The 460181-nt window shown below is 63.9% G+C and carries 425 protein-coding genes and 12 tRNA genes (1 of these 437 cut by a window edge); 230 read left to right on the plus strand and 207 right to left on the minus strand.

The window, feature by feature from the left end:
* Positions 1-26: 26 nt before the first annotated feature.
* Positions 27-551 (plus strand): TlpA family protein disulfide reductase, encoded by a 525-nt coding sequence (locus KF733_10090; GenBank protein ID QYK55353.1) that lies wholly within the window; start codon positions 27-29, stop codon positions 549-551.
* A 76-nt stretch (positions 552-627) separates the two neighbouring features.
* Here the strand turns inward: KF733_10090 and KF733_10095 are convergent, their stop codons facing one another.
* Positions 628-3837 (minus strand): PD40 domain-containing protein, encoded by a 3210-nt coding sequence (locus KF733_10095; protein ID QYK55354.1) that lies wholly within the window; start codon positions 3835-3837, stop codon positions 628-630.
* Positions 3838-3857: 20 nt separating this feature from the next.
* Positions 3858-4529, minus strand: a complete 672-nt coding sequence (locus KF733_10100; GenBank protein ID QYK55355.1) for an HAD hydrolase-like protein — start codon at positions 4527-4529, stop codon at positions 3858-3860.
* 137 nt (positions 4530-4666) lie between these two features.
* Between KF733_10100 and gyrA the strand changes: the two genes are divergently transcribed.
* Together gyrA and KF733_10110 are read left to right on the plus strand one after the other, a co-directional pair.
* Positions 4667-7138 carry a DNA gyrase subunit A gene (gene gyrA, locus KF733_10105; protein QYK55356.1) on the plus strand — a complete coding sequence of 824 codons (2472 nt, stop codon included), beginning with the start codon at positions 4667-4669 and terminating at the stop codon, positions 7136-7138.
* Positions 7139-7216: 78 nt separating this feature from the next.
* A complete protein-coding gene (locus tag KF733_10110; GenBank protein ID QYK55357.1) occupies positions 7217-7999 on the plus strand; it encodes a hypothetical protein in 783 nt (260 codons plus the stop codon).
* 382 nt (positions 8000-8381) lie between these two features.
* Here KF733_10110 and KF733_10115 read toward each other — a convergent pair whose 3' ends face one another.
* Positions 8382-9071, minus strand: a complete 690-nt coding sequence (locus KF733_10115) for a PEP-CTERM sorting domain-containing protein (GenBank protein ID QYK55358.1) — start codon at positions 9069-9071, stop codon at positions 8382-8384.
* 147 nt (positions 9072-9218) lie between these two features.
* A complete protein-coding gene (locus KF733_10120) occupies positions 9219-10106 on the minus strand; it encodes a sugar phosphate isomerase/epimerase (GenBank protein QYK55359.1) in 888 nt (295 codons plus the stop codon).
* A 100-nt stretch (positions 10107-10206) separates the two neighbouring features.
* Here KF733_10120 and KF733_10125 point away from each other — a divergent pair, with 100 nt between their 5' ends.
* From KF733_10125 to aspS, 3 genes are read left to right on the plus strand one after another with little or no spacing between them, the layout of a single operon-like run.
* On the plus strand, positions 10207-10791 hold the full coding sequence (locus KF733_10125; protein ID QYK55360.1) for a DUF1287 domain-containing protein: 585 nt from the start codon (positions 10207-10209) through the stop codon (positions 10789-10791).
* 10 nt (positions 10792-10801) lie between these two features.
* Positions 10802-12082, plus strand: a complete 1281-nt coding sequence (locus KF733_10130) for an MFS transporter (GenBank protein ID QYK55361.1) — start codon at positions 10802-10804, stop codon at positions 12080-12082.
* Between the two features lie 45 nt (positions 12083-12127).
* Positions 12128-13957, plus strand: a complete 1830-nt coding sequence (gene aspS / locus KF733_10135) for an aspartate--tRNA ligase (GenBank protein QYK55362.1) — start codon at positions 12128-12130, stop codon at positions 13955-13957.
* 12 nt (positions 13958-13969) lie between these two features.
* Here the strand turns inward: aspS and KF733_10140 are convergent, their stop codons facing one another.
* The gene (locus KF733_10140; GenBank protein ID QYK55363.1) at positions 13970-14788 is read right to left on the minus strand and encodes a hypothetical protein; all 819 of its coding nucleotides are present in this window, start codon (positions 14786-14788) and stop codon (positions 13970-13972) included.
* Positions 14789-15045: 257 nt separating this feature from the next.
* Here KF733_10140 and nrdR point away from each other — a divergent pair, with 257 nt between their 5' ends.
* Together nrdR and KF733_10150 are read left to right on the plus strand one after the other, a co-directional pair.
* Positions 15046-15537: a transcriptional regulator NrdR gene (gene nrdR / locus KF733_10145; GenBank protein QYK55364.1), complete on the plus strand. Its 492-nt coding sequence runs from the start codon at positions 15046-15048 to the stop codon at positions 15535-15537.
* 42 nt (positions 15538-15579) lie between these two features.
* The gene (locus KF733_10150) at positions 15580-19221 is read left to right on the plus strand and encodes a vitamin B12-dependent ribonucleotide reductase (GenBank protein QYK55365.1); all 3642 of its coding nucleotides are present in this window, start codon (positions 15580-15582) and stop codon (positions 19219-19221) included.
* A gap of 78 nt (positions 19222-19299) precedes the next feature.
* Here KF733_10150 and KF733_10155 read toward each other — a convergent pair whose 3' ends face one another.
* Positions 19300-20097 (minus strand): PEP-CTERM sorting domain-containing protein, encoded by a 798-nt coding sequence (locus KF733_10155; GenBank protein QYK55366.1) that lies wholly within the window; start codon positions 20095-20097, stop codon positions 19300-19302.
* A gap of 340 nt (positions 20098-20437) precedes the next feature.
* Here KF733_10155 and KF733_10160 point away from each other — a divergent pair, with 340 nt between their 5' ends.
* Both KF733_10160 and KF733_10165 read left to right on the plus strand, forming a co-directional pair.
* Positions 20438-22147: a S8 family serine peptidase gene (locus KF733_10160; GenBank protein QYK55367.1), complete on the plus strand. Its 1710-nt coding sequence runs from the start codon at positions 20438-20440 to the stop codon at positions 22145-22147.
* A 243-nt stretch (positions 22148-22390) separates the two neighbouring features.
* Entirely contained in the window at positions 22391-24106 is a 1716-nt protein-coding gene (locus tag KF733_10165; GenBank protein ID QYK55368.1) for a S8 family serine peptidase, read from the plus strand.
* Positions 24107-24165: 59 nt separating this feature from the next.
* Here KF733_10165 and KF733_10170 read toward each other — a convergent pair whose 3' ends face one another.
* Complete coding sequence (locus KF733_10170; protein QYK55369.1) at positions 24166-26082, minus strand: glycoside hydrolase family 15 protein; 1917 nt, start codon at positions 26080-26082, stop codon at positions 24166-24168.
* Between the two features lie 24 nt (positions 26083-26106).
* Between KF733_10170 and KF733_10175 the strand changes: the two genes are divergently transcribed.
* From KF733_10175 to KF733_10200, 6 genes are all read left to right on the plus strand, one after another.
* Positions 26107-26436, plus strand: a complete 330-nt coding sequence (locus KF733_10175) for a 4a-hydroxytetrahydrobiopterin dehydratase (protein QYK55370.1) — start codon at positions 26107-26109, stop codon at positions 26434-26436.
* The gene (aroC, locus tag KF733_10180; protein ID QYK55371.1) at positions 26436-27551 is read left to right on the plus strand and encodes a chorismate synthase; all 1116 of its coding nucleotides are present in this window, start codon (positions 26436-26438) and stop codon (positions 27549-27551) included. Before KF733_10175 ends, aroC begins: the two co-directional genes overlap by 1 nt.
* Positions 27487-28359, plus strand: a complete 873-nt coding sequence (gene pstB / locus KF733_10185) for a phosphate ABC transporter ATP-binding protein (protein ID QYK55372.1) — start codon at positions 27487-27489, stop codon at positions 28357-28359. The genes aroC and pstB overlap by 65 nt, the downstream gene beginning before the upstream one ends.
* Before the next feature lie 333 nt (positions 28360-28692).
* Entirely contained in the window at positions 28693-30315 is a 1623-nt protein-coding gene (locus tag KF733_10190) for a helix-turn-helix domain-containing protein (protein QYK55373.1), read from the plus strand.
* Positions 30312-30911, plus strand: coding sequence for a hypothetical protein (locus KF733_10195; GenBank protein ID QYK55374.1), 600 nt, complete (start codon positions 30312-30314; stop codon positions 30909-30911). Before KF733_10190 ends, KF733_10195 begins: the two co-directional genes overlap by 4 nt.
* 55 nt (positions 30912-30966) lie before the next feature.
* A complete protein-coding gene (locus KF733_10200; GenBank protein ID QYK55375.1) occupies positions 30967-32391 on the plus strand; it encodes a diguanylate cyclase in 1425 nt (474 codons plus the stop codon).
* On the opposite strand, the gene KF733_10205 is transcribed toward KF733_10200, so the two are convergent.
* Positions 32388-33332, minus strand: a complete 945-nt coding sequence (locus KF733_10205; protein QYK55376.1) for a metallophosphoesterase — start codon at positions 33330-33332, stop codon at positions 32388-32390. The two genes, KF733_10200 and KF733_10205, sit on opposite strands and share 4 nt — an antisense overlap.
* Before the next feature lie 74 nt (positions 33333-33406).
* Here KF733_10205 and KF733_10210 point away from each other — a divergent pair, with 74 nt between their 5' ends.
* Positions 33407-33901 carry a hypothetical protein gene (locus KF733_10210; protein ID QYK55377.1) on the plus strand — a complete coding sequence of 165 codons (495 nt, stop codon included), beginning with the start codon at positions 33407-33409 and terminating at the stop codon, positions 33899-33901.
* Here KF733_10210 and tkt read toward each other — a convergent pair.
* Positions 33898-35880 carry a transketolase gene (gene tkt / locus KF733_10215; protein QYK55378.1) on the minus strand — a complete coding sequence of 661 codons (1983 nt, stop codon included), beginning with the start codon at positions 35878-35880 and terminating at the stop codon, positions 33898-33900. The genes KF733_10210 and tkt overlap by 4 nt on opposite strands.
* A 113-nt stretch (positions 35881-35993) precedes the next feature.
* Here tkt and KF733_10220 point away from each other — a divergent pair, with 113 nt between their 5' ends.
* A complete protein-coding gene (locus tag KF733_10220) occupies positions 35994-38309 on the plus strand; it encodes a hypothetical protein (GenBank protein QYK55379.1) in 2316 nt (771 codons plus the stop codon).
* On the opposite strand, the gene KF733_10225 is transcribed toward KF733_10220, so the two are convergent.
* Positions 38257-39030 carry a hypothetical protein gene (locus KF733_10225; protein QYK55380.1) on the minus strand — a complete coding sequence of 258 codons (774 nt, stop codon included), beginning with the start codon at positions 39028-39030 and terminating at the stop codon, positions 38257-38259. The genes KF733_10220 and KF733_10225 overlap by 53 nt on opposite strands.
* A gap of 24 nt (positions 39031-39054) precedes the next feature.
* On the opposite strand from KF733_10225, the gene KF733_10230 reads away from it, so the two are divergent.
* A complete protein-coding gene (locus KF733_10230) occupies positions 39055-39774 on the plus strand; it encodes a hypothetical protein (GenBank protein QYK55381.1) in 720 nt (239 codons plus the stop codon).
* Here the strand turns inward: KF733_10230 and KF733_10235 are convergent.
* Positions 39771-40082 (minus strand): zinc ribbon domain-containing protein, encoded by a 312-nt coding sequence (locus tag KF733_10235; protein QYK55382.1) that lies wholly within the window; start codon positions 40080-40082, stop codon positions 39771-39773. The two genes, KF733_10230 and KF733_10235, sit on opposite strands and share 4 nt — an antisense overlap.
* Positions 40083-40153: 71 nt before the next feature.
* On the opposite strand from KF733_10235, the gene KF733_10240 reads away from it, so the two are divergent.
* A complete protein-coding gene (locus KF733_10240; protein ID QYK57165.1) occupies positions 40154-40792 on the plus strand; it encodes a uracil-DNA glycosylase in 639 nt (212 codons plus the stop codon).
* On the opposite strand, the gene KF733_10245 is transcribed toward KF733_10240, so the two are convergent.
* Positions 40789-41937 carry a PDZ domain-containing protein gene (locus KF733_10245; protein ID QYK55383.1) on the minus strand — a complete coding sequence of 383 codons (1149 nt, stop codon included), beginning with the start codon at positions 41935-41937 and terminating at the stop codon, positions 40789-40791. The genes KF733_10240 and KF733_10245 overlap by 4 nt on opposite strands.
* A 141-nt stretch (positions 41938-42078) precedes the next feature.
* Between KF733_10245 and KF733_10250 the strand changes: the two genes are divergently transcribed.
* From KF733_10250 to KF733_10290, 9 genes are all read left to right on the plus strand, one after another.
* On the plus strand, positions 42079-43362 hold the full coding sequence (locus tag KF733_10250) for an ABC transporter substrate-binding protein (GenBank protein QYK55384.1): 1284 nt from the start codon (positions 42079-42081) through the stop codon (positions 43360-43362).
* 61 nt (positions 43363-43423) lie between these two features.
* Complete coding sequence (locus KF733_10255) at positions 43424-44518, plus strand: branched-chain amino acid ABC transporter permease (protein QYK55385.1); 1095 nt, start codon at positions 43424-43426, stop codon at positions 44516-44518.
* A complete protein-coding gene (locus tag KF733_10260) occupies positions 44515-45738 on the plus strand; it encodes a branched-chain amino acid ABC transporter permease (protein ID QYK55386.1) in 1224 nt (407 codons plus the stop codon). The genes KF733_10255 and KF733_10260 overlap by 4 nt, the downstream gene beginning before the upstream one ends.
* A complete protein-coding gene (locus KF733_10265) occupies positions 45735-46505 on the plus strand; it encodes an ABC transporter ATP-binding protein (GenBank protein ID QYK55387.1) in 771 nt (256 codons plus the stop codon). Before KF733_10260 ends, KF733_10265 begins: the two co-directional genes overlap by 4 nt.
* A 98-nt stretch (positions 46506-46603) precedes the next feature.
* Entirely contained in the window at positions 46604-50182 is a 3579-nt protein-coding gene (locus tag KF733_10270; protein QYK55388.1) for a DNA polymerase III subunit alpha, read from the plus strand.
* Positions 50183-50196: 14 nt separating this feature from the next.
* Complete coding sequence (locus KF733_10275; GenBank protein QYK55389.1) at positions 50197-50898, plus strand: hypothetical protein; 702 nt, start codon at positions 50197-50199, stop codon at positions 50896-50898.
* A 32-nt stretch (positions 50899-50930) separates the two neighbouring features.
* Positions 50931-51815 (plus strand): succinate--CoA ligase subunit alpha, encoded by an 885-nt coding sequence (gene sucD, locus KF733_10280; protein QYK55390.1) that lies wholly within the window; start codon positions 50931-50933, stop codon positions 51813-51815.
* A gap of 63 nt (positions 51816-51878) precedes the next feature.
* Complete coding sequence (locus tag KF733_10285) at positions 51879-52955, plus strand: cysteine desulfurase (protein ID QYK55391.1); 1077 nt, start codon at positions 51879-51881, stop codon at positions 52953-52955.
* 281 nt (positions 52956-53236) lie between these two features.
* A complete protein-coding gene (locus KF733_10290; GenBank protein ID QYK55392.1) occupies positions 53237-54316 on the plus strand; it encodes a sigma-70 family RNA polymerase sigma factor in 1080 nt (359 codons plus the stop codon).
* Positions 54317-54352: 36 nt separating this feature from the next.
* Here the strand turns inward: KF733_10290 and KF733_10295 are convergent, their stop codons facing one another.
* Positions 54353-55582, minus strand: coding sequence for an ABC transporter permease (locus tag KF733_10295; protein ID QYK55393.1), 1230 nt, complete (start codon positions 55580-55582; stop codon positions 54353-54355).
* A gap of 2 nt (positions 55583-55584) precedes the next feature.
* Entirely contained in the window at positions 55585-57204 is a 1620-nt protein-coding gene (locus KF733_10300) for an efflux RND transporter periplasmic adaptor subunit (GenBank protein QYK55394.1), read from the minus strand.
* 141 nt (positions 57205-57345) lie between these two features.
* Between KF733_10300 and KF733_10305 the strand changes: the two genes are divergently transcribed.
* Both KF733_10305 and KF733_10310 read left to right on the plus strand, forming a co-directional pair.
* The gene (locus tag KF733_10305; GenBank protein QYK55395.1) at positions 57346-58362 is read left to right on the plus strand and encodes an ROK family protein; all 1017 of its coding nucleotides are present in this window, start codon (positions 57346-57348) and stop codon (positions 58360-58362) included.
* A gap of 29 nt (positions 58363-58391) precedes the next feature.
* Positions 58392-59414 (plus strand): deoxyguanosinetriphosphate triphosphohydrolase, encoded by a 1023-nt coding sequence (locus KF733_10310; GenBank protein ID QYK55396.1) that lies wholly within the window; start codon positions 58392-58394, stop codon positions 59412-59414.
* Here the strand turns inward: KF733_10310 and KF733_10315 are convergent.
* The gene (locus KF733_10315) at positions 59411-61717 is read right to left on the minus strand and encodes a right-handed parallel beta-helix repeat-containing protein (protein QYK55397.1); all 2307 of its coding nucleotides are present in this window, start codon (positions 61715-61717) and stop codon (positions 59411-59413) included. The genes KF733_10310 and KF733_10315 overlap by 4 nt on opposite strands.
* A gap of 55 nt (positions 61718-61772) precedes the next feature.
* Here KF733_10315 and KF733_10320 point away from each other — a divergent pair, with 55 nt between their 5' ends.
* From KF733_10320 to KF733_10355, 8 genes are all read left to right on the plus strand, one after another.
* Positions 61773-62654, plus strand: a complete 882-nt coding sequence (locus KF733_10320) for a hypothetical protein (GenBank protein QYK55398.1) — start codon at positions 61773-61775, stop codon at positions 62652-62654.
* A gap of 77 nt (positions 62655-62731) precedes the next feature.
* Positions 62732-63187 (plus strand): hypothetical protein, encoded by a 456-nt coding sequence (locus KF733_10325; GenBank protein QYK55399.1) that lies wholly within the window; start codon positions 62732-62734, stop codon positions 63185-63187.
* 9 nt (positions 63188-63196) lie between these two features.
* Positions 63197-63601 carry a CBS domain-containing protein gene (locus KF733_10330; protein ID QYK55400.1) on the plus strand — a complete coding sequence of 135 codons (405 nt, stop codon included), beginning with the start codon at positions 63197-63199 and terminating at the stop codon, positions 63599-63601.
* A 21-nt stretch (positions 63602-63622) separates the two neighbouring features.
* Positions 63623-64081 carry a thioredoxin-dependent thiol peroxidase gene (gene bcp / locus KF733_10335; GenBank protein ID QYK55401.1) on the plus strand — a complete coding sequence of 153 codons (459 nt, stop codon included), beginning with the start codon at positions 63623-63625 and terminating at the stop codon, positions 64079-64081.
* Between the two features lie 49 nt (positions 64082-64130).
* Complete coding sequence (panB, locus tag KF733_10340; GenBank protein ID QYK55402.1) at positions 64131-64877, plus strand: 3-methyl-2-oxobutanoate hydroxymethyltransferase; 747 nt, start codon at positions 64131-64133, stop codon at positions 64875-64877.
* 152 nt (positions 64878-65029) lie between these two features.
* Positions 65030-65716: a pantoate--beta-alanine ligase gene (panC, locus tag KF733_10345; GenBank protein ID QYK57173.1), complete on the plus strand. Its 687-nt coding sequence runs from the start codon at positions 65030-65032 to the stop codon at positions 65714-65716.
* A gap of 76 nt (positions 65717-65792) precedes the next feature.
* Entirely contained in the window at positions 65793-66200 is a 408-nt protein-coding gene (locus KF733_10350) for a hypothetical protein (GenBank protein QYK55403.1), read from the plus strand.
* A gap of 79 nt (positions 66201-66279) precedes the next feature.
* Positions 66280-66354: transfer RNA gene (locus tag KF733_10355), tRNA-Thr, on the plus strand.
* A gap of 12 nt (positions 66355-66366) precedes the next feature.
* On the opposite strand, the gene KF733_10360 is transcribed toward KF733_10355, so the two are convergent.
* On the minus strand, positions 66367-67647 hold the full coding sequence (locus KF733_10360; protein ID QYK55404.1) for an MFS transporter: 1281 nt from the start codon (positions 67645-67647) through the stop codon (positions 66367-66369).
* A gap of 102 nt (positions 67648-67749) precedes the next feature.
* Here KF733_10360 and KF733_10365 point away from each other — a divergent pair, with 102 nt between their 5' ends.
* Positions 67750-68811 carry a glycosyltransferase family 4 protein gene (locus KF733_10365; GenBank protein ID QYK55405.1) on the plus strand — a complete coding sequence of 354 codons (1062 nt, stop codon included), beginning with the start codon at positions 67750-67752 and terminating at the stop codon, positions 68809-68811.
* Here KF733_10365 and KF733_10370 read toward each other — a convergent pair.
* Positions 68808-69881 carry a DUF1385 domain-containing protein gene (locus tag KF733_10370; protein QYK55406.1) on the minus strand — a complete coding sequence of 358 codons (1074 nt, stop codon included), beginning with the start codon at positions 69879-69881 and terminating at the stop codon, positions 68808-68810. The two genes, KF733_10365 and KF733_10370, sit on opposite strands and share 4 nt — an antisense overlap.
* Before the next feature lie 384 nt (positions 69882-70265).
* Between KF733_10370 and KF733_10375 the strand changes: the two genes are divergently transcribed.
* Positions 70266-71375: a Nif3-like dinuclear metal center hexameric protein gene (locus tag KF733_10375; protein ID QYK55407.1), complete on the plus strand. Its 1110-nt coding sequence runs from the start codon at positions 70266-70268 to the stop codon at positions 71373-71375.
* A 74-nt stretch (positions 71376-71449) separates the two neighbouring features.
* Positions 71450-71920, plus strand: coding sequence for a DinB family protein (locus KF733_10380; GenBank protein ID QYK55408.1), 471 nt, complete (start codon positions 71450-71452; stop codon positions 71918-71920).
* 6 nt (positions 71921-71926) lie between these two features.
* Here KF733_10380 and KF733_10385 read toward each other — a convergent pair whose 3' ends face one another.
* The 3 genes from KF733_10385 to KF733_10395 form a co-directional block, all read right to left on the minus strand.
* On the minus strand, positions 71927-72265 hold the full coding sequence (locus KF733_10385) for a hypothetical protein (protein QYK55409.1): 339 nt from the start codon (positions 72263-72265) through the stop codon (positions 71927-71929).
* 56 nt (positions 72266-72321) lie between these two features.
* Positions 72322-72397: transfer RNA gene (locus KF733_10390), tRNA-Glu, on the minus strand.
* 91 nt (positions 72398-72488) lie between these two features.
* Positions 72489-74024, minus strand: coding sequence for a C40 family peptidase (locus KF733_10395; protein ID QYK55410.1), 1536 nt, complete (start codon positions 74022-74024; stop codon positions 72489-72491).
* Between the two features lie 253 nt (positions 74025-74277).
* Between KF733_10395 and KF733_10400 the strand changes: the two genes are divergently transcribed.
* The 3 genes from KF733_10400 to KF733_10410 are packed head-to-tail and all read left to right on the plus strand — an operon-like array spanning position 74278 to position 78111.
* Entirely contained in the window at positions 74278-75159 is an 882-nt protein-coding gene (locus KF733_10400; protein ID QYK55411.1) for a glycosyltransferase family 2 protein, read from the plus strand.
* On the plus strand, positions 75125-76030 hold the full coding sequence (locus KF733_10405) for a glycosyltransferase family 2 protein (GenBank protein ID QYK55412.1): 906 nt from the start codon (positions 75125-75127) through the stop codon (positions 76028-76030). Before KF733_10400 ends, KF733_10405 begins: the two co-directional genes overlap by 35 nt.
* Entirely contained in the window at positions 76009-78111 is a 2103-nt protein-coding gene (locus KF733_10410; GenBank protein ID QYK55413.1) for an O-antigen ligase family protein, read from the plus strand. Before KF733_10405 ends, KF733_10410 begins: the two co-directional genes overlap by 22 nt.
* Here the strand turns inward: KF733_10410 and mrdA are convergent.
* The 7 genes from mrdA to KF733_10445 form a co-directional block, all read right to left on the minus strand.
* The gene (mrdA, locus tag KF733_10415) at positions 78090-79877 is read right to left on the minus strand and encodes a penicillin-binding protein 2 (protein ID QYK55414.1); all 1788 of its coding nucleotides are present in this window, start codon (positions 79875-79877) and stop codon (positions 78090-78092) included. The genes KF733_10410 and mrdA overlap by 22 nt on opposite strands.
* A 9-nt stretch (positions 79878-79886) precedes the next feature.
* Positions 79887-82028 (minus strand): transglycosylase domain-containing protein, encoded by a 2142-nt coding sequence (locus KF733_10420; protein QYK55415.1) that lies wholly within the window; start codon positions 82026-82028, stop codon positions 79887-79889.
* A gap of 132 nt (positions 82029-82160) precedes the next feature.
* Positions 82161-83105 (minus strand): hypothetical protein, encoded by a 945-nt coding sequence (locus KF733_10425; GenBank protein ID QYK55416.1) that lies wholly within the window; start codon positions 83103-83105, stop codon positions 82161-82163.
* The gene (locus KF733_10430) at positions 83102-83545 is read right to left on the minus strand and encodes a hypothetical protein (GenBank protein ID QYK55417.1); all 444 of its coding nucleotides are present in this window, start codon (positions 83543-83545) and stop codon (positions 83102-83104) included. The genes KF733_10425 and KF733_10430 overlap by 4 nt, the downstream gene beginning before the upstream one ends.
* Entirely contained in the window at positions 83542-84168 is a 627-nt protein-coding gene (locus KF733_10435; GenBank protein ID QYK55418.1) for a sigma-70 family RNA polymerase sigma factor, read from the minus strand. Before KF733_10435 ends, KF733_10430 begins: the two co-directional genes overlap by 4 nt.
* Positions 84169-84261: 93 nt before the next feature.
* Complete coding sequence (locus KF733_10440) at positions 84262-84783, minus strand: hypothetical protein (GenBank protein QYK55419.1); 522 nt, start codon at positions 84781-84783, stop codon at positions 84262-84264.
* A 110-nt stretch (positions 84784-84893) separates the two neighbouring features.
* Positions 84894-86012, minus strand: coding sequence for a M20/M25/M40 family metallo-hydrolase (locus tag KF733_10445; protein QYK55420.1), 1119 nt, complete (start codon positions 86010-86012; stop codon positions 84894-84896).
* A 53-nt stretch (positions 86013-86065) separates the two neighbouring features.
* Between KF733_10445 and KF733_10450 the strand changes: the two genes are divergently transcribed.
* Genes KF733_10450 through KF733_10475 form a run of 6 tightly spaced genes read left to right on the plus strand, consistent with a single transcriptional unit; the run spans position 86066 to position 89392 of the window.
* Positions 86066-86389: a (2Fe-2S)-binding protein gene (locus KF733_10450; GenBank protein ID QYK55421.1), complete on the plus strand. Its 324-nt coding sequence runs from the start codon at positions 86066-86068 to the stop codon at positions 86387-86389.
* Between the two features lie 48 nt (positions 86390-86437).
* Positions 86438-86959, plus strand: coding sequence for an adenine phosphoribosyltransferase (locus tag KF733_10455; protein ID QYK55422.1), 522 nt, complete (start codon positions 86438-86440; stop codon positions 86957-86959).
* 18 nt (positions 86960-86977) lie between these two features.
* Positions 86978-87367 (plus strand): hypothetical protein, encoded by a 390-nt coding sequence (locus KF733_10460; protein ID QYK55423.1) that lies wholly within the window; start codon positions 86978-86980, stop codon positions 87365-87367.
* Positions 87368-87373: 6 nt separating this feature from the next.
* Positions 87374-88279 carry a tRNA (adenosine(37)-N6)-dimethylallyltransferase MiaA gene (gene miaA, locus KF733_10465; GenBank protein ID QYK55424.1) on the plus strand — a complete coding sequence of 302 codons (906 nt, stop codon included), beginning with the start codon at positions 87374-87376 and terminating at the stop codon, positions 88277-88279.
* A gap of 9 nt (positions 88280-88288) precedes the next feature.
* Entirely contained in the window at positions 88289-88561 is a 273-nt protein-coding gene (gene hfq, locus KF733_10470) for an RNA chaperone Hfq (GenBank protein QYK55425.1), read from the plus strand.
* A gap of 3 nt (positions 88562-88564) precedes the next feature.
* On the plus strand, positions 88565-89392 hold the full coding sequence (locus KF733_10475) for a diaminopimelate epimerase (protein QYK55426.1): 828 nt from the start codon (positions 88565-88567) through the stop codon (positions 89390-89392).
* Positions 89393-89433: 41 nt separating this feature from the next.
* Here the strand turns inward: KF733_10475 and smpB are convergent, their stop codons facing one another.
* On the minus strand, positions 89434-89907 hold the full coding sequence (smpB, locus tag KF733_10480; GenBank protein QYK55427.1) for an SsrA-binding protein SmpB: 474 nt from the start codon (positions 89905-89907) through the stop codon (positions 89434-89436).
* 37 nt (positions 89908-89944) lie between these two features.
* Here smpB and KF733_10485 point away from each other — a divergent pair, with 37 nt between their 5' ends.
* Entirely contained in the window at positions 89945-90712 is a 768-nt protein-coding gene (locus KF733_10485; protein ID QYK55428.1) for an FKBP-type peptidyl-prolyl cis-trans isomerase, read from the plus strand.
* Here KF733_10485 and KF733_10490 read toward each other — a convergent pair whose 3' ends face one another.
* The 6 genes from KF733_10490 to KF733_10515 form a co-directional block, all read right to left on the minus strand.
* Entirely contained in the window at positions 90713-91543 is an 831-nt protein-coding gene (locus KF733_10490; protein QYK55429.1) for a prepilin-type N-terminal cleavage/methylation domain-containing protein, read from the minus strand.
* Between the two features lie 278 nt (positions 91544-91821).
* Positions 91822-92577 (minus strand): tetratricopeptide repeat protein, encoded by a 756-nt coding sequence (locus KF733_10495; GenBank protein QYK55430.1) that lies wholly within the window; start codon positions 92575-92577, stop codon positions 91822-91824.
* 128 nt (positions 92578-92705) lie between these two features.
* Complete coding sequence (locus tag KF733_10500; protein QYK55431.1) at positions 92706-94199, minus strand: hypothetical protein; 1494 nt, start codon at positions 94197-94199, stop codon at positions 92706-92708.
* Positions 94200-94270: 71 nt separating this feature from the next.
* The gene (locus tag KF733_10505; GenBank protein ID QYK55432.1) at positions 94271-95254 is read right to left on the minus strand and encodes an alpha-ketoacid dehydrogenase subunit beta; all 984 of its coding nucleotides are present in this window, start codon (positions 95252-95254) and stop codon (positions 94271-94273) included.
* 38 nt (positions 95255-95292) lie between these two features.
* A complete protein-coding gene (locus KF733_10510) occupies positions 95293-96306 on the minus strand; it encodes a hypothetical protein (protein QYK55433.1) in 1014 nt (337 codons plus the stop codon).
* 133 nt (positions 96307-96439) lie between these two features.
* Positions 96440-97501 (minus strand): helix-turn-helix transcriptional regulator, encoded by a 1062-nt coding sequence (locus KF733_10515; GenBank protein ID QYK55434.1) that lies wholly within the window; start codon positions 97499-97501, stop codon positions 96440-96442.
* A 225-nt stretch (positions 97502-97726) separates the two neighbouring features.
* On the opposite strand from KF733_10515, the gene KF733_10520 reads away from it, so the two are divergent.
* Positions 97727-99958: a hypothetical protein gene (locus KF733_10520; GenBank protein ID QYK55435.1), complete on the plus strand. Its 2232-nt coding sequence runs from the start codon at positions 97727-97729 to the stop codon at positions 99956-99958.
* Between the two features lie 286 nt (positions 99959-100244).
* Here KF733_10520 and KF733_10525 read toward each other — a convergent pair whose 3' ends face one another.
* The gene (locus tag KF733_10525; protein ID QYK55436.1) at positions 100245-101099 is read right to left on the minus strand and encodes an HDOD domain-containing protein; all 855 of its coding nucleotides are present in this window, start codon (positions 101097-101099) and stop codon (positions 100245-100247) included.
* Positions 101100-101228: 129 nt separating this feature from the next.
* Between KF733_10525 and KF733_10530 the strand changes: the two genes are divergently transcribed.
* From KF733_10530 to KF733_10575, 10 genes are all read left to right on the plus strand, one after another.
* Positions 101229-102191: a J domain-containing protein gene (locus KF733_10530; GenBank protein ID QYK55437.1), complete on the plus strand. Its 963-nt coding sequence runs from the start codon at positions 101229-101231 to the stop codon at positions 102189-102191.
* The gene (locus tag KF733_10535) at positions 102188-102592 is read left to right on the plus strand and encodes a helix-turn-helix transcriptional regulator (GenBank protein QYK55438.1); all 405 of its coding nucleotides are present in this window, start codon (positions 102188-102190) and stop codon (positions 102590-102592) included. The genes KF733_10530 and KF733_10535 overlap by 4 nt, the downstream gene beginning before the upstream one ends.
* A gap of 41 nt (positions 102593-102633) precedes the next feature.
* The gene (locus KF733_10540) at positions 102634-103488 is read left to right on the plus strand and encodes an alpha/beta hydrolase (GenBank protein QYK55439.1); all 855 of its coding nucleotides are present in this window, start codon (positions 102634-102636) and stop codon (positions 103486-103488) included.
* A 37-nt stretch (positions 103489-103525) separates the two neighbouring features.
* Complete coding sequence (locus KF733_10545) at positions 103526-105463, plus strand: S8 family serine peptidase (GenBank protein ID QYK55440.1); 1938 nt, start codon at positions 103526-103528, stop codon at positions 105461-105463.
* A 49-nt stretch (positions 105464-105512) separates the two neighbouring features.
* A complete protein-coding gene (locus KF733_10550; protein ID QYK55441.1) occupies positions 105513-106688 on the plus strand; it encodes a phosphoglycerate kinase in 1176 nt (391 codons plus the stop codon).
* On the plus strand, positions 106688-107218 hold the full coding sequence (gene hpt / locus KF733_10555) for a hypoxanthine phosphoribosyltransferase (GenBank protein ID QYK55442.1): 531 nt from the start codon (positions 106688-106690) through the stop codon (positions 107216-107218). Before KF733_10550 ends, hpt begins: the two co-directional genes overlap by 1 nt.
* 97 nt (positions 107219-107315) lie before the next feature.
* Positions 107316-108695 carry a transcription termination factor Rho gene (gene rho / locus KF733_10560; protein ID QYK55443.1) on the plus strand — a complete coding sequence of 460 codons (1380 nt, stop codon included), beginning with the start codon at positions 107316-107318 and terminating at the stop codon, positions 108693-108695.
* A 117-nt stretch (positions 108696-108812) separates the two neighbouring features.
* Entirely contained in the window at positions 108813-109733 is a 921-nt protein-coding gene (locus tag KF733_10565; protein QYK55444.1) for an NYN domain-containing protein, read from the plus strand.
* A 101-nt stretch (positions 109734-109834) separates the two neighbouring features.
* Positions 109835-110329, plus strand: a complete 495-nt coding sequence (locus tag KF733_10570) for a YajQ family cyclic di-GMP-binding protein (GenBank protein QYK55445.1) — start codon at positions 109835-109837, stop codon at positions 110327-110329.
* Positions 110330-110368: 39 nt separating this feature from the next.
* The gene (locus tag KF733_10575) at positions 110369-111061 is read left to right on the plus strand and encodes a DUF2807 domain-containing protein (protein ID QYK55446.1); all 693 of its coding nucleotides are present in this window, start codon (positions 110369-110371) and stop codon (positions 111059-111061) included.
* On the opposite strand, the gene KF733_10580 is transcribed toward KF733_10575, so the two are convergent.
* The 5 genes from KF733_10580 to rpoZ are packed head-to-tail and all read right to left on the minus strand — an operon-like array spanning position 111058 to position 114955.
* The gene (locus KF733_10580) at positions 111058-111624 is read right to left on the minus strand and encodes a non-canonical purine NTP pyrophosphatase (GenBank protein QYK55447.1); all 567 of its coding nucleotides are present in this window, start codon (positions 111622-111624) and stop codon (positions 111058-111060) included. The genes KF733_10575 and KF733_10580 overlap by 4 nt on opposite strands.
* A gap of 53 nt (positions 111625-111677) precedes the next feature.
* The gene (gene rph, locus KF733_10585) at positions 111678-112391 is read right to left on the minus strand and encodes a ribonuclease PH (GenBank protein QYK55448.1); all 714 of its coding nucleotides are present in this window, start codon (positions 112389-112391) and stop codon (positions 111678-111680) included.
* A gap of 28 nt (positions 112392-112419) precedes the next feature.
* On the minus strand, positions 112420-113259 hold the full coding sequence (prmA, locus tag KF733_10590; protein QYK55449.1) for a 50S ribosomal protein L11 methyltransferase: 840 nt from the start codon (positions 113257-113259) through the stop codon (positions 112420-112422).
* Positions 113256-114377, minus strand: a complete 1122-nt coding sequence (gene dnaJ, locus KF733_10595) for a molecular chaperone DnaJ (GenBank protein QYK55450.1) — start codon at positions 114375-114377, stop codon at positions 113256-113258. Before dnaJ ends, prmA begins: the two co-directional genes overlap by 4 nt.
* 29 nt (positions 114378-114406) lie before the next feature.
* The gene (gene rpoZ, locus KF733_10600) at positions 114407-114955 is read right to left on the minus strand and encodes a DNA-directed RNA polymerase subunit omega (protein ID QYK55451.1); all 549 of its coding nucleotides are present in this window, start codon (positions 114953-114955) and stop codon (positions 114407-114409) included.
* 276 nt (positions 114956-115231) lie between these two features.
* On the opposite strand from rpoZ, the gene KF733_10605 reads away from it, so the two are divergent.
* A complete protein-coding gene (locus KF733_10605) occupies positions 115232-116395 on the plus strand; it encodes a PLP-dependent transferase (protein QYK55452.1) in 1164 nt (387 codons plus the stop codon).
* A 14-nt stretch (positions 116396-116409) separates the two neighbouring features.
* Complete coding sequence (locus tag KF733_10610) at positions 116410-117924, plus strand: carboxypeptidase M32 (protein ID QYK55453.1); 1515 nt, start codon at positions 116410-116412, stop codon at positions 117922-117924.
* Here the strand turns inward: KF733_10610 and KF733_10615 are convergent.
* A complete protein-coding gene (locus KF733_10615; protein ID QYK55454.1) occupies positions 117900-118847 on the minus strand; it encodes a glycine--tRNA ligase subunit alpha in 948 nt (315 codons plus the stop codon). The genes KF733_10610 and KF733_10615 overlap by 25 nt on opposite strands.
* 110 nt (positions 118848-118957) lie before the next feature.
* Here KF733_10615 and KF733_10620 point away from each other — a divergent pair, with 110 nt between their 5' ends.
* Positions 118958-119476, plus strand: a complete 519-nt coding sequence (locus KF733_10620; protein QYK55455.1) for a M15 family metallopeptidase — start codon at positions 118958-118960, stop codon at positions 119474-119476.
* Positions 119477-119513: 37 nt separating this feature from the next.
* Here the strand turns inward: KF733_10620 and KF733_10625 are convergent, their stop codons facing one another.
* Together KF733_10625 and selA are read right to left on the minus strand one after the other, a co-directional pair.
* On the minus strand, positions 119514-120119 hold the full coding sequence (locus KF733_10625; protein ID QYK55456.1) for an HD domain-containing protein: 606 nt from the start codon (positions 120117-120119) through the stop codon (positions 119514-119516).
* Entirely contained in the window at positions 120116-121462 is a 1347-nt protein-coding gene (gene selA, locus KF733_10630; protein QYK55457.1) for an L-seryl-tRNA(Sec) selenium transferase, read from the minus strand. The genes KF733_10625 and selA overlap by 4 nt, the downstream gene beginning before the upstream one ends.
* 34 nt (positions 121463-121496) lie before the next feature.
* Here selA and KF733_10635 point away from each other — a divergent pair, with 34 nt between their 5' ends.
* The 3 genes from KF733_10635 to KF733_10645 all read left to right on the plus strand — a co-directional run bounded on the left by KF733_10635 (position 121497) and on the right by KF733_10645 (position 123532).
* Positions 121497-122186 carry a hypothetical protein gene (locus KF733_10635; protein QYK55458.1) on the plus strand — a complete coding sequence of 230 codons (690 nt, stop codon included), beginning with the start codon at positions 121497-121499 and terminating at the stop codon, positions 122184-122186.
* Positions 122187-122249: 63 nt separating this feature from the next.
* Entirely contained in the window at positions 122250-122474 is a 225-nt protein-coding gene (locus KF733_10640) for a twin-arginine translocase TatA/TatE family subunit (GenBank protein QYK55459.1), read from the plus strand.
* A gap of 56 nt (positions 122475-122530) precedes the next feature.
* Complete coding sequence (locus KF733_10645; protein ID QYK55460.1) at positions 122531-123532, plus strand: hypothetical protein; 1002 nt, start codon at positions 122531-122533, stop codon at positions 123530-123532.
* Between the two features lie 4 nt (positions 123533-123536).
* Here KF733_10645 and KF733_10650 read toward each other — a convergent pair whose 3' ends face one another.
* The 4 genes from KF733_10650 to KF733_10665 form a co-directional block, all read right to left on the minus strand.
* Positions 123537-123998, minus strand: coding sequence for an EVE domain-containing protein (locus KF733_10650; GenBank protein ID QYK55461.1), 462 nt, complete (start codon positions 123996-123998; stop codon positions 123537-123539).
* Positions 123999-124097: 99 nt separating this feature from the next.
* Positions 124098-125363 carry a DUF4097 family beta strand repeat protein gene (locus tag KF733_10655; protein ID QYK55462.1) on the minus strand — a complete coding sequence of 422 codons (1266 nt, stop codon included), beginning with the start codon at positions 125361-125363 and terminating at the stop codon, positions 124098-124100.
* Positions 125360-125782 carry a DUF2089 domain-containing protein gene (locus KF733_10660; protein ID QYK55463.1) on the minus strand — a complete coding sequence of 141 codons (423 nt, stop codon included), beginning with the start codon at positions 125780-125782 and terminating at the stop codon, positions 125360-125362. The genes KF733_10655 and KF733_10660 overlap by 4 nt, the downstream gene beginning before the upstream one ends.
* Before the next feature lie 35 nt (positions 125783-125817).
* Positions 125818-126834, minus strand: coding sequence for a glycosyltransferase family 9 protein (locus KF733_10665; protein ID QYK55464.1), 1017 nt, complete (start codon positions 126832-126834; stop codon positions 125818-125820).
* A gap of 152 nt (positions 126835-126986) precedes the next feature.
* On the opposite strand from KF733_10665, the gene KF733_10670 reads away from it, so the two are divergent.
* Complete coding sequence (locus tag KF733_10670; protein ID QYK55465.1) at positions 126987-127823, plus strand: N-acetylmuramic acid 6-phosphate etherase; 837 nt, start codon at positions 126987-126989, stop codon at positions 127821-127823.
* Here KF733_10670 and mazG read toward each other — a convergent pair.
* On the minus strand, positions 127820-128860 hold the full coding sequence (gene mazG / locus KF733_10675; protein ID QYK55466.1) for a nucleoside triphosphate pyrophosphohydrolase: 1041 nt from the start codon (positions 128858-128860) through the stop codon (positions 127820-127822). The genes KF733_10670 and mazG overlap by 4 nt on opposite strands.
* A 30-nt stretch (positions 128861-128890) precedes the next feature.
* Positions 128891-129823 (minus strand): peptidyl-prolyl cis-trans isomerase, encoded by a 933-nt coding sequence (locus KF733_10680; protein ID QYK55467.1) that lies wholly within the window; start codon positions 129821-129823, stop codon positions 128891-128893.
* 114 nt (positions 129824-129937) lie between these two features.
* Between KF733_10680 and KF733_10685 the strand changes: the two genes are divergently transcribed.
* The 4 genes from KF733_10685 (at position 129938) to KF733_10700 (ending at position 133248) form a co-directional block, all read left to right on the plus strand.
* Positions 129938-131191, plus strand: coding sequence for a terminase family protein (locus KF733_10685; GenBank protein QYK55468.1), 1254 nt, complete (start codon positions 129938-129940; stop codon positions 131189-131191).
* 12 nt (positions 131192-131203) lie between these two features.
* Positions 131204-132283, plus strand: a complete 1080-nt coding sequence (locus KF733_10690) for a DUF935 family protein (protein QYK55469.1) — start codon at positions 131204-131206, stop codon at positions 132281-132283.
* 57 nt (positions 132284-132340) lie between these two features.
* A complete protein-coding gene (rpsT, locus tag KF733_10695; protein QYK55470.1) occupies positions 132341-132616 on the plus strand; it encodes a 30S ribosomal protein S20 in 276 nt (91 codons plus the stop codon).
* A gap of 101 nt (positions 132617-132717) precedes the next feature.
* A complete protein-coding gene (locus tag KF733_10700) occupies positions 132718-133248 on the plus strand; it encodes a hypothetical protein (protein QYK55471.1) in 531 nt (176 codons plus the stop codon).
* Here KF733_10700 and KF733_10705 read toward each other — a convergent pair.
* Both KF733_10705 and ilvC read right to left on the minus strand, forming a co-directional pair.
* Positions 133245-134684 (minus strand): hypothetical protein, encoded by a 1440-nt coding sequence (locus KF733_10705; protein ID QYK55472.1) that lies wholly within the window; start codon positions 134682-134684, stop codon positions 133245-133247. The two genes, KF733_10700 and KF733_10705, sit on opposite strands and share 4 nt — an antisense overlap.
* 40 nt (positions 134685-134724) lie before the next feature.
* Complete coding sequence (ilvC, locus tag KF733_10710; protein ID QYK55473.1) at positions 134725-135678, minus strand: ketol-acid reductoisomerase; 954 nt, start codon at positions 135676-135678, stop codon at positions 134725-134727.
* Positions 135679-135817: 139 nt separating this feature from the next.
* On the opposite strand from ilvC, the gene trmD reads away from it, so the two are divergent.
* The 3 genes from trmD to lepB are packed head-to-tail and all read left to right on the plus strand — an operon-like array spanning position 135818 to position 137840.
* Positions 135818-136585 carry a tRNA (guanosine(37)-N1)-methyltransferase TrmD gene (gene trmD, locus KF733_10715; GenBank protein ID QYK55474.1) on the plus strand — a complete coding sequence of 256 codons (768 nt, stop codon included), beginning with the start codon at positions 135818-135820 and terminating at the stop codon, positions 136583-136585.
* Complete coding sequence (rplS, locus tag KF733_10720) at positions 136578-136928, plus strand: 50S ribosomal protein L19 (protein QYK55475.1); 351 nt, start codon at positions 136578-136580, stop codon at positions 136926-136928. The genes trmD and rplS overlap by 8 nt, the downstream gene beginning before the upstream one ends.
* Before the next feature lie 3 nt (positions 136929-136931).
* Positions 136932-137840 carry a signal peptidase I gene (gene lepB / locus KF733_10725; GenBank protein ID QYK55476.1) on the plus strand — a complete coding sequence of 303 codons (909 nt, stop codon included), beginning with the start codon at positions 136932-136934 and terminating at the stop codon, positions 137838-137840.
* Positions 137841-137852: 12 nt separating this feature from the next.
* Here lepB and KF733_10730 read toward each other — a convergent pair.
* Positions 137853-137928: transfer RNA gene (locus tag KF733_10730), tRNA-Ile, on the minus strand.
* Between the two features lie 15 nt (positions 137929-137943).
* Positions 137944-138690: a hypothetical protein gene (locus KF733_10735; GenBank protein ID QYK55477.1), complete on the minus strand. Its 747-nt coding sequence runs from the start codon at positions 138688-138690 to the stop codon at positions 137944-137946.
* 76 nt (positions 138691-138766) lie between these two features.
* Here KF733_10735 and KF733_10740 point away from each other — a divergent pair, with 76 nt between their 5' ends.
* On the plus strand, positions 138767-140350 hold the full coding sequence (locus KF733_10740) for an acyl-CoA dehydrogenase family protein (protein QYK55478.1): 1584 nt from the start codon (positions 138767-138769) through the stop codon (positions 140348-140350).
* On the opposite strand, the gene KF733_10745 is transcribed toward KF733_10740, so the two are convergent.
* On the minus strand, positions 140347-140973 hold the full coding sequence (locus KF733_10745) for an SdpI family protein (protein ID QYK55479.1): 627 nt from the start codon (positions 140971-140973) through the stop codon (positions 140347-140349). The two genes, KF733_10740 and KF733_10745, sit on opposite strands and share 4 nt — an antisense overlap.
* Before the next feature lie 232 nt (positions 140974-141205).
* Between KF733_10745 and KF733_10750 the strand changes: the two genes are divergently transcribed.
* Both KF733_10750 and KF733_10755 read left to right on the plus strand, forming a co-directional pair.
* Positions 141206-141787, plus strand: coding sequence for a PEP-CTERM sorting domain-containing protein (locus KF733_10750; protein ID QYK55480.1), 582 nt, complete (start codon positions 141206-141208; stop codon positions 141785-141787).
* A gap of 112 nt (positions 141788-141899) precedes the next feature.
* The gene (locus tag KF733_10755; protein QYK55481.1) at positions 141900-142460 is read left to right on the plus strand and encodes a PEP-CTERM sorting domain-containing protein; all 561 of its coding nucleotides are present in this window, start codon (positions 141900-141902) and stop codon (positions 142458-142460) included.
* A gap of 33 nt (positions 142461-142493) precedes the next feature.
* On the opposite strand, the gene trpS is transcribed toward KF733_10755, so the two are convergent.
* From trpS to KF733_10775, 4 genes are read right to left on the minus strand one after another with little or no spacing between them, the layout of a single operon-like run.
* Positions 142494-143504, minus strand: coding sequence for a tryptophan--tRNA ligase (gene trpS / locus KF733_10760; GenBank protein QYK55482.1), 1011 nt, complete (start codon positions 143502-143504; stop codon positions 142494-142496).
* 13 nt (positions 143505-143517) lie between these two features.
* Positions 143518-144180: a site-2 protease family protein gene (locus tag KF733_10765; protein QYK55483.1), complete on the minus strand. Its 663-nt coding sequence runs from the start codon at positions 144178-144180 to the stop codon at positions 143518-143520.
* Between the two features lie 4 nt (positions 144181-144184).
* Entirely contained in the window at positions 144185-145441 is a 1257-nt protein-coding gene (gene lysA, locus KF733_10770; GenBank protein QYK55484.1) for a diaminopimelate decarboxylase, read from the minus strand.
* A 44-nt stretch (positions 145442-145485) separates the two neighbouring features.
* Positions 145486-146394 (minus strand): HDOD domain-containing protein, encoded by a 909-nt coding sequence (locus KF733_10775; protein QYK55485.1) that lies wholly within the window; start codon positions 146392-146394, stop codon positions 145486-145488.
* Positions 146395-146470: 76 nt separating this feature from the next.
* Here KF733_10775 and dxr point away from each other — a divergent pair, with 76 nt between their 5' ends.
* Both dxr and KF733_10785 read left to right on the plus strand, forming a co-directional pair.
* On the plus strand, positions 146471-147595 hold the full coding sequence (gene dxr, locus KF733_10780) for a 1-deoxy-D-xylulose-5-phosphate reductoisomerase (protein ID QYK55486.1): 1125 nt from the start codon (positions 146471-146473) through the stop codon (positions 147593-147595).
* Positions 147596-147601: 6 nt separating this feature from the next.
* Positions 147602-149257 (plus strand): site-2 protease family protein, encoded by a 1656-nt coding sequence (locus KF733_10785; protein ID QYK55487.1) that lies wholly within the window; start codon positions 147602-147604, stop codon positions 149255-149257.
* Here KF733_10785 and KF733_10790 read toward each other — a convergent pair.
* From KF733_10790 to KF733_10825, 8 genes are all read right to left on the minus strand, one after another.
* Complete coding sequence (locus tag KF733_10790) at positions 149220-149552, minus strand: hypothetical protein (protein QYK55488.1); 333 nt, start codon at positions 149550-149552, stop codon at positions 149220-149222. The two genes, KF733_10785 and KF733_10790, sit on opposite strands and share 38 nt — an antisense overlap.
* Entirely contained in the window at positions 149549-150007 is a 459-nt protein-coding gene (locus KF733_10795) for a hypothetical protein (protein ID QYK55489.1), read from the minus strand. Before KF733_10795 ends, KF733_10790 begins: the two co-directional genes overlap by 4 nt.
* Positions 149965-150237 (minus strand): hypothetical protein, encoded by a 273-nt coding sequence (locus KF733_10800; protein ID QYK55490.1) that lies wholly within the window; start codon positions 150235-150237, stop codon positions 149965-149967. The genes KF733_10795 and KF733_10800 overlap by 43 nt, the downstream gene beginning before the upstream one ends.
* Positions 150238-150303: 66 nt before the next feature.
* On the minus strand, positions 150304-150546 hold the full coding sequence (locus KF733_10805) for a hypothetical protein (protein QYK55491.1): 243 nt from the start codon (positions 150544-150546) through the stop codon (positions 150304-150306).
* Positions 150530-151471 carry a Mu-like prophage major head subunit gpT family protein gene (locus tag KF733_10810; protein ID QYK55492.1) on the minus strand — a complete coding sequence of 314 codons (942 nt, stop codon included), beginning with the start codon at positions 151469-151471 and terminating at the stop codon, positions 150530-150532. Before KF733_10810 ends, KF733_10805 begins: the two co-directional genes overlap by 17 nt.
* A gap of 51 nt (positions 151472-151522) precedes the next feature.
* Positions 151523-151960: a hypothetical protein gene (locus KF733_10815; GenBank protein QYK55493.1), complete on the minus strand. Its 438-nt coding sequence runs from the start codon at positions 151958-151960 to the stop codon at positions 151523-151525.
* A gap of 24 nt (positions 151961-151984) precedes the next feature.
* Positions 151985-152878: a hypothetical protein gene (locus KF733_10820; protein QYK55494.1), complete on the minus strand. Its 894-nt coding sequence runs from the start codon at positions 152876-152878 to the stop codon at positions 151985-151987.
* 137 nt (positions 152879-153015) lie between these two features.
* Positions 153016-153720 carry a PEP-CTERM sorting domain-containing protein gene (locus tag KF733_10825; GenBank protein ID QYK55495.1) on the minus strand — a complete coding sequence of 235 codons (705 nt, stop codon included), beginning with the start codon at positions 153718-153720 and terminating at the stop codon, positions 153016-153018.
* 267 nt (positions 153721-153987) lie between these two features.
* Between KF733_10825 and KF733_10830 the strand changes: the two genes are divergently transcribed.
* A complete protein-coding gene (locus KF733_10830) occupies positions 153988-155817 on the plus strand; it encodes a hypothetical protein (protein ID QYK55496.1) in 1830 nt (609 codons plus the stop codon).
* A 46-nt stretch (positions 155818-155863) separates the two neighbouring features.
* Here the strand turns inward: KF733_10830 and KF733_10835 are convergent, their stop codons facing one another.
* From KF733_10835 to KF733_10850, 4 genes are read right to left on the minus strand one after another with little or no spacing between them, the layout of a single operon-like run.
* Entirely contained in the window at positions 155864-156763 is a 900-nt protein-coding gene (locus KF733_10835) for a tyrosine-type recombinase/integrase (GenBank protein QYK55497.1), read from the minus strand.
* Positions 156676-158442 (minus strand): glycosyltransferase family 39 protein, encoded by a 1767-nt coding sequence (locus tag KF733_10840; GenBank protein ID QYK55498.1) that lies wholly within the window; start codon positions 158440-158442, stop codon positions 156676-156678. Before KF733_10840 ends, KF733_10835 begins: the two co-directional genes overlap by 88 nt.
* 11 nt (positions 158443-158453) lie before the next feature.
* A complete protein-coding gene (locus KF733_10845) occupies positions 158454-159398 on the minus strand; it encodes a hypothetical protein (protein ID QYK55499.1) in 945 nt (314 codons plus the stop codon).
* A 15-nt stretch (positions 159399-159413) separates the two neighbouring features.
* On the minus strand, positions 159414-160547 hold the full coding sequence (locus KF733_10850) for an acyl-CoA dehydrogenase family protein (GenBank protein QYK55500.1): 1134 nt from the start codon (positions 160545-160547) through the stop codon (positions 159414-159416).
* A 159-nt stretch (positions 160548-160706) separates the two neighbouring features.
* Here KF733_10850 and KF733_10855 point away from each other — a divergent pair, with 159 nt between their 5' ends.
* The 3 genes from KF733_10855 (at position 160707) to KF733_10865 (ending at position 163551) form a co-directional block, all read left to right on the plus strand.
* Positions 160707-161615 carry a metalloregulator ArsR/SmtB family transcription factor gene (locus KF733_10855; GenBank protein ID QYK55501.1) on the plus strand — a complete coding sequence of 303 codons (909 nt, stop codon included), beginning with the start codon at positions 160707-160709 and terminating at the stop codon, positions 161613-161615.
* Positions 161616-161704: 89 nt separating this feature from the next.
* Positions 161705-163132 carry a hypothetical protein gene (locus KF733_10860; protein ID QYK55502.1) on the plus strand — a complete coding sequence of 476 codons (1428 nt, stop codon included), beginning with the start codon at positions 161705-161707 and terminating at the stop codon, positions 163130-163132.
* Positions 163129-163551 carry a hypothetical protein gene (locus KF733_10865; GenBank protein QYK55503.1) on the plus strand — a complete coding sequence of 141 codons (423 nt, stop codon included), beginning with the start codon at positions 163129-163131 and terminating at the stop codon, positions 163549-163551. Before KF733_10860 ends, KF733_10865 begins: the two co-directional genes overlap by 4 nt.
* 10 nt (positions 163552-163561) lie before the next feature.
* Here the strand turns inward: KF733_10865 and KF733_10870 are convergent, their stop codons facing one another.
* The 4 genes from KF733_10870 to infC form a co-directional block, all read right to left on the minus strand.
* Complete coding sequence (locus tag KF733_10870; GenBank protein ID QYK55504.1) at positions 163562-164890, minus strand: hypothetical protein; 1329 nt, start codon at positions 164888-164890, stop codon at positions 163562-163564.
* Between the two features lie 174 nt (positions 164891-165064).
* Complete coding sequence (gene rplT, locus KF733_10875; GenBank protein QYK55505.1) at positions 165065-165415, minus strand: 50S ribosomal protein L20; 351 nt, start codon at positions 165413-165415, stop codon at positions 165065-165067.
* 79 nt (positions 165416-165494) lie between these two features.
* Positions 165495-165689 (minus strand): 50S ribosomal protein L35, encoded by a 195-nt coding sequence (rpmI, locus tag KF733_10880; protein QYK55506.1) that lies wholly within the window; start codon positions 165687-165689, stop codon positions 165495-165497.
* 32 nt (positions 165690-165721) lie between these two features.
* The gene (infC, locus tag KF733_10885) at positions 165722-166342 is read right to left on the minus strand and encodes a translation initiation factor IF-3 (protein QYK55507.1); all 621 of its coding nucleotides are present in this window, start codon (positions 166340-166342) and stop codon (positions 165722-165724) included.
* A gap of 229 nt (positions 166343-166571) precedes the next feature.
* Here infC and KF733_10890 point away from each other — a divergent pair, with 229 nt between their 5' ends.
* On the plus strand, positions 166572-168725 hold the full coding sequence (locus KF733_10890; GenBank protein ID QYK55508.1) for an enoyl-CoA hydratase/isomerase family protein: 2154 nt from the start codon (positions 166572-166574) through the stop codon (positions 168723-168725).
* On the opposite strand, the gene KF733_10895 is transcribed toward KF733_10890, so the two are convergent.
* The gene (locus KF733_10895) at positions 168722-169903 is read right to left on the minus strand and encodes a VanW family protein (protein QYK55509.1); all 1182 of its coding nucleotides are present in this window, start codon (positions 169901-169903) and stop codon (positions 168722-168724) included. The genes KF733_10890 and KF733_10895 overlap by 4 nt on opposite strands.
* Before the next feature lie 381 nt (positions 169904-170284).
* Between KF733_10895 and ilvE the strand changes: the two genes are divergently transcribed.
* The 6 genes from ilvE (at position 170285) to dnaN (ending at position 174246) form a co-directional block, all read left to right on the plus strand.
* A complete protein-coding gene (gene ilvE, locus KF733_10900) occupies positions 170285-171157 on the plus strand; it encodes a branched-chain-amino-acid transaminase (GenBank protein QYK55510.1) in 873 nt (290 codons plus the stop codon).
* Between the two features lie 5 nt (positions 171158-171162).
* Positions 171163-171414 (plus strand): hypothetical protein, encoded by a 252-nt coding sequence (locus KF733_10905; protein QYK55511.1) that lies wholly within the window; start codon positions 171163-171165, stop codon positions 171412-171414.
* A gap of 35 nt (positions 171415-171449) precedes the next feature.
* The gene (locus KF733_10910; protein ID QYK55512.1) at positions 171450-172208 is read left to right on the plus strand and encodes a hypothetical protein; all 759 of its coding nucleotides are present in this window, start codon (positions 171450-171452) and stop codon (positions 172206-172208) included.
* Between the two features lie 90 nt (positions 172209-172298).
* Positions 172299-172844 (plus strand): sigma-70 family RNA polymerase sigma factor, encoded by a 546-nt coding sequence (locus tag KF733_10915; protein QYK55513.1) that lies wholly within the window; start codon positions 172299-172301, stop codon positions 172842-172844.
* Complete coding sequence (locus KF733_10920) at positions 172841-173128, plus strand: hypothetical protein (GenBank protein QYK55514.1); 288 nt, start codon at positions 172841-172843, stop codon at positions 173126-173128. The genes KF733_10915 and KF733_10920 overlap by 4 nt, the downstream gene beginning before the upstream one ends.
* Positions 173129-173145: 17 nt before the next feature.
* Positions 173146-174246 (plus strand): DNA polymerase III subunit beta, encoded by a 1101-nt coding sequence (gene dnaN / locus KF733_10925; GenBank protein ID QYK55515.1) that lies wholly within the window; start codon positions 173146-173148, stop codon positions 174244-174246.
* Positions 174247-174253: 7 nt separating this feature from the next.
* On the opposite strand, the gene KF733_10930 is transcribed toward dnaN, so the two are convergent.
* The 5 genes from KF733_10930 to KF733_10950 all read right to left on the minus strand — a co-directional run bounded on the left by KF733_10930 (position 174254) and on the right by KF733_10950 (position 177700).
* Positions 174254-174739, minus strand: coding sequence for a MerC domain-containing protein (locus KF733_10930; protein QYK55516.1), 486 nt, complete (start codon positions 174737-174739; stop codon positions 174254-174256).
* 54 nt (positions 174740-174793) lie between these two features.
* Positions 174794-174869 (minus strand) — tRNA-Arg (locus KF733_10935).
* A gap of 109 nt (positions 174870-174978) precedes the next feature.
* Entirely contained in the window at positions 174979-176094 is a 1116-nt protein-coding gene (locus KF733_10940; GenBank protein ID QYK55517.1) for a hypothetical protein, read from the minus strand.
* Positions 176095-176239: 145 nt separating this feature from the next.
* On the minus strand, positions 176240-176707 hold the full coding sequence (locus tag KF733_10945) for a DinB family protein (protein QYK55518.1): 468 nt from the start codon (positions 176705-176707) through the stop codon (positions 176240-176242).
* Between the two features lie 27 nt (positions 176708-176734).
* Positions 176735-177700: a LacI family DNA-binding transcriptional regulator gene (locus KF733_10950; GenBank protein ID QYK55519.1), complete on the minus strand. Its 966-nt coding sequence runs from the start codon at positions 177698-177700 to the stop codon at positions 176735-176737.
* 177 nt (positions 177701-177877) lie between these two features.
* Between KF733_10950 and KF733_10955 the strand changes: the two genes are divergently transcribed.
* Both KF733_10955 and KF733_10960 read left to right on the plus strand, forming a co-directional pair.
* Positions 177878-178276 (plus strand): VOC family protein, encoded by a 399-nt coding sequence (locus KF733_10955; protein ID QYK55520.1) that lies wholly within the window; start codon positions 177878-177880, stop codon positions 178274-178276.
* A gap of 159 nt (positions 178277-178435) precedes the next feature.
* The gene (locus KF733_10960) at positions 178436-179458 is read left to right on the plus strand and encodes a hypothetical protein (GenBank protein QYK55521.1); all 1023 of its coding nucleotides are present in this window, start codon (positions 178436-178438) and stop codon (positions 179456-179458) included.
* A 68-nt stretch (positions 179459-179526) separates the two neighbouring features.
* Here the strand turns inward: KF733_10960 and KF733_10965 are convergent, their stop codons facing one another.
* The 4 genes from KF733_10965 to KF733_10980 all read right to left on the minus strand — a co-directional run bounded on the left by KF733_10965 (position 179527) and on the right by KF733_10980 (position 182441).
* Positions 179527-179913, minus strand: coding sequence for a hypothetical protein (locus tag KF733_10965; protein ID QYK55522.1), 387 nt, complete (start codon positions 179911-179913; stop codon positions 179527-179529).
* Between the two features lie 719 nt (positions 179914-180632).
* Positions 180633-181283 (minus strand): YceI family protein, encoded by a 651-nt coding sequence (locus KF733_10970; GenBank protein QYK55523.1) that lies wholly within the window; start codon positions 181281-181283, stop codon positions 180633-180635.
* A 42-nt stretch (positions 181284-181325) separates the two neighbouring features.
* A complete protein-coding gene (locus KF733_10975; protein QYK55524.1) occupies positions 181326-181796 on the minus strand; it encodes a thioredoxin family protein in 471 nt (156 codons plus the stop codon).
* 21 nt (positions 181797-181817) lie between these two features.
* Positions 181818-182441 (minus strand): PAS domain-containing protein, encoded by a 624-nt coding sequence (locus KF733_10980; GenBank protein QYK55525.1) that lies wholly within the window; start codon positions 182439-182441, stop codon positions 181818-181820.
* Positions 182442-182651: 210 nt separating this feature from the next.
* Between KF733_10980 and KF733_10985 the strand changes: the two genes are divergently transcribed.
* The 4 genes from KF733_10985 to KF733_11000 are packed head-to-tail and all read left to right on the plus strand — an operon-like array spanning position 182652 to position 186671.
* Positions 182652-183713 carry a hypothetical protein gene (locus KF733_10985; GenBank protein ID QYK55526.1) on the plus strand — a complete coding sequence of 354 codons (1062 nt, stop codon included), beginning with the start codon at positions 182652-182654 and terminating at the stop codon, positions 183711-183713.
* An 8-nt stretch (positions 183714-183721) separates the two neighbouring features.
* Positions 183722-184204, plus strand: coding sequence for a Rieske (2Fe-2S) protein (locus tag KF733_10990; GenBank protein QYK55527.1), 483 nt, complete (start codon positions 183722-183724; stop codon positions 184202-184204).
* Positions 184205-185275, plus strand: a complete 1071-nt coding sequence (locus KF733_10995; protein QYK55528.1) for a cytochrome bc complex cytochrome b subunit — start codon at positions 184205-184207, stop codon at positions 185273-185275.
* Between the two features lie 13 nt (positions 185276-185288).
* A complete protein-coding gene (locus tag KF733_11000; protein QYK55529.1) occupies positions 185289-186671 on the plus strand; it encodes a cytochrome ubiquinol oxidase subunit I in 1383 nt (460 codons plus the stop codon).
* Between the two features lie 60 nt (positions 186672-186731).
* Here the strand turns inward: KF733_11000 and KF733_11005 are convergent, their stop codons facing one another.
* The 4 genes from KF733_11005 to KF733_11020 all read right to left on the minus strand — a co-directional run bounded on the left by KF733_11005 (position 186732) and on the right by KF733_11020 (position 188979).
* Entirely contained in the window at positions 186732-187103 is a 372-nt protein-coding gene (locus KF733_11005; GenBank protein ID QYK55530.1) for a DUF4440 domain-containing protein, read from the minus strand.
* A gap of 166 nt (positions 187104-187269) precedes the next feature.
* Positions 187270-188109, minus strand: a complete 840-nt coding sequence (locus KF733_11010; protein ID QYK55531.1) for an alpha/beta hydrolase — start codon at positions 188107-188109, stop codon at positions 187270-187272.
* Between the two features lie 49 nt (positions 188110-188158).
* The gene (locus tag KF733_11015; GenBank protein QYK55532.1) at positions 188159-188650 is read right to left on the minus strand and encodes an SRPBCC family protein; all 492 of its coding nucleotides are present in this window, start codon (positions 188648-188650) and stop codon (positions 188159-188161) included.
* On the minus strand, positions 188647-188979 hold the full coding sequence (locus KF733_11020; protein ID QYK55533.1) for a helix-turn-helix transcriptional regulator: 333 nt from the start codon (positions 188977-188979) through the stop codon (positions 188647-188649). Before KF733_11020 ends, KF733_11015 begins: the two co-directional genes overlap by 4 nt.
* Positions 188980-189391: 412 nt before the next feature.
* Between KF733_11020 and KF733_11025 the strand changes: the two genes are divergently transcribed.
* On the plus strand, positions 189392-190522 hold the full coding sequence (locus tag KF733_11025; GenBank protein ID QYK55534.1) for a hypothetical protein: 1131 nt from the start codon (positions 189392-189394) through the stop codon (positions 190520-190522).
* A 111-nt stretch (positions 190523-190633) separates the two neighbouring features.
* On the opposite strand, the gene KF733_11030 is transcribed toward KF733_11025, so the two are convergent.
* Positions 190634-191158 carry a DinB family protein gene (locus tag KF733_11030; protein ID QYK55535.1) on the minus strand — a complete coding sequence of 175 codons (525 nt, stop codon included), beginning with the start codon at positions 191156-191158 and terminating at the stop codon, positions 190634-190636.
* A gap of 396 nt (positions 191159-191554) precedes the next feature.
* Between KF733_11030 and KF733_11035 the strand changes: the two genes are divergently transcribed.
* The 3 genes from KF733_11035 (at position 191555) to KF733_11045 (ending at position 193700) form a co-directional block, all read left to right on the plus strand.
* On the plus strand, positions 191555-192295 hold the full coding sequence (locus KF733_11035) for a PEP-CTERM sorting domain-containing protein (GenBank protein ID QYK55536.1): 741 nt from the start codon (positions 191555-191557) through the stop codon (positions 192293-192295).
* A 123-nt stretch (positions 192296-192418) separates the two neighbouring features.
* The gene (locus KF733_11040) at positions 192419-192916 is read left to right on the plus strand and encodes a DinB family protein (GenBank protein QYK55537.1); all 498 of its coding nucleotides are present in this window, start codon (positions 192419-192421) and stop codon (positions 192914-192916) included.
* Positions 192917-193115: 199 nt separating this feature from the next.
* Positions 193116-193700 carry a hypothetical protein gene (locus tag KF733_11045; GenBank protein ID QYK55538.1) on the plus strand — a complete coding sequence of 195 codons (585 nt, stop codon included), beginning with the start codon at positions 193116-193118 and terminating at the stop codon, positions 193698-193700.
* 73 nt (positions 193701-193773) lie between these two features.
* Here KF733_11045 and KF733_11050 read toward each other — a convergent pair whose 3' ends face one another.
* Positions 193774-194514 carry an SUMF1/EgtB/PvdO family nonheme iron enzyme gene (locus KF733_11050; GenBank protein ID QYK55539.1) on the minus strand — a complete coding sequence of 247 codons (741 nt, stop codon included), beginning with the start codon at positions 194512-194514 and terminating at the stop codon, positions 193774-193776.
* A 50-nt stretch (positions 194515-194564) separates the two neighbouring features.
* Positions 194565-195299, minus strand: a complete 735-nt coding sequence (locus KF733_11055) for a hypothetical protein (GenBank protein QYK55540.1) — start codon at positions 195297-195299, stop codon at positions 194565-194567.
* A gap of 118 nt (positions 195300-195417) precedes the next feature.
* On the opposite strand from KF733_11055, the gene gcvT reads away from it, so the two are divergent.
* Together gcvT and KF733_11065 are read left to right on the plus strand one after the other, a co-directional pair.
* Positions 195418-196509, plus strand: coding sequence for a glycine cleavage system aminomethyltransferase GcvT (gcvT, locus tag KF733_11060; protein QYK55541.1), 1092 nt, complete (start codon positions 195418-195420; stop codon positions 196507-196509).
* A gap of 119 nt (positions 196510-196628) precedes the next feature.
* On the plus strand, positions 196629-196937 hold the full coding sequence (locus KF733_11065; protein ID QYK55542.1) for a hypothetical protein: 309 nt from the start codon (positions 196629-196631) through the stop codon (positions 196935-196937).
* A 73-nt stretch (positions 196938-197010) separates the two neighbouring features.
* Here the strand turns inward: KF733_11065 and KF733_11070 are convergent, their stop codons facing one another.
* Entirely contained in the window at positions 197011-197730 is a 720-nt protein-coding gene (locus KF733_11070; protein ID QYK55543.1) for an SDR family NAD(P)-dependent oxidoreductase, read from the minus strand.
* A gap of 80 nt (positions 197731-197810) precedes the next feature.
* On the opposite strand from KF733_11070, the gene KF733_11075 reads away from it, so the two are divergent.
* From KF733_11075 to upp, 7 genes are all read left to right on the plus strand, one after another.
* The gene (locus KF733_11075; protein QYK55544.1) at positions 197811-198479 is read left to right on the plus strand and encodes a hypothetical protein; all 669 of its coding nucleotides are present in this window, start codon (positions 197811-197813) and stop codon (positions 198477-198479) included.
* Positions 198480-198506: 27 nt separating this feature from the next.
* Positions 198507-198995 (plus strand): DinB family protein, encoded by a 489-nt coding sequence (locus KF733_11080; protein QYK55545.1) that lies wholly within the window; start codon positions 198507-198509, stop codon positions 198993-198995.
* A 15-nt stretch (positions 198996-199010) separates the two neighbouring features.
* Positions 199011-199751 carry a hypothetical protein gene (locus tag KF733_11085; GenBank protein QYK57166.1) on the plus strand — a complete coding sequence of 247 codons (741 nt, stop codon included), beginning with the start codon at positions 199011-199013 and terminating at the stop codon, positions 199749-199751.
* Between the two features lie 662 nt (positions 199752-200413).
* Positions 200414-200707 (plus strand): co-chaperone GroES, encoded by a 294-nt coding sequence (gene groES, locus KF733_11090; protein ID QYK55546.1) that lies wholly within the window; start codon positions 200414-200416, stop codon positions 200705-200707.
* 115 nt (positions 200708-200822) lie between these two features.
* Complete coding sequence (locus KF733_11095; GenBank protein ID QYK55547.1) at positions 200823-201173, plus strand: four helix bundle protein; 351 nt, start codon at positions 200823-200825, stop codon at positions 201171-201173.
* Between the two features lie 176 nt (positions 201174-201349).
* Positions 201350-202981 carry a chaperonin GroEL gene (gene groL / locus KF733_11100; protein ID QYK55548.1) on the plus strand — a complete coding sequence of 544 codons (1632 nt, stop codon included), beginning with the start codon at positions 201350-201352 and terminating at the stop codon, positions 202979-202981.
* Positions 202982-203685: 704 nt separating this feature from the next.
* A complete protein-coding gene (upp, locus tag KF733_11105) occupies positions 203686-204306 on the plus strand; it encodes a uracil phosphoribosyltransferase (protein QYK55549.1) in 621 nt (206 codons plus the stop codon).
* Positions 204307-204332: 26 nt separating this feature from the next.
* Here upp and KF733_11110 read toward each other — a convergent pair whose 3' ends face one another.
* Positions 204333-205589 carry a hypothetical protein gene (locus KF733_11110; protein ID QYK55550.1) on the minus strand — a complete coding sequence of 419 codons (1257 nt, stop codon included), beginning with the start codon at positions 205587-205589 and terminating at the stop codon, positions 204333-204335.
* A 171-nt stretch (positions 205590-205760) separates the two neighbouring features.
* Entirely contained in the window at positions 205761-206366 is a 606-nt protein-coding gene (locus KF733_11115; protein QYK55551.1) for an OsmC family protein, read from the minus strand.
* Positions 206367-206512: 146 nt separating this feature from the next.
* Between KF733_11115 and KF733_11120 the strand changes: the two genes are divergently transcribed.
* From KF733_11120 to KF733_11135, 4 genes are all read left to right on the plus strand, one after another.
* Positions 206513-207991: a winged helix-turn-helix domain-containing protein gene (locus tag KF733_11120; GenBank protein ID QYK55552.1), complete on the plus strand. Its 1479-nt coding sequence runs from the start codon at positions 206513-206515 to the stop codon at positions 207989-207991.
* A 358-nt stretch (positions 207992-208349) separates the two neighbouring features.
* On the plus strand, positions 208350-208835 hold the full coding sequence (locus KF733_11125) for a DinB family protein (protein ID QYK55553.1): 486 nt from the start codon (positions 208350-208352) through the stop codon (positions 208833-208835).
* Positions 208836-208882: 47 nt separating this feature from the next.
* Complete coding sequence (locus KF733_11130) at positions 208883-209224, plus strand: nuclear transport factor 2 family protein (GenBank protein QYK55554.1); 342 nt, start codon at positions 208883-208885, stop codon at positions 209222-209224.
* A gap of 186 nt (positions 209225-209410) precedes the next feature.
* A complete protein-coding gene (locus tag KF733_11135) occupies positions 209411-209743 on the plus strand; it encodes a hypothetical protein (protein QYK55555.1) in 333 nt (110 codons plus the stop codon).
* A gap of 105 nt (positions 209744-209848) precedes the next feature.
* On the opposite strand, the gene KF733_11140 is transcribed toward KF733_11135, so the two are convergent.
* Positions 209849-210343 (minus strand): DinB family protein, encoded by a 495-nt coding sequence (locus KF733_11140; GenBank protein ID QYK55556.1) that lies wholly within the window; start codon positions 210341-210343, stop codon positions 209849-209851.
* On the opposite strand from KF733_11140, the gene KF733_11145 reads away from it, so the two are divergent.
* A complete protein-coding gene (locus KF733_11145; GenBank protein ID QYK55557.1) occupies positions 210342-210707 on the plus strand; it encodes an antibiotic biosynthesis monooxygenase in 366 nt (121 codons plus the stop codon). The two genes, KF733_11140 and KF733_11145, sit on opposite strands and share 2 nt — an antisense overlap.
* A gap of 74 nt (positions 210708-210781) precedes the next feature.
* On the opposite strand, the gene KF733_11150 is transcribed toward KF733_11145, so the two are convergent.
* Positions 210782-211558 (minus strand): PEP-CTERM sorting domain-containing protein, encoded by a 777-nt coding sequence (locus KF733_11150; GenBank protein QYK55558.1) that lies wholly within the window; start codon positions 211556-211558, stop codon positions 210782-210784.
* Positions 211559-211711: 153 nt separating this feature from the next.
* Between KF733_11150 and KF733_11155 the strand changes: the two genes are divergently transcribed.
* A complete protein-coding gene (locus tag KF733_11155; protein QYK55559.1) occupies positions 211712-212491 on the plus strand; it encodes a hypothetical protein in 780 nt (259 codons plus the stop codon).
* 63 nt (positions 212492-212554) lie between these two features.
* Positions 212555-213598, plus strand: coding sequence for an NAD(P)-dependent alcohol dehydrogenase (locus KF733_11160; protein QYK55560.1), 1044 nt, complete (start codon positions 212555-212557; stop codon positions 213596-213598).
* A gap of 66 nt (positions 213599-213664) precedes the next feature.
* On the opposite strand, the gene KF733_11165 is transcribed toward KF733_11160, so the two are convergent.
* The 3 genes from KF733_11165 to KF733_11175 all read right to left on the minus strand — a co-directional run bounded on the left by KF733_11165 (position 213665) and on the right by KF733_11175 (position 217656).
* Complete coding sequence (locus KF733_11165) at positions 213665-215293, minus strand: tetratricopeptide repeat protein (protein ID QYK55561.1); 1629 nt, start codon at positions 215291-215293, stop codon at positions 213665-213667.
* Between the two features lie 106 nt (positions 215294-215399).
* The gene (locus KF733_11170) at positions 215400-216215 is read right to left on the minus strand and encodes an endonuclease/exonuclease/phosphatase family protein (protein ID QYK55562.1); all 816 of its coding nucleotides are present in this window, start codon (positions 216213-216215) and stop codon (positions 215400-215402) included.
* A gap of 4 nt (positions 216216-216219) precedes the next feature.
* Entirely contained in the window at positions 216220-217656 is a 1437-nt protein-coding gene (locus KF733_11175) for a nitronate monooxygenase (GenBank protein ID QYK55563.1), read from the minus strand.
* A gap of 365 nt (positions 217657-218021) precedes the next feature.
* Here KF733_11175 and KF733_11180 point away from each other — a divergent pair, with 365 nt between their 5' ends.
* The 4 genes from KF733_11180 (at position 218022) to KF733_11195 (ending at position 222057) form a co-directional block, all read left to right on the plus strand.
* Positions 218022-218450: a hypothetical protein gene (locus KF733_11180; GenBank protein ID QYK55564.1), complete on the plus strand. Its 429-nt coding sequence runs from the start codon at positions 218022-218024 to the stop codon at positions 218448-218450.
* A gap of 152 nt (positions 218451-218602) precedes the next feature.
* Positions 218603-219808, plus strand: a complete 1206-nt coding sequence (locus KF733_11185) for a tetratricopeptide repeat protein (GenBank protein ID QYK55565.1) — start codon at positions 218603-218605, stop codon at positions 219806-219808.
* Complete coding sequence (locus tag KF733_11190; protein ID QYK55566.1) at positions 219805-221352, plus strand: hypothetical protein; 1548 nt, start codon at positions 219805-219807, stop codon at positions 221350-221352. The genes KF733_11185 and KF733_11190 overlap by 4 nt, the downstream gene beginning before the upstream one ends.
* A 12-nt stretch (positions 221353-221364) precedes the next feature.
* Complete coding sequence (locus KF733_11195) at positions 221365-222057, plus strand: flagellar brake protein (GenBank protein ID QYK55567.1); 693 nt, start codon at positions 221365-221367, stop codon at positions 222055-222057.
* Positions 222058-222185: 128 nt separating this feature from the next.
* On the opposite strand, the gene KF733_11200 is transcribed toward KF733_11195, so the two are convergent.
* Genes KF733_11200 through ubiA form a run of 4 tightly spaced genes read right to left on the minus strand, consistent with a single transcriptional unit; the run spans position 222186 to position 226417 of the window.
* Positions 222186-223652 (minus strand): amidohydrolase, encoded by a 1467-nt coding sequence (locus KF733_11200; GenBank protein ID QYK55568.1) that lies wholly within the window; start codon positions 223650-223652, stop codon positions 222186-222188.
* A complete protein-coding gene (locus KF733_11205; GenBank protein QYK55569.1) occupies positions 223633-224874 on the minus strand; it encodes an FAD-dependent oxidoreductase in 1242 nt (413 codons plus the stop codon). Before KF733_11205 ends, KF733_11200 begins: the two co-directional genes overlap by 20 nt.
* Complete coding sequence (locus tag KF733_11210) at positions 224871-225533, minus strand: hypothetical protein (protein QYK55570.1); 663 nt, start codon at positions 225531-225533, stop codon at positions 224871-224873. Before KF733_11210 ends, KF733_11205 begins: the two co-directional genes overlap by 4 nt.
* Entirely contained in the window at positions 225530-226417 is an 888-nt protein-coding gene (gene ubiA, locus KF733_11215; protein QYK55571.1) for a putative 4-hydroxybenzoate polyprenyltransferase, read from the minus strand. The genes KF733_11210 and ubiA overlap by 4 nt, the downstream gene beginning before the upstream one ends.
* 51 nt (positions 226418-226468) lie before the next feature.
* Here ubiA and KF733_11220 point away from each other — a divergent pair, with 51 nt between their 5' ends.
* Positions 226469-227545, plus strand: coding sequence for a hypothetical protein (locus KF733_11220; GenBank protein ID QYK55572.1), 1077 nt, complete (start codon positions 226469-226471; stop codon positions 227543-227545).
* Here KF733_11220 and KF733_11225 read toward each other — a convergent pair.
* The 3 genes from KF733_11225 to KF733_11235 all read right to left on the minus strand — a co-directional run bounded on the left by KF733_11225 (position 227532) and on the right by KF733_11235 (position 231040).
* Positions 227532-229166 (minus strand): PQQ-dependent sugar dehydrogenase, encoded by a 1635-nt coding sequence (locus KF733_11225; protein ID QYK55573.1) that lies wholly within the window; start codon positions 229164-229166, stop codon positions 227532-227534. The genes KF733_11220 and KF733_11225 overlap by 14 nt on opposite strands.
* A gap of 72 nt (positions 229167-229238) precedes the next feature.
* Positions 229239-230873: a PQQ-dependent sugar dehydrogenase gene (locus KF733_11230; GenBank protein QYK55574.1), complete on the minus strand. Its 1635-nt coding sequence runs from the start codon at positions 230871-230873 to the stop codon at positions 229239-229241.
* 93 nt (positions 230874-230966) lie between these two features.
* Positions 230967-231040: transfer RNA gene (locus KF733_11235), tRNA-Gln, on the minus strand.
* A gap of 51 nt (positions 231041-231091) precedes the next feature.
* Between KF733_11235 and kynA the strand changes: the two genes are divergently transcribed.
* The 17 genes from kynA (at position 231092) to KF733_11320 (ending at position 258546) form a co-directional block, all read left to right on the plus strand.
* Positions 231092-231934: a tryptophan 2,3-dioxygenase gene (kynA, locus tag KF733_11240; GenBank protein QYK55575.1), complete on the plus strand. Its 843-nt coding sequence runs from the start codon at positions 231092-231094 to the stop codon at positions 231932-231934.
* Complete coding sequence (locus tag KF733_11245; GenBank protein ID QYK55576.1) at positions 231931-233172, plus strand: aminotransferase class V-fold PLP-dependent enzyme; 1242 nt, start codon at positions 231931-231933, stop codon at positions 233170-233172. Before kynA ends, KF733_11245 begins: the two co-directional genes overlap by 4 nt.
* 77 nt (positions 233173-233249) lie before the next feature.
* On the plus strand, positions 233250-235583 hold the full coding sequence (locus KF733_11250; GenBank protein ID QYK55577.1) for a hypothetical protein: 2334 nt from the start codon (positions 233250-233252) through the stop codon (positions 235581-235583).
* Positions 235584-235726: 143 nt separating this feature from the next.
* Positions 235727-236746 (plus strand): LacI family DNA-binding transcriptional regulator, encoded by a 1020-nt coding sequence (locus tag KF733_11255; protein QYK55578.1) that lies wholly within the window; start codon positions 235727-235729, stop codon positions 236744-236746.
* Positions 236743-238896: an alpha amylase N-terminal ig-like domain-containing protein gene (locus KF733_11260; GenBank protein ID QYK55579.1), complete on the plus strand. Its 2154-nt coding sequence runs from the start codon at positions 236743-236745 to the stop codon at positions 238894-238896. The genes KF733_11255 and KF733_11260 overlap by 4 nt, the downstream gene beginning before the upstream one ends.
* A gap of 8 nt (positions 238897-238904) precedes the next feature.
* The gene (locus KF733_11265) at positions 238905-239786 is read left to right on the plus strand and encodes a prepilin-type N-terminal cleavage/methylation domain-containing protein (GenBank protein QYK55580.1); all 882 of its coding nucleotides are present in this window, start codon (positions 238905-238907) and stop codon (positions 239784-239786) included.
* Position 239787: 1 nt separating this feature from the next.
* On the plus strand, positions 239788-240045 hold the full coding sequence (locus KF733_11270; protein ID QYK55581.1) for a hypothetical protein: 258 nt from the start codon (positions 239788-239790) through the stop codon (positions 240043-240045).
* A gap of 27 nt (positions 240046-240072) precedes the next feature.
* On the plus strand, positions 240073-242499 hold the full coding sequence (locus KF733_11275) for an extracellular solute-binding protein (protein QYK55582.1): 2427 nt from the start codon (positions 240073-240075) through the stop codon (positions 242497-242499).
* On the plus strand, positions 242496-244214 hold the full coding sequence (locus KF733_11280; protein QYK55583.1) for a carbohydrate ABC transporter permease: 1719 nt from the start codon (positions 242496-242498) through the stop codon (positions 244212-244214). The genes KF733_11275 and KF733_11280 overlap by 4 nt, the downstream gene beginning before the upstream one ends.
* A gap of 95 nt (positions 244215-244309) precedes the next feature.
* Positions 244310-247210 (plus strand): tetratricopeptide repeat protein, encoded by a 2901-nt coding sequence (locus KF733_11285; protein ID QYK55584.1) that lies wholly within the window; start codon positions 244310-244312, stop codon positions 247208-247210.
* 90 nt (positions 247211-247300) lie between these two features.
* A complete protein-coding gene (locus KF733_11290; GenBank protein ID QYK55585.1) occupies positions 247301-248995 on the plus strand; it encodes a beta-N-acetylhexosaminidase in 1695 nt (564 codons plus the stop codon).
* A 9-nt stretch (positions 248996-249004) separates the two neighbouring features.
* Positions 249005-250009 carry a ligase-associated DNA damage response exonuclease gene (locus KF733_11295; protein QYK55586.1) on the plus strand — a complete coding sequence of 335 codons (1005 nt, stop codon included), beginning with the start codon at positions 249005-249007 and terminating at the stop codon, positions 250007-250009.
* Complete coding sequence (locus KF733_11300; protein QYK55587.1) at positions 250006-251604, plus strand: ATP-dependent DNA ligase; 1599 nt, start codon at positions 250006-250008, stop codon at positions 251602-251604. Before KF733_11295 ends, KF733_11300 begins: the two co-directional genes overlap by 4 nt.
* Positions 251601-254033, plus strand: a complete 2433-nt coding sequence (locus KF733_11305; GenBank protein QYK55588.1) for a ligase-associated DNA damage response DEXH box helicase — start codon at positions 251601-251603, stop codon at positions 254031-254033. Before KF733_11300 ends, KF733_11305 begins: the two co-directional genes overlap by 4 nt.
* Entirely contained in the window at positions 254030-254710 is a 681-nt protein-coding gene (gene pdeM / locus KF733_11310) for a ligase-associated DNA damage response endonuclease PdeM (protein ID QYK55589.1), read from the plus strand. Before KF733_11305 ends, pdeM begins: the two co-directional genes overlap by 4 nt.
* A 39-nt stretch (positions 254711-254749) precedes the next feature.
* Positions 254750-258055 carry a DUF1080 domain-containing protein gene (locus tag KF733_11315; GenBank protein ID QYK55590.1) on the plus strand — a complete coding sequence of 1102 codons (3306 nt, stop codon included), beginning with the start codon at positions 254750-254752 and terminating at the stop codon, positions 258053-258055.
* Positions 258056-258171: 116 nt separating this feature from the next.
* Positions 258172-258546 (plus strand): hypothetical protein, encoded by a 375-nt coding sequence (locus KF733_11320; GenBank protein ID QYK55591.1) that lies wholly within the window; start codon positions 258172-258174, stop codon positions 258544-258546.
* A gap of 8 nt (positions 258547-258554) precedes the next feature.
* On the opposite strand, the gene KF733_11325 is transcribed toward KF733_11320, so the two are convergent.
* From KF733_11325 to KF733_11385, 13 genes are all read right to left on the minus strand, one after another.
* Positions 258555-259223: a prepilin-type N-terminal cleavage/methylation domain-containing protein gene (locus tag KF733_11325; GenBank protein QYK57167.1), complete on the minus strand. Its 669-nt coding sequence runs from the start codon at positions 259221-259223 to the stop codon at positions 258555-258557.
* Positions 259223-260236 (minus strand): ABC transporter substrate-binding protein, encoded by a 1014-nt coding sequence (locus KF733_11330; protein ID QYK55592.1) that lies wholly within the window; start codon positions 260234-260236, stop codon positions 259223-259225. Before KF733_11330 ends, KF733_11325 begins: the two co-directional genes overlap by 1 nt.
* A gap of 27 nt (positions 260237-260263) precedes the next feature.
* On the minus strand, positions 260264-261250 hold the full coding sequence (locus tag KF733_11335) for an ABC transporter permease (protein QYK55593.1): 987 nt from the start codon (positions 261248-261250) through the stop codon (positions 260264-260266).
* 23 nt (positions 261251-261273) lie between these two features.
* Entirely contained in the window at positions 261274-262227 is a 954-nt protein-coding gene (locus KF733_11340; protein QYK55594.1) for a hypothetical protein, read from the minus strand.
* 99 nt (positions 262228-262326) lie between these two features.
* A tRNA-Gln gene (locus KF733_11345) sits at positions 262327-262400 on the minus strand.
* A gap of 64 nt (positions 262401-262464) precedes the next feature.
* Positions 262465-262812, minus strand: a complete 348-nt coding sequence (locus KF733_11350; GenBank protein ID QYK55595.1) for a hypothetical protein — start codon at positions 262810-262812, stop codon at positions 262465-262467.
* 208 nt (positions 262813-263020) lie between these two features.
* On the minus strand, positions 263021-264340 hold the full coding sequence (gene clpX / locus KF733_11355; protein ID QYK55596.1) for an ATP-dependent Clp protease ATP-binding subunit ClpX: 1320 nt from the start codon (positions 264338-264340) through the stop codon (positions 263021-263023).
* 23 nt (positions 264341-264363) lie between these two features.
* Positions 264364-264948 carry an ATP-dependent Clp protease proteolytic subunit gene (locus KF733_11360; protein QYK57168.1) on the minus strand — a complete coding sequence of 195 codons (585 nt, stop codon included), beginning with the start codon at positions 264946-264948 and terminating at the stop codon, positions 264364-264366.
* Between the two features lie 141 nt (positions 264949-265089).
* Positions 265090-265785, minus strand: coding sequence for a PilZ domain-containing protein (locus KF733_11365; GenBank protein QYK55597.1), 696 nt, complete (start codon positions 265783-265785; stop codon positions 265090-265092).
* A 69-nt stretch (positions 265786-265854) separates the two neighbouring features.
* Positions 265855-267162, minus strand: coding sequence for a trigger factor (gene tig, locus KF733_11370; protein QYK55598.1), 1308 nt, complete (start codon positions 267160-267162; stop codon positions 265855-265857).
* Between the two features lie 258 nt (positions 267163-267420).
* Entirely contained in the window at positions 267421-268275 is an 855-nt protein-coding gene (locus tag KF733_11375) for a zinc metalloprotease HtpX (GenBank protein ID QYK55599.1), read from the minus strand.
* A gap of 44 nt (positions 268276-268319) precedes the next feature.
* Positions 268320-269270, minus strand: a complete 951-nt coding sequence (locus KF733_11380; protein ID QYK55600.1) for a TIGR01777 family oxidoreductase — start codon at positions 269268-269270, stop codon at positions 268320-268322.
* 46 nt (positions 269271-269316) lie between these two features.
* Entirely contained in the window at positions 269317-269916 is a 600-nt protein-coding gene (locus KF733_11385; GenBank protein ID QYK55601.1) for a UbiX family flavin prenyltransferase, read from the minus strand.
* A 35-nt stretch (positions 269917-269951) separates the two neighbouring features.
* On the opposite strand from KF733_11385, the gene KF733_11390 reads away from it, so the two are divergent.
* The gene (locus KF733_11390) at positions 269952-271262 is read left to right on the plus strand and encodes a glycosyltransferase family 39 protein (protein ID QYK55602.1); all 1311 of its coding nucleotides are present in this window, start codon (positions 269952-269954) and stop codon (positions 271260-271262) included.
* Positions 271263-271266: 4 nt separating this feature from the next.
* On the opposite strand, the gene KF733_11395 is transcribed toward KF733_11390, so the two are convergent.
* On the minus strand, positions 271267-271896 hold the full coding sequence (locus KF733_11395) for a flagellar basal body-associated FliL family protein (GenBank protein QYK55603.1): 630 nt from the start codon (positions 271894-271896) through the stop codon (positions 271267-271269).
* A 131-nt stretch (positions 271897-272027) separates the two neighbouring features.
* Here KF733_11395 and rocD point away from each other — a divergent pair, with 131 nt between their 5' ends.
* The 3 genes from rocD (at position 272028) to pheT (ending at position 276403) form a co-directional block, all read left to right on the plus strand.
* The gene (rocD, locus tag KF733_11400; GenBank protein ID QYK55604.1) at positions 272028-273302 is read left to right on the plus strand and encodes an ornithine--oxo-acid transaminase; all 1275 of its coding nucleotides are present in this window, start codon (positions 272028-272030) and stop codon (positions 273300-273302) included.
* An 80-nt stretch (positions 273303-273382) separates the two neighbouring features.
* The gene (gene pheS / locus KF733_11405; GenBank protein QYK55605.1) at positions 273383-274384 is read left to right on the plus strand and encodes a phenylalanine--tRNA ligase subunit alpha; all 1002 of its coding nucleotides are present in this window, start codon (positions 273383-273385) and stop codon (positions 274382-274384) included.
* Positions 274385-274393: 9 nt separating this feature from the next.
* Positions 274394-276403, plus strand: a complete 2010-nt coding sequence (gene pheT, locus KF733_11410; protein ID QYK55606.1) for a phenylalanine--tRNA ligase subunit beta — start codon at positions 274394-274396, stop codon at positions 276401-276403.
* Here the strand turns inward: pheT and KF733_11415 are convergent.
* From KF733_11415 to KF733_11425, 3 genes are read right to left on the minus strand one after another with little or no spacing between them, the layout of a single operon-like run.
* Positions 276327-277610 (minus strand): hypothetical protein, encoded by a 1284-nt coding sequence (locus KF733_11415; protein QYK55607.1) that lies wholly within the window; start codon positions 277608-277610, stop codon positions 276327-276329. The two genes, pheT and KF733_11415, sit on opposite strands and share 77 nt — an antisense overlap.
* Positions 277607-278884, minus strand: coding sequence for a bifunctional folylpolyglutamate synthase/dihydrofolate synthase (locus tag KF733_11420; protein ID QYK55608.1), 1278 nt, complete (start codon positions 278882-278884; stop codon positions 277607-277609). Before KF733_11420 ends, KF733_11415 begins: the two co-directional genes overlap by 4 nt.
* Positions 278884-280077, minus strand: coding sequence for an aminotransferase class I/II-fold pyridoxal phosphate-dependent enzyme (locus KF733_11425; protein ID QYK55609.1), 1194 nt, complete (start codon positions 280075-280077; stop codon positions 278884-278886). Before KF733_11425 ends, KF733_11420 begins: the two co-directional genes overlap by 1 nt.
* A 104-nt stretch (positions 280078-280181) precedes the next feature.
* Here KF733_11425 and KF733_11430 point away from each other — a divergent pair.
* Together KF733_11430 and KF733_11435 are read left to right on the plus strand one after the other, a co-directional pair.
* A tRNA-Pro gene (locus KF733_11430) sits at positions 280182-280258 on the plus strand.
* Between the two features lie 13 nt (positions 280259-280271).
* Positions 280272-281876, plus strand: a complete 1605-nt coding sequence (locus KF733_11435; protein ID QYK55610.1) for a hypothetical protein — start codon at positions 280272-280274, stop codon at positions 281874-281876.
* Between the two features lie 6 nt (positions 281877-281882).
* On the opposite strand, the gene fliD is transcribed toward KF733_11435, so the two are convergent.
* The 4 genes from fliD to KF733_11455 all read right to left on the minus strand — a co-directional run bounded on the left by fliD (position 281883) and on the right by KF733_11455 (position 287573).
* The gene (gene fliD / locus KF733_11440) at positions 281883-284063 is read right to left on the minus strand and encodes a flagellar filament capping protein FliD (protein ID QYK55611.1); all 2181 of its coding nucleotides are present in this window, start codon (positions 284061-284063) and stop codon (positions 281883-281885) included.
* A 142-nt stretch (positions 284064-284205) separates the two neighbouring features.
* Positions 284206-285033, minus strand: coding sequence for an HDOD domain-containing protein (locus KF733_11445; GenBank protein ID QYK55612.1), 828 nt, complete (start codon positions 285031-285033; stop codon positions 284206-284208).
* Positions 285034-285096: 63 nt separating this feature from the next.
* Complete coding sequence (locus tag KF733_11450; GenBank protein QYK55613.1) at positions 285097-287100, minus strand: chemotaxis protein CheA; 2004 nt, start codon at positions 287098-287100, stop codon at positions 285097-285099.
* Positions 287101-287117: 17 nt separating this feature from the next.
* A complete protein-coding gene (locus KF733_11455) occupies positions 287118-287573 on the minus strand; it encodes a chemotaxis protein CheW (protein QYK55614.1) in 456 nt (151 codons plus the stop codon).
* 273 nt (positions 287574-287846) lie between these two features.
* On the opposite strand from KF733_11455, the gene KF733_11460 reads away from it, so the two are divergent.
* From KF733_11460 to KF733_11475, 4 genes are read left to right on the plus strand one after another with little or no spacing between them, the layout of a single operon-like run.
* A complete protein-coding gene (locus KF733_11460; protein QYK55615.1) occupies positions 287847-288827 on the plus strand; it encodes a hypothetical protein in 981 nt (326 codons plus the stop codon).
* Positions 288828-288887: 60 nt separating this feature from the next.
* Complete coding sequence (locus tag KF733_11465) at positions 288888-290015, plus strand: hypothetical protein (GenBank protein QYK55616.1); 1128 nt, start codon at positions 288888-288890, stop codon at positions 290013-290015.
* Positions 290016-290048: 33 nt separating this feature from the next.
* Positions 290049-291377, plus strand: coding sequence for a caspase family protein (locus KF733_11470; protein QYK55617.1), 1329 nt, complete (start codon positions 290049-290051; stop codon positions 291375-291377).
* A 17-nt stretch (positions 291378-291394) separates the two neighbouring features.
* The gene (locus tag KF733_11475) at positions 291395-292267 is read left to right on the plus strand and encodes a hypothetical protein (protein QYK55618.1); all 873 of its coding nucleotides are present in this window, start codon (positions 291395-291397) and stop codon (positions 292265-292267) included.
* A 7-nt stretch (positions 292268-292274) separates the two neighbouring features.
* On the opposite strand, the gene KF733_11480 is transcribed toward KF733_11475, so the two are convergent.
* Genes KF733_11480 through der form a run of 4 tightly spaced genes read right to left on the minus strand, consistent with a single transcriptional unit; the run spans position 292275 to position 296423 of the window.
* Entirely contained in the window at positions 292275-293033 is a 759-nt protein-coding gene (locus KF733_11480) for a type III pantothenate kinase (protein ID QYK55619.1), read from the minus strand.
* Complete coding sequence (gene glmM, locus KF733_11485; protein ID QYK55620.1) at positions 293017-294393, minus strand: phosphoglucosamine mutase; 1377 nt, start codon at positions 294391-294393, stop codon at positions 293017-293019. Before glmM ends, KF733_11480 begins: the two co-directional genes overlap by 17 nt.
* Positions 294390-294941 carry a nucleotide exchange factor GrpE gene (locus KF733_11490; GenBank protein ID QYK55621.1) on the minus strand — a complete coding sequence of 184 codons (552 nt, stop codon included), beginning with the start codon at positions 294939-294941 and terminating at the stop codon, positions 294390-294392. The genes glmM and KF733_11490 overlap by 4 nt, the downstream gene beginning before the upstream one ends.
* Before the next feature lie 57 nt (positions 294942-294998).
* Positions 294999-296423, minus strand: a complete 1425-nt coding sequence (gene der / locus KF733_11495) for a ribosome biogenesis GTPase Der (protein QYK55622.1) — start codon at positions 296421-296423, stop codon at positions 294999-295001.
* On the opposite strand from der, the gene KF733_11500 reads away from it, so the two are divergent.
* Positions 296415-296975, plus strand: coding sequence for an acyloxyacyl hydrolase (locus tag KF733_11500; GenBank protein QYK55623.1), 561 nt, complete (start codon positions 296415-296417; stop codon positions 296973-296975). The genes der and KF733_11500 overlap by 9 nt on opposite strands.
* A complete protein-coding gene (gene tgt / locus KF733_11505) occupies positions 296975-298072 on the plus strand; it encodes a tRNA guanosine(34) transglycosylase Tgt (protein ID QYK55624.1) in 1098 nt (365 codons plus the stop codon). Before KF733_11500 ends, tgt begins: the two co-directional genes overlap by 1 nt.
* Here the strand turns inward: tgt and KF733_11510 are convergent.
* Entirely contained in the window at positions 298069-298380 is a 312-nt protein-coding gene (locus KF733_11510) for an MGMT family protein (GenBank protein ID QYK55625.1), read from the minus strand. The two genes, tgt and KF733_11510, sit on opposite strands and share 4 nt — an antisense overlap.
* On the minus strand, positions 298380-299051 hold the full coding sequence (locus KF733_11515) for a prepilin-type N-terminal cleavage/methylation domain-containing protein (protein ID QYK55626.1): 672 nt from the start codon (positions 299049-299051) through the stop codon (positions 298380-298382). Before KF733_11515 ends, KF733_11510 begins: the two co-directional genes overlap by 1 nt.
* A gap of 134 nt (positions 299052-299185) precedes the next feature.
* Here KF733_11515 and KF733_11520 point away from each other — a divergent pair, with 134 nt between their 5' ends.
* Positions 299186-300166: an LCP family protein gene (locus KF733_11520; protein QYK55627.1), complete on the plus strand. Its 981-nt coding sequence runs from the start codon at positions 299186-299188 to the stop codon at positions 300164-300166.
* Positions 300167-300268: 102 nt separating this feature from the next.
* Positions 300269-301021 carry a hypothetical protein gene (locus KF733_11525; protein QYK55628.1) on the plus strand — a complete coding sequence of 251 codons (753 nt, stop codon included), beginning with the start codon at positions 300269-300271 and terminating at the stop codon, positions 301019-301021.
* Positions 301022-301067: 46 nt separating this feature from the next.
* On the opposite strand, the gene KF733_11530 is transcribed toward KF733_11525, so the two are convergent.
* The 3 genes from KF733_11530 to aroA form a co-directional block, all read right to left on the minus strand.
* Positions 301068-301553 carry a CHRD domain-containing protein gene (locus KF733_11530; GenBank protein QYK55629.1) on the minus strand — a complete coding sequence of 162 codons (486 nt, stop codon included), beginning with the start codon at positions 301551-301553 and terminating at the stop codon, positions 301068-301070.
* A gap of 192 nt (positions 301554-301745) precedes the next feature.
* Complete coding sequence (gene pckA, locus KF733_11535) at positions 301746-303275, minus strand: phosphoenolpyruvate carboxykinase (ATP) (GenBank protein ID QYK55630.1); 1530 nt, start codon at positions 303273-303275, stop codon at positions 301746-301748.
* 173 nt (positions 303276-303448) lie between these two features.
* Positions 303449-304768, minus strand: a complete 1320-nt coding sequence (gene aroA, locus KF733_11540) for a 3-phosphoshikimate 1-carboxyvinyltransferase (protein ID QYK55631.1) — start codon at positions 304766-304768, stop codon at positions 303449-303451.
* A gap of 55 nt (positions 304769-304823) precedes the next feature.
* Here aroA and KF733_11545 point away from each other — a divergent pair, with 55 nt between their 5' ends.
* Entirely contained in the window at positions 304824-307712 is a 2889-nt protein-coding gene (locus KF733_11545; GenBank protein QYK55632.1) for a hypothetical protein, read from the plus strand.
* Between the two features lie 17 nt (positions 307713-307729).
* Here the strand turns inward: KF733_11545 and glpX are convergent, their stop codons facing one another.
* From glpX to KF733_11570, 5 genes are all read right to left on the minus strand, one after another.
* The gene (gene glpX / locus KF733_11550) at positions 307730-308725 is read right to left on the minus strand and encodes a class II fructose-bisphosphatase (GenBank protein ID QYK55633.1); all 996 of its coding nucleotides are present in this window, start codon (positions 308723-308725) and stop codon (positions 307730-307732) included.
* A gap of 737 nt (positions 308726-309462) precedes the next feature.
* On the minus strand, positions 309463-310047 hold the full coding sequence (locus tag KF733_11555) for a hypothetical protein (protein ID QYK55634.1): 585 nt from the start codon (positions 310045-310047) through the stop codon (positions 309463-309465).
* Between the two features lie 549 nt (positions 310048-310596).
* Complete coding sequence (locus tag KF733_11560) at positions 310597-310833, minus strand: hypothetical protein (protein ID QYK55635.1); 237 nt, start codon at positions 310831-310833, stop codon at positions 310597-310599.
* A 283-nt stretch (positions 310834-311116) separates the two neighbouring features.
* Positions 311117-311866 carry a TIGR04255 family protein gene (locus KF733_11565; protein QYK55636.1) on the minus strand — a complete coding sequence of 250 codons (750 nt, stop codon included), beginning with the start codon at positions 311864-311866 and terminating at the stop codon, positions 311117-311119.
* 203 nt (positions 311867-312069) lie between these two features.
* Positions 312070-313311 carry a DUF2130 domain-containing protein gene (locus KF733_11570; GenBank protein ID QYK55637.1) on the minus strand — a complete coding sequence of 414 codons (1242 nt, stop codon included), beginning with the start codon at positions 313309-313311 and terminating at the stop codon, positions 312070-312072.
* A gap of 390 nt (positions 313312-313701) precedes the next feature.
* Here KF733_11570 and KF733_11575 point away from each other — a divergent pair, with 390 nt between their 5' ends.
* Positions 313702-313938, plus strand: a complete 237-nt coding sequence (locus KF733_11575) for a hypothetical protein (GenBank protein QYK55638.1) — start codon at positions 313702-313704, stop codon at positions 313936-313938.
* A 329-nt stretch (positions 313939-314267) separates the two neighbouring features.
* Here the strand turns inward: KF733_11575 and KF733_11580 are convergent, their stop codons facing one another.
* Together KF733_11580 and KF733_11585 are read right to left on the minus strand one after the other, a co-directional pair.
* Positions 314268-314540, minus strand: coding sequence for a hypothetical protein (locus KF733_11580; GenBank protein ID QYK55639.1), 273 nt, complete (start codon positions 314538-314540; stop codon positions 314268-314270).
* 87 nt (positions 314541-314627) lie between these two features.
* Positions 314628-315068 carry a hypothetical protein gene (locus KF733_11585; protein ID QYK55640.1) on the minus strand — a complete coding sequence of 147 codons (441 nt, stop codon included), beginning with the start codon at positions 315066-315068 and terminating at the stop codon, positions 314628-314630.
* 162 nt (positions 315069-315230) lie between these two features.
* Between KF733_11585 and KF733_11590 the strand changes: the two genes are divergently transcribed.
* A complete protein-coding gene (locus KF733_11590) occupies positions 315231-316061 on the plus strand; it encodes a hypothetical protein (GenBank protein ID QYK55641.1) in 831 nt (276 codons plus the stop codon).
* A gap of 78 nt (positions 316062-316139) precedes the next feature.
* Here KF733_11590 and KF733_11595 read toward each other — a convergent pair whose 3' ends face one another.
* Entirely contained in the window at positions 316140-317108 is a 969-nt protein-coding gene (locus tag KF733_11595; protein QYK55642.1) for a pyridoxal-phosphate dependent enzyme, read from the minus strand.
* A gap of 61 nt (positions 317109-317169) precedes the next feature.
* Here KF733_11595 and KF733_11600 point away from each other — a divergent pair, with 61 nt between their 5' ends.
* The 6 genes from KF733_11600 (at position 317170) to KF733_11625 (ending at position 323732) form a co-directional block, all read left to right on the plus strand.
* Positions 317170-317952 carry a hypothetical protein gene (locus tag KF733_11600; GenBank protein ID QYK55643.1) on the plus strand — a complete coding sequence of 261 codons (783 nt, stop codon included), beginning with the start codon at positions 317170-317172 and terminating at the stop codon, positions 317950-317952.
* A 6-nt stretch (positions 317953-317958) separates the two neighbouring features.
* On the plus strand, positions 317959-318510 hold the full coding sequence (scpB, locus tag KF733_11605) for an SMC-Scp complex subunit ScpB (protein ID QYK55644.1): 552 nt from the start codon (positions 317959-317961) through the stop codon (positions 318508-318510).
* 65 nt (positions 318511-318575) lie between these two features.
* Positions 318576-319670: a D-alanyl-D-alanine carboxypeptidase gene (locus KF733_11610; protein QYK55645.1), complete on the plus strand. Its 1095-nt coding sequence runs from the start codon at positions 318576-318578 to the stop codon at positions 319668-319670.
* Positions 319667-320386, plus strand: coding sequence for an rRNA pseudouridine synthase (locus KF733_11615; protein QYK55646.1), 720 nt, complete (start codon positions 319667-319669; stop codon positions 320384-320386). The genes KF733_11610 and KF733_11615 overlap by 4 nt, the downstream gene beginning before the upstream one ends.
* Before the next feature lie 41 nt (positions 320387-320427).
* Entirely contained in the window at positions 320428-322509 is a 2082-nt protein-coding gene (locus KF733_11620; GenBank protein ID QYK55647.1) for a thioredoxin domain-containing protein, read from the plus strand.
* A gap of 17 nt (positions 322510-322526) precedes the next feature.
* Positions 322527-323732, plus strand: coding sequence for a hypothetical protein (locus KF733_11625; GenBank protein QYK55648.1), 1206 nt, complete (start codon positions 322527-322529; stop codon positions 323730-323732).
* 1 nt (position 323733) lies between these two features.
* Here the strand turns inward: KF733_11625 and alr are convergent, their stop codons facing one another.
* The gene (gene alr, locus KF733_11630) at positions 323734-324837 is read right to left on the minus strand and encodes an alanine racemase (protein ID QYK55649.1); all 1104 of its coding nucleotides are present in this window, start codon (positions 324835-324837) and stop codon (positions 323734-323736) included.
* A gap of 90 nt (positions 324838-324927) precedes the next feature.
* Between alr and KF733_11635 the strand changes: the two genes are divergently transcribed.
* A complete protein-coding gene (locus KF733_11635) occupies positions 324928-325479 on the plus strand; it encodes a TetR/AcrR family transcriptional regulator (GenBank protein ID QYK55650.1) in 552 nt (183 codons plus the stop codon).
* On the opposite strand, the gene KF733_11640 is transcribed toward KF733_11635, so the two are convergent.
* The 4 genes from KF733_11640 to KF733_11655 all read right to left on the minus strand — a co-directional run bounded on the left by KF733_11640 (position 325476) and on the right by KF733_11655 (position 328368).
* Positions 325476-326228, minus strand: a complete 753-nt coding sequence (locus KF733_11640) for a chitobiase/beta-hexosaminidase C-terminal domain-containing protein (protein ID QYK55651.1) — start codon at positions 326226-326228, stop codon at positions 325476-325478. The genes KF733_11635 and KF733_11640 overlap by 4 nt on opposite strands.
* A gap of 348 nt (positions 326229-326576) precedes the next feature.
* A complete protein-coding gene (locus KF733_11645; protein QYK55652.1) occupies positions 326577-327125 on the minus strand; it encodes an acyl-CoA thioesterase in 549 nt (182 codons plus the stop codon).
* Positions 327122-327907 carry a triose-phosphate isomerase gene (tpiA, locus tag KF733_11650; protein QYK55653.1) on the minus strand — a complete coding sequence of 262 codons (786 nt, stop codon included), beginning with the start codon at positions 327905-327907 and terminating at the stop codon, positions 327122-327124. Before tpiA ends, KF733_11645 begins: the two co-directional genes overlap by 4 nt.
* Positions 327907-328368 carry an OsmC family protein gene (locus tag KF733_11655; protein QYK55654.1) on the minus strand — a complete coding sequence of 154 codons (462 nt, stop codon included), beginning with the start codon at positions 328366-328368 and terminating at the stop codon, positions 327907-327909. The genes tpiA and KF733_11655 overlap by 1 nt, the downstream gene beginning before the upstream one ends.
* Positions 328369-328491: 123 nt before the next feature.
* Between KF733_11655 and KF733_11660 the strand changes: the two genes are divergently transcribed.
* The 4 genes from KF733_11660 (at position 328492) to KF733_11675 (ending at position 332335) form a co-directional block, all read left to right on the plus strand.
* On the plus strand, positions 328492-328878 hold the full coding sequence (locus tag KF733_11660; protein ID QYK55655.1) for a DUF393 domain-containing protein: 387 nt from the start codon (positions 328492-328494) through the stop codon (positions 328876-328878).
* Between the two features lie 29 nt (positions 328879-328907).
* Positions 328908-328983: transfer RNA gene (locus KF733_11665), tRNA-Cys, on the plus strand.
* Positions 328984-329099: 116 nt separating this feature from the next.
* Positions 329100-331040 (plus strand): hypothetical protein, encoded by a 1941-nt coding sequence (locus KF733_11670; GenBank protein ID QYK55656.1) that lies wholly within the window; start codon positions 329100-329102, stop codon positions 331038-331040.
* 101 nt (positions 331041-331141) lie between these two features.
* Positions 331142-332335, plus strand: a complete 1194-nt coding sequence (locus KF733_11675; protein ID QYK55657.1) for a hypothetical protein — start codon at positions 331142-331144, stop codon at positions 332333-332335.
* On the opposite strand, the gene KF733_11680 is transcribed toward KF733_11675, so the two are convergent.
* From KF733_11680 to KF733_11690, 3 genes are read right to left on the minus strand one after another with little or no spacing between them, the layout of a single operon-like run.
* On the minus strand, positions 332332-333396 hold the full coding sequence (locus KF733_11680) for a glucose-1-phosphate thymidylyltransferase (protein QYK55658.1): 1065 nt from the start codon (positions 333394-333396) through the stop codon (positions 332332-332334). The two genes, KF733_11675 and KF733_11680, sit on opposite strands and share 4 nt — an antisense overlap.
* 33 nt (positions 333397-333429) lie before the next feature.
* Positions 333430-334455: a dTDP-glucose 4,6-dehydratase gene (locus KF733_11685; GenBank protein QYK55659.1), complete on the minus strand. Its 1026-nt coding sequence runs from the start codon at positions 334453-334455 to the stop codon at positions 333430-333432.
* Entirely contained in the window at positions 334452-334916 is a 465-nt protein-coding gene (locus tag KF733_11690; protein ID QYK55660.1) for a dTDP-4-dehydrorhamnose 3,5-epimerase family protein, read from the minus strand. Before KF733_11690 ends, KF733_11685 begins: the two co-directional genes overlap by 4 nt.
* A gap of 73 nt (positions 334917-334989) precedes the next feature.
* Here KF733_11690 and recG point away from each other — a divergent pair, with 73 nt between their 5' ends.
* Positions 334990-337140 carry an ATP-dependent DNA helicase RecG gene (gene recG / locus KF733_11695; GenBank protein ID QYK55661.1) on the plus strand — a complete coding sequence of 717 codons (2151 nt, stop codon included), beginning with the start codon at positions 334990-334992 and terminating at the stop codon, positions 337138-337140.
* Here recG and KF733_11700 read toward each other — a convergent pair.
* Entirely contained in the window at positions 337137-337736 is a 600-nt protein-coding gene (locus tag KF733_11700; protein ID QYK55662.1) for a hypothetical protein, read from the minus strand. The genes recG and KF733_11700 overlap by 4 nt on opposite strands.
* Positions 337737-337775: 39 nt before the next feature.
* Between KF733_11700 and KF733_11705 the strand changes: the two genes are divergently transcribed.
* Positions 337776-338738 (plus strand): glycoside hydrolase family 130 protein, encoded by a 963-nt coding sequence (locus tag KF733_11705; GenBank protein QYK57169.1) that lies wholly within the window; start codon positions 337776-337778, stop codon positions 338736-338738.
* 8 nt (positions 338739-338746) lie between these two features.
* Here KF733_11705 and KF733_11710 read toward each other — a convergent pair whose 3' ends face one another.
* Both KF733_11710 and KF733_11715 read right to left on the minus strand, forming a co-directional pair.
* Positions 338747-339064: a hypothetical protein gene (locus KF733_11710; protein ID QYK55663.1), complete on the minus strand. Its 318-nt coding sequence runs from the start codon at positions 339062-339064 to the stop codon at positions 338747-338749.
* Between the two features lie 65 nt (positions 339065-339129).
* Positions 339130-340113 carry an ABC transporter ATP-binding protein gene (locus tag KF733_11715; GenBank protein QYK55664.1) on the minus strand — a complete coding sequence of 328 codons (984 nt, stop codon included), beginning with the start codon at positions 340111-340113 and terminating at the stop codon, positions 339130-339132.
* Between the two features lie 136 nt (positions 340114-340249).
* Here KF733_11715 and KF733_11720 point away from each other — a divergent pair, with 136 nt between their 5' ends.
* From KF733_11720 to KF733_11740, 5 genes are all read left to right on the plus strand, one after another.
* Positions 340250-341164 (plus strand): hypothetical protein, encoded by a 915-nt coding sequence (locus tag KF733_11720; GenBank protein ID QYK55665.1) that lies wholly within the window; start codon positions 340250-340252, stop codon positions 341162-341164.
* A gap of 84 nt (positions 341165-341248) precedes the next feature.
* The gene (locus KF733_11725; protein ID QYK55666.1) at positions 341249-341911 is read left to right on the plus strand and encodes a response regulator transcription factor; all 663 of its coding nucleotides are present in this window, start codon (positions 341249-341251) and stop codon (positions 341909-341911) included.
* Positions 341912-341938: 27 nt separating this feature from the next.
* On the plus strand, positions 341939-342460 hold the full coding sequence (locus KF733_11730) for a DinB family protein (protein ID QYK55667.1): 522 nt from the start codon (positions 341939-341941) through the stop codon (positions 342458-342460).
* Between the two features lie 50 nt (positions 342461-342510).
* The gene (gene glmS, locus KF733_11735) at positions 342511-344406 is read left to right on the plus strand and encodes a glutamine--fructose-6-phosphate transaminase (isomerizing) (protein ID QYK55668.1); all 1896 of its coding nucleotides are present in this window, start codon (positions 342511-342513) and stop codon (positions 344404-344406) included.
* Positions 344407-344487: 81 nt separating this feature from the next.
* The gene (locus tag KF733_11740; protein QYK55669.1) at positions 344488-344961 is read left to right on the plus strand and encodes a YbaN family protein; all 474 of its coding nucleotides are present in this window, start codon (positions 344488-344490) and stop codon (positions 344959-344961) included.
* Here the strand turns inward: KF733_11740 and KF733_11745 are convergent.
* Entirely contained in the window at positions 344864-345472 is a 609-nt protein-coding gene (locus KF733_11745) for a DNA-3-methyladenine glycosylase (GenBank protein QYK55670.1), read from the minus strand. The genes KF733_11740 and KF733_11745 overlap by 98 nt on opposite strands.
* A 23-nt stretch (positions 345473-345495) precedes the next feature.
* Here KF733_11745 and KF733_11750 point away from each other — a divergent pair, with 23 nt between their 5' ends.
* The 5 genes from KF733_11750 to KF733_11770 all read left to right on the plus strand — a co-directional run bounded on the left by KF733_11750 (position 345496) and on the right by KF733_11770 (position 353343).
* On the plus strand, positions 345496-346686 hold the full coding sequence (locus tag KF733_11750) for a hypothetical protein (GenBank protein QYK55671.1): 1191 nt from the start codon (positions 345496-345498) through the stop codon (positions 346684-346686).
* A 4-nt stretch (positions 346687-346690) separates the two neighbouring features.
* The gene (locus KF733_11755; GenBank protein ID QYK55672.1) at positions 346691-350284 is read left to right on the plus strand and encodes a DNA polymerase III subunit alpha; all 3594 of its coding nucleotides are present in this window, start codon (positions 346691-346693) and stop codon (positions 350282-350284) included.
* Between the two features lie 47 nt (positions 350285-350331).
* Positions 350332-351102, plus strand: coding sequence for a CAP domain-containing protein (locus KF733_11760; GenBank protein ID QYK55673.1), 771 nt, complete (start codon positions 350332-350334; stop codon positions 351100-351102).
* 38 nt (positions 351103-351140) lie between these two features.
* On the plus strand, positions 351141-352340 hold the full coding sequence (locus tag KF733_11765; GenBank protein QYK55674.1) for a glycine C-acetyltransferase: 1200 nt from the start codon (positions 351141-351143) through the stop codon (positions 352338-352340).
* 349 nt (positions 352341-352689) lie between these two features.
* Entirely contained in the window at positions 352690-353343 is a 654-nt protein-coding gene (locus KF733_11770; protein QYK55675.1) for a hypothetical protein, read from the plus strand.
* A gap of 4 nt (positions 353344-353347) precedes the next feature.
* On the opposite strand, the gene KF733_11775 is transcribed toward KF733_11770, so the two are convergent.
* Genes KF733_11775 through KF733_11785 form a run of 3 tightly spaced genes read right to left on the minus strand, consistent with a single transcriptional unit; the run spans position 353348 to position 355496 of the window.
* Positions 353348-354214: a hypothetical protein gene (locus KF733_11775; protein ID QYK55676.1), complete on the minus strand. Its 867-nt coding sequence runs from the start codon at positions 354212-354214 to the stop codon at positions 353348-353350.
* Complete coding sequence (locus KF733_11780) at positions 354211-354888, minus strand: LamB/YcsF family protein (GenBank protein QYK55677.1); 678 nt, start codon at positions 354886-354888, stop codon at positions 354211-354213. Before KF733_11780 ends, KF733_11775 begins: the two co-directional genes overlap by 4 nt.
* Entirely contained in the window at positions 354885-355496 is a 612-nt protein-coding gene (locus KF733_11785) for a carboxyltransferase domain-containing protein (GenBank protein QYK55678.1), read from the minus strand. The genes KF733_11780 and KF733_11785 overlap by 4 nt, the downstream gene beginning before the upstream one ends.
* Positions 355497-355573: 77 nt before the next feature.
* Here KF733_11785 and dut point away from each other — a divergent pair, with 77 nt between their 5' ends.
* Complete coding sequence (gene dut / locus KF733_11790; protein ID QYK55679.1) at positions 355574-356014, plus strand: dUTP diphosphatase; 441 nt, start codon at positions 355574-355576, stop codon at positions 356012-356014.
* 30 nt (positions 356015-356044) lie between these two features.
* Complete coding sequence (locus tag KF733_11795) at positions 356045-357022, plus strand: tetratricopeptide repeat protein (protein ID QYK55680.1); 978 nt, start codon at positions 356045-356047, stop codon at positions 357020-357022.
* Here KF733_11795 and KF733_11800 read toward each other — a convergent pair.
* Together KF733_11800 and KF733_11805 are read right to left on the minus strand one after the other, a co-directional pair.
* Positions 356991-358277: an adenylosuccinate synthase gene (locus tag KF733_11800; protein QYK55681.1), complete on the minus strand. Its 1287-nt coding sequence runs from the start codon at positions 358275-358277 to the stop codon at positions 356991-356993. The two genes, KF733_11795 and KF733_11800, sit on opposite strands and share 32 nt — an antisense overlap.
* 490 nt (positions 358278-358767) lie before the next feature.
* Positions 358768-359967 carry a bifunctional 3,4-dihydroxy-2-butanone-4-phosphate synthase/GTP cyclohydrolase II gene (locus tag KF733_11805; GenBank protein QYK55682.1) on the minus strand — a complete coding sequence of 400 codons (1200 nt, stop codon included), beginning with the start codon at positions 359965-359967 and terminating at the stop codon, positions 358768-358770.
* Positions 359968-360074: 107 nt separating this feature from the next.
* Between KF733_11805 and KF733_11810 the strand changes: the two genes are divergently transcribed.
* From KF733_11810 to KF733_11825, 4 genes are all read left to right on the plus strand, one after another.
* Positions 360075-360749 (plus strand): hypothetical protein, encoded by a 675-nt coding sequence (locus tag KF733_11810; protein ID QYK55683.1) that lies wholly within the window; start codon positions 360075-360077, stop codon positions 360747-360749.
* Between the two features lie 166 nt (positions 360750-360915).
* The gene (locus KF733_11815) at positions 360916-362532 is read left to right on the plus strand and encodes a CTP synthase (protein ID QYK57170.1); all 1617 of its coding nucleotides are present in this window, start codon (positions 360916-360918) and stop codon (positions 362530-362532) included.
* Positions 362533-362598: 66 nt separating this feature from the next.
* Positions 362599-363177 (plus strand): hypothetical protein, encoded by a 579-nt coding sequence (locus tag KF733_11820; GenBank protein ID QYK55684.1) that lies wholly within the window; start codon positions 362599-362601, stop codon positions 363175-363177.
* 6 nt (positions 363178-363183) lie between these two features.
* Entirely contained in the window at positions 363184-363744 is a 561-nt protein-coding gene (locus tag KF733_11825; GenBank protein ID QYK55685.1) for a GNAT family N-acetyltransferase, read from the plus strand.
* Here the strand turns inward: KF733_11825 and KF733_11830 are convergent.
* The 5 genes from KF733_11830 to KF733_11850 all read right to left on the minus strand — a co-directional run bounded on the left by KF733_11830 (position 363741) and on the right by KF733_11850 (position 368544).
* A complete protein-coding gene (locus KF733_11830; GenBank protein ID QYK55686.1) occupies positions 363741-364847 on the minus strand; it encodes an AI-2E family transporter in 1107 nt (368 codons plus the stop codon). The two genes, KF733_11825 and KF733_11830, sit on opposite strands and share 4 nt — an antisense overlap.
* 9 nt (positions 364848-364856) lie before the next feature.
* Positions 364857-366245: an HDIG domain-containing protein gene (locus KF733_11835; protein QYK55687.1), complete on the minus strand. Its 1389-nt coding sequence runs from the start codon at positions 366243-366245 to the stop codon at positions 364857-364859.
* A gap of 44 nt (positions 366246-366289) precedes the next feature.
* Positions 366290-367966 carry an STAS domain-containing protein gene (locus KF733_11840; GenBank protein QYK55688.1) on the minus strand — a complete coding sequence of 559 codons (1677 nt, stop codon included), beginning with the start codon at positions 367964-367966 and terminating at the stop codon, positions 366290-366292.
* Entirely contained in the window at positions 367963-368319 is a 357-nt protein-coding gene (locus KF733_11845) for a winged helix-turn-helix transcriptional regulator (protein QYK55689.1), read from the minus strand. Before KF733_11845 ends, KF733_11840 begins: the two co-directional genes overlap by 4 nt.
* Positions 368320-368468: 149 nt before the next feature.
* Positions 368469-368544, minus strand: a tRNA-Ala gene (locus tag KF733_11850).
* A 176-nt stretch (positions 368545-368720) separates the two neighbouring features.
* Between KF733_11850 and KF733_11855 the strand changes: the two genes are divergently transcribed.
* The 3 genes from KF733_11855 to KF733_11865 all read left to right on the plus strand — a co-directional run bounded on the left by KF733_11855 (position 368721) and on the right by KF733_11865 (position 371765).
* Complete coding sequence (locus KF733_11855; protein QYK55690.1) at positions 368721-369299, plus strand: prepilin-type N-terminal cleavage/methylation domain-containing protein; 579 nt, start codon at positions 368721-368723, stop codon at positions 369297-369299.
* 16 nt (positions 369300-369315) lie between these two features.
* Positions 369316-370185: a hypothetical protein gene (locus KF733_11860; protein ID QYK55691.1), complete on the plus strand. Its 870-nt coding sequence runs from the start codon at positions 369316-369318 to the stop codon at positions 370183-370185.
* 74 nt (positions 370186-370259) lie between these two features.
* Complete coding sequence (locus KF733_11865) at positions 370260-371765, plus strand: hypothetical protein (GenBank protein QYK55692.1); 1506 nt, start codon at positions 370260-370262, stop codon at positions 371763-371765.
* A 41-nt stretch (positions 371766-371806) separates the two neighbouring features.
* Here the strand turns inward: KF733_11865 and KF733_11870 are convergent, their stop codons facing one another.
* Positions 371807-373012, minus strand: coding sequence for a cysteine desulfurase-like protein (locus KF733_11870; protein QYK55693.1), 1206 nt, complete (start codon positions 373010-373012; stop codon positions 371807-371809).
* A 26-nt stretch (positions 373013-373038) separates the two neighbouring features.
* Positions 373039-373734: a hypothetical protein gene (locus KF733_11875; protein ID QYK55694.1), complete on the minus strand. Its 696-nt coding sequence runs from the start codon at positions 373732-373734 to the stop codon at positions 373039-373041.
* Positions 373735-373788: 54 nt separating this feature from the next.
* Between KF733_11875 and KF733_11880 the strand changes: the two genes are divergently transcribed.
* From KF733_11880 to KF733_11900, 5 genes are all read left to right on the plus strand, one after another.
* Positions 373789-375564 (plus strand): family 10 glycosylhydrolase, encoded by a 1776-nt coding sequence (locus tag KF733_11880; GenBank protein ID QYK55695.1) that lies wholly within the window; start codon positions 373789-373791, stop codon positions 375562-375564.
* A 110-nt stretch (positions 375565-375674) separates the two neighbouring features.
* Entirely contained in the window at positions 375675-377288 is a 1614-nt protein-coding gene (locus tag KF733_11885; protein QYK55696.1) for a protein kinase, read from the plus strand.
* Positions 377289-377563: 275 nt separating this feature from the next.
* Positions 377564-378025, plus strand: coding sequence for a hypothetical protein (locus KF733_11890; GenBank protein ID QYK55697.1), 462 nt, complete (start codon positions 377564-377566; stop codon positions 378023-378025).
* A 9-nt stretch (positions 378026-378034) separates the two neighbouring features.
* Positions 378035-378685 carry a redoxin domain-containing protein gene (locus tag KF733_11895; GenBank protein QYK55698.1) on the plus strand — a complete coding sequence of 217 codons (651 nt, stop codon included), beginning with the start codon at positions 378035-378037 and terminating at the stop codon, positions 378683-378685.
* Between the two features lie 49 nt (positions 378686-378734).
* A tRNA-Ser gene (locus KF733_11900) sits at positions 378735-378822 on the plus strand.
* 51 nt (positions 378823-378873) lie between these two features.
* Here the strand turns inward: KF733_11900 and lnt are convergent.
* From lnt to KF733_11920, 4 genes are read right to left on the minus strand one after another with little or no spacing between them, the layout of a single operon-like run.
* A complete protein-coding gene (gene lnt / locus KF733_11905) occupies positions 378874-380367 on the minus strand; it encodes an apolipoprotein N-acyltransferase (GenBank protein ID QYK55699.1) in 1494 nt (497 codons plus the stop codon).
* On the minus strand, positions 380345-380971 hold the full coding sequence (locus KF733_11910) for a histidine phosphatase family protein (GenBank protein QYK55700.1): 627 nt from the start codon (positions 380969-380971) through the stop codon (positions 380345-380347). The genes lnt and KF733_11910 overlap by 23 nt, the downstream gene beginning before the upstream one ends.
* Positions 380972-380980: 9 nt before the next feature.
* Positions 380981-381862 (minus strand): hypothetical protein, encoded by an 882-nt coding sequence (locus KF733_11915; protein QYK55701.1) that lies wholly within the window; start codon positions 381860-381862, stop codon positions 380981-380983.
* 22 nt (positions 381863-381884) lie between these two features.
* Positions 381885-382772 (minus strand): HD domain-containing protein, encoded by an 888-nt coding sequence (locus tag KF733_11920; GenBank protein QYK55702.1) that lies wholly within the window; start codon positions 382770-382772, stop codon positions 381885-381887.
* A gap of 232 nt (positions 382773-383004) precedes the next feature.
* Here KF733_11920 and icd point away from each other — a divergent pair, with 232 nt between their 5' ends.
* Both icd and KF733_11930 read left to right on the plus strand, forming a co-directional pair.
* Complete coding sequence (gene icd, locus KF733_11925; GenBank protein ID QYK55703.1) at positions 383005-384228, plus strand: NADP-dependent isocitrate dehydrogenase; 1224 nt, start codon at positions 383005-383007, stop codon at positions 384226-384228.
* 289 nt (positions 384229-384517) lie between these two features.
* Positions 384518-385114 (plus strand): PEP-CTERM sorting domain-containing protein, encoded by a 597-nt coding sequence (locus KF733_11930; GenBank protein QYK55704.1) that lies wholly within the window; start codon positions 384518-384520, stop codon positions 385112-385114.
* Positions 385115-385204: 90 nt separating this feature from the next.
* On the opposite strand, the gene KF733_11935 is transcribed toward KF733_11930, so the two are convergent.
* From KF733_11935 to uvrB, 4 genes are all read right to left on the minus strand, one after another.
* Positions 385205-385579 carry a DUF423 domain-containing protein gene (locus KF733_11935; GenBank protein QYK55705.1) on the minus strand — a complete coding sequence of 125 codons (375 nt, stop codon included), beginning with the start codon at positions 385577-385579 and terminating at the stop codon, positions 385205-385207.
* Complete coding sequence (locus KF733_11940) at positions 385576-386673, minus strand: aromatic ring-hydroxylating dioxygenase subunit alpha (GenBank protein ID QYK55706.1); 1098 nt, start codon at positions 386671-386673, stop codon at positions 385576-385578. Before KF733_11940 ends, KF733_11935 begins: the two co-directional genes overlap by 4 nt.
* Before the next feature lie 63 nt (positions 386674-386736).
* On the minus strand, positions 386737-387141 hold the full coding sequence (locus tag KF733_11945; GenBank protein QYK55707.1) for a DUF4332 domain-containing protein: 405 nt from the start codon (positions 387139-387141) through the stop codon (positions 386737-386739).
* A 69-nt stretch (positions 387142-387210) separates the two neighbouring features.
* Positions 387211-389328 carry an excinuclease ABC subunit UvrB gene (gene uvrB / locus KF733_11950; GenBank protein ID QYK55708.1) on the minus strand — a complete coding sequence of 706 codons (2118 nt, stop codon included), beginning with the start codon at positions 389326-389328 and terminating at the stop codon, positions 387211-387213.
* A 75-nt stretch (positions 389329-389403) separates the two neighbouring features.
* On the opposite strand from uvrB, the gene KF733_11955 reads away from it, so the two are divergent.
* Positions 389404-390855 carry a DUF853 family protein gene (locus tag KF733_11955; protein QYK55709.1) on the plus strand — a complete coding sequence of 484 codons (1452 nt, stop codon included), beginning with the start codon at positions 389404-389406 and terminating at the stop codon, positions 390853-390855.
* On the opposite strand, the gene KF733_11960 is transcribed toward KF733_11955, so the two are convergent.
* A complete protein-coding gene (locus tag KF733_11960) occupies positions 390852-391772 on the minus strand; it encodes a hypothetical protein (GenBank protein QYK55710.1) in 921 nt (306 codons plus the stop codon). The genes KF733_11955 and KF733_11960 overlap by 4 nt on opposite strands.
* 104 nt (positions 391773-391876) lie before the next feature.
* Here KF733_11960 and KF733_11965 point away from each other — a divergent pair, with 104 nt between their 5' ends.
* The 3 genes from KF733_11965 to eno all read left to right on the plus strand — a co-directional run bounded on the left by KF733_11965 (position 391877) and on the right by eno (position 394569).
* A complete protein-coding gene (locus tag KF733_11965) occupies positions 391877-392752 on the plus strand; it encodes a sulfurtransferase (GenBank protein QYK55711.1) in 876 nt (291 codons plus the stop codon).
* Positions 392752-393177 carry a SufE family protein gene (locus KF733_11970; GenBank protein QYK55712.1) on the plus strand — a complete coding sequence of 142 codons (426 nt, stop codon included), beginning with the start codon at positions 392752-392754 and terminating at the stop codon, positions 393175-393177. The genes KF733_11965 and KF733_11970 overlap by 1 nt, the downstream gene beginning before the upstream one ends.
* Before the next feature lie 90 nt (positions 393178-393267).
* Positions 393268-394569 carry a phosphopyruvate hydratase gene (eno, locus tag KF733_11975; protein QYK55713.1) on the plus strand — a complete coding sequence of 434 codons (1302 nt, stop codon included), beginning with the start codon at positions 393268-393270 and terminating at the stop codon, positions 394567-394569.
* Positions 394570-394702: 133 nt separating this feature from the next.
* On the opposite strand, the gene KF733_11980 is transcribed toward eno, so the two are convergent.
* The gene (locus KF733_11980) at positions 394703-395176 is read right to left on the minus strand and encodes a DinB family protein (GenBank protein QYK55714.1); all 474 of its coding nucleotides are present in this window, start codon (positions 395174-395176) and stop codon (positions 394703-394705) included.
* A gap of 202 nt (positions 395177-395378) precedes the next feature.
* Here KF733_11980 and KF733_11985 point away from each other — a divergent pair, with 202 nt between their 5' ends.
* The gene (locus KF733_11985) at positions 395379-395984 is read left to right on the plus strand and encodes a superoxide dismutase (GenBank protein ID QYK55715.1); all 606 of its coding nucleotides are present in this window, start codon (positions 395379-395381) and stop codon (positions 395982-395984) included.
* A gap of 219 nt (positions 395985-396203) precedes the next feature.
* Here the strand turns inward: KF733_11985 and KF733_11990 are convergent, their stop codons facing one another.
* Genes KF733_11990 through KF733_12025 form a run of 8 tightly spaced genes read right to left on the minus strand, consistent with a single transcriptional unit; the run spans position 396204 to position 403163 of the window.
* Positions 396204-397193: a glycosyltransferase family 4 protein gene (locus KF733_11990; protein ID QYK55716.1), complete on the minus strand. Its 990-nt coding sequence runs from the start codon at positions 397191-397193 to the stop codon at positions 396204-396206.
* Positions 397190-398137 carry a MoxR family ATPase gene (locus KF733_11995; protein QYK55717.1) on the minus strand — a complete coding sequence of 316 codons (948 nt, stop codon included), beginning with the start codon at positions 398135-398137 and terminating at the stop codon, positions 397190-397192. Before KF733_11995 ends, KF733_11990 begins: the two co-directional genes overlap by 4 nt.
* Before the next feature lie 42 nt (positions 398138-398179).
* A complete protein-coding gene (locus tag KF733_12000) occupies positions 398180-399286 on the minus strand; it encodes a rod shape-determining protein RodA (GenBank protein ID QYK55718.1) in 1107 nt (368 codons plus the stop codon).
* Positions 399283-399900 (minus strand): hypothetical protein, encoded by a 618-nt coding sequence (locus KF733_12005; protein ID QYK55719.1) that lies wholly within the window; start codon positions 399898-399900, stop codon positions 399283-399285. Before KF733_12005 ends, KF733_12000 begins: the two co-directional genes overlap by 4 nt.
* Positions 399897-400502 carry a hypothetical protein gene (locus KF733_12010; protein ID QYK55720.1) on the minus strand — a complete coding sequence of 202 codons (606 nt, stop codon included), beginning with the start codon at positions 400500-400502 and terminating at the stop codon, positions 399897-399899. The genes KF733_12005 and KF733_12010 overlap by 4 nt, the downstream gene beginning before the upstream one ends.
* Positions 400502-401266 (minus strand): hypothetical protein, encoded by a 765-nt coding sequence (locus KF733_12015; GenBank protein ID QYK55721.1) that lies wholly within the window; start codon positions 401264-401266, stop codon positions 400502-400504. The genes KF733_12010 and KF733_12015 overlap by 1 nt, the downstream gene beginning before the upstream one ends.
* Positions 401263-402027, minus strand: coding sequence for a hypothetical protein (locus KF733_12020; GenBank protein QYK55722.1), 765 nt, complete (start codon positions 402025-402027; stop codon positions 401263-401265). Before KF733_12020 ends, KF733_12015 begins: the two co-directional genes overlap by 4 nt.
* The gene (locus KF733_12025) at positions 402024-403163 is read right to left on the minus strand and encodes a hypothetical protein (GenBank protein QYK55723.1); all 1140 of its coding nucleotides are present in this window, start codon (positions 403161-403163) and stop codon (positions 402024-402026) included. Before KF733_12025 ends, KF733_12020 begins: the two co-directional genes overlap by 4 nt.
* A gap of 197 nt (positions 403164-403360) precedes the next feature.
* Here KF733_12025 and KF733_12030 point away from each other — a divergent pair, with 197 nt between their 5' ends.
* Positions 403361-405544 carry a hypothetical protein gene (locus KF733_12030; protein ID QYK55724.1) on the plus strand — a complete coding sequence of 728 codons (2184 nt, stop codon included), beginning with the start codon at positions 403361-403363 and terminating at the stop codon, positions 405542-405544.
* Here the strand turns inward: KF733_12030 and KF733_12035 are convergent.
* Positions 405541-406026, minus strand: coding sequence for a pyridoxamine 5'-phosphate oxidase family protein (locus tag KF733_12035; protein QYK55725.1), 486 nt, complete (start codon positions 406024-406026; stop codon positions 405541-405543). The genes KF733_12030 and KF733_12035 overlap by 4 nt on opposite strands.
* A 63-nt stretch (positions 406027-406089) precedes the next feature.
* Between KF733_12035 and KF733_12040 the strand changes: the two genes are divergently transcribed.
* A complete protein-coding gene (locus KF733_12040) occupies positions 406090-406500 on the plus strand; it encodes a cytidine deaminase (protein QYK55726.1) in 411 nt (136 codons plus the stop codon).
* A 115-nt stretch (positions 406501-406615) separates the two neighbouring features.
* Positions 406616-407203, plus strand: coding sequence for a hypothetical protein (locus KF733_12045; GenBank protein ID QYK55727.1), 588 nt, complete (start codon positions 406616-406618; stop codon positions 407201-407203).
* On the opposite strand, the gene rmuC is transcribed toward KF733_12045, so the two are convergent.
* On the minus strand, positions 407200-408717 hold the full coding sequence (gene rmuC / locus KF733_12050) for a DNA recombination protein RmuC (GenBank protein QYK55728.1): 1518 nt from the start codon (positions 408715-408717) through the stop codon (positions 407200-407202). The genes KF733_12045 and rmuC overlap by 4 nt on opposite strands.
* Positions 408718-408988: 271 nt before the next feature.
* Between rmuC and prpB the strand changes: the two genes are divergently transcribed.
* The 5 genes from prpB (at position 408989) to KF733_12075 (ending at position 414928) form a co-directional block, all read left to right on the plus strand.
* Positions 408989-409876 (plus strand): methylisocitrate lyase, encoded by an 888-nt coding sequence (gene prpB, locus KF733_12055; GenBank protein QYK55729.1) that lies wholly within the window; start codon positions 408989-408991, stop codon positions 409874-409876.
* A 220-nt stretch (positions 409877-410096) separates the two neighbouring features.
* Complete coding sequence (locus KF733_12060) at positions 410097-410678, plus strand: PEP-CTERM sorting domain-containing protein (protein QYK55730.1); 582 nt, start codon at positions 410097-410099, stop codon at positions 410676-410678.
* Positions 410679-410933: 255 nt separating this feature from the next.
* On the plus strand, positions 410934-411530 hold the full coding sequence (locus tag KF733_12065; GenBank protein QYK55731.1) for a PEP-CTERM sorting domain-containing protein: 597 nt from the start codon (positions 410934-410936) through the stop codon (positions 411528-411530).
* Between the two features lie 134 nt (positions 411531-411664).
* Positions 411665-412813: a citrate synthase gene (locus tag KF733_12070; GenBank protein QYK55732.1), complete on the plus strand. Its 1149-nt coding sequence runs from the start codon at positions 411665-411667 to the stop codon at positions 412811-412813.
* Between the two features lie 87 nt (positions 412814-412900).
* Positions 412901-414928: a DUF4965 domain-containing protein gene (locus KF733_12075; protein QYK55733.1), complete on the plus strand. Its 2028-nt coding sequence runs from the start codon at positions 412901-412903 to the stop codon at positions 414926-414928.
* Positions 414929-414931: 3 nt separating this feature from the next.
* Here the strand turns inward: KF733_12075 and KF733_12080 are convergent, their stop codons facing one another.
* Positions 414932-417070, minus strand: coding sequence for a diguanylate cyclase (locus KF733_12080; GenBank protein ID QYK55734.1), 2139 nt, complete (start codon positions 417068-417070; stop codon positions 414932-414934).
* Positions 417071-417592: 522 nt separating this feature from the next.
* On the opposite strand from KF733_12080, the gene KF733_12085 reads away from it, so the two are divergent.
* Both KF733_12085 and KF733_12090 read left to right on the plus strand, forming a co-directional pair.
* Positions 417593-418147, plus strand: coding sequence for a sigma-70 family RNA polymerase sigma factor (locus tag KF733_12085; protein ID QYK55735.1), 555 nt, complete (start codon positions 417593-417595; stop codon positions 418145-418147).
* On the plus strand, positions 418144-418878 hold the full coding sequence (locus tag KF733_12090) for a hypothetical protein (GenBank protein QYK55736.1): 735 nt from the start codon (positions 418144-418146) through the stop codon (positions 418876-418878). The genes KF733_12085 and KF733_12090 overlap by 4 nt, the downstream gene beginning before the upstream one ends.
* A gap of 54 nt (positions 418879-418932) precedes the next feature.
* Here the strand turns inward: KF733_12090 and KF733_12095 are convergent.
* A tRNA-Trp gene (locus tag KF733_12095) sits at positions 418933-419008 on the minus strand.
* Between the two features lie 82 nt (positions 419009-419090).
* Here KF733_12095 and KF733_12100 point away from each other — a divergent pair.
* Genes KF733_12100 through KF733_12125 form a run of 6 tightly spaced genes read left to right on the plus strand, consistent with a single transcriptional unit; the run spans position 419091 to position 426322 of the window.
* On the plus strand, positions 419091-419957 hold the full coding sequence (locus KF733_12100) for an ABC transporter substrate-binding protein (GenBank protein QYK55737.1): 867 nt from the start codon (positions 419091-419093) through the stop codon (positions 419955-419957).
* The gene (locus KF733_12105) at positions 419954-420796 is read left to right on the plus strand and encodes an S-methyl-5'-thioadenosine phosphorylase (GenBank protein QYK55738.1); all 843 of its coding nucleotides are present in this window, start codon (positions 419954-419956) and stop codon (positions 420794-420796) included. The genes KF733_12100 and KF733_12105 overlap by 4 nt, the downstream gene beginning before the upstream one ends.
* Entirely contained in the window at positions 420793-423360 is a 2568-nt protein-coding gene (locus KF733_12110; GenBank protein ID QYK55739.1) for a HEAT repeat domain-containing protein, read from the plus strand. Before KF733_12105 ends, KF733_12110 begins: the two co-directional genes overlap by 4 nt.
* Positions 423357-423797 carry an RpiB/LacA/LacB family sugar-phosphate isomerase gene (locus KF733_12115; protein ID QYK55740.1) on the plus strand — a complete coding sequence of 147 codons (441 nt, stop codon included), beginning with the start codon at positions 423357-423359 and terminating at the stop codon, positions 423795-423797. Before KF733_12110 ends, KF733_12115 begins: the two co-directional genes overlap by 4 nt.
* A gap of 27 nt (positions 423798-423824) precedes the next feature.
* On the plus strand, positions 423825-425075 hold the full coding sequence (locus KF733_12120) for a PDZ domain-containing protein (GenBank protein ID QYK55741.1): 1251 nt from the start codon (positions 423825-423827) through the stop codon (positions 425073-425075).
* Positions 425072-426322, plus strand: coding sequence for a S41 family peptidase (locus KF733_12125; GenBank protein QYK55742.1), 1251 nt, complete (start codon positions 425072-425074; stop codon positions 426320-426322). Before KF733_12120 ends, KF733_12125 begins: the two co-directional genes overlap by 4 nt.
* Here KF733_12125 and KF733_12130 read toward each other — a convergent pair.
* The 4 genes from KF733_12130 to KF733_12145 are packed head-to-tail and all read right to left on the minus strand — an operon-like array spanning position 426319 to position 429271.
* Positions 426319-427101 carry an ABC transporter permease gene (locus KF733_12130; GenBank protein ID QYK55743.1) on the minus strand — a complete coding sequence of 261 codons (783 nt, stop codon included), beginning with the start codon at positions 427099-427101 and terminating at the stop codon, positions 426319-426321. The two genes, KF733_12125 and KF733_12130, sit on opposite strands and share 4 nt — an antisense overlap.
* A gap of 14 nt (positions 427102-427115) precedes the next feature.
* Positions 427116-428081, minus strand: a complete 966-nt coding sequence (locus tag KF733_12135) for an ABC transporter permease (protein ID QYK55744.1) — start codon at positions 428079-428081, stop codon at positions 427116-427118.
* A complete protein-coding gene (locus KF733_12140) occupies positions 428081-428626 on the minus strand; it encodes a peptidylprolyl isomerase (GenBank protein QYK55745.1) in 546 nt (181 codons plus the stop codon). The genes KF733_12135 and KF733_12140 overlap by 1 nt, the downstream gene beginning before the upstream one ends.
* A 45-nt stretch (positions 428627-428671) precedes the next feature.
* Complete coding sequence (locus tag KF733_12145) at positions 428672-429271, minus strand: DUF4339 domain-containing protein (GenBank protein QYK55746.1); 600 nt, start codon at positions 429269-429271, stop codon at positions 428672-428674.
* A 411-nt stretch (positions 429272-429682) separates the two neighbouring features.
* On the opposite strand from KF733_12145, the gene KF733_12150 reads away from it, so the two are divergent.
* A complete protein-coding gene (locus KF733_12150) occupies positions 429683-431227 on the plus strand; it encodes a glutamate--tRNA ligase (GenBank protein ID QYK55747.1) in 1545 nt (514 codons plus the stop codon).
* 36 nt (positions 431228-431263) lie between these two features.
* Entirely contained in the window at positions 431264-431605 is a 342-nt protein-coding gene (locus KF733_12155) for a hypothetical protein (GenBank protein QYK55748.1), read from the plus strand.
* Between the two features lie 185 nt (positions 431606-431790).
* On the opposite strand, the gene KF733_12160 is transcribed toward KF733_12155, so the two are convergent.
* Together KF733_12160 and KF733_12165 are read right to left on the minus strand one after the other, a co-directional pair.
* Positions 431791-431997 (minus strand): hypothetical protein, encoded by a 207-nt coding sequence (locus KF733_12160; protein ID QYK55749.1) that lies wholly within the window; start codon positions 431995-431997, stop codon positions 431791-431793.
* Positions 431994-432902, minus strand: a complete 909-nt coding sequence (locus KF733_12165) for a prepilin-type N-terminal cleavage/methylation domain-containing protein (GenBank protein ID QYK55750.1) — start codon at positions 432900-432902, stop codon at positions 431994-431996. The genes KF733_12160 and KF733_12165 overlap by 4 nt, the downstream gene beginning before the upstream one ends.
* A 145-nt stretch (positions 432903-433047) precedes the next feature.
* Between KF733_12165 and KF733_12170 the strand changes: the two genes are divergently transcribed.
* Positions 433048-433917 carry an NAD(P)-dependent oxidoreductase gene (locus KF733_12170; GenBank protein ID QYK55751.1) on the plus strand — a complete coding sequence of 290 codons (870 nt, stop codon included), beginning with the start codon at positions 433048-433050 and terminating at the stop codon, positions 433915-433917.
* Complete coding sequence (locus KF733_12175; GenBank protein ID QYK55752.1) at positions 433914-435221, plus strand: hypothetical protein; 1308 nt, start codon at positions 433914-433916, stop codon at positions 435219-435221. The genes KF733_12170 and KF733_12175 overlap by 4 nt, the downstream gene beginning before the upstream one ends.
* Here the strand turns inward: KF733_12175 and KF733_12180 are convergent.
* Positions 435175-436431, minus strand: coding sequence for a PDZ domain-containing protein (locus tag KF733_12180; protein ID QYK55753.1), 1257 nt, complete (start codon positions 436429-436431; stop codon positions 435175-435177). The genes KF733_12175 and KF733_12180 overlap by 47 nt on opposite strands.
* A gap of 111 nt (positions 436432-436542) precedes the next feature.
* Entirely contained in the window at positions 436543-437916 is a 1374-nt protein-coding gene (mgtE, locus tag KF733_12185; protein ID QYK55754.1) for a magnesium transporter, read from the minus strand.
* Between the two features lie 56 nt (positions 437917-437972).
* On the opposite strand from mgtE, the gene tilS reads away from it, so the two are divergent.
* The 6 genes from tilS (at position 437973) to KF733_12215 (ending at position 444761) form a co-directional block, all read left to right on the plus strand.
* A complete protein-coding gene (gene tilS / locus KF733_12190; GenBank protein ID QYK55755.1) occupies positions 437973-439343 on the plus strand; it encodes a tRNA lysidine(34) synthetase TilS in 1371 nt (456 codons plus the stop codon).
* A gap of 123 nt (positions 439344-439466) precedes the next feature.
* Positions 439467-441368: an ATP-dependent zinc metalloprotease FtsH gene (gene ftsH / locus KF733_12195; GenBank protein QYK57171.1), complete on the plus strand. Its 1902-nt coding sequence runs from the start codon at positions 439467-439469 to the stop codon at positions 441366-441368.
* Between the two features lie 72 nt (positions 441369-441440).
* Complete coding sequence (locus KF733_12200) at positions 441441-441785, plus strand: tetratricopeptide repeat protein (GenBank protein QYK55756.1); 345 nt, start codon at positions 441441-441443, stop codon at positions 441783-441785.
* A gap of 20 nt (positions 441786-441805) precedes the next feature.
* Positions 441806-444115 carry a hypothetical protein gene (locus tag KF733_12205; GenBank protein ID QYK55757.1) on the plus strand — a complete coding sequence of 770 codons (2310 nt, stop codon included), beginning with the start codon at positions 441806-441808 and terminating at the stop codon, positions 444113-444115.
* Positions 444116-444151: 36 nt separating this feature from the next.
* Positions 444152-444463 carry an ATP-dependent Clp protease adaptor ClpS gene (locus KF733_12210; protein QYK55758.1) on the plus strand — a complete coding sequence of 104 codons (312 nt, stop codon included), beginning with the start codon at positions 444152-444154 and terminating at the stop codon, positions 444461-444463.
* Complete coding sequence (locus KF733_12215; GenBank protein QYK55759.1) at positions 444456-444761, plus strand: ATP-dependent Clp protease adaptor ClpS; 306 nt, start codon at positions 444456-444458, stop codon at positions 444759-444761. The genes KF733_12210 and KF733_12215 overlap by 8 nt, the downstream gene beginning before the upstream one ends.
* 41 nt (positions 444762-444802) lie before the next feature.
* Here KF733_12215 and KF733_12220 read toward each other — a convergent pair whose 3' ends face one another.
* From KF733_12220 to KF733_12235, 4 genes are all read right to left on the minus strand, one after another.
* Positions 444803-445309: an RNHCP domain-containing protein gene (locus KF733_12220; GenBank protein QYK55760.1), complete on the minus strand. Its 507-nt coding sequence runs from the start codon at positions 445307-445309 to the stop codon at positions 444803-444805.
* Positions 445310-445506: 197 nt separating this feature from the next.
* Positions 445507-447939 (minus strand): endopeptidase La, encoded by a 2433-nt coding sequence (gene lon, locus KF733_12225; GenBank protein QYK55761.1) that lies wholly within the window; start codon positions 447937-447939, stop codon positions 445507-445509.
* The gene (locus tag KF733_12230; protein QYK55762.1) at positions 447936-448394 is read right to left on the minus strand and encodes an Hsp20/alpha crystallin family protein; all 459 of its coding nucleotides are present in this window, start codon (positions 448392-448394) and stop codon (positions 447936-447938) included. Before KF733_12230 ends, lon begins: the two co-directional genes overlap by 4 nt.
* Positions 448395-448501: 107 nt before the next feature.
* Positions 448502-449473, minus strand: a complete 972-nt coding sequence (locus KF733_12235) for a prepilin-type N-terminal cleavage/methylation domain-containing protein (GenBank protein ID QYK55763.1) — start codon at positions 449471-449473, stop codon at positions 448502-448504.
* Positions 449474-449787: 314 nt separating this feature from the next.
* On the opposite strand from KF733_12235, the gene KF733_12240 reads away from it, so the two are divergent.
* Positions 449788-449862 (plus strand) — tRNA-Val (locus KF733_12240).
* A 50-nt stretch (positions 449863-449912) separates the two neighbouring features.
* Positions 449913-451448, plus strand: a complete 1536-nt coding sequence (gene nadB, locus KF733_12245; protein QYK55764.1) for an L-aspartate oxidase — start codon at positions 449913-449915, stop codon at positions 451446-451448.
* On the opposite strand, the gene KF733_12250 is transcribed toward nadB, so the two are convergent.
* The 5 genes from KF733_12250 to KF733_12270 form a co-directional block, all read right to left on the minus strand.
* A complete protein-coding gene (locus KF733_12250) occupies positions 451396-453108 on the minus strand; it encodes a hypothetical protein (GenBank protein ID QYK55765.1) in 1713 nt (570 codons plus the stop codon). The two genes, nadB and KF733_12250, sit on opposite strands and share 53 nt — an antisense overlap.
* Before the next feature lie 7 nt (positions 453109-453115).
* On the minus strand, positions 453116-455074 hold the full coding sequence (locus tag KF733_12255) for a hypothetical protein (protein QYK55766.1): 1959 nt from the start codon (positions 455072-455074) through the stop codon (positions 453116-453118).
* Between the two features lie 103 nt (positions 455075-455177).
* Entirely contained in the window at positions 455178-458018 is a 2841-nt protein-coding gene (locus KF733_12260) for a hypothetical protein (GenBank protein QYK55767.1), read from the minus strand.
* Positions 458019-458090: 72 nt separating this feature from the next.
* Positions 458091-459989 (minus strand): hypothetical protein, encoded by a 1899-nt coding sequence (locus tag KF733_12265; GenBank protein ID QYK55768.1) that lies wholly within the window; start codon positions 459987-459989, stop codon positions 458091-458093.
* A 188-nt stretch (positions 459990-460177) separates the two neighbouring features.
* On the minus strand, positions 460178-460181 hold the 3' end of the coding sequence (locus KF733_12270) for a dephospho-CoA kinase (protein QYK55769.1). The gene runs 512 nt beyond the window's last position; the window shows 4 of its 516 coding nt (coding positions 513-516); its start codon lies beyond the right edge, outside the window; it ends in the stop codon at positions 460178-460180.

Consider the following 460181-nt stretch of genomic DNA (forward strand, 5'->3'; position numbering starts at 1 on the left):
GCTTATAACCTGCTAAGGGACTGACCATGACTCTTCTCACTAAATCCGCCGCCGTTCTCTTGGGGATCGCCGCCCTCAGTTTTGCCGCCCAGGCAGGCGCCAATGACGTCAAGGAGCTGCAAGGAAAGGCCATCCCTGCCTTCACCATGACCACCATTGACGGCAAGACCGTCTCCAGCAACTCGCTGAAGGGTAAGCCGTACGTGCTCGACTTCTGGGCCACCTGGTGCGGCCCCTGCAAGAAGGCCACCCCGTTCATGCAGAGCCTCTACAGCGAATTCGGCTCCAAGGGCCTGGTCGTCGTCGGGGCCAACGGCCTTGAGGACACCAAGGGCGCAGGCCCGGCCAGCAGCTATGCCAAGGAGCACAAGCTGGGCTACGTGATGACCCACTCCAACGACGCTTTGATGCAGAAGTGGGGCGTGACCGGCGTGCCGACCATCATGTTCGTCGATAAGACGGGCAAGGTCCGCAAGGTCTACGTTGGCTTCGCCGACAGCCTGAAGGCCGAGATGAAGGCGCTGGTCGCCGACATGGTCGCCGGTAAGTAACCCACACCCTCGAACCAAGAAAGAAAAAGCCCCTCCCACGGCACCGCGGGAGGGGCTTTCTTGCGCCAAGCGCCCGTTACTTGCGCTTGATCACGGGGTCGGCCGGGGCCAGGGGCCGGCGCGGCGGGTTCTTCTTCATGTCTTCGAGCAGCCACTTTACGGCCGCATCGATCTGCGGGTCGATGCCTTTGACGAAGAGGTTCGGGTCGCTCGGGACGTCGATGTCCGGCTCGACACCCGGCCCCTCGATCACCCAGCCCTCTTTCAGCGTGTACATGCCGTAGTTCGGCACGCTGATCGCGCCCCCGTCGACCAAGGGCCAGCCGGGCGAGCTACCGACTTCCCCGCCCATTGTCCGACGCCCGATCACAGGGCCGGTCTTCAGGTCGCGGAAGCGGTGCGGGAATTCTTCGCCACACGAGATGTTGAACTCGTTCTGAAGGCAGGCGATGGAGCCGGGGAAGTAATTGCCCTGGCGCGTGAACCCGCGCGGGTTGTTGCGCTGGTTGAAAAACCCGGTCAGCTTCAGCGAAAGGGTCCGGTTGATGAAGTCCTGCACCCAGCCGCCGTCGTTATAGCGCGTGTCGACGATCAGACCGTCCTTCTCCCGGGCGGGCGCGTACTGCTTCAGGAAGTCGGCCATGTCTTCGTTGCCCATGGCGGATAGGTGCAGGTAGCCGATGCGTCCTCCCGACGCCTTCGCCACGTACTCGCGGTTCTTCCGGACCCAGTCGAGGTACCGCATGCGGTCCTCGCTCCCCACCGGCTTCACCTTGACCTCCTTGGCACCCTCGGCGGCCGGGCGGTCGTTCACCTTGATCGAGACCGTCTGGCCCGCGCGGCCCACAAGGCCGGAAAGGAAATCGCTGCCGACTTTCGCCGGCATTCCCGCGACCTCGATCAGGTACATACCCTCCTTCACGCCCAGGCCCGGCGCCAGCAGGGGTGACCGCTCCTCGGTCCGGAAGCCGTCGCCGCGCACCAGCTGCTTGATGCGGTAGTAGCCGCTGGCGTCCGGTTCCAGGTCCGCACCAAGATAGCCGTTCTGCTTCATGCGCTTATCAGACTGCACGTCGCCCGGCGACCGGTATTGGTGGCTGGAACCCAGCTCCGACTGCATCCAACGGATCAGCTCGTCGAGTTCGGTGCGGTGGCGGACGGAGGGCAAGAACGCGGCATATTTCTTCCCGATCGCGTCCCAGTCCACGCCGTGCATGTTCGCCACGTAGAAGTAGTCGCGGCTTAGCCGCCAGGCGTCCCAATAGATCTGGTCCCACTCCGCGCGCGGGTTCACGGCAAGGGTGAGGTTGCCGAAGGAGACCCGGCCCGATTCGCCCGGCGCGTCGTTCGCGCCGACGTCCACCACGCGGAAGACGCGCCCGCTTCCCGTCAGGAGCTTCTTGCCGTCGGCAGAGACCTGGAACCCGTCCCCGCTGGTCACTGTCCCCTGCTTCTTGTTCTTCAGGTCGTAGAACGAGATGCGCCCGTCCCCGGCCATCAGCACGCGGTCGCCGACCACGGCAATTTGGCTATAGTTGCCCGCCGCGACGGGCAGCTCGACCTTGCGGTCGGCGATGCCGTCGAGGTCGATCTTTGTCACGGGGCCGGACGGGGCCTCCTCCTTCTTGGGTTCTTCCTTTTGCTCGTCCTTGGCGGCCGGCTTCGGGTCCTCCTTCGGCTTCTCGTCCTCGTCTTCGGCGGCGAAGGGCGAGGCTTGGTCGGCCTGCAGGGGTAGGAGCACCGCGATGGTGGGCCGGCTCGCGGCGAGAATGCCCTGCCAGGGGTCGTAGTCCAGCGAGATTTGCCGCGTGCTCAGGAAGGCCAGGTACTTGCCGTCCGTACTAAAGCTCGCGGCAAAGTCACTGGCGGAGCCATCGCTCACGCACGTGGTCTTCCCCGAGGTCACCTCATAGAGATAGACCTGGGTGATATCCGCCACCAGCATCGGCAGGTGGTAGGCGAGCCAGCGACTATCCGGAGAGAAACTCACGGCGACCCCGTTCCAGGGCTCCATAGTCGTCGCCACCGCGCGGGCCGTTCCGCTCGACGCATCGACCATGCGGATTTCGCCGCGACTGTCCTGCAGCACGATCCACTTGGAGTCCGGCGACCAGTCGAACTGGGTGATTTGCCCGTCGCGGTCAGTGGTCAGCCGTCGGGCGCCGGTTCCGTCTGACTTTGCGACCCAAAGGTTGGGCTGGCCACCCTCGTCGCTGACGAAAGCGACCCACTTCGCGTCGGGCGACATGTTCGGCTTGCGGAGCCGAACGCCGTCCTTCGCCATCCACACCCGGGCCTCGCCATCCTCCGCCGGCAGCGAGACGATCTGGCCACGGGACTCGCAGAGCACGCGCTTCCCCGTCGGCGTGATTCTGGCGGCCGTAGCGAGGTTCTCTGCCGGGGTTCGATATGGGCGCGTGTACCGCAGGTCCGAGTCCAGCCGGAAAACGACCTCGCGGACCTTCTTTGTGGCAGGGTCGAGCATCTCCAGCCCCCTGCCCTTCTCATAGACCAGGCGCTTTCCGTCCCCCTGCACTTGCCGGACCTCCATGTCGTATGGGCCGGCGACGGCGACCGGCTTGCCGCCCTCCGCGCCCACCGACATCAGCGTGAACTTGGCGTTCGTCTCGTTCACGAAGTAGATGCGGTCGCCCAGCCAGCAAGGGAACTCGTTGTTGCCGGGAAGGTCGGTGACCTGGCGGAAGGTGTTCTTCGATAGATCGCCGGTCCAAATCTGGTTTTGAACGCCGCCGCGGTAGTGGAACCACGCCATGTAGGTGCGATAGAAGCGGGTGAAGGCGATGCGGTCGCCGGCCGGCGCGGGGCTCACGTGCGAGGCGAACTCCAACGGGAGCAGGGTCGGTGCGCCGCCCTCCGCCGGCACCGAACTGACGGGGCTCACGGTCGGCAGGATGCCGGACTTATAAAGGATGCCGCGCCCGTCCGCGGTCCAATCGTCCGGGATCGAAACCCGCGCGCCGTAGGTCAGGCGCTTGGCGGGACCTCCCGTCACCGGGATCGTATAGATGTCGTTGACACCATCGTACTGGGCGCGGAAAGCGATGATGGCGCCGTCCGGGCTGAAGCGCGGATGGGTCTCGATCCCAGGATCGCTCGTCAGGCGGTGGGCTCTTCCGGTTGAAAGGTCCCCGATCCAAATATCGCCTTCGCTCTGGAACGCGACCTGGTCACCGTGGATGTCCGGAGTGAACATGAACGGCCGGTCGACTTGGGCAAGCGAGAGGAGCGGGGAGATGACGACGACAAACAGCGCTGGGTGCCGCACGCGGAAAGTTTAGCCCGTGCCTAGGCCGTCACGGCCGCAAGGACCATGTCGCAGGCTTCCGAGATGGAGTCGGCGAGTTCGACGCCCGTGCCGCGCAGTTCTTCCCGGCTGTGCATGCCGTAGGTGACGCCGACCACCAGCCCGCAGCCGGCCGAGAGCCCCGCTTGGATGTCGCTCGGCGTGTCTCCGACCTTCGCCACATGCCCGGGCATCTCTACCCCAGTCCGGCGCATGGCCTCGAAGATCATGTTCGTATGGGGCCGGCCCCGGGAAACCTCATCGCAAGCGACGCTCGCGTCAATTCGATCCGCCCACCCCGTCCGATAGATCATGGCGTCCGCGACGGGCCGGCTCAGACTGGTGTCCAAAGCGACCTTGACGCCAGCGCCCCGCAGCCGCTCGAAGACCGTGCTTGCACCCTCGACCTCGCACACACCCGGCTCCACGTGGTAGAAGCGCACCATGCGCGTGACGAAATCGTCGTGGATGCGGCGCACGAGGTTCGGGTCGCTGTCCTCCCCGAGCAGCTCGGCGATCATCAGGGGCTTGGGAAGGCCCATGAGTTGGCGGCAAGCCTCGGGGTCTCTGGGATAGCCGTTCTCGGCCATGGCGGCCGCGACCGCCTCAACGACATTAGAACCGTCGCGAAGGGCCGTGCCGGCGATGTCGAAGAGCGCGAGCTGGATGGCCATATTGTCTTATGTTACTCACGCTGTTTTGAATTTTCAAAGAACTACCCGTCCTTTTTCGCAATCTGTAGAACCTGGTACCCTATCAAGTCCCGCTGGCGGTTCGGACTGACCCCGCCGCCCGTCTGGATATCTAAGCCGTGCCCGACCAAGAACCTCGGATCCTCTCTGTCGACATCGAAGACGAGCTTGCAAAAAGCTATGTCAACTACGCGATGTCGGTTATCATCGCCCGGGCGTTGCCCGACGTCCGCGACGGGTTGAAGCCCGTCCAGCGCCGCATCCTTTACGCGATGCGTGAGCTGAACCTCACGCCGCAGAACGCGACCACGAAGTGCGCGAAGGTCTGCGGTACGACGAGCGGCGACTTCCACCCGCACGGCGAGGCGATCATTTATCCCACGCTTGCCCGCCTGGCGCAGACCTTCACCTTGCGCTATCCGCTGGTCGAAGGCCAAGGGAACTTTGGCAGCATCGACGGCGACGCGCCGGCCGCGATGCGGTACACGGAGTGCCGCCTCACGCCGATCGCGATGGAGATGTTGGAGGACCTGGATCGCGACACCATCGACTGGGTGCCGACCTACCTCCAGGAGAAGAACGAGCCGACCGTCCTGCCCGCCAAGTTCCCGAACCTGCTGTGCAACGGCGGCCAAGGGATCGCGGTCGGCATGGCCACCTCGCTCCCTCCCCACAACCTCACCGAGGTCTCCAATGCCATCCTCCACCGGATCGCGAACCCGGATTGCGACCTGGACGCGGTGCTGGAGCACATGCCCGGCCCCGACTTCCCGACCTACGGGCTCATCATGGGCACCAAGGGAATCCGGAGCGCCTATGAATCCGGCCGCGGCAGCATCGTCATGCAGGCCAAGACGATGATCGAACCGATCGAGAGCGGAAAGTCCGCGATCGTCGTCACCGAGCTTCCCTACCAGGTCAACAAGAAGAACCTTGTCGCGAACATCGCGGCCCTGGCCAAGGCCCGCAAGTTCGACGGCATCACCGACGTCCAGGACTATAGCGACAAGCGCGGCATGCGCATTCAAATCGAGCTGCGCCGTGACGTCAACCCGAACAAGGCGCTGAACTACCTGCTGAAGCACACCTCGCTTCGCACCACGTTCGGCGCGATCATGCTCTCGCTGGTCGACGGGGCGCCGCGAGTCAGTCCGCTGCTCACCATCCTCGACGAGTACATCCGGCACCGCCGCAAGGTGATCGACCGCAGGACCCGCTACGAGCTCTCCCGCGCCCTCGACGAAGTCCACGTCAACGAGGGTTACCAGATCGCGCGGCGGTTCCTGGACGACGTTATCCGCACGATTCGCGCCTCCGCCGATTCGACCGAGGCTCTGGTGCGGCTGGTCCGCGAATTCGCCATGTCGCCCTACCAGGCCAAAGCCGTGCTGGAGATGCCGCTCCGTCGCCTGACCCAGCTTGAGCAGTCCGACTTGGAGAAGGCGTACAAAGACGTGCTGCGCCGTGCCCAGAACCTCATGGACATCCTTGCGGACCCCGTCCGCCTCACCAAGGTCCTGACGGACGAGATCGTCGCCATGCGCGACAAGCACGGCGACGACCGGCGCACCAAGATCATCGCGAGGGAGGCGGGCGACTTCGACGAGGAAGACCTCATCCCCGAGGAAGAGGCGATCATCTCGATCAGCCGCGACGGTTACATCAAGCGCATCTCGCTCGACGCCTATCGCCAGCAGAAGCGGGGCGGAAAGGGGATGAAGAACGTGATGAAGGCCGAGGACGAGCCAGCCCACCTCTTCCAGGTCAACACTCACAACACGATCCTCTTCTTCACCGACCGGGGCAAGGCCTATAAGCTGCGCGCCTATGACATCCCCGAATCGGGGCGCTACGCCCGCGGGATGCCGGTGATCAACTACATCGCCATCGATAGCGAAGAACGGGTCACCGCCGCCGTCCGCGTGAAGAACATGGCTGAAGAAGGCTACTTGGTCATGGTCACGCGACTTGGTGAAGTGAAGCGGACGAACCTTTCGCGCTTCCAGAACCTCCGCAGCAACGGCCTCATCGCCTTCGACATCGAAGAGGGCGACGAGCTCGGCTGGGTGCTTCAGTCGTCCGGCAACGACGACATCATCATCGTCACCCGGGAGGGCATGTCCATCCGCTTCAAGGAAACGGCCGCGCGCGACCGGTCGAGGGCAGCGGGCGGCGTCCGCGCCATCAACCTCCGCACGGGAGACAGCGTCGTCGGAGCCGACTTGGCGGACGACGCCTGCACCCTCCTCGTGGTCGGCGAACACGGATATGGCAAGCGCACGCCGATCAGCGACTACCGGCTGCAGGGCCGCGGCGGCACGGGCATCCTTACGATGAACGTCACCGAGAAGACGGGCAAGATCGTGAGCGCGGAGGTCGTCGAGGACGACGACAAGCTCCTGGTCCTGACCGTCAACGGCAAGGGCATCCGGCTCCGCGTCCGCGACATCCGGCTGGTCAAGCGCGTCGCCCAAGGCGTGAAACTGATCAACTTGGCCGATAACGACTCCATCGCCTCGATCGCCCGGCTCGTGGACACCCCCGAAGCCGACGACATCGAGGACGACGACTCGGAAGAGACCGAAGAGTAAAGTTCGACCCTGATGGTTCTCGGGCCTACCCTGCTCCTATAGGAGCAGGTGCTTCGTCCGAAACTATTAGGGTCAACTATGCAACCGGGCCAGTATTCGAACTATCCTCGCGCTCCAATCCAAGAGATCAACTTCGGCACGATCAAAGAAGGCTGGGATTTGATCCTGAAGAATTGGCAGCCCTTCGCCACGGCCAGCCTTATGGCGCTCCTCGTCGGCCTTGTGGTCTATGGCGTGGGATTCATCCCGCTCTTTCCGATGATCATGGCTTCGGCCAACCCGGACAACCAGACCGCGAGCACGATGGGGCAGCTCACGCTGCAGTTCATGATGCTGCCGGTCATCATCCTGGCGATCGCCCTTGCCTCGCCCTTCTACGCGAGCATGACCCACATGACCTTGAAGCTCCTCTCGGGTCAGAGCCTGGAGACGAACGACGCCTTTGTGGGCTTCCAGCGGCTGGGCCAGATCATGGTCGCGGGCGTTATCATGGCGATCGGCGTCTCGGTCGGCTCGCAGTGTTGTTATCTGCCTGGCTTCTTCATCGGGGGGATGACGATGTTCACCTATCCGCTGATGTTCACGCGAAACTACGGCCCGATGGACGCGTTGAAGGAGAGCTGGAACATCCTCATCAAGCACGTTTGGATGGCGATGCTCTTCTACCTCGTGATCTCGCTGCTGGCCGGCCTTGGGGTCTGCGCCTGCTTCATCGGCGTCTTGGTCACGATGCCCTTGCTCTACGTCTGCCCGGCCCTGGTCTTCCGTGACTTTAACGTCCAGCCGGTCGGCATGGTCGATGCTCCGGTCACCACCCCTGGCCCCGAGAGCGGGACGATGTTGGATCCGGAAGCGCCCTAGGCCGGCGTCTCGAAAACTCTCTCCCAGCGAAGCCCGTCCACGCCGAAAGGCGCGGGCGGGCTTTCTTATGCCCAGGCGGAACAGCAGTTGCAGGGCCCGCGGTGGGCTGGCGGGAAGATGTTGGGGGACTGACTGGGCCGCCCCCTCTCACCCACCAAGCGGGCCACAAGGCGCCGTGGGGTGGGCAGTGGGATGCTTAGGTGATTCGGGCGGCAGCCTGGGCGCCTGCGGCCGTCGATTGCCCCCCTCGCATCAAGCAGGCGGGCCACAGGGGGACTCTGGGGTTGAAGGTGCCGGTGCCTGGCGGGCGAGGGCCGGGCGCAAAGAAGAGGACCCCGGTCTTTCGACCGAGGCCCCCTGTTGGTCTGAAGTCCGGTTGGACTTACTTCTTGCGGCGGCGGGCAACGAAGGCCGCGACGCCAGCGCCGAGAGCGACCATGGTGGTCGGCTCCGGAACCGCGTTGGCGCGGACGAGCCAGGCGCCCGGCAGACCGATTTCGTCCATGCGGAAGCTACCGATGCCGCCGCCGACGTTGTTCGGGTCGAAGCCGTTAGCCGTGCCGCTGCCACCGACCCAGCTGCGAAGGCCGTTGCCGTTCGGGCCGCTCTGGTCGAGCGAGCCGGGGAAGCCGCCGGCGCTGTGGTTGATCGCCACGCCGACATAGAAGCGGTTGTTGAAAGCGCCAGCAACGCTCACGCCGCCGGTGGCGACGCTCTGGAAGCGGTCAGTGTCGATCGAACCAGCAGCAACCGTGCCGACGCCCTGGCCGACGAGGGTGATCTGGCCGGTCGCCCAGCGAGTGCCGCCCGAGTTCTGCGTCCAGACGAACCAGCGGAACGACTGACCGGCGGTGACTCCCGAGGAGCCCGGGAAGCTCGGCGAACCCCAGGTCATATCGACCGTGGTGATCACGTTGTTGCCACCCGAAATGTCGAACTGGTTGGCCCAGGCGAGGTTGCCACCGGCGGTGAGGCCGATGCTGTTCTCGGAAGTGCCGTCGTCAATCGTGTAGGTCTGAGCGTTAGCGGCCACGGCGACCATGGCGAGAGCGATAAGGGTTACCTTTTTCATGGGAAAGTCTTCTCCTGCAAGAACTGTCGAGCCTCTGATTACCAGAAGATTCGACATCACGGGGATTGTGACGCGCGAGACTCTGTATGTCAAGAGTCTAGCGCCAGAATCAGACAACTCTAGCAGTAATACTTGTCACGCCCAGGTTCAGACCCTGGGATTGGGCACGAAGTCGCCCCCACGGCACCGTTTCAAATAAGCCAGGGCATGCACCTGGCCCGTCATCTCCAAGTCCCCGCGGTAGACGGGGTCGTGCCATCCCTCGATGTCGATCGAGCCCCGCCATCCTGCTTGCCGCAGGATCGAGAAGACCTGCGTCCAGTCGGTGTCGCCAAAGCCCGGCGTCCGGTGCCAGACCGTGTACTCGCCGCACCGGGTGCCCTCACGACGGATCTTGTCCCAGTCCACGTTCGCGTCCTTCCCGTGGACGTGGGCCACTTTCCCCACCCACGTTTTGAGCTGGGTCAAAGGGTCTACCAGGCTCACCATCTGGTGGCACGGCTCCCACTCCAGCCCGAGCGCCGGCGACGGCACTGCGTCGAACATCATCTCCCAGGCCCGGGGCGCATGGGCGATGTTCCATTTCGGCCGCTCCCAGTCCCCGCCCATGTGGCAGTTCTCAAAACCGATCCGCACCCCGCTGTCTTCTGCCAGGCGGGCGAGAGGGGCGAAGACCTCCTTGAACCGAGGGATGGATTGGTCGACCGGCCGGTCTTCCAGGGCGCCGGCAAAGCCGCACACGCAGTCCGTCCCGAACAGGGGCGCCGCCTTGATGACCGCCTCCCAGCCCGTGCGGCACTCCTCGTCCTGCAAGGGGTTGCCATAGAAGCCGAGCGCCGAGACCGCCGCCTTCCCTTCCAGAGCCCCGCGGACCTCGTGCGCCGTCCGCTCTAGGTCGATGCCGTCCAGCGACTTGCCCAGTGTGAGCTGGAAAGTCTCGAAGCCGTGGGGCAGCACCTGACGTATATAGTCCGCGGCCCCCCGCATGGGCACCAGGGTCCCGATGCGGATGTCTTGGTGGTCGGCTCGGCTCATGTGACCGTTTAGGCTACCTGCGGGGCACGGCCACCAAGTGCCTGCGGAGGTCCCTCGCACGCAACCGTCGAGACCGCCGGCCGTTTCAAGAAGGGATGCAGTGGCCCCTAGGACCGCGATGATGATGTGGACGGTCGGCTGTCAACCGGCGGCGGCGCCCACTCCACGCCCAATGGCCGGGGCTTCCACCGACCCCGTCTACCTGGGGGCGGTCGCCCAGCTCGAAGACGCTGCCGTCTACGACGCCAGCTACCAGCCCATCCGGTATCCGGGCGGCGACGTTCCGAAAGACCGCGGGGCCTGCGCCGACGTCGTCGTCCGCGCCCTTCGCCATGCCGGGCTCGACCTGCAGAAAGCCATCCACGAGGACGCGGCCCGGCACCGCTATCCCCGCATCGGCACCCGGCGCGACCGGAACATCGACCATCGGCGGGTAGCCAACCAAGTCGTCTACTTAAAACGTCACGGGAAGGCGCTTGCAAACGACCGCGACTGGCGGGCGGGCGACATCGTCGCCTGGGTCCTGCCTAACGGGCGCGACCATATCGGGATCGTGAGCGAGCACAAAGGACGGTCGGGAAACCTCGCCGTCATCCACAACATCGGCCGCGTGAGCGAGGACGACGTCCTCTACGCGTGGCAGGTCGTCGGGCACTACCGGGCAAGCTTGCGGACGGACCGGTAACATTCCGACCGTGCGATCCCCGGCCGTTCCGCCCGAAGAGCGAATGACCGGAGTCTATAAGGACACCTGGGGTTGGAACGTCGGGTTCGCCGCATACTGGTTCGCCACCAGCTACAAGTGGTTCATCCTTCTCACGTTCGTCCTCCCGGACCTCGTCGCAAAGATCGTCGGCGACGCTGACAAGAACTCCGCATGGGGCATGGTCTATGGGATAGGGGCTGTCTGGGCCGTCTTCGGCCCCGCCATCTTCGGCACCCTCAGCGACCGCATCAACACCCGCTTCGGCCACCGGCAGCCCTTCATCGCGGCGGGCGCGGGGCTCACCGTGCTGGCCGTCTGGGCGGTCGGCTCTTCCACCACGATCTTCGCCCTGACCTTGGCGTACCTGCTGCTTCAGGTGGCGGACGACGTCGGCACGGGCCCCTATGGAGGAATGGTGCCGGAAGTCGTGCCAGAGCACCGGCGTGGCTTCGCCAGCGCCGTGATGACCTTGTTGCAGCGGCTCGCCGAGATCGCCACGGCCCTCGCCGCGATCGTCCTGCAAAGGCCGGACCTCATCCTGGTGGGGATCGCGGTGGTCAATGTCCTTTGCGCGGCCTGGACGATCCGCTCCATCTCCGGGTTGCGCCCGGCGGAGCGCCCGCCGGACAAGCCCCGGGCGCCCTGGCACCGAGCCTGGATCGACCCCTGGTTCGACCACGACTTCCGTTGGCTGTGGTTCACGCGCCTGCTCACCTCGGCCGCCGCGTTCCTGGTGACGAACTACATGCTCAACTATTTGAAGGACATGTTCCCTTCGTTCCGGCTCTTCGGCATCGACCTGGGGGATGCGGGAAGGGGCCTGCAGCTTCTGGGGCTGACCCTTTCGATCGGGGCGAGCGTGGGCGCGTTGATCGCCGTGCGCCTGGCGGACACGGTCGGCCGCAAGCGCCTGGTCTACATCTCCGGCTGGGTGATCTCCCTCATGACGGTGCCCTTCGCCTTGGCGCGGGACTATACGGCGATCTGGGCCATGGCGATTGTCCTAGGGGTCGGCAGCGGGGTGCGGGGCGCGGTCGACTGGGCGATGGCGGCGGACATCGTGCCGGACAAAGACGAGGCCGGGGGGCAAATGGGGCTCTGGTCGAGCAGCCAGACCGCCGTCCAAATCTTGGTGGGGGGCGCGGGCGCCGTGATCCAGCATTTGAACGAGCAGAACATGGGTGTCGGCTACGTTTCCGCCATCTGGCTGGCGGGTTTGCTGTTCCTTGTCGGGACGTTCCTAGTCCAGAAGGTTCGCGGCAGTTCGTGACGGTCGGTGGGTAGGGCCATCCAGGCCGGTATCCTCTCGCCTCTCATGAGCTTCGTGCAGCGCACGCATTGGTGCGGCCAAGTCCGGTCGGAACACGTTGGCGAACGGATTGTCCTTAACGGTTGGGCACACCGCGTCCGCAACCTGGGTGGCCTCGTCTTCGTCGACCTCCGAGACCGGACCGGCCTCATCCAGCTCATGCTCGACCCGGACGCGGTGGGCAAGCAGGACATCAAGCCCGAATCCTCGCTCAGCGTCTCGGGCACCGTCGAACTGCGCGACCCTGCCAATGTCAACGACAAACTCGCCACCGGCGAGGTCGAGGTCCGCGTCACCGGCTTCACGGTGCTGGGAGACTGTGGGGTGCTGCCTTTCCCTGTCAGCGACGAGGACCAGATGACCAAGGTCAACGAGGAGCTCCGCGTCAAGTACCGCTACCTGGACCTGCGCCGTCCCTCCATGCACCGGCGCCTGGCCATCCGCGCCGCCGCCGTCGGCAAGATGCGGCGGTTCCTGGACGAGCGCGGGTTCATCGAGGTCGAGACCCCCATTTTCACAAAGTCCACGCCCGAGGGTGCCCGCGACTACCTCGTGCCCTACCGGCTGGAGGCGGGCAAGTTCTACGCCCTCCCCCAGAGCCCGCAGCAGTACAAGCAGCTGCTGATGGTGGCCGGCGTCGAGCGGTACTACCAGATCGCCAAATGCTTCCGCGACGAAGCCCAGCGCGCCGACCGCCAGCCGGAGTTCACCCAGCTCGACCTTGAAATGTCCTACGTCTCCCAGGAGGACGTCCTCCAGTTGATCGAGGGCATGACGCTCGACGTCGTGAACTCCGTCATCCAAGACTTCGCGCTTGATAAAGACCCGGTGGAGCCCTTCGTCCGGATGACCTACGACGATTCGCTCCGGCTCTATGGCAACGACAAGCCGGACCTGCGCTTCGGCCTAGAGATCTTCGACATCTCCGCCCTCGCCGGGGCGTGCGACTTTTCGGTGTTCAAGAACGCGGTGGCGGGCGGTGGCCACGTCCGAGGCGTCCGGTACCCGGGAGGGGCCAAGTGCAGCCGGAAGGACGTCACCGAGCTTGAAGAGTTCTGCAAAGGCTTTGGCGCAAAGGGCATGGCGTCCCTCTACATCGAGGGGGCGGAGTCGGAGAGTTCGGTCGCCTTGGGCGACGGGCGCTTCGTCCGCGGGGCGATGGCGAAGTTCCTGAGCGTGGACGAACTCATTCGGATCGTCGACGAAGGCAGCGCCGAAACCGGAGACCTGCTCTGCTTCATAGCGGACAGCTACGCGGTGAGCTGCGAAGTCCTGAGCCGCTTGCGGCTCCTGATCGGCGACCGTTGCGGGCTCCGCGACCCCCGCAAACTGAAGTTCGCCTTTATCCTCGACTTCCCGCTCGTCGAGTGGAACGAGGACGAGCAGCGCTGGGACCCCACCCACCACCCGTTCACCTCGCCCAAGTTCGAGGACATGATCTACCTGGAGACGGACCCCGGCCGAATCCGCGCGGACTGTTACGACGTGGTCTGCAACGGCACCGAGTGGGCGTCCGGCTCGATCCGAATCCACCGTCCGGACGTGCAGGCGCGCATCTTCCGCCTCATCGGCGTCACGGAGGAGGAGCAGCAGGAGCGCTTCGGCCACATCCTGGAAGCGTTCAGCTTCGGCGCTCCGCCCCACGGCGGCATAGCCCCCGGCATCGACCGCCTGGTCATGTTCCTTTGCGACGACGACAACATCCGCGATGTCATCGCCTTCCCGAAGCTAGGCGGCGGCTACGACCCCATGATGGAGGCCCCGTCCGACATCAGCAACACGCAGTGGGACGAGCTTGGCCTCGTGGTCAGGCCCGCGCAGAAGGCGCAGGCCTGACCTTTCGCGGCGTCACTTCCTGGACCGACGGGAGAAGCTCGCGGCGGCGAGACCTGCGGCCAAGAGCAGCGACGGCTCCGGGACGATGCTGATTTCCTGGACGGTGAACCCGACGAAGGCCGTTTCGAACCCGGGCGTGACCGTCGTGTTCCACTGGAAGGCGCCCGTCCAGTTGCCGGGCGCGAACGGCGAGCCGGAGTCGTCCAGATCGGTGGCGCTTCCGTCCGTCAGCAGGTCCCGCAGGCTCGGATAGCCGCCCATCTGCTGGTGGTCTTGGTTTCGGAACGAAGCCTGGGCCGTGAATGTCGAACCGGTCGGGTCGGTGACCGAGAACGCGCTGGGATCCATCGTCGCGGAATCGTCGTCCGCCGTCCCCGCCAGGTCGATGTCGTGGTAGCTGAAGAGACTGAGGCCGATCGAGACGGTCGAGAGGTTCTGGACCAGGAAGGCGGTGGTCAGTTGTGCCCGGCCTGGCCCCGTCTCAATGAGCTCGTACTGGACGAGGAACTTGAGGTGGGGTCCGCCGGGGACGCCGCCCGCGCTCTCGGTGAACTCGGCTTCGGCCGTGTTCCGGTCGGAGGTCAACCGCGCGAGGTTCGAGACGGCGTACTCGCGGGAGTCGTTGCCCGCCCGGAACCAGAGCCAGTTCTGGTGCGGGCTGGCGACCCCGCCCTGGAAGAACGTTCCTGTCCCAAAGTTCGCGCTCAGGCGGTCGCCGGACATGTCGTTCAGGCTGTAGGTTGCGTCGCCGTCGGTCAGGAGGATCGAGTTCTGGGCGTACCCCGGGGCAAAAATGCTCACAAGCGCGAGCAATGAGATGGTTCGCTTCATGGCGGGACTCGCAGCCGGCCATCGTTGCGCCGGCTCGTCTCACCATTGGCCTTGTCCCCAGAAATTGTGACAGGGCTTTGGCGGCCAAACCGTTGTCCTGCGCGCACGTTCGGGGCCGCCGAACTTCGCCCGGTTCGGCCCGGCAAACTTTCCGCGCACCCTGACAAAATTCCTGCATCCCTACAAGATGCAGGCCCGTCTCTACCCTCGCGACCCAACATCTTGAGTTCCGCGCGAACCTGGACGTACTAAAGACTATGAAGTGCCCCTACTGCGGCGATCCCGACCAAAGAGTGCTCGACTCCCGCCCCGCGCGGGACGGAGAGGCCATTCGGAGGAGGCGGGAGTGCACCCGGTGTGGCCGGCGCTTTACCACGTTCGAGGCGCCTGAACTGGCCCGTCCCTACGTTCTGAAACGGAGCGGGGAGCGCGAAGAATTCGACCGGGAGAAGCTGCTGCGCAGCATGGTGCTGGCCTGCGGCAAACGCCCGGTCGGGATCGAGCGCCTGCAAGGCGCGGCCGACAAGATCGAGCGCGACCTTTCGCACCGGTTCACCGGCGAGGTGCCGAGCCGAGTGATCGGGGAACGCGTCCTGCACGAACTCTCGCAGTTGGACGACGTCGCATTTGTCCGGTATGCAAGCGTCTACCGGGAGTTTGACAGCCTCGAGGAGTTCTCGGCTCTTATCGAGGACGTCAAAAGGGCCGAAGGGCCGAATCCATCGGCTCTCGCCATCATGCCAAATTAGTAGACACACGGTAACATATATCACGGAGGATCACGACCAGCCATGAAAATTATTCGGTACTTCACCCGCGAAGGGCGCGACCGCTACGACGGCATCGCATTTGAGCCACGGACCAGCGAGATTCGGAACCCCGACGGCTCGGTCGTCTTCCGCATGGAGGGCGTCATGGTGCCCGCCCACTGGTCGCAGGTGGCGACGGACATCCTCGCGCAGAAGTATTTCCGCAAGGCTGGCGTCCCTGGCACGGACCACGAGACGGACTCCCGTCAGGTCTTCCACCGGCTCGCCGGCTGCTGGCGCAGTTGGGGCGAGCGGCACGGCTATTTCGATACGATCCAGGACGCGGACGCCTTCTACGACGAGCTCTGCCACATGCTCGCACGGCAGGTCGCGGCCCCGAACAGCCCGCAGTGGTTCAACACCGGCCTCCACTTCGCCTATGGCATCGAAGGCACCTCTCAGGGCCATAGTTATGTCGATCCTAAAACCGGCAAACTTGAACAGAGCCGCAACGCCTATGAGCGGCCGCAACCGCACGCCTGTTTCATTCTCGGGGTGAGCGACGATCTCGTCAACTCGGGCGGCATCATGGACCTATGGACGCGCGAGGCGCGGATCTTCAAGTACGGCTCCGGCGTCGGGACGAACTTCTCGCGCATCCGCGCGGAGAACGAGCGCCTCTCGGGCGGCGGCAAGTCGAGCGGGCTCATGAGCTTCCTGAAGGTCGGCGACCGCTCTGCCGGGGCGATCAAGAGCGGGGGCACCACGAGGCGCGCGGCCAAGATGGTGTGCCTCGACGTCGACCACCCCGACATCCGCCAGTTCGTCAAGTGGAAAGTGGTCGAGGAGCAGAAGGTCGCGGCCTTGGTCACGGGATCCGCGCTGAACAAACAGCACTTGAACCAGGTGGTCGCCGCCTGCGAGGAAGGCGAGAGCGAGGCCCGCTTCGATCCCCGGCAGAACAAGGCCCTGCGACGAGCCGTCGCCCGCGCAAAAGCGGCAGGCGTCAGCCTGAACTACATCCAGAGAGCGATCCAACTGGCGCAACTCGGGTGGACCAGCATCGACTTCCCCGTCTTTGACACCGGCTATGAGAGCGAGGCCTATGTCACGGTTTCTGGCCAAAATTCTAACAATTCCGTGCGCGTCTCGAACGAGTTTCTCCGTTCCGTGCAAGAGGGCGGGCCCTGGGAGCTGAAAGCCAGGACGACGGGCGACGTGCTCGAGACCATCGACGCGGACGACCTCTGGAAAGAGATCTGCTATTCGGCATGGGCGTGCGCCGACCCCGGCCTCCAATACGACACCACGATCAACGATTGGCACACCTGCCCCGAAAGCGGTCCAATCCGAGCGAGCAACCCGTGCAGCGAGTACATGTTCCTCGATGACACGGCGTGCAACCTCGCCTCGATCAACCTTTGCGCGCTCTTCAACCCAGAGACCGGCGAGTTCGACATCGAGGGCTATCGCCATTCGATCCGGCTCTGGACGATCGTCCTGGAGATCAGCGTCTTGATGGCGCAGTTCCCGTCGCCGGAGATCGCCGAACTGAGCTACGAGTTCCGTACGCTCGGGCTTGGCTACGCGAACCTCGGCGCGCTCCTGATGCAGATGGCGGTGCCCTATGACAGTGACCGCGCGTGCGCGATCGCGGGGGCGCTCACCTCGATCCTAGGGGGCGAGAGCTATGCGACGAGCGCCGAGATGGCCCGCCAGCTCGGCCCCTTCCCGGGGTATGAAAAGAACAAGGCTTCGATGCTCAAAGTTATACGCAACCACCGAAGGGCGGCGTATGACGCCGCTCCCGAGGAGTACGAGGGGCTGGGCATCACCCCGGTCGGGCTGAGCGCGGCGAACTGCCCGGACGACCTACTCCAGGCCGCCCGCCAAGCCTGGGACGACGCCCTGGAATCGGGCGAGATCCATGGCTACCGCAACGCGCAGGTCACGGTCTTGGCGCCCACCGGAACGATCGGGCTCGTGATGGACTGCGACACCACCGGCATCGAGCCGGACTTCGCCCTGGTGAAGTTCAAGAAGCTGGCGGGCGGCGGTTACTTTAAGATCGTGAACCAGTCGGTCCCGGTCGCCCTTCGCCAACTCGGCTACTCGCAAGAGCAGATCGAGGACATCGTTAACTACACGGTTGGGCACCAAACCCTGGACGGATCGCCCGCGATCACGCATGCCGAGCTCCGCTCGCGCGGCTTCACCGACGAGGTGTTGGCGAGGCTCGAGGATGGCCTGAAAGGCGCGTTCGAGCTGAAGTTCGCGTTCAACAAGTGGTCCCTCGGCGAGGACTTCTGCCGGGAGACGCTCGGCTTCAGCGACGACCAACTGAACGATTGGGCTTTCGACATGCTCGCGGCCCTCGGTTTCAGCAGGCAGGAGGTGGAGGCCGCGAACGACTACGTCTGCGGAACGATGACCATCGAAGGGGCGCCACACCTGCGCGAGGAGCACCTGCCCGTCTTCGATTGCGCGAACAAGTGTGGGAAGAAGGGCCGGCGCTACATCTCCGCCGCCGGGCACATCCGCATGATGGCCGCCGCCCAGCCGTTCCTGAGCGGCGCGATCAGCAAGACGATCAACCTCCCGGCCGACGCCACCATCGACGACGTCAGCGACTCCTATTTGCTCTCGTGGAAGCTCGGCCTGAAGGCCAACGCGCTCTACCGCGACGGCAGCAAGCTGAGCCAGCCGCTCAACGCTGGTTCGGACGACGCTGCCGCCGCGATCCTGGAAGCGGCTTTGGAGACCGACGACACTGCCCTCGAAGCGAACGAGGACCTCGCCGCCGCGCTCCGAAGCCACGACCTGCAAATCTCTGCCCACGAGGCCGTCCAGCAGATCGCCACGCGCCTGGTTTACCGCTATATCGCGCGGCGGCGGGTGCTGCCAGCGCGGCGGCGCGGCTATACACAGAAGGCGCGGGTCGCGGGCCACAAGGTCTATATCCGAACCGGCGAATACGAAGACGGGGCGCTGGGCGAGATCTTCATCGACATGCACCGCGAAGGCGCCGCCTTCCGGTCGCTTATGAACTGCTTCGCGATCGCGGTCTCCCTCGGCCTTCAATACGGCGTGCCGCTCGAGGAGTTTGTGGAGGCGTTCGTCTTTACGCGCTTCGAGCCGAACGGTCCCGTCCAGGGCCACGACAACATCAAGATGTCGACATCGGTGATCGACTACATCTTCCGCGAACTCGCCATGACCTACCTCGGCCGGAACGACTTAGTCCAAGTTTCGCCCGACGATGTTCGACACGACTCCATTGGTTCCCCTTTGCAACCAGGGCTGGACTTTGAGGAGGAAGAGGACGGGCCTGAGATCGTCGGCACCCCACCCGGCGTCGCGCGCGGAAAGCACATGGGCGTGCAAGAGCACGACGACGACCTGGAGGACGATGACGAGGAAGAGCCGCTACCCGTCAACAGCAACGGCGCCCGCGCCGCCGTGCTCACGTTCAACGAGGACCGTCGCTCCTCGGTCCGGGTGGCGAGGCCGAGATCCGAGACTCGAGCGACCTCGCCGGCCATGTCGGTGGAAGAGCGGGTCCGCCAGGCGAGGCTGAAGGGGTACGAAGGCGACGCCTGCAAAGAGTGCGGCGCATTCACGCTCGTCCGCAACGGCGTGTGCCTGAAGTGCGACTCCTGCGGCTCCACGAGCGGCTGTAGCTAAGGGCGCGGCCGGGAAAGAGGACGCCCCACCGCGATACCGCAGTGGGGCGTGGAGGATCTATGCGAGGGCGAGAGCGGCTTAAGCGCGCTTGCGGCGGAGGAACGCGGCCACGCCGGCGCCGAGGGCGATGATCGTCGCCGGCTCCGGAACCGACTCGGTCGGCTTGTCGTGCAGGTCGATCCAACCTTGCTTGCGCCACTGCCAGCCGCCGTTCTCCTTCAAGAAGCCGTTCTCGTACTGGGTGGTCAGGCCGGAAACCTGGTGGAACCAGATGCCGATGTGCTCGCCATAGGCGAGACCGGTCCACTCGCCGGGGCCGCCAGGGCCGGGGTTCGCGGGGACGTGCGCGTTGATCGCGGTGGCGTCGAGGTCGACTTTCATCGTACGCGTGCCGTTCGCCTCGTTCACGACGGAGAGCTGGTTAATCCAGCTGGTGGTGACCTTCGACGAGACGATCTTGTCGGGCGGCTGGTTGCCCGCCTGCGGAGCGCCGTCCTGGTACGACGTGTCGCCGTTGATGCCGTTGTAGGCATAGACGGTCAGGGTCGGGTCGCCGCCGTTCAAGAACGTGGTGGCGTCGAAGTACATCAGGGCAAGTTCGCCAGCGTGGCCCTTAGGGTTCGGGCCGCCGCTGACGGCGAGCCAGAAGCCCTCGGTCTTGTCGTTCTGCGGGGTCGCGGCGAAGTTAGCGGTGAACGTGAAGCGTTGGCTGACGGTGTTAAACGTCGAGCGTATGTCGGTGACGACGCCACCGGACATGTTCGTGCCCGACGTGTCGCCGTCCCACACCCACTGATACTCGGACGCGTTGGCCCGCCCGGCGAGCGAGCCGACGAGGCCGACCACCAGGGCCGAGAGATATTGAGTCCTCTTCATTATCGGAATTCCTTAGCCAATGCGGCTTGCGACCGGAGTTACAGGAGGTGTGCCAAGCCGACCCCGGCCCGAGAAGAACCGGCAAAAGTGACTAAGGGGACTTTAACGCGGCACCGGCCAGGTTCCGAGCGATAGAGCCAAATGCCCAGAGAGCCGGTAAAAATTATGACGCGGATCTCGCCAGCCTTAAAGTAGACTCGGCGTCTGCCTTGGGCGTTGCCCTTGGGATTGGCACGATTTTCGCGACGATCAGCAAGCGTCGGCAAATGCGGTTCTTTCCCAGTGCTAACCTCGGCGTTGGGGTAGGAGCCTCTCCCGCCCCGTTTCCTTGGAGAACCTTGTGAAGAAGTCGATTACCCTTCTTGCCCTCTCAACCGTGGCCGCCTATGCTTGCGCCGGCTCTGGTTTGTACAACCCCATCCAGTTCCAGAACATTCCTGGAGTCCAGGAATTCACTGGCACGATGATCGTCAAGCCGCTCTCGATCGAGAAGCTGCAGCGACTCGGAAAGAACCAGATCCAGGCCGAGGCGGTCCGCCGCAACGCCGAGGTCTTGATCAACGCCGACACCGTCAACTACATCCCGGTCCTCGACTTCTACACGGTCAGGCTGACCAAGGGCGAGACGGAGATGCAGTTCGCGAAGCGGCTCCGCGAGACCGGCATGTACGAGCTCATCGAGCCGAACTACCGAGTCTTCCCCGCTTTCACCCCGAACGACCCGCAGCTCGGGCTCCAGTGGTCGCACACGAACAACCAGTCCACCGAGGCCTGGGACATCATGCGCGGCAGCTCGAACGTTACGATCGCCATCACCGACACCGGCGTCCACAAGTTCCATGAGGACTTCCTGAACCCGCAGAGCCGCTTCGTCCCGGGTTACAACGCGATGACAGGCGTGACCGAGGCCAACGGCGCCACCGTTCAGGACACGAACGGCCACGGCACCCACTGCGCCGGCATCGCCGCCGCTTGGGGCAACAACAGCCGCGGCGTCGCCGGCGTCAACATCGAAGGCGCGAGGATCATGCCTGTCAAGATCGACCAGGGAGGCGGCACGACCTTCGAAATCCTGACTGGCGGCGCCCTCTGGGCCGCGCAGAACGGCGCCAAGGTCATTTCGACCAGCTACAGCGGCGTCACCTTCGCTACCATCGGCACGACCGGCGACACGATCCGCAACAACTACGGTGCGCTGTGGTTCTACGCGGCCGGTAACGAAGGCGCGAACCGCGGCGCCGCGGCCGACTGGCCGAACGTCACCATCATCGGCAACCTGCAGTCGAACAACACGCGCAACAGCGGCTCGTCCTATGGCAACATGATCGACTGCTTCGCGCCGGGCACTTCCATCCGCTCGACCTTCTGGACGAACGACGGCCAGACCGCGACCTATGCGGACCTCACCGGGACTTCCATGGCCACCCCGTACGCTGCCGGCGTCGCCGCCATGATCTGGGGCTCGAACCCGAACCTCAGCGCCGAGCGCGTCGAGACGATTCTCGAGAGGACCTGCATCTTCACGGGCACGCCGAGCACCTTCGGGTGGGGCCGCACGAACCTCTGGAACGCCATGGGCCGAAAGCCGAACAACCTGAGCATCCTGCGCGGAATTCAGGTGGGCGGCGACGTCCGTAGCCTGGACCGCGTTGAGAACACCGTCCTCGACGTCGCCAAGGGCATTACGGTCAACCAAGCCGAAGCGCCGGTGCAGATCGTCACTGAGCACAATGCGTCGTTCGATTCGAACTTCGGCGAGCTCTACGTCACCGTCACCGCGAAAGTGAACGTGACCGGCGTCCTTCGCCAGCGCGTGCAGCTCTTCAACTTCACCACGAACCAGTACGACACCGTGAACGAGGGCACCATCGGAACGTCTTACGGCGTCTTCGAAGCGAGCCAGACGAGCAACGTCGCCAACTACATCAGTGGCGGTATCGTCCGGGTCCGCACGCAGGTGTTCCCGGCCGGCCCGGTCTCTTCGAACAACTGGCGCACCCAGTTCGACCAGGTCAACGTCCGCACGTTGCGCGCGGACGAAGCCAGTTAAGGCTAACTTTAAAACCTGTACAGTTCGGGTCCCGGTGTATCACCGGGGCTCGTTCTTTTTGCCGGGCTGTTTTCGATAACAGCCTTTACAGTTCAGACCCGTTTGACAATCGTTAGGCTAGTTCTATTCAGCTTGAAAGATGGGGTTGCCACTTGAAAACATTGCATTCGGAAGCGTCTTGTGGCCATACTAGGAGAGACCTCTGGCCTATGCCGGATGGGTCGTTCGTTTGGTGCAGAACCCATGAGAAAATCCCTGACTCTGCTTGCCCTATCCAGTCTTTGCGGCCTTGCTTTGGCCGGCACTGGATCCCTCAATCGCCTGAGCTTCACGGAGCAACCGGGCGTGGCCGAATTCAGCGGCCAAATGATTGTCAAGCCGCTTTCGCTTGAGACGTTGCAGCGCCTCGGCAAGAACGTCATCGAGGCCGAAGCGATCCGCCGCTCCGCCGAAGTGATGATCAACACCGAGACGGTCCGTCACCTCGAGGTCGTCGACTTTTACGTCGTGAACCTGCCGAGGGGCGAGGACGAGAACTCCTACGCCCAGCGGCTGATGAAGACCGGGAAGTTCGAGTACGTCGAGCCGGACTGGCGCGTCTACCCGCAGTTCACTCCGAACGACCCTCGCCTCGGTAGCCAGTGGTCGCACACCAACAACCAGTCGACTGAGGCGTGGGACATCTTCCGCGGCAACGCGGCCGTCACGGTCGCCATCACGGACACGGGCGTCCACAAGTTCCACGAGGACTTCAACAACCCGTCCAGCCGGTTCGTCCCTGGCTACAACGCGGTCAACGGCATTCCTGAAGCCAACGGCGGCGCCGTGCAAGACATCAACGGCCACGGCACCCACTGCGCCGGCATCTCCGCCGCCTGGGGCAACAATGGCCTCGGCGTCGCGGGCGTGAACATCGAAGGCACGAAGATCATGCCTGTCCGCGTCTCCAACTCGAGCGGCGGCAGCTCCAACATCTCCTGGCTAACGGGCGGCGCCCTTTGGGCGGCCCAGAACGGGGCCCGGATCATCTCGACCAGCTACAGCGGCTTCTTCAGCGCCGCCGTTAACACCACCGGCAACACGATCCGGAACACGTACAACGGCGTCTGGTTCTGGGCTGCGGGCAACGACGGCGCTTTCCGAGACGGTAGCGTCGACTGGGTGAACGTCGTCATCGTCGGCAACTTGCAGTCGAACAACACGAGGGCTGGCGACTCGGCCTTCGGCCCCGCCATCGACCTCTTCGCCCCCGGCTCGAGCATCTGGTCGACCGTGTGGTCCAGCGACAACCAGATCAACACTTACGCCAACTTCTCGGGCACCTCGATGGCAAGCCCCTATGCGGCCGGCGTCGCGGCGATGATCCTGGGCTCGAACCCGAACCTCAGCGGTGACCGCGTCGAGGAGATCCTCGAAAAGACCTGTATCTTCAACGGTGACCCGAACACCTTCGGCTGGGGCCGCTCCAACCTCTGGAACGCCATGGGCCGCAAGCCTGGCAGCGTCCAGGTCTTCCGCGGCAACCTCATCGGTGGCGACGTCCGCAGCCTGGACCGCGTCGAGGGCAACTCCTTCAACGTGAACAAGGGCATCACCGTGAACCAGGCCGAGGCGCCCGTCCAGATCATCACGGAGCACCCGGCCGCCTTCACGAGCACCGCCGGCGAGGTCTACGTGACCGTCACCGGCCGCGTCAACGTGACCGGCGTCCTGCGACAGCGGATCCAGCTCTTCAACTGGAACACCGGCCAGTACGACAACGTCAACGAAGGCTCGATCGGCACCAGCTTCGGCGTCTTCGAAGGCCGCCAGACCGCGAACGTCGCCAACTACGTGAGCGGCGGCACCGTCCGCGTCCGCACGCAGGTGTTCCCGGCCGGCCCGGTCAGCTCGAACAACTGGGGCACCCAGTTCGACCAGATCAACGTCCGCGTCCTTCGCGCCGGCGAAGCCAGCTAACCAGCTAGCTCGACAGAGCAAGACCTCAACGAGCCCTGGCCCTCGTGGCCAGGGCTTCTTTATTGCCGGGCCGCGTCAAGGGCGAGGACGGTCGCGACGAACTCCGCGTGCGACCAGGTGAGCGGGCTCACGCTCAGGTGCTCGCCCGTTTCCGGGTGGAGCTGCTCGGGGAGGACGCCGGTCGGCGAGGCCTTCGAACAGACCCAGGCAAGGGTCTCCAAGACGTCGTCCTTAGCCTCCATTCCCCGCAGGTAGAGCTCAGCCTGGGCGAACCACAGGCTGCAAATGATCCAGGGATTGCCGGGATACGCCTCGCTTCGCCGAAAATAGTAGTCTTGCGCATAGCGCGCGTACCCGCCGACCACCGTCTCGACGCGCAAGTCCTCGCGGAGCGAATCTAGCGTCTTCCTAAACTTCCCGTCCTTTTCCCATTGGCCGCGCAGGAGGCCGAAGACGATCGCGCTGTCCGGCGTCCGGTCGGCCTGGTAGACGCCCTCGCTCGCGGAGAGCATCCGCACGAACCGGCCGAGATCCTCTTGCCAGAAGTGCATCCCGAAAGCGTCACGCATCTGGCGGGCGGCGTCCAGGTACCGCGCGGCACGCTCGGCGTCGCCTGCCGCCTCGGCGACCTCCCCACTGTCTTCCAGTGCGCGCCACACACAACAAGTGGTAAAGGCGTGGATGCCACGGCGCTCTTCCCATAAGTCCCAGCTCGGCAGCGGCAGCCCCTCGCGGTCGCGGTGCCGCACCATGAAATCGGCGGCGGGCCGCACGAACTTCTCCCAATGGCGGACCCCCGCTTCCAGGCCGCGAGCCCGCACCGCCGAGAGCACGAGGGCCGTCTCGTCCTGCTGGAACGGGACTTCAGGGTGGCCGTCCACCACCCACGGGTGCCAACTCGCGCCGAGGTTGCCGTCGGCCCGATATTTCTGCAGCAGGAAGGGGCGGTCGTGGGGCATGGCCCGTTCACAGAACTCGAAAAAGCGGTCGGCAAAATCGCAGAGGCCAAGGTGGCACAGGGTCTCGACGACGCAAGCGCCGTCGCGCGGCCAGCAGTAGCTGTAGGTCGCCCGGTTGGTCTCAAGAATGTCGGAGTCGTTGGCGGCGAGGACGGCGCCGTGCGCGTCGATCTGCGTCTGCATCAGGAGGAGGCTCTGCTTGAACTCGCGGTCGATCTCAGGGCTCACGGGCGCGGGAAGTGCGGCGCGCTTCAAGAACGCCTTCGAGGAGCGGGACTGCCGCTCGAACACCTTGTCCAGGCCTTGCTGCTCGACCGCGCCCATGAGTTCGTCGGCCTCGTCCAAGCGCTCGGCCAACACCATGAACATGCAGAACTCGGCTTCCCCGCCCGCGGCCAAGGCGGCCGAGACCCCAAACGTGGAGTCCACCGAACCTTGGGCGATCGGGTTGCCCTCCAGCCGCCCGTCCTCGGCGTCGCGCCAAGTCCCCTCCAAGCCGTTGAAACCCTTGAGCCCGGTCGAGAACTCCTCGATCCCGTCAGTGGGCGTGCGCGCGGCGACCATCACGTAGTACGGCCCGCGATAGTGGACGACGGCGTTGCGGAACGGAAAATAGAGCGCCGTGTTCCCGACGTCGCTCTGCCCCAGCATGAAGTGTTGGGTGAAATAAAGCTTCACGGGGCGCGCGATGCTCCGTAGCTCCTTCACGCGGACGCGCCGCACATAGACGGGGAGTTCCGGATCGACCGCGTCCGTGCACTGCAGCTCCAGCCCGGACTTCCAGCTGAGAAGCTTTGTCTCGGCGACCAAGGTGTCCGGCTGATAGCCCATCTCCCTTTGCCAGTCCTCTGAATCGCACCAGGAAAGGTGCCCGTCCACATAGACCCCCTGCCGCACTCGGTGGCCGAGCAGGTGGTTCGGATAGCCCACGTAAGGGAAGCAAAGGTCGCGGATCGCATACCGCTGATCGAATGCGATGAGCAAGCGGCCGTTTCCTAAGACCAGCGGGCGGGGCATAGGTTCGTTTTACCAGCGAAAGGTATGGCCCGACCCGAGGGTAACCTCGGCCCGGTGGAACTGACGTACGATTCGCTCGCTGAACCGCAAATCGCGGCCGCGCTCGGCGGGGTGCCGACTTGGACCCTGAGCGAGGGCAGCCTCGTGCGCCTCTTCGAGTTCCGAAGCTATAAGGAAGCCCTTGTCTTCGCCGCAGCAGTGGGCTGGGTCGCGGACAAGCTCAACCATCACCCGGACATTCTCATTGGGTACCAAAAGGTCAGGATTGCGACGGTCACCCACGACACCGGTGGGCTCACCGCCTACGACTTCGAGCTGGCGCGGCGGATCGACGCCCTCGCAGACCTCGACTGATGGCCTCCACCTTTGGCACCCTCTTCCGCGTCAGCACCTTTGGCGAGTCGCACGGCCCGGCAGTGGGCGTCGTGGTCGACGGCTGCCCTTCTTTACTGCCCTTCTCTGAGGAGGACGTGCAGCGGGAGCTCGACCGCCGGCGGCCCGGCCAGTCGCGCATCACGACCCAGCGGCACGAGAAAGACCGGGTCGAGATCCTGAGCGGGGTCTTGGACGGGGTGACGCTCGGCACGCCGATCGCCATGCTCGTGCGGAATGAGGACTCGCGCTCGCGCGACTATGACGAGATGCGCGACAAGTACCGGCCGAGCCATGCCGACTTCGCCTACGACCGGAAGTACGGCATCCGCGCATGGTCGGGCGGGGGCCGGGCCAGCGCCCGCGAGACGATCGGCCGGGTGGCGGCAGGCGCGCTCGCCCAGAAGCTCCTTCGCCATGTTTGGGGAGTCGACGTCGTGGCCTGGGTCGAGACGGTGGCGGAGATCAAGGCGAGCGTCGACCCCGAGACGGTGAGCCGGGAGCAGGTCGAGGCGACGATCGTCCGTTGCCCGGACCTACAGACGGCGGAGGCCATGATCGAGCGGATCGAAGCCGTCCGCAAGGAGGGCGACACGGTCGGCGGCGTCGTGGGGTGTGTCGCCCGGAACGTGCCGGAAGGCTGGGGCGAGCCCGTCTTCGACAAGCTGGAGGCGGACTTGGCGAAGGCGCTGATGTCCCTCCCCGCGAGCAAGGGGTTCGAGATCGGCAGCGGTTTCGCGGGAACGCTGCTCCGCGGATCGCAGCATAACGACCCGTACCGCGCCGCGCCGGACCGCTCGGTCACCACGCCGACCAACCACTCTGGCGGCGTCCAGGGCGGGATCAGCATCGGATCGCCCATCACCCTGCGCGTGGCCTTCAAGCCGGTGGCAACGATCCTCGCCGAACAGGAGACGGTCAACGTGCACCACGAGAACACGACCTTGAAAGGGCGCGGGCGCCACGATCCTTGCGTGCTCCCGCGGGCCGTGCCAATGGTCGAGGCGATGGTCGCCCTTGTGCTGGCCGACCATGCCCTGCGCCAACGCGCGCTGGCCGGCGAAGACGTGCCGCGACCTCCCGTCGGACTCGGCTAAACTTAACTGCGTGGTGACCGAAGCCCCCGTGAACGGCCCGAGCGAAATCCATGGCGCTGGCAGCGTCGAGGCCCGAGACGTCGATTTTTTCTACGGCAAGTTCCAGGCCCTCAAGAAGGTCAGCCTCAAGATTTCTCCCCGCCAGATCACGGCGCTCATCGGGCCGAGCGGTTGCGGCAAGTCCACGTTCTTGCGGTGTTTGAACCGAATGAACGACCTGATCGAGGGCACAAGGCTCGAAGGAACGGTCTTGATCGACGGCACTGACATTTATAGTCAGAACATAGACCCCGTGCAACTTCGGAAGGTCGTCGGGATGGTTTTTCAGAAGCCCAACCCCTTCCCGATGTCTATCTATGACAATGTCGCCTATGGGCCGCGCATCCACGGGACGCGCCGCAAGGCGGACTTGGACGAGGTCGTCGAACGCTCGCTGAGGGGCGCGGCGCTCTGGGACGAGGTCAAGGACAAGATCAAGGACAGCGGGCTCAGCATCTCCGGCGGTCAGCAACAACGGCTCTGCATCGCCCGCACGATCGCCGTCCAGCCGGAAGTCATCCTCATGGACGAGCCTTGCTCCGCGCTCGACCCCATCGCCACGGCGAAGATCGAGACGCTGATGCAGGATCTGAAGAAGGACTACACGATCATCATCGTCACGCACAACATGCAGCAGGCGCACCGCGTGGCGGACACCACCGCGTTCTTCATGCACGGAGAGATCGTGGAATCGGGCCCGACGGAAAAGCTTTTCCGAGACCCGGCCCGCCAAGAAACGCGCGACTACCTTTCGGGCCGGTTCGGCTAGGACCGGGGTAGGCACGGCTACCAGTCTTTCTGCCGCTCTGGAACATTTCCCGGCCGCAGAGCCTCTATGACTTGTCTACCAGACGGTTCTACCCGGCCGGTAGATGCGCAAGATATCCCCCCTATACGGGAAAACCATAAACTCTTATAGAAGGTTAAGTGCTAACAACACTGACTACTTTTTCCACCAAGAAAAGTGGTTTTTCTATGAGACCATGGTCATATCCTTGTCTTTTGGGGTTATAATGTGTGCCAGACTTGACGTTGAACTAGTCAGGTTCGCCGTTAGCTTGTCGTTATGGCAAGCAGGCCTTATCTTAGAGAGGTGATTGTGATGAACGAATCCGCACAGCTGGCCGAGATCGGCCGGAAACTCAGGGAAGCCGCGAAGGACGCGGGCTTGTCGCTCAGAGACTTGGGCGATAAGATGGGGGTCTCTAGACCTACCATCTATGCCTACGCCTCAGGAGCGCTTCGCATGTCCCCCGCTCGCTTGAGGCAAGCCGCCGAAGTAACCGGAAAGTCGGTGGCTTATTTCGACCCGAAAGACGTCGAAGACCTTGACGCGCGCTCGACCAGTGGCCAGGCCCTGCGCCTGATCGACGCCCTTATGGGCCCGCCCGACCCCTCCGCCGCCGCCAAGACGGCCCTGGACGCCATCGAACACAGCCGCGAGGCGGAGACGCCCGGCATCAAGGCCGAGTTCCTCCGGCGCGCCGGCGTGGCTCTTGCCAGCAAGGGCGACTATGTCGAGGCCGTGCAGCACTTGGAGAGCGCCCGAGCCCTCTTCCAGACTGCGGACGTCCAGGACAAGGCCGCCTCTTGCGCCCAGACCCTGGGCTACTGCTATATCCCTCTCGGCCACATCGAGAAGGCCCGCACCTGCTTTGAAGCGGCGCGCGAGCACCTTCCCGAGGACGAGAAGTGGAAGGGCCAGGTGAGCCTGGCCGCCCTCGCCGAACGGGTCGGCGACTTCGCCACTGCCGAGAGCACGCTCAGCGCTCTCCTTGACGACAAGGACCTTGATGAAAAGGCCTTGACCTTTGTTCGCGCCAATTACGCGAGCATGGTATGCACCCGCGGCTTTTGGAAGTCGGGGCAGGCGCAAACGGAGACGGCCCTCGAGGCTGCCTACCGGACAGGACAGACGACGCAAGTCGCCGAACTCATGATTCAGAACGGTATCGCTTTGACTCACCTCGGGCAATTCGACGAGGCTTCCCTTATGCTCATGCGAGCGCGGGACGTCACGTTCAGCCTGCAGGACGAGTCCCGACAAACCATGGTCGAACTCGCGACCGGCATGTTGTTCGCCGCCGTTGGCGACGAGAACAAAGCCCGCGAGATGGTTATGAAAGGCATGGCCAAGGCTATGCGCGGCCAGTACCGCCGCTCCGAGTCGCTCGCCCTTCTGCTGCAAGCCGAAGGCGCGCTCGACCGAGGCGACGACTTCCTGGCCCGCGAGTACGCCGTCCAGGCCAAAGGCCACAGCGTGGCCCACCACTACCCGGTCGCCCAGGTGATCGCGGACACCGTGATGGCCATAGCCTGCGCCCGCCTGGGCGACGTCGACGCCGCTGAGACTGCCCTTATCGAGGCGCAGACCCTTGCGGCGAAGTCCGAGCTCGGCGAAGCCGCGGTGCGGATCGAGGAAGCAAGGGCCGCCATCGCGCTCGCCAAGGGCAACCAAGACGACGCGGTGGCGATCCTTGAAGGTGCCGTCGAAGACGCTCGCAAGCTCTCGCTGGAACCGCTTGCCGTCCACCTGCTCGGCCTTATTGCCAAGATCGAGTCCGGGAAATCGGGGAACGGGAAAGGCAAGTCAGCCCAAGACCGGGCGGAGGACGCCAAGCGTGCCCTGAATGAAAAGGCCGCCTGGAGCGAGTCTTGGAGCAGGGCCCTGGTCCTTGCCCCATCGAAGAGCGGGATATCCTCCTTCGGTAGGAACGGAGTGTGAGGAAAAACCTCCTGAAAATCGTGGCGGTCGGCATCCTGGCCGCCACGCTATTCGGCTGCGGTGGCCAGGGTTCGATGGTCACGCAGGAGCGCGGCGAGGGGAACATTCCCATCGGCCGCATGCCGGATCCTTTTGTCGAAGGGACCCTTGCGGTCTCCGACTCTAAAGGTGTCCGCCAGATGGTCAGGAGCACGAACGGAACCTTCTGGGTCGCCCCCTTGGCGTCCGGCCCGGCGAAGTTCATCGTCACCTCTTCGAACCCGAACCTGAAGCCCGTGCAGTTCACCGCGACCATCGGCCTCAACCAGCGGTACATCTTCAAGGCCCGGTTCCCCAGGATCCGCCGGATTCAGATCCCGGTGGACTTGAACATCGGGATCCAAGAAGGCACCCAGCTGGAAGTCGGACGCAGGTATCCCATTCGCATCACGACCAATCTCGAGGGCCGCACTTTGGTGCTGCCGACGGTCTATATCAACAACGGCGTCGGCTCGCTCGACGACCTTGACCGGATGACCGTCCTCGTTCGTGGCAGGGGCGAAATCGTCACCGTCTACGAAGACCAAGAAAATTCTGTCCGGTTCACCACCCGGTGAGCCGGACAGGCCTCCCGAGCTTGCCGCCACGTTCCGAGACTATCCTATAGGGTCTATGTCAACCGAATGGCGGCAAGACCGGGAATCGAGCGAAGTGGAACCAGGCGCGACCCTTGACGCCCTGATCGGATCGACGTCCGACGGCATTGTCTGCCTGGACGAGAACCTTCACGTGCTCCTCTATAACCAGGCGGCTCTCCGCGTCATGGACGCGGACCCTGACTCCCTGGTGGGCAGCGAGTTCCTCGCCTATGTCGATGCCGAAGACAGGGCTTCCGTCACCGCCCTCTTGCGAGACCTGGGCCAGACCGAGCTCGCCTCGCTCAACCTGGACCGCCCCTTCCAGTTCCGCTTTGCTCAAGGCGGTGCTGACCCTGTCCCGGTCGAAGCCACCGTCACCCAGACCATAACGGCCACCGGCCGTATCTTTGCGTTCTTCGTCCGAGACGTCTCAGAACAGGTGGAAGCCCAACGCCGCGTCGAAGGGCTGGAGTCCAGCTTGGCGACCAAGCTGGTCCAACTCCAAGAGTCAAAGGAGCGCCTGACCCTCCTGCAGGCGTTCTCAGACTTCCTCCAGTCGTGCCTCTCGCTTTCGGAGGCCTATGCCGAGGTCGCCCGGTTCGGTCGACGGCTCTTCCCCATTGGGGGCAGCCTCGCCGCGACCGAACCAGAGGGCAAGCGGCTCGTGATCGTCGCCGCCTGGGGCGGCGCCACGGAGGGCGACAGCTTCGAGCCCGACGATTGCTGGGCACTGCGCCGGGGACGCGTCCACGAAAACCGCTTGGGCGACCAGATGGTCTGCGAGCACGTCCCCGCCGACTCGCCGCCCTCGCTCTGTCTGCCGCTCCTGGCCCGGGGGGAGTGCCTGGGCGTCCTTCGCGTCCTTCGGAGCGCGGCCGACCCCGCCTTTTCAGAAGAAGACCAAGAGTTCTTGCTGGCCGTAGCCGACACGGTCAAGCTGCGCCTGGCCAACTTGCGGCTTCAAGAGGCCCTGCGGTCCCGTGCCCTCCCAGACGGGCTGACCGGCCTGCTGCGGAAGGCTTCTTTCGTCGAGATGCTCCGGTTGGAGATCGACCGAGCCCGCCGGACCGATTCGCCCCTTGCGGTCGTCTCGCTCGACATTCCCGATTTCCCCGAGACGGTGGCGACTTACGGGCGCGAGGTGGCCGACCGGCTGCAGCGGGCCGTCGCCATGGCCCTGAAGGAATGCGTCGACCGGGGGGACATTGCTGGGCGGCTGGACGACGGCCTCTTCGCGGTGGCCATGACCGAGACCCGGAAGAAGCGGGCTATCTCCCGCGCCCAAGAAATCCTGGAAGAGACCTCCCGGACGTCCCTGCCGGACGGCCACCCCTTGCCGGCGGTGGCGATTGGGGTCGCCTGTTACCGTGAGCATGGCGAGACCGTCGGCGAGCTCCTAGAAGCCGCCATTTCAGCCGGGCGCGACGGCATCGCCCCCCAAGCGAACTCGGGAAGCTAGCCTTTCCCGTCCGAGTTCCAGCCCCAGGAGACGTACGAGTGCTCCCAGCGGCCATCGGGGTAGAGGTCGAAGACGGTATAGCCAGGGTCAAAGGTGCGGCTCTTGCCCATCCACCATGCCCCGCTCACGGCGCCGGCGCAGACGTAGCTCACCCCGTTGTAGTCGTAGCGGTCCACTAGGTGGATGTGGCCGCTGACGCAGAGCTTAACCTGCGGGTTCGCGTCGAACACTTTGCGCACGTCGTCAAAGTTCTTCGTCTGCAGGCTGCCGCCCACCACCCATTCGCCCTGTGACGGCTTATAACCGTGGACCATGTTGCAGGGGGCGATGAGGGGGATGTGCGACACCACCATCATCGGCTTTTCCGACTTGGCGATCTCGCCCTTGAACCAGTCTAGCTGGGCTTCATCGAGATAGCCGTTGTAGCCGTCGTCGGTCATGATGAGCGTGTCCAGGACGACGAGCCGCCAGTCCCCCGCCTCCAACGCCTGGTAGGTGTTCGCGTATTCGAACGTCTCCATGAACCAGCGCTTGCCCCAGAGGGGCTCGTCGCCCGTGGTCTTGCTGGCCTTCTTGTTCCATCCCCAGACGTCGTGGTTGCCGAGGGTGTGCACAACGGGGACGTCGCAGTCCTTCATGACGCTTGAGAAGATCGCCCACTGAGTCTTGGCACGTTCCTCGGTCGCGGCGAAAGCGTCCATCACGAGGTCTCCGCCCGTCACCACCATGTCCGGTTTGGGATCCTGGGAGAGGGCGTGCCGGAGGGCCTTGGCCATGCCCCACGGAGCGTTCATCTCGGGCTGGACGTGGACGTCCGTAAAGTGGACGACCCGGAACGGCTTGAGGCGGGCGATATCGGTCTGTTCCTGGCGGCCGAAAGCCAAGGGAGCCAAGCTGGCGACTGCGCCCGCCGCGAGAAGTTCACGCCTTGTGAGACTCATACCGGGATTTTGCCTCTTGCGCCTTCTTGCGGGCAACGGGCAGTGGGGAAAAGCGGAAAGAACCCATCGTGGCCATGGCGGTCGTCCACCCGGACATCCTCGACGAGCGGCGGGCAAAAGGTCTGCTTGCGTTCTCGGTCGGCACTTTCGCCCTTTCCTGCGCCCTCCCGTGCTTCGTGTGGCTCACCGGTTCGAAGCCTTGGTTCGGCTGGGAGGCGCTCTTCTTCGGCGGCTTCGGAATTTTCGCGGGACAATTCGGCTGGTTCGCGAACCCCCTGCTCTTGCTCGCCTGGGTCGTGACAGCCGGGAGTCGCGGGAGGTTGGCGCGCGCGATCGCGGTCTTGCCCCTTGCCGTCTCGCTGCACACCTTCGCCATGCCGGCGCAAGAGTTCTGGGCCGACGAGGCGGGTGCGACCCGGATGCGGCTCGAAGCCCTCGATATCGGCGCCTGGTGGTGGTTCACGGCCCTCGCCCTGGTGGCGTTAGCGGCGTGGACAAAGCCCCTTCGCCGCCCGCCCGGGATCACTCCCCCGCTGCTCAACCGGCCGAACACGTCGGACTTGCTCTAGCCCAGGAGCCGCCGCGCCGTGGAGACCACGTTCTCGACCGTGAAGCCGAACTCTTCGAAGAGACGCTCCCCCGGGGCGCTCGCCCCGAAATGGTCGAGCCCGACGCTCGCCTGGGCGTACCGTTCCCAGCCCAGGGTCGCCCCCGCCTCGATGGAGAGGGTGGGGACACCCCTCGGGAGCACGCCCCCGCGGTACTCCGCGTCCTGCTTTTCGAAGAGGAACCAGGACGGCATGCTGACGACCCGCGTGGGCACGCCCGCCTTCTCGAGCTCGTCGCAGGCCTCGACGGCCAGGGCGACCTCGCTCCCGGTGGCGACGATGACGAGCCTCGCCGAGCCGCCCGAGGCCTCCCGCAGGACGTAGGCGCCGCGCGCGGCGGGATGGTTCTTCGGCAAGGCCGGGGTCACAAGCGGCAGCTTCTGCCGGGACAGGACAAGCAGGCACGGCGTCTGCTTGGACTCGATCGCGATCTTCCAGCAGGCGACCGTCTCGTTCGCATCGGCGGGACGCATCAGGTTCAGGTTCGGGATGAGCCGCAGCGACATGATCTGCTCGACCGGCTGGTGGGTCGGGCCGTCCTCGCCCAGGCCGATAGAATCGTGCGAGAAGCAGAAGACGCTTGGCGTCTCCATGAGCGCGGCCAACCTTAAGGACGGGCGGCAATAGTCGCTGAAGATCAAGAACGTGCCCCCGAAAGCCCGCACTCCTCCGTGCAAGTTGAGGCCGTTCACAGCCGCGGCCATCGCGTGCTCGCGCACCCCATAAGGGACGTTTCGACCGCCAGGCTCATGGGCGCTGGCGTCGCCGCCGCCCTTAATCGTGGTTTTGACGCTCTCGGCCAAGTCGGCGCACCCGCCGACCCAGTTTTTGAGCACAGGCGCGAAGGCGTTGATGACGGTGTGGCTCGCGTCGCGGGTGGCCGTCGCCGCCTCGAAAGCCGGAACTTTCTCCAGCCAAGAGGGGTCTGGGCGGCCCTCCAGGTATGCCTCGAACTCGGCCGCAAGCTCCGGTCGCCCCTGACGGAGCGCCTCGACCCGGCCCTCCCAACGCTCGCGGGCCTGACGGCCCTGTTCCAGCGCACGGCGGTAAAAAGCGAGAGCCTCGGGGTCGATCCAGAACTCTTCCGCCGGCATGCCCAGGGCAGCCTTGGTGGCAGCCACTTCGTCCGGGCCGAGGGCGGCCCCGTGCGACTTGGCGCTTCCCGCCTTGTTCGGGCTGCCAAACCCGATGGTCGTCCGGCACACGATGAGGCTCGGGCGGCCATCGTCCTGCCGTGCCTCGGAGAGGCACTGGTCGACCGCGTCGACCTCCATGCCGTCGCACTCCCACGTCCCCCAGCCGAGCGCCTGGAACCGGGAGGCGACGTCCTCGCTGAACGAGAGGTCGGTCGAGCCGTCTATGGTGATCGCGTTCGAATCGTAGAGCGCGATGAGCTTGCCGAGCCCTTGGTGCCCGGCGAGCGAGGCGGCCTCGTTGGAAACGCCCTCCATCAAGTCCCCGTCCGAGCACAGCACCCATGTGAAGTGGTCCACCACTTCCTCGCCCGACGCGTTGAAGTGCGCGGCGAGATAGCTCTCTGCCATCGCCATTCCGACCGCGGTCGCGAAGCCTTGGCCCAGTGGGCCCGTCGCCATCTCCACGCCGGGGGTCAGGTGGATTTCCGGGTGGCCCGGCGTGCGGCTCCCCCACTGGCGGAAGTTCTTGATGTCCTCCAGCGAGAGGTCGTAGCCGGTGAGGTGGAGCAGCGCGTACAGCAGCATCGAACCGTGGCCCGCGGAAAGGACGAAGCGGTCACGGTCGAACCACAGCGGCTGGGCGGGGTCGTGCTTCAGGTGCCGCGTCCAGAGGGCGTGGGCCATTGCGGCCGCACCCATGGGCATGCCCGGGTGTCCGGAGTTCGCGCGCTGGACGGCATCCATCGCCAGGCCGCGCAAAACGTTCAGGCACGTCTCTTCGAGCGCGATCGTGGGAGGGTTCACGCACGGGACTGTACCCCTCGCGGCCCATCGCACCCGCCCCGGTCAAACTCTTGGGCGAACCTCCCGGCCCTTTTCGGGCCTCTATCCTTCGCAGAGGTAGCCTCGCAAAACGCATGATCCCGCTCCTTGCCGCGCTGGCCCTTGCGCCGCACGCCGCGCCTTGGCGCGTGAACTCGTTCCACACCCTGGTCTGGGACGAGACGCCCTACTTACCGGTGGGCGTGCATGTCCCGGCCCAACCCGAAGCCGTGCAAGCAGCGGTGGACGCAGGCATCCACGACCTCGTCGTCGAGATCGGGGGGGACGCCTCGGATTGGCCGAAGGCGGCGGAAGTCTTGGAGAAGAACGGGTGCCGCTATGCCCTGAAGCTTTCGGTCGCGCGGCCCACGGCGGACACGGTCATCGTAGAGCCGCAGGGCTACCGGATCCCGGACATCTTGCGCCCGCGCGACATTGAGCTGCGCCTGCCGGGGGCCAGCGAAGCGCTCTTGATTCTGGTGAAGGCGCGCGAGGGGTCCGTGCGGTGGTTCCGGCGCGTGCCCGTCATTGACGGCGTCCTCAGCGACCACATCGATCCCGAGGTCGAGCTGCCCCACGTGCTCCTGGTCTATCCGACGCAGCGCGACTTGCGGGCGCCCGACTACTGGTCCGCGTTCGACGAGCATCGCGACTACCTGCTGGAGATCTTCCGCTCGCGGCCGCCCGGGCCTGGGTGCCGGGCGATCATCGATCCTGGCGGGGCGGGAGTCGCTCAGACGGAGGGGGCCGTCCCCCTCTCGCCGCTCTTCCACACCGAGCTCGCCGACTACCTCAAGTCGCGTTACAAGGACGTGGCGAGCGCCCTCCGTGCCTGGTCGATCGCCGCGAACGACATCGACAGCTTCACGGTGATGGCCCGCCTTGTACCGCTTTGGTCTGAGACGCGCGGCATCGCCCAGTTCTTCGACCCGCGCGAGAACCGCCTCTACACGACCGACCAGCAGAGGTCGACCGCCTGGGCCGACATTCGCCAGGTGAAGCGGCTGGCCGGGGCGAGACGCCTCGACCGCCTCAAAGCGACGCTTCGAAAGATCGCGGACTTGCCGGTGATCCAGACCTGGCACGAATGGGCCGACGAAGCCGTCCTGAGCGAGGGGCTCGCCTTCTCGACGGAAACGGGATCGGTGCCGGCGATGGTCGAGGGCGCCTCGCGCCCCCTCAGCAGCGTCTTGCGGCGGCGCGACCCATCCAGCCTTTGGGCGACGGACCTGACTCTCGTCGATGGGGGGCTCTCGGCCGAGGACGTCGTGCGCGAACTTGAAGGCATGGGCGTGCGCGGCTGGTTCTTCCGGGCAGGCGACCGAGGCACGCTCCAAGCGGTGGCGTCGATCGCCGCAGCCCGCGCCAGCGACCTCTCGTCGGCGGAGTGGACCGTCCGACCGCTCTTTTATCCGGAGGCGGCGCGAGGGGCGGCGGCCCCTGTCCGGCTCCGCGGCGGGCTCTGGTGGCTGCCGACCCCGACCCCCGGCGACCGCATCGACTATGGCGCGGGGTATGAGGGCTATCGCGGCTCCGACGCGCTCGGCCCCTTCTTCGCGATCTGGTCGCGTGAAGGCGCACGGCCGACAAAGTTGCGCCTGACCGACGAAAAGGGCGTGACCGCGACCGACTTGGACGGGAACATCACGGAACTCCGAGTCCGGCGTCACCGGACGGAACTGCTGGTGCCGGACCTGCCCGTCATCCTTCGCGGCCTCACGGTGCCGCCCGTCCCCGAGCAAGCGATGGCGGAGACCACCTCCGCGCTGGCGACCCTGTTCGACCACTTTGAGAACCGAGTAGACCCGGCCGGATCCGAGAAATATCTCTTCAGCGGAAAGCTGCGGGACTTCGAACAAGAACCCGGCGGAAGCTACAAGACCTTGCGCGAGCAGCTGAACCGGCTGGTTCCGCGGGCCGCCCCTTACACCTGGATCGAGGCCTTTCGATGCCCCAAGCACGACTTCAGCGAAGTCAGGCAAACGGCGGGCTCGGCCAGCGAATCCACCTTGGCGCTCGCCTCGCGCATCCGCCCGAGCGGCGATTCGTTTGTGGGGACCTGGCCCATTCCCCGCCGCGCGAGCGGCAAGCAAGAAGTGTGGGTCGCCGCCTCGGTAGCGGGCAACGACCTTTCCGCCCTCACGGTGACGCTGGGGACGGCGGTGCTAAAGCCAGAGGCCGCGCCGGTCTCTTTCTATGGCGCAGGCTTCGGCTGGTACAAGCTGGGCGAGTGCGACCTCTCGACGCAGGTCGAAACGATTCAAGTCCGGGTCGAGCCGCGCCTCGGGTTGGACCTGGAGTTGGACGTGATCGTCGTCGGCCCTCCGGGGTTCCGACCGGACGGGCCGCGCCCGCCGATCACCTTCCTTTCGCCAAGCCCGACGGAAGGAAAGGGTTCGGGCGGTCTTTGAGCGCTTCGTGCCAGAGCCGATTCTGCTCGGCATAGGCCTCGGGCGGAAGGTGGGCGAGCCCGTAGACGCACTCGTCGTGCCCCATGCGGACGGCCCAGCCCGCATCGCCATAGCTGTAGTGCCAGAACTCATCGCGGCAGTTTGAAAAGCCGACGCCGAGCATGGCCTCGACCAGCGCGCTCCGGTTCGCCAGCGCTTGGTCGGTGAGGCCGTAGACAAAGGTAGGCGCCCCCATGAAGCGGTCATAGGGCGAGACCAGGTCGAGGGGTTCGTCCTCCAGGTCGACCAGGGTGACGTCGAGCGCTGCCCCGGTGCAGTGGCCCGGCGGCGCCTTTTGATCGGGCGGCGCGACGAAGCGGCAGACGAGGCGTCGCTTCGTCGCCGGGTCGAGTCCGGGCCGGGCTTCCTCGAGCTGCGACGTCATCCAGGCGAAGATCGCACGCTGGCGCTCGATCGGACGCCAGGCGTCTGTCACGGCAAGCCGAATCCCGGCGGGCAGGCTCCGGGCCGCGCGCTCCACCATCTCCGCGACGGACCTGCGGCAGTAAGGGATCGTCGTCGCGCGCACCAGCCGCACACTTGGCGCCGCGTCCCGGATGTCGACGAGCGGCTCGCCGTTCTCGCGCTCGCGGATCCGGTTGAGCGCGCGGATCGGCTCAGGCCGTCCCTTTGATCGGTCCCACTTCGCGGTCACCTTGCCGGTGTTACCCGCTCCTCCCAACCGGACGCCAAGTATCCTGGGCAGGTGATCGCCGTCGCGCGGCCAACCGATCCGTCCCTGCTCGCCCTCCTTGACCGGCACCCCGAAGTCGAGCTCGTCGAACGCGCGACCCAGCCGGGTCAGATCGACTTCTGGCAAGGGGACTGGCACCGCCAAGTCGTGACTGCGCGGCCCGACCTCGAGCTCTACGGCGTGGTCGAAATCGAGGACAACAACCCGCTCGTCTGCGCGGACGTCGCCTCAGTCCCCGGGCCGGCCGCGACGCTGGCGACCCTGGCGCTGGCCCCGGTCGGCATCGCGCGCATCGTGAGCGAGCCGCCTTCCCTTCTCTTTGCCTCGCCGGTCGATTACAGCGACCTTGAAGCCGCGCTGCCCCGCTGCGGGATCGAAGGAGCCGACTTAGCCTTCGAGCAGCAGGACCTCGGCACGGTGGTGGCGATGCTCGCGATGGTGGTTGTCGAGCCGCCGGGGACTCTGGAAGAGGTCGCCGCCCTCTATCGCGAACGGTACGAGCGGAGCTTCTTTGTGCGCGAATCGCGGGTGGATGAGTGGTACGGTCGCCTCGTCGAAGGGCAGCACCACGCGGCTTACCGCCTCGAGTCCACTGAGGACGAGGGCCACGCCCTGTTGAGCGTGCACGTCATCGCCGACCTGCACGGAAAGTGCGGTGCTTCGCAGCTCGTCCACTGCATGAACGTGATGGCCGGGTTCGAAGAGTCGCTCGGGCTTGACCGGCCGTTCTAGGAGCCAGGCGCCTTCTCCGCCTCGACCTCTTCGGGCCCCCCGATGATGACGTCCACTCCGGGGCCAGCCACTTTCTCCCAAACGCCGAACTCGGACTTTTTCCACGTGGTGAAGCCGCGCCGGGCGGCTTTGTCGGGATCCAGGGTGCCCTTGGTCTTCACGTTCATGCGGCTCACCAGACGCTTGACCTCCAGCCCGCAGGCCGGGCAGAACTTGAGCGGCGGGTCGTTCACGGACTGGATGACCTCAAAGCGGGTGCCGGCGAGCTCACACTCGTCATGAAGATGCTCGTACTCGTAGATCGGCACAACTTTCATCATACGCCGCCTGGCGACGCGGTAGCCTCTTCGTAGGCGTGCCTTACGCGGAATTCGACCACTTGCAGCAGAGGATCGTAGCGTGCGAGCGCTGCCCTCGCCTCCGGGCTTGGTGCCAGGAGGTCGCCCGGACCAAGCGGAGGCAGTTCCAAGACGAGTTCTACTGGGGCCTCCCGGTCCCGAACTTTGGCGACCCCGAAGCGAGCGGGCTCATCGTGGGACTGGCCCCGGCGGCCCATGGCGCGAACCGAACGGGCCGCATGTTCACAGGCGACCGTAGCGGCGAGTGGCTGTATCGGGCCCTCTTTCGCGCTGGGCTCGCCAGCCAGCCGAACGCCGACCATGCCCAAGACGGCCTGCGGCTGGAGCGCGTCCTCATCACGGCCATTTGCCACTGCGCGCCTCCCGACAACAAGCCGCTGCCGGAAGAGATTGAGAACTGCTCGATCCACCTGCGCGACACCCTCGCCCTTCGGCCCTGGCGCGCCTATCTGTGCCTCGGCTCCCTGGCCTGGCGTCGGCTCTTCGCGCATTTGGGTGTTCGGCCCTTCCCCGCCTTCGCCCACGGGGCGGAAGTAGAGGTCGGGGAGGCAACCGTCTTCGCGAGCTACCACCCGAGCCAGCAGAACACCTTCACGGGGCGGCTCACGGAGGAAATGCTCGATTCCGTCGCCACCCGGTTTGCAAGGGCTCTGGGCTAGTTCACGAGGGAGATGCGCTCCAACTTGTGCCGGATCAGCTCGCCGTTGCGCGAGACCGAGACTTCGACATGGCTGCCAGGCTCGCCGCGCAGGCGGCCTTCTATTTGGCGGAAGTTAAAGCGGGTCGTGTCCGCGCCGTCGACGCCGAGCAGGCTGTCTCCCCGCTTGATCCCGGCCTTCTCAGCGGGAGAACCGGGGACCACGTTGAAGACGGTCGCACGTCCCGCCTTGGGGTTGAAAGTGGCGCTGAGCCCGGGCTCCCCTTCCGCCGGATCGGTGACCTCGCCGCTGAAGTTGTCCAGCCAAACCCGACGGCGAGCCAGGTCGAAAGTGACGTTAAAGTGCTTCAGGAACCCGAACCCGATTGTGCCGTCCCCGTCCGCGTCGCTCGAGGGCAGGTCGATCACGCTCCACGTGCTCTTGGGGACGGGAACGCCATAGATCTTCAGGTCTGGAAGCTCCGCGTAGAACGAATCGACGGGGCCGCTCGCGACCCAAGACGTGGCCATGAAACGCGGCTTCTTGCCTTCTTCCCAAAGGCCGACCCGTTCCAACACCTCCTTGTGGGTCGTCGCGTAAAAGGCGTTGCCCGTGTCGAGCGAGAGGGTCATCCTCTTTCCGCTGGGAGCCTCGACCGCCATCGGGATCGAGCTCCGGCCGAGAGGCAGCATCCGCGCCATGAACGTGCGCTTGTTGTCCGGCTGGCGGGTCGAAATGTCCAAGTTATCCGGATGGACTATGATCACTTTGCGCTCGAAGTTGATCTCGGTCACGTGGCGCGCAAAGGGGGCGAGGCCGAGGATGCCGTCCACATGGGTGCCATAGGCGAGCGTGTAGTGGTCGGCCGGCTGCTGGATGATGTCCCTTTCCGCGACGTCCGACTCGTAGGGCCCGATGCGCAGGCTCTTGAGCTTCACCGACTTGGCCTCGAACGAGCCGACGAAGTCGCGCAGGTTGATCGTGCCGTCTGCGGGGCCGACGTTGAGGCTCTCGTTGAGCACGATCGTGCCCGAGAAGCCGGTGTCGAACATCAGAGAGACGGCGCGGCCGTTAACGTGCGCGTCGACCACGATCGCGTTCTCCCCGATGCGGAAGGGAATCTCGACGGGCAGCTGCAAAAGAGTTCCAAAGAGCGCGGCTAACATGGGTGGATCGCCTCTCTTTATACGTTCCGCCGAGGATGTCGCGTCCCAAGGCCGACCCAATGGCGAAGATTCTGTATACTAGCCGCCGCTTTAGCCGTCGGACCAGCAACGGTTCGAAAGGGCTAAACGTCAGTGACGATCATGAGACGCTACGGAGCATTCCTCCTTGCCGCCGCGGCCCTTGCCTGCGGCCTCACCGCTGGTTGCAAAGAAGAGGCGTCAGGCGCCGCTGGATCTAGCGCCGGTTCCTCTGGGACTGGCACCGCTGGGTCGCACGGCGGCGATGGCACCACCACTTCCAGCCGCCCTGCCCCTTCGAAAGAAGGCAACTCGATCCAGGGCGACACGATCCGCATCGGGCTCGTCGCCAGCCAAAACGGCGACTTGAAGCCGTGGGGCGACGACAGCATCAAAGGCGCCCAACTGGCTGTGGACGAGATCAACAAGGCGGGCGGCATCAAGGGCAAGCAGGTCCAGCTGCTGGTCGGCGACAGCGCCTCGAAGCCCGAGCAGGGCAAATCGGCCGCGCAGAAGCTCGTCGGCACTGACAAGGTCATCGGCTTGCTCGGCGAGGTCGCCAGCGGCATCACCCAGCAGATGGCGAACGTCGCGTTCGACGAAGGCGTTCCGCTCATCGCGGTCGGCGCGACCAAGACCGACATCACCAAACAAGGCAGCAACCTCTTCCGCGTCTGCTACACGGACGATTTCCAGGGCCCGGTCATGGCGAAGTTCGCCTACGAAGAGCTCGGCCTGCGGAACGTCGCCGTGATGACGGACAACAAGCAGCCCTATTCCCAGTACCTGAGCGAAACCTTCAAGAATGCTTTCGTGAAGCTCGGCGGCAAGATCGCGGACGAGCAGTTCTATGAGACGGGCACGACCCAGTTCAACGCCCAGATCGGCCAGATGAAGTCGAAGAACCCGGACGGGGCGTTCCTGAGCGGTTACTTCAACGAGGTCGGCCCGATCGCCAGCCAGATGCGCCAGGCGGGCATCAACGTCCCCCTGATGGGCGGCGACGGATGGGACAGCACCCAGTTGCAGACCTCCGGCGGCCAAGCCATCATCGGCGGCTTCTTCTGCAACCACTATAACAACCAGGAAGACCGGCCCGTGGTCAAGGACTTCCTCAGCAAGTGGCAGGCGAAGTACGGCGGCACCCCCGGCACCACCATGGGCGCCCTGGGCTACGACGCGGCGATGCTCATGATGGACGCGATCAAGCGCGCCGAGGGCGATAACGGCGCCGCCGTCACCCGCGCACTCGAGGCTACCGAAGGGTTCGCTGGGGTCAGCGGAGACATCACCCTGAACGGCAAGAACGGCGATCCGCCGAAGAGGGCCCTCGTCGTCGAAGTCGTCAAGGACGGACAAGCTTTCAAGAAAGCCTACGATCCTTCTGACCTGGCCGACTTGAAGTAGTTTGCTAGCGCCCGAAAACCTACTGGCAGCGTTCGAAATTTCGATCCTGCCGCAACAGCTTGTGAACGGACTCCTCCTGGGGTCGATCTACGCGTTGATCGCGCTGGGTTACACCATGGTGTACGGCGTGCTTCGCCTGATCAACTTCGCCCACGGCGAAGTGTTCATGCTGGGGTCTTACGTGGCGCTTTTCGTCTCGTGGGGGCTGGGGTTCCACCCGGCGGACTTGGCACGTGCCGACCGCCCTTCTTCAGCCCTCTATCTGGCGATCATGCTCCTCGCGAGCATGGCGGTCTGCGCCCTCATCGGAGTGTTGATCGAGCGACTGGCTTACCGGCCCATGAGGAGCCAGCCGCGCATCGCCTCGCTCATCACCGCGATCGGGGTCTCGCTCTTCATCCAGTATGCGGGCGGGCTCTTCCTGCCCCAATCGCCGCCCCCCGCGATCTCCGAGCAGATCAACCCCTACCGCGGCAGCCTAGACCTCACCCTGAAGCCGGCGCCCGCACAACTGCTTCAGCAGGCCGACACCCTGCAAGGGAACGTGGTCGCTGCCCAGCGCGCCTTAGAGGCCGCCGCCAACACGCCTGAGGAAGCTCAGCTGCGGACCCAGCTTCAGGAGAGCCAGAGGCAACTGTTCCAGGTCCAAGGGGAGATCAACAACGAATCCGTCGACCTGACCATCCCGATCGGCCAGCTCATCATGCTCGGCACGACCGTTGCGCTTATGGGCGGCCTTTGGTACCTGGTGCAAAAGACGAAGACCGGCCGAGCCATGCGCGCCGCCTCCCACGATTTTGATTCGGCCTCGCTGATGGGCGTCAGCGTCGGCCGCGTCGTGACCATCACGTTCTTGATCGGTTCGGCGCTCGCCGGTGCCGGGGCCATGATGTACGCCACCGTGCTGCGCACCCCGCTCACCCCATTTATGGGCGTCACGCCCGGTATCAAGGCGTTCGTGGCGGCGGTTCTCGGCGGTATCGGCAATATCCCTGGCGCCGTCCTTGGCGGCTTGCTGATGGGCGTGGTCGAGACCCTGGCCGTCTGGGCCGGCTTTAGCGGTTACAAGGACGCGGTGGCTTTCGTCATCCTCATCGTGGTGCTGCTCTTCAAACCCGGTGGCCTCCTCGGTTCGGCCAAGGTGGAAAAAGTATGAAGTTTTGGGCCGTACGCGCGCTTTCCGTACTCGCGGCCCTTGCGTTCGCTTATGGCCTTGAGAGCGTGGTCTCCGGCAATATGGCTGAGAACTACCGCCTCTTTGTCTTGGCCGGTCTCTACGTCACCCTTGCGGTCAGCTTAAACCTTATCAACGGCATAACCGGCCAGTTTTCGATCGGCCATGCAGCCTTTTACATGGTCGGCGCTTACAGCGCGGGTGCGGTCTCGCAAGCGTTCTATGCCAACCAGTCTCTTGGCCAGGTTCCTTGGCTGATAACGATGGCCCTTTTCGGTGGCGTTTGCGCCGCGATCGCCGGTCTCGTCGTCGGCTTGCCCAGCCTTCGCCTTCGTGGGGACTATCTCGCGATTGTGACACTCGGTTTCGGCGAGATTTTGCGCATCGTTGCGCAGAACATTAAGGAGGTGGGGGGCGCTTACGGCATGAATGTGAAGCCTTTCGGCTCGGCCCCGAACACCCTGTGGCTAGTCTGGTTACTTGCCATTCTGTGCATAGCCGTATGCCGAAACCTACTCAGAACCGCCCACGGGCTGCCCTTCTTGGCTGTGCGCGAAGACGAGGTGGCGAGCTCCGCCATGGGGGTTAACGTTCCCTCGACGAAGGTCACCGCGTTCGTTATAGGATCTATGTTTGCGGGAATGGCTGGTGCGCTGCTCGCCCACACGGAAACGTTTATCTCTCCCGACATGTTTAAGATGGACGTGTCGTTTATAATTCTGACAATGGTGGTCCTCGGCGGCACAGGCTCCATCACTGGTTCGACGGTCGCAGCCGTCGCACTCTTCGCCATTCCCGAGTGGCTGAGAAATCTCCAAGACCCGGTCACGAAGACCGCTTATCAGATCCCGGGTTCTGCGATTGTCGCGGGCGTGGTCGCCGTGGCATTAGCGGTTGCAGCGCTCCGTTATATCCAGCACAACGTCCACCGCGGAAACGGGCAAAAGTTTGGCTTCGGGGTCGTCGCAATGGCCGTCGCCGCCATTCTTGGTGTGCTGCTCAAATCCGTGTTCGGCCTCGTCCCCCAGTTAGCTACCCAAACCTTTGAAGCCTCATCCCTACGCATGGTGATCTTTGCGTCCACCTTGATCGTCCTTATGCTCCTTCGGCCGCAAGGACTTTTCGGACACCACGAGTTCAGTTGGAGTTGGCTCAAGAGCCTCTTCACCGGCACCAGGCCACCCTTGGAGGCGAGCTCGTGAGCCAGCCCGTACTCGAGCTCCGCGAGGCAACGATCCGCTTTGGCGGACTCGTCGCCGTGAACTCTGTCTCCTTTCAGCTAAACCAAGGCGATTTGTTCGGCCTAATTGGCCCGAACGGCGCGGGCAAGACAACCTGCTTTAACCTGATAACGGGAGTATATAAACCGACGAGTGGTTCGATCACTTTCAATGGGAGGGAGATTGGGGGCCAGCCGCCATCAAGGATTTGCGAGATGGGCATTTGCCGGACATTCCAAAACATCCGGCTTTTCCCTGCGCTTTCGGTGCTGGAGAATGTCGTAGTCGGCGCCTTTCTGCGCAAGAAGAGCTCTCTACTTTCAGCATTTACGTATATGCCTCCAGCGATAAAGGAAACTTCGGAGCTGCGAGAGCGGGCGATGGAACTTTTAAGGGTCGTGAACCTTGAGGAGTTCGCCCATGTTCGGTCGGCCGACCTATCTTATGGAAAACAAAGAAGGCTGGAGATAGCACGCGCCATGGCTACCAAACCTGAGCTCATTCTTCTTGACGAACCTGCCGCAGGCATGAACCCTTTAGAGAAGAACGAACTTCAGCAAACGGTAAAGGACATTCGCGACTCCTTTGGCATGACCGTCCTCCTTATTGAACACGATATGAAGTTCGTCATGGGTCTCTGCGAGCGAATCGTCGTGCTGGACCACGGTGAGGAGATCGCCCACGGCCCGCCAGAGGCCATCCGCTCGAACCCAAAGGTCATTGAAGCCTACCTTGGCGAAGCTGTCTAGCCTAGGTTCCCGCGAACCTAGCAAAAAGTGGGGGAAAACTTCCGCTAAGTCCCCGCGACGTTCGCCCGGTCAGTCGCGTCTGAACAAGAGCCGCTTCCATGTGCACCCGCCCCTTCGTCCATCTGCACAACCATACTGAGTACTCCCTGCTCGACGGGGCCACCCGCATCCCTCAAATGGTTGCCCGTGCTAAAGAAGAAGGAATGCCGGCTATCGCCATCACCGACCATGGTGTTATGTTCGGATGTATGGAGTTTTATTTCGAGTGCGTTAAACAGGGCGTTAAGCCCATTCTGGGAATGGAAGCTTATGTCGCTCCCCAGGGCCTGAGGGATCGGACCGCTAATGAAGAAAAGCAGGCTTACCACCTCTTATTGCTTGCGCGCAATGAGGAAGGTTACAAGAACCTTTGTCGCCTTCATTCAATTGCAGCGTTGGAAGGTTTCTATTACAAACCACGCATAGACCATGAGGTCTTAAGGAGCCATGCTAAAGGGTTGATCGGTTCGACGACCTGCATCGGTAGCGAGGTCAACCAGCTTCTTTTGGCAAGTAAGTACGACGAGGCCCAGTATCGGGCTGGTATGTACAAGGAGATCTTTGACGAGGGTTGCTACTTCGTCGAGCTTCAGGACCACGGGATCGATAAACAGACCCAAATGAATCAAGGCTTGCTGCGCATAGCGCATGAGCTGAACCTGCCGCTTGTAGCCACTAACGATTCGCACTTTCTGTGCAAAACAGATAACGAACCGCACGATGTACTTTTGTGCATCGGTATGGGCAAGCTTCGCTCCGACGAATCGAGGATACGGTTTACCGGCAACGAGTATCTAAAGACGGCTAGTGAGATGGCCGCCTTGTTCCCCGATCATCCCGAGGCGATCGAAAACTCTCTGCAGATTGCCGAGCTTTGCGAGCTAAACATTACTCCGTCACGGAACCTTATGCCCGAGCCGGACATGCCGGAAGGCGAAACTCCGACGTCTTACCTACGAAAGCTCGCTTATGAAGGTTTATCATCGAGGCTCGGCAAGCAGGGGGACAATGAGTCTGAAAGGCTCGAATACGAACTCGGGGTCATCGAGAAGACCGGCTTCGACGCGTACTTTCTGCTTGTTAAAGAGTTCGCGGATTTCACGCGTTCAGAAAGTATCGCGTTCGGTGTAAGAGGATCTGCCGCAGGCTCACTTGTAAGTTATTGCCTCGGTATTACGGATGTCAACCCGGTTGAGTATGACTTAACGTTTGAGCGCTTCCTCAACCCTGAGCGCGTGTCTATGCCGGATATAGACATGGACTTCGAAGACGCACGCCGGGACGAAGTCATCCGCTGGGTCCAGGAGAAATATGGGGCAGACCGGGTCGCGCAGATCGTGACATTTGGGACGCTCGGCGCAAAGGCTGCAATCAAAGATGCGGGGCGTGTGATGGGGTTTCCGCCTGTGGAGACCGATAAACTTTGCAAGCTTCTACCCAACCGCCCGGGCTTGACTTTGCAAAAAGCTCTGGACGAACCTTCCCCAGATTGCGGCGAAGATTGGATCCGCTTCTATTCCGAATGTTCCGATTTTAGGTCTGCGCTTGGAGACGCCAAACTGACCGGATTGGTGAAGACTGCAAGGACTATCGAGGGCCTCTGCAGGCACTCCGGCGTCCACGCCGCAGGGGTCGTCATTTCCAAGACTCCATTGGCGGATAGTGTCCCGCTTTATCGCTCAAGTGATGGTCAGCCGGTTACGGCCTACGAGATGGGAATCCTTGAGAAGCTAGGCCTTCTGAAGATGGACTTCCTGGGCTTGAGCAACTTGACGGTCTTGTCAAGGACTATCCAGAACATTGCGCAGACGCATCCTCAAAGCCCCATTGCTTTGGAAGGGGTTTCAGCGATCCCCTTCGAAGATGAAGCGACATTCGCGATGCTCTCTAAAGGTGACACGGTCGGAGTGTTCCAGCTAGAGTCGGGCGGGATGCGCCGGAACATTGTCGAGCTTAAGCCACAAAGCGTTCGAGAACTTGCGGCCATGGTCGCACTTTATCGGCCCGGTCCGATGGATCACATTCCAAGCTTTGTCGACAACAAGTTCGGCAGAAAGCAACCGGTCTATTTGGATCCAAAGATGGAGCCCATCCTGGCCGAGACCTACGGGATCATCGTCTATCAGGACCAAGTCCTCAAACTCGTTCAAGCGTTAGCGGGATTCTCGCTCGGTAAAGCCGACATTCTCAGGCGAGCGATGGGCAAGAAGGATAGGCTCGTCATGGAGTCTATGAAGGAAGAGTTTCTCAAGGGTTGCGAAGCTAACGAGATTATCCAAGAGGTAGCGAACGAAGTTTGGGAGCTTCTTCTGCCTTTTGCCGGTTACGCGTTCAACAAGGCCCACGCGGTTTGCTACGCTATACTCGCATACCAGACGGCTTACCTTAAAGCCAATTTCCCGGTGGAGTATATGGCGGCTCTGCTCGCCGTCTATAGTGACAAGGAAGACCGGGTCACGAGCTTTATCGAAGATTGCCGCAGGCAAGGAATCGCCGTGATCGCTCCGAATGTGACGAAGAGCTCCCTCGATTTTTCCGTGGAGCATTGCGAAACTGGTTACGCAATACGCTTCGGGCTTGGTGCCATAAAGGGCGTCGGAGAGGGACTTGTCAACCACATCATTGCCGACCGCGAGGAAAACGGCGAATACACCCACTTTTATGAGTTTGCGGACCGGGTAAGGCCGGCTGGACTTAACAAGCTTTCCTTGGAGGCGCTTATCAAGGCGGGGGCACTTTCGGACATCGAGCCCAACCGGAACAAGTTGCTGGAGAACCTGGAGGGGGCGCTGGCCTTCGCGGACACGGCCGGGCGACAACGCAAAGAAGGGCAAGACTCACTTTTTGGCGGGGGCGGAAACGAAGAGACTTCTTTGGAATACCCGACCCTCCCAGAGATGCCGGCGCCAGAAAGGTCGCAAGTTCTGCAGATGGAGAAGGACGTCATGGGGATCTACGTTTCGGACCACCCGCTGCGAGCTGTGAGCCGCTCCCTTCCCTTCCTCGCCTCCAACACTTGCGCGCAGATCACTGAACTTGAAGAGCATGCGAAGGTCAAACTGGCTGGCGTCATGACGAACGTCAGAGAGATCGTGACCAAAGCGCGCGGCGAGAAAATGGCGAGCCTTATCCTGGAAGACCTTTCTGGACAAGCTACCTGTGTCGTCTTCCCGGCCACTTACGCAAAATTCAAAGACCTCATTTCTAAGGACGCTATCGTCCGTATAATGGGTACGGTCTCGCACCGAGAACGACCGGGCGGGGGTGGTGAGAAGTCGGTCGAAGTCATGGTTGACGCGGTCGAACCTTTGCCTGTCGATATTAATGCGGCGGTCGTCGACGATTCCGTGATCGGCACCGTGCTCATCCAAATCGAAAGGGCCACGCGAAAGGAGCTTGAGTCCATCAAAGAGTTGGTCGAACAACACCCCGGAGACTACGAAGTCGTTGTGCAGTTCGGAGCCAACCGCACCGGGCAACCCATGTTCCTTTTGAACCGGCTGGACGGGGCGCCGGAGACGGTGGCGAAGCTGCGGAGGTCGATCAGCCACGGCCACGTCCAGGTCCTGCGCAACCGGGACCAAGAGACCGTTGCCCGCGAGCCTGTTGAGGAACCCTCAGTCGCCCTGGCACGTTAAACCCGAGAAGCCCAATGAGAGTCATCCCGCTCGCCCTCTTACTCGCCGCGTCGCTTTCGGCGTGGGCACAGGACACCGCATTCGACAGGCACGTGGCGAGCGTCGAGCTGCTCCAGTCCAAGGCGATCCAATCTGAGCTGAAGGTGAGCGACTCCCAGCGGGCGGCGCTTAACAAACATGCGGATTGGTACAACAAGCAAACGGCAGACATCATTAAGAGCCTCGGGCAAAGACCATCCGAGACCGCGCAAAAGGGGGCGGCAGACCGGATCGGCGGTTTACAGAAACAGCTGAAAGAGCGCGTGCTTAACGAACTTTCAAAGTGGCAAATGAGTCGGCTCCGCGAGATCAGCCTCCAGCAGCTTGGCGTGCTCGCAGTCATGGACACCCAAATTTCGAAAAAGATCGGCGTTAGCGATTCCCAGTTGGAGAAGATCCGCGCGTTTTGGAACAAGACGGGAACGTCTGTCGCAGAGATCGAGCGCAAGGCGCGGCAACCCATCTGGGACAAGTACAAGGACAAGAAGCCGAAGGATGAGGCCGAGGCCAAGAAACTGCAGGAGTCGTTCAGTTCCGAGATGGAAGCCGCTTCCAGAACGGTCGCCCCGGATCTTGCCAAGCACAAGAAGGCCTTCGAGGACTATGTCGACGGAGTGCTCAGCAGCGCGCAAAAGGAAAAGTGGAAAGCCCTAAAGGGCACGCCCTTCAAGGGCTGAGCAGTGCCCTCTAACGGTATCCTCAGGGCACTTTGGGCGTTCTGATCGGCAAAGACACGCGCGTCGTCGTCGCGGGAATCACGGGGAAAGAAGGCAGCTTCCACACGGAGCAGATGATCGACTACGGCACGAAGGTCGTAGCAGGCGTGACCCCCGGAAAAGGCGGTACCGAGATCCACGGCGTGCCCGTGTTCGACACGATGAGGGAAGCGGTCGACAAGACGGGGTGCGACGCCAGCGTCGTCTTCGTCCCTGCCCCCTTCGCGGCCGACTCCGTGCTGGAGGCCGAAGCGGCGGGCATTCCGCTGGCCGTGCTCATCACCGAAGGCGTTCCCGTGCTGGACTCCATGCGCCTCGTCAACCGGCTGCGGCAGAACGGCACCACCCGACTCGTCGGCGGCAACTGCGCGGGCCTCATCACGGCGGGCGAGTGCAAGATGGGCATCATGCCCGGCTACATCTTTACGCCGGGGCCGATCGGACTCGTCTCGCGCTCCGGCACGCTCACTTACGAAGTGGTCTGGGAACTGACCCGCGCCGGGCTCGGCCAGACGACTTGCATCGGCATCGGCGGCGACCCCGTGCCGGGGACCCGCTTCGTCGATTCGCTGGAGATGTTCGAGGCGGACCCCGAGACGAAGGCGGTCGTGATGATCGGCGAGATCGGCGGCACGGACGAAGAGGCGGGAGCGGACTTCATCAAGCACCACATGAAGAAGCCCGTCGTCAGCTTCATCAGCGGCCGAACGGCGCCTCCCGGCAAGCGTATGGGCCACGCCGGCGCGATCGTCAGCGGCGGGCTCGGCACGGCCCAGTCGAAGGTGGACGCCCTGCTGGCGGCGGGGGCCAAGGTCGCCGACAAGACCAGCCAGGTCGCCGACCTCGTGAAGCAAGTCCTGAGCGTGGTCGCGGTCTAAAGGTTCGAACCTGTCTGAGGGGCGTTTGAACCCGGTACGCCCTCACTCGTGACATAATGTGTCATGCCCCTCGACCGCTCGCGCTACTTCGATAACGCGGCGACGACCCCGCTCGACCCCAGAGTCGTGGCCGAGATGCTTCCCTACCTTGAGGAAGACTTCGGCAATGCCAACTCCATTCATGAATGGGGACGGCGGGCCCGCGAGGGGGTGGAACTCGCCCGCGAGCGGGTGGCCAAGCTCTTCGGCGGGAGCCCGGACGAAATCTTCTTCACGAGCGGCGCGACGGAGGCCAACAACTGGATCCTGAGCTCGTTTAAATCCGTAGCCGTCAGCCCCTTCGAGCACAGTTCGGTCTGGGAGGCAGGCATCGCCAAGGGCTTCGACGTGCTGGACAACGAGGGATACCGGCTGTATGGCCCGCGCCAGAGCACGGACCTTTTGAGCGTGATGGTGGTCTGCAACGAGTCGGGCGCGATCTTGGAACTGCCCGAGGTGGGGGAGACGACGCCCAGCCGGGTGCACCGCGATGCCACCCAGGCGCTCGGCAAGGTGCCGCTCAACCTTGCCGACATGGATTACGCCAGCGCCTCGGCCCACAAGCTTTATGGCCCGAAAGGCATCGGTTGCCTCTACGTCCGCGACGCACGCCCCCTGCCCCCGATGCTCTTCGGCGGCGAGCAGGAGAGCGGCATGCGGGGCGGGACGCTGAACGTGCCTGCGATCGTCGGATTCGGGGCCGCGTGCGCTATCGCGCTGGACCAGTTCGAGGAAGACCGGGCCCACGCCCAGGAGCTTCGCCAGGCCTTCGTCGCCAAGCTCCAGGGGACGAGCGACTGGAAGTCGAACTGCCACGACAACAACTCGCCGTTTATCCTGTGCCTCTCCTTCCTGGGCGTTCAGGGTGAGACTCTGGTGGTGGAGATGGACGCGGCCGGCTTCGCCATCAGCAGCGGCTCCGCGTGCAGCTCGCATTCCAGCGAGCCAAGCCACTTCCTGGAGTCTCTGGGATTGCCAAGCCGGTGGTCGCGGGGCACAGTCCGAATCGGTTTTGGCCGGTTCAATACGCTGGACCAGGCCGAAAGGCTGGCGACTTCCCTGGTTTCGAGCGTAGAGAGCCTCAGGGCTCTAGCCAAGTGACCCGTGTTGTGCAACAATGATTGGTCACGGCGCGTCCCTAGCTAGGACAGCCGGATGTCTAATCGACCGGGATTCTCCGATTTTTGCCGCATTTTCCAGACGACGACGTCCAAAGCGGTCAGATTTCCATTATCCTGTCGTTTCGTTGCCGCCACTGTGAGAGGTTTGGGTTACCCTGGCCCGCTCGGATTGGCGATATCTAGACCCGAGGGTCGCTTGGAACAAGGATGTCATTGGAAAGCGGTGTACCGACACAAGTGAGACGCGGAAAAGCCATAACCGTGCGGACGCATAGCCGGCACAGCTATGTCGACGCCAATAAGCATATGCTCCTGGACGACCAGGAGCCCAACGCCGAAGAACTCTTGGAACTCGAAGAACTCGAGGAAGAAGAGGAAACGGAAGAGAAGCCGCCGGACGATTCCGAAGAGCTCGAGATGTGGATGCGGCAAACCCGCCGCGCCCACCTGCTCACGCCCGCCCAGGAAGAGCACCTCGCCAAGCGCGTCCAAGCCAAGGACCTCGCCGAAAGTGGCAAGTGGTCCAAGGTCGCCGAGCTCATGAACCTGGAGCGCGACCACGAATGGGACGACTGGGAGCGCAAGGAGGTCATGAAGCTTGGCACCCAGGCGAAGCAACAGCTCATCGAGAGCAACCTTCGCTTGGTCGTCTCGATCGCGAAGAAGTACAACGCCCGCGGCATCCCGCTCGCCGACCTCATCCAGGAGGGCAACCTCGGGCTCATCCGCGCCGTCGAGAAATTCGACTGGCGCAAGGGCTTCCGCTTCTCGACCTACGCCACCTGGTGGATCCGCCGGGCCATCGCCCGAGCGATCATCAACCAGGGCCGCACGATCCGCATCCCGGTCTATGTCGCCGAGCTGATCAACAAGGTGATGAAGACCGCGAACTCGCTGCAGCAGGAGCTGCACCGCGAGCCCTCGCCGGACGAAGTGGCCGAAAAGGTGGGCATGAGCCCGGACAGGGTGCAAGAGATGTTGCGCGTGGCCATCGAGCCACTGTCGCTCGAGACACCCGTGGGCGAGAAGGACAACTCCTCGATCGGCGACTTCGTCCCCTCGCAGAACATGCCGACCCCGTCCGACGTGACGTGGTCGCTGATTCGCCGCGAAGAGATCGACGGCATCCTCGGCCGCCTCACCTCGCGCGAACGCGACGTGGTCCGGTTGCGCTTCGGCCTCGACGACGGACGTGCGCGCACGCTCGAAGAAGTCGGCACCGCGCTCAACGTCACTCGCGAACGAGTTCGGCAGATCGAGTTGCGCGCCATGAAGAAGCTCCGCCACATCGGCCAAGAGCTGGCCGCGCAAGGCTTCACCATCACCCCGAGCCCCAACTAAGCTCAGAGCCCTCTCCCCCGCAACGGGGGAGGCGGCTTATTCTGTGCGGAGGGCTTCGATGGGGCTCAGGCCAGCGGCCCGGGCCGCCGGGTAGATCCCGAAGACCACGCCGATCAGTGCAGAGAAGCCCGCCGCGATGAGCGCGACCGTGATCGGGAAGGGCATGAGAAGGCCGCCGGCGGCGGGCCACTTTGCTTGCGCAGTGCCGAAGGTGATCAGCTGTCCCACGAGAAAGGCCAGGCCCATGCCGATCAACCCGCCGACCAGCGACAGGATGGCGCTCTCGACCAGGAACTGGGTCAGCACGGCCATTCTCGGCGCGCCCACCGCCTTGCGCAGGCCGATCTCCCGCGTCCGTTCCGTCACCGAGACCAGCATGATGTTCATGATGCCGATCCCGCCGACGAGCAGGGAAAGCGCCGCGACTCCGGAGAGCAGGACGCCCGCGGCCACCACGATGCCGCCGAGCACGGCGATGATCGATTCCCGCGAGTCGACGCGATAAATCTCCTTGTTCCCCGACTTACGCATGAGGTAGCGCCACACGTCGTCCATCGCTTGCTGGACGGTGAAACCCTCCTTGGGGCGCGCCGTGATATAGCTGAGGTACTTTCCCCCCATCCACTTTTGCTGCGTCGTGGTGACGGGGACCCAAACGTCGCGGCCGTTTGTCTGGCCCATGATGTCCACCCGCGCCATCACGCCGACGACCTCCAGGGTGATCCCCTGAAACGTCACGAGCTTGCCGAGCGGGTCCTCTTTTTGAAAGAGCCGCGAGACGACCTCGTCGCCCACGACACAAACGTTCGCGCTGGTTTCGATATCGCGCTTGGTCATGTGACGGCCCTTCTCGATCGCGACGCGGCTCAATTCCGCTTGCTTTTCGTCCGTCGCCATGATACGGGCGTTCTTCAGCGTGCGGTCCCCGTTCTTGACTGTGTTCAGCGGCACCTGGTAGATCGGCGACGCGATCTCTATCGAGCTCACTTGGCTCTCGATCTCATGGACGTCGTCCATCGTCAAGCCCTCGATGCCACCCACCGCTTCCCCTTTCTTCATGCGCGAGGGGTCGAAGAAAACGATGATGGTGTCGCTACCCAGTTTCTTGATCTCGTAGGTGAGGAAGTGCTGGAAACCGCCCGAGACCATGACGATGAGCGTGACGCTCATGACGCCGATGATCACGCCGAGCATGGTCAGGAACGCCCGTAACTTGTGCAGGCGCAGCATGTCGAACGCGACGCGGACAGATTCCCAAACTCCCATGGTTACTCTTCGTCCGGGCCGAAGGACATCATTCCCTTACGCTCGGGCCCGCCAAAGGGCGGCCGTTCAAGCTTTTGCCCCTCTGTCACGCCGCTCACGATCTCGTAGAAGGTGTCCGACTTGGCCCCGACTTTGACATCGATCCGCTTGTTCTCGGCCTTCGGTCCAGGTTTGTCCGGAGGAACCATGACAAAGTACCCCTTCTCATCCTTCCCTACCCGGTCGATGGGCGCGCGCAGCACGTTCTTGCGGTCGATGACGCGCATGCTGCACTTCGCCGACATGCCGCTCTTTAGAAGCGATAGCGGGTCGTCGAGCAGGACCTTGACCTCGTATTTGACGACCGCGTCCGGGTTGTTCGTCGTCGCCCCCGCGCTCGTGTTCGTGGGGGCTATGGTGGCCACGCGGCCTGTAAACTTCTTCTCCGGGAAGGCGTCCACCAAGACCTCGGCCTTCATCCCTTCGCTCAGTCGGGCGACGTCGATCTCGTTGATCTCCAGGCGGACCTGCATATGGTCGCGATCCTCGATGCGCACGATGGTCGTGCCGGCGCTGAAGCTGTTCAAGCTGGCGACGAGCTCACCGACCTGCACGTCGCGCCGCGTGACGATCCCAGTGATCGGGGAGAGGATGCGGGTCTCGCCAAGCTGACGCTGGCCGTCGCGAAGCACGCTCCGAAGTTGGTCGATCTGGGCCGCCTGTTGCTGGCGTCCTGCGATCAGGGCCTCAATGTCTCGCAGTTGCGTCTCCGCGTCGCGCACGTCCTGTCGCGCCTGCAAGTACTGCTCCCGCTTCACAGAATCTTGGACTCGGTTGATCTGGCTGGATTGGAGGCTGGCCTCGGCCTGTCGCACGCGCTCTTCGGCTTGCTGCCGCGCCAGGCGCTGCCCCTCGGCCAAGCGAGAGAGGTTCTCCTGGGCGTCGCGAAGAGCGGTCGTGGCGAGCGAGACTTGGAGCTCGGCGTTCTCCAGTTCCCGACGGGCGACGAAGCCGCGGTCCATCAGGTTCTTCTGCCGCGTCGCCTCGCTCTTTGCGTTCTCGAGGCGCGACTCTGCGTTGCGGACCGCGACCTCCGCGGCCGTCCGTTCGTTCGGCTGGGTGACGGTGGTCAATTGCTGCAGCGCTTCCCGGGCCGAACGCAGGTTCGACTCGGCCGTCGTGATCGAAGCCGCGGTCAAGGCGGGCTGGGCGCCCATTTCCATCTCAAGCTGCTTCAGTCGGGACTGGGCTTTTGCCAAGGCGGTCCTGGCCGTGACTCGCCGCTGCGCGATCTCGACCTCGGTGCGCCTTGCCCCGGCCTCGGCCCCACGCACCTGGGCGGCGTTCTGATCCACCTGCAGCTGGGTCTCTTGGGGGTCGATCTCGGCGATGAGGTCGCCTTTGGCGACCATTTGGCCCTCCTGGACGAGAAGCCGCGCGATGCGCCCGCTCACCCGGCTCTTCACCTCGACGTTGGTCACGGCTTCGAGGGTGCCTGTGTCGACGACCTGGACGAGCACGTCGCCCTTATCGACCTTGATCTCGTGCTTCTTCGCCTCGAGCGCCGCCTGGGCCGACTTCTGGAACTGCTGGAAGGCAAAGCTTCCGACGACGACGAGGATGCCCAAAAGGACAAGAATCACAATGGCGGCGCGTTTCAAACTTCCCTTGCCTTAAGGCAGGCCATCGCGGCCCGCACTACGGTAATTTACCGACGTAGCGCCCCCCTGGTTGCGATTCAGCCGGGACGGTGCAACGTTGCTTTGACCAGATAGACTTAGGACTTGTCGAGCAGATGCGTCGTAGGAGTCGACCTCGGCGGCACCAACGTGCGCGCCCAAGCGATTGACCAGGCTGGCCGGGCCATGGGCGAGCGGGTCGAGATCCCCTCCCGAGCGCAAGCCGGGGTCGAAGAAACGGTCGCGGCCACCGCGGAAGCGATCCGTGCCGCCGTCGGCAACGCGGCCGGGCCGGTCGAAGCAGTCGGCGTCGCGGTTCCCGGCTTCATTGACGCGGGCGAGGGGGTCGTGCGCTGGGCCCCGAACTTCGGCAAGGCCCACGAGGGCGTGTTCCACTATTGGACGGACGTGCCCTTCGGCCGCCTCCTCCATGAGATCCTCGGCCTCCCCGTGACGCTGGGCAACGACGCGAACTGCGCGGCGCTCGGAGAATATTCCTATGGCTCGGGCAAGGGCGAGGCCAATTGCCTCGTCCTTGTGACTGTGGGCACAGGCATTGGCGGCGGCGTCGTCCTGGGGAGGCGCGCGACCCAAGGCGGCGTGGGCCCCGCGCTGCTCTTGGGCGGGAACCAGGGGGGCGCCGAACTCGGCCACATCGTCATCCGCCAGAACGGGCTGGACTGCAATTCGGGCGCTTATGGGTCGCTGGAGGCCTACTGCCAGCGAGACGCCATCGTCCGCCGGGCCCAGCACCGCTTGCGGCGGGGTCGCACTTCGCTGGTCCGCGAGATGGTCGCGGACATCGCCGACGTGACGCCGAGACACCTGGCCGAAGCCGCCCACAAGGGCGACGAAATGGCGCTCGAGGTGTGGTCCGAGGTGGGCGCCGCCCTGGGGGCCGGGCTCGGATCCTTGATCAACATCTTCGCGCCGGACGTGCTGGCGGTCGGCGGCCAGATCGGCAAGGTCGGCGCCCCGCTTCTCTTACCCGCGATCGCGGAGGCCCGTAACACCGCGATCCCGGCGCTCTTCGCCGATTGCCGCATTCTCACCGCCGAGCAGATCGACGACGCCGGGCTGCTCGGCGCGGCCGCCCTGGCCTTGGCGGCCTTGCCGCAGTGATCCAGCCCCCCGCTTCGTCTGAAGCTGCAGTGGCGGACATTCGTGACGAGATAGAAGCGAAGGAGGCTGAGTTCCTTGGCCCCTTCGGCCAACAGGCCGCGGCTTCGCAGGGGCGAGAGCGGCCCGAACCGCCCGACCCTGTCCGAACTGCCTTCATGGTGGACCGGGACAGGGTCCTCCACTCCAAACCGTTCCGCCGGCTGAAGCACAAGACCCAGGTGTTCGTCGCCCCAGCCGGCGACCACTTCCGGACCCGGCTGACCCACACCCTGGAAGTCGCCCAGATCGCGCGCACCGTCAGTCGTGCGCTCCGCCTGAACGAGGACCTGACCGAAGCGATCGCGCTTGCCCACGACCTGGGGCACACCCCCTTCGGCCACGCCGGTGAAGAGGCCTTGCACACCGCGCTGCTCCAAGCGGGGCATACAGAGGGGTTCCGCCACAGCGCCCAGAGCCTGCGCGTCGTGGAAGTTCTCACGCCCCTGAACCTCACCTGGGAGACGCGCCAAGGGATCGCCGGGCACAGCAAGGGCGCGGCCGACCTCACGGACCTTGACGGCGAACCGACCAGCACGTTAGAAGCCGCGGTCGTCAGGGTCAGCGACCGCATCGCCTACCTCGCCCACGACCTGGACGACGCCGTTCGGTCTGGCATCGTCCAGACCGTTCCGAAGTCCCTCGCCGCACTCGGCGAGACGCATGGGGAAAGGGTCGGCAGGCTGGTCGGAGACGTCATCGAGCATAGCCGCGAGAGTCCTGCCGTCCGGTTCTCCCCGCCCGTGCTGACCCTCGCGAACGAGCTCAAGACTTGGCTCTTCGAGAACGTCTACCTTCGCTATACCGACCTAGACCCTGACATCGTCAAAGCGCAAAACGTCGTGCGGGCGCTCTTCGACCACTATCAAAAGCCCGACACCTTGCCGCCTGGGTTCGACGGCGTGCAAGGCGCGGTCGACTACGTGAGCGGCATGACGGACCGGTTCGCCATCGCCGACTTCCAGCGGCTCTTCGTGCCGACCGGGCTGAGCCAGAGGCTCGACCGGCTCGCCTAGCGCCGGGGCGTCAGTTGCACTTGCAAGGTCGTGTACCCGTCGATCTCGAAGTGTTCGATCCGGACCACGCTTCCCTGCCGCAGGGTGACGACCTTCGTGAACGTGGTCGGCCCCTGATAGTGCCACTCGTCGATGACGCCCCGGCCGTCGACATAGAGGCGCACGCCGTCATCGGACGTCACGCTCAGGTCGAAGCTCCCGCTGAGGCCGCGAGTCTTTGTCTCGGCGACGGTCAGGAAGTGGTCCGCGGGGACGCCCTTCGCCGGGCTCCCGGAGGTCGCGAAGTCCAGGGCGGGACGCTTTTCTCTCAGCACCGGCTCGCCCTGCGCGACTGCATCTAGGTTTGGCGGGGTCTTCGGGTCGGGGCCGAGCTGCTGCCACTTCCAGAACGCGACGTCCCAGGCGAGTTCGATGCGGCGGTCTTCCCAAACGAAGGCGACCGACTTGCCCGCAGGCGTCATGATGCCCCTTGCGTCGACCGTCTTCCCACCCGCATATTCCAGCTCTATGCGGCGGTCGATCACGCCGCTGGACCGGTCCGGGGTGAACCGAAGCGTGCCGGGCACCGTGCCCGATTGCTTCTCGAGCTTTCCGCCTCGGACGGACTTGACGCGCCACCTGCCCTTAGGGCCGAGCACGTCGAAAGTGAGGCTGTCGCCCTTCTCCCAATGTCGGTGGCGAAGCAACGGTCTGCGGAAGTCGTAAGGGCCCCATTCGTCGACGATGATGTACTTGCGGCCACGCAGGGCGCCCCGAGGCAACATCGCGTCCTGACCGCCGATCAGGGGCGCCTGTCTCATTCCGAGCAAGCGTTGGAGAGGCTCTCCGCGCATGAGATCGAAGTTGTTCACGGGCATCTCCGTGGGGCTCCAGGAGTCGTACCTCCAACGAGAAACGATCTCATCGGCGCTAGGATCGCTCACCATCCTGTCGTCAACCGGGTAGGGATCGGGCTTGTAACCTGGTAGCTTGTCCGTCAGGAAAATCCCCCGGGGGCGGACATTGGAACTCTGGACGAAGTTTTCGACGTCCCTTGCGACCGGCTCGGCTTCGTCAGCCATCACGTTATTGCTGAACTCAATGTTCTTCCCGCGCTCAAGCAGGGCGACTCGCCCGGCCGGTGGTGCGAAGAAGTTATCCGTGATCTTTGTGCCGATGTTCCTGGTGTCACGGAACTTGGGATAGCCCCAGTTCGGGTCGGGCGCGGTCGGGTTTGACCACAGGCGGATGTCGGTCCGATTCTTGGCAAACGTGTTGTGGAAGATGTCGTTGAACTGCCCGTGCTCGATCGCGACCCCGGACCCGTTTAAGGCGATGACGTTCCCGGCGATGAGCGTGTCATAGCTGTAGCCGCCCCAGACCCCGTTGCCACACTCGACCAAGAGGTTGTTGACGAACTTGTTACGGCTGAAGGTGGCCTCGATGCCGTTGGCGGGCGAGTGGCTGAAATCGTTTCCATAGACGACGTTGTCGTTGCAGCCGCCTTCCCCCGTGTCCATGGTCGTTTGTCCCGCCCAAAGGAAGAATCCGTCTCCGCCATGAGTCGCTGAGTTAAAGGCGAATAGGTTAGAGTTGGACTGTTCGTACACCAAGAACCCGGTGGAATCCTGCCCTCGGGAATAGACGCCGTGGGAATAGCCCCGCACGCACCAGTCCAGCTTGTTATGGACAATCTTGTTTTCTGAAGACATGTACAAACCGATGCCGACGGCGCTATTGAATGAGAAGTCGTTGTTGACGACCAAGCCGTTGTTGCAGTTCGTCATCATGAGGGCGCAACTGCCGCCCGTCACGGTCACTCCCCGCACCTTGAAGCCGTCGCAACCCCTCAGGTAGATCGCTGCCCCATAGCGCAGCCACTCGTCCGCCTCGTTGTGGTGGTAGCTCATCCAGTCTTCGAGGTCTTCTCGCTCCACCGTGCTCTTCAAGCGTTGCCGCCAGTTGTAGGAGAAGTCGCTGTCGAGGATCTTCAGGCCGCGCGCATCTTGCGCGTAAAGTCCAATTTTGTAGCCATGGACTTTCACATTCCGGAGGGTGATGTTCCGGCCCTGGACGCGGATCGCCGTTCCTGACCGCTCGTCGGGGGCGACAGTCGCTTTGGTCCCCCTCAGGGTCGCACCTTGGAAGTCAACCTCGATGTCGTCGCCCTTGATCGTGACCACGCCCTGCTTGCCGGAGGAATCGGGACTGGGCAGCAAATAGTCGGCCGTTTGCACCCGGCAAGACTTTGTCAGAACCATGCCTGGCCGAAGCTTGATCTCGGGTGCGCTGGCCATAAGGGCGAATGCGATCGCCGCAGTCATGCCACATTCTAATCCAACCTGCCGGAACCGCCGCATCTAAACCACAATCTTTGCCTTGGACCTCGCGGCAAGCGATTTCACGACCGCCCTCTCCTTCCCGGGGGAGGAGGGGCTCTATACGGGCATCGGCGGCCAGAAGGTCGTCGCGGATTGCGACGGGCCCGGCCTCTACAAGCTCTGCGGCCCGGTCGTGGTGGAGGCGGACGGGGCGCAAGAATGCCCGCTGACGGGGAGGTTCGACGACTTCGTCGTCGCGAGGCGTGCCCAGCCCGGGCTGGTGACCGCGACCCTTCGCTCGCGCCCCGTGCCAAGAGACCTTTCGCCCATCCCCTTCGATGGGCGCTGGGAAGGGTGCGGTTGGGCGCTTCGCTTCGATGCCCCGACGAGGGTGGACGGCGAGGACGTGCCCCGGGGCGAGGCGGCGGGCGGCACCCCGGTCTTCCGGTCGCTGGAGGGCAAGGGCCTCGTCGCCCCGCTCCCGGGCCTCACATGCGCCCTGGTCCAGACGCTCGACCTAGCCGACCCCATGAGTCTCGAAGCCTGCGGCTGGACCGCCCAGAACGCCAGCCAAGTCCAGATCCTGGCGTCTGAGACAGCCGGGGGAGGCCCCCTCGCGCGCGCCGTCCAATGCCACTTAAACCGGGCGGTCTGGAGCGTTCCCGTCCCGACCGGATGCCTTGGACTGAGGCTTCGGCGACTTTACGACCGCTTCCACGGCCGCCAACGGGCCCGCATCATGGTCGATGGCGCCTTCGCCCGATGGTGGTACGACCCAGCGGAGGATCGAAACCGCCGATGGGGGTGGAGCGAGACGGGGGTCGACGCCGATGCCCTTTGGGGCAAGGGCGAGGTCGCCCTCACCATCGACCCTCCCGCGGGCACCGCTCTCTGGAGCTGGTCGAAGTACGAGGTTTTCGCACTCTGCCCCGCCCCTTAGATTCGGAGGCCGCACTTGAACGCGGGGGCTGATAGGGGAAAGCCGGCCTCTTGTGGAATGACCTGGTTGAGGATTCTATGCTTGGGCTGGTCGGCTACTCAATGTCCTGCTTCGCGATTGCGGTGCTCCTGACCGTCATCGTCCACTTCTTCCGCCCGATCCGGCAGAACGACAGCTTCCCGGCTTGGAAATGGATCTTGGGCTTCGTGATCGCGGTCGGCGCGATCCCCTATGGCTACACAGAGATCCTCACCAAGATGAAGGGGGACGGCATGGTCGAGCCTATCAAGGTGGCGCTTGGCGACGCAGGCGTGGACGGCGATCTGCTCTATTACCGGATCCGGTACACCGACGATCAACGGGCTTCGGTGATCGCGGTCGCCGAGGACAAGAACGTGTTCGGCACCTATGAAAGCGCGGTGTTCTACGTCGACCTCGAAAAGACCAAGGGCTCCTGGGAGCCGACGTCGTACGAGGTGGTCAACTCCTACCAGCGACAGAAGGACGCCACCACTTTCCCGCCCTACTGGTAAATTGCCGCAGTGACGCTTCGCGAGGTTTTGCACGCCCATGTGCCGACCTTGACCGACCAAAGCACCGTGCGCGACGCCGTCGATAAGATGGACGTCTACCAGTTCCCGGCCTTGGCCGTGCTGGACCAGGACGGCTATCCCATGGCGATCCTCACGGAAGGCGACCTCTGCCGGGCCGTCGGGAGCCACAGCAGCCTCATGGCGATCGCCGCAGAGCCGGCCGTACGCTTCGCCACGCCGTCGCCGACGGTCGAATCGCCCGATACCGAAGTCTCGGACGCCCTCCACCGGATGATCAGCCAGGGCATCACCATGCTGCCCGTCGTCGAGGACGACCGGTTAAGCGGCGTGGTGCTGCGAGTCGACCTGATGCAGGCCATCCTCTTGGACGCCGAGCCTGCTGAGACACCCTGACGATTCCGGCGTAGAAACGGCGTGGTTGCCGAAGGCCAGCTTTTCCCAGACTTCGTCCTGAAAGACCAGGACGGGAACACCGTGACGCGCCAAGACATCGCAGGGGCGCACGCCGTCGTCTACTTCTATCCGAAGGACGACACGAGCGGGTGTACAAAGGAAGCCTGCGAGTTCCGCGACGCCATGCCCCAGTTCAAAGGCGTCCGCGTGATCGGGGTCTCCCCGGATAGCGAAGCCTCGCACAAGAGGTTCGCCGGCAAGTACGGTTTGAACTTCACACTCCTTGCCGACAAAGACCGCGCCCTCGCCACCGCGGCGGGGGTCTGGGTGGAAAAATCCATGTACGGCAAGAAGTACATGGGGGTCGAGCGTTCGACCTTCTTGCTGGATGCGGAAGGGAGGGTCGTCAAGGCTTGGCAGAAGGTTAAACCGGAAGGGCACGCGGCCGCTGTCCTAGCCGCGACCAAGGGCGGGCAGTAGACTCGCCCGCGCCATGAAGGGGCGGGTAACAGCACCGAGTCTGAGGAAGATGAAGGAGGCGGGCGAGCTTATCGTCTGCCTCACCGCCTATGATGAGCCGGGCGGATCGATGGCGGAAGAAGCGGGCGTCGACGTCGTCTTGGTCGGCGATTCGGCCGCCACCACCGTCCACGGTCACCCCACCACGCTTCCGATCACGCTCGAGGAGACCCTGACCCACGTGCGGGCCGTCGCGAAGGGCGTGGAGCGGGCCCTTCTCGTGGCCGACCTTCCTTTCGGCTCTTACGGGGCGGGGGTCGCGCAGGCGGTGGAAAGCGCCTGTGAGTTGGCCAAGGCCGGCGCACAGGCCGTCAAGTTCGAGGGCCCGCTGCTGGAAGAGGTGCGCGCAGTTGTGCGGATCGGCCTGCCCGTGATGGGGCACCTGGGCATGACCCCCCAATCCGTCAACGAGTTCGGCGGGCACAAAGTGCAGGGTCGGGACGGCGGCGAGGACATCCTGCGCGCGGCAAAGGAGTTGGAGGAAGCGGGCGCCTTCGCGATCGTCTTGGAACTGGTGCCGGCCGAGCTTGGGCGGCGAATCTCGCAGGAGGTCAAGGTTCCCACGATCGGCATCGGCGCGGGGCCCTGGTGCGACGGCCAGATCCAGGTGTTCCACGATGTGCTCGGCCTGGGAACGCGGAGCTTCAAGCACGCAAAGGTCTACTTGGAGGGCCGTCGGCTGATTACGGAAGCCCTCGCCAAATACGTCGCAGAAACCCGCAAAGGGGAGTTCCCCACCGAGGAGAATTCGTTCTGAGGATCTTTCGGACCGTCGCGGAGCTGCGGGAGGCGCGCGCGGGCCTGGGCGAGCTGGGACTTGTGCCGACCATGGGGGCTTTGCACGAGGGGCACATGGCGCTTGTCAACCGGTCGCGGGCCGAGTGCGCCTCGACCCTGGTCTCGATCTTTGTGAACCCGACCCAGTTCGGCCCGGGGGAGGACTTCGACGCCTATCCGCGGACGTTCGAAGAGGACCTTGCGCTCCTGGAGGAGGCGGGGGCCACCGCCGTTTTCGCACCGACCGCCGAGGACTTCTACCCCTACCAGACCACCAAAGTTTTAGTCGAAGACGTGAGCGAGGGCTTTGAAGGGTCGGCGCGACCGACGCATTTTGCGGGCGTCTCGACCGTAGTCGCAAAGCTCTTTTTGACTTCCACGCCCGACCGCGCGTATTTCGGCCTTAAGGACTTGCAACAATGCGCCGTGGTACGCCGCATGGTGCGCGACCTAGGATTTGGCTTAAAACTTTCTTTTGTCGAGACGGTTCGAGAACCTACCGGACTTGCCCTTTCGAGCCGCAACCGCTATCTTTCGCCAGAAAATCGGATCCTTGCCGCACAGATGTATATCACAATGCATGCGCTTGCCACGCGCTTAGCCGCTCAGGGGACTTTAGACTCACAAGCGGTAGTGGATGCGAAGAGTTTGCTCACGGAACGCGGTTTTGAAGTGGAATACCTTGCCGTTGTCGACCCGCTTAGCATGAAAGAACCAGCGGAATTGGCCCCCGACGCGCGCATTGTGTGCGCAGCACGATATGCCGGTGTGCGCTTGATCGATAACGTTCCGATACTAGAAAACGCACAAGAGGCTTGACCTTCTGGAATTGTTGCGCCATACTAAGGCCCCAAAGCCAAATGCCAAGGTGGGCAAGGCAGTCGGGAGTCCAAACATGGCTAAGAGTCTTGAGAAAACAAAGTCTGCCCTGAAACTTCGCACCGAGGCGAAATCGGGTGTCTTGACCCTGCGAATCGGCGTGAAGAAGCACGTCCTGCCCTTTGAAGTCCGTATGCTGAACTCGGACGAATACATCTTCGTGCACATCCCGCCGAGCGCGGAGATCATGAAGCTTACGGGCGACGGGCTCCAGGTTGTCACCAGCGATAACGAGGCTGAGGCGGCGGCGAAGTCCTTCCGCAAGAGCCGACGTCGCGGTGGCGGCCGGGGAAGCCGCTCCGCCGCCGTGCCTGAGAACGTGCAGCAGATCCTGGAGCAGATTCCCGCCGGTTACAAGATCGGCTATAATGCGGACGGCTCCGTGAAGCTCGTTAAGAGTCGACGCCGCCGCCGCAACGGCTAAGACCAAGCGATGTAGGAAGGCCGCACCGCCGGGAAGGTCGGTGCGGCTTTTTTACGCCTTGCGGTAGATTTCCCTCTCCGCCGCCTTAGCTCAGTGGTAGAGCAACCGCCTTGTAAGCGGTAGGTCGGGAGTTCGAATCTGCCAGGCGGCTCCAGCCTTTTAACCCCTAGCCTCTTTCCGGCCCGCCGCGCAGCGCTTCATAGTCCGGTTCGCGGACGACACCCCATTGGGTAAGGGCTAACGCCGACAACAGGATCAGGATGCCTGCCGCCGCCCCGATCGAGGAACGAAGGCCGAAGAGTTCCGCCGCCCATCCAAAGACGAAGATTCCTATGGGGGCGACCCCAGCGATCGCCCACATGTGCATAGAAAGCACACGGCCCCTCAGTTTCGGCGGGGCCAACAACTGGAAGAGCGTGTTTGTGGTGTTAAATTGCAGGATCGTTGCCATTCCCAAAACAAAGAAAAGCGGGAAGGCGACCCAAACCGAGTGGGCCAAAGTCAAACCCAAGAGGGCGAAACCTAAGACCACCATCGCCGCGTGCACGGTTAGAGCCTTATAGGGTAAGTGGCTTATGCTGGCGGCCAGCACGAGCCCGACAATAGCCCCGGCCCCGACAAAGCTGAAGGCTTGGCCCAGCCCTGTCTCGTCCAACCCCAAGAGGTTTCTAGCCATGGCAGGCATAAGAGAAATATAGAAGGTGCCAAAAACCGAGGCGGCAGATTCCATCAAAAAGAGCAAACGGAGCGATGGATCCTTCAGTGTAAACCTCATCCCTTCAAAAATGAGGTCGCGTATGGGCTCGGTCCGCTTGACCACGGCGCGGAGGTCGGACTTGATTAAGAATGCGGCAAAAGCAAGGGCGAAAAAGCTGACTCCATTGAAGAGGAAGCACGCGGCCGGCCCCAAGAACTTATAGATCAACGCGCCCAGGGCTGGGCCCACGACGCGGGCCAGGTTGAACGTCGAAGCCTGGGCCGGGATGGCAGAGGACAAGTCCCGCTCGTCGACCACATTGCGGACCACGGCCTGCCGGGTCGGCAGCTCGACGCAGGCCACGATGCCCGAGACCACCGAGACCACCAAGAAGTGCCAATACTGCACCTTGCCAAAAAGCAACGTGAGGCCGAGGAACAGCGGGCCCACCGCGTTCACGGCGGATGTCGCGAAAAGCAAAAGTCGACGGTCGAAGAGGTCGGACACGACCCCCGCGAAAGGCCCGAAGAACGAGATCGGCAGGGTCATGGCGAAGGACACCATCGCGAGCTGCCCCGCGTTGCCTGTCAGGTCGAAGACCAGGTAGCCCTGGGCGAGGGTCTGGACCTGCGATCCGATGAAGGAGATGAACGCCCCGAACCAGAGGATGCGGAAGTCCGGATAGCGCAAGGCCCGGAGCGCAGGAGAGCGGGCGAGCCGCTCCATCATTCCCCTGCCCTCTGACTCCATCTGTACTCAGTATGGACGTCGCCGAGGTCGGCCACTGGTACACTTTTGACCTTCTGTAAGCGCGCGTCCCCAATGATGCCTCGCCTGCGTGTCCTGCAAATCGTGTCGAGTTCGGCGACGTCAGGCGCCGAGCACCACTGCTTGGTGCTCGCCCGTCGGCTCGCGGCCCGGGGACACTCGGTCGAAGTCGTTTGCCCGCCGATCGACTGGATGCAGGAATCGCTGGCCGAGGCAAACATCCCCTGCCACCCGATGGACATGCGCGAAGGGGGCGGGCGCACCGCAATCGGCAAGGTCTCGTCGATCGTCCGCCGAGGCGGGTTCTCCCTGATCCATTCCCACCTGAGTCGCGCCACGTACCTCGGCGCCATCGCGTCCGCCTTCCACCGGGTGCCGCTCGTCTCCACCGTCCACGTTGAGACCCGCGAGCCGATCTATCGCTTCATCACCTGGGGCTCGAACCGCATCATCGCGGTGAGCAACTATATCCACGGGGTGTTGAAAGGCAGGGGCGTGCGCTCCGACGCCATCGACGTCGTCTACAACGGCACCGACTTCGCCGACCGGAACCAGGGGGACTCGACGGCGGTGCACCGCGAATTTGGTATCCCCGAGGGCCGCCGCCTGGTCGGGCTCGTGGGGCGCATAGCGCCGGAGAAGGGCCATCACATCGCCCTGGAGGCCTTTGCTAACCTGGCCCAAGAGCACACGGACACCCAGCTGATGTTCGTCGGGCGGGCGGAGGGCGACTTCCCCGGCCAACTGCGCGAAGAAGTCACCAAGCTTGGCCTGGCCGACCGGGTGACTTTCACGGGCGACCGCAGCGACGTCGCGCGGCTCTTCGACGCCATGGAGTTTTCCATTCTCCCCACCGTGATGGAGTCGTTCGGGCTCGCCGTTATCGAGTGCATGGCGCGGGGGCGGCCCGTCGTCGCCTCGAAAGTCGGGGCTCTGGGCGAGCTGATCGAGCACGGCGAGAACGGCCTTTTGGTCGAGCAGACTTCCGAGGCGTTCGCCCACGCGATGCGCCAATTGCTCGCAGACCCTGTGCTCGTCGACCGCATGGGGCGCCTCGCGCGCATCCGTATCCAGGAGCGCTTCACCGTCGCCCAGATGGTGGAGCGGATCGAGGCGGTCTACTACCGCGCCGCCCGCCTCGGCTAGGCGTTCGCGGGAGCCGGGTCCGAGGGCACCGCCGCCCGAGCGTGATAGTCGTCCGTGTTGAGCAGCTCCCCCGTGTCCTCCGCGTCCATCACAGCTTCCAGGCTCGCGATGGCGACCTCGATTTGGGCTTGCTCCGGTTCGGCGGTCGTGATGAATTGGGTGGCGAGCCCGGGGGCGAGCAGCACGTTGACCCATTTCTGCTCCTTTGCCTTCCCCGCCGCGCGGATGACCTCGTAGCTGATGCCGGCGACGAACGGCAAGACGAGCAAGTCCACCAGAATGCGGCTGGCCGCTAGCAGCCAGCCCGGCGCCGTCAAGGGGACGATGAGGTCGCGCGGGATGAGCGGCACGATCAAGAACGTCACGATCGCCACGATGATCGCGAAGTTCGTCCCGCACCGCGGGTGGAGCCGGGTTTGGGCGGCACAGTTCGCCGCGTTCAGCTCGACGTGGGCCTCGACCGTATTGATTGCTTTGTGCTCGGCGCCGTGGTACTTGAAGACTTCGTAAATGGTGGGGATGCGACTGATCGCGCCCAGGTAACCGATGAAGAGCAGGATCTTGATGACTTCTGCGATGTAGTTGGTGGCCAATGGGAAGCGGTTCGCCTCTTGGCCGGTCGCAGTGCGGACGCTGAACTCGGCGACGACCTCGGGCGCGGCCTTGAAGACGAAAAAGCCGATCACGAGCGAGACCAAAATGGTCAGGCCGATCACAAAGTTGTCGGTCGCCTTGCTCGTCTTTTTGACGCTGGCCGCCTCGGCGGGGTCGAGATGCTTTTCCTCGGTCTGCACGCCCGCCGCGAAGTTCATCGCGCGGGTGCCGAGCGCCATCGTGTCCAAGATCGCCAGGCTTCCGCGAAGGAAGGGGGCCTTAAGCCACTTCTGACGGCCGATCCAGGTCTTTTCGAGCGGCTCCGTCTTGACGACGATCTTCCCGTTGGGGGCCCGGCACGCCACCGCCCAGTAGTTCGGCGAACGCATCATGACTCCTTCCACCACGGCCATGCCGCCAAACGTGAGGTACTCGGCCGACTTCAAGTTGCTCTCGACCGGCGACTTCTCGGACATTCGCGCGGAGTGTACCTACCCTGCCTTTCGGCCTCGGAGAGCCTATCAAATGCCCTAGACTTGAAGCAGTCCACGGAACTTTTTGGCCAGAAACGCAGTCATTCCCGCTGTGGCACTGGCCACAAGGAGCAAGAACATGGGTCAATTCGACCGGTTGGAGCTCACTGAGGATGAGGCGTACTCGCTTCTCGCTCTCTGTATGACGAGCGACATGGCGCTGGACCCCCAGTCCGAACAGGCACTGCGGAAGCTGGCCGACTTCTGTCGGTCTCATCGCAATAGTCGGGATAATAACATCGCAGGTGTCAGTGAGCTGGGCGTGGCGGGCTAAGGCCCGCCTTCGCCATTTATGGCCCCTGGCGCGACGGCGGTAGAGTTGTTGCCATGGCGACTGTCGGCGACGTCGAACAGGCCCTTGAGAGCCTGGCCCCTTCCCACCTGGCCTTCGACTGGGACCACATCGGCCTCCAGGTGGGCGACCGCGCGGCTTCGGTCACGCGGGTCGTCGTCTCGCTGGATTCTTCGACCGGGGCGGCAGAGCGGGCGAGGCAGCGAGGCGCACAGATGCTGGTGAGCCACCACCCCCTCGTCTGGAAGGCGACCGACCGGTTTACAGCGGACAGCAACGACCCGCGCCGAGGGCTCCCCTTCTGGCTCGCGCGCGAGGGGATCGCCTTCGCCGCCGCCCACACCAACTGGGACTGCGCCACGGACGGTCTCAACGACGAACTGGCAGAAAGGTTGCGACTTAGGGACGTCCAAACCTTCGGGGGCTCCTCCGAAGCAGAAGCGGCCAAGTTGGTCGTCTATAGCCCGGAAAGCGACGTAGACGCACTGCTGGACGCCCTGGCCGCGGCCGGCGCGGGCGAGATCGGCGCCTACAAACGGTGCGCCTTCATGGCCCCGGGGCGGGGCACCTTCTGGGCAGGCCCGGAGACCAACCCGACGATCGGCAAGCCGGGCGAGGTCGAAGTGGTCGAGGAGGTCCGGATTGAGACCGTCTTCCCCCTAGCCAAGAGGCGCGAAGTCGAGCAGGCCGTGGTCGCCATCCATAGCTATGAGGAACCCGCCTTCGACGTCCTCCCTCTGACGCGGCCTACCTATGGCCTGCCGATGGGGCGCTGGGGGCGGCTGCCAGAACCGATGGGCCGCGCGGCATTCCGTGACCATGTGGACGCGTGCCTGGGCACTCGCTGCGAGCTCTGGTGCCCGGAGGGTCTTCGGGAGATCGCGACGGTGGCGGTGGTCGGGGGCGGCGCGGGCGGCGAATGGAGAAACGCCGTGCGCCATGCGGACGCCTACCTCACCGGAGAGGTCCGCCAGGACGAGGCGCTCAGCGCGGTGGAAGCGGGCCTGGCGATCTGTGCGGCCGGACATTACGCGACCGAGCAACCCGGCGTGGAACGCCTCGCACGACGGCTGGCCGAGAAGCTCCCCGAGATCGAGTTCGAGGTCTACGCCCCGGAGCCCGGAACTTATGGTCGCCCGCTATAACTGGTTAAGATAGTTCTGCTTTTTCATTGCGAACATGTTGACATCTACGAACACTTTGTGCAATAGTCTGCGCGATGGCAAGCATGGACCTGCTCATTGCAGCGCTCGATTCGGCGGTCTGGGAACTCAGCGAGGCGTTCAAAGACTTCCCCGATTCGGACGTTTGGAAGCGGCCGGACCCGCGATTGCTCAGCGCCGGCGAACTGGCCGCGCACATTGCTTACTGGGAGGCCGAATCGCTGCTGGGAGGGGGCTTTGAGAGCCCGCTGGTCAACAAGGCGGCCGACTACTACACCTCCCATGTCGGCCAGCCCTTCGAACTGAATCTGGGCGCGGAGGCGGTCTATGCCGAGGTCAAGAGGGTGCACGAGGCGTGCAAGGCCGCGCTCGTCGCGAGCCCCCACGATAGCGAGCAGCCTTGCTCGAACCGGGACGGCTGGACCTGGGGCTACACGTTGCAATACCAGGTCTTCCACGTGGCCTACCACACGGGCCAGGTCTATTCCGTGCGGCACCTGCTGGGGCACGAGACGCCGGACAATTAGGCGCGGCTAGGCGAACGGACGGACTTCCACCGAGCCACGGCAAGCCGCGGCCGCCTTCTTGCCCCATTCGAGGGCCTCGTCCGGGCTCGCGACGTCCAGGACCCAGAACCCGTCGACGTATTCTTGGGCTTCGAGGTGACGGCCATCGGTCACGGAGAGCGAGCCATCGACGGCGCGTCGGATGGTCTTCGCGCTGCCCGGGGCCTTGAGGCCACCCACGAAGACGCGGACTCCCGCGTCGATCATGTCTTGATTGACCTGGTCGATGGCGTCCACGACCTCTTTCGTGATCTGGGTGCCGTGGTCGAAGTCGTTGGGGCGATGGATGGCGACGAGGAACTTCATCTCAGGACACCTGCCTGTCGGCGCGCACTCCGGATCGACAACGCTCGGAACGGGAGTGGTACCCCGGACGGGACTCGAACCCGCGATTTCCTCCTTGAAAGGGAGGCGTCCTAACCGCTAGACCACCGGGGCGGATCGCTCAGAGAGAAATTATGGCAGGTCAACGGCGGGAGGCCGGGATGACCAAGAGTCGCGGGACGCCTTTCGGCGTCCCGCGACAAGTTCAGCGTCCGACGACGTCGGACTTCGGCCCGACTTTCGGGGCGGGATCCATCTCCAGCGTGGAGGGGATGGTGTGCTCGCTCGCCGCGGGCGCGGATTCGCGCTCCTTGGCGGGCGCGGCCTTCGGCTCGTCGGCGACGACCGTCTTCACCTTTTTCTTCGGAGCATCGCTCTCCTCGAAGTCGGCGGCCACCTTGGAGCCTTTCACGCCGCTGACGCGGCGCGCACCGGCGTAGCGCTTGCTGTAGTAGCTGTCGCTGAGGTTGTTCACTCGGACCCTTCCTCCGCCGCTACTCGCGTGGACGAACTTGCCGCCACCGATATAGATGCCGACGTGGCTGACCCGCGAACCGCGCGTGTTGAAGAAGACGAGGTCTCCTTTCTGCAGGCCACCCTTTGAGACAGGGGTGCCCGAGCGAGACTGCTCGATCGAGGTGCGCGGGATCGACTTGCCGTTCCGCGAATAGACGAAGCTCGTGAAGCCGCTGCAGTCGAAGCCGCCTCGCGAGGTGCCGCCCCAGCGATAAGGGGTGCCGAGCTGGGCAAGGGCGGTGCCCACGACCGAGCCCGCGGCGGCGGCGCTCAGGGGAGCGACCGGGCGGCTAGACCGGGGGCTGGCGACCGATTTGGCCGGCTCGCGGTACGTGGCGACTACGGTGGACCTTGTGGCCGTGCGGGTCTTGGTCGGTGCGGCCTTCGCGATCTTGGTCGCCCGCGGGATGTCCCCGCCGGCGATGGCTTCAGAAGCGGTCACAGAAGCGAGCAGGTCGCCGCGGACCCAACCCACGGTGCCACCGCCGAACTCCAACTTGTACCAGTCGCCCACCCGGTCGCGGACCTTCGCGATGCGGCCTGGACTCACCATGGCGAGTCGGGACGCGGAGGTCTTCGCGCCGGAGCGGACGATGACGTTGTCGCGAATCACGCGGGCGCGCTTCGTGGCGATGCGGGCGATCCCGGGAGTCTCAGCCTTGCTACCCGTGGCTTCGCCGGGAACATGGAGCACGGCGCCGATCTTCAAGCGGCCCCAATCCGTGTCCGGGTTCAACTCGCGAAGCTTGGTCGAGGTGATGCCATACTTCCGCGCGATCGTCCAGTCGTTTTCCCCGACGCGGACTTTGTGACGGCCGTGCCCTACGGTCTTCGAGGCCGGCTTCATGGCAGGGGTCGAAGCGGGCGCAGCTGGCGCGGTGGGTGCGGACGTCTTCGGCTCGGCTTTGGCGACCGCCGTCGGCACGGTCACGTAGGAGCCAATCTTGAGGTAGCGCCAGTCCACGTTCGGGTTCATGGCGCGGAGGTCGCTCGGCTTGATGTTGAAGCGGCGGGCGATGCTCCAGTCGGTGTCCCCGTTCTGGACTTTGTACCCGTCCTGGACAGGGGCGGCGGAAGGCTTTTCTTCCTTGACGCGGCCCGGGATCACGATCACGGTGCCGGGCCGGATCCGGGTGGGCTCCACGTCTGGGTTGGCGTCGATCAGCTTCTGATAGCCGATCCCATAAAGTTTGGAGACCGTGGCAAAGTTTTGCCCGGGCTCCATTTTGTGTCGGTTAGAGGGCGTGTACGACGCGCTAGCGAGCAGCGCACAAGCCCAAACTGTGCCGGATAGGGTCAAACTGTTTCCTCCTCCGAGCCAGGCGAAAGCTCTTGCGAGCCCGGCCAAAGCTAAGGCGTTATACCGGTGTTTTTCCGGCAGCGTCAACCAGCACGGCCGATATTGGGACCTTAAATGCAATATTTCTCTCCTTTCTAAAAGTTCGATCCTCGGACTCGTGGTAGCATTTTCGGCGGGAATGCTCAGCATCCTGATCGTGAACTGGAACACACGGGACCTCTTGCTCGCCTGTTTGCGATCCCTTTGGCGCTTTCGGCCCGTCTTTGAGGTAGAGACTATTGTGGTCGACAACGCTTCCGGCGACGGAAGCGCAGAGGCCGTTGAATCCGAGTTCCCCTGGGTTCGGCTCGTCAGGGCCGGAAGGAACCTGGGCTACGCCGCAGGTAACAACCTGGCGTTCCTTAATGCCCAAGGTGATTGGCTCTTAACGCTTAATCCTGACACAGAGTTTGATGACGATACGCTCCAACGGTCTGTCGAAACCTTAATCGATAAGCCGACCTATGGCGCGCTCGGGGTGCGCTTGGTCGGACCCGAAGGGGAAACTCAGCGGTCGGTCCGTGGCTTTCCGTCCCTCGCCGGCGTCCTCGGGGCCGCGACCGGCCTCGACCGGCTCTTCCCTAGTTCGCCGCTTGGGTCGTACAGCCTCCCCACCTTCGACTATGCCGCGGACGGCCCCGCCCCCCAGCCGATGGGGACTTTCCTGCTTTTCCGACGTGCAGCGCTGGAAGCCGTAGGGGATCCGAGCCGTCCTTTCGACGAAAGGTTTCCCATCTTCTTTAACGAGGTGGACCTTCTCTATCGGCTTGGGCAGGCGGGGTGGCCATGCTGGTATTCCTCACAGTGCCACGTCCGGCACCACCATGGGGCCAGCACCCGACAAGTCCGCAAAAGTATGATTTGGGAGTCGCACGAGAGCTTAGTCCGTTACCTTCATAAGCACTCCCGCGGGCCGCAAAGGTTGTTGCTTCCCGCCGTTGCCTTGGCGGTGCGAGCCGGGGCTTTTGCCCGGGCAAAGGGCTACCATGCCGGATTTCGACCTGACCATAACAATCTGTAGCTGGAACACGGTCGAAGACCTTCGCACCTGCCTGGCGAGCCTTAGGGCCTGCGCCGACGAGGGCTCGTTCGAGGTCCTCGTCGTCGACAATGCCAGCTTTGACGGGTCGCCGGACATGGTGGAGAGGGAGTTCCCCGAGTTCCGCCTCTTGCGCCAAGGGACGAATTTGGGATTCACGGGCGGCCACAACCTGGCCGTGGCCCAGCGGCGGGGGCGCCACGCGGCGCTCCTCAACTCCGACACGGTCGTCCACAAGGGCAGCGTCCGCGCCCTGCTGGCCTATATGGAGGCGCACCCGGAAGTGGGCGTCGTCGGGCCGAAACTGTTGAACCCAGACGGTTCGCTGCAGTACAGCTGCCGCAGGTTTCCGAACCCGGTCGCGGCGGCCTTCCGCAACACCGTCCTCGGCCGGCTCTTCCCGAATAACCCCTATGTCAAGGAGTACTTGATGCAGGACTTCGACCACACCCAGAACCGAGAAGTGGACTGGGTCAGCGGCGCGGCGATGTTCCTTCGGGCCGAGCTCATCGAAAAGGTCGGGTTGCTGGATCCCGGCTACTTCATGTACTGCGAGGACACCGACCTCTGCAAGCGCGCCTGGGAGGCCGGGTTCAAGGTCGTGTATCTTCCCGAGGCGGTGGTGACGCACGCGATTGGGCGGAGCACGGACAGGGTCGCGAACAAGATGATCGTCCGGTTTCACAAGTCCATGCTGCGGTACTACCGCAAGCACCTTGTCTCGAAAGCGCCTGCCCCCTTCCGCCCGTTGCTGGTCGCCGCCGCCGCGACCGCGCTTGCGTTGCGGGCCGGCCTCTTTCTCGCGAAGAACCATATGGACGTCGTGCGCCGATGGCTGAAAAGGCCGCGCTGAACCTCAGGCCCGAGCTCGGCCTGCTCTGCGCCGCTTGCGTCCTGGTGCCGGTTATCGGCGGCCAGGTGAGCCTCGACGCCCAACCCTTCGGGCCGGGAGGCATTGCCGAGGGCCTGCTCGGCGGGGCCCAACTTCCCTTCGGGGCTCGGCTCCTCATCGGTCTGCTCGTGCTCGGGGGGCTCGCGATCGTCGTTCTCTCGCGGCGCGTCCTGCAGGCCCCGAACCCCCGTCTGGGCTATGCCCTCTTCAGCCTGGTCGTGGTCCTCGGCCTCTCGACGAGCGTGACCGCCTTCCCCTACCTCGCCTATGCGCAGTGGCCGAGTTGGATCCTCTATGCGTGCGCGCTTTACCTGACCGTGGCGGCGGCGGGACGCCGGCGCGGGATTCGCGCCGTGCTCTGGTGCTTGGCGGGTGCGGGCACGCTGGTCGCGGTCAAGGGCATCCTGGAATACGCAGGGATGCGCGCCACGGAGCCGACTTATCGCATCTTCGCGGACTGGAACAATCCTAATGCCCTTGCCGGGCTCCTTGTCGTCATCGCCCCGGTGGCGCTCGGTCTGGGGCTCACCGGAGAGCGTTTGGAGCGGCTGGGCGGGCTGCTCAGCACGGCCCTCGTCCTCTTCGCGCTCGCCTTGACGCAGAGCAAGGGCGGCTTCCTGGCGGAGGCGGTGGCTCTCGCCGCCTTTGCGGGGATCGCTCTGGCGTGGCGCGTCCCGGCCAAGAGGCTGGCGGTCGCGGCCGTTCCGCTCGGCCTTGCGGGCCTGCTCGTGGGGGGGCTGGTCGCCACTGCACCGAAGACCGGGACGGCGGGCCAACCCTTCGCCCGGGTGGTCGCGGCAAGCTCGACCCAGGAGCAGTCTGCGGGCTTCCGCACCTTGCTTTGGCGAAGCGCGGCGGAGTTGGTGAAGACCCGGCCCATGGGCTGGGGGCTCGGGGCCTTCCGATTCGAATCGGCGCGCCCTGGCCTTGTCAGCCAGACCCACTTCGCACACCAGGCCTATTTGCAGACGGCCTTTGAAGGCGGCGTCCTCGCGCTGGCCTTGCTGTTGGTCGCGGCGGGAATCTGGCTGCGCGATGTCTGGCGTGGGGCCCTATCGGCGCCGCCAGACCAAAACCTGCTGCGTGCGGCCGTCGTCGCCGGGGTCGTCGGGGTGGGCACGCACGGCTTCGTAGAGAGCTCGCTCTCTTACTTTGGGGTCGCCTTCGTGGTCTTCGTCCTGATGGGCGCCGCCCTGCAGCTCGCGCCGGACGGGAGCCAACCCGAGTCCACGCCGAAGCCGATTCGCCAAGCCTTGTTCTGGATCGGCTGCGTGCTGCCTGCGTGCCTCCTTTTGCACACCGCCCTGGTCGAGTTCTTCAAAGCGAGCGCGGAGACCGCGCGTCAGGTCGAAGCGCGGCTACCTCTCCGGGCGGCCTCCGAACGGGCGATCTCTCTCGCGCCCTTCGACGGGGAGGCGCACGCCATGGCCGTCTTCGCGAGCGACGCGCCCCAGGAGGCGCTCGACCATGTTCGTGAAGCCGCCCGCTGGCAGCCCAGCACCCGGTACCTGCGACTCCTCTCCGACGCGGAGCTCCTGATGCAGCACCCGCAGTCGGCGCAGGCCGCGTTGGAGGAAGCCCTGATCCGGGATCCCAACAACCTCTCGACCTTGGAGCGGCTCTATAAGCTCTACCGCCAGAGGGGCGAGACGCAGATGGCGCTGGCCACGGCCGAGCGGCTGGTGGCGATCGAGGACAGCGTGTACTTCAAGACCAGGGCGATCCCGGAGCTCGTGCCCCTGGAGACTTACGACGCGCGTCTCTTCCTGGCCGAGCGCGAGAGCGACCCCGAATCGAAGCGAAGGCTGCTGCTGGACGCGGCGGAGGGGTTCGCCCGGTTCGCAGAGCTGACCTGGCCCCTGGTCAAGCGGGGGACGGAGGCGAAGGTGCCCGGCGGGTTCCTAGGGATCACCGAGCAAATCGCCCGGGACGCGGTCGCACGCGGCAAGGACGCCGCGGAACAGGCGGCCCGATTGTCCGCTCCGGGGAGCCCGGACGCGAAGCGGGCCGAAGACCTGGCTCAGCGGCTTGCGATCGATTGAGGCGGGGCCGAGGGCGCGCCGTTCAAGAACCGCTCGACCACGCCCTTGGCGATGGGCGCCGCGCGCGTGCCGCCGTGCCCCCCGTTCTCGACCATCACGCAGATCGCGATGCGCGGATTTTCCAAAGGCGCGAAGCCGACGAACCAGCTGTGGGTGTCGTGGTCCTTGCGGTTCTCCGCACTGCCCGTCTTGCCGGCCCAGCGCAGGCCCGGGATGCGGGCGGTTTGCGCCGTTCCGGACTCGATGGCGGCGACCATTGCACTCTTGATGAGCGGCCAGTACTGCATGGAAACGTCCACCTTTCCTAGCACAAACTTATCAATTTTGCGCGTCTCGCCGGTGTTTGGAAAAACGACCGACCGTACCATGTGCGGCTGGTAGCTCTCCCCGTTGTTAGCCACGAGCGCAGCGACGCACGCCATCTGGAGCGGGGTCACGGCAAGCTCGCCCTGGCCGACGCTGAAGTTCACGGTGTCGCCGGTGGAATAGGGGCGGTCGCGGTGCTTGGCCCACCATTCCTCGGTCGCCACGGTGCCGGTGGCCTCACCCGGAATGTCGATGCCCGTCCGGCGGCCGATGCCCACCTGGTCGCACGCTTTACGCAGCGCGTCCGGCCCTGCGCGGACGCCAAGGTCTGCGAAGTACGCGTTGCACGACTTCTCCAGGGCGCGGTGGTAGGAGACCGAACCGTGCACGCCAAGGCACTTGAAGCGCTTGCGCCCGACTTGGTAGTAGCCCGAACAGAAAGCGGGGCGGCTCGGGGAAAAGACGCCCGCCTCGATTCCCGCGATCGTGGTGACGAGCTTAAAGGTCGATCCGGGCGCGTACGCTGCCGCGTAGGCCCTCGGGAATAGGGGCCGGGCGGGGTCGTCGCGCAGCGCCGAGTACTCGTCCTGGCTGAGGCCCCCGAGGAACTTGGAGGCGTCGTAAGTGGGGTTGCTCGCCAGGCACAAAACGGTGCCGTCGCTCGGGTCTATCGCCACGACGGAGCCCCTATAGCCGCCGAGAAGCTGGAGGGCATATTTCTGAAGGTCCAGGTCGATGCCCAAGACGAGGTCGTCTCCAGGGATCGGGTGGTCGACCCCGAGTTCGCGCAGCGGACGCCGGCGTGCGTCAACGATCACGCGTTCGCGACCGGCCGTGCCCATAAGCTCGGCTTCATATTGGCGCTCCAGGCCCGCCAGGCCCACGTAGGCGGCGGGCTGGATCCCCTGCTTTTCGAGGCGCTCCACATCGACGTCGCGCGGCTGGCGCACATAGCCGAGCGAGTGGGCCAGCTCTAGGGGGGCGACATAGTTGCGCACCGGTTGGGTCTCCACCCCGAAGCCTTGGAGCCGGTAGGCGTTCTCCGCGAGCCAGGCCGCGACCTGCAAGTCGGCGCCGACATGGACGGGGGCGGGGAGCTCGCCGACCCGCGCGTGCTCCTCGATCTCGCGTTTCAAGCGCTTGGGGTCGATCCCGAGCCGGGCCGCGACCTCCTGGATCACTTCTGGGTGCTTGAGGGCGATGCTTGGCTTCGCAGTGACGACGACTTCCGGCCGGACGCCGGCGATGACGCGTCCCTTGCGGTCGAGGATCCGGCCGCGCGGGGCCAGGCGCGAGACCGAGGCCTCGCTCGAGTTCTCGCCCCGGACGCGCAGCTCGTCCGATTGGACGAACTGGAGGTACCAGAGCCGGACCAGAAAGGCCACGACAGCGGCCAGTACGACCCCCAGGAAGACGAAGTCGCGCAGGGTGACCGGTCGTTCTTCAGGGGCGCGGATCATGCAGGGAGTTTAGCCTCGGTGGATCGGACAGCGGCCCTTTGGCTCGCTCCCCCGCTTGAACTCCTTACGGACTTTCTCGGGGCAATAGACGGTGGCGCGCTGGCCGGAATCCGCGCACACTTCCACCGAAAGCGTCTCCTGGTCGATCTTGATGGGGGCGGCGGGTGGCTCGACCACCTTTGCCGGCTCGTTCGGGACCAAAGTGGATTCGTCGTTCAGCGGGACCGTGCGCATGTCCTCGGGCGGACCTGGCTCGGAAGTGGCGGCGCGTTGCTCGTCCGGCGGTTCGTCGCCGGGCTCCTCGTCCCTTTGACGCCGCGACTCTTGCTCTACGGCGCTGCTGAGCTCGGACTTCTTCTCGGGATAGAAGGCATGGACGCGGTCCATCACCCGGGCCCATATGGGCGCGACCACGTCGCCGCCCATGACCCATTCCGCCATCGAGCCATAGCGGGGCGAGCGGCCCTCGCGGGGAATCTCGTTCGCGACCCAGCCGATGCCCACAAACTTGTCCGTATAGCCGCAGAACCAGGCGTCTTTGTTGTCGCTCGTCGTACCGGTCTTGCCGCGTGCGTTTGTGATGCGCCCGGCCGCCCGGCCGGTACCGCTGACGGCGACCGCGCGCAGGAGGGAGTCCATGCCCCGGGCTGCGTCGCTACTAATGACGCGACGAATCACAGTGGGCTCGTTCTTTTTGACCGGCAGACCGTCCGGGCCGATCACCCGGACCACGCAGAAAGGCACCACCCGGTCCCCGCCCGTCTGGAAGACGCTATAGGCGGAGGCCATCTCGAGCAGGCTCACTTCACCCGCGCCGAGAGCGACCGAGGGGACGGCGGGCAGGTCGCTATTGAACCCGAACGCAGACTTGGCCAAGTGGACCGCGTTCCGCACGCCGACGCCCTGGATGGCCCACATCGCGGGCACGTTGATCGAGTACATCATGGCGCTCCGGACCGAGACGCTGCCCCCCTTGCCGCCGCCTCGGATATAGCGGTACCCGTTGCCCTCGCGGATCTTGAACGGCTCGTTGCTGACGCTCCCATAGGGACTGAGAGTGCCGTACTCGAAGGCGGCCGCATAGATGAACGGCTTGAAGGCGGAGCCCGGTTGACGCCGCCCCTGGGTCACCACGTTGAATTGGTTGCGGTCATAGCTGGGGCCGCCCGTCATGGCCTTGATGCGGCCCTCGCTGTCCATGACAACGAACGCGCCCGTCGTCACCCGCGAGCGCCTTAGACTGTTGACCTGGTCGCGGATCACCGAGTCGACCTGCTGCTGCAAACCGAAGTGGAGCGTGGTCTCGACGCGGTACCCGCCCCCGGAGAGGTCGACCGACGGCAAGTTCTCCCGGAGATAGGAACGGACGTAGTCCACGAAATACGGCGCAAGCTTTTTGCCAGAGAGGCCGGCGACCTTGTCCCTGCGCAGTTTGACCGGTTCGACAAGCGACTTCTCATAGTCCTCTTCGCTGACCCAGCCCTCGTCCAGCATCGTCCGCAGGACGACGTCCCGGTTCCGCGTCGAGGTCTTCAGGTCGACAAAGGGGTTTTCGACGCTCGGACGCCGCACGCAACGGGCAAGCATGGCCGCCTCTGCGTAGGATAGATCGTTCAGATCTTTACCAAAATACACCTCTGCGGCGGCCGAGATGCCATAGGCGCCGCTCCCGAAGTAGACCGTGTTGAGGTAGAGGTTGAGGATCTGGTCCTTCGTCAGGCGGCGCTCGATGAGGGTCGCCAAGGCCATGTCCTTCACCTTGCGCTCCATCGTGCGGTCGGTGCTGGTGAAGGCCTGCTTCGCCAGCTGCATGGTCAAGGTCGAGCCGCCTTCGACGCGCCGGCCGCTCGCCGTGTTGAAGACGGCGCGGAACATGCCAACGGGGTCAACCCCGCCATGGTCGTAGAACCGCTTGTCCTCGGCGGCGAGGATGGCGTAGATCACCTTGACCGGGACCTTGTCGATGTCGACCGGTTCGCGGTACTCGGTTTGGATGGTCTCCAGGACCTTCCCGTCCGCGCTCACGATCACGCTGGGCGTGCTGGTGGCGGAGCGCATCACCTCAGGCAGCTTTGGAAGGAGCGTCGCCGCTTCGTCCAGTTGCCGCATCACATAGGCGGTCGCCGCGGCGAGCACAACGTTGACAAGCAAAACTGAGACACAGCCGAAAGTCTTGAGCCTTCGAATCCTACGGGCTTTCCGGTTCGGACGAACGCGGACTCTTGACGTGGCGGCAGGCGTCACTCGTGTGGATTATGACGGTCGGCCAGGGTGAACCGTTCCTCAGTCCTTAACGCGGTTCGAAATCCGCTCCAGCTCTTCGTCGGTCAGGTTGCCGACGAGCACCAGCGTCACGCCGCCCGCCTTCCAGCTCCGGGCACGAGCCCGCTCGCCGGCGGCTCTCCGCAGGCGTTCCTCCAGGACTTCCCCGCGAACCTGGAAAAGGGAGACGGGGCCCTTCGGGGTCAAATAGGTCTGCATCACGACTTTCGCGTTGCCCGGCTCAAGCTTGCGGGCCGAGGCCAGCTTCCAGCCCTGGATCGGGAGGATGCGGAAGGGCCGCATGCCGAACTCCCGCTCGAACCTGCGCAGGTCGTCCTCGGCGGTGACCACGCGGGCGCCCGGTTTGTTGATCGTAAAGGCGTCGGCAGGAATCTTCGCGTTGTAGTCGACCCGCGTGTACTCGAAGAAGGCGTTCTGGCCTCCTTGGCGGTCGAACGTCTGGAACTTCAGCACGTTGCCTTCTGCGGGGTCGATCCAGACCTTGAGCAAACTGCCCCCGGGATCCTTCACCTCTAGCACCCGCGTCTTGATCCCGGCGACGGGGCCGCCTTCCTCTTCCGTGTGTTCGCCCTTCCTGCGGCCCCGGGCAAACGCGCCGCGGATCCGGGCGACAAACTCGCGCTCCCGGGAGGGCACCTCGCGGATCTCGTTGGTGCGAGGGTCGAATGCGTGGCGGGTCATCCCGTCGTCGACGATGACGAACCCTTTCGTGGCTCCGTCCAAGACTTCGATCCGCATCTTCCTTCCGTCGCGGATGACCCGCTCGGTGACGAGCCGCGGCCCGTCTTTATCGCGGAACTGTAAAGTCCTTACACCTAAAAACTTGACCTTATCGTAAGAGTCCATGACCTTCTTCACAAGGTCAGGGACGGGTCTTTGGGCAAGGGCCGTCCCCGACCCGAGAAGGGCCACGGCAACGACGTGGGCGGCTCGCAAAGGGGTCACAGTGGCTTGGCGCTATCGTCGGTCCAGCCGAGGCCATAGGCGGCTTGACGGCCTGCGTCCTCATGGGCGCTGATCAAGGCTTCCTCGATGGACTCGCCCGGCTTCGTCACCGAACCCTTGACCGCGCCGACCGGTTCGACGTTCGGCTTGGCCGGGTTGACCATCGCGAAAAGGAGGAACGCGCCGGCGACCGCGGTGGCGGCGGCAAGACCCTGAAAGGCCAGCGTCCATCGGGTCCGCTTGGGCTTCGGCGCCATATGGGCCAGCTTCTCGTTGAGGGCGCTGCGCCATGCCAGGCTCGGCTCGTCCTCCGGCAGCTTCGCGATGAGCGAGGACAGGCTCCGCTGCGCTTCCAGACCCTCGTCCAGCTGGAGGGCGTCGGCCATGGTCAGCGGCTCCTCCGAGGAAAGGCGGGAAAGAAACTCCTTGTCTGCTCTCATGATTCAGCTCCGGCTAAGTAAAGGGAAACTCGCTTTTGAACGTGGCTGCGGGCGAGGAAAAGGCGGCTCTTCACGGTCCCGACGGGAACGTCGATCGCCATCGCAATCTCTTCGTACCCCATGTCCTCTTTGTCGTGGAGGAGAAGGACTGTCTTGAGCTTGTCGCTCATCTCGGCGATCGCTTGCTCCAAGACCTGCTGCAGCTCCTCTTCGAGGACCTTCCGTTCCGGGTCCCACCGAAAGTCGGCGAACTCGACCGGCTCTTCCCCGTCTGGGGCGACATCGATCGATTGGCGGGCGGGTGCGCGTTCGTGGCGCCGGGCCCGGTCGACGCAAAGGTTATAGGCGATGCGGAACAGCCAGGTCCGGAGCGAGGCGCGCCCGTCGAACCGGCTCATGCCTTGGAAGGCTTTGATAAAGACCTCCTGGGTGATGTCCGCCGCTTCTTCCTGGTCGCGAACCATCCGCCGGACGAAACCGGTGATCCGTGCTTGGTAGGCGTCGACGATCTTGCCGAACGCGTCATAGTCCTGGCGGCGGCACTGGAGGACTAAAGCCGCTTCCGCCGAAGCGTCCAACTTACCTTTTGCCGCCAAACGGTCTGCTCCTGCCCAAGCGGTCATCCAAGTGTCCAGACGCAAACGTTCCGGACGAGTTCACCGGGAGGGGCCTTGGTTCCCCTCCCGGCGACAAGAACCGGCAAAGGCCGGGGGTCGTTAGAACCGGACGCCGGCGTAAACGCCGAAGCCGTTCAGCTGGCTCTCGTTGCTGCCCCAATAGCGTCCCTCGATGAAGAACGGGGTGCTGCTGCGGACGAAGTCGTAACCGACGACCAGGTTGAAGGTGAAGTCCACGTCGTTGCTGTCCTGGTTCCGACCGCCCTTGATGTGGGTGAAGCCGACGCCCGCACCGGCACCGTAGTAGACCTGCTGCGACCGGGCGACCCAGTTCAGCTGAAGCGGGATGTTGGAAAAGTCGCCCTTTCCGTAGTAGTCGGCGGAGATCGTGAGGCTGGCGCTCATTTGGTTCGAACTGCCATAGTTCAGGTCACGAATCTTGTACTCAAGCCCACCGGCGAACCAGCTGCGGCCCTCCTCGTCACGGGCATCGCCGTTCGTCGGGAAGAACAGGCCCAAGCGGGCGGAGAGGCCGAGCGGCTTTTCATATTGCGCAGCGGCGGGGGCGGCGAGCATAACTCCCAGAGCGACGGCGGCGAGCGTAATCGCGGTCTTCTTCATCCTTGACTCCTTAATAGAGGGCCACGCCTTTTTGCGACGGCCTACCTTGATTCTGACGAATTGGGAAGGCACAAGGCCGGGCCCTGGGCTAACGAATCTTCGCCTTTTCTTTACCGAGCCGCCTCCAGAAGGATTTCATAGGCGAGACGGGCGGTCTCGACAAGTGCCTGGCGACTGACCCGCTCCTCGTGGGTGTGGATCTTCTCCATGCCCGTTCCCAGCACGATTGTCGGCACGCCCTTAGCGTTGAAGACGTTGGCGTCGCTGCCGCCCAAGGTCGTGCGGAGTTCGCCGGTCATGCCAAGCCGCCGTGCCGCGTTCTGCCCCACCTGCACGACCTTGGCGTCGTGCGGCACGTCGTAGGCGCCGTAGTGCCGGTCGTGGACCACTTCCACCTTGGTCTCCCATTCGCGGGCGGCGCGCTCGAATTCTTTGACCATGCGGTCGACCACACGGTCCAGTTCCTCCGTGTCCGTGCTGCGGGCTTCGCCGCGCACCAACACCATCGGGCAGACAACGTTCACGGCCGTGCCGCCGCTGATGATGCCGAGGTTGTTCGTGGTCTCTGGCCCCAGGCGGCCGACCTTGAGCTTGCTGATCGCGTCGGCCGCGACGCTGATGGCGTTGATCCCGTTCTCGGGGTCCTTGCCCGCGTGGGCCGGGCGCCCATAAACGGTGAACTCAAGCCGGTCGTGGGTCGCGGTGCGGGTGACGAAGGTGCCGACGGGCGGGCCTGTGTCTAAAACGAACCCGAAGTCCAGCTTCAAGTCGTCCAGGTTCATGGCGTCCGCGCCTTTCAGGCCGATCTCCTCCGCGCAGCTGAAGAGCAGGTAGACGTCGCCGTGGGGCTCGCCCGATTCGATCAGGCACTGCACGGCCTCGATCGCGGGAGCCATCCCCGCTTTGTCGTCCGCGCCCAGGATGGTCTTCCCGTCCGAAGTGAACACGCCGTCGCGCTCTTCGATCACAAGACCCTCGGTCGGCTCCACCGTGTCGAAGTGGGCGCTCAAGAAGATGCGGGGCGCGCTGCCCATCGTGCCGGGCAGGCGCGCGATGAGGTTGTTCGCGTCGCCCCCGATCCTGCTTCCGGCGTCGTCCTCCCAAACTTCCAGCCCCATCGCCTCCAAATGCCGCCGGACGAAGGCCACGCACTTCTTCTCGTGCAGGGCGGGGGCATTGATCAGGCAGAGGTCTTTGAAAAGGGAGACCAGCCTTTGTTCTTCAACCATGTGCCCGAAGTTTAACCTGTCACAGAAGCGGGGCACGCGATACAATCGCGCCCGTGGCGACGCACAAGGTCTTTGTCGAGGGTTTTGGAGAGTACGTGGTCGAGGAGGGCACAAAGCTCGTCCTCGCCCTGGAGCGGAACGGGGTGGACATCAGCCACCGGTGCGGCGGGAACGCGCGCTGCACGACCTGCAGGGTGACCTTCTCCACTCCGGAGCCGCCGATGGGCGAGAAAGAGCGCCAGAGCCTTGACGAGGACGGCGTGCTCGGCCAATTCCGCCTGAGCTGCCAGATCCGGGTCGACCGCGACATGACGGTGAGACCGATGATGCTCGCGAGCGAGCAAGGCTGGGACCCGGGCATCGAGGTCGAGGAGTGACGCCGCCGCCCGGCCTTGAAATCCTATTCCCCGGTATAAACCCGGCGAATGTCTGAGCTGCTCGCGGCCAAACTGATCCGGGACGTCCCCGATTTCCCAAAGCAAGGGATCATCTTCAAGGACATCACGCCGGTGCTGCAGAACGCGGCCGCCGCCCAGGAGGCGATCGACCTTCTGGCCGCGGACGCGCGGGACCGGGGTGCGGAGGCCATCGTCGGGATCGAGAGCCGGGGCTTCGTCTTCGGCGTGCCGGTCGCCCTGCAACTCGGCATCCCCTTCTCGATGGCGCGCAAGCTCGGAAAGCTGCCCTATTCGCGCATCACCGAGGAATATGCGCTGGAATACGGCACGAACACGATCGAGATGCACACGGACGCGGTCGACCCTGGCCAGCGGGTCTACATCGTGGACGACCTCTTGGCGACGGGGGGCACGGCCGCCGCTTCGGCAAGGTTGATCGAGCGGCTCGACGCGAGCGTCTGCGGCTTTGGCTTTCTGGTAGAGCTGTTGTTCCTCGAAGGCCGCAAAAATTTGCTGGGATATCCGATCTGCTCGCTGATCAAGTTCTGACTCTGCCAGAATCTTGTCGTGGTCGTCGCAACTCTCTGTCTCCTGCTCGTCGGGCAAACCGCCACCGTCCAAGGTGTTCCTGTTAGCCGGCTCCTTGCGGACGCCGCCGCCTACGACGGCAAGGCCGTCTCGGTCTCGGGCCAGGTCGGCGACCTTGAGCAAAAGACCAGCAAGAAGGGCAACAAGTACACCGTCTTCAAGCTCGCTTCCGGTAAGGAGTCCGTCAGCGTCTATATGCAGGGCTGGCCGGAACCGGCCCTGAAGCAGGGCGACTCGGTCAATGCCACGGGCGTTTTCGAGAGAGAGCGCAAGGTCGGGAGCTTCACCGTGAAGAACCAATTGGACGCGACCAAGGTGAAGGGCACGGACTACGGCGTGAAGCTGCTCAAGCGCGGCTCCGGCGCCTGACCTAAGGTGCAGGACCCCTGGCTCGCCGCCGTGATGGGGCCAACGGGCTCTGGCAAGACGGCGCTGGCAGAATCCCTTGCCGAGGCGACCGGCGCGCTCCTTGTCAACGCGGACGCGTTCCAGATCTACCGCGGGTTCGACATCGGGACGAACAAGCCCGAGGACCGGGCGCGGTACCACCTGATCGATATCCGCGACCCGGGCGAGGAGTTCGGGGTCGGCGAGTGGGTCTTGCTGGCGCAGGCGGTCCTGACGCGCGCGTTCCAAGACCAGCGCCCGATCGTGGTGGTCGGAGGGACGGGGTTCTACATCCGCGCGCTCTTCGAGGAATATGTGGACCTGCGGCGGCCGCCAGACCCCGCCGTCCGCGCCGAACTGATGGCGCGCGAGCAGAAGGAAGGGCTCGCCGCCCTCGTCGAGGACCTACTCCATCGGGACCCTGAAACTTCCGTCGACCTCAGAAATCCTGTGCGCGTGCGCAGAGCGCTCGAGCGCCTCTCAACTCCGAAAGATATCGTGGCGGTCGAACTACCCGCTTTCCGCAAGTTCAAATTTGCACTAAATCCGTCACCTGAACCGTTTGAAAACCGTCTACGCGCGCGCGTCAACGAAATGTTCGAAGCGGGATGGCCCGCCGAGGTCGAAGGTTTATTGAAAAAGGGGGTCCGAGAAGATTGCCCCGCTATGCGTGCCATCGGGTATCAATGTATCGTTAAATACCTGAGGGGTGCGATCAACCGGGAGCAGGCGGAGTCGGAAATCTTTCTCGCGACGCGTCAGTACGCAAAACGACAAAGGACATGGCTCCGGTCTGAGCCGCGGTTAATACAATTGACCCCGCGCGACACACTGGATTGCGGTGCGAGCGCGGTTTTTCATGAGGCGATGCAGCACCTCGTCACGGAGGAATGAACTAAATAAATGGCAAAGGCAATTAACCTCCAAGACATGTTCTTGAACCAGGTCCGAAAGGAAGGGATCGGAGTCACTATCTACTTGATGGGCGGAGTCCAGTTGCGCGGTCAGGTGCGCGGCTTCGACGCCTTTACAGTCCTTCTCGACACCCCTGGAAAGCCGACCCAACTTGTCTACAAGCATGCGATCACGAGCGTCGTCCCCGCCCGCCAAATCGGTGGCAGCGGCGGTGGTGGCCACCGACCCGAACACTCCGAGGCACCGCCCGAAGAAGAATAAGGCATGCGCTTCGTCAAGATGCATGGCATCGGTAACGACTTCGTGCTCGTGAACGGCGAGCGCGAGGCCGTTACCCCTGGCCAAGCCGCGCGGCTGGCAGTGCCGATCTGCGACCGGAAGTTCGGGGTCGGTTCGGACGGGCTCATCGTCGCCTACCCCGGCCCGACCGGTTCCCTGGCCATGCGGATGTGGAACCCAGACGGCTCGGAGAGCGAAATGTGCGGCAACGGAGTCCGTTGCTTTGCGAACTTTGCGCGCGATGAGGGCCTCACCGACTCGCTGGAGATCCCGGTCGAGACTGGCGCCGGCCTCCTCACCCTGTCGATCCTGGCGGACGGCCGCGTACGGGTCGATATGGGCCCAGCCCGGTTGACCCGGGGCGAGATCGGCATGGCCGGCCCCGCCGGTGAAACGTTCGTCGCGCAGACGGTCCAAGCTTTGGGCGCAACCTATTCCGGCACGGCCGTTTCGATGGGCAATCCGCACCTGGTCCTCTTTGTGGAGGACCCCGAGGCGATCGAGCTGACGGAGGTCGGCCCGGCCCTGGAGCACCATGCCCTGTTCCCAAACCGGACGAACGTCCACTTTGCCAAGGCGGAGTCGCGGTCGCGGGTCAAGATGCGGACTTGGGAGCGCGGGGCGGGCGTGACGCTCGCTTGCGGCACGGGCGCTTGTGCCGTCGCCGTTGCGGCGCACCTGAACGGGCTCGCCGACCGGCGTGCCACGCTGGCCCTACCCGGCGGCGAACTCGAGATCGAATATCAGGAGGATGGCCGCGTCTTCATGACCGGCCCAGCCACGAAGGTCTTCGAGGGCGAGTGGAGCGGCTAGCTCCGACCTCACTGCACGGCCGTCGACCCTGACAAGGGCGGCTATTCGCCCCGCTGGAGCTCGCGCCGCGTCTCTTTCGCGCGGAGAGCCTCGCGCTTGTCATATTCCCGCTTGCCCCGAGCGAGGGCGATGGCGACCTTAACCCGGCCCTTCTCGTTGAAGTAGACCTTATAAGGGACGATGGTCAGCCCCTTTTCCTGCGACTTTCGCTTGAGACTGTCGATCTCGCGCCGGTGCATCAGAAGCTTGCGCTTGCGGCGTCGGTCGTGCCCAAAGTGGGAGGACTTGTCGTAGGGCTCCACGTCCAGGTTGTGCAGCCACAACTCGCCGTCCTCCACCGCGCAATAAGCGTCGGTAAGGTTCGCGCGACCGAGATATACACTTTTCACCTCGGTCCCAACGAGAGCGACCCCAGCCTCGTGCGTCTCGACAAACTCATAGTCGTAGCGCGCCTTACGATGCTCGATCGTGGCCGGGCCCTTTTTCTCGTCCTTCTTGCTGCCCTTTGCAGCCATGGGCGCGGAATTGTACCGGAGGTACTATCTTGGGGCTATGCGTACCTGGTCGGCTGTGGGGGCCGCCTTTCTTTGTCTGCACCTGGTCGGTTGCGGCCAGAACTCGGAAGCGAATAAGAAGCCTAAGTCCCTTTACGAAAAAACCATCACGACCGACATCAAGGTGGGCACGGGGCCGGTGGCAGAAGATGGAGACCTCGCACTGGTCGAATACGTCGGAAAGTTTCCAGGCTCGGGCAAGCAATTCGACTCCAACGTCAACAACCCGAACAACAAGACTCCGCTCGCCTTTCACGTGGGATCGTACGAGGTGATCAAGGGCTTTAGCGACGGTGCGCGCGGCATGAGGGTCGGGGGCGAGCGCGAGGTCAAAGTGCCCTATGACTCAGGCTACGGCGAGGTCGGCAGCCCGCCCGCGATCCCGCCTTACTCCGACCTGAACTTTAACCTAAAGCTCCTCTATGTCGTTAAAGATAAGGAACGCAACGTTTTCGACTATGAGGACGTCAAACCAGGCACTGGGCCCGAAGTCAAGGTTGGCAGTAAGGTTACCGTCCATTACACGGGTAAGTACCTAAACGACTATCTGTTCGACGACACGCGCAAACGGGGGCAGCCCGTCACCTTCACTGTCGGCAAACAGCAGGCGATCTCCGGCATTGACAAAGGCGTTGTCGGGATGAAGCAAGGCGGGTCGCGCAAACTTTGGCTCCCTCCCGACACGGCCTGGGGCATGGGGGGTAGCGAGGACGTGGCCGGGAACCAAGTCCTCGTCTACGAGATCGAGCTTCTGAAAGTCGAGTAGCTACTCGGCCTTACCGTTCCAGAAGCGGTCCTTTTCATCGACCGTCGTCCCTTGGCCGACGAGCGCCGAGATCGGCTTGGACGACGTGTGCCCGTCCGTCCAAGTCACCAGGACGCAGTCTTTCTGATAGCGCGGCCAAAGCTGGCCCTGCGACCGCGCGTCCGGCCACTTCAGGTCGGTGCGCCACTTGCTGGGCGGGTCAATGCGCTCGTAGCCGATCGGGTTCGTGACCGAACCGCCACCCGGAATGGGGAGGTCCTTCATCGTCGATTCCGCGTAGGCGACCGTCTGCGCGGGGGCGCCGAGCGAGGTCGCGGAAACGCCGATGTAATAGAAGGGCCGCGGGTTCTGGCCGTTCGGGTCGAAGGTGTCGATGCGCTGGTTCAGGTAGGTGTAGTTCATCCCATAGCTGGGGTTCGAACCGACCACGTACTCCCAATACTCGTTCTTGGGGTCGAAGCGGCCCCGGCCCTGGGGGTCGGCGAGCGACGGGTCGTCGGCGCGGTCCTTGGGCGAGAGCAGCACGTCCCGGCTCTTGGTGTAGGGCAACAAGAGCGCCGCCCAGTACTTGAGCCCGTGGTCCGGTTTCGGGTCGGCCATCGAGTACATGTAGTAGCGCGGCGGCAGAACGTCGTCGCTGTCCCCGATGTAGAGCATCGTGGCCGTGCCGATCTGGCGGAGGTTGCTCGTGTCGCTCGTCTTCTTGGCGGCGTCCTTGGCCTGGGCGAAGACGGGGAAAAGGATCGCCGCCAGGATCGCGATGATCGCGATGACGACGAGCAGCTCGATAAGGGTAAAGGCGCGTGCCTTGCGCTTAAGTGCTCCCTGCATGTCGCTATGGTCGCACCTGGTGGCCCCTCCCGGCATCGCGCGGGTGGCTAGTGCTTGACTATTTTGACGAGATCGGATTCGGTCTGAACTGAAAGTTCCTTGGCTTCTTGCATAATATGACTGAACTGACGTTCTCTTGCGGTTTTTGCCGGACAATCCGGGCGCGGGAGCGTGCCGTTAGAAGCGTCCCACAAAGGAAGGCGCCTGCCTAAATCGGACAACTGCGCCGGCGGTCGGCGGCGACGCCAGCCGTTCCGCGAGATGCAGTCAGCAGCGACCTACTTCGGCGGCTGCCAGTCGGCCGCGCCAACCATGCGGTCGACCCAGTCGCCGATGGCCGCTTTCATCGAACCTTTTGCATTCGCCTGTGTCTTGAGGATGGCTTCCTTCGCCTCCTGGTAGTGGCCGAGCCTAAAACTGCTCCGCGCATGGTACAGGCTAATGAGCGGCTGATCCGGCCACAGGGCGAAAGCTTTCGAACTACACCTGTAGGCTTCCTCCCCTTCCTGGGTCGGGAATTTGTCATAGCAGAGCGCGGCCCAAGCCGCAGCCTCATGCTGGGCCAACGTTTGTGGCCTCGGAGCGTTCAGGGACTCTGCCTCTTCCCCGCCGATGTTGAAGTAGCACGGGAGGCTCCCCTTGAGCGTAGTCCGCGCCCCTTCCCGATCGCGAAGGTGGCAGTATGCAATGCAAAGGAGGGGGTAGTAGCAGTCGTTAACACGACCGCTTTCATTGTTTACGAGCGTCTTGACCGCGTCGGCCGGCCGATCCATGTCGATGTAGAGCCGGGCGAGCTTTGGCGGGATGAAGCTAAAGTAGCCTCCTTGCGAGAACTTGGGTGCCCCCTCAAGAGCTTCCTCAAGGATGCGGGCCGCCTGCGCGAGATCGCCTTGCCGAACGGCCTCGTCCGCCAGCCGTTCTTGTTCGCCCTGGCGACGAAACTCGGCATTAACAACCTCAATATCTCGCGGGTCAGGTTTCTCAGCGGTCTCATAAAACTTAATCGTGCCGTTAGTTTTAGTCCCCTGGTGCACTCGACTATCGTTCCGCACTACGACCGCTGCCTCGGATGCGTCGCGCGAAGCGCAACCCAAGCAAAGAGCGAGTATCGCGAATACCCCAATGCAGTGCCGAAAATCTCGTTGTTTTTCCATTGTTGTGCTCAAGGTACGAATGTAGCGCCAGTTGTGTGCAGGAAGCTCCAGGTCGGCTGAACCGGGAAGTCCGCAGTATAAGACCATTGCGCCGCCCCATTTTCGACCGGGCCCCATGGATCCGTCGGTAACGAGCGACTGACGGAGCCACCCCAATACCAGGTAAATTCCTTGAGTGCAACCCAGTGCACGCCATAGAGGCCCTCATGTTGGGGCGGCTTGTACATAACGTAAGCTTTGAAGCTCTCGGTAGCGATTCGCGATTGAGTTATGGGCGGCTGCCAGTGTGGCTCCAACAAAGCCCAAGGTGAGTCCCCGGTCCAATTGAAGCTCGCAACGGGATCAATGGACGAATAGTAAGGTCCAGAGAAAGGATAACTTGTGTCAAGGCCATCAATTCCGTTGGTTTCTAGGTGTTTGGGAACTCCACCCTGCACAATGTGCCTTGCGGGAATCAACTTTTGAACGAATTGCCATCTACCTACACCATCGTAGACGGCTGGAGTACATGGGTTTGCCGCCCATATGATCCCAGCAGGTCCTAGTAGAGTTTGACCCCACGGAGCTAGCCCTCCAAAGAGCCGAAAGCGGAGATCACCGCCTACCATGTTCTTCTGTGGTGTGCCGATTCCAACGGAAACCTGACTTGGCGTTGGTTTCTCGAGCGTGACGGTTCTTGTAATCGTCAACGACTTCTGCACTGGCCCGCCAATGAATGTTTGGCACGTAAAGTCTCCCTCTCTTAGCTTGCTGAAGTAGCACGTGGTCGACTTAGCGATACCGGGAACATAGGGGGTGATCGTGGCACTGTTCGGCCACGCGCTATATGCGGCGAACAGACGACCTCCGCTGATTGCCCATTGGTACGTATCGTCCGGATAGTCCGGTAGTCCACCCTTGGTCAGCGTCGCCACGACCTCTTGGCCGACTAGGCAGTAGTCGTTGTTGCCGCCAGAGCCAGATTGAACGCCGTCAAAGTCGATATCGATCGGGTAGATGTAGGGTTTGTACCAAACTTCGCAGAAAGGAAAGTCAGGATAGTTCGCCGTAACATCGTTCGGTGACGGACTGACGGTCAATGTAAACGAGGATGCCTTATACTTGACCGACCAGCGGCTTCCTTCGCTAACCTTATTGACCTCCGGGTCTCCGAGACCGTTGTTGGCGGCTCCACTGTGGTCATAGGCCGCCCGGCAGTACTCGCCGATAACGATGGCGGGGGGCGGTTCGTCCGTCGGCGATGACTTCATCCACGTCACGGTTGCTGTGATCGTGCCTGTGCAATCTGTCCACCCCGGATTGAACGGAAGGTGGGGCTCCGCACCGTATCGGCCGGTCGGGTTTTGGTCGTTGTACGAATCGCTGAAGATGTCAGGCGAGCCACTAGCCTGCATCCGCCAGGTACCACCCGAGTACTCAATCTTATAGTAACCGGCCTGACCAAGAACCGCGGTGTTCAAGGCGAGCCATAGAGCCGCCAACCGCCAACCGCCAACCGCCATGCTTTTACAATAAGGCGGAGTTCAGAATTCTTGCGGGCCAAGAGGACTAAAGGACCTCTTGCAAAGTGGCTTCAGCCCAGCTTCTTCTCGATCGTCGCGAGGACGTCGTCGACGTCCGGGATGCACTCGAGTTCGAGGACTCGGGCGTAGGGCATGGGGACGTTGAGTCCGCCGACCCTGACCACGGGGGCGTCGAGGTCGTCGAAGCAGTCTTCTCCGATGCGGGCTGCGATCTCTGCGCCGAAGCCGCCGCTGCGCCAGTCTTCATAGACCACGACCGCGCGATGGGTCTTGGCGACGCTGGCGTAGATGGTCTCGGTGTCGAGCGGAAGCAGCGAGCGGACGTCCACGACCTCGGCCTTGACCCCTTTCTCCGCGAGCCTCTCTGCGACGGCCAGGTTCACCTGGGTCATGCGGCTATAGCCGATGAGGGAGAGGTCGCTACCCTCGCGCAGGATCTGCGCCTTGCCGAAGGGCACGACGAAATCCTTGTCGTCCGGGATCGTGCCCTTGAGGGTGTAGAGGCCGGGGTTCTCGGTGAAGATGACGGGGTTATCGTCCCAGATGGCGGTCCGCAGCATGCCGTAGGCGTCTTCGACCGTCGCGGGCGCGACGACCTTGAGGCCCGGGCAGTGGGCGTACCAGCCCTCCATCGAGTGGCTGTGCTGGGCGCTGAGCTGCTTGGCGGCGCCGCCCGGCCCGCGCACGACCATCGGCACCGAGACCTGCCCACCCGTCATGTAGTGGATCTTGGCCGCGTGGTTGATGATCTGGTCGAGCGCCAGGATGGAGAACGACATCGTCATCATCTCGACGATCGGGCGAAGCCCGGTCATGGCCGCGCCGATCGCGATGCCGGTGAAGCCAGGCTCGACGATGGGGGTATCGACGACGCGCTTCTCGCCGTACTTTGGCCAGAGGCCCTTGGTGACCTTGAAGGTGCCTTCATAGCGGCCGATGTCCTCGCCGATGACGAAGACGTCCGGGTTCCGGTCCATTTCTTCGTCGATGCAACGGTGGACCGCGTCGCGATAAGTGGTTTCGATAGTGCTCATTTTGGGGTTGGAGATTGGGTCTCGCGTCGCCGCCGTGGTCAGTGGCCCTTCTCCGGCTCCATGTCCGTGTAGAGGTCTTCATAGACTTCGTGGGGCTCGGGGAACGGGCTCGCCTTAGCCTTCTCGAAGATCTCGTCGACGTAGGCGATGGTCTCGGCGTCGATCGCCTCCATCTTCTCGCGGGTCATGACGTTGCGCTCCTCCATAAGGGCTTCGAGGCGCTTGATCGGGTCGCGCTTCATGGCGAGGTCTTCTTCGTCCTTCGTGCGGTAGAGCTGGCGGTCGTTATCGGCCGCACCGTGGCCGGCAAAGCGGTAGTTCATCACTTCGACGACGTAGGGCTTCCCTTCTTTCCGGACGTAGTCGACGATTCGGGCGGCGTCCTTGGCGACCTGGACCACGTCCATGCCGTCGATCCGCTCGGACTTGATGCCGAACGGCAGTCCCCGCTTGTAGAGCTCGGGGTCGGCGGCGTGGAACTCCAGCCGCGTGCCCATCGCGAACTCGTTGTTCTCGATGATGTAGATCACGGGCAAGTCCCAGAGGGCGGCCATGTTCAAGCTCTCGAAGAAAACCCCCGCGTTCGCGGCACCGTCGCCGAGGTAGCAGAGGGTCACCCGGTCTTCCCCGCGATACTTGGCGGCGAAGGCGAGGCCCGTACCAAGGGGGGTGTGGCCCCCGACGATGCCCCAGCCGCCCCACCAGCGGCGCTCTTTGTCATAAAGGTGCATCGAGCCGCCCTTGCCCTTGGCGAGGCCGCCCTGACGCCCCATAATCTCGGCCATCACGGCCACAGGGTCGCTGCCCAAGAGGATCGGCTGGGGGTGCGCCCGGTAGGCGGCGATCAAGTCGTCATAGCCCGCCCGGATCGCATGGTGGAACCCCACCGCGGTGGCCTCCATCCCGATGTAGACGTGCATGTAGCCGCCCACCAGCCCTTGGCGATAGGCGACGTTGCACTTTTCCTCGAAGTGCCGGATCAGAACCATTTGCCGGTAGAACTCTTCGAGCTTTGCCGGGCTTTCAATAGCCAATATGTCTGTCTTCGTCACGCGCTGTACCTTTTGCTTGCCGTTTCTACGGTTCTGCCACAGCGCCGCGCCATTGCGTCGCCATTAGGCTTATACCTTGGGAGAGCAATCCCGGCCCGGTCCCAGGATGATGCCCAAAAGGACTCAAAAGAGCCTATGGGGCGAGCGCGGTCTGGGCCAAGCGGAGCGCGGTCTGGTGGACCAACCGGCACCCTAACCCCTGGCAGACGGCCAGGGCCCTGGCCCGTCGCTCCGATGCTTCCAGCCTCTTGCCCATAAGGTCGTGCAGGCGGGCCGAGATCTCGAGCCGGGCCGCCTCGTCGATCGCCATCGTGGCTTGGACCGCATCGGCGACCGCGGCCGCCTGTTCAAAGTCCCCACGGAGAAAGGCGTGCCGAATCCGGCCGATCTCGACATAGTAGGCCACCTCTTTGTCCGTGACCGTCTGCTCCGCCTGCTCGAAATGGCGGTGGCAGGCGTCCATCTCGCCGAGGCGGCTATGAGCGTCCGCGAGCAAGAGGTGCAGGAGGGGGCGATAGGCGCCGTCGGTCGGCCAGCGCTCGATCGCGTTCACCATCGCGCGCGTCTTCCTCGCGCCGTCGAGCGGGTCGTGGAAGACGTTCGCCAGACAGCAGAGCGCGAGCGCGCGCCAGCGTTCCGGGCAGTCCGCGCCGAGCGGCGAGAGGACGTTGTAGGCCTGGAGCGCGACCCGACTGGAAAAGACGTCGTGGCCCCTGAGCACAAGTGAGGACGCATAGACAAGAAGGCAGACTCCCAGCATCCTGCGGGCGACGGCCGGGCGCAGCGCCAACGAAGCGACCGCGCGGCGAAGGCGAAGGGTGTCCAGGTCCGACCACGCGCGCCCGTCCCAAAGGCCGCTCGTCCGGAGCCAGACCCAGCCGTCCTCGACCCCGTCCGGGATGCGGAGGTCCATATCCGGCACTTCGCGCCGGGCCAAGGCGCTGCCCTCCTTGCGGTCGGCGCCCATCGTGACGGCGATGCCGGCGAGCCGGGCGGGTTCGGGCCAGCGAAGCCCGCGCTCATAGGCGGAGAGCAGGCTCGGGCTCATACCGACCCGGCGGGCCGCCTCGGATATCGAAAGGCCGCGCCGGAGCCTGATGCACCGCAAAATCTCGCCGGCTTGCGGATCTAAGTCGAACCCCGGCGCGAAGGTCGCGTGCACCTCTCGGATCGGGCCCCGCGGGGTCGGCGTCACCCGGACTTGCGCCGAGCCAGCTCGCGCGGCAAGGCGTCTCTTTTCTGCCGGCGACAGGCCCCCACTGCGCCGATGGCATACGTTCACTGGTTGTTGACCTGGACTTATCTTACACGGAGGACCTAGGTCGGCACAAGTAGGTAAATCTTACGACATACATCCTGATGGTTTTCCGGGTCCGGAACTTGCCGGGCCAAACCGTGCGTAAGCCACAACGTGACGCCCTTGCGAACGATCGCGATTTCGATCTCCCTTGGTCTCTTTTCCCTTTCCCTGGCTCAAGAACCCACAGTTTCGCTCGCCTGCGAAGGCTGGACCGTTCCCCAGGTGCTAGAAGGCTTAAGCGCTAAGACGGGTCAAAAACATTCTGCCGACGCCTCTTTCGCGTCCACGCCCTTGCTGATCGCGGCCAAGGAAGTCGACGCGGCCACCTTGCGCGAAAAAATCGCGGCGGTGGTGGCGGGCTCCTGGCGGAAGACGGAGGGCGGTTATATCCTGGAGCCGGACGCCGCCGCCCTGAACCGCCGCAAGGCGGAGGCGGTCCAGCGACGGGCGAACGCCCTGGCCGAGTCGCTCAAGAAGCGGTTGGACTCGATCAAACCGGCCGTCTGGGACCGGGAGTCTGCGCGGAAGGCCATCGGCGAAGAACGGCGTCGGCGCGAGGAAATGAACAAGAACTTCCAGGGCCAGGACTTGGGCGGGGGCAACGCCTTTGCGATCTCGGTGAACGGCGGCGGGAACTCCCAGGGGCCGGCCGAGGGGGCGCTGGTGGCGGCCCTCAGGTCGCTCTCGCCGCACGACCTGGCAAACCTGCAACCGGGCGACCGCATCGTCTATTCGACCCGCCCGACGGCCCGCCAAAAGCCGACCCAGTTTGACGGCACAGCCGCCCTCGCTCGGTTCGTCGACGCCTATAACGTGATCGCGGACGAATCGAAGGGGTTCGCGGACGAGTTCGTGAACGTGCGCCATATGGGTGGCCTCCCCCTAGGCGCGGAGCCGATTTCCGCCGCCACGTGCAAGTTGCTGCTGGTCGTCAGCCGGCCACCGATCGGGGACGGCATTGAAATCGTCGTCAAGGTCGCGGACGCGGCCGGCAAGATCGTGGGCAGCGCCGACGCCTCGTTGGGCGCGGCGAGCAGCGTGGATGCCCCCGCCCTGGCCGAGCGTCTGGCGAAGGCCAAGGTCCGCCAAAGCGCCCTGGGCCGCGAACTTGCCGCAGCCCTGGCCGATCCGGACACCGCCAACAGCGCGCAAGTGATGACGGTCCGCATGGGTGCGGGCACCGCCTTCGTCGCGTCGCCGTTCTCGCACCTCGCCCCGCTTCCCCTCTCGGACGAGCTGGCCGCTGCGATCCTGGACCCGGCCCGCTTTGACCCTGCCAAAGTCCTTCTGGGCGGGCCGCTCCAGAACCTGCCGGCAGGCATGAACGTGGTCGCCTCGGTCCCGGACGCCGCATTGAAAGGCGCCTTGCGCGAGCTCGCCAGCACGGAGGCGACTTACCAAACTCTGCTCAACGCCCTTGCCCGCGGCGGCTATCTTACGGTGGATTCGGCCGAGGACTGGCTTACGCTATCACCTCGGAACCCGGTCGATGCGGCCCGGCTTCAAGCCCCGCGCAAGGAGACCACCGAGTACCTGGGAGCGATAAAGACCAAGGGCTATGACCGCCTTTTCGAGGCGGGCCGTTTTGCACTGGCCCTCGGCAAGAACCCGACTGCGGAGAACCTCGCCTTCGCCTACATCCGGGCCTATGCGCCCGTGCAGTTCGGGCGACTTCGGTTCTGGGCCGAGCAGGGCCTGGAGCACTTGCAGCTCTACGCCCTGCTGACCCAGGGCCAAGTGGAGGCCCAATTGGGCGAAGCGCAGGCGTACCGCCTCGCCACGCTCGACCCAGGCAAGCGCGGCCTTCTGGAACGTCTGGTCTACGGAGCTTCTGGCTCCGCCCGCATGGGCCTGGGTTTTATGTCCCTGGGCATCCGGGCGGAGAGCGGGGGGAGGCCCGGTGGCCCGCTCGATCTGAGCGAGCGGCTCTCCTCCGAGCCAACGGAGGCCTTTCCGCAGGGACTCCCCGGCGAGGCCGTCCTGAGGATCCAGCCAGAGGAGTCTGAGGCCGTCTTCGGCACGGTCCCCAGGGTGCGTGGAGGGAGGTTCTATTCGGCGGAGACGCTGGGAATAGAGCAGGCCTTCGGCAAGAACGGCGACCTGGCCCCCTCGGCTTCCCTTCCGACCCTCTTCCAGCAAGCCCGCCAGCGGACCCTCACCATGACCTGCTCGATCGGGGACCAGACCCTGGACTCTACGGACTTCGACGACGCGTGGGTGGTGGCCGGTTCGCTGCCCGTGGACTTCGCGCGGCTCCCGGATGACTTCAAAGAACGGGTGGCGAACCAGCAGGCGGCGATGGCAGAGCGGCCCCTGCGGATGGGGCCAGGGCGAATAAAACCGCCCCTCTAAAATGGTCGACGCCCCCTGCCTGCGGGGGCGTCTTTACCTCTCCTGTTATGGATGTTATCGAGCGCGTCGGGCAAATGCCAGACCGATGCCCATAACCAGCGGAAGCACCCCTCCCGCCATGTTGCGGACCGTTTCGGCGCCGGTCGGGTTAGCCGCCGAAGCTATTCCGGCGAGGAGAACCAGGGTGACCAGAGCGACGTTCCGTGTCCGCATGGAGACAAGAGAGTCGCACCCTGCGTGCCAAGGCCCTCCGGAGCGGGGCATTTCTGGCACAGTTTCGGGGTGTTCAGGCTGCGATGCCGAAGGCTTCTTGAGCCCGGTCGATCTCCTGACGGACGACCTCGATGATGATCTGGAACTGCTCGGGCGGGAGTCCGATGACCTCCGAAACTTCGGCGGAGACGTCGTGGTTACCCGGAATCTTGCTGTGCTCGAACCCGGCTCGGTTCGCCAAGGCGTCTGCCGCGGCGACAACGCAGGTCGTTTCGTAGTACTCCTCGTCCGAGATCGGGTCGACTGAGAACCGGATGGCGCGGCGGATCATCGGGCTCAGCCCCCATCGGTCGGCCAAGACCCAGCCCACGTCGCAATGGCTGAAGCCCGCGACTTCAATGGCGACGTGGTGGAGCGGACGCTTCAATTCGATGCAACGAGTAATGATCGTGTTTAACTCGTGCGCCATAAACTTGTCCATTATAAGAATGCCGACGTCGTGCATGAGCCCGGCGCAGTAGAGCTCTTCGGCCTTCAAGGGGGAGCGGATCTTCCCGATGATGCGGGACGCGGTGGCGACGGCGAGGCAATGGCGCCAGAATCCGAGGCGCTCGAAGCTTTCGCACTTGCTCCGGCCAGAGACCATCTGCTGCATCGCCGCGCTGACGACCAGGGACCGGACGGTGGTGAGGCCGAGGAAGCTGATGGCCCGGCCCACCGTCGGGATATTGGGAGAGCCGTAGTACGCCGAATTCGCGACACGCAGGATCTTCGCAGTGAGGGCGGCGTCCCGCTCGATCGCCCGCTCCATCTCGCGGGTGCTGGCATCGGAGTCGTCGGCAAGCCGCAAGACGGTGCTTGCCGCCTGCGGCAAGACCGGCAAGTTTTCGCTGCGAGACATCCTGATTTCCAGGCTCGCGAGGTCCATAAGGAGATTGTCGGCGCAAGCCGTCAAAATTTACGACAATTTTCCGAAGACGGCGGTCCTTTTTCCACGTCCGTTTGGGAGGGCGGAACCTGACGATGGTACACTCATGTTCTTGAGTGTAAGGGCATCATGACGCGTGACTACTACGAGGTGTTGGGAGTCCCTCGCCACGCCGACGAGAAGCAGATCAAGTCGGCCTATCGCAAGCTCGCCCGGAAGTACCACCCGGACGTCAATCCGAACGACCCTTCTTCGGAGGCCAAGTTCAAGGAGATCGGCGAAGCCTACGCTGTTCTGGGCGACGAGGAAAGGCGCAGGAAGTACGACCGCTTCGGCAGCCGGTTCGAGGAGGCTGAGCAGTACGGGGGCGGCGGCTTTCAGGTCGAAGAGGGAGACTTCGACTTCGGCTCTATATTCGGCTCGATCTTCGGGGGTTTCGGGGGTGGTGGCGAAGCCTTCACCCGGCTCCGGGGGATGGAGCCGCACGACGTCGAGCATGCGATCGAGGCCACGCTTGAGGAGATCGACTCGGGCACCTCGCGGACGCTGACTTACCAGACCCAAGACGCCTGCCCGACGTGCCAAGGGACGGGGCAGGTCACGCTGGGCGACGCCCGGCGGCGTGGGGTCTGCCCGACCTGCCGCGGGACGCGGACCGTCGCGAACTCCCGGCGCATCCAGCTAAAGATCCCTGCCGGGTTCGAGGACGGAAAAAAGCTACGGGTGCCGGGGGGCGGGGCCAAGGGTTCCAACGGCAAGTCCGGAGACCTCTTCGTCGCCGTGCGGGTACTGCCGCACAAGCTCTTCAAGCGGAAGGGTGAGGACACCGAGGTGAGCGTCGACCTTCCCTTCACCCTGGCCGCGCTAGGCGGGCAGGTCCGGGTGCCTACCCCGCGCAGCGCGGGGCACATCACCGTGCCGCCGGGGACCCAGACGGGCCAAATTTTCCGCCTGCGCGGACAGGGGATCACGAAGCTCAAAGGAGGGCGGGGCGACCTGCTCGCCCGGGTGCGGATCACCGTCCCCGAGAAGCTGACCGATAAGCAAAAGAGACTGCTGCAAGACTTCGCCAAAACGGAGGAAACGTCGTGAGGAGTCGGCAGCACCCGGTCTATATGATCGGGGTGGCCGCGGAGCTCTGCGGGGTGCACCCACAGACCCTCCGGCAATACGAGCGGCTCGGCTTGGTCGTCCCCGCCCGAGTCGGCACCAAGAACCGGCTTTACAGCGACGAAGACGTCCAACGGGTGCGCCGCATCCAACGGCTGACCCAGCAGTTGGGAGTCAACCTTGCGGGGGTCGAAATCATCCTTCGGCTGCTCGACGAGATGGACGAACAGCGGATGGACTTTGAACAACAAATGGAAGATTACGCCACCGAAGTTGAACAAAGGGTGCAGAACATGCTCCAGAACACGAACGTCCCCGTCCGCACCGACGGCCGCCTGTTGCCCGTTCCGAAGTACCGTCCCGCGCGAAAGTCCGATCTTTAACCGACACGTCGCGGGGGTTGGTGCCGATAGAATAAGCAGAGATGTTGAGCCTTGCCCTCCTTGTCGCCGCCAACCTTGGCCTGGACGTCCGCACCGAAGTGCCCTACCGCACGGTCGGCGGAAAGACGCTGATGATGGACATCTACAAGCCGAAGGGCGAGGCCGAGGAGGAGATCCCGATGGTCGTTGTGATCCACGGCGGGACCTGGATGGCGGGCAAGCGGCAGGATATGGCGGCGATTTGCCAGGCCATCGCCCGCGAGGGGATGGCGGCCGCGACGGTGGATTACCGCTTGGCCCCGAACAGCCGCTGGCCCGCGATGATCGAGGACTGCCAAGCGGCGGTCCGCTTCCTGCGGGCAAAGGCGGACGACTACGGGCTCGACACGGACGCCTTTGGCTCCTGCGGGGCGAGCGCGGGGGGGCATCTGGCGCTGCTGCTGGGCTTGACCGACACCTGGGAACAAGACCCCGCCGACAACCCCGACCAAAGTAGCCGGGTGGGCGCGGTCTTCAACCTCTTCGGCCCGGTCGACCTCACCCAAGACTTCGATGTGAAGCTTGCCGACTTCGTCAGCAAAGCGGTGATCGGCAAACCCTACGCGGACTCCAAGGAGGAGATCGCCAGGTTCAGCCCGATCACCTACGTCGACGGCACCCAGCCCCCGATCTTCACCCTGCAGGGCGAGGCGGATACGGTCGTGCCGTTCCGCCAGGCACAGCGGCTGGACGAGGCGGTGAGGGCCAAGGGCGGGACGCATGAACTCACGCTCCTCAAGAAGATGGGTCACGGGATCGATGAGAAGGACCCCGAACAGATGAAAGGCGTGAAGGCGGGAATCGACTTCCTGAAAGACCTTCTTCTCCGCAAAGTTGCGGGAACACTGCGCGGTTAGGCTGGAAAAACGCCGGGCGTCCAGTAGAATCTCCTGCGTGTTTTCGCTGTTCTTGCAGGCTTCAGAGGACGCTGCCCTAACGGACCTGGCCGCCCGCCTCGCCGTCGCGGACTCCCGGGTCGCGGCCCATTCCGCTTCCCTCGCGGCCCGCTTGGGGCTTCCCATGCGAGGGACGAACGCGAACGGCGACTTCCAGCTTGCCGGCTGGGAAGTGGGGCCGGTCTATCGGCAGACGTGCAACCTGGGCACGGCGAAAACGATAGGCGCGGACCTTGTCTGGCCGAACGGCGGCGCAGGATATTCCCTCACGGGCGCGGGCCTGAAGGTCGGCGTCTGGGACAGCGGCCCCGTCTTCGCCCACAGCGAACTCACCGGACGGGTCACCGTGATCGACAACGGCCAGCCCGTCAGCGGCCACGCTACCCACGTGGCCGGGACGATCGCGGCGACGGGGGCCGACCCAAACGCAAAGGGCATGGCGTACCAGGGCCTGATCGATTCGCGCGATTGGAACAACGACCTGGCCGAGCTTGCGGCCGCCGCGGCCGCCGGGCTCACCCTCTCCAGCCACTCGTACACCGCCGTCTGCGGATGGAGCAACAACTACTTCGGCGACGGAAAGTGGGCATGGTTCGGCGATCCTGCGATCTCCCAGACTTCCGATTGGAAGTTCGGCTTTTACGACGCGACCGCCCGCGACCTGGACAGCGTGTGCAGAACCGCGTCCCGGCTGCTTCCGGTGGTCGCGGCAGGCAACGACCGCTCGGACACCGGCCCCGTCCCAGGCACGCCCTACTGGCTCGTGACCAACGTGAAAGTGCTGAGCACGGACGTGCGCAACAAGGACGGGGGGACCCTGGGCTACGACAGCCTGCCCATGGGGATGCAGACGGCCAAGAACCCGCTCTGCGTCGGGGGCTGCGCGAAAATCCCGAACCGGTATGGCAAGCCGGGAGACGTGGTGCTCGGGCCCTATAGCAGCTCGGGACCGACGGACGACGGCCGCATTAAGCCGGACCTCGTCGCGCCCGGCACCGGGGTCTATTCGATCTTCGAGGACCAGCGCTATGGCGAGTTGACGGGGACTTCGTCCTCTGCCCCAACGGTGGCCGGCGGCTTGAGCCTGGTGCGGCAGCGCTATCGGCAGACCCACGGCAACGCGGATCCTCGGGGGGCGACCCTGAAGGCGCTCGCGGTCCACGCAGCGCGGGAAGCCGGCCCCTACGAAGGGCCGGACTATCGGTTCGGCTACGGTCTCTTCGACGCGGCCGCGGCGGCGCGGCTCGCCACGTTCGACCAGCAAGTCACCAACACGGTCCTGGAAGGGACGCTGACCCAGGGCGGGGTCTTCACGACCCAGATCCAGTGCGACGGCGACCAGCCGGTCAAGGCCACCCTCGTGTGGATGGACGAAGCGGGGCCCGTTCCCCCGGTCAGGCTCAACCCGGCGACCCGCATCCTCGTGAACGATCTGGACCTGCGGATCGTCAAAGGCGCCTCGATCGCCCTCCCCTGGACGCTCGATCCAGCCGCCCCCGGCCGCGCCGCCGTGCGCGCGGACAACTGGCGCGACAACGTGGAGCAAGTCGTCTTCCCCACCAGGCCGGAGGGTGTCTACACGATCCGCGTCACCCACAAACGCACCCTGACGAGGGCGCAGCCTTTCTCGTTGGTCGTGACCGGGGCCAACCCGCCCTTGGCGCTGGCCGCGAAGCCCAACCGCGTGAAGGGCGGCTCTCCCAACGTGGTGACCGCGACGGTCGACGTCGGCATCCCCGCGTCGAAGGGCTTGGTGCTCAAGCTGACCTCCGACAACGCGGCTGCGAAGGTGCCCGCCACCGTCGTGGTCCCGGCCGGCGCGACGCGCGCCACCTTCACGATAGACCACTCCGCCGTGACAGTGGACCAAGTGGTCAAGATTTCCGCGCTGGGCTCCGGAGTGACTCGCCAAGTGACCCTGACGCTCGTCAAATAGCACCCGGCCCGATGGGTTTTTGAACCCGGAGGGCCGGTAAGATTAGGGCATGGCCCTCGCCAAAAAGACGGTTCGCGACGCGGAGGTTTCTGGCAAGACGGTGCTCGTCCGGTGCGACTTCAACGTGCCGCTGGAAGGCGCGCGCATCACGGACGACCGCCGCATCACGGAAGCCTTGCCTACCATAAGGCTCCTAGTCGAGAAGGGGGCGAAGGTCGTGCTCTGCTCGCACTTGGGCCGGCCGAAGGGGGTGACGCCCGAGTTCTCGCTGAAGCCGGTGGCCGACCGCTTGGGCGAGCTTCTCGGAAGGCCGGTCTCCTTGGCGGGGGACTGCGTCGGGCCCGAGGTAGAGGCGGCGGTGGCAGCTTTGGATGCGGGCGGCGTCCTGCTGTTGGAGAACGTCCGGTTCCACCCGGAAGAGGAAAAGAACGCGCCGTCATTTGCCGCCGAACTGGCGAAAGGCAAAGATCTCTTTGTGAACGACGCCTTCGGCACGGCCCACCGGGCGCACGCCTCGACCGAGGGCGTGGCGCGGGTGCTCCCTGGCTATGCGGGGCTTCTTATTGAAAAGGAACTGCAGTACCTGGGCGAGGCGCTCCACGACCCGGCGCGGCCGTTCGTGGCGGTGCTCGGAGGCGCAAAGGTCGCGGACAAGATCAAGGTGATCGATAACCTGTTGCCGAAGGTGGATAAGCTCCTGATCGGCGGCGGGATGGCGTTCACCTTCCTCAGCGCCCAAGGGTTCGAGATCGGGATGTCGCTCCTGGACTCGGACAGCGTGGACTATGCGAAAGGCGTGCTGAAGCAGCACGCGGGCAAGCTCATGGTGCCGGTGGACGCGGTGGTCGCACCGAGCTTCAGCGAAGAAGGGCCGATCGCGGTGGTCGACGCGAACAAGATCCCGCCGGACCAGATGGGGCTGGACATTGGGCCGCGCACGGCCCTCTCCTTCCGAGAGACAGTGGCGGCAGCAGGCACCGTGGTCTGGAACGGCCCGATGGGCGTCTTCGAGATGCCGGCCTTTGCCGAGGGCACAAAGGCGCTCTGCCAGGGCTTGGCCGAGTGCAGGGGGACGACCGTGGTCGGCGGCGGGGACAGCGCCTCGGCGGCCGAGATCTTTGGCGTGGCCGACAAGGTGACGCACGTCAGCACCGGCGGCGGCGCCTCGCTGGAATACCTCGAGGGCAAGGAACTGCCCGGTATCGCCGCGCTCCAGGACGCGTGATGACGAGCGAGACCCTTCGGATGGAGACCCTGATCGGTGCGGACGACCTTGCCCGGCGGTGCCGCGAGCTCGCGCAGGAGATCGACGAGGTTTATGCGGGAGAGCCGGTCGTCCTGATCGCCGTGCTGAACGGGGCGTTCGTCTTCGTGGCGGACCTGGTGCGGCATATGCAGACCCCCCTCACGGTCGATTTCGTGCAGATCGGGACATACGCCGACCGGACGGAGTCCAGCGGGGTCTTCCGGTTCAAGAAGGACCACGAGACCAATATCGAGGGGCGGCACGTGCTGGTGGTGGAGGACATCGTCGACACGGGCCATACGCTCAGCCGGCTCACCGAGCTCCTCAGGACGCGCCAGCCCAAATCCCTGCGGGTCGCGACGATGCTGGACAAGCCTTCCCGCCGGGCCCACGAGGCCCTAGTGGATTTCGTCGGGTTCGAGGTCCCCGACGTCTTTGTGGTAGGATACGGTTTGGATTACGCGGAAAGGTTTCGTAACCTTCCTCATGTAGCCGTCCTGGGCTTTTGAGCTTCCTGCCCAACTCCCCAGTTCTCCATCACCAGCTCGGCTTCGTCAGCAACGGCTTTCCGCTTGGCGAGACCACCTACGAACGAAACGTCACCGAATGACGCACGTATTCCGACCCCGAAAATCCGAGGCCGGCTCTGGCAAGCGACGCCGCCACCGCGGCCCGCGCGAAGAGCGCCCGGACGTCACTAGCGATCTCGAGAACCTTCCCGAAATCGACTACAACCATTTCGACAGAATGTCTCCCACCGAATTGGCGAAGGAGGCCAAGAAGCAGAAGATCTCTATCGACCAAGACCGCGCGGACGTCATCGAAGCGCTCTTGGAGAAGGCGAACGCCGAGCACGAGGCGATCTATCGCCGCGGCATTCTAGAGATCCTGCAAGACGGCTGGGGGTTCTTGCGCCGGCCGAACTACCAGCCTTCCAACGACGACGTCTACGTCAGCCAGTCGCAAGTCAAGCGGTTCGGCCTGAAGGCGGGCGACACGGTCTATGGCCAGGTGCGCGCGCCAAAGGAAGGCGAGAAGTATTACGCGATGCTGCGCGTGGAGAGCGTGAACGGCTTCGGCAGCCAATCGCCCGAGATGCTTTCCCGGCGCGATTTTGAGCAGCTCACCCCGCTCTTCCCCGACCGCCGGATGAAGCAGGAGACCGAGCCCGAGAAGATCGTAGGCCGCATCATCGACCTGATCGCGCCCATCGGCAAAGGCCAACGCGGCCTCGTCGTCGCCCCGCCGAAGACGGGCAAGACCACGATCCTGAAGTCGATCGCAAACTCGATCACCACAAACGAGCCCGACGTCTATTTGATGGTCCTGCTGGTCGACGAGCGCCCGGAAGAGGTCACCGACATGAAGCGGTCCGTAAAGGGCCAGGTGATCAGCTCCACCTTCGACGAACCCGCCGAGAACCATATACGCGTCACCGAACTCTGCCTGGAGCAGGCCAAGCGCTTGGTCGAGGCCGGTCGCGACGTCGTCATCCTCCTGGACTCGATCACGCGCCTTTCGCGCGCCTCCAACCTCACGATCAACCCGAGCGGGCGCACCCTTTCGGGCGGTCTAGATCCGGCGGCCCTCTATCGGCCGCGCCGCTTCTTCGGCGCCGCGCGCAACATCGAAGAAGGGGGCTCGCTCACGATCATCGCCTCAGTCCTCATCGAGACGAACTCGAAGATGGACGAAGCGATCTTTGAGGAGCTCAAGGGAACGGGCAACATGGAGATCGTGCTGAACCGCGACCTGGCGGAACGGCGCATCTGGCCCGCCATCGACGTCCGCTCGTCCTCGACACGCCACGAAGAGGCGCTGTTCGACAAGGGACAGCTGGAGGCGGTCTACCACCTTCACCGCATCCTGGCGAACAGCCAGAACACAGTGGACGCGACGGACCAGCTGATCAAGCTGCTCAAGCGGACGCCCACCAACAACATGTTCCTCGAATCGGTGATCGCCAAGACGCGCGCAACCGTTTGACGTCGTCGTTTCGTCCCTCGCGCATTTGTCAGAGTCCTCTGGCAAATGGCGGGCGCGGTCCCTAGCCCGGAACAACGCGGACATTATGGGAGTATGCTGGGCAAGTTAGGATAGAAGTTGCTTAGTCACACAACTCCCAAATACGCGGCGGTCTTCGTCGATTTCGAAAACTTATACTACGGGCTCTATAACAGTCTTCCCGACGAGATTGATAGTGGCGACCAAGTCGTCCAAGTCGTTCGAGACTTGCGCGGATTGCTGTTGGAAAAGTATGGCGAACAATGCATCATTTCGCACGCTTACGCCGACTTTGAGCGCATAGAGTCGGATGTCCAGGGCCCCCTTTACCTGAGCGGGGTCGAGACGCACAACGTCTTGGGGACTGAGCACAAGAACGCGGCGGACATGCGGCTTTGCATCGATGCCCTGGAAACCATGTACACGCGCCCGGACATACAAACCTTTGTGTTCCTGGCGGGCGACCGTGACTACATCCCTGTCATCCAACACCTTAAGAAGCACGCCAGGACGGTGCGCGCCCTTGCGTTCTTGGACAACATGTCCGGCGACCTCCTGCAGAACGTTGGCGAAGAATATTTCATCGACGCAAAGACGCTTTTGCTGCCAGAAGTAGCCGCTAAGCTCGGGACAAAGCCGAAGCGAGAGCCTAAGCCGATTAGCCAAGAAGCCGTGAAATGGATGGTCGCAGAAAGGGCGAAGACTGACTATGGGACCAAGTTTAGGACGCCGAAGTCACTCATCGAAGAAGACGACGTCATTGCGGTAAAGATCCTTCTTGCGGAGTTCGGCCACCACCGCGAAGTCTTCGTCACGCCTTTCCTTCATCGACTGCGAAACGACCTGCCGCACCTCGCCGAACACGAGCGCAAGAAGCTCATTACCCGCCTCGAAGACAGCGGCATAGTGGCGATCTCAAAAAGAGAAGGCGTCGACCGGTTCACTGGCGAGCCCAACGTCTACTCGGTGATCATCATCAACTGGAACCACCCGGACGTTCAAGACCTGAACCCGGGGTAGTGCCCGGTCGGGCCGGGGCGGGAAGCGGTGTGCGGCCAATAGACCGTGTTCCGCGGACACCCCCCTTGACCCCCAGGGCCGGTAGGGACTACCCTACGGGGATGGCAACCCAAGAGTTCAGCTTCGACATCGTTTCGAAGGTCGACCTGAACGAAGTGAAGAACGCGGTCAACCAGGCGCAGAAGGAACTGGAGAACCGGTACGACTTTCGCGGCAGCGCCGCCAAAATCGACTACGACGAAGAAAAGATAGGACTTGTCGCGGACGACGAGTTCAAGCTGGACCAGCTTAAAGAGATCGTCTTCAGCAAGCTGCTCAAGCGCGGAGTCGATGCCCGGAGCATCGAGTACGGCAAGATCGAACCGGCAGCCGGGGTCACCGTGAAGCAGGACGTGACCTTCAAGCAAGGCATCCCTCAGGACCAGGCGAAGGCGCTCTCCAAGCAGATAAAGGACAAAGGGCTGAAGGTGAACGCCCAGATCCAGGGCGACCAGTTGCGCGTCACGGGAAAATCGAAGGACGACCTGCAGAAGGCGATCCAGTTCGTGAAAGGGCTCGACCTTCCCTTCCCGGTCGATTTCATCAATTACCGCTAGGCCCGAAACCTTTCGCGCTGCTCACGAGTAAAAGGGGACATGAAGCCGGCACGTCTCGTTGCCCTCGTCGCTATGGTCTCCATCGTGGGCACCATGCTGGCCCTTCCCTTCGCCTGCGTGGGGATGACATTGGGCACAAAACCCGTTTTGGCCGGCGAAGAGGCCCGGAGGGTCGTGCATATGGAGCTTGCCTTCCCGGAGGAGGGCGGCATCATCGTTGGCGGCCCGATCAACCTTGAGTGGTCGCCGGGCGCGGAGACCAAGATCGAGTTTCGCGGGGACAAGGCGATCGTCAAGTACTGCCGGGCCGAGGTTGTCGAAGACTCGATCAAGATTTGGCTTGAGGACGCCGGCCCCAGTTTCGGCGACGTGACGGCCCTTGTCTCCTCGCCGCAACCCCGGTCCGTCTCCTCGTCAGGGTCGGGCGACGTCACGCTTTCGGGCCTTTCGGGCGGGCGGCTCAAGTTCTCCATCGCAGGATCTGGCGATGGCACGCTAGAAGGGGCCCTCGACGCCTTGGATGTCTCGATCGCCGGCTCCGGCAGCCTGGACGCGGAGGGCTTGAGCAAGCTGGGGGAGACGGACGTCAGCATCGCGGGCTCGGGCGACGTGGACCTGCCACAACTTTCGACGCTCAAGGTCTCGATCGCGGGCTCCGGTTCGGTCACCTATGACGGCGAGCCGAAGGTGAGCAGCACCATCTTAGGCTCGGGCGCGGTGCGCCGCCGCTAGATTCTGCGGACGAACTCGGCGAACGCGCGCAAGACCTTGCCGCGGTGGCTCACCCGGCTCTTCTCCTCGGCCGTGAGCTGGGCCATGGTCCGACCAAGCTCCGGCAAGTAGAAGACAGGGTCATAGCCGAAGCCCCCTTCGCCTTTCGGCTCCTCCGCGATCCGGCCCTCGCACGAGGCCGAGAGCACGCGGGGCCAATCCCCTTCCAACCCGACACCGGGCGGAGGGGCCAAGGCGCTGAAGCACTGGAAGCGGGCCGTGCGCTTCTCCGTCGGCACCCCCCTAAGCTTTTCCAGAACGAGGGCGATCTTCTCAGGGAAGGTGGTCTCCGCTCCGGCAAAGCGCTTGCTCTGCACGCCGAGGTCCCCGGGCAGGGCGTCGATCTCCAGCCCGGCGTCATCGGCCAAGGCCCATTCCCCCGTGGAGGCCGCGCCCGAGCGCGCCTTGATCAAGGCGTTCTCGCGGTAGGTATCGCCCGTCTCCTCGGGCTCCGGGGCGCCGGGAAAGTCGGCCAGGGAGAGCCACTCGATCTCGGGTAGCTCCTTGGCCAAGATCGCGGCCATTTCCCGGGCCTTCTTGGCGTTATGGGTGGCGATGACGATGCGTCGGGGCGCGGTCAGAGGCCGAGGGTCTCCTTTTGCAACGCGATGAGCTCCGCGACGCCCTTCTTCCCGAGGGCGAGCATCTTGCCGAGAGCCTCCGCACTGAAGGGGGCGCTCTCCGCCGTCCCTTGGACCTCGACGAACTTGCCCGAGGCGGTCATCACCACGTTCATGTCCGTGTTCGCCTTCGAGTCCTCGTCATAGTTCAGGTCGAGGACTTCTTGGCCGTTGAAGATGCCGACGCTGACCGCGGCGATCGGCTCGTTGATGATGGCGCGGCGCAGCATCCGGCGGCCCAGCATCCACTCCATGGCGTCGTAGAGGGCGATGTAAGCGGCCGTGATCGAGGCGCAACGAGTGCCCCCGTCGGCCTGGAGCGCGTCGCAGTCGATCGTGATCGAGCGTTCACCCATGGATTCCAAGTCCACCACGGCGCGGAGCGACCGGCCGATCAGACGCTGGATCTCAAGGCTCCGCCCATTTGCACCACGGTTGGAGTCGCGCTGGTTGCGGTCGCGCCCGGAGCGCGGCAGCATGGCGTACTCAGCCGTGACCCAGCCTTGCCCCGTGCCTTTGATGAAAGGGGGGACGCGGTCTTCCACCGTCGCCGTCACGAGAACGTGGGTGTCGCCTTGGCGGATCAAACAGGAGCCTTCGGCGAACTTGGCAAATCCTCTTTCTAGGGTCACCGGCCTCATCTGGTCCGGCGCCCGACCGTCGGGTCGCATTGGGCGCAAGTGTAACCGATTCGAGCGGCTATCTTCGACGAAGGACGGCCGCGACCCAGTCGCCTTCTTGCCGATGGGCTTCCACCTGGAACCCGACTGATTCGGCTTTCTCACGAACAGTGTCCCAATTGTCTTGGATGATGCCGCTAACGATCCAAATTCCGCCTTGCCTGACCCCTTGCGCGGCGAGTGGGGCGAGGTTGATCAGCGCGGCGCTGATGATGTTGCTCAGGACCAAGTCGAAGGTCTTGCCCGGTTCGACCTGGTCGAAACCGGGGCCGACGACGGCGGTCACTTGCACGCCGTTCCGATCGAAGTTCTGCCGCGAGACCTCGACCGAAAGGGGGTCGATGTCGGTGGCGACGACCCGCGCGCCGAGCATGGCCGAGGCGATCGAAAGGATGCCGCTGCCGCACCCCACGTCCAAGACGTCCATCCCTGCCTGGGCGTGCCGCTCGATGTACTCCAGGCACATCTGGGTGGTCGGGTGCTCGCCCGTGCCGAAGGCCTGGCCGGGGTCGAGCACGATCACCCGGTCGCCGGGCTCCGCATCGTACTCCTCCCAAGTCGGGCGGACGATGAACCTCTCGCCGACCCTTCGGGGCACGAAGAACCGCTTCCAAGACTCGGCCCAATCCTCTTCGTGGACGAGCTCTTCTTCGACCGACTCTGCGCCTTGGCTCACCAGCGCGGCCTTCAGGCCGGGCAGGTTCGGTTCGTCGCCCGGCGCCAGGTAGGCGCTGATAGTGGGCGGAACGTCGGTCTGGATGGAGCCGAGCAGGCCGTGCTCTTCGAAGACGTTGTGGAAAATCGACCAGTCCGGCGGCGCCTCGGCCAGGACGGCGGTCACCTTCGTCCACGTGCTCATCTCTTCTTCTTACCGAATAGGCCGCCGAGAAAACCGCCCGAGCCGCTCTCCGAAGGGATCGGTTCGCCGCGGAGCTCAGCGAACTGCCGCAGCAACTGCGCCTCTTCCGGCTTGAGCTTGCCAGGCACGACGACGTTCAGCTGCACGATCAGATCGCCGCGGTGGCCACCGTTCAGCTTGGGCAGGCCCTCGCCGCGAAGGCGGACGGTGGCCCCCGGCTGGGTCCCGGCCTGCACGGCGACCTCGAGCGGCCCCGTCAGGCCGTTGATGGTGACCTTGTCGCCGAGCGCGGCCTGGGCGAAGGTCAGGTCGATCCCCGTGTGCAGGTCGCGCCCGTCCCGGTCGAAGTGGTCGTGTTCGGCCACGTGCACCACGATGTAGAGGTCGCCGTCGACCCCGCCGTTCACGCCCATGTTCCCGCGGCCCGTCACGCGGAGGGTGGAGCCATCGTCGACGCCAGCAGGGATCGTGACGCTGAGCGTCTCGGTCTGGGGTTCGACGCCCCTGCCCCGGCAGTTCTGGCACGGGCTCGCGATGGTCGAGCCCTTGCCCTGACAGGTGGGGCACGTGGTCTGGGTGCGGACGCTGCCGAGGATGGTCTGTTGCACCCGGCTGACCACGCCGTGCCCCCCGCAGGTGCCGCAGGTGGTGGGCGAAGTGCCCGGTGCGGCGCCGCTGCCGGAGCACACGGAGCAGACCGCGAGGCGTCGGTAGGTGATCTCCCGCTCAATGCCGGAGAGCACGTCCTGGAGCGAGATGGTGGCGTCCGCCCGGACGTCGTCGCCGTCCTGGCCGGTGCGCGACCGGCGTCCGCCCATGCCCCCTCCCCCAAAAAACGCTTCGAAGATGTCGCCGAAGCCGACGTCCTGGAAGAAGTCCGCACCCGGGCCGGCGGGCTGGTCTTCGGTCACGCCGAACTGGTCGTAACGCGCGCGCTTGCTGTCGTCCGAAAGGACTTCATAGGCGGCGGTGACCTCCTTAAACTTCTCTTCGGCGTTGGGGTCTTCGCGATTGACGTCCGGATGGTATTGGCGCGCGAGGCGACGATAGGCGGACTTGATCTCGTCCGCGCTGGCACCGCGCGCCACACCGAGCGTCTCGTAGAGATCCTTGGCCATGGGGTCTCAGGCGGGACGTCGTCCCGATATCAGTCTGGCTCTTCCTCGCTTTCTTCTTCTTGCTCGGCAAGGTCTTCGAGGCTGATCTCGCTGTCGTCGTCGGCGGCGGCAGGCTCGTCGTCCAAGAGTTCGTCGAGGACGTCCTCTTCTTCTTCGGCGGCGACTTCGACGGCCTCGCCCTCGAGTTCTTCCTCGTCGTCCTCGTGGAGGAGTTCGTCGTCCTCGATGCCAAGGTCGCCGATGCCGATGGACTTGGTGAGGCGGGTCAGTTCGTCCTCCTCGCCCTCCTCGTCGCTGAGCACAAGCCCGATGTCAGCGATCTCCAGGGACTCCAGCGAAGCGTAGTCGACGCCTTCGATGACCTCTCCGTCGGCGGCCATCGCGGGCTTGATCTTGCCCGCGGCGATTTCCGCCAGGGCGATGCTGAGGGGGTGGCCCGAATCAATGCGGACAAGGGGCGGGGCGCCGTCCTTGATCTGCCGAGCGCGCTTCGCTGCCAGGTTCGTCAGGACAAAGCGGCCATACTCGACTTCGTTGAGAATGTCCGGATGCGGCAGAATTTTCTCGCCTTGGACCATAGGGGAACAATAGATCGTACTCGCATTCCCCGATAGTCCGTGGGTCGGGCCTCACTGTACGCCCGCATCCATAGGGTTCATCTAGGCCCTATGGCAATCCACGTCGCGCCCGCTTAGAGGGCATACCACGGCGGCAGGTCCAGCTATTTATCACTGGCAAGAAAGGACCGGATGGGAATCAGTCGGTCGGCGACCAGTTTGGTTCGTCCGGCTTGGAGCTAAACGCTGGAACGGCATGCTTGACAGGCGCCGACGGAACGTTCAAACTGGCGGGACGTGAAATTGCGTCCCGACTCCCGGCCGGACACCCTCTGCCAGCACCTGGGGGAGGAGAGCAACCCGCACGGCGCCGTCATCCCGCCCATCTTTCAGAACACGCTCTTCGTCCACGAGAGCTGGGACAGCTTTGAGGAGGCCGCCGCTTGCGACGGGCAAGGGCGGTTCCACTATTCGCGCATGGGCAACCCGACGCTCGACGTGGCGGAGCGGAAGATCGCCGCATTGGAGGGCACCGACCGCTGCCGGCTCTTGGCCAGCGGCATGGCCGCCATCAGCTGCGCGATCATGGCCTGCGTAAAGGCCGGCTCGCACGTCATCTGCGTGGACGGGGTCTATGGCCCGACCCGCAAGTTCCTCAGCGAATACTTGCCGCGTTTCGGGATCGAGACCACTTACGTGGTCGGTGAGGATCCCGAAAATTTCGTGCGCGCCACACGGCCCGAGACGAGCCTCTACTTCCTGGAATCCCCAGGAAGCCTTATCTTTCGTTTGCAAGACTTAGCCGCGGTGGCCGCGGTCGCCAAGGAACGTGGCATCTGTACCGCGATCGACAATTCCTTCTCGTCCCCGATCCACCAGCAGCCCGCGAAGTTCGGGATCGACTATGTCTGCCATACGGTTTCCAAATATCTCGGAGGTCACAGCGACGTGATCGGTGGCGCGCTCTGTTGCTCAGCGGAAAGAATGAGGACTCTCGTCTTTGGGGAGTCCGAACTATTCGGAGCCTCGATGTCCCCCTTCAATGCCTGGCTGGTCAACCGGTCCATGCGGACCCTGGGCCTGCGAGTCCGGGCGGCGGGGCGGAACGCGACGCTGGTCGCCAATTGGCTGCGGGGGCGGCCCGAGGTCGCCCGCCTCTTCTTCGTGGGCAGCGACGACTTCCCTCAGGCGGGGCTGCGCGACAGGCAGATGACGGGCGTCGGCGGCCTACTCGCGTTCGAGCCGCGCTTCCAAACCCGCGAGGAGATGCGCAGGTTCACGGAGGCGCTGCGCCTCTTCCAGATGGGCGTCAGTTGGGGTGGGCACGAGTCGCTCGCCGTGCCGTTGGAGCTGCAGCCGATGGATTGGCCCGAGAAGCGGTGGATCGTCCGCCTCTATTGCGGCCTGGAAGACCCGGACGACCTCATCGGGGACCTTGAGGGCGCGTTCAGCCTCATTTGAGCCGCGCTTAGGCTATGCTGGAAGGCACCATGCCGTCCGCATACGACGCCCTTCTCGACCGGCTTTACGACGTGAACGCCCTGAACATGTCCATCTGGATCATGGATTGGGACCAGCAGACTTATATGCCGCCGGGGGGTGGCGAGGCCCGCGCCGAGCACTGTGGCCGCCTTGCGCGCATGGCCCACGAGGCGTTCGTCTCGGACGAGACCCAGAAGCTGCTGGCGGCGGCCGAACAGGAGGGTGGCGACGAGCTCGCGCAGGCGACACTGCGCGTGGTGCGACGCGACATGGCCCAGCGCACCAAGATCCCGGCCTCGCTGGTCGCAGAGAAGTCCGGGCTCGCCTCGCGCGCCCATGAAGAGTGGGTGCAGGCGCGGGCGAACGACAATTTCGCGGGCTTCGCCCCGACCCTGGATCGGCTGTTCGACATCTGCCGCCAAGAAGCGGACTACCTCGGCTACACCGACCACCCCTATGACGCGCTGACCGACCTCTATGAGGAAGGGGCGACGAAGGCGGGCTGGGACGCGATGTTCGACCAGATCCGCCAGCCGCTTACCGACCTGACGAAGCGGCTCGGCGAAAGTGGGAACCAAGCCGACAACTCTTTCCTCTTCGGCGATTGGGACAAGGGCGCGCAAATGGCGTTCACTAAGCGCTTATCGGAGGCGTGCGGCTTCAACTTCTCCCAAGGTCGCCAAGACACTGCGGCGCACCCGTTCTGCACGAACTTTGCCATCCATGACGTGCGGCTCACCACCCGGTTCCTCGACGAGTTGACGTCTTCTATTTTCGGCACTTTGCACGAAACGGGACACGGGCTCTACGAGCAGAACTCCCCGATCGAGTGGGATCGCCAACCGCTGGCCGGCGGCGTCTCGTTGGGCGTCCACGAAAGCCAAAGCCGGCTTTGGGAGAACATCGTCGGCCGGTCCAAAGGTTTCTGGAAAACGTGGCTGCCGGAACTGAAGAAAACGTTCCCCGCAATCGGCGATGTGAGCCTGGAGCAGTTCCATCGGGCCGTGAACCGGGTGGAGCCCTCCTTGATACGCGTGGAGGCGGACGAGGTCACCTACAACCTGCACATCATGGTCCGCTATGAGGCCGAGTGCGACTTGCTCACGCAAAAGCTTAAGGTCAAGGACTTGCCCGACTACTGGAACGCGAAATACGAGAAGTATTTGGGGATCACGCCGCCGAACGATCGGCAAGGGTGCCTGCAGGACGTGCACTGGAGCGGGGGCTCCGTCGGCTACTTCCCCACCTACAGCATGGGCAACCTGCTGAGCTTCCAAATCTGGGAGGCGCTGACGCGGGATTTGGGCGATGGCGAGCAGCTCATCGAATCTGGCCGACTCGGCGACGTGCTCGATTGGCTCCGGGAGAACGTCTATCGGCACGGGCGTCGGTTCACTCCGAAGGACCTCATCAAGAGGGCGACGGGCAAGGAACTTACGGCCGACGCCTATCTGGCAGGGATTACGAAGAAGTACGAGGCCGTTTACGGCTTAACAGCCGGCGTCTGAACTTCCTTAAAGGGTTCCACATACTTCAAACAACACGCACGGACCCGGGCGCGCACGCGATTGATATACGCGGCGCGCTCGGTGACGCTGATCGCCCCGCGCGCGTCCAGAAGGTTAAAGGCGTGAGAGCACTTAAGCGCTAGATCGAAGGCGGGATAGACGAGCGCGCCGTGCGACTCGGCGTCGGGAGCCGGGGCGCTGGACGTCATAATGTCCCGCTCCTGGTTCCAATAGACGGGCGTCTCGATGACACGCTTGCTCTCCGCTTCGTACATCTCAAAGAGTTTGAACAAAAAGTCCGTCGATGCGACCTCGAAATTGAACACGTTGTTCTGCATTTCTTGATCGAACTCCACGTCCCGATAGGTCAGTTCGTCGTTCCACTGGAGATCCTTCCAGATCGAGCTCTGCTTATTCAACATCAGGCAGAGCCTTTCGGGGCCGTAAGTGATCTCCGCGGTGACGGGGTGGCACTCGATACCGCCCATCTGCTGGAAGTAAGTGAACTGGCTGATCTCGGTGCCATCGAGCCAGACTTCCCAGCCGACCCCCGCCGCGCCGAGCGAGGGGTTTTCCCAGTCGTCTTCAACCAGGCGGACGTCGTTCTTCGTGGTGTCGAAGCCGATGGCGTTCAGGCTCTCCATATAGAGGTCGACCACGTCTATCGGGCTCGGTTTCAGCACGACCTGGAACTGGTAATAGCGCTGGTTCCGCATTGGGTTCAGCGTGTAACGGCCGTCTGCGGGGCGGCGACTGGGCTGGACGTAGGCGGCCCTCCAGGGCTCGGGCCCGAGGCAGCGGAGCGCGGTGCCGGGGTGGCTCGTCCCCGCGCCGACCTCCATGTCGTAGGGCAGCAGGATCGCGCAGCCGCGCGAGCCCCAATAGTCCATCAGCTTCCGAAAGAGGCTCTGCAGCGTGACCATGCGACGCTCGTATCGTAGCCGAAACGAGTTCGGGCACGCCCGTTCGGTTGTCTTTTCGCGGGCCCACTGCCCCAATCCCCGTGCCCTGCGAACTCTCGCGACTTGTGCCTGTGCCCCCAATCGGGACCTTCAACTCACACCTCTCACCGTGCAAGGCTTCGACCCTGACCGCGCTGCTGGGCCGGCCGCGCGAGGACGTCGGCGCGGAGTGCCGGCCCATCACCAACCGTGCCCTGAAGGCGAGGATGGTGACGGAATCAGTCGGGCCGTTCCGAGTGACCGGGCTGGACGTCGCCGTCGCCTCGTTGCGGCGCGTGCTGGAGGCGGTGCGGACCGCCGACCCCGCCGTCTATGCATGCGTCGGCACGGCGGGCATGCTCTGCTGCCGCTACGTGCGGGGGTCGAAGCGCACCCTCTCCAACCACAGTTGGGGCACGGCCATCGACTTGACGTTCGGGGGCGAGGTCGACCCGCGGGGGGACGGCCTCTGCCAGGCAGGCTTGCTGCGCGCCTACCGCTTTTTCCATGCTGAGGGCTGGTACTGGGGCGCGGGCTTCCCCACGGAGGACGCGATGCACTTCGAACTTGCGGAGGAGACGGCCCGCAAGCTGTTGGCCGCCGACCGCTGACCCTGCGCTGCACCGGTCCAAGAGTGCCGGTGACGACCTAGCTCGGGCCCAGCCGGACAGGCTGGACGAGAAGACGGACTGTTTCCAGCGCCGCGACGACGGACGGGTCGAAGTGGGCGCCCGCCGAGTCGCGGATTTCCTGCATCGCCGCTTCTCCGTCCATCGGCTCGCTGTAGGGGGTGCCCGCGACCAGGACGTCGTAGGCTTCGCAGCAACCGATGATCCGCGCGCCGATGGGGATCGCTTCCCCTGCGAGGCCGTCCGGATATCCGGTGCCGTCCCACCGCTCGTGGTGGTGCAGCACCATGGGGGCGATCCCACGGAGCCATTCGAAGGACTCGATGAGGGCCATGGCAAGCAACACGTGCTGGCGCACCTCTTCCCTTTCCGGTTCGCTCAGCGGGCCGCGCCTTTGCAGGAGGCTCCTCTCCACGGAGAGCTTGCCAAGGTCGTGCAGGGCGGCGGCACGGCGAAGGTCCAAAAGGGCGTCGTAGCCCAGCCCGAGCCGCTCGCCCACGGCCACGGAGTAGACCGCGACCCGCTCGGCGTGGGTGCCCCCGCCCTCGTCGTGCATCTCCACCGCCTTCACCAAGGCCCGGACGGCGTCGTTCTGCTCGATGAGCAAACGGGGTTCGACCGTCATCGCATTTGCCCCAAAGCCTGGGCGACGTAAGCAACCTCGTCGGCCTCGGCCGTGCGCGGGTCGAGCCACACCATGTCGCGCTCAATCCTACCAATAATCGGGGTCGGCGCGGATCGAAGTCGTGCGGCGAGCGTTTCGGCCGAGGCGCTGGGGAGTCCGACGCGACGGGTGGGGATCCCAGACCCCGGCATCGATCCCCCACCCATCTCGGTCACCCCGTCCTCCACCACCGCAGAGGGCCAGGCCCCGGCGAGGGTCGTGGCAAGTCGGCCGACCTCGTCGAGGGGCCGCGCGGCGTACCTCCAGGTCGGGATTTCGAGTTCGCGCTCTTCGGCATAGAGGCGCAGCGTCGCCTCAAGACCGGCCAGAGTCGCCTTATCGACCCGGAAAGTCCGGTGGAGGTCGCTGGCGCGGAGGGCGGCGACCGCGGCCCTCGTGCCGAGGACCAAGCCCGCCTGGGGCCCGCCGAGGAGTTTGTCGCCGCTCGCGGTCACGATGTCCGCCCCGTCCGCCACCGCCTCGCGCAGCGTCCGCTCGTGGGGGAGCCCGAAGCGCTCGGTCTGGAGTAAACACCCGCTCCCGGCATCGTCGATGAAGTGCCCGCCTTCGGCATGGGCGAGAGCGGCGAGGTGGGAGGGTGCCGGCTGCTCGGTGAAGCCGACGATGCGATAGTTCGAAGGGTGGCAGCGGAGGATGGCAAAGTCAGGCCCCTCCAGCGCGCCGGCATAGTCTTGCAGCCGGGTCTTGTTCGTGCAGCCGACCTCGACGAGGCGGCAGCCGGTCGACCGGACGATGTCCGGCATCCGGAACGACCCGCCGATCTCCACCATCTGGCCCCGCGAGAGCAGCACCGGCTTCCCGCGGCAGAGCGTGTGGAGGGTGAGGAAGACGGCCGCCGCGCAGTTGTTCACAACCAGGGCGTCCTCCGCCCCGGTGAGCCCCTGCAGGAGCGACCGAACGTGGGCTTGCCGGTCGCCGCGGGCGCCGGTCTCCAGGTCGATCTCGGTGTTCGAGTGCCCTCGCAGGACCTGGGCCACTTGCGCCACGACGGAAGGGGCCCAGCGCGAGCGGCCAAGGCCGGTGTGGAGCACGACCCCCGACATGTTCACGGCGGGGGCGAGAGAGGGGCGGGCCATGCGCTCAGCCCGCAGCACAGCCTCCTGGACCACCCGCGCCAGGTCGAACGTGCGGCCGTTCCTGGCTTCAGCCCGAAAGTGCTCGATCGCCTCGCGGGCGGCCGCCGTGCTGACTTGGGGCGCAAAGCCCGAGAGTTCAGGGGCCGAGGCAAGTCGGTCGACGCTGGGAAGAAGGCGTAGGTCGGGGGCTGACATGACCGAGCGCAACCGAGTTTAGCCCAGACTAGTAGAATCGGAACCGATGGCTCAGACGCCGCCGCCCTTCAACCCTTCACACATGACCGAAGCCCCTCGGGGCTCGGGGGCCAACAAGACCTGTTTGGTCCTGGCAATCGTCGTGGTCGGGTTCTGTGCCGTCGCCAGTGTGGTCGGGTTCTTCTTCTTCCGGGGGATGTGGACGGAGATCGGCTCGACCGCGGGTTGCATGTCCAGCTTCGAACTCCATCAGAAAGCCTTGCTGGCCTATGCGGAGGAGCACAAGGGGCGGCTCCCCGCTGCGGCGACCTGGCAGACCGACACCGAGAAGTATTACGCCAGGCTACGCCAGAAGTTTGAGAAGGAAGAGATGCCGAGCGACTGGCTGCCCCCGGCCGCAGGTGAAGTCGCGGAGTGCAAGTGGAAGGGCCAGACCACCGGCGTGGCCTTCAACATCGCGCTCAGTAAGGCGGTCGTCGCGGAGATCAAGGACCCGACGAAGACGCCCCTTGTCTTCGAAGTGCCGACCGCAAAGCTGAACCAGAGCTTGAAGTACGAGGAACTGAACGCCCACGAAGCCCCCAAGCTCTTCATGAACAAGCGGGACTGGATCGTTTACTATATCGAGGGCAACAAAGACCCGTTCGAGTCTTCTAGCTCGTCGAAACGGAGTTTCCGGGTCACGATCGACGACGCCTTGGAGAACGAACCGCCTGCAGAACCCAAGACGAAGTGAACGTCTTCGGCCCAGAGGCGTTATGTTCTCAAGAGGACTACCCGTATAATGGGTTAGGTGCCGATGGAAATGACACTCCCGATCGCCTTCTTGCCGCAGGGGCCGGAACTTTACGTCCTCCTTGTCGTTGTCCTGCTCCTTTTCGGCGGCGCCAAGATCCCGCAGCTGATGCGCGGCATCGGCCGGGGCGTGGGCGAACTGCAGGAAGGCCTCAAGGAGAGCAAGAACAAGCTCGACCAAGCCTTCACCGAATCGGAGACCAGCGAGCCCCACAAGCCGCAGGCTTGAGTTCGACCACCCCGTTGAGCCTGGCAAATCAGGGTCGCGGGCCGTTATAGCTCACCATGACCGCTAGCGCTTCGCCTTCCCAAGTGCTTGCCGACTTGGAGGCCTGCATCGACCGGGCCGTTCAAGCGGCGGGCGGCGACACCAGGGCGCTCGACCCGGGCCACCGGCACCCCTTCCATTGGCCGCCCCACCCGGTGAGTGCGGACTACCACGTCTTGCCCAGCGATTGGACCGGCTCGGCCGTCCTCTCCACCCACGGCGAAGAGTTCGAGGTCCAGGTGGCCAAGACGGGGAGCGGCGTCTTTGGGCGGGTCGTCGGCCTCTGGAACGAGGCCAAAGGCAGTGACCTCGCGGAAGTCCTCCAGGAGCTTGCGATAGGGGCGGAGCCCCTCCTGCGACGCCAAGCGGCCATCGCCACCGCGATCGGGCGGCCCGGCCGCTTCACCGGCAGTACCCAAGAACTGACCCCTTCCGAGCTCGTCCAGCTCCTCTACTGCACGGACCGGGACGTCGCCATGGGGGCCACGCGGGAGATCGAGGTCCATGCCAGCACCGGGGTCTATACCCCCGCGCTCATCCATATCTTGGAGGACCGGAGGCACCCCTATCGGCGGGTCGCCCAATGGTGCGTCCTCGACATGTTCGAAGACCTGCCCAGCTTCTGCCCCACCGAGCCTTTGCAGCAGCGGGCGATCGACGCCGTCAAGCAGCTCCTCTGGACGGCGGAGAACGATTTCGCGCGCGTGGTCTACAAGGCGGGCGTGGTGCTTGGCGGGCACGTCTGCACCGACCCGGCCGGCCGCGCCCTCATCGAGTGCGTGCAGGCGCCCAGCAAGTACGGGCGCCGGAGCGCCATCCACGCCGTCTTCCACCTGGCCGAGTGGTGCCCAGACCTCCGCGCCGAAATCCTCGGAGCGCTGGAACAGGCGGCCGCCTCAGACGAGGAGCCGGACCTTCGCTGGTTCGCGGCACACATGCTGTCGGACATTACGGCCGGCGAGACGGAGCACGTCACCGAGCCCAAGTTCCCGGAGGAACTGGCCCCGGCCCACGCCTAGCGCGCTAGATGCCCGGCAGGGCGGTGATGATGCGCCATTCGTCCTCGGTGACGGGCATCACGCTCAGGCGCTGGCCCCGGCGCAGCACGAGCATGGACTCCAGTCCCGGAGTCTCGCGCAATTCCTGCAGGGTGACGATGCGCACGTACTTCTTGATGAACTCCACGTCCCGCGCGTACCACTTCGGCTTCTCGGGCTTGCTCGTCGCATCGAAATATTGGCTTTCAGGGTCGAACTGGGTGGGGTCCGGATATGCCTCGCTGGCGATGCGCATCTCCCCGGCGATTCCGATCACCTTGCTGCTCGAGTTATAGAAGAACGCAAGGTCTCCGACCTCCATCTCTTCCTTAAAGAACCGGCGAACTGTGAAGTTGCGGCATCCTTCCCAAACGTCCGGCCTTCCCTTCGCGATAAGGTCGTCGATGGAGTAACAGTCCGGTTCGCTCTTCATCAGCCAGTGGCCCATTTGCGATGATTCTAGCCGGAAGAAAAAGACCCGGTGGCCGACGAGCAGGGCGGCACCGGGTGGAATTCACACTTGTGAATACGTATTCTCAGACTCTCGTCACGTACTCGTTGTTCCGGAGGCTGACCCTGATGCCGCTTCCTTCGCAAAAGTGTAACGTTGATTGAGCCTTACACTACCGTTAACGGTACTTGCGTCGAGCGTCCCGGCCCCTTGGCCTAGTCGCCCCGTCAACTTGTGCTGGGTCTGGTTGAGATCTTCCAGTTCAAGGTTGGTGCCCACCTCGCCGCGCAAGGCGGAAAGGTTTACGCGACAGTCGCAGTTGTCCGGCACCGCCAGGAGCACGTCTCCCGACACGGTGCGGACGTTGACGCTGCCGGTCACCGGTTGGGAAACGTCCAGGTTTACGTCGCCAGAAGCGGCCTCAACGTTGAGAGACTTCGGTCGGCACTCGCTGCCCGAAACGTCGCCGCTCGCGGTGCGGACGGTGATCACCCCGGAGACCCGGTCAAGGCGGACGTCGCCAGACTTCGTCTCGAGCGTGACGATCGTCGCGTTCGCGTCCTCCAGCCGGACGTCGCCAGAACTCACGATCGCCTCCAGGGCGCCGCCCACGTCGGAGAGGACCACGTCGCCGCTCCCGCTGTTCACGCGTGCGCCCGCCTTGGTGCCTTGCACGCGGACGTCGCCGCTGGCCGAGCGGATGTCGCACGCCACCCCGACCGGGACGCGGAAGACCACGTCGGCGGTCATGCCCGGCAGGTCCGGCTGGCGCAGGACCACCTGCTCTTCGCTCTCCTCGATCGCGGGAACGTAGAGTTCCGCGTTGTGCTCGGCGTCCGCCTCGTTGCGGGCCCGGAAGGTCGCGGTGATCTTCACCGAGCCGACGTCGTGGCCGCCTTCCACTCGGATGTCGCCGGACGCACCTTCGATGCGAAGGGTCTTGCCGGCTGGCACATGGACTGGCAGCTCCACTATGCGGGTCTTGCCGGGGCCGGAGAAGAGGCCGAAGCGGCCGCTCTTCCGAGCTTCCTCGGCGGCAGCCTTCACCGCATCGGCGCCTTTGTTCACGCCTTGGCGGATTTGGGTGCCGATGTCGTTCCAATCGACGTTCTTGCTCACGTCGCGGCCGAGTTTCTCGATCGCGCCGATCAGCTTGCTAAAGGGGTCGTCGCTATCAGTTTTGGCCGCGCCTTCCCCTCCCTGGGCCGTCTCCGTGCCGCTAGCCGCCTGGCCGGCGCCACTGGCCGCCGCGACCGGCTCCTCCGGCGCGTCGTTCATAGCGTCGATCAGTTCCGCCGCGTCTTCCGGCGTCAGCTTTCCTTCGCGCACCAGGCGCATGATCCGAGTGATTTCGTCCTTCATCGCACTTCCTCCCCACGCAGTCTCGCCTTCGCTTGGGCTGCCGTGATCTTCCCGCTCTCCAATTCTTCCAGGATCGCCCCGCGGTCCACTTCCGACTTCGGCTTCTTCGTCGCCTCGCGGTACGGCTCCAGGCCGAGCGCCTGGAGAAGACCGTCGATGCGAGAGCGGACCGTCGGGTAGCTCAGCCCCAGCTCCTTTTCCATCGTCGTGATGGTGCCCCGCGAGCGGAGGAAGACCTCCAACAGGCGTTGCTGCTCCGGGTCCAGCCGGGCGAGACTGGGCAGGCGGAACCTGCCCCGTATTGTGACGGACCCGTCTTCCGAAGCGAGTTCGCTCACGAAAAGGGCCTGGTGCGTCACCGGGCATTCGGTCGGCAAGTCATGCAGCTCACCGTTTTCTCCATGCTTCCAGCGGCTCATGTTTGGCTTTTACGATACCAGAGGCCGCTAGGTTTTCAAAAGGGACCATGTTCCTTCAAAAAATTCAACCTCTCGTCGATTTGGTCAAGAGAAATTTCTGAGGCGGGCCGGCCGGCCGGCGGGGTGAGCACCGTCAAGTTTTCCACCGGGGGGGCCCAGAGGCGGTGCACCCCTTCGCGGAAGAGGCCGATGACGGGGGTCCGGGTGGCGCAGACCAGGTGCAGGACACCGTTGTCCAAGGAGACCACAAGGCGGGCCCGGGCCAGCGCCCCGACGACTTCTGGAAGCGAAAAACGGCCCCGGAGGTCGCGGGCGCCGGCCTCGACAAGACGGTCCTCGTCGCTTGCTCCGACCCAGTATTTCGACTGGGCCTTGGGCGGTGCCCCGAGGAGTCCGACCTCGCCTAGGGCAAGGAGCTTTTCCACAAGCGCGACCCATTTTTCCACCGGCCAAAGCTTCTCGGGAAGGCTCGCGGCGGTGGCGACCAAGATCGGCGGTGTCGGGACAGGAGGCTCGCTCGACGGAAGGGCATAGCCCGGCACCTCGCCCTGGCAATAGGCCAGCCGGCAAAAGAGCCCCCCGATGAAGCCCGAGTCCAGAAAAGGGTATCGCTCGACAAGATCCGGAGCGGTCCAATCGGAGTCTTGCCAGAGTTGCGACCTTGGGTCGTCGCCGAACGGCAGGTCTCCACGGCCCTCGGCGTCCAGGCACGGGCCGCAGACAAGGCCCTCCGGCCCGGCGAGGATCGCAGCCGCCGCCTTCGCCCAGGGCGTGGACTCGACGTTCACGACAAGGTCGAAGGGTTCGGCCGGCAGCGACTCCACAAAGCCGCGAGGGTCTACCCCGAAGAGCGGGTGGAAACCGGCGAGAAGGTCGCTCGCGGCGGCGAGCTCCGCCACCCGGGTCCCACCGAAGTAATGGGGCGGCGGACCGTATTGGCGGGCCAGGGCCTGGAAGAGCGGCGTCAGGACGACAAAATTGCCCAGGGCGTCGTTGCCGACAACGGCGATGCGGGGTGACCGGCCAAGACCCCTGCCCTCGAAACGACGCACGCGGCAGAGTCTACTAGGACTTGCCCCGCGAACGGCCCAACCTGGTGAAGTCCCCAGAGCGAATCAAGCGTGGAAAGACGTCAATAGGTGAGGTCGTCGACCGCGCAAGCCCCCTCGGGCTCGCGAGACCCGCTTACCACACAGACCGCAGCATGGGCACCGAAAGCCGAAACCCCCGTTCCATCGGACTCGACAAGATGTCGGCCCGCGAAATCGTGCGGCTGATGAACGAAGAAGAAGTCGCCGCCCACCGCGCCGTCTCGACCGCAGAAGCGGAGGTCGCCGCCGCCATCGAGAGAGCGGCAGAGGCCTACCAGGCGGGCGGCCGCATCATTTATGTCGGGGCGGGCACCAGCGGCCGCGTCGCCCAGATGGACGTCGCGGAGATGGTGCCGACCTTTGGCCTGGAGCCTGGTCGGTTCGTGGCCGTCGTCCCGGACGGTCCCGCCGACGCCTCCGAAGAGGACGAGCCGGAGGACTCCGAATCGGCCGCCATCCTCAGCCTGAACAAGTTGGAACTGAGCCTCGCCGACATCGTCGTGGCGATAGGCGCCTCAGGGCGGACGCCCTTCGTCGTCGGCGCCGCCCGCCATGCGGGCCAGAAAGGCGTCTGGACCTGCGGGATCTGCAACAACCGGGGGGCCCCCCTGCTCCAGGCCGTCGACCTTCCGATCCTTATCGACACCGGCCCCGAGGTGCTCACCGGGTCTACCCGGCTGAAGGCCGCCACTGCCCAAAAACTCGTCCTCAACCAGATTTCGACCGGCGCGATGGTGCTGAGCGGAAAAGTCGTGGAGAACTTGATGGTCGACGTGAGGGCTGGGAACAGCAAGCTCCGCGAGCGGGCCGTGCTCATCCTGCGCGACCTTACGACGCTTCACGAGGACGAAGCCGAGCGGCTCCTGGACGCCCACAACTGGAACGTGCGGCACGTCCTTTCCATCGTGCGGGCCAGCGAGGCATCGCCCGTTCCCAGCACCGCGCTCTAGGCGTTGGGCTCGGGGCCCAAGCCGCGCTTGGCCCGTCGCCAGAGTTCGTCCCACTCTTGGGCGGAGAGCTCGGCCAGCGGCCTCTCCGTTGCGGCCTCCATGGCCTGGAACCGCGCGGTGAAGCGATCCACCATCTGCCGGAGGGCGTCTTCGGGCTCCACCTTCATCCAACGCGCCAAGTTCACCACCGTGAACAGGAGGTCGCCGATCTCCTCCGCCTGCCGTTCGGGCGGAGCCGCGCGCAGCTCGTCCTCCTCCTCCGCGAGCTTTTCCCAGACTCCGTCGAGCGAGGGCCACTCGAAGCCTGCGCGCGCCGCGCGCTTGCTGACCTCAAAGGCTCGAAGCAGGGCGGGAAGCGAGCGCGGCACACCCCCCAGGATGGAGTCCTGCCCTCCCTTCTCGGCCTTCTTGATCGCGTCCCAGTTGCGGAGCACCTGCTCGGCGTCCTCGGCTTTGACGTCGCCGAACACGTGCGGATGGCGGCGGACGAGCTTCTCCGTGATCGCGGCGGCCACCGCGTCAATGTCCCAGTTGCCGGCGAGCGCCTCCATCTGCGCGTGCATCACGGGCTGTAGCAGGACGTCGCCAAGCTCTTCAAGCATTTTCGCGCCGTCGCCCGCGTCGATCGCGTCGACCAGCTCGTACGCCTCCTCGATGAGGTGGCGGCGGAGGCTCCCGTGGGTCTGCGCCTGGTCCCAGGGGCAGCCGCCCGGGCCGAGCAGCCGGTCCACGACGTCCACGAGCCCATAGACGCCGCCCGGCCGCTCACGGGCCGTGCGGGGGACGACGAGGAAGTCTGCGCTGCCCTTCGCGGCCTCGCCTAAAGTGGTCTGGAGCGGCTTACCGTCCAGGACGACGCAAGGCGTCTCCGGCCCGAAGCGGCCAGAAAGCTTGCGGAGCGCCTCGCCGATCCGTCCACCGAACCCGAGCAACACTTGGTGGGCGCGCTCGTCCGGCACGAGCACGGTGGGGGCGGAATGCACTTGGAGCGACCCGGAATAGCCGAGCCGCTCCAAAGCCTCGAAGACCTGCCGCATCCCGGGAGTCTATCCCGGTGCGGCCCGCGCCTATTGCCCGCCAAAGAGTTGCTTCAGCTGGGCGTCGAAGGCGGTGCCTTGATACTCGATCTTCGCCTTCTTGCGAAACTCCGCCATCATCGCGTTCAGGTCGTTCTTCACCTGGCCGCGCGTGACCATGAGGTCGCGCCGGATGGATTCGCGAAGCTCGGCATCAAGGGGCAGGGCCTTGGCCGGGATCACGTCCTCCACGAACAGCTTGATGCTCGCCCCGTCCCGTTCCAACCATGAGCTGACGTAACCCTTCTCGCGGTTCTTGATGACGGACGTGTAAGCCTCGCCCAAGGCGGTTTCCGGCACGTCGCCGACCAGGCCCTCTTGGGCCTTGGTCGCGTCGGTGCTGTACTGCCGGGCGACCTCGCCGAACGGCTTCTTCATGGCCAAGGCCGAATCCACCGATTCCCGCGCGGCCGGGCCCTTCACCGTGATCACGCGCAGACGGTAGAGCTTCTCATGGCTGAAGGAGCTGGGGTTCTCCTTGTAAAAGTTCTCCACTTCTTGGGCGGTAATGTTCACGCCCATCGTCACAAGCTTGAACTCCACAAGCTGGATAAGGACGTCGTAGCGGAAGTCTGCCTCGGTGAACCCGATCGTCTGGAAAGCCTTCAAAATGTCCGGGTTTTGCTTGAGGCGCTCATCGTAAGACTTCTGGATCTCTTGGTCGGAGGGGTAGACCCCCTTCTCCTTGGCGAGCTGGAGCATCAGGGTCTCGTTGATGAGCTTGTTCAGGGTCAGGAACCCTGGAGTAGCAGGGATGAACTTGTCGTTCACAAGTTGGCCGACACCGGGCAGCACCTCCATACGCTTCAGGTACTGGCCGCCCATGATCGCTTGCCCGTTCACGACGACCATGGTCTTCGCGGGCGAGGTCTGGCCAAAGGCGGCGGCGGCGGCGAGCGCAAGCGTTAGGGCGGCAGCTCTCATGTTCGCAGTAATGACGGGTAAGACTGGCGGACGACTCCGGCGCGCTAGGCCCTAGGCGCGGCACTTTCACCAAAAGTGTTTGACAAAACCCTTGGATGAGGCCGAAAGAGCGACATGGTCTCGTTCCTCGAGCGCTTGCGGGAGATCTGGGAGCCCCACCCCGGCCAGCTCGAGTTCCTGCTCAATCCGAGCAAGTACAAGGTCCTCGCGTGTGGGCGCAGGTGGGGCAAGACGGCGGCCTGCGCCGTCACCATCGTCCACTCCCTCCTCCTGCCCACAAAGACCGAGCAGCTCATCCTGGCCCCGACCCAGAACCAGGCGGCGATCCTCTTCGAGGCCGCACTTGAACTGCTCCACCAGTTCACGGAGGAGAAGCCGAAGGTTCGCGCCACGCCCTACCCCAAGCTCTGGCACGGCGAGAACGTGCTTACCGCGCGGTCCGGCCACGCCCCACGCTCGCTCCGAGGGCAGGGCGCCTCGCGCGTCATCGTCGACGAGGCCGCGTATGTGCCAGAGAGCCTGGTCACAGAGGTCGCCCTCCCGATGCTCGCCACGACCGACGGGGAGCTCGTCCTCATCAGCACGCCCCGCGGGCGCAACCACTTCTGGCGGTTTTTCCTCTTGGGACAGCGCGGCGAAAGCGGGTTTTGGAGCCGGCAGGCGCCCTCCTCAGAGTCCCCCCTGGTCTCGGCCAAATTCCTCGCCCTGCAGCGCGAACTCGTGAGCGAGCGGGCTTATGCGGTCGAGTACGAAGCCGCGTTTCGCGACAACTCCGAGCAGGTCTTTCGCACCGATGCGGTCGAGGCCTGCCGCACGGACGCAGCGCTGGCTGTGGCCGACTCTCCCGTGCAGATCGGCGTCGACTGGGCCCGGTACAACGACTACACCGCCATCGCCGTGCTGGCCGGCGACCGCGAGGAAGCCCGCCTTGTCGCGCTCGAACGGTTCTCGAACGTCTCCTGGGCCGAGGCGGCCGACCGCGTCGCGAAGATCGTCGCGAGCTACCCCGGATCCTCCGTACTGTGCGACAAGACGGGGGTCGGCGACCCGGCCCTGGAGGCCCTGCAAAGCCGCTTGCCGGGCCACCGGGTCGAGGGGTTCGTCTTCTCGGCGAGGTCGAAGGGCGAGATCATCGAGAACCTCTCGTGGCTCATCGACCGCAAGGCGCTGCGGATGAACCCGCACCCCGACCTCCTGCGCGAGCTCGAGCACTTCGAGGCCGTGCAGAAAGGGGAGGGTGGCCCCCGGCTCGGCGCCAGCAACGGCTTTCACGACGACCTGGTGATCGCGCTCGCCCTCGCCGCCCACCTTCTCCGGCGGTCGGGGGCGGCGCGGATCCAGCTGAGTGGCGGCCGCCGTTTTCTCTGACCCACAAGCAGCATGCTGAAACTCTTCAAGAAACAGAAGCCACCGGTCGAAAGGGAGACCGCGCCGCAGCTCACGCTCTGGGAACGCCAAGCCTTGGCGACCCCGGGCGCCACCCTCGGCAAGCTCCCCTATGCGACCTATGACGAGATGCTGAAGGACTCGATGGTCCAGACCGTGACGACCCTCAAGAAGCTTTCCGTCCTCGCCGCAGGCTGGAAGCTGGAACCCACGGACGACTCGCCCGCCGCGCGCGAGCGCGCCGACTTCGTCACATGCGCCTTCGACCGAATGGAAGGGTCGCCGGCCTCCATCCTGCACAGCGCCATGGACGCGTTCGTGAAAGGCTGGTCCGTCCAAGAGCTGGTCTTTCGGCGCGAAAGCGGGCAGGTCTGGCTCGAGGCCGTCCGGGCAAAGGACCCCTCTCTCTTCGGGTTCGAAGTCGACGCCTTCGGGCGGATGTCCGGCCTGACCCTCGCCGTGCCGGGGGAACCGGCCAGGAGCCTGCCTCGAGGCAAGTTCGTGGTCTATGTCCACCGGCAGGACTATGCCCGGCCCCAGGGTCGCAGCGACCTGGACGCCGCCTACCGCCACTGGCAGGCCAAAGCGGGCCTGCTCGCTGGTTGGCGGATCCATCTGGAAAAGTTCGCGATGCCGACCGTAACGGGGCGGTACGAGCGGGGGCTCCCGGTGGACGAGCAGAACGCGATCCTCAGGGCCCTGCAGGACATCCAGAACAGCACGGCCGTGGTCTTCCCGAACGAGATCCAGGTCGGGTTGCTGGGCGGCGGCTCCAGCGCCGCCAACGGGTTCTTAGAGGCGATCGAGTTCCACAACCGGGAGATCGCCCGCGCCGTGCTCGGCCAGACCCTGACCACGGACGAGGGCCGCCGGGTGGGGTCGCTCGCCCTGGGAAAGGTCCACCTCCAGATCCTGCTCCTGCAAATCGGGGCGGTCCGGCGGGAGCTGGCGGACTCCGTCATGACCGAGCAGGTCGTCCGCCCCCTGGTAGAGTTGAACTTTGGAAAGGGCCTGGTCCCCAAGTTCCGGTTCGAGGAGAACGTCCTTTCCGCCTTCTCGACCGGGGAAGTTTGATCTCCCCGTCCCGGGCCTTGGTGCGGTTTCGGGTATCTTGCCAAGTCCACACCCGGTATGGCAAACCTGAAGTCGTCAAAGAAGGACATCCGTCGCATCGCGAAGCGCCGGGTTCGAAACCAGTCTGTTAGGACTGCCCTCAAAACGTACATCAAGCGGGCGATCAAGACGGCCGAGGCGGGCGAGAAGGACGCTTCCTCAAAGGCGGTCGTCACCGCGGTGAAGTACATCGACAAGGCGGTCAAGAAGGGAGTCATCCACAAGAACCAAGCCGCCCGGCGCAAGAGCCGGATGGCGCGGACCGCTAACAAGGCTTTGGCCGCAAAAGCCTGAAGCTGGCGAAAACCACGACTTTAAGCCCGGGAAGAAACCTCCCGGGCTTCGTTTCGTGTAAGTGTAAGGCATAGGGGCCTTACCCCTCTTGGTTTGAGTCGATGTTGGAGGTTCTCAGGTTGCAGGAGCAGGATGAAGCCGCTTTTGGCCGCCTGGTCCAGCTGTACCTCCACGAATCCAGCGACCATCTGCCCTGTGAGATCTCTGCCGAAGGCCTCTTCCCTGCCGACCTGGTCGTGGGCGACGGCACCTTTCCCGTCGAGTCCTACGTGGTGAAGGTGAAGGACCGGGCAGTCGGCTTCTCCTGTGTCCGCGGGGTCCACGACTCCGAGACCGACTTCGACTTCACTATCGCCCACATCTTCGTGGCAAAGCCCTACCGACGCATCGGCCTGGGCGAAGGCATGGTCAAGAAGTTCGTGCGCGAGTTCGGAGGCCGCTGGCGGCTGTCCGCACCGGTCGGGAACCGGGAGGCGGGCCATTTTTGCCGGGCCATGGTGGCCCGGTTCGGCGAGGACCACTTGCTCGTCCGCTGCCCCTCGGGCGAATGGCTTCACTACGACTTCAATGCGCGTGAGAAATCCCCTGCGAACCTGCCGGGCGGACCGCAGGGGATGCTGGGCACGACCTAGCCTTTGTTGTAGCCGCGCAGCCGGTCGCGAAGGTAGAGCTCGCAGACCTGCTGGTCTTCGTAGTCCTTGCCGAGCATCGTGCGCAATCGGTGGCGAAGCTCTTCCGGGCCGATCCCAGACCAGGCGGAGTACTGCCGGTAGAAGTTGCGCCACCAATTAGCCGGTTGGACTTTCGGGCCGTCATATTCGGTGACGCGACCGGTGAAACCGCCCGTCACCAGGCTCCCGACACTGGTCGAGGCGTTATAGACTCGCCCGATGTCCCGGGCGATCTCGTCCATGTCGCCGCGGCTCACGACGCCGTTCGAAGTGGCCTTGTAGAACTGGACGGTCACCCGCACCGGGAACCTCGGGTCGCGCTCCACGGCCATGGAATCCATCTCCGTGAACGGGCCCTCCTCGTCGCCATGGCCGATCACGGCCGCCTCGACGTCGCTCTTCCGGCCCATCTTTGCGGACTCGGCCGCGGCCGGGGCAGCCTCCATGGTGTCCATCGCGTAGGCCCGGCTCCTCTCGCGGTGCTTCAGCGGCACTTGGATCAGGAGCACCATGTTCAGCGCGTAGTCCGGCACGCGGGCCTCGCCCCGACCCTGGCCGCCGCCGTCCGCTTTGAAGTCGGAGAGCCGCTGGCCGGTGAGGCTGGTGCGCTGTCCGTTCGCGTTATGGAAGAGCCTCTGGCCCCAGTTCCAGCCGCTGTCGAACCCGTCGCGATTGTTGTCGATGACGGTCATGCTCGTGCCCTCGCGGGTGGCGAGGATCGTCAGCACAGCCGGGTTGCCCGGGCTCGACTGGTAGTTGAAGACCACCGGATTGAACGTCGCCTTGCCGCCTTGCGGCACCGGCAGGAAGCACGCCTGCGCGCTGACCAGGACCTTCTGGTCGCGGTCTGCCAGCAGGGTGCGGTTCCGCCGCAGCGGCCACGAGCGCGGGTCGGAGAGGTAGCGGGCGGGGTCGGCCAAGACGTCGTAGAGCGAGGCCCGCTTCAGCGAACGGCCCTTCTCGTTGCCGACCAGGAGCGTGAAGTCGCGCGGGTCCATCTCACCCGTCTTGTCCTCGAAGTTCGGGAAGCGAATGACGGGCATCAGGAAGCGTTCGACTTGGTCGCGGCCCCGGTCCAGGCCGACCTGGATCGTCATGTCGCTGATATTGGGTCCCACCGAACTGTTCTTATAGCGGCCGGTGTCTTCCCAAGTCACGTTCAGCAGGTCGAGCTTGTGGGCGTTGGCAAAGCGGCGGGCGTCCTGGTCGCCGACCATGGCGGCCGTCTTGCGCACCGCTTGCTCGTATGCCCGGTCCACACGGGGGCGGTAGGAAGGAGCCCGCTTGCTCAAGAAGCCGCCGAATCCCTCGTCGTCCCAAGTGGCGCCGCCGATCGCCGCTCCTGCGACGACCGCGCCGAGCGCTAGGAAGCGATAAGCCTTAAGGTTCCCTTTCATTCAAGTCCTCAATGGCGTGGACGTCTCAGGTCCCGGCCCGCTACGGAGTTGAGTTTCGGACCCTGGCCCCGACCGTCTCGACCAGCCGCCGGCGAGCCTCGTCGCGCCTCAGGAGCAAGTGCCGCTTCCCTTCCGCGCCTTCTTGGACCCACTTGTCAGCGAAATCGCCGCTGCGCACCCGGCCCAGGGCCTCGCGCATCGCCTCCCGGGACTCCTGCCCGATGACAAAGCGGCCCACCTCGTAAGCGCCCCACTCCGCCGTGTCGCTGACCCGCTCGAGCATGCCCGCGATCCCATAGCGGGCCATGAGGTCGGCCAGGAGCCGCACCTGCTGGACGCACTCAAGATAGGCGACCTCCGGACGGTACCCAGCCTCGACCAAGGTCTCGAACGCGGCCGCGGCCAGTTCTGGCATCCCCCCGCACAGCACGGTCTGCTCCCCGAACAAGTCGCACTCCGTCTCCTCGCGGAACGTTGTCTCGATCAGGCCCGCCCGGGCGCAGCCGATCGCCCGGCCATAGGCCAGCGCCAAAGGCATGAGCCGGTCGTGGGTGGCCGCGACCAAAGCGGGGATGCCCCTGCCCGCGACAAACTCCTCCCGCAGGGCCGTGCCGGGCCCCCCCGGCGAGACCAAAACGAACCCGCCCAGCGGGATCGCGATCTGCTCGTAGACCACGTTGAAGCCGTGCGCCACGAGCACGGGCCGGTCCCCGAGGGCCGGGGCGACCTCGGCGTCGTAGACGGCCGGGGCGACCTCGTCGGGAAGCAGCAAGGAGACGAGGTCGCTCCCCGCAACCGCCTCCGAAGTCGCGACCGGACTGAACCCATCGGCCTTGGCCGCCTGCGCACCCTTCCCCGCCCGCGCCCCTACAAGGACGCGGATCCCTGAATCCCGAAGGTTGAGGGCGTGCGCCCGCCCTTGGTTGCCGTAGCCGACGACGGCGACAACCTTCTCGGCCAAAGGTTGGGGATCGATCGAGGATTCAAACGTCACGGCGGGAGTCTAGCCGCTCCGGATCCCCCTCGCCCCTCCGGGGGAGAGGGGGTAGGGGGTGAGGGGGCGGCGCCGCAGGGTTCGAGCCCAAGGACGGCGATGCGGCGAAAGGAGGGTAAGTTGGATTTAAGTTCGGACGATGCAGTGCCACTTTGTGACCCTTTTCCCGGAGATGGTGATGGGGGCGGTCAGCCACAGCATCCTGGCCCGGGCTCAGGCCGCGAACCTCGCCAGCTTCCACACCACGAACCCCAGGGACTTCGCCACGGATAAGCACCGCAGCGTCGACGACGAGCCCTATGGAGGCGGGCCGGGCATGGTGATGATGGCGTCCACCATCGCCGCGGCGGTCGATTCGCTGGCCCTGCCGGAGGGCACGCCCGTCGTCCTTCTCGACCCCGCCGCTCCGCTCTTCACCCAGCGCGACGCCGTGCGGCTCTCGCGACACTCGCAGATCGTGCTGGTCTGCGGCCACTACGAGGGCGTGGACGAACGGGTCCGGACCCAGATCGCCACAGAAGCCTTCTCGATCGGGGACTTCGTCCTGACGGGCGGGGAGCTGCCCGCCCTGATGGTCGCAGACGCGATCGTGCGCCTCCTGCCGGGCGTGCTGGGCGACCCCGCCAGCCACGAGGACGACAGCCACAGCGACGGCCTCCTCGGGTTCCCGCTCTACACTCGACCCCTGGAGTTCCGGGGCGAGAAGGTGCCCGCCGTCCTCACCAGTGGCCACCACGGTGAAATTGCCAAATGGCGGCGACAACAGAGCCTTATTAGGACTCGGGTCCTGCGGCCAGACCTTTTCTGCAAAGCGGGCCTAACCAAAGGCGACGTCGATCTGCTATATTCCGAACCCGCACATTCCGAGTCCCTTCAATCGGGCGAGGGAGCCATGAGCCATGAATAAGCAGGCTATTTTAGAGAGCGTCGCCAAGCCCTACATGAAGGAAGAGTTGCCGGACATGCGTCCTGGCGACACCGTCAAGGCCCACGTGAAAGTCCGCGAAGGCGGCAAAGAGCGCATCCAGATTTTCGAGGGCACCGTGATCGCCGTCCGCTATGGCGGCATCCAGAAGAACGTGACCGTGCGAAAGATGTCCAGCGGCATCGGCGTCGAGCGGACGTTCCCGGTCCACTCCCCCATGGTCGATAAGTTCGAAGTGACGCGACGCGGTAAGGTCCGCCGCGCCAAGCTTTACTATCTCCGCGACAAGGTCGGCAAAGCGGCGAGGATCGAGGAAAAGCGCTAGGCCGTGTTCGGGATCGAGTCACTCCTCGCCCAAACCCAGCCTAGCCAGACCATGGCGTTCGTCGACCGGCTCGCTCGGACGCCCATGAGCACCGTGTTGGTCGCGGCCGTCGTCGCGACCGTCATCCGGCTCGCGGTCTATCCCTACCTCACCAAGACCCCGATCCACCTTCGCCAAGAGGGGTACCGCGTCGTCAAGTTCGTGAACGACGCCGCCGACGCCTTCGTCTATGCGGCCCTGATCGTCTTTTTGCTGATCCGGCCGTTCGTGCTGCAGACCTTCCAAATCCCGTCCGGGTCGATGATCGACACCCTGCTCATCAACGACTTCATCGTGGCGAACAAGTGGGTCTACCGCGTGAGCGAACCGCAACGCAAGGACATCATCGTCTTCAAACCGCCGAGGCGCGCCCTCTATCCGGGCCAGAGCGATTCGGACTTCATCAAGAGGCTGATCGGCCTTCCCGGCGAGACGATCGAGTGGAAAGGCAGGAAGCTCTACATCGACGGCAAACTCACCGAAGAGCCCTACGTGGACTTTACGGACCCCGCCTCGCAGTTCACGACGCCGCTCTCAAAGGAGCGGGAGTCCGAGGCCGACGTCGGAGACTTTAAGCTGATCGAGGTGGACGGCCAGGTGATGCCCCTGATGTACGACGCGGACGCGGGCCTGGCAAACGCGGGGGGCTACCTCACGGTCGCAAAGGAGTACATGGCGACGAGCGTCGACCAAATGAAGGAGTGGATCGCGACTCCCGCGGCCAAGATTCCGCAGGGCTATTACCTCTTCATGGGGGACAACCGGAACGGTTCTTTCGACGGCCGCGGCTGGGGGCTCGTCCCACGCGAGGACATCATCGGAAAGTCCGAGTTCATCTGGATGCCCGTCCGCCGCTGGGGCGCCACCCGCTAGGCAACTGGCGTTTGGTGGGCCCGGTGGGGTTCGAACCCACGACCAAGCGATTATGAGCCGCCTGCTCTGACCGCTGAGCTACAGGCCCGGTAGAGCCCTAATCTTACCAGCCATCCTTGGGAGCGCCCCGTCTGTCCGTGACGCTGATCCCGGGCGCAGGGGTCGTGTCAAAGACCCACGGCGCAAACTTGCTCTTTTCGCGCCAGACCGAGACTTCGTCCCTTTGGATGGCAGCCGCCCCGAAGGGGCTCCGGGCCTGGCCGGTGGCGGCCGCGCGAATCTCCACGAAGGTCGGCAGCTTGCGCGGTCCCTCCGACCGGAACCCAATCCGGACCGTGCCCAAGTTCGGCGCCTTGAACTCGACCGTCTCGCCGGCGAGTTTGATGTCCGAATCCATTTGGACGAGCTTTTCCCACACGGCCTCCCCGTCGAAGAGCCAGCAGACAAGGCTGGTGGACTGGCGCACGTCGGTCGCCGAACCGGCGCTCAGCGACGGTTCGGAGTTGCTCAAAAAGACGGTGCTGCCGAGCCCATCGCGCAAGAGGGTCTTCCCATCGTTCACGAGAAGGTTGCCGCCGCCCATCGCCTCTGTCCAGTAGAGACGGTAAACCCCGGGCTCCTTGAACCATAGGGTCAGAGCGCTGGATTCGGGCACGCGCTCACCGTCCGTTTGCATGCCATAGCGGGCGATGCTCACATAAACGTTGCGGACCGCCGCCGTGTCCTTCAGGATTTGGCGCAACGTGGGCTCGCCGCTCAAGTCCCGAGTTTTGTTGTCCGCGTCCTGGGCGCTGGCGATGACCGGGGAGACAAGGACGAAGAAAGTGGCAAGGGCGGCTGACCGCGGCATCACTCCTTTCTACCGCATTCTTCGGCGGGAGGGCGCCGCGAAGCTATAATGCCCCTAGAGCCACCTGGTAAAGCCTATGTCCGCGACTTCGACCGAGAACAAAGAACAGGGTTGTTCTTTCTTCAGCCGAACCCCTGACCGTACGTTCATCCCCGAAGACTTTTCCAGCGACGAAAAGTTGATGGTCCAGCAGGCCGAGCAGTTCAGCCGCAAAGAGGTGCTGCCCCTTGCGGACCGGCTGGACAGGCAAGAGGACGGGCTGATGCCCCAACTCGTGGCCAAGGCCGGCGCCCTCGGGTTCTGTGGGGTCGATACGGACGACGCCTTCGGCGGGCTGGGCCTCGGCAAGAACCTTGCCGCGAGGATCATCGAGTTCCTCTCGCTCAACGGCTCGTTCAGCGTCACTTTCGGCGTGACGAGCGGCATCGCCCAGTTGGGGCTGAGCCTCTTCGGTACGGACGAGCAGAAGCAGAAGTACCTTCCCCACCTGGCCACGGGAGAATGGATCGGAGCCTACGCCCTGAGCGAGCCGAACTCCGGAAGCGACGCCCTTTCCATGGCGACCCGCGCGGAGCGGCGCGGTGACAAGTGGGTGCTGAACGGCACCAAGATGTGGATCAGCAACGCGAAGTGGGCCCAATTCTTCCTCGTCATGGCGAAGATCGACGGCGAGCAAGTCTCCGCCTTCCTCGTCGAACGGGACATGCCCGGAGTCTCCGTCTCGCGCGAGGAGCATAAGCTCGGCCTGAAGGGCTCGTCCACCGCGCGCCTTCTCCTTGAGAACGCGGAAGTGCCGCTTGAGAACCTGCTCCACGAGGCGGGCAAGGGCCATAAGGTCGCCCTGAACGCCCTGAACATCGGGCGCTTCAAACTGGCCGCGATGTCGCTCGGCCCCGCCCGCGACGCCATCTATGAGTCCAGCCAATACGCCAAGGACCGCAAGCAGTTCGGCCGCGCGATCGCCGAGTTCGGACTGGTCCGCCAGAAGTTCGCCGATATGGCGGCGCTCTATTTCGGGGCCGAGTCAGCGCTTTACCGGCTTGGCGCGAACCTGGACCAGGCGTTCGAGGAACACGGGGGTACGGTCGAGGGCAACCAGCGCGCGGCCGAAGAGTTCGCGGTCGAGTGCTCGGCCGTCAAGGTCTTGGCGACCGAGGCCGAGGCGAAGATCGTCGACGAAGCCTTGCAGGTCTACGGCGGCTATGGCTTCACTGAAGAGTTCCCGCTCGCGAGGATCTACCGCGACTGCCGCGTCAGCCGGATCTATGAGGGCACGAACGAGATCAACCGCATTTTCCTCGCCGACCGGATGAAGCGCAGGGCCGACGAGGGGCGGGCCAGCCTGGACGGCGTGGCCGACTCTTTCGTCTCAGAGCTCGCCCACCGCGCCTTCGGCCGCTTCGACAAGGAGCAGGTGGTGTCAGGCGCGCTCAGCGACCTCGTGATGCTGGCCTATGCGGAGCAATCGGCCCGCCTGCGGGCAGCCCGGCTCGGCGGGATCGCCCAGGCCGCGCACGACCGCTTTGCCAACTGGGCGAACGTGCAGGCGGCGGCCGCCTACCAAGTCGTGACGGGAGAGGCCGTGACCCTGCCGAAGCCGAACCCCGGCCATGTCGACGAGCTTGCTGCGCACGTGCTGGAGTCGCGCAGCCCGGTCTAGGCCGATGCCGCGCGCTTCGAATAGGCGACAACCATCAGGCTAGCCCCTAGGAACCAGGCGATCCAGGTCCAGATGGGCGTGTCGAACAGCACCATCGCCAGCCCGACGACCGAGACGAACTGGTAGGCGACGCCCGCGAAGGCGTGCGTCTTCCGCCACGCCTCGTCGGAAGACATGCTCCACCGCGTGCGGACGCCGATCCAACGGTTCCGCTCCAGCGACGAAAAGCGGCTTGCCATAAGCCCGAACAACACGAACACAGCGCCCATCAGCCACCGCGTCACCTGGATCGGGCCGAGCGCGGCCTGCGTCGTGACGATCTGGAGATAACCGAAGAAAGCGGCGAGGAGGAAAAAGAGCCAGTTCGAAGTACGCTCAGACTGGGTGGTGCTCCGCGCGGCCGGCATCAGCTGTGGCATCCGCCACAGGAGCACCAGCGAGACGAACTGGAAGACCGGCGCGATCCAGATCGCGGCCCCCTTGGGCCACCACTGGTCCGGACGGCCGTTCAACCCCCAGTGCACGGGGACGGAGCCGGGGAGGAACGGGAACACGACCGCCGAGTACACAAGGGTCGCCGCCACGGTGACCAGGGCCCAGAAGATCGCGTTCCGCCTCCGCATGAATAAGTCCCATACGAATCAACCCAGCGGTCGGTTGCACCAGTATTGTTGCGTAATCGCTTTTTATGACAGCAAGATTTCCGATAACGTCGCAAAGTTGAAAGTTATGCTGGTACATTAGCGATTCCGATCCTGTGTGGTTGGACAAAGAATCGGGCGAAGATTGACAACAGCTAACGGGGAATTAGCGTTTGCCTAGTCACCAAATCGTCCGGTTTCTTGAGGATCTTTAATGAACAAGGTACTGCTCACATGTGTGGGCGCGACGGTTTTTGCCGTTAATGCGTCTGCGCTGAACCTTATCGTCAATCCCGGTTTCGAAACCGGCACCCTAACGCCCTGGTACCAGAAGATCGACAAGGGAGGTCCGGAGAACTGGCACGTGACGACCGCAGACGCGGCGTCTGGCCGGTACTCGGTGACCTCCCGCGGCAACAAGCTTCTGTACACGGCGGTGACCCCGACCTTCACGAAGTTCATCGTCGACGTCAGCTTCTCGCTGAAGAACGTCGACGCGACCCACAACGCCTACCGCTTCTTCTATCTCGACGGAGAGGAAGAGTTCTACGTGAACGCGAACTCGAGCAACTGGATCCGCCACACGGTGACGCACAAGCTGGCTCAGAACCGCGTCCTGGTCGGCTTCGGTGTCTACGGGGTCTACGGCGGCACCCAGTACCGCACGTACCTTGACGACGTCACCATCAACGCGTTCGCGACGGGCGGTTTCGGCGGAGGAGCCCCGGTTCCTGAACCGGCTACTCTGCTTGCCCTGCCCTTGCTGCTCGGCCTCATGAAACGACGGGGACGCTAAGCTCCCGTTCCGTACCTCCCGGGCGAGGTCCCCGTATTTTGACTGTTGTCAACCTAACGGGGCCCTCGCCATACTGTTCTTGTTCCTTGCTTTCCTTTGGGAGGTTTCACAAATGAAGAAATTAGACACACGGGCGGTCTGTGCCGCCTTCGTCTTCGCGTTCGTCGCACGGGCGCAAGCCGGCCCCATCGTCCTGGTCAACGGGGATTTCGAGTCCGGTTCTCTCGCGCCGTGGGCTCAAACCCTGGATAAGGGCGGCCCCGTCAACTGGACCCTCACGACCTCGGTCGTCCACACCGGCGATTACGCTGCGATGGCGCGGGGCAACAAGATGCTCTTCCAGCAGGTCGCCGACGTCGACGCGCGGGAGGTCACCTCGGTCTCCTTCGCCCTGCTCAACTCGGACGCGACCTTCAACGCGTACCGCTTCTTCTACAGTGACCAGACGTGGAAAGAGTTCACGGTCGACCCGCTCGACGACAACTGGCACGTTTACGAAGTCTCGCAGAACCTCGACCGCTCCAAAACCCTTACGGGCTTGGGGATTTTCGGAGTCAATGGTGGCAACACTTATTGGACTTATCTCGACGACGTCGAGATCACAGTCGTGCCCGAACCGGCCACCCTGCTGGCGACTAGCCTTGCCCTTCTCGCCCTCCGGAGAAAACGCTAAACCTTTCCCTTCCCCGATCATCGGGGAAGGGCCCTAAAGCAACCGCATTGCCCGGCGGACTTCCGCCATGGTTTGCGACGCATAGTCCGATGCCTCTTCCGCGCCTTTCTTGAGGATCGCGATCATGGTGTCGTCGTCCACTGCCGCCCGCCGCGCGCGGATCGGGCGCAAGAATTCATTGACCGCTTCGATGAGCTCGCGCTTGTTCTGCATGCAGCCCCGCTCACCGGCGCGGTCCTCTTCCCACTGCCGCTCCCAGTCCGGCGAATAGAGCTTGAGGAGCTGGCATACGGCGCACCCCTCCGGGATCCCGGGGTCGGACTTTCGGAGCTTGCTGGGGGTCGTGTAAGCCCCCATGATCCGCTGGGCGGTCTCTTCCGGCGTGTCGAAGAGGTAGATGCAGTTGTCGTACGACTTGCTCATCTTGCGAAGCTGCCCGCTCTCGTCCGCGTCGGTGCCCGGCACCTTGGACCGAAGCTCGTCCGGATCGATGATGTCCCCGAAGTCGGGGAAGACGTCGCAATCGAACGCGGCGTTGAAGGAACGGCCGATCTCGCGGCTCAGTTCAAGGTGCGGCGCCTGGTCCTTCCCGACGGGGACGCCGTAGGGCTTGTAGAGCAGGATGTCCGCCGCCTGCAGCACGGGGTAGCCGAGCAGGCCATAGGAGACTTGCTTGCCCTCGCCCAAGTCGTCCTTCTTCTCCTTGAAGGTCGGCACCCGCTCGAGCTTTCCAAGCCCCGTCACCATCGAGAAGATGAGATGGAGCTCGGCATGCTGCGGAACGTGCGACTGGACGAAGATCGATGTGCGTTCCGGGTCTAGCCCGGCGGCCACGAAGTCCTTGGCCACTTCCAGGGTGTTGCGGCGCAGGTCGGGCGGGACGTCGCCCATCGTGGTGAGGGCGTGGTAATCGGCGACCATGCAGTAGAGCTTGTAATCCTCTTGCAGAGCCACCCACGGCCGAAGGGCGCCCTCATAGTTGCCAAGGTGCAGGCGCGGGTTGGTCGCCCGCGTCCCGCTCAGTATCCGCTTTCGTTCCTCCATCAGTACCCTTCGGTCAGAACGGGAACGGTACTCCCGTCAGGAACCGGAAGAGAAGGACCATCGGAGGTCGAATCACCAGGCCAATGATGCCGGGGCCAGGCGAAAGCTGGCTGAGCAAGACCGCGCCAAGGAACACGAACTGGCCGAACGTGAGGTTCCACCGCGTCCATTGGAGCCGGGATTTGTCGTTCATGAACGTCCCCACCAGCCACATCCCGTCAAGAGGTCCGAGCGGGATCAGGTTGAAGAAACAGAGCGTGAGGTTGAGGCTCACCCCGAAATAGAGCAACAGGTGCACGAAAGTCGGCAGCTGTTCATAGGTGCCCGTCAGCATTGTCAGCCGCATCACGATCGCATAGAGCGCGGCCTGGATCAAGTTGGAGACCGGCCCGCCGAGGACGGCCACGAAGTGGTCCCACCGCGGGTTCCGCATCTGCTGCGGGTTCATTGGCACGGGGCGTCCCCAGCCGATGCCAAAGCCCGTGAACGCGGTGAAGAGGATCATCAAGCTCCCGAGCGGGTCAAAGTGGCGGAAAAGGTTCAGGCTGACGCGGCCATAGAAGGCCGGAGTCGGGTCTCCGGCCAGGTCCGCCAGCTTCGCGTGGGCGTACTCGTGAAGACCGATCCCCAGGAAGATCACGATGAGGACGGCTGCGATCAGTTCAGGCGGCGGCATTCCTTTAGAGTCCCTCCGGCAACCGCTCGCGCGAGAGCACCTGGTCCCAAGTCTCACGGAGCTGGACCAGTTCGGGGCGGCCTTTGACCATTAGGACGGTCGCGGGGCGCGGGTACCGGTTGTAGTTGCTCGCCATCGAAGAGTTGTAGGCGCCGGTGCAGAGAACTTGGACAAAGTCGCCCTTGCGGACGTCCCTCGGAGCGGGGACGTCGGCGAAGAGCGTGTCCGACTCGCAGTGCTTGCCGCTGACGGTCACCGTGCGCATTTCTGACGTACGCGCCAGGGGCCACCGGAGTTCGTAACGGGCCCCGTAGAGCCCAGGCCTTGGGTTGTCGCTCATCCCCCCGTCCACGCTGACGAAGACCCGGCCGGAGGCCGCTTCCTTCACCGCGGCCACCCGGTAAAGCGTGACGCCCGACTCCGCGACCATTGCCCGGCCGGGCTCCATGTCGAGCTTCGGCGCGATCCTGCCGTCGAGCTCCCTAAAGACGGCCTCAGCCAAGCGGCTCGAATACTCTTCGACCGTGAGCGGCTCGTCCTGGGGCATGTAACGCACGCCGAGCCCGCCCCCCAGGTTGAGGTGTGAGGCGCCAAAGCCAAGGCGGTCCTTGGCCGAGAGGGCGGTGCGGACCACCGCCAACGCCCCATCGATCTGCGCCCCTGGCTCCAGCAACTGGCTGCCGACATGGCAGTGGTAGCCGACCAGGTTCAGGCCCAGGTCGAGGGCGCGCTGGGTGGCGTCCAAGGCGCGGTCCAACGGGAAGCCGAACTTGGTATCCGCCTGGCCGGTGGAAATTTTCGCGTGGGTCACCGGGTCTACGCCGGGGGCCAGCCGCAAGAGGATCGGCAACCGGGCCCGGCGGTCCGCCCAGGCAGCCAGTTCCTCGTCGCCATCGACGATCGCCTTGCCGACTCCGACCTCGAGCGCAAAGTCGATCTCTTCCGAAGACTTCGCGTTGCCGTGGAATCGGCAGGCCGAAGCGGGCACGCCCGCGGCCAGAGCGGCGCGAAGCTCGCCCTCACTGGCGACGTCGATGGCGCATCCCTCCGAGTGGACGGTGCGGAGCACCGCCAGGCAGGAGTTCGCTTTGCTCGCGTAGGCGACCTCGCCGTGCGGCCAAGCTGCCACCTGTCGCCGGGCCCTAGCCCGCAGATGGTCGCCGTCCAGGACGTACAGGGGGGTTCCGAAGTCGTTGACCAGCCCCTCCACCAAGGCCGGATCTAGGACAAAGCGTTCGTCAGAGGCGACCGGGCTGCCCATGCCCGGCCATTATGCCACTGGCGGTTAAGACCCGCGGACCGCCGTTAGGCAGCCTTGATGTATTCCTTCGTGTGCCGGTCGACCAGTTCCAGGACCTGGGCGACCTCTGTTTCGGGCAGGCCGACCGTCTGGATGATCTTCTCGTCGATTGTGGCCTCGACGGGCCAATCGACCAGAGAAAAGCCGTTCGTGCAGGTCAGATAGTCCGCATAGCGCAGGCAACAGAGGGCCGCCTGCTCCTTCTCGGCCGCGAGCGGGTCGTCCGCGCCCCTCAGAGCTTCGATAAAGAGGTCTGGGAGCTTCCAGCCCATGGCCGCAGCCACGCTGAGTTCCGAGATGTACCGGCCGGTGACCAGGTTGAAACCTTCGCTGAGGTCCGTGTTCGACGCCTTGGCGCGGTCGTATGCCGCGTCGTAAAGGCCCGGAACGATCGAGGCCAGAAGACCGAGGCCGAGCTTGTTCAAGACGCCGGCTGCGAACAGCTCGTCGGGGGACCAGGAAGAGCGGGCGCCGTTCGTCTTGGTCGCGACGGACAGGAGGAACTTGGCGAGGAAGCCGACGAACATCGAGTATTCGGCGAACTTCTTCGGGGAAAAGCGCGGCGAGCCCTTGGCCTTGTGGATGAACGACTGGACCCAGACGGAGACGGCGACGCTCCGGACGGCCTTCTGGCCGAGCATCATGATCGCCCCCTTTACGGTCGAGGTCTGTCGGGACCCGCCCCCATAGAGGGCGCTGTTGGCCGCCCTCAGAACGCCGGCGGTGATGGCCGGATCGCCCAAGATGATTCGTTCGAGTTCGCCCGCCCCGGCGCTCCCTCCGTCAATGGCCTCGCAGAGGTTCAATGCGGAGGAAGGCATGTCGGGGAGGCTCTCTGCGGTCCTAAATGATTCGGCAAGACGGTCGAATTCATCGCCCTGCCACGATTTGCTCATCCACATTGCTTCGGCCATACGTTCTGAAATGATGGTCGGCCAGTAGCCCTTCTTCACCGCTTTTTTAGACGGGGTCGGGTAGAAGAGGGCCCTCGTGCGGTCCCTCGTCATCCTCGGCTCCACCGGAAGCATCGGCACCCAAACCCTCGATGTGGTTCGACGCCACCCCAACCGGCTAAGGGTGGTCGGTGCTTCTGCTTACCGGAGCGCGGGTGAGTTGAAGGCACAGGCGGACCAGTTCGGAATTCCGAAGGTCGCCCTCATGGATGAGGCTTTGGCCGCACAGCACGAGGTTCCGGGCGGGATGGGGGCGGTCGTCGACCTCGTGACAGCCCCGGAGGTCGACCTGGTGGTGGTGGCGGTCGCGGGCGTCATCGGCCTTGTCCCCACCCTCGCCGCGATCAGGGCCGGGAAGGACATCGCCCTGGCCAGCAAGGAGATCTTGGTGGCGGCGGGTGAAGTGGTCATGCCACTGGTGCGAACGCACGGCGTGCGTATGACCCCGATCGATTCGGAGCACAGCGCCGTCTACCAGTGCTTGCAAGGCTATACGCCCGAACAGGTCTCCAAGATCGTCTTGACCGCGAGCGGGGGCCCCTTCCGGGGCCGGACTCGGCACGACCTGGAACAGGTCACCGTCCAGCAAGCGCTGGACCACCCGACCTGGAAAATGGGGGGCAAGATCACGGTCGATTCGGCGACCCTCATGAACAAGGCGCTCGAGACCATCGAGGCGCGTTGGCTCTTCGACACGCCGATCGACCGCGTCGACGCAGTCGTCCACCCCCAGAGCATCGTCCACTCCTTCGTCGAGTTCACGGACGGGAGCTACCTGGCCCAGCTGGGCTGGCCCGACATGCGGCTCCCCATCCAATACGCCCTGCTCGCGCCGGAAAGGCCGGCTAGCGACCTTCGTCCGTGGAACCCGCTCGAGTCTTCCCCGCTCACGTTTGAGGCTGTCGACCACGCCACGTTCCCGGCGCTCCAGATCGCCCGCAAGGCGGTCGAAAAGGGCGGGACGACGCCGAGCGCGTTCAACGCGGCCAACGAGGTTGCGGCGAACGCCTTCCTCCAGGGCCGGTGCGGCTTCCTGCAAATCGCCGATACTGTAAGCCAGGTGACGGAGGAGCACCGGCCGAGCGACGTCTCGTTCGAGGCCGTCCAGGAGGCCGATGATTGGGCCCGTGGAACGACCCGCCAAATCCTGCGTCTGGAATAGAACTTCATGGACCCTGCCGGGCAAATCCTTGATTGGACGGGAACCGCCGTCGTCTTCCTGCTGATGATCACGGCGCTCGTCGCCGTCCACGAGCTGGGCCACTTCTTGGTTGCGCGCGCCTTTGGGATGCATGTGGAGGCGTTCGCGGTCATGATGGGCGGCGTCCGCAAGACCGACCTGCGGTCCTATCTCAGGAAGCCGCTCGTGCCCGCGTCCCAGGTTTGGGCGGTCGGGCTCGCCTTCTTGGGCGTCGCGCTGGCCGGGCTCGTGCTAAAGCAGGTCGTCCTGCTCACCGCGGGCCTTGCCCTGCTGGGCATCGTCCTGCCGGTCTGGGTCGCGACGCGCATCGAAGCCCTCTACCATCTGCCCGCCTGGTCGAGCCTCCGCACCCTCGTCATGTCTTGGGTGGCGGCCGCGCTCATCATCTTGATCGGCACGGGCATGCGGGGCATGCAGCCGCCCCAGGTCGTCGGGTTGCTGGGCATCGCCTCGCTGGTCGCGGTCGGCCTCGTCTATTACGCCCCTCTTCGCAATAAAGTAGAAGATTCTCCGCAGGGACTTGGACAAATCGAAGTCCCGGTGACCGCTGGCGATGCAGGGGAAAGCGAGACCGGGTACCGGACGGTGGACGTCCAGTTTCGCCCCGTAGCCGCAACCAGGGACCGCAAAGGAACCGAGTACTCCCTGCTCCTCCTGCCCTTGGGAGGCTTCGCCGCGATCAAGGGAATGCACCCGAAAGAGGACGGCAGCGAGGTAGGGGTCGCCCAAGGATTTTACAGCAAGGGGCCGTGGCCACGGCTCGCCGTGCTCTTCGCCGGCCCCGCCTTCAGCATCCTTTTCGGCATTGTGCTCCTCGCCGGGCTCTTCGCCGTTCGCGGAGAGGAGAGGTTTGGCGAGGCCCCCGTCCTGGGCGCGGTCACGTCTGACGGCCCCGCCGGCAAAGCGGGCCTGAAAGCAGGCGACCGCGTCCTGAGCGTGGATGGAAAGCCGGTGACGAAGTTCTACGACTTGGTCGAAGCCATCCGGGGCCGGTTCAAGGAGACTGAATCGGGGTACAGCGGGATCGCGACCGAGCTCGTGCTGCAGCGCGAGGGTGAGACGTTCTCGGTGACGGTCACGCCCACCGTGAACCCGGAGCCCCTTCCCTACCTCACGCCCGACATGGAGCTTTCCAAGGATAAGCGGATCTATGCCAAGCTACTCGTCTCCCCATCGATCGAGCTGAGGACCGTCCCGATCGGCGAAGCCTTCGGCAAGGCGGCGGTCTATCCGCTCGAGCTTGTCGGGTCGCTCGCGGGCATCGTGCAGAACCCCTCCACCGCGAAGGACTCCATCGGCGGGCCGGGGACCATCGCCGAGCAGACCTCGGTTGCGAAGAAGGTCGGCTTCCATGCCATTGTCCTCCTGAGCGGCCTTTTGAGCATTTCGCTCGGCGTGCTGAACCTGCTCCCGATCCCGCCGATGGACGGCGGACAGATGCTGGTCGCGTTCGTGGAGGTCTTCCGCGGGGGGCGGCGCCTAAGCCTCCGCGTGCAAAACACGCTGCACACGGTCGGCTTCATGCTGATCATGGCGCTCTCGCTTGCGGCCGTCACGGTCGACCTCGGCCACTATAGCGGGGCCTCTAAGAGGAGTCCGATGGGCTCGGCTCCGCAAAAGTAAGCCCGAAGAAGAGGAGCTTAGCGATCACGCTCCCCTGATAGCGCGTCTCGATCACGCGCGAGGTGTTGAAAGTCCGCCCGTTCCAAACGACGGGGTCGCCTTCGGCGGTCGTGTCCGTATGCGGCACCATGCAGATCACGTACGGAGGAAGGTCGAGCTCCCCGTTGCTCGCGTAGTTGCGCGCTTGGCTGCTCGTCGCGGTGCTGAAAAGGCCCGTGTGCGCAACCCCAAAGACGGTGAACGCCTCGCCATAGGTGGCGATGAAGTGCCCCACGCGCAAGCGGAGGTTCCTCAAGCCTCCTCCGACTGCCGCGAACCGCCCGAGTAAACGCCCGTCAGCCCCTCGATCTCCTGCGGAGACTTCGCGTAAGGATAGAGCCTGGCCGCGCCTTGGGCCTTCAACCCAAACGGGTCGCTGAGACGCTTGGGCGCCGCCGTCAGCTGGAACCAACCGAAGTAGAAGCTGTCAGAGGCGCCCGGCTCGCGAGCGATCTGGGCGGTCAGCTCGCCCGCGATGAGCTCGGTCGCGGCCAGGTTCAACGTCGCTTGCAGCCGCCCGTTGCCGGTGTCGTCCACGTGACGCTGCTCGATCGCGTATTCGATCGCGGGAAGCATCTCCGTGATCATGCCGTCGATGGTCGCGTCGTAAGTCGTCGTCGTCAGCGCGGCCTTTTCCTTGACTTTGGCGCGAGTGACCGTCAGCGCCATCAGTTCGTCCCCCGCCCGATCGGCGTGCTCACCTGTAGCCACTCCGCGAGCTGCCGGGTGAGGAGCGTGTTCTCGCGTACGCCGTCGCTCAGCCGCTCGACCGCCTGGCGCAGATTCTCCATGGCGACCGACTGGCGGACCGTTTCCGCTTCAAGATAGGCCATGAAGCGGTCGGAGACCGCGCGCTGCTGCCCGAGCGCAAGTCGCACGACCGCGAACGACGAGGCGACAAAGGCGCCGAGGACGACAAAGAGTTCGTGCCAGTGTTCCATGCGTGGTGGTTCCCGCCCTCCCTCGGCCCGCTGCCGGGGGCGCGGGCCAGAGAGGGACGGTTGGGGTCAGCGGCTGACGAGCCGCTTCAGGAGGCCCGAGAAGGTCCGGAACTCTCGCTCGACATCGCGAAGCTCCTTCAAGACGGCCGCGAGGTCGACTTTTCGCGGGTCGCGGAGGGCCAGGTCGATCGAGGCGGTGGCTTCGGAGATTTCGTCGGCAAGCTTCTTGCCCGCGCCATAGAGCGCGAGGGCCACGCCGAGAAGGCCCCCGAGGCCGACGGCCCCGAGCAGCTCAGCTAAGCTTGCCACCATACACCGCCTGCCAAAGGCCGTAGCCCACGTTGTAGCGGGCGCGGACGCCATAGTAGTAGCGGTCCTGCATGAACGCGCTCTCGCTGCCCGTGGTCGATTCCAAGGCGGTGAACTCGACCGGCACGTCCGACCGCTGCTGCAGCAGGATGCCCTTGATCGGCCGCGAGGTGTCCATGAGGAACCAGGCGTCCGCACCCGTGCCAGAGACGTAAGGCGAGACGATCAGCTTGAGGCGGCCGCTGAAGGCGTTCAGGTACGGGGTCGGCGAGGTGCCCGCCGCGCCCGTCGCCTTATAGACGACGACTTGGCTCTCGATCAGTTCGATCGCGTCCCACATCAGCTTCGGCCCGACCAAGAGCGTGTCCGGCACGATGCCGAGCGGAGTCCCACTGTCGTCCGGCAACGTCATCATGGACGACATCGCGGTTGCGAGCGTGGCCGCGCTGAGGGCGCTGTTCGTCGTGTTGCTGTAGGTCGCGCCCGAATAACCGGGGTGGGTGGCGCTGAAGAAAGTGGCGCCGTCGTAGCCCGTGCCGGTCGCGCCGTTCAGCAACGCCTGGACTACGATCTGGTGCCGGTGCATGCCCACCCGGTTCGCGAGTTCCCGGACGCGCAGACGAATGAGGTCGAGTTGGTCGTCCTCGATCGCGCGGCGGTCCACCGCGATTGTCGATTCGAAAACCTTGTCCTCGATCGTGACGCTGAACTCGCCCATCCCCTGCGGGCGGCGCTCGTCAAGGAACTCACGCATGGGCGGAGTCGCGCCCAGCCAGGCGTACTTCTGGACCGGGAGGGTCGTGCTGACGACAGTCGCGATCTGGTTCGCGATACTGTCCTCGACTTTACTACGATAAGCTTGCTCGAACTCGGTCTTGAGCCCGGGTAGCAAAAGGTTTGGTACGTCGGATTTGGTTAAAGCCATTGAAGGTTCTGGTTAAGGATTCGGAGGTGTCTGGCTGATTTAATCGATAGGCTAGACCGAATAGTTGTCGATCCTCACGCGGACGCCCGCGACGCCGGTCGAAGTGGACTCGATCGATACCACCGTCCCCACCTTGTACTGGTTCGTGAGGCCGGACGTCGAGGATTGGACCTCCCAGTCCGTGAGCGCGTAGACCTCCTTGCCAACGTCCGCTTGGGCCGGGTTGAAGCCGCTCGCCGCCTTGAAGACAAACGAGCCGGACTTGGTCACGTTCACCACTTTGTCGCCCGCCGCGCCACCCGTGTTGTCGACCGTCTCATTGGCGACGCCGACGAACTTGAGGCTGGCAGTGGCATGCGACATGGGAATGGCATAGCCGAGAGTGTTCACCCCAACGTTAGCGCCTTTGTAGATCTTAACGTTGCTCATCTTGTAGGAGACGACCAAGCCCGGTCGCTCGTAAGTTTCGAATGCTTTGCTGAGAGCCATAACTGCTTGTTCTTGGGGAAAGTGTTATCGCCTACCGCGACGGTTTCGAGCGATCTTTTCAAGGTCTAGTCCAGGAAAGTGGCGTGTGTAAAAGTCGGCCTCGTCGGGCTCCAATTCGGGCGTGCTGCCCGGCGCGGTCGCAGGTGCGGTCTCTGCGAAGAGCGCCGACTTCGGCGCGGATTCCAGGAGCCGCACCGCGAGGTGGGCGACGGGCACGGAGGCGCCGTCGAACGTGACCGTCTTGGTGCACTCGAGCAACGCGGTGAGGAAGGGCCGCTGGGCCGGGACGATCCGCCCCTCGCCCTCAAGCTCGGCGATCCGGGACCAGATCCAACCCGGCCCCGGCGAAGCAAGCTCGCCCGAGAACACGGGGCCGCGCGTGAAGAGTCGGGCGCCCTCCACCCGAGGTTCGCGCACTAAGCTCACTTCGCGGATCTCGCAAAGGTCGCTGGAAAGGCCCAGGGAAAGGCCGTGCGCGCCCGACCGGTCGATGAGGTCGCTGGCTTCGCGGCTGAGGGCCACCGTCCCGTGCAGGGTGTCGCCGTCCGCGCGGACGTCCGTCAGAAATCCCAGTTCCAGGGGCGACCGAGAATGCTCGATCAAGATGGGGACGGGAAGGTCGAAGGTCTCGGCAAGGTTGCGCAGGTGCGCGTCGGTCACCGTCAAGCCTTTGTCCGGATAGTCCCCGGCGCGGAACAGCAGAGCTTCGCGGTCGACCCACGCGGTACGGGCTTCCAAATAGGCAGGAGCCTGTAGCCCGGCCTCGGCGAGGGATCGGCGCAGGCGGTCCTTCTCTCCAGGGCTCGCGCTCAGCCGTTTGCCGCGAAGGCCCGGCCCCACCTCAGCCGCCCGGCGAAGAACCTCTAGTGTCTTCGATTGGTCACGATGTTTCTTGTTCGACAATTTGTTCTCACCCACGGGTTCGAGGGTGAGGCGGCAAGAAAATCGGGAGTCAACCGAAATGGAGGCGGGTCAAACGAAAGTTGCCCGTCGGTCATGCGAACCCGACGGGCAATTTGCAGTAGAAGACTAAAAGCTCTTAGGCTTTTTGACGATTACTTGCGGCGGCGAGCAGCGATGGCAGCGAGGCCAGCGCCGAGAGCGAGCATGGTGGCCGGCTCCGGAACAACGTTGACAGCGTAGCTGTAGTTGTTCGCGGTCTGGAGCGAGGTGCCCGAACCGAAACCGTTGCCCGGGTTGATGCCCCAGCCGTTGTTGCCGCCCGGGATACCGCCCGAGTTGCCGAGGATGAAGACCTGGCCGCCCGCACCGAACTCGCGGTTGACGACGGCGCCGAGCCAGAGGTTGGCGCGACCGCCGGTGGCGAGGTTGAGACCGGTGAACTCAGCGACGTAGGTCGGGTTCGTGGTGCCACCGACGCCGGTGATGCGAGTCGTGCTCGAAGCCTTCATAGAGACGCTCGAGACGTCACCGGTCAAGTTGCCGGCGGCGGCAGCGACGCTGCTGTAAAGGTTGATCGTCCAGTCGAAGTCGTTGATTTGCATCGACGGGTCGCTGATCTCGAAAGCGACGGCGACCGTGTTGACCGAGTTACCGGCGGACGCGTTGAAGTCGTCGATCGAGGTGCTGCTGAATTCAGGGAAGTCCCCGAAGACCTGGATGACGCCGAAGTCACCGATCGTCGAGAGGCTCGCGCCACCCGGGGTGATCTGGTCCATGGCGTTATAAGTGTTGAGCAACTGAGCGTTCGCGCTGATAGCAGCGACGACGAACGACAGGGAAAGCAGAGTTCGCTTCATTTTGTTGTACCTTCCGAATCTAACGGGATCATGGGCGCGGACTAACCGCCCGCACACCACTGACGAACCTGTTATACCAACTTGAGTGGCGCTTTGCACCGTTTACAGGCCCCTTTTCCTGAAATTCGGAAAATTTACGGGTGGAAAACCAGGTTGTCTGGCCGCCACTAGGTTCGAGCGAACTCTTGGCCCAAGCAGGCCCCATAGGCAGAAAGCGCGATCGGGCCAGAATCAATGGTTACTTCCCCCTTTTCTCAAGAGGCGCTATTGGCACGTAAGACCGAACTCAAGCCCGAAGAACTCGTCGCGCGCGACTACGCCGACAGACTTATTTTATCCACGCTGACCGAGCTGAACGAAGTCGTGAAGCCGAGCGAGGTCTCGGACCGGCTGCAATCGCAGGGCCTTGGCCTTGCCGCCGTCCGCTCCCTGCTCGCCTCCAATCCGTCCCGCTTTGCCTATGCAGAGCGCCGCTGGATCCCGGCCGCCCGCGTCGCCTCGATCGGACGCCCTGTCCACGAGTTCGTCCGGACGACCGTCGACCGGTTCGGCGGTCCCATGTCCATCGACCTGCTCGCGGTCGAAGTGGCGCGCGTCCGCCATGAAGACCCCCTGGCGATGGCCGACGCCATCCGCCGCATGGTGCGCACGGACGAAAGCCTCTTCATCACCCTTGACGACCGCATCGCGCTGAACAGCTTCGTCTTCGTCGCCAACGACGAGAGCCCGGAGCGCGCGTTCCAGCTGAACGGCGTCACCGAGGAAGAAGTCGCCGAGGTCCAGAACGCCTTGGGCAAGTTCGACTGGATGCAGACCGACGCGATCCTCCGCGCCCTCGATAAAGTCTCCCCGGTCGGGGCCAAGGCGCTCGGGGCGGCCGCGTGGCTCGCCCTCAGTCCCCAGGGGTCCGACACCTTCCTGATGTACGACTGGCGCTCGTTTAACGCCGAGCTCCTCAGCGTCCCCGGCTTTGTCTATAGCAGCGAGGGCAAGATCTGCCCCGAGTCCATGACGAAGCAGTGGCTCAGCGCCGCCGTCAAGCTCGCCGACAAGGTCACGCCCGCGATCGAATTCGAGGACGCGGCCCCGATCGAGCTTAAGAAGGCCGACATCGAAAACCTTGTGAAGGCCGTGGCGACCAGCGAGGACACCGTCACCGCTACCCGCCTGCTCGAGCAGTTCTTCGAGATCACCCCGACCGTCAAGACCTTCCCAGACGACATGCAAAACGTGATGGCCGCCCTCAAGGCGGATCCGCGAGTCTGGTGGGTCGGCGGCGACCGCTTCCGCGCGCCGGGGAGCGCGCCGGAGTTCATCTACGAGATGCCCGAGCCGTTCCAGTTCGTCCAGACGCCGTACCTGCAAGAAGACGGAGACCCGGTCGACGTCGAACTCACGGACGAGGGCCTCAGCACCTCCCTTCGCAAGCTCATCGCCCACCCGCTCGCCACGGACGTGAACGACGAGGACGAGGTGCCCGAGCCGAAGAACATGCCGGAGTCGATGCGGCTCGTGCTCAAGCCCATCCACCGCGAGCTCGGCACCTTCCCGCTCGCCCAGTTCCCCACGACCTGGTTCGACCGACAACCGGCGATCCAGGAGATCATCCTGATCGACGGGCAGGGGCGCGAACTTCAGACTTGGCTGAACAACGACGCGCGGCTCATCTTCGGCCTGTTCGATTGGTGGCTCGACCAGCCCGTGGAAAGCGGCGCGGTCTTCACGCTCACCAAGACCCACAAGCCCAACGTCCTCGAGTTCGCGTGGCTCGACCAGACGGACCCCGTCGTCTACATCAGCAGCCAGCGCATGGACGAGCTGCGCGAGATCGCGCACCGCGCCGATGAGATGTCCACCTTCGACATCCTCCGCGAAGTCATGACCCACTGGCCGAAGGGCGCGGACTTCCTCACCACCCTGTGGGAGGTCAACGTCGTCCGACGCACGTCGCGGCGGCTGCTCGCCTCGCTCCTCTCCAGCTATGTCTGCTTCTACCAGCGATCTGGCTCGCCGGTCTGGCACTACGACCACAAAAAGGTCGAGCAAGGCTTCGACAAGACCAAAAAGAAGTTCGTCGTCAAGCGCGACGGCTCGTAAGGGGTCACCCGGCCTCTCCGACGGCAGTCGGGGAGGCCGCTTTCTTTCACCGCCTCGGGTGCGACTCTTTATAGCGCCGCCGGACCTCTTCCATATCGAGCTCCGTGTAGACCTGCGTCGTCGCGATCGACGCGTGGCCCAGCAGTTCTTGCACGGCCCGCAGGTCTGCCCCCCCCCGTAGCAGGTGCACGGCATAGGTGTGGCGCAGCACGTGCGGCCCGATATGGCCCTCGATCCCGGCCGCCCGCGCGCACGACTCCAGGATCCGGTACGCCATGTATCGCGAGAGCGGCGCCCCTCGGGCGCCCAAGAAGACCGCGTCCACCGGACGCCGCTGCAGAGCCGGCCGCCCTGCCTCCAGGTAGCGCTCGAACCACTCCAAAGTCCCGCTCGGCAAAGGCACGACGCGCGTCTTGCCCCGCTTGCCCGTCACGCGCAGCAAAGCGGTCGAAAGGTCGAGCCCGGCCAAGCCGAGGGCCACTGCCTCGCTCACTCGGAGCCCCGCGCCATAGACCAGTTCCATGAGCGCGCGGTCCCGCAACCCTGTCGGCTTGGCGAGGTCCGGCACGGCGAGCAACGCCTCGAGCCGCTCCAAAGGCAACGCCTTCGGCAACCGACGCCCCAGCCGCGCCCCAGAAGAGCTCGGAAGCTCGGCGGGGGGCGCCTGCCCCCTTCGGGCCATGAACTTCAGGAACGATCGCAATGAGGCGACGCGCCGCCGAAACGTGGCAGGTTTGAGCGGCGGGCCAAGGCTCGCCTCGTACCGAGAGACCGCCTCGTTATCAAGCGCGGACCAGTCCGCGAGGCCGATGGACTGAAAGAAGTCGGCGGCCGAGAGGAGGTCGCGCCCATAGGCCGCTACTGTGTTGGCGCTTGCCGACCGCTCGAACTTGAGGTGGTCGAGGAAGAGCTCTCGCTGCTCGAGGAATCCGTCTTTTTTGTCCAAACCCAGATGATAGGACGCACGTACATGAGGTCGTGCGCCTGGGACAGCGGCGAAGGGTGCAAAGCCGCTTCCTGAGGGAAGACCCGCTCCAGCCGATACTCCCGCTGGAGCCTCGTCACGAACGCGACGTAATCCTCCAGCTGTCCTGTGAACGCCCGGCGCGCGGCCGACCCTTCCGGCAGGTTCCGCAAGCGCTCCACGCCCTCGATCTCAAAGCTGGAGAAGACCACGCGGTCTGGGGCGAGGTCCAGCAAGCGCACGTCCCAGTCTTTCGCAGGGCTGCCGTCCGTGGGCTGGTAACGCAAGACGCGTGGCGGCAGGGCCCGGAGCCCGGGGGGTAAGAACCGCGGCGCGGCCGCCTCCGGATAGAGCGTCGGCGTGTAGAACCAGGCGTCGCTCACCAGGCCGACCGTCTTCGTCTGGAGCTCCTCCCGGAGCCAATCCCCCGCATCGTCGCGAGGGTCCACGGATGCCATCGCCGCCGTCGCCTGCGTGGAGAGCCAGAGCCCCCCGCCGAAAAGGCCGCCGAGGGCAAGGATCCCGGCCGCGACGATCCCCCGACCGAGACGGCCGGCCCGGGCGTGGGCCTCGCCCATCGCCGATCCAAACCCCAGCGCCAGGACCGGGATCAGGGGGAACACGTAACGCAAGAACTTAACCTCGGCCCGCCCGATCAAGAAGTAGAACGCGCAGAAGAAAACCGCCGTCCCGATCCAGGATGCCTCGCGACGCAGCGTCCCCCGCACCAGGCCGACAAACCCCGCCAAGGAGAGCAGCGAGCCGAAGGCGAGGCTGAGGTTCCCCAAGTGGTAAAGGAACCCGCTCGACGTTCCTGCGAAGACGAGCCCGTGGCCCGTGGAGGTGTGGCTCGCTTCGAAGGCGAAGTCGCGCCAGAACGCGGCCGTGTCGAGGAGCGCGCCAGGCGTCGTCATGAGGAACGCAAGAGCGGCGGCGCCAATCCCTATCGCCGCCTCTCGCCAGCGCCTCTGCACCAGGCAGACGACGAGGAGGGCCAAGACCACCAACCCGCCGCTGTACTTCGTCCCCGCGCTCAATCCCGCGAAAAGCCCGGCCAGAGCCGCTTGGGGCAGGGGCTGGTCCGGCAAGCGGCCGCCGGGCTCCGAACCCGGCTCCTCCAGGCGGAGCGCCCAATAGAGGCTCAGCGCGACGAAAAGGGCGGAGAGCACGTCCACGGTCTGGAAACGGGAATGGACGACTAAACCTGGGGCGAACGCGACCGCCAAGCCACCAAGGACCGCTCCGAGAACGTTCGTCCTTCTCCTCAAAGTAGCGAACGCCACCCAAGCCATAGCGGATCCGGCCAGCAAGCTCATCCAGCGGCCCACCGCCTGGGTCCGCGCGAAGAGCCGCCAAGCGTCCGCCGGGCCCGTCACCTCGACCGGCGACCAGGCGCCCGCAACCCGGTCCGCCACCGATAGCAAGCTCAGGTAGAGGGTGCCGTAGTTGTAGGCAGTCGGCACGAGGTCGCCAGAGAGGGGGTCCACTTGCGAGGCGAAGAGCGCCACCACCGGCTCGTCCGGATGCAGGCTCCAATGCCTCTGCTCATAGGGCGTCCCCCAGCCGATCCCCGCCGCGCGCAAGACGAAGGCGAAAAAGAAGACGGCCAGTCCGATCAGGAGCGGACTGGCTGACGTGGTTGTCGACTCAGGCTTCCCCAACAGGGGCCATGCTACTTGACCGAGACGCGCCGCATGGTGGACTTACCCGTCAACCGGATCTCGATGTCCGATTCGCCCTCGATGCTCTCAAAGTCGAAGACCACCCCGCCGCTGGACCGGGCGTCCGCCGTGAGCGTCTCCTTCGTCTTCTCGTCCAGGTCGAAGACGATCGTCGCGGCGAGCCGGAGCTTCAGGGCCTTGAGGTCGCTGTCTTCCCTGCCCATTCCGGAGGACTGCAGCATCCAGGGCAGGGCGTCCGTGTCCAGGTCGAGCTTGGCCGTCACCCGGTGGATCCTCTTTCCGTTGACGGTTTCCAGGCCGTTATAGGTGTACTCGTAGTCCAGGCGCTGGACGGCCTGCCGGCCCGTCCCCTTGAGCTCGCGCGGCTGGAAGCCGACCGTCTTGTGCCAGGTGTCCCCCGGCTTCACCGGTTCGATCGGGAGCTTCGGGTTGAGGTCGAGCGCGGACTCCAGGTTGCCCCCGAAGATCGCCAACATTTGGATCTCTCGGAACATCCGTTCGAACCCGGGCGGCTCTTGCCCACCGAAGACTCCGGAGAGCGGCACCGCCGCCAGCGACGCCTGGCGCGCAGCCTTCGACTCCTTAATGTCCGTGACCTCGTTTATCGGCGAAAGGGTGAAGACAAAGTTCCAATCGACCTTTTCAGTCGTGGCCCTGGGCGGGTGGTCCGCCGTCTCTCCTTCCGTGATCTTCATCGCAGGACGCTTATAGGAGACAGTTGAAAATCCCTCGGCCTTGGCCGTTGCGTGATTCACCGAAAAGTCATAGTCGACGTTCACTTCCGAAGGTAGAAAATACGCCATCGGATAGACCTTCACTTCCGAAAGAAGGTGCGACCGCACCTGGAAAGACGACGACGCACCAGGAGTGAATTGCCGATAAAGCTCGACCTCGGCGTCTTGGCCGAGGACGAGCAACGCGATCAGGGAAACCACGCTTAGTAAGACGCCTCAGCGGGTCACTTGCTTCGCAATGACCATCCTTTGGATCTCGCTGCAGCCTTCGCCGATCTCGGTGAGCTTAGCGTCCCGCCAGAGCTTCTCGACCAGGTAATCGTAGGTCATGCCCCGGCCCCCGTGGATCTGGATCGCGCGGTTCGTGACCCGGTTGGCAGTCTCGCTGGCGTAGAGCTTCGCCATGCTCGCCTCCTTGACCACCGGTTCGCCCCGGTCGTACTTTTCCGCGCCGTGCCGCAGCAGCAGGCGGGCCGCGTTGACCTCCATCTCGCTGTCCGCGATCATGTTCTGCACGCTCTGCATGTCGCAGAGCCGGCGGTTGAACTGCTCCCGCTGCTTGGAGTACTCCACAGCAAGCTCGTGCGCCTTCTCCGCGATCCCGAGTGCCATCCCCGCAATCCCGAGCCGCCCGCGGTAAAGGAACCCGATCGCCTCCTCAAAGGTGCAGGGCGTGTGCCAGCCCACCGCATTGTGCATCTCGAACTGCGAGGTCCAGCTGGCCGAGACGCCGATCGTCGGGATGCGGCCCGTCAACTTAAATCCAGGCTGGTCGGTCTCCATGAAGAAGGCGCTGAGCTCCTTTTCGCCCGTACGGGCGATGATGATGATCATATCGGCCCGGCCGCCGTTTGTGATGAACATCTTCTCGCCGTTCAGGTGGTAAAAGCCCGGCCGGCCCTCGATCGGGGTGGCGCTCGTCTTCACCCTGCGGGCGTCCGACCCGGCGTCCGGCTCGGTCAAGCCCCAGGCCAGTTCCATCTCGCCCTTCAGCGCGCTGGGAAGGTACTTTTCACGTTGCTCGTCCGTGCTGAGGCTCACCAGGTGCGCCAGACAGAGCGCGTTGATCGCCGCCACGTTCATCGAGAGGGCTGGGTCGCCTTGGGCCAAGAGACGGCACGCCTCGGTATAGGCCACACAAGAGTTCCCTCCACCACCCAGCTCGCGCGGAACGGTCATTCCCATCAGTCCGACCTCGGCGCACCGCTTGAACACGTCGTCGGGCAGCTTGTCCTTCTCCCATTCGCGGGTGTTGGGAAGGACATATTCGTCGACGAAGCGGCGCACACCTTCGAGGAACTTGGCCTCGGGCTCGGACATCGGGGAACTCGGGGGGAACTCAGCGATCACAGTGGAAAATCTCCTTGTCTAGCTTGGATTGTACTTCCATATCTTCGGATTGGCCGGCTGGGTGTTCGCAAGGGCCCGGGAGCCGGTCATAGGTTCGCCGGCACATGAGACGTTCATGTTAGTGATATATTGATGGCGTCCCAACACTGTTTTAGGCCGATGGCAGACCTGTTCAAGGAAGTTGGCGAACCGTCCCGGCGGGTTCTCCTGGCCCACTTACGGACCGGGCCGAAGAAAGTCGGCGAACTGGTCGCGCTGACCGGAATGAAGCAGCCGAACGTGAGCAACCACCTGGCGAAGCTGCGGGCGAACGGCGTCGTCCGGGCAACGAAGCTCGGACGGCAGGTCTACTATTCTCTGGCGAACGCGGCACTTGTGAACACGCTCACCGGCCTCCTCGGGCCGGACACCACGGCCTTGGAGGACTGCCCCCTCGACACGGCCCAGGTGAAGACCTTCGCCAAAGCGGCGGTCCAAGGCGACGAGGCCAGCTGCACCCGCACCGTCGACATCCTGCTCGCGCAAGGCCGAGACATCGCCGAGATCTATCAGAAGCTCTTTGAACCCGTGATGGTCTTGATCGGCCGGTGGTTCGAGGTCGAGGCGGTGGACGAGGGGCAGGAACACCTCGCGAGCGCGATCATCGAGCGCCTCATGGCCCGGGCGCTCTTCGGCGTGCCCCCTGCGCAACCTGGTGCGCCGGTCGCCGTGCTCGGTTGCGCGCCCGGGAACTGGCACTCGATCGGCATCCGCATGGTGGCGGACATCCTCCGGTCACGCGGCTGGCTGACCCTCTTCCTCGGCGCGAACGTCCCCTCCAAGGCGTTTCTGGCCGCGGTCGAGCACCACCGCCCCGATGCGGTGATGGTCTCGGCGAACCTCGAAGAGACGCGCACCGAAACCCTCGAATTGGTCCGGAACCTCGCCCAAGCTCAGCAAGGCAAGGTCGCCGTCGGGGGGAAGGCGGTCGCCGACGCGCGAGAAGAGTTCGCGCTAGCGGGAGCCGACTACGCCGTTTCCAGCTTGGATGAGTTCATCACCCAGGTTTTGCCGCGTCTCGGACCCTAGACCGTGTCTGCGACGCCTCATCTTCGCTGCATAATCACTTTTGTTAAATAGCCAGGGCGTGTCTTGCCCTTGCTTTGTTTGGTGACCACATGAAACGCTTGCTTCCTGTTCGCCCGCTTTCCGCCGTGCTTCACGCGCTCCCAAGCCAGAACCGAGTGACGTTGGCTATGGGCGCGACCTGTCTAGCGGCCGCCCTCCTCATCGTGACGTCCCGCGAGGCGCAGTCGCAAGTGGGCGGTGGCTTCCCCGCTTTCGTCCGGCTCCAGACCGGCACCCCCGGCACTGCGGACGTGGGCAACGCGAACCTCAGCGGCCGCATGATCGCGGGCACTTTCCAAGGGATCGGAACGGACCTGACGAACCTCAATGCCGGAAACATCGGTACTGGGACGGTCGCGGACGCCCGCCTGAGCGCGAACGTCATGCTGGTGAACAACGTCCAGACCATCACGGCGGCCAAGACCTTTGCCGTGACCCCGAGCTTCACAAGTACGGCCAAGCCCTTCAACGTGTCGTCCGCGACCCTCGTCAACAACCTCAACTCAGACCTCTTCGACGGCTTGAACAGCACCCAGTTCCTCAACACGGCGAACCGGCTCACCGTGACCCTGAACCTGGCCGGCACAAGCCTCTTGGAAGCGGTGCAGCAAAGTACGTCGGGCAGCGGCATCGTGGCCCGGAACGTTGTGCGCGAATCGACGGTCACGCTCGCTGGCCCCCAGGGCGGAGTTGTCTCCAACGTCGGCACCGTCGCGGTCGCCGTCTTCGGCCAGAACGGCTCCTTCCCACCTATCAATCCGGGCACCCCTGCGATCTTGGGTGCAGGCCCTTCGTTCGGCGTCGTCGGGGTCGGCGGGGGCGGCGGCGTGGCAGGCATCGCCGATTCGGCCGGCTACGGCGGATATTTCCAAAGTAACGGCCCAAACTCTGTCGCTTTGCGCGCGACGAACATCACGCCGAAGGACGTCGACCCCGCCACGGTCGAGCTCGGCTCTGACGACGGCGCCGTCTATGTAGAATCGGGCACCGTCACCGAAAAGTACAACTCTGCAGTTTCGGCGGCTGTACCGATCGCATATGGAACGGTGAACACGGACGGCTCGCGCTTAAGCGGCACCGACAACTGGGCGGCGTCGTACGACGGCACGCGGTACGTCATCTCGATCACCGGTGAGACCTACTTCTTCGCCAACTATACGACGAACATCACAGCCGTAAACACGAGCACGTTCTTCACCACGACGAACAGCGTCGGTGGCAATCTCCTGGTCTACATCCGGAACAGTCAGGGCCAAGCGCTGCAACGGGTGTTCCAGTTTATAACATACAAAACGAACCCGGCCGTGAACGTCGCCGCCGCGCCGCGGCACGCCTTCGACGATGACTTGACGTGGTTCGAACAGCGGCCCGGAGAGGGCCAGGCGTACCTTCGCCTGTTCGACGCCACGCGAGACCGAATGCCCAGCAAGAAAAACGCGCCAAGCTTTGGCAAGGGGAGAATCGTCTCAACGCCATGAGCACTTCCGCCAACGCCCTGTCCGCCGCTGTGCCGCTCGCCTATGGGACCGTAGCCGCCGACGGATCCCGCCTCAGCGGCACCACGAATTGGACTTGCACGTATGACGCGGCCACTCAGCGCTACCTGATCTCAATCGACGGCGTCGCCTACTTCATGGCCGACCAGACGACGATCGTCACGGCCGTCAACACCAGCACCTTTTTCACGACAGTGAGCAGCTTCGACGGCATGGTGGTCGTCCACGTGCGGAACGGCGACGGCGACCCCGTCCAAAAAGCCTTCTCGTTCGTCACCTACTGGGCCAACGGCCGGGGCGGCGGGCGTAAGCCGAGCCACGCTTATGGCGACGATTCTGAGTGGGCGGTGGCCGAGCCCGCCGCCTTCTCGGCGTTCCTGGGGAGTAACTCCGGGGCCTGAACCCCGGAGCTTAGTCAAAGACCAGCCACTGGGCTTGGTCGGTCTCTTGGCACCAGAGTAGGGCGCTGGCCGGGCCCGTCTGGCGGATCTGGTAGCGGCCGCGCAGCGTGCCACTGCCCGTCCGCACGTACCGCGCCGCGGAACCGGACGAGGTGGCGTAGTCCGTCTTCAGCGTCGTGTTCGAAACGGTAGTCGAAGTGTCCACAGGGTCGAAGCGGTTGCCGGCCCAATCGAACATATCGAGCGTCTGTGAAAAGAGCCCGGTCGTCCCCATGCGAGAGGTGACCCTGAACTTCACGAGGGAAGGCGTGAGATTCGGCTGCGACGCAGAATCGACTTGGACCTGCACGGGTGGAACGACCAAGTTCGGGACGATAAACTTGCACACACGCAACATATTGCCGTCCGTCGACTGTAGGCTTGCCAGGTTGCCCGAAGCCAGCCGCCCAAGGCTCACCGTGAACGTCGTCGGCGCGATCGTGGCCGGCGGCTCATAAAGCAAGGCGAACATCGTGCCGAGCGGGTCGACCGGCGTTCCAAACCGCGTGTCCACCTGGTCCCCCGGCAGTGAAAAGGTGCCGTTGTTCAGGGCCAGCGACTGGAACTCGATGGGGTTTTGCGGGGCAGCCGGGTTTTGGGCCTTGGCACCCCACATCATGAAGGTGTTGCTGGTCGAGAACGTGTTGGCCGCTGCCAGCTGCTGGAGAACATAACCGCCGTTTGCATCCCGCGGCAGAGCCAGGCTCAGGGTGCCGAGGTCGACGTCTGCCCAGTAGTAACCCGCGCCGGGGGGCACCGTGCCGAAATCGATCGTGACGCCGGTGAAATCGCCCCTCGCCTGCGAACTGTTCGGGTTGGCCGTGTTGAAGTTCTCGGTGGTCGCCGCGAACACCCGGAGGGGCTCCGCGACGCCCTGCACCCAAGCGAACGCCACCCGCTTCGCCACCGCGCCCGCCGATTCCGGCTTCAGCTTCATGTCGTTATAGACCATCGTGTTCCGCTTGAAGGGAACGTACCGATAGCGGGTGGCAGGGTTCCCGAGGCCGGCGCTCGGGCCATAGCCCGGGACCTCGTCCGGATAGAGTTTTCCGTCCGGGTCGAACAGGAACTCAAAGAGGTCGAAGGCGATTTCGTTCGCGGCTGCGGCCCGGCCCACCTGCCCGCCTGCGGCCTGCCAAGGACCGGTCTGCACGACTTCGCCGTCGACCAGCATCGCGGGCGCGATGCGGACCGGCTCGATGCGCCGCTCAGGCGCGACCGGGATCTGGGAAGAGGCAATTCCGGCGACCAGGGCAATGCCCCAAGCGGCCGAGTGGCGAAGGAGAGAAGCGGGAATCATGGTTGTGCGTCCACAAAAAGCGAAGATCGGATCCTCCCTAAGAATAACCCATGCCACGGCAGCCTAGGCAAGTTTCGGGGCCGACTCCTCGCGACAACCGCGCTTTTGACGGGGGACAAAGGAAGGAGCCCTGGCCAAACTCGGCCAGGGCTCCCGGGTTGTCGGCGGGCAGGTCTACGAAGCGGTCGCTTGCTGGACGACCTTCTTGAAGGCGTCCATATCCGCGATCGCAAGTTCGCTGAGCATCTTGCGGTTGACCTGCATGCCCTTTACGGTCATGCCGTGGATCAAGTCGCTGTACTTCACGCCGCAGAGCCGGCAGGCGGCGCTGATGCGGGCGATCCAAAGCCGGCGGAAATCGCGCTTGCGCTGCCGTCGGTCGCGGAACGCGTACTGGCCACTCTTCATGACCTGTTCGTGCGCGTTCTTGAAAACGTTCTTCTTTCGTTGGAAATAGCCCTTGGCGCGGGAAAGCAGCTTGCGGTGCCGCTTTTGGCGCATCAGGCCTCGCTTAATGCGTGCCATTTGTGTTCCTCAGTTTTTCGCGTGGTCTGACCGCTTCCCAGCCTCCGAGGGCGGTAACGGTACGAGGTTTCGAGTCCTTTCAGATGCAGAGCAGCCGGCGGACCCGCTTCTTTTCGGTGTCGCTGAGCACCGCTTCCTGGTCCAAGCGCCGCTTCTGCCCGCCCGATTTGTGGAAGAACATATGGTTGTTGTACGACTTGCGTCGCATGATCTTCCCCGTGCCCGAGATCTTGAACCTCTTGGCGGCGGTCTTCTTCGTCTTAAGCTTCGGCATTGCGGTCACCCCTTGTCGGACTGGACTGCGGACTATACCTCAGCTTCCGCCTCAGACTCCGTAGCCGGTCCCGGAACCACAGGCTTTTCGGCCTCGGCGGCCCCGATCGCCTGCTCCAACTTCTCTTGCATCACGGTCGGCTCGGCCCCTTCCCCCGGCTCCGCCGGGCCCTTCGATTCTTTGGCCTTAGCGGGCGGCTTGGGGTTGATCACCACGACCATCTCGCGGCCGCTCAAGGTCGGTTCCTTGTCCGGCTTTCCGATGTCCTCGACCGCGTTGATGATGCTCTGGATCTTGTCGCGACCGACATTGGGGTGGGCGAGTTCGCGCTGGCGGAACCGGCAGACGATGCGGACTTTGTCCCCGTCCAGCAGGAAGCTCCGGGTCTTTCTGGTCTGGGTGGCCAGGTCGTGCTCCGCGATATTGGGGCTGACCTTGACGCCCTTGACCTCTTGTTTGCCCTTGCTCGCCTTCTTGGACTCTTTCTCCCGCTTGTCCTTTTCGTACTTATACTTGCCCCAATCCACGATCCGGGCGACCGGGGGCTGGGCGTGCGGTGCCACCAGGACAAGGTCCAGGCCGGCCTCGCGGGCTTGGTTGAGGGCTTCGCGCGTCGTCAAGACGCCGGACTGCTGCCCCTCCGCGTCCACCAATCGGACCTCTGGGATCCGGAGCAGACGCTCGTTAATGTCTGGGCCGGGGGCCGGCCGCGGGCGGCGACCAGGAAAACGGCCTATCGATTCACCTCGCGCAGGAAAGGAAGCTGCATCTTCAAACCCTCATTATAGCGTCGGAACGGCAAGTAATTCACTGAACGTGAAAGACGTTCTAAACGGACGCTCCGCCACAAAGGCGAGCCGCACGGGCCAAAATGGCCCTTGAATGGTCGCGCAGCCACAAAACGTTCTCGTCATCGGGGCCGGCACGATGGGGAGCGGTATCGCTGCCCATCTCGCCAACCTCGGCTTTTCGGTCAGTTTGCTCGACGTCTCACCGGACTCAGTCCGGCACGCGTTCGACCGGGCCAAGAAAGCCCGACCGCCCCACTTCTATGTTCCGGGCACCGCCGAAAACGTCCGGCTCGGCTCCTTTGAGGCGGACCTCCAGTGGGTCGGCGAAGCGGACTGGGTTTGTGAGGCCATCGTCGAAAAACTCGATGCCAAGAGGGGCCTTTTCGCCCTTGTCGAGCCCCTGCTTCGCGAGGACGCCTTTATCTCGACCAACACCAGCGGCCTGCAGATCGAGCTCCTCGCGGAAGGGCGCGGCGAATCGTTCCGCAAACGCTTTCTCGGCACCCACTTTTTCAACCCGCCCCGCTATCTCAAGCTCCTAGAGCTGATCCCGACCGCCGACACCGACCCCGATGTGGTGCGCGCGATGTCGGTCGTCCTGGAGCGCGACTGCGCACGCCGCGTCGTCCTCGCGAAGGACACGCCAGGGTTCATTGCGAACCGGTTCGGAATGTGGTCCATGTTCCTCGCCACCCACGTCGCTGAAAAGCTGGGCCTCTCGATCGAACAGGTCGACCTCGTCACGGGCCCCCTGATCGGTCGGCCCCGGTCCGGGTCCTTCCGCCTGAACGACCTGGTCGGGCTGGACGTGATGGACGACATCGCCCGCAACCTCATCGCACGGTGCCCCGACGATCCCCACACGGACGTGCTACACCCGCCCCGCTCGCTCGCCTTCCTCCTGGAAAAAGGCTGGATCGGCGAGAAGGTCGGCCAAGGCTACTACCGCCGCGAGGGCCGCGAACTGATGTCCCTCGACCTCACCACGCTCGCCTATCGGGTGCGGCAGGAACCGGGCATCTCCAGCGTCGCCGCTCTTTCTAAGAGGCCGCTTGCCGAGCGCCTCTGCGAAGGGCTCAAGCTTCGCGACGAGGCGGGCGAGTTCCTCCGCGCCTACCTCCCCCGCACGCTCGACTATGCGGACTCACTGAAGGAGGAGGTCAGCCACAACGTGGAGGACTTCGACCGCGTGATGAAGTGGGGCTTTGGCTGGGAGGCAGGCCCCTTCGAAATGATGGATATGGTGGACCATCGCCCCCAGAAGTTCTACGTTGGAGGCGAAATGCGAGGGTTCGACGGCTCCATGAAGAGCCGGCCGGAAGAGCCCGAGTACCGCACCTTCAAAGACTATCCGGTCATTGAACAGCGCGAAGGCTTCAATGTGCGCGATATGGGCGACGGGGTCACGCTCATCGGGATCACGAACAAGATGGGCGTTTTTTCGCCCGCGGTCGTGCGCTCGCTCAAGTCGTTCCTCAACGATAAGACCGCGCAGAGGATCGTGCTCACCAGCGAGCAGCGCGCCTTCTCCGCCGGCTTCGACCTCCAGTTCATCCTCGACGCCGTGAACGAGGGCAGATATGCGGACGTCAACGCGGCCCTGGTCGACCTCCAGCAGTTGGGCGTCTTGCTCTCCCAAGTCCCCTCTGTCGCGGCCGTCTTCGGTTTCTGCCTTGGCGGCGGGTATGAGATGGCGACGTCCTGCTCCATCGTGGCCGCCCACCCGGAGACCCAGATCGGGCTCCCGGAGGCGAAGGTCGGCCTGGTACCCGGCGGGGGTGGGGTCGCCATGATGCGGCTCCGGTTCCAGCAGAGCGCCAAGAACCTGGTCGAGGCGGCCCGGCTCCTCACCCTCGGCGTCGTCGCCACGAACGCGGACGAGGCCCGCCATCTGGGTTATCTCCGCGAGGGCGACATCACCGTCTATAACGGAGACCGCCTTCTCACCGAGGCCAAGCGCCTTGCCCTGCAGGCGGTGGCGCATCCGAGGCAGGAGTGGGCGGCCGTGGCCGGCCCCGTCAGCGGCATGATCGACCAGATGCTCGACAACCTGCAAAAGGCCGGCGAGATCAGCGAACACGACCACAACATCGGGGACCGTGCCAAGCACGTGCTCGTGAAGTCCACCTCGTTCGAGAACGCGCTCGACAACGAGCGGAAGGCCTTCGACGAACTGCTGAAAGAGGGCCTCACGGTCGCCCGAATCAAGCACATGCTCGACACGGGCAAACCGCTGCGAAACTAGAGACCGGCGCCGTTGCCCGGGGCCCTGCCACTGGCAGGGTCGTACTCTGGGTTTCCGACGGGCGTGGTCGGGGTCGCGGCGGGCTTGGCAGCCGGTTTCGCCGTCGCGACCGCATTTGCGTTCGCGTCTGCCTTCGGCTTGGACCGGTTGATCCGGATCACGCGCGGCCCTCCACCATAGGTGCTCGTGCCGAGCGACTCGCGGGCGACCTCCTGGCCGTCGCGCATCACCACGCGGTACGAGCTGATGCGGTGCCCCGCGCCGCCCGGCTCCTGGACCACTTGCTTGCCCGGGGGCAGGCTCGAGTCTTCGATGTACCGGACCGGGTTGCCCCAGCTGGAGCGGCCCCCGGTCACGATCTCCACCTTGACGGAGGGGTCCTTCGTGCCGAGGATGCGGAACGTGATCGAGCCCCGCCCCGCCTGGGCCGAAAGCGCGATGGGCGTCGAGAAGGAGTTCTCAAAGGCGAAGTCCGGTGCCGGGTAGCTCACCGTGGCGTCCCGGCCGAGCGGGACATAGGCCACGGGCAGCGAGTGGTTGAAACGGGTCTTCACTTTGAGGTTCGCGTAAAGCACCGCGTTATAGAGCGTCGTACTGACCTGGCAGATCCCGCCCCCGATATCGAAGTCGTGCCTCCCGCTGACATAGACACCGGCGAGCTTGAACCCGTTCTCTTCAGTCCGACGCCCGAGGTGGCCGTTGAAACTGAACGACTCGCCCGGCATCAGGATGACGCCGTCGATCTTGGAGGCGGCCACGCGGATGTTGCTCGCCCGGTTCACGTTGCCCTCGCTGTAGTTCGTGGTGTAGCTCGCAACGACCTCTTTGATCTTGGCGAGGTCCTCATTGCTCACACGCGGCTTCGCGCTCCGCAGAGGCACTTGGACCGAATCGCCCGTGAAGACGGCATCCATCAGTCGCTGCTTCAGGCTCTGGTCGTCGACTTCGTACGAGACCGACTCCGGCACCGTGCGGACGGCTTTGCCGTCCCAGCTCACCTTCGCCGGGGAAGGCTTGGGAAGAGCGGCCGCGATCTGCGAGCGGAGGCTGGCCAGACCGCCGTTGCGATAGGCTACGACGGGCGCAAAGCGGCGCGGACTCGGCACCTCGCCGAAGACCACGCGCCGGCCCATTGCCCAAAAGTCCTCTCGGGGGAGCTTGGCCATCGTTTGCTGCAAGTCAATTTCTATACCAAGATCGCGCGCCGAAGCGGGGCTGACCTTTGAGGTGAGCGTATCGGACTCCAAGGGAATTTTGCGTGTGGCGACGCCTTCCCACCAAGCGGAAACCTTTGACTCCGCTTCCAGATCGGTCAGCAAACCGATTGACGCCTCCCCTACCTTGGTTCCTGGGCTAACCAAAGGTTTGTACTGAGATTCAGCGACTAAGAGTGCTGCCGCCCCTAATCCAATAACTCCACCGAAGACCCAGATAATTGCTGGGACATTCTTTCTCTGCTTTTTCGCCAAACGCTTAGCTCCTAGTCGGACGATATTATTGACGATCATCGGGCCGTTTCGATCCCGCAGACCCAGCGGGACCGGAGTAGACTGCCCTCCATGCCCCGGCTTGTTTGGCTGAACGGCTGCCTCTCGCCACTGGAGGAGGCCACGACCCATGTGGCAGACCACGCGCACCTCTACGGAGACGGTCTGTTCGAAGGGATCCGGATCTATGCGCGGCGCGTTTTCAAGCTTGACGAGCACCTCGAACGCGCCTACTTCGGTTGCAAGTACCTCGGCTACGAGATGTCGATCGCGATGCCCGAACTGCGGGCCATCATCCTGGACGTCTGCAAGAAGGCCGACATCGACGACGGCTACATCCGCCTCAACATCACGCGAGGGACGGGCCTCGGCCTCGACCCCCGGGCGGTCAAAACGGCCCCGAACGTGATGGTCATGGTCTCCTCCCTCTCTCTGTACCCGCCGGAGGCCTACGAGACCGGGCTTGAGGTCATCACGACCTCCTACCGTGTGATCAATCCCGACGCGCTCGACCCGCGCCTCAAGTGCATCGGCCGCTACGCGAGCAACATCATGGCCAAGGCAGAGGCCAACCGCGCCGGCGCCGGAGAAGGGCTGATGCTCAACGCCCAGGGCCACGTGGCCGAAGCCACCGGCGACAACATTTTCGTCGTGCAGAACGGCGTCCTGCGGACCCCGCACCGCGCCTCCGGCATCCTCCAAGGCATCACCCGCGCGACCGCCATCGAACTCGCCCAGCGAGAAGGCGTCGAAGTCCGCGAGGAAACACTGACCCGCTGGGACATCTTCAGCGCGGACGAGGCCTTCCTGACGGGAACGGCCGCGGAAATCATCGCCATGGTGAGCCTTGACACCCAGCCGATCGGGGACGGCAAGCCCGGGCCGCTCACGAAGCGGCTGACGCAGCTCTACCGCGAAGAGACGCGCACCGGCACCGAGTTCTGAAGACCGTGAGCGGACCCGTCGTGTGGATCACTTGGGAGGGCGAGACCGAAGAGGTCTCCCTCCACCAGGTGGACCGTGTGACAGGGTTGCCGGGCCTGGCGTCGCTGCTCCAAGACTTGCGCGCGAAACCGGGCAAACGGGACGACTGCCCTAGGTGCGGCAAAACCCTCGACCAGGTAAGAAAAAGCGGCCTTCTCGGTTGCCCGCTGTGCTATTCCGTGCTCCTGCCACAGCTCGCCCAACGTCAGAAACCGTAGTGCTCAGTTCAAATTTGGTATCGTTACGAGTCGTAATGCGGACGCTCTTGATCCGAAAGGTAGCCATTGCCTTCTTGCTCGCCACGACTCTCCTGATCGTCGGCTGCGGCGGAAGCGGGGGTGGCGGCGGTGCGAGCAACAAGAACCCGGAGATCCTGTTCATCAATGGATCGGCCGACGGCGGCGACCTCGCGTTCTTTTTGGACGACACCAATTTCAGCGGCCCGCTCAAGTACCTCGGCCGTTCTGCAGCCTTCCGCCGGTTCGAGTACCGGTCGGAAGCGGACAACGGGTGGGACCTCTCCCTCCGCCAGGCGGACAACAGCGCCGTGTTCGAGAACCTCTTCAAGATCTTCGACCGCGACAAGAGCTACCTTGGCGTGGCCTTTGGCATGAAGAAGTTCGTCGTGGGCGAAGAGGAAAAACGCCTCACCGAGTCCATCATCGAAGTCGACCGGGCCCGCCCCACAGGCAACCTCGCGAAACTCATCGTCTTCCACGGCTTTAACCGCGGGGCAGGCGACGACACCCCCAGCGTCATCTTCCAGAGCCCCGGCGACAACCCGCAGTTCAGCACCGGCAACATCCGCTATGGCCTCACCCAGACCATCACGGTGGACTCGGGCAGGTCCGATTGGGTGGTCAAGCGGGCCGACGGCGAAGCGATCTACGCGACCGTCTCCGTCGACCTTCAACCGTCCAGCATCTACCTGGTGATGATCGGAGGCGTCGAGGGCGCCGCTGCGGCCGGCGAGAGGCCCAGGGCCACCTTTATCAACATTCCTACCGATTAGGGCCGACGAATTCTTTCACTGACGGCAGCCCGGGATTTCTCCGGGCTATACTCACGGCCCCGCGCCTTTTTTGCGCGAGCCCACGTCCCTATGTCCGGCAGTCCGAAAGAAGACACCTTAGCGGAAAGGCGCTGGCTATCAGCCCTAGCGAACGGAGATCCGAGCGCTCTGGGCGGGATCTACGCGATCTACGGGGAAAAGATATTCCGGTACACGTACCGAATGCTTGGGAACCGGAGCGACGCCGAGGATGCTACGGCCGAGACGTTTCTACGAGTGCTCCGGCGCTCCCGGGACCTCAAGGCCGACGGGGCTTTTCGAACCTGGCTGTTCCGCATCGCAAGGAACCTATGCATCGACAAAATGCGCCAGCACAAGTTGATGGAGCTTCCGACCGACGCGCACTATACAGGGACGGAAGATAGGGCCGCTCTGCGGGTGACCGTGCAGCAAGCTCTCGACGAGCTGCCGCTCGAGTACCGGGAGCCTCTTATCCTCTGCGACTTGGAAGACGTCTCCGCCAAGGAAGCGGCAGAGACACTCAACATCAGCGTGCCAGCCCTCAAGTCAAGGCTGTACCGGGGGAGGCGCGCCCTGAGGGACCGCTTGGGCGGTTCGATAGAGAAACTGACATGAACAAAGAGTTCTACAAGCGATTGGTCGATCTCTATGCCGGTAACGAGCTTACGGAAGAGCTCACGGCAGAGATGGAGCAAGCGGCGATGTCCGACCCGGACCTGGCCGCAGACATGTTCGCCATGAAGAAGACCGTGGAGACGATCCAGGGCCTTCCCCAACCCGAAATGACCGCAGAAAGCGACGTGCGTATCAGACTCCTGATGAGGATGCGGGGGGCCGAGGTCCAGGAAACCGCGCCAAGCCCGTCCTTCTGGCAGTATCATCTCCCCATTCAATCCTGAGTCACGCGAGCCCCTAAATGAAGGTCACCGTCCCGCGTAAGGAACTGTCCCAGGCCCTGGCCATAGCCGGTTCTGCCAGTAGCCTCCGTTCGCCCCACGCCGTCCTCCAAGCCATCCTCATCGATGCGGAGGGCGCCCAAATCGCCCTCACCGGCTGTGACGGGGAGATGTGGGCGAAAGCCGTCAGCGTCGCAAACGTCCAAGAAAGCGGTTCCGTCTGCGTCCAAGCGCGGCTCCTCTCCGAGATCGTCAACGCTCTGCCGGAAGGCTCCGTCGACTTCGAGATCTCGGGCACGACGGTGCTCATGAAGCACGGGCAGTCCGAATGGAAACTCCTCGCCTTGCCGGCAGAGGAGTTTCCGCCTATCCCCGAGGTCGAGGAGCAGTCCCAGCTCACCCTCACCATGGGCGACTTCACTGAAGCGGTGGAGTCCGTCATCTTCGCAGTCTCCGACGACCTCAGCCGCGCCTTTCTTACGGGCGTGCTGTTCAACTACGACGGCGCCCTCCTCACGATGGTCGCCACCGACACCCACCGCCTGGCCGTCAACCGGCTGCACCGGGAAGGCATTGGCTCTCCGCTCAACGTTATCGTGCCGGAGAAAGCCCTCAAGACGATCAAGACCCTGCCCGTCGCCGCCGACGACCCCGTCACCATCCGTTTCGACGACACGCGCCTGATGGTCGACGTCGGCACCGCAAAGATCGTCGCCCAGCTTCTGAACGGCCAATATCCCAACTGGGAGAGGGTCGTCCCCGCAGAATTCACCCGCACCTGGACCATCGACCGCACCGAGCTCCACGAGAACGTGAAGCGCGCCATGATCCTGGCCAAGGACAACGCCAACCGCGTCCGCTTCAGCGGCGTGGGCGACAAGGTCGTGATCTCCGCCCGGTCCGAAGACCGCGGCGAAGCGAAGGAAGAAGTCGCGATCATCAGCAAGAACGGCGACATGGAGATCGCCTTTAACGGCCGCTACATCATGGACGCGCTCAGCGCGATTCCTGGCGACGGCATCGTCGCGCAAATGACGGAACCCTCGCGCCCGGCCGTGATCAGGCCGATCGAGAACGGGGAGGATCGCTTCTGCGTCGTGATGCCGATGGCGCTGGGCTGAGGAAAGCTTAAGCTTCGGCTTGCTGCGGGTTGTGGTCGGGTTCGGCCGCGTCGGCGATCGTGCACAGGCCGCAGGCGCAAGCCGCTTCCCGCATCAGCCGGTGGTTCCAGATGTGGAACGCGACGAGGGTCAAGCCGCCCAAGACCGCACCGATCGCCAAGACCGGGTTCTCATGGGAATGGGTGTGGGCGTGGCCCGTCGCCTCCCGCCCAAGGACCAGAACGGCATGGCTGGAAAAGACCAACCCGAGGCCGATAAACATGAGCGCCATGGGGCCCCACTTCTTGTGCTGCCGGAACCCGCGCCACGCCGCCCAGCAACCAAAAATCACGGCGGCGCTGATAAAGCTGGCCTCGACGAACGGGTTCGTGAGGAACGTCGCCCCGATGACTGGCAGCAGGCCTAAGAGCAGACCCGTTAGGGCGCAGTGCACTGCGCACAGGCCGCTCGCAAACGCGCCCAGTTTGTCCGCGTCAAAAGTGCGACGACCCATAAGACCTGCAACAAAATTACCTCATTGCGAGCCACGAAAGTGGGCCTGGAAGAGTGGCGCGCTCGAGAGGACTCGAACCTCCGACCCCCAGCTCCGCAAGCTGGTGCTCTATCCACTGAGCTACGAGCGCTTGAAGCAAGTAGGATACCGCTTTGCCCGCCCCAACTAAGGGCCTCGGAAAAGAAAACGGCCCCCGGCACGCTGGCCGGGAGCCGGATAGCAGGACAGGCTTTGCGGGCTTAGCCGCCGACCGTGAACTTCACGAAGTCGACTTCGTGGCACCAGAGGCTGGCGCCGGCCGGGCCGGTCTGGCGGATGGTGTAGCGCATGGTCACGCGGTTGTTGCCGGCGACGTAGCGGCTGAACGGAGCGGTGCCCGTCAGCGTGCTCGTGCTGAACGAAGTGTTCTTCACGTTGTCGAGGTCGTTGACCCACGTGTTGTTCGTCGTGTCGAGGAACTGCATGCGTTGGCGGAAGGCGCCGGTCGTCTGCATGCGCGACTTGACCTCGGCGGTCAGACTGCTCGGGTTGGTCCTCGTCGTCACCGTGAAGACTTCGACGTTGACCGGGTCCACGGCCTGGTTCGGCACGATGAACTTGCAGACGCGAAGCACGTTGCCATCGTCGGCGGCAAGGCTGCCGACGTTACCGGCGTCGACGCGGCCAAGCCGGGTGACAAAGCCGGTCGGAGCAAGCACCTCGTTAGTGCTGCCAGCGGTGGCGTTGAAGCTGAGGACGGGACCGTCGTAGTTGAAGTTGGTGTAGCCCGCGTAGGTCGCGGCGACGTTGGCCGGGCCGCTGACCTCGTCCGGCGTCACGACCAGGCGGACTTGGCTGTTCGAGTTGAGCTGCGAGATCAAGAGGCTCTTGGCCTGCGGGGTGAGGTTGAAGCTGAAGACGTCGGTTGTGCCGCTCGCGATCTGGCGGAACGAGCCGGGGCCCAGGTAGACGAGGGTCAGCTGGGTACCCACGCCCTCGGGGGTCACGCCGTCCAGCCAAACATAGGGAGAGGTGCCGGGGTCGATCGAAGTGGTGCTGTCGGTGGCGAGCCAGAACTTGATCTCACCGTCGATCGTGAAGGCCGCGTTGGCCTGGGTCAGGAAGACCTGGAAGTCCGTGATGTCGCCCACGTTGAACGGGATGTTGAAGTCAGAAGCCTTGAAGTCGGCGGCGCCCCAGCTGCGGAACTGAGGGGCGTTGCCAGAACCTTCGATGTTCCAGAAGGCCTTACCGTTCGTGCCGGGGCGGGGACCGGCGGCTTGGATCGTGCCGTTGTTGAAGGCTTCGGCTTGGTACTGGGCAAGCGAGACCGCGGCGAGGAACACCGCGAAAGACGTGAGGGTGAATTTTTGCATGGCTCTCCTGAAATGCGGCGAGAAGGCTCCGCACGCCGCCAGGTTACGGCCCCGGACAGGCGCCCGTGGTTAAGACTGTGTTAAGCCCCGTAAAGTCAGGAGGAAGTGCCCAAGAAGCCTGGTATCTCTGGCACCAGAATGCTCCCTATCCCATGGGATCTATGCCCAGTTGCTGGAGCAGTTGCGCGATTTGGCCCTCGTGGTACGCCATGTTCCACACGTGGTACTGGATGTTGTCCGCCACGCGGTGGTCTCCTGGAAAGGGCATCTGGGTGGTGGCGGCAAACTCCTCCGGCGCAAGGCTCCGCGTGAATTCCACCAATCGGGCCGTGTCCGCCTTAAGCCGCGCCTCAAGCTCCTCGACCGTCTTCAGCTGCTGCCTGCGCTCCATGTAGGCGCCCCATTTCTCCTCGTCCCAGTCCATCTTCCGGTCAGAGTAGATCTCCCAGTGGTCGCCCACGATTGTCGCGACCTCCTGGAACTGGTCCAGCACGCTGCGCACCCCCTCGCTCGGGGACCAATCCAGCTTATCCTTTGGCACGCGGTGCACCATCTTCAGAAAGGACTCTTGCTGGCGCTCGAGCTGGCGGACGAGGATATCGGCGGCAGTCATGGCAGGACGAATCCTACCCAAGTCGACTCACTCGCAAGCGACCAGCGGCATGGGCAAGAGCACGGCGCGCGGTTCCGCATCGGAGCCCTCCATCCGCTCACGCAGCATCTGCCAGGCAAGCTCCACTGCCTCTGGGACCGGCACCGCGGCGAGCGAGACAGGCGGGCCGCTCGCCAAACCTTCGCAAGAGCTGTAGTACGCCCACACCTGGCATTGCTGGGGCAACTTGACGCCGAGTGAAAGCAGCTTTCGCTCAACCACCAGGGCCGCGTTCATCGAAGTGCAAAAAACGGCCTTCGGGGTCGGCGAACCGTCCAGAAACGCCGTCAGCTCTTGGATGGAGGGCATCCCGCTCTCATCCTCCGGCTCCAGCCAACGCGGGCAAAGGCCGAGCTCGCTCGCCACCGCTTCGAAAGTCGTGCGGCTGTACTCCTTCCTCCGACGCCCGATGTGGCAAACCTCACTGATGCCGTCACCCGCGACCTGGACCAGCAAGTGCCGCAGGGCACCTGTGAGGTCCCAGAACACGGCGTCTGACTTGCCCCCTTCCGAATAGCCGAGGATCACCGCCGGGACGTCCGAACAGAACGGCTGGCTTTCAAGCAAGCAATCCGGGTCGCCCATCGAGAGCCAGAAGGCCCCGTCCGCCGGAAACCGGGGCAGCCTGAAGGAGCTCTCCCCCGTCCGCTGCGGGCGGATCTCGTGCACCATCAACTCGTAGCCGTCGAGACGGACGACCCGCGCGATCTCGCAAAGGGCGTCGATCGCCGCCGGACACGGCACTTCCAGGTGCGTCCAAACCGAGATAACGTAGGTCTTGCCCTGCCGCATGGCTTGGGCGAGGCGGTTCGGGCGGTACTCAAGCTGCTGTGCGGCCTCGGCGACCTTGGCGCGGGTCTTCTCCGCGATCCGGGCTTGGGGAGTCCCGGCGAGAACCTGCGAGACCGTTTGGACGGAAACTCCCGCAAGTCGGGCGACATCAGCCAACGTCACCCTCGCGGCACGTCTCGGATTACCCGACATCCGGGAATGATTTTACCGATTATGTTAAGAACCGCTTGTCCCCAAAACAGAGGACATTTAGAATTGTCGGCTTATCTTCCGCCGATTTGCCGGCTCTAAGGGACGCTTTGTCCCAAAGCGACCGCTACAGACTCGTCAAAGAGGTTTGTGGAGTCAGAACAGCAGGCGGTCACCCCGATGTTGGCGGTTCGCGACGCGGAGGCGGCAATCGAGTTTTACCGGGACGTCTTTGGGGCCGAAGAGATCGGCGAGCGGCACCCTTATGAGGGCAAGATCGGCCATGCCGAGCTGCGAATCGGCACCGGGCTCGTAATGCTGGCGGACGAGCTTCCCGAGTTCAACGTATCGCCCGAATCCCTTGGCGGTACCCCCGTCATCCTGCACCTGGAGGTGCAGGACGTCGACGGCATCGTCGCCCGCGCCGAGGTCGCTGGGGCCGTCGTCGTCCGTCCCCCTGAGAACTTCCCCTATGGCCGCACTTCGAAGATTCGCGATCCTTATGGTCATGTATGGATGCTAAATGGCCCGGTGGACGTTCAACTTTAGCCCACTCTTTGGAGGCAGTCTCAGCCATAAATTAAAGTCTTGAGCGAATAAGAAAGGCATAAGAAGGCACGCATTATGCCGGGTTCCGGGATTGAACGCTCGTTTATAGCTTTAGGAGAACTCCTTATGCGAGTAACAAGATTTAAACGATCGGCGTTCATGGCTGTCGCCCTTTTGGCGGCCGGCTTGGCGACGGCACAGCAGGATATGGGGCGCGACATGAATCGCGACGACAAAGACCGGAAGGGCCAGGACACCATGAACCAGCAGTGGGATTCTGGGCCTCAGAAGATGTGGCGTCCGATGAATGCCCAGCAGCTCGAGCAGTTAACGGCTTCTTGGCCACGGGAGATCCAAAACGTCGCTCGAGAAATGAGCGAGCGATACGGCGCTCCTGACTCCGTGACATCCACATCTATGATGTGGTACGGCAACGGGCCTTGGGCTTACACTTTGCTCACCAGTGACCCGGTGCCGCACAACTTCCCCACCCCCCACGACGACTTCCTGATGAGCGCCGTGGAATTCAAAGTTCCCGATTCTAAAGTTTCAGATCTCGCCCGACTCAACGGCAGCCTGATCTGGGACAAAACCTCAGGCATCCTCGCCGCCCGATGCAATAGCGAAGCGATGAACTTCTTGGCGATCAATGTCGCCCGAGAGGTCGTGGACGGGAAAAAGTCGGTCAAGGAAGCTCGCGCGTTCATGGCTTACGCGGCAGATGAATACATCAAGAACCGGGGGCGAGATGACGCGATGGCGAGCACCCGATACAGCGGGCAGGACGACGATCGGCAGGATCGCAATCGAGACGAGAATATGGACCGCCAACGGGATAACAACTCGAGTGGCACCCAGATGATCGACCGGACAGAGCGGCGCTATCGAGACACCGGTCAATACCAAGACTTCACGAGCACGCGCCGCGACCGGACAAGCTGGCAGTACCGGTCTCGTTCGACCCGCCAAGGCACGATGGAGAGCGCCTATTTTGGCTCGATGGATTCCAAACTGCGCGACTACTTCACTGGCTTCATGTTCGACCAGTATCGGGACAAGACCAGCGACCCGGGAACGTCGGTACGGGCTAACGAATACCGGACGAACTGGTCGGATCGAAACTCGTGGTACATGAGCGGCGATAATCCGTTAGATCCGTTCGACCACTGGAGGAAGAAGTAACACGGAAGCCGCGGTAGCCCTACAACTCTCTAAGCAGCACCCCGCCGGATGATTCCGGTGGGGTGGTTCTATTGCGGACGTTCAAATTCTGCGATGAGCGAACGAGGTGCTCGGCACCGCCAAGCTTCGATCAGAAGGGGCTCGATCTCCTCTTTCGAAACCAGCGGAAGCCGCACCAGGACCGCAGGGTAATTGTTGTAGTGCGACTCGGTAAAGAACGCCTCAGTGTTTGATTGAAGAAGAAGCTCTTTAGCCATCAAACTCGGCACTAGAACCGCGAGTACGTCCAAATTCGGTGTGCGGGCCTTTTTGGGCTCTAAGCGTTCGAGCCAGGACCAGCAATATCCTTTAAGCTTTCCCTTGATTTCCACAGACAACCCAAACTGTGCGCCTGCACCCTCCACAGTCCCAGGGAGGGTCGATCCAATCTCGCGAACGTCTTCTAAGGTGGCCATAACATTTCAGCCGCGCAAAGTCGTGCGCGACCCGTTGCTCTACACTTAAATTATGGCCTCATGCGCCGATTGCCCCTAACACTCTTCGTCGTCCTCTCCCCACGAGGAATCCAGATGATCGCTATGACGAGCGAGTCGATAGGCTGTTTTGGTTAAATCTGAGGAATCTTGACGAAATTGACGTAACCGAGGTTTAGCCCACCGCCTTGCGGGTATAATAGAGGTGCTTCCTTTGGTGCGCCGTCAGAATCCATTGGATTGCGGCCCGAAGCATCGTTTGCTTTGCTGATTGCGACCTTGAATTTTCGAACCCTTATTATTCTGAACCTTCCCTCTGGAGCCTCGGCTGAGAGCCTTCACAAGCTCTTCGCGTGCTTCGACTGCCAGAACATTCGCGTAGACATCGACGGGCGGTCTGCCCTCATGGAAGTACCCATCGAGCTTGTAGGGCCAGCGATTCGCGCCCGGGACGGGGTCGTCTTCGATGGAGCGACGATCGCCGTGCGCGAGGCTCCTTGCCTCCCCCCACCCATTGAGATACCGCGGTCACGCCACCTTTAGCGGCTCCGGCGCTCTCAGCTTCCGGACCGATAGTGGAACGACCTCGTAAAGGCTTGTTCTGCGTAGGAATCCCCGATTTCCGACACGCGCGACGAGTGACAGATCCCTCTGGCAGAACGACTCCCCAGAGCCCGACTCTTCCCACAAGACCGGCGCGGCTATTCTGCCTTGATCGCCTCGAAAGAAATTCGCACGATCACCTCGTCGCTCAGAGGCAGCGTTCCATTGGGCATCTTTTCCATGCTGCCCACCCCAAAATCGCTGCGCTTTATCTTGATCGGTTCTGCGACAACACCAATCCTCTCTTGCGGGCCGGCCTTTATGGGGCCGTAATGCTTAAAGGGGATCGTGACCTCCTTACTCTTACCTCTTAGGGTGAGCTCTCCCGTCACCGTGTAGCCCTCGCCATTCCTCGAAACTTTCGAGCTTTTGAAAGTCATCGTCGGATATTGCTCGGCTGAGAAGTATCTCTCCGACCTCAGGTCTTGGTCTCGCATCGGGACGGCGGTATTGATCGAGGCGACCTCCGCGCTGAATTCGACCCTCGACTTGGTCAGATCTGCCGGGTCTTCATGGATCGTGCCTTCGAATTTATCGAACCGGCCGTGAACTTCGGAAAGTCCGAGGTGGTTGATTTCGAACCCGATATGCGCGTGCATGGAGTCGATCTTGAACGTGGCCTCCTCTGTAAACACGCTCGCGGCGCCTTTGCTCCGAACCGGGTCGGCATTGGCGACACCGGGGTGGAAGGCCCCGACGCCGAAACTGAGGACGGCAAGGGAAACCGCAGTAAGACTCAATCGTTTCACCCCGCTATTCTGCCATAGTCGGGGCGAGATCCAGGCGCACGGTCACTTGCGTGCCCACTTGTTCAGGAAAGCCATCACTTTGTCATGGTCGTGATGGTCGCCACTTTCCAGGGCCCCTGTGTCCTGCGAACACAAGACTTTGCCCTTTTCATCGAGGACGAAAAGGTGCGGGAAGGCTTCGACCTTCCCGTACTTTTTCAACACCGCCTCGTTGGTGTTCTCCTCGCTATAGTTGATCTTGATCACGACGTAGTGTTTCTTAAGCGTCTTTGCGACTTCCACGTCTTCGCGAAACATCTTGTCTAGCTTGTGGCACCAAGGACACCATTCGCCGCCGACGTCCAGGAGGACGCGCTTGCCCTGTTTGCGGGCCAGTTCCACCCCATAGGCAACGTCCTTTGCCGCATCGCGCGTGGGGTCGAACTTCTCCTGTTTGTCGGCCGCGACCTTTTGAGCGAGCGCGGGCACTACCAGGGATGTGAGGAGGATCGCGGCGAAGAGTCGCTTTAGCATAGTGTCACCTACTACCGGACATTATAAACCAGCGTCGTCTGTCGAGCGCGCTTTTCGCAATATCACCACCGCGATCGTGCTGTCCGGATAGCGCGCGACGTTCACGGTGACGAAACCCAGGATACGGTTCCCGTGGTAGTCCAGGATCTCGACCGGTTGGCCGTGGGCCACTTCGACGCGCCGCGGGGTTTCGACCAGGTCGCGGCGGTATTCGCGATGCGCATCGTGAAACTCTTCAGGGATAAACTTGCCCACACGCACGCCGGAAAACTTTTCGATGGGGCATGCCAGCATTTCGGCCGCAAGCTGGTTCCCCCGGAGGACGACCCCGGCCGGGTCGACCGCCAGCATCGCTTCAGGGGCCGCATCAAGGATGTGCTCCATCTTCGCGAAATCGCGGCGAAGTTCCTCCTCCCGAACCGCCATCTTGCGCAACTCTTCTTTGAGGGCGGCGATGTCGGCTTCGGTCGACGCCCGCACGAAGGCGGCCACGAGTTCGGTCCGAGGATGTTGGCCGATCTTAGCCCTTATCCGCGACCAATAAGTTATCACCGTCGTGGCGGAGATGCCGAGCTTAACGGCGATTCCTTTGTCGGTTAAGCCCTGTGCGGCAAGTTCGAGAACTCGCCGTTCCCGGGGCGACATTGTAACGACCATCCTAGGAGTGTCCCGATCCTTGAGGACAGAGTTATTATGGCAGACCCGACGCATAGCCCCCTGCCATTATCCGAACGTGAGTAATCGAACCGTCTATACCGGGGACGGTATCGCGCAGAATCAGCGAGCGAAGGAGGTTAGCCGGTGAACAACCTCTTTCCATCCGCCGATCCTATCCCTCTGCCGGCTCCAGTCTGGTTGATCAAGCTCCTGAGCGTCCTGACTCTCGGCCTGCACTTCTCCGCGGTCATGATCCTGGTGGGAAGCCTGGTGCTCGTCATCTGGCTGAACGTCAGGGCAAGGTCTGCAAAGGACGTGGGGCTCCTCGGTGCAAGTTACACCTTGGCCAAGCGCCTCCCCGTTGTGATGACTTTCGTCATCAACTTGGGCGTACCGCCCCTCCTTTTTGTCCAAGTCCTATACGGTCAGCAAATCTATAGCAGCAGCGTCTTGATCGGAGCCGTCTGGTTCTCGATCCTCCTGTTGTTGATGCTTTCTTACTGGTTGCTCTATCGCACCATCGCCGCGATGGAAAAGGGAAGGGCGGCATGGCACATAGCCCTGTTCACGCTTCTTATCGTGCTTGGGATCGGGCAGATCTACGCGTTTAACATGACGCTCATGCTGCACCCGGAAGTATGGCAAGCCATGTACCAGAAGAGCCCGGTGGGGCTCCAAGGTTTCAGCGGCGACCCGACCACCTCGTCCCGATGGCTCTTCGTCATGAGCGGCGGGCCGCTGATCGGCGGGCTCTGGGCTGCGCTGCTGAGCAACATGGTCTATCTGCAGGAAGGCGTCCGCAACGCCCTGCGACGGTCGGGCGGCATGCTCGCCGGAGTCGGCGCGCTGCCGATGCTCTTCTTCGGATGGCGGATCGTGACGGGCCAGCCCGAGCACGTGCTCTCCGCGATCATGGCGTCCCCCATGCACCAGGTCTCACTTCTGGCCAGCGCCGCGACCATTTTGCTGGGCGGCTTGCTCGGGCTGGTCCAAGGGCTCGGCAAGACGAACACGCTCATCGGCAGCCTTGGCCTCGTCCTCGGCCTCGTCGCCAACGTGGCGGCCGGCATCGTCCGGGACGGCATCCGCGACTTCACGCTACAGCCGAAAGGGTTCGACGTGAACCTGACGCCCGTGTACCCGAACTGGAGCGTCCTCGTCGTCTTCCTGCTCCTCTTTGTGGCGATGCTCGGCGTCGTTTACTGGCTCCTGCAAGTTATGCGCAAAGCAACCCCGCCGACCGAGGAGGTGGCCCTATGAGCGAATCCATGACTAATCAAGACAGTCCAAACGTCGAGAACGATAGGGACGACGAGATGTCCCGCCGAGGCTTCGTGCGCGTCGCCGTCGTCGGGGTCTCTGTCGCCTACCTGGCCGCGCTCGGATACCCCATCTACCGCTACCTCTATTCGCCGGTCGAGAAGGCGCAGGCGATGGCGGCCGTCACCGAAATCTCCTTGGAGAAGGCCGACGAGCTCCCGAAGGGCTCCGCGATGATCTTTAAGTTCGGCGTGCGCCCCGCGCTGCTCATCCATCACGAGGACGACTCTTGGATCGCCTTGGACGCGGTCTGCACCCACATGGGCTGCACCGTGGCTTACCACCCCGAGACGCAGCAGATCAGGTGCGCCTGCCACGGCGGGGTCTACGACGCCAAGACGGGCCACAACGTCTCGGGCCCGCCGCCCCGGCCCCTCACCGCGTACAAGACCGACGTCCAATCCGGATTTGTCAAGGTGTCGAGGGTCTAAATGGCAAAGATCGGTTCCTACCTCGTCGACCGGCTCGGCCTGGAAGACGTCATCGCCCATGCGAAGAAGAAGACGGTTCCCCTCCACAACCAAACGGCTTGGTACTACTGGGGCGGGATCTCGCTCTTCTGCTTCCTGTTGCAGGCCGTCACCGGCGTCCTCTTAATGGTCTATTACCGCCCCGGCCCCGAGGCTTACGAATCGGTCCGGCAGCTGACTTACGAGATCCACTTCGGCTGGCTCATCCGGTCGATGCACGTTTGGGCGGCGAGCGCTTTCCTCCTCTCGGTGTTCATCCACATGTTCACCGTGTACTTCATGCGGGCGTACCGACGTCCGCGTGAGATCGGCTGGTGGTCCGGCATCCTGCTCTTGCTGCTCGGGCTCACGTTCGGGTTCAGCGGCTACCTCCTGCCGATGGACGACCTCGCGTTCTTCGCGACCAAGGTCGGCCTGGAAGTCCCCGCCTCGATCCCGCTCATCGGCCAGCCCATCGCGGACCTGCTGCGGGGGGGCCTCGAAGTCACGGAGTTCACCGTCCAGCGCTTTTTCGCCCTGCACGCCGTCGTCCTGCCGCTTCTTTACCTGCCGTTGCTCGGCGTCCACCTCTGGCTCGTCCAGAAGCATGGCAACGCCCTGCCGCCCAGCGAAGAGGAGAAGCCGGAATCGGAGCGGAAGTCCATGCCGTTCTTCCCGAACTTCCTTGCCAAGGACCTCGCCATGTGGCTCATCACGCTCAACGTGATCGCGCTGATGGCCGCCGCCTTCCCCTGGCAGCTCGGGCCGATGGCCGACCCCCTGGCTCCCGCCCCCGTCGGCATCAAACCGGAGTGGTTCTTCATGAGCCCTTACGCCGTGCTCAAGCTTCTCGGCAACCTCTTCCCCGGCATGGCCGGAGAGGCGATCGGGATGACCCTCTTCACTCTCGGCCTCGTGCTCTGGGCGCTCGTGCCGGTCTTCGACAACAAGCACGAGAACGGGACGCGCGGCCGCCAAGCCACGTACTTCGGCATCTTCGTCGTCGCCGTGCTCATCCTGACGACCATGTGGGGCTACCTGGGCCCGTTATAAGGCAGAACAAAACATGAACTATCCGTATTGGGAAGTGCCAGTCATAGGCGGGGCGTGGGTGATCGGCATCGTGTCGATCTACCACGTGCTCATCGCCTGGTTCGCGGTCGGCGGCGGGCTTTACCTGCCGCTGGCCGAAGCAAAGATCTATCGGGAAGGAAGGGAGGAATGGCTGCCCGTGCTGATCCGTCACTCGCGCCTTTTCCTCGTGACCACCGGCATCTTCGGGGCCATCTCCGGGGTCGGGATTTGGTTCTCGATCGGCTTGGTGCACCCCGAGGCGACCTCGACCCTCATCCATAACTTCGTCTTCGGTTGGGCGATCGAGTGGGTGTTCTTCGTCGTGGAGCTGGCGGCCGCCGCCGTTTACTACTACAGTTGGAACCGTATCCCACGGGCGCTCCACTTAAAGGTGGGGTACCTCTACGCGGCCTCCTCCTTCCTTACCCTCGTCATCATCAACGGCATCCTCTCCTTCATGCTCACGCCGGGCAGCGCGTGGCTCAAGGTCGCAGGAACCGGCACGGAAGCAAGCCAGTTCTGGATGGCCTTCTTCAACCCGACTTACTTCCCCTCCCTCTTCCTGCGGACGCTCGCCTGCCTGTCGCTGGCGGGGATCTATGCGCTCATCTCCTACTCCCGGGTCGAAGGGCCGGAGATCGAGAAGACCAAGGCGCGGATGGTCCAGTGGAGCGCCAAGTGGCTCATGCCGATGGTGCTGCTCCTGCCCCTCGGCCTCGTCTGGATGATGTTCTCGATGCAGCCGGACAGCCGCGAGATTCTCACACGCGGGCTCTCCACCATCGGGTCGGGCATGTTCACCCAGGTCACCCGCATCTCGATGCTCACCATCCTGACAACGGTCACGATCGCGGGCGTCGTCTATTTCTTCGCATTCAAGTATCCGCGCGACCTCACGAAGAGCCACGCTATCGCCCTGCTGGGGCTCGCCGCCGTCGCGACCGCATCCACCGAGTACGCGCGAGAAACGGTCCGCAAACCCTACGTCATCCACGGGTTCATGTATTCGAACGGGGTCCGCACGACCGAAGTCCAAAAATTGGACACCGAGGGCTACCTAGCCCACTCGATCTGGACCACGAAGGAGATGGAACCTGTCCAGCTCGGCCAGGCGATGTTCCGCGGGCAGTGCATGTCGTGCCACACGACAAACGGCTACCGCTCGATGACAAAGCTCCTGCAAGGGCGCGACATCCAAGCCATCCGCCAACTCTTAGACATGCTGCACGAACCTCCAAAGGATTCGCCCTATCCCAAATACATGCCGCCTCTCGTCGGCACCGCCGAAGAGCGGGAAAACCTCGCGCTCTACCTGGCTACGCTCAGCGAAAAGCGCGCTGCGGAACCAGCCAAGACCATAGCGCAAAAGGAATAGCCTTCACTCCTGGCAAGCATTGAGCCGCTGGATTCCCTCCAGCGGCCCTTTTTTCTTGACCTAACCGTTCGCCGAGCGGTGGAAATGGATGTGGCGCCAGCCCTCCGTGCACCGTTGCCAAACGCGCGTCTCCTCGTATTGCAGCGTCCCGGTCGCGTGCTGCACCAGGCGCGAATAGGCGATCACCGCGAGGTCGCCCGTAAGCCAGACCTTCGGAGAGCAAATGGTGGACTGCATGACCGGGCCCGTTTCTCGCAGATCGAAGTAAAAGCGGTGGAACGGGAGCCCTTCGACCAGTTGGCCGCGCGCCTCCGGCTCGAAGGCAGTCAGGCCCGGGTCGCAGAGGCGCTCGTAAGTCCGCCAATCCCCAGAGGCCACCGAGTCCAAAAGTTCCTGGGTCAGGGCAACGATCTCTTTCTGCTCGTCCGACACTCTCTGTTTGCAGATTACTCTAGTCAGCCTTGATGTTGAAGCTGGGCACTGAACGCCGACCCCTTCATCGAGAACGATGTCCAGCCCGTCAAGACGGTGGTGGAATTGGCCAAGGCCGACGAGCGCGTTCACGCACTGGTCTGAAACCCCAATCCGGCCCCGCCGCCTAGTCCTTGCCGAAGAGGAAGAGCAGGATGAGGTCGAAGCGGCGGGCCCAGGCCTCTTCGTTGTGCTCCGCGTTCGCGTCCTCGTAGTACACAAGGTCGCGGTTCTCGCGCCACCCCTTCGCCTTCAGCGCCTGGGCCAGGTCGCGCGCGTCGGTGACCGCTTCCCGCCCTTCCAGGGCCCCCATGTCCACCCAGATCCGGGTGTCCGGCTTCTTTTTGAGCTCAGCGACCCTCGTGAGCATCACCCGTCCGTCCCACCAGACCGAGGGGGAGACGACTGCGCCCTTGCCGAAGACCGCAGCCCGCGAAAGCAAGAGGTGCAGAGTCACGATGCCGCCGAACGAAGAGCCGCAGACCGCCGTGTCCTTCCGCCCCGTCTTGGTGCGGTACGTGCGGTCGATGAAAGGTTTCAGCTCGTCCACCAAGAAGTCGCCGTACTTGTCCGCCTTGCCGCCCATCTCCGCGGAGCCAGCCTTCGCGCGGGTGGGCAAGTACTCGTCCCCGCGCGCCATTCCCGCGTTGTCGACCCCGACGAGGATCACCGGCTCGATCCACCCGCTCCTGATCAAGGCTTCCGCCGCCTCGTCCGCGCGCCACTCCTTGTTCGGGATGTAGCTCGTCCGTCCGTCGAAGAGGTTTTGGCCGTCGTGCATATAGAGCACGGGGTACCGCGCGCTCGACGAGACATAACCTGGCGGCAGATAGACGCGCACCGTCCGCTCGTTGCCGAGCGACTTGGACGCGAAGCGCTCGTGGTACCGGATGTCGCCGGTCGTGCTCGCTTTACGCGCCGCCTCTTGCGGCGCGACGAGGAGGGTGAAAGCCAGGAGGGTGGTCATGCTTGCCACCCTCAGTATGCCCGGCGGCTGCGCCGCCGGGCGCGGCTGGTCAGACTCTCGCCGAGACCATCTCCACGAGCTGGTCGAGGGCCTTGCCCCAAACGTCGTAGAAGCCCATTCCCTCGTGCTGCTGCTTGTCCTGCGGGTTCCCGTGGATCACCGTCGCCGTGTACTTGCAGCCGCTGGGTACAGGTTCTAGCTCGATGAGGGCCGTAAAGACGAACCCTTGGTCAGGGACGCCCTTCGGCCGGTACCCCGGCTCGAGCGCTGACGTCCAGACCAGCCGCTGGTTCGGCACGACCTCGAGGTAACACCCGGTGCCGTCGAAGCTCTCCCCTTCCGGGCCCTCCATCAGGGTTCGGAACTTGCCGCCAGGCCGCAAATCGACGTCAACCTCGCTGGTCCGCCATGGGCGGGGCGTGAACCACTGCTTCAAGAGCTCGGGTTCCGTCCAGGCCGCCCACACCTTCTCGGGTGCGACGTCGATCACGCGCTCGAGCCTCAGGTCGAGTTCGGGGTTGAAAACATGTGCAGAGTTCATTGGTTCTTGGTCTCCTTTAGGAATGCGTCGAGGCGGTCGAGACGGGCCTCCCATTGGCGGCGGTGGGCCGCCAACCAGCCTTCGGCCTGCGCGATCGGCTGGGGCCGGAGCTGGAAGACCCGCGACCGCCCCCGCTTCTCCGATGCCACGAGCCCCGCCTGCTCCAGGACCTGGAGGTGCTGGAGGAAGGAAGGCAGCGCCATGTCGAACGGCTTGGCCAGTTCCGTCATGGCCGCCGAGCCAAGCGCCAGCCGCTCCAAGACTCCGCGCCGCGTCGGGTTCGCGAGAGCCTGGAACACGCTGTCGAAGTCGGCAACTTGGTTAGGCATCTGCCTAAGTATTGCTCAACAGAGGCTGGGTGGTCTGGGTCCTTGTCAAGTCGACTGCGGCCGATCGCGGACGCTCCCCCCAATTGTTTGCAATCATTGAACCTGGTACTAAACCGTAAATATTTTCCTGAAACTGTCAATCACCCATGCTTATCCTATAACTTATGTGCCATTCCTTGTCTTTATTAGTCAATAAATTCCTCGCAACTGCGCGCGCTCTCTGCACGCCGCCGGGCTGAACCGATTCAGCCTGAGGTTGTTGAACCGGTCGCAAACCAGCTGGCGGGGGCCCCAAATGCCAGGCAAAAGTACTTGAAAAACACCAAGAAGCATAGCTTTGCATGCCGTTCCGAAGATAGAATCAGAGCGCAGCGAAGGAGCTGACAAAATGACAAACCGCCTCAAATTCGCATTGTTCGCAGGGCTTGCAGCCCTCTCTGCCTTCGGCCAGGCTAACCTGTTGGCTAACGGCGACCTCGACGTGACCTATCAGCAGGAGATCCTGCCCGGGTTCTTCCTGCCGAAGCCGCACATCTGGCAGAACGTCGGCACGCAAAGCATCTCAGGCCCCTACGAGGACGAAATGTCCAGTGAGCCGTGGGCCGGCCCCGCGCCGACCCCTGAGACCACCAACGGTTTCGACGTCACCAACAACGACCCGAACGGTCTCGACTGGGGCGTCTTCTTCAAGCCCTTCACGGGCAACGTGGCCAACGGCACCGCCACCGGCCACCTCTTCCAGGACGTGCCCGGCACCGCGGGCACGGGCTACATGCTCACGGGTTGGGCGGGCGCCGAGGCGAACGCGACCATGCGGGACGCCGTCCTCGCCATCGACTTCCTCGATGCCAACCGAAACGTGATCGTCTCCAACGAGCGGTCTATCCTCGCCGACCTCTTCATTGAGAACGGGGAGCGGTTCAACTATAAGAAGTACTCGGTCTCCGCGACGGCCCCAGCCGGCACGGCTTTCGTCCGAGCCCGCATCTCCATGCTCGACGCCACCGCCAGCCCCAACGGCGGAGGCCAGGCCTTCGTCTGCGACGACTTCGACCTCACCGCCACGGGCAGCACCGCGACGATCATTCCGAGCGCCTTCCAGGTCCTCCTTGGCCGGACCGCAAGCGGCAACCTCGCGAGCCTCGCCAACGATGACAACAACGCCCTGCGCGTCTGCAAGTTCATCGTGCCGAACCAGGTCGTCGACCCGATCAACGTCGAAGTAAGCGGAGTCTCCACGATCGCGGCCCCGACCGAGTTCTCGCTCACCGCGAAGACCCGCATGGCCACGACCGGCTCGTTCCGCCAGAACCTGGAGCTCTTCAACTACTCGACCAACAACTGGGACGTCACGGACACCCGATCGGACGCCGTGAACACCACGTTCGCCACCCGCACCCTTGCTGGCACCGGCGTTCTCAGCCGCTACATCGGCCCGGGCAACGCCGTCAAGATGCGCTATCGCATCCGCCAGACCGGCCCCGCCGGCGTGCCGCTTTGGTGCCACGAGACCGAGTTCGTCAACTGGACCGTCAAGGGCTGACAAACCTTTAAGGTCTCGAACTCCCCGCTCCCGGCCGTGAAGGCCGGGAGCTTTTTCTTTGCGCCAAGGGGCAAGAAACCGGACCTGGTTCTCACCCTCCGCATGCATGAGTTAGCCCTGCTGCGCCTTCCAGAGGTCGTGGAGCATCAGGATCTGCCCGCCGTGGTAGCTCTCGTGCTGGATGACATGGCCCAGCACCCACCGCGGCGTTATGGTGAAGTCGTGCATGGGAATCCGCTCCTCCGGCCCGGGCCACTCCTTCACCGACTCCAGCGTCCTCGCCCGCAACCGGTCGTGCAACTCGTAGTACCAGCGCAGAGGCTGGCTCGGGGCGTCCGGCCACTGGTTGTTGTCGACGTCCGTCTCCGCACGCAAGAGGAGCCTGACTTCTTCGGGGTCTGCCTGCCGCCTCAAGACGAACTCTTCCAGCCAATAAATCTCGACGCTCGCCATGTGCAGGATGACCGCGCCCATGCTGTGCATGCCCGGCGCGATGCGCCACGTCATCGCCTCGGCCGGAAGGTCTTCGTGCCAAAGCTCCATCTTGCGCCAGTCGTTGGTGGCGTCCTGCAAGATGGCGCAGAGGAGCCCATAAGGCTCCCGATATCCGGGCAAAGGGGCGACGTCGCGGTCCACCACCAGATTATGCCCTGCCTCGCGAAACTCCCCAGTCGCCCGAATCCAGGTGGCCGTTAACGCCTAAATCTCTGAAGAGTTTTCCATTTGTGCACGAGAATCGAGGCCTCATATCGAGGGCCTCTACTAATTCATATAGACACCTTGTATATCATTTTGTAGCGTCGAGGTCGTGCCATAACTGTTATAGAGTCGCGATAATCGGGAGCTCCGACTTAACCGGTTCAGTAACCTGGGATTCTGGTAAATTTTCTGTGCCATCTTGTCACAAAAATGCCGGATTTGGACAATATAGCGGTGTCTTGCATAGCACAAGTACCGGATTATGGTTGCAACCAGTAACAATTCACTAAGTCGCAGGGTTACAATCAGATCTGCAGCGAAGGAGCTGACAACATGAAAATTAACAACAAACTTGCTTGGTTCGGAGGGGTCGTCGCACTTTCGGGTATCGCCCAGGCCAACCTCCTTTACAACGGCAACCTCGACCGCCGCTATCAGCAGGAGATCGTTCCTGGCTTCTTCCTTCCGAAGCCGGACGGTTGGGTCAACGAAGGCACGCGCACCGTCACGGGAGCGTTCGAGGACGAGTCCTCTAGCGAGCCGTGGGCCGGCCCCGCGCCGACTCCGGAAACCACCGACGGATTCGACGTCACGAACAACGTGGCGGACGGCGGCGACTGGGGCCTCTTCTTCAAGCCCTTCACCGGTAACACGGCCAACGGCGCCGTCACCGGCCACCTGTACCAGGACGTCGCGGCCGCGGCCGGTTCCGTCTACACCCTTAAGGGTTGGGCCGGCGCTGAAGCCAACGCCACCATGGAAGACGCCGTTCTCGCGCTCGACTTCCTCGATGCCAACAAGAACGTTCTCTCCAGCAGCGTCTACTCGATGCTCGCCGAGCTGAAGGTCGTCAACGGCTTTGCCTTCAACTATAAGGAGTACAGCGTCAGCGGCACCGCCCCGACGGACACCGCGTTCGTCCGCGCCCGCGTCTCGATGATCAACGGCGTTAATGCTTCGGGTGGCCAGGCGTTCGTCGTCGACGACTTCGACCTGGAAGTCGTGCCCGAGCCGGCCACCATGGTCGCCATGGGCGCCGGCCTGCTCGCCCTCGCGCGACGCCGCCGCAAGTAAGGTCGCGCGCTTTCACGCTCAATCGCCGGAGCCCTCGGTCCAAGGACCGGGGGCTCCCCATTTTGCGCCCTTGGTCGCCAGGACGTTGACACCGACGGATATTCTTGGTGTATATTTGTCTACGTGACGCCCACTGAAGCCCTCCTCGAATCTTGGACGCGCCAATCCAAGATCCTGGCCAACATCACCACCCTCCTCACGCCCGAGCTCCTGGAAGCCAAGCCCTCGGAAGACGGATGGACGGTGGCCTTCCACCTGGCCCATCTCCACTCGACGCGCCGCTACTGGCACATGAACGCGGCTGGGTTGGAGAAGCCCTACGGGCCAAGCCTCTATACCGTCACCGGGGACGAGTGGATCCCGTCGCACGACCTCGACGAGATTCGCGAAAGGCTCGCCGAAAGCGAGGGTCTGGTGCACGATTGGGTCGCCACGAAGATCATGGAAGGCGCCCAACAGGTCGGCAACTACGACCACCCCGTCCTCTATCTGCAGCACATGATTTGGCATGAAGGATGGCACTGCGGGCTCATCTTCCTTGCCCTGAGGTTGGCCGGCCACGAGCCGACAGAAGAATGGGAGTGTGAGAACGTCTGGGATCTCTGGCGGCTCCCTGATTAGCGCGCCCGCCGCGCATGTGACTGAATACAACTCCATTCGTTAACGGCTAATGAGTCCTTGTGATTAACGATTATCGAATAGAACGGTTTTGCTATTGGTAGTGTCCCGTAGCGAAAGTAGCCAACACTAGGGAGAAGTGCCCTGTAGCGTTCTTGAAGAGCGTATTCCTTAACTGCATATGACCGAAGTGAGGTTACGTATGAAGAAAGAAACACTTTCCAACACCTTAGCGTTTTGCGCTTTCACCCTGGCGGTCGCTCTGGCCCCGATGCAGTCCACTGCCCAAAGTGGCGACCCGACCTCGAACTCGCAGAACTCCCAGACTGCGATAAAGATCAAAACTGGCAGCTTTAGGCCCAATCCGAGCTCGATGACGGAAGGCTACTTCCAACCCATGCCGGACGATGAGAGCATGCGCGTCGCGGCACCGAGCCAGACCGGCGAAATGTCCGACATGGCCACGATCAGGGATCGCACCCAGGTCTACACAACCCGGACGATCAACGCGCTCCCATTTACTGAGGACGCGATAAGTGAGACGTCCTACGTGACGACCGCCATCATCGTCGATTCCCCGGAAACGGGATGGTGGACGAGCCCCGGGCCGACGAACCGCTCCACGTTCCACCCCGAATACGGTTGGCTCACGCTCGTGAACTATCCGTGGGGCAACGTGCTCTACACTTACGGCTATCAAGTCGTCAACTACCGATCCGCCACCGGCTACACGTGGACGGCTTACCCCGGGATCGCCGGTGTGGCTTACCCGGTCATCTACCGTTAAACCTTTCGGGAGATCCTTTGAGCAACCCAGCACGGATCGTGCGGGGTTGCTCTATTAATAACTGGACACGTCTTCAACCCTTTGCGTCCCGCGCGACTCGAAAACCTTGGTTGCTAAAGGAGGCACGGGGATTCACTCCACCGACGTCCACCGAGTTGAAGAAACTGCAAGAGTTCTTGCTGCACCACCAAGAACCGCCCCGAGCGTGGACGGTCGCCTTACTCTTATCGGTCGGCAACCGACCCGTGCAAAACTCGAAAACGTTGCCATAAACGTCGTAAAGGCCCCAAGGGTTTGCCTTGAAAGACCCCGCAGGAGCGGTCGTTACGTAACCGTCAGAGTTGTCGGCTTTTGTGTGGTCGCGGCCGTGCCAGATGTTCGCGTACTCCCCGATCTTCCCTACCTCGCCAAAGAAGTGGTCTCCGCTCGTTCCCGCGCGTGCGGCGGCCTCCCACTCTTCCAGGCTCGGCAGACGCACCTTAGCCCATTTGCAGTACGCGGTGGCATCGTTAAAGCTGATCGAAGTAACCGGATGCCGTCCCTTGCCCTCGATGCCGCCCCGGGTCACTCCATTAGGAAATCGCCACTGGGCCGTCTTGTCGCGAATCCAGCGGAACTCCGGCAAAGGCGGCTGGAACACCATCGCGTTGCCGAGCCGTTCCGCGTCGGTGACGTAGCCCGTCGCCTTGACAAAGGCCGCAAACTCGTCGTTTGTGGTCTCGAACTTAGCGATCTCGTAAGCCTTAAGCCGCACGACGCGCGCCGGGTTGTTTTGCTTTTCCCTACTGCCGACCCTGTACTGCCCTGCCGGCACCGTAACGAATTGTGGCGCTGAAAGAAACGCACAGGCGACTAACGCTAACATCAACGCTTCTTCGATTCGTAGAACCCGCGCGCAAGCCGCAAGATTTCCTGTTCTGTGGGCACCGTGTGCGGCATGAACGCTTGATAGCCGCTGTCGTCCCCATAAAGCGCAAGGTACGCCTCGCAATAGAAGAAGGGCTCGTACTCCGCCTTCCGCATTTGCAGCATCAGCAAAGTGAGGATGTCATGGTCCTTTCTGTCGCGCCGATATTCCGCAATGAGGTCCGGGATCAGTTCCCACGCGTTCAGGTAATCGATCGCGGCTTTAAAGTTCACGCCGACCCGTTGGCGCGCCCGGATGGTCTCGCGCAGAAGGCTGACGACCTTCGCGCGGTTCTTCGCCATGAAGTCCAACTGGCGCTGGCTCCACGTCGCTTCGTCCCCGAAGGCAGCCGGCGGGAACGGGAAGATCTTCTTGTCCTCATCCTGGATCGGCGGCATCGCGTCGCAGTTCTGCGAGAAATACTCGCCATGGAGCATGCAGAACGTGAACTTTTCATCGACGCTAAGGCTGTTGTAGACCTTGTCCGGCAGCATCAGGTCGTCGTTCTCGTTGCGCTTAAGCCTCGCGACGAGCGCCTTGATCTTCGCCACGTGGCGCAGGGGCTCGGTCAATTGCTTTCGGTATTCGTTGTACTGCCGGCTCGCGGAGCTCGGACGCACATAGGATCCCTCTTCCTGACAAATGGCGAGGGCGGAAAAGCCGAAGAGGGCAAGGGTGAAAACCGCTTTCATAGGTGACAATAGTCTTGACGTTCCGCCAGTCGAGATAAACCGCGAGCCAGGCGAAAATCCCGTCCGCCTAGTGCAAAAGCCGTGATGCCCATGCCGCTTCTCGTGCCAACATCCGACCATGACCGCGACGGAAACGGTAAAGACGACCCCCCTCCACGACGAGCATGTCGCCCTGGGCGGGCGCATGGTGGAGTTCGCTGGCTATTCCCTGCCCGTGCAGTACAAGGGCGTCATCGCCGAATCCAAGGCCGTGCGCGAGGGCGCCGGCATGTTCGACGTCAGCCACATGGCCCGGCTCGAGTTCCACGGCCCGCGCACGCTGGAGTTCCTCGAGTGGGCGACCACGAACGACGTCGCAAAGCTCACCGCCGGCCAGGGCCAATACTCCATGCTGCCAAACGCCCAGGGCGGCACTGTGGACGACATCATCCTTTACCGCCTCGGAGACGACCGCTTCAAGATGGTCGTGAACGCGGCCAACCACGGAAAGGACGTCGCCCACCTGCAGTCGCTCGACACAAGCGGCGTCGAAATGCGCGACTATACGAACGAGACCGCGATGATCGCCGTCCAAGGGCCGAGGGCCACCGAGATCGTCGCAGCGCTCGCCGGCCCGGACAAGGGGCGCGTCACCGAAGCCGCCTTTTTCGACGCTTTCGACTGCACGGTCGCGGGAGTGCCGTGCTTCGCTGCTCGCAGCGGCTATACGGGCGAGGACGGCTACGAGCTGCAATGCGCCGCCTCCGACGCGCCGCGCCTTTGGAAGGCGTTGCTGGAGGCCGGGGTCGAACCCTGCGGGCTCGGCTCGCGCGATACCCTCCGTGTGGAGGCTGGCTTGCCGCTCTACGGCCACGAGCTCTCGGACGACCTTTCGCCGATCGCGGCAGGCCTCGGCTGGGTGGTCTCGAAGACGAAGTCGTTCCTCGGCTCGGAGAAGATCCAGAACGCCCGCAAGGAGGGCACGCCCTCCAAGCTCCAAGGCGTGCGGCTCGAGGGCAAGCGCCTGCCCCAACCCGGCATGTCCGTGATGGTCGAAGGGCGCGAGGTGGGCAAAGTCTCGAGCGGAGTCTTTTCCCCGCTCCTGGATTGCGGCATCGCCTTCGCCTTCCTCGAACCAACTGTCGCCCTGGAGACGTCGTGCCATGTTGAGGTCCGCGGGACACTGGTGCCGGGCCAAGTGGTCAACAAGCGGTTCTTCAAGAGGGGCTGACCACTCAGAGAAGGGTCAAACGGCGCATCGAAAGGATGGTCATCTGGAACCGAAGGGAACATGGACTCGTTATGCAGGCTCCAAAGGGGACACAACCCTGCCGATAGGAGGCATAGGAAATGACGCAGCTACAAGACTGCCCGTTTGTAGAGATTGACGACCACTTTCCCGACGTGGTCTTCGTCTTGCGGCACCCGCCTAGCGGCAAATATGGGTGCTATTGCCACGAAGGCGTACACGGCCTTGCGTGCTTTTCGACCGAACTCGGAGCGTTTCGATTTGCGGAATGGATCGACCTGAGCGGCATGTCCTGCATGGAAGTGAGCTTCGACGAAGCCCGCGAGATCGCCAAGGACCGCCCCTTGCCGATCGTTTCAGTGATGCTGCTGGACAACCTCGCCAGCCCCGCCATCCACTTCGTCCGCTGAGCCAATTGTCCCCCTGACACCGAGCGGGGTGGGCTCGGCTCTTCCTAGCCAGCGGAAGCGTCGCGAGTCCGCCTTAGGCGAACGGGCTCTCCGCGTTCGTCACGACTAGCGGGTTCGCGAACTCCATGTTGCGGGGGGCGGCCAGCGCCTCCACCGCGACCTTCGCGACCTGTGCCGCCGTGAGCATGCGGGCCCTCTGCTCCGCCGACGCCAGATCGGACCAGATGTCCGTGTCGACCGAACCAGGGCAGAGCGAAAGCGCGCGGACCCCGAGCGGTTGGCCTTCCAGCTTCAGCACCTCGGTGAAACCGTTCAACCCGAACTTCGAGGCACTGTACGCGCTGCTCCCATGGAACCCCTGCGTCCCTGCGATGCTGCTCACATTCAGGACTTGGCCCCGGCTCGCCACCAGGTGCGGCCACGCCGCTCGGGTCACCAGGAAGGCGCCCGTAAGGTTGGTCTCCAGCACATCGCGCCAGGCCTGCGGCGACGTCTGGCCCAGGGGCGTCATGATGAGGCCGAGCCCGGCGTTGTTCACCACGAGGTCCAACCTGCCGCCCCAGGCCGCGACTTGCCCCACCCCGACCTCCACCGAGGCTTGGTCGCGTACGTCCATCGCCAGAGCCAGCCCCTCGGTCGCGAGAATCCTCACCGCCTGCTGAAGAGTCCCAAGGTTCCGCCCCGTGACCGCCACACGCGCGCCGCGGTCCGCAAGCGCCTGGGCGATCGCAAGGCCGATGCCCTTGCCCCCGCCCGTGACCAAGGCGACCTGCCCCTCAAAGAACCGCTCCATGGGGCAAGGAGTCTACCTACGCCCCTTTCTGAGAAAAACCCGCGCGGCCGGCACCGCGGACCGGGTACCAACCTCTCCCGATGGGTTCGAGTCTTGTGGCCCTTTGCGTCCTCTTGCAGCAAGCCGCCGCCCCGGCCCAAGAATTGCCCTACGCCCAGGAGATCGCCGGGTTCCAGCGGCTCGACCGCGAGTCCCCGCCCGCGAAGGGCCAGGTCCTCTTCATCGGGAGTTCGTCATTCACGCGCTGGACGACCGTGCAGGAAGCCTTCCCCGAGGTGCGCATTTTGAACCGGGCCTTCGGCGGTTCCACCTTGGTGGACGTGCTCGCCCGGTTGGACGACGTGGTCTTCCCCTATGAACCCCGCCAGGTCGTCGTCTATTGCGGCGAGAACGACTTCGCCTATGACCCCGAGGCGAGCGTTGCCACCGTCGTCGGCCGCGCCGAAGAACTCTTTCGCCGTGTCCGGACGCGCCTGCCCCAAGCCCGCTTCGCCTATGTCAGCATGAAGCCCAGCCCGAGTCGCTGGAACCTGGCGCCCAAGTACCGGGAGGCCAACCGGCAAATCCGCGGCTTCCTCGCCAAGCAGCGCGGCACCGACTTCGTCGACCTGTGGCCCGTGATGATCGGCAAGGACGGCCGGCCGAAGGCCGACCTCTTCACCGAGGACGAGCTCCACGTGAACGAGAAGGGCTATGCCCTTTGGATCCCGCTCATCAAGAAAGTGCTGGCGAAAGAGACCCGCAAGTAGCGGGGCCGGCGCGTCAGAATCCACACCATGGCAGTCGCCCCGGCCGTAATAGACTACGTCATCAACGGGATCGGTGGAACCCCGACCGTGCTCCGCTCCCTCCTCGGAACGATGCCGAACGACGATCCGCGCTGGGACGAGCGCCTCGACCCCGCCCGCTTCACCCTGCGGGAGGTGGTCGCCCACCTCGCCGATTGGGACGAGATCTACCTGCGGCGGGCCGAGCGGACCCTGACCGAGGACAAACCGACCTTGGAGAACATCGACGAGGGCACCCTCGCCGAAGAACGCGGCTACGCGCGCCAAGACGCCGTCGCAAACCTCAACCGCTTCGCAGAGAACCGTCTCAAACTCGTAGCGAAGCTGCGCGAGGTGAAGGCGGAGGAGTGGGGGCGCACCGCCCACCGCGAGTTCGTCGGAGACGTCACCCTCTTCGAGATCGCGGTCATGGTCCTCGGCCACGACGCCTACCACTTGCACCAGGCGGCGAGCCCGGCAGGACGCCCGACCGGATAAACGGACTTCCGGCGTATCAGGCCAGGCCCAAACCCGGACCAAGACGAAATCGGCGTTTACGACCCGCGCGTGCAAATCGTAGAAGACCGCGTCATCGTCACCCCCGCCGTGCTGACCCACCACGGTGACCGCGCCTATATCCTGGAGACCGAGGACTTCCTCAGCTTCCGCACGATCGATAAGTCGACCCCCGACAACCGCAACGTCGTCCTCTTCCCGGAGCGCATCGACGGCCTCTACTGGCGCCTGGAGCGGCCGTTCCCGATCTACTCGCGCGACTGGCAGGAGCGGTTCGACATCTGGGTCTCCTGCTCGCCGGACATGCGCCACTGGGGCCAGGCCGAGCCGCTGCTGTGCGTCGAAGACGTCCCCTTCTCGAACATGAAGCTCGGGGCCGGATCCGCACCGGTCCTGACTGAAGAAGGCTGGCTCGTGCTCTTCCACGCGGTGGACGAGGACGAGTCGCGCGGCAAGAACGGCTGGGAACCCGAATGGCTCCGGCGCTACACGATTGGGGGCATGCTCATCGATCCGGAAAACCTCTACCGAGTCCGCTCGGTGGCCAAGTCACCGCTGCTCGTGCCGGAGGCCAACTACGAGACCAAAGGCGGGTTTCGCAACGACGTCCTCTTTCCCGGTGCGCTCATCATCGAGGACGACGGTGCGGCAAAGGTGTACTACGGGGCGGCGGACACGGTCGAGTGCCTCGCCGAGTCCACCCTGGCCGAGCTTGTGGACTACTGCCTCGGGCGCTAGCCGGGCAACGGTCGAGCGTCCAAAGGGGCAGGGCCCTTACGATTGTCTCGATCGCGCTCGCGCTCTCCGTGCTCTGCCCCGACAATACGCAGTACCCCGACTTGCCGCTGATCGTCGAAAAGGTCTATGCCGGCAAGCGGTACGTCATCGAAGGAACCCTTTACTTCGGCTTCGACGATGGGCACAACTTTGTGACGGTCGGGGTCGCTCCCACCCGGAAGCTCTTGGCTGACCGGCGAGACTCTGAGAGGTTGCTCGACTCGGAGGTTGGGGGACGCCAGACCGGGCCTACTCCATTTCTGCCCGAGCCACGCCGGCCGGCAGGGCTGCCCGAACCCCTACACCGCAATTGGGGCGACTACACGGTCTGGGCCTCGACGACGCTGACGCGCGCCGCCTATGATCCGATCGCCCCGAAAGCCGAGCAGCGCCGAACTGGAAGGCGTAATCGACGCGACGATCGCATGGCTCGAGCGCACAAATGGCGCTTGCCTTTTAGGCCTCCACGGCTCGCCCCAGGGACTGGATTAGCACTCCAGTCCCAAGACTGCTAGACAGGCGCGGACGGCGACGCCATAATTGTTAGCAGTCGGAGCCGAGGAGTGCTAACTCCGGGGCCCGCTTCAGGCGGCCGCAAGGCCGCCGCTGCAAGGAGAAAGACTATGCCGAACATCAAACCGCTTGGTGACAAGGTCGTCGTGGAGCTGATCGAAGCCGAGGAGAAGACCTCCGGCGGGATCATCCTTCCCGACTCCGCGAAGAAGAAGCCCACCGAAGGCCGCGTCATCGCCGTCGGCACCGGCCGCACCCTGGACAACGGCGAACGCAACACGCTCACCGTCAAGGAAGGCGACCGCGTGCTCTTCAGCAAGTACGGCGGAAACGAGGTCACGCTCGAGGGTCAGGACTACACGATCCTCGACGAAGACCAGATTTACGCGATCGTCAACAACTGAGTTGGCAGTTGGCAGTTGGCAGTTGGCAGTTGGCAGTTAGGGGTTAGCAGTTAGGGGTTAGCAGTTGGGGACGGAGAAGTTCAGGTACGAAAAGCTCGAGATCTGGCAGTTAGCCATGTCTCTCGTTGAAGCCGTCTATCGCGTCACCGCAACCTTTCCGCCGGCCGAGTTGTACGGCCTGACGGTGCAGATGCGTCGCGCTGCCGTGTCGGTGCCCTCGAACATTGCCGAAGGCTACGGGCGGCAGTCTCAAGCAGCATTCTCAAACCACGTCCGGATCGCGCGCGGCTCGCTGTACGAGTTGAGGACGCTCCTAGAGGCCGCCCGGCGGCTCTCGACGATTGACGATGAGGAGACGGACAGCCTCCAAGCCGAGATGGTGCTGCTAAGTAAAAAGCTCGACGCCTTCCTTAAGAGTCTGGAGAACGTCGTCGTGCGGGAAGAGACCGCTGCCTACAACAGCTAACTAACCGCCAACCGCCAACCACCAACCGCCAACCGCCAACCACCAACCACTAACCGCCAACCACCAACCACTAACCGCCAACCACCAACCGCCAACCACCAACCGCCAACCGCCAACCGCTAACAGTTAACCGCGAACCACTAACCGCTAACCGCTAACAGCCAACAAGAACGAACATGCCAGCCAAAACCCTTATCTTCGAAGAAAACGCCCGACGCGCCCTTGAGCGCGGGGTCAACAAAGTCGCCGACGCCGTCAAGGTCACCCTTGGCCCGAAAGGACGCAACGTCGTCCTCGACAAGAAGTGGGGCAGCCCCACCATCACCAAGGACGGCGTCACCGTCGCCAAGGAGATTGAGCTCGAGGATCCCTATGAGAATATGGGCGCCCAGCTCTGCAAGGAGGTCGCCAGCAAGACCAACGACGTCGCCGGTGACGGCACGACGACCGCCACCGTGCTCGCCCAGGCCATCGTGACCGAGGGCCTGCGCTACGTCGCCGCGGGCGGCAACCCGATCGCCGTCAAGCGCGGCATCGACCAGGCCGTCGCCGCCGTCGTCGAGCACATCAAGTCCATGTCCGTCGATGTGAAGGACAAGGAGCAGGTCCAGTTCGTCGCCACCATTGCCGGCAACGACCCCGAGATCGGCCAGCAGGTCGCTGACGCGATGGACAAGGTCGGCAAGGACGGCGTCATCACGGTCGAGGAGTCCAAGGGCCGCGAGACCATGGTCGAGATCGTCGAAGGCATGCAGTTCGACCGCGGCTACATCTCGCCCTACTTCGTCACCGACCCCGAGCGCATGGAGGCCGTCCTCGAGAACCCGATCGTCCTCATCCACGAGAAGAAGGTCAGCAGTGCGCAGGATCTCCTGCCGTTCCTCGAAAAGGCCGCCCAGGCCCGCCGTCCGGTCCTCATCATCGCCGAGGACGTCGAGGCCGACGCCCTCGCCACCGTGGTCCTCAACAAGATCCGCGGCGTGCTCCAGATCGCGGCCGTTAAGGCTCCCGGCTTCGGCGACCGCCGCAAGGCCATGCTCGAGGACATCGCCACCCTCACCGCCGGCCAGTTCGTCAGTGAGGACCTCGGCACCAAGCTCGAGAACGTCACCCTCGATATGTGCGGCACCGCCAAGAAGATCGTGATCACCAAGGAGGACACCACGATCATCGAGGGCGCCGGCACCAAGGACGCCGTCATGGGCCGCATCAACCAGATCAAGGCCCAGATCGAGAACACCGACAGCAACTACGACCGCGAAAAGCTCCAGGAGCGCCTGGCCAAGCTCAGCGGCGGCGTCGCGGTGATCAAGGTCGGCGCCAGCACCGAGACCGAGCTCAAGGAGAAGAAGCACCGCTACGAGGACGCCCTTTCGGCCACCCGCGCGGCGGTCGAGGAAGGCATCGTCCCGGGCGGCGGCGTGACGCTGCTCCGAGCGCAGACTGCGCTCGACAACCTCAACGCCGAGGGCGATGAGAAGACGGGCGTCATGATCGTCCGCCGCGCCCTCGAAGCCCCGCTCCGCACCATCGCCGAGAACGGCGGCTGGGAAGGCAGCGTCATCGTCGAGAAGGTGCGCGCCGAGCAAGGCGGCAAGGGCTTCGACGCCGCCAAGGGCGAGATCACGGACATGATGGCCGCCGGCATCGTCGACCCGGCCAAGGTCACGCGGTCCACCATCGCCAACGCCGCCTCGATCGCCGGCCTCGTGCTGACGACCGAAGCCCTCGTTGTCGAGAAGCCCGAGAAGAAGAAAGCCCCCGCCGGCGCCCCCGGCATGGGCGGCATGGACGACATGGACTTCTAAAGTCCGAACGCTTCCCTCTCCCCTCCGGGGGAGAGGGTCGGTGAGTCTTATGCCTCGGCACGCCCCGTGCCGAGGCTGTCCTCAGCCAGCGCGAGCGATTTGCATGCCTCAGCCCACACCTAGGAGGCCGCGGCAAGAAAAAAGAGCCCCCGTCACTCCCTGTTGTCTCGTTTATGCCTCGGCACGCCCCGTGCCGAGGCTGTCCTCAGCCAGCGCGAGCGATTTGCATGCCTCAGCCCACACCTAGGAGGCCGCGGCAAGAAAAAAGAGCCCCCGTCACTCCCTGTTGTCTCCGTGCTTCAATCGTGCCGGAAACGTGCGCCATCTGTGCTGCAAACCCCGGTGTGCAGCACGTTTGCAGCACGTGTGCAGCACAGATGCAGCACAGGGAGACCCTTTCATTTCATTCATGCCTCGGCACGCCCCGTGCCGAGGCTGTCCTCAGCCAGCGCAGGCGACCTGCGTGACGGGGCATGAGAAAAGCCAGGAAATTGTGTAGCATTTTCATGCCTCGGCACGCCCCGTGCCGAAGCTGTCCTCAGCCAGCGCAGGCGACCTGCGTGACGGGGCATGAGAAAAGCCAGGAAATTGTGTAGCATTCTTCATGCCTCGGCACGCCCCGTGCCGAGGCTGTCCTCAGCCAGCGCAGGCGACCTGCGTGACGGGGCATGAGAAAAGCCAGGAAATTGTGTAGCATCGCGCTGATGCCCGTCCACGTCGTCGACCACCCCCTCGCCCAGCACTTGCTCACCGGGCTGCGCGACAAGCGCACCGAACCGGCGACTTTTCGGAGGTACGCGTGGGTCCTCTCGACGCTCGTCATACTCGAGGCGACCCGCGGGGTCCCGCTGCAAGGGCATCCCGTGGAGACGCCCCTCGAAACGGCCGAGGGGGCGTCATTGAAGGTGGGCCTGGCGGTCGTGCCGGTCCTTCGGGCGGGGCTCTCCATGCTGGAGTCGGCGCTTGAGATCTTCCCGGACGTCGCGGTGGGCTACATCGGGCTCGAGCGCTCCCACGAGACGGCGGTCGCGCACAGCTACTATGTGAAGCTGCCGAGGCTCGCGGACCGGTACACCTTGCTCGTGGACCCGATGCTGGCTACCGGCGGCTCGGCCTCGCAGGCGATCGCGTTGCTGAAGGCGAACGGGGCGCGGTCGGTGGCGATGGCGGCGATCGTCTCCGCGCCGGAAGGGGTCGCGCGGTTGGCCGCGGACCACCCGGACGTCGACGTCTTCACGGCCGCGATAGACCGCGAACTAGACCATCGCAAGTACATCCTCCCCGGCCTGGGCGACTACGGCGACCGGCTCTACGGGACTTCCTAGCTCCGGGTTGGCGGCCCCCGCGACTGTCAGCCGCCGTCCCGATCGGCGAAGGCGGGGAGCACTCGGTCGCGGCGGATTCGTTCGACAGCCGCGTAGCCCCCGTCGAAGAAGGCTCGGGCGAGGACGAGGCATGGGACGGTGGCTGTGACGTGGTTGAGGCTCGACCCTTCGACGCTGAAGGCGCGCACGTGGGCGAGGTGCCCCATCCGTTCCATGGCCCGATGGGTGTTCTCGGGCAGGACGGTGTCGTCCGTGGTCAGGTAGGCCAGCATCGTCTTGGTCTTGGGCTCCCAGTCGTAGCAGTCGTTCGCCGCGAGCAGCCGGAGGAGGGGATGGTCCTCGTCTCGGTCTCGGAGGGCCCGAAGCGTGTCGGGCTGGAGGATTCGCTCGATCGAGCCGACCCCTCCAAGCTGCGTGCCCTTCGTCATGAACCGCCCCGCTACCTGGAGCGTGGTCTGGTCCGCCTCGAACACGGTCGGCACGTAGCTGGCGAACGAAGGGACGAAGACCTCTTCGAGACTGAGGCCCGGCACTCGGTCGCTCGCGCCGTACCCGACCAATGCCGCCGCCACGAACTTGAAGGCAAGGAGCCCGGCCGAGCGGGTCGGGGCGACGAGCCAACCCGACGTCGTCCCACTGAGGTCGTACGGCCCGGAGAGCGGTGCGCTGAGGTCGACCCGGCGTCCGAGCGACTCCATCCGCCTGGTCATCCACATCGCTTTGGCGCCGCCTTCACTGTAGCCCGTCACGAGGAGGCGGGGGCCGGTCGTGACGCGCGCCGCCGCGAGTGCCCAGCGCGCCGGCTCGACGATGTCGATCCCGGAACTGGAGGTCACCGAGCCCTGGATGTAGGGCTGGGGCCGCCGGTCGTCGCCGAGCCCGTACGAGTCCGGCGCGGCGACGGCGTAGCCATGCTGCGTGAAGGCGAGCACGACGGGGTCCATCGGGTGCTTGGGGTCGGTGCCTCGGTACCGGCTGGGCGACTCGGCCCGGTCCACCGTCGTCCCCTGGAAGAAGACGACGAGCCCCCGGGGCGCCCCGTTCGCTGGGACGGCGAGGAGCCCGCTGGTGCGCACCCGCCCCGTCCCGTCGTCCGAGTCGTAGTCGAGCCGGAGCAGGCGGACCGCGGAGCCGGTCGGCGTCTCACCGGACCAGCCGAAGACCTCGGAGTACCTCGCGGCCGCCGTGACGCCGGCGATCGAGCCGATAACTCTCGCTTGAGAGGACAGGCCGATGGCCGAGACAGCTAAGGTCGCCAGGACAAGGGCAAGCCGGTGGCGCATCGGAAGAGTATAGCTTCCGTCCTCCCTTCGTTCACACCCCAGACAGTTCGCACTCCCATGCTAGACGGCAGGTGGCCCGGTCTGGCCCGGAGGGCAGGCCGGGGTAGCGGGGGGCCCTGCGGTGTGGATTCGCTTCGCCGCAGGGACGGAAAGTTTTGCCTGGTGGTGACGTCAAGCGACTTCGACGATCACCTCCACCGGGGTGCCGCTGGAGACGATGTCGAAGACGGGCGAGTGCGCTTGGCCCAGACGCGCCATCTCCAGCATCTGCTCCTTCGTGCCGGAGCCCGAAACCTTCAACCGCATAACGAGCCGTTCGTAGCCGTTGCGCTTGGCGCCTGGCATCGCCAGGAGGCCACGCAAGTCGAGGTCGCCTTCCAAACGAGACTGGACCGACTCGATCCGAATGCCGTGGGCGGCGGCGTGGTAGACCATTGTGGTCGTGACGCAGGCGGCGAGCGCGTGGAGCACGTACTCGACCGGGTTGGCGCCGCGATCGAAGCCGAGCAGCACGTGCGGCTCGTCGGCGTCCATGCTGAACTCGCATTCGCGGGTCTGCTCGCCCATCAGGCCGTAGAACCCGCTGATCGTGGATCGGTTGTGGCCGCCGTCCAGCCACTCGTTCTTGGAGCGGAACTTGAAGCTCGCGAGGGCGGGCTCCGAGGCGATCGCCTCCATCGCCTCCGTCAGGGCGCGGACGTCGACGCCGTTGCGCACCATCGCGTTCGGCTTCGGGGTCATCGCAGTGTCGTTCATGCTGTTCGTCGTAGTGTTCATGGTTCTCTGTTCTCTTTCGGTGCGCCGCATTGGGGGGGCGCCTCCGGTGGTCATGATGCGGGTCGCCCAAGCGGGGAAGCTTGATGGAAACCTTGCGAAAACCTTGGGATTTCATTCCGAGGCCGACTGGACGCTAGAATCGGCTCATGCCCTACGTGTTCGGCGAGTACCGCTTAGACCCGGCGCGGTACGAACTGCGGGGCCCCGAAGGCACGGTCGGGGTCGAGCCACAGGTTTTCGAGGTGCTCTGCTATCTCATCCAGAACCGTCACCGGGTGGTCGGCAAGGACGAGCTCCTGACTGCGGTGTGGGGCGACACGTTCGTCAACGAGGCCACGCTCAGCGGTCGGATCATGGCGGCCCGCCGTGCGATCGGCGACTCCGGGTCGCGGCAGTGCTGGATCAAGACTGTGCACGGCCGCGGGTTCCGGTTCGTGGGGGAGGTCCGCGAAGGCACATCCTTTCCGGCCGACGACCTTGAGGGGGCCCTCACAGGGGCCCAGACCGCCATCGAGTCGGTCGATGGACGGGCGGCGATCGAGGCGCTTGAAGGCTGTCGGGTCTCCGTCGAGAGTGACGGGCCACCCGAACTGGACGCCCTTCGAGCCGATTGGCACCGGCTCTTCGCACAGGCGCTGCTGCTCCGCGACGGCTGGACGAGCCAGGAGGCGCGCCGACACTGCTTGGAAGCGATCCGACTGGCGGAGGGCGTCGGAGCGGTGGACGTCTTTCGCGCCGCTCGCTACCACCTCGCGACGATCTACGAGCTGGCGGGCGAGTACCCGGAGTCCGAGACGCTGATGCGCGCGGCGGTGACGCTAGCCTCGCCGGAGCACGTCGACGTCGAAGCGAGCGAGCTTCTTGCGTGCTCGCTGTTCCACCAGGGACGATTCCGGGAGTGCGTCGAGCAGGCGACGGTCGGCGCATCGTGCGAGTTGGGACCCGGTGATCGCCGGTTGAGCGCGTTCTACGGCGAGCACCCGGGGGTGGGCTGCCACTTCTGGTTGGCCCTCTCGCTCTGGTTCCTGGGCGACGAGGTCGAGGCCCATCGGCAAGCGAGCGCGGCGATCCGACGGGCCGAGCAGCCCGGAGCGATCTATTGCCTGGCCCATGCACGGCAGCAAGCGGCGATGCTGCACCAGCTACGGGGCGACGCGCCCCTCTGCGAGCATTGGGCGGGGGCGCTCCAGGCGATCGGGCGGCGGCAGTCGCTCCCGTACCGCGAGGCCGTGGCGGCCCTCTTGCTCGGGTGGGCGCGGGGCGCCCAGGCCGATCCTTCTCCGGAACTAGCCGTGATGCGCGAGGCTCTCGAGGAGATCGAGCGGTCGGGAGTGCGCATGGAACTCGCCTACTTCATGTCTGTGCTGGCCGATTCCGAACTCGCCTCCGGCCGGGCGGATCGGGCGGCTGAACTCCTGGATCGGGCCCTCAAGGTCAGCGCCGGGCGCGGGTACTTCCATCGCGCTGAGACCCTGCGCCTGCGGGCGAGGGCCACGGCATCGCTCGGCTTGTCCGGGGCACGGGAGTGCCTTGAGGAGGCCCTGACGGTCGCGCGGGGACAGGATGCAGAGGCCTTGGTACGTCGGTGCGAGGCGGACGTACTCGCCCTGGCAGCCAGCCCCTGACGGAGGGCGTCTCGAGGCGAGCCCCTTGTTGGGTGCCTTCGACTTCCTCGCCGCCTTGCTCGAGACCGTCCGTATCAGCGGGCTCAGCCGCGTGGCGGGAGGTCTTGCGCGACCACGGCCACCCTGTCAGCCCGCTCCCCCCTTACCGCACTCACAGCTTCCAGCGGTTCGCACTTCCCTGCTAGACGCTATGCCTTTCCGGGTGGCATGCGGGAAGGATCAGAGTGCACCGCCGAGCCGTTTCGGCCAGCGGACTCCGCGACGTTCCAACGACTCGACCCCCGCGAAGGGCTGAGGCACAAATGAGGGACGGTTCGCAACCCACTTTCAGAAAGGCCGCGGGATAGAATCACCCTTCATGCCGTTCTTGGAGAGCCAATCGCAAGCTTGGGACAAGGCACACTGGGAGTTCTCGCTCGTCTTCGAAGGCCTCCAGGACGAAGACCTGTGGCGCAGGCCCGATCCGAAGCTGCTCAGCGTGGGCGAGATCGCCTGCCACCTGGTCTACGCGCTGGCGAAGTTCGCAAACGGCCTGGATCCCGCCGCGGGGATCGAGTCTCCGCTGGCCCGCGAAGAGGCGGGCTACTACCTCTCGACGGTCGACCAGCCGCTGGCCCTGGGCATGACCGTGTCCGAGGTGGAAGCCGAGCTGGACCGCGTCCAGAAAGCGGCCAAGGCCGCCTTTCTCGGCTTGGACGCCGAACGTGGCGACCCTCTCCCAATCGAGGGCCCCGGAGAGACGTTCGGCGACTTCGCCGACTACATGGTGTTCCACGCCGCCTATCACACGGGACAGGCTTTCTCGGCCAGGCACCTGATGGGGCACCGGACGAACGACAACTGAGGGCCCCCGTCAGGAACTAACCGCGCCCGCCAAGGATTCCAAAACTGATGGACATCGTCATCCTTCCCCTTCCGATCGAACGGTACTTCGCCTCACGGGACGGCGCGCGCGAGGTGTTCGCCGCGGACGCTGTCGTCTGGGACAACGGCGAGGACAAGGAGCTGCGCGGGGTCGATGCCATCGAGGACTGGATGCGAGGCAACTCCGGTGCCTACGACCTGAAGACGGACGTCAAGTCCCTCACGCAGAAGGGTCTGCAGCACGTGGTGGGCGCGGTGGTCTCGGGCACGTTCCCCGGCAGTCCCTATGAGTTCGAGTACCGCTTCAAGCTCGCGGACGGCCGGATCCAGGAACTGGTGATCGACCCGGTCGGTCCACTGGCCCCTTAAAAGGGACATCTGCCAAAGGCCCTGGAGGCAATGGGCCTAATGCGCTGAGCAAAATCCGGCGTTGACCAATAATGAGAGTGATTCGTTTCACTGCGGTTGAATTCGTTACAAAAGACTTGCCCCTCGGGCCGGTTCGAAGTTGCGCCTTCTAGCACCGAACCGGACAACGCCTCCCGAGGCTACAACATGGCTACTAAAACCCTTTACGTCGGCAACTTGCCGTATTCCGTCGACCAGCGACAGCTCCAAGACTTCTTCAGCGCCTATGGCGGCACGAACGCCCGCATCATCGAGGGCCGGGGCTTCGGCTTCGTCGACATCAACGCGGACGACCTTGCGCAGGCCATTGCCGACAAGAACAACGTCCAGATGGACGGTCGCACCCTCACCGTCAACGAAGCCCAGCCGCGCGAAGACCGCGGGGGCGGAGGAGGCGGCGGCAACCGTGGTGGTGGCGGCGGCGGCTATGGCGGCAACCGTGGCGGTGGCAACCGCGGCGGCGGCGGCAACCGCTGGTAATCACTTAACCCAGGCTTGACGCTGGCGGTTCGCCTCCAGCGTCCAAGAAAGATCCGGGCCCCTCCATTGCCGAAAGGCAGCGAGGGGCCCTTCACTTACCCGGGCCTAGAAGTGGATCTCCTGGTCGTCCCAGCAAGTCTGCAAGAAGTCGATCTGGCCGTGGTGGCTAAAGGCATGGGTGCCCGGGAGCTTCATCATCCAGGTCATCGGCATGCTCCAGCCTTGGCCGCTGTCCAAGGAGATCGCAAAGTCCTCCTCGGTCAAGCCGTCCAGGGCGGCGAGCACCGCCTCTGTGTTCTTCCGGAACACGCTCTCCATCTCCTCACGGGTGGTGATGGCCTCCTCTTCCGCGCGCGTCCGCGCCACGAAGTCGGGGATCTCGTCCCCATAGGGGACCCGCCGCTCGCGGATCATGCGGGCGAAGTTCCCCGCCGCCACCGCCGTGTGGGCCCCGACGCGCAACGCGGACTTGGCCGTCGGCACCGGAGTCCAGTGCAGCTTGTCGTCGGGCACGTACTTGAACACGCGCAGGAACTCTTCCATCCCGGCCACGGCGCTCTTCTTGCAGAACTCGACCAAGCACTCTGACTGAACGTTCATGCCTCAATTTTGGCGCGTCTTGCCGCTCTCCAGCAGGCTCCAAGGGGGGCCGAGTACCATGGACGCGGTGATCATCCTTACCGCCTATAGCCATCTCCGTGCAGGCACCGAGCAGACCGCCTTCGAGCTGAGCCGCGCAAACAAGGCCCGGGCATTGACCGAAGCGGGGTGCCTCAAGTTCGACTACTACACCAGCGTCGAAGACCCGCTCAAGATCGTGTTCGTCGAAGAGTGGGAGAGCATGGACGCGCTCAACGCGCATTTCGAGGGCCCAGCGTTCAAGGGCTTTTTCGACGGGTTCGTGGCATGCCTGGAGGCGCCTCCCGAGATCCGCATCTTCGAAGCCACCAAGCTCGAAGACTAGCGCAACTGCGCGAGCCTAGGGACTTCCTGGCGTTGCGCCAAGCGCGGAGCCAGGAAGCCGCTGCAGGGTCGAGCTCAGGAACCTTTCCGAGTGCCCCTGCGGCGCACCAGGGCAAGGAGGCCTCCCGCAAGCAAGAAGCTGCCCGGTTCCGGCACCACGCAGATCTGGTTGAAGTAAGCGTCGTGGGCAGGGCCGCTCCCCGCGTTCACGTTTACGAACTCGAACGAGGTGAACGAGCTGATGCCGTTGGCAAGGATCCCGTTGGTCGTGAAGAAGGCGTTGTCCACCAGCCTGGTCACGCCCACGAGGTAGCCGCCCCCGCCGGTGAGCTTCAGGTCGACGTGGAGCCCACCGTCGGTGAACCCGAGGCCGGTCGAGCTGACCCCTCCGGCGTCGCTGTACCAGTAGTCGCTGCCACCACCGGTGAAGCCGATCCTCCAAGCTTCGGTCGAACCGTTGAAGAACGCGACCGAGACGCTCGAACCGTTGTCGATGAAGCCCGTGTCCAGATCGAACGACACCGTATCGCCCGTGACGACCGGGAGGATGAACGCGCGCTCCGCCTTGGCCACGTTGCCGCTGTTCGCGTACATCCCCCAGGCATGGCCGAAGATGTCGATGCCAGGCCCGCCGTTGGCACCGTTCCCGTTCGAGGAGGCGCGGAAGTGGCCGCCCTTATTGGGGTCGTTGATCGTGTTCGTCAAGACCCAGGGGCCAAACCCGAACCCACCGTTCGTCCCGTTCGTCCATCCGCCCCCGTACGCACCAGAGGTCGCATTGTCACACGGGAACTGCTGCGCGAAGGCCAAGACCGGCGTCACGCAGGCGAGAAGCGTCAGAGTTCTTAACATTGCCCCAAGCAGTATAGCAAACTTATATATGGATTGTACATTTTTTTTACACACCCTCCTGCCTGAGCGCCCCTCGAGTCGAAAGGATTCCTCAAAAACACCCTGCCGAAGCGTCGCTATTCACCCTCGAACTCTCATATAATCTGGCCTCCTATGCGTCCGCGCTTGAAGGGAGCGGGAAAACGGGCCGCGCTACTCGCGCTGGCGATGCTCGCCGCGCGGGTGCCAGCCCAAAGCGCCGACCTCGCGTTCGAGGCCGTGGACAAGTTCGGCCGGCAGACCAAGCTTGTGACGGGCCCCACCGCACCGGGGCTGGCGGGCTTGCTGGCCGTCCGGACGATGGAGGTCAGTGCCCTCGCGAAGCCGGGTCGCCTGCAGTTCGGCGCCGACCTCTCCACTGGTGGACTCGCGGTCAACTCGCTCCTCGGAAGGCTGAACGCAACGCTGCGGGACGACGTCACCGTCACCAGCGACCGCTGGCCGACCGGGACGCCCATCGGGCTCGCGCTCAGCGTCGAAGTGACCGCGAGTTGCCGGGCGGGAATGGTCGGTGACGACCTCTGGTACCAGTCGCTCTACCTTACCAGCGCCGCCTACTCCCTGCCCCAAGGCGCGCAACTGGCCCGCACGCCTCCGATGGAGGTCTTCCAGGGCACGCTGCAACCGGGCACCAGCTATTCCCGACGGGGCCAGGACGTCCGCACGGTGACGTTCCCGGCGGTGGTCGGCGGCACCTATCGCGTCGATCTCCAAGCGATCGCCACCTCAGAGGTTGCGAGCTATGCCCGGGCGCCGGGGCAACCGAGCTGGACACAAACCGGCCTGATCGTGCGGCAAACACTCCGGCCCTCAGTCCCGGGCGTGAAGGTCTCGGGAAAGTCCGGCCACGTCTATTCGGACATGCCGGGCATCGTCCTCCCGACCGTGCACTGACGCGCGTCCGGCTGCCGTGGGGGCAAAACCTGGATGATGGGTGTATCCTCACGATCGATGGGCATGTCCACCGCCGCTTACGCCGTCCACTCCCCGACCACCCCGCTGGAACCATGGAGCTTTAACCGCCGCGAACCCGGCCCGGACGATGTGCTCGTCGACATCCTCTACTGCGGCGTCTGCCACAGCGACATCCACTTCGCCCGCAACGAGTGGGGCTTCTCGATCTATCCGATGGTGCCGGGGCACGAGATCGTCGGAACCGTCACCAAGGTCGGCGGGAACGTGACCAAGTGGAAGGTCGGCGACCGGGTCGGCATCGGCTGCATGGTCGATTCCTGCCGCACCTGCGGGCCCTGCCGCGATGGCGAGGAACAGTACTGCGTCCAAGGCTCGACCTACACCTACAACGGCCAAGAAAAGGACGGGAGCGGCGTCACTTACGGTGGCTATTCCACGCAATACACCTGCAACCAAGACTTCGTGGTGCGCATCCCGGACAACCTTCCGCTGGACGCCGCCGCCCCCCTGCTCTGCGCCGGCATCACGACCTACTCCCCCCTTCGCCACTGGGGCGTGAAAGAGGGCACCCGCATGGGCGTGGTCGGCCTTGGCGGGCTCGGCCATATGGCGGTCAAGTTCGGCCGTGCCATGGGCGCGCACGTCACCGTGCTCAGCCACTCCGCCGGAAAGGAGGAGGACGCGAGGCGGCTCGGCGCCGACGCCTTCGTCGTCACCCGGGACGAGTCCGTCTTCGAACAGCATGCGAACCAGTTCGACTTCATCATCGACACCGTCTCCGCGACCCATGACCTCAACGCCTACCTCGGACTGCTCGACCTCGACCGCACCATGGTGCTCATCGGCGTCCCCGACCCCAGCCCGCTCCACGCCTTCCCGCTGGTCCTGCGCCGCCGCAACCTCGCCGGCTCACTCATCGGCGGCATCCGCGAGACCCAAGAGATGCTGGACTTCTGCGGCGAGAAGGACATCACCTGCGACATCGAGGTAATCGCCATGCAGCAGATCAACGAGGCCTATGAGCGCATGCTCCGCAGCGACGTGCGCTACCGGTTCGTCATCGACATGGCGAGCCTGAAAGGCTAACCCGTGCCTTTGCCCCCTCGCCCTCAGTGAGGGAGAGGGGGCTCCACCTTCCAGGCGTGCGCGACCTTAGCGGGGGCCACCCGCGGGAATGCAAAGGCAGGAGGAATTGATCGGGGTCTCGTGCGTGGCCCAGACCTTGTTGAACATGGCCAACGATTCTTCTGCCTCGTGAGCGCGGCCCAGGCCCCGGAGGGCGAGCGACTGGCCATAAAGCGACCAACCGTTGAAGGGCAGCTTTTGCTGGTCCCTCTTGAAGACGGCGAGCGCCTCGTCATAGCGGCCTTCACGCAGGAGCAGGGCGCCCAGGGTGTGGCGGGTCGGCTGGATCCAGTCCGGCGGCTCCATGTAGTTCAGCCGGTCTTCGGCCGCGACCGCGGACCGCAAGTGGCTGAGCGCTAAGTCCACATCCGCCTCCGCGACCTTGATCTCGCCGTTCATCAGGTGGTTGGCGACGATGAGGATGTCCTTCCCCGTGTTGCCGCCGAACATCTTATCAGCGGGGACCCGACGGCGGGCCGCATAGAACGCGGCCTGTTCGCGCCGGGCGGACTTGGGGTCGCCTTTGGCGGCAAAGGCCATTGCCCGCGCGGCCCGCTGCATCGCCACCGAGAGCGGGAACATGTCGTCGAGCATCGGATAGTCCAACACCTCGTCCCACATGCCGAACCGTAGCCGCACGTCGACGGGCATGACGAACCAACCGTCCATCCAGGAAGCGCTAGCCTTCTTCACCTCGGCGGGCACCTCGCGGGCGATCGTGTCCATCGCGTCGACCGCCACCTTCTTCTGGCCGTTCATCATGGCGGCGAAGCCGAGCATGTGCCAGTTGTGGACCATGTACAGCCAGTAGAAGCCTTGCTCAGGGCGCGCGGCCCGGTAGGCGTCGTCGGCCTTGATCGCCTTCTGGTTCGCCTCGATCGCCTTTTGCCAAGCGCCGACCCGCACGTCGATGTGCGAAGGCATGTGGACGTTGTGGCCAAGCCCCGGCTGCAGGTCGCGCAACCGATCCGCGGCAGGCACGGCCTTTTCGGGGTGTGGCCCCGCCTCCACTGCATGGATGTAGAGGTGGAGCGCCATCGGATTTTGCGGGTTGTTCGCCATCACCTCCTCAAGCACCTGCAAGATGCGCGGCGTGCCGGGGTTCGGCTTCTGGTCGTGCGTCCAGAGGTTCCAGGGGTTCTGGTTCATCAGGGACTCGGCGTAGAAGGCGCCGACGTCGTCGTCCTTCGGCCAGCGGCCGTACGCCTTCGCGAGCTCGTCGCTGTAAGCCTTCTCCAGTTTCGTCCGGTCGCCCTGCGGCCAGCGGAACCGCTTGCTCGTGGCGAGGACGAGGGCCTGGTCGATGGCGGGCTCGTCCGCCATGACGCGGCGGGCTTGGGATATGGCCTCGACCGCCTCTTTCTCGTCCTCGGGCGGGACGACCATGTTGTTGTAGTGCGGGCCGTTCGCCATGGCGACGCCCCACCACGCCATGGCCGACTCAGGGTCCAGCCGGGCCGCCGTGCGGAACGAGCGCTCGGCTTCCGCCTGGTTGAACGCGTAGAGCATATTGAGGCCCTGGTCGAAGAACTGCTGCGCACGCTCGACCTGGGTCGTGATTCGCCTCTTGTGGGGCCCGTTGCCTTCAAAGAGGCGGTCGTCGGTGACCCCTCCGTGGGCGAGGGCCAGAGTCGCGAGAGCGAGAAGATTCAGCATCTTAGTTTCTCCACGCGGCAAGACGAAGCACGGGTCAAGCGGTCGAATTGCCGAGCTTAGGAAACGTTATACACGATTCTGCTAAAAATACCAACTAGGCGCCACCTCACCGAGGGAGTCGGACGCGGGCCACGACCGGGAAATGGTCGCTCGGATAGCGCCCTTCGGGCGTGGTCGATTGGTCGACCACGGTCTCCACCACTTCGATGCCCTGCGAGACGAAGATGTGGTCGATCATCTCCCCTTCCGTCGCCCCTGCCTGGAACGCGTTGAACGTGCCCCGGGGGCCCCGGGCGGGCACGCATGCGACAAAGCGCCCCTCGACAAGGTGCGCGGTGGGAGAAGCTCCGGGGGGAGAGTTGAAGTCGCCCATTACGATCGCGGGCACCGGGCTCCGTGCTTCGGCGAACGCGCGCATCTGCCGGGCGCCCATGAGCCGGGCGTCCGGCGACACATGGTCGAGATGGGCGTTGACGACCAACAGCCGCCCCCCACTCTCCACAAAGAACTCGCCCCACGAGAACACGCGCGTGATCTGCGCACCCGGGCCGAGCGAACCAGGAACGTCCGGTGTGTCGCTGATCCACCGAGTGCCGCCCTCGCGCAGGCCGAACATGCCGCGCCGATAAAAGACGACGCTGTGCTCTCCCTTGCGGATGCCGTCGTCCCGGCCGACGCCGACCACGGCATGGGTGGGCAGGGCGCGGCGCAACTCATCGACCTGCTCCACCAAGGCTTCTTGCAGCCCCAGCACGTCAGGGTCGTGCCCTTTGACAAGGGCGATCAGCGCGTCCTTCCGCTTTGGCCACGCGTTGTCGCCGTCAGACGCGGTGCCAAACCGGACGTTGTAGGTCATGACCTTGACCTCAACCTCCGGCACGACGGCGGCACAGAAGGCGGCGAGGGCCAGCGCGCTCCACAAGGGACTATCCCACCGCGACCGCGCGGTTGCTCAGCAGGTACGCGAGCACGTCGTCCACCGAGTAGCTGTCGCGGCCGGGCGGGATGATTTGGGCGAGGTTCACCAGTTCGTCACCCGCCGTCAGGATCGGCGGTTCGAAAGTGCCGTCCTTGCGGCGCTGGCCCAGCCCGATCGTCGAGATCAGCCCGTTGCAGATGCACTTGCGGCCCACCGTCTCGCTGAGTTCGCCGCCCTTGGCGATATAGTCGTCCACCGGTTCGCTGGCGCAGCGGTAGCCGATGGAGCCGTCCTCCTTTCGGTAGGGAGTGCGAAGGTAGCCGAGGTCGCAGATGCGTTGGCGCTCGCCGTACACCTTGTCGGTGCTCAGCGTCCCCTCCATTTGGACGACCTTGAACGGGAAGCCGGTCGGGCTTGCCACCGGGTCGGTCTTCACGGAGACCTCGCCCCTCAAGACCTTCTGGATCACCTCGCGCTTGATGTCCGGGTCGATGCCGGACTCGTTGCAGAAGGCAAAGGCGGTGCCCACCTGCACGCCCTGCGCGCCCGCTTCCAGCGCCTTTTCAATCATCCCCGGCTTGCCATAAGCGCCCGCCATCCAGAAGGGGGCACCGAGGTCGCGGATCGCCTCCAAGTCCGGGACGTCGCGCGCTCCGTAGACGGGCTCGTTGTTCTCGTTCAGGACCATAGCGCCACGCGGCGGCGCGTTGTGGCCCCCAGCCAGAGGGCCCTCCACGACAAAGCCGTCCACCGGCGGCACGCACTTCTTGATGAGGGACTGCGCCAAGACACTACTGCTGACTATGGCGAGGAACTGGGGCCGAGGGAGCTCCGTCATCGGCCAGTCCACCAGGGAACGGGGCCGGAGGTGGGTGAGGTAAGTCTCCCCCGAAAGGGCGCCGGCGACATCAACCCGGTAGCTCGTGTCCTCCAGCTGGCTGAGGGAATCCAGCACGGCCGGGATTTGGCGCGGGATGCCCGCACCCATCAAAACGTAATCCACCCCGGCGAGCATCGCCCCAAAGAGGCAAGCGAGGTGCGGCAACTGGATCTTCTCCAGTAGGTTGATCCCGATCGGCCCGTTATGGCCCTGTTTTGCCAGCCAGACCTCGACAAAGTTGGAGACGACGGTGAGCTCGATCCCCGCTTGGCCGGTCTCGATGTTGGTCACGGGCTTTGCCCGGAAAGGGGCGTCTGCGGCCTTCCCTTCCGGCACAAAATAACGGCTCCAAACCCGTCGCGCCATTTCAGGCACGGGGAAAGCATCGAATGCGCGCTTCAGCGCGCCGGTCGGGTCGCCCAATTGCAGGCGACGGCTGACCACCGTGTCGAGACCCGTCCCGGAGATAACGCCCATGTGCCCCCGCGAAGCCACCGCGTTGGCAAGCACCCAGTTCGAGACCGCCACACCCATGCCACCCTGGATGATCAGGGGAAGTGCCATCATTTAAAAGGTTACTCCGAGAGGAACGCGTTGGGCCGGGCTGTCCGCCAATTTACTGTGGTCAGCCGCGTCTTCATTGTGCCCTTCCCGCGCCAATCAGTCTATTGGACGACAAACGCCGGGCTTTTGCTCCCTCTGGCCCTAGTAAGGGCGCACCCCCACCCCGTCTGCCCCTCCCCTTCATAGACGCGAGAAGGGGGCGGACCAGGCCGTAAGGCCGGCTGTTGCCGCCAAGTCCCAAGGAAGACCTGCTATTTGAAGGGGTCAGCCGTGTCCCTACCTTTGTGCCACGGGCGCCGGAGGGCCGAGCAAAACCTGGCCCGCATATGGTAGACATATGTTCACCTAAAGGCCCCTGTGACACTATGAGAGCAAAAGATATTTCCGCGAGTGCGGACGCCTTGCTTGGCCAAATCGAGCGGGACCGGTCCGCGCCCCACTACCGAGAGGACAGCTTCCGGCGCAAGCTCGAGGAAGCGCACAAACGTGAGTCGAAGATGCCCCTGCCGGCCGGCGGCAAGGAGGCGCACTACCTCATCACCCAAGAGTGGATCGAGGTCACCGAAGCGGCGGGCCTGACCGAGGGACAGCTCGAAGTGGTGCGCCTGCGGCTGGCCGGCAACACCTTTGAGGAGATCGGCCGCCGCCGCGGCCACACCAAGCAGGGCGCCCAGAACGTGTTCTTTCAAGCGGCGAAGAAGCTTGTCCGGGCCTGGATGGACTATCCCTACCGGGGACTTCACCAGGTGTTCCGCGAGGAAGTTCGCCGGGGTTACCTACGACCGCGCCGATAGGACCGAACCGATTCGCCTTGAACTGCCGTCTAGCGGCCAGAAGGATTGGTACAATGATCCTGTCGCCACCGAGTCCCTTGATGCTATTGTGCCGCCGATGTGGAGTCGAGCTCGCTCCTGGCAGTAAGTTCTGCCAGGAGTGCGGCCAATCCGTGGCTCCCACAGACCCACGGGGCCTCGCCGAGGTCGACGCCCAAGTCGCCGAGGGGCAGCGCCTCTTCGGCGAGGGCCGGGTCGCCGAAGCTCTCATGGTCTGCGATGCGGTCTTGGTGGTGATGCCGACCCACGTTCCCGCGCTCGCCCTCAAGGGCGACTGCCTGGAGACCCAGAACGACATCGCGGGAGCCTTGGAGTGCTACGAAAGGGTCATTGAGATGCGGCCCGACTCTGCCCTGGACCGCATTCGTGTCGCCCACTTGCGGCGCGCCGCCCACAAGCCCGTCTATCTGGAGCCGGAACGGCCCGATCGGCGCAACGCGATCTTCGCGGCCATTGCCGCTTGCATCCTCCTCGTCTCCACCGCTTCAGCGCTCTTCCTCGCCACGCGCAAGACCACGGACACCGGTTCCCTGGTCGCGGACAACAATGAAGTCTCCAAGCCCTTCGTGACCCCGGTCCCCGTCTCTCCGAACAAGCAGCCGTCAGAACTGGACGCGCAGAGCACGCCGGCCGTCAACGAGCGCGGGCAGCAAGGGGCGGAGCAAACAAACGAGCAAACGTTGCCAGATCGGACCCTCGTCCGAGTCGGCGACGAAACCCCGGCCCAGAGGAACAATATCGTCACGTCGCGGCCCCAAAACCTCGAAGGGGCACGTCCGAACGTCTCCTCCCAAGGCAACTCCAGCGGCTACGCGCCGCTCGAGCCGTACGTGACCCCGGAGTCCGCGCCGAAGACCCAGCCGGAAAAGCCGCCCGTCAACAACGATCCGGAGCCCAAGTCGATCCAGCCGCAGAACGCCGACGGACGGTCGAAGACGAACAGGCAGGCGATCATCGACGTCCGACCGAGCCCGGGAAGCACCGAGGTCACCAGGGGCGGCAGCGTGGTCTTGGAAGCCAACGACGCGAACGAGGGCGAAGCCCTGGTCCGGACGGCGCGCCAGCAGTTCCTGAGCGGTAAGTTCGCCGACGCGGCCCGCACCTACGAGAGGGCGCTCAAGCTGGGCGTGAGCCCGGCCAGCGCCAACCATCGCCTCGCTCAGTGCTACGTGAACCTGAAGCGCCGTCCCGAGGCGAAGGCCGCCTACGAGCGCGCCCTCAGCGCCTATGAGAGGATGTTGGAGAAAGGGCAGGGCGACCCGAAACTGATCCAGAGCTACATCGACGAGTGTAAGCAGGCCATCGGGCACCTCGAATGAGGGGCCGCGCCGCCCTCGCCGCCCTGCTCGCCCTAACTGGCGTGGTCGCCTCGGCTGCGCCGCTCGTCCTCATCGTCCAGTCCAAGCTCCCGATTAAGGGCGACGTGGACCCGAACTTCGTCATTGCCCCCTACCTCGCGCAGGAGCTCGAGAGCGAGGGCCGGGTCGACCCCGTGACCTGGTCCATGCTGGATCCCCGCTTCCGCGAGTGGATCGGCGATGGGACGGCGCCCGCCGACGAGTGGAACCCGGACTTACGCCGCATGCTCGCGGTCGCCGCGAAGCAGAAGGCCGCCTATGTGGTGCGGGTGGAAGCGGAGCGCGCCGGGGCGCGAGTCCGCGCCAGGATCGAGGTCTTCCGCGGGAACCGCATGGTCTGGAGCTACGGCCGCGCGCGGCCGTTCTCAGAGCAGGACCTGGTGGACACGTCCGTGCCCTTGACGCCCGAGACCGCCCGGAAGACCGAACGCCAGACCCAGAAGTTCCAGGACGAGCCCGGCAACCTCATCGTCTTCATCGACGGCCTGCCGGATTGGGACCGCACCAGCCGGGCCATCGCCCACGACTGGCGGCTCCAGCTGGCCCAGGGCCCCTTCCAAGGCCTCGCTCCTCGGGCGAAGCCCGTTGAAACAAATAGCCAGACGACCCAAACCCCGACCGTCGGGGAGCCCGCCCAAGACCCCATCGCCACCGCCCAGGAGCTTGTCCAGAAGGGGCAGGTGGAAGCGGCCCTGCTCGTGATCCACGACGCGGTTGACGCAGACCCCCTGGACCCCGCCCTGCGCTTGGCTTTGGCAAACGCCTACCTCGCTGCGGAAAAGCCGGTCGAAGCCTCGCGCGAAGCCCGGCGGGCGGCCGAATCCGGGATCGGCGGGGCGGACGCCTGGCTGTTAGCGGCCGAGGCGGCCCTGCAGGCCGGCGACTTTGACGGGGGCCGGGACGCCCTGAAGCACGCCCGCGCCCGAGGCGCCAAGGGCCCGCTCGCCGACCAACTTCAAGGCGACTTCGCCCTCCTCGACGGCAATTGGGAGAGCGCGGCGGAAGGCTACGGAACCGGCTCCCCGAACTGCATCCCGGGCCGCGCCACCGCTTTGGCCCTGCTCGGGAGGACCGAGGGCCTCGCCCAGGAGCTGGCAGCGATCACCGAGCCCATCTCCCCCAAGACTTACCGGCTCTGCATCCTGTCCGTCGAACAAGCCCTGCTCAGCCTGCTCGACGAGCTCCGCACCATCCCCCAAATCGTCCGCACGAGCCCCGGGGCGCCAAAGACCCTACAGAGGGCGGAGGCCGCCGCGACCAAGGCGGAGGCCCTTTCGACCCTGATGGACGGTCTCAGGCCCCCGACGGTGCACGAGGAAAGCCACGCAGCCCGCAAATTGGCACACGTCATGCTGCAACAATCTGCGCTCGAGTCCTTCCGCTTCGCAAAGACGAACGATCCAGACGCCGGAGAGGAGGCCGTCGCAAGCCTCGGCCAAGCGATTCGCCTCCTCAATTCGGCCCGCGAGAACTTCGCCTCGGAAAGGAGCAAGGCCGGGCGCTAAAGGAGCCCGCCTGTGGAAGAACTTGCATCCGTCGGCCTTGTCGGGGCCGCTTCTATCCTCGCGGGGTACCTCGTGGCCCTCGGGTTCCGCCCGGATCGCACGCGCAAGCCGCGCGTCAACCTGGATCTGAGGCCGGGCACCATCGCCCGCGTGATCGTTCCCGGAGGCGCCTATCGGTGCCGGATCGACGCCTGCGCGCCCCAGTACATCACGTTTTCCGCACCCCTGCACCAAGACACTTTCGTCCCCCTTCGCCCAGGGCAGACCGTGGTCGTCCAGATCGGCGACGCGGGCGGGCTGCTCACCTTCCGCTCTGAAATCCTGGCGCGCGATAGCCGCGCCCACACGCTCTGCCTGGCCCAGCCCCGCCACTTCCGCCACTCGGAACGGCGGTCCGAGCCCCGCCTCAAGGAGGTCGATGACTTCAGGGTGATGGTCGACGGGCAAACGGCTCGGCTCGTGGATCTCTCCGCGCGCGGCGCGAAGGCGGTCACCGCCGCGCACGTCAAGCCCGGCGACCGTGTCCGGCTCTCGATCGAAGAAGCTCCCGGCGAAGCGGTCGGCTCCGTGCTGGAAAGCCGCTGGGACACCCTTGGGGGCCGGCCGGCCCGCGAAGTCCGCATCATGTTCGACGAGCCCTTTGAGGGCGTCGCGGAGGTCCGGCGCGGGCACCTCACCCTCTTAAGAGCGACGGGCCCTGGCTAATCGCCAGGGCCGCCGCCGTGCTTCTCTCGTTATCGTGATCCTTTCCCGGAACCACTCTCGCCTCATTTGAACATCCGTCCGGCGGGGCTTGTTCCGGCCCCGGTCGGAATTCTGTCGGGACCGGGGCTTTAGGCCGTCACCGGTGCCCGCTCCCACTCTTGGAAGGCGGCCACCGCACCGTCGCGGATCTCGCCGAAGAGTCCTTGGTCGCCGTTCGCGCGGGCAGCGTCCACCGTGTACGCCCGCACAGCCTCCTCCAGCGTGACGTTCTCGGCGGGGTCGAACCCTTCGGGGCGCCGCACGGCACAGGCGATACCGTCGCGCGGATCGCCCGGCACGATCGGCCGGTCGCTGCTGAAGCTCAGCTTCACCCCCGCGTCGAGGCACGACCGGGCCCTTTTCAACCGGGCCGAGACCGCAGGGCCCAGCTGCTTCTGGTAGGCGTGGCCGAACCGCATCAAAAACTCGGGCTGCATCGTGGCCTCGCAGCCCAGCCGGACGATCCGTGCGATTTGCTCGTCGCTCAGCATCATCACGTGTTCTAGCCGGTGCCGCGAAGGGTCGGGCGTGGCCTCCACCGCGTCCATCACCAGGTCGGTCGAACGATCCCCGATCGTGTGCACCGCCACGGACCAGTCCGCCTCGGCCGCCTGGGCCACCATCTTCTTCAGCTTGTCCGGCGCATAGATCAGCTGGCCGTTGCCACCGGTCGTGAGGAAGGCACCGTGGATCGCCGCCGTCGCGGAGCCGATCGCCCCGTCCGCGAAAATCTTGAGGCCGATGGCGCGGCACCGAACCGGGTCCATCGCGGCGAGCAGCTCCCGGAGCCGCGCGGCTTCGATCCCCCGCGGCCCGAGCACCGTGCCCCATTGCAGGCAAAGCCGAAGGGCGACCTCGCAACCCGCCTCGGCGGCCGCGTTGTAAGCGAGGAGCTCCTGCTCCAAGTCCCATCGCCCCGTCATCATGTCAGTCGCGCACGCGATGCCGAGTTCGGCCATCCGGTGGCCCGCCTCGAGGATCGCCGAAGTCATCTCGGCTAGGGTCGGTGTTGGCATCGCCGCCGTGACCCGCTCGTGCGCACGCTCAAGCAGGACGCCCGTGAGACGGCCTCCCTCGTCGCGCACATAGGTGCCGCCGGCGGGGTCTGGTTCGTCCTCGCGGACCCCTGCCGCCACGAGCGCGGCCGAGTTCGCGACGCTCGCGTGGCCGTTCGAGTGGCGCAAGAGGACGGGACGGGACGGCACCACCGCGTCGATCTCGTCGCGGGTCAAGTGCCGGGCGTCGGCAAACCGCGTCTGGTCGTAATGCACGGCCGCGAGCCACCCGTCCGGGTGCGACCCGTGCCGCCGCTCCACAGCCGCCACCACCGCCTCGCGCGAGTCCAGACCGCCCAGGTGCAGCTTCTGCAGGTCCAGTCCGGTCGGGAGGATGTGGCAGTGGGCGTCGACGAAGCCCGGCGCGATCGTCTTGCCGCCGAGGTCGACGTCGAAGCCTTCCCCTGAATCGTTCGCGACTTCGCGAAACCGCCCGTTCTCGACCGAGAAGCACAGCGGCCGTCCGTCGAGCGTACGCCCGTTACCGTATGTGGTCTTCAAGCCTCACTTCCTCCGCAACGCGCTCGGCGCTCTCCAGCGCCCCCTCGATGAAGCCGAGCCACGCCGCCGTATGCTCGCCCGCGAAGTGGAGCGCGCCGATCGGCTTGGCAAGGATCTCGGGCGTCTGCTCCGCCCCGGGGGGCAGCGTCGCGAAACCGCCGAGGCTGTAGGGGTCGTGCACCCAGTTGAAGAGCGTGCCGCCGGTGAAGTGGCGGCCCGCTTCGGGCGCGATCTCCTCCAGGGCCCCCAAACAGAGTTTCGGCGCCGTTTCGGGCTCGGCGGCGAGCCGCTCGGCGTCCCGGCCGCAGACATAGCAGTCGAGCACGTTCGCCCCCTCCCGACCGCTGGCCCAGACCTGCTGGAACAGGCGGTTCGATTGGGCCGAACCGTTCCACCCCTTCGCCTCCCAGAAGGGTTCGCTGAACTCCAGCGCGACTTTCACGAGCGGCGCCCGGCCGATGCTCGCCACCGCGTCCGCCTTCTCTTGCGGCCAGTCCGGTTCGATCTCGATCCGCGCGAGCGGCCCGGGCGGCACGGCGAGGACGACGCGGTCGGCCATCGTCACTTCCCCGCCGCGAAGCCAAAGTTCGACCTGCGACTCGCCCGACTGCACGGCGAGCACCTCGCGCTCCAAGACCGGCGGGCGCGCGAGCGTCGCCGCTATCTTTTCGCAGAGCCTTTGCGCCCCGCCCGGGAACCGGAACGCGCTCGCCTCGCCACCTTCGCGCCCGCCATACATCTTCAAGAACTTAAAATAGCCGGCGAGGCCGATCCGGTCTGAATCGTCGCCTTCGTCCGAAAGTGCCTTGGCCTCCAGATACCAACGCGCGCGATCGGTCTCCGCGCAACGGTCGAGCAGTTCGCCCAGGGTGCCGTGGGTGGCGGTGGCGGAGGCCGCCCCCAGCCGCGCCGCCGCCCCTTCGGCGTCCGGCCAAAGCGCGTCCGACGCGCACTCCTCCGCGTCGAAGACCAGGCGGCTGGGCCGCTTGTCGACTGGCTCCGGCTCTAAGCCGAATTCCGCGAGCAGCGAAAGGACGCGCGCCTGGTCGGCGTCGATCCACTCGCCGCCCGCCTCGTAGAAGCCTTCCTTCAACGAAACGGTGGCGAGCCGGCCACCAACCCGGCCGCGGGCCTCGAGCACATGGACCTCGTGGCCCGCGCGCTCCAAGAGCTGCGCGCATCGCAGGCCCGCGATCCCCGCCCCGACGACCACGATCCTCATGTTGCCACCCCTTGACGCACGACGCCTTCGATCTCGGCCGCGCTTCGAACCGGTACGAGCACGCTTCCCATCTCCAAACCAGACTCATACCCTTGCGGGGAGGGCCAGCAAAGGACGACGCCGGTTCGCTTCTCCTTCGCATGCTTCAGCAGGCTGGGGTCAGCCCCACTGGCCTCCATCGCCACCGCTTCGAACCCGTCGCGCCCGGCCCATTGGCCAAGCACCGCCGGCGGCGGCCCGGCGACGTCCAAGCCCAAACTCCCGACCAGCCCGTCCTGCCGCGCGATCTCGAGCGACTCGAACATGCCGTCGAGCGCGTCCACGCTCTCTTCGCCCGTGACCCCGACAAAGCAAAGGTCCAGGTGGCTCCGGCCCAGGCAGGCCAGCAGCGCGAAGAGGTCTGCGCCAACGAGGTCGGCCGCGAGCCCCCCGTTCGACGTCTTCGGAGGCAAGGGGCTCAAGAAGGCGACGGTGGCGTTCTTGGCCCCTGCAAGGCCGGGCCCCCAAAGGCTGGTCGCGCGGGTGACGTCGAGCGGCAAGCCGCTCCGCACCGCCGCCTCCACCATCTCCGGCAGGGCTTGATCGCCACCCTCGGGCGGCAAGAGCCGAAGCCAGGTTCGAGGCAGCCTCAAATTCGTGCGGCCGAAGAGCGGGGTCATGCCGCCCGAACCACCGTGTCCCACAAGACGCAGAGGAAAAAGCCTATCGACACATAGCCGTTAACGGTGAAGAAGGCTGCGTCCACCCGGCGCAGGTCGTCCGGCTTCACGAGGCTCTGCTCATAGGCGAGGAGACCGGCCGCAAGGGCCACCCCTGCCCAGGCCGCGAGACTCCCCTGGACCATCCAGACGGCGAGGGCAAGGGCGGCCACCGCCAGGACGTGGCTGGCGCGGCTCACTCCAAGCGCGCGCCCCCGACCCAGCGTTTCCGGAAGCGACCGCAAACCCTTCGATTTGTCAAACTCCGAGTCCTGCAAGCTATAGATAATGTCGAACCCTGCAGTCCAGAGCGCCACCGCGAGCGTAAGCGGCAAGATCACGGGGTCTAGACGGCCCGTCACCGCGATCCATGCCGCGGCGGGTGCAATTCCCAGGCTCAAACCTAGGACATAGTGCGTCACCGGTGTGAACCGCTTCGTCAAGGAATAGCCCAAGGTCACAAGGAGCGCGACCGGACTGAGCGCGAAAGCGAGCTGGTTCAAGCCCCAAGCCGCGGCGACGAAAATCACCACCGAGGCAACAAAGTAAAGGTTTGCCGTTCGGAGGCTGAGCAGACCGGCAGGCAGGGCGCGGACCTTCGTCCGCGGGTTCTCCGCGTCCACGTCCCGGTCCACGATGCGGTTGAACGCCATCGCCGCGCTGCGGCACGAGACCATCGCCAAGACGATCAGGCCAAAGATCCGCCAACCCGGCCAGGGCCGTCCAAAATCAGCGAGGCTGGCCCAGACCATTCCCGTCAGCGCAAAAGGCAACGCGAAGATGCTGTGCTCAAACTTTATCATCTCGAGGTAAACGCGCAGTCCGCGCAAACCTCGGTGAGCCATCGCCACGTCCGGAGTCTACTGGGCCGTGGCGCCGGACAACGGGATTCCCCCATGAAGTTCTATTTCCACCCCCGAATGACCAGGTACGACTTCGGCCCGAACCACCCTCTTCGGCCGGAGCGCCTGGCGCGGGCCATCGCCCTGCTGGAAGCGGTCGCGCCCGACCTCGACGTCCTCGACCCTGGCCCAGGGTCGCGCGACGAGCCGCTCTTGGTCCACGCGCCGGATTACGTCGCGTTTCTGGAGGCCCATCAGGCGATCGCGCCAGACCCTCCCGAGGCGGCCGCTTTCGGGATCCGGCCCGGGGATAACCCGTGGTTCCCGGCAATGTACACGGCTTCGCTGGCCTACCTGTCCGGATCGGTGCGCGCGGCCGAAGCGGTGAGGGACGGCGAGAGCCTGGCCTTCAATCTTGGCGGGGGCCTCCACCATGCCCAGCTACGGCTGGCGAGCGGCTTCTGCGTGTTCAACGACTGCTCCGCCGCCGTCGCAATTCTGAGGGAGCGCTTCGCGCGGGTCGCCTATATCGACATCGACCTGCACCATGGCGACGGCGTCCAGTGGCACTATTACGAAGACCCAAGCGTTCTGACCTACAGCGTCCACCAGACCGGCCGCACGCTCTATCCCGGCACCGGGTTCGTCCACGAGGTGGGCGCGGGCCACACCAAAATCAACGTTCCGCTCGAAGGCGGCACTTCCGGGGACACCTGGCTTTGGGCGGTCGAAGAGACCTTGCCGCGCGCCATCGAGCGCTTCCAACCGGAGGCGGTCGTGCTGCAAATGGGGACCGACGCCCACTATCTCGACCCGCTCGGCAACCTTCGTGCAACGGCGAAGGACTGGCTGGCCGCGGTGAGCCTGGTGCGCGGTTTTGGGCTCCCCTTGGTCGCCCTGGGGGGCGGCGGCTATGACATCACCGTCGTTCCCCGCCTGTGGGCGGCGGCGACCCTCACCCTCCTGCGACGCGAAGTCCCGGAGTTCGTCCCCGCGGAGATCCCGCCGGAATGGGGCCTCTTCACCTTTCTTGACACAAACCCGCCCAGCGAACGCTGGGCGGGCAGACCCGAGGCCGAAGAGACGGTTCGGGCAGTTCGCGAGAACCTCGATAGGATCAGCGCGCCGTGATCACGACCTGGTCCCAGTAGACGAACGCAGAAGTCGCGATCGCACCCTTGACCTCCATCTGCGCCCGGACCTCGACGCGACCGTCAGAGCCGCGGACGTACGTCCCTGCGGGCAAGCCGGTGACGCGGAACCGGCGCGACACTCCGTCCATGTTAAAGGCCGAGACCTGGACGAACTCACCGTCGCTCCATCGCTTCAGCATCACACGCAGGGTGGCTTTCGCGTCAATGCCATACCGACCGACCAGGTCGACGTCCAGCGCGGTGGGGTTCGCCCGGTTCGTGTTGCCGACGAAGTCAATGATCGAGCGGCGAGCTGCGAGGTTCGGCCGCAAGACCAGCTCGACGTTATCGCGCAGCAGCACGTGGCGGAGAGACCCGCGAATAATCGTGCCCTCACGGTTGACCAGGCCCGAAAGCCACGTCGAATTGGGGCGGTTCAGCTTCAAGACGCGGCCGCCGCTGTAGTCGCAAAGGTAGAGCTCCCCGTCGTAGCCCATGTCGATCGAGGAGATACTCCCGAGGCCGCCGATCCCCGCGAAGTCCGCCGTGTGCTCGCGCAGGCCCCGGCCCACGTACCGCTGCAGCGTCTGGTCATAGGTGATCACCATCGACCAGAGCTTCCCGGCGGCAAAGTCGCCGAAGAAGTAGCGGCCGAAGTATTCTGGCCCGAGCTGCAAACCCCGGTAAACGTAGCCGCCGACCACGGACTGGCCCGTCGCGTGCCCATAAACGTAGGTCGGCGACTGGAGCGGCTCATAGGCCGGGGAACCACTCTTGAACGTGGCAAAACCCTCCCGGAGCGGCCAACCATAGTTCGCACCGCCCTTCCGGTACGGCTCGTAATTGATCTCCTCGTAGCGGTCCTCCCCGACGTCCCCGAAGATCATCGCCCCGTTTCCAAAGAGGCGCGTGTCGTCGAAGCTGAATTTCCACGGGTTCCTTGTGCCGAACGACCAGATCTCACCCAGCGCGGAAATCGGCTGGCCGTTCACGAACGGGTTGTCCGGTGGGATCTTGTAGTTCCTTGCCGGGTCGGTCGGAAAGTCGTCGCCGGTCGGATCGATGCGGATGATCTTGCCGAGCAAGCTCTGGGGGCTTTGTGCGACGTTGATCAGCGGGTTTGCCCCGTCGCCCATCGCGACGTAGAGCTTGCCGTCCGCATTGAAGTGCATGGTGCCTCCGTTGTGGTTGCCCGTGCTCCTCGACGTGCGGAGGATGTTGAACCGGCTGTTCGGGTCGGCCACGTACTGGTCGCCCACACTGCGGCTATAGCGGGCGATCTGCATGCCCTCGCTCTTATCCCGGAAATTCACGTAGAAATACCGGCTCGTCGCATAGTCGGGCGGGAAGGCCAAGCCGAGCAGGCCGTTCTCTCCCGAGAAGGACACGATAGAGCTGATGTTCAAAAACGGGGTCGGGCGCAGGACGCCGTTCACGACGACGCGGACGACTCCGTTCTGTTCGACCAAGAACTGGATTTGGGCGTCGCTCGGGTGCCGGACGAGGGCGACCGGGCTTTGCCGCCCGGTGAGGAGGGTGGTGGCGCCGAGTGTCTGGGCATGGCTACTCGACCACACTGCAGCCAAGAGTGCGCCAGCGACTAACGGCAACGTTCGCATAGTCCCTCTATTCTACAGAAACCGTGCCGGGTTGCCACAAACTTTCGTCAACAACCCGGCACGTTCAACAGGTCACTGGACCCGGACTTCGATCCGGTCGTAAAGGTTCGAATAGAAGGCCCGGGTCAAGATGCCGCTATAGCTCGTGGCCACCTGGACCTCGATGCGGCCATCGCTGGACCGCACGTAGTCTGCCGCGCTGCCAGTTCCGGTCAGCGGAGTCGGCGTCCCCGTAATGTTGCCAGTCGCCACCGCGTCGAACTGGCCGGTCTGCCAGTTACGAAGGCTGACCACGGTCCCCACCGGGATCGACTGGTTGGCGCGGCCCAAGAACTCGACCGTCACCGTGTTCCGGTTCGCCACGTTCGTTTTGAAGCCGGCCGTCATCCGGGTGACCTTGGTGTTGCGGGCCCCGGGGGCGAACGGCACGATCTCCAGTTCTTTGCCGTCCGCGATCACGAGGGAGCGCAGCTGGCCGGAAAGGAACACGCCCTCTTGGCGGCTCGCATCGGTCAAGTGGGTCACGTTCTGTCGCCCGAGCTTATAGACGGTGCCACCGAGGGCCACTGTGTACAGCTCGCCGTTCTCGTCCGGGTTGATGGACGAGATGTTCCCGATGCTGCCGACTTCGCTGCTGTGGTTGCGGTTGTCGGTGGCGGTGGCCTCGCCCGTGACCGGGTCGATCACGAGCCTAAGCGAGAAGAGCCGCCCCGCGACGTAGTCCGCATAAACGTAGCGGCCGAAGAAATCCGGGCCCAGCTCCAGGCCTCGATAAACGTAGCCGCCTGTGATGGACTGGCCGACCGAGCGGTTGTAGGCGAAGATCGGCTTGGTGTCCGGGCCATAGGCGAGGGCTCCCCCGTTGATCATCTGAGACCCTTCCCAGACGCGCCAACCGTAGTTGCGGCCCCCTTGGCCGGCGGGCTCGTAGTCGATCTCCTCCCATGCGCTCTGGCCGACGTCGCCGACGACCATGGCACCCGTTCCGAGCAGGTTCGGATCGTCAAAGCTGAACTTCCACGGGTTGCGGTAACCGAAAGCCCAGATCTCGTCCAGGGCCGCGATCGGGTCGTTATCGACGAAAGGGTTGTCCGGCGGGATCGCATAGTTCCGCTCGGGGTCGGCCGGAAAATCGTCGCCCGAGACGTCCAGGCGCAGCATCTTGCCCAGCAACTCGTTCGGGTTCTGGGCGCGGTTGCCCGGGTCGTTCGCGCTGCCACCGTCACCGGTCGGCACGTACAGATAGCCGTCCGGGCCGAACTGGATGGTCCCAGCGTTGTGGTTCGTGAACGGGCGCTGCGTCCGCAGAACCTTGACCTGGCTGGCCGGGTCGGCCTCGAGCCGGGTGCCCGCCTTCAGCTGGAAGCGGCTCAGCTGCATGTAGACGGGGCTCGTGTTCGAGGTGTAGTTGACGTAGAACGTGCCGCTGGTGGCGTAATCGGGCGGGAAGGCGAGGCCGAGCAGGCCGCGCTCACTGCCGACAAGGACGCTCAAGGTGAGGAACGGGGTGGGCAACCGGACTCCGTCTTGCACGACGAAGATCGTGCCTCCCTGCTGGATCACGTACTGCAGGCTCGGATCGACGGGGTCCTGAATGATCCCCACCGAGCTGCTAAAGCCGCTGACATACGGCGTGGCCGTCAGGTTCTGGGCGAGCGAAGGCACCGTGGCGACGGCGAAAATGGCTAAGGCAAGCAAACGTTTCATGACTCTCCTGGAAAAAGCGGGAAAACACAGTTCCCCACCCCTCTATACGAGTGCTCGCCAGAAAGAGGTCACGGAGTTTTGCGAGAAAGGGTGTGGCTGCCGGACTAGGATTCGAACCCAGACTGACGGTACCAAAAACCGCTGTCCTACCCTTAGACGATCCGGCAGTCCAGTGGCAAGGGTACCTGCGGATGCGACAGGGACGGTAGGATACGGGTATGTCGCACCGGCCCATGGAAGCGACCATCGAGACGGACTTCGAGCACCGCCTTGACTACGCGGGCTACTTGATGCTCGACCAGCTCCTGGATTGCCAGCGTCCGCTCTCCGAGCCGGCCCACCACGACGAGACCCTCTTCATCGTCCAGCACCAGACCTCCGAACTCTGGATGAAGCTCGTCGTCCACGAGCTGAAGGCCGCCGTCCGCCTCGTCCAAGAGGACGCCCTCGAGCCGTCTTTTAAGATTCTGGCGCGCGTTAAACACGTCCAAAAGATGCTGTTCGAGCAGTGGTCGGTCCTACAAACCTTGACCCCTTCTGAATACGCACAGTTCCGCGGGGTGCTCGGTTCGGCCAGCGGTTTTCAATCCCACCAGTTCCGGCTTATCGAGTTTTTGCTCGGCAACAAGGACGCGGACAGCGTCTCGGTCTTCAGGCACAAGCCCGAAATCGTCGCAGAGCTTCTCGAAGCCCTCAATTCCCCGAGCCTCTATGACGAGTTCTTGCGACATTTGAAGCGGCGCGGCTATGAGATTCCCGACGAGGCGGTCGAGCGCGACTGGTCGCAACCGTACAAGGAACGAGAAGAGATAGTCCAAGTCTTCAAGCAAATCTATGAGGAGCCTGAAGCCTATTGGCCTGCCTATGAAATGGCGGAAAAACTCGTGGACGTAGAAGAACAGTTCGTCCTTTGGCGCTTCCGCCATATGAAGACAGTCGAACGGATTATCGGTTATAAGAGGGGCACAGGCGGCAGCTCCGGGGTCAGCTTCCTTCGTCGCGCGATAGACATTAGGCTCTTCCCTGAACTTTGGAGCGTTCGAACGGAGATCGGCAAGTGAGCGCGCGCACCCTCAGCGCGACGGGCCTCGGCCCCGCCCCCTGGGACGACGCGGCCGTAGCCGAAGCCCTCTCCCCCCGGTTCTCCCGATCCCAGGCCGCCGACGCGGAGCGGGGCCGCGTCTATCTCGCGAACCACTCGCTCGGCCGCCCACCGGATGCGGTCGCCACCCACGTCGAGCGCGGCCTCTCGCTCTGGTACGGGTGGATGGACGGTGCCTGGGACGAAGGCGGCTGGCTGGACGAGGCGCGCGACTTTCGCAAGCTCCTGGGGAGGCTCGTCGGGATCGGCAACGGCGAGGTCGTGCTGCGCCCGAACGCGGGCCACGCGCTCCGCACCGTCCTGAACGCCTTTCCCCAGGGCCGCCCGATCCAGATCGTCACGACCAGGGGCGAGTTCGACAGCCTCGACTTCATCCTGAAAACGTACGCGTTCCGCGAGCGGGCGCGCGTCACATGGGTCGATCCAGAGCCGACCGATCCGCCCACCTTCCGCGAGGAGAAGATCGCGGACGCGGTCACCGACCAAACCGACCTCGTCGTCGTCTCCCACGCCTTTTTCGAGACCGGCCGCTTCCTGACGGGACTGGACGAGATCGTCCAGAGAGCCCACAGGCACGGCGCGAAGATCCTGGTCGACCTCTATCATTCGGCCGGGGTGGTGCCGCTGGACTTCGCCGCGCTCGGCGCGGATTTTGGGGTCGGGGGCTGCTACAAATATTTGCGGGGAGGGCCTGGCGCAGGCTGGCTCGCCCTCTCACCAGCCGTCCTTTCCGATGAGAGTTTTCGGTCTCTCGATACCGGCTGGTTCGCGAAGGAAGCCACTTTCGGGTACGAGAAATCCGAGCAGCCGCGATGGGCAGAGGGCGGCGATGGATGGATGGAGTCCACGCCGCCCGTCCTCGTGCCCTATCAAGCGCGGGCCGGGCTGGAGCTCGTCCTGGAGCTCGGCGTCGATCAGATCCGCGCGGACAACCTGGACCGCCAGGCCCTGTTGCGAGACGCGCTTCGAAGGCACGGCGCTTCCCCTTTCGAACCGGAAGACCCCCACGAGTTCGGCGCCTTCACCCTCTTGCCGCATCCGCGGGCGACCGACCTCGTCAAGGCCCTGAAGGGGCACGGCATCGTCACCGACGCCCGCAGCGGGCGCGTCCGGCTCTGTCCTGACTTCCTTAATCCGCGCGAGCAATTCGCCAGCGTTGCCCAGACGATCGCGACATGTGCCCGGGAACTCCACTAGGTTCCTGGCGGTCGCCCGCTATGGGCGGCCATTCAACCCAGTACCAGACTGCGGTTTAGGGACAAAATCGCCCGTTCATGTTCTTCTCGAAGTATCCGCACCCGGCGAACTTCCGCTTTGTCGAGGATTTCGACCCGGACTCCGGCAGCGCGAAGGTCGGCCAACGGAACCCCCGCGTGCACTTGGAAAGCTTCGAGGGGGGCATTTTTCGCGTCGTCGTCCGGGACGAGCGGATTTGGAAGCCCGATCCCTCGCTGGTCAAGCTTGAGATCCCCGGCGCCCCGCGCACGAACCACGTGTGCGTGGAATCGGCCTTCGACCTCACCTTCTTGGACGATTCCGGCTCCCCGGCCCTGGCGACCACGCCCGGCCAAGGCTTCGGCCTCTGCGGCAACGCGCACCTGTTCCAGTTCCAGGTGCCGTTCGAAGCGCAGTTCTTCGGCCTGGGCGGCAAGTGGCTCAACCGGCTGGAGATGTCCGGCGTCCGCACCAAGTTCTGGAACACGGACGTCTGGAGCGACTTCCACTGGGCGCAGTGGGGCAGCCACGAAATCGACCCGCCCTATTTCAGCACGCCCTACGTCGCGATGAAGACGCCCAAGCACTGGATCGGGCTGCTCCTCGACAATCCTGCGACGACCTTCATCCAGACCCCCGGGCGCGACGACACCCGCGTCTTCGTCGAGTGGCAACGGACCCTGCCCCGGCTCGTCCTCGGGAGCGAGGACGGCGAGCCCCGCCTCGTCGTCATGGTCGCGGACTCCCTCGCCGAATTGACCGAAAAGCTCCAGACCATCGTGGGCAAGACTCCCCGCCCGCCGATCTGGTCCATCGGGTTCCACCAGTCGCGCTGGGGCTATGGCGGCCATAAAGACCTCGTCGACCTCGATCGCCGCTTCGAGAAGTACGACATCCCCTGCAGCGGACTCTGGCTCGACCTCGACTACATGGACGGCTTCCGGATCTTCCAGACCAGCAAGCAGCAGTTCCCCAAAGGCCCGGGCGAGACCGCCGCGGCCCTCGCCAAGAACGACCGCCGGATCGTGCCGATCATCGACCCGGGCGTAAAGCAGGAAGCGGGCTACCGCGTCTTCGACGACGGCATGAAAAACGGCGTCTTCTGCCGCAACGTGGAGGGCCAGCCCTATGTCGGGCTGGTGTGGCCCGGAGAAACCGTCTTCCCCGACTTCACCCAGCCAAAGGTACGCGATTGGTGGGCCGGCTATGCAAAGGAGTTCCGCGAGAGCGGGTTCGGCGCGGCTTGGCTGGATATGAACGACCCCTCGACGGGGCCGGTCGACCCGACCGGCATGCTGTTCAACGACGGGCAGGAGGCGCACGCCCTGCACCGGAACCAGTACGCGCTCGGCATGCAGATGGCAACGCGCAAGGGCTTCCTCCTTGCCTATCCGGAAGAGCGGCCGTTCCTGCTTAGCCGCTCGGGATTCACCGGCACCAGCCGCTTCTCCGCGATCTGGACGGGCGACAACGTCTCCAACGAGTTCTATCTCCGCCATGCGATCACGACCTCTCTGGGCATGGCGATCAGCGGCCTTCCCTTCAACGGCCCCGACGTGGGAGGCTTCGGAGGGGACGCCGACGACGAGCTCATGGTGCGCTGGGTGCAGGCCTGCTTCCTGTTCCCGTTCTTCCGCAACCACTCCACCCTCGGCAGCCGGAACGAGGAGCCGTGGGCGTACCGCGCCAAGACGCGCTCGGTGATCGGCCACTTTATCCAGCTTCGCTACCGCTTGCTTCCCTATCTCTACCAACTCTTTCTGCGCCAGGAGGCGCGCGGTGAGGCCCTCCTCCGACCCCTCTTCCACGACTTTGACCAGGCCGGCCTCGAGACCGTGCTCGACGAGTTCTTGGTCGGGCCGGACATCCTCCAGGCTCCTGTCGTCGCGATGGGAGAGTATCGGCGCGAAGTGCTGCTCCCCGGCGACCAGCCCTGGTTCGACGCCCAGACCGGGCGTTGGAAGAAGCCGGGCAAGTCCTCGGTCTCTGCCCTCTTGCCTGCAAGCCCGCTCTATCTCCGTAGCGGGGCCGTCATCCCGATACAAAGGCGGCAGCCGACCGACAACCATGTCGACCTCGCCCGCCCCGCCCTCCTCTGCGCCCTCCCCGCCGACTGGAAGGGACACACGGTGCTGGAGTATGAGTTCGACGACGGCTTGAGCTACGGCTATGAGAAGGGAGAGCGGACCCGCGTGCGGATCGAAGTCGATGGCAGGAAGGACACCGTCGAGGTCCGCACCGTGGCCCTCGAAGAGGGCTTCGGCGCGCTGGAGCCCGAGTTCTGGTTCGTCGAGAACGACCGCCACGTCAAAGTGGACGGAGAGGCGAAGTCGCTCAAAGAGACCTCGCTAGCGCTCACCGGCCGCAAGCTCACGGTCTACGCGGCTCAATAGCGAGCCCTGGACGACGATTCGATTAGCCTAGTAAAACTACTGTAATCGCTGATCTTTTTGTAAAGAGTAGCGTTTCGGGCCCAAGAGTCTGTATACTCAGAATACGAATTCACAAGCTGACCGCAGCGTTGCGGGAGCTACCGATGAGGGTTACGCAGCAACATATCGCGAAATATGCACAGGTCTCTCAGGCCACGGTCTCCCGCGTCCTTGCGGGAGACGACCGTGTCGAGACAGAGATCCGCGACAAGGTCATGGCTGCGATCGAGCAGCACAACTACCGGCCTGACGTCCGCGCCCGCTCGCTCCGCACCCGCTGCACCCATCTCATAGGCCTCGCCATCCAGCGGCCCGAAGGCGGCCTGAGCGGAGACCCCTTCTACACCAGCCTCATCAGCGAACTGCTCGATGGGCTGAGCCACACCGACTATCACCTCTGCCTGGATACGGTCCCCGTGGACGGCGGGCAGTGGCAAGTCTATGACGAACTGCTCCGGACACGCCGTGTGGACGGTCTCGTGCTAGTCGAGTCAGAGGCGAACGACGAACGCCTGGCACGGCTGCAAAAGGACAAGTTCCCCTTCGTCCTGATCGGCAACCCGATGGACGCGCGCGTCTGGTCGGTGGACAACGACAACGTCTACGCCGGGCAAATCGCGACCGAGCACCTCTTCACGAGCGGTTACCGCCGAGTCGGATTTATCGCGGGGCCGGAGGGCATCACGGTCAGCGAAGACCGCATCGAGGGCTATCGCCGCATCGTGCAGCAGCAGGAGGCGCCCGTCATGATCTGGCACGCCGACTTCGGCCAAGACTCGGCACGGGAGACCGCCCTCGCCGTCCTGCAAGGCGCGGACGCGCCCGACGCCCTTGTGGTCTTGGACGACTTTATGGCGATGGGCGTCGTCGACGCCGCCCGGCGGGTCGGGAAGAAAATGCCGCAAGACCTCGGCATCGTCAGCTTTAACGACAGCCCCGTTTGCCGCATGCTGGAAGGCGGCCTCTCCTCCGTCAGCCTCGATATCCACCGCCTCGTCTCGACCGCGCTCGAGATGCTGTTCACTGCGCTCAGCGGCGAGTTCGCCGAAGAACCGCGGCGCACCATCGTCCCGAGCCGGCTGATGGTGCGCGGCAGTTCCGTCAGGACGGGGGGCCTGCTGTGAGCAGCCTGCTCCTTGCAGCTGCCCTCGCCCTCCTCGGCGAGCCCCACACCTTCACCTACGTGCCCGACCGGCCCGCCAGCCGGGTGAACCTCGCGGGCACCTTCAACAACTGGAACAAGGACGCGACTTCCATGACCCTCGGGGCCGACGGCAAGACCTGGACGGCCAAACTCGACCTGCCCCTCGGCAAGCACTATTACAAGTTCGTTCTCGACGGGGACACTTGGGTCACCGACCCGAAAGCGCCGAGCGAGTCCGACGCGAGCGGTTACGTCAACAGCGTCCTCTACCTCTTCCCGCCCGACTACGGGACACCGGCCGTGCGGGGCGACGGCACCATAGCAGCCTCCGCGCTCGCCCACCGGCAGGAGATGCCGAGCCTCAATTGGGACCGCGGCAAGCTGCTGTTGACGCTCCGCGCACGCCCGCACGACCTCGTCAAGGTCTTCTGCATTGCCGGCGACCGCAAAGTACCGATGACCGACGCGGGGGGCGACGACTTCTACACCTATTACCAAGCGGCCATGCCCTGGAGCATGGAGGGCGACATCGACTACTGCTTCCGGATCGAGGACGGCCCCACCGTCCGATACTTTGGCCCCGACGGCCTCTCCGATAAACCGGAAACGTTCAAGTTAGAACATAAGACGTTTAAGCCGTTCCAACCGCCAAGCTGGGTGGAAAAGGCCGTCTTCTACCAAATCTTCCCGGAGCGGTTCGCCAACGGCGACAAATCGAACGACCCGCCGAACGTCCAACCTTGGGACGCCGAACCTCGATACGACAATTGGATGGGCGGCGACCTCGCCGGGGTGCGCCAGAACATGGGCCACATCGTCTCTCTCGGAGTCGACGCGGTCTACTTCAACCCGATCTTCGAAGGCCCCTCGAACCACCATTACGAGACGACGGACTACCTGAAGGTGGACCACCGCTTCGGCACGAACGAAGAGTTCCGCGACCTCGTGCAAGAGCTTAAGGCGGCCGGCGTGCGCACCGTCCTCGACGGCGTCTTCAACCACACGAGCATCGACTTCTTCGCGTTCAAAGACCTCCTGCAGAACCAGGAAAAGTCGAAGTATGCCCACTGGTACTTTGTCAAATCATTCCCGGTTATCGCACAGGACAAACCGTCTTACGAAGCTTGGTGGGGGTTCCCCTCAATGCCAAAGCTCAACCTCCTGCAACCCGAAGTCTCGCGCTACGTCTTGACCGTCCCCGATTATTGGAACGATTTCGCCAAGATCGATGGCTGGCGCTTGGACGTTGCGAACGAGGTGCCGATGGAGTTCTGGCGCCAGTTCAGAACGGCGGTGAAGACGAAGAACCCGGAGGCCTGGATCGTCGGCGAGGAGTGGGGCGACGCCTCCGGCTGGCTCAAGGGCGACCAGTGGGACGCCTCGATGAACTACCCGTTCCGAGGCGCGGTGCTCGGCTTTGTCGCGCAGAAGCAACTGAAGCCCTCCGATTTTTGGAAGCGGCTGAACGCGCTCTACGATTCCTACGGCCCGCAGGTCAGCCGCAACATGCTGAACCTTCTGGGAAGCCACGACACGCCGCGCCTCCTACACGAGTGCGGCGGGGACGGGCGCCTGGCGCGGCTCGCCGCGATGATCCAGTTCACCTGGGTCGGCGCGCCCAGCGTCTATTACGGCGACGAACTCGGAATGGAGGGCGGGGCAGACCCGCAGAACCGGCGCGGCATGCGCTGGGACCTCGCCACGCCGGACAACCCCTACCTCAGCCTTTATCGGAAGCTCGGCAAGATCCGCCGCGAGACCCCCGCCCTGCAGAGCGGCGACCCGAGCCTGCTCGAGGCGAACGACGAAGAGGCCTGGCTCGCCTTCGCCCGCACTTACGGGGACGAGAGGGCGGTCGTGGTCGTCAACCGTGGCGAAAGCCCGGCGCGGGTCAAGCTCGACCTGCCCGAATCCCTCATGTCCGCCGGGTTCTACGACTTGCTGAACGAGCGCGCCGCCGCGATCGAGGGCGGAGCCCTCAGGCTGGAAGTGCCCGCGCTTTCAGTCGCGATCCTCGTTCCAGGCGACGGAAGCCTTGCCCGCGCGGCCGCCGCCGCGCCAAGACCGGTTTCAAAACACGCGACGCTCGCGGAACGCTCTTCCGCCCGACCCCCAAGCTATCAAAGGTGATACTCCCCATGCTAAATCGACGCCGATCGGGCTTTACGCTCATTGAACTTCTCGTCGTGATCGCGATCATCGCGATCTTAGCGGCGATCCTCTTCCCCGTCTTCGCACAGGCAAAAGTTGCCGCTAAGAAGATCAACACGACCAGCAAGCTAAAGCAGATAAATCTGGCCCACCAAATGTACACCATCGACTTCGACGATATGTACTGTCCGCGATGGAGGGGTGGTTACGGCCCCCCGAACGGAGGTGACCCGGAAAACAGCATGTCTTGGGATAAGTTGATCCAAACTTACACGAAGAACTACGACATCATGTACTCGTCGGAGGACAAGCGTCCTACGTACAAGACACCGAAGGGCCAGATTCGCCGCAGCTTCGCCGTCGCTCGAAACGTTTTCCGCGGGATTCAGCCGAGGAACGGTTTCCGAGGTACGTTCTTCGGCGCACCTGAAACCTGGAAGGTCTCGGTCACGACAACGGTCATTCCACTTCCTGGCGGCACGATCACCGTTGCCGAACAGCGACAAGACATCTTCCAGAGTAACGACCCGTGGAAGGACGACAAATGGTACACGGGCGGAGACATTGAAAACACGCGAAGATCCGACTGGAAAAACACCAAGGATCCTAGGGCGCCTTACGGCAACATCGACAACGCTTACTCCGAAGGCTCTGTCTGGGCCTTTGCAGACGGGCACGTTCGTTACCAGAAAGTAAACGGCACGGCCAGTGATGGGGTTTTCCAGGGAACTGTCTTCGAAGGGTATGAGCAAAAGGCTGGCGCGTGGGTTACCGGTAACGGAGACCCGTTCTGGGACAGGGGCATTGTTTGCCTGGACTCGCTCTTGAAGACCAGCGACGCGACCTGCAAGCTTCCTGGCGAAGATTAAGATGAAACGGGAAATCCCGCCCGCAACGATCATCGCAGTCATCGTCCTCGCGGTTGCCGCCTTAGGAGCTGCCTGGTTCTTTTCCGGCAACTCGGGGCAGATGTCGGCTCAAGAACTCGACCTGGCGAAGGAACAAGGCCGGCTCAGGCAGGAAAGGGAAGCAGCGGCGGCGCGAGGAGAGCTCGGGCTTGGCTCCGGTGGAGCCGAGTCCGAGGCGCGCGCCCGGCAAAGCGCGCAGTCAGAAACCGGGGGACAATAAGCGGCCTTCGTGAGAAACGGGAGTGCAATGGGATCCCGACTAGCCAGGGCGCTCTGCACCCTGGCTATCGTGCAGTCGGCCCTTGTCGCATTTGCCGAGGAGCGGCAGATCGTCACCGTCTGGGGACTCAGTGCCGGTCCCGACGCGAAAGGGGCGGAAGCCGTCGTCCGCGAGTTCGAGAAGCGGAACCCTGACCTCAAAGTCCGGGCCTTGCGCATGGGCGCGGGCGAGATGAACCCCCAAAAACTGATGACATCCATCGTCGGCAACGCCCCGCCCGACGTCATCTATCAAGACCGGTTCAGCCTTAGCGATTGGGCGAGCCGCGGCGCCTTCCGACCGCTCGACGACCTGATGGCCCGCGACAAGGCAAACCCCCTGAACCCGCGGCCCGAGCAATACTTCCCCGCCGCCTGGGCAGAGACGCAGTACGAGGGCAAGACCTACGCCATCCCCAGCGGGTCGGACACGCGCGTCCTCTATTGGAACCGCCGAATCTTCCGCCAAAACGCGGACGCCCTCCGCGCGGCCGGGCTCGACCCGGGCCGACCGCCCCGAACCTGGAGCGAGACCCTGCAGTACAGCAAGGTCTTGACTAAGCGCGACGCGAACGGGCAGATCGTCGCCGCTGGCTTCATCCCCAACTACGGCAACTCCTGGCTCTACCTCTTCGCCTTTCAGAACGACGCCCAATTCATGAGCGCCGACGGGCGCACCTGCACCCTCGACACCCCCGCCGCGCGGGAGGCCGTCGAATTCATGGTCAAAGGGTACGACCTGCTCGGCGGCTATGACAACGCCCAGAAGTTTAGCAGCGGTTTCCTCGGCAACGAGAACGACCCCTTCGTGATCGGCAAAGTCGCGATGAAGGTCGACGGAGACTGGATCCTCTCGAACCTGAGCCGCTATGCGCCGGACCTGGATTTCGGCGTCGCCCCGCCTCCGGTGCCGGACGACCGCTTCGCCCGCCGGGGCCGCTTCAAGGATGACAAGGACCTGTTCATCACCTGGATGGGCGGCTTTAGCTACGGTGTCCCCGTCGGCGCGAAGAACGTCGAAGGGGCGTGGCGCTACATCAAGTTCGCGGCCAGCGCCGAAGGACGGCTGATCGAGGTCCGCGCCCAAGCCGATTGGGACAAGCTGCGCGGCCGCGAGTTCATCCAGCGCGTCCAAGCCCACCGCGAGGCGAACGAGGAGATCCTCCGGCAGTACGCCCCCAAGCAGCCCAACTATGCCGACGCCGTCAGCCTTCACGTGGCGATCGGCGAAGTCGGCCGGATCCGCCCGCCGACCGTGGTCGGCCAGGTCCTGTGGGACGAACACATCAAGGCGTTCGAGGCGGCCTGCCGCCATGAATTGCCCCCCGACCGCGCGCTCAAACGAGGGCAGTCCGTGGTCCAGCGAGAGCTCGACGCCCACTATCGCTATTTCTCCCTGCCCCAGTTCGACATGCGCGTCCCCTTGGGCATCGGGGCCACCGCGTTCCTGGCCCTGGTCGCCGGATTCGTCGTCTGGATCCGGCGGCAAAAGCTCGGCCGGCTCGCCCGAGAGGAGACGAAGTGGGCCTACATCCTGCTTTCGCCCTGGTTACTTGGATTTTTCATCTTCACAGCAGGGCCGATGCTCGCCTCCCTGGCCTTCAGCATGACCCAGTACAACGTGCTGAGCGACCCGAAGTGGGTCGGCGCCGAGAACTACGTGGCTCTGTTCACAAGCGAGCGAGAGAACCTGGTCAAAGCGTTCGGCAACGTCTTTTATCTTGCCGGGATCGGGGTGCCGCTGGGAATCGTCTCCGGGTTGCTCATCGCGCTCCTGCTCAATACAAGCGTTCGCGGCATAAACACGTACCGCACCATCTTCTACCTCCCTTCGATCGTCCCGGTCGTGGCGGGCGCAGTGCTTTGGTCGTGGGTGCTGACCCCGGACCCCAGCAAGGGCCTCGTCAACGCCGCGTGGCTCCACACGGTCACGGAGTGGCTCGGCGTGTCCCCGCCCGGCTGGCTCACCGTCGCGGACTGGGCGAAGCCCGCGCTGATCACCATGGGCGTCTGGGGCGCAGGGGGCGGCATGATCCTCTGGCTGGCCGGCCTCAAAGGGGTGCCGAAGACCCTCTATGAAGCCGCAAGCCTCGACGGTGCGAACCCCGTCACCCAGTTCTTCAGCGTCACCCTGCCGATGCTGAGCCCGATCGTCTTCTTCAACGTCGTCACCGGGCTCATCAACTCGATGCAGGAGTTCGACCGCGTCTGGGTGCTGCGCGGCAACACGGGAAGCTCCGGCCCGTCCGACTCGCTCCTCGTGCCCGTCGTGCACCTCTTCGTGAACGGGTTCACGTATTTCAAGCTCGGCTTCGCCTCGGCCCTCGCCTGGCTGATCTTCGCCGTCATCCTGACCCTGACGCTCGTCCAGATGCGGCTCCGCAAGCGCTGGGTCTTCGCGGAGGGCGACCGGTGAACGCGGCCCTGGCCTATGCCGTCTCCACCCTCAGCTTTTGGGGCGGTTCTGCCCTAGCGCTCGGCGGGGTGTTCTTCGCCTTCCAGGGGTTGACGGCCGCGCCCGGCCAAGACCGCGCCGCCTCGGTCCGGCGCTTGGCATGGGCGTTGGCGCTTGGCGCGCTGGCCCTGCTCTTCTCCGCCTCGCTCACGCCGAGCAAGGGGCTGGCCGTCCCCGTCGTCTGGCCTGTGCTTCCGCTCCCGGGATGGCTGGCGGTCGCCGCGGGCGCGGTCGCCCTGGGCACCTTTCTCAGCGGCCTCGTCGAGATCAGGGAGCGCCGGCGCAGCCGCTGGGTCCAGGCCCTCGTCTGGGCGGTCGCAGCCGTCCTGTGCGGCGCGTGGGCGAAGGCGCAGGGAGGGCCCTTCGAGCTGCTCACGGGGAGGGTGTCGCTCAGCCCGGTCGCGGCCCTCGCCCTTGGCCTGCTCGCGGTCGGGGCGGTCGCGGCCATGGTCGCCACCGCGCGCTCCGCAAATGTGCGCCAGAAACTGGGCAGACTCGCCGTCACCGCGGTCCTCTGGGTGGGCTGCTTCGTCTTCGGCGTGCCGTTCCTGTGGCTCCTGGTCACGAGCTTTAAGGAAGACCGCGACATGGCCTCGCCGAACGGCGTGGTGTGGGTGCCGCGCGTCCAGCAGACGGTGCCGCACCTCACCCCCGACCAGCCCTACTATGCCGCCACCTACGACGGCCGCCCCGTCGAGGCGAACCTGGAGACCAAGCGCGCGGACGGCACCCTGGTGCTGAGCATCGCCCGCCCCGTCGGCCTCGGCGGTTTCACCTTCGAAGCGAAGGAAGGAGAAGTCAAGCTCATCCCGCGCGAACTCCCGATGGTCACGGGCAACGCGGACGGGGTGGACTTCAAGGCGATGGTCACGCGCGAACTCTCCGACGGGCGGCGCGAAGTCGAGTTCCTGGAGCCGCAGGCGCTCAAGGGGCAGACCCGCACCTTCAGCCCCACAGAGATCGAGCCATACCGCCCCGTCAGCCTCCGCTGGCGGAACTATGTGGAGGCGCTCGAGTTCTTGCCCGCCGAGACGCAGATGGGGCTGGTCTACCTGCGCAACACCCTTTTCCTGGTGGTGATGAACGTGATCGGCACGGTCGCCAGCTGCTCGCTGGTCGCCTACGCCTTCGCCCGGCTCCGCTTCCCCGGCAGGGAGACCCTTTTCAAGGTGCTCCTGAGCACGATGATGCTGCCCGCCGCCGTCACCATCCTGCCCCAGTTCCTCATCTTCAAGAACCTCGGCTGGGTGAACACGCTCAACCCGCTCTGGGTGCCCGCGTTCTTCACCACCCCGTTCACAGTTTTTATGCTTCGCGAGTTTTTCCTCCAAATCCCTTATGAATTGGAGGACGCAGCAAAAGTGGACGGTTCAAGCTACCTTTGCACGTTTTGGTCGGTGATGGTCCCCCAGATAAAGCCGGCCATCGTCGTCGTCGTCATCTGGACATTCATTGGGACTTGGAACAATTTTATGGGGCCGCTCATTTACGTCAATACCCCCGAACTGATTCCGGTAGCCTATGCCGTCCAGATGTTCAACGGGGAGCGTAACGGTGAACCTGGGCTGCTGATGGCTTTCGTGACGATGGCGATGATGCCGGTGCTCGCACTTTTCGCGTTCGCCCAGCGATACTTCATCGAAGGCGTTTCCCTGAGCGGTTTGGGCGGACGATAAAGCAAGAAGCGAGTTTGCCATGGGTCGGTAATTCTCGCGTCATTAGACCTAACGACCTTGGCAAAACAACTCAGCCTCAAGGCAAAATCATAACAATGCTTCTACCATGGAGGGTCGAGATGCTTGGCGGGTTGCGCGCCAAGCAGAACGACCACGTCGTTTCCCGGTTCCAAACTCAAAAAACGGGGGCCTTGTTCGCAAGGCTTTGCTTGAGCAAGGACAGGTCGCTGCCCCGAGACCAGGTCGCCAACCTGATTTGGCCCACCGGGGAGCCCGCCGCAATCCGCAACCGCCTGAACCAGGCCGTCTCGTCGCTCCGCCGGCAGCTCGAACACCCCGGAATGGAGGGGCAGCGAGTTTTCGTCAGTGACCACCACCACCTCGGCCTGAACCCTCAGATCTTCTCGACCGACGTCGAAGAGTTCGAGAACGCCGTCAAGAGCGCGGCCCTCGCGTCTTCGTTCAACGAGCGCGTCACAAACCTAGAATTCGCGGCCGAGGTCTATAAAGGCGAGTTCCTCGCCGGCTTCAACGAATCGTGGGTGGAAGGGGAACGGCGACGGCTCGCCGACGTCTATGTCCAAGTCCTCCGCGACCTGAGCGATGCCTACCTGGAGATGGGGCGCCCCGCGATGGCCGCCGACTGGGCCAACAAACTCGCCCGGATCAACGCGAAAGACGCAGTGGCCAAACGCGTCCTGCAAGCCGTCCGCGACGGCGGCTCGCAGCCGACCGAGGCCCGCTTCACGAACGCCCCGGAGACCTCCAACGGTTCTGTACCGGCCCTTTCGCCCAGCCCGCTCAGCTGCCTGATCCCGGCAAAGCCGAACCAGATCATCGGACGCGACGTCGAAATGGCCCGCTTGTCCGCGCTCATGGCGGAAGGCGGACCCCGCCTCGTCACGATCGTGGGCATCGGGGGCATCGGCAAGACGCGCCTCGCGCTCGAAGCCATGCACGGCTTGTGCGAGCTCTCGTGCTGCGCCTGCGCCTCGGCCAGCTACCAGCCCGGCTCCGGCAAGGGCGAACTCGTACGGTCCGTCCTCAACGCGGGGCTGAGTAACTTCGACGCCGCGAACCGGACGGTCGAGAGGCTCCAGCGAGAGTCGATGGACATGGGCGGCCTTGTGATCATGCTGGACGTGCTCGGCACGCTCGGGCCGGAGGAGGTCGACGAGCTGGTCGAATTCATGGAGGCGACTCCCAACGTTCGCTTCCTGGTTACAAATAGACGCCCGCTCTACCTGCCGCAAGAGAGCGTCGTCCCCCTCGGCCCGCTCCGCGTCCCCGACCGCAGCGACGGCCCGTTCGAAGACGTCAAGTCCAACCCCAGCGTGGCCCTCTTCACCCAGCGCGCCTCCGCCATCAAGCCCGATTTCGGCGCGACGCGCCGGACCTCCGAGCAACTCGGCGAGCTGGCCCAGCGCCTCGAAGGCTATCCCATGGCCCTGGAGCTTGCGGCGGCTTGGATCCGCAGCCTCACGGTGCAACAGATGCTGGAGAGCCTGGACGAGACCGACGAACTCCTCCAGAGCCGACGGCGCGACGTCCGCGCCCGGCACCGCTCCGTCCACGACGTGGTCTCTGAGAGCCTCCAACTTGTCGAGGAGGCGGACCGCAAGGCGCTCGCGAAAGTGCGAGTCTTCCGCGGCGGCTGGACCCACGAGGCCCTCGACGCGGTGGAGCCTGACGGCAACGCCCTGCAGTCCCTGCAGACCCTCGTGGACCACGGCCTCATCATCGAGCACACGCGCGACAACCGGCCTTCGCGGTTCACCGCCATGCAGACCGTGCTCAACTACGCGAGCCAGGACGGGGATGGTGCGTCGGAAGACGCTGCAAAGCGCCACGCCGAGTACTACCTCGCGTTCGCGGAAAGGAACACGCCGCTCTCCAAGAAGCTCGAACAGAGCACCTGGATCGCCCTATGCGCCGAGGATTGGGCGAACATGGCCGAGGCAGCCGACTGGTTCTTGGCGCACGACCGCTACGACGAGGCCCTCAGGCTCACGGTCGGCCTGGCAGACGTCTGGACCGAGGCGGACGGCCTTTCGAAGGTCCAGGCCTGGCTACGGTCTTGCCTGCACGGCGTGCCCCAGGATTCGAAGCACTACCCCTGGGTCCAGGGCAGCCTTGGCCTGGCGGCTTGGTTCGATGGCGACGTGGCCGAAGCCGAGAGGCTGCTGGAGAAGGCGATCGCGGCGGCGCGGACCAATAAGGACGAAAACGTGCTGGCGCGGCTGCTCGTCTGGGCAAGCTATGTCACCCATTCTGAGCGCGACTTCGATCGCGGCGCGGAATACCTGGACGAGGCCCAAAAGCTCGCGCAGAGCAACGGTCAGCGCCAACTGGAGCGCCTTATCTGGCGCCGCCGGGGCAACGACCTGGTGGAGACCGAGCAGTGGGAAGAGGCGGAAGCCGCTTATAAGCGCGTGATCGAGACAGCCGAGGAGGACAACGACGATGACGGTCGGACGGCCGCGCTGACGAACCTTGGCGCGCTCGCCGGATGGCAGGAGAAGACGGAGCTCAGCCGGAACTTCCTGCGCCAGGCGATCCAGGTCGCTGACGATGCGGGCCTCTCGGTGAAGAAGCAGATCGCCCTGATCGTGCTCGGAAGGGTCGAGGCCGAGTACGGCAACCCAGAAGAGGCGATCCGGCTGATCCGCGCCGCCTGCGAGCGCAAACCTTCGAAGGCCGAGGTCCTTGCCGACGCCTACGAGGTCTTCGCCCTCGCCGAGGAGAAGCTCGGCAATCCCGAGGCCGCCTCCATGATCATGGGGTACCTCAAGGCGAAGGCGCCGCGATCGCGCAACAGGCAGCACGGTATCGGTGGCCGACAAATGGCGGCAGCCCGCGAACGACTCATCGAGCGGCTTGGCAAGACCCGGTTCGACCAGTGCGTCGAATTCGGGAGCTACCTCACCGCGAACGACCTGATGCGGCAAAACGCCTTCGCCGCCGTCGGCGCGCGAGACCTCGTCTCGGTCGGCTGACGACTAGGCCGGTTTGGCTGCCCGGTTGACTTCAACGTCGCCGGGCGGCCAGACTGGTTCGGACCCGCCCCTTCGGAGCCCTAAGCACGGATGCTTGCCGCAGTTACCGCCCTTGCCCTTGCCATGCCGGCGATCATCCCCGTGCCCCTGAGCGTGACCCCCGAAGCGGGGGCCTTCACGTTCGACGAGGCGACCAAGATCGTCGCCCACGGCGACCTCGACCCCATCGCCGACCGCTTGCGCGAGTCCCTCTCGCCAGCCACAGACTTCCCGCTCAAGGCCGCGAGCTCCGCGACGAAAAACGCGGTCGTCATCTCATACAACCCGAAGCTGACGTGGCTCTCGGACGAGGGGTACCGCCTCAGCGTGACCCCGGACCTCATCGAGATCCAGGCGAAGTCGGCGGCGGGCGCGTTCTACGGCGTCCAGTCGCTGCGCCAGATGTTGCCGAGCGACACCTTCCGGAGTGCTCCGATCGGGAAGGGCCCCTGGAAAGTGCCATGCGTGCGCATCGAGGACGAGCCCCGGTTCAAATGGAGGGGCGTGATGCTCGACCCCGTCCGCCACTTCCTGCCCAAGGACTGGATCCTCAAGTTCATCGACCTGATCGCCTTGCACAAGCTGAACACCCTGCACCTGCACCTGACGGACGACCAGGGGTGGCGCATGGAGATCAAGCGCTATCCTCGGCTCACCGTGGTCGGTGGTTGGAGGCGGGAGACGGTGGTGGCGCGGAACACGCCCGTCTACGACGGCAAGCCCCACGGCGGCTTCTACACCCAGGAAGACCTCCGCGAAATCGTGGCGTATGCCAAGCAGCGCTTCGTGACCGTCGTCCCCGAGATCGAAATGCCGGGGCACGCGTCAGCAGCCATAGCAGCGTATCCGTCCCTCGGCAATATCGACACGCGGCTGGAAGTCAAGCGCGAATGGGGCGTCTCCGAGAACATTTTCAACGTCGAGGACTCGACCATCGAGTTCCTCCAGGGCGTGCTGGAAGAGGTGGTCGCGGTCTTCCCCAGCGAGTTCATCCATATCGGCGGCGACGAGGCGCCGAAGGCGCAATGGAAGGCGAGCCCAGCGGCGCAGTCCAAGATGCGAGCGCTCGGCCTGAAGGACGAGGACGCGCTCCAAAGCTGGTTCATCGGACAGATGAACACGTGGCTCACCGCACGGGGCCGGCGCCTGATCGGTTGGGACGAAATCGCCGAAGGCGGCCTTCCCCCGGGCGTGACCGTGATGGCGTGGCGCGGAATTCCCAAGGGCGTCGCCGCCGCCAAGGCCGGCCACGACGTCGTGATGGCCCCGACCAGCCACACCTATTTCGACTACTACCAAGCGGAGCCCTCTTCGGGAGAGCCGCTCGCCATCGGCGGGTTCACCTCGCTGGCCAAGTCATACGAAATGGAACCCGTTCCGCGCGAGCTGACCAAGGCGCAAGGTAAGCGGGTCCTCGGCGTCCAGGCCCAACTCTGGTCTGAATACATGGTGAGCCCGAGCCACGTGGAGTACATGGCGTTCCCGCGCCTTTGCTCGCTGGCCGAGGTGGCCTGGTCCGACCCCAGTCGCCGGAACTTCGACGACTTCTTGGAGCGGCTGAACCACAACCTGCCGCGCCTCGCCGCGCTTAGCGTGAACTACCGCCCGCTGGAAGGGCTCCCCCACCCCTTCGACGATTTCGCTTTTGACCATGGCCCCAGGGCCGCGGCCCCCGGGGCGGTGCCGGTCCCTCCGCGCGCCAAACCGCGAGGACCCTCTCGCGACACGAAGCCCAGAAAAACGTAGACATTCATAGTGTCCGGCCCCGTCCTGCAACTTAGACCGGAGGGTCTCTACTGCCCGGCGGGCGACTTCTACATCGACCCTTGGCGTCCTGTCGCGCGCGCCATCGTCACCCACGCCCACTCGGACCACATGCGCTGGGGCATGGGCAGTTACCTTTGCAGCGAAAAAACCTTGCCCTTGCTCAGGGCGCGGCTGGGCGACGAGCCAAGTGCGACCGCCCTTCCCTATGGCGAATCCTTGGGCATCGGCGGCGCGAGCGTCTCGCTCCACCCCGCCGGCCACATCGTCGGCTCCGCCCAAGTGCGGGTCGAAGTGCGCGGCGAGGTTTGGGTCGTCAGCGGCGACTATAAGTGCGAGCCCGACCAGACGTGCGAACCTTGGGGACCGGTGAAGTGCCACGGCTTCGTGACCGAGACCACCTTCGGCCTGCCCATCTACCAGTGGCCCCGGCAAGAGGACGTTTTCGGCCAGATCAATCGCTGGTGGCAAGAGAACGCGGCCGCCGGGCGCACTTCCCTGCTCAGCGGATACTCGCTCGGCAAAGCCCAGCGACTGTTGGCCGGGGTCGACCCCGGCATCGGCCCGATCTACGTGCACGGGGCGGTGGCGAATATGAACCGGGCCTGTGCGGCGGCGGGAGTCGCCCTGCCCGAGTGGCTCCCCGTGGCCGAGGCGGAAAAGGGCAAAGAGTGGTCGGGGGCTCTCGTGGTGGCCCCACCGAGCGCGGTCGGCACGCCTTGGACCCGCAAGTTCGGCGACGTCTCCACGGCCTTCGCGAGCGGCTGGATGGCGATCCGCGGCGTTCGGCGTCGCCGCTCTGTGGACCAGGGCTTCGTTCTGAGCGACCACGTGGATTGGGGGTCTTTGCTCGCCGCGATTCGTGAAACGGGGGCGGAGACGGTGTGGACCACCCACGGCTACGCCCACCAGGTCGCGCGTTACCTCTGCGAGACCGGGCGCGACGCGAGGCCGCTCGAGACCCAGTTCGGCGAGGAAGAGGAGGACGCCGAGTGAGGGCCTTCGCCCGGCTCTTCGAGCGATTGGACTCGACCACGCGCACCACCGAGAAAGTCCGTGCCCTGGCCGAATACTTCCGCGAAGCCCCGCCCGAGGACGCCGCCTGGGCGGTCTTCTTCCTATCGGGCCGAAGGCTGCCGAGTCCCGTCAACCGGACGCTCCTCCGGACGTGGGCGCAGGAGGAGGCGCGGCTGCCGGACTGGCTGTTCCAGGAGTGCTACGACGCGGTCGCGGACATGGCGGAGACAATGAGCAAGGTCGTTCCGACGAAGGAAGCGACCGGATCCGACCATGGGCTCGCCTGGTGGGTCGAGAGCCGTGTGCGACGCTTGCGCGACCTCGACGAAGCAGACCGGCGCGCGTCCCTGCTCGACTCCTGGTACAGCCTCTCAGGAACCGGCCGGTTCCTCTTCAATAAGCTTGTGACCGGGTCCTTCCGGGTCGGCGTCTCGCAAGAACTCGTGGTCCGGGGTCTCTCAGAAGCGACCGGAGTGGCGAGGACCGTCCTCTCCCATCGCCTCATGGGCGAATGGGCCCCCACCCCCGAGTTCTTCCGCGCCTTGGCGGCGGCGGACGATGGCCGCGCAGACGTGAGCCGCCCCTACCCCTTCTGCCTGGCCCATGCCTTGACCGCCCCGGAGTCGGACCTTCGGGACTTGGCCGACTGGCTTGTGGAGTGGAAGTGGGACGGCATCCGCTGCCAACTCATTCGGCGGGAGGGGCAGACCTTCTTGTGGTCGCGAGGTGAGGAGGTCCTGATCGAGACCTTTCCAGACATTGTGGAGATCGGGAGTTGGCTTCCAGACGGGACCGTCATAGACGGCGAGATCTTGGTGTGGTCAGAAGGCAGACCGCGTCCGTTCCAAGACCTTCAGCGTCGATTAGGGCGTAAATCGCCCGGAAAGAAACTTCTTAGCGAAGTTCCCTGCTCGCTCCTTGCATTCGACTTGCTTGAATTGAACTCGGTGGATATCCGCGAGAAGCCCACAGAGTTTCGGCGCCAAGAGTTGGAGGTGATGATCACCGCTATCAACCACGAAGGCCTGCGCCTTTCCCCGTCGATCGAAGTGAAGGGATCGGGGGAGCTTGCTGCCGTCCGCGAGGCCGCGGGCACCCGGGGAGCGGAGGGGTTGATGATAAAGTCCAGGATGGCGCCTTACACCACCGGGCGCAAGACCGGGGTCTGGTGGAAGTGGAAAGTGGACCCCTTTGTCGTCGACGCCGTCCTCGTCACCGCCCAGCGCGGGAACGGTAAGAGGGCGAGCCTTTACACCGATTACACGTTTGCGATTTGGGACGGGGAGAACCTCGTCCCCTTCGCCAAAGCCTATTCCGGACTCGACGATAAAGAGATTCGCGAAGTGGACGCGTTCGTCCGCAAGAACACACAGGAAAAGTTCGGCCCCGTCCGAAGCGTAAGGCCCGAGCTCGTCTTCGAGCTCGCCTTCGAAGGAGTGCAGGTTTCAAAACGCCATAAGAGCGGCCTCGCCGTGCGCTTTCCCCGCATCAATCGCTGGCGAAAGGATAAGAAACCTCAGGACGCCGATACCGTCGAGACGGTGAGAAGGCTGGTCGAGCAGAAGGCGCAGTGAACCAACCTCTCGACCGCATCGAAGACTGGTTCGCGCGCAGGGGCTGGACGCCCGCCCCGTTTCAGCGCGAAGTGTGGCAGGCCTATCTGGCGGGCGCGAGCGGACTGCTGCATTCCAGCACGGGCTCCGGGAAGACGCTCGGCGTCTGGATGGGGATTCTCGCCGAGGAGGCGGCCGGGCGGGAACCCGCGCGGGGTCCCGTCGCTCTGTGGCTGACGCCCCTCCGAGCCCTCGCCGCAGACACCCTTGCCGCCCTCCAAGAGCCGCTGGATGGGCTCGGCCTCGCCCAGTGGCGGATCGAGGCGCGCACCGGCGACACAAGCCCGACCGCCAAGCAACGACAGACCCGCAACCCGCCGAACGCACTCGTCACCACACCTGAATCGCTCTCCCTGTTGCTGGCCGCCAAAGACGGCCGCGACCTGCTCGGGCACTTGCGGCTCGTCGTTATCGATGAGTGGCACGAGCTTCTCGGCACCAAGCGGGGGGTCCAGACCGAACTAGCCCTGGCGCGGCTCCGACGCTGGAACAGGGGCCTGCGCGTCTGGGGCCTCTCCGCGACCCTCGGGAACACCGAAGAGGCAGCCAAGGTCCTGCACCCTGGCGAGCCCTTTGCGCTCGTCCAAGGTGAGACCGCGAAGCGAGTTACGGTCGATTCCCTCCTCCCAGAGTCGGTCGAACGGTTCCCTTGGGCGGGGCATATGGGGCAGCGGATGATAGAGCGGGTCGTCCACGAACTGGACCACTCGCCGAGCTCGCTCGTCTTCACCAACACCCGCGCCCAAGCGGAGATTTGGTATGGCGCGATCCTCGCCTTCAGGCCGGAGTGGGAGGAGGTCGTCGGTCTCCACCACGGCTCGCTCGACCTGGAGGAGCGGCGCGCGGTGGAACAGGGCCTGAAGGATGGGGCGCTGCGCGCCGTCGTCGCCACGAGCAGCCTCGACCTCGGGGTCGACTTCAGCCCGGTGGAGCGTGTCTTCCAGGTGGGTAGCCCGAAGGGTGTGGCCCGCCTTCTCCAGCGCGCTGGGCGCAGCGGGCACCAGCCGGGGGCGGCAAGCCGCGTCACCTGCGTCCCGACCCACGCCATGGAGCTCATCGACGTCGCGGCGGTCCGCGTCGCCGCGGCCCAAAACCGTATCGAAAAGCGCGCCTATCACCGGGAGCCGCTCGACGTGCTGGCGCAGCACCTGGTGACCGTCGCCATCGGCGGCGGGTTCGACGGCGACGACCTCTTTGAAGAGGTGCGGTCCACGGCCGCCTATGCCCAGCTTGCCCGCGAGGACTGGGAGTGGGCGCTGGCGTTCGTGACGCGCGGTGGGCCGACCCTCGCCGCCTATCCCGATTACCGCAAGGTCCACGAGGAAGACGGCTTCTACACGGTCGAGAACCGGCGGATCGCGCAGCGCCACCGCATGAACATCGGCACGATCGTGAGCGACGCCGCGATGAACGTGCAGTTCGTCGGCGGAGGGCGGCTCGGGAGCGTCGAGGAGGCGTTCGTCTCAAGGTTACGCAAAGGGGACAGGTTTGTCTTCGCGGGCCGCGCGCTGGAGTTTGTGGCCGTGCGGGATATGACGTGCTTGGTTCGGCGGGCAAAGTCCACAAAAGGAGTCGTGCCGCGATGGGCGGGGGGACGGTTGCCGCTTTCTTCCGAGCTCGCCCAGTCTGCCCGCGAGATCTTGCAGGACGCGAAGGACGGCACTTACGCCGGGCCCGAAATGGCCCTCGGGCGGCCGATGCTGGAACTGCAGTCGAAGTGGTCCGCGATCCCCGGCATGAACGAACTGCTTGTCGAGCAGGTGCAGACACGCGAGGGTTGCCACACTTTTGTCTTCCCTTTCGAGGGGCGGCTCGTCCACGAGGGGCTGGCCGCGCTCTTCGCCTACCGCATGTCGCGCGACCGCTCCACCACCTTCTCCCTCGCCTGCAACGACTACGGGTTCGAGATGCTCGCCCCATGGCCGGTGGACTTTTTTGCGGCGGTCGAGGACGGCCTCTTCGCGATCCGCAACCTGGCCGAGGACGCACTGGCGAGCCTGAACTCCAGCGAGATGGCGCGGCGGCAGTTCCGCGAGATCGCGCGGGTCAGCGGACTTGTGCTCCAGTCCACGCCGGGAAAGCAGAAGTCCGTGCGCCAGCTGCAGGTTTCCAGCGGCCTGCTCTACGACGTCTTCGAGAAGTACGACCCTCGGCACCCGCTCCTGCGCCAAGCGCGCAACGAAGTCTTGGAGAAAAATCTGGAAGAGTCGCGCATGGCCGACTGCCTTCGACGGCTCGCGAAGGCACGCATCGTGCGGACGGAGCCGCCCCGGCCCACGCCCTTCGCGTTCCCGATCTTGGTGGACCGCCTGCGCGAGACCATCGGCAGCGAGTCCATGGACGATAGAATCCGCAGGATGGTAGAAGCCTTGGAGCAGGCGGCCGGGTGAGCGACCTTCAGATCGAGCAGGGCCTCTGGCTGTGCCCGGAAGGGGGCGCGTTCTGGGCGTCTGAGGCGACGCTCTTCGTCGCGGACGTCCACCTTGGCAAGACGGTCACGTTTCGCGAAGGTGGGTGCCCCGTGCCCGAGGGGCCGACTGAAGAAGGGCTGGAGCGGATCGGCGCGCTGGTCGACCGATTGAGCGCGGATCGGGTCGTGGTGCTCGGCGACCTTTGGCACGACGAGCGGGTCCATGCGGAGGCGACCGCTCGGCCCTTCGAAGCCTGGCGGGCTGCGCGCCGCGACCTCGAGTTTTGGCTTGTGCCCGGGAACCACGATCGCCGGTTCCACGCGCTGGCCCAAAGCCTGGCGCTCGAGATCGTGCCTGCCGGGAGCCAGTTCGGCCCGTTCCTGCTCTTCCACCGCCCGGACGACTGCCCATCCCGGGAGGCGCTCGCCCTCGCGGGCCACGTCCATCCCTGTTTTCGGCTCGAGCAGGGAGGGGTCTCGCACCGGCTGCCCTGTTTTTGGCAGGTCGGCGGGTGCCTGGTCCTGCCCGCCTTCGGCCCCTTCACGGGAGGGTTCAACGTCGACCGTGACGAGGACTCGCGCATTTTTGTCACGACCGGCGAGTCCGTGCTGGAGGTTCGGCACAGCGACCGCCGCCCGTTCTTTGCGCGCCGATAGGCAACATATTCCGTCACCGGTATGGGAGAATTCGGGGCGATGCTCTCACTCGCCCTTTACGCTGCGTGCGTCGGGCAAACTCCTGCCCCCGCGGCAAAAGACGTCGGTTACTCCACGATCGCGACGGACCCGTTGCGCGCAGGCAAAATGCGCCCTCGCGACATCTGGGTCTTCCGCTCGGTGCTGGACAAGCACGCGCGCATGGTCACGATCGGCCTCAGCGACGACCTATGGGTCGCCTACGACGCGACCAACTGCGGCCTCTACAAGGCTTGGAAGGGCGGGGTCAAATTCGACGGCGCGGTCTACACGACCGTCCACGGCCCCCAACCGACCAGCGAAGGCTCCGCCTATGCGGAATGGGACCCCGGCATGCCCGCTTGGACGTACTCGGCCCAAGGCAAGGGCCACACCGTCCATCCGCGGTTCCGCGGCTACCGGTTTGTAAACGGCCATGTCCACCTGGACTACGAGATCGACCTCGGACCCGGCCGGACCGTGAAGGTCTCCGACGGCCCTGAGTTCGTCACGAAGAACGGTAAGCCGGGCCTCGAGCGGCGGTTCCGCGTCACCGGCTTGCCCACCGGATTCAAGCTTGGCGTGGTGATCCCGGGCGCGAAGGAAGCGGAGACCGTGGTCTCGGGCGCGACCCTTTCGAAGGACGAGCCCGTGACCGCGACCTTTTCCAAGGACGGGCTCGCCTACGTCACGACCTACTTCAACCCGCAGATGGCGTACCGCGCCTCGGTCAACCCCGGGATCGAGGGCGGGGCGTCTGCGCAACAGGAGCAGCAGCCCCGCGAGCCCGGTCTCGCGATGCGCATCTACCAGGTGAACAAGAGCATGTCGCAGCTCCCTCGCTTGGTGCCAAACCAGACCCCCAACGTCTCGCGGACCGTCCCGCAGGTGGACTTCGAAGGGACGGAAAGTTTCGGCGCCTCCTCCGAGGACAAGTTCTACTGCGAGCTGTCTGGGTTCATCAAGATTCCGAGCTCGGGCAAGTACGAGTTCCAACTGACGTCGGACGACGGCTCGACCCTTTACATCGGGGGCAAGCTGGTGGTCGACCACGATGGGCTCCACGGAGCCGAGGGCGCGGTCGGCGAAGCCACCCTCAGCGCCGGATCGCACCCCATCGCCATCCACCACTTTGAGAACGAAGGGGGCGCCACCCTCAAGCTGGAGTGGAGGAAGCCTGGCGACAAGGAGTTCTCGGTCGTGCCGACCGAGGCCCTGGAGACCCAGAGGGGCGAGGTCCACGTCACCAGCCCGGGGGACAAGATGGTGCTCGGCACGATCGACTGGTCGAAGCCGGGCGACGGTCGTCCGCTCGAAGGCGTCCACCCGTCCTACAAGCTCACCCAAGCTCGCCCCGACGCCTGGCACGTGAAGGTCGGCGGCATTGACTTTCTGCCGGACGGCCGCATGGTGGTCTGCGCGTGGGAGCCGGACGGCGGCGTCTACGTCGTGAGCAACTATCAGAGCGGCGACCCCGCGAAGATCAAGGTCAAACGGATCGCGGCCGGCCTCGCCGAACCCCTCGGCCTCAAGGTCGTAAACGGCGCGATCTACGTCCTACAAAAACAGGAGCTGACCAAGCTCGTCGACACCGACGGCGACGGCGCCATCGACCAGTACTACGCCCTCGCCAATGGTTGGGGCGTCACTGCGAACTTCCATGAGTTCGCCTTCGGACTCGTCCACCACGACCACCACTTCTGGGCCACGCTCGCCACCGCGATCAACCCGGGTGGCCGCAGCACCCAGCCCCAAGAGCACGACAGGGGACGCGTGGTGAAGATCAACGACAAGACGGGCGCGTTCCAGTTCGTCGCGGCCGGTCTCCGGACTCCGAACGGCATCGGCATGGGCTCGTTCAACGGCGTCTACGTCACGGACAACCAGGGCGACTGGCTGCCCAGTTCCAAGCTGGTCTTCGTGAAGCAAGGCGCGTTCTACGGCAACCGCTCGGTCGAGCCGGTGGCGAAGGCGAACACACCCGAGACTCCGCCGGTCGTCTGGCTCCCGCAAGGCGAGATCGGCAACTCCCCCAGCCAGCCTGCGCCGCTGAACGACGGCCCCTATCGAGGCCAGATGATCCACGGCGATGTCACCCACGGCGGCCTCAAGCGCGTCTTTGTCGAGAACGTGGACGGCCAGCTCCAGGGATGCGTCTTCCGCATGACCCAGGGGTTGGAGGCGGGCGTCAACCGCATCGCTTGGGGGCCGGACGGCGCGCTCTACATCGGCGGAGTCGGTTCGACCGGCAACTGGGGCCAGGAAGGCAAGCTTCTTTACGGCCTGCAGCGCTGGAAGTACACCGGCGCACCCACGTTTGAGATGCTAGCCGTCCGCGCGATGACGAACGGTCTGGAGATCGAATTCACGGAGCCGCTCGCCGCAGGCGCGGGCCAAGATCCTGCGACCTACCGAGTCGAGCAGTGGTACTACAAGCCGACCGCGACCTATGGCGGCCCGAAGATGGGCCTCGCCCAGCTCGAAGTCAAGGGCGTCCAGGTGAGCCAGGACCGTCGCAGCGCCCGCCTCGTGGTGGCGGGGATCAAGCCCGGCTACGTCGTCCACGTTCGGCTCGACAGCTCCCTGCCGAGCCAGTCGGGGCGCAGCCTCTGGTCCACCGAAGCCTGGTACACGATGAACCGCATCCCGAAGGGCAAGGTCGTCACAGCCTCGATCGGGTCGGACGCACGGCCGAGCGTCAACGCCCTCACGAAGAATGAGAGGTCGGCCGGCTTTGTCTCGCTCTTCAACGGCGAGAGCCTCGACGGCTGGCGCGGCTATGGCAACAAGGAGACCCCCGTCGCATGGGCCGCTCTCGACGGAGCGGTGACGTTCACCCCGGGCCTGCCCGGCGGCGACCTCGCCACAAAGGAGTCGTTCGGCGACTTCGACTTCCGCTTCGATTGGCGGGTGACGAGCGGGGGCAACAGCGGCGTGATCTATCGGGTTTCCGAGGACAAGCCGTACCCCTGGGAGACCGGACCCGAATACCAAGTGCTGGACGACGCCAAACACGCGGACGGCAAGGATCCCCTGACCAGCGCAGCCTCGCTCTACGGCCTGGTCGCGCGAGGCAAGAAGGTCGTGCGGCCGGCGGGCGTTTGGAACGAGGGCCGGATCGTGGCGCGCGGAGGAAAGGTCGAACACTGGCTCAACGGCGTCAAGGTGCTGGAATACGACACCGCCGCGCCGGACTGGGAAGCCAAAGTGAAGGCGAGCAAGTTCGGTTCGATGCCGGACTTCGCAAAGAACCGCGCGGGCCATATCGTCCTGCAGGACCATGGCGACCCGGTCGCCTATCGCAACCTGCGCATCAAGCGCCTCTGACGGCGGGTAGCGGCTCCCCCTTTAGGCAGAATCGCCGAGGGGGAGCCGAGTTTTTTTCGTCCCCCCTCCCACTTTCGGGTGACCAAACCGCTCCGATAGGCATACTTAATAGCGGTATGCGCCCCGCGCTTGTTACAGCCAGCCTCGCCGTCCTCGCCCTCGGCCTCATGGCCAAAGCTCCCGCCCTTGAGCCTTCGGAGCCTAAAGTCAACTTCTCCACCCAGGTCAAGCCGATCCTCGCAAAGAACTGCTACCGTTGCCACTCCGCGAACGACGCGGACGGGGGGCTCGCCCTCGACAGCACGGGTTCCATCAAGAAGGGCGGCCGTTCTGGCAAGCTCTTTGTGCCGGGCAAGTCCAAGGAGAGCCTCTTGGTGATGCGGATCAAGGGCGAAGGTGGAAAGCAACGCATGCCGAAGCGGTCTGCACCGCTGAGCGACGCCGACATCGCGCTCATCGCGAAATGGATCGACGAAGGCGCGAACTTCTGATTCGCGCGTTAGTTGTCCAGCAAGTCGAAGAACCGGTCTTTAGGGGCCTGGTTCTCATAGAAGGCCGACATCTTCTTCCGCGAGATGTGGGTGTCGGCCCATTCGATGACGGCGTGCTCCACCGCGTTCGGGTCGGGGCGCCCCCAGCAATCGGCGTCCGGCTTGCTCGGCGGTAGCAGGAGCTTGCCGTCGTCCCCGCACCAGCTCTTGGTCTTGCTCGCGCGGGCGGTCGAGAGCACGACCGTGAGGCTCGGCGATTCCACCGCCGAGGCAGGCACCGCAATGTGCCCGTCGGCGTTAGAGAAGTCCATCTCGATGTTGGTCAGATAGAGGACGTTGTAGCCGAAGTGCGAGGTCGGCGTCCCGTTCGCGTCCTTCGTCTTCACCGTGCTCGTCGGGCAAAGCCAGACGTCCTTGTTCTTCACGTAAGGGTCGACAAGGTCGTGCCAGAGCAAGAACCCCGTGTCGGTCGAATATGCGGCCAGGGGGTAGGTGTCGTCGGAGTCGGACATGTACATCTGGAAGCCGATCCCCATCTGCCGCAGGTTCGAGCCACAGGTCGTCGCCTTGGCCGCCTCCTTCGCCCGGGCAAAGACCGGGAAAAGGATGGCGGCCAGGATCGCGATGATCGCGATAACGACCAGGAGCTCGATAAGGGTGAAGCCGCGCTTGCGCATCAATAGACCGAGTCGGGGAAGTAGAACTCCTTCGCGTTCTCCGGCGTTACCAGTTGGACGTCGATGAGGAGGTGGCGGGGGACATACGGCCGAACCTGGGCCGGGCCCGCCCGCAGGGCGCTCGCACAGATGAACATGCCTGTCGCGACCATCGAGGGCGGATAGGTAACCGTCGCCGGCATCACCTTGTCGTTGTCCATCACCCTCTTCACAACATCTTTCATGCCACCGCCGCCGACGATCCAAACGTTGCTGCGGCCCGCTTCCTTCAGGGCCTGCTCGGCGCCTAGGGCCATGTCGTCGTCAGCCGCCCAGACGGCGTCCACCTGCGAGTGCTTGGTCAGCAAGGTTTGCAGGGTCTCGTAAGACTTCTGCCGGTTCCATTCGCCAGGTTGCGAGTCGAGGATCTGCACGCCTGGGAAGGCCTTCAAAGCCTCGCGGAAGGCCCCGTTCCGGGCCGTGTTGACCGTGCTCGGCATGCCCTCCAGGACGATGATCTTTCCTTGCCCGTTCAGCTTCTGGCCGATGAACTCGCCGGCCTTGCGGCCGAAGGCGGCGTTGTCGCCCTCCAGGAAGACGTCCGCCACCGGTTCCAAGAACCCGCGGTCCACGTTCACCAGGTAGACGCCGGCCTCCTTCACCTTCTTCGCGACGGGGGTGAGGGGGGCGCTCTCGGTCGCGAGGATCACCATGCCGTCGACCCCCTTAGTCAGCAAAGTTTCGATGTCGGAGATCTGCTTCTCCGGCTTGTCCGCCGGGACGACCGTCCACTCCACATCGGGATAGGCCTTCTTCGCCTGGTCGACCCAATAGATCACTCCGGCCGTCCAGCCGTGGGTCGCGTTCGGGATCGAGACCCCGATGCGAATCTTCTTTCCGGGTGCGGGGGGCGCGCCTCCCTCGTTCTGGGAGTTCATCGGCGTGCTTTGGCCGGCGGAGGCGTCAGTGCCGCAGCCCGAAAGGGCGAGCAGCGAAAAAGTCGCGGTTGCGGTGGCGAATAGCGTTCTCCACATGGCGCGTCTTCGAATCATGGCACCAACTTAGGCCGTGCGTCGCTGGATGAGAACGGCGAGGAGGATGATGCCGCCCTTCACAAGGCCCTGCCAGTAGGGCGAAACCCCGAGCCCGACCAGCATGTTCGAAATGATGCCGAGGATGAGGATGCCGGCCACAGTGCCCCAGACACGGCCCTGGCCGCCCGCGATGCTCGTGCCGCCGATTGCCACCGCTGCGATCGCGTCGAGCTCATAGAGCACGCCCATCTGGGAGGAGGAGACGGAGTTCATTCGGCCCGTCAGCCCGATGCCCGCGATCCCGACGAACAACCCGAGCAGCGCGTACGTCCAGAAACGGACTCGACGCGGGTCGATACCCGCAAGGTACGCCGCCTCCTCGTTCTCCCCGACCGCCACGATATTGCGGCCGAAGACCGTCCGCTCCAAAAGGAAGTGGCTGAAAAGCGCGATCAGGACGAAGACCATGATGTTCCAGGTGATCTCGATCGGGTTGCCCGACGAGGCCCGCAAGAACGGCACGGGCAGGCCGCCCTGGCCCAGGGCGGGCAGGATCGATTGGCTGCTGGAGCGCAGCTCCCCCCCGTCCGCCAGGACGAGCGCGATCGAGCGGTAGCCGACCAGACCGCAGAGCGTGGCGATGAAGGGCGTCACCCGGCCCACGTTCACGATAAGCCCGTTTATCGCGCCGCCCGCGACCCCGGCTAGCGCTGCCGTCGCGACCCCGACCCCGACCGCCAGCACTTCCCCATTCGGGACCAGGCGGTTGATGGCGTGAAGGCCGAGGACGCTCGCGAGCGCGGCCAAGCTGCCCACCGAAAGATCGATGCCCCCGCCGACGATCACGAGCGTCATGCCGATCGCGATCATGCCGACGGAGGCGTTCTGGTTCAGGAGGTTTCGCAGGTTCTCGGGGCTCAAGAAGTGCCCGGGTTGCAGCACCGCGTTGACGATGACCAAGACGACCAGGGCCACCACGACCCCGTAGTCTCGAAGAGCCCCCGCCACGCGCATTCCGGCGTTTCTACCCGCTCAGGTCACCACTTGGTGCAGGGGGAATACGTGCTGACGACCAAGTTGCTCACGGTGATCGCGCCGGAACCGGTGACGTCCGCCGAATGCAGTCGGACCACAGCCGCAGGCCACGGGACGCCGACCGGCCAGGCGGCCGGGATCCGGACCGTCTTGCCGTAGACGGTCGTCACGTCGAACGTGTCCCCGGCGGCCGCCTTCACCACCTGGGCGCCTTCGGCGACGTCCAAGTCCGAAGCCAGCGAGGTCACCCGCGCCGGCGCGACCGGCAAGCCGGGGCCGGGCAACGGGCCGGCGAGCGCTTCCGCGATCCCGAGGGCCAGCGCGTGGTAGCCAATCTCGTTAAAGTGCGTGTTGTCCCCGCCCAGGAACATGTACTGGGTGAACCGCTCGCGGAGGTTGAAGTGCGGTTCGAAGCCTGTCACCGGTCGCGCTTGCTGGCGCTGGGCGTGGACCGAAAGGCGCCAGCCCAAGAGGCCGGCGGCCACGACCCCGTCCATGGCGAGGGACGAGCCCGACTTGCTCTGCGTGCGCGGGATCGAGACCACCGTGCAGTTCGACCGGGCAAACACCGCGTCGAAGAAGGAGTCGTAGCGCGCCTTGTAGACGTTCGGGTCCGTGCTGTCGTTGTCGTTGGCGCCCATGAGGGCGACGATCACGTCCGGTTTGTAGGCGGCGATGGCGGTGACGGCGCGCGAGGTCAGCTGGGCGATGGTCTCGCCGCCATAGGCCTCGTGCTGCCAGTCACGGCCGTAGTCGCCCAAGTAGCCCTGTTGGCTGCTCTGTGAGCCGACAAAGCGCCAGTTCGTCACCCCCAAGGCGCCGAGGATCCGCTTGAGCGGCCCCCGCCAGCCACTTGTGGTCGAGGTCCCTGAGGTGAGGCTGTCCCCCAGGGCCATCAGCTGATAGAAACGGCCGTCGGCCAGCGGTAGTCGAGCGCTTGCTCCAAGGTCAGTCATATGCTGCTTGTGGCCGTGCGCGTCAGCGCATTTGGCCCAAGAGCATGCGGCTTGGAGTGAGAAGCGTCAACCAGCGGCGACGTTGGGGGCGATGAAGTTTGGCTGCCCGACAGGGACTCGAACCCCAACTGACGGTACCAGAAACCGCTGTCCTACCATTAGACGATCGGGCAGACCGAACTTCCATTATGGCACTTCGGTCTGCCCAGTTCCAGACCCAGCCTGTCGGCCGGGCCGTTAGGCTGCCAGTGACCCGACGGCGTACCTTTCGCGGCCTTCCAGGACACTCTGCAGGCGCGATTCGGTCAATCGAGCGGCTTCCATCTCGTCGCGAAGGACAAAGTACACACTGTCGGCGCCCGCGAAGAGGCAGACGTCGCGAGCTTCCAGGAAGCTCCCCTTGGCTTCGACGTCGAGCTGCCGCGCCGTCGCCAGGTCGAGAAGGACGGTAAAACGAGTAGCCTGTCGCTCCTTCAGGAGGTCGCGAAGGTCTTCTAAGAAGACTTCGCCTTCTCCAGCGGTGATGACACCACCGAAACTTGCTTCGATACGCTGCTCGTTAGGGTTCCAGTTGAGGATATACATTGCCTTTGGCCAGGTTGTGCCGGGTCGGGGTTCCGGCCATGCACAGAGGTTTTATTCACCGGATCGCCCTACGGGAAACTGGCATCGCCATCAGGTTCCCTTATAACCGGGCCTCTTGCCAGCCGGTATCACTTCGACTGTAAAAAACGAAAGGTGGACAGCAAGGTTTCCACCCTGCTGCCCACTCGTGAGCCGGATCTAAGCGGCCCTAGCTGGCCTGTCGGATCATTTCTTCGGTCATGAGCACCGGCTTGCGGCCGCCGCTGATGACCCCGTTCGGCACGAGCACCTTCTTGATCGATTCGTCGCTCGGAACTTCGTACATGACCTCGAGCATGATCTGCTCGATGATCGAGCGGAGGGCCCGGGCGCCGGTCTTGCGGCGGAGGGCTTCCTGGGCGATCTCCATGAGCGCGCCCGATTCGATCTCTAGCTTGACCCCGTCAAGTTCGAAGAACTTCTGGTACTGCTTGAGGATCGCGTTCTTGGGCTCCGTGAGAATCTTCACGAGGGTGTCCTCGTCCAACTCGTCCAGAGTCGTCAGAACGGGGAGACGCCCGATGAACTCGGGGATCAGACCGTACTTCAAGAGGTCTTCGGGGTTCAGCGCCCGGAGGACGTCCTTCGACCGCTCGGTCTTGCTTTGCGGCTCGGACCGGAAGCCCATGACGTTCTCCTTCTGGCGGCGCATGATGATCTCGGTGAGGCCCTCGAAGGCCCCGCCGCAGACGAAGAGGATATTGCGGGTGTCGAGCTGGAGGTACTCCTGCTGGGGGTGCTTGCGGCCGCCTTGCGGGGGCACGTTCGCCAGCGTCCCTTCCAGGATCTTCAGCAAGGCTTGCTGGACGCCCTCCCCGCTCACGTCGCGGGTGATCGAGGGGTTGTCGCCCTTGCGGCCGATCTTGTCGATCTCGTCGACGTAGATGATGCCGCGCTCGCAAAGCTCCTTCGCATTGCGGGAATCCATCTGCTCCGCCGCCTGGAACAGCTTGAGCAGGATGTTCTCGACGTCCTCGCCCACGTACCCGGCCTCAGTGAGGGCGGTGGCGTCCGCGATGGCGAACGGCACGTGGAGCATCCGGGCCAAGGTCTGGGCCAGCAGCGTCTTGCCGCTACCCGTCGGACCGACCATCAGGATGTTCGACTTTTGAAGCTCGACACCCTCGGTGTCGACGTCGTGGATCCGCTTATAGTGGTTGTAGACCGCAACGGAGAGGGCCCGCTTCGCATGGTCCTGACCAATGACATATTGGTCGAGGAAGCCGACGATTTCCTTCGGCTTCGGCACCTTGCCAAGCTTGAGTCCCGTGCCGGCAGCAGCCTGGCGGCGGGGGGTCTCCCTTTCTTCACGATCGCGGCGGGCCGGCTCTCGGCCGGGGGCTCCGCCCTCGTTCTGAAGAATGTCGTTGCAGAGGTCGATGCAGTCCGAACAGACGGCCCCATGGAGGCCGACGATCAGCTTCGGAACTTGCTCCTTGGCCTTGCCGCAGAGGCAGCACCGGTCGCGTCTCTCGTCTGGTTTCGCCATTGACCGCTTCCTTACTTTCTCTATTATCGCTCGCCCGGCTTCAGAACTTTATCTACAAGACCATAGTTCATCGCATCTTCGCCGCTCATCCAGAAATCCCGGTCCATATCCCGGCGTACTTGGTCTTCCGGTTTGCCGGTCGCCTCCATCATGATGCCGACCAAGATCGACATCAGTCGGTCGGCCTCTTTGAGGCTGATCTGCATGTCCGAGAGGCTGCCTTGGGCGCCGCCCGAAACCTGGTGGATCATGATGCGGGCGTTCTTCAAGGCAAAACGCTTGCCCTTTTTCCCGCCGGCAAGGAGGACGGCGCCCATAGAGGCCGCTTGGCCCACGCAGAAGGTCGCGACGTCCGGCTTGATCATCTGCATCGTGTCGTAGATGGCAAGCCCGGCGCTCACGACGCCTCCCGGACTGTGGATGTAGAACTCGATGTCCTTATCGGGGTCCTCCTTTTCCAAGAAAAGAAGCTGGGCCACGATGAGGTTCGCCACGTAGTCATCGACCGCCGTCCCCAAAAAGACGATCCGGTCTTTGAGCAACCTGCTCCAGATGTCGTAGCTACGCTCTCCACGCGCAGTCTGCTCGATGACGTACGGAACTCCCATGCTTTTGGTGCTCATCGCTGGTTTCCTTAGTACCCGATCCGCCGAAAGCGGCTTCTGGGGACTCCTTGATTGTCGGCTGGACCGAAGTCCGGAGACGCTGGTATAAATACTGATTGAAATTCCACCGGGTGCGCTCCTGGCTCAACCCGTGCGGTCGAGCTGCGACATGACGGCGCTATAGGCGACGCGCCGCACGATGTCCAGCCAAGGCTCGGGGAAGAGCTGGACGGGCGCGCCTTCGCTGTCCACGAGCTGTAGGCCCAGGGTGCTGCCCGCCGACCAACGAATGCCGCAGAGCATGTCGGCCTCGCAATCCTGGAACCGGACCACGACCTTGAGCGGCTGGCCCTGGTCGAAGTCCGTCGCCACCGCTCCGTGCAGCCGGATCCCGACTCCCTCAAAGCTGACGTCCAGAACGTGGCCCTCGGCGCCCTTCACGCCCTGCTCCACCGTCGCCAAGCACGCGGACGGCCCGGTCGGGCTCACGCGGTAAGACGCCCGGCAACGGCCTGTGACGATGCGTTCTGGGATGCCCAGCGAGAGCGAAGCCCCGTTGTGGCTAGAAAGCACTGGCGCGTTCCACTGGACCTGCCCTGCGTTGAGGTTCACGGTCAGGGTGGCAGAGGTGAGCAGGGGGACGGTCGGCAGTTCCTCGTTCATATCGGGGCGGAACCGGTGATGGGCGCCCTCGATGTGGGTGAGGCGGCCCAAGATCTCCCGACCGAAATGATGGCCGCTGAGAAGGACCGGGAGCCCCGATTCCACAATGCCCCTGATCACGCGAACGATGTCCGTCCGCTCTTCCATGATGAACTGACCTCCGTCCGAAAACCGCATCCAGGTGGAATCTTCGGCACCCTGAACGCCCAGCCGTAGAGGAAAAGGAGTCTTCCCTGAAGGCCCGACCTAAGCGGGCGCGTCCGTGATCTTGGCGTGTTCGTTCAAGAACTCGATCACCTGCTTGTACATTGCCCTGAAGACGATCTCCTCGCGAAGCTGCGCCCCGTACTCCTTCGCAAAGTGGCGGAGCTGTTCCTGCGGCACCTTGTTCTCCGAGGCGATCTGCAGGAAGTGGCGGTCGACGTCCTGCTGGCTTATCGTCATCTCTTCCGCCCGGAAGATCCGCTCGATCAGCACCGCGCGGAGAACGTGCAGCTTCGCCTCTTTCATCTGGGCCTGGACGAGTTCCTCGACGGTCAAGTCGTTCGCCTTGGCGTGCTCCTCCAAGGTCCGGCCTTGGCGCTGGAGCTCCGCGTTCATCTCGTTCAAGCGACGGCTGCCGACCTGCTCCCAGGTGTTGTCGGCCACTTGAATCTGGCTCTTTTCGACGAGTTGGTCGAGCAGCTGCTCATTGACCATCTCCTGGCTGATCTGCTGTTTGGCCGAGAGCAGGCCCTCCCGCATCTTTTCGCGGAGCTCCTCGACGTTGTCGGCCTTCAGGCTCTGGGCGAAGGAGTCGTCGAGCTCGGGCGCCTGGACGGCGCTGACGCTGCGGATCGTCACGATTGCGTCGTGGCTCGTCCCGGCCCAGTCCTTCTCCTGGAAGTTGGCGGGAAAGTCGAGCTTGGCGTGCTTGATCTCCTCGTTCCCCATGCCGATGATCGTGGCGTCCAGGGTCTCGAAAGTCTTGCCCGCGACGACCACGAAGTTGCGCCCTTTGTCCTCATCGCCGATGCGAATGTTGACCACCGCGTTGTCGCCCTCTTGGATGCCGCGGCTGGTGACGGCCTCCACCTTGCCCTTCCGCTGGCGGAGCTCGTCGATCTGCCTTTGGACCTCTTTCTCCGTGACTTCGACCTTCGGCCGGTTCGCCTCAAGGCCCTTGTAATCCGCAAGCTCGACCACGGGCGGCAACGGGATCTTGGCCGTGTACTCGAGTTCCAGCTTGTCCTTGTCGAACTTGGTCACCTGGACGGCCGGGCCCTGGTCGGGCTTCAAGTCGCTTTCCTCGATCGCCTGCTGGAGGGAAGCCCTCACCGCCTCGTCCACCGCTGCGTTGAGGTAATCGTTCGGATCGACCATCCGCTCGATGACGGAGCGCGGCGCGGTGCCGGGACGGAACCCGGGGACTTTGATGCGCTGCGCAAACCCGCGGGCCGCTTTCCCCAGCCCCTCGTCCACCTGCTTCGGGGAGCAGACGACGTGAAGCAGCACGGTGCACGTATTCAGGTCTTCGCGTGTCACCTTCATCTCGGCGGTCGGGGCGGTCGACATTAGACGGAAGATCGTACCTCCCCAGAACCGGGCCGTCCGTGACGCTTTGCGGGGCAAGGTCGCCCCGAACTTGTCCGAACCCCAAAAAAAGGGCCCCGGTTTCCCGGGGCTATGCTTCTGTTCTCTTCGTCCTGCTATGGCGGCTCGATTCGGCCGCCTTGCGGATAAAAGACTGTCGCGCTTTTGCTCAGCCGCCTTAACCGCGATCTGGATCGTTCAATGTACCTAACATTTCAGCGAAGTACCGAACGTCCTGGATCACGCGCGTCTAAGCTGGGACTCTAAGTCCTCTAAACGCCGTACACGATCCTCCATCGGAGGGTGGGTGCTGAAGAGCGCCTTGAACCCGCCCAAGCCCGCGAACGGGTTCACGATGCACATGTGGGCGGCGTTCTCCGGCATGTGGCCGGGGATCGCGCGGGTGCCCCGGTCGAGCTTCAGCAACGCGCCTTGCAGACCGCGTCCGCTCCCGACCATGCGCGCCGCCTCCGCGTCCGCCGCAAACTCGCGGTTCCGGCTGATGCCCATCTGGATGAGGATCGCCGCGAGCGGCGCGACAAGCGACATCGCGAGCAGCCCGATCGGGTTCCGCTCGTTGTTGCCGCCGACGCCGCCGAAAATCGCGCCCCAGCGAATCATGTTCGCAATAAGCGTGATGGCACCCGCCAGAGTCGCGACGATGGCCATCGTGAGCGTATCGCGGTGCTTGATGTGGGAGATTTCGTGGGCGATGACGCCTTCGACCTCCGGCTTGTCCAAAATGTTCAAGAGTCCTTGGTTGACCGCGACGACCCCGAACTTGGGCGACCTTCCCGTGGCGAACGCGTTCGGAGACGGGTCCGGCACGATGAAGAGCCGGGGCATCGGGATCTCGGCCCGCTCAGCTAGACGTTGAACCATCGCGTAAAGTTCGGGTGCCTGCGCAGGATCCACCGGTTGCGCCTTCGTCATCGCCAGGACGATCTTGTCGCTGAACCAGTAGCTGCCGAAGTTCATGACGAGCGCGAGTCCAAACGCGATGACCATGCCGCTCGTGCCGCCAAACGCATGGCCGAGCCACACCAGCAAGCCGGTCAGGACCGTAAGGAGAACGCCAACCTTAAGAATGCTCATGTTTCTACCTACTTAACCTACCGTTTCTGACGAAAGTTTCGGGACTAGGACGGGGTGTCCGTCTCGGCTGGGACCGCCCAGCCCGGCGGCTCCGTGTCGAGATCGGCCAGCGCCTCCGGCAGGTCCTCGAAATGGAACCGGTAACCGCGCGCCAGGGCCATCGCGGGGACCACGCGCTGGCCCCCGAGCAACATCTCCGGCGGCCATCCCTGAAGGCCCGCCACTGCGTTCACCATGAACTCGGGGACGTTCGGCATCGGCGGGCGGCCGAACTCGGCGCGGAACGCGGCCATCAGTTCCGAGTTGGTGACGGGCCGCGGGGCCACGGCGTTCACGGGGCCCGTCGCCTCGCCCTCGATCGCCCAAAGCAGCATCCCCACCATGTCCTTCAGGTGGATCCAGCTGACGTACTGCCGGCCGTTGCCAAGGGCCGAACCCAGGAACGCCTTCGTCAACTTCGCGAAGAGCTCGAAAGAGCCGCCCCCGCGCCCCAGCACGATCCCCGTCCGGAGCAAGACCTTGCGGGTGTTCGGCGTCACAGCTTCAAGCGCCGCGTTCTCCCATTGCTGGCAAGTCTCAGCGAGGAAGTCCTTGCCCGGCGGGCTCGCCTCGCTCACCTCGCGGCTGCCGGTATCGCCATAGAAGCCGATCGCACTGCCGTTGATCCAGACCTTTGGGGGGTGGATGCACTGTCCGATCGCTTCGCCGATTGCGCGGGTCGGCTCCACCCGGGAGGAGGCGAGCTTTTTCTTATAGCCCTCGTTCCAGCGCGCCATGAGCGGCGCCCCGGCCAGGTTCACGACAGCGGTCGCGCCTTCCAGTTCCGCCGACCACGAAGCCTCCACATTCCTGCCGTCCCATTGGACGACTTTCGCCCGTTTGACCGACTTCGTCGAACGGCTGAGGACCGCGACTTCGAACCCGTGGTCGGCGAGAAGCTCGACCAACGCAGAACCGATGAAGCCGCTCCCACCTGCAATAACGACCTTCTTCATCCTTGCCCAGCCTCGCGCATTATCCCCGCCTTAAGCCGCCCGAAACTTACTGCTCCACCATCCATTGGTCGACCAAGGTCTGTTCTACTCCAAGGACCTGCAGCACGCGGGCGACCACCGTGTCCGCCAGGTCTTCCAGGCTACCTGGGCGGGTGTACCAGGCTGGCGAGGCGGGCAAGACGGTCGCCCCCGCCTCGGCGAGCGCGGTGAGGTTACGCAGCATGATGAGGTTCCAGGGCATCTCGCGCGGCACGAGGACGAGGGGCCGGCGCTCCTTGAGGCAGACGTCCGCGGCGCGGGTCGTGAGGTCGTTGCTGATGCCGTTCGCGATCCGCCCCGCGGTGCCCATCGAGCAGGGCAAGATCACCATGCCGTCATGGCGGAACGAACCGCTCGCGGGAGGCGTGAAGTAGTCCCGCTCGTCCAGAAGGTGGACGTTCCGGTAAGTCTCGCCGAGCCAGGGCTCCGTCGAGAAGTTCTGGCGGTCGATGGTCACCCCGAGCTCGGTCGCGGCGACGTCGACAGCCTGGGCGCTGACGGTCAGGTACACGTGGTCGAAGGCCCGCGCAGCCTGCCTCAAGAACCGCTGGGCGTAAATGGCCCCGCTTGCGCCTGTCACGGCGACGACGAGCTTGCCAGTCTTCATCGGATGGTGTAGTCTACGGCCCCTTGCAGCCCAGAGTGCGCCGCGTCCTCCGCCTAGGCTCGATTTTCGACGCCTGGACCTTGGCGACGATCCTTGTTATCGCGCTTGCGGTGCGGGTGTGGTGGCTTTTGGCCGTCGACACCCAGCCCATAACGGATTTCGCCTGGTACTTCGACCGGGCGGCAGAGATGGCGCAAGGTTGGGGCTACCGCGTGGACGACCACCCGACCGCGTACTGGCCGGTCGGCTACCCCCTCGCCTTGGCGACGGTGTTCAAGTTCGCCGGGGCTTCCGTGCTGGCGGGCAAGGTGCTGAACACCGCCCTGACCTTGGCCTGCGTGGCGCTCACCTGGGTGGTCGCCCGAAGGCTCTCGCCGTTCAAGGGCGCGTCTTGGATCGCGGCGCTCGTCGTCGCGCTGCACCCGGCTTATATCGCTTATTCGGGCATCCTCGCCTCCGAACCCCTTTTCACGGCCCTGGTCCTCGCCGGGGCCGCGACCTGCCTCGTCTGCCCCCGGCGCGGCGTGGCTTGGATGCTGGGCGCGGGCCTTGCCTTCGGCTTCGCCACACTCGTCCGGCCACAGGCCGTGCTGCTCCCCGCGATCATCATCGCCGTGGCGGCGGTCTGGGGCAACCGCGAAGCGTTGAAGGGGACCGTGCTCCAGCGACTGGCCTGGGTCTACCTGGTCGTCGGCCTGGTGGCCCTGACCTGGACCGTCCGCAACTACGACGCCTTCGGCAAGTTCGTCTTTATCAGCACGAACGGCGGGGACAACTTGCTCATCGGCCACCACCCCGGGGCCAACGGCCGGTACAAAAACCCGGAGACCATCGAACCGCGACTGAAGGGGCTCAACGAGGTCGAACGGGACGCCATGGCCCGGGGCCTCGCCCTCTATTACCTGCGGCAGGATCCGGGCGCGAGCCTGGCCACCGTTCCCGCCAAAGTCTCGGCCACGTTCTTGGAGGGCACAGACGCCGCGTATTGGGCGTTCCAGACCGAAAAGGGGCGGCTCAGGGTTCCCGGGATGGGCCCCGAGCGCAGTTTGTTCCTGGCCTTCAAGGGCTATGCGCAGACCTATACCGCGGCGCTCTCGTACGGCTTCGGCCTTGCGCTGCTGGCTGGGTTCCTTGGCCGGAAGAAGGGGTTGACGACCCCGCCGCTCTGCACCGCATCGGTGCTCTATACGCTCGTGCTTGTCGCCGTCTTCTTCGGCAATCCCCGGTTTGGCTTTCCGAACGTGCCCTTCCTGGCGGTGGCGGTCGCCCACCTCGTCGCGGGCTTGGCCTCGCTCGCGAGGAAGCCGGCCGCCGAAGGGCAGCCGGTCGAAGCGGCTGCCCATTAGGCCGCTACTGCTGCGTAGCGAAGCTCGTGAAAAAGACTTTCAAGACAGGCCCCTTCTGCGAGTCCCACGATTTGTCGATGATCTCCTCCTCACCGTGGTCTTCCTCCTCGTCGTGGTGGCCCTTGGCCTCGCCCTTGGCGCCCTTCTTGTCGGCCTTGGCGCCTTTCTTCTCGGACTTGGAGTCCTTCTCCTCCTCGTCATTGTGCGGGGCGGTGGCGTTCACGGCCGCGGCGATCTCCTTCTTCAGGGCCGCCTTTCCTTCTGGCGTGGCAACCTGCGCAAGCGTCTTGGAGGAGAGCACCGAAACGATGGCGTCTTTCACGGGAGCGGGCGGCTCGGCCGCGCCCCCGTGGCCTTCACCGCCTCCGCCCCCTTCGGCTAAATGCGCGTCCTTGGCAAGCTGGAGCGAGACCTCGACCCGCAGGTACGTCTTACCGTCCGCAAGGTTCACGAGGTACTCGCCGACCGGGGTGATCTCGCCGAGCTCGACCTTCGGCTTCTCAGGCTCCTTCGAACCTCCACCCATCTTCATTCCGAAGTAGCCTCCTGCCCCCAGGGTCACCACCAGGGCAATGATCATGGGAAGTTTCCCGCCCTTCTTCTTCGGAGTTTCTGCCGCCGCTGCCTCTGCCATCTACCTGCCTCGGAGGGTCTTGTTCCACAAAACTGCCGCTTTTCCTACGGGGTAGGCACACAAGACGCCCAGACCAGCATTCCGGCCCACGGGGGTTCAATTCTGTGGGGAAAAGCCCCTACACTGGGAATATGGCTCCGACCACCCGCACCAGCCTTTGGCAAGAGATCGCCGACCGAGGGGTCCCCTCCATCGTCGCCGAGCTCAGCGATGCCGAAGCCGTCCAAATGACCGAGCGCTATGGTGCCCATAACTATAAGCCGCTTCCGGTGAACATCGTCCGGGCGGACGGCGCCGAGGCCTGGGACGGGTCGGGCAAGCGCTATATCGACTGCGTCGGCGCCTATTCGGCCGTCGCCCACGGGCACCTCAGTGAGCGCGTGGTCGAAGCGATCAAGGAACAGCTCGAACGGCTCTCGCTGACGAGCCGGGCCTTTTACACGAGCGAGGTCGCCCTCTTCATGAAGGGCCTCGCCGAATACTGCGGCCTGGACATGGTTTGCCCGATGAACACCGGTGCCGAGGCCGTCGAGACTTGCATCAAGCTGGCTCGAAAGTGGGCCTATACGGTGAAGGGCGTCCCCAAAGACCAGGCCGAGATCCTAGTCTGCGAGGACAACTTCCACGGCCGGACCACCACCATCGTCGGATTCTCCACCGAGCCGGGCTACAAGGCGAACTTCGGCCCGTTCACCCCGGGCTTCAAGGTGATCCCCTTCGGCAATATCGAGGCTCTGCGCGCCGCGATCACGCCGAACACGGCCGCCTTCATGGCTGAACCGATCCAGGCGGAAGGGGGCATCATCATCCCGCCGGAGGGCTGGATGGCGGAAGTCGCCAAGCTCTGCCGGGAGAACCGTGTCCTGCTGATCTGGGACGAGGTCCAGACCGGGTTCTGCCGCACAGGGCGCCGCTTCGCCTGGCAATACGAGGACGCGGAACCCGACCTGGTCGCGGTCGGCAAGCCGCTCGGCGGCGGGATCATGCCCGTTTCGGCCGCGGTCGGCAAGGCGGAAGTCATGGAGGTCTTCCATCCCGGCGACCACGGTTCCACCTTTGGCGGCAACCCGCTCGGGGCCGTCGTCGCCCTCACCGCGCTCGCCGAAATGGAGGCCGAAGACTTCGCCGGCCAAGCCGTAAGGGCCGGTACCCGGTTCACGGAGGGCCTGCTGGCCCTTCAGTCGCCGCACATCAAAGAGGTCCGCTCCCGGGGCCTGCTTGTCGGCATGGAGGTCTCGGCCGAGGTCGATACCGCCGAGCTCACCCACCAGTTCCTCCACCATGGAGTGCTGACAAAGGAGACCAGGCATCGCACTTTCCGCTTCACGCCGCCCATCGTCATCACGGACGAGCAAGTGGACGAAGCGGTCGACCGGGTCGGAAAGAGCCTGGCCGCGCTCCCCTGAAGCCGCCGGCGGCTTGTTCGGAAGGCGATCGGTAGGCCTTAACGCCGTTTTGCCTTCCGCGCTCGCTTCAAACTCTTGGCGTGGTTCCCCGAGACGTGGCCGAGATCGAGCGCGAAGCTGAAGCGGAAATCCTGGCTGCGAAGTCGACGGCCGAGATCCGCCAGATCGAACTTGCCCTGCTCGGCAAGAACGGCTCGCTCTCCGGCCTGATGAAGGGGATCGGTAGCTTGGCCCCCGACGAGCGGAAGCCCTTCGGCGAGAGGGTGAACCAGGCCAAGGCCCGGTTGCAGACGTTGCTCGACGAGTGCGCCGCCCGCGTGCAAGAAGTCGAACTGGCGGACCAGTTCGAGCGGGAGCGCATCGACATCACCCTGCCTGGTCGCCCCCTGCGCGCGGGCCGCAAACACGTCCTTCAGATAACGATCGACAACATTAAGCGCGTTATGGGCGGCATGGGGTTCGTTTACCACGAGTCACCAGAACTTGAAGAGTTTAAATACAACTTCGACGCCCTGAACTATCCGCCCGACCATCCCGCGATGGACGAACAGGATACGTTCTACATCACAGACGACCTCGTCCTTCGCACACAATGCACAGCCTTGCAAGGACGGGTTTTCGAGTCGACAAAACCGCCCTTTCGCGCCTTTACGGTTGGCCGCACTTTCCGCAATGAAGCGGTAGACCGGACGCACAGCCACACCTTCCACCAAGTCGATGTCTTCATGGTTGACGAGGGTGTTTCCATGGCTAACCTCAAAGGGACGCTCGGCGCTTTTGCGAGAGAAATGTTCGGTGACGGCGTCAAGGTCCGCTTTCGCCCCGACTTCTTTCCCTTCGTCGAGCCCGGTGTCGACTACGCCATATCATCTCCGAAACTTTTCGGCGGCAAATGGGTGGAGCTGGGCGGGGCAGGTTTGATCCACCCCAACATCCTTGAGCGTTATGGGATCGATACAGACAAGTATTCTGGCTTCGCGTTCGGCCTTGGGGTGGAGCGCATCCCTATGATGGCTTATGGCGTCGACGATCTGCGCCACTTCTTGGAGAACGACCGCCGCTTCCTTAGCCAGTTCGCCTAGGTTTTCGTTATGAAACTCACCGAGTCCATGATCCGTGACATGGTCGACACGACCATGACTGCCGAAGAGATCGGCGACTTGCTCACAATGGTCGGCTTCGAAATCGAAGAGATCACCGAACAAGAAGGCGAAAAGGTCTTGGACATCAACATCATGGCGAACAGAGGCGACGGCGCCTCTTCCCTCGGTATCGCGCGTGAGATACTCGCTAAGTCGTCCGAGGCATCTCCCACTAAGCTTTATCAGTGGCTCACCACCTTCGAAGGCCCCACCTCCGACGACCTACCGCAATCTTCCATTGCCGTCTCCATCCAAACACCGGCTTGTTCGCGCTTTGCGTGCCAGGAGTTTTCGGAGATCCAGAACGGTCCTTCGCCAGAGTGGCTCCAAGAACGCCTTCGAAGAATTGGCCAACGCCCCATCTCGCTCCTCGTCGACCTCACGAATTACGTGATGATCGAAACGGGCCAACCACTCCATGCCTACGACATGGCCAAACTTACGGAATCGACCATAGTTGTACGTGAAGCCCGGCCTGGCGAAACGGTCAAGACTTTGGATGAGACCGAGCGGACTTTGCCAGGAGGCGCGCTCGTTATAGCCGACGAATCCCGCCCTATCGGAGTGGCTGGCGTAATGGGTGGTTTTGAAACGGAGGTCGATGGGCAAACGACTCGATGTTTACTCGAGGCCGCCCACTTCGACCATCAACGGGTTCGCCAATCCCGTAAATCCTTAAAACTTCAGACCGATGCGAGCTATCGCTTTGAACGATACGTAGATCCCAACGGCCCTATTCGTGCCATCGCACGCTTTGCCCAGATCCTCGCAGAAACGGGAGAAGGAGCGCCCTCATCTCGTATAACCGACGAGTACCCCGCGCCGCCGAAGCGACACCCCATTACGCTCACCCTGGATCGAGCGTCTGCGCGATTGGGAATGCCAGTCCATGACAAAAAACAAATTGGTTACCTCCGCTCTTTAGGATGTCAAGTTGTCGAAACAGCCGGTAGCATGCAGGTGGTGCCCCCGACCTGGCGCATCGACCTCATCCGCTCTGACGACCTGGTCGAAGAGATCGGGCGCATGCACGGTTACGAAAAAATCCCTGAGGCCCTTCCCCACGGCTTTTCGAGTGTCGGTGGCGTGCACGGCCTCTATGCTTTTATCGACCAGGTTCAAGAGCGATTTTTACGGCTTGGTTTTGACCAAGCCATGTCGCATTCTATGACGAGTAAGAGCCCCCTCGATGCACCGCTCCAACCTGTGGAGATCCGGCAGCCCCACTCCCCTGAACTTGCCTTTCTTCGAACATCCTTGCTTCCTGGCCTTGCTGACACCTTCGCCAGGAACGACTCCCACAACCAGCTATGGTTTGAGACAGGACGAGTGTTCTCTGAAGGCAAAGAATCATTGTCCCTCGGGCTCCTTGCCACTGGGCGCCTAAACTTGACCAGCTGGAACCACACAAGCGAGGACATCTTCGACTTCTATACTTTCAAAGCGTGCGTTCTTGAAGGCCTAGACCCACATCTCTCTTCGGCTCTAACTCTTAAGCTAGGAAACGATCCTCGTCTTCATCCCACCCGCCAAGCAGCGCTGGGCAAATACGGCATCTTGGGCCAAGTCCATCCCACTATAGCGGCCCAAACCGGCCTTCCTGCGATGACGTTCTTGGCAGAGATTGATCTCGAAGCCGCGTTTGCGGAGCTTCGGAAAGTGCCGAGTTACCGACCGATCTTCCGAAACCCTCCGGCCCGGAGAGACGTCGCGCTGCTCGTCCCCGAGAGCGTTTCTTACCATGCTCTCTCCGAAGCGATAACGCTTGCGGGCGGCTCGAGTCTGGAACACTATGAGCTCTTCGACGCCTATAAGGGGCAAGGCGTACCACAAGGTCACGTTTCCTATGCGATAACGCTTCAGTTCCGTAAAGATGGCAACTTTACGGACGCTGAAGCGAACCTGGTGCGGGACGAAATCGTAAAGGCGCTGCAACCCTTGGGCGTTTCCATTCGTTAACCACAGATCGCCAAAGCAGGAGCCCAAACCACGCGACAAACATCGCTTTAAACGCCAACGGCATAAAGTAATAGTGATCGAAGAACTTCAAAAAGGCAACAGGAAGAAATGTCACGACGAACGCCAAATAAAACGCACCCGCTTCTTTAAGCCCTCGTTGTTCAGCGATAAGTGCCAATCCAGCGAATGGCGCCAGCATTGCCGCCAAGCTAATCCACCACTGGCCAGTCAACAATAGGCTGGGAAGAAGATCAAGAGTTGCTGCGATCCTGTTACTCTCCGTAAATCCTGGAACAAGGGTGTCAAGGATGTTTCTTACGGTTCCCTCGACTGACCGCAGCTGTTGCCCCTGGTAAGTTGAGATCGCAGTCGGGACAAAAGCAAGCCTTGCGAAAATATAGACGGCAAGTGATAGTAAGCCTCCTAGAACTAGCCCCCGCTTCATCAAGGTTGTTCCTTTAGACGCGCTGATCCATAACGCACAAACTATTGGTATTGCCACGGCTTGTTCATAGCAAAGGAGCGCCAGCAGCGAGCAGAGGAACGTAAGCAGCGACCAAACTATCACGGGAGACTCCTTCCGGGCCCCGGTAAGTACGATGGCCAAAGCCCCTAGGGCCATGACCGTCGCCAGGGACGCTGTGCGTCCAGGAATCCAATTCACGACACCCTGGTAAAGGTTGGCCTCAGGCATTGTCATCAACACGACAAACAGTGTTGCTCCAGCCCATTTGAACGACTTCAGAAGGCTGGTACCCCGCCCGATAAGACCTATAGCAACAGCAACCGCAAGGCTGCCTCCCCAGTTCTGCAGGAGACTAAGATCCAATGGCGATAACCAGAATGTAAACACTCCCGTCGCAAATAGGCCAACGTTCCTCTGCGTTGTTATCAGCGAAGTAACGAGGTAAACAAGAAACACTGCCACTGCCGCTGAGACCGCATTGGTACGTGCGAATGCCTCTCCTGTACCAGGATCAATTCTTCGGTCGAGTTCAAAGGTTAACGTGCTGACCGGACGGTAAAAGTGGTTCTCTAGCGGCCAGTCGTGGAGAAACCAGTAGAGTGGTGGACGGTTGGAGGTGACTCGGAGAATCTCCCGAGTATCTGAATCTTGCAAAAGACTCGGGCTCTGACTTTGCTGCAAGTAAACATGGAGGGCTAACAGTAAAGCAATCAGAGGTTCTAGCCAGGTCTGCCATCTCATAGCCTTGAGAATACGCTGCCAATTAGAGAACCGACCTCCCCCACGAGGTAATAGCTCCCCGTGACTAGAATTAGCTCGGTCGGATCCGCCTTCAGCATGTTGACAGCTTCCGTAGCGTCTGCGAGGACTCGTACCTTAAGTCCATGCTCCTTAGCAACCGCCGCCAGATCCTCCGGCTTCTGGCTTCGAGGACTATCGAGAGGAACAAATATGCAGTCGTCGACCACGTCCGCCAACGCAGCAATAACTGCCACATGATCGTGGCCTTTCGCCATTCCCATGAGCAAGAACGGTTTGGTGTCACTCTCATTTCGCATTCTGCTCACAAGACTTCTAATCCCTGCTGGGTTATGGCTCCCATCTAGGTACCACCTTTTCGACGCGTGAAACACAATCTCTCCCCTTCCGGGAAGCCTCGTACCCCGTATCGCCTCCCTCACCGTTTCTTTATCAAGGTCTATTCCTGCGATCGCTATCGCAGCGAGAGCCAAGCTCGCTGAATCTTGTTGCTCGGCACCAGGCATACCTGTCCTAATAGAACGATAAGTCTTGCCTAGAACATTACAATCAAACATACTCCCGTCTCCTTCCACGATAACCTCCTTGCCTAAGCGGAATACGGGCGCATCCATTTTCCGGGCGATTTCGGCAATGACATGTTCTGGCTCCTCTCCAATCCGTCCGACAACAACGGGTCGGTGCCGCTTTATGATCCCTGCCTTCTCGGCCGCGATGGCACCTAATGAGTCGCCTAGAATCTCGGTGTGATCCATGCTTATGCTTGTTATAATAGATGCGGACGGTTTGTCGATGACATTTGTGGCATCGAGTCTGCCGCCAAGTCCTACCTCAAGGGCTACATAGTCGCATTGAGATTCAGACCAGAACTGTAGGCCCATTGCCGTCTTAATCTCAAACTCTGTCGGAAGGCCCAGTCCATTCCGGTCACATTCTTCACCAGCCTTCCAAACATGTTCAACAAGCCGGGTTAGCTCACTCTCGGTAACGTACCGCCCGCCAAGTTGAATGCGCTCCCGAAGTGTGTAAACGAAAGGACTATAGAAGGCGCCTACTCGATAACCGTGTAAGTCGAGCAGTCGGTGGATATAAGCCGTCGTACTTCCTTTGCCATTCGTACCGGCTACGTGAAAATATCCAGGATGTCTTTCAATTCTGAGACGGTCGACCAGACAACGGATCCGCGATAGATCTAACTTCCAGCCAGCGTTTGCAGCACTTGCAAGCTTGGCGATGGCTGAATCATACGTGGTCACTAGACTTTCGCGCGCACGGAGAAACCAGCCTTTGCTATCCGGTCGAGAACTTCGTGATAGCGCTCACCGTGCACGTCGCCCTTTAGGGTAAGGGCGAACCGAATATAACCCTCGCCCTCGTCACCAAAGCCGGAACCAGGTACGGCCGCCACGCCCGTACGCCTTAAGAGCTCCTTGGCGAAGGACATGCTGTCGCCGAACCCTTCTGGTATTTCTGCCCAAACAAAAAACGAGGCTTTAGGAGGTTCAACCGCCCAGCCCAGGTCGCGCAAGCCTGAGACGAGCACGTCCCTCCGGGTCTTGTACAACTCAATCGCTGCGTTCGTCTTACCTCGGCTTAGGGCCAGGGCGGCTGCTTCGGAGATCGCGGGAAACTGTTTACTGTCAATGTTGGACTTCAACTTTTGAAGTATTGTGATCGCGTCTGGGTTGCCGCAGGCAAAACCAATCCTCCAACCCGTCATGTTGTACATCTTGCTCAGGGAGTGAAACTCTATCCCGACGTCTTTGCCACCTTCAACCTGTAGCATTGTAGGATTCTTGAAACCGTCGAAAGCGATTGTGCCATATGCCATATCGTTGACGGCCAAGATGTCGTACTCGCGACAGAATCGGACGAAGTCCTCGTAGAACGTTCTGGTAGCGATGGCACCAGTTGGATTATTTGGGTAGCAAACGTAGAACAACTTTGCCTTTCGCGCGATGTCAGTGGGGATATCGTCTAAGATGGGAAGGAAGGCATTAGCTTTCCTTAAGGGAACCTCGTGGACGTTTGCACCTGCCATTACGGCATTCACTTTGTAAACCGAGTAGGCGGGATTCGGTACAATCACCGTGTCTCCGTCTTCAGCGTAAGTCCAAGCAAGGTGTGCAAGTCCCTCTTTCGAACCAATCACCTGCATAATCTCCTTCTCAGCGTCTAGGCCGACTCCAAACTCTCGCTGGTAAAACGATTTACAGGCTTGAAGGAACATCGGCCAGCCACGCGAAGACTCGTCGTACCTGTGCGTTTCTGGATTGCGGGCTGAGTTGCAAAGAGCGTCAACGATTTCCGGCGGCGTCGGTGTGTCGGGATCACCAATCCCCAAATCAATAACGTCTATCCCCTCAGAAGCTGCTGCCCGCTTGATCTCAGAGAGCTCGGCGAAAAGGTAGGGCGGAATGGCGTTAAGACGCCTGGCAGGCTGCGGCATGTCCAGCCGGGATGATATCACAGGCTTCCAGAAGGGGAGCGACTCCTTGCGCCCATCGGGCCAAAACCGTCGGCGCCGCCCCTGGGTATCATGCGAGACTGGCTCGAGGCGTAGCTCAGCTTGGTAGAGCACCTGCTTTGGGTGCAGGGGGCCGCAGGTTCAAATCCTGTCGCCTCGACCACAACTTCACAAATATGGCCCTGCCTCAAACGCCCACCGCTGACCCCCTCGAAGCAACCAGGAACAAGGCAGCCTATGCCGAGGTATTAGAGCTATTCCGGCAGAACGTCACGCGGGTTGTTTCCGGCGCAGACCCCAACGCCGTCAGCAAACACGTATCACGAGGCAAACTGCTTGCGCGGGATCGAATCCTTCAACTCTTGGATCCAGGGTCTCCCTTCCTTGAGTGCTCACTGTTCGCAGCACACGAGGTTTACGATGATCCGACACCTTCAGCAGGAATCATAACCGGTATTGGTCGTATTTCTGACCGGCTTTGTATGGTCGTGGCAAACGATGCGACCGTCAAGGGTGGAACATACTATCCCTTAACTGTTAGGAAGCATCTTCGGGCTCAAGAAATTGCGCTCGAGAACAATCTTCCGTGCATATACTTAGTAGACTCCGGGGGAGCCTACCTACCGTTACAAAGCGAGGTTTTTCCAGACAAGGAGCATTTCGGACGAATCTTCTATAACCAGGCGCGACTGAGCGCCAAGTCGATTCCCCAAATCGCTGCGGTAATGGGCTCATGTACGGCGGGAGGCGCCTATGTTCCGGCAATGTGCGATGAGACGGTCATCGTGCGTAACCAAGGCACGATCTTCTTGGGTGGCCCGCCCCTTGTCAAGGCTGCCACCGGAGAAGAAGTAAGCGCGGAGGACTTAGGGGGTGCAAGAGTCCATACTGAGACCAGTGGTGTTGCCGATCATATCGCAGAAAATGACCAACATGCACTGCAGATCCTTCGATCCATTGCTGCAACATTTCCGAATCCGACATCGAACATTCCCGATCCAGGCGAAGCGAGCCAACCGCTCCTTCCGCCAGACACTCTTTATTCTGTAGTCCCTTCTGACGCGCGTTCACAGTTGGATATCCGCCGCGTATTGGCCGCAATTCTCGATTCGTCGAAGTTGGACGAATTCAAAGCCAACTACGGCAAGACGCTCATCTGTGGCTTTGGACGGATCGAGGGGCATCAGGTCGGAATCATCGCGAACGACGGTATTCTCTTCAGCGAGTCTGCCCTGAAGGGAGCTCACTTTATCGAACTTTGCGACCAGCGAAGGATTCCCCTCGTTTTCCTCCAAAACATAACAGGCTTCATGGTCGGGAAGCGCTATGAGAACGAAGGGATAGCGAAACAGGGAGCCAAGCTCGTTACCGCTGTTTCGACTGCATCTGTCCCAAAGTTTACGATTGTTATCGGCGGCTCCTATGGCGCGGGTAACTATGGAATGTGCGGACGCGCATACCAGCCACGCTTCCTTTGGATGTGGCCCAACGCCCGGATCAGCGTGATGGGCGGCGAACAGGCGGCAAACGTTCTTTTAACCGTTAAGCGCGACCAACTCCGATCTAAGGGCTCCGAGATGAGCCCGCAAGAGGAAGAGGCATACAAGGCCCCAATCCTCCAGAAGTACCAAAGCGAGTCCAGCGCTTATTATTCGAGCGCAAGGTTGTGGGACGATGGGATCATTGACCCAATTGACACAAGGAACGTTCTCGCCCTCTGCTTAGAGGTGGCTCGATGCGCACCTATCGATGCGCCAGGATTCAGCATGTTCCGGATGTAGTAGCGGTTAACGCGTAGCAGTGATCTGGGAAAGGCGTTGCTGTTGCTGCTGGAGTTGGCTGATTGCTTGCTCCATTGCCAAGAACCGCTTGCGCAACGTTTCTTGCCTTGATTTCAGTAAGAGATTGAAGCTCTCGATCTGCGTGTCCAACTCGGTCATTTGCGTCTGGAAGCTGTTGGTCGAGGCCGTCAGGATCCCCGAGTCTGAAGCGTTAAACAGGTTCGCCGTGCTATCGGCGAAGGATCCCAGGCCCTGCGAAAAGACCATGCTTCCGATAAAGCCGAGCGTGTTCCCGGTATAGCTAATCTGGAGTCCATCTGTCTTGCTGTTGCCTTTGTTTCCAGCAAGAAACTGTCCGAGTCCGGTCGCGGGCTCTCCGTTAATCGTGCCTGCGACGTTTAAGGCATTAGTATAGTCGCCACCTTCCAATCCGATTCCACTATTATCCGTGGATGCTTCCAAGTTGCTCTTTACGGTAAAATCGCCCGGTGTACCCCAACGCTTGCTGGTTAGAAGTAGCTTACCTTCACCGTCCAGCGAGGCAGCTACGACTTGATTGAGCTTGGCGTCGTTGTTGATGAGATCGACCAGATTCGCTGCAGTCCCGCCAGATGGAACATTCAGGGTCACTTCCGTGTTGCTGAAACCAGAACCGCTGAATGTCAAGATTTCACTGACGCTAGGATCTGTTTGAACTGTGGTTCCGGCCATCGTGGCCTTCGTCGCCAGCTGCGTAATGTCTATTGAGTAGCCCAATGACCCTGAAGACTTCGTACTCAGAGTACTGGACACGTAGGACAACTCCGTGTTCGTCGAAGATCCACTTGCCGCAAACAGCTTTTGGACTGCAGCTGGATTTGCGGTGAAGGCTTCTTGAAGCTTATTCTTGTCTACGCTCAGTTTGCCGTCGGTTCCTAACGTGATGCCGATCTGAGTCAAGTTCTTGTATTCGGGACCCGTGACATCCTGGAACGCAAGCCCTTGCAGGGCTGCTACAACCTGGGAAGCAATGGGGTCACCGAAGAGCGGGCCGGAGGCAAAGGTGTCCTTATCGAAGGAACTATTGCTGGAAATAAAGTCCATGACCCCGTTGAAGGCCGCGACGAGGGACTCTATGTTCTTGACCGCGCCGCTTGTATCGCGTTCAAGGGTTAGAGTCGTGGTTAGTGGCGTCGTCTCATCGCCCTTTAGCAACTGTAGCGTCGCCCCAGGAATAAGATCACTGATCGTATTCGTGCTACTGGTCTGCTGGATACCATCGATCGAGAAGACCGCATCTTGCGCATTGGTGACCGTGTTCTGCTTGCCGGCTTGAAAAACACCCAGGGCGTTGAGGAGCCCGTCTGTATCTACCAAGACAGGAAACGCAGAACTTCCCTTTAGCTCCAGACTATAGACTTCCTTGCCGCCTTTAGTGGTTTTCACGACCGTTGCGGTCGTGTCCGTTTCCAGGGCATTGATCTTTGCTGCCACCGTAGTGAGGGAGTCGACACCGAAATCAATATCGACTTGTTGCCCATCGACCGTAAACGAACCAGTGGAGGAAACTCCGATCAGCGACGAAAGTACGGTTGCGCCGTTGCTTAGACCAAAGCTACGTACAGTATCGGGTCCTACCGTCTCACGGAACGACTTGGTACCCGAGATGATCCCGAGTGTTTCGAAGACACTTCCACTTAAGTCTGCGAGTTGAATGCCGTTGGTGGTTCCGGTAGTGCTGGAAGTCAGCGTAAGGTAGGCATTCCCGGCACCGCCATTTAGGACGCTTGCGGTGACGCCGATGTTCAGCTCGTTGATTCGTGATGCAATACTCGATATCGAGTCGGAGGCCCCTATTTGGAAAGACTTGCCGTTGATGACCGCCGTGCCCTCGTAACCGAGAGCCGCAGTGTGGCTTGCTTGGGGAGCGCTGCTAATCTTCTCGGCCCGGGCAATCTTTGAAACGCTGAGTTCGTAAACCCCGGCGGTTACCCCGCTTGTGCCTGTAATCGTTGCGACCGACGTGTCGGAACTCTTCGCAGCCACCCCGTTAAAGCTAGAAGCCTGCTTAAGGCTGGCGGCCGCGGTGGAAAGAGCCGAAATCCGTGTCCGGATCTGACCGTAAATTTCGGACTTTCTCTGGAGCGCGGACTTCCGAAGTTGCAGACGGTTGAGAGGCAGTGCCTCGATCTGCATCAGCTGGCTCACGATCGAATTTACATCGATTCCGGAGCCGATACCCGAAAAGCTTATCCCGCTGAGACTGCCACTTAAGCCCACTTCTTAGTTCCTTCCACTTACCGGTCCATGGTCAGGGACTATCATCGCATAAACCCTCAGGTATACGGGGTCACAACATGCCAAGAAGTTCCTTCGCGTTCTCGACGAACTGCTCTGTCTCTAACCGGAGCTCTTTACGCTCCTCGATCGAGTGCCCGAGCCACTCCTCAGCTCGAGGATCCCACGGCCAGAGTGGCGAGCACTCTTCGCCCAGCCAGATCTCGCTGGCGAGCCGGTCCGCGATGTGTACGCAGTACAACCGCTCGGAGTTTTCAACAGGATCGCCTTCTTCAAAGCCGTCATGGAGAGTAATCATTTCGCAAAGCGAAACCGGAAAGTTCCACTTCTCCGCCAAGACACCACCAAGATGGGCATGTGTGGTTCCCAGAATCCGTTGCTCGGTAGAGGACAGCGGCTCGGCCAAGCGGCTGGCTTCCGTCATAACCTGCGTGTAAGGTTGGTTGAACAGCGTTAACAGGAAGAGCCGGCCAATGTCGTGCAGAAGGCCACCCACGAAAACCAACTCTTGCTCCTTTGTGCTGTGACCTTTTCTTCGGGAAATGGTCTGCGCACAAGTGGCAGATGCGAAACTGTGCTGCCAGAACTGCCGCTGGATCTCGATGATCCTGGGGTTGGGCGACGTCAGGGCATTGACGACGCCAATGCTCAGCACCAAGTTTCGTACTTGCTGGATTCCGAGGATTGCCAGGGCCTGGCCAATGCTGGCCACTTGCCGGGGTAGTCCAAAGTACGCGGAGTTCACGACCTTGAACAGCTTCGTCGTGATGGAAGGATCCGTCGAGAGAAGTTTCTCGATCTCCGCCATGCTGACGTTCTCTTTGTCGGTCGCCTGCAGAACCTGTACGATAACCGACGGCATAGCCGGAAGGTCGACCATCGCCTTTTCAATGTAGCGTTGGAGAAGGAAGTTTTCTGATCTTAATGCCATCTGGATACCCTACTAGTCCGTATTCACTAAACTGTTCACGTCGACGATGAGGGCCACATTCCCATCACCAAGAATGGTGGCCCCGCTGACACCTGTTATGTCCCCACAGAATCGGCTAAGGGACTTGATGACCACTTCTTGTTCGCCGATGAGGCGATCGACGACCAACCCCAACCGCTTTTCTGCCAGTCCGACGATAACCACGAAGATCGGTTCATCTTCTGGCGACCCGGTCTCGCTTGAAATGCCCAAAGTTGCGCCGAGCCTCATCAGCGGTGTGGTCATTCCACGGATGACGATAACTTCGTGCTGGTTAACCGTCTGGATTTCCCGTCGCTCGATAAGGAGCGTCTCAATGACGGTGTCAAGGGGCAGCACATAAACATGTTTGCCAAGGCTTACTAAGAGTCCTCGAATGATTGCGAGGGTAAGCGGTAATCGAAGGCTAAACTTTGTCCCTTCACCTATCTTGGTCTCGAGATCGATGATGCCACCGAGCTTCTGGAGGTTGGAACGGACAATGTCCATGCCTACCCCGCGGCCCGAGACCTCAGTAACCGCCTTAGCCGTGCTGACTCCGCTCGAGAAGATGAGCTGTAAAGCCTCCTTTTCGCTCATGCGGTTTGCCTGCTCGGTAGTGATGAGGCCCTGGGAGATCGCCTTAGCCTTTAGTCTTTCACAATCGATGCCACGACCATCGTCCACAATCTCGATGACAATGTGGTTTTCAAGATGGAGGGCCGAGAGCTTCACGACGCCCTGGGTCGGTTTCCCGACGGCCCGACGCTCGTCGGGAGTCTCAATGGCGTGGTCCACACAGTTTCGCAACATGTGCAAGAGCGGATCGCCGATGACCTCGATAACACTGCGGTCAAGCTCGGTCTCACCACCGCTCACCTCCATGCGCACATCTTTGCCAAGTTTTTGGGCCAAGTCGCGTACAACCCTTGGGAATCGGCTAAAAACGGTCTCGATCGGCATCATTCGGGCCTTCATAATCTGGTCTTGAAGGTCGCTTGTGATGCGGGCAATGTGGCTCACCGCCTCTGAGAGATGGTCGACACTGCGATCGTTATGGCGCGTTGCAAGCTCACTTGCAAGGCTTGCAAGCCGGGTTCGGTCAATGACCAGCTCACCGACAAGGTTCATCAAATTATCAAGGCGGGAAACATCGACCCTTACGGTCTGGCCCGTCTCGGTCTTTCGAGATGCTGTCGCGGCTTGAGGAGCAGGGGCCTGAGGCAGATTGTTTCGAACTGTGTCGGTCTGTTCCTGTCGCGCAGGCGGCTTCCATACCTGCAAGGTGAAGTTTGCAACTTCGCTAATCTCTCGGAAGCTGGCCTTGAGGCTCTCCTCAGGGCTTTTTGAGTGGAAGTAGAGCTCGAAATGCTGTTCAAACTTCTCTTCTTCCAGTTTTTCCCGTGCGGGAACTGTGTGCAGAAGTTCGCCATCCTCTTGGATAGCGGAGATCGCCATAAATGCCCTCGCAAACTTCATCACACAGTCGGGCTGCAACGTAAAGCTGGCGTGCCAGATCGGTGAGTCCTTCGACGCTATCCGCAGGGCGTCGATCTCTTCCTCTGGAAGCTCGCTCTTCACCGGTTTCGTGGTCGGCCCAGAAGCAACTTCGCCGCGCACAAAGCTTTCCAGTCTTTGGACAAGGGCAGTGCAATCGATCCCATCGCCTTGTCCCGCACTGATGCCCTCAGACATTTTGCGAAGGTTGTCCAAGCCTTCGAGCAAAGCGTTGGCGAGTTCCGTCCCAACCTCGAGCTGTCCGTTACGCAGTTGGTCGAGGACATCCTCCATCGAGTGCGTGAGGACGGCAAAGTTTTCAAAACCCATCGCACGGCCGCTCCCCTTCAACGTGTGGGCCGAGCGAAAGACGACCTGGAGCCTCTCGTCAGAAGGCTCCTGCTCCAGGAGCAAGAGTTCTCGCTCCAAGATGTCCAGCTGCTCTTCCGCTTCCTGGAGGAAAAGCTCCAGGTATTGGGACATGTCGAGTTCGGTCGCCATTCGGGTTCTTCGGAGTCTCAGGCCGCGAGGGCCTTATCAAGGTCGAGGAGCGTGACCAGCGAGTCGCCGCGCTTGGCGACCCCCCGGACGAAATCTGAGGCGGGGTCGCCTACCAGCGACGGAGTCTCATCGACCGTGTCGGACGAGATCGAGACGACCTCGCTCACAGCGTCGACGATGATGCCGACGTTGCCTCCGTCCGTCTCCACCACGATGATTCGGGTGAGGTCGGTCTCAGCGTTCGAGGCGAGGCGCAGGCGGGTGCGAAGGTCGACCACTGGGATCGTCTTGCCGCGAAGGTTGATAAGGCCGCGGATGTGCTCTTCGGTCCGGGGGATCGGGGTGATCTCCCGCATCCGAATGATCTCGTTCACCCGGAAGATATCGATCCCATAGGCCTCAGTGCCCATCTTGAAGACCACCATTTGTCGTTCGGTAGCCTCCGCCTTCACATCACCGATCAGGTCTGCCATTCGCAATCTCCTGACTTTCTTTTCGGCAAGTTTCCCGGCGTCCTTTATTGCCGGATCAGGGTTAAGTGGCGAACCAGCCTGGAGCCTGTCGAGGCCTAGGCCTACGAGCCCCTCTCAGAAAGGCGCCTTGACCGTTTCCGAATACGATGGCGTTGGACCTATCCCGTGCCTTATAGAGTTATTGAGTTGCGTTATAGGCGTCCGCCGAGTCCTGGCTCTTGACACCCAACGAGTTTTGGGGCTAGCCATCCATACAGGCTATACTCTACGGTCATGACGTCCATGCGAATCTGCTCGGTTCTGCTGGCGGCGGTTCTGGGAGGCATTGCGTGCGCCGCCACCCTCACCATAACTTCGCCGACCGAAGACGATTTCCTTGGTAAGACCAACAAGGTCAACTTCAACATTCGAGGCGCGATCCGCGAGGTCCGCGTCCGAGTCCGCGCCACCCTGAAGACCAACACCTCGGTCTTCGTCCAGGTCGAGAAGAGGTTCACGCCGAACATCGACGGCGAGGTCACGGACAGCATCGACCTCGACTTCGACGACTCGACCCCGGAAGGGATCTACACGATCCAGGTGACCCCGACGGAGCCGGGCAACACGTATAACGTCGTGCCCGAGATCGAGGTCACGGTCGACGTGCAGGAACCGAAGTTCATCAACGCCAACCCGGTCAACAACACGTTCGTCCGCGGGATCGTGCCGATCACGGCGAAGCTGCAAGAATCGAACGTCGACTTGTGGCGCGTGACCATTGACGGGTCCGGCATTCCGAACAACAGCGGCTCGGCCACGGACATCAACGTCCAGTGGAACACCGCTTCGATCCGGACAGACGGCTCCAAGACGATCTTGATCAAAGTCGATGACCTCGCGAAGAACTCGACCAGCCGAAGCGTCGACGTCACCCTAGACCGCCTGCGGCCGAACTCGGTGATCAACTCGCCTCGCGCGAACGCCTCGGTCAAGCCGAACACCGACATTGCGATCTTTGTGCGCGTCAACGACCAGTTCCAGGGCTCGGTCGCCTCGACCGGCATCGTAGTGGAAGCGCGGACTTTGCAGAACAAGTTCATAACCCGTGCGGCCCGCCGCAGTGCGGACGGCGACGGGAACGGGATAAACTGGTTCGGAAGGCTAAGAGCGACACGAAGTTTGCCCTCGACGTTTAAACTCGTCGTCCTGGCAATCGATCGTGCCGGAAACTCGGCCGTGGTCCAAGAGACCCGTGTCCGAATCGCGAATCGTTAGGACACTCCCGATACGTCGAATAAGATTGGGCGGAGTCCGCAAACAGGGAAAGGTGTGACATTGACTGCATGGAAGCAAATCGTTAGCGTCGGGATCGGGGTCGGCATGGTGGGAGTTTCCCAGGCCCAGATCCCAGACCTTCTGAACGCGCTCGACGCGGGAGGGCGGGCTATGGGTGTCGGCGGGGCGACCGCCTCGACGGACGGCAACACGTTCTCCGCCCTCAACAACCCGGCCGGCCTCGCCTACATCCCGAAGACGAGCATCGGGACCGCCTTTCGGAACCTGCCTGAGTCCGAGAACAGGATCTCGGGCGACTTCAACGACCCCACCTTCAGCACCAGCCGAAAGCACGGCCCCAGAAAGCTGACCCACGCCGGGTTTGCGATGCCGTTCCGAGGAGGCGTGCTCGGGCTCTCCTACACCTTGGGCGGCTATATTGCCGACCGGACACGGGGCGACAACCTGACGAACGGCAACCTCGTCAACCGGGGCTACGATTCCAACCTCACCGTACAGTACGACTTCTTCACGCTGGCCTATGGCAAACGCGCGGGGAGGAACAACTACGGCGTCGGAATCGTCTTCGCGAACCAGTACCTGCGCGACGACACCACCTATGTCGTCTTCGACAACAACCAGAACCAGATCGACGTCGTGCTGACGGACAACTCCGGCAACTCGCGGGGCATCGGGCTCGTCGCAGGATTCCAAACGAACCCGGACGACCGGAGCGTCTTCGGCGCGAGCATCCGCACGCCCATCGGGCTCACCCGCAACGCGGCCACCGGCGCCTATAACAACCGCATCCCCGGCAAGGCCTCGATCGGCTACGCCACGCGGTCGGACTTCTTGCGCAACGGCCGGGACTTTTTTGCCTACGGGGCAGAGGTCGACTATTACTTCGCCGGTGACCGGGGCGGGCTGCTCGACCGGAAAGACGTGCTCGCCGGCGGCGTTGGTTTTGAGTACAACACCCACCGATGGGGCGGAAGGGTCCCGTTCCGGGTTGGGTACCAGTTCTCACCCGAAGGCGGCAGGGGCTTCAGCGAAAGGAACGCGCTGACTTTTGGCCTTGGGTATCGTCCAGATAACAGCGACCTTGCGCTTGACTTGAACTTCGCCGCTCCTTCAGGAGGCGGAACGTTGGACACAGCGCTGTCGGTGGGCTATCGGATCGGAAAGTAAGCTGAAGGATCAAGGATGAGACTCAAAGCGCTGATGACTGCAGGGCTACTGGTCGGTGCCTCCGCACTGGCCCACGGCCAAGCTTGGAACGACGCCTATCAACGGGCACTCGCCGCGGCCCGGTCGCAAAACTGGATGGCCGCGCGGGACGCCTTCCAAGAAGCGATCGCGATCCGGCCGGAAGACCAAGCGGGCCCGACCGTGCTGCCCGGCTCCGTCACCGAGCCCGTCCGTTGGCGAGACGGTTCCCCGTACTCGCCGAACTTCGGCTTCGCCTATGCGAACTATAAGCTCGCCATGGCCGCGAGCGGCGATGACCGGAACGACTTCCTGAACGTTGCAGCCACGACCTTTGAGACCCTGCTGGCAAAGGGCCAAGCCTCGTCCGCGACCTACTACTTCTTGAACCGCGTCTACGGCGAACAGGGCCGGCCGGACAAGCAGCGCAACCTCGAGGAAGCGCTTAAGCAGACCGGGGCTGCCTGGAGAGTCGACACCGAGTTCGTCGCTCCCGAGGAGAAAGCGAGCGTCGTCAGCGCCACGCCTGCGGAGATCAAGCCGAACGAGCCCATAAAGGCAGGTGCCACAACGACCCCCGGCGGCATCCTTACGCCGAAGGTGGCCGCAGAGAGCACAGCGCTTGTCGGACGTGTCCCCATCGTGCCCACGAAGTTCGCGCTCATCATCGGCAACGGGCAGGGCAACATCGAGGGTGCCGGCCTCTCCTTCGCGAGCAGCGACGCGATGTTCCTTCGAGACGCCATCGTGCAGAACGCGGGCTACGACGAAAAGAACGTCGAGCTGATCGTCGACGCCACCGCCGACCAGATGAGGATCGCGGCAGCGGCCCTCGCAGAACGCATGCCCGCCGACGCCAAGCTCATGGTGTTCTTCACCGGCGTAGGCGTGAACATCGACGGGCGCGACTACCTTGCAGGAATCGATGCGACTATGACCACGGACACGTCGCACATGCTCTCCAAGCAGGAGATGTACGGCATGTTCTTGAGCAAGGGAGCCCAAGTCTTCGCCTTTTTCCAGACGAACCGACCCGTGGTCGGTGGACGCTACTTCGGACAGGAGTACCCGCTCGTCGGGGCTATCAGCCAAGCCCACGCAACCTCGCCCGACGCGCAATGTTTCGCGACCCAGAGCGAAGGCCGCCTGATCGGCGTCTACACAAAGGCTTTCGTGGACGTGGTGGGCACCTTGCGCTCGAACAACATCATCATCGGGGAATTCGGGTGGCAAGTCTTTAACGCCGTCCGCGGCGGATTGCCCGGACAGCGGGATGGTGGTGGGTCCGTTCAGGTTCCCTCGCTGCCAGTAGTCCGATACATGAGCCCGAGCGCCGGCTTCTAATTCACAATAGCGTCCTTATGACTTCTGCGAGAGGGCGCTCGGATCTGCCTGCCCTTGAGCCCGGTGCGGTCGCCCTCATGCGCCATTTCGAGGGCGACTTTGCCGATCGGTACATCACTGAACTGCTGGTCGGTCGGATCCGTCGGACACTCGGCTGGAGCGTCCCCGACAAAAGCAACCTTGCAGAGCTTCTTACCGACCCCTACAAGGCGCTGGCCGCCTTCTATGGCCATTACGCCTTCTCCCGCCGGGGCAAGGAGCGGGACCTTGTCGGAGGACTCGCCATTGGCGCCCTCAACCGCCTAGCCGAACAAACGGGCTTTGAGGAAGCCCTCCAAATGCCGGACGGCTCCAAGCTTTGGGAGGCCTTCTGCAAGGTCTGCGAAGAGAGGGGCAAGAATCCGACCGAAGCCCAGAACCGCGGGCCCATCCAGGGCATGCTGGAGCTTGTTCAAGAGATCCATCGCTTGGATCCTTCGCTCTCCGTGAGCACCTGGGTAGCGAGAGACGTGGAGAAGACCGGGCTCGTGGAGCCCCAGTACCTGCGCATGGTCGATATCCGCGGCCTGGGCCCGAAAGGCACCTCGACCTTCCTGCGAGACATGGTCTGGCTGTACGACGTGGAGGAAAAGGCAAACCCTGCCGAGCGGATCTTCGTCCAACCGATCGACCGGTGGCAAAGACAGATCGTCAAGCACGTCGTCCCGGCCGAAGACCAGGGGGCACGCGCCGATTGGGTGATCGCCGGCAAACTCGCGAAGTACACGCGCCGAGCAGGGGTCAGCGGAGTGCGCTTCAACATGGGCGTGACCTTTTTCGGTCAAAGGATCGTCCACAAGCCGGAGGACTTCGAAGGGGCCGTCCGAACGCTCCTGGTCGGACTTCAGTAACCCGGGCTCAACTCATGCGCTCGGCCGCAAGAAGCAACCCGTCCAAAGTCAGATTGCCCTCGAACACGTCGATCCTCTCGCACATCGTGGCGAAGACCTCGCCCAAACCGCCCGTGGCGACGACCTTCGCCCGGCCACCCAACTCCTGGACGATGCGCGCGGCCACAGCGTCCACCGAACCGGCATAGCCGTACATGACGCCGCTCTCCAGGGCCGCCACCGTGTTGCGCCCGATCGCTTCGCCGGGCAGCTTCAATTCGATCGGAGGCAGCTTCGCCGTGTGCTGGGCAAGCGCCTGGACTGCGACCTCGACCCCCGGCATGATCGCGCCGCCGACATAGCTCGCCTCGGCGTCCACCGTGTCGAACGTCGTCGCCGTCCCGAAATCCACAACGACCACGGGCGTGCCGTACCGCTCGATCGCGGCCAGCGCGTTCGCCAAGCGGTCTGCCCCGACCGCATGGGGCGGGTTGTAAGTCACGCGGAGCCCCACCTGGTCGCCCCGCTCCAAAAAGCGCGGCTCGACGTGCAGCCACTTCTGTGAGAGCCGCCGCCAGACCGTGTCCTCGGTCGGTACGACCGACCCGACGATCACCGTCTCCGCCGCGAAGGGTAGGTGCGAGAGCTCGCAAAGCGAGTGCAAGGTCGCGGCCAAGGCGTCCTCCGTGTGCGCGCCGGTCTCGAGCCGCCACACCGCCCTCCACCCCTGGCCGTCGTGACGGCCGATCACGGTATGGGTGTTCCCTACGTCAATCGCCCAGAGCATAAGTCAGATCGACCCGTCCCACCACTTCCCCGTCCAGCGACTCCACCAGGGCCGCCACCACGCTCTCTGCCACGGCATCGCGCACGCTGCCCGCGTCCGCCTCGACCATGACCCGGATCATCGGTTGGGTGCCACTAGCGCGGACGTTGATGCGCCCGCGACCGTCAAGCGCTCCTCGAGCGTCCTCGAGGGCCTGCACGACGCGCGGCGACTGCTCCCAGCCCTCCTTCTGCCCGACCCCGACATTGATCAGGAGCTGCGGCCAGGGTTCGTAGTCGTCGAAAAACTCGGCGGCCCGCTTGCCTTCGCGTTGCAGGACGCGAAGCAACTCGAGACAAGTGACGAGCCCGTCCCCGGTCGGCAGGTGCTCGGGAAAGATGATGTGCCCACTCTGTTCGCCACCGATCCTCCCAGAGGTCTCGCCCAGCCTCGCGCTGACGTATTTGTCGCCGACGTCGGTCCGATGGACCTCGATCCCGTCGCGCTTCATGGCCTGCTCAAACCCGCCGTTCGTCATGACCGTGCCGACCACGAGCGGCGGCTCCAGGCGACCGTGCTTGCGCCAGTGATGGCACCAGATGGCCATGGTCCGGTCGCCATTGATAAGGCGGCCCTGGTCGTCGCAGAAGACGGCGCGGTCGGCGTCGCCGTCGAAGGCCACGCCCACGGCGCACCCCTCCGATTTCGTCAGCCCGAGGATGGTCTCAGGTTTGGTCGCACCGCCTTCCGCATTGATGTTCACACCGTCGGGCGCGCACCCGGTCGCCGTGACGCACGCGCCCAGCCGCTCCAGGACCCGTGGGGCGATCTCGTAGGCGGCGCCGTTGCCGGCATCGACCGCGACGGTCAGGCCCTCGAGCCCTTCAGGCACGAGCGAGACCAGCCAATCTTCATAGGCCGCGCCAAGCTGCTTCGGCTGGGCCAGGTAGCCGATCTCCGGCCCGGTCGGGCGCGTGGCCGGTTCTGCTCCCATGTGCTCCGTGACCCACGCTTCCATCTCCGCCGATGCCTTGCGGCCGTCAGGGCCGAGCAGTTTGACCCCGTTGTCGGGAGCCGGGTTATGGCTCGCGGAGACCACCGCCCCGAGCCCAAAACCGCCCTGCCGAAGGATCCAGCTGACGCCGCCCGTCGGGAAAACCCCGATGGCATCGACGTCCTGACCCGAACTGCAGAACCCACTCGCCAGAGCAGCGCCCAGCATCGGGCCGCTCCGCCGCGTGTCCCGAGCGATGAGCACCTTGCCTAACCCTTGGCCCGCCATCCTGCGGCCCGCCGCTTGGCCGATCTGAAACACCATTTCGGGCGTGAGGAACTGGTTGGCGACGCCCCGCACGCCGTCGGTCCCGAAGAGTTTTTTCAAGGTTTTGTCGTGACCTTCACGCGCGCTGGCCGCACGACCCTGCCGTGAAGCGTGTACCCCGTCTCCAGGACCTCCGCCACAGTGCCCTCGTTATGCTCCTCTGACGGCAGCTCGGCGAGCGCTTCATGGTGTTCGGGGTCGAACTGGCGCCCGTGGGCATCGATCTGGTTCACCGAGGCGGACTCCAGGGCCCTTCTCAGCTGTCGGTCGACCGCCCCGACCCCTTCAAGCAGCTTCTCCAGGCTCGCACCTTGCTCGGCCGCACGCATCGTCCGCTCGAGGTTGTCCAGCACGGGGAGAAGCATCTCCACCAGTGGCAGGACCGCAAACTTCTTGTCCTCTTCGGCTTGGGCCCGGATACGCCTTTGAACGTTTTGGGCTTCTGCCATGGCCCTCAAGAGTTGGTCTTTCAGAGCCTCCTTCTCAGATTGAAGGGCCGTGACCTGCCGTTTCAGGTCAGTTATCTCTGACGTGGCCCCTTCCGTGAGGCCCTCTTGCGAACTTATCGGTTCGTTAATAGGTTCGGGAGTTTCCACTCTATTGTCCACGCTTATGTATTATACCATTCGGTGACCCTTCGCACCGAGCCGTACCCAGGATGAACGCTAGTCGTCGTACTTCCCTTTGCTCGATCTGGCGATGACCCTTATGGGTGTACCGTCCAATGGGAAAGCCTTCCTGATCCTATTTTCGATGTATCGCAAATAGGAGAAGTGCACCAACTCCTCGTCGTTCACGAAGAGGATGAACGTTGGTGGACGGGTCTGGGGCTGGGTGCAATAGTACACCTTTAGAGGACGCCCCTTTCTCGTGAGGGGCCGCTCGAAGACAGCGTCCTGGATCAGTCGGTTGAGCACACCAGTTGAAACCCGGAAGCTCCAGTTTTCCACCGACGAGAAAACCGCATTCATGATGCCTTCCATGCCCGAGGTCTCGCTCGCAGAAGTGAAGCGAATCGGCGCATAGCCCATCTCCGGAAGCTCGTTCCGAATCGTCCTCTTGAAATCCTTCTTAAGGGGCGAGTCCCGACCCAAGTCGCCCGTTGGCGGCTCCTGGAGGTCCCACTTGTTCACTGCCACGACCAGCGGCTTTCCAAGGTCAAAGCTACTCTTCGCCACGCGTTTGTCCCCGTCGGTCAGCCCTTCCTTGCCGTCCACCACGAGCAGCGCGCAGTCCGCCCGCTCCATCGCGTTCGTTGCACGAAGGACCATGTAATATTCGATCGACCCCTGCACCTTGCCGCGTCGACGTATGCCTGCGGTATCAATTAACCGCACCTTTCGGTTTTTCCACAGGATAGGCGTATCGATCGCGTCGCGGGTCGTTCCGGGAACGTCGCTGACTATTGCCCGCTCCTCACCCGTAAGGGCGTTAAGCATTGATGACTTTCCAACGTTGGGCCTACCAATGATAGCGAGCTTGGTTTCTTCTTCACCTTCTGGTTCTTTATCGGCCCCTTGTAAGCCTTCCGTTGCCTCATCGAGCAACTCCTTAACGCCGCGGCCATGAATACCGCTGACAGTAAAGACGTTTCCAAACCCTAAGCTATAAAACTCCTGCGCCTCTGCGGAACGGTCCATATTGTCCGCTTTAGTCGCTACGAGCAACACAGGTTGTCGAAGACCGCGCAGTTCCCGCGCAAGGTCCCAGTCGGACGGATTGATGCCTTCGGCTGCGTCGACCACAAAGAGGATTGCGTCCGCTTCTTCCATAGCGACCTTCGCCTGGACGCGGATCTGCTCGATGAGCGGGTCGTCCGCCGAGAAAAGGATCCCTCCGGTATCGACCAGCCGAAACCGTTGACCTTTATGCTCAAACTCAGCGTAGAGGCGGTCCCTTGTCACGCCCGGCTGATCTTGAACGACCGCGACGCGCTGGCCAATGATCCTGTTGAACAGCGTACTCTTTCCGACGTTCGGCCGGCCAACGATCACCAGGGTCGGGAGCCGGTATGTCATGGGAGGGCTATCGTACCTCCCGAGCCCCCGGGAGCCACCAAACCTTACGGTAGAGTCCTCCTCGTGGTTCACCACTGGCCCCTGGCCCTGGCCCTTTTCCCCATCGTCGCGTGCGCAGCGCCAGAGACCGACCAGAAAAAAGGCCCGTCTTGGTACGTGAAGGCAGGGCCCGTTTTTGGGCAGTCCTTCATCGGTTCCGAAGACACTCGGCGAGGGGCAATCTATGCGATAGGCTATGAGAACGAGTCCGGAATGACCCGCATCAGAAACTGGCGAGGCTCTTATGGGTTCGAGTTCTACTACATGTTCACAAAGGGGGGAGGCTTCGAACACATTCCCGTTAACAACATGCGAAGCTACGGGGCCCTTTTTCGGTTAACCTATCCCGTTCGGTTGATACCAAGGCTCCAAACTCACTTGGAACTGGGGTGGGGACTTGTCTACAATTCCATCACGACACGCGACCTGGACAGCAAACTGAACTCGACCCCCGTCGTCGGCTTGGTCTTTGACGTATCGCCATGGTTGTTCCAAGCCCGCTTCTTCCATATGTCAAACGGGGGCCTTAAGGGCGACAATCAAGGCTCGAACCAGTTTCAGTTCTTGGTCGGTTACCGGTTTTAATGTCGGTACAGTTTGAACTTCTGAAGACCTTAGATGGGGGTTCAGCGAGGCTCGGTCTTTTGCACACGCCTCACGGAGTCGTTCAAACCCCGTGCTTTATGCCTGTTGGCACTCAGGGCACAGTTAAGACCATAGGAAGCGAGGACTTAGAAGGCCTCCGATTCGAGCTGATTCTTTCGAACACCTATCATTTGCTACTCCGCCCTGGACCAGACCTGGTCGAATCCCAAGGTGGTTTGCACTCCTTCATGTCTTGGCCGAAGGCCATTCTTACTGATTCCGGTGGCTACCAGGTCATGTCGCTGAGCGACCTTTCTACGTTAAGCGATAGTGGCGTCGAATTCCGCTCGCACCTTGATGGATCGACCCACAATTTGACCCCTGAGCGCGCCATTACGATCCAAAAGCAATTGGGCGTCGACGTTTCCATGGCGCTGGACCAGTGCCAGGCCTATCCCTGCACTAAAGACGAGGCCGCCGTTGCGATGACGCGCACTCACAGATGGGCGCATCGCAACCTCGAGGCGCGTGCGGAAGGTCAGGCAGTCTTCGGTATCGCCCAAGGTGGAGTCTACGAAGACCTTAGGCGCGAGAGCGTCGAATATCTTAGTTCTCTGCCTTTCGATGGCTATGCAATCGGGGGCGTCAGTGTCGGAGAACCTACGGAACTTCAGTATCCCGTCGTGCAGTTCACTGCTCCACTCTTACCGGTGGATAAAGCCAGATACCTTATGGGTGTGGGCCATCCTTCCGACATCATCCATGCCGTAAAGTGCGGGATAGACATGTTTGATTGCGTTTTACCCACTCGCCTAGCGAGGCACCACACCCTTTACACGCTTCAAGGTCGCGTTAACGCCGCCGCCCTGGAGTGGCGTGAAGTGAGCGGACCCCATGACGAAGAGTCGGTATTCCCACAAACTTCTCGGTATTCAGCGGCATATATCCGGCACTTGTTTAAGTCCGGCGAGTTTCTTGGACTTCGTTTGGCGACTCTGCACAACCTCGCCTTTTTTGGTCGACTCATGCGGGAGATCCGCCAGGCGATCCAAGACGACACGTGGCCACAGCTCGAGGCAAGATACGCGCGCGCTTAGAACTGAGGCTCGGTGAAGTAACGCTGCGGGACGCGACCATTTTCAAACAGAATTCCCTCTGATTCCAACAGCCTTCGTTGTTCGATAGCCAAGCGCGGATCTGCCTTGCTAATCGGCAAAACCCCACTTTGAGAGACGACTCGCCACCACGGAATCTCTGCGGTAACGCGCCGGATCATCCTTCCCACCATCCAACCGCTCGCTGGATGACAAAGGGACGCACCGAGGGTGCCATAACTGACGACCTGGCCCGGAGGCACTTTCTTGATTAAGCTCTCCAACTCGGCGAGTACGGTCTGCTGGTCCATCACTCTAGGTCTGTTGACCAAGCTTCGCGCAATTGGTCGAAACTCAGCGATCGCACATGCATGTCCCCAAAGAGTGTGTTATATCGGAAACGCGTCACTTTCCCTTCATATCCACCGTAGAAGTCAGACCGGGTCACGGGGCCGCCATCGCCATGCCAGTGACCAAAGGCGTCGAACAACACGTTGACGTTCGAAGGGAGTTTGAAACGCGTAGAACTAAAGTATTTGAAGGCGATTTCAGTCCGGAAGAAGTAGCTCGTTTTATAGCCAGAATACATGGTCGGCGCCGTCTTGAACTCGACGTCAGGCTGGTCGTCCATAAGTTCCGATCCAGAGTCCGCGGGACAGCGGAACACTTCCGCACTCTTCACGTAAGGCTGGAGCGCCTCGTGCAGCATCGGCATGTCGGGGATACGCGCTTGAAAATCAGGAAACTCTGACCAAATTTCTGGACGAAACTTATCGACGGGATCGACCGCGCTTGGGAAAATGTCGTCGAAATCCTGCATATAGAGCGAGATCGCACCACCGATTTGCTTGAGGTTGCTGATGCAAGCCGTCTTTTTAGCGGAAGCCTTTGCCCGTGCGAACACAGGAAAAATGATCCCGGCCAGGATGGCAATAATGGCAATCACGACCAGAAGCTCAATCAGCGTAAACGCACGTTTCACGATAAACCTTTTACGCCGGGGACCCTCCCCAGGTTTCCCCAAGGGAACCGCGAGGCGCACAGGAAAGTTATACACGAGAGGTCGGGACGGCACAGGTGCAGGGCACGGAGCCCTGGTACCTTAACGTGCTCGGTATGACCGTCGCCATGCGGCAAAATTCTTTCGTCCAAGCGGCAAAGGGGACCCTCTACGTCACGTTCCTGGTCGCGGCACTCGTGGCCGGCTCTCTTTTCGGATGGCTGGGCCGCAGCAGCATCATGGCCGAAGCTCTTCGGCAAAAGGCCTACGGGACAAAGCCGCAAGAAGTTTTCCGAAACGACCTGAAATCCGACCGCCAATACCTCAATGTGTTGGTCTTGGGTTGCGACGAAGACTACGTTTACGGGGGCATTGGGGTCACTCGCCACGCCTCGCGTTCCGATATGATGCTTGTCGCGAAGCTGGATTTTGAGAACAACAAGATTTCCGGTGTTTCGATCCCGCGCGACACGCTTGTGCAATTGCCCGGTTATGAGACCCATAAGATCAACGCCTACCACAAGTATGGCTACGACGAGGGCGGACCCGAGAAGGCAAAGGCTTTGGCACAGCAAGCGACCGAGCAAGTCTTGAACATCAAAGTTGACCGCGTCGTCGTCATAAACTTTAACGCGTTCAAAGACATTGTGGACATGCTGGGTGGAGTCGACGTGTACGTCCCCAAAAACATGCACTATGAAGACAAGGCTGGTGGCCTCTATATCGATCTTAAGAAGGGTCGCCAAACCTTGAACGGCTATCAGGCCATGGGATACGTCCGCTTCCGCAAGGCGGATAGCGACTTGGAACGACAGAAGCGCCAGAAGGACTTCATCATGGCGATACGCTCGAAGGCGGTCCGCCGTTGGCAGGTCAGTCCCGAGCTTATTGACAAATCTATCGAGCTTATGGGCGGCACGTTCACTCCGGCGGAAGTCGCCTCGCTCGCACTTTTCGGCCAAAGCGTCGGCGCTGACAACATTAAGTTCGATATGGTTCCCGTAAAGGAGGCTGGGCGAGGATCGCTCAGGGTCGACCAGCCCGCCCTCGATAAACTTTTGAGGGACACCGGCTTTAAAGGACCAGATCCGAGTTAAGCAATGGCAGGCTCGGAAAGAGAAGATGACCGCGATGGGGTCATAGAAGGAAGGCGCGGTACGGCTTACGTTACGAAGCGCGATTTCCTCATTATTCTCGCAGTGGTCATTGTCCTCGGTTTCATGTTCTTTCCCTTCTACTTAAAAGGTAAGAAGGACGCTGAGTATGCCGAGTGCAAGAGGCACATGCACGAGGTCTGGAACGCCTTGAGCCTCTATGCGACTCAGAACAATGACAGTCTCCCCCCGACTCATAACCAGCTGTCAAACGGGTCGCCCGCCTACTTCGGCGGTTACCCGGTCACTTGGGTGTCGCAAATCCGCCCGTTCCTGAACGGGGAGGATTCGTTCCGTTGCCCAAGTTCGCACAAAGAGGAGTCTTCCGAGTCACTCTATCTTGAGGACTCCTCACGACCTCTGCACTGTGACTTTGGGATGTACAGGGGCCTCTCCACCGCGCCAACGAACAAGGTTCCGGATCCAAACTCCGTCGTTCTCATTGCGGAGACCAGCAACTTCGGGGCGATGAAAAGTTACAACCCCATCCCGTTCCAGGACGAAGAGGGACAGGACGTCACCCAAGACGGGTTTCTCATTGGCTGGGACAACGGAAACCTACAGTTTAATAAGCAAACGAAGCGGGTGACCCGCCTCGCCTTTCGCAATACGGCTAACGGCTCTTTCCTTGATCCTTCCGTCGAAGGACGGCACGGCAAGAGCATCAACGCCATCACCTTGAGCGGCAGCCTGACGCCCCTGACCGCGGGCGACACCGAGGTCAAACCCCTCGACTATCGGCTGACGGGCACATGGGCTTCCGACCCCGTCCTTATGGGCGAAGCCAGCTCAAGGTAAGCCTCGGCCCGCCAAGCGGCGCGGACCGAGGCAGGGGTAGCGACCTTCAGACCCGTTTTCGACGTGCCGCCAGGGCGGCCAGGCCCGCGCCGAGCGCCAAGAGAGTCGCGGGCTCGGGAACCGGCGTGATCTGCCCTCGGATTTCGCCGCCCGGATTGATCACCGTGTGTACGTTCACGTAGTACTGCTCCGAAAGCAGCCTCGCCTCTTGGGTCGCGTCGAGCACGGCCACAAGTTGCTTTGGGTTGCCGACGCCGATGTTGATTTCGACGGGGCCGTTCACGCCACGGGCGCCGTGGTGGACGTGAGCTGCCGTCTGGTCGCTCGTGAGGTCCCGGAAGGCGATCGTGATGTCGAGGACTTTCGTGACATCGTCGTAGGTGCCGACAATCGTCCCCGTAGCCGGGCTGTTGTTCGGCGGCACCTCCTGGGAAGCGTCCATCACGTTGTTGATGGTCCAAACGAAGGCTCGCGCCGGCACAAAAGCGGCAAGAGCAGCGAGGGCAGCCAGCCCCCTAATGTAGTTTCTCATGCTATCTCCTTCTGAACAAGGGCGTCCGTCCAGCGACGGATGCCACACTCTAGTAATAGCACGAGATTCTTGAATGCGCGCGCTTCTCGCCGATTGTTCAGGTCAAGAGTGGGAAAAAGCTGCCCAGGGGCAAAAGTTCGAGGAAGCCGGCATCAGCCGCCTCCCTCCGTCGTCGCCTTCAAAGGCGCGATCTCACACGAACTTCTGATAGTTCGCGTCGAACTTAGCCTTAAGGTGTGCCGCTTTAGCGTCGTAGGCCCCCTTGTCGCTCCAAGTAGCGCGCGGGTCGAGGATTTCGTCCGGCACGCCCGGGCACGAGGTCGGCACGGAAAGCCCGAAGACGGGGTCAGTGCGGAAATCCCTTAGGTCCCCGCGGAACGCCGCGTGGATCAGCGCCCTCGTGTGGGTGAGGCTCATGCGCGAACCGACGCCGTAGGGGCCGCCCGTCCAGCCGGTGTTCACCAGCCAGACCGTCGCGCCGTGACGCTCAATCTTCTCGCCCAGCAACTTGGCGTAGACCTTCGGCGGCAGCGGCAAGAACGGCGCTCCGAAGCACGTGCTGAATGTCAGCTGCGGTTCTGTGACGCCCGCCTCGGTTCCCGCGACCTTCGCCGTGTAGCCGTTCAGAAAGTGGTACATCGCCTGCTCGGCGGTGAGCTTGCTGATGGGGGGCAGGACGCCGCTGGCGTCGCAAGTGAGGAAGCAGATGTTCTTCGGGTGGCCACCGATGCTCGGATGCACCGCGTTCTCGATGTGCTCCAACGGGTAGGCGCACCGCGTGTTCTCGGTGAGGGTCGTGGCGTCGTAGTCGGGGTGGCGCTTCTCGTCCATCACCACGTTCTCCAGCACCGCACCGAATCGGATCGCGTCCCAGATCTGCGGCTCGCCCTCCTTGCTCAACTTGATGCATTTCGCATAGCACCCGCCCTCGATATTGAACACCCCGGTGTCCGTCCATCCGTGTTCATCGTCTCCGATGAGGCTCCGATCCGAGTCGGCCGAGAGGGTCGTCTTGCCCGTTCCGCTCAGCCCGAAGAAGAGGGCCGTGTCGCCCTCGATGCCGATGTTCGCGCTGCAGTGCATGCTCAGCACGCCCTTCAGCGGCAAGAGGTAGTTCATGATCGTGAACACGCTCTTCTTCATCTCGCCTGCGTAGGAGGTGCCGAGGATCAGCACCGCCTTCTCGGTGAAGTTGAGCGCGATCACGGCGTCGCGCTGCTCCCCGTTCTCCTCGCGGAGCCACTGCTCGCGAGAGAGGTCGACGACCGTCCACTCGGGCTCGAATCCGCGCAGTTCCTCCGCGCTCGGCCGGATCAGGAGCTGGGTGATGAAGTGCGCGTGGTAGGCGTTCTCCACCACGAACCGGACCTTGATCCGGTGGTCCGGGTCCGCCCCGGCGAAGCAATCGACGATGTAAAGCTGCTTGTTCCCGAGCGAAGACTGGGCGCGCTGCTTCAGGGTCTCCCAAAGGGCCGGCTCCATCGAGCCGTTGTTCTCCCACCAGATTTTGTCCTTCGTCTCGGAATCGAGCACGACGCGCTTGTCCTTCGGGGTGCGACCGGTGTACTTCCCGGTGTAGGCGACGAGCGCGCCGTTATCGGCCATGCGGCCTTCACCGTTCTTAATGGCGTGCTCGACGAGTTCGGCTATGGGCAGGTTGCGGTAGACCGTCTTTGCGCTATCGACTGAAATGAAGGTCGGAACGACGCTCGTGGCACTCATCTTTGAATCCTCGGCGGCCGGTTCTCCGGAATCGGCTTATCTGGCCTAGATTGTACCGCTGGGACGACGCCGCCGGAGGGGCGCCGAGAAGGTCCGTTAGATCCTTAACGCCCTCATTTTTGAGCACATGGACGCACTCTGGCGTCCCCTCGGGGAGGGTCGGGGATGCCGTTCTAAACCACCGTCAGAGATTCAAGGTCGCGCATGAAGGTCGGGTAGCTGGTGCCGACCGCCTCCGCCCCTTCGATCCGCGTCTCGCCTTCGGCCACGAGCCCCGCGATCGCAAAGGCCATGGCGATGCGGTGGTCGCCGTTCGCGTCGATGGTCGCCCCTTTCAGGGCGACCGGCCCCTCGACGTCCATGCCGTCCGGATAGGTCTCCACCTTCGCACCCATGGCTCGCAACGCCTGCGCCACCGTTTCTATCCGGTCCGACTCCTTCACGCGCAGTTCGCTCGCGTCACGGAAGCGCGTCACGCCCTCGCACTGGGTCGCCAGGACGGCGAGGGCCGGGATCTCGTCGATCAGGCGCGGGACGAGATCGCCCGAGACCTCGAAAGCCTTCAGCCCGCTGTGGCCGCGGACCACCAAGTCCGCCACCGGCTCGCCCATGTGGTCGCGCGGGCCGTCCAGCCCGATATCGACCCCGGCGGCCTCCAGCACCTCCAAGGCACCGGTGCGGGTCGAGTTGATCCCGACACAGGCCAGCCGCACTTGCGAGCCGGGCAGCATCGCCGCGCCGACCAAGAAGAAGGTCGCGCTGGAAATGTCGCCCGGCACTTCAAACTCGAAGGGAGGCCATGTCTGGCCGCCGTCCAGGCCCACCGCGCCGTCCTCTCGGTCGAGCAGCTCGACGCCGAGCGCCTCGAGCATCCGCTCGGTGTGGTCCCGGCTCTGCGCCGGTTCCCGCACCCAGGTGGTGCCGCGCGCGCGCAGCCCGGCCAACAAGACGCACGACTTCACCTGCGCGCTCGCAACAGGCGAGACGAAGTCAATCCCCTTCAAGGGACGGCCGGCGATCGTCACCGGCGGCGTCTCTCCCCGGAAGTCTGCGCCCATCTGGCGGAGCGGTTCGGCAATGCGCCCCATCGGCCGCTTTGAGAGCGAAGCGTCCCCGCTTAGAGTCGCGACCACTCCGGGGCACGCCGCGATCAGGCCAGAAAGGAGACGGATCGTAGTGCCGCTGTTCCCGCAGTCGAGTGGGATGTCCGGTGAGGCCCATGCCCGGTTCGGCCACACCATCGTGAAGGGTCGGTCACCCATCTCGCCATCGGGGAAGTGCTCGACCTCCGTGCCGAGTTCGGCCAGGCAATCCAGGGTCCGCTGGCAATCGTTGGAGTCCAGCGGCCGCGCCACATAGCTCGGCACCCCCGCAGGCTCCGCCATCGCCGCGAGAAGGTAGGCGCGGTGGGTGAGCGACTTGTCCCCGGGGGGGCGCACCGTCCCGTTCAGACCCGCGATCCGGCCGAGCGTAATTGAGCTGCTGTGCGACACGTGCGGCCAGTTTGGCGTATCGGCCCCCTTCTTTAGTAGAATGCCGCGACAGTCGATGCTCAGCCTCCTCTTCCTCTTCATATCACCGCAAGAGCAAATCCAGCTCAAGCCGCCCATGTCCAAGGTCGCGGAAAAGCAAAAGTTCCATTTCGAAAAGGTGGCCGGAACTTCGGTGGGCGACCGTGAAAGAAGCTTCGAGGAACGGCGTCGGATGGTGGGCTCGTCGCCGTTCCGGCAGGTGCCGTGGCGCTCGATAGGGCCCGAGGTCCAGGGCGGGCGCGTCATCGACATCGACTCGCCCCGCAACCGCCCGGAGGAGACCCTTGTCGCCTTTGCGACCGGCGGCCTTTGGCGGACGCGCGACGATGGCGGCTCTTGGCAGCCGTTGTTCGACGGCCAAGACGCGTTCGGCATCGGAGACTTCTCGGTATCGGACGATGGCCAGACCATCTGGGTCGGCACAGGCGAGAACAACAGCCAAAGGACAAGTTATGCGGGTTTCGGAGTGTACAAATCCATTGATGGCGGCACAACTTGGCGCAACATGGGGCTGCGCGACTCGCACCACATCGGGCGCGTCGCGGTAAACCCCAAAAACCCCAAGGTCGTCTTCGTCGCCTCCATTGGACCTTTGTACAGTGACGGCGGCGAACGTGGACTTTTCGTGACAAAGGACGGGGGAGAAACGTGGCGCAACGTCCTCCCCGGCGGTGAAGACACCGGTTGCATCGACGTCTGCTTTAAACCCGGCGATCCGCGCACGGTCTACGCGACCACCTGGGAGCGCGAGCGCCGCGCATGGAACTTCCGCGAAGGCGGTCCAGGGACCGCCGTCTACAGGTCCACAGACGGTGGCGAGAACTGGGAACCGATCTTTAAGCCGCAAGAGGATTGGGGCAGGGTCGGCCTCGCCGTAAGCCCGGCAAAGCCTGACCGCCTCTACGTCTTTGTCGACAACCAAGAAGGCGACACGGAGTACGAGGACATCGATGAACTTGCACCTGCGGGAACCCTCACCCTTCGCCGTTTTTTAAGGATGAGCAAGGAAGAGTTCCTCGCCCTAGACGCTTCCATCCGCGACGGATTCTTAGAGCGCAACCTCCCGAGCGCGAAGCGCACGGAAGCGGTCAAGGATTTCAAGGACGGCAAGCTCACGATGGAAGACTTGGCGAACCTTATCCAAGAGCGAAACCCTAACGCCATGACCCAACCCCTGCGCGAGGCGCAGCTTTGGGTGAGCGACGACTCAGGCGCCACATGGCGCAATCCGAACCAAGGCCGCCGCATCGGATCGCACGGCGGCTACTACTGGGGAAAGGTCTTTGCAGACCCGAAGAACGCGGACATTGTCTACACGCTTGGCGTCCTCCTTCTGCGCTCGAGCGACGCAGGTAAATCGTGGCAACATATCGCCCAAAGGACGCACGTCGACCACCACGTTGTCTATACCGACCCTCGCGACACCCGCAAAATGTGGCTGGGGAACGACGGCGGACTTTACCGAAGCCTTGATGGCGGAGGGACGTGGCGCCACATCGAAAACTTAGCGGTCGGACAAACCACCACGCTCGCAATTGACGACAAGCCAATCTACAACGTCTACGTCGGTTTGCAGGATAACGGAACCTTAAAGGGCCCCAGCAACTATCGCGCAGGAATCGACGATCCTTCCCGCTGGACCAGCATCGGCGGAGGCGACGGCAGCGCCATCGCCATCGACCCCCGCGGCGGTGGCGACACCGTCTATATCGCCAGCCAGTTCGGTGCCCACCAGGGCCTCAACCAAACCAACAACCAGCGCTGGAGCGCACGCGCTGCCAACAAGCCGGGAGAGCCGGAACTCCGTTATAACTGGATCTCCCCGATCACGGTCAGCACACACCATCCTGATATCATCTACCTGGGCTCACAGAAGCTCCACAGATCGTTTAACCAAGGCAAGAAGTACGACGATATCAGCCCCGACTTGACCAAAAACCGCGAGCAAGGGGACGTGCCCTTCTCCACTCTCACCGCAATAAGTGAAAGTCCGCTAAGGTTCGGGCTTATTTACATCGGTTGCGACGATGGCAACGTCAAGATGACGCCCGACGGAGGCTACCAATGGGTGGACATCCCGACCCCACAACCGAATAAGTGGGTCACAAGGATCGTTGCGTCCCAGTACGACGAGCAAAAGGTGTACCTTTCGCAGAACGGCTACCGTGAAGACGACTTTAGACCCTATGTCTGGAAGTCGACCGACGCTGGAAAGACGTGGCAATCCATTGCCGCGGGCCTCCCGCTTGACTGCGTGAACACCGTCCGCGAAGACCCTGTCGTGAAAGGCATGCTCTGGGTCGGCACCGACATGGGGGTCTACGTCTCGCGCGACGACGGGGCCACGTGGCAGCCCTTCGGGGTAGGAATGCCGAACGCCCCCGTCCATGACCTTGCCATCCATCCCAAGGCTCACGAGATCGTGGCCGCCACCCACTCCCGCTCGGTCTGGGTCGCCAGCCTGGACCTCGTCCACAAGCTCACCGAAAAGATCACCGCAGAGCCCGTCTACATCTGGCCGATCGACGACATGAGCCGCTCCGAACGCTGGGGATTCCCGCGTGGCGAATGGGACTCCGCCACGCCCGATCCGCCCCAGCTCAGCATCAGCTTCTGGAGCAGCGGCGAAGGGCCCGCGACGATCGAAGTGGCTGACGAGGGCAAGAAAAACGTCCTCACAAAGTCCGTGGACGCCATCAGGGGGCTGAACTTCGTCAAGGTCGAGCTACAGACCGCGCCTGGCGACCCCTTCGCACCCCGGAACCCGGACGCCAAGGGCACCGACGATCCCTTCGCCGCGCGCCGTCCCAGCTACCTGCCCCCGGGCAAGTACAAGGTGACGGTGACCGGCGCATGGGGCACCGCCCAAGCCGACTGGAACCTGACCGGAAGGGCGCGCACCTGACAGCGGAGAGCGAGGGCCTACTTCTCGTCGCCGTTGTCCATGTGCACCGTTTCGATCCGCCGGATCTTGCGCATCCCGCTGCGCATCAGGATCGATTCGGTCATGCTATAGCCACGCTTGTAGCGCACGCCCTTCAGCAGGTCGCCGGACGTGATGCCCGTCGCGCAGAAGACCACGTTGCCCCGCGCGAGGTCTTCCGTCGTCAGCACCCGCTCCGGGTCGCCGTCCATCATCTGCTTGGCGCGCACCTTCTCCTCCTCGTTGCGGAACTTCATCCGCGCCTGCATCTCACCGCCCGAGCAGAGCACCGCGACCGCCGTCAGGACGCCCTCCGGCGCGCCGCCGATCCCCATCAGCCCGTCGATCCCCGCGTCCGGGTCTAGCGCCGCAATGGCCACGGAAAGGTCGCCGTCCGGCACCAGGTGCACTCGGCAACCGGTTTCGCGAAGCTCGTGGATCAGCGCTTCGTGCCGCGGCCGGTCCAACACGCCGATGATCATCTCGTCGACGTCCTTGCCCAGCGCCTTCGCCATCAGCCGCACGTTCACGCGGGGCGGTAGCGTTATGTCCAAGACACCGACGCACTCCTTGCCCGCGACCAACTTGTCCATATAGGTGTCCGGGGCGTGCATCAGGTAGCCCTCCCCCTCCACCGCCGCCGCCAAGACGCTGATCGCGTTCGGAGTGCCGTTCGCGCAGAGGTTCGTGCCCTCCAAAGGGTCGACTGCGATCTGCACCTCGGGCGAGTCGCCACTGCCCAGCTTCTCGCCGATGTACAGCATCGGCGCCTCGTCCCGCTCCCCTTCGCCGATCACGATCGTGGCGCACATCTCCATCGAGTTGAGCGCCCCCCGCATCGCCTGGCACGCCGCATCGTCCGCCTCGTCCTTCTTTCCCTTGCCGACCCACTTGCTGGCCGCCAGCGCCGCCTCTTCCGTGACCCTTAAAAAATCGATGTGTCGGTACTGATCCACGCTGATCTCCTTGTCAGTCCAGTATACGAGAAATACCAAACCCCCTCCCATAGCCTGGGGAGGGGGCAGGGGGAGGGCAAACAACCCCCTCACCAAGCCTGGGGAGGGGGTAGGGGGAGGGCAAACAACCCCCTCCCTAAGCCTGGGGAGGGGGCAGGGGGAGGGCAAGCAACCCCCTCCCAAAGCTTTGGGAGGGGGCAGGGGGAGGGCAAACAACCCCCTCCCTAAGCCTGGGGAGGGGGCAGGGGGAGGGCAAGCAACCCCTCCCAAAGCTTTGGGAGGGGGCAGGAAAGGGAGCAAACAACCCCCTCACCAAGCCTGGGGAGGGGGCAGGGGGAGGGCAAACAACCCCCTCCTCAAGCCTGGGGAGGGGGCAGGGGGAGGGCAAACAACCCCCTCCCCAAGCCTGGGGAGGGGGCAGGGGGAGGGCAAACAACCCCCTCCCCACGCCTGGGGAGGGGGCAGGGGGAGGGCAAACAACCCCCTCCCTAAGCCTGGGGAGGGGGCAGGGGGAGGGCAAGCAACCCCCTCCCATTGCCTGGCGAGGGAGCAGGAGGAGGGCAAACAACCCCCTCACCAAGCCTAGAGAGGGGGCAGGGGCAGGGCAAACAACCCCCTCCCCAAGCCTGGGGAGGGGGTAGGGGGAGGGCAAACAACCCCCTCCCCGAGCCTAAGGAGGGGGCAGGAGGAGGGCAAGCAACCCCCTCCCCAAGCCTGGGGAGGGGGAAGGGGGAGGGGAGGATCGACCAGCCGCCGATCGGAACACGTGGCTCGGCCTACGCTGCTTTCTTCTTCGAACCCGACCCGCTCTCCGCGACCGAGAACGACACCTGGCTGATGCCGATCGGCTGGATCGTCGCGGCCTGGCCCGTCGTGGTCTTAACGAACCGCACCGCCGCCGCATACCAACCCGCCGGCACGTCGACATCGGTGCTCAAGCTGCCCGGCAGGAACCGGAAGAACTTCTTCGTGCGGTAAGCGCCCTTCTGCGGGTTGCGGATCTGGCTTGCCAGGGGCTGGAGCAGGATCTCCGTCGTCACGTTCGACGCGTTCGGCTGGTTCGCCGTGAAGGTCACCTTGCCCGTCGTCGCCGTCGCCGTCACGACCACCGTGTCGCCCGTGAAAGGAGTCGTGGGCGGGGCCAAGGGCACCGAGCCGCCCGGCGTCGCCTGGAGGAACTTCGTCGACAAAGCGACAAAGGCCTGCATCGCTCGCTGCTCGTTCGACTTGCCTGTCGCCGCGTCGCACGGCGCGTCGATCGTCTCGATCCGCTGCAGCGGGAGAGGCGAAGTCGGCAGCTTCACCGGCCGCCGGTTCCCATACTCGTCGTACTTTCCCTCCCACACCAACTCCGTCTTCATCCGGCTCAACGGATGCGGATTCCCCGGCCCCCAGCTCGTACTATCGCCCACTTATGCTGAGTTTGTCCCAAATCGCAGGAAGAGGTCTTCGGGGCTGTGGCTCGGACAGTGCCCTCCCTAGGGCTCACGGGTGGGCCCTAGAGTCCCGCTTTCCAAGTAGGCCGCCGAAGAATCCGCCCCTGGGCCACTCGCACTAGTTCGTCCTGTTGCTCCCTTTCTGGACAGCCTTTGATGCTCCAATGAGCGCTACCGAACTCCGGGTCGGCCAAATCCTCCGCCCACTCTAACTCCAGGCCAAGCTCCTCAAGGACGGACGTTTCGAACACGCAGACTCCCGGAACCTGCTTGCTAGTCTTGTGAGATTCGCAAAGCCGCGTCGAAGCGTCAGGGTCGGCCTCCCATTCGTCCCATCCCGTGACGGACAGTTCGGTTTCTCTGACTCTGACTCCGTCCCGCAGGATGCTCTTGCACTTGAACGCGCTTGGTCTCAGACTCTGGGAGTCCTCGTCGAAGTCCTCGACAAGGAACCGTCGAGCCAGAAGTCGCGGCCTAGGCGGGGGTGGAGCCGACCCAGCGGACATGCTCGCCCCATACATGCTCACTCGGCATGGTCTCCGCTTGGTGGAGTCCCTTTGCCGACTTCCGGATGGTCACGGTGCCGCCGTCTTGACTGATGACAACGATCACCCTGCGCTCCCGATCTGCCGAATCCACCATGAACTCAACTTCGCCCTCGTCCGTGGCTCCGGCTGAAAAGACTAGCCCGGGCCAATCCTGCTTGACCAATTCGAGTCTGCTAGCCCATCTCCTAGCTTGGACGAAGGCTTTTTCACTGGGCTTTAAGGGCTCGTCCGTTTCAAACTGTCGCAACGACTTCTGCACCCGGTTCAGTAGCCTCTCCGCTAAAGTCACCTCTACGGTTTGGTTGGAGGTTACAATAACTTCTACGGATCGCCAGGGGATAGTTGAACGACGCGCAGTATGGTCGCTTCGTCGCACGGGACTGACGTCGACGGTATTGGCGCCGGCCTCCCCCGCTAGTGTGGTAGCTGACGAGCTATAGGTGTGTCTAAGCGCCATGCAGACCCCACTCTTTCTTGGCCTCTTGGCTTATCAATTCCGGGAAGAGCTCGTTGAGTCTTTCATGGCACTGCGCAAGATGACCCGACCAACTTGCTTCGTTAACGAAACTCCCGGCAATCGTCTGAAAGATAAGTCCCGGCTCTGAGTCGAGTTCTTCGACGACACCCGGCACCAGCTTGAGCCGTAAGTCCACTCTTTCCTCCCGCCACGCCAGCTCATAATGGTGCACGGAGCTGCCAGCGCCATCAAGCGGCCTTCGAAACCTATCCGAGAGATACCGAGCGACCCCTCCCGATTCCAGTTGTTGCTTTGTGACGTAATTCATATACGTCATCTGGACAGCTGAGCATGACGGGCTGGGCTCGGTCAAGGCACCGATCTGATCGAAGCACCAGCTTAGGTTATCCACCAAGGCCTCATACCGCGGGTAGGCTGGCCCCTCTCGTCGATAAATCCAGCGCACCATTAAGAGGTTTGGCTGAATTACGACCACCATGCTCCGATCTTCCGCTGAAAATGCCACACCGGCCAACTGGAAAGGGTCGAGCACAATCTCGCTCGGCGGCTTACCGGGTGCAGCCTCAAGCTGAGACGGCTGGGCGACTTTAGGGAACTTAGCCCCAAAAAGCTTCTGCAGTTCTGTTACGGCTGCGATCGGCATTGGGTTGGGCAGGTCGAGAGCAAGGCGCACGTCGACCTGCGCGAGTGGTAGTCGGTCGAACTCTAACGAACTCATCGGTACACTCGATTCATCCTTGACGCGGCTTCATTCCAATATTGGCAACCTTTTCCTCCTCCAGACGGGTTCCTGGGCCTAGTCGCCGCACTCCTTTTGTCGACATCAAGCGATCAGTCGTCCGACCTTCTCCAACACATCGGGCATCCAAGTCACTGTGCCGGGGCCGTCTCGCGATTGCCCCGGCCAGCGTGTCTGATGCATTACATGAGACTTGGAGCATCGCCTCGTGCGTGCTCTGTCTCCTCCAGCTGTTCGTCGAACCCGGGCAAGGCCGGCATCTCCTTGCCGACGATGCCTTGCAGGTCTCCTTGGAGGCCGGCAATAGCGGCTAGGATGCGCTCAATCCGCTTCTCCTGTCGCGCCCACCTTGCCTGCGTCGCCCTCTTCTCCGATTCCAGGTCTTCCTTCAAGTCCTGGAAGGGTCTTGCCATGCTCTCCATCACCGTCCTGAACTCCGGCCCCGTCAGGTACGAGTAGAGGAGAGCCTCCTTACTCTCCCGGCCGGTCGCCGCCGCCCTAGCCTGCGCCGTAGCCTCAAGCCCTTGCCTTAGCGCGATGCAGAGGGCGACCGCGTGGCTCGGTCGCACGACCCAGACCCCTTCGCATTCCGCGAAGTCGCGCACGTCCTTGGGCAAGACCTCGCTGACGATGACCGCGATGTCCGCTTTGGCCTCTGCCGCGTCCTGCTTGACTTTCGTGCACCAGTCGGTGCCCCAGTTCTGCGCCCGCTTGACCTCCCAAAGGATCAGGCCCGCGTTTCCGCCCATGTTGCCCAGCACCCTCTGGCGGATGTCCGCGCCGTGGTGGCCCGTCTTCACCGCCTCGATCGTGTCCCGAGGGAACGACTGGCGCAGCGTGGTCTCGAAATCCACCTCGAGCACCTCGCCCTGGCGCTGCTGGGAGCCGAGCTCCGCCTTGCGTTGTGCCTCCTTGACCTTCTCATGCATCTCTGCGATTAGCTTGTCCTTCTCCGCGATTTGGAGCTTGTGGGCCGATTCGGCCTCTTGCAAGAGCGTCTGCCTGATCACGTTCCGCTCGTTGTCGACTTGCCGGGCAACCTCAAGCTCAAGGTTCTTTTCGCGCTCCTCGACGTCACCTTTCTGCTTGCGAAGGGCAAGCTCCGCAGCCTTCGCCTGGGCCAGTTCGGCCCTCAGCCGGACTTGCTCAGTCTTGGCGGTCTCCAGTTCGGGCTGGAGCTCCTCGACGAGTTGCGCGCGAAGAGCGTTGCGGAGCGTTTGCCTTTCATGCGCTAAGCGCCGGCTGACTTCGGCCTCCGCCGCCTCCTTCATCTCGGTCGCCTCTCGGATGCGCTCTTCCGCTTCCTGGATGAGCTTCTTGGCCTCGTCGTGGGCGGTGGTCGCCTGCTTCTGGGCGGCCTCGACCAACTTCTTGGCCTTCGCCTCCGCCTGCTCGACGAAGGGTCGGGCGAGCCTCTCGGTCACTTCGAAACTATTGCCGCAATCCGGGCACTGAATAGTGTTGTTGAACATGGTTCTTCTCCTGTGATCCGAACCGGTCGGTGGGACAAAGTCACCAGGTTTTCCACACAACCCCTTCTTGCAGCGCTGAAAAGCGTCTACAATTCAAGAGTTACGTGCGGCGACTTTGCCCTCGTAGCCTCCAGTGACAGCTGGAGTACAAAAGACCGTGCTTTGTACCGCTCCGTCTGTGGAGCGGTCAAACGTTGCTTCAACGTACGACTCTGGGATCAAGAAGACTTGGTGCGAAACCTCCTCGCCGAGTATGAAAATCTCGACGCCGATCTGCGCGCCGAAATCCCGCTGAAGCGCATCTGGACTCTCGCCAGGGGCGAAGAGTAAGATCGGTAGGCAATGGCGACCTACACAGAGATCGACGCCTATGTGAGGCGCACCTATGGCTATGTTCCGAAGCCATGCTGGATCGCGCACGTCAAGGCGCATTACAGGCTCAACTGCGGCCCGTTCGGCCGGGCGCGGAACCATGAGCGCAAGGTGAAGTGCCCACCCCAGAAATGGCAAGACATCGAGGCGGCGCTCGAACATTTCGGCATGGTTTCGCGGTCTGACCGGTCTCGGGCGGGGGCGTGATCGCCAGTGCCCGACCGCGACTCGCCCCCCTGCCAGGTCACTTTCCGATTTGTGTGCGACAAGCAGTGGGAAGACCTCGAGGAGGCAAGCGACCCGGCCGTGCGGTTCTGCTCCCAATGCCGAAGGAACGTTTATCGAGCTGCCACCCCTCTTGATGCAATCAGGCACGCGAAACTAGGCCAGTGCGTCGCTTATGAGCATGAAGAAGTGGTTCTCGTTGGCCATGTGGGCCCCGAATACTTCGGCATCGACGGCGACACCATTGCCAAAATGTCGGGAGCGAAGTGGACTCTCAACCGTGGTGAAGACTCCGAAGACACGCCAGGGCCTCAAAGCGGATCCTGACGCCATTCGGGCGTAAAGCCGAACGACTGCGACCGTTCTCGCGCGGTCTCTTTCTCCCGGGTGAGGAAGAGGTCGGCGTACTTGGGGTTAAGCACGGTGTTCTCAAGGCTGTGCGCCAGGAGCCCGATCTCCTTGAGGCGGAGGAGGCCGTACTGGGGGGCGTCTGCTGCCAGGAGCTTCCTTGCCGTGCCGAGCCCCCTGTACTGCTTGAGCATCCGCCGGAAAAGCGTCGCGTTGTAGCCGCGCTCCTTCGCCACCTCGTCGATCGCCCAGAGTTCAGCTTCGAACTCGTCTTACAGTTTGCCCGTCCGCCTCTCAAAATTACCCGGCGGGGCTGGCGGCCGTTACTCTTCAAAAACTTCGTCGGCGGCTTGTTTCTGCGACTTTGCGAGGCGGTTGGCGAGGTGTTTTGGTAGGGGGGCGAACAGGAGTTCGATCTCTTGTGGGATTCGGCCGCGCAGCGCCTTCTCTGCGCAAAGAAGCTCGTACATCTCGGGATCGGTCAAGACCATGAGCCTTTGTTCCGCCTCTGCGATCAGCAGGAAGTAGAGGTCCGCCCGGTACTTGTTCATCTTCTCGTTGCCGAGCTTCCCGCTTGCCGTCCTGGCTCGACTGGTGATGACGCTGCCGACGACTTTGCCGTCTTCGCTGACAAAGGAGAAGTGGTAGGTGCCGCCGCTGCGCAGCCTCACGCGCCGGTGGACGAACTTCAGGTCGAGTTTCGCGGGCAGGAAGGTGTCCCTGACCCAGTTGGCGACGGCGCTTTGCGCGGTCGTGTCCGCCATGGCGTCCATTCCTACCCGAAAACGCCCTCGCTTTTCAGGCGGCAGCCCAGGGCGTTGGCACGGCTGTGGCACGGCTGTGGCACGGGTGAGGCACGGGCGGGGCCCTGCCGAGCTTGGGGGACGGGTGAGGAAAGCGGGCGCGGGCGCCGATAGTCTGCTTGTATGGCCAAGCTGAAGACGGGTGTCGGGATCGCGGGTTTGAGCGGCACGAGCGGGGGGGCGGTGTTCGTCGAGCGGCGCGACGGTTCGGTGCTCCTGCGCGAGCGGCCGGTGCAGCGGGGTCAGGCGACGGAAGCCCAGTCCGAGGCGAAGCGCTTGTTCCAGTCGGCGGCGCGGTCGTGGTCCGGGCTCACCGCGCAGGAGCAACGGGCCTGGCTCGCCTGGGCCCGGCAGGCGGACCCCTTTGCAGGGGCGCCGGGGGCGGCCAACGCGTACGTCTCGCTCACGGTGCGGTGGCTGGCGGCGAACGCTCCTGCCGAGTGGCTCCTCCCCCAGTCCCCTCCTCATTTGACTGGTCACGAGGAGGCGCGGTCCGAAGGGAGAGGGGGCTCCGGAGCAACAACCCCCAGCCTTCGGGGACAAGGCGCGGGAAGTGGGCCGTCAAGCCGGCCAATCCAGAGCGGCGTCGAGCCGCCGCACTCCGGGGGGGCGATGCTCGAACCTCCGCGGCTCCCCCCGGCGTCTCCATTTGGTGGTGACGCGGTGGCGGTGACGGTCGCGGCCCTGCCCGAGGCGCTACGATACGCTGCAGACCGCGCGAACGCGGAGGGCGTCGTGACGGAGCTGATGGCGGCGCGGGTGCGTTCGGCGCTGGCGGAGCCCCGCGACCGCGACTACCGCATCCTCGGTCGCGCGAGGTTCGTCGAGGGCGGCCTGGATGTGGACGTGCCGGTGCCCCCGGGACGGTATGCGGTGGCGGTGCGGTTTGTGAAGATCGCGACCGGGCAGGCCTCGGCGGTGCTCCGGCTGGGTACGGCCTCGGTCGGCGGCTAGCGGGCGCACGTCTCAATGCGCAGCGCGCAGCCCCACCGTGAACGGCCGCACGTGGCCCTTCCTGAACGTGGAGCCCTGCTAGCCCGCGCCGTCGCTCTGAGCGAAGACGACGGGAAGGCCGCCCGTGTGCCAGAAGAGCACCGCACCCGACACCTCGTTCGCCGCAGCCAGGTCGAGGAGGGCGGCGAACGCCTTCGACGTATAGACCGGGTCCAGGAGGAGTCCCTCGGTGCGGGCGAGGCGCTTGATGGCTTCCCGGCCCTTGCCGCTCGGTACGTTATAGCCTGGGCCGACCCAGTCGCGGCGCACGTCGAAGTCGGCAACGGACATGGCTTTCCGTTCGCCCACGAGATCATCCAGCGAGACGGCGACGGCGGCGATATCGTCGGCGAGGTCTGGTTCGGGGTCGGCGGAGACGCCGATCACGTGGGGGCGGCGACCGTGCCAGGCCCAGCCCAGCCCGGCTTGGGTGGAGCCGCTGCTGGTGGCGACGACCACGAAGTCCCAGTCTTCGCCGACCTCCCGCGCCGCCTGCGCGAAGGCGTAGGCGCCCAGGGCGGAGCTGCCCCCCAGCGGCACGAGCCACACCTGCTCCCCCGCCTCCTCGTGCTCGCGGGCGGCGGCTTCGGCCGCGGCGGCGAGCTGTTCCCAACTGCCGTCCGGCACGCGGCGGATCTCGACCCCGAAGAGCAGGTCGAGGAGTTGGTTGCCGCCGGTCGAGGGCACGGGGCCGACGGGAGGGCCGAAGGCGGCGTCATAGGGCAGGCGCATGACGACCGCCGTGCACGCGATGCCGAGCACCGAGCACGCCGCCCCGATCTGCCGCACGAAGTTCGACTGCAACGACCCGCTGCAGACCACGCGCTGCACGCCCTTCGCCTTGGCCTCCGCCATCAGGTATTCGAGCTTGCGGCCCTTGTTGCCGCCTCCGGCGAAACCCGTGAGGTCGTCTCGCTTCACCCAAAGGTCGAGCCCGAGCTCTGCGCCCAGCCGAGGCAAGGGGTGGCAGGGCGTGGGAAGACAGCAGAGGGGGACGCGGGCGAACACGGCCCCATTCTGACGTCGTGGGACGGTGCGAAGGACGCCCGGCCCTCGTCTTTACCCCGAGATGGCAGCGGCGGTCCTGGAGCGGCAAGGCGCGGTCGAGGGGCTCGGCTTAGTCGCGCCGCCCGACATCCGGATCGAGTGCGCGGGCTTCACGGGTTCGCTCGGCACCCTGTTCCGGCTGGTGCGCGACCATCGGGTCGACCTGCTCGGGGTGCCGATGGCGCCCGTCTGCTCCGCCTACCTCTCTTACCTGCTGGAGTCGCACGAGCTGGACCTGGACGAGGCGGGAGTCGCGCTGGCGGCGCTGGCCTACCTGCTGGAAAGGAAGTCCTGGGCGCTGATCCCCGCCGCGGCCGCCCCGGAGGAGCCTGGGGACGAGGCCGAGCTTCCCGACCCCTGGGTCAGCGAGTTCAAGCCGGTCATCTCGGCCCTGGGCGCGCTGGCCGGAGAGCGCGAGCTTGTCTTCTTCCGCACCCCGGACGACAGCCCGTACGAGTTGCCCTTCGACCCTTGCGGCGTACAGCTGACCGATCTCGCCCGGGCCCTGGAACGCCTGCTCTCCCGAGCGGCCCCAGACCCGCCCGACGCCTTCCGCAAGCCGGTCCGCTCGCTCAGCGACCAGATCGTGGTGGTGCTGAGGGCCTTGGGGCCGGATCCGCGGCCGCTCGACGCGCTTGTGGTCGGCGACTTCACCCGGGCCGAGGTGGTGTGGTGGTTCCTCGCCCTGTTGGAGTTGATCCGGCTGGGGCAGGCGCGGGTCACGCTCGGCGAGGACGGCGAGCCGTGCTTCGCCCGGGACGCGAGGGTGTCAGAATCCGCTTCGGGCCAGCCCCACCTCGCCTGACCGCCCATGAACGTCCAACGAGCCGTTGAAGCCCTGCTCTTCATGGCCGATTCTCCTGCCTCGCCCGAGGAGCTGGCGCGGGCGATCGGCGTGGCCGTCTATGCCGTGGAGGAGGCGCTCGAAAAGCTGGGCGGGCGGCTCCACCATGAGTCCGGCCTCCAGCTCTTGCGCATCGCCGGCGGCTACCAACTCTGCACCAAGCCCGAATATGCGGAGGCCGTGGCCCGCTTCACCCAGCCCCAGCAGCACCGCATGTCGCGGAGCCTGATGGAGGTCCTCGCCATCGTCGCCTACCAGCAACCCGTCACGACGGCGGAGATCGATTCCGTGCGGGGCGTGGACAGTTCGTACGCCATCCGCCAGCTTGTGGAGCGGCGGCTGATCACCGAGGTCGGACGTAAGAAGTCGCCTGGGCGACCGATGCTCTACGGCACGACGCAGCAGTTCCTCCACGCCTTCAAACTGGACGACCTCTCCGCGTTGCCCCCGCTCGAGAGCCACAAAGCCCTCACCGTGGGCGGGCACTTGCCGCCGGACCAATCCCAGTTCGACCTTTGACGCCTTGCCGCCTTCCGCGTAGACTAGTCGGCACAGGCGTCCGTCAAATCGTCTTGTCACTCCCCATGGCCTTTCGCGCACTGCCCCTGTCCCTGCTCCTCTTCCCCGCCATTGCTTCGGCGCAGGCCCCCGTCACGGTGCGCGCGGCCAGCGCCATCGTCGTCGATGCGGAGACGGGCGCCGTGCTCTACTCCAAGAACGCCGACCTGAAGCGGCCCCCGGCAAGCTGCACGAAGATCATGACGGCCCTGCTGCTCCAGGAGAACACCCTGCCGAGCGACCCCATAACCGCCCCGCCCGGGACGAAGAAGGTCGGCGGTTCCCGGCTCAACCTCGCCCCTGGCGAGACACTCACCGCGGCCGAGATGCTGGACGCCTTGATGATCAAGAGCGCCAACGACGTGGCCCACGCGATCGCCACCAAGATCGCGGGCGGCGACGCTGGCTTCGCGCGGCTGATGAACCGGCGCGCCAAGGAGCTCGGGTGCCGCAACACCAACTTCTGCAACCCGCACGGCCTGCCGAACCCCAACCACTATACGACCGCGGCCGACTTGGCCACCATCGCTCGGGCCGCTATCCGCTATCCCGAGATCGCCGGCGCCTCCACCGCAGACGTGCGCGTCCTGAACAGGCGCGGGGGGACGGCCACCACGGTCCTGAAGAACCGGAACCCTTGGATCACCAAGACGGACGGCGCCATCGGCCTGAAGACAGGGTGGACGACCGCGGCCGGCCACTGCTTCGTGGGAGCGGCGAGGCGCGGCGAGATGGCGATCGTCACCGTCGTCTTGAAAAGCCCGGACTGGGTGGGCGACACGGCCCGGCTGGTGGACTGGGCTTACGAGAACTTCGAGTCGCGACTGGTCGCCACCAAAGGCGAGAAAGTGGCGGAGGTCAAGGTACAAGGCGGCGATTCGCCCTCCGTCGCCCTGGTCGCGAGCCGGGACGTGCGGATCGTCGTGCCCCTCTCCCAGCCGACCCCCGAGTGGCTGCTCCCCGAAGCCGTGACCGCGCCCATCGCAAAGAACCAGACTGTGGCGACGGGCAGGCTCACCCTCTTCGACGGGACTTCCTGGGAAGTCGGGCTGTACGCGGGCGAGGCCGTGGCCCTCCCGCACGGAGCCGCCGGGCTGGACAGAATGAGACAGGACAAATGAGGATCCACCGCTACATCGCGTCTTCCGGGCTTTGCTCGCGCCGGAAAGCTGAGGAGATGATCCGCGAGGGGCGCGTGACCTTGAACGGCTCCCTCGTGGTCGAGTTGGGCGTGCCCGTGAAGGATGGCGACCAGGTCGCCGTCGACGGGCAGGCCGTCCGCCCCGCCTCGCTGCAATACATCGTGCTGAACAAGCCCAAGGGCGTCGTCACAACCTTGACCGACCCCCAGCGCCGCCCCACCGTGGCGAGCTTCATGCCACCCTCGGCGATCGGACTCAAGCCAGTCGGCCGGCTCGATATGGAGACCGAGGGGCTGCTCATCCTGACAAACGATGGCGAACTGGCCATGCGGCTGACGCACCCGCGCTACGGGGTCGAGAAGGAATATGAGGCCCAGGTGGCGGGCGTGCCGGACGAGGCCGCCGTCAACAAGCTCCGGAAGGGCGTCTTCGTCGACGGTCGAAAGACCGCGCCCGCAAAAGTCGACCTGCTCGGCCACGACGGCACCACCGCACGGCTCTCCATCACGATCCACGAGGGCCGCAAGAGGCAGGTCCGCCTCATGTGCATGGCCGTCGGGCACCCGGTCCAAGAGCTGCGCCGCGTGCGCATCGGCCCCCTGCGGCTGAAGGGCATGCGCCCCGGCGAGGCGCGCGTGATCGGGGTGCAGCAAGTGCGGACCCTCCAGAAGCTGGTCGGCCTGGCCGACGGGTAACTTGGCCCGATCCGGCGCTCCTCGCCCCGTAACCGTCAGTTATGAACCGCCTCGCCCAATCTCCTTCGCTCTACCTGCGCCAGCATGGCGAGAACCCCGTCGACTGGTACCCCTGGGGCGAGGAAGCCTGGGAACGCGCCCGGCAAGAGAACCGTCCCGTCTTCCTCAGCGCCGGCTATTCAAGCTGCCACTGGTGCCACGTCATGGCGCACGAGTCTTTCGAGGACGCCGAAGTCGCCGCCGCCCTGAACCAGGACTTCGTCTGCATCAAGCTCGACCGCGAAGAGCACCCACAGGTGGACGAAGCCTACATGACCGCCGTGCAGATGGCCACCGGCCACGGCGGTTGGCCCATGAGCGTCTTCCTCACGCCGGACGGCGACCCCTTCTTCGCGGGCACCTACTTCCCGCGGGACGGACGGCGCGGCACACCCGGCTTTCTGACCATCGTGCAGAGCCTTGGCCGTGCGTGGCGCGACCAGCACCAGGACGTGGTCTCTTCTGCAACCGAGTTTGGCAAGGCCCTGAGGGAAGGGCTCGCCCGAGACCTGCCCGCCGAAGGCCAGATCGGCCTCGACCATGTCGACCATGTGGTGGAAGCCCTGCACGCCGAGTTCGACCCGGACCAAGGGGGCTTCGGCGATAAGCCCAAGTTCCCGCCCCATGCGGCCCTGCGCTTCCTTCTCAGGTACGCGGAGCTGCGCCCCGCCCTGCCCGGCGAGGCACCGAGCGAACTGGCCCGAGAGATGGCCGTATCCACCCTTGAAGCGCTTTGCCAAGGCGGCATCCACGACCATGTCGGCGGTGGCTTCCACCGCTATTCCACCGACGAAGCGTGGCGGCTGCCCCATTTCGAAAAGATGCTCTACGACAATGGCCAACTCATGGGCGCCCTTGGCGCGGCCCCTCGGGATTTGCTTCTCGATCAAGCTGTCGACCGGTGCGTGGCCTGGCTTAAACGGGAGATGTCTTCACCATCCGGTTGGCTTTATAGCGCGATCGATGCGGACAGCGATGGTGGCGAGGGGAGCTTCTATGTCTGGCGGATCGATGAGGCCCAGGCCGTGCTCGGCACGGACTCCGACTTCCCCGACCGCTACCAGATGGCCGCCGAGGGCAACTTCGCGGACGAAGCGACGGGAGAGCGCGACGGCACGAACGTGCTCCACCTGGCCCGGGGGAAGGCGCCAGCCTGCTCCGCAGAGCTGGATTCCTTGCTCGCTGCGCGCGGGCTTCGCCCCCACCCCGCGACGGACGACAAGGCGATCGCGGCTTGGAACGCGTTGGCCGTGACGGGACTCGTCGCGGTCGGACGTCGCGCTGAGGCCGAGGCGGTCGCCACCAAATGGGCGGCTTTCGGCACTGAGCTCCCCCACATGGTCGTACAGGACTCACCTTACGGTGAGGGTCTCTTGGATGACTTTGCCTTCATGGCGAATGCTTACCTGGATCTATCTTTGGCTCCAGGCGACCTTTGGTGGGAGCGTGCCGAAGCGATCATCGACCACATAGTGGTTCACTTTGCCAGCCCCGGAGGATTTCGCTATGCCCGCGGCAATGGGCTCTTCAGCCTTTCCCGCCCCTTTGTGGATAATGCGACTCCGAGCCCAAACGGGCTCGCAGCCCGGATCCTCCGCCGCTTGGGACGGAACGACGAAGCGTGGGAGACGCTCCAAGCAGGCGCGGGCTGGCTCGAACGGTTGCCCCAAGCCTGCCCCAGCATGGCCCTCGAGGTCCTCGAGCTCTTGGCGGCGGGCGTCGCCGCCCCCCCTCGAATCGCGAGGCCCCGACCCGTCGCCACGCTATCCCTCGATCCAAGCGTGATAGCGATCACACCAGAAGGTTGGGGACACGCCATAGTCATGCTCGCCGTCCCGGACGGGTTCCACATCGATATGTCCAGGGGAGGAGGGATCAGCCTGGAACTGACAGGCGCCTATGGCGAGGCAAGTCTTCCATCGGAAGGAGAACAACTGCAGGGCACCGTCGAAATCCCTCTGAGAATTCAACCACGTGGTGGGGGGGCGGACTTTAGGATCAAGGTCTTCTACTCGCTCTGCACCCAAAGCGAGTGCCTGCCGCCCCAGTCCGCCGAGGTCTCGGGCGTCCTTTCGCGCCCCTGATGTAGACTGGGAGCGTCATGAAGGTGCTCGTCGCGGATAAGTTTGAGAAGAGCGGCCTGGACGGGCTCAAGGCCCTGGGTTGCGACGTCGTATCGAATCCTGACCTCGGCGGCGAGACCCTTGCCGCCGCGATCAAGGAGCTCGCTCCGGACGTCTTGGTCGTGCGCTCGACCCGCGTCGAGGGCCCAATGCTAGAGGGCTCCTCCCTCTCGCTCATTATTCGCGCGGGCGCCGGTTACAACACGATCGACGTGGCGGCGGCGAGCGCCAACGGCATCTATGTCGCGAACTGCCCAGGCAAGAACAGTGTGGCCGTAGCCGAACTCGCCTTCGGCCTGATCACCGCACTGGATCGACGGATTCCCGACAACGTCATTGAGTTCCGCCAGGGCAAATGGAACAAGAAGACTTACAGTAAAGCTAAAGGCATTTACGGCTCGACGCTCGGCATCGTTGGTATGGGACAGATCGGCCAAGAAATGATCCCACGCGCTAAAGCTTTCGGCATGCACGTCATTGCCTTTAGCCGTTACCTTACGCCCGAGGTGGTCGCCGCACTAGAGATTGGTAAGGCTGAGAGCCTAGAGGAGTTAGCGTCGCAATCGGACTTCGTCTCCGTACACACCTCGCTCCGACCCGAGACGAAAGGGTTGGTCGGCAAGGCCTTCTTCGATGCTATGAAGCCAGGCGCGTGTTTCATCAATACCAGCCGGGCAGAAGTCGTCAATGAAGCCGCCCTTGTGGAAGCCGTGAAGTCGGGCAAGATTAGGGCTGGCCTGGACGTCATGAACAGTGAGCCCTCTTCGGGAGAAGGAAGCTATGAAGGTGCACTCAAGGATCTCCCCGGCGTTTACTGCACCCACCATATTGGGGCCAGTACCGACCAAGCTCAAGAGGCGGTCGCCGCAGAGACCGTGCGGATCGTTAAAGAGTACAAGGAGACCGGAGTGGTCCCGAACGTCGTTAACGTGCAAAAGGGCGAGATCGCGACCCACCTCGTCGTCGTCCGCCATCTTGATAAAGTCGGCGTCCTTGCTAGCGTCCTGGGCCACCTAAAGGACGATGGAGTCAGCGTGCAGGAAATGGAGAACGTCGTCCTCGGGGGGGCCAAAGCGGCCATCGCACAGATTGCTGTAGACCGCCTGCCTTCGGAGAGCATCCTTTCAGCAATCCGTACTTTGCCGGACGTGATGTCCTCCAACGTGGTAGGACTTAACAAGTAGTTCAATAGTGATAGCGGCGCGGGACCCGCGACATGATGCGGGTGACGATCTCGTGCGAGTTCGTCTCAGCGCGTTGGGCAAGCTCGGCGACCGTCACGTTGGGCCCGATCAACTCGACTTCGTCGCCGACTTCCACGCCCGGGATCCCGGTTACGTCGAGGAGCAGTTGGTCCATGCACACCAGCCCGACGACGTCGGCTCGCGATCCGCGGACGCCCACCACGCCGCGGTTGCTCAAGGTGCGCGGGTACCCGTCGCCATAGCCCGCTCCCACGGTCGCGATTTTGGACCGGCGGCTCGTGCGGAACGTCCCGCTATAACCAATTGGTTCGCCACTTTCAACTTCGCGCAACGATGTCACCCGCGACGTCCAGCTTAGAACGGGCCTGGCTTCTCCCTCCAAAAGGTTAAAAGGGTCGATCCCATATCCAATGATCCCGATCCGCACGATGTCGCCCTGGACGTTCGGACAATTGGTCACCCCGGCCGAGTTCGCCGCGTGACGATATCCGAACCGCAACCCTGCCGCGGCACAAGCTTCCAGCACCGCGAGCCAAGCCTGGGCTTGCCGTGCCGTGTACTCCGCATCGCGCGAAGAGTCGGCAAAGTGTTGACAAATGCCCACGAGTTCGGCCGAAGGCAGCTGGCTCGCAGCCAATCCCAGCTCCACCGCCTGGTCGGACGTCACCCCGAAGCGATGAAGGCCAGTATCCACCTTTAGGTGGAGAAACGCCGTCTTGCCAAGCACCTCTGCAGCCGCGCTAAGGTGGCGAGCTGCCTCGAGCGACTCGAACAGCACGTGCAAACCGTAGAAGACGGCCTGCTCGGACTCAATCGGCAGGATCGGCGAAAGCACCATGATCGGCGCATCGACCCCCGCGTCGCGCAAAGCAATCCCTTCTTGGACCGTCGCCACAGCCGCCCACCCCGCCCCGTTGCGCAGTGCGAAGCGCCCGACGGGCACCAGGCCGTGACCGTAGGCGTCCGCCTTCACCACCAGTGCGATCTCGGTGGATGGTGAAAGGAGGCGCTTTCGCACCGCCGCCAGGTTGTGCGCAAGCTTGAGCAAGTCGATTTCCGCCCAAGTGCGCGGATAGGGCTGCACGTCGTGCATTTTGGCCTCTTGACCATAAACTTCCGGGGACTAAGACCAAAAGGTTGACACTCCGGCCGCCTGCCAGCCACAATCCACCAAATGAAGGAGAGACGGCAAGAGATCCTTGCAGCGGCCTATGGCCTCATGGGTACCAAGGGGTTAGAAGCGGTGCACGCGCGGACGGTTGCAACGGCGGTCGGCGTAAACCACGCCACCGTCCACTACTATTTCCCGACCCGGTCCGACCTTTTGGTCGGGATCGCGGAGTATGCAGAGCAGATCCTCGAAGACGACCGACGCCGCTTTCAAAAGGACGCAAAGACCCCGCGCGAGTTCGTCGAGAACGAGATCGCCCTCGTTGAGGCGTACTGCCGCAAGAACAGCCGCTTCTTCAAGGTCTTGGCGGGCCTCTATGTCGCAGCGATCGGCGAGCCTGCGGTAAAGAAGCGACTTAAGCCCATTTGGCAGGCGTTCTCAAGGGTGGTCCACGAACAAGTGCCGGGCGCGAAGCTCAAGAAGGACTCACCCTTCGCCGACCCGGAGCTCCTAGCGGAGACCCTGGCCGGCGTCGGCTTTATCAGCCATCTGCTGGACGGCGCCAATGCACCGCTCAGCCGTTTGGACGGAATCCTGGCCGCGACCTTTAACTAAGATCCGCCACCCGGGCGCTGACGGATCGGAGTCCGCATCAGCTTGTTCTGCGGGATGGGCTGGCCATCCTTGCCGGGAAGGCCCATGCGCAGGTCGAGCACGGGCGTGCCGGACCGGTTGAACCATTCCAGCCGCACCGAGTGCAGCCCCTTGGCCAGCGGTGCGAAACCCTGCTTGCGCGCGTGCCCGCTTGTGCCGTCGTTGTCGATCACCATCTGCCCCTCGATAAAGAGGCGCGAACCTTCCGATGAACCGAGCCAGAAGGAGTACACCGCGGTCTCGTCCACATCCAGGAACGCCTCGTAAACCAACCCCGTCGCGGTCGTGCCTTTCTCCGGCAGCCCGAAGGTCTGAACCGCTTCGGCCGGGGGCCGGCGCGTCCCGTAGAAGTCGCGCACCGAGGAAAACTCGCCAGCGAATCGCAGGAGGGCGACGCCCGGCTCGGAGCGTCGCGGCTTTGCCGCGGCCCACGGAAGCACCTTGGAGAAAGACTCCGAGACCGGAGCGGCCTTGCCGTTTCCAAAGGAGGCGGCTGTGACCTTCGCCGTATCCTTGAGCGTGATCGGGCCGGAATAGCGGGGGGACCGGGCGGTCGGCTCCGTGCCGTCGGTCGTGTAGCGGACGTCTTTCCCGCCTTCGATCTTCACCTGCAACGAATCCAGGAAGATCGGGGCGTCCGCGACGATCTTCAGGTCTGCGGGGGCGGGGCGGGGGTTCGACAGGGCAAGGGCGGCCAGGATCAACGTCATGATTTCTCTCGAGCGGGTCGCAGTCTGCTTTCCCATACGTCGCACAGCCGCCGGAGGGTTCAGCCGTTTTGCGGACAGGTTGGAACGGGAGTCCCAGGAAATTACCCGTCTTCGCCCCGTTTTAGGGCGGCCCTGTCACAACATGTTTACTTTTAGCCAATAGGTCACCGAAAGAGCCTGAGGAACCTCCCTCTGGCCGACCGACGGTGACACTATGCGACTTCTTCACACTGCTAACGGCTCGAACCCGGTTTGGATCCTGACTGCCCGCTGTGGCGAAGGCAACGTCCCTATAGAGTAAGGCGCCTCGCGGTTCAGTTCCTCGTTAGGGTGGGGCGCAGGCATCGGCTAGAGCCCTTCCGCAAGCATCGCGTCTAACTCTGCATCCGAGGCGGTGTCTAAACGGCCCGTCATCTCCTCGTGCTCTTGTCGTCGGCGGTCGCGATAGCCCCGCCGCAACCGACCGAGGAGGAAGGCGGCTTTCTCTTCCCGCGTTTCGCAGATCAGCTTCGGCACCGGCACCGGACGGCCGTCTTCGATCGCGACCATGGTCACGCGGGCGGTGTTCGTGTGCCGCGTCTGCCCCGACCGCAGGTCGGTCGCCCAGATGTCGATCGTCACCTCGACGCTCGTCCGCCCGGCGAAGCTGACGTGGCCCTTCAACGTCACCAACTCCCCCACCTCGATCGGCTCGTGGAAATCGACCCGGTCAAAGGCGGCCGTGACGCAGACCCGCCCTGCGAACTTCTGCGCCGTCGCCGAGGCGGTGAGGTCGATCAAAGAGAGGACCGAACCGCCGAACACCTTCCCCAAGATGTTCGCGTCCGTCGGGGTCATGATCTGGGCGAGCGTGGTATGGGTCTCCGCGACCCGCTTCGCGAGAGGGGCCTCGCTCACGCCGCCGCTATGATCCTCGCGAAGGTCTGCGCGTCGAGCGACGCACCGCCGACCAAGCCGCCGTCGATCTCCGTTTGTGAGAACAGAGCCCCGGCGTTATCCGGCTTGACACTCCCGCCATAAAGGACGCGGCAGGCGCCCGGGGCCGCATCCCCCGCCGCGCGCGCCACCGCCTTCCGGACGACGCCGCAAACGCGGTTTGCCTCGTCCGGGCCGCACGTCTTGCCCGTGCCTATGGCCCAGACAGGCTCATAGGCCAGCACCATCCGGGCCACATCCGTCGGCTCGATGTCCTGCAGGGCTCGCGCCACTTGGCCCTGCACCACCGCATCGGTCCGCCCTTCTTCGCGCTCGGCCTCGGTCTCGCCGACGCAGACGATGGGGACAAGGCCGTGCCGCAGGCACGCCCGGGCTTTCAGGTTCACAGTCTCGTCGGTCTCCGCGAAAGCGGCGACCTGGCTCGCGGGGAGGTCGGCCGAGCCGAAGCGGCCGCGCGTCTCCGAGTGGCCAAGGACACAATGCGTCGCTCCCGCCGCCTTCAGCATGGCCGCGCTCACCTGGCTCGTGTAGGCGCCTTCGTCCAGCCAGAAGGCGTCCTGGCCGGCGACCCCTACCTTGGTCCCTGCGCAGGCTTCGACCGTCGCGGGCAGCGCCAGGTACGGCGGGCATAAGACCACGTCCGCATCGCCGGAAAGAAGCGGAAGAAGCGCCGCGACCATGTCCCGCGCCTCGCCTGCGCTCTTGTACATCTTCCAATTGCCGGCGACGAGTTTCTTGCGCATCACGCCCGCACGATGGTCGGCTCGACCACGATTTCAACCTTGCCCCGGATCGCGTTCGTGATGATGCAGTAGGCGTCCGCCTTGTGCGCCATGTCCTCGGCCATCTTCACCTGGTCGTCCGTGGCCTCCGCCGCCAGCTTGATCGTGGGGCGGACGGTGACCTTCGTATACGTGAAGTTCGGACCGTTCTCCTCGACCTCGCCCACCGCCTTTACGTCAAGCCCGACGTAGGGCAGCTTGCGGTTGACCGCGATGATGCCGAACGTGATCGAATAGCACGCGGTGACCGCCGCCGTGAGGAGCTCCTCCGGATTGGTCCCCGCGCCGCCTTCGCTTCCGCCATATTCCGGCGGGACGGAAAGGTCAATATCCACCTTCGTCCTGTCTGCGTGGACCCGCCCGCTCCCGTCTCGCCCCCCGTGCCATTCCAGCGACACCGGATATTCGTGCATCTTCGCCATCAAGGCTATTCTGGCAGGCAGGGTCGAGTGGCCGGGTCGGCGAGCCAGGGCCGATTGGGGCCCATGGCGGCGCGAGCCTGGGAAACCCAGCCGGAACGCCGCGTATTACAGAATTGAGGCAGCTTGGTCTGGACGCTTTATTACGACGGGGAATGCAACCTTTGCCACGGGTCACAGCTTCGAGTGGTCCAGTGGGCTAAGGCGGCTGGCCAACCCATCGAGACCGAAATCCTGCAGGCCCCCGAAGCGGTGGAGAAAGGCTATGGCGGGAACATGGTGCTGGAGGCCGGACAGGTCTTCCACGGCCATCGGGCGTGGTTGAAGCTGATGGAGGTCGCGCCGTGGTATTTGCGCTGGGTCTCGGCGGTAGGCCGTTTCCCCCTGCTTGAGCCGTTCTTCGCGCTGGGCTATGGCCTCGTCGCCCGCTACCGCAAAAAGTGGTTCGGGAAGCGCGCCTGTCCGCTCCCCCAACGGCCCCCCAAGTCGGGCGGCGGTCATTCGCCCTCCTGATCGGAGACTGGTATAGTCCCGTCACTCCCGGCGCCGTACCCAAGTGGTTAAGGGAAGGGTCTGCAAAACCCTCATCCAGCGGTTCGAATCCGCTCGGCGCCTCCAGACCCCTTTTGGCCAAGGTCCGCGGCCTTTCGCCCCGTCGTGACGGCCTGTAGTAGACTCCAGAGACAGGAACGCAACGAGGCGGAACGATGTCAGTGACCCCAACCACAACCCGGATGACGAAGCTTGAATACCTACGCTTGATGATGCTCAGTCGCGAGGGCGACAGGCGCGAGGCGATCCTCCTGCGACAGAGCAAAGGGTGGTTCCACGTCGGCGGGACCGGTCACGAGACCCTCGGGGCAATGGCGCTCCACCTCAACGAGGACGATTGGATTTATCCCTACTACCGCGACCGGGCCATCATGCTCACGCGCGGGCTCACCACATATGACCTCGCCCTCGCCTATTTCGCCAAGCGCGAGAGCAGCAGCGGTGGGCGCCAGATGCCGGGCCACTACAGCAGCCCGGAGCACAACGTGATGAGTGTCTGCACCCCCACCGGCGGGGGTCTCATCCCCGCGGCGGGCACGGCATGGGGCTTAAAGCTCCAGAACAAGGACAACGTCGTGATCGCCACCGTCGGCGACGCCGCCATGCGCCAGGGCGAGTTCTATGAAGCCTGGGCGTTCGCCGTCCAAGAAAAGCTCCCCCTCATCCTCGTCATCGAGGACAACAAGTACGGCATTTCCACCCCGACCGCCCACTTCATGGCCCTCAACCTGCCCGGCATCGTGAGCGAGGAACTCGTCGTCAAAATGGACGCTCGCCACTTCGACGAGGTCCTGGAAAAGTCGGGAGCGGCCATCGAGAAGGCGCGCACCGGCGAGGGCCCGACCCTGATCTGGGCCGACCTTGACCGCCTCTCCAGCCACACGAGCAGCGACGACCACCGCGTCTACCGGGCTCCCGAAGACATCGAAGAGATGTTCACGCGCGACCCGATCAAGCTCTTGGCCGATGAGCTCATCGCCGCAGGCGAGCTCACAAAGGAACAGTTCGAGGCGATGCAGGAAGAGCTGGTCGTCCAAGTGCGCGACGACTACGACCGCGCCGAGACGGCCGAGGATCCCCGCGGCGACGAGCTCTTCAAAGACTGCTGGGGCGAGGAGCGCCCCGCCCAGAAGCCGCCCATCGAACCGGGCGAGATGACGATGGTCGAGTCCATCAACAGGACCTTCGATAAGGCGCTCGAGAACGACCCCAACGTGATCTTCTTCGGCGAGGACATCGAAGACCCCAAAGGCGGCGTCTTCGGCATGACCAAGGGCCTCTCGGACAAGTTTCCGAACCAGGTCTTCAACTCGCCGCTGGCCGAGGCCACCATCATCGGCGTCGGCGTCGGCATGGCCAGCATGGGCATGAAGCCGGTCTTCGAACTCCAATTCATCGACTTTTTCGGCCCCTGTTTCAACCAGATCATCACGAACCTCTCGACGACGCGCTGGCGCTCCTTCGGCGGTTGGAAAACCCCGATGGTGGTCTACGCTCCCTATGGCGCCTACTTCGGCGGCGGTTCCCTCTGGCACAGTCAGTCGAACGAGGCGTTCCTCGCCCACATGCCGGGGCTCAAAGTCGCAGTCCCCTCCACCCCGCAGGACGCTGCCGGGCTCTTCTGGTCTGCGATCCATAGCGACGACCCCTGCTTCGTCCTCGTGCCGAAGCACATCTTCCGAAAGCGGGTGGACGTCAAGACGGTCGAGCCGGTCCCGTTCGGCAAGGCGAGGATCGCCCGCGAGGGCAGCGACGTCACCATCGTCGCCTGGGGCAACACCGTCCACCTGGCTGAGGAAGCAGCGGAAAAGCTCGCGGGCGAAGCCAGCGTCGAAGTCATCGACCTGCGAAGCATCGTGCCTTGCGACTACGAGACCATCGTGAAGTCGCTGGAAAAGACGGGTCGCCTGGTCGTCGTGCAGGAGGACACCCGGACTTGCGGCTTCGGCCAAGCCGTCATCGCCGAGATCACCGGGAACCCAGACTGGTTCTCGCTCCTCTTCAGCGCTCCACAACTTTGCTCGCGACCGGACGTCCACATCGGCTTTCACCCAGCCTATGAGTTCGCGGCGCTTGCGTCGCTCGACGACGTGGTCGCAGCCTGTCGCACGACACTGGCATAAATACTTAGATAGATAAAAGTGCTGGCCGAATTCGGTCGGGACGCCGACAATTTCCACGGCCCGCTGTCCGTTGTGACAGGGGGCGTTTCGAGTGGAAAGCTATGCACAAAGTCATTGGCGTCCTGTCCGCGCTCGCCGTCGCCGCCACCGTGGGCGCCGCCGACCTGGGCAAGTTCCTTTACGTCGGCGATTCCATCACGGCCGGCGCCCCCATTCGCCGCAACCAGCGCTGGCAAGTCCAAGAGATGATGCAAGCGGCCGGATATGGCTTCACTTTCGTCGGCAGCAAGACCGGCGGCTCCTATCCCGGCATCCTCGATCCCTGGCACGAGTGCCACCAGGGCTGGTCTTCCGAAGAACTCGGCAAGGGCCGACTCACCGAACCCGCTGAAGGCAAGCTGGCCTACTGGCTCCAGAGGTACCAGCCTGATTGGGTCTATGTGATGACCGGCACGCCGGACACCTATCCGTGGCTCTCCTTACAGCAAGTCCGCGCGCGCCTCGGCTACCTCGCAGACCAGATCGAAACCTACACGCCCAACGCAAAGGTGGTCTGGGCGAACCTGCCCGACCAGAAGAACTCCGAAGACGCCTGGCAGATCCCGGCCCACCGCCGCAACGTCGACCTTGTGGTCGACGAGCTCGCCGCCCGGTTCAAGGCGCAGGGCCGGCAGTTTGTCAAACTTGACTTCCTCCGCACGCTCTCCCCCGGCCCCGACCTCTTTGACAACGTCCACCCGAACGAGCTTGGCCATACGAAGATGGCCCTGCTGAACTACGACGCCATCAGGCGCATCCAGCTCCGCCCCACCCTGGAGGTGCTCCGGCCGGAAAACGTCGCGATCAATCGGGGGACCCTGGTCGACGGCGACTCGGGCTGCCTCGCGGACCAGGACGGGGTCGAACTGGTGGTCAAGCGGTTCATCGTCCCCAACCAGACCGCCGCGCCCATCGAGCTAAGCGTCACCGCCGCCGTGCGGGACCGGAGCGCCGCGTTCCTCGATGCGTGGGTCGTCGCCAGCATGCACAGCTATGGCGACTTCGTCCTGAACCTGGACCTCTACGACTATTCTGCGGGGAGTTACGACACTTTGTGCGCGGTCCACGATTCTCTCGGCATAGCCCCGGCCCGCATCCCGATCACGGCGACCGGCGACGTTTCCCGGTTCGTCAGTTCCCAAGGGACGACGAAGTTGAGGATCAGGGCGCGGACGGCTAAGCCCTCCGCGAGCTACGCTTGGTCGCTTGGCATCGACCAGGTCGCCTGGCGCGTGGACACCCCCGTCCGCCCCTAAGGGATCGCGACCGAGCTGTTGTCGCCCATCACGAGTTGCAGCGCGCGCGGCCTTCCCACGGAAGCGCGCGCCGTCACTCCCCGCCCGATCAGCGACGCTGAAACCCGGTGCGGCAGTTCTTCGATCTGACAGGAGCGCATCACGATGCTGTACTCGATCTCCGTCCGGTCGATGGTCGTTTCGTCGTCGATCGCGGTGAACGGCCCGATATAGCTGTCCTTGATGGTGCAGTTCCGGCCGATCACGATGGGGCCCCGCAGCACGCTGTTCTCGATGCGCGTCCCCGCGCCGATCCGGACCCGGCCATTGAGCGAGCTCCGGTCGTCGACCTCGCCCTCGCTGTAACCGGCCAGGTCCTCCAAGATCAGCCGGTTGGCCTCGAGCATGGCCTCCACCGTGCCCGTGTCCTTCCACCACCCGTCCACGATGTGGCTCCGGACGGAGCAGCCACCGTCGATCAGCCCCTGGATCGCGTCGGTGATCTCGTACTCGCCCCGCCGGCTTGGCTTCAGCTTCGCGATAACGTCGTGGATGCGGTGGTCGAAGAGGTAGACCCCGACGAGCGCCAGGTTCGACTTAGGGTCGCGCGGCTTTTCTTCTAGCCGTGTCACTTGGCCCTCCTCCATCTCCGCCACGCCAAAGTCGCTGGGGTTCGGCACGGGGGTCAGCAGGATCGTCGCGGCCGGGCGGTTGTTGTCGAACTCCTCGATCAGGGCGTCAAGCGACGCCTTGATCATGTTGTCGCCCAGGTACATCAGAAAGTCCTCGTCGCCCAGGAACGTGCGCGCCGTCTTCACGGCATGGGCGAGGCCGAGCGGATCTGGCTGCGGGATGTAGGTCAGGCTCACCCCCCAGCGGGAACCGTCGCCGAGAGCCAGCATGACCTCCTCGGCGGTATCGCCGACGATGATGCCGAACTCCCGGATCCCGGCCTGCTGCATGGCTTCCAACCCATATTCGACCACCGGCTTGTTCGCCACCGGCACAAGCTGCTTGGCCATGCTGAAGGTTATGGGTCGGAGGCGGGTGCCCTTCCCTCCGGCCAGGATCAGTCCTTTCACCGCTCCATTGTACGACCCCGGACCTGAACGCCGTTAAAGGTCGTCGCCAAGCGAGGGGCCATAGAAGGAGGAGACGAAGGCCCCGTAGCCTTGGTCCGAGACGATCGGGCGCCACCACCACTCGTTCGCGGCGTACCACTCCGCCGTCTCCGCCATGCCTTTCTCAAACTCGACCCTCGGCGCCCAGCCCAGAGCGCCCCGGGCTTTAGAGGAGTCCATGGAATAGCGCGCGTCGTGCGCGCCCTTCCGCGGGTCCGGGATCTGCTTCACGAACGAGGAGTCCCGGTGAGTCAGCGCGAGCAATCCATCGACCGTCTGCCGGTTCGTCCGCTGGTTCGTATCGCCGATGTTGTAAACCTCGCCGGGCTCCCCGCGCAGCAACGCGGCCCAAACCCCGGCGGCATGGTCCTGGACGTGGATCCATTCCCGCACCTGGCTCCCTTCGCCATAAAGGGGGACCTTCTTGCCTTCGATAAGGCGCGTCAAAAAGAACGGAACGAGCTTTTCTGGATATTGGTAAGGCCCGTAAGTGTTGCCCCCGCGCGTGACCACGACCGGCGTCTTAAACGCCGTGAAATGAGCCCGACAGAGCAGGTCCCCGCCTGCTTTCGACGCCGCATAAGGCGTGTTCGGTTGCAACGGGCTCAGCTCGCTAAACTCGCCCGAAAGAGTCGAACCGTACACCTCGTCCGTCGAGACCTGGACAAACCGTTCCAAGCCGTGCTTACGGCACGCGTCGAGCAGGACCTGCACGCCAAACGTGTTCGTCATCACGAAGTTGCCGTTGTCCTGGAGCGAGCGGTCATTGTGGCTTTCCGCCGCGAAATTCACCATATGGGTGATTTTTTCGACGGTCAGAATGTGGGACACCATGTGCGCGTCCTGCACCACCCCAGGATAGAAGCGGACCCGCTCCCAAAAATCTTGCATGGTCGAGAGATTGCCGGAATAGCGCAGTGCGTCGAGCACCACGATCTCGGCGTCGGGCCCTTCCCGCAGCGCGTGCCGCACAAAGTGCGAACCGATGAACCCGGCCGCGCCGGTCACGAGGATCTTCATAGCAATTTGAACTTCGAGTCAGGGTCGTTCTCGTGACGGATCTCGTCGACAGGCTCCTGCCGTCCCTTGCCCGCATAGAGCTTGTCTGGAAAGTTCAGGACGAAGGCCTCGCTCTCGCCCACGTTCCGATAGGCGTGGACGACTCCCGGAGGGACAAGCACCATCGTCGGCGCGGCCGCGCCCACTTCGAAGACCTGCGCGTCCCAGGGGCGACCGGGGCGGTTTTCCCACAGGTGGAGCTCATAGGCCCCGTCGAGAAAGGCGAAGCCGTCCGTCTGGAGGGCGTGCTCGTGGGGGCCGCGCGCCACCCCGGGCTTCGTATAGCTGATGTAGGCCATCGCCGGGTCGAACCCCTCTGGCAGTTCGTCACGCCGAAAGAGTTCGGACAACCAACCACGGTCGTCCTCGTGACGCCGGAGCCGGCGGACCACGACGCCAGGCATCGGCTCCCAATCGCTCACTCTGCTATTCTACGCGCTGAGAGCCCCGCCGGGGGCGACGCTCGAACGTCTTGAAGGACGTACTTTAATGGCGATGGTCGAAAAAGCGAGCGGGCTGGACATGGAAGTCCAGTTTCTGAAAGGGGTCGGTCCCCGGAACGCCATGTTGCTCGCGAAGCTGGGCATCCAAACGGTGCGCGACGCCCTTTGGTACTTGCCCCGCCGCTACGAAGACCGGCGCGAGATCCCGCCGCTCATGTTCCTCAAACCCGGCCGCCACGGCACCGCACGCGGCCGCCTCATCGATGTCGACACCAAGCGGCTTCGCGGCGGCAAAGTCTTGCTCCAGGCGAAAATCCAGGACAAGACCGGCCAGGTCATCCTCCAGTGGTTCAACCAGCCGTGGCTGGGCAAACAGCTCCAGAACCTTGTCGGCCGCGACCTCATCGCCTACGGCCTGGTCCGAGAGGGGTTTAGAAGCGAGCTCGAGATGTCCTCCCCCGAGTGGGAAGCGATCGAGGACGACGAGGTCGAGGAGTTCGCCCGCATCGTCCCCGTCTACGCCCTCTCCGAAGGGGTGCCCCAGCGGGCCGTCCGTAAGGCGTGCAGGTCCGCCGCCGAACTCTTTGCGGACCTCGTCCCGGACCCGCTTCCCGAAGACTTCCGCAAGGCCCACAAGCTCCGCAAAGTCGGCTGGTGCCTGCGCCAGCTCCACCTGCCCGAAACGGACGAAGCGCGGTCCGAGGGTCGGCGCCGCCTCGCCTTCGAGGAGTTCCTCTACCTGCAGCTCGCCTTGCAACTGAGGCGTAACGAGGCGAAACAGGTGGCGGGTATCACCTTCCCCATCTCCCGACTCTCGGGACAATCGGTCTCCGGGGGGACCCTCTTCGCACCCGAATCCGCGGTTCCCGCCGGGGGCTCGCTCTGGGACGAGGTCGCCGCAATGCTTCCTTTCGAGCTCACCGGCGCCCAAAGGCGCGTCATCGACGAGATCTGGAAGGATATGGAGCGGCCCCAGCCTATGAACCGACTCGTCCAAGGCGACGTCGGCAGTGGAAAGACCGCGGTGGCCGCTTGCGCCATGCTCGCCGCGGTTCGCTGCGGCTACCAAGCCGCGCTCATGGCGCCGACCGAGATCCTCGCCGAGCAGCACGCGTTCAATCTGAGCCGCCTGTTCGATCCCCTTGGGATCAATGTCAACCTTATGGTTGGCAAGCTGAACGTCAAGCAGAAGCGGAAAGCCCTCGAGCAAGCCGCGAACGGCGAGGCCCAAATCTGCGTCGGCACCCATGCCCTGATCCAGGAAGGCGTCAACTTCCTCCGGCTCGGACTGGCCGTCGTGGACGAGCAGCACCGCTTCGGCGTCATGCAGAGGGTTGCGCTGCGCGATAAGTCCGACCTCAACCCGGACGTGCTCGTCATGACTGCGACGCCCATCCCGCGCACGCTCACAATGGCGATCTACGGCGACCTCGACCTCTCCGTGATTGACGAGCTCCCCCCGGGGCGCAAGCCCGTCCGCACCCATTGGCGACGGCCGAACGAACGATCCAGGGTCTACGAGGGCGTGCGAAAACTCCTCGACGAGGGGCGGCAGGCGTACTTCGTCTGCCCCGCGATCTTCGAGAGCGAAAAGCTGCAGACCCAAGCGGCCGAAGACCTTTTCTACCGACTGAGCCAACTCGAGTTCCCCGACCGCCGCGTCGGCTTGCTCCACGGCCAGCTCAAGCCGGCGGAGAAGCAAGAGGTCATGGAGGCGTTCCGCGCGCACCGGCTCGACGTGCTCGTGGCGACCGTCGTGATCGAGGTCGGGGTCGACGTGCCGAACGCAAGCGTGATGGTCATCGAAGACGCCAACCGGTTCGGACTCGCCCAGCTGCACCAGTTGCGCGGGCGCGTCGGCCGAGGCGACACCCAGTCGTTTTGTGTGCTCGTCGCGGATTCGCGGAGCGAAGACACGGAGCGCCGCCTCAGCGTGCTCGTGGAAACGACCGACGGCTTCCGGATCGCGGAAGAAGACTTGGACATCAGGGGCCCGGGCGACATGATGGGCACCCGGCAGCACGGCTCGCTCGACCTGCAGGTCGGCGACCTCATCAAAGACGCCGACCTCCTGGAAAAGGCCCGCCAAGCCGCGATCGACGTGCTCGAGAATGACCCTCAGCTGGAGCGGCCGGAGTGGTCGCCAGTGGTCGAGAGGCTCCGCGAGCGGCGCGCGAAAGAAGCCCTCATCATGGTCTCCTAGCCCGACTTGGCATCGCCCAGGGCCCCGTCGACCCGGACCTCACGCCCCTTAGCCTTCGGGCCTGTCGCCGAGTTCCATTCCAACCCTTCCGACTGCCAGACCAGCGGCGTCTCGCCGGGGAGGTCGTCAGGGTGCTTCCCTGCCACAGCCGGGTTCAGCGCGAACCCATAGTCCGACTCGCCCTTCGCGCGCGAAGGGTCGCGCAGTTTCTTCTTCGCCTCCTCCTTGCTCATGTCCCCCGACTGTAACCGGAGCCAAGCGGCGTCCATCCAGCTCTCGCGAGGCGGGAACGCCCCTTCGCTATCGACATAGAGCAGCAGGGCGGCTCGGATCGCAGTAAGGTTCGCGTCCACCGAGCCCTGGTACTTCCGCTCTTCGCCCTGCTCCAAGAACCCCGCCCGTTGGAAATCGCGAAAGGCGGCGACAACCTGGACCATCCACGGCAACGCCAGAAGAAAGGCCAAGACCACAATCCCCACCCCGATCTGGCAACCGCGCTTTCGCTTCAGCATCGCCTCTCCAGACGTATGGAGGGCCCAGGCAGGGTTCACGGTCTCGGGCCTCGCCCTGCGACCGGGGAGCGTCCCAATCGCCATACTTGGTCCATGCGCCTCGTCGGACCTCCGCTTCCAAAAATGCCGTGGCAGGACAGGCCCGCGGACTGTCGGCAGCCGGTCTGGCGCTATGACCGCAACCCCGTCATCCCGCGGGACGCCACGCCCACCAGCAACAGTGTCTTCAACAGCGCCGTCGTGCCGTTCGGAGCGCAAGCGCCCTCGTCCGCGAGCTTCGCCGGAGTCTTCCGGTGCGACGACCGCCGCCGCGAGATGCGGCTCCACGCCGGGTTCAGCGACGACGGCCTATCCTGGAAAATCGAACCGCGACCGATCGAATGGGTGTTGGACGACCCCGGCCTTGAACCGCCGGACTATGGCTATGACCCGCGCGTGACTTGGATCGAGGACCGCTACTGGGTCACCTGGTGCACCGGCTGGCACGGGCCCACCATCGGCATCGGCTACACCCACGACTTCCGGGAGTTCCACTTGGTCTCGAACGCCTTCTTGCCGTTCAACCGCAACGGCGTGCTCTTTCCCCGCCGCTTCGAAGGCGACTGGTTGATGCTGAGCCGTCCGAGCGACCCGGGGCATACCCCTTTCGGCCAAATCTTCCTGAGCCGAAGCCCCGACCTCGTCCACTGGGGCCGCCACCGCTGGGTGATGAAGGGCGAGCAGCCCTGGGAAAGCACCAAGATCGGCACTGGCCCCATCCCTATCGAGACCGACGAAGGTTGGCTCATCTTCCACCACGGCGTCCTCACGAGCTGCAACGGGTACGTCTACCATTGGGGTGCGGCCCTGCTAGACATCGAGCAGCCCTGGATCGTCCGGGCCAGGACGCGCGAATACCTGATGTCTCCGCAAGCGCCCTGCGAGTTGATGGGCGACGTGCCGAACGTCGTCTTCCCCTGCGCGGCCCTGGCCGACCCGCCCACCGGCCGCATCACGGTCTACTACGGCGCGGCGGACACGGTCACGTGCCTGGCCTTCACCACGGCCGACCTCGTCTGGGAAAGCCTTTCTATGGGGGCGCGCTAAGGCGGCCCTCAGCAGGCGCCGAACGTGGCCGCAGTCGCGCCGCAAGCCTCGAACGCTTCGCGAACGCACGCCTCGACGGCCTGCGTGGTCTCGTCCTTCGGCTGGCCCGCAAACCACGGCACCCGAAGCACGTGCGAGACGTTGTCCGGATCCGGCCCGTTCAGTTCCTGGTAACCCATGTCCAGCGTGATGCGGAACGAGTCGCCCGCCCGCTCCCGCACCTCGTTCACGAGCGAGGCGATATGGGGCCGGAGCTCCTCAAGGCTCTGGGCGTCGGACTCGGCGACGTAGAGGTTGCCGAACTGGTCTGTGGCCTGCCACTCCATGCCCGCATTATCCCCTCCGCTTGGCCCCGGATAGCCTGTGCCCGTCAGGCGCGGGGGCGCGCCGCTCAGTCGGCCGTGCCGCCGGCCGCCCCAATTTGCCGCGACATGTCTTCCGGCACCAGCCAGCAGGCGGCACGGTGCGCCTCGCTAGGCGGCATCAGGGTCGGATCGGCGTCGCACGGGTTGAACCGGTGGGCGCACCGGGGGGCGAAAGGGCAACCGACCGGCAGGTCGCCGAAGCGCGGCGGCTGTCCGGGAATGGACTGGAGCCGGTCCACCCCGATCGTCGGGATCGACCCGAGCAGCCCCTGTGTGTAGGGGTGCATCGGGCGCCGCAGCACCGCTTCCGCGGGGCCCGTTTCCACCACCCGCCCCGCATAGAAGACCGCGATCTCGTCCGCCACCGATCCGATCACGCCGATGTCGTGCGAGATGATCAGCACCGCCGTGCCTGCCTCCTCCTGAAGCGCCTTCAACAGCCGCAAGATTTGGGCCTGCAGTGTGACGTCCAACGCGGTCGTGGGCTCGTCCGCGATCAGCACCTTGGGCCGGCTGGCGAAGGCGGCGGCGATGACCACGCGCTGGCGCTGGCCCCCGCTCATCTGGTGTGGGTACTTGCGGGCCGAGTCCGCCGGTGCGGGCACGCCGACGTGGCCGAGCAACTCCACCGCCCGCGCGCGGGCCGACCTCCAACCCATCCCCTTGTGCAGCACCAGGACCTCCGCGATCTGGTCGCCCACGCGCATCATCGGGTTCAGCGAGGTGAAGGGGTCTTGCATCACCATCGACACCTCCTGCCCCCGCACGTCGAGCCAGTCCTTTGGCCGGAGCCCGGTGAGGTCGCGCCCCGCGAGCTCGATCTTTCCCCCCACCACCTTGCCGCCCAAGGGCAACATCCCCATCACCGCCAGCCCGGTCATGCTCTTGCCGCACCCGGACTCGCCGACGACCCCGAGGGTCTTGCCCGGTTCGAGGCTAAAGCTGACGCCATGAAGAATCCGCGTCCCGCGGATTTCGACGGTCAGACCGCTGACTTCAAGCAGGGGCATGGGCAACGCCGTCATTATGGTGCCCTTGGAGACAGGTCCGGCCTCACGACCAGAACGCTCGCTTTCCCGACCCATAAACGCCGCCCCGGACCGCGGCCCATCGGATGGGCCGATCGATTGCTCGGTACAGTAAGCCATGACTCGACCGCTCCCCGAACTGAACATCCAGGACTGGCAGGACACCTACACCACCCTGCACATGTGGACGCAGATCGTCGGCAAGCTCAGGCTAGAGCAATGCCCGAGCCAAAACCATTGGTGGCATGTGGCCCTCTACGTCACCGCCGAAGGGCTCACTACGATGCCGATTTCGAGCGACGGCGGCTTTTACGAAGTCCAGTTCGATTTTCTTCGCCACCGGATGCGGATCGCGACTTCGGACGCTCGTGAAGAGTTCGTTCCGCTACGACCGGTGACCGTCGCGGACTTCTACCGGGAGCTCATGGAGGCGCTAAAGAAGCTGGACATCGATGCGAAGATCACGACAATGCCTCAGGAGGTCGAGAATCCGATACCCTTCGACCAAGACACGGTCCATGCGTCTTACGACAAGGAAGCGGTCGGTCGGTTCTTTCGGATCCTCTCGTTCACAAACGAGGCGATGCAAAGGTTCCGGTCCGGCTTTTTGGGCAAGGTGAGCCCGGTCCACTTCTTCTGGGGGAGCTTTGACATGGCGGTGACGCGCTTCTCCGGCCGTCAGGCTCCGCCGCACCCCGGCGGCGGCCCGCTTCCTCTGCACATCACCCAAGAGGCGTACTCCCACGAGTGCTCGAGCTGCGGTTTCTGGCCGGGCGGCAGTGGGGTGGAAGCGATGTTCTACTCCTACGCCTACCCCGAACCCGCCGGGTTCGACCGCGCCGCAGTCGGCCCAGACGGTGCGTTCTACGACCCGGGGATGAAAGAGTACTTCCTGCCCTACGAAGACGTCCGCAGGGCCGACGATCCAATGGTCGCCCTCCAAAGCTTCTTTGAAACGACCTACTCTGCCGCCGCGACCCTTGGCGGTTGGGACAGGCTCTCGCTTGAGCGCGCAAGAGTTGGGACCGAGTAGTCGGCCGGAACCATCGACGCGCAGAATCTTCGGATTCTCCTTGGGTTCGTGCACGTTCCTCTTAGCCTGTGTATACTCAGGCCTATGTCCACGACCATCCGAGTCGTCATAGCGGATGACGAGCCCGGGTACCGGAACGCGATCCAGCGCACGCTGACCTTAATGCCGGAGTGCGAGATCATCGGCGTCTGCAAGGACGGCCAGGAGGCCCTCGACACTTGCCTGGCCGACCCGCCCGACGTCGTCCTCACCGACATCAACATGCCGCGGATGGACGGCATCGAACTGATGCGCCGCCTTCTCAAGAAGGAAAAGGACGTCAAGGTCGTCGTCCTCACCGTCAACGAGGAAGAAGAGATCGTCTTCGAGGCGATCCGGGCAGGCGCCATGGGCTACATGCTCAAGACCAGCACGCCGCAAGAGGTCATCGAGGCGATCCGGCTGGCCCATAGGGGAGAGGCAAAGCTCACGCCGAAGATCGCGGCCAAGGTCATCGAAGACTTCCGCCGGGTCAAAGACGACGACGAGTCGGACGACAGTGAACTTTACGTGCTCAGCGACCGCGAGACCGAGATCCTCGAGCTCATCGCCAAGGGCATGCGCAACAAGGAGATCGCCAGCCACCTCTCGATCGCCGAAAAGACCGTGAAGAACCACGTCAGCAACATCCTCAAGGCGTTGCAGGTGAACTCGCGGACTGAGGCAGCCATGAAGGCCGTCAGGGCAAAGTTGGTCCAGGGAAACTGATCGGCGACGGCGGGTCTTAAGAAAGGCGTGGACCAACGAGCCTTTCTTGAAGAGCATCGTGGGCGCTTTCGAGCCGCCGTCGCATCCGGCGAGGCCGTCCTGGGCATCCGCTCCTGGGACGACCTCCAATCTTCAAAGGTCGCGGGGCTCTGGAGCCCGGCCCAAGTGGTCCACCACTTGGTCGTCTCACACCGGGGCTACCTTTCGGCCATGTCCGAGGCCCTCAGCGCCCCTTCCACGCCAGAAGGCGTGAAGACCACCTTTATGGGACGGCAGATCGCGCTCTTCGCAGGGCCGACCAAGAAGAACACCCCTGTCCCGCGCGGCCTCCCCGACCCGCCATCGAACGTCCCAGCGGATATCTTGGCCGAGTGGCGAGCCCAGAACGCGGCCTTCGAGAAGCTGTTCGAGGCGGCCGAGACGCGTAGCCTCGCCACGAAGTACACCAACCCGGTGGTCGGCTTTTTGCGAATGACGGTCGCGGACGGCTTCGCCATAGTCACCGGCCACACGGAGCGACACGCCGCGCAGATCGTCGAGAGAAGCTAGATGGAAGCCCGCCCCCGGGACGGGTGCGAACCATCCGGTACCCTGGCAGAATGTGCGGGATCGCGGGCTATGTCGGCCCTCGCAATGCCGTAGACGTCGTCTACGACCAGCTCAAGCGCCTGGAGTACCGCGGCTATGACAGCGCCGGAGTCGCCTACCTGAACGGAGGCGGGGCGATCCACGTGGTCAAGCGCGCCGGCAAGCTGAGCGAACTCGGGAAACTACTTTCCGCCGCGCCCTCTCCGGTTGCGGAAGAGACGCCTGGGGACAGCCCCGAGCCTGCCGACCAGCTTCCCCCGCGGCACGCCTCCCACCTAGCCATCGCCCACAGCCGATGGGCCACGCACGGCGCCCCCACCGACCTCAACGCCCACCCCCATTTCGACCAGTACGCGGACATCGCGCTGATCCATAACGGCATCATCGAGAACTATCTCGAAATTAAGCAAGAGCTCGCGCGCGCGGGCCACAGCTTCCAGAGCGAGACCGACACCGAGGTCGCCGCACACCTCATTGGTCGCGAGCACGCGGCCGGCCTTCCCCTGGACGAAGCCGTCCGGCGGGCCGTCCGCCGCCTGCGCGGAGCCTTCGCCTTCGTCGTCTTCAGCCGGCGCGAGCCAGACCGCTTCGTCGCCGCCCGCAACGCCAGCCCCCTCATCGTCGGGCTCGGCGAAGGGGAGAACATGGTGGCGAGCGACGTTCCCGCGCTTCTCCCCTATACGCGCGAGGTCCTCGTGATCGAGGACGACCGCGTCGCCACCATAAGCCGTGACGCGGTCACGGTCACCGATCTGGACGGCAGGCCGGCCGAAATCCAACCGATGCACGTCGATTGGGACACGGCCGCCGCCGAAAAGGGCGGATATGAACACTTCATGCTCAAAGAGATTTTTGAGCAACCGGACGTCGTGCGCCAAGCCCTGGCGGGCCGAATCGATGCTAAGGGCAAAGTCCAGCTCGACAACATCTTCAGCGACCACGTCTGGCAAGAGATCGACCGGGTCAACGTGATCGCCTGCGGGACGGCGTACCACGCCGGGCTGATGGGCAAGTTTCTCTTCGAGAAAATGCTGCGGCTGCCCACCGACGTCTTCTACTCTTCGGAGTTCCGGTACGGCGACCCGCTCCTGAGCGAGAGGTCTCTGGCGGTCTTCGTGAGTCAGAGCGGCGAGACCGCCGACTCCCTGGCCGCCCTGCGGCTCTGCAAGGCGCGGCGGATCAGGACTCTAGGCATCGTGAACGTCGTCGGGTCGAGCATCGCCCGCGAATGCGACCGCGTGGTCTTCACCCAAGCCGGCCCCGAGATCAGCGTGGCCTCGACCAAGGCTTACATGGCGCAGACCCTCGTCCTGATGCTGTTGGCCCTGCAGATCGCCCAAGTGCGCGAAATGCCCGGGGTCCGCGTGGAAGAAGCGGTCTCAGACCTGCGACTCTTCGCCGACCGCGTGCAAGAAACCCTGGGCCTCGAAGAACAGGCCAAGGAACTGGCCGAAGCGAACAAGGACGCAAAACTGGTGTTTTTCTTAGGCCGTAACGCGGACGCACACGTCACGAGAGAGGCTGCCTTAAAGCTTAAGGAGATCGCCTACGTCCCCACCCAAGAGTGCCCGGCGGGCGAAATAAAGCACGGCCCCCTGGCCCTCGTGGAGAAGGGGACTCTGGCCGTTTTTGGCGCGACCGACGCGGAAGTCCGCGACAAGCTCGCGAGCAGCGTCCGAGAGGTCCAAGCCCGCGGCGGCGTCGCCCTCATCGTCACCACAAGCGAAGACACCACGCTTGACGAATATGGCGACCGGGTGCTGAAGGTGCCGAAGACGAAGGTGCCCTATCTGGACGCGCTCCTCTCCGTCGTCCCGCTGCAGCTTTTGGCCTACCACATGGCCCGCGCCCGCGGTTGCGAGATCGACCAGCCCAGGAACCTCGCCAAGTCTGTGACGGTCGAATAACCCCCCGGGGGCATTAGATCGGTCAAGCGCTCGTGATCGGCGACATGGGACAGGGCGACGAATGCACCCACAATAGAGGGAATGCGGCTGGTACGCCCAATCTGGACTGCGCTTGGCTCGATGAGCGTCGTATTGGGCGTGATCGGCCTGTTCGTCCCAGGTTGGCCGACCACGATCTTCATGATCCTGGCCCTCTATTGCTTCAAAAAGGGCAGCGCGAGACTGGAAAGGTGGCTGCTGGAACACAGGCACTTCGGCCCCACCCTTCGAGATTGGGAAGAAAACGGCACCATCAAGCTCCGCACGAAGCGGATCGCGGTCGGGACGATGTGGACCGCGATCGCCTTTTCCGCTCTTGTGCTGTATGCAAAGCCGGCGGTCTTGGCCGTGGTCGCGGCGCTGGGCGCGTTCGGCACTTGGTACATCCTTTCCCGTCCGACCACGGTCGAGGATGACCTCACGCGAGCCGCAATCGAGGAAGAGGGCGAGACGCCCAGTCCAATGAGTCCGCATCGAGAAACCGCCACGGCGTCGACTCCCCCCGCCCTGCGCTGAGCCCGACGCGGACGTCCGTCACCACCCTCGCGATCGGTGGCCCAGGCTCCAGCACCAACGGGCCCTCCCCCAAGAGGTCCACGGCGTAGAACCGCGAATCGATGCCAAAGGCGGCGGCAAGCTTTCCTGGGCCGGACAGAAGGTCTTTGTCCGTCTTCGCTTTCGGACGCCGGGCGCGCATGGATTCTAAACCGGTGAGCGGCTGCGCAGCACGGATGAGGAGCGCGGAGGCCACCCCCGCCGGTGCGGCCGTGACGTTCAGCATCCAGTGGTTGCCGTAGGTAAAGTAGACATACGTATACCCTGGAGGGCCGTACATGACTTGGTTGCGAGGCGTTCGACCGCGCCAGGCATGACTTCCTGGGTCGCGCTCCCCCGCATAAGCTTCGACCTCGACGATCCTCGCCGAGCACTCGTGCAACCTAAGTATGGCGCCCAAAAGGTGAGGCGCTGCCTCTTCGACCGGTAATTCTGCGAGAAGTGTCCGCAGGGTTGATCTATATGTAGACATCCGACGTATAATAGTGGACGTATATGGTCTATACGCTCTTCGTCTCGCTCGATTCATTCTACACCTCTACGCTCCTGAAGAAGCGGAACGAGCTCGCCGGACGCGCCTTCCTGGTCCATCGCGAAAAGCGGGTCCTGGATTCCTCCCGAGAGGCAAGGGCCCGCCAGGTCTATCCCGGGATCCCCCTTTCCGAGGCTAAAGCGATCCTGCGCGAAGAGGGCACGTATGTGCCTTACGATCCTGACGATTATCTTTCCGCCAGGAACCATTGGCTAGACATCTGCGCCTTGTACAGTTCGGTGGTCCAACCCGACATGCCCCACGAGGCGTGGATCGGGCTCGACGGCCACCCTAATCCCTCTGCGACCGCCTTCGAACTGGCTTCTGACGTCGCCCATGCCCTCGCCACACCCGTGCGCGCCGGCCTTTCGAAAGCAGCCTGGGTGTCCAAACTTTCGGCGATCGAAATTGACCCTTATGACGCTTCGTCATTGATGGTGGTCGACGACATCCCTTTTTTTCTTAGAAGTTTGCCGACCTCCCTGCTCACGCCGATTCCGCCTGAAGACCGGCAAAGGCTTGAGTTTCTGGGTTACAGGCGGGCGGGATCGCTGTTGGACGCTTCGAACAGCGCCCTAAAGTCGCAGTTTAAAGCTAATGCTTTCCTCATCACACAAGTTGTAAAGGGAAAATGGAGGGATTACCCTGAAGCCCTTTACCCTTTACACAGTCTCACCGAACGCATAGTCTTCGACTCCCCTGCTGACAACTCTCTTATGATCCAAGAGGGCATTGCGACTCTAGCCAACCAGCTCGCGAACCAGCTTTCTTCCCAAGACTCGTCTGCAGAAAGCATCACTCTCTATCTGGAATATGAGAATGGCAAGATGACACGCTTTACTCGCAAATTGACAAAGACCGTCCAAACATCAACGCAGTTGCGCACGATCTTAACGACTTTGCTCAAGCTGCCCTGCACACCCCCTATCGCCCTCCGGTGCACGCTTGCTTCTTTACGTCATTCAGCCCGTTCACAAAAGAGTTTTGAAGCCACAGCATCGACGAAAGAGAGACGACTTTGCGCGGATTCTGCGATCGGTACCATGCTTTCAAGCTTCGGCACGAACTCGATCGTAACAGCTTCACGCATGCAGACCGACCGCCGCACACGACTCTTGCGACACTGGCGGCACTGCACCGGATGGAAGGGGTGACCAGGTGACGGAACGAAAACTGATTTCCAAATGGCGCGAGGCAGGTTCTTGGTGGGAAGGTGAGCCGCCGCGCGAGTTTGTCCAGTGGCGCGACGAGAAAGGGATCAAACGTGAAAAGTCGCGTGTCCTTCCTAGGTTAAATACCCCAGCAAATAGCAAACCATACGAGGAAAACCATAAGGAAGAAGCTTCCTTACGGCCGCGAAAGACTCGGGACGAGAAAGTGTCCAAAGCCTGCGGATACACGCAGGATTTGCATCCTATCGTCCGGAACAAGCCATTCGTCTCCACGTATTGTCCGCTTCAACTTAACTCAGGATACTCCTTCGGAAGAAGTGTCATGCTAGCGAAAGAAATCCCTAGACGTGCGGCCGCTATGGGAATCGGCTCTGCTTGCCTCGCCGACCGGTTCGCGCTCATCGGCGCGATGGAGTTCCACCGTGAAGCCCACGAAAACGGGGTGAAACCGCTCATCGGCGCAACCCTGGATCTTGAAGAAGGGGGAGATCTTATCCTTATCGCACGGGACAAACATGGATATCAACAGCTGTCCCAACTTATCACGGCGTGTCATCTAGAGGAACCTCGCCTGTTTCCACTGGCCAACCGCACGCGACTTGAGCGCTATTCGCGTGGGCTGCTCGTGGTGACAGGTGGTGACAATGGCGTCTTATCGAGACTTCTTCTCCAAGGACAATTTGAGAAGGCGAATGAAACCCTCGCATTCTTGGCTAGCCTGTATGGACAAGAGAATGTATTCCTTGGTATCGAAAGAACGTTTCTTCCGTGGGGATCAATGGTGGAACACCACTTGCTTCACCTCGCCAGGCTACACAGGGTTTTGCCTGTCGCATGCAACCCCATGCTCCACAGTACACCAGAAGCTTTTCCCGCACAGGACGTCGCCCTATGTGCAGAGTCACTGTGTACTGTCGAAGAAATCGTGGGCCGTAAACCATTACGCCATGCCTCTCAACTCGCCGCTAATGAACGGCCACTGCGATCCCTCAATCAGGAGCGCTACTTTAGAGCACCGTCTGATATGGCTGGGCTTTTCAGCGACAAACCAGAATTGTTGGAAAATACCCTGCGCGTCGTTGAACGTTGTGAATCGAACGTCATGCCTGCCCGCACTAAGCTTCCAAGCCACTTCGGAGACCCCGGTAGCGCACTTCACGAGCTTGTTAAGTGCCTGGCCCGAGAAAGGCACGGCACTATGGCGAAAGGGCTGAAATCTAGGATCGACATGGAACTGGAAAGAATCACACGAATGGGTTATGCCGACCATTTCCTTGTTGCCTGGGACACGTGCAACTGGGCTCGCAAGCAAGGTGTTTCCTTCTCGGGACGGGGCTCGATGGTGGATTCTGCCGTGGCTTATTGCTTGGGCATGAGCCGCATTGATGCATATAAGCACAACCTCCATTTTGATCGATTTATGCCTGAAGACGGCAGCAAGAGACCAGATATCGATATTGACTTTGAGGCGCACAGGCGCGAAGATATCCGCAACTACTTGACGAATAAGTATGGTAAAGAGAAAGTCGCCACAGTCGCAGCAATTGGCGCCTATTGCGTCAGAGGTATTGTCCGAGAAGTCGGTAAGGCTCTTGAACTTCCACAAGAGGCGATTTCTTTCCTGGCAAAACGGCTTCATGGCGGAGTCTCGCCGGAGCATCTAGAAGAAGCGTTGGCTAAGAAGCCCGAACTTAGAGGAAGCAACATACCAAGGGAAAGGCTCCACTGGCTCTTCAAGTTGGCAGAGGCCCTGGCCGATGTGCCACGCAATATGCGCGCCCACTCTTCTGGGGTCGTCATCAGTGACCGGCCGATAGCAGAGACGGTCCCAGTAATGCACTCTGCGTCGGAGACAGACACAGACCCTGACGGTGCCAGCCCTTGTCTAAGGATAATCCAATGGGACAAGAGGAGCGCAAAGCATGTCTTCGACAAATTCGATGTGCTTTGCCTTCGTGGCCACGACGTCCTATCTGGCGCAGAAGAACGGATCAAAGTTCATGAGCCCAACTTTCGATCCGAAGATGTGCCAGCCGACTGTGTTGAAAACTATAGGACAATGCGCTCTGGTGAGCTGATTGGGATCCCTCAATCCGCTTCTCCAGCAATGCGCCAGGCACATATGCGATTGGAGACTCGCGACCTTCACGATGCGAGTCTAGTCCAAGCTGGTATTCGCCCTGGCGTCGGTGGAGCAGTAAAGATTAACGAACTTATTGCTCGGCGTCGAGGCTTAAAACCCTACACTTTCGACCATCCTGACTTAGAGGCGATCTTAGGGCATTCTTATGGGATCGTCGTGTTCCAAGAGCAAATCGACCAACTTCTCCAGGTCTTCTGTGGTTATTCGAGCGGAGAAGCTGAGGACATCCGTGACGAGATCCATAAGAGGAGGCGGGAGGACTATGGAGAGAGCCTGAAACATGTCCTGATTTCAAGGGCAATGGAGAAGGGCTACTCGGCCGATGTTGCGAATCAAGTTTATAAGTATGTCGCTGAATTTAAAGGTTATGGGTTCGCGCAAGGGCACGCCCTTGCCTTCGCTGAAATTTCACTTAGGAGCATCTATTTGCAACAAAACTACCCTGCTCCATATTTTGCCGCGTTACTGGACGCACAGCCCGCAGGATATTACGGACCTTGCACAATTGTGAACGAAGCGAGATCCAGAGGGGTCTCTATCTTGCCGCCGTGCATCAATAGGAGTCATATGAAGTGGCTCGTCGAGGATACAATAAGCGCGATAAGGGACACTCCAGAACTTGTTCGACGTGCGCATACAAAGGCACGGCAAACAATAAGCCCTACAATAAAGCTCACTGTTCCTAGTTCAGCGATCAGGGCACCTCTGGTCAGCGTACACGGACTTTCCGCTAAGGTTGCGGAGAAGATCGCCCTAGAAGTCACGAAACGTCCGTTTTCTAGCCTTTATGATCTTTGCGTACGTGTGAAACCGAGTCGCGACGAGCTTGAGAGCCTTATTTTGTGCGGTGCCTGCGATTCTATATGCGCGAACCGTCGAGCCTTACTTTGGGCCGTCGTCCCCACGCTTGATGCTAGCAGAACACAGAAAGGAAAACTTGATCTTGGAGGCATTGAACCAACGATAGACCTCTCCGTCGAAGATTTTTCCGATGCAGAAAAGTCAATAAGAGAACGTGCAATATTGGGAGTGGACATAACCAGACATCTCATGGCATTCGAGCGAGAGCGTGTGGCGGACAGAGGAGGGATAACTGCCTCTGAAGCGAAGCGTATGGAACCGAACAGGAAGGCCATCGTGGTCGGAAACCCAATACGACTGAGGTTTCCCCCGACCCCAAGCGGCAAGCGAGTGGTCTTCTTCGATCTGGAAGATGAAACCGGACTGTTAAATGTAACATGCTTTGACCGTGTGTACCAAAAGGACGGCCACTCGATCGTTTGCTCGCCCTATGTGACGATCATCGGGAGGAGCCAGTGGCGCGATGGTCACACGGCGTTCCTGGCAGAGCGCGTTTTCCCCTACAACCCTCTCATCACCACGCTTGCCGACACGACACAACTCCCCATCACGACTTCCGACTTTCTAGTCGGTTAAGCTAGCAAATCCTAAGCATCATTTGCCAATATGTTCAGCAGTGCCCGATGCTTTCCCTGCTTTGCTTGATCCTCGCCCACCAGCCAGATCCGCTCGAACTCGCATGTGACACGGTCGACCAAATCCGTGCCCTTCACGGCTTGCCTGCCATCGTCCGCGACCTCAGCTTAGATTCCGCCGCCCAGGGACAAGCCGACTACATGGCGGCGAACAAACTCGTCTCCCACACTCAGGACCCCAAGCTCCCAAAGGCGACGAAAGCCAAGCTGGAAGACCGCGTGAAAGACGCTGGCTACGACGGCCCGACTTGGGAGTTGCTCGGATATTCAAGCTCCTCGGTCGTCGACAGCGTCGTCGCGATCTTCGCCTCGCCCTATCACCGCACGGCCTTCCTCACCCCCGGCGAAGTCCGCGCCGGAGTGGGCGTGCGCAGCAACTACGTCTGCCTCCTCTTCGGCGAAGGCCCGAAGAACCAGATCATCCTTTCCCCCCCAGACCGGGCCGCAGCGATCCCCGTCAACTGGCTGGGTGGAAGCGGCTTCGAACCGGCCAAGGGACCCTATGGCTACCCGGTCGTCGCGAGACTAGGCGCCCCGGAAGAAATGCTGGATTCGGCCACGATAACCCTCGCCCGTCAAAGTCAACCTATCGACATCATCATCCAACGCGGCAGCGACAGTGGAATGCTGAAAGGCTGCCTTGTGGCCGTCCCGCGGGCACCCCTCAAGAAGAACTCGACCTACAACGCAAGCCTATCGATCAGGTTGAAGAGCGGCCAGTCGCGAACGATCGACTGGTCGTTCTCCACCGAGCATTGACCGAACTGCCCCTCAGCACAACTAGATAAACTGCGCGCATGAACGAGACCCTCCAGGGTTGGCTCGCCGATGAGATCCAGAAGCTGCACGACCAGCACCTTTATAAAAGGCCACGGACCTTGCAGTCGGCCGCCGGCGGACGCGTCCGCATGGACGGAAAGGACGTGGTCAACATGTCCAGCAACAACTATCTCGGGCTCGCCAACCACCCGCGCGTGCGCGAAGCGGCACTCCGCGCGGTCGAAGAGTGGGGGGTCGGCGCGGGTGCGGTCCGCTGGATCGGCGGCAACATGGCCGTCCACGACCAACTTGAGGAGAGGCTCGCCAAGTTCAAGAAGGTCGAGGCGGTCCTCGTTTTCAGCAGCGGATTCACGGCCAACAGCGGCTGCATCCCGGCCGTCACGACCGCCGACGACGTCATCATCAGCGATGAGCTGAACCACGCCTCGATCATCGACGGCGTCCGCCTCTCCGCAGCCGCCTACAAAAAAAGCGAGGGCTGGGTCTACCAGCATAAAGACATGGACGCCCTAGAGGACTGCCTCAAACGCTCCCAAGGCTTCCGGAAGAGGATGGTCATCACGGACGGGGTCTTCAGCATGGACGGCGACATCGCGCCCTTGCCGGATATCGTCGCCCTGGCCGAGCGGTACGACGCGTTCGTCATGGTCGACGACGCCCATGCCAGCGGCGTGCTCGGCAAGAACGGTGCCGGGACGGCCTCGCACTTCGACCTTTATGGCCGCGTCGACATCCAACTCGGGACCCTCAGCAAGGCGCTCGGTGTCGTCGGCGGCTACATCGCGGGCAGCGCGAAGCTCAAAGAGTGGCTGATCAACCGTGGCCGGCCCTATCTCTTTTCAACCGCCCACCCCCCGATGGTCGCGGCCGCGCTCGTCGCGGCGCTCGACGTCATGGAGAACGACCCAGAACCCATGCGGCGGCTCTGGGAGAACGCGCGCTGGTGGAAAGAGGCGCTAAAGGGCCAAGGGTTCGACACCATGGGAAGCGAGACCCCGATCACCCCCGTCTACGTCGGCGACGAAGCCGCCGCCCAAGAAATGGAACGCAGGCTTTGGGACGAGGGCGTCTACGCCCTCAGCATCGTCTACCCGACCGTGCCGCGCGAAAGAGCACGGATCCGCACCATGCCCTCCGCCGCCCATTCCCAAGAGGACCTGGACTTCGCGTTGCAAGCGTTCGTCAAGGTTCGCGACCAGGTGGCAGCCCGGGCTTGACTCGCCTGGGCCAACGCATCCACCGCGTTCGTAATCTGTGGACCGAGGAACAAGCCCATACGAGGATTTGCTCCCTTTTGTGCTGCGGGCCACTCCCATTTTAGGCGCGTCCCGAGCGACGGTTCCCGAGATTCCACAGGTTGAGCGGAGCCAGCGCGGTGCTGTCCTAGGACTTCGCTCGTCAGAAACGTTATTCATCTGTTTTTTGGAACAGGAAAACCGTGACCGCCGTCTGAGCTAGCGCAAGAGGCGACTGCAAAGCCGAGAGCAAGGGGTTCTGAAAACACCGATGGCACTAAGCGAGAATTCAAGGACGGAACGGCTAGTTTTCTTGCATGGGGGAGGAGCAATGACTTACGACAATGACACGCGGTTCACGAAGGGATTTGATGACCGCATCACGCCTAGGGAAGCCTCAATCTTGAGCCTTGCGGCCGAAGGGATGACCGACAAGCAAATTGCACTTGAACTAAAACTTAGCGTTGGCACAGTGCGCACCTACTGGAGTCGGATAAGGATCAAGCTTCGCGCACTGACCCGAGCCCAAGCGGTCGGCGTTTTCTCGCGGACACGCGGCCTGAGGCAGCAAGAAGAAGACTCGGCCGCGTCCGAGTACCGCACTCTCTCCAAACTCGCATGCAGCTTCTGGGGAACCTGTTCCTTCAGCGTTAGGCCAGCTGACGGTTTGGTCACCTTCTTGGACGACCAGGCCGAAGAAGCCCTGGGCGTCACTGAGGAAGGTTTACAGGGACGCCAAGCGGGCTGGATCTCAATCTTTGAAGAAGAACAGCGGCCCCACCTCCGCAAAATCGTCCAAAAGGCTTTGGGCAGTGCCGAAAGCATCATGTTCGTGACGCGAGCCGGATCCAATGTTTCAAGGGGCAAACGCGTCGCCCTCGTCCACCGCTCGCCCGAGGACGCCGAGCAAGTCGTCTTCGTGCTCTTCCCCGAGCAAGAGGCGAACGGCTCCAAACCTCCAGAATTCGCGGCGACAGCCCACTAGACCCTCATAAAGACTTCGCGGAAAGTCTACGGATTAACGATAAGACTTTCCGTGATTCTTCCTCCTCCAAAGCTGCCGCCCGCTCGTGGGCACAAGGACGAAGGACGACCTCTGTTCCCGGCGGAGCTTGGCTGAGCCGCGCACGCGAGAACGCGGGCAGAAACCCTAGCGGCTCATAACCCCCGATCGTGGGCCCGTCCGGGCCGATCACGATCAAGCTGCGGGCGTCCGGGACTTGGATCGTCCCCGGCGTGATCGGACGACTCAGCCCCGTGCGCTCGCCCACAGGCAAATTGCTCCCTGCGCTCAGTCGGACACCCTCCCTGCTGATCATCGTCCCGACCGTCGCCTCCACCTCGAAGCCAGGCGGCGTCGCGGCCAGATAGGGCAGGTCCAGCACGCCGTCTCCGATCCACCAGGGCTTCACCCGTTGCGCAAAGCGCCGCCCCGCGGAAGGGCCTTCGGTCGCAAACTCCGCCCCCGGCTCAATCGACCCCACCGGCCCCGAGGCCAAGCCCGGGTCTGTGGCAATGGCAAGCCGCAACCCCCACCGGGCCGGCCGGACACGGATCCGAGACCCCGAGCCGACCGCGACCGCCGACCCCGTTGGGACGCTCTGCGAATCGACCCAGACCTCGTGCCCGCCCCCGACGAACGCCACCGCTCCGGGCTCCCTCACCTCGACATCGAGCGAAGCCATCGTCAGCTCAAGCGTCGGCCCGGCTGTGGCGTGGCCCAACAACGCCCTCGCCAAACGGGCGGAATCGGGGTCGCACCAGCCGCCCGGCGGCACCCCGAAATGCCGCAAGCCGAACCGGCACCCAGCCACCAAGCGGACGTCGCCGCCCACCTCCGCCACCCGGAGGGTCAAGCCCCGACCTCGTAGCCAGCCCCGACAAGGGCCGCGCGCACGCGGTGCAAGGTCTCGGACGCCTGCGGGCCATCGCCGTGGACGCAGAGAGAGTCCACGCCCGCAGCAAGACGCACCGCCTGCGCGGCCGCTTCGGCCGGTGCGAGCATCGCCCCCGGCCCTCCGCGAGGCAAGAGCCGCCCTCCTTCGCCATAGCCACGGTCGGCGAACCCTTCGCGGAAGAAGCCAACCCCCACGCTCTCCGCCGCCGATTCGTGGGCCGTCGCCGCCAAGCCCAAGAGAGGCAAGCCTGTCTCCCGAAGGCATGCGCAAAGACACTCGAAAGCCCACCCCTCGCTCGCCGACTCGTTGTAGAAGGCTCCGTGAGGCTTCAAATACGCCGCGCCCTCGGCCATGCCAAAGCGGCACTGGTCCAGCAGCGAGGCGCGGACCAGGGTCGGGTCAAGCCCTGTGGCACCAATCCCCACCCGGCCAAAGTTCGCCCGGTCCGGATAGCCCGGGTGGATGCCCACGCGCAAACACGCCTCTCTCGCCAGCGCCATCGTCTCCAGGGCCAGCACGCGCGATCCTGCATGCTCCCCCGCGCAGACGTTCGCACTGCTCGCGAGGGCCATCAGGCTCTGGTCGTCCGGAGAACCCTCGCCGAGATCGACGTTGAGGTCGATCCGCTTCACAGCCGCTGCCCCTCCAGGTCGTGAAACTCGTCCGGGCGGATCGGCCGGAAGACGACCGTGTCACCCGCTTCGATCGGGAAATAGCCCTCGGCCGGGTCGCAGACCACGAGCGGAGTGCGTCCGATCAACCGCCACCCGCCGGGGCTCCGCCCCGGATAGATCCCGGTCTGTCTCCCCGTCACCCCCACCGCCCCAGGCAAGACCGCGGCCCGTGGCGAGGGGAGACGGCCCAAGCCGCAAAGCCGTTCCGGCAACCAACCCAGATAGGGAAAGCCGGGCTGGAACCCGATGGCATAGCACGTATAGGCCGACCCGGAGTGGAGGGCGACGAAGTCGCTTTCGCTGAGCCCCAGTTCCCCTGCCGCCTCGGCCAGGTCTGGTCCGAGCTCATAGCAGCAGGGCACGGTCAGATCCTTAGTCGTGCCCTCTTCGGGAACCACGAGGCCATCGAGAAGCCCCTCAAGCTCCTCGGCTATGATAGTGTCGCTATAGTAAAGCCCCAGCGCGTCGTACGACGAGTTGACGTCCAGCAGGCCTTCGACCTCCATCGTGCGCAACGCCCGGGCAACAAGATGGGCGGGCCGACCGTCCAATATCTCGACAAGCACGGCGTCAAGCCCCATAGACCGGACCCGGAACCACTTTCCACCCACAAAAGCTCCCGAAGACGCATTGTAATCCCACCATGGACCCCGCGCTCTCAATACCGATCCTGCTGGAACCCGGTGCCGCCGCTCCGGAATACGCCACCGAGGGCGCGGCTGGACTGGACCTGCGCAGCAACGAGGGAGTCGAGCTCCAGCCCCTCGAAAGGAGACTCGTGGGCACGGGCGTGCGGATCGCGCTGCCCCCTGGCTATGAGGGCCAGGTGCGTCCCCGGAGCGGCCTCGCCATGCGCCTCGGCCTCAGCATGGTGAACGCCCCCGGGACGATCGACTCGGACTATCGAGGTGAGATCAAGGTCATCCTGATAAACCTGGGTTCGGACCCGATTCGTCTGGAAAAGGGAGAGCGGATCGCCCAGCTCGTCGTGGCCCGCTATGAGCGCGCAAACCTCGTCGTCGTCCCGGAACTTTCTGAATCAGCCCGTGGCGCGGGCGGGTTTGGAAGCACAGGAACCAGCTAGCCCATGGAAATGTGTCCCAAGTGTTTTGAGATGAACCCGGCCGAGGCCGAGTTCTGCTCCCAGTGCGGCGCGGCGCTCAAAGAGGCCGGCGACGGGAGCGACGCGGAAGTCTATAAGGAGTTCGCGCGAGCGAACCTCTTTCGCATGCGCGGCGACAGCAAGTCCGCCATTGACGTGTGCCTCGGCGTGCTCCGCCGGTTCCCGAACAACGTGACCGCCCACGGCTTGCTCGGCGACATCTATGGCGAGAGCGGCCAGCTTCGCGAGTCCGCCCAGTGGTACGAGATGGCGCTCGACCTCGATCCCGAGGCGCAGGGCATGCGCGCGAAGCTCGAGGCCGTGAACGAGCGCGCCAAGCGGGAAGAGGCTTCCCAGGCAGCGGAACAGATCGGCCTTCCCCCAAAGCCCCAAACGCCTTGGGCGTACATCGCCTTGGTCGCCGTGCTCGTGCTAGCCGTCGGGACCTCCGCGTACCTTCTCGGGCGACAGTCGCCCCCCGGGCCGGCCCCGACCGCCATGCACCAGCCGATCGAAATCGACGCCCCACCGGTGCAGCAGCCCCCCGTCACCAGACCGGCCCCTCCGACGGAAGAGAATGAACCCGTCCCCGCCGACACTCCAATCCGAGCCGGTGCGCTCGCCGCCGCCGTCCAAGCAGAAATCCAGGGCGCCGTCACCGTGATCGCCGCGACCCAAGACCCGCGCGGGCCACGAATCAGCGTCAACGTCGCCGACCAGGAAGACATCGACCCGCGGGTCACCGCGCTCACCGCTGGGCTCGCCGCCTTTGCCGCACGGCCCCAAGTGGCCCGGGTGCACGTCACCGTCCTCGGCAAAGAGCCAGTCTTCGCGGGAACGGTCTACGCCGAAGAGGCGCGCCGCATCCAGTCAAGCATCCAAGCGGGACAGCCGCTCAGCAGCCTTCTGGACGGAGCGTTCACCGACGTTTGGCCCACCCCGTCGGAAGGGCAGGCGCCTAGCGCCACAACAGGTCCGGGCGGACAATGACAGTCTGGTCGCGCTCAGGGCCGATGCTGAGGATCGCCATCGGCGTGTCCGTCAGGTCCTCGATCGCGGAGAGATAGCGCTGCGCCGAAGCCGGCAGGTCGGAGATCTGACGCGCCGAGGTCAAGTCTTCCGACCAGCCTTCGAACTCCTCATAGACCGGCTCCACCCGTTCCCAGTCCTCGCTGCAATAAGGCAACCCGGGAAGGAGCTCGCCGTCCAGCCGGTACCCGGTGGCCACTTTCAGCTTCTCGATGCCCGAAAGCACGTCCAAGCGGGTCAGGATCCAACCGCTCAACGAGTTGACCCGGGCGGAATAGCGCAAGACCTTGAGGTCGAGCCAGCCGCACCTCCGGGGACGGCCCGTCGTCGTTCCGAATTCCTGGCCCTGTCGGCGGATAGCTTCGCCTGTCTCGTCCAAAAGCTCGGTCGGGAACGGCCCTTCGCCGACCCGCGTCGTGTAAGCCTTCGCCACCGCCAGCACCGAGTGGATGTCGCGCGGGCCGATCCCGGTTCCGAGACAGGCGCCTCCCGCGATCGGGTGGCTGCTTGTGACATAGGGATAGGTGCCGTGGTCGAGGTCCAGCATGGTGCCCTGGGCGCCCTCGAACATGACCTTGTCGCCCCTCAGCACCGCTTCCTGGACGATCGTGTCGGTGTCCACGACATATGGGCCAAGACGCTGGCCGAGCGCCTGGTACTCCCGGTAGAGGGCCTCCGCGTCAAAGGTCGAGCCGGCACTGTCGTACGCCCCGTTCCGCAGCTCGGCCAGGCCGGTCAACTTCTGGCGCAGCCTCTCCGGTCGCACGAGGTCGACCATCCGAATGCCGGTGCGGCGGACCTTGTCGGTATAGGTCGGGCCGATACCGCGGGAGGTGGTCCCGATCTTGTCCTTCCCCCGCGCCTCTTCCTGTCGGGCGTCGTCCTGGCGGTGGAACGGAAAGACGACGTGGGCCGAAGGACTCACGACGAGCCGGCCGATCTCAGGGCGTCGGGACTTTAGGTTATCCAGCTCATCCAGGAGCGCTTTCGGACAGACGGCCGTGCCGCCCCCGATGACCGAGACGACCCCCGGGTGCAAGATCGCGGCCGGGAGCAGGTGGAACTTGAACACCTCCTCGCCCACCGTCACCGTGTGGCCCGCGTTGTTCCCTCCGCTATAGCGGACGACCACCTTGGCGTCGCCGCCAAGAACGTCCACCATCTTCCCCTTTGCTTCGTCGCCCCATTGGGCGCCAACGATCACCAATGTCGGCATCCTCGATTCTCCACCCCCGCCGACAAATCAGCCGGCGGACCCAAACTACGAGGATCCGCCGGCCGGGCCGTTGCGCCTTTTCTCGAAGCAAAATTCTACCCTGGCTAGAAAAGTGAGATTTTCTGCGCCAGCCTCTTCCACTTTCAAGATAGTGGTGCTATAATGTAAGGAGCTGTTCATTGGAACGGCTAGTGAAAGACAGTGTTGCCCTGCAGCAATGTCGTTGTTTCGAAAGGAAGGTTGCAATGTATCCTGGGTCTGACGGCCATGGCCGTGTACGCCATTGGGCAGACCACCGGTGCCCCATATTGAAAAATATGGAAAAACCGCTTCAGAGCCGTCACGAAAGACTCCAGGGCTGGCAACAATAAAATTACCAGAGGTACATGAAGGATGCTCATTAAAATGATCGTCGTCGTGCCGAGCGTGGCACTCACGCTCGCTGGCCTGATCTTCAAAAAAGTCCTCGAGGACTAAGACACTCGGCCGCTCACGGTAGAGCGTGCCGCAACTTGATTCGCTTGGTTTCTAGATATCGGGCGCTGTGCTCGGTGGGTTCGACCACCAACGGCACGTGCTCAACGATTTCAAGGCCGTAGCCTTGCAGCCCCGCCCTCTTGGCGGGGTTGTTTGTCATAAGCCGCATCTTCCTCACGCCAAGGTCCAGCAGCACTTGCGAACCCAGGCCGTAGTCCCGCAAGTCCGGCTTGAACCCGAGCGCCTCGTTCGCCTCGACCGTGTCAAGGCCCGAGTCCTGCAGCTCGTAAGCCCGCAGCTTGTTCAGGATGCCGATCCCACGACCTTCCTGGGCGATGTAGAGCAACACACCCCTCCCTTCCGCCTCGATCATGTCCAGGGCCTTGGCAAGCTGGTCGCCGCAGTCGCACCGCAGGGAGCCGATGATGTCGCCCGTCAGGCACGAGGAGTGCACTCGCACCAAGACCGGGGTCTCCGGGTCGATCTCCCCCTTGATCAGGGCCAGGTATGGGTTCGGGTCGACATTCGTCTCATAGGCGACCAGTGAGAAGAGCCCGTGCTTGGTGGGCAGGCTGATCGGTCCCGCCACCCGGCGCACCAACTTCTCGGTCCGCCTTCGATATTCGATCAAGTCCGCGATCGTGATGATCTTGAGCCCGTGCTTCTCGGCATAGGGCACGAGCCGGTCTAGCCGCATCATCTCGCCGTCGTCGCCGATGATCTCCACCCCGACCGCCACCTCCTGCAGCCCTGCGAGGCGGCAGAGGTCGACGCTCGCCTCGGTGTGCCCGGCCCGGCGCAGCACCCCACCTTTTTCGGCCCGCAAGGGGATCACGTGCCCTGGCCGCATTAGGTCGTCGGCCGTGGCCTTCGGGTCACAGAAGACGGCCACCGTCTTCGCCCGGTCGCCCGCGCTCACGCCCGTCGTCGTCCCATGGACGGCGTCGACCGTCTCCGCCATCGCCGTGCCGAGCCGAGCCGTGTTCTGTTTGGTCATCATCGGCACGCCTAGCTCGGCCAGGCGCTCGGCGGTCGTGGGGATGAACGGCACCCCGCGACCGTGCGTGATCATGAAGTTCATCGCCTCCGGCGTGCACCTTTCGCCAGCCATGATGAGGTCGCCCTCGTTCTCTCGGTCGGGGTCGTCGACGACGATCACCATCTTGCCGGCCTGGATGTCCGCGATGGCCTCCGGGATCGAAGCAAAGCCCATGTCTGTACCGATTCTACGGTGCGACGCAGGACTCGTGCGAAGCAAATGTCCTTTTTCGGCGACATAAAAGACGTCAGCCAGATCGCTTCTCTGCCAAAGTCTCTCCAATGTGGCGCCGCGCGCTCCTTCTCGCCCTACTTCCGCTGGTCGGCTGCGGCCCCAAGGAGGTCACGACCCTCAACGCGTCCGCACCCGAACCGACCGTCCCGACCCAGTGGCAGCTCCACAACGAACCGAGGGCCAAGGCCAGCATCGCCGCGCCGATCGATTGGCGCACGCCCCAGCAAGAGAAGAATGAGATGGCCGGGGGCACGGGCCAGGTTGAGACCGATCCCAATTCCATCCTCGACATGGGTGGATCCGCGGCAGGATCGCTCCCGCCGGGACCGATGAGCGTCTCCCCGACCTTCGAGGAGCCGCGCACCGGTAACGCGCTCGTCCTCCGCAAGAAGGGCATGGTCGGCGAGACGTCGTTCCCGACGCGAATCACCGTCGAGTACGAGACAGTAGCGGGTGGCACCAGCCTTGCGGAGCAGGCCAAGAAGGTCGAAGGCAAGTTCCCCGGCCTGAAATCGTCGGAGCAACTCAGCCTCGCTATCGGCCCCGTGCAAAAACTCGTCCACCGAGTGAAAAGCCGGGACGGCGAGACAGGCACGATCGTCAGCTACGTGGTCGTGGACAAAGAAGACGTCTGGAACGTCCGCTTCCAGACTGAGCAGGACCAGGCGACGGTCACGAGCGTCTGCGACCAGGTGATGGAAACGTTCCGGCCCCTAAAATGACGAAGCGACGCAAAGCGTCATCGCGCGCCGGCCGCCTCGCCTGAGCCCATTCCGCGCCTGAAAGGGCTCGAAGTTCGGAGCGCCGGTCGCGTATAATTCGTGAGACGCGGCCGCGCGTGGCGGCGTCTTCACTTTGAGCGTAGCGGGGTGGCGCTCGGGAATCCTGATGGCGACCAAGTACATTTTCGTGACCGGCGGCGTTGTGTCCAGCATTGGCAAGGGCATCACGTCTGCCTCTCTCGGCCGGCTGCTGCGCAACCGGGGCTGGGTCGTCGCGCCCCTCAAGCTCGACCCGTACATCAACGTCGACGCCGGCACGATGAACCCCTACCAGCACGGCGAGGTCTTCGTCACCGATGACGGCACCGAAACCGACCTGGACCTCGGGCACTACGAGCGGTTCATCGACGTCCCGTGCAGCGCGGGCAGCAGCGTCACCACCGGCAAGGTCTATCAGAAGGTCATCCAGGCCGAGCGGCGCGGCGACTACCTCGGCGCCACCGTGCAGGTCATCCCGCACGTCACCAACGAGATCAAGCACGCGATGGTCGACCTGGGAAGGCAACAGGAGGCCGACGTCGTCCTCGCCGAGATCGGCGGCACCGTCGGCGACATCGAGAGCCTGCCCTTCCTCGAGGCCATCCGTCAGATGCGCAAAGACCACGGCCGCGAGAACACGCTTTACGTCCACGTGACCCTCGTGCCGCAGGTCGGCCCTTGGGGCGAGATCAAGACCAAGCCCACCCAGCACAGCGTCATCAACCTTCGCGAGATCGGCATCAGTCCGGACATCCTCGTCTGCCGCACGCTCACGCCCATGCCGGACGACGTCAAAGAGAAGCTCAGCATGTTCTGCGACGTGCCCCAAGAGGCGGTCATCGAGAGCCTCTCCGCCGAGTCCATCTACGAAGTGCCGCTCATGTACGAGCGCCTTGGGTTGGGCGACCTCGTCGTCCAGCGATTGGGGCTGGAGCCGCGCGACGCGAACCTCGCTGAATGGCGTCAGATCGTCGAGAAAGTTCGCAATCCCCGCTCGCGGTGCCTCATCGCCGTCGTCGGGAAGTACACCACTAACGGCGACTCCTATAAGTCGATCGCCGAGGCGCTCGTCCATGCCGGCATCGAGAACGACTGTGCGGTCGGCGTGCGCTGGATCGAGAGCGACACCCTCGAAGGCACCTGCGACCCGAGCGAACACCTGGGCGACGTGGACGGCGTCATCGTGGCCCCCGGCTTCGGCGACCGCGGCGTGGAAGGAAAGATCCGCGCCGTCCGCTACGTCCGCGAGTCTGGGATCCCGTTCCTGGGCATCTGCCTCGGGTTGCAGATGGCCGTCATAGAGTACGCGCGCAACGTCTGCGGCCTTGAGGGCGCCAACTCCACCGAGTTCGGCCCGTGCCGCTTCCCCGTGATCGACGTGATGCCGGACCAGGTCGACGTCGTCGAAAAGGGAGCGACCATGCGGCTCGGGTCCTACCCCTGCAACGTCACGAGCGGCACCTTGGCCCACCAGCTCTACGGCTCCACCCGGATCGAAGACCGCCATCGCCACCGCTTCGAAGTCAACAACGACTTCCGCGAACTGCTCATTGAGAAAGGCATGGTCGTGAGCGGGGTCTCGCCCGACTACCGCCTGGTCGAGATCGTCGAGCTGCCGGACCACCCGTTCTTCATCGCCACCCAGGCCCACCCCGAGTTCAAGAGCCGGCCGAACCGGCCGCAACCCCTCTTCGCCGGCCTCGTAAAGGCGGCGCTGCACAGAAAGGCGCACATCCTCGCCTAGGGCGCCGAGGGGCCGCCTGCGGGGTCTGACCCGGCCATAGGCCGTGGGGGCTTCATAATGCAGGCAATGCGCCCCGACTCCCCCTCCCCCCGCTCCGCTGAGTTCGACGAGTTCCGTCGGGAGCTTCTCCTTGGGTCGAAGCCGGTCGCGGGCGAAGAGCGCGAAGCGTGGTTCGAGCGGCTCAAGGCGCTCTGTGAAGCCCTTTTCCCCGATTCCCAACGCCTCGAACGCAAGCCCGGACTGGCCTCGCGGCTCTTCAGCATTGAAGTGTCGCTGCCGGACAAGGACAAGTTCCTCCTTCTAGACCTCGCGAACGAGCTCGACGACAACTGGCGGGCCGAGACCAAGCCGCTCGTAAAGGCAGGCTCCAGTTGCACCTATCTCGACCGGCTGGACGCCATCTGGGAATGGGTGGTCGACCTCGGCGACCGGTTCGTGACCGGGCACGTGAAGCTTCGCAACTACGGCCTGGAACCCCGGTCGCACGAACGGCCCAAGACCGGGTACCGACCGGCCGCGCCGGGCCGACCCAGCGGCGGCGGCGGTTTCAACCGAGGGCCGCGCCGAGACTTCGGCCCGCCGAACAAGGGAGGCCGGTTCCAAAAGCCGGGCAGCAGGCCACCGCGACGCCACTCCGGCGACTAACGAAGAATGCCTCCCGGGCCCGTCCGAAAGATCGTCACCGAGCGCCTCGTCGTGCGCCTGCCGGAGGCTGAAGACGTCCCCGCGATCCTCGATTTCTTCGAGCGCAATCGGGAGCACCTCCGCCCCTGGGAGCCAAAACGGCTGGAGGCCTTCTACACCGAGGAGTGGTGGCGTACCGGTATTCCCGAGTTCTCCCGCCAAGCGGAAGAAGGGCGGAGCTATCGCTTCTTCCTCTTCCTACAGGGCACGGAGCTTGTGGTCGGCTACGCGAACCTGAGCGAGGTCGTGCGGGGCGCGCTCTCCGCCTGCTTCCTGGGTTATGCGGTGGACCACGCCCACGAGGGACGGGGCCTGATGAAAGAAGCCCTGATCGGGGTCGTCCGGTTCGCCTTCGAGGACCTCGCCCTCCACCGAGTCATGGCGAACTATATGCCCCACAACGAACGCTCCGCCGCTTTGCTCAAGCGACTGGGCTTCCGGGTCGAAGGCTACGCCTACGACTATCTGTCCATCAACGGCAAGTGGGAGGATCACGTCCTCACCAGCCTGGTCGCGCCGGGTCCCTAGCCGGGTGCCTGGGAAGGCTCCGCAGCCAGGGGCGGCGCCCCGTTCTCCAAGCGCCGCATCTCCCGCACCATCTCGAAGAGGAACGACGCGAGGGCGACAAGCATCGGTCCGATCACCAGCCCCACCGGCCCGAAAAGGAGCACGCCGCCCAAGAGGGCGAAGAACACGACGATGGTCGGCATCTTCGTCGAGAGGCCGATAAAGTAAGGGCGAAGGAGGTTGTCGACCTGGCTCACGATGCCGAAGCCGACCCCGAGCATCACGAGCGCCTGGATCGTTTGCCCGTCCAAGAAGAGCTTGATCGCGACCGGGACGAACACGATCGGCGAGCCGAGGAGCGGGATGCAGCAGAGCACGATCGTCACGCACCACAGCAAGAACGCGCCGGGAACCCCCAGGGCCCAATAGGTCGCCCCCGCGATGGTTCCTTGGATCAAAGCGACCAAGACCACCCCGTTGAAGACGCTCCGCACGGTCAGGGCGAGCCGGTCGAAAAGGGCGAGCGTCTTCTCCCGAGGCAAGGGGGAGACGTCGAGGGCAGGCTCCAGTAACTGGTGCCCGTCCCGCAACATGAAGAACATCGTGAAGACAGAGATCGCCATGGTCCCGATCGTGAGGACCAGGTTCTTCAATCCCGCATAGAGGGCCGATCCGGCCGAGCGCAACGCGAGCTGCCCGTTCTCGGACAGCCACTTTCGCACGCTGAAGTTCTGCGCGCCGACCTTGGCAAGCAGCGGGTCGATCGTGTGCTCGAGGTACTCGCTGAAACCCTGCGCCGTCACCCCGTTCCCATCCTGCGAGAGCTCCGAGTTCAAGTCGCTGACGAACGCGCTCACCTGCACCCCCGCCACCGTCCCCACGCCGAGGAACGGAAGCACAATGACGAAAGCGACGAGGAACGTCGCCCAAAGCGAGGCGACCGTCGGGTTCCAACCCTTCTTCGTCAGCCTCTTATAGTAGGGGTAGATCAGGATCGAAAGGGCGAGCGCCCAGAGCAACGCCGCAAAGAACGGCGTGAGCAGCATAAAGAGCCCGACGCCCACGGCCACGACCGTGACCCAAAACATCGCGCGGCGCAAATCGCTGTTCTTTGTCTCTAGCATGGCGGTCGGTTAGTCTGACGCTACGCCTTCTTCGGCGTTCGAGTTGCGGTCAAGTCCTAAGACGGTCTTGCGGGCCGCTTCGCGGTCGCCAACCGCAAGTTGCCCATCTAGGACCATCTCGACCAGCTTCGCCTTGACCGCCCCGACCTCAGGCCCGGGCGACAGTCCCGTCAGCTCCATGATCTCCTCGCCCGAGAGCGGCGAGTCGAGCGTCTCCACCGGCGTCGCCTGGCAGACCTCGGCCAACTTCTGGCGCAGCGGGGAGAGGTCGAGCCGCCGCACCCCCTTCTTCAGGGCCGAGGCGTCCGCCTCGACCAGGTCCATCCACCGCCCCAACGACGGGCCGAGGTCCCGGACGAGCCGCCGCGCGGCAGAGTCGGACATCCCCTCTGGCCCGATCGAACTGAGCCTCATGTGACTGCGCACGAGCAAGGCGACTTCGTCCGCGACGTGCGTGCCGAAGCGGAGCCGGAGCATCGCCTCGTGCGCGATTCCCGCCCCGACCGTCTCGTGCCCGAAGAACCGGATCCGGCCCTCTTCGTCCAGGGCTTGCGTCTGCGGCTTGCCGATGTCGTGGTAGAGCGTTGCAAGACTCGTGACGAGGTCGCCCGGCCCCAGGTTCCGCAGAGCCAGCAACGTGTGCGACCAGACGTCCAGGTGGTGGTAGCTCCCCTGTTCGCAACCGATGGTCGGCAAAAACTCGGGCGCGAACTCCGCGAGCAACCCCGTCTCCAGAAGGTCTTGCAGGCAGCGGTCGGCGTCGGGCAGCGCCAACATCTTGACCAGCTCGTCCCGGATGCGCTCCGCGCTGATGACGCGCAGCCGGGATGCTTGGGCCCGCAGGGCCCCGAACAGCCCGGGCGCATAGGCGAACCCGAGTTGCCACCGGAAGCGCACTGCCCGTAACATCCGCAAGGGATCGTCGAAGAACGTCGCCTCGGGGTCGAGCGGCGTCCGCAGCACACGTGACTCGAGGTCAGGCAACCCGCGTCCCAACGGATCCAGCAGGTCGCCTGTGAAAACGTCGCGGAAGAGCGCGTTGACCGTGAAGTCGCGCCGCGCCGCGTCTTCCTCGATCGTCGCCGGCTCAACTTGCGGCTTGCGCGAGTCTGGAGAGTAGGACTCCCGACGGGCCGTCGCCAGTTCCACCTGCGCTCCCTCGACCCGCACCATGGCCGTCCCAAACCGGGCATAGACCACGGGCGGCTCGGCCGCGACCCCGCGCGACCAGAGGAGCTCGGCCGCGGCGAGTGCATCGGCGGTCACCACGATATCCAGGTCGGCCTTCGCCGGGCGGCCGAGCAAGGCGTCCCGCACGGCTCCGCCAACCAGGTACGCCTTCCCTTCGAACTCCGTCCCGCGCCACGCGTCCGCGACCTTGCCGACGATATCGACCATCCTTGCCTATGAACCATTGTGGCCCGGTCAGGCGTGAACCGGCCCTAAACCGCCGCGCCGCTCCCCAACAGCTGGCGCGCCCGGTCTGCCGCGTCCTCCAGCGAGGCGACGATGTTCTCCTCCCCGATATGGCGGTGGAACTCCGCCTTTTCCATCAGCTTGCCCGGTTGCTTTCGCAGGCCGCAGACGATGAGGTGCCGTCCGGAGGCTTGCAGCACGTCGGCCAAGTGCTCCAGCGCATGAAGGCCCGTGCTGTCGATCGCGGTCATGTTCCGCAACCGAACGACCACGACGGGCGGCAGGCTCTCCAGATCGTCCTCGACGATGGAAAGCTTGTCCGAAGCCCCGAACAAGAACGGCCCGTGGATCCGGTAGATCGCCACGCCCTCCGGCATCGCGACAGTTTGGAGACTGTGCTTCCGCCCTTCTTCGACATACTCCCGTGTCACCCGGCGCACCGTGGTCGTGGTGGTCACTTGGTTGATAAAGAGGAGCGCGGCCACGATCATGCCCGCCTCGACCGCCACCGTCAAGTCGGCGAAGACGGTCAACGCGAAGGTGGTCAGCCAGACGGCCGCGCTCGCCTTGCTCTGCTTCAAGATATCCGGGATCTCCCGCCATTCCCCCATGTTGTAGCTGACAACCATGAGGATCGCGGCCAGCACGCAAAGCGGGATCGGCTTGACCAGAGGTGCGGCGAAAAGCAAGATCGCGAGGAGCGTGAGCGCGTGGACCATGCCCGCCACCGGCGTCTTCGCGCCGGACCGGATGTTCGTCGCCGTCCGAGCGATCGCCCCCGTCGCCGGCAGCCCCCCGAAGAGGGGCGAGACCATGTTCGCGACCCCCTGTGCCACCAACTCGACGTTCGGGTTGTGCCGGTCGCCGGACATCCGGTCCGCAACGACCGCCGAGAGCAGCGACTCGATCGCACCGAGCATCGTGACCGTGATCGTTGGGGAAAGGAGGGGCGCGATCAGCTCCGGCCGGAAGGTCGGCACGCGCAGAGTCGGCGGCCCCTGGGCGATGCCCCCAAAGCGCGAGAGGATCGTTTCCACCGGCAAGTGCAGGGCCAGCGCCGCCAAAGTCCCGACCACGAGCGCGACGAGGGTGCCCGGCACCTTCTTCACGAAGCGGGCCATGAGCACGATCACCACCAGGCACGAAACGCTGAGCAAGGTCACGGGGAGCGAGAGCGTCCCCCAACCCGCGATGACCGCCTGCATCCGTGGCAGAAACTCGCCCGGAGGCTTGGGAATGTCCAGCCCAAAGAAATCCTTGATCTGGGTGCTGGCGATGAGGACGGCGATGCCGTTCGTGAACCCGATCACCACCGGGCGCGGAATGAACTTGACCGCGCTGCCGAGCCCCGTCGCCCCCAGCACGACGAGAAGAAAGCCCGCCATGAGGGTGCACATGAAGAGCCCGTCCAGCCCGTGCTTCTGGACAATGCCCGCAACGACCACCACGAACGCCCCGGTCGGCCCGCCGATCTGGGTCGTCGAGCCACCGAGCGCCGAGATAATGAACCCGGCAGTCACCGCACAGTAAAGGCCCGCCTGCGGCAGCACGCCGGAGGAGATCGCGAACGCCATCGCAAGCGGCAAGGCGACGAGTCCGACCGTGACCCCCGCGATCAAATCCCTGGTAAAGGTCGCCAGGTTGTAGGTGCGCAACGCGACGACCGCCTTCGGCGTGAACCTGTCCCAGGCCAGCGGCTTCAACGGTCCAATCCTTGGAGCATGGCGAGCGACTCTTTCAGGTGCGACTTGAAGTACTTCTTCATTGCGTCCAACACCTCGGTGAGCAGCGGGTCGCGGAGCGAATAGAACACCTGGTTCCGCTCCTTTCGCGTGACGACCAGCCCCTTCCCCCGCAGCACCGCGAGGTGCTGCGAGGTGTTAGAAGCTTCCACTCCGAGTTGCTCCTGGATGGCCTTGACCGAAAGCTCCCCATCGCGCAGGCACTCGATGATATGGATGCGGGTCGGGTTCGCGAGAACCTGGAACACATCCGCCTTGAACCGGCGCAGGCTGCACCGGAGGTCGGCGTCCCCCTCCCTCTCCACTGGCTCCATTAACATGAGTATATGCGAAATCTCGCATATAGATTCTCGGCGACCTGTCCGGGGGTGAAGACTGAGTTAGTCAAGGGCGGCCGAATCGAGACCAATCAGCGAAACCCAGGCCGTTGCGAACAGCCGTCCTACAGGGGAGATCTGTAGATTGGTGGAGGTAAGGGGACTCGAACCCCTGGCCTCTTCCATGCCATGGAAGCGCTCTCCCAGCTGAGCTATACCCCCGGGAAAGGGCATTGAACCCGGTTTTCACAGGCGGCGTCAAGGACCAGACGCCGAACGCCGAATACCGGCATCCCTCCTTAGGTCACAACGCCGGGAAGCCTCCGTGAGACTGCTTGACTTCCAGGGCAGACCCTAGTGCCATACCGATAAACGTCCGACCCCTGACCCAGGACGCCATGGTCTCGCCAACGGACACCAGACGGCTTTTCCGCCGAACCTTCGGAAGGGTTTTTCGGGTCGGCCGCAAACGCGGTTTCACCCTTATCGAATCGGCGGTCGCCCTCTTCGTGTTCGTGGCCGGGCTCCTCACCACCTTTGGCGCCATGGGCGTCAGCCAGATGGTCGGACGCCAGGCCGAAGTCCGCAACATCGCCCACAGCCTTGCCCGACAGAAGATCGAAGTCCTCCGGTCCCTCGATTTCAGCGTCCGAAAGGAAACCGTCGACGAGGAGTTCGCCCTCGCGCCGGACATCATGAAGACCGCCCAGGAGAAAGTCCAAGGGCTCCAGATGCGGGGGCGCTACACCGTCACTTTGGTCGGCAGCACCGGAACACTGCACCAGATCACCGTCAAGGTCCAGTGGCGGAACGCAGGCTCCCAAGTCGCTTACGACAAGCCTTGGTCTGAAGTCCTCCTCACGACCCTGGCAACAAGGCAACCCGTCCAGCAGACTCCACAGCCCACGGAAGGCGAGATGGAAACGGACAAGAGGGGCACAAGCAGCCCCACCGGAGGGCAAGTTGGCACGAGGTGACGCAGTGACTCTCTTTATGAAGCGTAACCGGAAGAAACAAGCGGGCTTCAGCCTCATGGAGGCTGTCCTCGCAACAAGCATCTCTGGGTTCGTCTTAATCGGGGCCGCGCAATTCTCGGCGGCGACCTCCAAGAACTCCCAGGCGGAGCAAGCCGAACAGAAGAAGGCCAAGGAGATGGTCCAGACCTCCAGCCAGATGGTGGAGGACATCAGGAAGGCCGACTACGTGCTCGCCGGCTTCCCCCCGTCTGCGCCGATCATCTACAGCACCAAGGACACGACGATAATCCTGCGACAGCCTGACTTTGACCCTCAGGGGACGAGGGTTCCGAACAGCTTCAAGATCGTCGCGTACACCAAAGTTCCGGCAATGGGAGCCAACGGCCCGTTCATGGTCCGCCGCTTAACGGGCAGCCTGGTGAACGGCATCCCGACCGCGCTTGTGCTCGACCGGGTCATGGTAAGGGCGGCTGCGAACCTCACCTTTGCCTACATCTCAAAGCAGGTGGTCCCGATCGAAAACGGTCGCACAAAGTACAAGATCGCGTCCGCGCCGGCAAGCGCCACAAACGCCAGGGGCCATGTCGTCCAAGCCTGGTACGAAGGCGTCGACCTCTTAGCCAATGGGTTCGCGACCCTGAACAGCCGCCAGCTTGAACTGAGCAGCCCGCTTCCCCAAGGCGGGATCATCGAAGTCCGGATCCCGGTGGACGGGAACGTAACGTGCGGAGGCGACGGGAGCAACAACTGCTCGCTCGTAGAGTTCGGTGTGACCGGCCAATACAAGTACACGGATTCCAACGGAGTTCTGGTGACAGGAAAGGCTGAAGCGATCGAGACCGCCGAACTTCGGAACGCCAAGGCACCGGTGATGACCAACGATTGAGGAGGACCAGTTTGAACGAGACCCACCCCAAAACCAAGACGAGGAGGAAGCGCGGACGTCGGGGCATGGCCCTGATGAGCGTCATCTTGCTGGCCACCGGCGGTGCCATGGTGGCGGGTTCGCTCCTGACCCTCAGCCAGATGCACGACGAGACGGCCTACAAGGCGGTCGAGCGGACCCAAGCCGACCTCCTCGCCGAGGCGGGGGTCAGCTATCTGTACGACGCCGTCCGCAATCAGATGCAGAAGAACGGCACCTATCCGGGCAACATCTCCTCAGTGCCCCTCGTCGCGCAGACTTCGAACGGGCCGCGCCAAGTCGGCAAGTTCAGCGGCAAGGTCGTGAAGACCACCGTCGTCAACACCAACGTGTACGGCGCGGACGGGGCCCTGATCGGAACGAAGACGTACTACACGTTCCTGCTGCAAGGCGTCGGCACGACCGCATCGGGAACCCAAAGCACGGTGCGCGTCAACTTTGAGGCCGAAGCAACCGCCCCAGTCAGCGGCGCGGACGGCAACCAGCCGACCCTCACGTTCGAACCGGGCGCGCTGCAAGCAGCAGGCGAGATCCGGTTCGTCACCGACTATGGCTTCAAGACCACACAGAACGGATCGCAACCCGATGCCAGCATCGTCGCCAACGGCGGCGTCCGGTGGTTGCCCGAGACCCAAGAGAAGCAGACGTTCACCCAGCCCAACCTCATCGAAGTGAACGGCCGCATCATGGTCCCCGGCGACGGCCTCTACCAAGACGTCTTCGACCAGACCGTGGGCCCAAGCGGCCTCGGCAACCCGAACGACCTTCGCAACTACATGACGATCCCGAACGGCGGCGGAACGCTCGCCCCGGGTGAGGTCAGCAAGCTCAGCGAACCAAGGACCTTCATGGCGGATGATATGGGCGTCAACGTCCTCGCCGCCTTCCGCCGCTTCACGCAGAGAGAGGCGGGGCAGCAAGCCTCGGTTCCCGGTGGCGAGACCAAGACCGTGAACTGGACCGCGCCGCTCTACATCTCTTCCGCCGTCACGCTCCAAGCGGGCGAGAAGATTGTCCTCAAACCGAAGTCGGCTACGACTCCCGCGTTGAACGTGGTCTTTATCGACGGCGACCTTTATAACGCCGGCGTCATCGAAAACGAAGGCGTGACCCTGGTCGTCGCGGGCCGCTATCAGGAAGTCCTGACGGGCAGTTACTACATCAAGCCCGCCTTCACCCCCGCCCAAACCAAGACCCGCCTCCAGCAGTCGGCCCTGGTCGTGGGAGAAAAGGCGGCGGACGCCGCCCAGCTTAATCCGCAGCCGCCGGCCATGTGCGGCCTGATCCTCGCCCTCCGAGGAGGCGTGAACCTGGGAGCATCCTCCCAGGCCCTGCGCGGAGCGGTGGTCGCCAATGGCGACTCCGGCCTCGGCCAGGTCTCGGTCACTTCGAAAGTCGCTCAAAAGTTCACGGTGACCTACGAGCCGGACGCCCTCGCGGCCCGTCTCCTTCCGCCCGGATCGGACTTGAATGGGACCGGCGTCTACACCTTCACCCCGTCCCCGATGGTGGACTGGTCGAAGTCCAAGAACTATAGGTAAGTTCGGTGCGGTGCCGGGTCATGCCCGGCGCCGCCCGACCGTTACAGCACGCGGTCTAAGACCTCGATCAACCGCTCGACCTCCTCGGGCGTGTTGTAGTGCACGGCGCTGACCCGCACCACTCCGTCCTCGACGTTCAGCCCCAACGCCTCGCAGAGACGGTACGCGTACATGTGGCCGTGCCGGATGGCGACGCCCTCGCGGCACACCGCGTCCGAAACGTCCTGCGAACTCTTCGCTCGGTGGACGAACGACACGGTGGGGACGCGCTCCACGTCGTCCACCCCAAAGAGGTGCACCTGTGGGTGCGTCCGCAAGTAGCCGATCAAACGGTTCGCCAGCGGACGCTCCCAATCGCGCATCCTGCGCGCCGCGGAGTCGTAAGTCTCGGCCTCCCCTCCGGCGAGGAACCGAAGGTAGTCGCGCAGGGCAAGCAACCCGGCCAGCCCTTCGTAAGAGAGCGATCCTGCCTCGAACCTCTGGGGCACCGTTTGGTTGAAGAAGTGGTTCGGCCCCGTCAACTCCTCCCACAACTCGCGCTTGCCGTAGAGCGCCGCCATGTGCGGGCCGTAGACCTTGTAAGTCGAATAAACGTAGAAGTCCACGTTCCAGTCCGAGACCCGCATCCGATCGTGGGGGGCGTAGGCCACACCGTCCACCACAACGCGGGCACCGGCCGCGTGCGCGGCCCTCGTCACCGCCGGGACGTCCATGACGTTGCCCAATAGGTTCGAAACGTGCGGGAACGCCACCACCTTCGTGCGCTTGTCGAGAAGGCCTTGCAAGACTTCTAGGGACGACGCGCCCGTCTCCGCGTCAACTGGCCACCACTTGACCCGCACCCCCAGCTTTTCAAGCCGCACCCAGGGGCCAATGTTCGCCTCATGGTTGGCCACATGGACGACAACTTCGTCGCCCGGCGCGAGTGTGGGCGCCAAACTTTGGGCGAGCATCGCCAGGAGCTGCGTCGTGGACGGGCCGATGACGACCGCGCCGCTGCCCGTGTTCCCCATGAAGGCGTCCAGGAAGTCGCGGGCGTCCGCCACCGTCTGGGTCGCGCGCTGGGACGCGGGATAGCTCGCGCCGGTCTGCACGTAGTCCTCGCGCATGAACCGCGCCATCTCGTCGATAACGCAGTCGGGCAGTTGCGAACCGCCCGCGTTCTCTAAGAGCGCCGTCCCCTGCGCCAAAGCCGGGAACCACGAACGGGCCTCTTCGACTGTCGGACTTGATGCTGCCGCTTGCACGCCCGACTATGGCACGGCGCGGCCCCTTACTCCTCTTCGGGGATCTTCCAAAGAGTCTTATCGCCCTGGCGGATCGAAGCGGCGCCCGCGCCGTTCGCCGTGAACGCCGATTGGCCGTCGCTGCCCCGGACGGCCAGCGTCCCGCCCTTCGAGTCCGCCCGGACCTGAACGTAGGGCGCCTTCCCGCCGAAGAGCTCGAACGTCCCCCCGTCGCTGCCGGACGTCAGCCGCGCCGTGTCCTGCCCAGAAGCGGTGCGCAGAGAAAGGCTCCCGCCGGATGCGCCGCCGGTCCACGTGCCGCCTGGATTGAGGGTGATCGAAGCCTCGTTCGCCCCCGCCTTGATCGATACGAACTGACGCTGTACAGGGCCGCGAACGGTCAGCTGGCCTTCCCCATCGCCAGAGAAGAGCAGCTTTCCAGTCAGCCCCGCGCCAAGCAGGACGCTCGGTTCACCCGCGCTGTCCAACAGGGTCAAGACCGCGTTCCCTTGGTTCTGGCCGATCACCCCTAACGTCCGGTTGTCCTCAGTGACCAACCGCAATCCGGCGTTCGGAATAAAGAGGACGTCGCTGTTTCGGATGTTGGGCGGCACCTGCTGTCCGCCAACGACCTGCGACTGGGCTTGCGCCGGGCGCGACAAGATCGTGGTGGCGAGCCCAGAACCGACGACGCAACCCACGAACGAAACGAGCAGAAAGGCAAGGTGACGGGAACGTCCCATACCAGTCTTAACGTTTCGCGCCCTTAAGAGAGCGCACGGGGTAACAACCAAGAAATGACCGTCTTCCTCGCCGGCCTCGCCTTAAGCCAGATATCGCCCTCGGAGGCGTCTCGCAGCTACTGGGGTAACGCGCTGCCCGGCGTCGCATGGGCAAGGCTCGACGGGAACATCGCCCCGCGGGGCCCCGCCCATCGAACGGCCCAAGAGATGGGGCTGCAAGGCCGCGTCATGTGGATCGACGGCACCGCGAACCTCGATGCGGTGAACACACCCGAGAAGATCGCCGCCCTCATGCAGAAGGTGAAGACAGTCGGCTTTAACACCGTCGTCTATGACGTCAAGCCGATCGTAGGGCGCACGCTCTACCCCTCCGCGCTCGCCCCCCAGATGACGAGTTGGAAGGGGCAGCACATGCCCGCCGGCTACGACCCCGTCGCGATCATGGGGACCGAAGCCCGCCGCCAGGGGCTTGGCTTTTTCATTGCAATGAACGCGTTCAGCGAAGGCCACTCGTACGCCAAGCGCGACGAGAAAAAGCCGGACTCCGAGTTCGGCGAGGCAGGGTGGGGCTACGAGGCGGCCCAGCTCCAGTCGGTGCGCTACGATGCGACCCCGATCCTCGCGCTCGGCGAGATGCAGTTCCCCGTGGCCCAGACCCTGAACCCGGGCGCGCTCTCCGAACCCGTCTCGCTCTTCACGCGCAAGCCGGCCGCGACTGAAGGCGCCTTTGCCGCCCTCAACGCCCGCGGCGTCGTCACCGCCACTGGCCGCCTTCCCGTTCCGGACGACCTCGCCTTTGACACGCTCGTGGTCGCCCAAGGTGAAGCGGCCATCCCGCTCCTGGCCCATATCCGCACGGGCGGGCGCTTCCGGCTCGGCTCGCTGAGCCGCTTCGTCGGCTCTGCCGAGAACCAGAACCAGATCCCGCTCATGATGAACCCCCACTCGCCCGAGATCCAGAAGCGGGCGCTGGGCTTCATCGACGAAGCGATGACGCGGTACAAGCCGGACGGCTTCCTCTACGACGACCGTCTCCGCTTCGGCGGAATCGAGTCGGACTTTAGCGAATCCACCCGGGCCGCCTTTGAGGCCCGTGTCGGCCGCGACCTTTCTTGGCCCGAGGACGTTTTCACCTTCACCTTCGATCGACGCCTGAACCGCGGCATCGAGCCAGGCCCCTACTACGACGCCTGGATGGCCTTCCGGGCCGAGACCATGCAGAAGTTCGTCCGTGAGGCCCGTCGGCACGTGAAAACCGCATCGCCGACCGCGCTGTTCGGCATCTACGCCGGATCCTGGTACGGCGACTACCCTCGGGTCGGCGCGAACTACGCCTCGGCCGACCTGGAGGCCGGCTTCCCCTTCCTCACCCGCGCCTATCGCGAGGCGGGCTTCGCCGGCGACCTCGATTTGCTCATCACCGGCTGCTACTACCGCTTCGGGACTCTGTATGAAGCCCTGGGCGCAGGCCGCCCTGCCGGTCAAACCGTCGAAGCCGGGGCCGTGCTCAGCACCAGAGTCTCCCGCGACCAGACCTGGACATACGCAGGAATCCAGCTGGCCGACTATTGGGACGACCCGAGGGGCCTGGAGACGGCGCTCCAAGCGGCCGTGGCCTGCTCCCAAGGCGTCATGGTCTTCGACCTTTCGCACCGGATCGACCAGTTCTGGCCCGTGCTGGAGCGGGCGTTCGCCCGACCCGCCCAAGCGCCGCACTCGGTGCCCGGCCTCCTCGAACAAGTCCGGGCCGAGCGTGCCGCCCGCGACAGGCGCGGAGAGAAAGACCCCCCCTTCCCGATCCTGGAGGGTGCACCGGGAGCCGGTTTCTAACCCCCGGGCCGTGGCCCGCTGGGCACCATCCCGCCGAGTTTTAGGGACGGTCGCCCTTTCGCCAAGAATGAATGGTGAGGTTCGAACGTCTCTAATAGCGGCCCGACTTCATGAGCCAAAGCCCGCCCACCACCCTCGGCAAGTACCAGATCATCCGAGAGATCGCGCGCTCGAACGACATCGTTTACGAGGCGTACGACCCCTTGATGAACCGCCGGGTCGCGGTGAAGGAACTCGCCATGCCGGTCGGGGCGAGCCAACAGCAGAGGGACGACCGCATCAGCCGATTTATGCGGGAGGCCCGCGCCGCCGGCTCGCTGGTCCACCCCAATATCGTCACGGTCTATGAGGTCGGGGAGCAGGAGGGCCGTCGCTTCATCGCGATGGAGTACCTCGACGGACAGAACCTGCGGAACCTACTCGACACCAAAGGCTTCGTTCCCGCCGAACGGGCGATCGAGATCGCCCAAAAGATCCTCTCCGGCCTGGAGTTCGCCCACTCTCGCGGGGTCATCCACCGGGATGTCAAGCCGGACAACGTCCAGCTCTTGGAAAGCGGCGAGGTGAAGTTGACCGACTTCGGCATCGCCCGCCTCACGTTCGAACCGAACCTCACGATGGACGGCCAGGTCTTCGGCACTCCGAGCTACATGTCGCCGGAGCAGATCAACGGCCGCGAGATCGACGCCCGCAGCGACCTCTTCAGCGTCGGCGTGATCCTTTACGAGATGCTTAGCGGCCAGAAACCGTTCCCGGGCGACGGCGTGGTGGCGATCACCTACGCGATCATGAACAAGGAGCCGCAGCAGCCCACCAACTGCAACCATGCCCTCTGGCAAGTAATCCTGCAGGCGCTCGACAAGAGCCCGCAGCTCCGGTTCTCCAGCGCCAAAGAGATGGCTGCCGCCCTCCAATCGGCGGCGGCGACCCTCTACCAAACCGTCATCGACCCGCCCGCTCCCACTCTCCAGGCCGTAGTTCCGCCCCCGGTGGTCGTGCCGCAACAGCCGCACCCGGCCTACACCCACCCCTACGGCACCGTCCAGCCCCCACAAAGCACCGCCTACGGCAACCCCTATGGCGCACCCTACGGCGCACCCTATGGCGGCCAGCAACCGATGGCCACTCCCTATGGGCCCGGCGGGCCGCCTGCGCAATACGGCTCGCCCTATGGCCAAATCCCGGTCTACTATCCGCCCCCTCCCCGGCCACCCATGTTCTCGGCCGCGACAAAGCAGACCTTCGGGAAGATCTTTGTCGCCGTGCTCCTGGTCGGCGCCCTGTTCGTGCTGGTCTTCCAAGGCATCAACGCCTTGACCGAGGCGTTCCGACCTGCCGGGAGTCGTGCGGCACGGTCTGTCAGTCCTGGCGGATGGCCGAACCTCGGAAGCCCGACGCCGTCCGCCGAAGACGAGCGATGGAGCAACGAAGAGATGGCGATCGCCGCCATCGAAGAGGCCAAGATCGAGTTCGATCCAGTCAAGCGTCGGGGACTTTGGAGCAGGTCTTCCCGCCGCTGGATCGAGGCTATCGACGCCGACCCCGACCCGAGGGAAGCGTCCAGGCGTGCCGTCGTCGCCTTCGTCACTGCCGCCAGCGACCTTGCGAACGCAGGCGACCCCATGAGAGCGCGTGAGGCTCTCTACGAAGCGCAAGGCTTTGCCCAGGGCCAGCCGGATCTTGAGCAGGTCGTGGATTCTTGGGAGACGAGACTCGGCGGATAGACATATTACCATTTTCTTGCTACAGAAAAAGCAGATTGTTCGACTGGGCCGCGGATCCCTTCGGCTGGAATACTCCCTTTGTGCGAGACTTGGCGAGCCTGTTGACCCTGGTACTTAGTCTCGCTTTGGCGGTCGCTCAAGAGCAGGATCCGACCAAGCAAAGGTCGCCTATCGCGGTGCCGACGTGAACCGGATGACCGGGCGAAGGCCGGTTCCTCGGTGCGGGGGGCCAAGATCATGAGTGGCAGTTTTCGATCCGGTGGGTCGATACAAACGTGAAGCGGCCGCGCTGGCGCTTCAACGGGGCCTATCGCCTGCTTCCCCGCCTTTCGGTGGGGTTCGAATACAACCCCGTCGTTAGTGAACTCCTTCCCACCGCGAACTGGATCGCGACACCCGAAACGGACCGGTGGCCCTTGGTAAGCTTCGGTACGAGCAGCGACCGGATCTTCACACCGGAAGGCAACCGCGCTTATTTCGTAAGCTTTGCGAAGGGCATCCACGAGACCGGACTCGCACCCTATGTCGGCATCAGCTACTCCGAATACGAAAATGGCTTGAACTTTCCGTTCGGTGTAAACGTCAGACTCTCCGACCAATGGGATCTGTTACCCATGAACGACGGGCGTAACACCCATGCTCTCCTAACTTACAAGACTAAGGACAACAACATCAGCTTCATGCTGTTGCGGCTCCACAAGCCGAGAATCGGTATAAGCTTCGGTTTCGGCTTCTAGGATAAAGCGATGACTTCAATCAACATCCTCATCTGCCTTCTCGCGCAGGATGCGCCGGTGGAAATCCCGAGGACGGATCTCCCCACCGAAGCCTACTGCGTGATTTGTGAATCGAACGGAACCGGCCACGGGCTCGAAAAGCCGGTAGCCGGGGTTAAGTATAAGGACAAGGCTTACTACTTCTGCAACAGTAGCGAAGTCAAGAAGTTCAGGGAGGATCCAGAGGCGTACTTGCCGCCCGTGCTTCCCCGACCGATGCCGACATTCGCCCTTGAAGCCATTGGAGGAGAGCAACTTAGCGTCGATAAAGGTGTGCTTCTTTTCGACTTCTGGGCAAGCTGGTGCAAACCGTGCCACGAGATCAAGCCGCGCATCGACATGGTTCGGAAACTCTATCATGATAAGGGGTTTGAGGTTCTAAGCGTCAGCGTAGACGAGAAGCGCGAAGATCTTGACAAATACCTCAAGCGTAACCCGTTCAAGAACCCGGTGTTCTGGGATAACGGAGAGACCTGGGCGGCGTGGAAAGTCCGCGCTATTCCGGCCCTCTTCCTCGTGAAGGACGGCCAGATTATCGCGCAATGGACGGGCAAGCCGAAGAAGGGCGAGCTCGAGACCGCGGTCAAGGACGCCGTCGGGGACCGACTCGTCACCCGGTGACATAATCTGTAGTCGAAGGAGGGCGAACGTGCTTGAGCCCTATCGACTTGGAGGGGTGGCAGAGTGGTCGATTGCGGCGGTCTTGAAAACCGCTTTAGGGCAACCTAACGTGGGTTCGAATCCCACCTCCTCCGCCACGGCTCTGTCTCACCGCCCAACCGCAGAGAAGCCTGCGTCGCCTGGATCCCTCACAACTGACCCTTCCGACCCCGCACGGCGAACTCAACGGCGAAACCCGCCGCGACGAGCATCGAGAACCAGATGAAACCGGTGCGATAAGGGAACGCGTCCGAGGCGGGAGGAAGGCCGACCTCCACCCGATGCGCCGCCATCTGGCCGGTCGGGACGACGTCCCGCACCACGCCCCGCTGGTCGGTCACCAGGCTCCGCCCGCGACTGCCACACCGGACGACGGGCAGGCCTGACTCGATGCTGCGCCAGACCGTCGAGAGCCAAAGCTGGTTCCAAGCCGGCGTCTCCTCGTACCAATCGTCGATCGACATCTGCGCGAGGAGCTGCGCCCCGTTGCGAGAGTGCGCCTCGACGACTTCCGTGAAGACGCCCTCAAAGCAAATCAGTGGGCCGAGCTTGATGCCGTTCACTTCAAAGGGCGCGATCGTGGAGCCCGGCGACAAGTCGACGGGGGCGAGGTTGAACGCGTCCAGAAACGGGAAGATCCCCCGCCCCGGCACGTACTCGCCGAACACGACCAACCGGGTCTTGTCCATGGCGCGCCACTCCCCGTCGTAGCCGAAGGCGGTCGAATAGAACTTGCCCCCCCGAGGGCGGATGCCCGCGAAGAGCACAGGGACGGGGGGCCGCCGCCCGAGGGGGTTGAGCGGTGGCATCGTTGGCCCGGCGTCCGCGAACCCTTCCGGATAGATCAAGAGGTCCGGGGCCTGGGCGATCGCGCGAGAGGCGATCAGCCGCCCCGCTTCGGCGATGCGCTGCGGCCGGGTCTCCCGGTCCGAAAACGCCATGTCCACCCCGGTCTGCCCGATCGTGACGACCTTGGTCGTCGTCGGCTGCCGCTGGCCAAACCGGGCCATCGAGACGAGCATCAAGCCCAAGAACACGAGCCCCATCCGGAACGTGGTCTGCCCGGGCGGGAGCTTCTCGCCCTCCGGCCCCGTCTCCGGCCAAACGAACATCGCGAGCACGACGTTCGGGATCGCGACCCAAGCCGAAACGAGGATCACCGTGCCATACGCGGCGTGCTGGACGAACTGAGGATAGAGGCCGAGCGGAGTCGCCAAGAACCCCCATGGAAAGGCCAGACCGGGCAAAAACGCCCTCAAGCCTTCGTGCGCGGCCCAGACCAATGGGATCGCCCAAGGACGCCGCAGCTTCCAGCACACCGAGACGAGCCAGCCGAGCGGCACATAGACCACGGAAGCCGCCAGCGAGGCCAGCACCCAGGGCACCATCGCCAGGAAGACATTGCCCGTCCACCGCGTCACGAAGGGCAGCAGCCATGCCATCTGGCACGCGAAGTGCAGCCCGCCGAAAAGCATCCCTGAGCGGACCGCCTGTTTCCCGGACGCCTCGCGAAGCGACGCGAACCACGGGGCCAAGGCGACGAAAACGAGCAGGAAGAGGTTGAACGGCGGATAGGCGAGGTTGAAAAGCGCGACGCTGGCGACGACCGGCCAAACCCGGCTAAGCCAAAGCGGGATCTTCAAGGTAAGCCTCCAGGTGGCCCGTCTCGTCATAACCTTCCAAGGCGAAGTAGCCGTCCGCCCGCCGCCAAAGCGTCGTAACTCCCGTGTTCGAAAAGCGGAAGCTGCGCGCCGTCTCCGGAGTCCCCCTCACCAGCCTCGAGAGAAGCTGGGCGATGGATCCTCCATGGGAGACGACCAGGGTGTCGCCAGGCTCTTGGGAGAGCAACTCCGCGACGTTGGAAAGCCGGCGCCAGACCGTGTGCATCGATTCGCCCCCCGGCGGGGTCACTTCGTAGTCCGCGCAGCCCAGGCGCTTCGCCTCCTCCTGGAGCCACTTGCGCACCGTTACATAGTCCGCGCCTTCCAACTCCCCAAAGGTCCGCTCGCGCAAATCTTCGCGGAACTCGACTTGCGCCCCCGAGAGTTCGAGCCAGGGCGTCAAGGTTTGGCGGCACCGGGTGAGATCGCTCGAGAGAACCCGCGAGAAGGACTGGCCGTGCAGGTGGCGGGCCAAAGCTCGGGCCTGAAGGTGCCCTTCCGCGTTCAGTTCGATGTCGGCGTGGCCTTGCGCCCGGCCTTCCTTGTTCCAATCTGTCTGGCCGTGACGGACGAGGACGACGCGCACCGGCCCAGGTTACACCGACCACGGCACAAGCTCCGAGACTTCTCGGCCGTCCGACCAGACCCGGAGGGTGCCGAGCTTGAGCGCCCGAACCGGGGCAGGGGCGATCGCGTCGCACAGCACCACCATCCGGTTGCGCGCCGGCTCGAATGAGCGCACCACGCCCATCCCAAAGTCTTCGCCGGACTCGCGGGCGAAGCTGCACACCAACCCTTCGTACTCCGACGCCTTGGTGTGGACGAGCTTGCCCGCCCCGGCCTGGGCGCACAGGCGGCCGACCAGGCCGTCGTCCAGATCAGCGTCATCGACGACCAAGAGCGTCTCGCCGCACTTCTCCAAGTAACCGGCGAAGTCGGGGCTGCGGAAACGCTCGCCGGAACCCAGCCGAGCGCCGACCACGCGCACCTGCCCCAAGTCCACCTCCTGAAGGGTCGACCGCTCGAAGAGCTCCAGCCATCGGGCCCGTCGCTGGGCCTCGCGGACCACGACCGGATATTGGTCGGGCATCTCCACCTCCTCGGCCCCCACGGGCCAGGGCCACCTCGCCATCGGCGAGCCCTCCGGCACGATAACGCGGGACGCCCGAAGGGCCCTCGCCACGCTCAAAGCCAAATGGCGGTGGAACGGCGTCTCGCGGACCGGGAAAGAGAGCACGATGGCATCGGGCGGGAGCGCCCCCGCGAGTTCGACCGCAGCCTCAAGAAGGGCCACCGGGTCGGAACGCGGGTCCAACCCGCCAATGAGCCGCCAATCTCGGACGCCACCTTCCAGCCACGCAAAGCACCGCGCGGGCGGGCCGTGGTCCGCGTCGGAAGGGTCGAGGCAAAGCCTCGCAGGACGGTCTTTGGTTTCCTGCGGCCAGTCCAATCCGCGACTCCTCACGCAAAACAGCACGCCTTGCGTCTTAGGACGGTCGCTAACCGGCGCGGGCGCCTTCCAACTCTTCTTTCGGGGTGAACGTGGGACCGAGGAACAGCTCCAGGCTGCTCTTCGCCGCTTCCGCGCTTTCTTCCGAAGCCCGATAGAGGGCTTGAATCTCCTCGAATCTTTGACCGAAGGCCACGACGATTTCCGGGTCGAAGAGCCGGCCCGACTCCTTCAGAATGTAGTCCCGCGCTTCGGCAAGCGACCAGGCCCGCTTGTACGGGCGCTCGCTCACGAGGGCGTCGAAGACGTCCGTCACCGCGACGATCCTTCCCGCGATCGGCGTCTGAGCCCCGGATAACCCATAGGGGTAGCCCGTGCCGTCCCACCGCTCGTGGTGGGTCAGGGCGATCCTCTCGGCCATCTGCAGCAACGGCAGACTGGAACCCTCCAGGAGCCGCGCGCCGTAGTGCACGTGTTGCTGCACGACCACCCGCTCGTCCGGGGTCAGCGCGCCCGGTTTGCTCAGGATCGAGTCGGGCACGCCGATCTTTCCGATGTCGTGGAGCACCGCCGCCTGACCGATCAAAGTCGCGGTCTCAGGGTCGAGCCCCACCGCCTGCGCCAGAAGCTCGCTCGTGCGGCCGATGCGAAAGTTGTGGCCGCGCCGCTCTTCGTCGCGGTACTCCGCCGCCAGGGCCAGCCGGTTGACAAGGTCGAGCTTCGCCTCTAGCGACTCCTCGTGCGTCCGGTCAATATCCGCCACGAGCCGCCGGGTCGAATAATAGATGAGCGCCGCAGACAGCGCCACGATCCCCGCACCCTCTAAAGTGTAGGCGAGCGGGTGGACGTCCACTCCCCAATGGTGGACGAGTGCCTGCCCGACCAGCGCCGCAAAGCCCAGTCCCAAATAGACACCGCTGGCCCTAAGCGCCGCCAAAGTCGGTCTCGGAAAAAAGCCCCCCGTATTTCCGCCTGACCCCATCAGACGGCTGTTATACAGGACTTTTCCCCACTTTGTACACGGGCCCAGCGGTTTTAGATACACCGTTTTCAGGGAATTTCTCAGTTTTTTGAATTACTTGAGCACCTCACGGCCTGTTTCCGTCGTTTTATCGCGCCTTGAGGATCCGCACCGACCGTTACACTGACGTCGGTAGACTGCAACCCTAATGGGCGAAGCCATCCGAATGACGGATTCCGGACTCCAAGTCCCCGACAATCCAATCCTCCCCTTCATCGAAGGGGACGGCATTGGCCCTGATATCTGGAGGGCGGCCGTGCGGATCTTCGACGCGGCAGTCGAAAAGGCGTACGGGGGACGTCGCAAGGTCGAGTGGAAGGAAGTCCTCGCGGGGCAAAAGTCGTTCGACCAGGTAGGCAGCTGGCTCCCCGACGAGACCCTGGACGCGTTCCGCACCTACCTCGTCGGGATCAAGGGGCCCCTGACCACGCCCGTCGGCGGCGGGATCCGCTCCCTGAACGTCGCCCTGCGACAGCAGCTCGACCTGTACATTTGCCTCCGCCCCGTCCGGTATTTCGAGGGCGTCCCCTCGCCTGTCCGCCGGCCGCAGGACGTGGACATGGTGATCTACCGCGAGAACAGCGAGGACATCTACGCGGGCATTGAGTTCGAGCAGGGTACTGACGAGTGCGAGAAGCTCGTCCAAATGCTGCGCGAGAACTTCCCGGACAAGTTCAAGAAAGTCCGCTTCCCAGACTCAAGCGGCTTTGGGTTGAAACCTGTCTCTCGGGAAGGAACTCAGAGGCTCGTGCGGGCCGCGCTGGACTATGCCGTCAAAGAAAGGCGCCCTTCCCTGACCCTCGTGCACAAAGGCAACATTATGAAGTTCACCGAGGGCAAGTTCGCCGAGTGGGGCTACGAAGTGGCCCGCGAGGAGTTCGGCGCAGTCGAGATCGACGGCGGCCCCTGGATGAGTCTCGAGAAGGACGGGCATAAGGTCATCGTCAAGGATGTGATCGCGGACAACTTCCTCCAACAGATCCTGATCCGGGCCGGCGACTATAGCGTCATCGCGACGATGAACCTGAACGGCGACTACATCAGCGACGCCCTTGCCGCGCAAGTCGGCGGGATCGGAATCGCCCCCGGCGGCAATATTAACCTGGTCACCGGACACGCCGTCTTCGAGGCCACCCATGGCACCGCCCCCAAATACGCAAACCAAGACAAAGTCAACCCTTCGTCAATAGTCCTATCTGGAGAAATGATGTTCCGCTACATCGGATGGATCGAAGCGGCAGACAAAATCATCGGTGGAATCGAGAAGGCTATCCTCTCCAAGAAAGTCACATATGACTTCGCAAGACAGACTGAGGGCGCTACTGAAGTCAGCACGAGTGCCTTCGCCGACAACGTCATCGCCCACATGTGACGTGAGCGGACCCTACGGGCAAGACAACTTGACCCTCACTTGTCTTGCCCTTCCCGAAACAACAAACATCGTATTTTCCTTAGCTTCTTATAGCCTCAATCTTCTTCGAGTCGTAAAGTCACTCGTAAATGCACCTGTTGTCTTCCGCTTAGACCCTAAGTGTCCAAAAAAGAGGGCATAATAGAGCCCGTGAGTCCAAGTGGGCTCCACCCTTGTTCGCAAGGGCCTGCGCCGGACCCCCGGGATCGGCACGGTTCTTGCAATGAGGATTGATTGAGAGGTACCCAACATGAAGAAGATTCTGCTGATCGCCCTTGCGGGCGCTCTTACTGGCGCCGCGCACGCCAGCTTTACCGTCGCCACTTTCGCCGACCCGACCAAGCAGTCCTCTGAGTTCCTGTTCACTTTCGACATGAATGCGAACACCCTCAGCGGTTCTTGGACCGGTAACGGCCTGACCATGCTCACGCCGGGCTTCACCAGCGGCGGCCAGTCTACGGACGTCCGCTTTGAGATGGCGCCCGTCCAGCTCACCGCTGTTATTCCGAACTTGCTCTACACGATGGGCGCCGGCGCGGTCAATTTCTACACGACCGATCCGAACAGCCCGATCTTCACGATCACTTTCGACGGCGGCACGTTCTTGAACCCGTTCAACGCGGGCGCCAGCGAGCTTTCGGGCAACAACATCACCTTCGCCGGCCCGGACGTTCCGACCGGCCTCAGCGAGGAGCAGTTCTCGTTCAGCTTCGCGAACCCGGTCGCCAGCGGCAACGTCATCACGTACACGGGCTCGTTCACGTCCTCGGCCGTGCCTGAGCCGGCTTCGATGCTCGCTCTCGGCGCTGGTATCGCCATGATCGCCAGCCGCCGCCGCGCGCGCTAAGCCTCGAAAGGAAATACCTTTTCCTTCAACTTTAACTTGCCTTGCTGTGGGGCGCTCCCAAATCTGGGAGCGCCCCCTTTTCATTCCCCCCTAGGGGGCAACCGGCTCGGACCGGAAAAACGACCAAGCCGCCATCGACCAGCCGATGATCATGAGGACGCCGCCGATCGGCGTCACCGCGCCCCACCACTTCACGCCAGTCAGGGCCAGCAGGTAGAGCGTGCCCGAGAAAACCAGCGTCCCCGCAAAGGCGGTCCATCCTCCGCGCAGGACGCCTGGTGCCGACTTGGCGAACGCGGCCAAAGCCAGGAGGCCGACCGCGCTCCAGGTCTGATAAAAGAGCGCCCGCTCGAAGATCCCCATCGAATAAGCGTCGAGGACGCCCCGCAAGGCGTGGGCGCCGAACGCGCCGAATGCGGTCCCGAGCGCCAACAACAGCGCAGCGACCCCGGCCAACCGCTTCACGGGCCTCCCAGGCTGGCCGCCAGCATCCGGTGGAACTGGTGCACGCCGACCTCGCGTCGCGGGGCATAGCGGCCGCGGTCGTAAAACCGCGACCGCAAACCCTTCTGGACGAGCTCGACCACGGCTTCGTCCTCACGCTCGACCCGGTCTAACTCGGCCCCTGCGCCCCGCGCCAGCTTCGCTTCCTGCCAGACGTACGGGATGAACGTGACCTTCGTCAGGTCGGGGGCAAGAGGCTTCACGACGTTCACCGAAAGGCCCCATGGATAAAAATTGAACATAAGGTTCGGATAGAGCCAGAAGTAGAACGCGCCGACCCTGTGCGCGGAATCCGGGTGGCCCGCCGGCAAGTCGAACGCCTCTTGCCCGTCCGCCGCCACCCCAAGCTGAAGGTTGCCATGGTCCAGTAGGATCGTGTCGTAATTCCCGTAATCCAAGGTCGCGTTAAGGGCTGCATGGATATAGGGGATGTGGAACCCTTCAAGATAGTTGTCCACGTAGAGGGCCCAATGGCCGCGCACCAGGTAGTCGCGGCCCCGTTCCGGCGCGTGGACGAACTCGTGGATGGGCATCCAGCCGACCCGCTCGTCCATCTGGCGCAAGAACTCTTCCAGCGACCGCTGGGGATCGAGGCTGGCAAAGAGCAAGTTCCGCCAGGCCCCAAAGGGCACGCGCGGTAGGTTGTCCGCCGCGCAGGGAAAGCCCTCGACGGCCTCAAACTCGGGCATGGACTGCAAGGTGCCGTCGAGTCCGAAGCGCCTTCCGTGGTACCGGCATCGCAGCGAGTTCGCGTTCGTCGCCCCCTCGACCACGATGTTGCCGCGGTGCGTGCAAACGTTGCTCAAGCAGTGGAGTTGGTCGTCACGGTCTCGCGTGAGGAGCAACGGCTCGTCCAGGCATCCCTCCAACAGCGTGAACGGAGTGCACTGCCCGGGGACCTTTGCCATCGTGCCGTCGCCGATCCACTGCCACGACCGCGCGAAGACCGCCTCCTTCGCAGCCTCGAAAATGGCGGGGTCGGTATAGAAGCGGGACGGCAACGTCCACGCTCGACTGACCACCGGATCGATCGTATCGGCGTTGATATCGGCCACAGGTTGAGCGTACCGAGCGGCGGGCGCGCACGGCCAGGCTCAACCTGGGGCTAGAGTCGAATCCTAGTGCGTGACCAACCGGTCGAGGTTCTTGGCCTGCTCGATCATCTCTGCGACTTCCGTAGCGCTCGGGAGCCGGTTGACGAGGTTCTTGGCCTCGTTAATCTCGGCGAGTTTGGCGTGCAAGTTCTCCGCGTTTCGCTGGGCAAGTTCCGGCACCGAGTCCACGCCGGCCGCCTCCAAGAGGTCAGAGAACTGCGGTCCGATCCCCTTGATGCGCATCAGGTCCGCCTTGTTGACCCAATCGCGGATCATGGTCTCGGAGATGCCGGTCGCCTCGGCGAGGCTTTCCCGCCCCTGCTTGCTCGCTCCCATGTCCAGGAGCTTTTCGATGGTGCCGACGCCAGCCGCCTCAAGCTTTTCCCCGAAGACGAGACCAATCCCTTCAATATCTTTAATGTTAGCCATGTTCGTAACGCGAAACGTTCGCGCTCCGACCGACATTAGACCCCGGCCTCCGCCTCCTAGTCAAGGCGGCTAGCTTCTATTTCTTCGGCGTGGGTCTTTTCTGCGCACGCTTTGCCCGACTTTTCCGTCGGTCACGCCCATCAACTTGCGTAATCCTTTTATCTCATCACGAACGCCAGCCGCCTTCTCAAACTCCATAGCCTTGGCAAAATCCTTCATGTCGCGTTCCAAACGGGCGATGACGATCGGAATGTCCTCTATACGGATCGGCTGGCCGGAGGCGTCCGTCCATTTATCCATATCAAACTCCACCCCCTCGTCTTCAGCCGGACTTGAGCCGTATTGCGCGACAATCTCGCGAACGACTTCGTAAGACCTTACGGTTTCTCTTACCTCTTTACGCACCGTTTGCGGAGCGACGTTGTGCGTCCGGTTGTACTCTTCCTGGATCTCCCTCCTTCGGTTCGTCTCTTCGATCGCGCGCTCCATGGAACCCGTCATTACGTCCGCGTAAAGGATCACGGTGCCGCCCACGTTCCGCGCAGCACGCCCTATGGTCTGGATCAAGGAGGTTTCGGACCGCAGGAAGCCCTCCTTGTCCGCGTCCAAGATCGCGACAAGAGTAACCTCCGGCAAGTCTAACCCTTCTCGCAAAAGGTTCACGCCCACCACAACGTCGTAAACCCCGAGCCTAAGGTTACGGAGAATCTCCGGACGATCAAGAGAGTGGACGTTCGAGTGGATATAGTTGACCTTAATATTTATGTCTTGCAGATAAGCGGTAAGGTCTTCGGCCATGCGCTTGGTGAGGGTCGTGACGAGCGTCCGCTCTCCCCGCTCAACCCGCAACTTGACTTCGCCAATAAGGTCGTCGATCTGACCGCGCGTCGGCCGCACCACAATCTCGGGGTCGACGACGTAGGTCGGACGGATAATCTGCTGGGCGCGGTTCGACTCGTACTCGCCTTCAAAGTCGCTGGGAGTGGCCGAGACGAACACGACCTGGGGGACCCGCTCCAGGAACTCGTCAAACTGAAGTGGACGGTTGTCGAGCGCACTGGGCAACCGGAACCCATAGTCGACAAGTATCGACTTCCGCTGCCGATCCCCATTGTACATCGCGCGGATTTGCGGCAATGTTTGGTGGCTCTCGTCGATAAAGACCACTGCGTCGGACGGCAAGAAATCGAGTAAGGTATAGGGCGGTGTGCCGGGGGCGCGCCCGTCGAAATAGCGCGAATAGTTCTCTATTCCATTGCAGAAGCCGACTTCCCGGATCATCTCAATGTCGAAGTCGGTCCTTTGCTTTAATCGCTGGGCTTCCAGCAGCTTGCCTTGCGCCTCGAAAAACGCGACTTGCTCGTCCCGTTCCTGAGCGATCTGTTCTAAGACGCTTTCAATCCTTTCCCACGGCGTTACGTAGTGTGTAGCAGGAAAGATGCTGCACCGCGAGGGCTCGTCCAAGACGTGCTGGGTCAAGGGGTCGATAAGTCGGATCCGCTCGATCGTATCCCCAAAGAACTCTACACGCGTAACGATCTCCTCGTCCTTCGGTTGGATGTCCAAAGTGTCGCCCTTGACCCGAAACGTTCCGCGCTCCAAGACCATATCGTTACGGACGAACTGCATCTGCACCAGCCGCTGGATCGCCTCTTGAAGGGGCATCTCCTTGCCCGCCTCGAAAGTGACCACGCTCTCTGCATAAACGTCCGGCGAGCCTAAGCCATAAATGCAGGAAACGCTCGCAACGACCACGACGTCCCGGCGTTCTAACATCGCCTGCGTCGCAGCGTGCCGCAAACGCTCGATCTCCTCGTTCACACTAGAGTCTTTCTCGATATAGAGGTCCGAGCCGGGGACGTAAGCCTCCGGCTGATAGTAATCGTAGTAAGAGATAAAGTACTGAACGGAGTTCTCGGGAAAGAAAGCCCGGAACTCTTGACAAAGCTGCGCGGCCAATGTCTTGTTGTGCGCGATAACCAGTGCAGGACGTTGCGAGCGCTCGATCACCGAAGCCATGGTGTACGTCTTGCCCGTACCCGTCGCGCCCAGCAAAGTCTGGAAACGAAAGCCAGAGTCGAGCCCGTCGCAAAGGCTCTCTATGGCCGCGGCTTGATCGCCCTTCGGCGTGAAGTCCTTGCTCAGGACCAGCGGGTTGTCATAACGGACGATCGATCCGACCGACATGTGGACTTAACTATACGCTTTTGGCGGCCAGACCATAGCGCCCAGTGCTCCCTAGGTACCCTCACCACCGCGCACATGGCGGGAATCTACTTTGGCAAGGGTGAGCACGACGTCGAGCTCGACCCCAAGTTCGGCAATCGTCACGGGTTGATCGCAGGGGCTACGGGCACGGGCAAGACCGTCTCACTCCAGACTCTCGCCGAAGGCTTCAGCGCCATTGGCGTGCCCGTCTTCATGGCCGACGTGAAGGGCGACCTCACCGGCATCAGCCAGCCCGGCGGCGGCAACCCGAAGGTCGAAGCCCGCGCGCAAGAGCTTGGCCGGACCCTCGAACACAAGGGTTACCCCACGATCCTCTGGGACGTCTTCGGCCGGCAGGGCCACCCCATCCGGGCGACCGTGAGCGAGATGGGGCCGCTCCTCCTGAGCCGCATGTTGGACCTCAACGACACCCAGGAGGGCGTGCTCAACCTCGCCTTTAAGGTCGCCGACGACCAGGGCCTCCTGCTTCTCGACCTGAAAGACCTCCGCGCGCTCCTGCAGCACATCGCCGACCGCGCCAAGGAACTGACGGTCAGTTACGGCAACGTGAGCTCTGCCTCCGTCGGCGCGATCCAGAGGGCGCTCCTCGTGCTGGAACAGCAAGGCGGCGAGTCGTTCTTCGGCGAACCCGCCTTGAACCTCGCCGATCTGATGCGGACCGCGCTAGACGGACGCGGCAACATCAACCTCCTCGTGGCCGACCGGCTGATGTCCAGCCCCCGGCTTTACGCGACCTTTCTCCTTTGGCTGCTGAGCGAGATGTTCGAGGAACTGCCGGAGATCGGCGACCCCGAGAAGCCCAGGCTTGTATTCTTCTTCGACGAGGCCCACCTGCTCTTCAACGACGCGCCGAAGGCGCTGCTGGAGAAGATCGAGCAAGTGGTGCGCCTCATCCGTTCAAAGGGTGTCGGCGTGTACTTCATCACCCAGAACCCGATCGACGTCCCGGACACGGTGCTCGCCCAGCTCGGCAACCGCGTCCAACACGCCCTCCGCGCCTTCACGCCGCGCGACCAGAAGGCGGTCAAAGCCAGTGCGGACACTTTCCGGCCCAACCCCGCCTTCTCAACCGTCGAGGCTATCACCCAGCTAGCGGTCGGCGAGGCCCTCGTCTCGTTCTTGGAGGCGAAGGGCACGCCCATGGTGGTGCAGCGCACTCTGGTGTGCCCGCCGAACTCGCGCATCGGGCCTGCGACGGACGCGGAGCGGCAGGCCCTCTTGACGATGTCGCCGCTCTACGGGCAATACGACAGGACCGTCGACCGCGACTCCGCTTTTGAAGAGCTCCAGCGCAGGGCCACCCAAGCGGCCCAAGAGGCGGCAAAGGCACCCGGGCCCCTCCGACAGCAAAGGACGCGGCGCGACCCGAACGCCCCCGGCGAGATTGTCGCCTCCATGACGAAGAGCATCCTCCGCTCGGCAGGGACCCAAATTGGCCACCAGCTTGTGCGGGGGCTCCTCGGCGGCCTCTTCAAAGGCCGCTAAGGTCGGTAGACCGCACGAAGCACGACCTCGCCGACGTTCGGAGAGACGTTGTAGAGCGACCAGAAGACCTCGCCCGTGACGGGATCGGCGATGCCGTTCGTCTCCACCAGCTTTCCCGGGCCGCGGACGATCACGGTGATGCCCACCGGATCCGGCCCTTTCTCGGATTCCTCGTCCGGCCCGGTCATTTCCTGCTGAGGGTTCACGACGTCTTTGTTGTCCAGCGAGACAAGCATCTCCCGGGTGACGGCCACCGCTCTCTCTTCATCGAGCCGATCCCCCATCGTCTTCCGCAACGAGTCCAACATCGCCGTCCCACAAGCGATACGGATCTTTCGAAGCGCCCCGTCCGGGTTCGTCACGAAGAGCCCGATCATGGGGTCGGCGGGGCCGAACATCGTCCAATAGAGCGCCTTAGTGACCTCGTCCTGGATCGTCGCCATTTCTTCCTCGGTCGCCTTAAGCTCGCCAAGGGCCTTCGCCAAGTCTTGGCGGAAAGCGTCGGAGACGGGAGACTTCTTGGGGGCTTCGGTGAGGGCGTAGACCTCGGTGTACTCGACCGTGCCGTCCGGGAGCGTGGTCACCTTGGAGCCGCACGAGACGTACTCCTTGCCCTTGTTGACCAACATAAAGTCGTGCGCGGCGCCCTCGCCCGTGGCGAATTGGCGGGTGCCTTCGACGAAGGTCGCATCGTCGGTCTCGCCCGCTTCCACCTTCCATTGTCCGGGGTCCTGCCAAGCGACCAGGGTGGCGGGGTCGGTCGGCTCTTCGCCGGACATCGAGTCGGCTCCCTGCTTCGGCACCGAGACCCGCACGGACCGCTTGAAGGCACCGTCCGCAGAGACGTCGGTCGTCGAAGTCACCGAGTTACAGCCGGCGGCTACCAGCGCCACCAAGAGCAAGGGAACTATTCGCATGCCTAGAGATTATGTCGGCTCTAGCACCGAATTGCCGCACAACCGCCGGCTAATAAGAAGCCTTACGGCATGACCGAACACGCAAGAGTGCGTAAACTCTAGACGTGACGGAGCAAATGTCGGACATTAGACAACGAGGCTATGCCCACCCCAACACTTTGGTTTCGACCGACTGGGTGGCGGAGCACCTCAATGATCCACTGGTTCGGCTCGTAGAGTCGAACGAAGACCCTTTGCTCTATTCGAGCGGGCACATCCCTGGTGCGGTCGAAATCGACTGGACGCGCGACCTGAACGATCCGATCGTCCGCGACTACCTCGACCAGGCCCGCTTTGAAGAGCTCATGTCCCGGTGCGGGATCACCCCTGCCACCCAGGTCGTCTTCTATGGCGACCGCAACAACTGGTGGGCGTGCTACGCGTTCTGGATCTTCCAGCTCTTCGGCCATCAGGCCGCCGCCGTCATGGACGGGGGCCGGCTCAAATGGTCCCGCGAGGGACGGCCGATGACCACCGACATCCCTGAGTACCCGGCCACGACCTACGCCGCGCAACCCAGGGACGACCGCACGGACCGCGCCTTCCGCGAGGACGTGCTGCTCCACATCGCCGAAGGCGGCGGCTTGGTGGACGTCCGCAGCCCCCAAGAGTTCACGGGCGAACGGTTGCACATGCCCGAATACCCGAACGAGGGCGCCCTGCGAGGCGGCCACATCCCGACCGCCAAGAGCGTGCCCTGGGCCCGCGCCCTGAACCCGGACACGGGCGAGTTCCTTACCGCAGAAGAACTGCGCAAGATCTATGAACAGGAAGTCGGGCTGAAGCCAGACGCGCCCGCGGTCGCCTATTGCCGCATCGGGGAGCGCAGCAGCCACACGTGGTTCGTGCTGAAATACTTGCTCGGCTTCAAGGACGTGCGCAACTACGACGGCAGCTGGACCGAATGGGGCAACAGCGTCGGCGTGCCCATCGAGCGCTGATGGCGCTGCCCCCTCGGCTCGCCGAGACTCTATCCGACCTTGCGCTCTTGACCGACCGCCAAGATCGGATCGAGGCCCTCGTGTCCCTTTCGCGAGCGTTTGTCCCCGTGCCGGCCGAGCTCGCGGCCCCGCCATATCCAGAGGCGAACCGCGTGCCCGGCTGTGAGAGCGAGGCCTTTACATTCGTGGGGCTCCAGGAGGGGGGGCTCCACCTGGAGTTCGCGATCCTCAACCCGCAGGGCGTCTCGGCGATGGCCCTTGCCGCGATCCTCAAGCAAGGACTCGACGGAGAGCCGCCCGCCGCCGCGGCGGAAGTGCCCGAAGAGATCGTCTTCGACCTCTTCGGGCGCGAACTTTCCATGGGCAAGAGCCTGGGCCTCACCAACATGGTGCGCATGGTGAAGGCGCAAGCCGCCCGACTCTAGCACCCGACGAAACCCTAAAAGGGGGCGGAACCCGGAAGGGCCCGCCAGGCTCCGCAAATGCCCCCCGGGCTTTCGGGCATACTGGGATCGATGCCAGCGATCATTGACGTCTCCGCCCGAGAAATCCTCGACAGCCGAGGAAACCCGACGATCGAAGTCGATGTGATGCTGGACGACGGCTCCTTCGGGCGCGCGGCTGTCCCCAGCGGAGCGAGCACCGGCCAGTTCGAGGCGGTCGAGCTCCGCGACGGCGACAAGGAGCGCTTCGGCGGAAAGGGCGTCCTGGAAGCCGTCGAGAACGTCAACGAGAAGATTTCCACCGCCCTCTTGGAACTCGACGCCACCGAACAAGAGCAGATCGACGAGATCCTGATCCAAATGGACGGCACCCCGAACAAGGCCGTCCTCGGCGCGAACGCCATCCTCGGCGTCTCGCTCGCGGTCGCCAAGGCCGCTTCGATGGCCTGCGAGCTTCCCCTCTACCGCTATATCGGCGGCGTGAGCGCGAGCACCCTCCCCGTACCGATGATGAACGTGCTGAACGGGGGCAAGCACGCCGATAGCAACGTGGACTTCCAGGAGTTCATGGTGCTCCCGGTCGGCGCACCGACCTTCGGCGAGGCGCTCCGATGGGGCTGCGAGCTCTTCCACAACCTCAAGAAGGTGCTCAGCGGCAAAGGGCTTGCCACCAGCGTCGGCGATGAAGGCGGCTTTGCGCCGAACCTGGAGAGCCAGGACATGGCTTTCGACTACCTGATCGAAGCCAGCCAGAGAACCGGACTGGAACCCGGCCGCGATATCTGGCTTGCCATTGACCCGGCCGCCACCGAGTTCTTCGAGGACGGGCACTACGTCTACAAGGACGGGCGCAGGCTGACCGGCGCCCAGCAGGTGGACTACCTGGCCCGGCTCTCCGAGAAGTACCCCCTGATTAGCATCGAGGACGGCTGTAGCGAAGACGACTGGGACACCTGGAAGGCCCTGAACGACGCGATCGGCGACCGAGTGCAGATCGTGGGCGACGACATCTTCGTCACGAACGTCGAGCGCCTGGCTCGGGGCATCGAGAGCGGCACCGCCAACTCGATCCTCATCAAGGTCAACCAGATCGGCACTCTGACCGAGACTCTAGCCGCCGTCGACCTCGCCAAGCGCGCGGGTTACACCTGCGTCATGAGCCACCGAAGCGGTGAGACGGAGGACACCACCATCGCCGACCTCGCCGTCGCCACGAACTGCGGCCAGATCAAGACGGGTGCGCCATCAAGGACCGACCGGGTCGCCAAGTACAACCAGCTCCTGCGCATCGAAGAGATGCTAGGGACGTCGGCGCGGTACGCCGGTGCCAGTGCGTTTGGGGACCGGATTGGATTGGGAGTGGGTTCGGGCTAGATCCGGTTGGATGGGGTTGGTTCGGATTTGTTCGAACAGAGGTTAAGGGGGTGATCCTCCACACGTAACCCAAACGAAGACAAACGGATCCGAACCAACCCCAACAAAACCGAACCAATCCGGGCCGGTTCCCTCAGGCGATCGAGGCCGCTTCGTTCGCCAGAAACTCGCTGATCTCTGCGATGCGCTCCATATCGTGGGCGAGGACCATGGTGAGGTACTGGTCGATCGTGTACGTCCCGTGGCCGTCGAGCGTGATGTGGTTCGTTAGGTCGCCCTCGCTGCAATCGCGAAGGTAGTCGATCGTCATCTGGCGGCGAGACTCGAAGATCTCCGCCTCGTGGAAGGGGTTCTTGTCGGAGTAGTGTTTGTCCTTCGCCCGCGTCGCAGGCTCGTACCATTCGACGGTGGAACCGGGGTGGCTCTTGGCCATGCGGATGCGGTCCAGGACGATCTGCTCCGAGTCGGCGAGCAGGGCCACTATCTCTCGTGAGGTCAGGCTCTCGTCATGGGGCCGCTCGTCAAAGCGGTCGCGGGGGTAAGCGCGGAGGAGGCGCTCGACGATCTTCGGTGCGGCTCCCAGAGCCTGGAAGCGGTAGTCCCTCATACCAACGGAGTTTACTTCGGTAAAGCCGCGTTTTTGCCCAGGGTAAGGCGCGAACGAGCGCGATTTACGCCCCCGGCGCCGCAGGAACCCAGCAATCGGCAGGGGGTGTGCGCGGGTCTTCGCGGATAGGTCCAAATGAGCCAATCTCTCTTCGCTTCCCGAAGGATGAAGCGCCCCGCCTCGTAAGATCATGGTGAACGCTATGGAACCCAAACTCGTCCAAGTCCCCGAAGCACTGCCCCAAAAGGTCTACACGACGGACCGCGTCGGCATCAGCAAAGAAACCCACGACAACCACCTCACGCTCTGGAAGGGCTACGCCAACAAGACCAACGAGATCCGTAAGGCGCTCCACGAGATCGACCTGGATCCGAGCAAGGCGAACCAGATCTACAGCCAGATGCGCGCGCTCAAGGTGAACTACGCTTTCGCCTACGGCGGCTACCTGAACCACGAGGTCTACTTCAACACCCTTGGCGGCCAAGGCGGCGAGCCGACCGGTGACATCGCCACCCTCATCAACGAGGCCTACGGCAATTTCGAACACTGGATGAACGACTGGAAGGCCACGGGCATGGCGGGCCGGGGCTGGGCGTACCTCGGGTACGACACGGTCGAACAGCGGGTCCACACCTACATCGGCGACTCCCAAGACACCTTCCCGACCTGGAACAACGTCCTCCTCCTCGCGATGGACGTCTATGAGCACGCCTACTACCTGGACTTCCAGACCGCCCGCATGAAGTACATCGAAGCGTACATGCAGGTGATCGACTGGGACGCGGTCAACGCCCGCATTCCTCGCTGAGCGAGTCGAGGCCCGGCAATCCCTCCGACCGTCCCCTGGGAGGGGTTGCCCGGTCAAACCGGAAAAGATGGCTCGACGCCTGGCCGATGCGGCCGGTAGAAGGAAGGAAGAGGCGGGAGGAGCGTCCCTGCTCCGTCCTCCGTTACCACCAATCCATGGTGACTGCCGCCTAGCAGGGACTATAGACCGTTCGTCAACCTTCGCGCTGAGTTCCGGGACTCAGGGCCCGAGGACTTCGCGATAAACCCGGGCCAGAGCCCTAGCGTGACGCTCCAAAGAGTACGTGTCCTGGGCCAAAGCGCGCCCCGCGTTCCCGACCGACGCCGACCGCTCGGGAGACCCCAAGGCCTCGCAAATCGAGGGGGGCAGCGAGTCGTCGTCCGCAAAGACGAGCAGGCTCGCACCCGGCATGCCGACCGCGGCCAGGCCCGAGATGTTCCGCGCCAAAACGGGCACCGCGCACGACATCGCTTCGACCGCGACCAGGCTGAATCCGGCGCGGACGCTCGGCACCACCAAGAGGTCGAACGCTGGGAGCGCCGCGTAAACATCTGGGAAGGGCGGGCAAAGCCTGATGCGCGGGTCCTCCGCCTTGGGCGGACTCGGCCCCTCGCCGCTCAGCACCAGTTGGACCTCCGGCCTCTCGCGCCAGACCAGCGGCATAGCCCGCACGAGCGAGTCAAAGCCGCGGTCGGGGATGAACCGGCCCACAGCGCCCACCACGGGCACGTCGAGCGGGAGACCGAGCCGCTGGCGCGCCTCCTCCCTCGTGACGGGCGTGGACGGCCCTCTCACCCCCGGGGCGACCACCTGCAGGTGCAGCGTGTCCGCCGCGTCCAGCGCGTCCCGGACAGCGCGCGAGGAACAAAGGCCGACGCGCGCGGCGTTCAATCGATCCACCAAGTCGGGGTGCGTCGTCCGCGGAAGGTCGTAGGCCGTGTAAAGCCAGGGCTGGCGCACGTAGAAGGCCTCCGCGCATGCCCACGCCGGGCGATAGGCGAAGGCGTGGACCAGGTCGAAGCCGCGAAGCGCCGCGCGCATCTGACGCGTGACCTCCTTGTCCACCTTAGGCCCCGTCTTGTCCGGAATCCAAGCCTCCGCGTCGTCCACGACGAACTCGACGCCGTGCTGCTCCAGCGCAGGGGGAAGCGAATCGGTCAGAGTGGCGATCGCGCCAAGACTTTGCCGCCGGATTGCGAGGACCCTCACCGCGGGACTTCTACGTCGTCGATCAGGCCGCGCAACACCATGTCCGAAGAAAGGCCTTCGATCTCCGTCTCCGGCCGGAGCACGACACGGTGCCGCAGGACGGGCAAGGCAAGCTCCTTGACGTCGTCCGGGATGACGAAATCACGGCCGCGCACCGCCGCCACCGCCTTGCTGCACGCCACCAGGGCCAGGCCCGCGCGCGGCGAGGCCCCGACCAAAACGTCGTGGCTGGTGCGAGTCGCGCTGACGATCGAGTACACGTAGTTGAAGATCTTCTCCTCGACCTTCACCGCTTCGACTTCCCGACGCATCGCGCGAAGGCCTTCCGCATCGACGACGGGCTGGATGCCAGCATCGTCAAGCTTCTGCGAGCGGAAGCCGGCGTGGAACCGCTTGAGCACGCTGATCTCGGCCTCGGCGCTCGGGTAATCGAGCACGACCTTCAGCAGGAAGCGGTCCTGTTGCGCCTCGGGCAAGGGATACGTCCCTTCGAACTCGATCGGGTTCTGGGTCGCGAAGACCAAGAAGGGGAACGGGAGCTCACGGCGGACGCCGCCGATCGTCGCCTGGCGCTCTTCCATCGCCTCCAGCAAGGCCGCCTGGGTCTTGGGCGGCGTGCGGTTGATCTCGTCGGCCAGCAGGACGGCCGTGAAAACGGGCCCTTCGCGCAGTTTGAAGGTCACGTCGCGCGGGTCGAAGACCTCGGTGCCGATCACGTCGCTCGGCATCAAGTCCGGCGTGAACTGGATGCGCGTGAAAGTCAGGTCGAAGACCATGCTCAAGGAGCGCACGAGCAACGTCTTGGCAAGCCCGGGGACCCCTTCCAAGAGCACGTGCCCGTCCGCCAAGAACGCGGACACCGCCTGCTCGATGGCCGTCTCCTGGCCCACGACCGCCTTCCCCACCTCGGCGCGAATCCGCGCAACCGTATCGGCGACCGTCATTCGGGCGCGGAGTGTACCGGCTCGCCGGGCCCGTAAGAAGACCTACTTCATTCCCAGCAGCAGCCCGACGCAGCCCAGACACATCCACATGGCCGTGCCGCCATAGCTCATGAAGGGCAGCCAGAGCCCCGCGACGGGCAAGATGCCCAGGTTCATGCCGACGTTCACGATCATGTGAAAGCCGAGCACGCCCAAGATCCCGGCCGCGACGTAACGGTCAAAGGGCTCCGAAGCCCGCCAACCGACCAACCAAGTCCGGAAAAAGAAGAGGGCGAAGCCAAGGAGGACGAGCGCCGTTCCGAACAAACCGCCCTCCTCCCCGACCACGGTCAGGATGAAGTCGTTCTGCTGTTCCGGCACGTACCGCGCCGCCTTCTGCTCGCCTTTCAGGTACCCGACCCCAAAGAGGCCGCCGGTCGCGAAAGCGATCTTCGCGCGCTCTTGCTGCCAAGCGTTGTCCTTGACGTCGGGTCGCAGCTTGCCCTCGATGCGGCTCCGCATGTAGTCCGGCATGAGCCCCGGGGTCTTCCACGCCAACCCTAGCCCGGCGAGCAGGACAAGCGCGCTCAGGAGGATCGGCCGCAAAGAGACGCCGCACGCGAGCAGCATCGCAAACCAGATCATGAGCAACGAGACCGCCCCCGCCAAATGCGGCTGCAAAAGGGTGAGCAGCACGACCGGGGCGACGTGCAACAACGAGCCGAAGAACGTCGAGGGGTCTTTGATCCGGCCCTGTCGGCCGGAGAGGTACGCCGCGAGCGTGATCACGAGCACCAGCTTGGCGAACTCGCTCGGCTGGAACTGGAGCGGCCCGACGTCGATCCAGCGCGTCGCGCCCTTCTTCTCCTGCCCGATGAAGAGCACCGCCGCCAGCGAGCCCAAGCTCACGAGGTAGAGCGGCACCGCCGCGCGCTTGAGCATCGCGTGAGGCACGACGGCGAGCCCGAAGGCGATCACACACCCGACCACGACAAACGCCGCCTGGCGGAAGAAGTAAGCCGAATGGACCGCCGCGTCAATGCTGTGCAGCGAGAGCAGCCCGAACGAAAGGAGCATGCCCGCCGCAAGGAGGAGGAAAACGTCGGGCCCCTGCGCGGGCCGGTCGAGCCCGGAGCCAAAGACCCCTTTCGCGTCCGCCCGGCCGATCATTGACTCTCGGACGGAGACCGAGGTTCGCGAGTCGTATCGCCGAAAGCGCGCTTGACGACGCCCGACTCAGGAGAGATCCAGAACCGCAATTTCCGTTTCGCGGCGTGGTCGCCAGTCTCGATGTCCAGGTCGACTTGGATCCGAATCGTGTTGTAGACCCCTGTCGCCAGGTTAAGTCGCTCCGAATCGGTCGAGACCTTTGCTTTCGCGGGCTTTCTGAGCGGGCCGAGCTCGGCCGTCCCTGACCAATCCCAACTGTCGCCGACCGTGATCGGGAAAATCGCGAGGGGGATGGGGGGCTCGAACGCTTCTCCGCTCACGCCGACGAACCAAAGCCCCTTTTGGTCGACCTCGTAGTGCTCGGTCTCCAGGTCCTCGCCATGGGCGCGCAGGTGGATGCTCAGATCGCGGCCCTCGCGGGTGTCGCCCATCTCGACGTCCATCTCCGTGCCGACCAGCACGAGCCGCGCGTCCTTGTACGGAAGTTGCTCCAGCGCCATCGTCTCATAGCGCTGCCCCTTTTCTTGGGTGCCGACCTGGGCCTGGAGCGCGTTGCACCCCAATGCGCCGACCGCAGCGGCCGCCACCAATGACAATGCCAGTTTCCAGTTCATGACTCGGCTGGCGTAAAGGAGAGGAGCCTCCGGTGCCTTTCGATCTTCCGCTTCCCGATGGTCTGCGTTTCCTTCAGGTCGTAGAGGCCGACGCCTTTCGCATAGAGGGCTACTTGTTTCGACTTGATGCTAGTGCCGTCAGGGGGTCCAATGGAAGCTTCGAGCGTCACCTCGAGGATCTCGCGCTTCACGCCCAGAACGTCCTGGTCGCGCCCTCGCTTGGACTTGCCCTTGACCGTGAGCGGGGCCGGTGCCCCGTACCACTGCGTCTCGCCGACGTATTCCCAGTTCGCCTTGTCGCCGACCTTCAGGATCGGATACGGTGCGCCGAGCGGCTTGTTCTGGTCGAAGGCCACCACGTAGACGGTGTCGTCGGTCACCCGGTAGAACGTGCTCCCGTCGATCTTCCCTTCCACCACGCTGATGATCGGCACCGCCTTGCCGCCCCCGACCTCCTGTACGTTGCCCACGTGGTCGTCGTAACGGCTGGATAGGCTCTGGCCGCTGTCCTCGTAGACCCACGCGTCCCCCGTTCTCAGCGGGAAGAAATCCGCCGCCTTCACCTGGGGCGCCAGGGCACATGTGAGGACGGCGGCGACCATCAGCCTCTGGGGTCCTCCGCAAGCTCGATCGTGGAAGCCACGACCTTGCCTTTGTCGTCCTTGAGCTCCATGCGCATCCTGACGACGCCGATGTCCTTGGCGTACCACGTCTTGCTGGAGACGTTGCCCTTGGTTCCGGCGTTGTTCATGTCCAATGTCTGGACGACGACCAGCGTGTCGAACTCCTTTCCGGCCGCCTTCACCTTGCCTCCGTCCTCGACCTTCGAGGTTCCCGTGAACTGGATTTTGCGGTCGTCGGCGGCAGTCGCCAGTTCGTACTTGTCGGACCAGGTGTCGCCGGGCTTCAGGTTCGCGGGCATCACCATGACCGGCTTCTCAGGCTTGCCCAGCGACGAACTCACGAGGTAGACGCCGTCCTTGTGGACCTCCATCTCCTCCGTCCCTAGGTTGCTGATCGAGCCGTCCCGGCTCACACTGAAGGTGGCCACGCCGTCCTTCATCCCCTTGAAGGTGGTCGTCTGGGTCCCCGCCTCGGGCTTCTCACCCTCGACGCGCGCGAAGAGGTACTTCTCCGGCTTCTGCACGGAAAGACCGGAGTACGCGTAGGCGTCGTGCTTCAGCTCCTCCGGGATGGCGGAGACGTCCGGGGTCGCCGTTTCCGTGCCACTGGTCGTGCCGGCGGCGCCGGACGTGCTCTCGGTCTTCGGCTCGGCGCCGGTCGCGATCCCCGTGTCGTCCTTCGGAGCGCAGCCCGCCAGAGAGGCGGCCAGCAAAAGGAGGGCGGTATAGCGCGGGAACGTCATTGGGTATAGCTCTTGAGGCGGAGGACGCTCGTCTGACTAATCTGACGTCCGTCGGAGTTCATCGCAACGACTTCTTGGCGGAAACGCACCATTCCGACATCTTTGGCCCAGTAAGTGGTGGAGGAGGACCGGAACTTCACGTTGTTCTCCTGGTAGGAGGACTCCGTTTCGGTGGCCAGGGCCTGCATGCGGCCCATCGCCGTATCGACCTCCTGCACGCCGCGGGTCGAGTTCTCCATGTTGAGCGGGCCAGGGGTCGCGGCCGGGCGGATGCCCGTCACCGCCATCTTCAGCGATTCGCGCTCCTTCACGGGGAAGCCGATGATGCGGACCGGCGGGTTGTAGGGCACTTCCGTCAACGGCCCCTCCATCGTCTTGCGGACCGACCCTGTCAGCTGGTAGATGCCCTTGTCGCTGACGCGCCAGTTGAGCCGGTCGGTGATCTTGCCTTCGCTGACCACTTCGATCGTCACGACCTTCCCGTCCGCCGTATCCTTGATACTTGCGATCTGGAACGTGACCTCGGACTTAGAAGTGTTCGACCCATTGGGCGTGGTCTGAACGCCTTCCGCCTCATAGACCCACCGGTTGCCGACCTTCAAGGGAAAGAGCTTGGGCCCGTCTCCTGGGGAGAGCGCCATCTCTTGGACGGGTTGCTTTTCCTGCGGCTTGTAACTGGAAGACTTGCCGGAGGAACCGCAACCTCCCATAACGACGAGCGAGACCGCAAGGGCGGCCAGGGGCTTAGTGAGTCCGTTCATTTCGATCTTGATCCCGATTGAATGTCGTTAATAAGTTTGACAGCCTCGTCCGCTAACGACTCGGACGCGACTCTTTTTATGGTCACTTCGGTTCCGCTTAGGTCACTCTTGATGCGTGGGGCCGCGATCGCGACGCCCTCCATCGTCATCAAGAGCTGGAAGTTCGGGTGGTCCAGACTGTACTTCCAGAGCCTCTTCCGGCCCTCTGAGTTCAACTGGACGGTGATGTCCGAGAGCGGCTCCTTTCGGGGCCCGTCGTATTTGGAGTAGGTGGCACCCGTCATGTAGGCGTCACTAAGGATGACGGTCGCATGCCCCAAGATCGCCTCAACCTTCTTGGCATAGGCCTGGAGGCGGGACGGTTCGATCCGGGAGCGGAGGTTCTCCGCGACGTCCTCCGGCTTTTGGCCCGAGGCGATCTTTTCGAAGACGAGGTTGGCCTGGTCGCGGTACGTGCCGACGATCACGGCCTGGCTCGGGTTGAACTTGTCCATGATCTTGCTCTCGACCGTCGAGGCGAAGAGCGTCTTGTAAGGCTCCTGGATCCGGCACGTGATCTTCTGCACCTTGCCCTCGACGGGGACGTTCACTGTGACGGGACTGTCCACCACGATGCCGCTCAGGAGGGAGTTTAGGTTGAGTGTCTTGAGGGGGGTGCCGTCGAGGTTCGTGTGGAGGTCGCCCACTAACTTCGCCCGCAGGGTCGCATCGCCGTCCAGAGCTTTGCCGATATCCTCAGCGGTCCAAGTCACCGGCACCGGAGGCAGGTCGTCCTCCAGCTTGTTCACGCTCATGGTGAGCTTGCCGAGTGCCTCCGCGTCGCCCTGAAGGGCCTTCAAGGTCTCGCGGATCGGAAGGCGGGGAGCGCTGGCCGCGTCCTTCTCGTCGCTGGGCGACTCGAACCCTCCGACCGCCCCGTCCCGGCGGACCTCCGCCAAGTGGGCGATCCCGTTGCTCACGATGATCCGGTATCCGGCCTCCTTCGGCACCGCGATCAGGTTCACCCGGCCCGGCTTTATCGGCTCGGGGTTAAAGCCTGCCAAAGTGACGGCCGCATAGACCCGGGGGCCGGCGACGGCTATCCCGAGCGCTAACGCGCCAATGGCGGCAACTACGTAGCTTGGACGCAATTTCATAGGGGCTCGAGAGCCGCGCGGTTAATTCGAACAGATTACCGGTATCGATGGTTCCAATTGCGACGGTTCTGACTCAAGCTTTACCCGAGGTGGGTCGAACGAAGGGGTACCATCCAGACGCCCACGGATGGGCGTCTTATTACTGGAGCAGGATGCGGGGAACGGCCAGAACTCCCACTGCCACGCGTTCAAAGAGCGTGGCCCAACCGGTCGGCCATCGGACGAGCGATGCCCTGGGTGTGATCTTTATCGCCCTCGCCATCGTCCTGATCGCAGGCCTTGCCCTCCGTAACGGCGGCCTCGTCGGCGATGGGCTGACCTCGCTGTTGCAGACCCTCGTCGGGCGCGGCGCCTGGGTCGTGCCGGTTGTGCTCGGCTTCGCCGGCCTGAGTCTGCTTGCGGGCCGGACCGACGTCCAAGTCGGACGGGTCACGGTCGGCACCCTGCTGATCTTCGCCTGCACGGTCGGATTCTTCGCCCAGCCGCTCAAGGGCGACTACTTCGACCCCGCCGTGCTGACCCAGACCGGCGGCTACGCCGGGGCCGTCTTCGCCTGGCTCTTCGGCACCCTGCTCGGCGCGGCCAAACCGGTCGGCTTGGTCGCGATGGGCTTGGTGGGGCTCGTCCTCTGCCTGGACGCGCCTTTGCACCAGATCCTCTCGCGGACCGCGGAGCAGGGCCGGAGGAAGCGCGTCGAAGCCCGCGTGCAAGAGGCGACCGCCCGACCCATCAAGAAGGCCGTCGTCGCCCTGCCCGAGTTCGACGACTCCCCTGAACAGGAGGTCCCAGGCGCCGCCGAACCGATCGCTACCCCCGAGTCCGTGCCCAATGTGATGCGGCCCAAGGCCGCCCCGAAGGTGACCTATGCCGCCGACCGGGTCGAAACGGTGCAACTGAACACGGAGACGCCCCGTCAGGGCTACGACCTGCCTCCCCTCGACCTCCTTGCCCCGCCGCCGGCAAAGTCCAAGCGCAGCAAGGAGGAGATGGAGCGGCACATCCAGACGCTCGAAGGCACTCTGGAGCAGTTCAAGATCGAGGCGAACGTCGTCGAAGTGGCCACCGGCCCCACCATCACCCGTTATGAGCTCCAGCTCGGGCCGGGCATCCCCGTCCGCCGCATCACCAACCTCGCGGACAACATCGCGATGAACCTGGCCGCCTCCCACGTGCGGGTCGAAGCCCCCATACCCGGCAAGGCGGCCATCGGCGTCGAAGTGCCGAATGCGCACCGTTCGATGGTGACCCTCAGCGAGATGGTCGAGAGCCCGGAGTTTCACTCACCCGACAACAAGCTTTGCCTCGCGCTGGGCAAGGATGTCAGCGGCGTGAGCCGGTACACCGACCTCACCCGCATGCCGCACATGCTGATCGGTGGCGCGACCAACAGCGGCAAATCGATCTGCCTGGCCACGATCATCATGTCGCTCATCATCCGCCACACCCCGAAGGAAGTGCGCCTGGTGATGGTCGACCCAAAGCGCGTGGAGCTGACCTTCTTCGAGGGCCTGCCTCACCTCATGTGCCCGGTCGTGAAGGACGTAAAGGAGGCCCCTGGCGTGCTCCGGGCTGTGGTCCGGGAGATGGACCGCCGCTATGACCGCTTCAGCGAAGCGGGCGTCCGCAACATCGACGGTTGGAACGCCAAGGCGGACCCCGAGGACAAGCTCAGCTATATCGTCGTCATCGTCGACGAGCTGGCCGACCTCATGATCCAGGCCGCCGCCGAAGTCGAGACCAGCATCTGCCGCCTCGCCCAGCTGGCGCGCGCGACGGGCATCCACCTGGTCATCGCCACCCAGCGCCCGAGCGTCGACGTCATCACCGGCACGATCAAGAACAACATCTCGTCCCGGACCGCATTCGCCGTCTCCTCCCAAATCGACTCGCGCACGATCCTCGACCAAGCCGGTGCGGAGAAACTCATTGGCAAGGGCGACATGCTTTTCCTGCCGATCGACCAGACAAAGCCCACCCGCATCCAAGGCTGCTATGTCAGCGAAAAGGAGATCGAGGCGGTCTGCGACTTCTGGCGGGCCCAGGAGAAGCCGCACTACGTGCTGAACCCGGTGCAGATCGCCATCGAAGAGCGAGAGAGCGAGATGCGGGAGGCCCAAGACGCCGACCCCTTCTGGGAAGAAGCCGTCCGATGGGTGGTCGAGCGGGGCGAAGCCTCGACCTCGATGCTCCAGCGCAAGTTCTCCATCGGGTTCCAGCGGGCCTCGCGTCTGCTGGACGCAATGGAGGAACAGGGCATCGTCGGCAAGCGCGACGGCCCTCGCCCGCGACAAGTCCTCGTCGACCCGATGCAGGTCGAAGTCATCCTCGGGAACCAGGAGTACATGACCCCGGTCCCCGATGGCGAGACTATCGACGACTAAAGCTCGATCTTGTGGGTCTCCCCAAGGTCGGGGCGCCGCCCCAGGATCCCTGCCAAGGCCATATCGATCATCTGCGCGACGTGGCCCTTCTTCGCCTCCCAATACTCGGCGCTCTCGATGGGGACCTTGATGAGGCACACGGACGGATCGTCAGGCCCCTCTGGGAACCAGACGGAGACCATCGGGTTCCACATGTCCCGTATCCTGATGCGGTCCTCCACGACAGACGCCCTCCCGCTGATGGAGACGTAGCGGTCGTGCTTGGGATCGGAGTAAGAGAGGTTTACGTGAGAGTCCTGGCCGATCTCGTGCGTCTTGCCCGAGGGGCAGGCGCTGAAAAACCAGAGGACCCCGTCCGCGTCGATCTCGTTCGTGAACATCGGCCTGCTCCGAAGCTGCCCCCCGCTCTCCGTGACCAGCATGGCGACCTTGACCCCTTCCACAAGGTCCCTCAGCTTCTGGATGTGCTCGTGCCGTTCCATCACCCATACCAACGCCTGGCCGAGTAAGAGAACCGTAAGCGGAGGGACGTGTATGCTCGCCGTATGACCGAGTCCGACTGGACACGACTCAAGGCGGCGGCGAAGGAGGCGGCGACCCACGCATACGCGCCCTATTCCCGGTTCCCGGTCGGGGCGGCCGCGATGGCCGAAGACGGCACTGTTTTCGCCGCCTGCAACGTCGAGAACGCCTCCTATGGCCTCACCGTCTGTGCCGAGCGGGCCGCCCTCTTCGCCATGGTCGCCTCCGGGCGGAAGGTTGTGCGGGCGTTGGCCCTCTTCACCCCGACCCCCGGACCGGTCTCGCCTTGCGGCGCTTGCCGCCAGGTCCTGGCGGAGTTCATCCCGCCAGGGGCGGCCTGCCCCGTGCTTCTGTCATGCGACGGTGGCGCGGACGTCCTCACCGAAGCGGCCGAACTCCTTCCCCACCAGTTCCGCCTGGACAGCCGCCAATGAGTTGCCGCCCACCTCAGTCCCGCACGGTTACCGGGGGCGAAGGCACCAATCCTGCAGGAATACGGACTCCAGATATAATCCTGGATTACCGTCAATCCGGTAAGAGACCAGAGTGATGCTATCGTTCCTAGAGGGAAGGCGAGCCCGGTTGCGTCGGATCACCGACGATGAACCCATCATGGGGTCGATCGTTTGGACGGACGATGACCGGCTTGGCGTGAACGTTGGCGAGCATCAACTGACGTTCGAAGGCGACACCGTGCTGCTCGAAGCGTTCGCCGCCACGCGGGAAGCCGAGTTCCGGGCGAGCGTGCTCTCTGTCGACGGCGGCATCTTGGAGTTGGCCTCCGAGCCAAAGCCCTTTCTCCACCCGGCCAAGGGCCCCTTCTCGATCCTGCCCGCCGACCTTCCCCTGCAGTGGCACGGCGCCTATGGCCCCGAGGAGATCAGGGCGCGGGCGATGGGCCCCAACGGCTTTGCCTATAGTTCTGGCATGCCCTTGCCGATGGGCGAGGAGCAGGAGTTCGACCTGTTCGTCGGGATTGAACACTTCCGACTGGCCGGAATGGTGGAATACCAGCGGATCCAACCCGACCGCTCGAACGGCGGCGTCTGCCTGCGCTTCGAAGACCGAATCGCCGCAGGGCGCTGGCTCAAGTTGGCCGAGTCCCTCACAAACTTCCGCGAGAAAGTCGCCCGCTAGAAAAGCTCCGTCTGCTTGCGCGAACCTTCCGCGCTTTCTTCCATGCTCACGAGCGCGGGCTGGAACTCCTGGCCCAACAACGGCCGCGGGCCGAAAGCGATCGGCTCGTCCACTTCGAGCTGGTCCGGGACCGGCAGCCCGTGGTCCCGGAAGCGGCGCGCGGCGGGCAGCACCCGCTTGTCGAGAGAGCCCCCGAGTTCGTTGAAGGCGGTGCCCGCCTTGTTCAGGGCGCTGCCAAGTTTGTTATAGTGCCCGACCAGTGAGCCGAGGCGGCTATAAAGCTCGGAAGCGTCCTTCTGCAACGCCCGGGCGCTCTCCGCGAGCTTGTCCTGGCGCCAGGAGTGGTCCACCAGCCGGAGCAAGCCGAGAAGGCTCATGGGCGAGGCCAAGATGACGTTGCACGCCATCGTCTCCTCCATCAGGCTCGGCCGGTACTCGAGGGCGGCGCGGTACGCCGATTCGCTCGGGACGAAGAGCACGATGAAGTCGGGCGACTCCTGCAAAAGCTTCGAATAGTTCTTCTTCCGGAGGGCGTTGGCGTGGTCCAGCAGCTTCTTCGAGTGGTCGCGCAGAAGGATGTCGCGACTGTTCTCGTCGTTCGACTCCAGCGCTTCGATGTAGCTCCGCATGGGGGCTTTGGAGTCCACGATCAACGCCCGGTTCCCAGGCATGCGGACGACCATATCCGGCCGCTGCTTGCCGTCCTCGCCCTCGAAAGTTAGCTGGGTGACGAAGCTGGTCCGCTCTTCCAGCCCGGCCATTTCGACCACACGCTCGAGAACCATCTCGCCCCAGCTGCCCGCTGAACCGGGGTCCTGGAGGGCCTTCACAAGGCGGCTCGTCTCCTTCGTGAGCCCGGCCTGTTGCTTCTCGAGCGGGAGCACCTGCTGCAAGAGCTCCTGGTAGGCGCCTTGCCGCCGTTGCTCCATGGTGCGGTTGTGGTCGTCTAGATCCTTCAGCCTCTCGCGGAGCGGCTTCAAAAGTTCGTCGATCGCGGTCTCGCGCTTGCCCAGCGCACCGTCCGCGGACTCTTTGTAGTGCGCGAAGAGGCGCTCGGCCGCCTTCTGAAGCTCCTCGGTCTGCTTGGCCAGTGTCTCCCCGGACAGGGCCTGGAACGAGTCCTTCAGCTTCTCTTCTGCCTTGCAAAGCAGGTCGGCCTGTTGCTGGATCGCCTGCTCCCGCTCCTCGAGCCTGGCCTCGATCCCGGCCTGGAGGCTCTCATAGCGCGAAAGGGTTTGCCGCAAGTCCTCGATGACGGAGTCCTTGGCCCCGATCTGCTGGGCCAGCTCGTCCAAGCGCGAGGCGCGTTCCTCCAGCCTGGCCACAAGCTTTTCCGTCTCCTGGTGGCCGGCCATCTCGCAAGCGAGCTTCGCGCGGGCCTCCTCGGCCAGCCGCTTCTGCTCTTCGAGCTCAAGGCGCAAGCCGGCGAGCGGCCCTTTCTGCAGGAAAAAGACCGCCGCCGCGCCAACGCCCCCGCCAAGCAGCAGGACGAGAATGCCTATCCAAATGTCCACCTTATCAAGTATGGACGGGTTTGGGCTCCGTTGAGCCGCACCTACGCTCTCGCGAACCAGATTGCCATGAGCACTCCAGCCAAGAGAACGCCGGCCCGCATCGCGTTTTGAACGTCGATCGCGTCGCAAAGCTCCAAAAACGTGTTCATCGTCTCACCTCCTCCCGAGGGTTATGCAGGCGAGGGCGTGACACGTCCGTTACGGCTCCGCGTGACACCGGCTTGACCCCGGGACGGCCAAGGCCGGGCTCCCTAGGTAGCATTTCTCCACCATGATCCACGCCCCTATCTCCAACCCGGGCCGACGCCTCCGCGACTTGATGGCGCAAGGAACGGTCCTGATGCCCGGCGTCTACGACGCCCTCACCGGCATCTGCGCGGAGCGGGCGGGGGCGAAGGCCGCCTATATCTCCGGTGCCGCCGTGACCAACAGCCAGTTGGGCGTGCCTGACATCGCGCTTGTCACCCTGGACGAGATCTCGACCCAAGCCGCCCGGATCTGCCAGGTCGTCTCGATCCCCGTCATCTCGGACGCGGACACGGGGTTCGGAGACACCTGGAACGTCACCCGGTGCGTCATCGAGATGGAGCGGGCAGGGCTCGCCGGCATCCACCTGGAAGACCAGGTGATGCCCAAGAAGTGCGGCCACCTCGACGGCAAAGAACTGCTTCCCGCCGCCGAGATGTGCAGCAAGATCAGGGCCGCCGTCCAAGCCAAAAAGGAGGCGGACTTCCTCATCGTGGCCCGGACCGACGCCCGCGGCGTGGACGGGCTGGAATCGGCGGTAGACCGGGCGAAAGCCTACGTCCAGGCGGGCGCCGACGCCGTCTTCCCCGAAGGCCTCCAGGCCGAGGCCGAGTTCGAAGCCTTCCGCAAGGGCGTCGCCGTCCCCCTGCTCGCGAACATGACCGAGTTCGGCAAGACGCCGATCATCCCGGTCGGCCGCTTCAGCGAAATGGGTTACGAAATGGTCATCTTTCCTGTCTCCGCGATGCGCGTGATGCTAAAGTCCGTCCAGGATTTTTACGGGTTCTTACTGAATAATGGTACACAAAGTGGTTACCTAGAAAATATGGCGACACGGGCGGAACTGTACGAGCTAATCGCCTATCCGAGCTACGAAGCCGCCGACGCGGAATGGGCAAAAGAAGGAAAGTAAGGCGCTGGAGCGCTAACCGCAGTCAAGAGGCACGGTTTTTATACCGGCTAAGCCATTTGCCGGATTTAGGGTTGCTCCCCGCTATTCATCTTCGAAGTGTGCCTTTCTGGCATTCTCGTTGCGTATAATCGATGACGCAACTGTGTGCTTCCAACGTTGGGCGCGCCAGAGCCAGTCGTTTCTAGGAAAGGTAAGACCAAAAATGAAAAATCTCCTCATCGTGGCAGCGGTTGCCGCCGCTGCGCTCAGCCAGGCCAGCGTCACTATGGCGACGTTCGCCGACCCCTCCACCAACTCGAGCGATTTCCTCTTCACGTTCAACTCGAACAACAACACCCTTTCGGGCAGTTACACGGGTTCGAACCTGACCCTTCTGACCCCCGGCTTCACGGGCGGCGGTTCGCTCTCGAACGTCAAGTTCGTGATGGATCCGGTCAGCCTCACCGCTGTCATCCCTGGAATGCTCTATAACCTCGGCGCGGGCAGCGTCAAGTTCTACACGAGCGACATCAACACCCCGGACTTCCAGATCGACTTCGGCGGCGGCCTCTTCCTGAACCCGTTTAACGCGGGCTCCAGCGAGCTCACCGGCGACAACGTCGCCTTCAGCGGCCCGAACGTCCCCTTGGAACTCACCGACCGGCAGTTCTCGTTCAGCTTCGCGAACGCGGTCACCAGCGGTGGCGTCACGACCTACACCGGCTCCTTCACCTCCTCCGCGACCGTGGTTCCCGAACCCGCGTCGCTGATCGCGCTCGGTACGGGCATCGCGGCTTTCGCCGCCCGCCGCCGCAAAGCCTAACCACATAGGCAAGGCGACAACAAAGAAGGCCCTCCGCGACGCGGAGGGCCTCTCTTTATTAGCAGGTCTATATCGCGCCGAGTAGACTCTGTCTAGCGAATGAATTGTCGTTTTATACAACAAACACTATCGGTACTCTAACCGAGTAGTTCTTTGTCCACAATTTTATGAAAAGTGGTCACAGCTGGCCACTATTGAAACAAAGGTGTTACGGATGGAGGAAGCCGAGCTTCTTACCAACACCAGGTAATTCCAATGACCATCAAAACTACCGCTATCGTCGCCTTCGGCGTTCTGGCCGCCAGCAGCCAGGCAAGTTTCACCGTCGCCGCGTTCGCCGACCCGACCACGGGCAGCAACCAGCCGATGTTCACCTTCGACCGAGCGGGCATGACGCTCCAAGGCTCCTGGACCGTCACCGGCCTCACCCTCGAGACCCCCGGCCTCACCGGCGGCGGCCAAGTCGTCGATGCCAAGTTCGAAATGGACAAGGTCTCGCTGACCGTCGTCATACCGGACGTGCTCTACCGCCTCGGCGCGGGCCAGGTCAAGTTCTACACGAACGACCCGAACAACTCGTTCTTCGTGATCGACTTCGACGGCGGCGACTTCGTCAACCCGCTGATTGCGGGCGCCTCTGAGTTCAACGGCAACATCGTCGACTTCAGCGGCTCGCGCGTCCCGAGCGGCCTCTCCGACGAGGCGTTCGCCTTCAGCTTCGCCAACCCGCTCGTGAACGGCGACATCGTCACCTATACCAGCGCCTTCACCTCCTCGGCCGTGCCGGAGCCCGCGACCATGCTCGCCTTGGGTGTGGGTATCGCGGCCTTCGCGCGCCGACGCCGCGCCTGATCACAGCGAGACCCAGGGGCGGCGGCGCCCATGCCGCCAGCCCCTGGTCCCCGCCCCCCGGACCATCCCGTCCCAGCCTGCAGGGGCAGGGCCCGACTGGTACAATTCGAGGAGACCGCAAAGGAGCGAGAACGATGAGCGCAACCGCAACCGAACACCCCAATTACAGCCCTGGACTGCAGGGAGTGATCGCAGGCATCACGACCATCAGCCAGATCGACGTCGAGTCCTCCAGCCTGACGTACCGCGGATACAACGTCCACGAGCTGGCCGAGCACGGTTGCTTTGAAGAGACCGCCTTCCTCCTGCTGAAAGGGCACCTGCCCAACCAGGCCGAGTTGGCCGGCTATAAGAAGCTGCTCGCAAGCGAGCGCTTCGTCCCTCACCACGTCTGGGACGCCTTGCGGCTCTGCAGCAGCGAGATGCACCCGATGGACCGCCTCAAGGTCGGCTATGGGATGCTCAGCGCGCTCGACCCAGAGTACAAGGCCCCCGCGACGGACGGCGAAGCGAACCGCCGCAAGGCCGACCGGATCGTGGCCAAAGCCGCGACCCTTGTCGCCGGCTCTTGGCGCATCGCAAACGGCCACAACCCGATCGACCCCGATCCGGAGTTGGGCACCGCCGCCAACTTCCTCTATATGCTCACGGGTGATAAGCCGGACCAGTTCATGGAGAAGGCGATGGACACTTCGTTCACCCTGTACGCCGAGCACACGTTCAACGCCTCCACCTTCGCCTGCCGCGTCTGCGTCGCCACCCTCAGCGACCTCTATAGCGGCATCGTCACCGGCATCGGCACCCTTAAGGGGCCGCTCCACGGCGGCGCGAACGAGGAAGCCATGCACATGCTCATCGGCATCGGCGATGCGGGCAAGGCCGAAGAATGGACCCGCAACGCCCTCGCCAAGAAAGAGAAGATCATGGGCTTCGGCCACCGCGAGTACCGCAAGAGCGACTCGCGCGCAGGCATCATGACCAAGCTCGGCAAGGAGCTCGGCCGCATGAAGGGCGACACCAAGTGGGGCGACATCGCGGACGTCATGGAGCGCGTGATGTGGGACGAGAAGCAACTCTTCCCCAACGTCGACTTCCCCGCCGCTTACGCCTACTACCTCATGGGCATCCCGATCCCGCTCTACACGCCGATCTTCGTGATCGCCCGCACCAGCGGCTGGTGCACCCACATGATCGAGCAGCTCGACAACAACCGCCTCATCCGCCCCAGCTGCATCTACGAAGGCCCCACGCCCCGCGAATACGTCGCGATCAGCAACCGCTGATCTCCGGTTCCCCCTCTCCCTTCCGAGGGAGAGGGGGTGAGGGCTCGCCATGGCCGCCCTTCCGGCCTATCTGCCCAACCTGGCGCGATGTTGTCACAATCAAGCGTGCTCGGTGCGCTCGCCGCGACCCTCCTCATGCAAGACGCCTCCTTCCGCCCGCCGGCGGTACCCCTCGTCACCCACGACCCGTACCTCTCGGTCTGGTCGTTCACAGACCATCTCGCGGACGACTGGACCAAGCACTGGACGGGCAAGAACCATGCGCTGACGGGCATGGTGAGGGTCGACGGAAGCACCTACCGGTGGATGTCGCTCGGTCTGGAGGAACTCCCCAAGGCAGAACAGCGGAAGCGCGAGGTCCTGCCCTCGAAGACGCACTACCTTTTCCGCGCGGGCGGGGTCGAACTCGCGGTCGACTTCCATGCCGCCGCCGACATCCGCGACGCCGACCAACTCTCCCGGAGCGATACCCGCATCGCCTTCTCGCTGGAATCCGTGGACGGCAAGAGGCACGAAGTGCAGATCTATCTGGACTGCTCGCCGGAGCTCGTCGTCAACGAAACCCAACAAGCGGTCTCCTGGTCGCGGATGAACCAAGGCGGGCGGACCCTTCTCGCAATATGGCACGAAGGGGGAGCCCCCCTCAACCGAGTGGGAGACGACCACCGCATCGACTGGGGCAAGCTGTTCTTCTTGGGGGAAGGCGGATTCGCGAGGATCGCGGAGAGCCGGGAATGCCGAAAAGACTTCGCTGCCAACGGTGCGCTCCTCGGCGACGACGAAACCCGCTTCCCGCGGCCCGCGCGCGATGGGTGGCCCGTCCTTGCGTGGTCCAGCAACGAGCTGGAAGTCGAGCCTGACAAGGCTCTTCTCGACGCGACCGCCGTCACCCTGGCTTACGACGACGTCGCCTCGATCGAATACTTCGGGCGTCCGCTGCAGGCCGCCTGGCGCAGCTCGGAGCCGAACCGGAGTTGGCCGGAGAACCCATCCCAGGGCAGTCAGGACATCGACGCCTTCGCCGACGAATGGCGCGAGATCGGAGGGGCGGGCTATGCCCAGCTCTGCGCCCTGGCCTACCGCCAGTGCCTGGCGGCGCACAAGATCGTCCGGGACATCGACGGCACCCTCTTGATGTTCAGCAAGGAAAACTTCAGTAACGGGTGCATCGGCACAGTCGACGTCATGTACCCCGCATGCCCCATCTTCCTCGCCTACAACCCCGCGCTCCTCAAGGCGAACATGGAGCCGGTGATGCAGTACGCGAGCATGCCTCGCTGGCCCTGGCCCTTCGCCCCGCACGACTTGGGGACCTACCCCAAGGCGAACGGACAGGTTTACGGCGGCGGCGAGCGGTCAGAGGAAGACCAGATGCCGGTCGAAGAGAGCGGCAACATGCTGATCATGGCCGCCGCCTATCTGGACCGGAGCGGCGACAAGGCTTGGATCGAAAAGTACTGGCCTCTCTGGACCAAATGGGCCGAGTACCTGAGGCAGTACGGACTTGACCCAGGCGAGCAACTGTGCACGGACGACTTTGCCGGGCACCTCGCGCATAATGCCAACCTTTCCGTCAAGGCGATCGTCGCCATGGCCTGCTACGGCCGGCTTTGCGGGGCGACCGGTCGGGCCGCCGAGGCCGAGGAATGGGCCGCGGTCGCGAAGGAGCTTGCGGCACGATGGGCCGAGATGGCCGAGGACGGCGGCCACACCCGACTCGCCTTCGACCGCCCGGGCACCTGGAGCCAAAAGTACAACCTCGTCTGGGACAAAGTGCTCGACCTCGGCCTCTTTTCGAAAGAGACGTACGCCAAAGAGGTCGCCTGGTACATGGTCAGGCAGAACGCGTTCGGGCTCCCGCTGGATAACCGCGCCGACTATACAAAGCTGGATTGGACGGTCTGGACCGCTTGCCTGGCAGAAGAGCAGCGCGACTTCGACGCCTTGGTCGCGCCGCTCGTCAAGTGGATGAACGAGACGCCAGACCGCCTCCCCCTGACCGATTGGTTCGACACCAAGACGGGCAAGTGCGTCGGTTTCCGTGCGCGCTCGGTTGTGGGCGGCGTCTTCATGCCGCTTCTCCTGAAGAAGGCGGGACGGGCGCCCTTCAAGTAACCGCTAAGCGGCCGCCTGGCCCGGGCTCTCGGATGGCCTTTGGGCAGGGAGCGAGCGCAAAAAGGGCTCGACCAAGGTCGGGTCGAACTGCGTCCCGGCGCCCTTCTCGATCTCAGCCCGGGCGACGTCCCACTGCAAGCCCTTGCGATAGGGGCGGTCGCTCGTCATCGCGTCCCACGTGTCGGCGAGCGCGAGGATCCGCGCCATGAGCGGGATGGTGAAGCCTTTCAGCCTGTCCGGGTAGCCGCGTCCGTCCCACCGCTCGTGGTGGTGGCGCACGCCCGGCACGGTCTCGGCAAGCGTCGGGACCTGGGAAACGATCTTCTCTCCGAAGACCGGGTGCTGCTCCATGATCGCCCGCTCGTCCCCGTCCAGCGCCGTGGCCTTCTTCAGGATCGAGTCCGGGACGCCGATCTTGCCGACGTCGTGGAGCGTGCCGGTCATGAAGACCAGCTCCACGAACTCTTCTTCGCTCCCGATCTCGCGGGCGAGCGCGGCGGCATAGGTCGCCACGCGATGCGAGTGGCCGTTCGTATAGGGGTCTTTGGCGTCGACCGCCTCGGCCAAGGCGCGGATGGTCGCATAGCTGCCGTTGGCGAGGAACTGCTGGAGCTCGAGCGGCGTGTCGCCGCCGTTCTCCGACGCCTGGAAACGCACCCAACGCGAGCGGCCGAGTTGCTTCGCCCGGGACGTCGCAAGCTCGGCCGCAAGGATGAGCAGTTCCGGCCGGCTCGCGTCTGTGCCGAACTCGGCGACACCGATGCTCAGGCTCGTGCCCGATTTTGTGCCCACCCTGTCCAACACCTCTTTGGCGAGGACACATCCGTTCACGGCGCTCACCTCCGGCAGGACCACGCCGAAGACGTCGCTCTGGTAGCGCGAGACGAGCGCCTTTTGGGGAAGGCTTTGCTGGAGGAGCCTGGCGACTTCGACTAAGAGTCGGTCGCCCGCCTCACGACCATGAACCCGGTTATAGGCGCCGAACCGGTCGATGTCGATCATCATGACGCTGACGCGGGCCCCCGTCTCGTCGGCGCGGTGGCACTCCAGTTCTAGCTTCTCTTGGAAGGTCCGGTGGTTCGCGAGCTCGGTCAGTGGGTCGAGGCGCACCATCTCGATCAGGCGCTGGCGGCTCTCCCGCAGCGATTCGGACATCTCGTCGAACGTCCGCTCCAGCAAGCCGAACTCGTCGCTGCGGCTCGAGTTGAAAGGCTGGGGCCACTCTCCCAGGCGGAGCGCTCGGGCGGCGTCCAAGATCCCCTTCAGCGGGGTCGTCAGATACCTCGCAAAAATGATGGCGACCACGATGCTCACAAGCGTGGCGACCAGGATCGACATCGTCAGCAAGAGGACAAAGCGCTGGTAGGGCGCCCTCGCCTGGTCGACCGGCTTCAAAGCGATGAACCCAACCCCAGGCAGGTCCTCGCTTTGCGGGAAGGAATCGAACATCCCCAAGTGGGCCACGCCGTTTACGGTGACCCTGTTCTGCTCGTCCGGCCGCATCAGCACGGCGTTCACGCCGCCCATAGACGAGGCTACGACGTGGTCGTCACGGACGAAGACGAGCTCCGTGCCGACGGACCGGGAGATCGTTTGGGCCAGTTCCTCCTCAAGCGCATTGGCCGCCGTCAGATAGGCCAAGACCTTGCCGCTTTGGCCCTTTATGGCGGTCGTGGCCGTGACGTACGGCTTGCCCTTCAGCAACGCCAGGCCGATGTGTTGCTGCCCGTTCTTCCAAGGCTGGATGCCTTTGAACTCGGCGACGAGGCCCAGGGGCAGGTCTGCCCCCGACTCTCCAAGGACATGGCCGAAGCCGTCAATAACGATGAGGGCACTCACGCCCATCTTGGGCCGGTAGTCGTCTACGGCCGCGTCTATCGCGGCATGATCCTTTTTGGCCACCACCGACTTAATCGAGGGCAGCTCCGCCACAAGGTGGACCTGCTGGGTGAGGTGCTCGCCTTCGGCCGAGATGACTGAGGCGAGGACGTTCTTGGCGTTGCGCAAGTCCTGCCGCAGCGCCTTTTCGATCTGGGCGTCCGCCATCAAGTTGACCGAAGTCACTACCCCCAAGCCCATGGCGACCAAGGTGCCGAAGACCAAGGCCAAGATCTGGGAACGGATAGATCGGAACGCCGGCATGAGAGACTCTCGGGGCTAGGCTCGATTCAACCAGGCCGGGCCAGCCGCCTCTGACACCCGTGCAAACCGACCGCCCAGTGCGACGGTCCTTAACATTTCCAAAAACATGGCTCCCCAATAGAAGAATCGGCACCGGAGCAGCGGTTTCTAACGTTGTGGCGCCCCCAAAAAGCGATCTTTTGAAATGACTCGTAGCCTGGAACACCATTCGTGGACTGCGGGGCCCCGGCAGTGCCCTTGCGGTTCTTCCAAGGCCAAGGGGTTGGCCAGCCGCTTGCGATGGCCCGGCGTCGATTCCCTAAGACCTTCGGCGCGAGGCCTTCCGCAGATCCCTTGGCGATCGCACCCCGCCACAAAACCCGGTGAGATTCGGCAGAATTGCCAGGCTCGGCTAGCTAAGGGAAGGGGACGAACGTGTTTAAGGGGATGTCGCTTTTACCGGATCGTGGCCACCTTTCCCCATGGCCGGGAACCGTGCCGGATTCAGGGATGTTGCTTAGGGCGGCAGGTACCATCCGCTCGATGCTCTTCCGGAGGGGAGACCCCAGGCGAGATCGATTTGAGCGGATGGCCGAGGATGTTTTCCCCTCGGTCTATGGAACGGCACTGCGCCTGACCAGGGACCCGGAAGACGCTTCGGACCTTGCCCAGGAAGCGATAGTCCGCGCCTACGAAGCTTTCGACCGGTTCGACGGGAGGAACTTCAAAGCGTGGCTCCTGCGCATCCTGACGAATCTGTACATCAATCGTTATCGGAAAAGACAACGGGAAGGCACAGGAAGTTCGCTCGATGAAGAGACATCTGCGGAACCGGTGACCCCCGCGGAGCAAGCTCCGGACCGGCAAGTGTTCGACCAGTTGCTCGGTGCGGAAGTCGAGGAGGCCCTCGCCAAGGTGCCGGACGTGTTCCGCACCGCGGTGATCCTCAGCGACTTGGAAGGGCTCTCCTACGAAGAGATCGCCGAAGCGACTGAGGTGCCGGTCGGGACAGTTCGATCGAGGATCGCCCGAGGCAGGGCCATCCTGAGAAAAGAGTTGGAAAGGTTCGCGCTAGAGCAGGGATATCTTCGAAAATGAACGAAACACTGGAGCAGATACACGCCCTGGCAGACGGTCAGGCAAGCGGCGAAGCAAAGCAGGAGGCCCTCGCCGCCGTCGCCGCCGACCCAAAGGCCAGAGCCGAGTACGAATGGGCTCTCTACCTGCGCCGCGAACTGCCCAACAAACTCACCCCCTGCCGCAACGACGAGGCCTGGAAGTCCACAAAGGCCCGTCTCGACGCCATCGACCGCACCCGCACCGCCGAATCCTTCGTCGGCCGTTGGGCTTGGGCGTTCTGCGCGATCTTCTTCGTTGGCATCCTCTCCGCCGCCGTCGTCAACCGGACGAGTGGCGCCCGCCCGCTTTCCACCTCCCAGGCAGCCGGACTCTTCACCGCCCTGGAGCCCATGAACGTCGAGGAGCCCGCCCAGGCCCTCGAAATCGTCCGCCAGTCCACCGGCATCGCCCCAAACCGGGTCGCGAACCTGAAGGGCGACATCCGTGAGATCAGCTGCGGCACCGTCGGCGGCCGAAAAGCAGCCCGCCTCACCCTCGACGACGGTCGCGGCCGCATGGCCCTGTTCGTGATCGCAGAGACGACGGCGGTCGAAGGCATCGACCAAAACCAAGCGAACTACCAGGCGGGGACGATCAACAACGTTCCCGCTGTTTCTTGGCGCGACCAGGGTTTCCTGATGCTCTTGGTCGGTCGGCGCGACTTGAACGATTTACGTGCCGCCGCAGACCAAATCCGATCCTGGCGCTGAAGGAGCGGCGCCTCCTTTGATGCGGAAAAGGGCCGGTCCTTAAGATCGGACTGATGGCAGGGGCGACAGGATTCGAACCCGCGACCTACGGTTTTGGAGACCGCCGCTCTACCAACTGAGCTACACCCCTGCGAGGAACCGCTAGTATACCGTCGGGACAATCCCGGCAAGCCCAAGACCAGGAACCCCAACGTCTGGCAAAATGCAGGGGCATGCGCCGCTTTTGGCCCGCACTCGCCCTCCTTGCCGCCCTTTTGCCGGGCTGCAATCAAAGCGACACCCACCTGATCGGCGGCACCTCTAACGAGCACCGGGCGGAGAAGATTGTGAGCCTCAGCCCGAGCACCACCGAGATCATCGCGGAAGCACGGGGGTCGATCGTCTTGGCCGGCCGCACCGCCGCCGACAACTTCCCCCCCGGCCTTGAGCAAACCCCCGTCGTCGTGAAGGGCGTCAAGCCCGACTACGAAAAGATCGCCCAGATCAAGCCCGACCTCATCGTCTACGATGCCAAGCTCTATAACCAGGGCGACATCGACAAGCTCAAAGAACTCGGCATCGACCTCCTCGCCCTGGACGCCAACAAGATCGAGGACGTCATGGAGTTCGCCTTGGCGTTCGGGAACAAGACCGGTTCTGAGACCGCCATGTCCAAGCAGGCGGACGATATCTTCGCCTCCAAGGCGAGGGCCGAGGCCGCTGCCGCCGGCAAGAAGCACCCGAAGACGCTCGTCGTGACGGCTCGGGGCAGCGGCGAATGGATGGCGGCCGGCACGAAGTCTTTCCAGGCCGACGTGGTGAAATCGTCTGGCGGCGAATTGGTCGGGCCTGACTCCAACCGCTTCGAGACGGTCTCGATCGAGAGCATCGTATCGCTTGCCCCGGAGGTCGTCTTCACGGCCGGCAAGGGTGCTGAGGTCCTCGGCGACCCTCGGCTCGGCACCATCCCGGCTGTTCGCAACCGCCGGGTCTATGAAGTCGATCCGGACGTGCTCCTGCGCGCAAGCCCGCGGACCCGCCTCCTCATCGATTCGATGTCGAACACTTACGAGATCATCCGCGGGGGCAGCGGCTCGTGAGCGCCGTCGCCGAGATCGGCGTCTTCGGCGGCTCCGGGTTCTATAGCCTGTTGGACAACGTCACCGAAGTCAAGGTGGATACCCCTTACGGGCCCCCGAGCGACAGCGTCTTCGTCGCCGAGGTCGACGGGCGCCGGGTCGCCTTTCTTCCCCGCCACGGGCGCAAGCACACCCTGCCGCCCCACAAAATCCCCTATCGCGCCAACGTCTGGGCGTTCCACAAGCTGGGGGTGAAGGCGGTGGTGAGCCCCTGCGCGGTCGGGTCACTGCAACGGGAGATCGCACCCGGCGACTTCCTTTTGGCCGACCAGTTCGTCGACCGCACCAATGGTCGCGCCGACACGTTTTACGACGGCCCCGTGACCGCCCACGTCTCCCCGGCGGACATGTACGACCGGACGCTGCGCAAGATCGCCGTCGAAACGATCCGCAAACACGGAATCACGTGCCACGATGGCGGCACCGTGGTCGTCATCCAAGGCCCGCGCTTCAGCACAAAGGCCGAAAGCATTTGGTTCACGAAGATGGGGTGGCACGTCGTCAACATGACCCAGTACCCCGAAGCCTATCTCTGCCACGAACTGGGCATGGGCGTCGTTAACATCTCGCTCGTCACGGACTACGACTCCGGAGTCGTCGCGGACACGGAAGCCGTCACCGCGCACAACGTCCTTGAAGTTTTCCAGGCAAACGCGGAGAAGGCGCGCAACGTCGTGCTCGACCTCATCGGGCAGATACCCCGGGACCTCTCCAGCATCGGGAGCCGTGATTCTCTGGCCCTTACGCGCGGTGATGGGCACACCACCAGCCCCTGGGACGTCCGTATCTTCGAATCGTGAATTTGTCCATCTTCTGTCTCGCTCTTTCCCTGCTGCAACAGCAGGACCCTCAGGGCAGCCCAGCCCCGGTCGACACCGTGTCCCTCGGGGGACGCGAGATCCCCGTCACATGGCCGACGGACGCGACGCCCCTCACCGGCGTGCGCGCGGAGATGGGCCAAAGCGCCTTCCCCGTCGATTCCAGCGGCAACCTACTCGTCCGGGAAGCGCTCGGCGACCCCTGGGATGCGGCCAAGCAAGCCTTTGAGCGGGCGAGAGAGCGGAAAGCCGAAGGCCAAATGTCCATCCTCGTCATGCTGGAGACCCGCTGCACCATCCTCGAGCGTGGGCCGGACCGAGTCTTCCGCGAGCGACAATCTAGCTTCTCTGTGGCAGACGAGGACGAGGCCACCGCGGCCGTCGCCCGCTTCAGCGCCATGGTCCGGGGGGCGACCGGTGGCGTCATCGACCCGAAGATCCAGTTCCGGATCGACGACGACATCAACTTCGTCTTCCTCGACCGCCCCGCGACCGTCGCTCCAGACGGCACCGAAGTCACCATGGACGTGCCGCCCGAAGACGACCTCTTCGGCATCGGCCACGTCGCGAACGCGATCGCGCCCTACGTGAACCAAGCGCCCTTCGAGGCCGAGGACGGCCAGAACTGGGGTCCCTTTGCCGCGGTGCTCGTCGTCCACACCGGTCCGATCAAAACCGCGCGGACGTACAAGGTCGGCGACACGCCCGTGACCCTGATCCCCGCCTATTCTGCGGGCGGACCGCTCGGGGCGACCCTCGCCTCGCGCCTATTTGAAGCGTGGCGCGCCCAGATCCTTGGCGGTGATGCTAGCAAGGCCGCCGACCGAGTGCGGCCCGACGCGGCCGAATCCATCGGCCTGGCTGCAGCCGCCCTGCGAAAGTCCACTCTCCGGACTGGTGCCGGGGAAAGTGCCGCGACAGCTCTGAGCAAGCTGCCGGTCGGCCAGCCTTACTCCGCCTCTGGCGGAGCGATCGTGCGCGAAGGGGGTTCTGCGCTCGTGCGTATGGACGCGGTCGAACTCGCTCCAGGGAGCGCGACGTGGACTTCCTGGCGGCCCGGCCCGGACGGCTGGCGCCTCGAGACCGACGCCTCGCCGTTCGAGGGCACCGACGTCGAGGCCTTCCGTCTCTCCCCCACCGGCGACATTGGCAATCCCGCTCGGACCACGGGCTCGTTCTCACTTGACGAGACCGACAACGCGACCCCGTTGCGGGTCGTGGCCAAGGGGAGCCGACTCGCCGGCCACGCCGTGCTCCTGCGGGCCGGACCCGGCGAGAGCCTCGCCCGTCCTGGCGAGGAGAAGACCCTCGCCTTCGATTTCACGGTCTCGGCGAACGAAGACCTTGCCGTGCAGCTCGTCGGCGCAAGCGGCCGCGTCCTCGCCTCCGTGCTCATATCCGGCCAAACCGAAGCCCCGGGCGAGGCAGGACCTCCTGTCTTCGTCGGACGGCCGGAAACCGGGTCGACCACGCGTTCCGTCACGCTCCCCCTTTCCCAGCTTAACTTGGCAGAGCCCGTCTACGAAGTCCGGCTTTCGACCCCAGAGGGCAGCTTCATCGGCGAGCGCGCGACGCGCGGGCCGGTTGAGATCGGCTTTGCAAAAATCGCCGTCCGCGCGTCCGAACCGAGCGATGCCCTGCTCCCAGCATGGGAACCCATCGGTCGCGCCTACCCTTCGGACGTCGAGGTCACAGAGCCCGTTTTCGCGGAGCTCAAGAGAATCCTCGCCAATCCGGAAGGGCCCGACACCTATGCCGCGCTCGATGTCTTCCGCCGCGTGAAGGACCCCCGCATCATCGGCGAGCTAAAGGAACGGGCCGCATCTGGGCGCCCTTCGGTCGCCTTCCTCGCCACCAAGGCGCTCGCCGCGCAGGATTCGCCCGAAGCCTGGGCCGCCTTGCGCGCCCTTGTCGAGACCGGGCCGTTCGAGTTTAACCGCCGGGTCGCGGCCGGGACGTTCATCAACCACCCCGAGGCGGAAATGGCGGCTTCGCTCAATATGCTCGGCGCGCGCGGTTGGCGAACGCGTGAAGCAGCCGCGCGGGCGCTCGCCAAGATCGAGACCGAGCCCGCCGGCATCATCCTCGCCGCAACGCTCTTCTCCGAGCCGCACCCCAGCGTGCGGCGCGTCGTCTGCCAAGGTGCGAACCCGAACATCGACCTGGCTTCGAGGCGAGTGCTCTACGCGGCCGTAAACGATGCCAGCGAATGGGTGCGGGCGGTGGCCTACGTCACCATGCTGGACGCGCCCGCCGGCCCGCTCCGCGACGACGCCCTAAAGGGGGTCCGCGACCCCTCCGTGAACGTCCGACTCAGCCTGCTGCAGGCGATCAAGACGAGGCAGAACGATGGCGACCGGGCGGCCCTGCGCCTCGCCGTGATAGACCCCGAAACCCGTGTCCGGGTCGCCGCGCTCGAAGCCCTGGCCACCCAACCAGGCCCCGTCGTGCTCGAGGAAGTCCAGAACCTCACCCAAGACTCGGACCCCCGCGTAGCCCAGGCTCTCCAGGACTTGGCAAGAAAGAAGGGGATCAAGCTCCCGTGAAGCTGGTCGTCGGCGGCGACCATGCGGCAGTGGCGCTCCTTGACCAGTTGGCGGCCGAGCTAGCCGAAGGCGGCCACGAGGTCGTCAGGGTCGGGGCCGTTTCGCCGGAGAGCTTCGACTACCCCATAGCCGCGGACGAAGTCGCGGAAGCGGTGCTTAAAAGGGGTGCCGAGATGGGGATCCTTGCTTGCGGGACCGGGATCGGAGTCTGCATACGGGCAAACCGGCACCCCGGAATACGCGCCGCCCAAGCCTGCACCATCGCGGAGGCGAAACTCGCTCGCGCCCACAACCACGCAAACGTCATCTGTCTCGGGGCGAGAACGACAACGCCCGAAAAGGCGTTAGAACTCGTACAGGCCTTTCTCAGCGGCCCCGAGGATCACGCGGAACGCCATCTCCGGCGAGTCTCCCAGTTGGACGGGCCGGTCGAATAAGGTTCAATAAACACTTCAAGCAAGGATATGGCTGTCAGCAAAGGCTTTGTCTGGACTCTGGGCGGCTTCATCGCCGCCGTGGCATGCTTTGGGGGCGGCCTCTACGTCCGCTCGATGGCGGACGTGGGCCGCGTCAAGTCCGCGATCTCCCCGATCCCGGTGATCGGGATCCTCGCCTCCGCCGATAACAAACCCCAGCAAATTTCGGAGTCTGCCTACTATTACGCCTTGATGCAACTCCTGGAACAGGAGTTCGTCGACCCCATCACGGACGAAATGAAGCTCGCGCGCGGAGCGGTCCGCGGCATGGTCACCGGCCTGCTCGACCCCGATTCCAGCTACTACGCTGAGAAGGACTTCGCTCTCTACAAGAAGAACCTCGCAGGGGAATATGAGGGCATCGGCGTCGAACTGCGCAACGTCTACGACCAGGCGGAGATCGTCAAGGCCCGCAAAAAACCCAGTTCTGCCGACCAACTCCTCCTCATTCCGGACATCGTGGTCTCCATGGTGGTGCCGGGCGGCCCGGCGGACAAAGCCGGCGTGAAGGTCGGCGACAAGATCGTCCAAATCGACGGTCGCTGGCTCATCGCCGCCAGCGAGGTCAAGACTCTGCGCGAAGCCCAAAAGAAACTCACCGACGGGAAAATCGAGTCGGCTGAGTTCGAGCGGCTCCGCATGGAGTTTCAAAAGAAGGTCGAGTCGACCATCACCCCGTCCCGCACCCGCGAGACGCTCCTGACGGGCACCGACAAGCTGCACAAGCTCGTGGTGGAACGCGCAGGGGAACCCGTTTCCGTGGAGGTCACGACAGCCAAAAGCTCGGCCAAGCCCGTCGAGAGAGCTCCCGACGGCACGATTCGATTCAGGCTTATGACCGGTGCGGCCCAGGCCCTGCGAGACGAGAAGCTCGGCGATGACGATCTGCGGATCGACCTGCGCCAGAGCGGCCAAGGCGATTTCACAGAGATCAAGGCAGTCCTCGCCCTGCTCGGGCCAGGCGGCCGCTACGGCACGCTCAGGACAGAGCGTATCGGGGAACCGCGCAGTCTCACGGTCGACGGCGGCTCAAAGCGGAAGGTGCCCGTGACCTTGCTGGTCGATGAGACCACGGACGGGGCCGCGAACGTGCTCGCAAGGGCGCTGGTGGCGCGGGGGGCGGCGCGGCTCAAGGGCCAACTCGTCGCCGAGCCGACCTGGATAGATCGCACCGAGTTGGACGACGGCAGCGGCTACACGCTCGCGGTCGGAACGTTCGTGCCGGAGGAATCGAAGTGAGCAACGTCTTTCGCTTAGTCGCCGTGGTCTTCGTCGCGCTGGTCGCCTTCGCCTCCGGCTTTTCCATGCGCGACGTCCTCGCAGGACGGGCGCCCTCGACGAGCGCCCTGCAAAACCTGATGACCGGCCAAGCAAGGCCGAAGGAGACCCCCGTCGAGGTCTTCCAATCGCACTTCTCGAAGATCAAGACGAACTATCAGCGGGAGATCCCCAACGATAACCTTCGCTACTACGCGATGGGCGGCATGTTCGCCAGCCTCGGCGATCCCCACACTTCTTTCCTACCTCCCGTCGACGCCGAAAACCTAAAGCTTGAGACGAAAGGCGACTTTGTCGGCATTGGCGCGCGGCTTTCGCCCGACCCCTTAGGGGCTAAGATCGCGACCGTCTTTCGCAATGCCCCCGCTGAAAAGGCCGGCCTAAAGATCGGCGACACGATCATCCAAGTCGATAACAAAGAAACGGCAGGGATGGAGACCGACGAGATCGTCTCCTTGATTCGCGGTAAAGAAGGTACGAAAGTCGAGATTCGTCTCACACGGATCGGCCAAGCTGAACCGATAACCGTCCAGATCGTGCGGGCCGTCGTGGAAATCCCGACCGCAGAAGGGCGCATTTTGAAGGGCACGGATATTGGCTATATCGCAATTAGCCAGTTCGCCGAGACCACGACCGACCAGTTCGACCAAGCCTTGGACGAGATTATCGGCGCAAAACCGAAGGGTTTGGTCATTGACCTACGCGGAAACCCTGGTGGTCTTCTAGACTCGGCCGCTAAGCTTCTCGCCCGGTTTGTGCCGGGCAAACCGGTCGTTAAAATGCGCGGACGAGGGGGCAACGAGCAGTTCGTCGGAGCCCCGTTCTTCGAGCCCAAAAAGCTCACCTTCCCGATAGCCGTCTTGGTCAACGAAGAATCGGCGAGCGCCGCCGAGATCTTCAGCGGAGTGATGCAGGAATATAAGAAGGCGACCGTCGTCGGGCAGCATAGCTATGGCAAGGCCTCCGTCCAGAACGTGTTCGCGCTGATCGACGGGTCCAGCGCCAAGATCACGATCGCGCGCTATTACCTTCCCTCTGGGACCGATATCAGCCGTGTCCTTGACGAAGGGGGCGAATATGTTCGAGGTGGCATTAAGCCCGATGTCCAGGCGAAGCTTGTGCTGGATTCCCAGACCTTAATCGGTGATCCAGAGCACGACTCCCAGCTCCAGAAAGCCGTAGAGGTCGTCCGGTCCAAAGGCGGTTAAACCGCCTTCGGATCCACGGCGTTACGGATGCCGTCCCCAACAAAGTTGAGGGCGAAAATGGTGAGTGAAAGCAGTAGGCAAGGCCAGAAAATATAGAGCGGGTCTGACTGTAAGTACGACCTTCCCGTATTGATCATGCTGCCCCAGCTCGCGTCAGGGGCCTGCACGCCGATCCCTAGGAATGAGAGAGCGCTTTCCGCCAGAATCGTGCCGGCAAGGTCCACCATCGCGACCGCCGAGAGAATTCCCCAAAGGTGCGGTAAGACGTGCTTCCAAACCAGGTATGGGCCCGGTGCGCCCAGAGCCTTTGAGGCCACGAAGAACTCCCGGTCTTTCAGCGACGCCGCCTGCGTCCGCACAAGGCGCGCCACCGACGGCCAGGCCGTGACCGCCAAAGCTGCGATCACGGGCAACAAACCCATGCCGAAAACGCCAATGATGAGAATCGCTAAGAGGATGTCGGGGAACGCGAACATCGCGTCGGTCAAACGCATAAGCGGGATCGAGACCCAGCCGCGAGTAAAGACCCCGAGCACGCCGACGACAATCCCGACGAACAGGGCGATGACTTGTACAGAAAACCCGACGAACAGCGAGGTCTGCGCGCCGGCCGCCAGCCGTGCCAGGATGTCCCTTCCCTGCTCGTCTGTGCCTAACAAGAACTGTGCGGAAGGCCCCTGAAGCGGGGCACCGACCGGATCGTTAGGTTTGTGGCGGATGTGCGGGCCAAAGATGGCGAACAACACCAACAGGACAAGATAGACGACGCTCGTCCACATGAGCGCGCCGCGGATCATACTTGCGAGTCCCTAATCCTTGGGTCGACCAACGGCATGAGGATATCGACGATCAAGTTGACGAGGATGAAGAGCGCGCCCGTGACCAAGACGGTCGCGAGGATGACCGGCGTGTCGCGCTTCTGGATCGCCTGGATCGCTTCGCGACCCAAGCCAGGGACCATAAAGGCGGTCTCGGTGATGAAGGATCCCGTGAGCAGGATGCCGAAAGAACTCCCGATCGCCGTCAAGACCGGCAACAACGCGTTCCGCAAAGCGTGGACCGTGTAAACCCGAAACGTCGGCACGCCCTTGGCGATGGCCAACTTAATGAACTCTTGCTGCAGCACGTCGATCATGCTCGCCCGGGTCAGCCGCGCGAGCATCGCGGTCGGTCGTGCGGACATGACGATTACGGGAAGCACCAAATAATAGATCTCCGGCGCCTTCAGCTGGGCCTCATAACTTAGGGGAAGGATGCCCAGCTTTAAAGTGAAGAACCATTGAAAGATCGGGATCAGCACGAAGTTGGGCAAGGTCACGCCCAAGGTGCTTAAGGAGAGCGCAGCCTTATCGATAAAATGGTGCTGGTAGACCGCCGCCAAGGTCCCCAAGAATATCCCGATGCCCGAGGCTAACACCACGGCCAGGAACGCGATCTTCGCCGTCATGGGCAGCGCCCGCTGGATGATCTCCGAGACCGGCTGCCGCGTTCCGAAATAGCTGACGCCGAAATCGCCCCGCGCCGCGTTGCCGACAAACCGCAGGTACCGCTCCGGCCACGGGCGGTCGAGCCCCATCTCGTGCCGTATGCGGGCGATCGCCTCGGGCGAGGCCTTCTCTCCCGCCCGCGCCATCGCGGCGTCGCCGGGCGACACCTCGTCTGCGACAAACGTCACGAACGAGACGAAAAGCAGGCTCAGCAGCCCATAAAAAAGACGCAGGCCGACGGCCCGAGAGGTTTTAGCCAGCGAGGAGGACATCAGCCACGGACGATCGTGGCGGAAGTTACCTTATCACCAAGCTCGATCTTCCGCACGACGTCCATGCCCCGCACAACATTGCCGAAAACCGTGTAGCTCCCGTCCAAGAACCTTGCCGGGCCCAGCAGGATATAGAACTGGCTGTCCCCCGAGTTCCGGTCGTTCGGCAGGGCGGCCAATCCCACCGCACCCTCGACGTTCGGCAGGCCCGAGTTCTCGAACGGGACCGTCTGCCCGCTCCGCCCGGAGCCGAGCGACGGATCGTCCATGTCCTTGGTGCGGCTTCCCGGATCCCCGATCTGGATCAAGAAGGGTTTCGGCTCCTTCACGACCTTGTGGAACCGCTGCCCGTCATAAAACTTCTGCCCCACCAAGCGTGTGACCTGGGCGACAGTCTTGGGCGCTTTCTCGTCAGCCAGCTGGATCACGATCTGGCCCTTGCCCTGCACCGTCAGCACGAGCTGAGAGTCCGCGACGGGACGGCTACCGGCCGCAACGGCCAGCGGCACGACCAAGAGGAAGAGGAGGCGGAGGATGAACTTCACGGGCTTGCCAATGGTAAGACGTCTCGAACCCGCCCAAGGCTCGGCTCAGTCGTCCAAGAGGCGGCCATAACCGTCGTATTTCACCCCGCCCGCCAAGATGAAGATGCCATCCAGCCAAGACCACAGCAGCCCGACCCCGCACATCGAGGCGAAAAGCTGCAGCGAGCCGTGGGCCGCATAGCCCAGATAAAAGCGGCCGATGCCGGGGATGAGGTTCAAGAGTCCCGCCACGACGCGGCTCTTGTCGCTCTTCGGTACCGCCCCCGGCGATGCCAGCCAGTCTTTCTGGGTGCGGAAGGCGGTGTACTCAAAGCGGGCCGGGCTCGGAGGAACCGGCAACGTGGGCGGGCTGAATTCGCGGCCCCTTTCCAACGGGGCACCGGGCCGCGAGGAGGGCACGGGGGGCGGCGTGGCCTCCGCCTCGCCCTCCTTCAGCACCCGCCGCAACTCCGCGACCTGCTCCGCCGGGCTCCAATCCGAAAGGCCCGGCCGCCAGACGTAGGTGTCCGTGCCGATCACCCCGTCCCGGCTCAGCTCCTCCATCTGCTCGAGCGTCAACGGACCAAGCTGGCCGTAATGCCCGACGTAGAACCACTCTGTCCCGCTGTGTTCCGCCATCACCTGCGCCACGTATTGGCTTGACACTGCATTCTAGCCAAGCGTTGCAAGAGCCTCGGGACGCGACCCCCCGGAGCGCGGGCGCCCCCGCCCGCAACCCGGTCGGCGGACGTCCCGTCCGCAGATCCTGGTGCTCGCCCCTTCCTTCCAGTTTTAGAGCTCAGCGACCCCCTCCCCATGCCTGGGGAGGGGAAACACCCTCGCCCCTCTGGGGGAGAGGGTCGGTGACCAGAGGGAACCGGGGTGAGGGGACTCGCCAAATCCAGCGCCAGACCCTCCCCCTGACCCCCTCCCCAAGCTCGGGGAGGGGGGAGGAACGCCTGGCAAACGCAACCGACCACAGAACCTCACCCCCCAACCCCCTCCTTCGCAGGAGGAGAGGGGCCTCCGGAGGCGGGGGCCCGTTCCGGGTGGCTTGACCTAGTATCTTAGGGCGGCATGTCCGTCCGCGTCCGTTACGCCCCGAGCCCGACTGGAAGCCCCCACGTCGGGAACATCCGCACCGCCCTCTTCAACCACCTCTTCGCCAAGCACCACGGCGGGTTGCACATCCTGCGCATCGAAGACACAGACCGCACTCGGCTGGTCGAGGGTTGCGAGGCGGAGATCATGGAGAGCCTGCGCTACGTCGGGGTCGAGTGGCAGGAGGGCGTGGGGGTCGGGGGGCCGCACGGGACGTACCGGCAGAGCGAGCGCAAGGAGGCGGGGGTCTATGAGCCGCACTGGCGGCGGATGCTGGAGGACGGCACGGCCTATTGGGCGTTCGACACCCCCGAGGAGCTCGAGGCGATGCGCGAGTTCCAGCAGATCAACAAGCAGCCGACCGGCTACTTCGGCGGCGAATGGCGCGAGGCCACCCCCGCGCAGGTGGAGGCGGCCCAGGCGGCGGGCAAGCCCGGCGTCATCCGGCTCAAGGTGCCGCGCGGCGAGCGGATCGTGCTGGACGACGCCATTCGCGGCCGCATCGAGTACGACTCGAACGTGGTGGACGACCCCGTGCTCATCAAGGCGGACGGCATGCCGACCTACCACTTTGCGGCCATGGTCGACGACCACCTGATGGAAGTCACCCACGTCTTTCGCGGCGAGGAGTGGATCAGTAGCGCCCCTAAGCACCTGGTGCTCTTCAAGGCGATGGGCTGGGAGCCGCCGGTCTTCGTCCACGTGCCCGTGATCAAGGGCAAGGACGGCTCGAAGCTGAGCAAGCGGCACGGCGACACCGCCTGCCTCGACTACCGCCGGGCCGGCTACCTCAGCGCGGCGCTCGCGAACTTCATCGCGCTCATCGGGTGGGCGCCGGGCGGTGACCGCGAGGTGATGTCGATGGACGAGATGGCCGAGGCGTTCGATGTGCGCGGCATCCAGCCTTCGCCGGGCGTCTTCGACCGGGACAAGCTGGACTGGATGAACGGCCAGTACATCCGGTCGATGGGCGCCGAGGCCCTGATGGACGAGGCGGTCGCCTATGCAACGCGCGACGAGACCCAGCGGTACTGGCACAACCGGGTCGGGGCAGAGGGCGAGCCAGACCCGGTGCTCAAGGCGAAGGCCCTGGAACGGCTGGCAGCGGTGGCAGGCACCGACCGCGCCTATGCGCTGGAGGCCGTCCGACTGGAGCAGGAACGGGTGACGACGCTCGCCGAACTCGGCCCGGCATGCGAGTTCTTCTTCGTCGAGGAGGTCGATTTCGACCCGAAAGCGGTGGAAAAGTGGTTTGGGGAGCCGCACGTGCCCGCGCTGTTCGAGGCCATGTTGGGCAAGCTGGGGCAGACCGACCAGGCGTGGACGGTCGAGGCATGCGAGCGGCTCGTCCGCGACGGACAGGCGGCGGTCGGCCTGGAAAAGCTCGGCCCCGCCGTCCACCCAATCCGAGTCGCCCTCACCGGAAAGACCGTCGGCCCCGGTCTCTTCGAACTCATGGCGGTCTTAGGTAGGGAGCGCATGCTGGCACGGTTGTCGAAGGCCACAGGGCGTCTCTTATGATCGGCCGACGCCTTTGAGTGGCCTGGCGACGAAGCGATGCGGCGGAGCATGTATCTCTATGTGACAGGCTCGTTCGACGACGAGTGCCTTGGCTACACGACTGGCGGCCGCTACACGGAGGAGAACAAGTCCAGGCTTGTCTGGCAAGGGCAAGTCGGTAAGTATGGGCTCTGGATCGACGCCGAGACCGGCGAGCCGCTCAGCATGATCGCCGTTAAGTCCACCTCTGCCACGGTTCCCCACGCCTCAACCAACACGGCCGCCGGCGAGCCAGTCGCGACTGAGAAGGCGCAGGAAGCGCCAGCACGACTTGATAAGCACAAGTCCAGGCCGATTCCGCGGGTGAATACCCGCTCGGCGCAGCCGCCGACTCGTTGACCTCGAGGCTTGACCCAGGCAAGAGCACTCCGACCCTGGTCGCCCTACTCATGGCTGGGACGGCCATCCATCTCAAGCGCAGAGCAAAAGAAAAGCGTGGCATGGAGTAGGGCCGGAGAGTGGCCGGCCCTACTCGGATTTCGTGGTTGCCCCCTAACCGTCTGAGCGACCTGCTTGCTCTGGGGTCACTTGACCTCAGCCGACTTCCCGTCGCTCAACACGTTGGGCGGCGGAGGGTCATCGGGGATGTCGCTCTTGTGGTTCTTTTCGGTGGCGGCGTTCATCTCCTTGGAGACCTCCGCCGAGTAACCGGCGTTGGACGACTCCTCACCGCACCCAGCAACGAAGGCGGCGGCAAACGCCGCCGCCACGATCCATACGAACTTTCTCATCGAAGGTCGTAAAGGTACTTGTCGCCGTCATACGCGCGGCCACCGTAGTTCGAGCGCACGTCGCATCCGTCCACCAGCCGCCCCAGCGAGACCGGCTTGGCGTGGCTGTCCACGAAAGTCGCCATGAACTGGCGCGTGAACCAGGGCCAGGCGCCGCCGAACTCGCGCCAGCTATAGGGAGCGCGGCCGGTCTGGTTCACCACCCAACCGCCGTAGCTGTACCACTGGTTGACGTCGATCGGCACCAGCCAGTTGCCCGCCGAATCGCGCACGCAGGGCGCCTCGACGACCCAGTTCCCGCCGCCTTCCGGCACGCCGGAAGCCGAGTTGCGGTCCCAGATGGATTCCACGCCGAAGAGCGTGTCCGCCTGCGATTCGATCTGCGAGCTGTTCACGGGCTTAGAACCCGCAAGCCGGTTCACCGGATCGTAAAGCCAAGGAGAAAGGAACGAATAGTTCATCCCCACGTGGCTGCGAGAGGCCATCGCGTAGTAGTAGTTCGGGTGCCCCTTCGGATAGGGGGCGTTCGTGTACGGGTCGACCGCGAGCTTGTCCTCCTTCGAATAGGGGTCGACCGGCACGCGCCAGATCTCCCAGCTCTTCGTGTAGGGCATGACCAGTTGGACCCAGATCTGGTCGTTCGGATAGTTCGGGTAGCCGCAGCCCCAGCAAGCGCCCGACCCCGTGCGGGACCGCGCGTCCATGTTGCAGGGAGGCAGGCCGTCTTGGTTGTCGGCCATGTATTGGACGACAGCGATGTTCGCCTGCTTGAAGTGCTGTAGCCACAGCGATTTCTTTGCCGCGCTCTTTGCCTGGGCGAAGACGGGGAAAAGAATGGCCGCGAGGATCGCGATGATCGCGATCACGACAAGCAGTTCTATTAAAGTAAAGCCTTTTCGGCGCATGATGACTTCCTAGGTTGAATCTGACTGTTCAGCCTAAAGGCCTATTATGACGCGAGAAGTGAACCAAATGCCCACCCTTCCTATGGTTCACGTGTAATTACCTGGACTTGCGGGCACTTTTTGCAGTGGCGTTAAACTGCTGCCTATGCAGCCGGTAGGGTTCATCGGGCTCGGTGTGATGGGCGGCCCTATGGCGGGGCACCTCCTTTCCGCGGGTTGGCCCGTGACGGTCTGGGCGCGACGGCCTGAATCCGCCCGGCCCCTTGAAGCCCAAGGGGCAAGGGTCGCCCCTGACCCCGCCTCCCTAGCCCGCGAGGTGGAGACGGTCGTCCTCTGCGTCAATCGGTCGGAGGACGTCCATTCCCTGCTGGACTCCCTGCTCCCGGCCCTCCCACCCAGATTTCTCGTCGTCGACCACTCCACCATCGCCCCTGCCGCGGCGAGGGAGGCCCACGCCCGCTGCTCCCAATCGGGCGGCGCGTTCTTGGACGCGCCCGTGACCGGCGGCTCGATGGGCGCCCAAAAGGGCACACTCACCGTCATGTGCGGGGGCGAACCAGACGTTTTCAACCGGGCGAAGCCCGTCATGGAGCCCTACAGCGCGCGGATAGAACGAGTTGGCGGCCCGGGAGCGGGCCAGACCACCAAGGCCGCGAACCAGATCGCCGTCGCCGGGTCCCTCATCGGTCTTTGTGAGGCCCTCGCCTTTGCGCGCAAGTCCGGACTGGACCTGGAAACCACGCGCGCCCTGCTCGCCAGCGGCGCGGCCGGCTCCTGGGCCATGGACAACTACGGCCCTAAGGTCGTCGAGCGCGATTGGTCGCCCGGCTTCTCCATCAAGAACCAGCGCAAGGACTTCGAGTATGTGGTCAATACGGCGCAAGAGACCGAAGCGGCCGTCCCCGCGACCCAGCTTGTCGACGCGCTGCTCGCAAAGTTGGACGAAGCGGGACACGGCGAATGGGCGACAGCCGCCCTGTTCGAGGCCCTTCTGGGCATGGGGTTCGAAAAGTGACGACGCTCGCCCTGGCGCTCGCCCTCGCCCGGTTCGACCCGGCCGACCACCTTTTCCAAAAGGCGATCGCCGCCTATAAGGAGTTCGAGGTCGGGGCGGTGGTCATGAAGCGGCGAAGCAAGGGGTGGGGCGGGCCGGAGACGGTCGAGATGACTTATCGCTTTATCCGCGGAAAAGGGGCCGCGCTGCGGCTCTTCGGCAAGGAGTCGACCGAGTTCATCGCCACCCAGCCCGCGCTCTATGAGGTCGCGCACGCATCGCAGAAGTACTACGTCGAGGAGGCCAAAGGCCAGCGCGTGGTCGCCGGCCTCCGTTCAATGGCGAGTTGGATCGAGCCCGTGGCGACGATGTACGAAGACCCCGACGCGGTGGCCACCTGGTTCAAGGAGATCGGCCCGCCCGCCGACTGGCGACCGTCCAGAGCCGTGAAAGAACCGGGCTTCTGGCTCGAGAAGAAGACGCCCGAGGCCCTCCTTCGCATCGCCTTCGACCTCCAGACCGGCTACCTGACCGCGTTCGAATCCACCGGCTCCCTCTCCTCGCTCTCCTACACCTTCATTGTCGAACCGCGCCAGCCCGACGAAATCCGGCTCGGCCCGCCCATGACCTACGCCAAGTCGGCGTATCCCCGGTTCACGATCGTCCCGCCTGTCTACGGCTCGAAGGACGCGCAGCGCACCGCCGAAAAGCTCTTCAAGCTCTACGAACAACCCAAGAAGCTGGCCTACAAGTCCAAACGCTCCGGCGAGGTCGTCGACGTTTACGTGATGGAAGGCAAGGTCCGGATGGTCGACAGCCTCGCGGACTGGGCTTACGACGGCAAGCGGCTCACGATGTTGGACAAAAAGGCGGGCGTACTCGTCACCGGCGAGGCCAAGATGGCCGAAGCGGCAGAGGCCCCCTCAAAGGCCGGCACGCGGTTGGAGACGCTCTTGCAGACTCTGGCGCGCGGTGAGAACCCGATGCGCCTGATCTACGGCAACCACTCCCAGATCAACTACCTCGGTACGACCACGATCGACGGCGAGAAGGCCGCGATCCTCCGCGTATCCTATCCGCCCCAAAGGGAGGTGTCCGGAAGCCAGGACACCATGACTCTGATCATCGCCGAGCGGGACGGGTTCCTCTTCGGCGCATCCAGCGCGCAGGCTCAAAAACTGGGAGGGGCCGCCATGGCGACCCGGTATTCCCGGATCCCCATGCGGCCCGCAGACCTCGCCGTCGCGGCGCCCAAGGACGCCCGAAAGCAGCCCCTCGCTACTTATTTATCAACGAGCCCGCCGAGGCCTCGAACAGCTTTGTAGCCTCGACCACGGCGAAGTCAGGCTCGCCGTACCGGTTCGCGACGGTCGTCACGTCCGGCGCGATGCCAATGCCTTCGATGCGGAGCCCCTTGACCGTCACGTAGTCGGTCACCGGGTACTGCAGCACAAAGCCTTGGGCCAGCGGCCGCATGTAGGACGCCAAAACCGCGCCCGCCGACTTTGAGCCGACGACCTTCGCGCCCAGGTGGTCCCGCATGGCTGCGGCGAACATCTCGCTCGCCGAACCGGTGGCCCCGTTCACCAGCACCACGACCTGGCCCGAGAAGCGCGACTTCTGGGGGATCGCGCGGAGCTTGTCCGGCGCCCAAGCCGCGACCGGGCGTACGTCCTTGCCCGCGACTTTGCCCGTCGCCTTCTCATATTTCTCGACGAGGGACTTGTCCACGAACGTGCCGAGCGCCTGCTCAGGCTTCAGGAAGTAGCCGCACAGATCCAGCAGGTTCCGCACGGCGCCGCCCCCATTGTTGCGGAGGTCCACGATGAGGCGGTCAGAGCCCATCGCCTGCTCCATCAGCGCGTTGACGTTCTTCGAGCTGTAGCCAATGTCGAACGTCGGGACAGTCAGGAGGGACGTTTTCGCGTCAAGCTTCTGAAGCGTCTCCGGGATCACAGTCGAAAACTTGCGCCGCTCGACATCGAGCAAGAGCCGCTCACTCCCGCGCACGACGTCGACCTTCGCCCGGGTGCCTTCCTTGCCCGCGAGGTCCGCGGGGGTGCGAACGGCCTTGCCGTCGGCCCCGACGATCAAGTCGCCCGCCTGGATCCCCACCTCTTCGGCAGGGCTCTTCGGGAAGACCGACATCACGCGGATCCCTGTCGGCTCCAACTGGATGCGGACTCCGATGCCCACCATGTTCTGGTTCACCCGGGAACTCGCCATCACGGGAGAATAGAGGACGATGTGGCTGAAACCGTACTCGCCCAGCGCCTGGTTGACCTCGCGTGTGAAGTCCACTTGCGTCTTGGCGGCGTCAAGGTCGGACCTGTGCTTCTCGACCGTCTCGTCCCACTTGGAGAAGTCGACCCCCGGCACATAGGCCTGCTTCTTGATCATCTCGCCCATCGACTTCAGGACCTCGGCCTTCTGTTCGGCCGTGATCTCCGGGCTTTGATCCTGCTGGGCGACAGCGGGGACGTTGAATAGGGCGGCCGTCAAGGCCGCGGCAAAGGCAAGGCGGGGAATTTTCATCGTGGAGACCAAAAGGGGTTGTTCCACCCTTTTTACGGAAAACCTATCGCCGACAGTGCCCCGTTCCCCCAGACCGCCTGTAAGTGTCCGAAAGACCCGTAGAGTCGCTGGTCATTTGAAGCGGAAGAGCCGCAGCGCGACTTCGAAATAGATCACGAGCCCGGTCGCGTCCACGAACGTCGAGATGAAGGGGGCGCTCATCACAGCCGGGTCGATGTTCAGTCGCTTCGCGGCCAGCGGGAGCAGGGAACCCACCGTCGCCGCCCAGGTGACGACCAACGGAAGGGCGACTGCGACGATCGCGCTGATCTGGAGGCCGCTGTTCCAGCCAAAGTAAGCCCGAAGGAAGCCGGCGACCCCCAGGCTCCCCCCGATCATCAGGGCGACGGTCATCTCCCGGACGAAGACGAGCCAAGCGTCGCGCAACTCCACCTCTCCAACCGCCAGACCACGGGTGATCGTGGTCGTGACCTGGGAACCGCTGTTGCCCCCTGCGCCCAAGACCAAGGGGATGAAGGGGATCAGCAGCCCAATCCCCTGAGGGTCGCCCTCGACCAGGTTCGTATAGTGCCGCATCACCCCGCCCGTCAGGGTTTCCGCGACGAAGAGGATCAGCAACCAGGGAAAACGACGCTTGTAAAGCTGCCAGGGGCTGAGCGAGATGTACGATTCCACAGAACCCGTGACCGCGCCGAGGGCGAGGACGTCCTCGGATTCCGCCTCGCGCAGGACGGTCTGCGCATCGTCGCCTGTGAAGAGGCCCACCATCCGGCCCCGCTCGTCGATGACCGGCAGCGAGTAAAAGCCGTAGCGGGCCATGCGGCGGGCTGCCTCTTCGTCCCGCTCTGAGGCGTGGGCGACGATCGGCTCCGGGTTCATCACCTCGCGCGCCAAAGCGCCGGGTTCCGCCCGCAGGGCCCGGCGCAAGCTGAAGACGCCCTTCAAGAAGCGGTCCTCGTCGACGACGTAGACATCGTTGACCGTCTCGTACTTGTCCTCGCTGGCCAGGCGGAGGTCGTCCATGATCGACTGCATCGTCGCGTCCGGACTCGCCTCGAAGAACTTTTCCGTCATCGCCCGGCCGACGCTCCGCTCCGGGTAGTAGAGGAGGCGGCGGATCTCACGGGCGTCTTCCGGCGGGATCAGGTTCAGGAGGACGTCGAAGCGCTCGTCCCCCAGTTCCTCGTGAAGGTCGATGGCGTCGTCCATCGGGAGGACGTCCAGATAGACCGCAAGGACCTCGTCGGGAAGGTCGGCGGCCAAGCCCCGCGCCGTTTCGGTCGGCAGCTCGACCATCACATAGCCCGCCTTGAGCGAGTCCATCTGCTCCAAGAGCGCCCGTCCCTCGTCCCGGGAAAGCCGCTCCAGGGCCGCCGCCAAGTCCTCAGCCCTTTGACCCGCCAGTTCTTGGCGCAGCTCCGCGCCCCCCTCTTCCTGATGCAGAAGGGAGCGCAAGCGGTCGCTGAGGGCAACGGGATCGGCCAACCCGGCAATCTTAACGCCCCGGCCACTTCGGTCTCTCGGACCGGTATAAACATTTGGTGCTTGAGGCGTTCGTCGCGGGGCTCGACGAGTCCAATCTGGTCCCGGCCGGGTGCCGGGTCCTCGTTGGGTACAGCGGCGGGCCCGACTCCACCTGTCTCCTCCACCTCCTCGTCCGAGCCGGGCGCGACGTTGTGGCCGCCCATCTCCACCACGGGCAGCGGCACGAGGCCGACGAGGAGGCCGAACGGTGCTCCGCCTTCGCAGAGGGCCTTGGAGTGCCCTTCATGGCCGGCCGGGCAGACGTGCCGCTGATGGCGCGGTCGCTGGGACTCAGCTTGGAGGAGGCGGGGCGGAGGGCCCGCTACGCCTTCTTCGACCAGGCGATGGCATCAACCTCCTCCCAGCGGATCGCGACGGCCCACACCGCAGACGACCAGGTCGAGACGATCCTCCTGAACCTAACCCGGGGCACCGGCCTCACGGGGCTGCGCGGCATCCCCCTCCAAAGGGGCCCCATTGTCCGCCCCCTACTCCGCTTCTCCCGCGCCGAGACGGTGGCCTACTGCCAGGAATACGGCCTCTGGACCCACGACGATCCCGCCAACCACGACCTCGCCCACAGTCGGGCAAGGATGCGGCACCGCGTGGTGCCAGAACTGGAGCAGATCAACCCTTCACTCAGGACCGGCTTCGCCCGGCTCGCCAGCTTGGTCGAGCGCGAGGACGAGTTCCTGAACGCAATGGCCGCGGCCGCGGCGGAGCGGTGCGAACGGCACCTGAACGGAAGCCTCCGCTTCCTGACCCTGAACGACGAGGTCGCCTTCGACCTTGCCGCAGTGGCCCAGGAGCCGCCCGTGTTGCGGGCGCGGCTTCTGCGCCTGGTCGCCGACGCGCTCGGGCGTCCACCGGAGTTCGACTGGGTGGAGGCGGCGCTTGGGAGCCTCATGGCCCATCCGAAGGGTTCCTTGACCCTTTCCAACGGTGGGCCCCGATTGACCTGGAAGGACGGGCTGCTGCACTTCCAGCGCCTCGACGAGAACCCGCCGTTCTCCTTCCCGTTCCAAATCCCGGGCGAAGCCGAGAGCCTGCAAATGGGGTGGCGCTTCACCGCTTCCAAGAACGTTCGGAAAGAGCCTCCTGCAAGCCGGCTCGAGGAGGTCGCCGACGCCGAGAAACTCGTCCCCCCGCTGAGCCTGCGAAGCGTCCAGCCCGGAGACCGCATAAGCCCTTTAGGGCTCGGTGGAACAAAACTGGTCTCCGACGTCTATCAAGAAATGGGTTTGACCGAGTTCGCCAGAAGCCGGTTGCCGATCCTCTCAGACGCGGACGGAATCGTCTGGGTCCCCGGCGGAAGGCTAAGCGAGCGAGTCAGAATCACCGAGCATACGACTCAGGCGGTGCGTTTACACTTTGGTCCGTTGGACTGAGCACCCTGGGCGAGCCCGGAACGGGTGGTTTATGTCAGACGTAGGTAGATCAACGCACACTCCCGGGCAAGGGTTGTTGGAGTAGATTTGAACAAAGGAGCGCAAGTTCTCGTTTTCAGCGTCTTGGCGCTGTTGGTCGTGATCATCGGATTGAGCGTGATCAGCCCGCCGTCCGCCCTCGGGTTTGCCGCGAAACAGCCCCGCAGGCTCCAGATCTCCGAGTTCCTTACAGAGGTCGATGCGGGCAATGTCAAGTCCGCCAGCTGGCAGCAGCAGAACATCTCGGGCGAGCTCAAGGGCGACGAGCGCTATACGGTGCGGGCCTATCCGCCCGAGACCGACGCAGGCTCGAACCTTCTCGCGAAGATGGAGACCAGCAAGGTCGAGGTCAAGATCGAGGAGCCGCCGCCGGCCCAGACGATCCTGCCGTTCGTAGGCATGTTCCTTGTCCCGATCTTGTTCTTCGCCCTCATCTGGCTCTTCCTGAACCGCGCCGCCCAAGCCGGCGGTAACCAGGCCATGAACTTTGGCCGTAGCAAGGCGAAGCGGGCCGGAGAACAAAGCCCCAAGATCACGTTCGAGGACGTGGCCGGCATCGAAGAAGCCAAGGCCGAGCTCTACGAGATCGTCGACTTCCTTCGCAACACGAAGAAATACGTCGCCCTCGGCGCGAAGATCCCGAAGGGCGTGCTCCTCACCGGCCCCCCCGGCGTGGGCAAGACCCACCTTGCCCGGGCCATCGCCGGCGAGGCGGGCGTGCCGTTCTTCCACATCAGCGGCTCTGACTTCGTCGAGATGTTCGTGGGCGTCGGCGCGGCCCGGGTCCGCGACCTCTTCGAAACCGCCAAGGCCCACCGGCCGTGCCTGATCTTCATCGACGAGATCGACGCCGTCGGCCGCCAGCGGGGCGCCGGACTCGGCGGGGGCCACGACGAGCGCGAACAGACCTTGAACCAGCTTCTGGTCGAGATGGACGGCTTCGACCCCAACACGGGCGTCATCATGATCGCTGCCACGAACCGGCCGGACGTGCTCGACCCGGCGCTCCTGCGCCCGGGCCGCTTCGACCGTCAGATCGTGGTCGATCCCCCCGACGCCAACGGCCGCGAGCAGATCCTCCGGATCCATGCCAAGGGCAAGCCCGTGGCGAGCGACGTCGACCTTTCCGTCATCGCAAAGCGGACGCCAGGCTTCACCGGCGCGGACCTCGCGAACGGCCTCAACGAGGCCGCCCTGCTGGCCGCACGGCGCAACCGCGCCAAGGTCCACATGGACGACGTCGAGGAAGCCCTCGACCGCGTGATGGCCGGTCCCCAGCGCAAGAGCCGCGTCATCGACGCCGACGAGCGCAGGACCATCGCCGTCCACGAGGCGGGACACGCGATCGTTGGAGAACTCCTCGAACACTGCGACCCCGTCCACAAGGTCACGATCCTGCCGCGGGGCATGTCGCTGGGCTCCACCTGGCAACTCCCCGAAAAAGACTCTTACCTCGTGACCGAGGCCGAGCTCTTGGACGATGTGAGCGCCCTGCTGGGCGGGCGCGTGGCCGAGGAGATCGTCTTCAACCAAGTCACCACCGGGGCCTCGAACGACCTCCAGCGCGTCAGCTCCATCGCGCGCGCCATGGTCACCGAATACGGCATGAGCGACAAGCTCGGCACGCTGGCTATCGGGCGTCGGTCGCGGAACCCGTTCTTGGGTCGCGACTACAGCGAGGACAGGGACTACAGCGAGGACATCGCGCGACAGATCGACGAGGAAGTCCGAAACATCGTCGAGCACTGCCGACAGCGCTCCTTCGACCTCATCACCCAGAACCGTGAGAAGCTCGACCAGGTCGTCGACGCGCTCCTGGAGCATGAGACGCTGGACCGCGAGCAGTTCTTGGCCGTCATGGCCGGCAAGTCGGTTCCTGCGCGCAGCCCCGCTGAACCGCCCGAGGCCGAAGCCACCGTCAACAAAGAGAACGAAAAGCGTTCCTCGACGGGGACGTCCCCTCGTCTAGAGCCCGACCCTGCTTAAGCACGGACACACCGTGTAGGCCGTATCGCCCATCCGGTATGATGGCCGCGTTAAGCAAGGTTCGGGCGCTGGATGAACGTCGAGGAACTATACGAACGCGCGCTTAGCCTTCGGCACGAAGGGCGATATCCGGAGGCGCAGGCCGCATTTCAGGAAGTCTTGGGCAAGGCCCCTTTCCACACAAAATCTCGTTGGCAACTCGCTTTGATCCAAGGGTTTTTGGGTGACTTTGAAGGGTCGTTGGAAGCCTTGCGCACGCTCGCTTTCGAGGAGCCCGACGACCTTGACGTGCGGTACGACCTCGGCATGACCTACATGATGCTGGCCATGAACGAGGAGGCCTGCGCCGAGTTCTCCGCGATCCTGGCCGTCGACCCGAACCACGAGAACGCCAGGCGCCAGATCGTCTACTGCTGACCTCAGGCTAAAATCTGCGCGTGGAGTTCTTGCGGCGACATTGGCCCGTCGTCGTACTGCTGGTCGCGACCCTCCTCCCCGTGCTCCCCGGCCTCTTCAGCGGGAAGACGATCGGCCCCTTCGACCAGGTCGCCCAGTTCGCGCCGTGGCATAGACCTGCCCCCAAGGACACCTCCTGGAACGTGCTACAGGTGGACGGCGTGCTCCAGTTCTACCCTTGGCGGAAGCTGGCCCTGCAAGCCTGGGGACGTGGCGAACTTCCCCTCTGGAACCCCTATCAGCTTTGCGGCACGCCCCTCCTCGCGAACTCGCAAAGCGGCGGCCTCTACCCCCCGCACATCCTCTTCGGAGTGGCGCGAGTTCCGACGGGCCTCGCCGTCGTGCTCCTCGCCTGGTTCCATCTCGCCGTCGCCTCGCTAGGGGCTCGGGCCCTTGCGCTTCGGCTCGGCGCCAACGAGGTCGGGGGTTTGCTCGCCGGGCTTCTCTTCGGCCTCTCACCCTTCATGCTTGCCTGGCTGCCCTTGGCGAGCGTTCCTTCGACCGTGGCCTGGGCACCCTGGTGCCTTGCCGGTGTTTTGCGGCTCTTCCAGACTCGCGCATGGCAAGCAACGGTTCCTTGGCTCGCTTTGCCCGTCGGAATGACGATGCTCGCCGGGCATCTGCAGTTCGCGGCCTATGTTCTCCTCGCCACCTTCCTCTTTGCGGTGGCGATGGCTTTCGCCCACGCGGTTGGAAAGAAGCCCGGATCGGGAAGGGCCCTGCTCTACGGAAGCGCGAGCCTGGCCCTCGGCGTCGCCATTTCGGCCGGGCACCTGCTTCCCGTCCTGAGCTATTCCCAAACCAGCCATCGTCGACAGGCTCCCTCGGGAGAAGGGTGGAAAGCCTACTCGGCCGGAGCACTGACGCCGATTGAACTCGCCGGCGTCGCCTTCCCTTCCGCGGTGGGCACTCCGGACGGACGCATCCCCGGCTATGAAGAACCGCTCACCAACTACTGGCCCGCCTACTTGAAGCCCGGCGCAAACTACGCGGAAGGGGCGCTGATGCTCGGGCCCCTCGTGTGCCTCCTCTTCGGCCTGCGGCGAAAGGAGGTGACCCCGGAAATGGGCGCCCTGGCCGCCGTCGCGGGCCTCGGGCTCCTCGTCGCAATGGGGCCGGGGAGCCTGCCCCTCTATTTCGGCGTGCCGGGGTGGGCCGCCACCGGGAGCCCGGGGCGCGCCCTGGTGATCCCGCTCCTCGCCCTCAGCGTCCTGATCGGCACTGCGTGGCCGGGCGGTATCGACCCAGGACGGACCAAGCGGACCTTGGCCGGCCTTGCGTTGCTCGCCGTCGTCACCCTCGCCGTCGTGGCGAACGTGCCCCGACTGGCGTCCTGGCTCCCTGGGCTCGACATGTCGGCCATCGTCTCCGCGGACGCCCTTCGCGCGATAGTCGGCCAGGTCTTGGCGACCTCGCTGCTTCTCGGCGTGGGTCTCGCCCTGTTGTTCGGACTCGACCCACGTAAGAGCGGCCCCCTTGCCGATGGCCGCTTGCGCGCAGGCCTGACCGCGCTCGTCCTGGCCCTCGTGTTCCGGGCGCAGACCCCCGGAGTGGTCTTCGGCGAGCCACTCGACTCGGCCGCGCCCGAATCGCCGCCGGCGGGCCGGGTCGCGTTCGTGAACCGGGGGTGGGGCTTGCTCGTCCCCCCGCCAAGAGCCCTGGCACCCCCGAACACGGCCGTGTTCCTTTCGCGTTATGACGTAGGCGGATACGATTCCCTCCTGAACGTTGAAACCGTTAACTGGCTCAAGGAAGTGGACGGAGGCCAGGATCCAGCTCCTAGCGAAAACGGCAACATGATGTTCGTTAAGCCAAGCTTTGAACCCGCAAAGCTTATGGAATCGGGCGTCACAGAAGTCTGGAGCGGCGAACGCCTCCCGCAATTGGCGACCGAGCCCGAGACCCGCGAGGGGACCCTTGTTTACAGGCTCCCCGGCCCGGGACGAGTCTCGCGCGCGGCGGGCACCGCGCAAGTCGTCAGCGACTCCGCGACGGAGACCGTCGTCCGGACGGACGGGCGCGGCCCCCTGGTGCTGCGAGACCGCAACTTGCCGGGTTGGACGGCCACGGTGGATGGGCGGCCCGTCCCGATTGCCGCCGGCTTCTGGCGGCAGGTAGACCTTCCAGATTCGGCAAAGACCGTGGTCTTCCGATACTGGCCGCCGGGCCTCGCCACCGGCCTTCCAGTCTCCATCGCGGCTTGGACCCTTACCGCCGCACTGGTCGTTTTGGGTTCGAGACGGCGGAGGGAACTCGAAAAGGATTCGAACCGGGGCCCGGCCCAATTGTGACGAGAGTTATCCGATAACGGTGTATACTGTCTGTCCATGCCGATGGGCGCCCTCCACTGCACTTCAGCGCCGATCCTGCTGCCAGAGCCCGAACAGAAAACCCGTTACGAAGGGCGCTACGCCGTCGTGATTTTCAACAACGATCACACGCCGTACGAGGCGGTCGTGGGGATCCTGATGGCGGCCACCGCGTGCGAGAGGGAGGAGGCCGAGATCGAGACTTGGGAAGCCCATACCTACGGCCAGGCGCCCGTCCACTTCGACACCTTGCCGACCTGCGAAGAAGTCGCCGGGGTTATCAAGAGAATCGGCGTGGCGACCGAGATTAGAAAGGAGTGGGATGACTGAAAAGATCCTCATGGCTGGCGGCGTCGAGGCCCCAGAGCGGACCTCCAAGGAGAAGGTCGGGCCCGGCCACGACTGGATCGTCACCGTTTTCAACAACGACGTCAATACCTATGAAGAGGTGATGACCGTCCTCATCCTGGCCACCGCCTGCGACCAGGAGGAAGCCTACATCGAGGCTTGGGAGATCGACCACTTCGGCCAGTGCGTCGTCCACCGGGCGGACGAGAACGAGTGCCGTCTCGCCGCCGAAGTCATCGCAACCATCGGGATCCGGGTCGAAGCCAGTCCCGAAAGCTGACCCGCCGAATCCAGCGCCGGCGGGCCAACCTCCACCGAGCCTTAAGGCTCCGCCAAGTTCTCCAATGGGAACGGCGGGTTGCCGATCGGGCGCACCGCCAGTGAGACCAGTAGGGCCGGGTTATCGTCGGCCGCGACGCGGTTCGAGCTCAGCCAGCCGCAATCACGGCAGCGGTGGACCAATGCCCACTCGCCGCCCCGGCGCACCCAGACCGCGATCGGCTCCATCAACCCCTCGCACTCGGCCGCCCGGTCCCCGGGCGAAACGTCCAGGTGCAGACTGAAGAGGCAGGAGGGGCAGTGGTTCCGATGGCCCGAGCCCGCCCCATGCCAAGAGACGTGGGCCCCGCAGTTCCTGCAGGCGAAGCCGTCCAAGCCGGCGCCAGGATCCTTGAGCCGCTGGACCATGCGGTCCACGGGAATGACAGGCAGGCCCATCTGTTCCGCCTCTCGGGCGGCCTTCCGGGCAAGACGACGGTGCCGACGGTCCGGGCGCGAGCCCGCCTCGGACGCAGCATAAGGCTGTGAGTTCTTGTGACTTTTCTTCAAGGGAGAATCGCGTGGGTCGGGCATGGCTGGGCCATGCGACTTCGCAATGGAAGCTGCCGCGATTCCTGAGCCGGGCGAAAGCCGCGTTAAGCTCTCTCGGCGGAACCGACGGCGCTCGTCACAGAGACTGCACGTGTCATCAAAGGCTCCTCGAAGGGCCCCGAAGGGCTTCGTAAAATGATACCCCCGCCCCTCTCCTACTTCGTCAACGCCTGGCGAAGAACCTGGCTCATATCCTTGGCAAAGTGGGCCGTGATCCCCTTCCGAATGCTTTCCGGGACCTCCTCAAGATAGTCCTTACGGTTCTCTTCCGGTAGCAGGATGGTCGTGACGCCCTCTCGATAGGCGGCCAGGATCTTTTCCTTCACGCCCCCGATCGGCAACACCTGGCCCGTCAAAGTGACCTCACCCGTCATGGCGAGGCGCGGCTTCACCGGGCGCCCGCTGAAGAGCGACGCGATCGCCGTCACCATGGTCACGCCGGCCGACGGCCCGTCCTTGGGCACAGAACCGGCCGGAACGTGGATATGGATCTCCGACCTTTCAAACTCCTGGGGGTCGATCTTGAGCTGCTTGGCGTGCGAGCGCACGTAGCTCAGCGCAGCCGTGACCGATTCCTTCATCACGTCGCCGAGTTGGCCCGTGACAATGAGCCCCTTGTTGCCGGGCATCCGCACCGCCTCGATGAAAAGGATCTCGCCCCCCACCGGGGTCCAAGCGAGGCCGACCGCCACGCCCGGCACGAGCTCCCGTTCCGTCACCGGGTCGTTCACAAACCGGGGCGCGCCGAGCGCTTCCTCGACGAACCGCTTTGTGACGGTGAGCTTGCCCTTGCGCCCCTCGGCAAAGAGGTAGGTGGCGCGCCGGATGACCGAAGCGATCTCGCGCTCCAGGTTGCGGACTCCCGCCTCGCGCGTGTAGTGCCGGATGAGGTGGACCAGGGCATCGTCCTTGACGACCACGCGGCGCGCGCTCAGTCCGTGCTCCTCCAAAAGCCGCCCCACCAAGTGCGTCTTGGCGATCATCAGCTTCTCCTCTTCCGTATAGCCCGCGAGCTCGATGACCTCCATCCGGTCGCGCAGCGGCGCGGGGACCGTGTCCATCCGGTTCGCCGTGGTGATGAAGAAGGCGTTTGACAGGTCGAACGGGGCATCGATATAGTGGTCGCGGAAGGCGTTGTTCTGCTGGGGGTCGAGGACTTCGAGCAACGCCGACGCGGGGTCGCCCCGGAAGTCCATCCCGAGCTTGTCGACCTCGTCCAAGACGAACACGGGGTTGTTCGATTCCGCCCGGCGCAGCCCCTGGATGATCTGCCCCGGCATCGAGCCGATGTACGTCCGGCGGTGGCCACGGATCTCCGCCTCGTCGCGCATACCGCCCAGCGAGATGCGCACAAACTTGCGGTCCATCGCCCGGGCGATGGATTTGCCGAGCGACGTCTTGCCCACGCCCGGGGGGCCGTAAAAGCAAAGGATCGGCTGGCGGACCGGCCCGTCCGTCTTCACCTTTCGCACGGCGAGGAACTCGATGATCCTGCGTTTGATCTTGTCCAGGCCGTAGTGGTCCTCGTCCAGCACCTGTCTGGCATGGGCGAGGTCAAGATTGTCGACCGTGGACTTTGCCCACGGCAAGGCGACCATCATCTCGACATAGGTGCGGGCGACGGTGTACTCCGGCGAACCGGGGTTGATCCGGCGCAACCGGCTGAACTCCCGCTCGACCTCCTTGAGCGCCTCGGCCGTCATGCCACTTGCCTCGATCTGCTCCTGGAGCTCCGTGAGGTCGCCGACGTCGTCGAACTCGCCCAGTTCGCGCTGGATCGCCTTCAACTGTTCCCGGAGGAAGTAGTCGCGCTGGTTCTTGGAAAGTTCGGCCGTGACCTCGCTCTGTACCTTGCTGGAAAGCTCCAGCACGCGCACCTCACGGCCAAGGATCTCGAGCAGCACGCGGAGCCGGTCGCGAACGTCAACGGCCTCCAGCACACGCTCCTTGTCCGCCACCGCCATGGGCATGTGCGCGGTGACGAGGTCCGCCACCACGTTCGCCTCCTGAACAGCCGTGGTCAGGCTGCGCAATTCGTCCGGCATCTGGGGCGCCAGCCGGACGGCTTGGTCGAAAAGGGCCGCGACGGATCGACGCAGCGCCTCGACCTCCTCCTTCTGCTCGGCGGGGACCGCCGGCTCTTCGATGATCTCGATCTTCGCGCGAAGGTACGGGGTCTCTTGCAGGCGTTCGACGATGCGGAACCGCGAGATGCCCTGCACGATGAGCCGGACCGTGTCCGCCGACTTCATGAGCGTGCGGATGATGACCGCGCAGCCATATTCGTAAACGTCCTCGAACCCGGGCTCGTCGGTCTGGGGCTCTCTCTGAGTGATCGTCCCGATCACCCGGCTCGAACCCATCACGCTGTCGTCGATCAACTGGATCGAAGCCGGGCGCGAAACGCTCAGAGGGGCAATCAGCATGGGATAGACCACCGAGTCGCGCAAGGGCAACAGGTTCAGGACGTTCGGGACGTCTGGCTTCGGCTCGGCTTCCGGGTCAAGGTCGATCCCGGCTGTGACTTCGAGATCAGGCCCCGTGTCGGACGTCTCGGAGTCTTCGACGGGCAGTTCAACTTCCTTCATCTAATCTTGTGGATCGTTACTCTCTTTAGAACGATGTCTTGGCCCTTGCTCTCCGCCTTTGGAAGGACCACGCTCAGAAAACCGATTGAGAGCTGGGTGCGGGCGTTCTCCGTGTCCAAGGGGATTTCCGGCAGAACGACCTCGCGGTAGAACTCCCCGCACTCGATCTCTAGGTTGTGGGTCCGCACGCCTTCCTGCTGGAAGATCGAATCCTCGCTCCGCTCCCCGCGGATGACCAACGTGCGGCGCTCGGCGACATAGAGCAAGTTGATCTGCTCCGGGCGGACACCGGCGAGCTCCACCCTGACGACGACGAACTCAGGCAGTTCAAAGACATCGACCCGCGGCTCCCATTCTTTCTGGCGTGCGAACTGGGGGACCGCAGACGAAAACTCCTTTGCGATGCGCCTGATATAGCCGACGCGCAGCAGTTCTTCGATGTCCTGCTCCGACACGACCCTATTGTACAGCGAGTCGCGCCTGCTACGCAGAAAAGAAAGACGGGCGAGGCTGTGCGCCTCGCCCGTGGAGGGAGCCGTTGGCTCCGATCCGTTATGCCGGCTTACTGGCAGCCGCTGACGCCCTTGATAGCCCAAGAGCAGATGTCGCCGATAGCCTTCTTGTACTGGATCGAGCTGGCGTGGCCGTCGACGTACTGGGCAACGATCTGACCACCGAAGAGCTTCTCGCCGGCCTTGACGGCAGCGATGACGCCTGCGGAGTTCGGAGTGGTGCCCGCATACTGGCCGCTCTCGCCGCCGCTGAAGCTCCACTTACCGCCACCGATGTTCTTCCAGTAGAACTTGAAATGGGCGCCCTGGTCCTCCACCAGCTGCCGAACGGCAGTGAGTTCCTGAGCCGTCAGCCGGGACGAGTTAAGGAACCCAGAGTGGTTCTGCACGTCCGGGACCGCACTGTAGAAACCGGAGTCGACCATCTCGATCGTCGAAGCCGGGTACGGGATGGAAGTCTCAGGAACGGTCGCCGGCTGCTCATTCGTACCGGAATAGATACCGGACGGCGAGAGCCAAGCCGAGTTGTGGCCGTAGCTGTTCTGTCCGCCGTAGTTGTTGCCCGAGCAGCCGGCGCCGGTGCAGTTGTACTGCGTGGTCGCACCCGGCACGAACTTGTTCTCACCAGCGGGGTTCTGGAAGATGCCGACGTTCTTGGTGTACGGCTTCAGCATGTAGACCCAGTAATACCGCTTCAGCGCCTCGGTGCCGCCGCCGGGGCCGCGGAGCATTTCCGCGTCCGGGACGAGGCCGCTCGCGCGGGTCGTGTCCACGTACTGCGGGCAGATGACGCTGGCGCCCTGGCCGTTGCCCGGGCAGTTAAACCGGTGGGGGAACAGGGTGTCGTCGTAATCGTCGATGTAGATCTTCGTCGCCAAGCCCAGCTGCTTCATGTTGCTGAGGTTTTGACTCTTCTTGGCGGCTTGCTTCGCCTGGGCGAAGACGGGGAACAAAATGGCCGCAAGGATCGCAATGATTGCGATAACGACCAACAGCTCAATGAGCGTAAAGGCTCTTTTCATGGCTCTCTCCAACGTACAGACACCCCCGGTGGGGAGCCCTCGTCGCAAGACAGGAGTATGACGCACTCCAGGTGCCGAAAGATCGGTTCAGGGGCCCGAAAAGGCAGGATTGATGCCGGAAACTGGTTGAGTTCCTAGGCCTTGTTGCTCAACTTGGCGTTTTTGATAGACCAAATTGCACTTTCCTCGCCCTCCGCTGCTGAAACCGTTCAGGCCCCCGAGCTGAACCTGGGCCCTCTCGCCCCTCAAAGTTTCCCGCGTCGCCCGCCGCCAGTCGCAACGACCGCCACACAGGTAAACTATCTGTTCCTCTCGGGCGGTTAGCTCAGCGGTAGAGCACTTCGTTCACACCGAAGGGGTCACAGGTTCAAATCCTGTACCGCCCACCATGCGCCTGGTCCAAAGTCACCACGCCTGGTCCGTCTAGACTCCGGAGCAGATGGCCTTCGAGCAGCACGACTTCCTCGTCGTAGGGAGTGGACTCGCCGGACTCACCTTTGCCCTTCGCGCCAGCGAGCACGGCCGCGTCTGCGTCCTCACCAAAGCCGCGCTGACCGAGTCCAACACCAACTATGCCCAAGGGGGCATCGCCGCTGCGATCGGCGAGAGCGACGACTGGCAGCTGCACGAGGAAGACACTCTCGTCGCGGGCGCCGGGCTGTGCGACGTCGAAGCCGTACGCTTCCTCGTGCGCCAGGCGCCGGCCGAAATCGAATGGCTGAGGTCGCTCGGCGCCCGCTTCGACCTGAGCCTCGGCCGAGAAGGCGGCCACAGCCGCAACCGCATCGTCCACCATGCCGACCGCACGGGTTGGGAAGTCGAACGCGCCGTCAGCGGGGCCGTCCGCGAGAACCCCAACATCACGTTCTTCGAGAACGCCTACGCCACGAACCTCCTCACTGCGAACGGCCGCGTCGTCGGCGTCCGCGCGGAGGTCGCCGACCTCGGCGCGCGCCATTTCCTGGGCCGGGCCGTCATGCTCGCGACCGGCGGTTGCGGCCGTCTCTACGCCCAGACCACGAACCCCAGGGTGGCCACCGCTGACGGCATCGGACTCGCCGACGGGGTCGGCGCCGAGATCCGCGACATGGAATTCATGCAGTTCCACCCCACCACGCTTCACCATGCCCAGGCAGGCGGCTTCTTGATCAGCGAGGCCGTCCGGGGAGCCGGCGGCACGCTGCGGAACCATCGCGGACGCCGCTTCATGTACGACTATGACAAGCGGCTGGAGCTCGCCCCCCGCGACGTCGTCGCCCGAGCGATCGAACGCGAAATGCAGCGGCTGGCCACGTGGTGCGTCTACCTCGACACGACCCATCTCGACGCCGACCTCCTGGAACAGGAGTTCCCCACCATTTGGTCGACGCTTAGGAACTTGGGCATGGAGATGGAAAAAGACTGGATCCCGATCGTCCCGGCACAGCACTATTCTTGCGGCGGAGTCGTGACAAACCTGAAGGGCCAGACCACATTGCCCGGGCTCTTCGCCGCCGGCGAGGTCGCACGAACGGGCGTCCACGGCGCGAACCGCCTCGCCAGCAACAGTCTGCTCGAAGCGATGGTCTTCTCCTCGGCCGCCGCGGCCGCGGCCAAGGACGAACCAGCACCGGGAACCCCCGCGACCCTGCCCCCGCCCCCCAAGTCTGTACTCGAGAACGACGCCGTCCGCATCCGCCACTCCCTCATGAATGCGATGTCCCAAGGCGTCGGCGTCTTCCGCACCACCGCCGGGCTTCGGTCGGCCCAAGAGCGGGTCGCCGAACTCCGCGATGAGTACGAGAGCGCGAACGAGGCGCCTTTCTCTACCTACTCACTGGAAACTCTTAACCTTTTGGTTGCCGCGAGGTATGTCGTGGACGGGGCCATCCAGCGTAGGGAGAACGTCGGCCTCCACTACAACGCCGATTTTGACCAAACGGTCAGGGCCAGGCCGGAGCGACCGGCAACGGCCGCGCCCAAGGCTCGCGCGTAAGCCTGGCGCGGCAGATGCCAGGGCCAAGCGGCACGTAGGTCACCTTCGCCTCGCCGAAAGCCTGCTCGACCTGGAGCGATCTCAGGTTTTCCAAAGGCTCCAAGCGAAAGTCGCTGTCCGAGGCGAACCGGAGTTCGGGATCGACGCCTCCATAGTGCGCCCATCGCAGCTCACGCCCTGTCTCGTCGGCAGTCACCGAATGGTTGGAGAGGAGCCTAAGCGGTGACTGGGCGAGATCCGGCCCGTCCTTTCGCAAGAGACCGGTTCCCAGCGCCATCCACCTGAACCAGGGCTCGATCACGGTCTCCGGCGGCAAGCCCACTCGGCGCGCAAAGGCGGGAAAGGCGAGCCCCGCGTAAGTCCCCGCCGTCAGTTGGCCGGCCAGGGCCCGATCCGCGCTCGAGCCTCGGACGAACGCGGCCAGGGCGACCAGCTCGGCCGACCGCGCACCCGCCGCCAGGTCGTCGACCGGGATTCTCCAGGTGAGCGGGTCCACCGCGTCCGTGAGCGCCGCGAGCAGGGGGTTCGCTATCGGCTCTGACCTGGGCAGCGCGAGGGCCTCGGCCAAGAGCGCCTGTTCGGCGGCTGCTTCGAGGCCCTCGCCGCCCCAATTGAAAGGCAGCTTCGCCCCGCTCGGTCCCGCGGAGTAAGTCTTAGCGGCGGCAAGGTACCGGCGCCGTGCGGCCGAGGCCGCTTCGCGGGTTTCCAGGGTGGATGACGCGACCAGGCACCGCGCAGCCAGACCCGGGATCGAAACAGATTCCGGCTGGGCGAGCGTGTCCAGGTTGCCGCGCGCGACGGGCCGTCCCCGCGCGAAGAGCGGGACGGGAAACTCCACCGCAAGCTTGGGCTCCCCCGTGACGTAAAGCGGACCTTCGGAGGTCGGTGCGCCAAGGTCGGCCACAGAAGAGGCCACCCGCAAGGCATAACCGCCCGCCTTGCCCAAGACCACTGCGGGAGGCACGACGGCCCCCTGCCGGTCATACCGCCAGACCACGCGGATCCCGGCGGCAGTCTCTTGGTAGTCGGTGGAGACCAGGTGGGGCTCGGGCGCTGCCATCACCATCGCCGCGGGTGCCAGCGCCTTCAGCACCCGCCCCAGCCCGCTTGCCGAGGGCGTGGCATGCCCGACCGCCCCGAGGGGGAGTCCGACCCGCACCCAGCCCTGGAATCCGCCCGTGGAGCGGATTTGCCAATTGCCAGGCCGCCCCTCACAGACCCAGCCTGCCTCCGCTTCTTCCGCGATCAGCACCACCGGCGGCTGGTTGTCCGTAAAGGTAACAGCGATCCACCGCACTTGCGGGGTCGGCACCGAAGTGCCAAACGTGGCCTCGGGCGTAGAGAGGTAAGGCGCGGAGTTCGAGGTCACCCGGAATCGCGCGGCTCCCGGGAAGAACACGGCCCATCCAGGGGCGTCCAGGTTCACGCGCACGGCGGTCGGAGCACCGCTGCCGCCCTCCAAGCGGTAGAAGCCGGTCCGGCCCTTTGCGAGCGAAAGCGAAAGCGACTTCGGGGCTGGCGACCAGCGGAACTTGTCCGCGGCCGGATGGTCGGCTTGGAAGCCCTCCGCGTCGATCTTGAACCCTGCGACCACGGGGTCGCGCCCCGGCACGAACCGCCCGGTCGGCTGGCCGATCGAAAGGGAGCAGAGCGCCCCCACGACCAGGCTAGTTAAAGCTCGTTCCCAGGATTTCAAGGCCCAACCTTCGGGTGCGGGTCGAGTAGCTGAAGCCGATCTCGCGGAACCCCAGGCGATAGCCAATGATGAAGGTCTGCTCTAGGAAGGAATCGGCCTGGAAGCGGTCGGAGTAGAAGCCGTAGCTGAGCCGCCAAATGGGGCTGAACCGATAGTCGAAGTTCGCGCTAAGATTGGTGCGGTCCGCATCGAGGCTCTGGCCCGCGAACCCGCGCAACGAGGTCCTTCCTGAGGAGAACGTCGCCTCCGTGGTCAACCGGTGGCTCCCCAAGATCGACTCTGTGAAACCATCGCGCACGTACTCATAGGTGCTCTGCACGAAGAGCCCCTCCATCGGGGTCGTGGACAGCGATAGCGTCGCCTGTTGCGAGAACGCGCTCCCATTGCCGTTCCCCAACTGCCGGGCGAGGTTATAGCTCGCCATGAGCGTTCCGGAGCGACCGATGTTGAAGGGCTTTGAATCCATGCGCATACGCAAGTCCACGCCCTGCTGGCTGATCGGCACCGCCCCCTGGATGCGCCTCTCCTGCGCAGTGACCCCGAGGGACACCGTGGCGGGAAGGTTGCCGAGCTTCGCCGGCTGCTGTTCGATGCTGGCCAGGGCCGAGTCGCTGATGTAGCGGTATCCGCTCAGCGTCCGGCCGTGCTCATAGCTCAGGTTGAGCCTGTAATGGCCGAGCTGCCGGTTATAGCTGGTGTTCGCATAAAGGCTGCGGTGGGCGGGGAGGTTCACTTGCGCAGTGAACTGCGAACGGGCGTCCGGCTGCCAATAATGGCGCACGTTCGCGCCCCAGTCGTCGCGGCCGATGCCGGAGACGACGAGTCCGCCGTCACTGCTGGCCCCCTGGTTCCAAGCGTGCTCAAAGTCCATGAACATGCCTCCCGCGGCACCCAGCCCCGAGGTGAGCCGGTTGCCATAGCGGAACCGGAGCAGGCTCGTCCGCCCCGGCTCCAGCGACAAGTAGTGCGGGTAGTTCACGGCCACCGAGCTGTTCGAGACGTTGAAGAACTGCTCCGTCAAGATCGGGCTGGAGTTGTTCGCGTCGAGCTCGAAGAGCGGGACCGACATGATGCTGCGGTCTCCGACGTGGAGACTCGCCCGGTGGAACTGGATCGCCCGGTTCGGGAAGACGACGGCCTTTCGCGCCTGGACCAGGGACGGCGCCATGTCAAGGTCCGTGAACTTCATACCGCTGAGGTCGAGGTCGCCCCGGTGGCGCGAGAAGCCGGACGACGCGATGTCCTGTGCAACGAGCTCGCGCGTCCGACCCACCGTCGGGACGATCCCGGAGGCCGTCGGCACAGCCTTCACTTGGACCGATTCCTGGTCGATCAGGCCCAGCCCCTTGCGCTGATAAAGGTGCACGAGCACTTCCCGGAAGCGCTGCCTGTGAGACCCGATCTTGACGACCGCCCCCCGTGCGCGCACGTCCCCGTTTGAGACGCTGAGCTGGAGGTGGTCGGCCACGATCTCGATCTCGCGGTAGCGGAGCTCGGCCGGGTGTTCGCCGCCCTCCGCCTCCATGAGCCGCTCTTGCGTGCTATAGCGGAGCCGACCGTCGGAGGCGACCTCGATAAACTCCTTGGCCGAGCTGAGGATCGAGGGGTCGCTTACGAACTCGACTTCGATGGAGGCCTGGGCGCTCAGGCTTGGTGCAGAAGCGCGGACCTTCGCGGTGCCGGCGGTGCCGGGCGCAGTGAGCGCGATTCGGGCGAAGCCGTCCGTCGTCTCGATCACGCTTCGGGCTCGGAACTGCCCCCGGTCGGTCTCAAAGACCACGGTCGTCCCGTTCCGGGCCAACCGGCCGTTTTGGTCGCGGACTTCGGCCGTGAGGGTGACGGTGCTGTTGCCGTCAGCCACGGCCATGGCCGGGAAGGCCTTGAGTTCGACCGTGCCGCGCTGGGCCAAAGCGGGGAGGGCTCCAAGCAAGACCGCCCCTATCGCGACGAGCTGTCGGAGAGAGGGGCGGATGTGCATCTTGAGCACCGGCCCCGCCCCCGGCGCACTCGGCGCAGGGGGCGGGACGCGACGGTCACCTCACGACGTTCACGGGGACGATCTTTCGCACCCGCTCGCCGTTCGGGGTCTCTGCCAGGATCTCGACTCGGTACACGCCCGGGGCGACCGCTCGGTCGGCCTTGTCGCGCATGGCCCAGGAGACAGAGTTCTGGCCCGCGTTGTCGGCCCGGCCCCGCGTGATCGTGAAGACCTCCTTGCCCGTGTTCGAAAGAACGCGGACGGAGACGAGGGCGTCAGCCGAGAGGGCATAGGTCACTGAGATCGGAGCGGTCAGCCCGCGGCCAGGCCGCGAGACAACGACGTTGCCGATGACGGGTCGCGCAGACCCGCCCGGCTCCATGATGAGCTTGAGCGTCCTCGTGCCGGACTCGGCCATGCGGAACGTGTAGCCCGAGGTGGCCCTGAGGTCTCGCGTCTCCTTTGTCGCCGGGTCTTCCAGGCGGAACCGCATATTGCGCGGCACCGAGGGGAGGTTCGGCCACGTGACCGTGACTTCTCCAGGCTCGTTCGCCTTGACCTTCACCGTCCACTCCTTACGCGCGCCAGAGTTGCTCACGGCAGTGGCGAACCGGGTTTCCTTGCCCGCCTTCTGGTCCTCGACGTAGAGCTCGACGTTCTGTTGCGGCGCGGCCGGCGGCTTCAGGATCGCGGCTTGTTCGGCCCTCTTCGCGTCCGGCATCACGCCGACATAGTTGCGGCTGTCGATGCCCTTGGCCGTGCGGGCCGAGAGTTGGAGCCGCCATTCGCGGTCGGTCTGCTTCCAAACCTTGTCGACCGTCTGCCTTGAATTGTCCAGGCCCTCGATGAAGACCGGTGGCACGATGATCGTCCCAGGCTTGAAGGCTTGCCAGAAGACGAAGTATCCCGTGTGCGGCTTCAGCACATCGCCGACACCTTCGGTGAACACGTACTGGCCACCTCCCGGGAGCGATTCGTCGCGCTTCCAGTAGGCGAGGCTGGACTGGACGAAGCCAGAGCCCACCGCCTCGATCCACGGGATGCCGTCCTCGGGGGTGTCCTCAGCCACAACGAGGAGGTCGGTGATCGGCACTTCGTAGCTGTACGGGTTGCCGATCAGGTTCCAGCCTTGCTGGAGCCGAATCGTGAGGCCGCCCTGCGGAGCGTCGTTCGGCAACAGGGCACCCTTCAACTCATAGAAGCTGAGGTCGTTCTTCGGAACGATCCAGTAGCCCGTCCCCCGCTCAACCGTAGAGGCAGGGATGTAGGCGTTCTGAAGAGTGTCCCAGCGATAGGCGACGAAGTCGACGCCCGACTGCAGGCCCAAGATCGACTCGAAGGAGGAGTCTTGGAACGAGTAGGGGATCGTGACAAGGTTCGCGCCAGCGGGCAGGTCCAGCTTCGGCGTAGCCGCGACCTTGACGATCGCCGTGAGCTCCTTCGCCGGGCCAGGGGTCGGGCTGACGGTGACTCGGACCGGCAGGTCGCCGAAGACCTTGCCGTCGGCCACGATGTTCCAGTCGACCGAACCGATCGCGTTCGAAGCGATGAGGTCGACCGTCTTCTGCTGCAGCTCGCCGTCGGCAAGCTTCAGACCGGTGGGCAGGAAGATGGTGAAGCGGACGTTGCGCAGGTCGACCTCTCGGTCAAGCGTGGCGTACTGGTTGTCCACGTAAGCCCGGAGGGTCAACGGGTTCGGCGAGAGCCCGTTCAGCCCGTTCGGGTCCGTCTGCAAGAGGCGCGGCGGGTCCAACAGGAACGCGTAGGGATCGCGGTAGTCGCCGACAGACCAGTTCGTCCGGATGTAGTGGACGATCTCGCGAACGGCGCCCGAGGGCGTTGCGCTAGTCGGGAACCGCTGGATATACGCCGTCTCGTTCAAGAAGATGTCGGCTTCCTCGGCCGGCGCCGGGTTGTTCGGGCTGTCCCCGAAAACGTTCAGGCGCATCTGGTTGCCCCAGAGGAGACCAGGGGAGGTGAAGGCGCCCTGGTTCCCGATGACGATGAGGTCGGCCGCGGTGGCGTCAGGGGTGGAAGACCCCGGAGTGTTCTCCACCCGAATCCCGTAAGGCTCCGCCTGGCCCCAAAGGAAATCGACGTGCGTGGGGAAGCGCGGGCTGCTCGAATCGTAGCGCCGCTCGTTGCGAACGGGCCGCCCCGTTGGCATCCGGATGAAGCCCAGGTAGCGGTCGTTGTTCGTGTCAAAGCCTTTGCGGAAGCCGCTCCGCGTGCTCAAGGCCGAATGGGCCTGGTTCGTGCCGTCGTACCGATCGCGCTGGCCGCCGCTCGTGCGCATCCCGACGTAACTGCCCCAGAGGAGGCCCAGGTCGAGGGACTCGGCCGAGAGGTTTCGAATCCGCCACTGGTTGCGGACTGCGTTGCCGATGACCTTCACCTGCAGTTGCACGTCCACGTCGCCGTCCGCCCAAGCGACGACCGCATACCTCTTGCTGGCGCCGACATATGCGCTGTAAAGCCCGCCGTCGCCAAAGAGCACGGAACTGGCATTCGTGTTGCCGCCCTTCAGAATCTTCGCGTAGGTGTAGTCGCCGACGGGGTCGTTGGGGGCGCCCATGGTGAGGGCCTGGAAGTTGTCGAAGTCTGTCTGAAGAGAACCTTCGCTGCCTACGTAATAGCCGAAGCGGCCTGAAGCGTCCAGCGTCCTGGCCGTCGGGGCATAGCACGGGCCGTTCTGGCCACCGTAGGTGACGTTTCCGCTCAACCCGATCAGGGCGTGGATGAGATCGTTGCCGATGTCGTAGCGGCTGTAATCGTCACTGTAGGGCTGTTCGTTCTCGGGGTCGATACACTCGTAGAACCACCCCGTTTGCGCTGTCGCTGCGCTTGCCGCGAGCGCCAGACCCAACCCCGCCATCGATTTCCAAAACTTGCGCATGTTTCTCTTCTTAGGTCCCTGCCCCTCCGAGGTCGTCGGAGGGGCCAACTCAGCTTTCGGACGATTCCCCGGTTAAGGGTTGGTCGTCCTTTGGATCCGCCTGAAGGCGCTGAAGATGTACCGCTGGCCGCTTGCGTCCGGAACAGGCCCGGGGACGTCCTCGGGGTTCCTCACGCCTGCCCGCCAGTAGAGCACGTTAGAAGTCGGATAGATCGTCGCGGTGTTGATCACCGGAGAGCTCACCCGACCACCAGTCGCCGTCGTAAGATCGATGAAGGAATCGGACGTAAAAGTTCGCCCCTTCGGGAAATTAGACCGGTCGGATATCTGAATGACGTACTCGAGCGGGATGCTCGCGATCGGGCCGCGCACCGAGCTCACGACAAACTTGATCGGCACTTGGACGATCTCGTTGTCCTGCGGGTTCAGCGGCGTCGGCCTATTCAGCGGAGTGGCCTGGCCCCTCGTCGGGACGCGCGGCGAGACGAAGTAGCAGTAGACCGTGTCCGTGCCACCTGTCGTGCCCCCCGTGCCACCGGTGCCGCCAGTTCCGCCTGTTCCGCCCGTGCCACCGGTACCACCGGTACCACCGGTGCCACCTGTTCCCCCAGTGCCGCCAGTGCCGCCGGTTCCACCCGTCGTCCCGCCACCGGGCAGGTCGAGCGTGGAGACGCGGTAGACGACCTCGACCGAGTGTCGGTAAGGCGTGCCCGGCACAGCCGGAGTGATATTTTCAAAGTCGACGGTGGGCACCGAGTCATTGGTGCACGTCTGGCCGCCGATGACCCCGTTGAAGTCTCCCCAGTTCGGGCCGAGGAAGCTCGCGTTGGCGTCGTCGTAGGTGAAGTTTTGGTTGCCGGCCGCGATCGCGACAGGCTCCGTGTTCTTGTTCTGCCGCCAGACCTGGTATTGCACCGGGCCGATCTGGTTGCCGCGGAAGAAGCTGTCTCGAGTCCAGCTGACCCGGACGGCCGGCACGTCGTTACCTAGGACGATCGCTTCGCTCTTCACGGCGGAGACGGCGTCCTGGTTGCTCCCACGGCCCTGGCCGAGCAAGAAGCCGAGCAAGGCAAGGACCAGAACGAGAGAGACGAGGCCGGAGTTGTCGCCGGACTGCTTGCGCCGCGCAGGCTGCGCGTCGCCAGAATTGGACCACGTGCTGCGGATCTCCGGCACGTCGAAGACGGCGCGGACCTTGTCCCCCGGCTGCATGCCGCGGAAGCTGCGAGTGGTCTCCACGAACGAACTGTCCGGGTCGACCTCGCGGATGATGCCCTCGGCCACTTGGCTCGACCCGCGCGTCACGATGACGCGCTGGCCGTTCTCGAAGCCGACCCGCGACCCGCGGTTGACGAGGGCGCGGTCGTTCAGCGTGTTCAGGATCGTTGCCGCCGGAAGGTTCCGGGAATTGATGCTGTTGAGAGCCTGGAAGGCGGCCTGGTCAAAGGCCCGCCGGATCAGCTCTTCGTCGGCGACCTCGCCAGAGAGGATGTCGGAGTTCGCCCCCAGCGCGGCGCCGTTCACGGCGAGCCCGGAAGCGACGTCCCAGAGGACGATCCGCACGAGCACCTGGCCCTGTCGGCCGCCGCTCGTGCTCACAATCCGATAGTTGACGACTTCGCCGCTCACCAGGGTGTTCGCCTGCAGAGCCTGGCCGAGCCGCTGAAGGTCAGAGCTTCGTACGACGGGGATCTGGTAGCCCAACGTCTCAATCTGTCGCGAAACCGTTTCGAGCGGAACGACCTCGACTTCCCCACGGCGGGCAAGTTCGTTCGCCAAGGCCTGGACGGCCATCTGGCCGACCGGCATCGTCTGCGACTTCGATTTGTTGACAAACTCGACGAGAGCCCAACTTGGAAGCGTCTCGAGCTGTGCGGCGGCGGGCATCGCTGCGCAAAGCGCGAAGACGGCGGCCACCATCTTCATTAATGCGGCCCATGCCGACGTTGTCACCAATCCTTGTCGTTTCACGCTCGAGATTCCTCCTCGTTCGTCCTGCGCATCTCCATTGTCGCTGTCCCAACTGTTCGCGGCGCCAGACGGGCTGGCGGCGAGACTGTCAATCTTAGCCGAACCGGACCAGGCTGGGCAACGACCGCCGACGGCGGCTTATCCCCTCCTGAACCTATTAACGAAGGCAAGGGATATTCAAAAGGGGGTCAA

The sequence above is a fragment of the Fimbriimonadaceae bacterium genome (assembly GCA_019454125.1).
Classification (GTDB): Bacteria; Armatimonadota; Fimbriimonadia; order Fimbriimonadales; family Fimbriimonadaceae; genus JALHNM01.

What these genes read in the sequence shown, in the direction of transcription:
- KF733_10140 (QYK55363.1), bottom strand. Translation starts at nt 14,788, where the DNA reads ATGAAGCGAACCATCTCATTGCTCGCGCTTGTGAGCATTTTTGCCCCG.
- KF733_12160 (QYK55749.1), bottom strand. Translation starts at nt 431,997, where the DNA reads ATGAGAAAGTTCGTATGGATCGTGGCGGCGGCGTTTGCCGCCGCCTTC.
- KF733_11365 (QYK55597.1), bottom strand. Translation starts at nt 265,785, where the DNA reads ATGCGGTTTTCGGACGGAGGTCAGTTCATCATGGAAGAGCGGACGGAC.
- KF733_11625 (QYK55648.1), top strand. Translation starts at nt 322,527, where the DNA reads ATGAAGGTGCTCGTCGCGGATAAGTTTGAGAAGAGCGGCCTGGACGGG.
- KF733_10800 (QYK55490.1), bottom strand. Translation starts at nt 150,237, where the DNA reads ATGGAACACTGGCACGAACTCTTTGTCGTCCTCGGCGCCTTTGTCGCC.
- KF733_12135 (QYK55744.1), bottom strand. Translation starts at nt 428,081, where the DNA reads ATGTCCTCCTCGCTGGCTAAAACCTCTCGGGCCGTCGGCCTGCGTCTT.
- KF733_10400 (QYK55411.1), top strand. Translation starts at nt 74,278, where the DNA reads ATGCTCAGCATCCTGATCGTGAACTGGAACACACGGGACCTCTTGCTC.
- KF733_10490 (QYK55429.1), bottom strand. Translation starts at nt 91,543, where the DNA reads ATGCAGGGAGCACTTAAGCGCAAGGCACGCGCCTTTACCCTTATCGAG.
- KF733_10890 (QYK55508.1), top strand. Translation starts at nt 166,572, where the DNA reads ATGGTCGCGCAGCCACAAAACGTTCTCGTCATCGGGGCCGGCACGATG.
- dut (QYK55679.1), top strand. Translation starts at nt 355,574, where the DNA reads ATGGACCCCGCGCTCTCAATACCGATCCTGCTGGAACCCGGTGCCGCC.
- KF733_10405 (QYK55412.1), top strand. Translation starts at nt 75,125, where the DNA reads ATGCCGGATTTCGACCTGACCATAACAATCTGTAGCTGGAACACGGTC.
- rplT (QYK55505.1), bottom strand. Translation starts at nt 165,415, where the DNA reads ATGGCACGCATTAAGCGAGGCCTGATGCGCCAAAAGCGGCACCGCAAG.
- KF733_11205 (QYK55569.1), bottom strand. Translation starts at nt 224,874, where the DNA reads ATGAGGATCGTGGTCGTCGGGGCGGGGATCGCGGGCCTGCGATGCGCG.
- mazG (QYK55466.1), bottom strand. Translation starts at nt 128,860, where the DNA reads ATGCGGCAGGTCTTCGAGGCTTTGGAGCGGCTCGGCTATTCCGGGTCG.
- prpB (QYK55729.1), top strand. Translation starts at nt 408,989, where the DNA reads ATGATCCACGCCCCTATCTCCAACCCGGGCCGACGCCTCCGCGACTTG.
- rocD (QYK55604.1), top strand. Translation starts at nt 272,028, where the DNA reads ATGGCTCCGACCACCCGCACCAGCCTTTGGCAAGAGATCGCCGACCGA.
- trmD (QYK55474.1), top strand. Translation starts at nt 135,818, where the DNA reads ATGCAGTGCCACTTTGTGACCCTTTTCCCGGAGATGGTGATGGGGGCG.
- KF733_11575 (QYK55638.1), top strand. Translation starts at nt 313,702, where the DNA reads ATGGCGACCTACACAGAGATCGACGCCTATGTGAGGCGCACCTATGGC.
- KF733_11760 (QYK55673.1), top strand. Translation starts at nt 350,332, where the DNA reads ATGCTTTCCCTGCTTTGCTTGATCCTCGCCCACCAGCCAGATCCGCTC.
- KF733_10740 (QYK55478.1), top strand. Translation starts at nt 138,767, where the DNA reads ATGTCCGCGACTTCGACCGAGAACAAAGAACAGGGTTGTTCTTTCTTC.
- KF733_12025 (QYK55723.1), bottom strand. Translation starts at nt 403,163, where the DNA reads ATGAAATTGCGTCCAAGCTACGTAGTTGCCGCCATTGGCGCGTTAGCG.
- KF733_11455 (QYK55614.1), bottom strand. Translation starts at nt 287,573, where the DNA reads ATGGCAGACCTGATCGGTGATGTGAAGGCGGAGGCTACCGAACGACAA.
- KF733_11860 (QYK55691.1), top strand. Translation starts at nt 369,316, where the DNA reads ATGAAGCGTAACCGGAAGAAACAAGCGGGCTTCAGCCTCATGGAGGCT.
- lysA (QYK55484.1), bottom strand. Translation starts at nt 145,441, where the DNA reads ATGGGCAGCCCGGTCGCCTCTGACGAACGCTTTGTCCTAGATCCGGCC.
- KF733_11930 (QYK55704.1), top strand. Translation starts at nt 384,518, where the DNA reads ATGAAGAAGATTCTGCTGATCGCCCTTGCGGGCGCTCTTACTGGCGCC.
- rph (QYK55448.1), bottom strand. Translation starts at nt 112,391, where the DNA reads ATGCGACCCGACGGTCGGGCGCCGGACCAGATGAGGCCGGTGACCCTA.
- KF733_10315 (QYK55397.1), bottom strand. Translation starts at nt 61,717, where the DNA reads ATGACTGCGGCGATCGCATTCGCCCTTATGGCCAGCGCACCCGAGATC.
- KF733_10430 (QYK55417.1), bottom strand. Translation starts at nt 83,545, where the DNA reads ATGAGAGCAGACAAGGAGTTTCTTTCCCGCCTTTCCTCGGAGGAGCCG.
- KF733_11460 (QYK55615.1), top strand. Translation starts at nt 287,847, where the DNA reads ATGACGTCCATGCGAATCTGCTCGGTTCTGCTGGCGGCGGTTCTGGGA.
- KF733_11140 (QYK55556.1), bottom strand. Translation starts at nt 210,343, where the DNA reads ATGAACGTTCAGTCAGAGTGCTTGGTCGAGTTCTGCAAGAAGAGCGCC.
- KF733_11020 (QYK55533.1), bottom strand. Translation starts at nt 188,979, where the DNA reads ATGCCTAACCAAGTTGCCGACTTCGACAGCGTGTTCCAGGCTCTCGCG.
- panB (QYK55402.1), top strand. Translation starts at nt 64,131, where the DNA reads ATGAAGGAGGCGGGCGAGCTTATCGTCTGCCTCACCGCCTATGATGAG.
- KF733_11800 (QYK55681.1), bottom strand. Translation starts at nt 358,277, where the DNA reads ATGCCGACATTGGTGATCGTTGGCGCCCAATGGGGCGACGAAGCAAAG.
- KF733_11655 (QYK55654.1), bottom strand. Translation starts at nt 328,368, where the DNA reads ATGGCGAAGATGCACGAATATCCGGTGTCGCTGGAATGGCACGGGGGG.
- KF733_11670 (QYK55656.1), top strand. Translation starts at nt 329,100, where the DNA reads ATGACGAAGCTTGAATACCTACGCTTGATGATGCTCAGTCGCGAGGGC.
- KF733_10205 (QYK55376.1), bottom strand. Translation starts at nt 33,332, where the DNA reads ATGAGTCTCACAAGGCGTGAACTTCTCGCGGCGGGCGCAGTCGCCAGC.
- KF733_11610 (QYK55645.1), top strand. Translation starts at nt 318,576, where the DNA reads ATGGCCTTTCGCGCACTGCCCCTGTCCCTGCTCCTCTTCCCCGCCATT.
- KF733_11445 (QYK55612.1), bottom strand. Translation starts at nt 285,033, where the DNA reads ATGGTCGACCTTCCGGCTATGCCGTCGGTTATCGTACAGGTTCTGCAG.
- KF733_10965 (QYK55522.1), bottom strand. Translation starts at nt 179,913, where the DNA reads ATGGCCACCTTAGAAGACGTTCGCGAGATTGGATCGACCCTCCCTGGG.
- uvrB (QYK55708.1), bottom strand. Translation starts at nt 389,328, where the DNA reads ATGTCGGTCGGATCGATCGTCCGTTATGACAACCCGCTGGTCCTGAGC.
- KF733_10645 (QYK55460.1), top strand. Translation starts at nt 122,531, where the DNA reads ATGACCGCTAGCGCTTCGCCTTCCCAAGTGCTTGCCGACTTGGAGGCC.
- KF733_11810 (QYK55683.1), top strand. Translation starts at nt 360,075, where the DNA reads ATGTGGCGCCGCGCGCTCCTTCTCGCCCTACTTCCGCTGGTCGGCTGC.
- KF733_11315 (QYK55590.1), top strand. Translation starts at nt 254,750, where the DNA reads ATGCTCTCACTCGCCCTTTACGCTGCGTGCGTCGGGCAAACTCCTGCC.
- KF733_12210 (QYK55758.1), top strand. Translation starts at nt 444,152, where the DNA reads ATGCCGATGGGCGCCCTCCACTGCACTTCAGCGCCGATCCTGCTGCCA.
- KF733_12075 (QYK55733.1), top strand. Translation starts at nt 412,901, where the DNA reads ATGTTGTCACAATCAAGCGTGCTCGGTGCGCTCGCCGCGACCCTCCTC.
- pstB (QYK55372.1), top strand. Translation starts at nt 27,487, where the DNA reads ATGCCCTGCGCCAACGCGCGCTGGCCGGCGAAGACGTGCCGCGACCTC.
- KF733_11880 (QYK55695.1), top strand. Translation starts at nt 373,789, where the DNA reads ATGACCGTCTTCCTCGCCGGCCTCGCCTTAAGCCAGATATCGCCCTCG.
- KF733_11095 (QYK55547.1), top strand. Translation starts at nt 200,823, where the DNA reads ATGTCTCTCGTTGAAGCCGTCTATCGCGTCACCGCAACCTTTCCGCCG.
- KF733_11275 (QYK55582.1), top strand. Translation starts at nt 240,073, where the DNA reads ATGGGATCCCGACTAGCCAGGGCGCTCTGCACCCTGGCTATCGTGCAG.
- KF733_11135 (QYK55555.1), top strand. Translation starts at nt 209,411, where the DNA reads ATGGCTACTAAAACCCTTTACGTCGGCAACTTGCCGTATTCCGTCGAC.
- scpB (QYK55644.1), top strand. Translation starts at nt 317,959, where the DNA reads ATGAACGTCCAACGAGCCGTTGAAGCCCTGCTCTTCATGGCCGATTCT.
- KF733_10655 (QYK55462.1), bottom strand. Translation starts at nt 125,363, where the DNA reads ATGAAGGACGAAATCACTCGGATCATGCGCCTGGTGCGCGAAGGAAAG.
- KF733_11770 (QYK55675.1), top strand. Translation starts at nt 352,690, where the DNA reads ATGACTTACGACAATGACACGCGGTTCACGAAGGGATTTGATGACCGC.
- KF733_10755 (QYK55481.1), top strand. Translation starts at nt 141,900, where the DNA reads ATGAAGAAATTAGACACACGGGCGGTCTGTGCCGCCTTCGTCTTCGCG.
- KF733_11710 (QYK55663.1), bottom strand. Translation starts at nt 339,064, where the DNA reads ATGGAGTGGCAGGCCACAGACCAGTTCGGCAACCTCTACGTCGCCGAG.
- KF733_10210 (QYK55377.1), top strand. Translation starts at nt 33,407, where the DNA reads ATGGCGGTCGTCCACCCGGACATCCTCGACGAGCGGCGGGCAAAAGGT.
- upp (QYK55549.1), top strand. Translation starts at nt 203,686, where the DNA reads ATGCCCGTCCACGTCGTCGACCACCCCCTCGCCCAGCACTTGCTCACC.
- KF733_10200 (QYK55375.1), top strand. Translation starts at nt 30,967, where the DNA reads ATGTCAACCGAATGGCGGCAAGACCGGGAATCGAGCGAAGTGGAACCA.
- rho (QYK55443.1), top strand. Translation starts at nt 107,316, where the DNA reads ATGACGCACGTATTCCGACCCCGAAAATCCGAGGCCGGCTCTGGCAAG.
- KF733_11985 (QYK55715.1), top strand. Translation starts at nt 395,379, where the DNA reads ATGGAACCCAAACTCGTCCAAGTCCCCGAAGCACTGCCCCAAAAGGTC.
- KF733_11165 (QYK55561.1), bottom strand. Translation starts at nt 215,293, where the DNA reads ATGCTGAATCTTCTCGCTCTCGCGACTCTGGCCCTCGCCCACGGAGGG.
- KF733_11375 (QYK55599.1), bottom strand. Translation starts at nt 268,275, where the DNA reads ATGAGCATTCTTAAGGTTGGCGTTCTCCTTACGGTCCTGACCGGCTTG.
- KF733_10170 (QYK55369.1), bottom strand. Translation starts at nt 26,082, where the DNA reads ATGCCCCGCCCGCTGGTCTTAGGAAACGGCCGCTTGCTCATCGCATTC.
- dnaN (QYK55515.1), top strand. Translation starts at nt 173,146, where the DNA reads ATGAAGGTCACCGTCCCGCGTAAGGAACTGTCCCAGGCCCTGGCCATA.
- KF733_11255 (QYK55578.1), top strand. Translation starts at nt 235,727, where the DNA reads ATGAGGGTTACGCAGCAACATATCGCGAAATATGCACAGGTCTCTCAG.
- KF733_11805 (QYK55682.1), bottom strand. Translation starts at nt 359,967, where the DNA reads ATGGGCTTTGCTTCGATCCCGGAGGCCATCGCGGACATCCAGGCCGGC.
- KF733_11225 (QYK55573.1), bottom strand. Translation starts at nt 229,166, where the DNA reads ATGCGAACGTTGCCGTTAGTCGCTGGCGCACTCTTGGCTGCAGTGTGG.
- KF733_11145 (QYK55557.1), top strand. Translation starts at nt 210,342, where the DNA reads ATGCCTCAATTTTGGCGCGTCTTGCCGCTCTCCAGCAGGCTCCAAGGG.
- KF733_12010 (QYK55720.1), bottom strand. Translation starts at nt 400,502, where the DNA reads ATGGTCGCCGCCGTCCTCACATGTGCCCTGGCGCCCCAGGTGAAGGCG.
- KF733_10485 (QYK55428.1), top strand. Translation starts at nt 89,945, where the DNA reads ATGCGTACCTGGTCGGCTGTGGGGGCCGCCTTTCTTTGTCTGCACCTG.
- icd (QYK55703.1), top strand. Translation starts at nt 383,005, where the DNA reads ATGGGCGAAGCCATCCGAATGACGGATTCCGGACTCCAAGTCCCCGAC.
- KF733_10745 (QYK55479.1), bottom strand. Translation starts at nt 140,973, where the DNA reads ATGCGGAGGCGGAACGCGATCTTCTGGGCCCTGGTCACCGTGGCGGCG.
- KF733_11130 (QYK55554.1), top strand. Translation starts at nt 208,883, where the DNA reads ATGGACATCGTCATCCTTCCCCTTCCGATCGAACGGTACTTCGCCTCA.
- clpX (QYK55596.1), bottom strand. Translation starts at nt 264,340, where the DNA reads ATGGCGAAACCAGACGAGAGACGCGACCGGTGCTGCCTCTGCGGCAAG.
- KF733_10220 (QYK55379.1), top strand. Translation starts at nt 35,994, where the DNA reads ATGATCCCGCTCCTTGCCGCGCTGGCCCTTGCGCCGCACGCCGCGCCT.
- KF733_10445 (QYK55420.1), bottom strand. Translation starts at nt 86,012, where the DNA reads ATGGTTGAAGAACAAAGGCTGGTCTCCCTTTTCAAAGACCTCTGCCTG.
- eno (QYK55713.1), top strand. Translation starts at nt 393,268, where the DNA reads ATGCCAGCGATCATTGACGTCTCCGCCCGAGAAATCCTCGACAGCCGA.
- KF733_10860 (QYK55502.1), top strand. Translation starts at nt 161,705, where the DNA reads ATGAAACGCTTGCTTCCTGTTCGCCCGCTTTCCGCCGTGCTTCACGCG.
- KF733_10825 (QYK55495.1), bottom strand. Translation starts at nt 153,720, where the DNA reads ATGAAGCGAACTCTGCTTTCCCTGTCGTTCGTCGTCGCTGCTATCAGC.
- KF733_11555 (QYK55634.1), bottom strand. Translation starts at nt 310,047, where the DNA reads ATGAAGACGGAGTTGGTGTGGGAGGGAAAGTACGACGAGTATGGGAAC.
- KF733_10865 (QYK55503.1), top strand. Translation starts at nt 163,129, where the DNA reads ATGAGCACTTCCGCCAACGCCCTGTCCGCCGCTGTGCCGCTCGCCTAT.
- KF733_11045 (QYK55538.1), top strand. Translation starts at nt 193,116, where the DNA reads ATGAAGAAAGAAACACTTTCCAACACCTTAGCGTTTTGCGCTTTCACC.
- KF733_11960 (QYK55710.1), bottom strand. Translation starts at nt 391,772, where the DNA reads ATGCGAATAGTTCCCTTGCTCTTGGTGGCGCTGGTAGCCGCCGGCTGT.
- KF733_11545 (QYK55632.1), top strand. Translation starts at nt 304,824, where the DNA reads ATGCTCAGCCTCCTCTTCCTCTTCATATCACCGCAAGAGCAAATCCAG.
- KF733_10685 (QYK55468.1), top strand. Translation starts at nt 129,938, where the DNA reads ATGGTCTCGTTCCTCGAGCGCTTGCGGGAGATCTGGGAGCCCCACCCC.
- KF733_12100 (QYK55737.1), top strand. Translation starts at nt 419,091, where the DNA reads ATGCGCCGCTTTTGGCCCGCACTCGCCCTCCTTGCCGCCCTTTTGCCG.
- rpsT (QYK55470.1), top strand. Translation starts at nt 132,341, where the DNA reads ATGGCAAACCTGAAGTCGTCAAAGAAGGACATCCGTCGCATCGCGAAG.
- KF733_11480 (QYK55619.1), bottom strand. Translation starts at nt 293,033, where the DNA reads ATGCTCTGGGCGATTGACGTAGGGAACACCCATACCGTGATCGGCCGT.
- KF733_11385 (QYK55601.1), bottom strand. Translation starts at nt 269,916, where the DNA reads ATGAAGACTGGCAAGCTCGTCGTCGCCGTGACAGGCGCAAGCGGGGCC.
- KF733_11035 (QYK55536.1), top strand. Translation starts at nt 191,555, where the DNA reads ATGAAAATTAACAACAAACTTGCTTGGTTCGGAGGGGTCGTCGCACTT.
- KF733_11220 (QYK55572.1), top strand. Translation starts at nt 226,469, where the DNA reads ATGAAGTTCTATTTCCACCCCCGAATGACCAGGTACGACTTCGGCCCG.
- KF733_10980 (QYK55525.1), bottom strand. Translation starts at nt 182,441, where the DNA reads ATGTCGCCCCGGGAACGGCGAGTTCTCGAACTTGCCGCACAGGGCTTA.
- KF733_11230 (QYK55574.1), bottom strand. Translation starts at nt 230,873, where the DNA reads ATGAAACGTTTGCTTGCCTTAGCCATTTTCGCCGTCGCCACGGTGCCT.
- KF733_10165 (QYK55368.1), top strand. Translation starts at nt 22,391, where the DNA reads ATGAGAAAATCCCTGACTCTGCTTGCCCTATCCAGTCTTTGCGGCCTT.
- KF733_11470 (QYK55617.1), top strand. Translation starts at nt 290,049, where the DNA reads ATGACTGCAGGGCTACTGGTCGGTGCCTCCGCACTGGCCCACGGCCAA.
- KF733_10920 (QYK55514.1), top strand. Translation starts at nt 172,841, where the DNA reads ATGAACAAAGAGTTCTACAAGCGATTGGTCGATCTCTATGCCGGTAAC.
- KF733_11015 (QYK55532.1), bottom strand. Translation starts at nt 188,650, where the DNA reads ATGAACTCTGCACATGTTTTCAACCCCGAACTCGACCTGAGGCTCGAG.
- KF733_10115 (QYK55358.1), bottom strand. Translation starts at nt 9,071, where the DNA reads ATGAAAAAGGTAACCCTTATCGCTCTCGCCATGGTCGCCGTGGCCGCT.
- KF733_10455 (QYK55422.1), top strand. Translation starts at nt 86,438, where the DNA reads ATGTCTGAGCTGCTCGCGGCCAAACTGATCCGGGACGTCCCCGATTTC.
- KF733_11835 (QYK55687.1), bottom strand. Translation starts at nt 366,245, where the DNA reads ATGGTCGATATCGTCGGCAAGGTCGCGGACGCGTGGCGCGGGACGGAG.
- KF733_11450 (QYK55613.1), bottom strand. Translation starts at nt 287,100, where the DNA reads ATGGCGACCGAACTCGACATGTCCCAATACCTGGAGCTTTTCCTCCAG.
- KF733_11845 (QYK55689.1), bottom strand. Translation starts at nt 368,319, where the DNA reads ATGGAGCCAGTGGAGAGGGAGGGGGACGCCGACCTCCGGTGCAGCCTG.
- KF733_12040 (QYK55726.1), top strand. Translation starts at nt 406,090, where the DNA reads ATGACCGAGTCCGACTGGACACGACTCAAGGCGGCGGCGAAGGAGGCG.
- KF733_10810 (QYK55492.1), bottom strand. Translation starts at nt 151,471, where the DNA reads ATGGCTTTAACCAAATCCGACGTACCAAACCTTTTGCTACCCGGGCTC.
- KF733_11155 (QYK55559.1), top strand. Translation starts at nt 211,712, where the DNA reads ATGCGTCCGCGCTTGAAGGGAGCGGGAAAACGGGCCGCGCTACTCGCG.
- KF733_11395 (QYK55603.1), bottom strand. Translation starts at nt 271,896, where the DNA reads ATGGCAGAGGCAGCGGCGGCAGAAACTCCGAAGAAGAAGGGCGGGAAA.
- KF733_12150 (QYK55747.1), top strand. Translation starts at nt 429,683, where the DNA reads ATGTCCGTCCGCGTCCGTTACGCCCCGAGCCCGACTGGAAGCCCCCAC.
- KF733_11740 (QYK55669.1), top strand. Translation starts at nt 344,488, where the DNA reads ATGCGGCTGGTACGCCCAATCTGGACTGCGCTTGGCTCGATGAGCGTC.
- KF733_10735 (QYK55477.1), bottom strand. Translation starts at nt 138,690, where the DNA reads ATGCCGCGGTCAGCCGCCCTTGCCACTTTCTTCGTCCTTGTCTCCCCG.
- KF733_11325 (QYK57167.1), bottom strand. Translation starts at nt 259,223, where the DNA reads ATGCGCAAGCGCGGCTTCACCCTTATCGAGCTCCTGGTCGTTATCGCG.
- KF733_10370 (QYK55406.1), bottom strand. Translation starts at nt 69,881, where the DNA reads ATGTCCGAGAAGTCGCCGGTCGAGAGCAACTTGAAGTCGGCCGAGTAC.
- KF733_10440 (QYK55419.1), bottom strand. Translation starts at nt 84,783, where the DNA reads ATGAAGAAGACCGCGATTACGCTCGCCGCCGTCGCTCTGGGAGTTATG.
- KF733_11750 (QYK55671.1), top strand. Translation starts at nt 345,496, where the DNA reads ATGGTCTATACGCTCTTCGTCTCGCTCGATTCATTCTACACCTCTACG.
- KF733_11415 (QYK55607.1), bottom strand. Translation starts at nt 277,610, where the DNA reads ATGAGATGGCAGACCTGGCTAGAACCTCTGATTGCTTTACTGTTAGCC.
- KF733_10505 (QYK55432.1), bottom strand. Translation starts at nt 95,254, where the DNA reads ATGAGCACTATCGAAACCACTTATCGCGACGCGGTCCACCGTTGCATC.
- hpt (QYK55442.1), top strand. Translation starts at nt 106,688, where the DNA reads ATGACGAGCGAGACCCTTCGGATGGAGACCCTGATCGGTGCGGACGAC.
- KF733_10570 (QYK55445.1), top strand. Translation starts at nt 109,835, where the DNA reads ATGGCAACCCAAGAGTTCAGCTTCGACATCGTTTCGAAGGTCGACCTG.
- KF733_11600 (QYK55643.1), top strand. Translation starts at nt 317,170, where the DNA reads ATGGCAGCGGCGGTCCTGGAGCGGCAAGGCGCGGTCGAGGGGCTCGGC.
- KF733_10500 (QYK55431.1), bottom strand. Translation starts at nt 94,199, where the DNA reads ATGGCGGTTGGCGGTTGGCGGTTGGCGGCTCTATGGCTCGCCTTGAAC.
- KF733_11285 (QYK55584.1), top strand. Translation starts at nt 244,310, where the DNA reads ATGCTTCTACCATGGAGGGTCGAGATGCTTGGCGGGTTGCGCGCCAAG.
- KF733_12235 (QYK55763.1), bottom strand. Translation starts at nt 449,473, where the DNA reads ATGAAAAGAGCCTTTACGCTCATTGAGCTGTTGGTCGTTATCGCAATC.
- KF733_10475 (QYK55426.1), top strand. Translation starts at nt 88,565, where the DNA reads ATGCGCTTCGTCAAGATGCATGGCATCGGTAACGACTTCGTGCTCGTG.
- KF733_12155 (QYK55748.1), top strand. Translation starts at nt 431,264, where the DNA reads ATGCGGCGGAGCATGTATCTCTATGTGACAGGCTCGTTCGACGACGAG.
- KF733_11620 (QYK55647.1), top strand. Translation starts at nt 320,428, where the DNA reads ATGAACCGCCTCGCCCAATCTCCTTCGCTCTACCTGCGCCAGCATGGC.
- KF733_10410 (QYK55413.1), top strand. Translation starts at nt 76,009, where the DNA reads ATGGCTGAAAAGGCCGCGCTGAACCTCAGGCCCGAGCTCGGCCTGCTC.
- KF733_11640 (QYK55651.1), bottom strand. Translation starts at nt 326,228, where the DNA reads ATGACGTTGATCCTGGCCGCCCTTGCCCTGTCGAACCCCCGCCCCGCC.
- ilvE (QYK55510.1), top strand. Translation starts at nt 170,285, where the DNA reads ATGCCCCGGCTTGTTTGGCTGAACGGCTGCCTCTCGCCACTGGAGGAG.
- KF733_11350 (QYK55595.1), bottom strand. Translation starts at nt 262,812, where the DNA reads ATGTATATCCTCAACTGGAACCCTAACGAGCAGCGTATCGAAGCAAGT.
- KF733_10750 (QYK55480.1), top strand. Translation starts at nt 141,206, where the DNA reads ATGAACAAGGTACTGCTCACATGTGTGGGCGCGACGGTTTTTGCCGTT.
- KF733_10100 (QYK55355.1), bottom strand. Translation starts at nt 4,529, where the DNA reads ATGGCCATCCAGCTCGCGCTCTTCGACATCGCCGGCACGGCCCTTCGC.
- KF733_10990 (QYK55527.1), top strand. Translation starts at nt 183,722, where the DNA reads ATGACTAATCAAGACAGTCCAAACGTCGAGAACGATAGGGACGACGAG.
- KF733_12130 (QYK55743.1), bottom strand. Translation starts at nt 427,101, where the DNA reads ATGTGGACGAGCGTCGTCTATCTTGTCCTGTTGGTGTTGTTCGCCATC.
- KF733_10275 (QYK55389.1), top strand. Translation starts at nt 50,197, where the DNA reads ATGAGAGTCATCCCGCTCGCCCTCTTACTCGCCGCGTCGCTTTCGGCG.
- KF733_10775 (QYK55485.1), bottom strand. Translation starts at nt 146,394, where the DNA reads ATGGCCGAAGCAATGTGGATGAGCAAATCGTGGCAGGGCGATGAATTC.
- KF733_12260 (QYK55767.1), bottom strand. Translation starts at nt 458,018, where the DNA reads ATGCGCAAGTTTTGGAAATCGATGGCGGGGTTGGGTCTGGCGCTCGCG.
- KF733_11825 (QYK55685.1), top strand. Translation starts at nt 363,184, where the DNA reads ATGCCTCCCGGGCCCGTCCGAAAGATCGTCACCGAGCGCCTCGTCGTG.
- KF733_11530 (QYK55629.1), bottom strand. Translation starts at nt 301,553, where the DNA reads ATGAGAAACTACATTAGGGGGCTGGCTGCCCTCGCTGCTCTTGCCGCT.
- KF733_10090 (QYK55353.1), top strand. Translation starts at nt 27, where the DNA reads ATGACTCTTCTCACTAAATCCGCCGCCGTTCTCTTGGGGATCGCCGCC.
- KF733_11010 (QYK55531.1), bottom strand. Translation starts at nt 188,109, where the DNA reads ATGACCACCCTCCTGGCTTTCACCCTCCTCGTCGCGCCGCAAGAGGCG.
- KF733_10945 (QYK55518.1), bottom strand. Translation starts at nt 176,707, where the DNA reads ATGACTGCCGCCGATATCCTCGTCCGCCAGCTCGAGCGCCAGCAAGAG.
- KF733_11115 (QYK55551.1), bottom strand. Translation starts at nt 206,366, where the DNA reads ATGAACACTACGACGAACAGCATGAACGACACTGCGATGACCCCGAAG.
- KF733_11995 (QYK55717.1), bottom strand. Translation starts at nt 398,137, where the DNA reads ATGACGGTCGCCGATACGGTTGCGCGGATTCGCGCCGAGGTGGGGAAG.
- KF733_10350 (QYK55403.1), top strand. Translation starts at nt 65,793, where the DNA reads ATGGCTAAGAGTCTTGAGAAAACAAAGTCTGCCCTGAAACTTCGCACC.
- KF733_10150 (QYK55365.1), top strand. Translation starts at nt 15,580, where the DNA reads ATGAAAATTATTCGGTACTTCACCCGCGAAGGGCGCGACCGCTACGAC.
- kynA (QYK55575.1), top strand. Translation starts at nt 231,092, where the DNA reads ATGTCGCACCGGCCCATGGAAGCGACCATCGAGACGGACTTCGAGCAC.
- nrdR (QYK55364.1), top strand. Translation starts at nt 15,046, where the DNA reads ATGAAGTGCCCCTACTGCGGCGATCCCGACCAAAGAGTGCTCGACTCC.
- KF733_11865 (QYK55692.1), top strand. Translation starts at nt 370,260, where the DNA reads ATGAGCGTCATCTTGCTGGCCACCGGCGGTGCCATGGTGGCGGGTTCG.
- rplS (QYK55475.1), top strand. Translation starts at nt 136,578, where the DNA reads ATGAATAAGCAGGCTATTTTAGAGAGCGTCGCCAAGCCCTACATGAAG.
- KF733_10435 (QYK55418.1), bottom strand. Translation starts at nt 84,168, where the DNA reads ATGACCGCTTGGGCAGGAGCAGACCGTTTGGCGGCAAAAGGTAAGTTG.
- rpoZ (QYK55451.1), bottom strand. Translation starts at nt 114,955, where the DNA reads ATGGTCCAAGGCGAGAAAATTCTGCCGCATCCGGACATTCTCAACGAA.
- KF733_12090 (QYK55736.1), top strand. Translation starts at nt 418,144, where the DNA reads ATGAACGAAACACTGGAGCAGATACACGCCCTGGCAGACGGTCAGGCA.
- KF733_11150 (QYK55558.1), bottom strand. Translation starts at nt 211,558, where the DNA reads ATGTTAAGAACTCTGACGCTTCTCGCCTGCGTGACGCCGGTCTTGGCC.
- KF733_10285 (QYK55391.1), top strand. Translation starts at nt 51,879, where the DNA reads ATGCCCCTCGACCGCTCGCGCTACTTCGATAACGCGGCGACGACCCCG.
- KF733_10325 (QYK55399.1), top strand. Translation starts at nt 62,732, where the DNA reads ATGCTTGGGCTGGTCGGCTACTCAATGTCCTGCTTCGCGATTGCGGTG.
- KF733_10250 (QYK55384.1), top strand. Translation starts at nt 42,079, where the DNA reads ATGAGACGCTACGGAGCATTCCTCCTTGCCGCCGCGGCCCTTGCCTGC.
- KF733_10175 (QYK55370.1), top strand. Translation starts at nt 26,107, where the DNA reads ATGGCCCGACCCGAGGGTAACCTCGGCCCGGTGGAACTGACGTACGAT.
- KF733_10940 (QYK55517.1), bottom strand. Translation starts at nt 176,094, where the DNA reads ATGCAAAAATTCACCCTCACGTCTTTCGCGGTGTTCCTCGCCGCGGTC.
- KF733_10765 (QYK55483.1), bottom strand. Translation starts at nt 144,180, where the DNA reads ATGCCGCCGCCTGAACTGATCGCAGCCGTCCTCATCGTGATCTTCCTG.
- KF733_11250 (QYK55577.1), top strand. Translation starts at nt 233,250, where the DNA reads ATGTTCTTCTCGAAGTATCCGCACCCGGCGAACTTCCGCTTTGTCGAG.
- KF733_11685 (QYK55659.1), bottom strand. Translation starts at nt 334,455, where the DNA reads ATGAAGATCCTCGTGACCGGCGCGGCCGGGTTCATCGGTTCGCACTTT.
- KF733_11855 (QYK55690.1), top strand. Translation starts at nt 368,721, where the DNA reads ATGGTCTCGCCAACGGACACCAGACGGCTTTTCCGCCGAACCTTCGGA.
- KF733_11745 (QYK55670.1), bottom strand. Translation starts at nt 345,472, where the DNA reads ATGTCTACATATAGATCAACCCTGCGGACACTTCTCGCAGAATTACCG.
- KF733_10540 (QYK55439.1), top strand. Translation starts at nt 102,634, where the DNA reads ATGTTGAGCCTTGCCCTCCTTGTCGCCGCCAACCTTGGCCTGGACGTC.
- KF733_10660 (QYK55463.1), bottom strand. Translation starts at nt 125,782, where the DNA reads ATGAGCCGCTGGAAGCATGGAGAAAACGGTGAGCTGCATGACTTGCCG.
- KF733_11615 (QYK55646.1), top strand. Translation starts at nt 319,667, where the DNA reads ATGAGGATCCACCGCTACATCGCGTCTTCCGGGCTTTGCTCGCGCCGG.
- KF733_11180 (QYK55564.1), top strand. Translation starts at nt 218,022, where the DNA reads ATGAGAGCAAAAGATATTTCCGCGAGTGCGGACGCCTTGCTTGGCCAA.
- KF733_12035 (QYK55725.1), bottom strand. Translation starts at nt 406,026, where the DNA reads ATGGAACGGCACGAGCACATCCAGAAGCTGAGGGACCTTGTGGAAGGG.
- KF733_12080 (QYK55734.1), bottom strand. Translation starts at nt 417,070, where the DNA reads ATGCCGGCGTTCCGATCTATCCGTTCCCAGATCTTGGCCTTGGTCTTC.
- KF733_11265 (QYK55580.1), top strand. Translation starts at nt 238,905, where the DNA reads ATGCTAAATCGACGCCGATCGGGCTTTACGCTCATTGAACTTCTCGTC.
- KF733_10855 (QYK55501.1), top strand. Translation starts at nt 160,707, where the DNA reads ATGGCAGACCTGTTCAAGGAAGTTGGCGAACCGTCCCGGCGGGTTCTC.
- pckA (QYK55630.1), bottom strand. Translation starts at nt 303,275, where the DNA reads ATGAGTGCCACGAGCGTCGTTCCGACCTTCATTTCAGTCGATAGCGCA.
- KF733_11080 (QYK55545.1), top strand. Translation starts at nt 198,507, where the DNA reads ATGGCAGTCGCCCCGGCCGTAATAGACTACGTCATCAACGGGATCGGT.
- KF733_11830 (QYK55686.1), bottom strand. Translation starts at nt 364,847, where the DNA reads ATGCTAGAGACAAAGAACAGCGATTTGCGCCGCGCGATGTTTTGGGTC.
- KF733_12005 (QYK55719.1), bottom strand. Translation starts at nt 399,900, where the DNA reads ATGAACTGGAAACTGGCATTGTCATTGGTGGCGGCCGCTGCGGTCGGC.
- KF733_11895 (QYK55698.1), top strand. Translation starts at nt 378,035, where the DNA reads ATGACTTCAATCAACATCCTCATCTGCCTTCTCGCGCAGGATGCGCCG.
- mrdA (QYK55414.1), bottom strand. Translation starts at nt 79,877, where the DNA reads ATGATCCGCGCCCCTGAAGAACGACCGGTCACCCTGCGCGACTTCGTC.
- KF733_12045 (QYK55727.1), top strand. Translation starts at nt 406,616, where the DNA reads ATGCTATCGTTCCTAGAGGGAAGGCGAGCCCGGTTGCGTCGGATCACC.
- KF733_10930 (QYK55516.1), bottom strand. Translation starts at nt 174,739, where the DNA reads ATGGGTCGTCGCACTTTTGACGCGGACAAACTGGGCGCGTTTGCGAGC.
- KF733_11435 (QYK55610.1), top strand. Translation starts at nt 280,272, where the DNA reads ATGGCCCTGCCTCAAACGCCCACCGCTGACCCCCTCGAAGCAACCAGG.
- KF733_11000 (QYK55529.1), top strand. Translation starts at nt 185,289, where the DNA reads ATGAACTATCCGTATTGGGAAGTGCCAGTCATAGGCGGGGCGTGGGTG.
- KF733_10380 (QYK55408.1), top strand. Translation starts at nt 71,450, where the DNA reads ATGGCAAGCATGGACCTGCTCATTGCAGCGCTCGATTCGGCGGTCTGG.
- KF733_11380 (QYK55600.1), bottom strand. Translation starts at nt 269,270, where the DNA reads ATGAAGAAGGTCGTTATTGCAGGTGGGAGCGGCTTCATCGGTTCTGCG.
- KF733_10360 (QYK55404.1), bottom strand. Translation starts at nt 67,647, where the DNA reads ATGGAGTCAGAGGGCAGGGGAATGATGGAGCGGCTCGCCCGCTCTCCT.
- KF733_11725 (QYK55666.1), top strand. Translation starts at nt 341,249, where the DNA reads ATGTCCACGACCATCCGAGTCGTCATAGCGGATGACGAGCCCGGGTAC.
- KF733_10575 (QYK55446.1), top strand. Translation starts at nt 110,369, where the DNA reads ATGAAGCCGGCACGTCTCGTTGCCCTCGTCGCTATGGTCTCCATCGTG.
- KF733_11705 (QYK57169.1), top strand. Translation starts at nt 337,776, where the DNA reads ATGCCGTGGCAGGACAGGCCCGCGGACTGTCGGCAGCCGGTCTGGCGC.
- KF733_11520 (QYK55627.1), top strand. Translation starts at nt 299,186, where the DNA reads ATGACCGTCGCCATGCGGCAAAATTCTTTCGTCCAAGCGGCAAAGGGG.
- KF733_10190 (QYK55373.1), top strand. Translation starts at nt 28,693, where the DNA reads ATGAACGAATCCGCACAGCTGGCCGAGATCGGCCGGAAACTCAGGGAA.
- KF733_10915 (QYK55513.1), top strand. Translation starts at nt 172,299, where the DNA reads ATGTCCGGCAGTCCGAAAGAAGACACCTTAGCGGAAAGGCGCTGGCTA.
- KF733_10625 (QYK55456.1), bottom strand. Translation starts at nt 120,119, where the DNA reads ATGACGGTCGAACCCCGTTTGCTCATCGAGCAGAACGACGCCGTCCGG.
- KF733_10640 (QYK55459.1), top strand. Translation starts at nt 122,250, where the DNA reads ATGGAAATGACACTCCCGATCGCCTTCTTGCCGCAGGGGCCGGAACTT.
- KF733_10670 (QYK55465.1), top strand. Translation starts at nt 126,987, where the DNA reads ATGGGCACCGAAAGCCGAAACCCCCGTTCCATCGGACTCGACAAGATG.
- KF733_11980 (QYK55714.1), bottom strand. Translation starts at nt 395,176, where the DNA reads ATGAGGGACTACCGCTTCCAGGCTCTGGGAGCCGCACCGAAGATCGTC.
- KF733_11475 (QYK55618.1), top strand. Translation starts at nt 291,395, where the DNA reads ATGACTTCTGCGAGAGGGCGCTCGGATCTGCCTGCCCTTGAGCCCGGT.
- KF733_10910 (QYK55512.1), top strand. Translation starts at nt 171,450, where the DNA reads ATGCGGACGCTCTTGATCCGAAAGGTAGCCATTGCCTTCTTGCTCGCC.
- tig (QYK55598.1), bottom strand. Translation starts at nt 267,162, where the DNA reads ATGTCGACCGCCCCGACCGCCGAGATGAAGGTGACACGCGAAGACCTG.
- KF733_11425 (QYK55609.1), bottom strand. Translation starts at nt 280,077, where the DNA reads ATGCCGCAGCCTGCCAGGCGTCTTAACGCCATTCCGCCCTACCTTTTC.
- KF733_11635 (QYK55650.1), top strand. Translation starts at nt 324,928, where the DNA reads ATGAAGGAGAGACGGCAAGAGATCCTTGCAGCGGCCTATGGCCTCATG.
- KF733_11795 (QYK55680.1), top strand. Translation starts at nt 356,045, where the DNA reads ATGAACCCGGCCGAGGCCGAGTTCTGCTCCCAGTGCGGCGCGGCGCTC.
- KF733_10960 (QYK55521.1), top strand. Translation starts at nt 178,436, where the DNA reads ATGGCTGTCGCCCTTTTGGCGGCCGGCTTGGCGACGGCACAGCAGGAT.
- KF733_11700 (QYK55662.1), bottom strand. Translation starts at nt 337,736, where the DNA reads ATGGCGATTGGGACGCTCCCCGGTCGCAGGGCGAGGCCCGAGACCGTG.
- KF733_10815 (QYK55493.1), bottom strand. Translation starts at nt 151,960, where the DNA reads ATGGCTCTCAGCAAAGCATTCGAAACTTACGAGCGACCGGGCTTGGTC.
- KF733_12070 (QYK55732.1), top strand. Translation starts at nt 411,665, where the DNA reads ATGAGCGCAACCGCAACCGAACACCCCAATTACAGCCCTGGACTGCAG.
- KF733_10650 (QYK55461.1), bottom strand. Translation starts at nt 123,998, where the DNA reads ATGGGCCACTGGCTGATGAAGAGCGAACCGGACTGTTACTCCATCGAC.
- recG (QYK55661.1), top strand. Translation starts at nt 334,990, where the DNA reads ATGGTCGAAAAAGCGAGCGGGCTGGACATGGAAGTCCAGTTTCTGAAA.
- KF733_12215 (QYK55759.1), top strand. Translation starts at nt 444,456, where the DNA reads ATGACTGAAAAGATCCTCATGGCTGGCGGCGTCGAGGCCCCAGAGCGG.
- KF733_11330 (QYK55592.1), bottom strand. Translation starts at nt 260,236, where the DNA reads ATGTGGAGAACGCTATTCGCCACCGCAACCGCGACTTTTTCGCTGCTC.
- KF733_11815 (QYK57170.1), top strand. Translation starts at nt 360,916, where the DNA reads ATGGCGACCAAGTACATTTTCGTGACCGGCGGCGTTGTGTCCAGCATT.
- KF733_11210 (QYK55570.1), bottom strand. Translation starts at nt 225,533, where the DNA reads ATGACCCCGCTCTTCGGCCGCACGAATTTGAGGCTGCCTCGAACCTGG.
- pheT (QYK55606.1), top strand. Translation starts at nt 274,394, where the DNA reads ATGAAACTCACCGAGTCCATGATCCGTGACATGGTCGACACGACCATG.
- KF733_10395 (QYK55410.1), bottom strand. Translation starts at nt 74,024, where the DNA reads ATGGAGCCCGGGCAAAACTTTGCCACGGTCTCCAAACTTTATGGGATC.
- KF733_10525 (QYK55436.1), bottom strand. Translation starts at nt 101,099, where the DNA reads ATGGACCTCGCGAGCCTGGAAATCAGGATGTCTCGCAGCGAAAACTTG.
- KF733_12200 (QYK55756.1), top strand. Translation starts at nt 441,441, where the DNA reads ATGAACGTCGAGGAACTATACGAACGCGCGCTTAGCCTTCGGCACGAA.
- tgt (QYK55624.1), top strand. Translation starts at nt 296,975, where the DNA reads ATGTCGGTACAGTTTGAACTTCTGAAGACCTTAGATGGGGGTTCAGCG.
- KF733_11335 (QYK55593.1), bottom strand. Translation starts at nt 261,250, where the DNA reads ATGCGCGTGGCGGGGGCTCTTCGAGACTACGGGGTCGTGGTGGCCCTG.
- KF733_10530 (QYK55437.1), top strand. Translation starts at nt 101,229, where the DNA reads ATGACGCGTGACTACTACGAGGTGTTGGGAGTCCCTCGCCACGCCGAC.
- KF733_12015 (QYK55721.1), bottom strand. Translation starts at nt 401,266, where the DNA reads ATGACGTTCCCGCGCTATACCGCCCTCCTTTTGCTGGCCGCCTCTCTG.
- KF733_10995 (QYK55528.1), top strand. Translation starts at nt 184,205, where the DNA reads ATGGCAAAGATCGGTTCCTACCTCGTCGACCGGCTCGGCCTGGAAGAC.
- KF733_10385 (QYK55409.1), bottom strand. Translation starts at nt 72,265, where the DNA reads ATGAAGTTCCTCGTCGCCATCCATCGCCCCAACGACTTCGACCACGGC.
- smpB (QYK55427.1), bottom strand. Translation starts at nt 89,907, where the DNA reads ATGGCTGCAAAGGGCAGCAAGAAGGACGAGAAAAAGGGCCCGGCCACG.
- KF733_11340 (QYK55594.1), bottom strand. Translation starts at nt 262,227, where the DNA reads ATGACTGACCTTGGAGCAAGCGCTCGACTACCGCTGGCCGACGGCCGT.
- KF733_12120 (QYK55741.1), top strand. Translation starts at nt 423,825, where the DNA reads ATGGCTGTCAGCAAAGGCTTTGTCTGGACTCTGGGCGGCTTCATCGCC.
- KF733_11175 (QYK55563.1), bottom strand. Translation starts at nt 217,656, where the DNA reads ATGGCACTTCCCCTGATCATCCAGGGTGGCATGGGTGTGGCGGTCTCG.
- KF733_11055 (QYK55540.1), bottom strand. Translation starts at nt 195,299, where the DNA reads ATGAAAGCGGTTTTCACCCTTGCCCTCTTCGGCTTTTCCGCCCTCGCC.
- KF733_10245 (QYK55383.1), bottom strand. Translation starts at nt 41,937, where the DNA reads ATGTTAGCCGCGCTCTTTGGAACTCTTTTGCAGCTGCCCGTCGAGATT.
- KF733_11075 (QYK55544.1), top strand. Translation starts at nt 197,811, where the DNA reads ATGGGTTCGAGTCTTGTGGCCCTTTGCGTCCTCTTGCAGCAAGCCGCC.
- KF733_11565 (QYK55636.1), bottom strand. Translation starts at nt 311,866, where the DNA reads ATGAGTTCGTTAGAGTTCGACCGACTACCACTCGCGCAGGTCGACGTG.
- KF733_10690 (QYK55469.1), top strand. Translation starts at nt 131,204, where the DNA reads ATGCTGAAACTCTTCAAGAAACAGAAGCCACCGGTCGAAAGGGAGACC.
- KF733_12020 (QYK55722.1), bottom strand. Translation starts at nt 402,027, where the DNA reads ATGAACGGACTCACTAAGCCCCTGGCCGCCCTTGCGGTCTCGCTCGTC.
- KF733_10155 (QYK55366.1), bottom strand. Translation starts at nt 20,097, where the DNA reads ATGAAGAGGACTCAATATCTCTCGGCCCTGGTGGTCGGCCTCGTCGGC.
- KF733_11360 (QYK57168.1), bottom strand. Translation starts at nt 264,948, where the DNA reads ATGGGAGTTCCGTACGTCATCGAGCAGACTGCGCGTGGAGAGCGTAGC.
- KF733_11070 (QYK55543.1), bottom strand. Translation starts at nt 197,730, where the DNA reads ATGGAGCGGTTCTTTGAGGGGCAGGTCGCCTTGGTCACGGGCGGGGGC.
- KF733_11715 (QYK55664.1), bottom strand. Translation starts at nt 340,113, where the DNA reads ATGCCCCTGCTTGAAGTCAGCGGTCTGACCGTCGAAATCCGCGGGACG.
- KF733_12170 (QYK55751.1), top strand. Translation starts at nt 433,048, where the DNA reads ATGCAGCCGGTAGGGTTCATCGGGCTCGGTGTGATGGGCGGCCCTATG.
- KF733_10120 (QYK55359.1), bottom strand. Translation starts at nt 10,106, where the DNA reads ATGAGCCGAGCCGACCACCAAGACATCCGCATCGGGACCCTGGTGCCC.
- KF733_12000 (QYK55718.1), bottom strand. Translation starts at nt 399,286, where the DNA reads ATGATCGGCCGGGCGGACGCGAAAGGGGTCTTTGGCTCCGGGCTCGAC.
- KF733_10700 (QYK55471.1), top strand. Translation starts at nt 132,718, where the DNA reads ATGTTGGAGGTTCTCAGGTTGCAGGAGCAGGATGAAGCCGCTTTTGGC.
- KF733_11125 (QYK55553.1), top strand. Translation starts at nt 208,350, where the DNA reads ATGCCGTTCTTGGAGAGCCAATCGCAAGCTTGGGACAAGGCACACTGG.
- KF733_11720 (QYK55665.1), top strand. Translation starts at nt 340,250, where the DNA reads ATGACTCGACCGCTCCCCGAACTGAACATCCAGGACTGGCAGGACACC.
- groES (QYK55546.1), top strand. Translation starts at nt 200,414, where the DNA reads ATGCCGAACATCAAACCGCTTGGTGACAAGGTCGTCGTGGAGCTGATC.
- KF733_10270 (QYK55388.1), top strand. Translation starts at nt 46,604, where the DNA reads ATGTGCACCCGCCCCTTCGTCCATCTGCACAACCATACTGAGTACTCC.
- dnaJ (QYK55450.1), bottom strand. Translation starts at nt 114,377, where the DNA reads ATGGCCAAGGATCTCTACGAGACGCTCGGTGTGGCGCGCGGTGCCAGC.
- KF733_11885 (QYK55696.1), top strand. Translation starts at nt 375,675, where the DNA reads ATGAGCCAAAGCCCGCCCACCACCCTCGGCAAGTACCAGATCATCCGA.
- KF733_10580 (QYK55447.1), bottom strand. Translation starts at nt 111,624, where the DNA reads ATGGCCGCGATCTTGGCCAAGGAGCTACCCGAGATCGAGTGGCTCTCC.
- hfq (QYK55425.1), top strand. Translation starts at nt 88,289, where the DNA reads ATGGCAAAGGCAATTAACCTCCAAGACATGTTCTTGAACCAGGTCCGA.
- KF733_11585 (QYK55640.1), bottom strand. Translation starts at nt 315,068, where the DNA reads ATGGCGGACACGACCGCGCAAAGCGCCGTCGCCAACTGGGTCAGGGAC.
- KF733_11590 (QYK55641.1), top strand. Translation starts at nt 315,231, where the DNA reads ATGGCCAAGCTGAAGACGGGTGTCGGGATCGCGGGTTTGAGCGGCACG.
- prmA (QYK55449.1), bottom strand. Translation starts at nt 113,259, where the DNA reads ATGAGCACGTGGACGAAGGTGACCGCCGTCCTGGCCGAGGCGCCGCCG.
- trpS (QYK55482.1), bottom strand. Translation starts at nt 143,504, where the DNA reads ATGGAGGAACGAAAGCGGATACTGAGCGGGACGCGGGCGACCAACCCG.
- KF733_11190 (QYK55566.1), top strand. Translation starts at nt 219,805, where the DNA reads ATGAGGGGCCGCGCCGCCCTCGCCGCCCTGCTCGCCCTAACTGGCGTG.
- KF733_11765 (QYK55674.1), top strand. Translation starts at nt 351,141, where the DNA reads ATGAACGAGACCCTCCAGGGTTGGCTCGCCGATGAGATCCAGAAGCTG.
- KF733_11320 (QYK55591.1), top strand. Translation starts at nt 258,172, where the DNA reads ATGCGCCCCGCGCTTGTTACAGCCAGCCTCGCCGTCCTCGCCCTCGGC.
- KF733_10705 (QYK55472.1), bottom strand. Translation starts at nt 134,684, where the DNA reads ATGAAAGGGAACCTTAAGGCTTATCGCTTCCTAGCGCTCGGCGCGGTC.
- KF733_12180 (QYK55753.1), bottom strand. Translation starts at nt 436,431, where the DNA reads ATGAAAATTCCCCGCCTTGCCTTTGCCGCGGCCTTGACGGCCGCCCTA.
- KF733_10550 (QYK55441.1), top strand. Translation starts at nt 105,513, where the DNA reads ATGGCCCTCGCCAAAAAGACGGTTCGCGACGCGGAGGTTTCTGGCAAG.
- KF733_10680 (QYK55467.1), bottom strand. Translation starts at nt 129,823, where the DNA reads ATGAGAGCTGCCGCCCTAACGCTTGCGCTCGCCGCCGCCGCCGCCTTT.
- KF733_10110 (QYK55357.1), top strand. Translation starts at nt 7,217, where the DNA reads ATGCAACCGGGCCAGTATTCGAACTATCCTCGCGCTCCAATCCAAGAG.
- aspS (QYK55362.1), top strand. Translation starts at nt 12,128, where the DNA reads ATGAGCTTCGTGCAGCGCACGCATTGGTGCGGCCAAGTCCGGTCGGAA.
- KF733_11875 (QYK55694.1), bottom strand. Translation starts at nt 373,734, where the DNA reads ATGGGACGTTCCCGTCACCTTGCCTTTCTGCTCGTTTCGTTCGTGGGT.
- KF733_11970 (QYK55712.1), top strand. Translation starts at nt 392,752, where the DNA reads ATGGCGCTGCCCCCTCGGCTCGCCGAGACTCTATCCGACCTTGCGCTC.
- KF733_11510 (QYK55625.1), bottom strand. Translation starts at nt 298,380, where the DNA reads ATGGACCAGCAGACCGTACTCGCCGAGTTGGAGAGCTTAATCAAGAAA.
- ubiA (QYK55571.1), bottom strand. Translation starts at nt 226,417, where the DNA reads ATGGCTCACCGAGGTTTGCGCGGACTGCGCGTTTACCTCGAGATGATA.
- KF733_10975 (QYK55524.1), bottom strand. Translation starts at nt 181,796, where the DNA reads ATGCTAAAGCGACTCTTCGCCGCGATCCTCCTCACATCCCTGGTAGTG.
- lon (QYK55761.1), bottom strand. Translation starts at nt 447,939, where the DNA reads ATGAAGGAAGTTGAACTGCCCGTCGAAGACTCCGAGACGTCCGACACG.
- groL (QYK55548.1), top strand. Translation starts at nt 201,350, where the DNA reads ATGCCAGCCAAAACCCTTATCTTCGAAGAAAACGCCCGACGCGCCCTT.
- KF733_10610 (QYK55453.1), top strand. Translation starts at nt 116,410, where the DNA reads ATGCTGGAAGGCACCATGCCGTCCGCATACGACGCCCTTCTCGACCGG.
- KF733_10375 (QYK55407.1), top strand. Translation starts at nt 70,266, where the DNA reads ATGGCGACTGTCGGCGACGTCGAACAGGCCCTTGAGAGCCTGGCCCCT.
- KF733_11110 (QYK55550.1), bottom strand. Translation starts at nt 205,589, where the DNA reads ATGCGCCACCGGCTTGCCCTTGTCCTGGCGACCTTAGCTGTCTCGGCC.
- KF733_10635 (QYK55458.1), top strand. Translation starts at nt 121,497, where the DNA reads ATGGCTCAGACGCCGCCGCCCTTCAACCCTTCACACATGACCGAAGCC.
- KF733_11955 (QYK55709.1), top strand. Translation starts at nt 389,404, where the DNA reads ATGGCGGGAATCTACTTTGGCAAGGGTGAGCACGACGTCGAGCTCGAC.
- KF733_11820 (QYK55684.1), top strand. Translation starts at nt 362,599, where the DNA reads ATGCGCCCCGACTCCCCCTCCCCCCGCTCCGCTGAGTTCGACGAGTTC.
- glmS (QYK55668.1), top strand. Translation starts at nt 342,511, where the DNA reads ATGTGCGGGATCGCGGGCTATGTCGGCCCTCGCAATGCCGTAGACGTC.
- KF733_12085 (QYK55735.1), top strand. Translation starts at nt 417,593, where the DNA reads ATGCTCTTCCGGAGGGGAGACCCCAGGCGAGATCGATTTGAGCGGATG.
- KF733_11290 (QYK55585.1), top strand. Translation starts at nt 247,301, where the DNA reads ATGCTTGCCGCAGTTACCGCCCTTGCCCTTGCCATGCCGGCGATCATC.
- aroC (QYK55371.1), top strand. Translation starts at nt 26,436, where the DNA reads ATGGCCTCCACCTTTGGCACCCTCTTCCGCGTCAGCACCTTTGGCGAG.
- KF733_11160 (QYK55560.1), top strand. Translation starts at nt 212,555, where the DNA reads ATGTCCACCGCCGCTTACGCCGTCCACTCCCCGACCACCCCGCTGGAA.
- KF733_10870 (QYK55504.1), bottom strand. Translation starts at nt 164,890, where the DNA reads ATGATTCCCGCTTCTCTCCTTCGCCACTCGGCCGCTTGGGGCATTGCC.
- nadB (QYK55764.1), top strand. Translation starts at nt 449,913, where the DNA reads ATGGCCTTCGAGCAGCACGACTTCCTCGTCGTAGGGAGTGGACTCGCC.
- KF733_10260 (QYK55386.1), top strand. Translation starts at nt 44,515, where the DNA reads ATGAAGTTTTGGGCCGTACGCGCGCTTTCCGTACTCGCGGCCCTTGCG.
- KF733_11675 (QYK55657.1), top strand. Translation starts at nt 331,142, where the DNA reads ATGCACAAAGTCATTGGCGTCCTGTCCGCGCTCGCCGTCGCCGCCACC.
- KF733_10295 (QYK55393.1), bottom strand. Translation starts at nt 55,582, where the DNA reads ATGGGAGTTTGGGAATCTGTCCGCGTCGCGTTCGACATGCTGCGCCTG.
- KF733_11065 (QYK55542.1), top strand. Translation starts at nt 196,629, where the DNA reads ATGACGCAGCTACAAGACTGCCCGTTTGTAGAGATTGACGACCACTTT.
- KF733_11270 (QYK55581.1), top strand. Translation starts at nt 239,788, where the DNA reads ATGAAACGGGAAATCCCGCCCGCAACGATCATCGCAGTCATCGTCCTC.
- KF733_10785 (QYK55487.1), top strand. Translation starts at nt 147,602, where the DNA reads ATGGACCCTGCCGGGCAAATCCTTGATTGGACGGGAACCGCCGTCGTC.
- KF733_10615 (QYK55454.1), bottom strand. Translation starts at nt 118,847, where the DNA reads ATGGTCACGCTGCAGAGCCTCTTTCGGAAGCTGATGGACTATTGGGGC.
- KF733_12065 (QYK55731.1), top strand. Translation starts at nt 410,934, where the DNA reads ATGACCATCAAAACTACCGCTATCGTCGCCTTCGGCGTTCTGGCCGCC.
- KF733_12165 (QYK55750.1), bottom strand. Translation starts at nt 432,902, where the DNA reads ATGCGCCGAAAAGGCTTTACTTTAATAGAACTGCTTGTCGTGATCGCG.
- KF733_11945 (QYK55707.1), bottom strand. Translation starts at nt 387,141, where the DNA reads ATGGCTAACATTAAAGATATTGAAGGGATTGGTCTCGTCTTCGGGGAA.
- rpmI (QYK55506.1), bottom strand. Translation starts at nt 165,689, where the DNA reads ATGCCGAAGCTTAAGACGAAGAAGACCGCCGCCAAGAGGTTCAAGATC.
- gcvT (QYK55541.1), top strand. Translation starts at nt 195,418, where the DNA reads ATGACCGCGACGGAAACGGTAAAGACGACCCCCCTCCACGACGAGCAT.
- KF733_11120 (QYK55552.1), top strand. Translation starts at nt 206,513, where the DNA reads ATGCCCTACGTGTTCGGCGAGTACCGCTTAGACCCGGCGCGGTACGAA.
- tpiA (QYK55653.1), bottom strand. Translation starts at nt 327,907, where the DNA reads ATGCGCAAGAAACTCGTCGCCGGCAATTGGAAGATGTACAAGAGCGCA.